At 51.2% G+C, this 461373-nt stretch carries 411 protein-coding genes, 5 tRNA genes, 1 other RNA gene and 1 pseudogene (2 of these 418 only partly in view); 238 read left to right on the top strand and 180 right to left on the bottom strand.

All coding sequences use genetic code 11. The features are described from left to right. Positions 1–1016, top strand: the 3' portion of a protein-coding gene (locus EYB30_RS12570; protein WP_166839246.1) for an efflux RND transporter permease subunit. It extends 2122 nt beyond the left edge of the window; only the last 1016 of its 3138 coding nucleotides appear in the window; its start codon lies beyond the left edge, outside the window; it ends in the stop codon at positions 1014–1016. Here the strand turns inward: EYB30_RS12570 and EYB30_RS12565 are convergent. Continuing rightward, positions 991–1173: a hypothetical protein gene (locus tag EYB30_RS12565; protein ID WP_166839245.1), complete on the bottom strand. Its 183-nt coding sequence runs from the start codon at positions 1171–1173 to the stop codon at positions 991–993. The two genes, EYB30_RS12570 and EYB30_RS12565, sit on opposite strands and share 26 nt — an antisense overlap. A 138-nt stretch (positions 1174–1311) precedes the next feature. Between EYB30_RS12565 and EYB30_RS12560 the strand changes: the two genes are divergently transcribed. Together EYB30_RS12560 and EYB30_RS12555 are read left to right on the top strand one after the other, a co-directional pair. Then, positions 1312–2283, top strand: a complete 972-nt coding sequence (locus tag EYB30_RS12560) for a calcium/sodium antiporter (RefSeq protein ID WP_166839244.1) — start codon at positions 1312–1314, stop codon at positions 2281–2283. A 5-nt stretch (positions 2284–2288) separates the two neighbouring features. Beyond that, positions 2289–4508 carry an exonuclease domain-containing protein gene (locus tag EYB30_RS12555; protein ID WP_166839243.1) on the top strand — a complete coding sequence of 740 codons (2220 nt, stop codon included), beginning with the start codon at positions 2289–2291 and terminating at the stop codon, positions 4506–4508. A gap of 827 nt (positions 4509–5335) precedes the next feature. Here the strand turns inward: EYB30_RS12555 and hepT are convergent. Beyond that, complete coding sequence (gene hepT, locus EYB30_RS12550) at positions 5336–5647, bottom strand: type VII toxin-antitoxin system HepT family RNase toxin (RefSeq protein ID WP_206674633.1); 312 nt, start codon at positions 5645–5647, stop codon at positions 5336–5338. After that, positions 5634–6032: a type VII toxin-antitoxin system MntA family adenylyltransferase antitoxin gene (gene mntA, locus EYB30_RS12545; protein ID WP_166839242.1), complete on the bottom strand. Its 399-nt coding sequence runs from the start codon at positions 6030–6032 to the stop codon at positions 5634–5636. The genes hepT and mntA overlap by 14 nt, the downstream gene beginning before the upstream one ends. A gap of 339 nt (positions 6033–6371) precedes the next feature. On the opposite strand from mntA, the gene EYB30_RS12540 reads away from it, so the two are divergent. The 4 genes from EYB30_RS12540 (at position 6372) to EYB30_RS12525 (ending at position 9456) form a co-directional block, all read left to right on the top strand. Then, positions 6372–7019, top strand: a complete 648-nt coding sequence (locus EYB30_RS12540; protein WP_166839241.1) for a class I SAM-dependent methyltransferase — start codon at positions 6372–6374, stop codon at positions 7017–7019. A 248-nt stretch (positions 7020–7267) separates the two neighbouring features. Continuing rightward, positions 7268–7654, top strand: coding sequence for an MAPEG family protein (locus EYB30_RS12535; protein WP_166839240.1), 387 nt, complete (start codon positions 7268–7270; stop codon positions 7652–7654). Positions 7655–7891: 237 nt separating this feature from the next. Beyond that, entirely contained in the window at positions 7892–8233 is a 342-nt protein-coding gene (locus EYB30_RS12530; RefSeq protein WP_166839239.1) for a DUF6265 family protein, read from the top strand. Continuing rightward, positions 8233–9456, top strand: a complete 1224-nt coding sequence (locus EYB30_RS12525; RefSeq protein WP_166839238.1) for a serine hydrolase domain-containing protein — start codon at positions 8233–8235, stop codon at positions 9454–9456. The genes EYB30_RS12530 and EYB30_RS12525 overlap by 1 nt, the downstream gene beginning before the upstream one ends. A gap of 39 nt (positions 9457–9495) precedes the next feature. On the opposite strand, the gene EYB30_RS12520 is transcribed toward EYB30_RS12525, so the two are convergent. After that, positions 9496–10419 carry a DMT family transporter gene (locus EYB30_RS12520; protein ID WP_166839237.1) on the bottom strand — a complete coding sequence of 308 codons (924 nt, stop codon included), beginning with the start codon at positions 10417–10419 and terminating at the stop codon, positions 9496–9498. A gap of 95 nt (positions 10420–10514) precedes the next feature. Next, entirely contained in the window at positions 10515–11123 is a 609-nt protein-coding gene (locus EYB30_RS12515) for a TetR/AcrR family transcriptional regulator (RefSeq protein WP_166839236.1), read from the bottom strand. Between the two features lie 312 nt (positions 11124–11435). On the opposite strand from EYB30_RS12515, the gene EYB30_RS12510 reads away from it, so the two are divergent. The 3 genes from EYB30_RS12510 to EYB30_RS12500 are packed head-to-tail and all read left to right on the top strand — an operon-like array spanning position 11436 to position 17284. Then, positions 11436–12704, top strand: a complete 1269-nt coding sequence (locus tag EYB30_RS12510; RefSeq protein ID WP_166839235.1) for an efflux RND transporter periplasmic adaptor subunit — start codon at positions 11436–11438, stop codon at positions 12702–12704. Positions 12705–12714: 10 nt separating this feature from the next. Further along, positions 12715–15909 (top strand): efflux RND transporter permease subunit, encoded by a 3195-nt coding sequence (locus tag EYB30_RS12505; protein ID WP_166839234.1) that lies wholly within the window; start codon positions 12715–12717, stop codon positions 15907–15909. Beyond that, a complete protein-coding gene (locus tag EYB30_RS12500) occupies positions 15902–17284 on the top strand; it encodes an efflux transporter outer membrane subunit (RefSeq protein WP_166839233.1) in 1383 nt (460 codons plus the stop codon). The genes EYB30_RS12505 and EYB30_RS12500 overlap by 8 nt, the downstream gene beginning before the upstream one ends. Before the next feature lie 63 nt (positions 17285–17347). Here the strand turns inward: EYB30_RS12500 and EYB30_RS12495 are convergent, their stop codons facing one another. The 7 genes from EYB30_RS12495 to EYB30_RS18815 form a co-directional block, all read right to left on the bottom strand. Next, entirely contained in the window at positions 17348–18646 is a 1299-nt protein-coding gene (locus tag EYB30_RS12495; protein ID WP_206674632.1) for a nucleotide-binding domain-containing protein, read from the bottom strand. Then, the gene (locus tag EYB30_RS12490; RefSeq protein WP_166839232.1) at positions 18634–19188 is read right to left on the bottom strand and encodes a Pycsar system effector family protein; all 555 of its coding nucleotides are present in this window, start codon (positions 19186–19188) and stop codon (positions 18634–18636) included. Before EYB30_RS12490 ends, EYB30_RS12495 begins: the two co-directional genes overlap by 13 nt. 401 nt (positions 19189–19589) lie before the next feature. Next, on the bottom strand, positions 19590–20726 hold the full coding sequence (locus EYB30_RS12485) for a hypothetical protein (RefSeq protein ID WP_166839231.1): 1137 nt from the start codon (positions 20724–20726) through the stop codon (positions 19590–19592). Between the two features lie 32 nt (positions 20727–20758). After that, positions 20759–22633 (bottom strand): hypothetical protein, encoded by a 1875-nt coding sequence (locus EYB30_RS12480; protein WP_166839230.1) that lies wholly within the window; start codon positions 22631–22633, stop codon positions 20759–20761. Between the two features lie 516 nt (positions 22634–23149). Beyond that, positions 23150–23437 (bottom strand): HigA family addiction module antitoxin, encoded by a 288-nt coding sequence (locus tag EYB30_RS12475; protein WP_166839229.1) that lies wholly within the window; start codon positions 23435–23437, stop codon positions 23150–23152. Next, positions 23437–23574, bottom strand: a complete 138-nt coding sequence (locus EYB30_RS12470) for a type II toxin-antitoxin system RelE/ParE family toxin (protein ID WP_410200346.1) — start codon at positions 23572–23574, stop codon at positions 23437–23439. Before EYB30_RS12470 ends, EYB30_RS12475 begins: the two co-directional genes overlap by 1 nt. A gap of 100 nt (positions 23575–23674) precedes the next feature. Continuing rightward, the gene (locus EYB30_RS18815) at positions 23675–23839 is read right to left on the bottom strand and encodes a Txe/YoeB family addiction module toxin (protein WP_410200345.1); all 165 of its coding nucleotides are present in this window, start codon (positions 23837–23839) and stop codon (positions 23675–23677) included. 386 nt (positions 23840–24225) lie between these two features. On the opposite strand from EYB30_RS18815, the gene EYB30_RS12460 reads away from it, so the two are divergent. Further along, on the top strand, positions 24226–24918 hold the full coding sequence (locus EYB30_RS12460; RefSeq protein WP_166839228.1) for an SOS response-associated peptidase family protein: 693 nt from the start codon (positions 24226–24228) through the stop codon (positions 24916–24918). Positions 24919–25037: 119 nt separating this feature from the next. Here the strand turns inward: EYB30_RS12460 and EYB30_RS12455 are convergent, their stop codons facing one another. Beyond that, positions 25038–25883 carry an acyl-CoA thioester hydrolase/BAAT C-terminal domain-containing protein gene (locus tag EYB30_RS12455; protein ID WP_166839227.1) on the bottom strand — a complete coding sequence of 282 codons (846 nt, stop codon included), beginning with the start codon at positions 25881–25883 and terminating at the stop codon, positions 25038–25040. A 41-nt stretch (positions 25884–25924) separates the two neighbouring features. Next, the gene (locus EYB30_RS12450) at positions 25925–26185 is read right to left on the bottom strand and encodes a hypothetical protein (RefSeq protein WP_166839226.1); all 261 of its coding nucleotides are present in this window, start codon (positions 26183–26185) and stop codon (positions 25925–25927) included. Between the two features lie 361 nt (positions 26186–26546). On the opposite strand from EYB30_RS12450, the gene EYB30_RS12445 reads away from it, so the two are divergent. Then, positions 26547–27389, top strand: a complete 843-nt coding sequence (locus EYB30_RS12445) for a MerR family transcriptional regulator (protein WP_166839225.1) — start codon at positions 26547–26549, stop codon at positions 27387–27389. A gap of 59 nt (positions 27390–27448) precedes the next feature. On the opposite strand, the gene EYB30_RS12440 is transcribed toward EYB30_RS12445, so the two are convergent. The 4 genes from EYB30_RS12440 to EYB30_RS12425 all read right to left on the bottom strand — a co-directional run bounded on the left by EYB30_RS12440 (position 27449) and on the right by EYB30_RS12425 (position 29108). After that, complete coding sequence (locus tag EYB30_RS12440; RefSeq protein WP_166839224.1) at positions 27449–27814, bottom strand: hypothetical protein; 366 nt, start codon at positions 27812–27814, stop codon at positions 27449–27451. Positions 27815–27900: 86 nt separating this feature from the next. Then, positions 27901–28176, bottom strand: coding sequence for a Txe/YoeB family addiction module toxin (locus tag EYB30_RS12435; RefSeq protein ID WP_166839223.1), 276 nt, complete (start codon positions 28174–28176; stop codon positions 27901–27903). Beyond that, positions 28157–28426 (bottom strand): type II toxin-antitoxin system Phd/YefM family antitoxin, encoded by a 270-nt coding sequence (locus tag EYB30_RS12430; RefSeq protein WP_166839222.1) that lies wholly within the window; start codon positions 28424–28426, stop codon positions 28157–28159. The genes EYB30_RS12435 and EYB30_RS12430 overlap by 20 nt, the downstream gene beginning before the upstream one ends. 229 nt (positions 28427–28655) lie before the next feature. After that, positions 28656–29108 (bottom strand): SRPBCC family protein, encoded by a 453-nt coding sequence (locus EYB30_RS12425; protein ID WP_166839221.1) that lies wholly within the window; start codon positions 29106–29108, stop codon positions 28656–28658. 201 nt (positions 29109–29309) lie between these two features. Between EYB30_RS12425 and EYB30_RS12420 the strand changes: the two genes are divergently transcribed. Beyond that, positions 29310–29933, top strand: a complete 624-nt coding sequence (locus EYB30_RS12420) for a LysE family translocator (protein WP_166839220.1) — start codon at positions 29310–29312, stop codon at positions 29931–29933. A 7-nt stretch (positions 29934–29940) separates the two neighbouring features. On the opposite strand, the gene EYB30_RS12415 is transcribed toward EYB30_RS12420, so the two are convergent. Then, positions 29941–30555 carry a DUF502 domain-containing protein gene (locus EYB30_RS12415; protein WP_166839219.1) on the bottom strand — a complete coding sequence of 205 codons (615 nt, stop codon included), beginning with the start codon at positions 30553–30555 and terminating at the stop codon, positions 29941–29943. A 189-nt stretch (positions 30556–30744) separates the two neighbouring features. Here EYB30_RS12415 and EYB30_RS12410 point away from each other — a divergent pair, with 189 nt between their 5' ends. Next, positions 30745–32976: a S46 family peptidase gene (locus tag EYB30_RS12410; RefSeq protein ID WP_166839218.1), complete on the top strand. Its 2232-nt coding sequence runs from the start codon at positions 30745–30747 to the stop codon at positions 32974–32976. Positions 32977–33032: 56 nt separating this feature from the next. On the opposite strand, the gene EYB30_RS12405 is transcribed toward EYB30_RS12410, so the two are convergent. The 5 genes from EYB30_RS12405 to rpsU all read right to left on the bottom strand — a co-directional run bounded on the left by EYB30_RS12405 (position 33033) and on the right by rpsU (position 38455). Continuing rightward, positions 33033–34064, bottom strand: coding sequence for a PAS domain-containing protein (locus tag EYB30_RS12405; protein WP_166839217.1), 1032 nt, complete (start codon positions 34062–34064; stop codon positions 33033–33035). Positions 34065–34171: 107 nt separating this feature from the next. After that, positions 34172–34248 (bottom strand) — tRNA-Ile (locus EYB30_RS12400). A 152-nt stretch (positions 34249–34400) separates the two neighbouring features. Next, a complete protein-coding gene (gene rpoD / locus EYB30_RS12395; protein ID WP_166839216.1) occupies positions 34401–36245 on the bottom strand; it encodes an RNA polymerase sigma factor RpoD in 1845 nt (614 codons plus the stop codon). An 84-nt stretch (positions 36246–36329) separates the two neighbouring features. After that, on the bottom strand, positions 36330–38084 hold the full coding sequence (gene dnaG, locus EYB30_RS12390) for a DNA primase (protein ID WP_166839215.1): 1755 nt from the start codon (positions 38082–38084) through the stop codon (positions 36330–36332). A gap of 155 nt (positions 38085–38239) precedes the next feature. Continuing rightward, positions 38240–38455, bottom strand: a complete 216-nt coding sequence (gene rpsU / locus EYB30_RS12385; protein WP_027671378.1) for a 30S ribosomal protein S21 — start codon at positions 38453–38455, stop codon at positions 38240–38242. 180 nt (positions 38456–38635) lie between these two features. On the opposite strand from rpsU, the gene tsaD reads away from it, so the two are divergent. Next, positions 38636–39649 (top strand): tRNA (adenosine(37)-N6)-threonylcarbamoyltransferase complex transferase subunit TsaD, encoded by a 1014-nt coding sequence (gene tsaD / locus EYB30_RS12380; RefSeq protein ID WP_166839214.1) that lies wholly within the window; start codon positions 38636–38638, stop codon positions 39647–39649. Between the two features lie 145 nt (positions 39650–39794). On the opposite strand, the gene plsY is transcribed toward tsaD, so the two are convergent. After that, on the bottom strand, positions 39795–40400 hold the full coding sequence (gene plsY, locus EYB30_RS12375) for a glycerol-3-phosphate 1-O-acyltransferase PlsY (RefSeq protein ID WP_166839213.1): 606 nt from the start codon (positions 40398–40400) through the stop codon (positions 39795–39797). Positions 40401–40538: 138 nt separating this feature from the next. Here plsY and folB point away from each other — a divergent pair, with 138 nt between their 5' ends. Genes folB through EYB30_RS12360 form a run of 3 tightly spaced genes read left to right on the top strand, consistent with a single transcriptional unit; the run spans position 40539 to position 42184 of the window. After that, entirely contained in the window at positions 40539–40892 is a 354-nt protein-coding gene (folB, locus tag EYB30_RS12370; protein WP_166839212.1) for a dihydroneopterin aldolase, read from the top strand. After that, positions 40892–41377, top strand: coding sequence for a 2-amino-4-hydroxy-6-hydroxymethyldihydropteridine diphosphokinase (folK, locus tag EYB30_RS12365; RefSeq protein WP_166839211.1), 486 nt, complete (start codon positions 40892–40894; stop codon positions 41375–41377). The genes folB and folK overlap by 1 nt, the downstream gene beginning before the upstream one ends. 3 nt (positions 41378–41380) lie before the next feature. Beyond that, positions 41381–42184, top strand: coding sequence for an undecaprenyl-diphosphate phosphatase (locus EYB30_RS12360; RefSeq protein WP_166839210.1), 804 nt, complete (start codon positions 41381–41383; stop codon positions 42182–42184). 45 nt (positions 42185–42229) lie between these two features. On the opposite strand, the gene EYB30_RS12355 is transcribed toward EYB30_RS12360, so the two are convergent. Then, positions 42230–43456 carry a multifunctional CCA addition/repair protein gene (locus tag EYB30_RS12355; protein ID WP_174978747.1) on the bottom strand — a complete coding sequence of 409 codons (1227 nt, stop codon included), beginning with the start codon at positions 43454–43456 and terminating at the stop codon, positions 42230–42232. A 97-nt stretch (positions 43457–43553) separates the two neighbouring features. Between EYB30_RS12355 and EYB30_RS12350 the strand changes: the two genes are divergently transcribed. Then, positions 43554–44480, top strand: coding sequence for an ExeA family protein (locus EYB30_RS12350; protein WP_166839208.1), 927 nt, complete (start codon positions 43554–43556; stop codon positions 44478–44480). A gap of 12 nt (positions 44481–44492) precedes the next feature. Next, positions 44493–45284 (top strand): general secretion pathway protein GspB, encoded by a 792-nt coding sequence (locus EYB30_RS12345; RefSeq protein WP_166839207.1) that lies wholly within the window; start codon positions 44493–44495, stop codon positions 45282–45284. Position 45285: 1 nt separating this feature from the next. On the opposite strand, the gene EYB30_RS12340 is transcribed toward EYB30_RS12345, so the two are convergent. Then, positions 45286–46413 carry an HD-GYP domain-containing protein gene (locus tag EYB30_RS12340; RefSeq protein WP_166839206.1) on the bottom strand — a complete coding sequence of 376 codons (1128 nt, stop codon included), beginning with the start codon at positions 46411–46413 and terminating at the stop codon, positions 45286–45288. 167 nt (positions 46414–46580) lie between these two features. After that, positions 46581–50357 carry a bifunctional proline dehydrogenase/L-glutamate gamma-semialdehyde dehydrogenase PutA gene (gene putA, locus EYB30_RS12335; protein ID WP_166839205.1) on the bottom strand — a complete coding sequence of 1259 codons (3777 nt, stop codon included), beginning with the start codon at positions 50355–50357 and terminating at the stop codon, positions 46581–46583. Positions 50358–50489: 132 nt separating this feature from the next. Between putA and EYB30_RS12330 the strand changes: the two genes are divergently transcribed. After that, the gene (locus tag EYB30_RS12330) at positions 50490–50996 is read left to right on the top strand and encodes an Lrp/AsnC ligand binding domain-containing protein (RefSeq protein ID WP_166839204.1); all 507 of its coding nucleotides are present in this window, start codon (positions 50490–50492) and stop codon (positions 50994–50996) included. A gap of 10 nt (positions 50997–51006) precedes the next feature. Here EYB30_RS12330 and EYB30_RS12325 read toward each other — a convergent pair whose 3' ends face one another. Continuing rightward, complete coding sequence (locus EYB30_RS12325; protein ID WP_166839203.1) at positions 51007–51612, bottom strand: TIGR04211 family SH3 domain-containing protein; 606 nt, start codon at positions 51610–51612, stop codon at positions 51007–51009. Positions 51613–51745: 133 nt separating this feature from the next. Between EYB30_RS12325 and EYB30_RS12320 the strand changes: the two genes are divergently transcribed. Next, positions 51746–52639 (top strand): CYTH domain-containing protein, encoded by an 894-nt coding sequence (locus EYB30_RS12320; protein ID WP_166839202.1) that lies wholly within the window; start codon positions 51746–51748, stop codon positions 52637–52639. 13 nt (positions 52640–52652) lie between these two features. Further along, positions 52653–55469, top strand: a complete 2817-nt coding sequence (gene glnE, locus EYB30_RS12315; RefSeq protein ID WP_166839201.1) for a bifunctional [glutamate--ammonia ligase]-adenylyl-L-tyrosine phosphorylase/[glutamate--ammonia-ligase] adenylyltransferase — start codon at positions 52653–52655, stop codon at positions 55467–55469. Here the strand turns inward: glnE and EYB30_RS12310 are convergent. From EYB30_RS12310 to tolC, 3 genes are all read right to left on the bottom strand, one after another. After that, positions 55466–56053, bottom strand: a complete 588-nt coding sequence (locus EYB30_RS12310) for a TcpQ domain-containing protein (protein ID WP_166839200.1) — start codon at positions 56051–56053, stop codon at positions 55466–55468. The genes glnE and EYB30_RS12310 overlap by 4 nt on opposite strands. 2 nt (positions 56054–56055) lie before the next feature. Continuing rightward, positions 56056–56988: an LpxL/LpxP family Kdo(2)-lipid IV(A) lauroyl/palmitoleoyl acyltransferase gene (gene lpxL / locus EYB30_RS12305; protein WP_166839199.1), complete on the bottom strand. Its 933-nt coding sequence runs from the start codon at positions 56986–56988 to the stop codon at positions 56056–56058. A gap of 108 nt (positions 56989–57096) precedes the next feature. Next, positions 57097–58455: an outer membrane channel protein TolC gene (gene tolC / locus EYB30_RS12300; protein WP_166839198.1), complete on the bottom strand. Its 1359-nt coding sequence runs from the start codon at positions 58453–58455 to the stop codon at positions 57097–57099. Between the two features lie 119 nt (positions 58456–58574). On the opposite strand from tolC, the gene nudF reads away from it, so the two are divergent. The 9 genes from nudF to rraB all read left to right on the top strand — a co-directional run bounded on the left by nudF (position 58575) and on the right by rraB (position 67855). Beyond that, positions 58575–59210, top strand: a complete 636-nt coding sequence (nudF, locus tag EYB30_RS12295; protein ID WP_166839197.1) for an ADP-ribose diphosphatase — start codon at positions 58575–58577, stop codon at positions 59208–59210. A 1-nt stretch (position 59211) separates the two neighbouring features. After that, positions 59212–59649: a DUF1249 domain-containing protein gene (locus tag EYB30_RS12290; RefSeq protein ID WP_174978746.1), complete on the top strand. Its 438-nt coding sequence runs from the start codon at positions 59212–59214 to the stop codon at positions 59647–59649. After that, positions 59646–60431 (top strand): metallophosphoesterase, encoded by a 786-nt coding sequence (locus EYB30_RS12285; RefSeq protein WP_166839196.1) that lies wholly within the window; start codon positions 59646–59648, stop codon positions 60429–60431. The genes EYB30_RS12290 and EYB30_RS12285 overlap by 4 nt, the downstream gene beginning before the upstream one ends. After that, on the top strand, positions 60424–60996 hold the full coding sequence (locus EYB30_RS12280; RefSeq protein ID WP_166839195.1) for a YqiA/YcfP family alpha/beta fold hydrolase: 573 nt from the start codon (positions 60424–60426) through the stop codon (positions 60994–60996). The genes EYB30_RS12285 and EYB30_RS12280 overlap by 8 nt, the downstream gene beginning before the upstream one ends. Before the next feature lie 36 nt (positions 60997–61032). Continuing rightward, complete coding sequence (parE, locus tag EYB30_RS12275; protein ID WP_166839194.1) at positions 61033–62928, top strand: DNA topoisomerase IV subunit B; 1896 nt, start codon at positions 61033–61035, stop codon at positions 62926–62928. A gap of 31 nt (positions 62929–62959) precedes the next feature. Continuing rightward, positions 62960–64366 carry a tetratricopeptide repeat protein gene (locus tag EYB30_RS12270; protein WP_241698020.1) on the top strand — a complete coding sequence of 469 codons (1407 nt, stop codon included), beginning with the start codon at positions 62960–62962 and terminating at the stop codon, positions 64364–64366. 3 nt (positions 64367–64369) lie between these two features. Then, on the top strand, positions 64370–66658 hold the full coding sequence (gene parC, locus EYB30_RS12265) for a DNA topoisomerase IV subunit A (protein WP_166839192.1): 2289 nt from the start codon (positions 64370–64372) through the stop codon (positions 66656–66658). 74 nt (positions 66659–66732) lie between these two features. Then, positions 66733–67482, top strand: a complete 750-nt coding sequence (locus EYB30_RS12260) for a 1-acylglycerol-3-phosphate O-acyltransferase (RefSeq protein ID WP_166839191.1) — start codon at positions 66733–66735, stop codon at positions 67480–67482. A 4-nt stretch (positions 67483–67486) separates the two neighbouring features. Next, positions 67487–67855, top strand: a complete 369-nt coding sequence (gene rraB, locus EYB30_RS12255; protein ID WP_166839190.1) for a ribonuclease E inhibitor RraB — start codon at positions 67487–67489, stop codon at positions 67853–67855. A 49-nt stretch (positions 67856–67904) separates the two neighbouring features. Here rraB and EYB30_RS12250 read toward each other — a convergent pair whose 3' ends face one another. The 12 genes from EYB30_RS12250 to pepA form a co-directional block, all read right to left on the bottom strand. Further along, on the bottom strand, positions 67905–68939 hold the full coding sequence (locus tag EYB30_RS12250; protein ID WP_166839189.1) for an efflux RND transporter periplasmic adaptor subunit: 1035 nt from the start codon (positions 68937–68939) through the stop codon (positions 67905–67907). After that, positions 68932–72045, bottom strand: coding sequence for an efflux RND transporter permease subunit (locus EYB30_RS12245; RefSeq protein ID WP_241698019.1), 3114 nt, complete (start codon positions 72043–72045; stop codon positions 68932–68934). Before EYB30_RS12245 ends, EYB30_RS12250 begins: the two co-directional genes overlap by 8 nt. A 152-nt stretch (positions 72046–72197) precedes the next feature. Next, complete coding sequence (locus EYB30_RS12240; protein WP_166839188.1) at positions 72198–72890, bottom strand: gamma-glutamyl-gamma-aminobutyrate hydrolase family protein; 693 nt, start codon at positions 72888–72890, stop codon at positions 72198–72200. Beyond that, positions 72890–73900, bottom strand: coding sequence for an amidoligase family protein (locus tag EYB30_RS12235; protein ID WP_166839187.1), 1011 nt, complete (start codon positions 73898–73900; stop codon positions 72890–72892). Before EYB30_RS12235 ends, EYB30_RS12240 begins: the two co-directional genes overlap by 1 nt. 61 nt (positions 73901–73961) lie before the next feature. Continuing rightward, a complete protein-coding gene (locus EYB30_RS12230; protein WP_166839186.1) occupies positions 73962–75710 on the bottom strand; it encodes a TIGR03545 family protein in 1749 nt (582 codons plus the stop codon). 10 nt (positions 75711–75720) lie between these two features. After that, positions 75721–76212 (bottom strand): TIGR03546 family protein, encoded by a 492-nt coding sequence (locus EYB30_RS12225; protein ID WP_166839185.1) that lies wholly within the window; start codon positions 76210–76212, stop codon positions 75721–75723. A 157-nt stretch (positions 76213–76369) separates the two neighbouring features. Beyond that, entirely contained in the window at positions 76370–77842 is a 1473-nt protein-coding gene (locus EYB30_RS12220; protein WP_206674631.1) for a Na+/H+ antiporter NhaC family protein, read from the bottom strand. Between the two features lie 262 nt (positions 77843–78104). Continuing rightward, positions 78105–78584 (bottom strand): pilin, encoded by a 480-nt coding sequence (locus EYB30_RS12215; RefSeq protein WP_166839184.1) that lies wholly within the window; start codon positions 78582–78584, stop codon positions 78105–78107. Further along, the gene (locus EYB30_RS12210; protein WP_166839183.1) at positions 78581–79345 is read right to left on the bottom strand and encodes a hypothetical protein; all 765 of its coding nucleotides are present in this window, start codon (positions 79343–79345) and stop codon (positions 78581–78583) included. Before EYB30_RS12210 ends, EYB30_RS12215 begins: the two co-directional genes overlap by 4 nt. Before the next feature lie 45 nt (positions 79346–79390). Beyond that, entirely contained in the window at positions 79391–82246 is a 2856-nt protein-coding gene (locus EYB30_RS12205; RefSeq protein WP_166839182.1) for a valine--tRNA ligase, read from the bottom strand. A 15-nt stretch (positions 82247–82261) separates the two neighbouring features. Beyond that, entirely contained in the window at positions 82262–82720 is a 459-nt protein-coding gene (locus EYB30_RS12200) for a DNA polymerase III subunit chi (RefSeq protein ID WP_166839181.1), read from the bottom strand. Further along, positions 82720–84228 carry a leucyl aminopeptidase gene (pepA, locus tag EYB30_RS12195; protein ID WP_166839180.1) on the bottom strand — a complete coding sequence of 503 codons (1509 nt, stop codon included), beginning with the start codon at positions 84226–84228 and terminating at the stop codon, positions 82720–82722. The genes EYB30_RS12200 and pepA overlap by 1 nt, the downstream gene beginning before the upstream one ends. A gap of 184 nt (positions 84229–84412) precedes the next feature. Between pepA and lptF the strand changes: the two genes are divergently transcribed. Further along, a complete protein-coding gene (gene lptF, locus EYB30_RS12190) occupies positions 84413–85522 on the top strand; it encodes an LPS export ABC transporter permease LptF (protein WP_166839179.1) in 1110 nt (369 codons plus the stop codon). A 1-nt stretch (position 85523) separates the two neighbouring features. Beyond that, positions 85524–86591 (top strand): LPS export ABC transporter permease LptG, encoded by a 1068-nt coding sequence (gene lptG, locus EYB30_RS12185; RefSeq protein WP_166839178.1) that lies wholly within the window; start codon positions 85524–85526, stop codon positions 86589–86591. Positions 86592–86620: 29 nt separating this feature from the next. Here the strand turns inward: lptG and EYB30_RS12180 are convergent, their stop codons facing one another. Continuing rightward, the gene (locus EYB30_RS12180) at positions 86621–87118 is read right to left on the bottom strand and encodes an RDD family protein (RefSeq protein WP_166839177.1); all 498 of its coding nucleotides are present in this window, start codon (positions 87116–87118) and stop codon (positions 86621–86623) included. Positions 87119–87278: 160 nt separating this feature from the next. Between EYB30_RS12180 and EYB30_RS12175 the strand changes: the two genes are divergently transcribed. Beyond that, positions 87279–87365, top strand: a tRNA-Leu gene (locus EYB30_RS12175). Positions 87366–87590: 225 nt separating this feature from the next. Here EYB30_RS12175 and EYB30_RS12170 read toward each other — a convergent pair. From EYB30_RS12170 to EYB30_RS12155, 4 genes are all read right to left on the bottom strand, one after another. Next, the gene (locus tag EYB30_RS12170; protein WP_166839176.1) at positions 87591–88112 is read right to left on the bottom strand and encodes a response regulator transcription factor; all 522 of its coding nucleotides are present in this window, start codon (positions 88110–88112) and stop codon (positions 87591–87593) included. Further along, entirely contained in the window at positions 88109–89425 is a 1317-nt protein-coding gene (locus EYB30_RS12165; RefSeq protein ID WP_166839175.1) for a sensor histidine kinase, read from the bottom strand. The genes EYB30_RS12170 and EYB30_RS12165 overlap by 4 nt, the downstream gene beginning before the upstream one ends. A gap of 103 nt (positions 89426–89528) precedes the next feature. Beyond that, a complete protein-coding gene (locus EYB30_RS12160; protein ID WP_166839174.1) occupies positions 89529–89726 on the bottom strand; it encodes a hypothetical protein in 198 nt (65 codons plus the stop codon). After that, positions 89723–90088 (bottom strand): MerC domain-containing protein, encoded by a 366-nt coding sequence (locus EYB30_RS12155; RefSeq protein WP_166839173.1) that lies wholly within the window; start codon positions 90086–90088, stop codon positions 89723–89725. The genes EYB30_RS12160 and EYB30_RS12155 overlap by 4 nt, the downstream gene beginning before the upstream one ends. Before the next feature lie 202 nt (positions 90089–90290). Here EYB30_RS12155 and EYB30_RS12150 point away from each other — a divergent pair, with 202 nt between their 5' ends. From EYB30_RS12150 to EYB30_RS12130, 5 genes are all read left to right on the top strand, one after another. Continuing rightward, positions 90291–92684 carry a TonB-dependent receptor gene (locus tag EYB30_RS12150; RefSeq protein ID WP_166839172.1) on the top strand — a complete coding sequence of 798 codons (2394 nt, stop codon included), beginning with the start codon at positions 90291–90293 and terminating at the stop codon, positions 92682–92684. Positions 92685–92753: 69 nt separating this feature from the next. Beyond that, on the top strand, positions 92754–94133 hold the full coding sequence (locus tag EYB30_RS12145) for a 5-methyltetrahydrofolate--homocysteine methyltransferase (RefSeq protein ID WP_166839171.1): 1380 nt from the start codon (positions 92754–92756) through the stop codon (positions 94131–94133). Between the two features lie 145 nt (positions 94134–94278). Beyond that, on the top strand, positions 94279–95301 hold the full coding sequence (locus EYB30_RS12140) for a Fe(3+) ABC transporter substrate-binding protein (protein WP_166839170.1): 1023 nt from the start codon (positions 94279–94281) through the stop codon (positions 95299–95301). A 38-nt stretch (positions 95302–95339) separates the two neighbouring features. Further along, positions 95340–96980 (top strand): ABC transporter permease, encoded by a 1641-nt coding sequence (locus EYB30_RS12135; protein ID WP_166839169.1) that lies wholly within the window; start codon positions 95340–95342, stop codon positions 96978–96980. Further along, positions 96980–98017, top strand: coding sequence for an ABC transporter ATP-binding protein (locus tag EYB30_RS12130; protein ID WP_166839168.1), 1038 nt, complete (start codon positions 96980–96982; stop codon positions 98015–98017). The genes EYB30_RS12135 and EYB30_RS12130 overlap by 1 nt, the downstream gene beginning before the upstream one ends. Before the next feature lie 7 nt (positions 98018–98024). Here EYB30_RS12130 and EYB30_RS12125 read toward each other — a convergent pair whose 3' ends face one another. The 3 genes from EYB30_RS12125 to EYB30_RS12115 form a co-directional block, all read right to left on the bottom strand. Then, positions 98025–98774, bottom strand: a complete 750-nt coding sequence (locus tag EYB30_RS12125; RefSeq protein ID WP_241698018.1) for a substrate-binding periplasmic protein — start codon at positions 98772–98774, stop codon at positions 98025–98027. A 122-nt stretch (positions 98775–98896) separates the two neighbouring features. Continuing rightward, a complete protein-coding gene (locus EYB30_RS12120; RefSeq protein ID WP_166839167.1) occupies positions 98897–100054 on the bottom strand; it encodes an E22 family MetX-like putative esterase in 1158 nt (385 codons plus the stop codon). Between the two features lie 9 nt (positions 100055–100063). Then, complete coding sequence (locus EYB30_RS12115; RefSeq protein WP_166839166.1) at positions 100064–101365, bottom strand: GntP family permease; 1302 nt, start codon at positions 101363–101365, stop codon at positions 100064–100066. A 157-nt stretch (positions 101366–101522) separates the two neighbouring features. Here EYB30_RS12115 and EYB30_RS12110 point away from each other — a divergent pair, with 157 nt between their 5' ends. The 6 genes from EYB30_RS12110 to EYB30_RS12085 all read left to right on the top strand — a co-directional run bounded on the left by EYB30_RS12110 (position 101523) and on the right by EYB30_RS12085 (position 108669). Beyond that, a complete protein-coding gene (locus tag EYB30_RS12110) occupies positions 101523–103838 on the top strand; it encodes a TonB-dependent receptor (protein WP_166839165.1) in 2316 nt (771 codons plus the stop codon). A gap of 66 nt (positions 103839–103904) precedes the next feature. Next, complete coding sequence (locus tag EYB30_RS12105; RefSeq protein WP_166839164.1) at positions 103905–104546, top strand: response regulator transcription factor; 642 nt, start codon at positions 103905–103907, stop codon at positions 104544–104546. A 211-nt stretch (positions 104547–104757) separates the two neighbouring features. Further along, positions 104758–105111 carry a hypothetical protein gene (locus EYB30_RS12100; RefSeq protein WP_166839163.1) on the top strand — a complete coding sequence of 118 codons (354 nt, stop codon included), beginning with the start codon at positions 104758–104760 and terminating at the stop codon, positions 105109–105111. A 2-nt stretch (positions 105112–105113) separates the two neighbouring features. Continuing rightward, positions 105114–106208 (top strand): TolB family protein, encoded by a 1095-nt coding sequence (locus tag EYB30_RS12095; protein ID WP_166839162.1) that lies wholly within the window; start codon positions 105114–105116, stop codon positions 106206–106208. Then, positions 106198–108030, top strand: a complete 1833-nt coding sequence (locus tag EYB30_RS12090; protein WP_166839161.1) for a hypothetical protein — start codon at positions 106198–106200, stop codon at positions 108028–108030. Before EYB30_RS12095 ends, EYB30_RS12090 begins: the two co-directional genes overlap by 11 nt. A 33-nt stretch (positions 108031–108063) precedes the next feature. After that, positions 108064–108669, top strand: a complete 606-nt coding sequence (locus EYB30_RS12085; protein WP_166839160.1) for a hypothetical protein — start codon at positions 108064–108066, stop codon at positions 108667–108669. A gap of 13 nt (positions 108670–108682) precedes the next feature. On the opposite strand, the gene EYB30_RS12080 is transcribed toward EYB30_RS12085, so the two are convergent. Continuing rightward, positions 108683–112132, bottom strand: a complete 3450-nt coding sequence (locus EYB30_RS12080) for a hybrid sensor histidine kinase/response regulator (protein ID WP_166839159.1) — start codon at positions 112130–112132, stop codon at positions 108683–108685. Between the two features lie 45 nt (positions 112133–112177). Beyond that, positions 112178–112927, bottom strand: a complete 750-nt coding sequence (locus tag EYB30_RS12075; protein WP_166839158.1) for a 3-hydroxybutyrate dehydrogenase — start codon at positions 112925–112927, stop codon at positions 112178–112180. A gap of 388 nt (positions 112928–113315) precedes the next feature. On the opposite strand from EYB30_RS12075, the gene EYB30_RS12070 reads away from it, so the two are divergent. Then, a complete protein-coding gene (locus EYB30_RS12070; RefSeq protein WP_166839157.1) occupies positions 113316–114914 on the top strand; it encodes an AbgT family transporter in 1599 nt (532 codons plus the stop codon). A gap of 44 nt (positions 114915–114958) precedes the next feature. Here the strand turns inward: EYB30_RS12070 and EYB30_RS12065 are convergent, their stop codons facing one another. Continuing rightward, on the bottom strand, positions 114959–115984 hold the full coding sequence (locus EYB30_RS12065; protein ID WP_166839156.1) for a LacI family DNA-binding transcriptional regulator: 1026 nt from the start codon (positions 115982–115984) through the stop codon (positions 114959–114961). A gap of 531 nt (positions 115985–116515) precedes the next feature. Here EYB30_RS12065 and EYB30_RS12060 point away from each other — a divergent pair. Together EYB30_RS12060 and EYB30_RS12055 are read left to right on the top strand one after the other, a co-directional pair. Next, on the top strand, positions 116516–119074 hold the full coding sequence (locus tag EYB30_RS12060; protein WP_206674630.1) for a TonB-dependent receptor: 2559 nt from the start codon (positions 116516–116518) through the stop codon (positions 119072–119074). A gap of 61 nt (positions 119075–119135) precedes the next feature. Next, positions 119136–120674, top strand: coding sequence for a tryptophan halogenase family protein (locus EYB30_RS12055; protein ID WP_166839154.1), 1539 nt, complete (start codon positions 119136–119138; stop codon positions 120672–120674). A gap of 108 nt (positions 120675–120782) precedes the next feature. On the opposite strand, the gene EYB30_RS12050 is transcribed toward EYB30_RS12055, so the two are convergent. Continuing rightward, positions 120783–121844: a sulfite exporter TauE/SafE family protein gene (locus tag EYB30_RS12050; protein WP_166839153.1), complete on the bottom strand. Its 1062-nt coding sequence runs from the start codon at positions 121842–121844 to the stop codon at positions 120783–120785. Between the two features lie 264 nt (positions 121845–122108). Here EYB30_RS12050 and EYB30_RS12045 point away from each other — a divergent pair, with 264 nt between their 5' ends. Further along, positions 122109–122819, top strand: a complete 711-nt coding sequence (locus tag EYB30_RS12045) for a SapC family protein (RefSeq protein WP_166839152.1) — start codon at positions 122109–122111, stop codon at positions 122817–122819. Positions 122820–122864: 45 nt separating this feature from the next. Here the strand turns inward: EYB30_RS12045 and EYB30_RS12040 are convergent, their stop codons facing one another. Continuing rightward, positions 122865–125444: a family 20 glycosylhydrolase gene (locus EYB30_RS12040; RefSeq protein WP_166839151.1), complete on the bottom strand. Its 2580-nt coding sequence runs from the start codon at positions 125442–125444 to the stop codon at positions 122865–122867. A gap of 184 nt (positions 125445–125628) precedes the next feature. On the opposite strand from EYB30_RS12040, the gene nagK reads away from it, so the two are divergent. Genes nagK through EYB30_RS12015 form a run of 5 tightly spaced genes read left to right on the top strand, consistent with a single transcriptional unit; the run spans position 125629 to position 131094 of the window. Continuing rightward, positions 125629–126543 carry an N-acetylglucosamine kinase gene (gene nagK, locus EYB30_RS12035; protein WP_166839150.1) on the top strand — a complete coding sequence of 305 codons (915 nt, stop codon included), beginning with the start codon at positions 125629–125631 and terminating at the stop codon, positions 126541–126543. 10 nt (positions 126544–126553) lie between these two features. Next, on the top strand, positions 126554–127552 hold the full coding sequence (gene nagB-II, locus EYB30_RS12030; RefSeq protein WP_166839149.1) for a glucosamine-6-phosphate deaminase NagB-II: 999 nt from the start codon (positions 126554–126556) through the stop codon (positions 127550–127552). An 18-nt stretch (positions 127553–127570) separates the two neighbouring features. Then, positions 127571–128677, top strand: coding sequence for an N-acetylglucosamine-6-phosphate deacetylase (gene nagA, locus EYB30_RS12025; RefSeq protein ID WP_166839148.1), 1107 nt, complete (start codon positions 127571–127573; stop codon positions 128675–128677). 51 nt (positions 128678–128728) lie between these two features. Next, a complete protein-coding gene (gene nagP / locus EYB30_RS12020; protein WP_166839147.1) occupies positions 128729–130021 on the top strand; it encodes an N-acetylglucosamine MFS transporter NagP in 1293 nt (430 codons plus the stop codon). Then, positions 130021–131094 (top strand): acyltransferase family protein, encoded by a 1074-nt coding sequence (locus tag EYB30_RS12015; protein ID WP_166839146.1) that lies wholly within the window; start codon positions 130021–130023, stop codon positions 131092–131094. Before nagP ends, EYB30_RS12015 begins: the two co-directional genes overlap by 1 nt. A 42-nt stretch (positions 131095–131136) precedes the next feature. Here EYB30_RS12015 and EYB30_RS12010 read toward each other — a convergent pair whose 3' ends face one another. Together EYB30_RS12010 and coaD are read right to left on the bottom strand one after the other, a co-directional pair. Next, a complete protein-coding gene (locus tag EYB30_RS12010; RefSeq protein WP_166839145.1) occupies positions 131137–132534 on the bottom strand; it encodes a capsule assembly Wzi family protein in 1398 nt (465 codons plus the stop codon). Continuing rightward, positions 132531–133013 (bottom strand): pantetheine-phosphate adenylyltransferase, encoded by a 483-nt coding sequence (coaD, locus tag EYB30_RS12005; RefSeq protein WP_166839144.1) that lies wholly within the window; start codon positions 133011–133013, stop codon positions 132531–132533. The genes EYB30_RS12010 and coaD overlap by 4 nt, the downstream gene beginning before the upstream one ends. A gap of 119 nt (positions 133014–133132) precedes the next feature. Here coaD and EYB30_RS12000 point away from each other — a divergent pair, with 119 nt between their 5' ends. From EYB30_RS12000 to tdh, 3 genes are all read left to right on the top strand, one after another. Further along, entirely contained in the window at positions 133133–133780 is a 648-nt protein-coding gene (locus EYB30_RS12000; protein WP_166839143.1) for a TetR/AcrR family transcriptional regulator, read from the top strand. A gap of 142 nt (positions 133781–133922) precedes the next feature. Beyond that, positions 133923–135119, top strand: a complete 1197-nt coding sequence (locus EYB30_RS11995) for a glycine C-acetyltransferase (RefSeq protein ID WP_166839142.1) — start codon at positions 133923–133925, stop codon at positions 135117–135119. 14 nt (positions 135120–135133) lie between these two features. After that, entirely contained in the window at positions 135134–136159 is a 1026-nt protein-coding gene (tdh, locus tag EYB30_RS11990) for an L-threonine 3-dehydrogenase (protein WP_166839141.1), read from the top strand. 62 nt (positions 136160–136221) lie between these two features. Here the strand turns inward: tdh and EYB30_RS18760 are convergent, their stop codons facing one another. Next, entirely contained in the window at positions 136222–138792 is a 2571-nt protein-coding gene (locus EYB30_RS18760) for a S8 family serine peptidase (protein WP_166839140.1), read from the bottom strand. Positions 138793–139185: 393 nt separating this feature from the next. Here EYB30_RS18760 and EYB30_RS11980 point away from each other — a divergent pair, with 393 nt between their 5' ends. The 7 genes from EYB30_RS11980 to EYB30_RS11950 all read left to right on the top strand — a co-directional run bounded on the left by EYB30_RS11980 (position 139186) and on the right by EYB30_RS11950 (position 147684). After that, positions 139186–140841, top strand: a complete 1656-nt coding sequence (locus EYB30_RS11980) for a GGDEF domain-containing protein (RefSeq protein ID WP_166839139.1) — start codon at positions 139186–139188, stop codon at positions 140839–140841. A gap of 120 nt (positions 140842–140961) precedes the next feature. Beyond that, positions 140962–141990, top strand: coding sequence for a substrate-binding domain-containing protein (locus EYB30_RS11975; RefSeq protein ID WP_166839138.1), 1029 nt, complete (start codon positions 140962–140964; stop codon positions 141988–141990). Between the two features lie 135 nt (positions 141991–142125). Further along, on the top strand, positions 142126–143505 hold the full coding sequence (gene pstC, locus EYB30_RS11970) for a phosphate ABC transporter permease subunit PstC (RefSeq protein WP_166839137.1): 1380 nt from the start codon (positions 142126–142128) through the stop codon (positions 143503–143505). A 3-nt stretch (positions 143506–143508) separates the two neighbouring features. Next, on the top strand, positions 143509–144879 hold the full coding sequence (pstA, locus tag EYB30_RS11965; RefSeq protein WP_166839136.1) for a phosphate ABC transporter permease PstA: 1371 nt from the start codon (positions 143509–143511) through the stop codon (positions 144877–144879). 55 nt (positions 144880–144934) lie between these two features. Continuing rightward, positions 144935–145705: a phosphate ABC transporter ATP-binding protein PstB gene (gene pstB / locus EYB30_RS11960; protein ID WP_241698017.1), complete on the top strand. Its 771-nt coding sequence runs from the start codon at positions 144935–144937 to the stop codon at positions 145703–145705. A gap of 66 nt (positions 145706–145771) precedes the next feature. Continuing rightward, positions 145772–146497: a phosphate signaling complex protein PhoU gene (phoU, locus tag EYB30_RS11955; protein WP_166839134.1), complete on the top strand. Its 726-nt coding sequence runs from the start codon at positions 145772–145774 to the stop codon at positions 146495–146497. A gap of 281 nt (positions 146498–146778) precedes the next feature. Beyond that, entirely contained in the window at positions 146779–147684 is a 906-nt protein-coding gene (locus EYB30_RS11950) for a porin (protein WP_166839133.1), read from the top strand. Between the two features lie 67 nt (positions 147685–147751). Here the strand turns inward: EYB30_RS11950 and EYB30_RS11945 are convergent, their stop codons facing one another. Together EYB30_RS11945 and EYB30_RS11940 are read right to left on the bottom strand one after the other, a co-directional pair. Then, positions 147752–150409, bottom strand: a complete 2658-nt coding sequence (locus EYB30_RS11945; RefSeq protein WP_166839132.1) for a TonB-dependent receptor domain-containing protein — start codon at positions 150407–150409, stop codon at positions 147752–147754. 121 nt (positions 150410–150530) lie between these two features. After that, a complete protein-coding gene (locus EYB30_RS11940; RefSeq protein WP_166839131.1) occupies positions 150531–153212 on the bottom strand; it encodes a hypothetical protein in 2682 nt (893 codons plus the stop codon). 366 nt (positions 153213–153578) lie between these two features. Between EYB30_RS11940 and phoB the strand changes: the two genes are divergently transcribed. The 4 genes from phoB (at position 153579) to EYB30_RS11920 (ending at position 158733) form a co-directional block, all read left to right on the top strand. Continuing rightward, positions 153579–154265, top strand: a complete 687-nt coding sequence (phoB, locus tag EYB30_RS11935; protein ID WP_166839130.1) for a phosphate regulon transcriptional regulator PhoB — start codon at positions 153579–153581, stop codon at positions 154263–154265. Positions 154266–154283: 18 nt separating this feature from the next. Next, on the top strand, positions 154284–155609 hold the full coding sequence (gene phoR, locus EYB30_RS11930; protein ID WP_166839129.1) for a phosphate regulon sensor histidine kinase PhoR: 1326 nt from the start codon (positions 154284–154286) through the stop codon (positions 155607–155609). Positions 155610–155857: 248 nt separating this feature from the next. Further along, on the top strand, positions 155858–158254 hold the full coding sequence (locus EYB30_RS11925; RefSeq protein ID WP_166839128.1) for a tetratricopeptide repeat protein: 2397 nt from the start codon (positions 155858–155860) through the stop codon (positions 158252–158254). Between the two features lie 56 nt (positions 158255–158310). Next, positions 158311–158733, top strand: coding sequence for a hypothetical protein (locus tag EYB30_RS11920; protein ID WP_166839127.1), 423 nt, complete (start codon positions 158311–158313; stop codon positions 158731–158733). 10 nt (positions 158734–158743) lie between these two features. Here EYB30_RS11920 and EYB30_RS11915 read toward each other — a convergent pair whose 3' ends face one another. From EYB30_RS11915 to EYB30_RS11905, 3 genes are all read right to left on the bottom strand, one after another. Further along, positions 158744–159520 carry a transporter substrate-binding domain-containing protein gene (locus EYB30_RS11915; protein WP_166839126.1) on the bottom strand — a complete coding sequence of 259 codons (777 nt, stop codon included), beginning with the start codon at positions 159518–159520 and terminating at the stop codon, positions 158744–158746. A 146-nt stretch (positions 159521–159666) separates the two neighbouring features. Beyond that, positions 159667–160245, bottom strand: coding sequence for a DNA-3-methyladenine glycosylase I (locus tag EYB30_RS11910; protein WP_166839125.1), 579 nt, complete (start codon positions 160243–160245; stop codon positions 159667–159669). After that, positions 160245–161555 (bottom strand): amidohydrolase, encoded by a 1311-nt coding sequence (locus tag EYB30_RS11905; RefSeq protein ID WP_166839124.1) that lies wholly within the window; start codon positions 161553–161555, stop codon positions 160245–160247. The genes EYB30_RS11910 and EYB30_RS11905 overlap by 1 nt, the downstream gene beginning before the upstream one ends. Positions 161556–161687: 132 nt before the next feature. Here EYB30_RS11905 and EYB30_RS11900 point away from each other — a divergent pair, with 132 nt between their 5' ends. Further along, positions 161688–162449: an MBL fold metallo-hydrolase gene (locus EYB30_RS11900; RefSeq protein ID WP_166839123.1), complete on the top strand. Its 762-nt coding sequence runs from the start codon at positions 161688–161690 to the stop codon at positions 162447–162449. A gap of 54 nt (positions 162450–162503) precedes the next feature. On the opposite strand, the gene EYB30_RS11895 is transcribed toward EYB30_RS11900, so the two are convergent. The 11 genes from EYB30_RS11895 to EYB30_RS11845 form a co-directional block, all read right to left on the bottom strand. Further along, the gene (locus EYB30_RS11895) at positions 162504–163640 is read right to left on the bottom strand and encodes an ABC transporter permease (protein ID WP_166839122.1); all 1137 of its coding nucleotides are present in this window, start codon (positions 163638–163640) and stop codon (positions 162504–162506) included. Then, positions 163637–164371: an ABC transporter ATP-binding protein gene (locus EYB30_RS11890; protein WP_166839121.1), complete on the bottom strand. Its 735-nt coding sequence runs from the start codon at positions 164369–164371 to the stop codon at positions 163637–163639. The genes EYB30_RS11895 and EYB30_RS11890 overlap by 4 nt, the downstream gene beginning before the upstream one ends. A 3-nt stretch (positions 164372–164374) precedes the next feature. Beyond that, positions 164375–165931, bottom strand: a complete 1557-nt coding sequence (locus tag EYB30_RS11885; RefSeq protein ID WP_206674628.1) for an alpha/beta hydrolase — start codon at positions 165929–165931, stop codon at positions 164375–164377. A 169-nt stretch (positions 165932–166100) separates the two neighbouring features. Continuing rightward, positions 166101–166916: a class I SAM-dependent methyltransferase gene (locus EYB30_RS11880; protein ID WP_166839120.1), complete on the bottom strand. Its 816-nt coding sequence runs from the start codon at positions 166914–166916 to the stop codon at positions 166101–166103. Positions 166917–167027: 111 nt separating this feature from the next. Beyond that, complete coding sequence (locus EYB30_RS11875; protein ID WP_166839119.1) at positions 167028–167330, bottom strand: HigA family addiction module antitoxin; 303 nt, start codon at positions 167328–167330, stop codon at positions 167028–167030. A gap of 7 nt (positions 167331–167337) precedes the next feature. Beyond that, positions 167338–167625, bottom strand: coding sequence for a hypothetical protein (locus tag EYB30_RS11870; RefSeq protein ID WP_166839118.1), 288 nt, complete (start codon positions 167623–167625; stop codon positions 167338–167340). A gap of 161 nt (positions 167626–167786) precedes the next feature. After that, complete coding sequence (locus EYB30_RS11865; RefSeq protein ID WP_166839117.1) at positions 167787–168638, bottom strand: universal stress protein; 852 nt, start codon at positions 168636–168638, stop codon at positions 167787–167789. Positions 168639–168648: 10 nt separating this feature from the next. Then, on the bottom strand, positions 168649–170136 hold the full coding sequence (locus EYB30_RS11860) for a SulP family inorganic anion transporter (protein ID WP_166839116.1): 1488 nt from the start codon (positions 170134–170136) through the stop codon (positions 168649–168651). Positions 170137–170209: 73 nt separating this feature from the next. After that, the gene (locus EYB30_RS11855; RefSeq protein WP_206674627.1) at positions 170210–171748 is read right to left on the bottom strand and encodes a Ppx/GppA phosphatase family protein; all 1539 of its coding nucleotides are present in this window, start codon (positions 171746–171748) and stop codon (positions 170210–170212) included. Next, on the bottom strand, positions 171745–173868 hold the full coding sequence (ppk1, locus tag EYB30_RS11850) for a polyphosphate kinase 1 (protein WP_166839115.1): 2124 nt from the start codon (positions 173866–173868) through the stop codon (positions 171745–171747). Before ppk1 ends, EYB30_RS11855 begins: the two co-directional genes overlap by 4 nt. 110 nt (positions 173869–173978) lie before the next feature. Next, the gene (locus tag EYB30_RS11845) at positions 173979–174485 is read right to left on the bottom strand and encodes a glycine cleavage system transcriptional repressor (RefSeq protein ID WP_166839114.1); all 507 of its coding nucleotides are present in this window, start codon (positions 174483–174485) and stop codon (positions 173979–173981) included. Positions 174486–174802: 317 nt separating this feature from the next. Between EYB30_RS11845 and phoU (EYB30_RS11840) the strand changes: the two genes are divergently transcribed. The 3 genes from phoU (EYB30_RS11840) to EYB30_RS11830 all read left to right on the top strand — a co-directional run bounded on the left by phoU (EYB30_RS11840) (position 174803) and on the right by EYB30_RS11830 (position 177629). Continuing rightward, complete coding sequence (phoU, locus tag EYB30_RS11840; protein ID WP_166839113.1) at positions 174803–175513, top strand: phosphate signaling complex protein PhoU; 711 nt, start codon at positions 174803–174805, stop codon at positions 175511–175513. 151 nt (positions 175514–175664) lie between these two features. Next, positions 175665–176342, top strand: a complete 678-nt coding sequence (locus tag EYB30_RS11835; RefSeq protein WP_166839112.1) for a TIGR00153 family protein — start codon at positions 175665–175667, stop codon at positions 176340–176342. A gap of 18 nt (positions 176343–176360) precedes the next feature. Further along, complete coding sequence (locus EYB30_RS11830; RefSeq protein WP_166839111.1) at positions 176361–177629, top strand: inorganic phosphate transporter; 1269 nt, start codon at positions 176361–176363, stop codon at positions 177627–177629. Positions 177630–177691: 62 nt separating this feature from the next. On the opposite strand, the gene EYB30_RS11825 is transcribed toward EYB30_RS11830, so the two are convergent. After that, on the bottom strand, positions 177692–179956 hold the full coding sequence (locus tag EYB30_RS11825) for a S8 family serine peptidase (RefSeq protein WP_166839110.1): 2265 nt from the start codon (positions 179954–179956) through the stop codon (positions 177692–177694). A 382-nt stretch (positions 179957–180338) separates the two neighbouring features. Here EYB30_RS11825 and EYB30_RS11820 point away from each other — a divergent pair, with 382 nt between their 5' ends. From EYB30_RS11820 to EYB30_RS11790, 7 genes are all read left to right on the top strand, one after another. Next, positions 180339–181247: a hydrogen peroxide-inducible genes activator gene (locus EYB30_RS11820; protein WP_166839109.1), complete on the top strand. Its 909-nt coding sequence runs from the start codon at positions 180339–180341 to the stop codon at positions 181245–181247. A 76-nt stretch (positions 181248–181323) separates the two neighbouring features. Further along, on the top strand, positions 181324–182349 hold the full coding sequence (gene queA / locus EYB30_RS11815; RefSeq protein WP_166839108.1) for a tRNA preQ1(34) S-adenosylmethionine ribosyltransferase-isomerase QueA: 1026 nt from the start codon (positions 181324–181326) through the stop codon (positions 182347–182349). 62 nt (positions 182350–182411) lie between these two features. Next, positions 182412–183554, top strand: a complete 1143-nt coding sequence (gene tgt / locus EYB30_RS11810) for a tRNA guanosine(34) transglycosylase Tgt (RefSeq protein ID WP_166839107.1) — start codon at positions 182412–182414, stop codon at positions 183552–183554. Between the two features lie 20 nt (positions 183555–183574). Continuing rightward, the gene (yajC, locus tag EYB30_RS11805) at positions 183575–183916 is read left to right on the top strand and encodes a preprotein translocase subunit YajC (RefSeq protein ID WP_166839106.1); all 342 of its coding nucleotides are present in this window, start codon (positions 183575–183577) and stop codon (positions 183914–183916) included. Between the two features lie 21 nt (positions 183917–183937). Further along, a complete protein-coding gene (gene secD, locus EYB30_RS11800; protein ID WP_166839105.1) occupies positions 183938–185791 on the top strand; it encodes a protein translocase subunit SecD in 1854 nt (617 codons plus the stop codon). 10 nt (positions 185792–185801) lie between these two features. Beyond that, positions 185802–186749 (top strand): protein translocase subunit SecF, encoded by a 948-nt coding sequence (secF, locus tag EYB30_RS11795; RefSeq protein ID WP_166839104.1) that lies wholly within the window; start codon positions 185802–185804, stop codon positions 186747–186749. 74 nt (positions 186750–186823) lie between these two features. Then, positions 186824–187195 (top strand): rhodanese-like domain-containing protein, encoded by a 372-nt coding sequence (locus EYB30_RS11790; RefSeq protein ID WP_166839103.1) that lies wholly within the window; start codon positions 186824–186826, stop codon positions 187193–187195. 234 nt (positions 187196–187429) lie between these two features. On the opposite strand, the gene suhB is transcribed toward EYB30_RS11790, so the two are convergent. Further along, entirely contained in the window at positions 187430–188233 is an 804-nt protein-coding gene (gene suhB, locus EYB30_RS11785; RefSeq protein WP_166839102.1) for an inositol-1-monophosphatase, read from the bottom strand. 260 nt (positions 188234–188493) lie between these two features. On the opposite strand from suhB, the gene EYB30_RS11780 reads away from it, so the two are divergent. After that, on the top strand, positions 188494–189225 hold the full coding sequence (locus EYB30_RS11780; protein ID WP_166839101.1) for a complement resistance protein TraT: 732 nt from the start codon (positions 188494–188496) through the stop codon (positions 189223–189225). After that, positions 189226–190044: a complement resistance protein TraT gene (locus EYB30_RS11775; RefSeq protein WP_166839100.1), complete on the top strand. Its 819-nt coding sequence runs from the start codon at positions 189226–189228 to the stop codon at positions 190042–190044. A gap of 38 nt (positions 190045–190082) precedes the next feature. On the opposite strand, the gene EYB30_RS11770 is transcribed toward EYB30_RS11775, so the two are convergent. Together EYB30_RS11770 and EYB30_RS11765 are read right to left on the bottom strand one after the other, a co-directional pair. Further along, positions 190083–191336: a mechanosensitive ion channel family protein gene (locus tag EYB30_RS11770; protein WP_166839099.1), complete on the bottom strand. Its 1254-nt coding sequence runs from the start codon at positions 191334–191336 to the stop codon at positions 190083–190085. 90 nt (positions 191337–191426) lie between these two features. After that, positions 191427–192167, bottom strand: coding sequence for a ferredoxin--NADP reductase (locus tag EYB30_RS11765; protein ID WP_166839098.1), 741 nt, complete (start codon positions 192165–192167; stop codon positions 191427–191429). Between the two features lie 134 nt (positions 192168–192301). Here EYB30_RS11765 and EYB30_RS11760 point away from each other — a divergent pair, with 134 nt between their 5' ends. The 3 genes from EYB30_RS11760 (at position 192302) to EYB30_RS11750 (ending at position 197028) form a co-directional block, all read left to right on the top strand. Continuing rightward, positions 192302–195562: an nSTAND1 domain-containing NTPase gene (locus EYB30_RS11760; protein WP_166839097.1), complete on the top strand. Its 3261-nt coding sequence runs from the start codon at positions 192302–192304 to the stop codon at positions 195560–195562. Positions 195563–195565: 3 nt separating this feature from the next. Then, complete coding sequence (locus EYB30_RS11755; RefSeq protein ID WP_166839096.1) at positions 195566–195928, top strand: DP-EP family protein; 363 nt, start codon at positions 195566–195568, stop codon at positions 195926–195928. Between the two features lie 131 nt (positions 195929–196059). Next, entirely contained in the window at positions 196060–197028 is a 969-nt protein-coding gene (locus tag EYB30_RS11750; protein ID WP_166839095.1) for a sensor domain-containing diguanylate cyclase, read from the top strand. A 57-nt stretch (positions 197029–197085) separates the two neighbouring features. On the opposite strand, the gene EYB30_RS11745 is transcribed toward EYB30_RS11750, so the two are convergent. After that, entirely contained in the window at positions 197086–197508 is a 423-nt protein-coding gene (locus EYB30_RS11745; RefSeq protein ID WP_166839094.1) for an Hsp20/alpha crystallin family protein, read from the bottom strand. Positions 197509–197661: 153 nt separating this feature from the next. Here EYB30_RS11745 and EYB30_RS11740 point away from each other — a divergent pair, with 153 nt between their 5' ends. Beyond that, on the top strand, positions 197662–198144 hold the full coding sequence (locus EYB30_RS11740) for a SixA phosphatase family protein (RefSeq protein WP_166839093.1): 483 nt from the start codon (positions 197662–197664) through the stop codon (positions 198142–198144). Positions 198145–198221: 77 nt separating this feature from the next. Next, positions 198222–198629: a gamma-glutamylcyclotransferase family protein gene (locus EYB30_RS11735; RefSeq protein WP_166839092.1), complete on the top strand. Its 408-nt coding sequence runs from the start codon at positions 198222–198224 to the stop codon at positions 198627–198629. Positions 198630–198687: 58 nt separating this feature from the next. Here the strand turns inward: EYB30_RS11735 and purH are convergent, their stop codons facing one another. The 7 genes from purH to EYB30_RS11700 form a co-directional block, all read right to left on the bottom strand. Continuing rightward, complete coding sequence (purH, locus tag EYB30_RS11730) at positions 198688–200274, bottom strand: bifunctional phosphoribosylaminoimidazolecarboxamide formyltransferase/IMP cyclohydrolase (protein ID WP_166839091.1); 1587 nt, start codon at positions 200272–200274, stop codon at positions 198688–198690. 376 nt (positions 200275–200650) lie between these two features. Further along, positions 200651–200941 carry a DNA-binding transcriptional regulator Fis gene (gene fis / locus EYB30_RS11725; protein ID WP_092789540.1) on the bottom strand — a complete coding sequence of 97 codons (291 nt, stop codon included), beginning with the start codon at positions 200939–200941 and terminating at the stop codon, positions 200651–200653. A gap of 17 nt (positions 200942–200958) precedes the next feature. Next, positions 200959–201930 carry a tRNA dihydrouridine synthase DusB gene (gene dusB, locus EYB30_RS11720; RefSeq protein ID WP_166839090.1) on the bottom strand — a complete coding sequence of 324 codons (972 nt, stop codon included), beginning with the start codon at positions 201928–201930 and terminating at the stop codon, positions 200959–200961. A gap of 368 nt (positions 201931–202298) precedes the next feature. Continuing rightward, positions 202299–203195, bottom strand: coding sequence for a phosphoribulokinase (locus EYB30_RS11715; protein WP_166839089.1), 897 nt, complete (start codon positions 203193–203195; stop codon positions 202299–202301). 150 nt (positions 203196–203345) lie between these two features. Beyond that, positions 203346–205127 (bottom strand): ExeM/NucH family extracellular endonuclease, encoded by a 1782-nt coding sequence (locus EYB30_RS11710; RefSeq protein WP_166839088.1) that lies wholly within the window; start codon positions 205125–205127, stop codon positions 203346–203348. 1 nt (position 205128) lies between these two features. Next, the gene (gene purD, locus EYB30_RS11705; protein WP_166839087.1) at positions 205129–206415 is read right to left on the bottom strand and encodes a phosphoribosylamine--glycine ligase; all 1287 of its coding nucleotides are present in this window, start codon (positions 206413–206415) and stop codon (positions 205129–205131) included. Between the two features lie 26 nt (positions 206416–206441). Beyond that, positions 206442–207278, bottom strand: a complete 837-nt coding sequence (locus EYB30_RS11700; RefSeq protein WP_166839086.1) for a class I SAM-dependent methyltransferase — start codon at positions 207276–207278, stop codon at positions 206442–206444. Positions 207279–207448: 170 nt separating this feature from the next. Between EYB30_RS11700 and trmJ the strand changes: the two genes are divergently transcribed. The 22 genes from trmJ (at position 207449) to EYB30_RS11590 (ending at position 229128) form a co-directional block, all read left to right on the top strand. Next, positions 207449–208186: a tRNA (cytosine(32)/uridine(32)-2'-O)-methyltransferase TrmJ gene (gene trmJ / locus EYB30_RS11695; RefSeq protein WP_166839085.1), complete on the top strand. Its 738-nt coding sequence runs from the start codon at positions 207449–207451 to the stop codon at positions 208184–208186. A gap of 3 nt (positions 208187–208189) precedes the next feature. After that, entirely contained in the window at positions 208190–208999 is an 810-nt protein-coding gene (cysE, locus tag EYB30_RS11690; RefSeq protein ID WP_166839084.1) for a serine O-acetyltransferase, read from the top strand. 116 nt (positions 209000–209115) lie between these two features. Continuing rightward, positions 209116–209598, top strand: coding sequence for a Fe-S cluster assembly transcriptional regulator IscR (gene iscR / locus EYB30_RS11685; RefSeq protein ID WP_166839083.1), 483 nt, complete (start codon positions 209116–209118; stop codon positions 209596–209598). Between the two features lie 17 nt (positions 209599–209615). Next, positions 209616–210830: an IscS subfamily cysteine desulfurase gene (locus EYB30_RS11680; RefSeq protein WP_166839082.1), complete on the top strand. Its 1215-nt coding sequence runs from the start codon at positions 209616–209618 to the stop codon at positions 210828–210830. A gap of 30 nt (positions 210831–210860) precedes the next feature. After that, positions 210861–211244 carry a Fe-S cluster assembly scaffold IscU gene (gene iscU / locus EYB30_RS11675; RefSeq protein ID WP_166839081.1) on the top strand — a complete coding sequence of 128 codons (384 nt, stop codon included), beginning with the start codon at positions 210861–210863 and terminating at the stop codon, positions 211242–211244. Positions 211245–211248: 4 nt separating this feature from the next. After that, the gene (iscA, locus tag EYB30_RS11670; protein WP_166839080.1) at positions 211249–211572 is read left to right on the top strand and encodes an iron-sulfur cluster assembly protein IscA; all 324 of its coding nucleotides are present in this window, start codon (positions 211249–211251) and stop codon (positions 211570–211572) included. 41 nt (positions 211573–211613) lie between these two features. Next, the gene (gene hscB, locus EYB30_RS11665) at positions 211614–212138 is read left to right on the top strand and encodes a co-chaperone HscB (protein ID WP_166839079.1); all 525 of its coding nucleotides are present in this window, start codon (positions 211614–211616) and stop codon (positions 212136–212138) included. Positions 212139–212146: 8 nt separating this feature from the next. Next, positions 212147–214003: a Fe-S protein assembly chaperone HscA gene (hscA, locus tag EYB30_RS11660; protein ID WP_166839078.1), complete on the top strand. Its 1857-nt coding sequence runs from the start codon at positions 212147–212149 to the stop codon at positions 214001–214003. Between the two features lie 3 nt (positions 214004–214006). Then, on the top strand, positions 214007–214345 hold the full coding sequence (fdx, locus tag EYB30_RS11655; RefSeq protein WP_166839077.1) for an ISC system 2Fe-2S type ferredoxin: 339 nt from the start codon (positions 214007–214009) through the stop codon (positions 214343–214345). Between the two features lie 145 nt (positions 214346–214490). Then, positions 214491–215621 carry a porin gene (locus tag EYB30_RS11650; RefSeq protein WP_166839076.1) on the top strand — a complete coding sequence of 377 codons (1131 nt, stop codon included), beginning with the start codon at positions 214491–214493 and terminating at the stop codon, positions 215619–215621. Between the two features lie 10 nt (positions 215622–215631). Then, the gene (locus EYB30_RS11645; RefSeq protein ID WP_174978745.1) at positions 215632–216045 is read left to right on the top strand and encodes a type 2 periplasmic-binding domain-containing protein; all 414 of its coding nucleotides are present in this window, start codon (positions 215632–215634) and stop codon (positions 216043–216045) included. A 158-nt stretch (positions 216046–216203) separates the two neighbouring features. Beyond that, a complete protein-coding gene (gene ndk, locus EYB30_RS11640) occupies positions 216204–216635 on the top strand; it encodes a nucleoside-diphosphate kinase (protein ID WP_008218806.1) in 432 nt (143 codons plus the stop codon). 106 nt (positions 216636–216741) lie between these two features. Beyond that, positions 216742–217869 carry a dual-specificity RNA methyltransferase RlmN gene (gene rlmN, locus EYB30_RS11635; protein WP_166839075.1) on the top strand — a complete coding sequence of 376 codons (1128 nt, stop codon included), beginning with the start codon at positions 216742–216744 and terminating at the stop codon, positions 217867–217869. An 18-nt stretch (positions 217870–217887) separates the two neighbouring features. Beyond that, complete coding sequence (gene pilW / locus EYB30_RS11630; RefSeq protein WP_241698016.1) at positions 217888–219756, top strand: type IV pilus biogenesis/stability protein PilW; 1869 nt, start codon at positions 217888–217890, stop codon at positions 219754–219756. Beyond that, positions 219753–220598, top strand: a complete 846-nt coding sequence (locus tag EYB30_RS11625) for a RodZ domain-containing protein (protein ID WP_166839073.1) — start codon at positions 219753–219755, stop codon at positions 220596–220598. The genes pilW and EYB30_RS11625 overlap by 4 nt, the downstream gene beginning before the upstream one ends. Positions 220599–220600: 2 nt before the next feature. Next, on the top strand, positions 220601–221701 hold the full coding sequence (gene ispG, locus EYB30_RS11620) for a flavodoxin-dependent (E)-4-hydroxy-3-methylbut-2-enyl-diphosphate synthase (RefSeq protein WP_166839072.1): 1101 nt from the start codon (positions 220601–220603) through the stop codon (positions 221699–221701). Positions 221702–221788: 87 nt separating this feature from the next. Next, a complete protein-coding gene (gene hisS / locus EYB30_RS11615) occupies positions 221789–223063 on the top strand; it encodes a histidine--tRNA ligase (RefSeq protein WP_166839071.1) in 1275 nt (424 codons plus the stop codon). A 30-nt stretch (positions 223064–223093) separates the two neighbouring features. Beyond that, positions 223094–223729: a YfgM family protein gene (locus tag EYB30_RS11610; RefSeq protein ID WP_166839070.1), complete on the top strand. Its 636-nt coding sequence runs from the start codon at positions 223094–223096 to the stop codon at positions 223727–223729. Positions 223730–223739: 10 nt separating this feature from the next. Continuing rightward, the gene (gene bamB, locus EYB30_RS11605; RefSeq protein ID WP_166839069.1) at positions 223740–224921 is read left to right on the top strand and encodes an outer membrane protein assembly factor BamB; all 1182 of its coding nucleotides are present in this window, start codon (positions 223740–223742) and stop codon (positions 224919–224921) included. A gap of 73 nt (positions 224922–224994) precedes the next feature. Then, positions 224995–226473 carry a ribosome biogenesis GTPase Der gene (gene der / locus EYB30_RS11600; RefSeq protein ID WP_166839068.1) on the top strand — a complete coding sequence of 493 codons (1479 nt, stop codon included), beginning with the start codon at positions 224995–224997 and terminating at the stop codon, positions 226471–226473. 10 nt (positions 226474–226483) lie between these two features. Continuing rightward, a complete protein-coding gene (locus EYB30_RS11595) occupies positions 226484–228739 on the top strand; it encodes an arginine/lysine/ornithine decarboxylase (protein WP_166839067.1) in 2256 nt (751 codons plus the stop codon). 128 nt (positions 228740–228867) lie between these two features. Continuing rightward, positions 228868–229128 carry a DUF2442 domain-containing protein gene (locus tag EYB30_RS11590; RefSeq protein ID WP_166839066.1) on the top strand — a complete coding sequence of 87 codons (261 nt, stop codon included), beginning with the start codon at positions 228868–228870 and terminating at the stop codon, positions 229126–229128. 40 nt (positions 229129–229168) lie between these two features. Here the strand turns inward: EYB30_RS11590 and EYB30_RS11585 are convergent, their stop codons facing one another. Next, entirely contained in the window at positions 229169–229555 is a 387-nt protein-coding gene (locus EYB30_RS11585) for a hypothetical protein (protein ID WP_166839065.1), read from the bottom strand. Between the two features lie 272 nt (positions 229556–229827). Between EYB30_RS11585 and EYB30_RS11580 the strand changes: the two genes are divergently transcribed. The 5 genes from EYB30_RS11580 to EYB30_RS11560 all read left to right on the top strand — a co-directional run bounded on the left by EYB30_RS11580 (position 229828) and on the right by EYB30_RS11560 (position 234063). Further along, complete coding sequence (locus EYB30_RS11580) at positions 229828–230472, top strand: hypothetical protein (protein WP_166839064.1); 645 nt, start codon at positions 229828–229830, stop codon at positions 230470–230472. A 176-nt stretch (positions 230473–230648) separates the two neighbouring features. Further along, on the top strand, positions 230649–231098 hold the full coding sequence (locus EYB30_RS11575) for an SRPBCC family protein (RefSeq protein WP_166839063.1): 450 nt from the start codon (positions 230649–230651) through the stop codon (positions 231096–231098). A gap of 53 nt (positions 231099–231151) precedes the next feature. After that, positions 231152–232189, top strand: a complete 1038-nt coding sequence (locus EYB30_RS11570; protein ID WP_166839062.1) for a linear amide C-N hydrolase — start codon at positions 231152–231154, stop codon at positions 232187–232189. A gap of 92 nt (positions 232190–232281) precedes the next feature. Next, a complete protein-coding gene (gene lepB / locus EYB30_RS11565) occupies positions 232282–232932 on the top strand; it encodes a signal peptidase I (protein WP_166839061.1) in 651 nt (216 codons plus the stop codon). Between the two features lie 129 nt (positions 232933–233061). Continuing rightward, entirely contained in the window at positions 233062–234063 is a 1002-nt protein-coding gene (locus tag EYB30_RS11560) for a sensor domain-containing diguanylate cyclase (RefSeq protein WP_166839060.1), read from the top strand. 1 nt (position 234064) lies between these two features. On the opposite strand, the gene prmA is transcribed toward EYB30_RS11560, so the two are convergent. The 8 genes from prmA to EYB30_RS11520 all read right to left on the bottom strand — a co-directional run bounded on the left by prmA (position 234065) and on the right by EYB30_RS11520 (position 242924). Then, on the bottom strand, positions 234065–234949 hold the full coding sequence (gene prmA, locus EYB30_RS11555) for a 50S ribosomal protein L11 methyltransferase (RefSeq protein WP_166839059.1): 885 nt from the start codon (positions 234947–234949) through the stop codon (positions 234065–234067). Positions 234950–235033: 84 nt separating this feature from the next. Next, positions 235034–235582, bottom strand: coding sequence for a hypothetical protein (locus tag EYB30_RS11550; protein ID WP_166839058.1), 549 nt, complete (start codon positions 235580–235582; stop codon positions 235034–235036). Between the two features lie 12 nt (positions 235583–235594). After that, positions 235595–236878, bottom strand: a complete 1284-nt coding sequence (locus EYB30_RS11545) for an OmpA family protein (protein ID WP_166839057.1) — start codon at positions 236876–236878, stop codon at positions 235595–235597. Further along, entirely contained in the window at positions 236878–238431 is a 1554-nt protein-coding gene (locus tag EYB30_RS11540) for a hypothetical protein (protein WP_166839056.1), read from the bottom strand. The genes EYB30_RS11545 and EYB30_RS11540 overlap by 1 nt, the downstream gene beginning before the upstream one ends. Positions 238432–238596: 165 nt before the next feature. After that, complete coding sequence (accC, locus tag EYB30_RS11535) at positions 238597–239940, bottom strand: acetyl-CoA carboxylase biotin carboxylase subunit (protein ID WP_166839055.1); 1344 nt, start codon at positions 239938–239940, stop codon at positions 238597–238599. A 16-nt stretch (positions 239941–239956) separates the two neighbouring features. Further along, positions 239957–240412 (bottom strand): acetyl-CoA carboxylase biotin carboxyl carrier protein, encoded by a 456-nt coding sequence (gene accB / locus EYB30_RS11530; RefSeq protein ID WP_166839054.1) that lies wholly within the window; start codon positions 240410–240412, stop codon positions 239957–239959. Between the two features lie 23 nt (positions 240413–240435). Continuing rightward, complete coding sequence (gene aroQ / locus EYB30_RS11525) at positions 240436–240891, bottom strand: type II 3-dehydroquinate dehydratase (protein ID WP_166839053.1); 456 nt, start codon at positions 240889–240891, stop codon at positions 240436–240438. A gap of 233 nt (positions 240892–241124) precedes the next feature. After that, positions 241125–242924: a protein-disulfide reductase DsbD gene (locus tag EYB30_RS11520; protein ID WP_241698015.1), complete on the bottom strand. Its 1800-nt coding sequence runs from the start codon at positions 242922–242924 to the stop codon at positions 241125–241127. A gap of 274 nt (positions 242925–243198) precedes the next feature. Between EYB30_RS11520 and EYB30_RS11515 the strand changes: the two genes are divergently transcribed. The 3 genes from EYB30_RS11515 (at position 243199) to EYB30_RS11505 (ending at position 245915) form a co-directional block, all read left to right on the top strand. Further along, positions 243199–243489, top strand: coding sequence for a co-chaperone GroES (locus EYB30_RS11515; RefSeq protein ID WP_166839052.1), 291 nt, complete (start codon positions 243199–243201; stop codon positions 243487–243489). 49 nt (positions 243490–243538) lie between these two features. After that, positions 243539–245176 carry a chaperonin GroEL gene (groL, locus tag EYB30_RS11510; protein ID WP_166839051.1) on the top strand — a complete coding sequence of 546 codons (1638 nt, stop codon included), beginning with the start codon at positions 243539–243541 and terminating at the stop codon, positions 245174–245176. Between the two features lie 241 nt (positions 245177–245417). After that, complete coding sequence (locus EYB30_RS11505; RefSeq protein ID WP_241698014.1) at positions 245418–245915, top strand: DUF3016 domain-containing protein; 498 nt, start codon at positions 245418–245420, stop codon at positions 245913–245915. 1 nt (position 245916) lies between these two features. On the opposite strand, the gene EYB30_RS11500 is transcribed toward EYB30_RS11505, so the two are convergent. Both EYB30_RS11500 and priC read right to left on the bottom strand, forming a co-directional pair. Continuing rightward, positions 245917–246174, bottom strand: a complete 258-nt coding sequence (locus EYB30_RS11500; RefSeq protein WP_166839049.1) for a hypothetical protein — start codon at positions 246172–246174, stop codon at positions 245917–245919. A gap of 82 nt (positions 246175–246256) precedes the next feature. Further along, a complete protein-coding gene (gene priC, locus EYB30_RS11495) occupies positions 246257–246565 on the bottom strand; it encodes a primosomal replication protein PriC (protein ID WP_166839048.1) in 309 nt (102 codons plus the stop codon). 181 nt (positions 246566–246746) lie between these two features. On the opposite strand from priC, the gene EYB30_RS11490 reads away from it, so the two are divergent. Next, positions 246747–247157, top strand: a complete 411-nt coding sequence (locus tag EYB30_RS11490; protein WP_241698013.1) for a MerC domain-containing protein — start codon at positions 246747–246749, stop codon at positions 247155–247157. A 44-nt stretch (positions 247158–247201) separates the two neighbouring features. Here EYB30_RS11490 and EYB30_RS11485 read toward each other — a convergent pair whose 3' ends face one another. The 3 genes from EYB30_RS11485 to rsgA form a co-directional block, all read right to left on the bottom strand. Beyond that, positions 247202–247903, bottom strand: a complete 702-nt coding sequence (locus EYB30_RS11485; RefSeq protein ID WP_166839047.1) for a glycerophosphodiester phosphodiesterase — start codon at positions 247901–247903, stop codon at positions 247202–247204. Between the two features lie 153 nt (positions 247904–248056). Beyond that, on the bottom strand, positions 248057–248914 hold the full coding sequence (asd, locus tag EYB30_RS11480) for an archaetidylserine decarboxylase (RefSeq protein ID WP_166839046.1): 858 nt from the start codon (positions 248912–248914) through the stop codon (positions 248057–248059). Positions 248915–248947: 33 nt separating this feature from the next. After that, entirely contained in the window at positions 248948–249982 is a 1035-nt protein-coding gene (gene rsgA, locus EYB30_RS11475) for a small ribosomal subunit biogenesis GTPase RsgA (RefSeq protein ID WP_166839045.1), read from the bottom strand. A 112-nt stretch (positions 249983–250094) separates the two neighbouring features. Between rsgA and orn the strand changes: the two genes are divergently transcribed. The 3 genes from orn (at position 250095) to EYB30_RS18810 (ending at position 251084) form a co-directional block, all read left to right on the top strand. Next, positions 250095–250643, top strand: a complete 549-nt coding sequence (gene orn / locus EYB30_RS11470; protein ID WP_166839044.1) for an oligoribonuclease — start codon at positions 250095–250097, stop codon at positions 250641–250643. Between the two features lie 69 nt (positions 250644–250712). Further along, positions 250713–250788, top strand: a tRNA-Gly gene (locus EYB30_RS11465). A gap of 77 nt (positions 250789–250865) precedes the next feature. Continuing rightward, a complete protein-coding gene (locus EYB30_RS18810; RefSeq protein ID WP_166839043.1) occupies positions 250866–251084 on the top strand; it encodes a DUF1289 domain-containing protein in 219 nt (72 codons plus the stop codon). Here EYB30_RS18810 and queG read toward each other — a convergent pair. Beyond that, positions 251053–252186, bottom strand: coding sequence for a tRNA epoxyqueuosine(34) reductase QueG (gene queG, locus EYB30_RS11455; protein ID WP_206674625.1), 1134 nt, complete (start codon positions 252184–252186; stop codon positions 251053–251055). The two genes, EYB30_RS18810 and queG, sit on opposite strands and share 32 nt — an antisense overlap. Before the next feature lie 185 nt (positions 252187–252371). Between queG and tsaE the strand changes: the two genes are divergently transcribed. The 22 genes from tsaE (at position 252372) to EYB30_RS11345 (ending at position 280053) form a co-directional block, all read left to right on the top strand. Beyond that, positions 252372–252833, top strand: coding sequence for a tRNA (adenosine(37)-N6)-threonylcarbamoyltransferase complex ATPase subunit type 1 TsaE (gene tsaE / locus EYB30_RS11450; protein ID WP_166839042.1), 462 nt, complete (start codon positions 252372–252374; stop codon positions 252831–252833). Beyond that, positions 252823–254124, top strand: coding sequence for an N-acetylmuramoyl-L-alanine amidase (locus EYB30_RS11445; protein WP_166839041.1), 1302 nt, complete (start codon positions 252823–252825; stop codon positions 254122–254124). Before tsaE ends, EYB30_RS11445 begins: the two co-directional genes overlap by 11 nt. 1 nt (position 254125) lies before the next feature. Next, complete coding sequence (gene mutL, locus EYB30_RS11440; protein ID WP_166839040.1) at positions 254126–255877, top strand: DNA mismatch repair endonuclease MutL; 1752 nt, start codon at positions 254126–254128, stop codon at positions 255875–255877. Continuing rightward, entirely contained in the window at positions 255877–256803 is a 927-nt protein-coding gene (miaA, locus tag EYB30_RS11435) for a tRNA (adenosine(37)-N6)-dimethylallyltransferase MiaA (RefSeq protein ID WP_166839039.1), read from the top strand. The genes mutL and miaA overlap by 1 nt, the downstream gene beginning before the upstream one ends. A 90-nt stretch (positions 256804–256893) precedes the next feature. Continuing rightward, on the top strand, positions 256894–257151 hold the full coding sequence (gene hfq, locus EYB30_RS11430; RefSeq protein ID WP_166839038.1) for an RNA chaperone Hfq: 258 nt from the start codon (positions 256894–256896) through the stop codon (positions 257149–257151). Positions 257152–257168: 17 nt separating this feature from the next. Continuing rightward, positions 257169–258464, top strand: coding sequence for a ribosome rescue GTPase HflX (gene hflX / locus EYB30_RS11425; RefSeq protein ID WP_166839037.1), 1296 nt, complete (start codon positions 257169–257171; stop codon positions 258462–258464). Positions 258465–258504: 40 nt separating this feature from the next. Then, positions 258505–259656, top strand: coding sequence for an FtsH protease activity modulator HflK (gene hflK / locus EYB30_RS11420; protein WP_166839036.1), 1152 nt, complete (start codon positions 258505–258507; stop codon positions 259654–259656). 3 nt (positions 259657–259659) lie between these two features. Next, positions 259660–260541, top strand: a complete 882-nt coding sequence (hflC, locus tag EYB30_RS11415; protein ID WP_166839035.1) for a protease modulator HflC — start codon at positions 259660–259662, stop codon at positions 260539–260541. 65 nt (positions 260542–260606) lie between these two features. Next, positions 260607–261767: an aminotransferase class V-fold PLP-dependent enzyme gene (locus EYB30_RS11410; protein WP_166839034.1), complete on the top strand. Its 1161-nt coding sequence runs from the start codon at positions 260607–260609 to the stop codon at positions 261765–261767. Between the two features lie 133 nt (positions 261768–261900). Beyond that, complete coding sequence (locus EYB30_RS11405; protein ID WP_166839033.1) at positions 261901–263199, top strand: adenylosuccinate synthase; 1299 nt, start codon at positions 261901–261903, stop codon at positions 263197–263199. Between the two features lie 95 nt (positions 263200–263294). After that, complete coding sequence (locus tag EYB30_RS11400) at positions 263295–264620, top strand: S41 family peptidase (RefSeq protein ID WP_166839032.1); 1326 nt, start codon at positions 263295–263297, stop codon at positions 264618–264620. A gap of 74 nt (positions 264621–264694) precedes the next feature. Further along, positions 264695–265315: a tetratricopeptide repeat protein gene (locus tag EYB30_RS11395; RefSeq protein ID WP_166839031.1), complete on the top strand. Its 621-nt coding sequence runs from the start codon at positions 264695–264697 to the stop codon at positions 265313–265315. A gap of 66 nt (positions 265316–265381) precedes the next feature. After that, entirely contained in the window at positions 265382–267724 is a 2343-nt protein-coding gene (rnr, locus tag EYB30_RS11390; RefSeq protein ID WP_166839030.1) for a ribonuclease R, read from the top strand. 179 nt (positions 267725–267903) lie between these two features. Continuing rightward, entirely contained in the window at positions 267904–268635 is a 732-nt protein-coding gene (gene rlmB / locus EYB30_RS11385; protein WP_166839029.1) for a 23S rRNA (guanosine(2251)-2'-O)-methyltransferase RlmB, read from the top strand. 351 nt (positions 268636–268986) lie between these two features. Further along, positions 268987–269364: a 30S ribosomal protein S6 gene (rpsF, locus tag EYB30_RS11380; RefSeq protein ID WP_166839028.1), complete on the top strand. Its 378-nt coding sequence runs from the start codon at positions 268987–268989 to the stop codon at positions 269362–269364. Between the two features lie 10 nt (positions 269365–269374). After that, entirely contained in the window at positions 269375–269680 is a 306-nt protein-coding gene (priB, locus tag EYB30_RS11375; protein ID WP_166839027.1) for a primosomal replication protein N, read from the top strand. Positions 269681–269691: 11 nt separating this feature from the next. Then, entirely contained in the window at positions 269692–269919 is a 228-nt protein-coding gene (gene rpsR, locus EYB30_RS11370) for a 30S ribosomal protein S18 (RefSeq protein ID WP_008218940.1), read from the top strand. Between the two features lie 19 nt (positions 269920–269938). Beyond that, on the top strand, positions 269939–270391 hold the full coding sequence (gene rplI, locus EYB30_RS11365; protein WP_166839026.1) for a 50S ribosomal protein L9: 453 nt from the start codon (positions 269939–269941) through the stop codon (positions 270389–270391). 156 nt (positions 270392–270547) lie between these two features. Next, entirely contained in the window at positions 270548–271930 is a 1383-nt protein-coding gene (gene dnaB / locus EYB30_RS11360) for a replicative DNA helicase (RefSeq protein ID WP_166839025.1), read from the top strand. After that, a complete protein-coding gene (gene alr / locus EYB30_RS11355; protein ID WP_166839024.1) occupies positions 271930–273009 on the top strand; it encodes an alanine racemase in 1080 nt (359 codons plus the stop codon). Before dnaB ends, alr begins: the two co-directional genes overlap by 1 nt. A gap of 363 nt (positions 273010–273372) precedes the next feature. Next, positions 273373–279702 carry an RHS repeat-associated core domain-containing protein gene (locus EYB30_RS11350; RefSeq protein WP_166839023.1) on the top strand — a complete coding sequence of 2110 codons (6330 nt, stop codon included), beginning with the start codon at positions 273373–273375 and terminating at the stop codon, positions 279700–279702. A 12-nt stretch (positions 279703–279714) separates the two neighbouring features. Beyond that, positions 279715–280053, top strand: a complete 339-nt coding sequence (locus EYB30_RS11345) for a DUF7668 domain-containing protein (protein ID WP_166839022.1) — start codon at positions 279715–279717, stop codon at positions 280051–280053. 186 nt (positions 280054–280239) lie between these two features. Here EYB30_RS11345 and EYB30_RS11340 read toward each other — a convergent pair whose 3' ends face one another. The 3 genes from EYB30_RS11340 to EYB30_RS11330 all read right to left on the bottom strand — a co-directional run bounded on the left by EYB30_RS11340 (position 280240) and on the right by EYB30_RS11330 (position 281539). Further along, positions 280240–280704, bottom strand: coding sequence for a chemotaxis protein CheX (locus EYB30_RS11340; RefSeq protein ID WP_166839021.1), 465 nt, complete (start codon positions 280702–280704; stop codon positions 280240–280242). Between the two features lie 97 nt (positions 280705–280801). Beyond that, positions 280802–281242: a transcriptional repressor gene (locus EYB30_RS11335; protein ID WP_166839020.1), complete on the bottom strand. Its 441-nt coding sequence runs from the start codon at positions 281240–281242 to the stop codon at positions 280802–280804. 84 nt (positions 281243–281326) lie between these two features. Beyond that, a complete protein-coding gene (locus EYB30_RS11330; RefSeq protein WP_166839019.1) occupies positions 281327–281539 on the bottom strand; it encodes a hypothetical protein in 213 nt (70 codons plus the stop codon). A gap of 114 nt (positions 281540–281653) precedes the next feature. Between EYB30_RS11330 and tadA the strand changes: the two genes are divergently transcribed. Further along, a complete protein-coding gene (gene tadA / locus EYB30_RS11325; RefSeq protein WP_166839018.1) occupies positions 281654–282139 on the top strand; it encodes a tRNA adenosine(34) deaminase TadA in 486 nt (161 codons plus the stop codon). 180 nt (positions 282140–282319) lie between these two features. Here tadA and mltF read toward each other — a convergent pair whose 3' ends face one another. After that, complete coding sequence (gene mltF / locus EYB30_RS11320) at positions 282320–283783, bottom strand: membrane-bound lytic murein transglycosylase MltF (RefSeq protein ID WP_166839017.1); 1464 nt, start codon at positions 283781–283783, stop codon at positions 282320–282322. Positions 283784–283945: 162 nt separating this feature from the next. Here mltF and purL point away from each other — a divergent pair, with 162 nt between their 5' ends. Continuing rightward, a complete protein-coding gene (gene purL, locus EYB30_RS11315) occupies positions 283946–287839 on the top strand; it encodes a phosphoribosylformylglycinamidine synthase (protein ID WP_166839016.1) in 3894 nt (1297 codons plus the stop codon). A gap of 124 nt (positions 287840–287963) precedes the next feature. Further along, entirely contained in the window at positions 287964–288764 is an 801-nt protein-coding gene (locus EYB30_RS11310; RefSeq protein WP_166839015.1) for a M15 family metallopeptidase, read from the top strand. A 22-nt stretch (positions 288765–288786) separates the two neighbouring features. On the opposite strand, the gene EYB30_RS11305 is transcribed toward EYB30_RS11310, so the two are convergent. The 7 genes from EYB30_RS11305 to EYB30_RS11275 form a co-directional block, all read right to left on the bottom strand. Further along, a complete protein-coding gene (locus tag EYB30_RS11305; protein ID WP_166839014.1) occupies positions 288787–289881 on the bottom strand; it encodes a GGDEF domain-containing protein in 1095 nt (364 codons plus the stop codon). Positions 289882–289932: 51 nt separating this feature from the next. After that, positions 289933–290850, bottom strand: coding sequence for a histone deacetylase family protein (locus EYB30_RS11300; protein ID WP_166839013.1), 918 nt, complete (start codon positions 290848–290850; stop codon positions 289933–289935). After that, positions 290850–292706, bottom strand: coding sequence for a bifunctional acetyl-CoA hydrolase/transferase family protein/GNAT family N-acetyltransferase (locus EYB30_RS11295; RefSeq protein ID WP_166839012.1), 1857 nt, complete (start codon positions 292704–292706; stop codon positions 290850–290852). Before EYB30_RS11295 ends, EYB30_RS11300 begins: the two co-directional genes overlap by 1 nt. A 93-nt stretch (positions 292707–292799) precedes the next feature. After that, on the bottom strand, positions 292800–293498 hold the full coding sequence (locus EYB30_RS11290) for an OmpW/AlkL family protein (protein WP_166839011.1): 699 nt from the start codon (positions 293496–293498) through the stop codon (positions 292800–292802). Between the two features lie 132 nt (positions 293499–293630). Next, positions 293631–295028: a DUF3300 domain-containing protein gene (locus EYB30_RS11285; protein ID WP_166839010.1), complete on the bottom strand. Its 1398-nt coding sequence runs from the start codon at positions 295026–295028 to the stop codon at positions 293631–293633. Between the two features lie 183 nt (positions 295029–295211). Beyond that, positions 295212–296918, bottom strand: coding sequence for a bifunctional ornithine lipid synthase OlsF (gene olsF / locus EYB30_RS11280; RefSeq protein ID WP_166839009.1), 1707 nt, complete (start codon positions 296916–296918; stop codon positions 295212–295214). A 92-nt stretch (positions 296919–297010) separates the two neighbouring features. Beyond that, positions 297011–297823, bottom strand: coding sequence for a UDP-2,3-diacylglucosamine diphosphatase (locus EYB30_RS11275; protein WP_241698012.1), 813 nt, complete (start codon positions 297821–297823; stop codon positions 297011–297013). Positions 297824–297883: 60 nt separating this feature from the next. Between EYB30_RS11275 and EYB30_RS11270 the strand changes: the two genes are divergently transcribed. Both EYB30_RS11270 and EYB30_RS11265 read left to right on the top strand, forming a co-directional pair. Continuing rightward, on the top strand, positions 297884–298804 hold the full coding sequence (locus EYB30_RS11270; protein WP_166839008.1) for a 2-hydroxyacid dehydrogenase: 921 nt from the start codon (positions 297884–297886) through the stop codon (positions 298802–298804). A gap of 1 nt (position 298805) precedes the next feature. After that, complete coding sequence (locus EYB30_RS11265; RefSeq protein WP_166839007.1) at positions 298806–299399, top strand: GNAT family N-acetyltransferase; 594 nt, start codon at positions 298806–298808, stop codon at positions 299397–299399. 333 nt (positions 299400–299732) lie between these two features. On the opposite strand, the gene smrA is transcribed toward EYB30_RS11265, so the two are convergent. Then, complete coding sequence (smrA, locus tag EYB30_RS11260) at positions 299733–300311, bottom strand: DNA endonuclease SmrA (protein WP_166839006.1); 579 nt, start codon at positions 300309–300311, stop codon at positions 299733–299735. Positions 300312–300381: 70 nt separating this feature from the next. Continuing rightward, positions 300382–300663 carry a hypothetical protein gene (locus EYB30_RS11255; RefSeq protein WP_166839005.1) on the bottom strand — a complete coding sequence of 94 codons (282 nt, stop codon included), beginning with the start codon at positions 300661–300663 and terminating at the stop codon, positions 300382–300384. Positions 300664–300847: 184 nt separating this feature from the next. Between EYB30_RS11255 and EYB30_RS11250 the strand changes: the two genes are divergently transcribed. Next, the gene (locus EYB30_RS11250) at positions 300848–301252 is read left to right on the top strand and encodes a hypothetical protein (RefSeq protein WP_166839004.1); all 405 of its coding nucleotides are present in this window, start codon (positions 300848–300850) and stop codon (positions 301250–301252) included. 1 nt (position 301253) lies between these two features. Here the strand turns inward: EYB30_RS11250 and EYB30_RS11245 are convergent, their stop codons facing one another. Then, a complete protein-coding gene (locus EYB30_RS11245) occupies positions 301254–302585 on the bottom strand; it encodes a M20/M25/M40 family metallo-hydrolase (protein WP_166839003.1) in 1332 nt (443 codons plus the stop codon). A gap of 128 nt (positions 302586–302713) precedes the next feature. On the opposite strand from EYB30_RS11245, the gene EYB30_RS11240 reads away from it, so the two are divergent. Together EYB30_RS11240 and EYB30_RS11235 are read left to right on the top strand one after the other, a co-directional pair. Further along, positions 302714–303085: a response regulator gene (locus EYB30_RS11240; RefSeq protein ID WP_166839002.1), complete on the top strand. Its 372-nt coding sequence runs from the start codon at positions 302714–302716 to the stop codon at positions 303083–303085. 129 nt (positions 303086–303214) lie between these two features. Further along, positions 303215–303511, top strand: a complete 297-nt coding sequence (locus EYB30_RS11235) for an ArsR/SmtB family transcription factor (protein WP_166839001.1) — start codon at positions 303215–303217, stop codon at positions 303509–303511. 53 nt (positions 303512–303564) lie between these two features. On the opposite strand, the gene rpsT is transcribed toward EYB30_RS11235, so the two are convergent. Next, positions 303565–303834, bottom strand: coding sequence for a 30S ribosomal protein S20 (rpsT, locus tag EYB30_RS11230; protein ID WP_027670768.1), 270 nt, complete (start codon positions 303832–303834; stop codon positions 303565–303567). Positions 303835–304009: 175 nt separating this feature from the next. Between rpsT and murJ the strand changes: the two genes are divergently transcribed. From murJ to EYB30_RS11160, 14 genes are all read left to right on the top strand, one after another. Next, entirely contained in the window at positions 304010–305584 is a 1575-nt protein-coding gene (murJ, locus tag EYB30_RS11225) for a murein biosynthesis integral membrane protein MurJ (RefSeq protein ID WP_166839000.1), read from the top strand. 50 nt (positions 305585–305634) lie between these two features. After that, complete coding sequence (gene ribF / locus EYB30_RS11220) at positions 305635–306603, top strand: bifunctional riboflavin kinase/FAD synthetase (protein ID WP_166838999.1); 969 nt, start codon at positions 305635–305637, stop codon at positions 306601–306603. After that, positions 306600–309428: an isoleucine--tRNA ligase gene (gene ileS, locus EYB30_RS11215; RefSeq protein WP_166838998.1), complete on the top strand. Its 2829-nt coding sequence runs from the start codon at positions 306600–306602 to the stop codon at positions 309426–309428. The genes ribF and ileS overlap by 4 nt, the downstream gene beginning before the upstream one ends. Further along, complete coding sequence (lspA, locus tag EYB30_RS11210) at positions 309428–309919, top strand: signal peptidase II (protein WP_166838997.1); 492 nt, start codon at positions 309428–309430, stop codon at positions 309917–309919. Before ileS ends, lspA begins: the two co-directional genes overlap by 1 nt. Then, a complete protein-coding gene (gene fkpB / locus EYB30_RS11205; protein ID WP_166838996.1) occupies positions 309916–310353 on the top strand; it encodes an FKBP-type peptidyl-prolyl cis-trans isomerase in 438 nt (145 codons plus the stop codon). The genes lspA and fkpB overlap by 4 nt, the downstream gene beginning before the upstream one ends. 2 nt (positions 310354–310355) lie before the next feature. Further along, positions 310356–311285, top strand: a complete 930-nt coding sequence (ispH, locus tag EYB30_RS11200) for a 4-hydroxy-3-methylbut-2-enyl diphosphate reductase (protein WP_166838995.1) — start codon at positions 310356–310358, stop codon at positions 311283–311285. A gap of 90 nt (positions 311286–311375) precedes the next feature. Next, entirely contained in the window at positions 311376–312413 is a 1038-nt protein-coding gene (locus EYB30_RS11195; RefSeq protein ID WP_166838994.1) for a sensor histidine kinase, read from the top strand. Next, positions 312410–313126, top strand: a complete 717-nt coding sequence (locus EYB30_RS11190) for a LytR/AlgR family response regulator transcription factor (RefSeq protein WP_166838993.1) — start codon at positions 312410–312412, stop codon at positions 313124–313126. The genes EYB30_RS11195 and EYB30_RS11190 overlap by 4 nt, the downstream gene beginning before the upstream one ends. Positions 313127–313246: 120 nt before the next feature. Further along, a complete protein-coding gene (pilV, locus tag EYB30_RS11185) occupies positions 313247–313795 on the top strand; it encodes a type IV pilus modification protein PilV (RefSeq protein WP_166838992.1) in 549 nt (182 codons plus the stop codon). An 11-nt stretch (positions 313796–313806) separates the two neighbouring features. Continuing rightward, positions 313807–314766, top strand: coding sequence for a PilW family protein (locus EYB30_RS11180; RefSeq protein WP_166838991.1), 960 nt, complete (start codon positions 313807–313809; stop codon positions 314764–314766). Positions 314767–314778: 12 nt separating this feature from the next. Next, positions 314779–315237 (top strand): pilus assembly PilX family protein, encoded by a 459-nt coding sequence (locus EYB30_RS11175; RefSeq protein ID WP_166838990.1) that lies wholly within the window; start codon positions 314779–314781, stop codon positions 315235–315237. Positions 315238–315251: 14 nt separating this feature from the next. After that, positions 315252–318719: a pilus assembly protein gene (locus EYB30_RS11170; protein ID WP_166838989.1), complete on the top strand. Its 3468-nt coding sequence runs from the start codon at positions 315252–315254 to the stop codon at positions 318717–318719. A gap of 15 nt (positions 318720–318734) precedes the next feature. Beyond that, positions 318735–319130 carry a type IV pilin protein gene (locus EYB30_RS11165; RefSeq protein WP_166838988.1) on the top strand — a complete coding sequence of 132 codons (396 nt, stop codon included), beginning with the start codon at positions 318735–318737 and terminating at the stop codon, positions 319128–319130. 1 nt (position 319131) lies between these two features. Further along, positions 319132–319455: a TapY2 family type IVa secretion system protein gene (locus EYB30_RS11160; protein ID WP_166838987.1), complete on the top strand. Its 324-nt coding sequence runs from the start codon at positions 319132–319134 to the stop codon at positions 319453–319455. 65 nt (positions 319456–319520) lie between these two features. On the opposite strand, the gene EYB30_RS11155 is transcribed toward EYB30_RS11160, so the two are convergent. Beyond that, positions 319521–320021: a GspH/FimT family pseudopilin gene (locus EYB30_RS11155; protein WP_166839342.1), complete on the bottom strand. Its 501-nt coding sequence runs from the start codon at positions 320019–320021 to the stop codon at positions 319521–319523. A gap of 191 nt (positions 320022–320212) precedes the next feature. Here EYB30_RS11155 and EYB30_RS11150 point away from each other — a divergent pair, with 191 nt between their 5' ends. Genes EYB30_RS11150 through EYB30_RS11130 form a run of 5 tightly spaced genes read left to right on the top strand, consistent with a single transcriptional unit; the run spans position 320213 to position 323493 of the window. Further along, the gene (locus tag EYB30_RS11150) at positions 320213–320701 is read left to right on the top strand and encodes a type IV pilus modification PilV family protein (protein ID WP_166838986.1); all 489 of its coding nucleotides are present in this window, start codon (positions 320213–320215) and stop codon (positions 320699–320701) included. Positions 320702–320706: 5 nt separating this feature from the next. Next, positions 320707–321657: a PilW family protein gene (locus EYB30_RS11145; protein ID WP_166838985.1), complete on the top strand. Its 951-nt coding sequence runs from the start codon at positions 320707–320709 to the stop codon at positions 321655–321657. Continuing rightward, positions 321654–322034, top strand: a complete 381-nt coding sequence (locus tag EYB30_RS11140) for a hypothetical protein (RefSeq protein ID WP_166838984.1) — start codon at positions 321654–321656, stop codon at positions 322032–322034. The genes EYB30_RS11145 and EYB30_RS11140 overlap by 4 nt, the downstream gene beginning before the upstream one ends. Continuing rightward, positions 322027–323097, top strand: coding sequence for a hypothetical protein (locus EYB30_RS11135; RefSeq protein WP_166838983.1), 1071 nt, complete (start codon positions 322027–322029; stop codon positions 323095–323097). Before EYB30_RS11140 ends, EYB30_RS11135 begins: the two co-directional genes overlap by 8 nt. After that, positions 323098–323493, top strand: a complete 396-nt coding sequence (locus EYB30_RS11130; RefSeq protein ID WP_166838982.1) for a type IV pilin protein — start codon at positions 323098–323100, stop codon at positions 323491–323493. Here EYB30_RS11130 and EYB30_RS11125 read toward each other — a convergent pair. Both EYB30_RS11125 and nadE read right to left on the bottom strand, forming a co-directional pair. Next, positions 323490–323996, bottom strand: coding sequence for a GspH/FimT family pseudopilin (locus tag EYB30_RS11125; protein WP_166838981.1), 507 nt, complete (start codon positions 323994–323996; stop codon positions 323490–323492). The genes EYB30_RS11130 and EYB30_RS11125 overlap by 4 nt on opposite strands. 75 nt (positions 323997–324071) lie before the next feature. Then, positions 324072–324908, bottom strand: a complete 837-nt coding sequence (gene nadE, locus EYB30_RS11120) for an ammonia-dependent NAD(+) synthetase (RefSeq protein WP_166838980.1) — start codon at positions 324906–324908, stop codon at positions 324072–324074. Positions 324909–325056: 148 nt separating this feature from the next. On the opposite strand from nadE, the gene glnB reads away from it, so the two are divergent. From glnB to EYB30_RS11105, 3 genes are read left to right on the top strand one after another with little or no spacing between them, the layout of a single operon-like run. Next, a complete protein-coding gene (gene glnB / locus EYB30_RS11115; RefSeq protein WP_008219040.1) occupies positions 325057–325395 on the top strand; it encodes a nitrogen regulatory protein P-II in 339 nt (112 codons plus the stop codon). Positions 325396–325455: 60 nt separating this feature from the next. Beyond that, a complete protein-coding gene (locus EYB30_RS11110) occupies positions 325456–326589 on the top strand; it encodes a tetratricopeptide repeat protein (RefSeq protein WP_166838979.1) in 1134 nt (377 codons plus the stop codon). A 1-nt stretch (position 326590) separates the two neighbouring features. After that, positions 326591–327493, top strand: coding sequence for a M28 family peptidase (locus EYB30_RS11105; RefSeq protein ID WP_166838978.1), 903 nt, complete (start codon positions 326591–326593; stop codon positions 327491–327493). Here the strand turns inward: EYB30_RS11105 and EYB30_RS11100 are convergent. Genes EYB30_RS11100 through EYB30_RS11090 form a run of 3 tightly spaced genes read right to left on the bottom strand, consistent with a single transcriptional unit; the run spans position 327477 to position 331800 of the window. Continuing rightward, the gene (locus tag EYB30_RS11100; protein ID WP_166838977.1) at positions 327477–328988 is read right to left on the bottom strand and encodes an FAD-binding domain-containing protein; all 1512 of its coding nucleotides are present in this window, start codon (positions 328986–328988) and stop codon (positions 327477–327479) included. The two genes, EYB30_RS11105 and EYB30_RS11100, sit on opposite strands and share 17 nt — an antisense overlap. Continuing rightward, a complete protein-coding gene (locus EYB30_RS11095; protein ID WP_166838976.1) occupies positions 328985–330274 on the bottom strand; it encodes a DASH family cryptochrome in 1290 nt (429 codons plus the stop codon). Before EYB30_RS11095 ends, EYB30_RS11100 begins: the two co-directional genes overlap by 4 nt. After that, positions 330271–331800, bottom strand: a complete 1530-nt coding sequence (locus EYB30_RS11090; protein ID WP_166838975.1) for a cryptochrome/photolyase family protein — start codon at positions 331798–331800, stop codon at positions 330271–330273. The genes EYB30_RS11095 and EYB30_RS11090 overlap by 4 nt, the downstream gene beginning before the upstream one ends. 127 nt (positions 331801–331927) lie before the next feature. Between EYB30_RS11090 and EYB30_RS11085 the strand changes: the two genes are divergently transcribed. Next, on the top strand, positions 331928–332536 hold the full coding sequence (locus tag EYB30_RS11085) for a ZrgA family zinc uptake protein (protein WP_166838974.1): 609 nt from the start codon (positions 331928–331930) through the stop codon (positions 332534–332536). Between the two features lie 36 nt (positions 332537–332572). Here the strand turns inward: EYB30_RS11085 and EYB30_RS11080 are convergent, their stop codons facing one another. Next, a complete protein-coding gene (locus tag EYB30_RS11080) occupies positions 332573–333133 on the bottom strand; it encodes a DUF3299 domain-containing protein (protein ID WP_166838973.1) in 561 nt (186 codons plus the stop codon). Positions 333134–333185: 52 nt separating this feature from the next. Here EYB30_RS11080 and EYB30_RS11075 point away from each other — a divergent pair, with 52 nt between their 5' ends. Further along, a complete protein-coding gene (locus EYB30_RS11075; protein WP_206674624.1) occupies positions 333186–333896 on the top strand; it encodes an ABC transporter ATP-binding protein in 711 nt (236 codons plus the stop codon). Then, positions 333890–335146: an ABC transporter permease gene (locus tag EYB30_RS11070; protein ID WP_166838972.1), complete on the top strand. Its 1257-nt coding sequence runs from the start codon at positions 333890–333892 to the stop codon at positions 335144–335146. The genes EYB30_RS11075 and EYB30_RS11070 overlap by 7 nt, the downstream gene beginning before the upstream one ends. On the opposite strand, the gene EYB30_RS11065 is transcribed toward EYB30_RS11070, so the two are convergent. Further along, positions 335133–336503 (bottom strand): ATP-binding protein, encoded by a 1371-nt coding sequence (locus tag EYB30_RS11065; RefSeq protein ID WP_166838971.1) that lies wholly within the window; start codon positions 336501–336503, stop codon positions 335133–335135. The two genes, EYB30_RS11070 and EYB30_RS11065, sit on opposite strands and share 14 nt — an antisense overlap. Before the next feature lie 165 nt (positions 336504–336668). Between EYB30_RS11065 and EYB30_RS11060 the strand changes: the two genes are divergently transcribed. Further along, complete coding sequence (locus tag EYB30_RS11060) at positions 336669–337169, top strand: DUF1543 domain-containing protein (RefSeq protein ID WP_166838970.1); 501 nt, start codon at positions 336669–336671, stop codon at positions 337167–337169. Here EYB30_RS11060 and EYB30_RS11055 read toward each other — a convergent pair. From EYB30_RS11055 to EYB30_RS11045, 3 genes are all read right to left on the bottom strand, one after another. Then, the gene (locus EYB30_RS11055) at positions 337159–338169 is read right to left on the bottom strand and encodes a metal-dependent hydrolase (RefSeq protein ID WP_166838969.1); all 1011 of its coding nucleotides are present in this window, start codon (positions 338167–338169) and stop codon (positions 337159–337161) included. The genes EYB30_RS11060 and EYB30_RS11055 overlap by 11 nt on opposite strands. A 17-nt stretch (positions 338170–338186) precedes the next feature. Next, on the bottom strand, positions 338187–339017 hold the full coding sequence (locus EYB30_RS11050; RefSeq protein WP_166838968.1) for a PEP-CTERM/exosortase system-associated acyltransferase: 831 nt from the start codon (positions 339015–339017) through the stop codon (positions 338187–338189). A 317-nt stretch (positions 339018–339334) separates the two neighbouring features. After that, positions 339335–339784 carry a MarR family winged helix-turn-helix transcriptional regulator gene (locus EYB30_RS11045; RefSeq protein WP_166838967.1) on the bottom strand — a complete coding sequence of 150 codons (450 nt, stop codon included), beginning with the start codon at positions 339782–339784 and terminating at the stop codon, positions 339335–339337. A 167-nt stretch (positions 339785–339951) separates the two neighbouring features. Between EYB30_RS11045 and EYB30_RS11040 the strand changes: the two genes are divergently transcribed. Then, positions 339952–340368 (top strand): organic hydroperoxide resistance protein, encoded by a 417-nt coding sequence (locus tag EYB30_RS11040; protein ID WP_166838966.1) that lies wholly within the window; start codon positions 339952–339954, stop codon positions 340366–340368. 49 nt (positions 340369–340417) lie between these two features. Here EYB30_RS11040 and ssrA read toward each other — a convergent pair. After that, positions 340418–340779, bottom strand: a transfer-messenger RNA (tmRNA) gene (gene ssrA, locus EYB30_RS11035). A gap of 141 nt (positions 340780–340920) precedes the next feature. Then, entirely contained in the window at positions 340921–341403 is a 483-nt protein-coding gene (gene smpB / locus EYB30_RS11030) for an SsrA-binding protein SmpB (RefSeq protein WP_166838965.1), read from the bottom strand. Positions 341404–341510: 107 nt separating this feature from the next. On the opposite strand from smpB, the gene EYB30_RS11025 reads away from it, so the two are divergent. Further along, a complete protein-coding gene (locus EYB30_RS11025) occupies positions 341511–341954 on the top strand; it encodes an SRPBCC family protein (RefSeq protein WP_166838964.1) in 444 nt (147 codons plus the stop codon). Beyond that, entirely contained in the window at positions 341947–342291 is a 345-nt protein-coding gene (locus tag EYB30_RS11020; protein WP_166838963.1) for an RnfH family protein, read from the top strand. Before EYB30_RS11025 ends, EYB30_RS11020 begins: the two co-directional genes overlap by 8 nt. Positions 342292–342334: 43 nt before the next feature. Here the strand turns inward: EYB30_RS11020 and EYB30_RS11015 are convergent, their stop codons facing one another. From EYB30_RS11015 to nadK, 3 genes are all read right to left on the bottom strand, one after another. After that, positions 342335–342685, bottom strand: coding sequence for an outer membrane protein assembly factor BamE (locus EYB30_RS11015; RefSeq protein WP_166838962.1), 351 nt, complete (start codon positions 342683–342685; stop codon positions 342335–342337). A gap of 67 nt (positions 342686–342752) precedes the next feature. Further along, a complete protein-coding gene (gene recN / locus EYB30_RS11010) occupies positions 342753–344426 on the bottom strand; it encodes a DNA repair protein RecN (RefSeq protein WP_166838961.1) in 1674 nt (557 codons plus the stop codon). A gap of 96 nt (positions 344427–344522) precedes the next feature. Then, entirely contained in the window at positions 344523–345404 is an 882-nt protein-coding gene (gene nadK / locus EYB30_RS11005; RefSeq protein ID WP_166838960.1) for an NAD(+) kinase, read from the bottom strand. Between the two features lie 127 nt (positions 345405–345531). On the opposite strand from nadK, the gene hrcA reads away from it, so the two are divergent. From hrcA to EYB30_RS10945, 12 genes and pseudogenes are all read left to right on the top strand, one after another. Then, entirely contained in the window at positions 345532–346563 is a 1032-nt protein-coding gene (gene hrcA, locus EYB30_RS11000) for a heat-inducible transcriptional repressor HrcA (protein ID WP_166838959.1), read from the top strand. Positions 346564–346593: 30 nt separating this feature from the next. Beyond that, the gene (gene grpE, locus EYB30_RS10995) at positions 346594–347166 is read left to right on the top strand and encodes a nucleotide exchange factor GrpE (RefSeq protein WP_166838958.1); all 573 of its coding nucleotides are present in this window, start codon (positions 346594–346596) and stop codon (positions 347164–347166) included. 180 nt (positions 347167–347346) lie between these two features. Continuing rightward, positions 347347–350112, top strand: a complete 2766-nt coding sequence (locus EYB30_RS10990) for an FAD-binding and (Fe-S)-binding domain-containing protein (protein ID WP_166838957.1) — start codon at positions 347347–347349, stop codon at positions 350110–350112. A gap of 91 nt (positions 350113–350203) precedes the next feature. After that, entirely contained in the window at positions 350204–351019 is an 816-nt protein-coding gene (locus EYB30_RS10985) for an alpha/beta fold hydrolase (RefSeq protein WP_166838956.1), read from the top strand. Positions 351020–351081: 62 nt separating this feature from the next. Continuing rightward, on the top strand, positions 351082–351786 hold the full coding sequence (locus EYB30_RS10980) for a nitrogen regulation protein NR(II) (RefSeq protein ID WP_166838955.1): 705 nt from the start codon (positions 351082–351084) through the stop codon (positions 351784–351786). Positions 351787–351807: 21 nt separating this feature from the next. Beyond that, positions 351808–352002 (top strand): annotated as a pseudogene (locus EYB30_RS18805) (sensor histidine kinase); the annotation flags it as partial. 21 nt (positions 352003–352023) lie between these two features. Continuing rightward, positions 352024–352506 carry a sensor histidine kinase gene (locus tag EYB30_RS10970; RefSeq protein WP_166838954.1) on the top strand — a complete coding sequence of 161 codons (483 nt, stop codon included), beginning with the start codon at positions 352024–352026 and terminating at the stop codon, positions 352504–352506. A gap of 97 nt (positions 352507–352603) precedes the next feature. Next, the gene (locus tag EYB30_RS10965) at positions 352604–355507 is read left to right on the top strand and encodes an ATP-binding protein (RefSeq protein WP_166838953.1); all 2904 of its coding nucleotides are present in this window, start codon (positions 352604–352606) and stop codon (positions 355505–355507) included. A gap of 18 nt (positions 355508–355525) precedes the next feature. Continuing rightward, complete coding sequence (locus EYB30_RS10960) at positions 355526–355909, top strand: response regulator (RefSeq protein ID WP_166838952.1); 384 nt, start codon at positions 355526–355528, stop codon at positions 355907–355909. Between the two features lie 27 nt (positions 355910–355936). Beyond that, positions 355937–358408, top strand: coding sequence for a sensor histidine kinase (locus tag EYB30_RS10955; RefSeq protein WP_166838951.1), 2472 nt, complete (start codon positions 355937–355939; stop codon positions 358406–358408). Then, positions 358408–361182, top strand: a complete 2775-nt coding sequence (locus tag EYB30_RS10950) for a PAS domain-containing protein (protein WP_166838950.1) — start codon at positions 358408–358410, stop codon at positions 361180–361182. The genes EYB30_RS10955 and EYB30_RS10950 overlap by 1 nt, the downstream gene beginning before the upstream one ends. Further along, positions 361179–362801, top strand: a complete 1623-nt coding sequence (locus EYB30_RS10945; protein ID WP_166838949.1) for a diguanylate cyclase — start codon at positions 361179–361181, stop codon at positions 362799–362801. Before EYB30_RS10950 ends, EYB30_RS10945 begins: the two co-directional genes overlap by 4 nt. Positions 362802–362843: 42 nt before the next feature. Here EYB30_RS10945 and luxS read toward each other — a convergent pair whose 3' ends face one another. Beyond that, positions 362844–363353, bottom strand: coding sequence for an S-ribosylhomocysteine lyase (gene luxS / locus EYB30_RS10940; RefSeq protein ID WP_166838948.1), 510 nt, complete (start codon positions 363351–363353; stop codon positions 362844–362846). Positions 363354–363579: 226 nt separating this feature from the next. On the opposite strand from luxS, the gene dnaK reads away from it, so the two are divergent. The 6 genes from dnaK to EYB30_RS10910 all read left to right on the top strand — a co-directional run bounded on the left by dnaK (position 363580) and on the right by EYB30_RS10910 (position 370444). Then, a complete protein-coding gene (gene dnaK, locus EYB30_RS10935) occupies positions 363580–365490 on the top strand; it encodes a molecular chaperone DnaK (RefSeq protein ID WP_166838947.1) in 1911 nt (636 codons plus the stop codon). A 69-nt stretch (positions 365491–365559) separates the two neighbouring features. Further along, complete coding sequence (gene dnaJ / locus EYB30_RS10930) at positions 365560–366702, top strand: molecular chaperone DnaJ (RefSeq protein WP_166838946.1); 1143 nt, start codon at positions 365560–365562, stop codon at positions 366700–366702. A 101-nt stretch (positions 366703–366803) separates the two neighbouring features. Further along, positions 366804–367604, top strand: coding sequence for a M48 family metallopeptidase (locus EYB30_RS10925; protein WP_166838945.1), 801 nt, complete (start codon positions 366804–366806; stop codon positions 367602–367604). Between the two features lie 154 nt (positions 367605–367758). Beyond that, the gene (locus EYB30_RS10920; RefSeq protein WP_166838944.1) at positions 367759–368355 is read left to right on the top strand and encodes a hypothetical protein; all 597 of its coding nucleotides are present in this window, start codon (positions 367759–367761) and stop codon (positions 368353–368355) included. Positions 368356–368519: 164 nt separating this feature from the next. Then, positions 368520–369371: an HprK-related kinase A gene (locus EYB30_RS10915; protein ID WP_166838943.1), complete on the top strand. Its 852-nt coding sequence runs from the start codon at positions 368520–368522 to the stop codon at positions 369369–369371. After that, positions 369365–370444 (top strand): nucleotidyltransferase domain-containing protein, encoded by a 1080-nt coding sequence (locus EYB30_RS10910; protein ID WP_166838942.1) that lies wholly within the window; start codon positions 369365–369367, stop codon positions 370442–370444. The genes EYB30_RS10915 and EYB30_RS10910 overlap by 7 nt, the downstream gene beginning before the upstream one ends. Here the strand turns inward: EYB30_RS10910 and EYB30_RS10905 are convergent. Then, positions 370431–371771 (bottom strand): Na+/H+ antiporter NhaC family protein, encoded by a 1341-nt coding sequence (locus tag EYB30_RS10905; RefSeq protein WP_166838941.1) that lies wholly within the window; start codon positions 371769–371771, stop codon positions 370431–370433. The two genes, EYB30_RS10910 and EYB30_RS10905, sit on opposite strands and share 14 nt — an antisense overlap. A gap of 184 nt (positions 371772–371955) precedes the next feature. Between EYB30_RS10905 and EYB30_RS10900 the strand changes: the two genes are divergently transcribed. From EYB30_RS10900 to EYB30_RS10865, 8 genes are all read left to right on the top strand, one after another. Beyond that, positions 371956–373827 carry an MFS transporter gene (locus tag EYB30_RS10900; RefSeq protein WP_166838940.1) on the top strand — a complete coding sequence of 624 codons (1872 nt, stop codon included), beginning with the start codon at positions 371956–371958 and terminating at the stop codon, positions 373825–373827. Between the two features lie 101 nt (positions 373828–373928). Then, a complete protein-coding gene (locus EYB30_RS10895) occupies positions 373929–375083 on the top strand; it encodes an iron-containing alcohol dehydrogenase (protein WP_166838939.1) in 1155 nt (384 codons plus the stop codon). Between the two features lie 96 nt (positions 375084–375179). Continuing rightward, positions 375180–375989: a 4-hydroxy-tetrahydrodipicolinate reductase gene (dapB, locus tag EYB30_RS10890; protein ID WP_166838938.1), complete on the top strand. Its 810-nt coding sequence runs from the start codon at positions 375180–375182 to the stop codon at positions 375987–375989. Positions 375990–376186: 197 nt separating this feature from the next. Continuing rightward, positions 376187–377317 carry a glutamine-hydrolyzing carbamoyl-phosphate synthase small subunit gene (gene carA / locus EYB30_RS10885; protein WP_166838937.1) on the top strand — a complete coding sequence of 377 codons (1131 nt, stop codon included), beginning with the start codon at positions 376187–376189 and terminating at the stop codon, positions 377315–377317. Between the two features lie 28 nt (positions 377318–377345). Continuing rightward, positions 377346–380567, top strand: a complete 3222-nt coding sequence (carB, locus tag EYB30_RS10880; protein WP_166838936.1) for a carbamoyl-phosphate synthase large subunit — start codon at positions 377346–377348, stop codon at positions 380565–380567. After that, a complete protein-coding gene (gene greA / locus EYB30_RS10875) occupies positions 380564–381040 on the top strand; it encodes a transcription elongation factor GreA (RefSeq protein ID WP_166838935.1) in 477 nt (158 codons plus the stop codon). The genes carB and greA overlap by 4 nt, the downstream gene beginning before the upstream one ends. Positions 381041–381252: 212 nt before the next feature. Then, positions 381253–382836: a methyl-accepting chemotaxis protein gene (locus EYB30_RS10870; protein ID WP_166838934.1), complete on the top strand. Its 1584-nt coding sequence runs from the start codon at positions 381253–381255 to the stop codon at positions 382834–382836. Position 382837: 1 nt separating this feature from the next. Continuing rightward, complete coding sequence (locus EYB30_RS10865; RefSeq protein ID WP_166838933.1) at positions 382838–384580, top strand: putative bifunctional diguanylate cyclase/phosphodiesterase; 1743 nt, start codon at positions 382838–382840, stop codon at positions 384578–384580. A gap of 72 nt (positions 384581–384652) precedes the next feature. On the opposite strand, the gene yhbY is transcribed toward EYB30_RS10865, so the two are convergent. Beyond that, positions 384653–384949, bottom strand: a complete 297-nt coding sequence (yhbY, locus tag EYB30_RS10860; protein ID WP_166838932.1) for a ribosome assembly RNA-binding protein YhbY — start codon at positions 384947–384949, stop codon at positions 384653–384655. Positions 384950–385032: 83 nt separating this feature from the next. Between yhbY and rlmE the strand changes: the two genes are divergently transcribed. The 17 genes from rlmE (at position 385033) to EYB30_RS10775 (ending at position 402442) form a co-directional block, all read left to right on the top strand. Then, positions 385033–385662, top strand: coding sequence for a 23S rRNA (uridine(2552)-2'-O)-methyltransferase RlmE (rlmE, locus tag EYB30_RS10855; RefSeq protein ID WP_166838931.1), 630 nt, complete (start codon positions 385033–385035; stop codon positions 385660–385662). Between the two features lie 58 nt (positions 385663–385720). Beyond that, a complete protein-coding gene (gene ftsH, locus EYB30_RS10850) occupies positions 385721–387640 on the top strand; it encodes an ATP-dependent zinc metalloprotease FtsH (RefSeq protein ID WP_206674622.1) in 1920 nt (639 codons plus the stop codon). Positions 387641–387728: 88 nt separating this feature from the next. After that, positions 387729–388562, top strand: a complete 834-nt coding sequence (folP, locus tag EYB30_RS10845) for a dihydropteroate synthase (protein ID WP_166838929.1) — start codon at positions 387729–387731, stop codon at positions 388560–388562. A 3-nt stretch (positions 388563–388565) separates the two neighbouring features. Continuing rightward, entirely contained in the window at positions 388566–389900 is a 1335-nt protein-coding gene (glmM, locus tag EYB30_RS10840; RefSeq protein ID WP_166838928.1) for a phosphoglucosamine mutase, read from the top strand. 82 nt (positions 389901–389982) lie between these two features. Then, positions 389983–390735, top strand: coding sequence for a triose-phosphate isomerase (tpiA, locus tag EYB30_RS10835; protein ID WP_166838927.1), 753 nt, complete (start codon positions 389983–389985; stop codon positions 390733–390735). 2 nt (positions 390736–390737) lie between these two features. Further along, positions 390738–391067: a preprotein translocase subunit SecG gene (gene secG / locus EYB30_RS10830; protein ID WP_166838926.1), complete on the top strand. Its 330-nt coding sequence runs from the start codon at positions 390738–390740 to the stop codon at positions 391065–391067. Positions 391068–391079: 12 nt separating this feature from the next. Beyond that, positions 391080–391164 (top strand) — tRNA-Leu (locus tag EYB30_RS10825). 74 nt (positions 391165–391238) lie between these two features. Next, positions 391239–391315 (top strand) — tRNA-Met (locus tag EYB30_RS10820). A 265-nt stretch (positions 391316–391580) separates the two neighbouring features. Continuing rightward, positions 391581–392036, top strand: coding sequence for a ribosome maturation factor RimP (rimP, locus tag EYB30_RS10815; RefSeq protein ID WP_166838925.1), 456 nt, complete (start codon positions 391581–391583; stop codon positions 392034–392036). Between the two features lie 29 nt (positions 392037–392065). After that, a complete protein-coding gene (nusA, locus tag EYB30_RS10810; protein ID WP_166838924.1) occupies positions 392066–393565 on the top strand; it encodes a transcription termination factor NusA in 1500 nt (499 codons plus the stop codon). 21 nt (positions 393566–393586) lie between these two features. Next, complete coding sequence (gene infB, locus EYB30_RS10805) at positions 393587–396271, top strand: translation initiation factor IF-2 (RefSeq protein WP_166838923.1); 2685 nt, start codon at positions 393587–393589, stop codon at positions 396269–396271. A 71-nt stretch (positions 396272–396342) separates the two neighbouring features. Continuing rightward, positions 396343–396774 (top strand): 30S ribosome-binding factor RbfA, encoded by a 432-nt coding sequence (gene rbfA / locus EYB30_RS10800; RefSeq protein ID WP_166838922.1) that lies wholly within the window; start codon positions 396343–396345, stop codon positions 396772–396774. After that, positions 396774–397706: a tRNA pseudouridine(55) synthase TruB gene (gene truB / locus EYB30_RS10795; protein WP_166838921.1), complete on the top strand. Its 933-nt coding sequence runs from the start codon at positions 396774–396776 to the stop codon at positions 397704–397706. The genes rbfA and truB overlap by 1 nt, the downstream gene beginning before the upstream one ends. Positions 397707–397815: 109 nt before the next feature. Then, positions 397816–398085 carry a 30S ribosomal protein S15 gene (rpsO, locus tag EYB30_RS10790; RefSeq protein WP_134057319.1) on the top strand — a complete coding sequence of 90 codons (270 nt, stop codon included), beginning with the start codon at positions 397816–397818 and terminating at the stop codon, positions 398083–398085. Positions 398086–398261: 176 nt separating this feature from the next. Further along, positions 398262–400391 carry a polyribonucleotide nucleotidyltransferase gene (pnp, locus tag EYB30_RS10785; protein WP_166838920.1) on the top strand — a complete coding sequence of 710 codons (2130 nt, stop codon included), beginning with the start codon at positions 398262–398264 and terminating at the stop codon, positions 400389–400391. After that, entirely contained in the window at positions 400384–401280 is an 897-nt protein-coding gene (gene nlpI / locus EYB30_RS10780; protein WP_166838919.1) for a lipoprotein NlpI, read from the top strand. Before pnp ends, nlpI begins: the two co-directional genes overlap by 8 nt. Beyond that, positions 401267–402442 carry a hypothetical protein gene (locus EYB30_RS10775; RefSeq protein WP_166838918.1) on the top strand — a complete coding sequence of 392 codons (1176 nt, stop codon included), beginning with the start codon at positions 401267–401269 and terminating at the stop codon, positions 402440–402442. Before nlpI ends, EYB30_RS10775 begins: the two co-directional genes overlap by 14 nt. A gap of 16 nt (positions 402443–402458) precedes the next feature. On the opposite strand, the gene EYB30_RS10770 is transcribed toward EYB30_RS10775, so the two are convergent. The 14 genes from EYB30_RS10770 to leuS form a co-directional block, all read right to left on the bottom strand. Next, positions 402459–402818, bottom strand: coding sequence for a PilZ domain-containing protein (locus EYB30_RS10770; RefSeq protein WP_166838917.1), 360 nt, complete (start codon positions 402816–402818; stop codon positions 402459–402461). Positions 402819–402961: 143 nt separating this feature from the next. After that, entirely contained in the window at positions 402962–403927 is a 966-nt protein-coding gene (gene lipA / locus EYB30_RS10765; RefSeq protein WP_166838916.1) for a lipoyl synthase, read from the bottom strand. Further along, positions 403920–404630, bottom strand: coding sequence for a lipoyl(octanoyl) transferase LipB (gene lipB, locus EYB30_RS10760; RefSeq protein ID WP_166838915.1), 711 nt, complete (start codon positions 404628–404630; stop codon positions 403920–403922). Before lipB ends, lipA begins: the two co-directional genes overlap by 8 nt. A 49-nt stretch (positions 404631–404679) precedes the next feature. Beyond that, positions 404680–404961, bottom strand: a complete 282-nt coding sequence (gene ybeD / locus EYB30_RS10755) for a DUF493 family protein YbeD (protein WP_166838914.1) — start codon at positions 404959–404961, stop codon at positions 404680–404682. A gap of 105 nt (positions 404962–405066) precedes the next feature. Then, the gene (locus EYB30_RS10750) at positions 405067–406224 is read right to left on the bottom strand and encodes a serine hydrolase (protein ID WP_166838913.1); all 1158 of its coding nucleotides are present in this window, start codon (positions 406222–406224) and stop codon (positions 405067–405069) included. A 32-nt stretch (positions 406225–406256) separates the two neighbouring features. Then, entirely contained in the window at positions 406257–407069 is an 813-nt protein-coding gene (locus EYB30_RS10745; RefSeq protein WP_166838912.1) for a septal ring lytic transglycosylase RlpA family protein, read from the bottom strand. After that, positions 407066–408184, bottom strand: coding sequence for a rod shape-determining protein RodA (rodA, locus tag EYB30_RS10740; protein ID WP_166838911.1), 1119 nt, complete (start codon positions 408182–408184; stop codon positions 407066–407068). The genes EYB30_RS10745 and rodA overlap by 4 nt, the downstream gene beginning before the upstream one ends. Next, a complete protein-coding gene (mrdA, locus tag EYB30_RS10735; RefSeq protein ID WP_174978744.1) occupies positions 408177–410045 on the bottom strand; it encodes a penicillin-binding protein 2 in 1869 nt (622 codons plus the stop codon). The genes rodA and mrdA overlap by 8 nt, the downstream gene beginning before the upstream one ends. A 2-nt stretch (positions 410046–410047) precedes the next feature. Next, complete coding sequence (rlmH, locus tag EYB30_RS10730; protein ID WP_166838910.1) at positions 410048–410518, bottom strand: 23S rRNA (pseudouridine(1915)-N(3))-methyltransferase RlmH; 471 nt, start codon at positions 410516–410518, stop codon at positions 410048–410050. Positions 410519–410524: 6 nt separating this feature from the next. After that, positions 410525–410830, bottom strand: coding sequence for a ribosome silencing factor (rsfS, locus tag EYB30_RS10725; protein ID WP_410200343.1), 306 nt, complete (start codon positions 410828–410830; stop codon positions 410525–410527). A gap of 77 nt (positions 410831–410907) precedes the next feature. Further along, on the bottom strand, positions 410908–411543 hold the full coding sequence (gene nadD / locus EYB30_RS10720; protein ID WP_166838908.1) for a nicotinate-nucleotide adenylyltransferase: 636 nt from the start codon (positions 411541–411543) through the stop codon (positions 410908–410910). Then, positions 411536–412582 (bottom strand): DNA polymerase III subunit delta, encoded by a 1047-nt coding sequence (gene holA / locus EYB30_RS10715; protein WP_166838907.1) that lies wholly within the window; start codon positions 412580–412582, stop codon positions 411536–411538. The genes nadD and holA overlap by 8 nt, the downstream gene beginning before the upstream one ends. A 19-nt stretch (positions 412583–412601) precedes the next feature. Continuing rightward, positions 412602–413081, bottom strand: a complete 480-nt coding sequence (locus EYB30_RS10710; RefSeq protein WP_166838906.1) for an LPS-assembly lipoprotein LptE — start codon at positions 413079–413081, stop codon at positions 412602–412604. 1 nt (position 413082) lies between these two features. Beyond that, on the bottom strand, positions 413083–415668 hold the full coding sequence (gene leuS / locus EYB30_RS10705; RefSeq protein ID WP_166838905.1) for a leucine--tRNA ligase: 2586 nt from the start codon (positions 415666–415668) through the stop codon (positions 413083–413085). A 135-nt stretch (positions 415669–415803) separates the two neighbouring features. Between leuS and EYB30_RS10700 the strand changes: the two genes are divergently transcribed. The 5 genes from EYB30_RS10700 (at position 415804) to EYB30_RS10680 (ending at position 420801) form a co-directional block, all read left to right on the top strand. Beyond that, on the top strand, positions 415804–416286 hold the full coding sequence (locus tag EYB30_RS10700; RefSeq protein ID WP_166838904.1) for a zinc ribbon-containing protein: 483 nt from the start codon (positions 415804–415806) through the stop codon (positions 416284–416286). 232 nt (positions 416287–416518) lie between these two features. Next, positions 416519–417373: a universal stress protein gene (locus EYB30_RS10695; RefSeq protein ID WP_166838903.1), complete on the top strand. Its 855-nt coding sequence runs from the start codon at positions 416519–416521 to the stop codon at positions 417371–417373. A gap of 67 nt (positions 417374–417440) precedes the next feature. Continuing rightward, positions 417441–418892: a sodium:proton antiporter NhaD gene (gene nhaD, locus EYB30_RS10690; protein WP_166838902.1), complete on the top strand. Its 1452-nt coding sequence runs from the start codon at positions 417441–417443 to the stop codon at positions 418890–418892. 82 nt (positions 418893–418974) lie between these two features. Continuing rightward, entirely contained in the window at positions 418975–420426 is a 1452-nt protein-coding gene (gene nhaD / locus EYB30_RS10685; RefSeq protein ID WP_410200341.1) for a sodium:proton antiporter NhaD, read from the top strand. A gap of 24 nt (positions 420427–420450) precedes the next feature. Further along, positions 420451–420801, top strand: coding sequence for a putative quinol monooxygenase (locus EYB30_RS10680; protein ID WP_166838901.1), 351 nt, complete (start codon positions 420451–420453; stop codon positions 420799–420801). 517 nt (positions 420802–421318) lie between these two features. On the opposite strand, the gene EYB30_RS18800 is transcribed toward EYB30_RS10680, so the two are convergent. Continuing rightward, positions 421319–421669, bottom strand: coding sequence for a DUF2195 family protein (locus tag EYB30_RS18800; protein ID WP_166838900.1), 351 nt, complete (start codon positions 421667–421669; stop codon positions 421319–421321). Between the two features lie 315 nt (positions 421670–421984). Between EYB30_RS18800 and EYB30_RS10670 the strand changes: the two genes are divergently transcribed. The 5 genes from EYB30_RS10670 to EYB30_RS10650 all read left to right on the top strand — a co-directional run bounded on the left by EYB30_RS10670 (position 421985) and on the right by EYB30_RS10650 (position 424525). Further along, a complete protein-coding gene (locus tag EYB30_RS10670; protein WP_166838899.1) occupies positions 421985–422542 on the top strand; it encodes a GNAT family N-acetyltransferase in 558 nt (185 codons plus the stop codon). Between the two features lie 21 nt (positions 422543–422563). Beyond that, complete coding sequence (locus tag EYB30_RS10665) at positions 422564–422935, top strand: hypothetical protein (RefSeq protein ID WP_166838898.1); 372 nt, start codon at positions 422564–422566, stop codon at positions 422933–422935. Positions 422936–422960: 25 nt separating this feature from the next. Beyond that, complete coding sequence (locus tag EYB30_RS10660) at positions 422961–423260, top strand: hypothetical protein (protein ID WP_166838897.1); 300 nt, start codon at positions 422961–422963, stop codon at positions 423258–423260. Next, positions 423260–423706, top strand: coding sequence for a hypothetical protein (locus EYB30_RS10655; RefSeq protein WP_166838896.1), 447 nt, complete (start codon positions 423260–423262; stop codon positions 423704–423706). The genes EYB30_RS10660 and EYB30_RS10655 overlap by 1 nt, the downstream gene beginning before the upstream one ends. A 123-nt stretch (positions 423707–423829) precedes the next feature. Then, complete coding sequence (locus tag EYB30_RS10650) at positions 423830–424525, top strand: aspartate/glutamate racemase family protein (protein WP_166838895.1); 696 nt, start codon at positions 423830–423832, stop codon at positions 424523–424525. A gap of 125 nt (positions 424526–424650) precedes the next feature. Here EYB30_RS10650 and EYB30_RS10645 read toward each other — a convergent pair whose 3' ends face one another. From EYB30_RS10645 to EYB30_RS10610, 8 genes are all read right to left on the bottom strand, one after another. Further along, the gene (locus tag EYB30_RS10645) at positions 424651–426774 is read right to left on the bottom strand and encodes a hypothetical protein (protein WP_166838894.1); all 2124 of its coding nucleotides are present in this window, start codon (positions 426772–426774) and stop codon (positions 424651–424653) included. 333 nt (positions 426775–427107) lie between these two features. After that, on the bottom strand, positions 427108–427998 hold the full coding sequence (locus EYB30_RS10640; protein WP_166838893.1) for a choice-of-anchor L family PEP-CTERM protein: 891 nt from the start codon (positions 427996–427998) through the stop codon (positions 427108–427110). Between the two features lie 282 nt (positions 427999–428280). Further along, a complete protein-coding gene (locus EYB30_RS10635) occupies positions 428281–428733 on the bottom strand; it encodes a carboxymuconolactone decarboxylase family protein (RefSeq protein ID WP_241698011.1) in 453 nt (150 codons plus the stop codon). Between the two features lie 49 nt (positions 428734–428782). Further along, a complete protein-coding gene (locus EYB30_RS10630) occupies positions 428783–429622 on the bottom strand; it encodes a helix-turn-helix domain-containing protein (RefSeq protein ID WP_166838892.1) in 840 nt (279 codons plus the stop codon). A gap of 10 nt (positions 429623–429632) precedes the next feature. After that, positions 429633–430331 (bottom strand): DUF3379 family protein, encoded by a 699-nt coding sequence (locus EYB30_RS10625; protein ID WP_166838891.1) that lies wholly within the window; start codon positions 430329–430331, stop codon positions 429633–429635. After that, a complete protein-coding gene (locus tag EYB30_RS10620) occupies positions 430324–430971 on the bottom strand; it encodes a sigma-70 family RNA polymerase sigma factor (protein WP_166838890.1) in 648 nt (215 codons plus the stop codon). The genes EYB30_RS10625 and EYB30_RS10620 overlap by 8 nt, the downstream gene beginning before the upstream one ends. Beyond that, complete coding sequence (locus tag EYB30_RS10615) at positions 430971–431573, bottom strand: HvfX family Cu-binding RiPP maturation protein (protein WP_166838889.1); 603 nt, start codon at positions 431571–431573, stop codon at positions 430971–430973. The genes EYB30_RS10620 and EYB30_RS10615 overlap by 1 nt, the downstream gene beginning before the upstream one ends. A 151-nt stretch (positions 431574–431724) precedes the next feature. Beyond that, the gene (locus EYB30_RS10610) at positions 431725–432000 is read right to left on the bottom strand and encodes a hypothetical protein (RefSeq protein WP_166838888.1); all 276 of its coding nucleotides are present in this window, start codon (positions 431998–432000) and stop codon (positions 431725–431727) included. A 145-nt stretch (positions 432001–432145) separates the two neighbouring features. On the opposite strand from EYB30_RS10610, the gene EYB30_RS10605 reads away from it, so the two are divergent. Then, positions 432146–434539, top strand: coding sequence for a Lon protease family protein (locus EYB30_RS10605; RefSeq protein WP_166838887.1), 2394 nt, complete (start codon positions 432146–432148; stop codon positions 434537–434539). A gap of 68 nt (positions 434540–434607) precedes the next feature. Here EYB30_RS10605 and EYB30_RS10600 read toward each other — a convergent pair whose 3' ends face one another. The 16 genes from EYB30_RS10600 to EYB30_RS10525 all read right to left on the bottom strand — a co-directional run bounded on the left by EYB30_RS10600 (position 434608) and on the right by EYB30_RS10525 (position 454156). Further along, entirely contained in the window at positions 434608–435744 is a 1137-nt protein-coding gene (locus tag EYB30_RS10600) for a hypothetical protein (RefSeq protein ID WP_166838886.1), read from the bottom strand. 63 nt (positions 435745–435807) lie between these two features. Then, the gene (locus EYB30_RS10595; protein ID WP_166838885.1) at positions 435808–436110 is read right to left on the bottom strand and encodes a hypothetical protein; all 303 of its coding nucleotides are present in this window, start codon (positions 436108–436110) and stop codon (positions 435808–435810) included. After that, entirely contained in the window at positions 436107–436499 is a 393-nt protein-coding gene (locus EYB30_RS10590; RefSeq protein ID WP_166838884.1) for a hypothetical protein, read from the bottom strand. The genes EYB30_RS10595 and EYB30_RS10590 overlap by 4 nt, the downstream gene beginning before the upstream one ends. Before the next feature lies 1 nt (position 436500). After that, the gene (locus EYB30_RS10585) at positions 436501–437505 is read right to left on the bottom strand and encodes a DNA/RNA non-specific endonuclease (RefSeq protein WP_166838883.1); all 1005 of its coding nucleotides are present in this window, start codon (positions 437503–437505) and stop codon (positions 436501–436503) included. 126 nt (positions 437506–437631) lie between these two features. Beyond that, positions 437632–438210 (bottom strand): GNAT family N-acetyltransferase, encoded by a 579-nt coding sequence (locus EYB30_RS10580; protein WP_166838882.1) that lies wholly within the window; start codon positions 438208–438210, stop codon positions 437632–437634. 134 nt (positions 438211–438344) lie between these two features. After that, on the bottom strand, positions 438345–439994 hold the full coding sequence (locus tag EYB30_RS10575; protein ID WP_166838881.1) for a S8 family serine peptidase: 1650 nt from the start codon (positions 439992–439994) through the stop codon (positions 438345–438347). A gap of 290 nt (positions 439995–440284) precedes the next feature. Continuing rightward, positions 440285–441838, bottom strand: a complete 1554-nt coding sequence (lnt, locus tag EYB30_RS10570) for an apolipoprotein N-acyltransferase (protein WP_241698010.1) — start codon at positions 441836–441838, stop codon at positions 440285–440287. Positions 441839–441842: 4 nt separating this feature from the next. Beyond that, positions 441843–442715 carry an HlyC/CorC family transporter gene (locus EYB30_RS10565; RefSeq protein ID WP_166838880.1) on the bottom strand — a complete coding sequence of 291 codons (873 nt, stop codon included), beginning with the start codon at positions 442713–442715 and terminating at the stop codon, positions 441843–441845. Between the two features lie 33 nt (positions 442716–442748). Beyond that, entirely contained in the window at positions 442749–443210 is a 462-nt protein-coding gene (gene ybeY, locus EYB30_RS10560) for an rRNA maturation RNase YbeY (RefSeq protein WP_166838879.1), read from the bottom strand. After that, a complete protein-coding gene (locus EYB30_RS10555; protein ID WP_166838878.1) occupies positions 443210–444214 on the bottom strand; it encodes a PhoH family protein in 1005 nt (334 codons plus the stop codon). The genes ybeY and EYB30_RS10555 overlap by 1 nt, the downstream gene beginning before the upstream one ends. A gap of 45 nt (positions 444215–444259) precedes the next feature. Then, on the bottom strand, positions 444260–445693 hold the full coding sequence (gene miaB, locus EYB30_RS10550; protein ID WP_166838877.1) for a tRNA (N6-isopentenyl adenosine(37)-C2)-methylthiotransferase MiaB: 1434 nt from the start codon (positions 445691–445693) through the stop codon (positions 444260–444262). Between the two features lie 233 nt (positions 445694–445926). Continuing rightward, on the bottom strand, positions 445927–446775 hold the full coding sequence (locus EYB30_RS10545) for a DMT family transporter (protein WP_166838876.1): 849 nt from the start codon (positions 446773–446775) through the stop codon (positions 445927–445929). A 109-nt stretch (positions 446776–446884) separates the two neighbouring features. After that, complete coding sequence (locus tag EYB30_RS10540; protein ID WP_166838875.1) at positions 446885–451396, bottom strand: EAL domain-containing protein; 4512 nt, start codon at positions 451394–451396, stop codon at positions 446885–446887. 111 nt (positions 451397–451507) lie between these two features. Further along, on the bottom strand, positions 451508–452485 hold the full coding sequence (locus EYB30_RS10535) for a cobalamin biosynthesis protein CobD/CbiB (RefSeq protein ID WP_166838874.1): 978 nt from the start codon (positions 452483–452485) through the stop codon (positions 451508–451510). A gap of 1 nt (position 452486) precedes the next feature. Further along, the gene (gene mtnN, locus EYB30_RS10530) at positions 452487–453197 is read right to left on the bottom strand and encodes a 5'-methylthioadenosine/S-adenosylhomocysteine nucleosidase (RefSeq protein WP_166838873.1); all 711 of its coding nucleotides are present in this window, start codon (positions 453195–453197) and stop codon (positions 452487–452489) included. 71 nt (positions 453198–453268) lie between these two features. Beyond that, positions 453269–454156, bottom strand: coding sequence for a pirin family protein (locus EYB30_RS10525; protein WP_166838872.1), 888 nt, complete (start codon positions 454154–454156; stop codon positions 453269–453271). Between the two features lie 227 nt (positions 454157–454383). Here EYB30_RS10525 and EYB30_RS10520 point away from each other — a divergent pair, with 227 nt between their 5' ends. Then, entirely contained in the window at positions 454384–454920 is a 537-nt protein-coding gene (locus tag EYB30_RS10520; RefSeq protein WP_166838871.1) for an outer membrane beta-barrel protein, read from the top strand. Positions 454921–454935: 15 nt separating this feature from the next. On the opposite strand, the gene EYB30_RS10515 is transcribed toward EYB30_RS10520, so the two are convergent. Together EYB30_RS10515 and EYB30_RS10510 are read right to left on the bottom strand one after the other, a co-directional pair. Next, positions 454936–455397: a methylated-DNA--[protein]-cysteine S-methyltransferase gene (locus tag EYB30_RS10515; protein ID WP_166838870.1), complete on the bottom strand. Its 462-nt coding sequence runs from the start codon at positions 455395–455397 to the stop codon at positions 454936–454938. Between the two features lies 1 nt (position 455398). Then, on the bottom strand, positions 455399–456769 hold the full coding sequence (locus tag EYB30_RS10510; RefSeq protein WP_206674620.1) for a DNA-3-methyladenine glycosylase 2 family protein: 1371 nt from the start codon (positions 456767–456769) through the stop codon (positions 455399–455401). A gap of 186 nt (positions 456770–456955) precedes the next feature. On the opposite strand from EYB30_RS10510, the gene EYB30_RS10505 reads away from it, so the two are divergent. From EYB30_RS10505 to EYB30_RS10495, 3 genes are all read left to right on the top strand, one after another. Then, positions 456956–457303 (top strand): HopJ type III effector protein, encoded by a 348-nt coding sequence (locus EYB30_RS10505; protein WP_166838869.1) that lies wholly within the window; start codon positions 456956–456958, stop codon positions 457301–457303. Between the two features lie 129 nt (positions 457304–457432). Further along, positions 457433–458671 carry a DUF819 family protein gene (locus EYB30_RS10500; RefSeq protein ID WP_166838868.1) on the top strand — a complete coding sequence of 413 codons (1239 nt, stop codon included), beginning with the start codon at positions 457433–457435 and terminating at the stop codon, positions 458669–458671. A gap of 24 nt (positions 458672–458695) precedes the next feature. Further along, the gene (locus tag EYB30_RS10495) at positions 458696–459778 is read left to right on the top strand and encodes an AI-2E family transporter (RefSeq protein ID WP_166838867.1); all 1083 of its coding nucleotides are present in this window, start codon (positions 458696–458698) and stop codon (positions 459776–459778) included. Between the two features lie 17 nt (positions 459779–459795). On the opposite strand, the gene EYB30_RS10490 is transcribed toward EYB30_RS10495, so the two are convergent. Next, entirely contained in the window at positions 459796–460824 is a 1029-nt protein-coding gene (locus EYB30_RS10490) for a hypothetical protein (protein ID WP_166838866.1), read from the bottom strand. Between the two features lie 113 nt (positions 460825–460937). Beyond that, positions 460938–461373, bottom strand: partial view of a metallophosphoesterase family protein gene (locus EYB30_RS10485; protein ID WP_166838865.1) — the end only. The gene runs 467 nt beyond the window's last position; only the last 436 of its 903 coding nucleotides appear in the window; its start codon lies off the right edge, out of view — the gene reads right to left on this strand; it ends in the stop codon at positions 460938–460940.

Genomic DNA, 461373 nt, shown 5'->3' with positions numbered 1-461373 from the left:
TGGATCAGCCACTGGTTGAGATCCGGCCGCGCTGGCAGCGCCTGGCTGAGCTTAACTTTAGTGCCGCGGACTTTGGTTATGCTGTGTCGGCCCTCAGTGACGGCGCCTTTGTTGATGAGTTTTTTATCGCCGACGATAAGGTAGATATTTTTCTGTTTAGCCATGCCGGCAACCGGCAGAGCCTGGCGCAACTGGCGCAAACGCCGGTGCTAACGCCAAGCGGCGCCGTGTTGCCACTTAGCAGCCTGGCCGATCTGGTTGAAGTGGCCGACAGTGATACGCTGCGCCGTGTCGATGGCCGGCGTACTGTCACCCTGTATATTATCCCGCCGCGCTCGGTAGCGCTGGAAACCGCCGTAGCCACCGTGCAGCAGCAACTAGTGCCGCAGCTGCAGCGCGAGGGTGGCATTGGCAATAATGTCACGCTGGATATTAGCGGGGCCTCGGATCAGCTGGATGAAACCCGGGCCGCCCTTAGTGGTAATTTCGCCGTCGCGGTGCTGCTGATTTATCTGTTGCTGGTGGCCATTTTCAGTCACTGGGGCTACCCGCTGTTTATTCTGGCGACAGTGCCACTGGGGCTGGCCGGTGCACTGGTCGGGTTGGCCACGGTAAATGGCGTCAGCAGTGCACTAAGCCTGGTTGGCCTTGGCGGTTTTCATCAGCCGTTTGACATGATTACTATGCTGGGTTTTTTAATTTTGCTGGGTACTGTGGTAAATAACCCAATTCTGATTGTCGATCAAAGCCGGCATAACCTGCATGGCGGCAAAATGGCGGTAACAGAGGCGGTACTGCAGGCCGTTGCAACCCGGCTACGGCCAATATTGATGTCGACAGCCACCACCGTTTTTGGCCTGGCACCCCTGGTGCTGATCCCGGGCGAGGGCACTGAGCTGTATCGTGGCGTGGGTATTATCGTGCTGTGCGGTTTATTGTTTTCTACTTTAATCAGTCTGACATTTTTACCGGCATTGCTGGTGAGCGTGCTTAGTCAGAAAAAAAGGCAAACTTAATGATTTGCGCCACGATCAGCAGCGCCACCAGCGGCAGAATGTAGCGGCTTAATTTGGCGGCATGCTGCGGATCGCGGTTGCCGTATTTCTCGGCCAGGGTTACCACTATAAACAGGGCGGCAAACAACAGGGCTAAAATGGTGATCAAAGTGGTCATGGCGGGCTCCGTATTGGCTCTGGCCAGAGCTTAACCGGTTTTCACTTTAGTTTCAAAAAGCTGTTGGCGGTGCTTCGCGGCAAAATGGCCGCATGTTATGCTGTGCAAAGTAAAAAAATCATCGAAAAGGACACTAAGATGTTGTTGGCTATCGTTGCACTTATTGCGGGTTTAGCGCTGCTGGTATGGAGTGCAGACCGCTTTGTTGACGGCGCTGCGGCCACTGCGCGTTATGCCGGTATGCCGCCGTTGTTAATTGGTATGTTAATTGTCGGTTTTGGCACCTCAGCGCCGGAAATGGTGGTATCGGCTATGGCCGCCAGCGATGGCAATCCGGCGCTGGCGCTGGGTAATGCTTATGGCTCTAATATTACCAATATTGCGCTTATTCTTGGCCTGGTGGCGCTGCTAAGCCCTATCGCAGTGCATTCACAAGTACTGCGCAAAGAATTACCGATTTTAATGCTGGTTACCCTGTTTGCCGGCTGGCAGTTATTTGACCATCAGTTAAGCCGTTTTGACGCCTGGTGTTTGCTGGGGGTGTTTTTTGCCATTATGGCCTGGTCAGTCTGGCAGGGCATGCGTAACCCGCAGGATGCCTTAGCCACTGAAATGGATGAAGATCTGGCTGGCCAGCCGAAAATGACATTAAAACAGGCGATTATCTGGTTATTGGTCGGCCTGGTGCTGTTAATACTGGCCTCACGCATGCTGGTGTATGGCGCGGTATTTATTGCCCAGGGTCTGGGCGTAAGTGATTTAGTCATCGGCTTAACGGTGGTGGCTATTGGCACGTCGTTACCCGAGCTGGCCTCATCGCTGATTGCGATTAAAAAAGGCGAGCATGATATCGCGCTGGGCAATGTCATCGGCTCTAACCTGTTTAATACCTTAGCCGTGGTGGGTATTGCCGCAGCAATAGAGCCGATGGCCGTTGATGCGGTGGTATTAACCCGCGACTGGACGTTAATGGCGGTGCTGACCGCAGCAGTATTTGTCATGGGTTATGGCTATAAAAAGCAGGGCCGGATCAACCGGGTAGAGGGCGCTATTTTGCTGGCCGTGTTTGTTGGCTATACCGGTTATCTGGTTAGTACCGTTATCGCCTAAGGCTCATGGCTTCGCCGCGCAAAGACCTCGACACCGGCTATTACCTGCAGCACTTTAACGAGCTGCTGCAGTTTGTTACGCAGCATTATCAGCCGGTGTTAAACGCCGATAGCCGCGGCTTTATCAGCGATTTTCATCAGCTTAGCCACAGCGCACAGCAACTGCTGGTGCGCATGCTAAACCGCAAAGGCCGCGTTTTTGCTGATACTGAGCTGAATTATGCTGAAATCGGCGCTTGTGCGCCGCTGCTGGATGAATTAGCCCGGGCCGGCTTTATCGCCCCCTTAATGGCAGACGATTTAGCCGATTTCTGGTTGCGCCTCACCAAAGACACGCTATGGCAGCTGTTACAATTGGCCCAAGCTGAACTGCCTAAGCCGTTAAGTGTAAAAAAGAGCCAAACCAAACCGCAGTTACTTGGCACAGCGCTAACGCTGCCGGTTAACTGGCTGGACCTTATCGACCAATTACCGCAGCGTTATGTCGTGTTACAACGCCATGATGCGCTTAACTATATTTATTTCCTTTATTTTGGCCGTATCGAGGCCAATTTATCGCTGTTTACCCTGCGTGACTTAGGTATCCGCCAAAGCGGCCAGTTTAAGCAGCAATTTCGCCCGCGCTTTACGCAAGCTCAGCAGGCGCAACTGGCGTATCAGTTAGCCAAAGCCAAGCCGGCGATTATTGCGCTGGCCAGGCAGCTGAAACAGCAACCAGAACAAGCACAAACAATACTAAGCCAATGGTTAGATGAGGTAGAAAACTGGCCTGTGCCAGATGACGCCGCCCTATTACTAAAGCGCAGTGAGCGTTGTTATCAGCTGGGCAAACTGGCCGAACAGTACTTGTTATCCGATCTGGCTATTGCTTTTTATCGGCACAGTAATGGCTTTCCGGCCAGTGAGCGGCTGATCAGGCTGTACTGGCAGCAGGACGACAGCGCGCTGTGCCGGCAGTATTTACAGCAACTGCTGGACGATCCCAGCTGCGATGAAGAGTGGTTGTTTGCTGACGATTTTTTCCAACGCAAATTTGCCGCTAGCGCCAGCAAAACCAAGCGCTCGCAGCTTACGCAGTTACTGCATGACGCGCCGCTGGTGGGGATAGACGAACTGTATTTGGGCAAAGCCGAGCAGGGCCTGATCGCGCACTATGCCGCCCGCGGTTACACCGCATTTCACACCGAGAATAACCTCTGGCTGGCGTTATTTGGCTTGTGGTTCTGGCATGAATTGTTCGAGCATGATGACAGCGCGCTGCATAACCCCTTTGAGCGCAGGCCGCGCAATTTAGCCGGCGGCGGCTTTTATCAGCAATTTAAAAGCGAGATAGAGCACAAGCTAAACCAGCTGGCTGACCCCGGCGCTGCCGCAACGCTGCTTAGTGGCTTAACCGCGCATTACGGCAAAGCCAACAGCCTGTTTTACTGGCATAGCGATTTGGCCCAGCAGTTACTACCGCTATTGCAACACGCCCCCAAAGTGGAAGGCAAAAGCAGCTTAGCGCCCATACTGCGCGCTATGGCGCAAGACTTTGCCCGCCACAGCAGCGGCTACCCGGATTTACTGCTGATTAAAGAAGAAGCGATTGAATTTATTGAAGTTAAAGCGCCGGGCGATAAAATACAGCGCCATCAGTTAGCCAGGCTGTTAGCGCTGCAAAATGCCGGTTTTACTGCACGCATTGAAAAACTGCAGTGGATAGTCGATCCCAACCGGCTCTACGTGGTGCTGGACGTCGAGACCACCGGCGGCAAAGCGGGTAGCGATCGCGTTATCGAAATTGGTGCGGTTAAGGTGCAAGGCGGCGAAGTGCTGGACACCTTTAGTACGCTGCTCAACCCACAACGGCATATCCCGCCCTTTATCAGCCGTTTAACCGGCATTAGTAATAGCATGGTAAGCGACGCGCCCACTTTTGCTGATATCGCCAACCAGCTTAGTGCATTTTTACAAGGCGCGGTCTTTGTTGCGCATAACGCCAAGTTTGATTACGGCTTTATCCGCGCTGAGTTTGCCCGCTGTGAAATGCCGTTTGATATGCCGCAGTTGTGTACGGTAGTCAATATGCGCCGCTACTACCCGGGGCTGCAATCGTACAGCCTGGGCAAGCTGTGCGCCGAGTTCGGCATTAAACTGACCAACCACCACCGCGCCCTGGCAGACGCCACGGCAACGGTGGAGTTGTTAAAGCTGATAAATGCTAAACGCTGTACGGCACAATAATGCGTCAATGGCTACAAAATAAAAATTGTTGATATTCGCAAACCAACAAGTAAAGTTGCAGTATGTTGTTGCGAAACGAATTAACACAAAACAAGGCGCTACAACGGACGCGCCAAGCCGCGCGTGCTGCGGGCGTTATGAATTAGGAGAACCATGAGAAGGTATCATTTTCTCACTTTTCTATCTCTTTTCCTTATGGCATGGTCGAGCACAACATGGTCTGATAGCATGCGCGGGACCGCGACAACACTAAGCAAGGATCAATTCAGTTATTCTAAATGTATTGATGTGGCTGCGACCTATCGAGAAAAGCTCACCTATGATGAACTGTGCAGATATGGCTCAGCGTGTCCATCGGTCAAGAGCAACAAAAAGTACGAGTCATATTGCATCTACAATAATTTAAGCGAATGCTTTGAGAATAAGGCATGGAAAACAGCAAATCAGCTCCTGGAGATCCCCAGCCGCACGAAAATTGGCTTGGTAACCCAGGGGCTTTCGTTTAAGAATGGCACACGAACAGGCCAAACGTGTGGTTATTACAACTAATTTTATAACAAAGTACTTATGTACGTGCTTCGCGCCGGACGCCCTACGCGTTGCTTCGGGCGCGGCATAGCACGACGTTATGTGCTTGTAGTGTCAGAGTAAGGAGCCTTTGTTTCTAAATGGAAGTTAAACCGCTATTTTGTAACCCGTCATGTGAAAATGATCGGAGCAGGTCGTTTAAGGCGTGCCCTCAATGCGGAGAACGTTGGGACCTCACCGACAGCAGTATGCAAACTTTTTATTGCAATACGGCATGGGTAATGTGTACAAACTGTTCGTTAAGCAATTCTCGTTGTGCTGCTTGTGGAAACCAACTCAGCCGCTATCATGCCAGCGCTACAAAGTAGGGTAAACACATTGCGCGAACTTTGCGGTATGCCAAGTTTATGTTTGCGGATCAGGTGTTGGCCCATATCCAACGCTGCTTCACAAGCACGTTGAATATTCAAAATAGCCGCATCCTGACGGGTAAAATCGGTAGCGAAGGTTAGCGGGTCTTTCTGGTATTCATCCTGTGCCCTTAAAACACAACGCTCTATGGTGGCGGTTTTATTCAGTAATACATCATCCGGCAGATTATTTTCGGCCATAAACCGCACCTTCTTCTCTTATATCTTGTATTAAACCGGCACGGGCTTCGTTAAGCGCTGTCATTTGCGACAGCACAGCAGCTTCGTAAATATCGACACCGCTGTCGATAGCAAATAAGCGCTGGCCTGTCATCAGGATTTGGTATTGCATCACGGTAGAGGCGGCGCGAAAGTCGAGTAAATCGACCTCGCAGTTGGCCAGTTCGGCAATATCACTGCTAATGTCCCACAGCTCAATCACGTCGGCGTAACCTGGCACCAACACAGCTAAATCTAAATCACTGCTTTTACCGGCAGTCCCGTTTATCTGGCTGCCAAAAGCGTACACCGCCATGACATTGGGCAGGCGTTGTTGTAATAACTGCAGTATTGGCGATAAATTCAACCCGGGATCCGCGGTTCAGGCTGTTTAGCTTATAAAAAGCAGTGTAACCCTTGCGTTAGGGCAGGGCAAATACCTGCTATGGGATTGCAGTGATACAAAGGTAGGGCACTACGCCAGTTATTAGCACGCCAGCTGGTTTTTCAGCAGCATAAATTGCTACAAAATAAAAATGCTTGATTTACATTCGGCCAGCACCCTAGACTGACATTCATTTGGCGACTTGCAGGTTATGCGGCTTTGCATCATCTGCGAGCAGACTGAGCTATTACTGGCAATATTGGTTTCGCGCGGGCGATGGGTTGGTTGGCAGTATGCTAAGCATTTAGGGAGCGTAAACAGATGAGTGAGCAAGATGCCCGGTTTTGGGACAATGCGGCCCGAAAATATGCGGCGGCTGCCATTGATGACGAGGCTGGATTCGAGCGGACGCTGGCGCGTACCCGGGCGCTTATTCCGTGTCGCTCACGGGTTTTGGAGCTCGGCTGCGGCACCGGCACGGTAGCCCTGCGTCTGGCCGGCTGTGCAGAAAGCTACCTGGCCACGGATATCTCAGCGGGCATGCTAGCTATCGCACAGGAAAAGCTCGATGCGGCCCGCCAAAACGGCTTTAACGCGGCGTTGGCTTTTCGCCAGGCCAGCGCCGACACCCTGGCGCCTGAGGGCATGCATTACGATGTGGTTGTTGGCTTTAACTACCTGCACTTAGCGGGAAGCCTGCCTGTCGTGCTCAGCAATATCCGTTCAATGTTGGCGCCGGGCGGTCTTTTCATCTCTAAGACCCCTTGTTTGGCAGAAATGAACCCGCTTATTCGCCTTGCCATTCCGGTTATGCGTTTTTTTGGCAAAGCACCAGGCGTTGTTACTGCCTGCTCCTCGGCCTCACTGTTACAGGCTATGGCTGAGGCTGGCTTTGACATTTTGGAAAACGAGCGGCACGCTACGACGAAAAGTGATTTCCGTCCCTTTATTGTCGCCCGCGCCATATGATAGCGCTGTGGCGGTTTTTCAGGGGGCAACACGCGGTTTTTAAACCTTTTCATAGAATTGTTTGTTTCTACAGGCGGTGGTTATTACTATGTAGGTTCATCAACCGGACAGACAGATTTTCAGAAAAAAGCGGTCTATGAGAAGGTTGACTGGGCAAAACAGTTAAAATTGCAGCAGCGTTATTAACTTGTCGCTGACATGTAATCCATCTTGTAGCGTGTTCTAAATCTGTCTCAGAGGACAACAGTTTGCATCCACTCGTACTCCCTATGACCGTCCATGTTGCCCTTATCGCCTTGCTGTATGTGTTATTAACTCTGGTCAGGGCGCCAAAAGTCTGGGGCTTTGGCAAAAGGGCAGATGGTAGCAACCCCTGGGCAGGTGTTGAGCCACGCATCAGCGCGAATTTATCTAACCAGTTTGAATGGCCGCTGCTGTTTTATGTCGCCTGTCTGTTGCTACTGCAAACTAACTCCGTCACGCCTGCTGCAATCTGGCTGGCCTGGGTGTTTGTGCTTGGCAGGTTAGCGCATAGCGCGGTACAAATTTGTACGACGAATGTCAGGCTGCGCGGCCTGGTGTTTACCATTAATTTTCTTGCCAGCCTTGGTTTGTGGCTGCTGTTGTTTTTTTAATCAGCAGCTGCCGGTTAATACTTAACATGCCTGATTACAGGACAGCACTAAACGATCATACGCAACCTTCACCTGGCGTTTTGTGGGAAGCGGCCCTTTAGCTGACTAAGTTAAAGTGTTAATTTTAACCTGGTGCTACAATTGGGCGTTTTACGCCGCTGCAAAGAGCTACCCGGCACAGAGTAAATTAATATCAGCTAAGCTTATGCCAGTTGTGGCAAACCTAAGGTTTAACTGATGGCAATACTTTCAAAGTTGTATAGCTGGTTTTTGCTGGTTGTCGCCGGTGTTTCTGGCGCCTACGCGGCGGAAACCCTGAGCTTGGCAGCCGGGCAAACGTCACCGACAGCCAGCATTGAACAGCTGAGTTGGCTGGCCGGGCATTGGCGCGGTGAGGCGCTCGGTGGTGTGGTAGAAGAGCAGTGGGCGCCGCCATCCGCCGGCAGTATGGTTGGCACTTTTAAGCTCAGCACCAAGGGTAAAGTTAAATTTTACAAAATTGAGATTATCCGTGAAGTGGCAGGCAGTTTAGTGCTGCAACATCGCAGAGTTAAAGCGGGGACAAGGATTGACGTCTAATGCGAAACTTACAAACACTATCAGCCTTTACCTTAGTTTTGCTGCTGACGTTAAGCAGCAAGGTCGCAGCAGCAGTAGAAACAGCAGCCGAATATCGCCATGCAACTGAAGACATTGGCACAGTGCGGCAGATTTACGACGGCAAACTGTACCCGGATATTCAGGTAAACACCTTTCGCAATATTGACCGGCTGTTTCCTACCCGCACGGTGGCGCGTGGCAACGCTGTTAGCGAGTTGCCGCTAAGCAAGCAACCGTTGCAAGACTTTGCTTATAGCGTTGATGACCAAACTTACGATTTGTACGACGTGCTGTCGATGAACCGCGTTAGCGGCCTGCTGATTATTCAAAACGGCGAAATTTTATTTGAACAGTACCTGCTTGGCAATGGCCCGGACACACGCTGGATGTCGATGTCAGTGGTGAAATCTATTACAGCAACCCTAATTGGTGCTGCGATACAGGATGGCTTTATCCGCAGTATTGACGACCCTATAGTTAACTACCTGCCGCGTTTTAAAGGCTCCGCCTACGATGGTGTAACGGTGAAACACCTGCTGCAAATGAGCTCGGGCGTCGCCTGGAATGAAACCTACACTGACCCGGCTTCAGACCGGCGGCGCATGCTGGAGGCGCAACTCAGCCAGCAACCCGGTGCCATCTTAGACTTAATGGCGTCATTACCACGTGCTGCCATGCCTGGCACAGTGTGGAACTACAGTACCGGCGAAACCCAGCTGGCAGGCGCTTTAGTGCGGGCGGCAACCGGCAAACCGGTGGCGCAGTATTTGTCGGAAAAGATCTGGTCAAAGCTTGGCATGCAGGCCGACGCCAACTGGTGGCTGCAATCGCCGGATGGCCTGGAGATTGGCGGCAGTGGCTTGTCGGCGACCTTGCGCGATTATGCCCGTTTGGGTTTGTTCTGGCTTAATGACGGCGTGATTACCACAGACGGTAAACCGCAGCGGGTGCTGCCAAAGGGCTGGATGCAGGCTGCCAGCAGCCGCCAGAAAATTGGTGGTAAAACCGTAGATTACGGCTATATGCTGTGGCCGCTGCACGGCAATAGTTATGCCGCCGAGGGCATTTTTGGCCAGTATCTGTTTGTCGACCCGGACAAGCAGTTGGTGGTCGCGATGTGGAGCGCCCAGTCTAAACCACTGTATCGCGCCGGATTAAATGAATACGCCTTTTTACAAGCGCTGTCTGCACATTTTCAGTAAGTCAGGCTGCGATAAATGTTATAGCGGCAGGCGCAACGTTCAAGGCGTAACCGGCGTTGCCGGTGGCGCCTTACTCAGCAGTGCTTTAATTTTATCAAACGGCGTTAATACCAGCGCATTACCCAGCAGTACCAGGGCAAAGCCGCTAAAGGTGTAGCCGGTCCAGACAAATTCTTCAAATAAGGTGCTAAGCACCACTGCCACCAGCGGGAACAGCACTATGGTGTAGCTGGCCTTTTCTGGCCCCATGCCCTTTAACAGCGCAAAATAGGTGGCAAAGGCAATCACCGAGCCAAACACGGCTAAGTACAACATAGAAATAATAAAGGCCGGTGAGGTGCTAAAGGTAAAGCTCTTGCCGCTAATGACTACCAGCAGGCTCAGGCCAACGGCACCGTATAACATGCCCCAGGCATTAACCTGGGTGATTGGCAGGCCGGCGCGTGAGTTTCGCACACTGGCCATATTACCAAGCGAGGCGCTTAACGCACTGCCCAGCACCAGTACCAGGCCTAACAGACTGGCGTTAGTGAAATCCAGGCCGTCTAAATCGGGGTAGAACAGCACAACGATACCGGCGATGCCCATTAAAGCGCCAAAGTAGATGCGTTTGGCCACCGGCTTGCCGAAAAACAGCCGGGTATTGACAATATTCATCAGCAGCATGGTAGTAAAGGCGATGGCGGTCATGGCCGAGCTTAAATACTGCTGCGCCTGATAAATCAGCAGGTAATTTAACGCAAAGTTAAACAGCGCCAGCAGCGCGATAAAGCCATGATCTTTCGCACTAAAACGCATTGGCAGCCGACGCCACCAGCAAAACAGCCACATTAAAACGGCGGATAAAATAAAGCGATACGCCAGCGATACTTCAATCGCGACCTCGCCCAGCTGAAATTCGATGGCAAACCAGGTAGAACCCCAGATTAATACAGTGGTCAGGTATAACAGGAAGTTTTGCATAACAGCGCCGGAGCAGGGTTGGCAGAGGCGCTGATCTTAAAGGGTTATGGCCGCTAAAAACAGTGGCCGCAGCAGATATTTTTTGTGGTGCAAGCTTAGCGTGGAAACGCCAGTAAGGTCATTTCAGCCACCTGACGCAGCTGCTCGGGAGTGGCACCATTATTGGCCTGAATGGCCATGCCCTGCAACACGGTACCGAGGTAACGCGCCAGAGTTTCTGCATTGACCGATGCCGGTAAATCACCTTCGGCTTTGGCGCGTTCAAAACGCTCCTGCAATTTTTGCTGGCCTTCTAGCCGGCGGTTCATTAAGGCTTCTTTTACCGCCGCCGCCGCTTCCGAGCATGACAGCGCCCCCTGGATCACCACACAGCCTTGCGGCTGATCTTTGTTCGCCATATTGGCTGCTGCGCCATACAACATATGTTCGGCCACTTCATAGGCGGTCGGTTTTTCCAGTGCCGGCATAAAAAATGCGCAGGGACGGCTTTCGTACAGCTCTATCGCTTTAAGAAATAACTGTTCTTTATTGCCAAAGGCGGCGTACAAGCTGGGCTTATTAATACCCATAGCTTCGGTAAGATCCGACAACGACGTTCCGTCATAACCTTTACGCCAAAATACTTCTAACGCTTTTTCCAGCGCCGTATCCATATCAAAGGCACGTGGGCGACCAACGTGGGAAGAGCTACCTACTGCTGACATTGTCCAGCTCCTGTATTCAAAGATGCTCATATAGTAAACAGCAAAATAACCCTTGTCCAGTAAGGGTTACTTACCACTTAGTACATATTCGGCACTACAGCGCCACATTCTTCGCCGTTAACAGCCAGTTAGAACAAAATCATCTTGGCTAGAAATAAATTAATATACCACTCGGTACAAAAATCGATTGACTGTTGCTGTAGGATCTATATATTTACCGACCAGTACAAAACTAGCAAGTTCAATTTGAGCAAAATTTTTTAAGCGAGAAGCGCTTTAAATGTGGAGTGCTTTAAGTATGGAGAGAGTGTCATGAGCAGAAAAAATACCGCAAGAAATTTTCTATTAGCCAGCGTTGCCGCCGTGGTGTTGGCCGCTTGTGGCAACCCGGAGGCGGCGAGTCAGGCTCAGACACCTGCTGCACCGCAAGTGAGTGTGGCGCAGGTGGTGGTTGAACGCATAACCGAGTGGGACGAATTTACCGGCCGCTTACAGGCGCCGCAAACGGTTGAGTTGATGCCGCGGGTATCAGGCTATGTCGAGCAGGTTCTGTTTGCGGAAGGCGCCTTAGTCAACGCTGGTGATGTGCTGCTAACCATAGATGCCAAACCGTTCGCGGCCGACGTGGCGCGGTTAAAGGCTGAGCTGTTAAGCGCGCAAAGCGCAGCAGAGTTGGCGCATGCCGAATATGAGCGGGCGCAGCGTTTGCTGGCGCAGCGGGCCATTTCGGTGGAAGTGCTGGACAATCGCCAGGCGCGCAAAAAGCAAACCGCCGCGACGGTGGCTGCTGTTAAGGCGGCGCTGGCGCGCGCCGAGCTGGATTTAAGTTATACCCGCGTTAGTGCGCCAATCAGCGGCCGGGTGTCTAACGCTTTGGTCACCGCGGGTAATTACGTGACGGCAGGCCAAACTCGGCTTACCAGCCTGGTGTCGACCGACAAAATGTATGCTTACTTTGATGTTGATGAGCAAACCTATCTGAAATATGCCCGTTTAGCGCAGGACGGTAAACGGGTTGATACCCGCGAAGCCCAGGCCAACCCGGTGTATCTGGCACTGGCCGATGACAACGAATTTAGTCATATCGGCCATATCGACTTTGTTGATAACCGCATCGATGCGCAAACCGGCACCATTCGTTTACGCGCCAGCTTTGCCAATAGTGATAATCAGCTGTTGCCTGGCTTGTACGCCAAACTGCGTCTGGCGGGCAGCGCCTCGTACGATGGTGTGTTAATTGACGAAAAAGCCATAGGCACCGACTTAAACAACAAGTTTGTGTTAGTGGTGAATGACACTAATCAGCTGGAATATCGCGCCGTGGAGCTGGGCGAGAAGCTTGATGGCCTGCGCATCATTAATAAAGGCCTGAGCGCGGTTGATCGCATAGTGGTAAACGGCCTGCAGCGGGTTCGCCCGAGCATGCAAATTGACCCCAAACTGGTTGATATGGCCTCCAGCGCACAGTTGGCGGCGCTAAAAGATGCGCAGCAGCTGTTGGACAGGGCGTCAGCATCGTTAGCGGCCAGCGCTGATATCGCAGCAACAGCCAATGCCGGCAAAACGCCGGGACGCGGTTAAGGAGTAACAGATGTTTTCGCAATTCTTTATTAAGCGGCCAATCTTCGCCGCTGTGATATCGCTGCTGTTTTTTATCACCGGTGCTATAGCGGTGTGGCAGTTGCCTATTACCGAATACCCCGAGGTGGTGCCACCGACAGTGGTAGTAACCGCTAACTACCCGGGCGCTAACCCCAAAGTTATCGCCGAAACGGTGGCATCGCCGCTGGAGCAGGAAATTAACGGCGTCGAAAACATGCTGTATATGTCTTCGCAGGCCACCTCTGATGGCCGCATGACCTTAACGGTAACTTTTGCTATCGGTACCGATGTCGACCTGGCGCAAACTCAGGTGCAAAGCCGCGTTGAGCGCGCCAAACCGCGGCTGCCGCAGGAAGTACAGCGTTTAGGTGTGGTGACTGAGAAATCCTCCCCCGATTTAACCATGGTGGTGCACCTAACTTCGCCGGACGAGCGCTATGACATGCTGTATTTGTCTAACTATGCTGCGCTGAATGTGAAAGACGAACTGGCGCGCATTGAAGGGGTAGGCTCAGTGCAGCTGTTTGGTGCCGGCGATTACAGCATGCGCATCTGGCTGGACCCGAACAAAGTGGCGGCGCTGGGCTTGTCACCGGCACAAATTACTGCGGCCATTCGTGAGCAAAACCAGCAGGCGGCGGCCGGCAGTTTAGGCGCACAGCCAAGTGGTGAGGCTGATTTTCAGCTGCTGATTAACGTAAAAGGCCGCCTGGCAGCGGTGGAAGAGTTTGCAGATATTATTATCAAAGTGGGGGCTAACGGCGAAATCAGCCGGTTAAAAGATGTGGCCCGGCTTGAACTGGGGGCTTCTACCTATGCGCTGCGCTCCTTGCTGGATAATAAAGAAGCGGTCGCTATCCCTATTTTTCAGGCGTCCGGCTCTAATGCGATTCAAATCTCCGACGATGTACGCGCCAAAATGGCTGAGCTGGCTAAAGGTTTTCCTGATGGCCTGACGTACGACATTGTGTACGACCCAACGGTATTTGTGCGCGGCTCTATCGAAGCGGTAGTCAAAACCCTGCTCGAAGCGGTATTGCTGGTGGTATTGGTGGTGGTGCTGTTTTTACAAACCTGGCGCGCCTCTATTATTCCGCTGGTGGCAGTGCCGGTATCTTTAGTGGGCACCTTTGCCTTTATGCAGCTGCTGGGCTTTTCATTAAACGCCTTGTCGTTGTTCGGTTTGGTACTGGCCATTGGTATCGTGGTCGATGACGCCATAGTGGTAGTAGAAAACGTTGAGCGTAATATCAGCGAAGGTTTATCGCCCATTGCGGCTACACAAAAAGCGATGAAAGAAGTTACCGGGCCCATTGTTGCCACTACGCTGGTGCTGGCGGCGGTATTTATTCCTACGGCCTTTATGTCGGGCTTAACCGGGCAGTTTTATAAGCAGTTTGCCTTAACCATTACTATTTCTACCTTTATCTCGGCGATTAACTCGTTAACCTTAAGCCCGGCGCTGTCGGCCTTACTGTTAAAAGGCCATGGCGAGAAAAAAGACGCGCTTACCCGTGCTATGGACAAGCTGTTTGGCGGCTGGCTGTTTGGCCCCTTTAACCGCTTTTTTGCCCGCTTATCGCGTGGTTACGGTTATCTGGTACAAAAGGTTATCCGCTTTGGCGCTATAGTCGGTGTTATGTATATCGCGCTGGTCGGTTTAACCGGCCTGCAGTTTGCTACCACCCCAACCGGTTATGTGCCGGGGCAGGATAAACAGTATCTGGTGGCGTTTGCCCAGCTGCCTGATGCGGCGTCGCTGGAGCGTACCGAAGCCGTCATTAAAGAGATGTCACGTATTGCGCTGCAGCAACCCGGTGTGGCTAACTCTGTCGCTTTCCCTGGTTTAAGCATTAACGGTTTTACCAACAGCCCGAACAGCGGCATTGTATTTACGCCTCTGGCCGATTTTAGCCAGCGTACTGATCCGTCAATGTCGGCCGGCGCTATCGCCGCGGCGCTAAACCAAAAGTTCGCCGGTATTGAAGATGCCTTTATCGCGATATTTCCACCGCCACCGGTGCAGGGGCTGGGTACTATCGGTGGTTTCAGGCTGCAAATTCAGGACCGCGCCAACCACGGTTACGACGAGCTGTACAACGTCACCATGCAGGTGATGATGAAAGCCTGGCAAACGCCAGAGCTGGCCGGCATTTTCTCCAGCTATCAGGTGAATGTGCCACAGCTGGATCTGGATATTGACCGCACCAAAGCCAAGCAGCAGGGCGTGGCAATGGACGAGGTGTTCCAGACACTGCAGGCCTATATGGGCTCAGTGTATGTGAACGACTTTAACCAGTTTGGCCGCACTTATCAGGTTAATATGCAGGCCGATGAGCAGTTTCGCCAAACGCCAGAGCAAATTGGCCAGTTAAAGGTGCGCAATAACCAGGGTGAAATGATCCCACTGGGTTCCTTTATCAATGTCAGCAATACGGCAGGGCCGGATCGGGTAATGCACTACAACGGCTTTACCACCGCCGAAATTAACGGTGGCCCGGCACCGGGTTACAGCAGCGGTGAAGCGCAGGCGGCGATTGAGAAAATCCTGGCCGAAACGCTGCCAAACGGCATGACCTACGAGTGGACAGAGCTGACTTACCAGCAAATTCTGGCCGGTAACGCCGGCATGTTTATCTACCCGTTGGTTATTCTGCTGGTGTTTATGGTGCTGGCCGCGCAGTACGAAAGCTTAAGCTTACCGCTGGCGATTATTTTAATCATCCCGATGACATTATTATCGGCGCTCAGCGGCGTGCTGATTTACGGTGGCGACAACAACATCTTCACCCAGATTGGCTTAATCGTGCTGGTGGGCCTGGCAACGAAGAATGCCATCTTAATTGTTGAGTTTGCCAAAGAGCTGCAAGACCATGGCATGAGCGCAATGGAAGCGATACTGGAAGCAGGCCGCTTACGTTTAAGGCCCATCCTGATGACGTCTATCGCCTTTATTATGGGCGTGGTGCCAATGGTGTTTTCTTCCGGTGCCGGTGCTGAAATGCGCCAGGCGATGGGCGTGGCGGTATTTGCCGGCATGATAGGCGTGACCATTTTCGGCCTTATTTTAACGCCGCTGTTTTATTACATGTTAGCTAAACGTGGTGAGAAAAAAGCAACGCAGCCTGCAGTAGAACAAGCTCCGGCAGGTACAACAACTACCGTGGAGGCCTCTCATGCGTAAGCCAATAAAACTGTCGGCTATCGCCATACTGGTGGCATCATTAAGCGCCTGTGCCGTCGGGCCGGATTATCAGGCGCCGGTTAAGGTGGCGGATATCCGTATCGACGCGCCTTACCAGCAGGCAGCACAGCTGCAAAACTGGTGGCAGGCGTTTGACGATGCCGCGCTAAACCAGCTGATTACCCGGGCCTTAGAGCAAAACCGCAGCCTGGCGCAGGCCCGTTTTAATGCCGAACGCGCTTATGCCGTGTTTAGCGACGCTAATAACGATTGGCTGCCCAAAGGTACGCTGGACGCAGGCTATCAGGCCGGTGAAAACGCCACAGTGTCGCCAGCTGATGACGGTGTCATCAGCCGCGGCTATAACAGCGGTGCTAATTTAAGCTGGGATCTGGACCTGTTCGGCAAAATCCGCCGCGCGACAGAGGCGGCACAGGCCAATGCCCAACAAGCCGAGCTGCTGTGGCAAGATGCCCGTTTGCAGCTGATCAGCCAGGTGGCCAGCAGCTATGGTGACTATCGCGGCGCCCAGCTGCGTTTAGTGGTAGCCGAGCAAAACCTGCATAACCTTGAGCAAAGCCGCGCCATAGTGCTGGCGCGGTTAGACGCCGGCATGGCTTCCGAGCTGGAGCTGGCGCAAATCGACGTGCAGCTGCATCAGGTAAAAGCCGCTGTGCCGGTATACCGCAATGCGCTGTTAACCGCAGGCGCTACCTTATCGGCCTTGCTGGCGCAGCAACCGGGCCAGTTAAAACTCGGCGCCGTACCGCACTTGCCAGAGCTAAAGCAACCGGTGGCCTTGGTTGAAGGTGAAAACTACCTGCGTTACCGTGCCGATGTCGCGGTAGCCGAGCGCGCTTTAGCTGCTGCCACGGCGCACATTGGTGTCGCCACCGCCGATTTATACCCGAACCTGTCGGTAAGCGGCTTTTTAGGCTTTATCTCCGGCCCGGGCCTGGCGCTTAATGGCGATACACAAAGCTGGTCGGTAGCACCCACGCTAAGCTGGCAAGCCGCCGATCTAGGCTCGGTAAAAGCGCGCATCCGCCAGGCCGAGGCCAGCAGCCAAATAGCGCTGGCACAGTTTGAACAGCAGGTGTTTAACGCGCTAAACGAGATGAAGTTATCGCTATTTAGCTATAACCTCAGCCGCGAGCAGCAGCTAAACACCGAAGCACAGTGGCAGGCTGCCAATAAAGCACTGCAAATCGCCCGCGATCGCTATAATGCCGGCAGCGGTGAGTTTTTAGACCTGCTCGACGCCGAGCGCGAGCTACTGCGCGCCCGCGATCAGTTGGCACAACTGCAACAGCAAAGCTTTAGCCGTTTGGTAGGCATCTATCGCAGTTTTGGTGGTGGGATACAGTTGATTTAGGGTTGGTTTAGATAAGTAAAAAGCCGGGCATGCCCGGCTTTTTTAAAGAAAAGACCATATTGACTACGTCGGGTCACCTACATAGACCGCAAAACATGATTCCGGGACAACTAAATCCCCCTCACTGTATACAGAAACATACATGTAGTGCAAACCAATATAAGAAGTGTCCTCCCAATTTTTGGCAGTATAATTTATACCATCTGTTGTAAACGCTTCAACGAGATTTTCATGATTACCATATGAATCTCCATTTTTCTCAAATGCTTGTTTCCCATGATTTTCAACTCTGAATTTGACTTGTATGTTCTGGTGATTCCCCGTTAGAGAAAAACTTGCTTTAAATTCAATTCCTTTAGATCTTGGAATGACTCTAGAGCATCTATGATACTCTTCAGTTGATGGCGTGCCAGCTTTTGACTTTAAAGTGCTAGTTAATTTTATTTTGTTGTTTGCATCGCTCGGTTTTGGTAATAGATTGAAGTAGTTTTTTTGCCTCAGTACGAACTGTTTGTAGTTTATTTTTCTGCCGCTTGAATCCAAGTAGTTTGGTGATATGAATTCAGCTATATTCTTTTCACCATTTTCAATGAAAAATCTATTCTCTATTATATCCTCATGAAGGTCTAATAGCTCTTTAATAGAATTTCCGAGCATTACTCTATTTCTTGGCGCAGCTTGTTGCAGTTTTGCGGCAACATCAACATGAAATGATGTTGCCGTTACTTCTGAAGCTCCGCTGTATCCATACATGCCCCATAGGACTTCTTTTTCTGGGCCGTAGTCTATGCCAATTCTAATGCCAACATCTTCATCAAGTCCATGGCTTTTTAATTCTGGTATTACAACCTCTTTCATTAATTGCACTAGATAAGCGCCACAGTTAATTGCATCAATAGATGAATTTCTTGCTGAAACTCCATCACTTCTAAAAAACGCAAGGACTGCATCCCCCATTATTCTATGGACATGACCGTCGAAAGCCAAGATTGTTTCGATGGCACATTTAATTATCGTATTCTTTATGCGAAATACATCGTTAATAGGGTAGACTATGCCTAGTTTTGTTGAGCCCTTTATATCCATGAATAGTGATACTGTGAATCCCTCTTTTAACTTTTCCATTCCTGCTAGGTAGTCGAAGTGTGGGTGGCCACCTATGGCGCTTCTATTTACACCAGCTTTTCCGAATAATACTCTTATTTTTTGTTGTATTCCGAAGTCCCTTACAGGATAACTTTCACTCTTTTGCATCTTAGGCTCAGAAGATAACTGATTATCATGAATATTTGAACTGAATAATGCTGACTCTTCTATTTTTTTAAAATTTATGTCGGTATATATTTCTTTTAATGAAGGCATGGTTCTGCTCCAATATTACTGAAAAACAGGCAGGCTGAAAGCGCGATCATTATTAATAGATTCAACTTCGTTATATTGCTGGCTACTTTTATTAGATTGAATTTTAGTTGAAGGATATTTGCAACTTCATAAACTTGATTTGCTAAATCGTTTTGGAATTTTTCAGGTGAGTAATTGTTAACTTTAATTGTGTAGTGTTCTGGTGTAAGATTTTTTGAAACAGATCCGAAGAAAAATATTGAATCTTCACTGGTTTGTGTGAGCTTCTTTGCAGTGAGTTTTGGGGATATGCTTTTTATTACCCATATGATACTTATTGCTGATAATGCGGAAATTAAGAAAAGTGCAATGGCGATAGCTACTTTTGTATCTGGATGTTGATCGATTATATCTTTCGCTTTTAAGATTACTGCGCCAAATATTGCTATGTTTAGCGATGTTATTAAGCCGCTTTTGAAGTTTACTGTTGCAATGTATGAATCATATCGTTTCAGTGTGTCCCATAGTCCAGATATAATTATTTTATTCTTGTCATCTATCAATTCATGCCCCTTAACTTTTTTACATTTAAGCTGAGTAAAATATATATTGGCACCAATATAGAACAGAGTGTTAAGTTGTGCAAGAACGTCGGAATGACTGATAGAAAGGTAGTGAAACGACTGTCAGGCTGGTTGGTGAAGCGATTTCATGTAAACAGCTAAACTGCTTCACCCGATGATTTATTCGGTCTTTTCGTTTTAGGTGGGGCAAGCAATATATCAGCCCTGATCCGGTATTTTCGGCTCGTTTAATAATGCCAGTAACTGCAACGATTCCTGCAAGCCGGTATAGTTATTGTTGCAATATTCCGTTCCGCCAGAATTAATTCACAGTATTTAATTCAACGAATACTCCACTGCCATTTCGTAAAATAGCAGTCAGTTGACAGATATTTCCCCTTTTAGCTTCTTCTTTTTGCCATTTCTATAATTTTTTCCGCTAAATCTGTAATGACGTGATCAGAATCAGTATTGTCTCTGGATTTTTCATTGATCATTTCTGGGTTGTTATTAACTAACATTTGCCTCGCAAGATCTGCCTGAAGTTTTAATCTATCGTCTTTGCTCATCGACTGTATAAAGCTTGATGCTGCGCTGTAGCTTAAGTCGAAATTTTCGTATTTTCTCTGTGCATCGCGGTGTTTGCTTGACTCTTTCGCAAGATAAGCAAATGGAACAGTAAAAAATAAAATAGCACCGTACTTTATTGCCAAATCTTTCCAATCAAAAGTGTCCAGTACCCCAAAAACTGACAATAATACTATCCCTGCAGAAATACCTAAACATCCTAAGGCAATAGCTCTTAAGAAAGTGGCATGCTCTCCTTCTTCGTTAGCTCGTTTAGCATGCTTTTGCGTAACTTGATCTACAGCGACAGCAACCGACGCCTTTTTTAAATATTCAACATTGGATTCTATTTCATTTATTTTCTCTAAACTATAGGAGCTCGCTTTTTCTAACTCAGCGTCAACTTTTTCATTCAAGGTTGATATTACCGCGTTTAGCTCAGACACTCGCTTGGTTTCCTCATTAATTCTTGTCTTCAAAGCTGAATTTTGCTTAGCCATTACTCCTATTAGCTTTCTTTCTAACAGCTTGATTGAAGGGTTGCTACTGTTGCTAAATGAGGCCAAGGAACGCTCTAAATCACTATAATCTAAACCATTTGTCACTCTATCTATGAATTTTGTGATCTCATCGATTAATTTATCTGTATCCCCGATTATTGCTTTAGTTTTGATATCTCCAAGGTCTAAATTTGATTTTTTTAACAGCTCTTGGTATCTGAATAATGCAGATTTTAATTCATATGTTGTTTCTATCGTAAAAGCTAAGTCAAATTCATCTTTTTGTTCATTGTATGAATTTTCAAGTAAAGTGATGATTGATTCTAGTTTTTTATAAATCGAAATACATTTATTTACCGATAGTTGTTCTGATTGTTCATATTCAGCCTCAAGGCTGCTAATCAGGTCATTAATTTTAGATGTTTCAGCCGGTAGCTTAATAATTTCGCTTAAAATACCTTTATTTTCCATGCTATTCTCTGTTCTTTTTATAATTTTTCAGTTTAGATACTCTTAGCTATCAACTCAGCCTTAAGCAGTCCGCCTTTCGTTAGTAACCGTGCTGAAAAGTTGGGGCGGCGTTTGGCTTTGTAGGCATCGTGAATTTGTTTTAATCCTTCCGCTGTTAATAGCGAAATGTTTACCTCGGTATCCATCTCTGCCGACTCGATAAAGTCCTGCGAGAAACTTGGTGCGATGATCAGCACCTGCGCTACGCGTTTACCCTGATTTTCACAGCGGTTTACGTAGGCTTTAATTTGTCTGGATGTTGCTGAGTATTTGGCAAAGTCGCCTTCTTTGCAGGTTTTTGCTTCACCAATAATGATATCGTCATCGCTGATAGAAATAATAATGTCTGCTTTATCTTTTGCGGTGTTTATCGTCTTACGCAGTTCCTCGTCAACGTCCAGTTCCAGCTGTTCAAGAATGGTTTTTGTCGCTTCTTCAAACTTCACGCCAATATCTGCTTCGTTAATTTCGATACCAACAGCTTTGAGCGCTGACAAATCGCGCTTAGCCAGCGCCGCGTAGTTTTCAATTAGTTTGTCATTGGCATTGGCGAATGCTTCCAGGATGTTTGTTCTTGGGTTGCCTTTTCTGGGTAATTTAAGGTTATCGCGTAGCTCTTTTACTTCATCATTATTTAGCAGGTACAACACATCGTGTGGTGTAATACTCAACGCCCGCAAGCGCTCAACGTTGATTTCTTCCGTCTCTTCAAGCTCATACTCGTACCGGATGCGCTGTACTAATGTTTCCGGAGCACCAGTGGCATCTGTACCTTGAAAGTTCTGCACCAGAGAGTCGAACATTTCTTTATAACCCGTTGCGCTAATGGCATCAAACTCACGGTCGGCGGCACTATTCAGGCTTTGCAAAATGACATCAATGCGTTCATCAAGCGTGAAGCCTATTTTGTCAGCGTCGATATCCAAATCAGCGATAAGTTGTTTTAAGCGCTCTTTGCGTTTGTTTTGGTTGTCAGCTTCATCGAATAAATCGCGTGACAACATATCACGCACAGCGATACCGGAATGCAGAATAGTACTGATTTTTTCGCCCCGGCTAACGCCGCGAATACGCTTACCGTAACTTTTTAAGATATTTGATAATTCAGCGTCAGATAGCACCCGTAAGATCCGTAGTAGATGCTTATCGGCCAGTTCTTTACCTTGGATTTGATTTAATACCGTGACCACTTCATCTGGAATTAGCACTTCTGATGTTTTGCGATTAATGAATATCACACCCATATCACGCAGCTCTTGCAGGCAGTTTTCTACCGTTTGCTTACCTGCTTTGATTGGTTCGGATAAATGTTCTATCGCTACCACTTCATCATGAGAAATTTTCAGATGATGAGCCAGAGTATTCAGAATGCTGCGTTCATCGTCGGTAATGTTTGCCTGGCGATTAATTCTTTCATCGTTGGTATAGGCTACGTTTAGACAATCCCGGAAAATTTTTAGCCGATGCGCATGACCATAGTCTTCCGTAAGGTTGCTATCGAGATCTTGTTGGATCTGCTGTGCCAGGGCGTCTAATGCTTCCCACTCACGGGTATAGAGTTGTTCAATCCACGATATACGGGCAATACCGTTACCATCACGGGTAAGAATGTTTATCAGCAGTGCCATAGACGCATCGCTTAGTGCCAGCTTTTCCCGGATTGAATCCTGATACTGAATTGCAACAGCGTTGAAAAGGTGCGTAATCTCACTGCCAGACGCGTCTTTAATCTGGCGATTAACTTTACTCAGCGCCTTTGAAATCACTTCGTCACTGGAAGCTGCTGATGAGCATAATTTGTCCAGACACGTAATGAACTTAGATTTTTCTATCTGGTTTAATGTGGACAGTACGTGGCTCAACTTCATCAGACATCCCTTTCTCGTTATTTTGGCCAACAAAGAACTACATACAAAAGTAATTGAAGTTCTTAATATTTATCAGGTTGTACCGAATACCCAATCTAGAACATAACCGATGGATGCGCAACTTGAAAAAACCTGACGTTACTGCTGTGTGGCCAGCTAAATGCAGCTGTGCTGTTGAAATGCATTTAACTAACCACTAAACTTTTTGCCAAGTGGATTGGGGGTGCCTGGTCGGCGTCATAGCCTCGGTGAGTAACATCGGGGCTTTTCGCTTTCTGGTGCTGGGTAAATTTTCATGCCGACGCCTTAAAATAACTTCACTCGGATCTTGTCTATTTTGCCAAATAAACATCCTTTAGATGAAAGGTGTCGCGATTGTTATGTTCAGCGATACTGCGCAAGCTCTTGCTGAATTTGCATAAACTCTTGCCGGGTGTCGGGTTGTAACTCGCTTAATGCTCTGGCGATATTTAAGTAATTTTAGCGCGTCTTGTCTGGCAAATGTCATGAAATAGCCTAAGCACTGCATAATCGCTGCAGTTTAGACGTATCTATTTTTTGCCTGGCATGCCACAGATCATAAGCATCTTGCATGCCCATCCAGACGCGCTCGGAGCTGCCGATAACAGCAGCAAGGCGAATTGCCATTTCCGGTGAAATGTCCGACTTACCGCTAATCAACCGTTGCACGGTTGAGGGCGCGACATCTAATGCCGATGCCAGCTTACGGGCGCTGACATCCAGAGCTTCCATAGTTTCTTTAATCAGCTCGCCCGGATGCGGTGGGTTATACATAGTGGCCATTAGTGATAATCCTCGTAATTTACGATGTACACATCGCCGTTATTCAGTTCAAAGGTAATACGCCAGTTGCCTGTTACCGTTATTGACCACTGGCCTTTTCTGCCTCCGGTTAGCGGGTGCAGAAAAAAGCCCGGCAGATCGATATTTTTAGATCGAATTAGTGCAATCCATTTTCCCTGCAGTTAACTGCTAAATGAAGCCAAAAAAGCTTCATATGTAGCTTATTTGGCTTCGATTTTAGTAGTGAAACCTACACTGCGCTATTACCAGATAACCATCTATATAGGTGTAAACCAAGCGGTGCTCGCGGTCTATCCGGCGTGAGTAAAAGCCGGCGAAGTCGCCTACTAACCGTTTTGGTTTGCCTTTGCCTTCCAGCGGTGAACGCATGGCTTCTTTTATCAGCTAATCAATACGGGCACTTAGCTTTTTGTTGTACTGTTTAACATATTGGTAGTCATACCATGCGTTTGCATCAAAGGCAACGCCGGGTTTAGTCAGTTTCTTGCTCATCTAATAAACGGGGTCAGATCAAAATTAAGTTGGTTATAGCAGCTTTAATTCTGATCTGACCCTAATTATCAAATAAATGTTCATTAAGTGTGTGTCGTTCTGCCGGAAAGCCGGCCTCTTATGCGATTACAAATGAAGTTAAATAAGCGACATATGAAGCCTTTTTTGCTTCATTGGCATGCCCTAATTATCCTTAACGGAAGTAGATGTTGTGCTTCAAAATTCGCTAAATAGCCCATACTAGCAATATCTAAACGGCATCATGAAGTCCAGACATGTGCGGCAGACTTAATGTTATCGACGATCCCAGCGTAAGAGAACTGTGTGAGGGGCTGCAGATCCAGCTATTCCCTGAGCGCCAAATTTTTAGCCGGTTTATCCGGGCTACCAATCAGGTAAGTATTGTCAGGCAAAAAGACAGTATTCGCCGAATGGATAACGCGATTTGGTGGCTGCTGTTAGAGCCTGCCGATACAGGCTTTAAACCGTCTAAATACACGTCGTTTAACAGCCGCTACGATAAGCTAAATGTAAAAGGCTCTGCTGGCTACCAGGCTTACCGCCACAGCCGCTGCGTTATACCGGCCAAAGGCTTTGGCGAAACAGAGTATGTGAACAACAAGCCGCTGCATTACCATGATCTGATAGCACAAGACGGTGCGATCTTGCTGGGCGGCCTGTGTCGGGAATGGGTTAACAAAAATACCGGAGAGACAGCTTTGTCGTGCTCTGTGATTACCTTACCGCCACACCCCAAGCTCAAACACATACACAGCAAAGCATCACCGTTAATGTTGCCAAGAGACGTAGCACTGGTTAACCGCTGGCTGGACGAGAGCATAACTGACACGGATGAATTTGCAGCGCTGCTGCAACCTCGTATTCCGTATGACTTACTTGCGCTGCAGATTGATAAACCCAGCACTTATCAACCGGTATCAGATCCGACTTTGATTAAACATGACTGAGGCTCCAAATAAATAGGGTCAGGTACAGATAAAAAAACAACTGCTTCAGGTGAAATCCAATGACATCAAATACAAAAGCCGGGCAGGCCCGGCTTAGTACTGTGCTGCAGGATAAATGGTTAGCCGGCTTTAAGCTTGTCGATAAAGGTTTGATGCAAAGCATCGTTTTTGTCTAAAAACTTATAGTCTAACAAGTGATCCAAGCCTTCATAGTACAAATGCTCACACTGGTTTTTGCGTTTGGCGTTGATTTTCTGGCACACCTCGGTGGCCATTTGCGGTGCTGGCCAGATGGCGTCGTTCTCACCTGACATTAGTATGACTTTGCCCTGGATATCGGTAACGGCGATATCGGCTTTACCACCATCAACCCTGTTGGCTAACGACTGGCTATACAAGTCACGTAAGCCCGTTACCGGCCCGGATGGGTTAAATGGCACATGGGGTAGATCTTGGCCTTGCCCGGTCCAGCTTGAGGCCGGCACCTTGGTCCAGTCTTTTAAAATACCGGCCCACACGACTGAACTGGGGGCTATGGCCACGACTTTGGTAACTTGCTGATCCTTTGATGCTAACAGCAGCGCCAGTTCTGCTCCTTTGGACCAGCCGACGATAATCAGTTGATCTTGCTTAATATTCGGCTGGCTTTGTAGCCAGGTTTTGGCCTTAGCAAAATACTGCAGTGGAATTTTCTCCAACTCTGGCGGCAAGCCATCGGCGTTAAAGTACGCCAGTGCCAGTGTTGGGTAGCCAGCATCAATGACTGGCTGTGCCAGCTGCCCGGGTATGCCGCCCTCAGCGCCGCCTAGCACCAGCACGGCAACCTGTGGCTCTGCGGACGTTGCAGCTGAGTAGTGGCCGACAAAGCCGTGTTGTTCGGCGGTTAACAGCCGGGTTTCGGCATTAACGCCGGCACAGGCTAACAGTGTGGCAATTAAGCTGGTTTTAATTAGCGTTTTTAACATGGGTATTTCTCTCGCTGAATATACTTTGCGGCGCACCCTTATCAGGCGTCGTGGCGGCTGATGATCTTATAGCCTTTGGCTTCATAGTCATTCAGGCATTGTTGGAATTTATTCTGCAGCTTAATTTCGTCAAAAAAGCCCAGTGAATACACATCGCACTTCACTTTCATTTTTTCGCTGTTTTCCAGCACGGCCACCATTTTTAACTCGGCAAAGCCCAGCTTGTAGGCAAGGTCAGTAAATTGGGTATACAGCAGCGCAAGCACAGCGATAACGAAAGCAGCAGAGACGATTTTTTTCATGTTGTTATTCCTTCAAACGATTAATTTCATCTGCATAAGGCAATAGCTATGCCAATTTCCCAACGGCAGAAAATACGCGGGCTCTAGCCTGGTTGTTAAAAATCTAAATTAATGAGTTAGCCAAAAAGTGGTGAAAATATCAATTTATTGAGTAACTTACAAGGAGCCAAAACCAGGCCGTTCTACATGCAAGCTACTGCCGCCACTGTGCAGCGGCTATAGGCAGGTGACATACAGCGTCGGCGTTTTTTATCTTTGCTAAGTGAGCGTAAAAAAATCATCATAGTGCTTGACCCTAACGCAACGTTATAGCTCAGGCTTAGCGCATCGGGTGAGTTAAGCAAGGCGGAGGCGCAGCAGCGTGCAAAAAATTTTCAGTGTCAGTCAGGTAAGTAAACTTGCCGGTATCAGCGTGCGTACTTTGCATCATTATGATCAGATAGGTTTACTGACGCCACTCAGGCAACAGGACAACGGTTATCGCTGCTATGGTGAGCAGCATCTGGTCAAACTGCAGCAAATTTTGCTGTACCGGCAGCTGGATTTTAGCCTGGAGCAGATCCGCGACATGATGCAGGCACCAGACTTTGACGCTGTAAGCGCACTGCAGCAGCAACACGCTTTACTGCTTAGCAAACTCGATGCAACCAGGCAGATGATCAACAACATTGAGGTGGCTATGACAATTGCACAAGGTAAACAAAATTTGCAGATTTTATTCAGCACCCTGCCGCAGGATAAAGCGGCACAGTGGCAGCAGGATTTTGCCAGCCAGTTTACAGAGCCGGGCGAATACGACGCTGTGCTGCAGGCGGTGGGTAACGTAAGCGCGGCGCAATCACAGCATTTAACGGAGGAATTTGATAATTGGCTGGCGCAGTATCTGCCGTTACTGGCCTTACCGGTGCAAGCCGATGCCGTGCAGCAACAGGTACTGCAGCACCTTGCTATGCAAAACCGCTTTTTAAGCCAGATGATGTCGGAAGAGGCTTATGAAGGCATGAGCTGTGACACCTTTTTGTATCTGACAGAGGCGTTAATTGAAGATGAACTTGTGCAGCAAATGTACGCGTATTATGACCCGGCGCTACCGGAGCATTTATACGAGGCCATGATGTATTTTGCCGGGCACAGCTTTAAACCTGCCCCTGAGCAATATCGCTTTATCGGCTTAGACAAGGCTGACAGCTTAGGTGAAGGCTAAAGCTGCAATGGCGGCGCTGGCAGTTAACACGTCAGCGCCGCAATTCGCGTTGTTATGGGCTATCCGGTATTTCCGGCTCGGTTAGCAGCGTCAAACCATTCACTCACCTTGCGACAATTAGCCAGACTAATTATCATAGGTATAAGATTTGAACGTTCTTCAAATATAAAGAATGCACAAGCGGTTTCGACCATATCTTCTTGACCGATGCCAAGATGAAACGTCATAAATTTTGCCATAGCCTCTGCAAGTATTTCATCTTTTAAACTATTGATATAAGGGTATGTTATCCAGCAAACGGGATCATTTGGAAAGCACGACCAAAAAACTAAGTCTGGAAGATATTCTTTATTATCAGGATAACCAATAATTACTAAATGTTCGGCAGCATCGGTGTCAAATTTATCTTTTATTTCTTTAGTCATCAATTCACAAACCTATACCTAATAAATAGGGTCAGGTACAAATAATTGTAGAAAATGCTGCATATGTAGCTTATTTTGCTTCGCTTTTAATAATGAAACCGGCATTGCGCTATTACCAGATAACCGTCTATATAGGTGTAAACCAAGCGGTGCTCGCGGTCTATCCGGCGTGAGTAAAAACCGGCGAAGTCGCCTACTAACCGTTCTGGTTTACCTTTACCCTCAAGCGGTGAGCGTATGGCTTCTTTTATCAGCTCATCAATACGGGCACTGAGCTTTTTGTTGTACTGCTTAAAATATTGGTAGTCATCCCATGCGTGCGCATCAAAGGCAACGCCGGGTTTAGTTAGTTTCTTGCTCATCTAAAAAGGGTTCCTTCACCTCGAAGGCGCCAGCTTTAATGCGTGCTACCGATTCGCGCAAACGGTTTGCATTATTCGGTGTACTGAGTAAGTACAGCGTTTCCTGCATGGCGTTGTAATCTTCCTGAGAAATCATCACAACATTACCAGAGCGCTGGTTAGTCACAATCGTAGGTTCGTGAGTATCCAATACCGTATCGATAACCGCCTTAAAGTTAGCCCGTGCTTCGCTAACAGTAAGAATGTTCATATTTGCTTTAGCTCCTATTTTTCAACAACCGTTCTTTCACTGTCACAGCTAAAACGGAATAGAAGGATAGTACCAATGTTTGTACAATTAGACAATTTAAATGTACCAACTTAAGTACAATGTTTTGCCATATGAGCAAAGGCAGTGTAAGGCAATTAGGTTGGGACGATGTGACTACCGGCCAGACAAGTGGCCGGTTAAGCTGTAGCTGGCTGATACAGCCGGGGGTTCAGGCTTGATCCGGTATTTCCGGCTCGGTCAGCAGCGCCAGCAACTGCAAGGACTCCTGCCAGCCGGCATAGCAAAACTCCAGCGGTATTGCCTCGGGTATGCCGCTTTGTTCAATCGTCAGTTCAGTGCCGCACAATACCGGTTTTAATTTAATGGTTACCAGCATTTGGCCCGGCAGGTTAGGGTCGTCAAACTGGTCGTTGTAGCGAATCAGCTCGTTAGGTTTTAATTCCAGATAAGTGCCACCAAAGCTGTGGCTGCTGCCGGTATTAAAATTGGTAAAACTCATCCTGTAGCCACCACCCACCCACGCATCCATGCTGTGTACCTTGCCGGTAAAACCATGCGGCGGGCACCATTTGGCTAAGGCATCGGCGTCTAAAAAGGCGCGGTACAACCGCTCTGGCGTGGCTTTTATTACCCGGTGTAGGGTTACGGTATTAGCTGGCATAACAAATCTCCTGTGTTAAACGCAATAATTTGCTGTATCACAGCTTAGTCGAAGCAGCGGGGAGGGATTAGACAGCTGGTGAGGAATTTAAAAGCCATGTTTTTCTATGACTGCGGTTATCGCACTAAAAACCCTGCCCAAACCTATTGCTGGCGCTGCTGCAACCGGCCAGAATAGCGCCAGTTTAATACTGAGGTGGTTATGGTTAATCTGGCGTTGCTGGGGGCATTTATTCCGACGTTTTTATTTGTCTCGGTTACGCCGGGTATGTGTATGACCCTGGCGATGACGCTGGGCATGAGCCAGGGCGTGCGCCGCACCTTGTGGATGATGTGGGGCGAAATGCTGGGCGTGGCGCTGGTAGCCATACTGGCGGTGTGCGGTGTGGCGGCGATAATGCTGCAATTTCCGGCGGTGTTTCAGTGGTTTAAAATAGCCGGTGCCTGTTATCTGGCCTATATCGGTGTGCAAATGTGGCGCGCCAAAGGCAAACTGGCACTACCACAAGCGGGTGAGCTGCCGGCCAGGCTGGCACGGCGTACCCTGTTTAGCCAGGGCTTTATTACTGCGGTGTCTAACCCCAAGGGCTGGGCCTTTCATATGGCACTGTTGCCGCCGTTTATCGACAGCCAACTGGCATTCTGGCCACAGCTGCTGGTGCTGGTGGCGATTATTCTGTTGCTGGAATTTGGTTCTATGCTGCTGTACGCCAGTGGCGGCAAAGCACTGGCGCTGTTTTTCGGCAAAGCCAACCGGGTGCAGTATTTAAACCGCATCGGCGCCAGCCTGATGTTCGGCGTGGCGCTGTGGATGTTGCTGGGTTAGTAACCGCTTACTGTTCGTGGCGATGGCCGGGTGCTTTGTTGCTACCAAGGCCACCGCTCAATACTAATTGCAGGGCTTCTGCCGGTTTCATATCGATATTACGCGTGCAGCTGCGCGGCACTATTACGGTATAACCCCCAACGTTGTAAGCCATAGGAATAAACACTGCTATTTGATCGTCCTGCATCAGCGCTGACATCCGATCACCCGCCTGGCCGCCTTGCTTGGTAATAATGCCAATCAGCTCAATATCAGACGGCGGCAGCTTGACCATCACCACAGAACCGTCAGCAAAGTTTTTGCCGGCCATTAAATCGATAATATCCTGCAGCATGCCGTAAATTTGTTTACTGCCGGGCAGTTGCATTAAGATTTTGCCGGGTAGCTGCCACAGCCGGTGAATGCCCGACCAGCGCGAGCTAAAGCCAATCAGGATACACAATAAGACAAAACCCAAAATCGCCATGCCCGGTATATACCAGGATACCGGCAACACCAATTGCAGCAGCGGTGCCAGGCTGCCTTCTACCAGCTGCAAAAACCAACGCAGCAGCTCTATGGTGATAATCAGTGGCAAGACGATAGCCAGGCCGGTGAGTAAACTGCGTACTAAAACTTTCATGAACCTACCTATATCAACTGCAGCGTAATAGTTGCGTCAAGCTTACCTTAACGGGCGTCAACTGTCTGGTGGCTAAGTAGCGACTTAACGGAATTTCAGCACAGTGATCGCATTGAGGTTGCGCAACAAGGCGCAACATGGATAATTTGCCGCGACAACAATGAAAATAACCTGAACCATGGAACCCGCATGAAAACTAAAACCCTGTTAACTGCTGCAGCGCTGGGCTTAAGCCTGAGCGCAGCGGCAGATGAAGGCCAGTGGCAGCCGCATCAGATGGCGCAACTGCAAGCCGAACTCAGCGCCAAAGGTATTGAGATCCCGGGCAAACAGCTGGCGGACTTAAGCCAGTACCCAATGAGTGCCATTGTTAGCCTGGGGTATTGCTCGGCCTCTTTTGTTTCGCCCAATGGCCTGGTGATAACCAATCATCATTGTGCTTACAATGCTGTTCAGAATAATTCGACCAAAGACAATAACCTGATTGAAAAGGGCTTTTTAGCCAAAACACGCGCTGAAGAGTTACCCGCCGGTGCACAGGAGCGGTTATATATTACCGAAGCCGTCACCGACGTGACCGCCCAGGTGTCGGGTTCGTTAGCGCCAGAGCTAACTGGCGCAGCGCGCTATGAAGCCATTGAAGCTAACCGTAAAGCGCTGATCAAAAACTGTGAAGCCGACCCGAACTACCGCTGCTCGGTAGTCAGTTTTCATCATGGCATGCAGTATTTTCAGATCAAGCAGCTGATGTTGCAGGACGTACGGCTGGTGTACGCACCAAGTGAGGCTATTGGTAACTTTGGCGGTGATATTGATAACTTTGAATACCCGCGTCACACCGGTGATTACACCTTTTTACGCGGCTATGTTGGCAAAGATGGCAAGCCTGCGGCCTATTCGGTCGACAACGTACCTTATCAGAGCAAGCATTACCTGAAAGTGAATGCCAGTGGCGTACGTGCCGGCGATGGCATTTTACTGGCCGGTTACCCGGGCCGTACCAGCCGTTACCGCTTAGCCGATGAGATTGCTTTCGCTGCCAACTGGCAATACCCGGCGCAGGTTAAAACCTACCAGCAAATTATTGCGACTATTGACCGTTTGGCTGCCACTGATGCCGAACTGAAAGTTAAATACGCCTCGACAGTAAAAAGCCTGAACAACCGCATGAAAAAACTGCAGGGCTTACTGGATGGCTTTAAAGTGACGGATATTCACGCCATTAAGCAGCAACAGCAGCAAGCGCTACTGAACTGGATTAACAGCGATGCCAGGTATCAGCAGTACCAGCAAAGTATCACTGAGCTGCAACAGGTGATTGCTGCCGAGCAGGCTTATACCCAGCAAACCTACTACTTTGACAATGCCAAACGCAGCGATATGTTACAGGCGGCGATGCGGTTATACCGTTTAGCGGTAGAAAGTGAAAAGCCGGACGCGATGCGCGAGATGGGTTATCAGCAGCGCGATTTAGCCATGATTGAAAGCCGCTTAGCGCGGCTGGAAAAAAGCTTTCACCCGACCATGGATTTAGCCATTTGGTCGGAGCAGCTGGCCGACTATCTGGCGCAGCCAGAGGCAGTGCGTGTAGCCGAATTAGATGCTGCACTGGGGTTAACGCCCAATATGACCAAAGACGAGGTCAGCAGCAAGCTTGCGCCGCTATATCAGCACACCAGGTTAACCACTACAGCAGGCCGTAAAGCCTGGCTGGGTAAAGCAGCGAACGAGTTTGTCACCAGCGACGACCCTTTTATCAAGCTGGCCGTGGCCTTGTTTGACAAAAACAAAGCGCTGGAGCTGGAACAGAAAACCTTAAGCGGTCAGCTATCTACTGTGCGCCCGGCCTATATGCAAGCCATTATTGCCTACAACAACACCCTGGGTAAGCCGGTTTACCCCGATGCCAACAGTACACTGCGCATTACCTACGGTAGCGTAGAGGGTTACCCGGCGAAAGATGGCGTATATAAAACCCCCTTTACCTCGGTTAAAGGCATGATTGCCAAGCGCCAGGCCGAGTACCCGTTTAGCCTGCCGCAAAAACTGGTCGATGCCTATAACGCCGGTAACACCGATGGCTATTTTTACGCCGATTTAGCGGCAAAATATGAGCCGGGCTTTTTATGCCGGCTGGCAGGTTGCCCACAACTCGAGGTAAAAGCCTTTAACTCAGTGCCGGTAAACTTTTTATCCAGTGCCGATACCACCGGCGGTAATTCAGGCTCTGCGGTAATGAACGGTAAGGGCGAACTGGTGGGGCTGAATTTTGATTCTACTTACGAGTCAATCACCAAAGACTGGTACTTTAACCCGGAAATTACCCGCGCTATTCACGTCGATATTCGCTACGTGCTGTGGCTGATGCAACATGTTGATGGTGCGCAGAACCTGCTGGATGAGATGGATATCGTGCGTTAATTAACGCATGCTCAGGCAAAAGGCGGCAAATGCCGCCTTTTAAACGCCTGTATTTGTCAGTCTTCAGTGGTGTTTTTTGCTGTTGTTGAAGAAGCAATATCAATCCCCGCATTGCGGCACACACGCTGCAATAAGCTGAAGGCTTCAGTAATCGCTTCCTCATTGGCTTTACGCTCGGTGATATCCAGATGGGTACCCGCCATCAGTCTTGGTAACCCTTGCCCGGTAAAACTGATCACTTTGCCCTGAGTTAACACCCATACCCAGTGTCCGGCTTTATGTTGCATGCGGCACTCCAGTTCATAAAACGGCAGCTCGCCGTCAAAATGACGCTGCAATAAACGCTCTGAGCGGGCTTTGTCAGCCGGATGTACCAGTTTTAACCAGGTTTCCACGCTAAGCGGCATCAATTCATGTAGCTCATAGCCAATAATTTCAGACCAGCGCGTGTTAAATATGGCGTCACCGGTTTGTACATTCCACTCCCAGGTGGCCAGGCGCGAGCTATCAATAAAGGCGTTTAACCTTTGGCGCTGCTGCTCCAGTGTTGCCTTATCCAGCTCTAGCTGCTTCTTTTGCGCTGTCAGCGCACAGCGGGCAATTTCAGCCTCAGCCAGCGCTGCCAGATCCTGTAACAGGGTTAACTGCAGCTGATTAAGCTCGCGCGGCATATCATCAATGATACACAAGGTGCCCAGTGGTAAACCGTCAACTGAGTGCAGAGGAACGCCGGCATATAAGCGGATAGCGGGGGCACCGGTAACCAGCGGGTTATCTGCAAAGCGCTGATCCTGGCTGGCATCGGGTACATACAACAATTTATCGTTAAAGACGGCATGGCCACAAAAAGACACATCACGCGGCGTTTCTTTTAACGCGATACCCTGGCGCGATTTAAACCACTGTCGCTTTTCATCAACCAAAGTAAAAAGAGAGATTTTACAACCAAATAACGCCTGCGCCAGGCGGGTAAAGCGATCAAAATTGTCACTGTCCGGGCTATCCAGTAAACCGGTCGCGGCCAGCGCTTGTAAACGCTCTGTTTCATTTAGCGGTAATTCAGCAGGCAGCATAGTATTAATGATCACAAAAAACGGCAGGTAGTTCAGTGTAAGCCAAAGCTATACGCAGTGCTAACGGTGTTTGAGTAGAATCTATTAACTATTGTGTAATTGGAGGAAAGCAAAGCTTGGAATGGTGGCCCCAGCTGGACTCGAACCAGCGACCGATCGATTATGAGTCGAGCGCTCTAACCAACTGAGCTATGGGGCCATCATAGGTGAAACGGCAGGCAGTATAAAAACTTTTACCGTCTTTGTCATCCGGCATCTTGAGCTTATACCGCTTAACTGCTGTTTTTTTAAACTTATCAGCGCAAAAATAATAAAGGCGCCATGAAGGCGCCTTTATATTGTTGCTTTGTTCTACTCGTCGAGGAAGCTTTTTAATACTTCTGAACGTGACGGGTGGCGCAGCTTGCGTAAGGCTTTGGCTTCAATTTGACGGATACGCTCACGCGTTACGTCGAATTGTTTGCCCACTTCTTCCAGCGTATGGTCGGTGTTCATATCGATACCAAATCGCATCCGCAGTACTTTCGCTTCGCGCGCGGTTAAGCCGGCCAGTACTTCGTTGGTCGCGTTTTTCAGACTTTCCATAGTGGCCGAGTCCAGCGGTGATTCACCGGTGCTGTCCTCGATAAAGTCGCCCAGATGCGAATCTTCATCATCACCAATCGGCGTCTCCATTGAGATCGGCTCTTTGGCAATTTTCAGCACTTTGCGAATTTTATCTTCCGGCATTTGCATGCGTTCGGATAATTCTTCCGGTGATGGCTCGCGGCCCATTTCCTGCAGCATCTGGCGCGAAATACGGTTTAACTTGTTAATGGTCTCAATCATATGCACCGGAATACGGATGGTGCGGGCCTGATCCGCGATAGAGCGGGTAATGGCCTGCCGGATCCACCAGGTCGCATAGGTTGAGAATTTATAACCACGGCGGTATTCGAATTTATCTACCGCTTTCATCAGGCCGATATTACCTTCCTGAATTAAGTCGAGGAACTGCAGGCCGCGGTTGGTGTATTTTTTCGCGATAGAAATAACCAGACGTAAGTTCGCCTCGACCATCTCTTTTTTCGCCCGGCGGGCTTTGGCCTCACCAATAGACATGCGGCGGTTGATATCTTTAATTTTAAAGATGCTCAGGCCGGTTTCTTCTTCAATTTTTTTCAGTTTTTCAATGCTGCGAACCAGTTCTTCTTTGTGCTCGTCCAGCTTGGCCGAATACGGCTTATTGCCGGCAATTTCAGCATCTAACCAGGCAGTAGAGGTTTCAAAGCCGGTAAAGGCTTTGACGAAGTTCTTCTTCGGCATTTTGGCGTATTCAACGCAATGCTTCATGACGATGCGTTCCTGCACCCGTACCCGGTCCATCATTTCGCGCATGTTTTTAACCAGGCGGTCAAATTGCTTGGGCACCAGGCGGAAGCAGCGGAACACTTCGCTTAATTTTTCAATTTCGGCCTTAGTCGTCGCATGCTCGCGACCGTTTTGCACGATAGAGTTGCGGGTAATGTCGTATTGAGTACGCAGCTCACCAAACTTTTGCCGCGCCATTTCCGGATCCGGGCCGCTGTCGCCGTCGTCAGAATCGCCATCAGAATCATCGTCATCATCTGAGTCGTCATCATCATCCATTTGATCTTCCGGTACGTCAGAACCGATATGGCTGCCAGCGATTGGCGCTTCATCGACATCATTCGGGTCAATAAATGCGGTGACGATGTCACTTAAACGGATTTCTTCCGCTTCGTATTTGTCCCATTGTTCTAACAGATAGGTAATGGCTTCCGGATACTCAGCTACCGAGCTTTGTACGGTGTTAATGCCGTCTTCAATACGTTTAGCGATGTCAATTTCGCCTTCGCGGGTCAGAAGCTCAACGGTACCCATTTCGCGCATGTACATCCGCACCGGGTCGGTAGTACGGCCCAGTTCTTTGTCTACGCTGACTAAGGCTTGCGCTGCCTCTTCCACGGCATCTTCATCTGTGGTGGCATCGGTCATGATCAGATCATCAGCATCCGGGGCGCTTTCAAACACCTGGATACCCATGTCGTTGATCATGCGGATAATGTCTTCTATCTGATCAGAATCGATAATGTCTTGTGGCAGGTGATCATTCACCTCAGCAAAGGTCAGATAACCTTGCTCTTTACCTTTGATGATCAGGAGTTTTAACTGCGACTGAGGATTTTGCTCCATAGAGACTTATCTTCCACCAATTAGATTAATGTAAAATTGCGAACTAGCGATTATAACAAAGCGCGGCTTTTCTAGCCAGCTGCATTAGGTCGCAAGCTTTGGTTTTTTGCTTTTCAGCGCCTGCAGCAACAGTTTGTATTCATGCCATTCGGCTTTACTCAGTTGCTGCAGTTTGTCCTTACGTTCCAGGGCTTCCAGCCGTTGTTGCAAATACTGATCCTCAATCGAGTGAAAGGTATCGACAAATTCCTGTGACAGCTGCTCGGGTTCAATCTGATGATCCCAGGCGGCCAATGTCATTAAAATGCTGTGCTCCGGTAAGCCACGCCACTGCTCAATAAGCTGCGCTGTGGTTAAATCCGGTTGTTGTAACAAGCGCTGTTGTAACGATAACAATAGCCCAATACCGGGAATATTGGCTTCGGCCAGCTCAGGGGCATCGGGCATTACACTGGCTAAATTGGGGTACTGCAGCAATAAACCAATAGCCCGGCGCATTGGTGTTATTTTCATTGCTGCCGGTTTTACCCGGTTGGCGGCGCGTTTAACCGCCGCTTTTGTTTGTTCACGCGGCTTACCCAGCAGGTTGGCCAGTTTATCGCTTAAGCTGTCGCGGTAAAATTCACTTGGAATTTGTTTAATCAGCTCGGCGGCTTTTACCGATAACGCCGACTTGCCAGCGTCGGTGGCCGGGTCAAATTCTTGTACTAAGTGTTCAAAAAAGTACTGATTCAGCGGCATGGCGCTATCTATGCGCTGTAAAAACGCAGCTTTGCCTTCTTTTTGTACTAACGAGTCCGGGTCTTCGCCGTCGGGTAAAAACACAAAATTTAGCTCTACGCCATCTTTTAACTGTGGCAGGGCACTTTGCAATGCACGCCAGGCGGCATCCCGTCCGGCACGGTCACCGTCATAGCAGCACACCACTTTTGGGGTGTAACGAAACAGCGTGTGCATATGATCTGAGGTGGTGGCGGTGCCCAGGCAGGCGACAGCAAAGCGGATGTCATGCTCGGCCAGCGCAACCACGTCCATATAGCCTTCTACCACCAAAATTTGGCTAACATGGCCCGGCTGTTGGCGTACTTCATATAAACCGTATAATTCACGACCTTTATGAAACAGCCGGCTCTCCGGTGAGTTTAAATATTTCGGTGTGCCATCGCCCAGTACCCGGCCACCAAAGGCAATAACCCGGCCGCGCTTATCACGAATAGGAAACATTAAGCGGTCGCGGAAGAAATCATATTCCCGGCCGCTGTCATTGCGGTTAATCAGCCGCAGCTCGAACAGCTGATCACGCAGCTGGCGGTTGTTGACGGGGCTTAGTTGCTTTAACAGCGCATCCCAGCTTTCAGGCGCATAACCTAAAGCAAAATCGGCGACGGTTTGGTCGCTCAGGCCGCGTTTTTGCAGGTAGTCACGTACCCGTGGGCTGTCCGGGTGTTGTTGCAGCTGCTGCTGATAGAAACCGGCGGCTTGCTGCATCAGGTTATAGTCATCCGCTTGTGCGGCTGGCCGTTGTTTTCCCGTACCTTGTTCGCGCGGCACGTCCAAATGGTGCAATTGCGCCAGTTCTTCTATGGCTTCAACAAATTCCAGCTGTTCAAACTCCATCATAAAACTGATGGCATTGCCGTGTGCGCCACAGCCAAAGCAATGGTAAAACTGTTTATCCGGGCTAACGGTAAAAGAGGGCGATTTTTCGCTATGAAATGGGCAACAGGCGGCGTAATTTCTACCGGCTTTTTTTAGCGGTACGCGTTGGTCAATTAGCTCGACGATGTCGGTACGGGCCAGCAAGTCGTCGATAAACTGTCTTGGAATTTGTCCTGCCAACCTTTTTCCTTCGGTGTTATTCAGAAAAAGACAAACCGTGCCTTGCGGGCACGGTATGCAGATATCAACTTTGCAATATCACAACGGGCTTTTCTATGCTGATGGCGTATCAGCAGACAGCGCCGTGGTCGTAAAGCGGGTGCGCTAAGCGACGCTTAGTACAGCTTGATACGACGTGCGTTTTCGCGAGACAGCTTCTTAGCGTGACGCTTAACAGCTGCTGCTTTTTTACGCTTACGGATCCAGGTTGGCTTCTCGTAGAATTCTTTAGCGCGAACGTCTGCTAATACACCAGCTTTTTCGCATGAGCGCTTGAAACGACGTAAAGCTACGTCAAAGGGTTCGTTTTCTTTTACTTTAACAACAGGCATTAAATTCTCACCTCAGGGCCAAATTGGTTATCTCTGAACCAATACGATTAAAAATGGTGCGGCATTTTACGCAAAAACACCGGGCGATGTAAAGCAGTTCTGTGATCTAAATCCGATCCTCTGGCTCTGCGGGGGCTGAGCCGGTACAATGGCCGCCATTTTAGTGGACTTGAGGCACAGATGCGAGTTTTAGGTATAGAAACATCCTGCGATGAAACCGGCATAGCGATCTACGATCAGCAGCAGGGCTTACTCAGTCATGTGCTGTACAGCCAGATCCCATTGCATGCCGATTACGGCGGTGTGGTACCCGAGCTGGCGTCGCGCGATCATATCCGTAAAACCATTCCGTTGATTAAACAAGCCTTAGCCGAGGCCGGGTGCGATGCCGCCAGTATCGATGGCGTTGCCTACACCGCCGGGCCGGGTTTAGCCGGCGCTTTGCTGGTGGGCGCCGCTATTGGCCGCTCGCTGGCGCTGGCCTGGGGCAAGCCAGCGCTGGCCGTGCATCATATGGAAGGGCATTTACTGGCACCGATGCTGGAAGAAACCCCGCCGCAATTTCCGTTTCTGGCGTTGCTGGTGTCCGGCGGCCATACCCAGTTGGTCGGGGTAGAAGGCATTGGTCGGTATGAATTACTGGGTGAGTCTATCGACGACGCCGCTGGCGAGGCTTTTGATAAAACGGCTAAGCTAATGGGGCTGGATTACCCCGGTGGCCCTTTGCTGGCAAAGCTGGCGACACAGGGCGACGCGAAAAAATACAAATTTCCGCGGCCGATGACCGACCGGCCCGGGCTGGACTTTAGCTTTAGCGGTTTAAAAACCTCAGCGGCCAATGTCATTGCTAAAGAAGGCAACAGCAGTCAGGTGCAAGCCGATATTGCAGCCTCGTTTCAACAGGCGGTGGTCGATACGCTGGTGATTAAGTGTGAGCGGGCGCTACAGCAAACGGGTTACAAACGGCTGGTAATTGCCGGTGGCGTTAGCGCCAATACCTCATTGCGCGAGCAATTAGCGCTATTACTGAAGCGCCATGGCGGTGAGGTGTTTTACCCGCGTAAGGAGTTTTGCACCGACAACGGCGCCATGATCGCGCTGGCCGGTTATTACCGCTTAGTGGCGGGTCAGCAGCAGGATTTAACCATCGGCGTTACACCGCGCTGGCCAATGCAGGAGTTGCCAGCGGTTTAAGCCGATAAGTCAGGAGTTTGGACTGAAGGTTGGAATCCCGATTTGGGCGGCACAGAGTGTCTGAGCCCTGCCGTAGGCAGTAGGGCGAGTTGCTGTGGCGAGCCAAAGCGGGAGTTGCAACCGAAAGCACATACTGAGCGGGTGTTCACTCCCGAATACGCCGGGTTTTATCCCAGACTTTGCTTTCTTTGCCCTGATACAAACGCACTATATTCTCGCGGTGGCGCAAAATAATTAATACGCTAAGCATTAACACCGGGACGGTATACAGCGGTTTAATAAACCAGGTAAACAGCGGCGCCAGGCTTACTGTTAAAATGGCGGCCAGTGACGAGTAACCGCTTAACGCGACAATAATCAACCAACTGGCAATTAACAGGCCGGCTAAATCCAGCCCTATCGGCATCATAGCGCCAAAGGCGGTCGCCACGGCTTTGCCGCCTTTAAAGCCAAAAAACAGCGGGAAAATATGGCCAACACAGGCGCAAATAGCAATAAGGCCTAAAAACAGCGGTTCAATTTTAAGAAAGTATGAGCCCCATACCGGAATAGTGCCTTTTAAGATATCAAACACCAACACCAGTATTGCCGGCAGTTTACCGCCTAAACGCAACACATTGGTGGCACCCGGGTTGCCAGAGCCATGTAAGCGGGGGTCGGGTAAGCGAAACAGCTTGCTGACCAGCACTGCCGACGAAATGGAGCCACAAAGATAGGCTGCCAGCATCATAATTCCAATCAGCGGGGTCATTAAGGCGGTTCCTCAGCACCAGTTTTTACGTTAAGATTGCATCCCGGCGTAGCGCCAGCAGAATATAGGGTTTTCACGGTTTTGCCTATCCGACCAGCCTACCTGAAACGAGAAATAACGCAATGCGGATGTAACTGAATGGACATAGTTTTTATAAAACAGCTACAAGTGGACACCGTGATTGGGGTTTACGATTGGGAAAAGTCCATGTCGCAAAGCCTGTTTCTGGATTTAGCCCTGCATACCGATTTACGACAAGCGGCCGCGGCAGACGACATTAAGCTGACGCTGGATTATGCCGTGATAGCGGAAAAAGTCAGCAAACTGATTACCGCTCAGCCGATAGAATTGATTGAAACGGTAGCCGAGCGGGTTGCTGCTATGCTGCTGGCGGAGTTTGCCACCAGCAAGGTGGAAGTAACAGTGCATAAACCCGGCGCGGTGCCAAAGGCGCAAACGGTGGGTGTAAGCATAGTGCGGAGCCGCAGCTAATGGCGCAGATTTACATCAGTATCGGCAGCAACACCCGGCGCGATTATCATATTCGCTGTGCAGTTAAGGCGCTAAAACAGCAATTTGGTGCGCTGCAATTGTCGTCGGTCTATGAAAGTGAGGCCGTCGGCTTTGTCGGGGCGCCATTTTATAATCTGGTGGCGGCGGCAGACACCCAGTTGTCGGTTGCACAGTGCATCAGTGTGTTTAAGCAAATTGAAGACGATTTTGGCCGTGACCGCAGTGCGGCTAAATTCAGTGGCCGCACCCTGGATTTAGATTTACTCACTTATGACGATGTCATTTGCCAGCAACCGGTTGAACTGCCGCGGGCTGAAATTACCGAAAATGCCTTTGTGTTATGGCCGCTGGCTGAGCTTGCGCCAGAGGTTACTCACCCTTTAAGTGGCCAGAGTTATGCCGCACTGTGGCAGCAATATCCGAAACAGCAAAAATTATGGCCGGTGCCATTTAACTGGGAGTAAGCAGTGAGTACAGTGGAAGTGATTATTCTGGCCATTATTCAGGGCCTGACCGAGTTTTTACCTATTTCATCCTCTGCTCATCTTATTTTACCGTCGGCGATGTTCGGCTGGCAGGATCAGGGGCTGGTGTTTGACGTGGCAGTGCATGTCGGCACGCTATTAGCCGTTATGCTGTATTTTCGCCGCGATATTGGCCAGCTAACAGTAGGTTGGATACAGTCGCTTGCCGGTAAGCACAGTACCGACAGTAAGCTGGCCTGGTGGGTTATTCTGGCCACGATCCCGGCGGGTCTGTTTGGCCTGCTAGCCGGCGATTTAATCGAAACCTTTTTACGTTCGCCCTATGTCATTGCCATTACCACTATCGTATTTGGCCTGGCGCTGTGGCTGGCCGATGCCACAGCTAAGCAGGTACAAAGTATGCAGCAGCTAAGCTGGCGGCAAGCGCTGCTCATTGGGGTTGCCCAGGCGCTGGCGCTTATTCCCGGCACGTCGCGCTCCGGTATTACCATGACAGCGGCGTTGATGCTGGGGCTGGACCGGGTAAGCGCGGCGCGGTTTTCGTTTTTGCTGTCTATTCCAATTATTATCCTTAGCGGCGGTTATCAGGGGTCTAAGTTGTTGGCCGAACCGGCCCAGTATGATGTCAGCGCGATTTTACTCGGCACTGGTTTATCCTTTATCAGTGCTTTTATCTGTATTCACCTGTTTTTAAAGGTGATAGAGCGCATGGGCATGTTGCCTTTTGTAATTTACCGGTTGATCTTAGGCATAGTGTTATTGGCCGTGCTTAGCAGCGCGACCTAGATTAGCAGCGCGACCTAGATTAGCAGCGCGGCCTGAGGCTGGCGTTTAAGCCGGTTGCCATTGTTGTTTAGCGGCTTTTATTGCCGCTAAGCGCGCGCGTGCTAAGCCTTGTTTTATCGCTTCACCTGTCAGGCCCTGCGCCACCAGCTCTTTCGCCGTTACCTGCCGCGCCGCAGTTGCCAGTGCCTGCAGGTAATCGGCCTGTGGGTATTCTGCCTGCTCAAAACCGGTGCGGCCGCGCAAATCTGCGGTACAGCACAGCAACACGTCGTCCAGCCGTTGTGGCTTGCGCCAGATATCCATGGCATTAAACAGCTTTAATACCGTGGCGCTTTTCAGCTCCTTCGCTCGGTGTACCAGTTGATGGTATTCGCACACCTGCAGCGCCAACTCGCGGCAATCATTCGGTACCCTTAGCCGGTCGCACAGCTGGTTAATCAGCGCCAGGCCGGTGTGTTCATGGCCATGGTGCGATGGCCACAGTTCGGGGTTGGTCACGCCTTTACCCAAATCATGTACCAGCGCGGCAAAGCGGATATCAATACGTGGCGATAAAGCGGCAGCCTGTTGCAGCACCATTAAGGTATGTACGCCGGTATCAATTTCCGGGTGCCATTGCGGCGGTTGCGGCACACCCCACAGTGCTGCCAGTTCTGGCATCAGCACAGCTAAAGCACCGGTATCATACAGCAGTTGAAAGTAGGCCTGCGGCGTTTGCTCGCTTAGGGCTTTGGCCGTTTCCTGCCACAGCCGCTCCGGTGTCAGGGTGTCAAGCTCGCTTGCCAGCTGCTGCATCAGCTGCTGTGTTTCCGCGGCGACGCTAAAACCTAAATGGGCATAGCGGGCATAAAAGCGCGCTACCCGTAGCACCCGCAGCGGATCTTCGGCAAAGGCAGCAGAGACATGGCGCAGGCGTTTTTGCTTAAGGTCGGCCACGCCACCGAAGGGGTCAACAATACTGCCGTCATCGGCCTGGGCGATAGCATTGATGGTGAGGTCGCGTCTTAGCAGATCTTGTTCCAGCGTAACATCCGGTGCGGCATACACGCTAAAGCCGGTATAGCCTTTGCCGTTTTTACGCTCGGTGCGGGCCAGCGCATGCTCTTCTTTGGTATCGGGGTGTAAAAACACCGGAAAATCTTTACCCACTTGCTGATAGCCCAAGTTAAGCATTTGCTGTGGCGTAGCGCCCACTACTACCCAGTCCCGCTCATGAAAGGGGTAACCTAAAAGACTGTCACGTACTGCACCACCGACCAGATATCGTTGCACCGGCTTTCCTGTTTGCTGATTTTTTGCCATTATACCCGTCGTCTTTGAAAATGCACGGTCGCCACAACTGGCAGCGGCTTACACAGCAGGAAGCAGTATGTACAGCGGATTTTTCGGCTTAAACAGTGCCCCGTTCTCGATTGCCCCGAACCCGGACTTTATGTATTTAAGCCCGCGTCATGCCGAAGCACTGGCGCATTTGCGCTTTGGCTTGGGGGAAGCAGGCGGTTTTGTGCTGCTGACCGGTGAGGTAGGTACCGGTAAAACCACGGTGTCACGCTGTTTGTTGCAAGAGCTGGATGAGCGCGCTGAGGTGGCGTTTATACTAAACCCTACCTTGTCGGAATTAGAGCTGTTAGCGGCAATTTGTGATGAGCTGAAAATCCGCTATAAAAAATCAGACGCCAGCTTAAAGTTGCTGGGCGACAAAATAAAAGCCCGTTTGCTAAAAAACCACGCAGCCGGCAAACATACCTTACTGATCATTGATGAAGCGCAGCATCTGCAGCCGGCTGTACTGGAACAGCTGCGTTTGCTGACCAACCTGGAAACCAATACCCGCAAATTGCTGCAGGTGATCTTAATTGGTCAGCCCGAGCTGCAGCAGCTACTAAAACGCAATGACTTACGCCAGTTAGCACAGCGTATTACCGCGCGCTATCATTTGCTGCCGCTGAGTCTGGACGAGGTAAAACAGTATCTGAAATTTCGGTTACAGGTAGCCGGTTGTAGCCGGCCGGTATTTAGCGATGCGGCAATCAAACGGCTGTACCAGCTAAGTGGCGGTATCCCACGCTTAGTCAATCTGATGGCCGACCGCGCCTTGCTGGGCGCCTATAGCCAGCAACAGGCCATGGTGAATGATAAGCTGGTGAACCGGGCGGCCGCCGAAATTCTACCGCTGTCCGATCAGGTAAAAAAACCGCCGTTGCCGCGCTGGTTCTGGCCTGTACTGGGGCTTTGCGCTATAGTGCTGGGCTTTAGCCTGGCACTGATTATACTGCCTTGGCTACAACCTCATTAGGTAACGCCGGCGATGTCAATTTTAATGGATGCACTAAAACAACAACAGCAGAGTACGCCAACGGTGTCTGACGCTAGCGCGTTCTGGCGTAAACTGGCGCTGTTGCTGGCACTGTTACTGGCCGCCAGCGTCGGCGCCTTAGCGGCCTACTGGTTGACACCTGCGTCAAGTTCAGCTGTGCCGGCTGGCACGGCTCAAGCGGACGCGCCGGCCACCCCGGCTGCACCGGCAACCATCGTCTCGGCGCTAACTCAGGCTGACAGTGCAACCGGCAACGACAAAAACAGTACGACACCCGACAGCAGTGCAGCCGCCAGCGCGGCGCAGCCACTGCAGCAACAGTTAGCCAAGGCGATAACACCGGCGGCTAAACCGCTGGCCGAGCCCTTTATCTCGCCGCCGCCTGTAGCAACAATGACCGCCGGCAGCGCGGCGGCTGAACCGCAGCCACTGGCTGAAGCGCAGGTATCTGCTGAGCTACGGGATAAATTTGCCTCAGCGCTGCAGGCCACCGAAAGTGGCGCCGCCAAGGCACCACAGCGCAGCCAGAGTGCCCCGGCAACCGATATTCGCCAGCTGGACCGCCAGCTACAGCAGCAAATTCCGGCGCTGCGGTTTGATGCGCATGTTTATGCGACGAGGGTCAGCCAGCGCTGGGTTAAGGTAAATGGCAAAACCCTGCAGGAAGGGCAGTGGGTAACTGCCGATATTCGCATTAAAGAGATCATGCCGCAATTTGTGTTATTACAGCTGGGAGACCAGTTGTTTAGCATGGCGGCATTAAGTGAATGGCCGGCGGGTTAAGTCAGATATAGTTTTTGACATCCAGGCCGTATTTTTTCAGCTCGATACAGCTGTCGATCTGCTCTTCCTGCTGGCGCGATAAGTCCAGTACTCTGGGCGGAATATGGTGCTGGTGCACGCTGTGATAAAACACCTTTACCTTCGGCAGTAACGGCTTCTTAGGGTTGTTTTCTAACACCAGCGCCAGCTTACCGCTACTTAGTTTTACCACTGAGCCCGGCGGATAAATACCAATACATTTAATAAACTGCTGCAACAGCTCAGCGTCCAGCTTATGCGGTGTGCGCTGCAATAACATGCGTGATGCGGCCAAGGGCCCCAGCTTACTGCTAAGCGGCGACGTTAGTTTTTCATAACTGTTGATAATGGCCAGCATCCGGCTGCCTTTTTCGATCTGGCCGGCGCTGATTCTCGGTGAGCCGCTGCCATCAAGGTGGGCACAGTGCTGGCTGATCCACAGCGATATTTCACCGGCCAGATTGGCGGTTTTTTGCAGGGTATTTAAACTGGCCGGAATGGCTTGATGATCTTCGGCCTGCAAATAGGCCGGACTGACTGCTTTACCTATATCGTGCAGTAAAGCAGCGGTGATTAACGCCTGCACTTTGTGCGGAGGCAAATTCAGGTAACGGGCAAAAGCGGCCATATATACCGCACAACTGATACTGTGCTGCAGCAGGCTGTCACTTTGCTCGGCAATGCGATTTAAGCACAACAGCACATCCTGATTGCGGCTAATCGACTCGGCCAAGCCAGCGCTGACTTCATACACCAGTGTCAGATCGATGCCGCTGTCATGGCGCACGGCCTCTAACAGTTGGCGCTGCACTTTCTGGGTTTGCAGCAAAGCGCGCTCGGCTTTGGGCCATTCATCATTAAACAGACTGCGGCTGCTGCTATCATCAACCACCGGACTCACCGGCAGTGTGGTATCGCTGGTGTCTGGCTGCAGGGTTTTATCCGGGTCAATCAGAACAACCTGAACCCCTTTTCGTCGCAGTAGCTCGACAGCCTGGGTGGTGCGCACCCAGCCGGCATGCTTAACGATGATCTCGCCGCTTTGTCGTAACACTTGCACGACATAACTTCCCGGTTGCAAATCGGCGATGCTGACTTCCTGATATGCCATCTTGTTTAAAACCCTAGCCCACCGTAAAAATAGCTGCTCAGTATACCTGAAACAACTTAACCGTAAGTTAACAAAAAGATGATTTGCCGTAATGCTGCGATAGCAAGAGTTATAACATAGCATAAAGCCCGTAAAAACGGGCTTTATCAGCATAACATGGCCAATAATTAACCGAGGTTGTCGGCCATTGTCATCAGGGACGCATTACCACCAGCAGCCGTGGTGTTGATGGTGATGGTTTTCTCGGTAACCAGACGATACAACAGCTGCGGCCCGGCCGGTGCCGTGATCAGCGGCAATATGGCGCCTGGCCTGGCAGCCAACAGCTCGGCACACAACGGTTTTACGGCACTGCTAACTTCTACCATAGCACCGGCCAGATCCGGATGTGCCAGCAAGGTGGTCAGGCAGTCCAGTCGCACAACCGCCAATAAATGCTGCGGCATGCCAGCTTGCAGCAGCGCTTTAATACAGGCTTCGGCTTCGGCAAAGTCACTGTCTTCTACGGCGGTGACTACCGCGTTGCCTGCCGCCAGCGCCGTGATAATGGCCACCAGCCAGTGGCTGAAACTGCTGCTGTCATCACGCACCAGTGCCAGTATGCCTCGCGGGTCCAGCACCAGAGTGTTGCTCTCACCGGTAGGGCCGGGCAGGGTAGTTGGCTGTTGCAGTTCGCGCTCTACCCGTTGTAGTTTTTGTTGTGCCAGCGTAAGTACCTGTTCTAAATCCGGCTCCTGCTTATTCACCACGCTGTTGGCCGCCAAGAACGCCAAAAACTGCCGCAATACTGAAGTACGCTGGTGAATACTAAGCTGTGCCCATTGCTGCTGTGCCGTGGCGGCAACCGGCATGGCATAGGCCACCGCACTGCTGGTGGTTTCGCTAAGCAGGCTGTGGCGCTTTTGCTCGCTAAGCGTGGCGCAGCTGACATCCAGGTTGTCTTTCACCAGCCGTGTTAAATACAGCGGGCCACCCGCTTTGGGGCCAGTACCGGATAAACCGCGGCCACCAAAGGGTTGCACGCCCACCACGGCACCAATCATATTGCGGTTGACATAGATATTGCCGGCTTTAATGTCGCGGGCGATACGCTGGGTAAATTGCTCTATCCGGCTGTGTACGCCCATTGTCAGGCCATAGCCGGTAGCGTTGATCTGATTGATAATGCTATCGAGCTCGTCGGCTTTAAAGCGGATAATGTGCACCACAGGGCCAAACACCTCACGCTCCAGTACCGTCAGGTCGCTAATTTCATACAAGCGCGGCGCAAAGAAATAGTGTTTGCCATCCTGTGGAATCGCGCACTCGTAGTGCAGGGTAGCTTTGTCCGCCAGATACTGCACATGGGCGCTTAAACGTTCGTGCGCTTTGGCGTCAATCACCGGGCCTAAATCTGTGCTGAGCCAGCTAGGGTCGCCAACATGCAGCTGTGCCATAGCGCCTTTTAACATGGTAATAATTTTATCTGCCACATCGTCTTGCAGGAACAATACCCGTAGCGCCGAGCAGCGCTGGCCAGCGCTTTGGAAGCCGGACGAAATCACATCATCGACCACCTGCTCAGGCAGGGCGGTAGAGTCGACAATCATACAGTTTTGGCCGCCGGTTTCGGCAATTAACGGTACCGGCTCGCCACCACGTTCTGCCAGTTTACGGGCAATCCAGCAGCCGGTTTCGGTTGAACCGGTAAACATGACACCCTGAATACGACTATCCGGCACGATGTGCTCGCCGACCTGACGGCCCGGGGCGATGACCAACTGCACCACGTGCTCTGGCATGCCACAGTCGCGCATAATCTCAAGCGTACGCACAGCAATTAAACTGGTCTGCTCGGCCGGCTTAGCGACCACGGTGTTACCGGTAACAATAGCGGCAGCCACCTGGCCTAAGAAAATGGCCAGTGGGAAGTTCCACGGGCTGATACATAAAAACACACCGCGCGCCTGTTGCGGTTTGGCGCACAGCGCTTCGGCGCGGGCGGCATAATAGCGGCAAAAGTCTATGGCTTCGCGCACTTCGGCTACGCTGTCGCCGAGGGTTTTACCGGCTTCTTTTACGCACAGCGCTAGCAGTTCATTGCGATGCACTTCTAAGGCATCACCCATGCGGCGCAGCAGCTCGGCGCGCTGTTTTACGTCGGTCTGTGACCAGTTGGCAAACGCCTTTTCCGCATTGGCCAGGATCTGCTGCATCGCTTTTTCATCGGCGTAGTGCAGGTAGCCAATCACTTGATCCAGGTTTGCCGGGTTGGTCACCGGCACTGCATCATGTTGTACCGGCAGCTGCTTAATGCTGTCGAACCATTGCGTCATGGCCGCTTTTACCGCTTCTAACTGGTCTATGTCGGTTAAATCCAGGCCATTGGAATTAAGCCGCTCCTTGCCATACAGGTTGGCCGGCAGCGGAATTTGCCGGTTACGCACGCTGTGCCAGCTGCGTACGGTTTCAACCGGATCGCTAAGCAAGGATTCAACCGGAATGGTCTCGTCAACAATATTATTCACGAAAGAACTGTTGGCACCGTTTTCCAGCAGGCGGCGTACTAAGTAAGCCAGTAAGTCTGAATGCTCGCCCACCGGCGCATAAATGCGGCAGGGGATCTTATCGTTAATGACGATTTCGTCGTACAGCGCATCGCCCATACCGTGCAGGCGCTGGAATTCAAAGCCGGTGTAATCTTTGGTCATCTCCATAATGGTGGCGACCGTGTAAGCGTTGTGCGTGGCAAACTGCGGGTAGATGCTGTCGCGGTAGCTAAGCATTTTCTTGGCACAGGCCTGATAAGATACATCGGTAGACGGCTTGCGGCTAAACACCGGAAAGTCGCTAAAGCCCTCTAACTGGCTCAGTTTAATCTCGGTATCCCAATAGGCCCCTTTTACCAGCCGCACCATCATTTTACGGCCAACTTTCAGTGTTAATTCACGCAGCCATTCAATTACATGGATACCACGTTTTTGGTACGCCTGCACGGCCAGGCCAAAGCCTTCCCAGCCGTCCAGAGCCGGGTCGCTAAACACTTGCTCAATAATATCCAGCGACAAGTCCAGCCGGTCGGCTTCTTCAGCGTCAATAGTAAAGCCAATATTATAAGCTTTAGCGGCCAGTGCCAGCTGTTTTACCCTCGGCACCAGCTCGTTTATTACGCGGTCGCGGTGGCTGAATTCATAGCGCGGATGAATAGCCGACAGCTTGACCGAAATGCCCGGACTGTTAAACGGGCCGCGGCCGTTGGCGGCTTTACCTATGGTATCGATAGCGCGCATATAGCTGTCAAAATAGCGGTCGGCATCAGCCATAGTGCGGGCACCTTCGCCCAGCATATCGTACGAGTAGCGAAACCCCTTGGCTTCCATCTCAGTGGCGCGCTGCAGCGCCGCGCCGATAGTGGTGCCCATCACAAACTGAGCGCCCATAATTTGCATCGCATAACGCACCGCCTGGCGGATCACCGGCTCACCTAAGCGGCCGCAGGTGCGTTTTAACAGACCAAACTGCTGTTTCTTTTGCTCATCGGAGTAATTCACCAGCTTGCCGGTGAGCAGCAAGCCCCAGGCCGAGGCATTAACGAATAATGAACTGCTGTTACCCAGGTGCGAACTCCAGTCGCCTTGCGATAGCTTGTCACGGATCAGGCGGTCGGCCGTGGTTTTATCCGGCACCCGCAGTAAGGCTTCAGCCAGACACATTAATACCAGGCCTTCTTCGGTTGACAGCGAAAACTCATTTAACAGGGCGTCAACGCCGCCTTTACCGACCTGAGCCTGGCGGATAGTCAGCACTAACTGGCGTGCTCTTTCCCAGGCCCGGCTGCGGGCATTAACGCCAATATCGGCCAGTGGCAACAGGTATTGAATTACCTGATCTTCATCAGCACGGTAGAAATCTCGGATAGTTTGACGCAGCGGTTGGGTGGCAACCAGGGAACCGTTATACAACATTGCAGTTAGCTTCCTGACAAGAATTAAGAGTGCGGCATTTTAGTCAAATGTGTGCAGCATAGGGTGGTTATTTTTCTGCTTTAACCCTATATAATTCTGCCAACATTAAACAAAACCAGAAAAATTACTGCTATGAATACACCTGTAAAAAGCAAAGGGCTGGACCGGATTGATATCAGTATTTTGGACACCCTGCAGCGCGACGGCCGCATAGCTAATGTCGACCTGGCGAAAAAAGTGAATTTAAGCGCCAGCCCTTGTATTGACCGGGTAAAGCGGCTGGAAAAGGAAGGCTATATTGACGGTTTTGGCGCCCGCCTGAACGCCGCCAAGCTGGGGTTTGGTACCGCGGCCTTTATTCAGGTAACACTGGACAGAACCACCAGTGAGGTGTTTGATAAATTCCGCGATGCCGTGGTGCAAATTCCACAAGTGGCGGAATGCCATATGGTGGCCGGCGGTTTTGATTATTTACTGAAATTACGCCTGCCGAATATGGATGCTTATCGCAGCATACTGGCACTGATTGTCGATTTACCCGGGGTGGCGCAAACCCATACCTATGTTGTGATAGAGCAGGTAAAAAACGACGCTGGCCTGCCCATTAAGCCAGCAGAAAGCCCACCAGCGGCGGGCTAAGTGTTTGCTGTTACATCCAGCGCTCGCTGTCGCGCCGTTTTGGCATCAGCAGCGGCAATAACAGACCGAAAATAAGCCCGGCCAGTAAAATCAGCGAACCCAGCACCATGGGTTTTTGCCAGATTGAGGTTTGGGTATTTTCCAGCTGCACTTTTAGCTGTTCATAGGCGCGGTTGGCCTGCTCCAGTTGTTCCAACGCGGTTTGCCGCTCGGTGACCGCCTGGTTTAACTGGCTGTTTAACTGATCGCGTTGTTGCTCCAGCGCGATAATCTTTTCATTGTGCTGGGCATAATCGGCCTTTAACTCGGCCAGTTGTGTCACCAGGCCAGGCGTAAAGGTAACGTATTCTTTGGGTAGCCAACCGGTTTTATTGTCATCAGAGCGGATTTGCGCATAACCGGTGTCAACGTCTTCGCCCAGATAAGTCACGCTCTGGCCGGCATTAACAGTGCCGATAATACGGTACTGATTGCTGGGGCCGGAATGCAGGTACACAAATAAGGCGTCACTGACAAAGGCTGGCTTAGAATCTGTCTGCGCATTGCTGACACCGCTAAAGGTTAACCCGTAGGCGGAAAATAATACCAGCAGGGTGCTTTTAATTAATCTGAACATAGGTATCCTGAGCTTATTTTTATAAAACAGCTTTGCAGCCAACACCTTGGATGATAGGGAGTTGCGCCGCAATTGACAAGGTTTAAAACGGGAATGGCTGATGCAGCCAGTACCCCAGCCAACAGAGTAGCAGATGAGTACTGAACTAGAGCTGAAGTTCGCCATGCCGGCGCAACTTTTACCGCAGGTGGTGGCATTACTGCCGCAATTGGGCCAGGTACAGCAGCACGACAGCAGCACGCTGTTAAATGCCTATTTTGACAGCACTGATAACTGGTTTCGCCGCCACGATATGGGGCTAAGAACACGGTTAAAACGGGGCCGTTATGAACAAACCATCAAGCTCGCTGGCGCCCAGCACGGCGCTATGCAAATGCGGCCGGAATATAATCTGCCTTGTAGCGGCGTGATACCGCAGCTGGCAGCGTTTCCGGCTCAGATTTGGCCACCGCAGACCGATGTTGCAGCGTTACAACAACAGCTGACAGAGCTGTTTCGTACTGACTTTACCCGGCAAAGCTGGCAGCTCAGTTGCGCTGATGGCAGCCTGATTGAACTGGTATATGATGAAGGGCACATTCTGGCCGGGGCGCGCAGCCAGCCGATCGCCGAGCTGGAGCTGGAATTATTGCAAGGCGATGGCCGCCAGTTGTTTGCGCTGGCACGCCAGCTACTGCAGCATATAGCGCTACGCACCGGCTGGCAAAGTAAAGCCGCCCGGGGCTATCGGCTGCTGGCGCAGCAGCCACTTAGTTTACCGCCGGATATACCGGCAGGGCTGTCAGCACAGATTAACGCGCTGCAGCAAACCGAGGCTTGCTATCACCAGCAGGCTGAACAGGCGGCCCCCGGTCTTGCGGTGCAGTTGCTCAGTGCCATAGCCGACAACCTGGCCGGGCATCCGGCGCTGCAACAGAGCGCACAGCAGCTCAGCGCAAAGCTGGCAGCCGGGCACGATATCTTTGCCACACCGGCATATCAGCTGTGGTTACTAACATTATCTGAATACTTATATCAGCAGCGCTGAAACGGAGCCAGGCATGAGCAACAACGACACGGTGACCGCACAGGTGCAGCAGCAATTAAGCCAGTTTGATTGTAGCGGCCTTAGCGCGGCACAGTGTAAACAACTGGCCAGGCTGTTAAGCGCCAGTCAATTTATTGGCCGTAGTCTGATGCAACAGGCTAGCTTATTACCGGTGCTGACTGACCGTGAACGGTTAGCCACATACCTGCAGCAAGCTGACAGCCAACTTGCTGATTACGCTGAGCTGGATGAAGCGGCGTTTTTCCGCCAGCTGCGCTGGGTGCGTAATGCTCGGCTTAGCGCCATACTGGCGGCTGATATTCTTAAGTTACATACCATAGAGCAAAGCTTGGCGGCGGTATCTGCTTTGGCTAACCAGCTTATCAACACCGCGTATCAGTGGGCTTATCAGCAGCTGATACCGCAGTGGGGCACACCGCTGGATGAACGCGGCATGCCGATGCCGCTGCTGATCCTGGGGATGGGCAAGCTGGGCGGCGGCGAGCTGAATTTTTCCTCCGATATTGACCTGATTTTTACCTATCCGGCCAATGGTGATACGCAGGGCGGCCGGCGTAGCACTGAGCATCAACAGTTTTTTACCCGGCTGGGGCAAAAGCTGATTGCAGCGCTGCATCAGGTAACAGCCGATGGTTTTGTCTACCGGGTCGATATGCGGCTTAGGCCCTTTGGCGATAGTGGGCCTTTGGTGCTGAGCTTTGCTGCGATGGAAGATTATTATCAGGAGCAGGGCCGGGAGTGGGAGCGCTACGCCATGCTCAAAGCCCGGGTATTGAACCCGGACGGTTATCACAGCCAGGAACTACAGCAGCTGTTAAAGCCATTTATTTACCGGCGTTATATCGATTTTTCCGCCATTGAATCGCTCAGGCGGATGAAGCAGCAAATTGAGCAGGAAAACCGCCGTTTAAACCGGCGCGACAATATTAAGCTGGGCATCGGCGGTATCCGCGAAGTGGAATTTATCGTACAAACCCTGCAGCTGATCCGCGGTGGCCGCATTCCGGCGCTGCAGCAGCAGTCATTATTGCAAGCACTGACGGTACTGGCTGATGAGCAAATTTTAACGCCGCAACAGGCTGGCGAACTGCGGCAGGATTATTTGCAACTGCGGGCAGTAGAGCAGGTGCTGCAAGGCATAGACGATCAGCAAACCCAGACCCTGCCGCAGGATGCTGACAACCGCAAGCGCTTACTGGCGGCGCTGGGGCTGGACAACTGGTCGCAGCTGCAGCAACAGATTGACAGCGCCATGGCGCGGGTACACCAACAATTTAAACAGGTGATTGATAACGGCGAAGAGCTGGAGCAGCAGGACATTACGCTGGGTAAGCTGATTTGGGACAGCGAACAAAGTGCCGATGAGCTGTCAGGCCAACTGGACTGGCTAAGTTTGGCTGACGCGACAGAGCTGATTAACCAGCTGCAACAGTTTAAACAGGATTGCCAGAAACGCAGCGTTGGCCCACGTGGCCGTGATTATCTGGCTAAACTGGTGCCATTATTGCTGCATATGTTGCAGCAGCAACAGGCGCAACCGATAGTGCTGGCACGGGTGCTGGGGGTATTTCGGCAAATTGTCACCCGCACGGCTTACCTGGAGCTGCTGTTTGAAAACCATGCCGCACTGCAGCAGCTGGTGCTGCTGTGCAGCCAAAGTGGCTGGCTGGCTGAGCAACTGGCACGGTTTCCAATGTTACTCGATGAGCTGATCGACCCGGCGCAGCTGTATCAGGTTGCCAGCCAGGCGGATTACCAGGACCGGCTACGGCAGCATATGTTGCGGGTGCCGGAAGACGATCTGGAGCTGTTGATGGAAACCCTGCGCCAGTATAAACAGGCGCAGCAGCTGCGTATTGCGGCGGCCGACATCAGTGGCGTGTTGCCACTGATGAAGGTCAGCGATCATTTAACCTGGCTGGCTGAAGTGATCATTGCGCAGGTGGTTGAACTGGCGTGGCAGCAAATGCTGCAGCGTTATGGTATGCCGGCGAATGCGACGGCCGATGATAAAGGCCTGGCGGTTATTGCCTACGGCAAACTCGGTGGCTGGGAGCTGGGCTACGGCTCTGATCTGGATCTGGTGTTTGTGCATAACTGCGACAGCCAGGCGCCCACCAGCGGTGAGCGGGCAATAGATTCCAAACAGTTTTATTTGAAACTGGTACAGCGGGTATTGCATTTATGCACTACCCGCACCAACAGCGGGGTGTTATACGATATTGATACCCGGCTTCGGCCCTCGGGTAATGCGGGCCTGCTGGCGGTTAATATTGAAACTTACGACCAGTATTTACAGCAGGAAGCCTGGACCTGGGAGCATCAGGCATTGGTGCGGGCGCGGGCTATTTACGGTAGTGCTGCACTGCAACAGCGCTTTGGCCAGATCCGGCAACACATTTTGTGTCTGCCACGGCCCTTGTCACAATTACGCGCAGAAGTACTGCAAATGCGCGATAAACTGCGCCAGCATCATGGCAGTGCTGTTGATGATCCTAAGCACAGTGTTGGTGGCATTGTGGATCTGGAGTTCATCAGTCAGTTTCTGGTGTTGGGCTATGCCGGACAGCACCCCAGCCTGTATCGTTTTACCGATAATATCCGCATTCTGGATGCGGCGGCTGCGACAGCCTTACTGACAGCGCAGCAGGTCAGCGCCTTGCAGCAAGCGTATCAGTTGCTGCGCGGCGCGGGCCACCGTCACACGCTGGCACCGGCTACCTTACCAACCTCGGACAGCCTGTTGCAGGCGCGGCAACAGGTTGAGCAGGTGTGGCAGCAGCTATTTCAGCCGGATGAGAAGGTTTAATCTTTTTTCACTGCCGTATCGGCAGTAATGCAATGTTGCTGTAAGTGCGGGTTCGTTTTGTCGGTGATGACGGCGGCCCGCTCCCGTGGGCAATAATAAGCCATTACCGGTGACTGAAAGTCCGGTGCTATAGCCACAGCCACTTCATGGATGGTGGCGATAAGACTGGTGTCGGTCTGAAAATAATGTTTTACCACATAGTCACGCGGCAAGGTCCAAAACAGCTCAATACCTTCGCTGCGGGCATACTCGGACAGTTTGGTTTTTACCGTATCGCCCTCGCGAAAGCGCCGGTCTGTTACCTGGCCGCGCCAGTTGATATCACCCGGTATCACTATCTGGCTACGCTGCTGCAGTTGCCGTGTCAGCTGATCGCTGGTGTCAGGCAGGGTTAGCTTAAATTTAGACAACTCGCGGGCGCCATCGGCCAGTGAGCCGCGGATTTTACCGTAAAATTCGCTGAACCCCTCTGCCGCCACATTCGCAGAATCCTTGCGGATTAGAAAATCCGGCCGCGTCAGGATCAAATAGGCCAAACCGCCGAGCAACACTAGTAGCACGATATTACGTATCCAAAACCACATAATCAGCTTCCTTTATACAATGACGGCGCCGTGGCATCTGGCCGGGTTTTAAAGCGGCGGTGCAACCACATATATTGCTCGGGGTGGCGCAGCACTGCCTGTTCTACCCACTGGTTTACCCGGGTAACATCGGCTTTGTCGTCACCGCTTGGAAACGGCGTTAACGCCGGTAATACCTCTATATGGTAACCCTTGTTGCCGGGCAAGCGGCTGGTAATCACCGGTAGAACCACACAGTTGGCAGCATTGGCAAATAATAGCGTACCTGTGGTGGTGGCGGCATCGGGCACAGCAAAAAAGGGCACAAATTCAGCACGGTTGCGGCCATAGTCTTGATCTGGCAGATAAAAACAGACTTCCTGCTGATTCAATGCGGCAATCAGGCCTTTGACATCGCGTTTGCCGACCATGTATTTATTGGCCTTATTGCGGCCATGGTATTGCAGATAGTCCATTAACGGGTTGTTATGTGGCCGGTAAAAGCCAACACTGGGATGGGTTAAGCCGAACACCCGGCAAGCCCCTTCGAGGTGCAAAAAGTGCGCCGCCAGCAGCAGCACCCCTTTGCCTTCGCCTATTGCGGCCTGAATATGCTGATAGCCGGTAAAATGTGCCAGCTTTTTTATGCGCCAGGTGGGCCACCACCAACCAATCACGGTATCAAACAGGGCTTTGCCGGTTTCTTCAAAGTTGCGCTTGACCAATAATGCTTGCTCGGCCGCGGGCAGCTGCGGAAAACACAGTTCAATATTGCGCTTGGCCACTTTGCGGCGTGATTTCAACAGCTTGTGCAGCAAACGGCCAAAACCTGTGCCCAGCGCCATCAGCACCGGATAAGGTAGCCAGCTGATTAACCACAGTACGGCAGCGCCAAGCCAGAGTAACCAATATTTTGGCAGCAAAAAGCGCCAGCTAAACTGCGGAGCCTGAACCACGCGATATCCTCAGAAAAAAATAATGCGCTATTGTAGCCAAATTCAGCGGGGGGAACAGCGAAAACTGGTAGGAGGTTCGCCGCCGCAGCGGCGAACCTGATAGTTGCCTTAGCTGGCCAGTGCCTGATTAATGGCCTGTAAGTCTTGCTCAGACAAATTACCGGCTGCTTGCTTCAGTGTTAGGATCGCGATTACATAGTTGTAGCGGGCACCGGATAAATTGCGGCGAGCTTCAAACAGGTTACGGGTGCTTTGCAGCACGTCAACAATGGTACGGGTGCCGACTTCAAAACCCGCTTCGGTAGCGTTTAACGCACTTTCAGCAGAAATGACCGCCTGCTCTAACGCGCGGATAGTGGCGATATTGGCATTAATATCGTTAAAGGAGCTGCGTACCTGGCGTACCGCGGTGCGGTAGCTTAGCTCCAGATCCTGGCTGGCCGCGACATAATTAGCACGTGCCACGCTGGTTTGTGCTGTCGTGGCGCCACCGCTGTATAACGGCACACGCAGGTTTAAACCAATTTGCTTGCTATCCAGCCGCGGTGTATTAGTACTGGTGGTAGCACCGTTGAAAGTGGTGTCAGTGGTAGAATCTGAAGTGCCATAAGAAGCCTCTAACGCCAGCGTTGGATAATGGCCAGCAACCGCATTGTCGATATCATTCTGCGCAATTTCCAACGCCAGTTTATTGGCTTTTAAATTCAGGTTCAGTTGTTCCGCCAATTTTACCCATTCGTCAGCGGTGGCTGGCGACGGTGTTTGGGTGGCAAATTTATCGGTATTTAAACTGGCCAGTTCGCTATGGTATTGGCCGGTAATTTCGCGCAGCGCTTCACGGGCGGTTTCCAGACCGTTCTGGGCGGTAATTTGCCGCGCTACCGCGCTGTCAAACTGGGCCTGGGCTTCATGCACATCGGTAATGGCGGTTAAACCCACGGCAAAGCGCTGCTTGGTTTGCTCCAGCTGGCGCTCTATTGCACGTTTTTCAGCCTCAGCAAAGCCTAAGTCATCTACCGCTTTTAACACATTAAAATATGCCTGTGACACCCGCACTATCAGGGCCTGAATAGCCGCATCCAGATTGGTCTGGCTTTGCATAGCGCGTTTTTCAGCGGTATTCAGATTTTTCCAGTTATTCCAGTTAAATACCGACTGCGACAAGCCGATTTCAGCACTCCAGCCCTGGCTATCACTTTCAATAATGGCTAAGCCTGATTCAAACGGCTGGGCACGCTCTGCAATAGACTTGCTGTAACCGGCGGTTAAATTAACCTGTGGTAATAAGTTGGCTTTAGAGACATCAATACCCTGTTTGGCGGCATCGCGGTTGGCAATCGCTTTTAACAGTTGCGGATCTTTTTGTGTGGCTAATTGATAGATACTCTGCAGATTGTCAGCCATAGCCTGCATACTGAACAAACCGAAACTGGTGGCGAATAAGGTGCTTAATAAGGTTTTTTTCATTTTTACCAATCCTGGCCGTCTAAAAGGAAACTGCACGAATAATACTCTGTTACGGTAAACTAGGTAATCTTTAAACCGTAAAGTTATGCGCAAGAGTGTAACAGAATATGAGTACAGACATGTCTGATTTCAAGTTAAACCAGTATCCGCCATTTAGCACTGCAGATGTAGAAATTCTCGACAAAGCTACGGTTTTTCAGGGTTTTTTTCGCTTAGACCGCTATACCCTGCGTCATCGCCTGTTCGCCGGCGGTTGGAGTGAGCCGATGCAGCGGGAAATGTTTGAACGTGGCCATGCGGTAGTGGTGCTGCCTTATAATGCCCAAACCGATGAGCTGGTGTTAATTGAACAGTTTCGCTTAGGCGCTATGGCCAGCAGCCCCAGCCCTTGGTTGCTGGAAGCCATTGCCGGCATGATAGAGCCGGGCGAAAGCGCAGAGCAGGTGGCGCAGCGCGAGGCCGAAGAAGAAGCCGGGTTAACAATCAACGAACTTTGGCCTATGCTTAGCTACTTGTCCAGCCCAGGCGGTACAACAGAGCGTATTCAGCTGTTTCTTGGCCGCCTAACGCAGCCAGTCAGTACCGGCTTGTTTGGCCTGGCGGCTGAGCATGAGGACATTAAAGTGCATCTGCTAAAGCGTACTGAGGCGATGCAGCTGCTGGCCGAACAAAAAATTGATAATGCTGCCAGCGTCATTGCCCTGCAATGGCTGGCGCTTAACCTTGATAAAGTGAAACAAGCCTGGGGGGCTTAGCGTGTGGTTTAAGCGGCAAAAATATGTGCCCAAGTTACCGGATTTTCTTGCGCTGTGTGAGCGTAATTATGCGCAGCTGAACCGCTATTTAAAGGCGGAGGTAAAATGTGGCCAAAGTGTTGATATTCAGATCAGCGCCCAGCACTGTTACCGCCTTAGCGTCACTGAAGTGGCGCGCTTTACCACCACCTTAGACATTGAACTGCTTGACGCTCAGGCATATTTCCGGCCACGCTTTACCGTGCGTTTATATCACGATGCCCAGGTTGCCGAGGTGCTGGCTTGCCAGCATATCAGCCGCTTTCAGGCGCGTTACGATTATCCTAATCTGGATATGTTGCTACCCGATGAAAAGCGGCAAATTAATTTGCTGCTGCGCGATTGGTTAAAATTGTGCACCGCACAGGGCTATATAAACCAGGAGCTGGCATTCGGGTGAAGCCGTATCAGTTTGCGTTAAAGCCGCAGTATTATCTGGCCCAGCTCACTGATTGCCACTTGCTGGGCAGTGCTGAAGGCGACTATAAAGGTATCCGGCCAGCCCGGCATTTGGCGGCGATAGTACAGCAGCTGGTGCAACAGCCACCGGATGCAGTGCTGTTAACCGGCGATGTTACCCAGGACCACAGCGAGCAGTCTTATCAATTATTGGCGCAACTGATGGCGCCGCTGCGTTGCCCGGTATTTTGTCTGCCCGGTAATCATGACGATATCACGCAGTTGGCTGCATTATGCCAGCAGGCCCCCTTTCGGCCTGAGCGCAGCCTTGGGCTGGCAGGCTGGCAGTTATTGCTGCTAAACAGCAAAGGTGATTCGCCGGCAGGGGTATTTCCACTGGCCGAACAGCACTGGCTGGCCCAGCAGTGCCGGCAAAATCTGTCCGGCGCTATCTGGTTGTTTTGCCATCATCACCCGCTGCCGTTAAACTGCTTTATTGATAAACATGGCCAGCAGCATCAGACACAGCTGTGGCAGGCTATTGCTGCTGAACCACGTATTCGCGGCATAGCGCACGGCCATGCGCATTATGCGTATCAACAGCAGCACCGGCAGATAGACATTGTCGGTTGTCCGGCGACCTCAGTGCAGTTTTTGCCCACGCCTGACTGGCAAACGCAGGACGGCGGGCCGCAGTGGTGTGACTGGTACTTTAGCGCCAGTGGTGATGTCAGCTGGCAGTTTCGCCAGCTTAATTTAACGAATAGTAGTAATAATGAGTAAAAAAGTAGTTTATTTACATGGCTTTGCCAGCTCGTCACATTCTGAGAAAGCACGTTTAACCAGTGCGTTTTTTGCCTGCCATTACCCGCATATTGATTATGCCGCCCTGGACTTACCCTATGAGCCGGTTGCCGCACTGGCGTTGATTAAACAGCACCTGGGCAGTGCGCGCGAGGTGGCGCTGATTGGCAGTTCCCTGGGCGGCTTTCTGGCGACCTGTATTGCCGAACAGCTAAACTGCCGTGCCTGCCTGATTAACCCGGCAGTGGCCCCGCACACCGTGCTGGATAAGCATCTGGGCCGCTATTATCACCCGGTGCTGCAGCAGCACTTTGATGTGACTGCCGCGCAAATGGCCACGCTGGAGCAGTTAATGCCAAAGCAACTTAAGCAGCCAGAGAATTACCTGCTGTTGTTGCAAAGCGGCGATGAAGTGTTAGATTACCGTCTGGCGCTGGATTACTATCAGGGCGCTGACATAAAACTGAGCGAAGGTGGCGATCACAGCTATGTCGGTTATGCGGCACAGCTTGCAACTATTGCCAATTTTTGCCAACTCGCGTAAAAACGCGCTAAATCCAATCAGCCAGTGACCGAGACTATGACTTCACAACAGTACAATGCCGATTCGATTGAAGTGCTGACCGGGCTAGAACCGGTGCAGCGTCGCCCCGGAATGTATACCGACACCAGCCGGCCAAATCATTTGGGCCAGGAAGTTATCGACAACAGCGTCGATGAAGCCTTGGCCGGCCATGCCGACAACGTGCAGGTGATATTGCACGACGACCAGTCGCTGGAAGTCATTGATAATGGCCGCGGTATGCCGGTTGATATTCACCCGGAAGAGGGGGTCAGCGGCGTTGAACTGATTTTCTGCCGGCTGCATGCCGGTGGTAAGTTCTCCAATAAAAACTATCAGTTCTCTGGTGGTTTGCACGGCGTCGGTATTTCCGTGGTTAATGCGTTATCGAGCCGGGTAGATGTGACGGTGCGCCGCGACGGCAATGTGTACGAAATGGCGTTTGAACATGGCAACAAGGTGTCAGAGCTGACAGTAACCGGTACCGTAGGCAAGCGCAATACCGGTACCCGGGTCCGGTTTTGGCCGACGCCGTCTTATTTTGACTCGCCGAAGTTTTCCGTCAGCCGTTTGCTGCATGTATTAAAAGCCAAGGCGGTATTGTGCCCGGGCTTAACGGTCAGTTTTGACGACAAAGTTAACCAGCAACAATATCAGTGGTGTTACCAGAACGGCATTAAAGATTACCTGGCAGAGTCGGTGAAAGACTATGTCTGTCTGCCCGAGCAGCCGTTTACCGGCAGTTTCAGTGCCAGCACCGAAGCGGTGGAGTGGGCCTTGTTGTGGCTGCCCGAAGGCGGCGAACTGGTTACTGAAAGCTATGTTAACCTGATCCCCACCGCCCAGGGCGGTACCCATGTTAATGGTCTGCGCCAGGGCTTGCTGGAGGCGCTGCGCGAGTTTTGCGAGTTTCGCAACCTGCTGCCGCGCGGTATTAAATTGTCAGCTGAGGATATCTGGGACCGCTGCAGCTATATTTTATCGCTGAAAATGCAGGATCCGCAGTTTGCCGGCCAGACCAAAGAGCGTTTATCGTCACGCCAGTCAGCAGCCTTTGTCTCCGGCATTGTCAAAGATGCCTTTAGTTTATGGCTGAATGAGCATACCGATATTGCCGAAAGCCTGGCTGATTTTTGCATTAATAATGCACAGCGGCGGTTAAAGGCCGCAAAAAAAGTTGTGCGCAAAAAAGTGACGTCCGGCCCGGCGTTGCCCGGTAAACTGGCCGACTGTTCAGCACAGGATTTAAACCAGACCGAGCTGTTTCTGGTTGAGGGTGACTCGGCCGGTGGCAGTGCCAAACAAGCGCGCGACCGCGAGTTTCAGGCAGTGATGCCGCTGCGCGGTAAAATTCTCAACACCTGGGAGGTCGAGTCGGGCCAAATCCTGGCTTCGCAGGAAGTTCACGATATTTCTGTCGCCATAGGTATGGACCCGGACAGCGCCGATTTATCCGCGCTGCGCTACGGTAAAATTTGTATTCTGGCCGATGCCGACTCGGACGGTTTGCACATTGCGACCTTGTTGTGTGCACTGTTTATGCGGCATTTCCGCTCGCTGGTCGAAGCCGGCCATGTTTATGTCGCCATGCCGCCGCTGTACCGTATCGACATTGGCAAAGAGGTGTATTACGCCCTGGATGAAGATGAGAAAAACGGCATTTTAGACCGGATAGAGGCAGAGAAAAAGCGTGGCAAAGTGAATGTGCAGCGCTTTAAAGGCTTAGGCGAGATGAACCCGCTACAACTGCGTGAAACCACTATGGATCCCAATACCCGCCGATTGGTGCAGCTAACCATTGATGACGTGGCGCAAACGCTGGAAATTATGGATATGTTACTGGCGAAAAAACGCGCCACCGACCGGCGTGACTGGCTGGAACAAAAGGGTGATAAAGCGGCCATTGCCGTATAACCGGTATTTAAACCAACGGGGTGTCAGAACTGTGATAAAACACTGTACTGCGATTTTACTGCTTGTGCTGCTTGGCGTTAGCCCGTCGTTGTATGCGCAGCAAGCGCCTGGCTGGCTGGAGCAGGTGGCGGCGCAAAAGCGGCAGCAACCCGAAGCTATGCTGGCGTTACTGCAGCAGCATCAGCATGAATTACCACAGTTAAGTCGGCCACAGCAGGCGCAGTGGTATTATTTACAGGCGGTATTATTTGACGCCCTTGGCCGGCACCAGCAACAACAGCAAGCGGCAGAGCAAGGGTTAGCGCTGGTTGCCGCTGACAACGACATTATTAAAGTCAAGCTATTGTATGAGCTGGGTTTTGCCCGTGAAATGCAAACCGATTACCCGGGCGCATTACAGCATTATCTGGACGGTATGACGCTGGCGACGGCGCTGGAAAATGAAAAATATATTTTGCTTGGCCAGATTAACCATGCGGCAATTTTATCGATCCAAAATAACGACCAACAAGCGCTGGCGCTGCTTAAAGATACTTATCAGCGTGCGCAGCAACTGAACGATAATGAAGTGCTGGCCGAAGTGACGGCTGAACTGGGGTTATTGTACTCGGCGCTGGGTTATGATGAAGAAGCCATCGAGCTACTGAACAGTGCGCTGCAACAATATCAGCGGCTGGACTGGCCGAAAAACCAAATCACAGTGTTGTACAACCTGGCTCGCACTTACAGTTATCTGCAGCGCTATGAATTGTCACTGCAAACCTATAACCAAATGCTACAAAAAAGCCAGCAGCTGCAGGACAACGTTAATTTGTACCATGCCTATTTAGGCCTGGCGATTGCCAGCATTAATGCCGATCGCGGGGAAGCCGCTTTATCGTATATCGATAAGGCTGAGCAGTATTTGCCCTTGTTGCAATCCAGCGCGCATCTGGCGACACATTATTATGAAAAAGCGTTGATCTTAAAGAAATTAGATCAGGTTTCGCCGGCGATACAGCAGGTACTGCTGGCCGAGCAAAGTCTGAATAAAGACGGCCTGCGTGAAGATGTCGCCAGCCGCCTGGCGATCTGGCATTTGAAAGCCCAGCTGCTGGCCGCCCAGGGCGAGTACCAGAAAGCCTATCATCAGCTGTACGACTTTGTTGCTGACTATCAGGATATGCGCAACAAAGAAAATGAACTGGCATTTGAACAGATCCGCGCCGCGTTTGAGCACGAGCGTCAACAGCAGCAAACCTTGCTGCTGGAGCAAGACAACGAATTAAAAGCCCTGCGGCTGCAGCAGGCCGAGCGCGGCAGCCAGCTGCAGCTGGTGTGGCTGACTATTTTTGCTGGCAGCACGCTGGTACTGTTGATCTTATTGCTGTGGCAACTGGCGCGGCGCAAAACAAAACACATGGCCCCGGGCGCTGATAAACCCGGGCAGACAGGATAAGCTATGACCGAAACTGTAATATCGCTCGATGGCGTTGAGCAACTGCCGCTGCGCCGCTTTACCGAAGAAGCGTATTTAAATTACTCGATGTACGTCATTATGGACCGGGCGCTGCCGCATATTGGCGATGGGTTAAAACCGGTACAGCGGCGCATTGTTTATGCGATGTCTGAGCTGGGTTTATCGCACCTGGCTAAGTATAAAAAATCGGCCCGTACTGTCGGTGACGTGCTGGGTAAGTTTCACCCGCACGGTGACAGCGCCTGTTACGAAGCCATGGTGCTGATGGCGCAGCCGTTTTCATACCGCTATCCGCTGGTAGATGGCCAGGGCAACTGGGGTGCCCCGGATGACCCTAAATCGTTTGCGGCGATGCGTTACACCGAGGCCAAATTATCGCGTTTCTCCGAAGTGCTGTTATCGGAACTTGGCGCCGGCACCACCGACTGGCTGCCTAACTTTGACGGTACCCTGGAAGAGCCGAAAGTATTGCCGGCACGGCTGCCGCATATTTTGCTAAACGGCATTACCGGTATCGCCGTGGGCATGGCCACTGATATTCCGCCACATAATGCCCGCGAAGTAGCCCATGCCTGCGCGGCTTTGCTGGATAACCCGCACAGCAGCGTGACGGATTTAATGCAGTACGTAAAAGGGCCGGATTACCCGACCGATGCTGAAATTATCAGCCCGGCCAGTGATTTAGCCGCTATTTATCAAACCGGCCGTGGCAGCGTAAAAATGCGCGCTGTGTACAGCCAGGAAGATGGCGATATTATTATCACAGCGCTGCCGCATCAAACCTCCGGTGCCAAGGTGCTGGAACAAATTGCCGCCCAGATGCAGGCCAAAAAACTGCCAATGGTTAGCGACTTACGTGATGAGTCGGATCATGAAAACCCAACCCGTATCGTGATAGTGCCGCGCTCGAACCGCATTGACGTCGAGCAGCTGATGCAGCATTTGTTTGCCACCACGGATCTGGAAAAAAGCTACCGGGTCAATATTAATATTCTTGGCTTAGATCAGCGGCCGCGGGTGAAAAACCTGCTGGAAATTTTAACCGAATGGCTAAGCTTCCGCCGTGACACCGTGCGCCGGCGCCTGCAGTTCCGTTTGGATAAAGTGCTGGATCGCATCCATGTGTTGGAAGGTTTATTAATTGCCTTTTTAAATATCGATGATGTTATCCGTATTATCCGCACCTTTGACGAGCCCAAGCCCGAACTGGTGGCGTTTTTCGGCATTACCGAACGCCAGGCCGAAGCCATTTTAGAGCTGAAATTACGCCATTTGGCCAAGCTTGAAGAAATGAAAATTCGTGGCGAGCAGGACGAGCTGGCCAAGGAGCGCGATAAATTACAGGCTATTTTAGGTTCAGAGAAAAAGCTGACCAAGCTTATTCGCGATGAGCTGCTGGCTGACGCCGAGAAATACGGCGATGAGCGTCGCAGCCCGATAGTGCAGCGCGGCGAAGCTAAAGCCCTTAGCGAAAAAGAACTGCTGCCCAGCGAGCCGGTAACGGTGATTTTGTCGGAAAAAGGCTGGGTACGCTGCGCCAAAGGCCATGATATTGATGGCAACGCACTAAGCTACAAAGCCGGTGATGCCTTTAAAGCACTGGCCAGTGGCCGCTCTAATCAGCAGGCGGTGTTTATCGATTCGTCCGGCCGCAGCTTTGCCACCGAAGCGCATGAGCTACCCTCAGCCCGTGGCCAGGGTGAGCCGTTAAGTGGCCGTTTTGCTGTTGTCGCCGGTGAAAGTTTTGACCATGTGTTGCTGGGCGATGAAAAACAAGCACTGTTGCTGGCCAGTGACGCCGGCTATGGCTTTGTTGCCGAGTACAGCGATTTACTCAGCCGTAATAAAGCCGGTAAAGCGGTGCTCAGCCTGCCGCTGGGGGCGAAAGTGCTGCCGCCGCTGGTGGTTAAACAGCCAGAGACCGATCTGGTGTTATGTATCTCTAACGAAGGCCGGATGCTGGTGTTCCCGGTGGCCGATTTACCTAAACTGAGCAAGGGTAAAGGCAACAAGCTGATGTCTATTCCGTCAGCCCGTGCGGCCAGCCGTGAAGAGTATGTTTGCCAGCTGGCGATAGTGCCGGCCTCTGGCAGCGTCACCCTGGTGGCGGGTAAACGTAAGCTGGGGTTAAAAGCCGATGACTTAGCGCATTATCATGGTGAGCGTGGCCGGCGTGGTAATAAACTGCCGCGTGGCTTGCAGCGCATTGATGAGGTATTAGTCAGCCAAACGGCGGATAGCAGCAGTGATCAAACCAGCAGTAGCGAGTAAAGCCGCTATACTAGGCGCCTTTTTTACGGCGCCTTTTTTATTGCCAGGCCAGGCCGGCAGTGTGGAGATAGCAAGTGATAGCGGTAGTACGGTTAATCTTATTAGTACTGTTTTTTATTCTTAGTACAGTTGCGGGTCTGTTGTTATGTCTGCTGCGGCCTTTTCATGCCAATAATGTGTTTATCTTCTCACACTGGTATGGCTGGGCGGCATGGATCTTTGGTATTAAAGTGGAAGTGCGTAAGCATCAGGGCGCCGACATTGGTCAGCCATGCGTTTATATTGCTAACCATCAGAATAATCTCGATTTATTTACCATCAGTAATGCGGTAGAGCCGCGCACCGTCACCATTGGCAAAAAAAGCCTGAAGTTTATTCCGTTTTTTGGTCAGTTGTACTGGCTAAGCGGCAATATCCTGATTGACCGCAACAACAAGTCTAAAGCGCTCAATACCATGCTGGCAGCCGCCGAGCGCATCCGCCGCGATAACTTGTCGGTATGGATGTTCCCCGAGGGCACCCGCAGCTATGGCCGTGGCCTGCTGCCCTTTAAAATGGGCGCCTTTCATATCGCGATGGAAGCCGGTGTACCTTTAGTACCGGTGTGTATGAGCAGCAGCCACGGCCAGTTTAAGTTAAACCGCTGGAACAATGGCAAAGTGATCGTACAGCTGCTGGCGCCGGTGAGCATACCTGACAAAGAACAGATGAATATTCGTCAGTTTGCCGAAAAACTGCATCAGCAGATGCAGGCGAAAATTGCGGAGCTTGATAGCGAACTGGGCAACGACTACACTGCCAGCATTACAGCAGCTAAAGAGTAATTTTATGGAAAACTGGCAGGAATTTACCGAAGACACTATCGCCGCCTTGTTAGAAGACGGCAGCGATCCGGATGCGCTTTACACCATCGAGCATCACTTTTACGACAAAGACTTTGCCAAGCTGGAAAAACTGGCGGTAGAGCTGTTTAAGCAAGGCTATGAAGTAACCGACGCTGAAGAAGTGGAGTTTGAAGACGGCAGCAATGCCTGGGTATTCGACGCCATCCGCGAGCAATCACTCGACGCCGACAGCATCGTCGCCGACGCCATTAAGCTGGAAGAGCTGGCGAAAAAACACAAGGTAGAATACGACGGCTGGGGCACCTATTTTGAAGGTGATGAAGACGTTGATTTTGATGATGATGAAGAGTAAACACCAGCAGTAAAATAGCCGCCATGTTAGGCGGCTTTTTTGTGCGCAGTTAGCTTTGGGTAACAGCCTGGCCGTCACGCAGCCGCTCGGCGCCGCGGGTTACCACTTTTTCACCGGCGCTTAAGCCTTCATCTATCGTGACCCAGTCGCCACTACCCTCACTGACTTTGACAGCCTTACGATGGGCGATGTTTTGCTCGTCTACCGTGACCACATAGGTGCCATCGCTGCGCAGCAATAAGGCATCGCGGTGCACGGTTACTGCGGCTTTGCTGTCACGGGTTGCCACTTTAACGTTAACCATTTCACCGGCCAGCCAATCGCTGTTATTTTTGTGCAGTTTTAACCGCAGTTCGGCGCGCTGGCTCTGGGCATCGGCTGCCGGGATCAGGGCGGTCACGGCCAGCTGTTGCTGCTTTAAACCATTGCTGACGTCCAGCTTGTCGCCCGGGCGCACGTAGCGCAGATACTGCAGCGGGATAAAAGCTCTTACTTCCAGCTGATAAATATCCTGCAAGCGTAATAAAGGCGTATTGCGGCTAACGTCACCGCCGGCCTGACGCAAGCGCTCTGCGACAACACCGGCGAAGGGGGCTGTTACTTTGGTGCGGCTAAGCTGGTCGTCAAGCTGCGCCAACCGGGCGCGGATAATAGCGGCATCTGCCTGCGCCAGCTGATGGTCAGAGTGGGCTTTATCCAGCTGCAGCAAAGCAATGCTCTGGCTATGTTGCAGCTCAGTTAAGCGTTGATATTCGCGCTGAAAATAATCGGCCTGCAAGGTAGCACGCTGCAGCTGTGCAGCCAGTTCGGCCCGTTGCAGCTTTAGCGGTGTCGGGTCAAGTTCAGCGACGATATCGCCGGCCTGTACCAGGGTACCGGCCTCTGCTACCCAATGCAGCCTGCCATCGACGCCAGAGGTCAGCTCAGTGTTGTTGCTGCTGTAGACTGTGGCCGGTACGTCCAGGGTGGGCACCTCGTACGACAAACGGCTTTCAGTTAACTGCACTGTACTGGCCGGAGCCTGCTGCGCCTGCACCAGCGGACTTAATAAAATAAGCGAGAGAGCAAGTATTGAGTTACGCATGCTGATGTCCTTTGGTTAATGCGGTAGTAAGGTGCTTACGCAGTGAGGCCGGGCGCTGCATCTGTAGCACTGCGGGCAGAAGAATGAGGGTAAATAGTGCGCTGATAGCCATGCCGCCGACGATAACCGTAGCTAAACCACGGTAAATCTCGGCGCCAACACCGGGGATCAGCATTAGCGGCAACATACCAAACAGGCTGGTCAGCGTGCTCATATACACGGGTCTGGCGCGCAATAATACCGCCTGTTGCACAGCGCTCTGCCGGTTTAAGCCTTCGCGTTCGGCAGTACGGGTTTGATCTACCAGCAATATGGCATTGTTAACCACTAAACCCAGCAAGATAATAAAGCCAATCATGGTCAGCAAATCGAGTGACTGGTTGCTAAACACGTTCACTGCAGCCAGCGCCAATACGCCACCGGCAATAGCCAACGGCATCACCAACAGTACCAGCAGGGCGTCACGCAGTGAGCGGAACAGGGCTGTCATTAACAGCAGCAGGATGAGCAGCGCCAGGCCGAAGTTCAGCAGCATTTCATCTATTGCTGAATTCATCTGACTGGCATTGCCACTAAGTAACAGGCTGGCACCTTGCGGTAAGGCCTGTTGCATGGGCGGCATTACATGACGGGTGACAATATCCATGGTTTCATCCAGTGACATACCTTCGGGCGGGCGAATAATTAAACTGACAGTGCGTTTGCCGCCAATACGGCGCAGCTGTGACGGCCCGACGGTTTGCCGGATATGCACCAGCGAGTCGAGCGCCTGTACACCTGATCTTGGCGTGACCAGCGGCATGGCCGCCAATTGCTCCGGGCTTTGCCAGCGTTCGGCGCGTAAAATCACATTCATCCGGTCGTTACCGTCAAAATACTCCGAGACAAACAAACCGCTGGTAAAAGCCCGCACATAGTTGGCGACGTCGGCCCGGTTTAGACCGGCCTGGCTGATGGCGCGGTCAAAAGGCAGCAGTTGCAACTCTGGCTCGGCCATTTCCAGCGATGGCACCGGCTGGGCGCTGCCGCCTTTAAGATGCTGTTGCACAGCTCCGATACCTACCGCGGCCACCTGCTGCAACGCCGGCAAATCGGCGCCTTGCAGGTTCAGTTCGACACTACGGCCATCACCGCCGCCAGAAACATTAATCATCGAGCCGCGAAATAAAAACACCTGGGTATCCGGGATACCGGCAAACACCTCATCCCGCACCACTTGCATCAGGCTTTCAACTTGTGTCGGGTCTGCGGCGTAAATAAAGCCGCCACTGGCATTAGGGCCGTAAGAGTAAAAGTTATAACTTTTGATACCAGGCGCTTTATTGCCGCTGTAGTACGGCTCCAGCCGCTCTACCACCCGGTTAGCCAGCTCTTGTTGCAAAAACTCAATATTGCCACCTGGTGGCAGGCTGAAGCTAAAAAAGAAACCATCTATCGGGGCACGGGGCATAAAGTCAGTGCGGGGCAGCAAAGTGGCACTTACCACAACAGAGGCCAGCAACAAGCCTGCGACCCAACTGATACGTTTGCTGTTACTGCTGGTTAAACGCATCACCAGAGCGGCCAGGCGCTGCCAGTAGGCAGAGAATGGATCCTGTAACCTGGTATTACCCAGCCAGTAGCGGCTGGCCAGTGGCACTATCGTCAGTGCCACCACTAAGCTGCTGCACACGGCAATGGCTAAGGTTAAGGCCAGATCAGAGAATAACTGGCCCTCGATGCCGGCCATAAATAAGATCGGCAAAAATATCGCTACTGTGGTGGCTGTTGATGCCAGCAGCGCGCCGCCTACTTGTGCCGCGCCGCGCAGGGCCGCTTTTTTATCGTCCAACCCTTCGCCGCGTAAGCGCAGAATATTTTCCTGCACTATGATGGCCGCATCCAGCACTAAACCGACAGCAAACGCCAAACCGGCCAGCGAGATAACGTTCAGACTGCGCCCCAGCAGTTGCAGCGACAGCAGCGCTACCGCCAGTGATAGCGGTATGCTTAAGGCAATAATGGCGGTAGCACGCCAGCCACGCATAAACAGCCATAAAATAACCAGTGCCAGCGCTACACCCAGGCCCAGATTGCTTTTAACCAGGGCCAATGCGTTGCGAATATGCACAGAGGCGTCGAAGCTTAAATCCATCATTAAACCGGCTTCCAGCAGTGCGCCCTGGTTTAACTCAGTAATAGCCGCATTAATATCATCCAGCAGCGCAACAGTATTGGCGTCATTATTACGGGCAATGGTAATGTAGTAGGCTTCTGCGCCGTTACGCAGGGTAAAACCAGTGCGGTCGCTAAAGCCGACTTCGGCGCTGGCCACATCGCGCAGATACACCGGCCGCTCACCGCTGTAACCGACAATCATCTCCAGCAGACTTTCTGGTGTGAACTGGCCGGCAAAGCGCACGGTATACTGACGCCGGCCGACATCGGCAAAGCCACCAGAGGCATCAGTGGCACCGCGAACCTGAGCAGCAACATTGTTGATACTTAAGCCCAGAGCTGCAGCACGGTGTGGGTCAAAGCTGATACGTAATTCACGCGGCCGCTGGCTGTTTAAATTTACCTGGCCTACGCCCTGAATACGGCTTAAGCGTGGGTAAACGACATCTTCTATCAGTTGCTGATAACGCGACATATCCGTGACATGGTTGCCCGGTAACGGCCGTATCAACACAGACGCGGCATTTGGCGTATTCTGGCCACCGCCGGCGACGACCGTTGGCTCTATCGCATCCAGGGGTAACGGTGGTGCCTGGTTCAGGTTGTTAATCACATCCAGCATGGCCTGCTGCATATTGGCGCCAACATCAAAGGTGAGCGTAATGGCGCCAAAGCCGCGTTGAATATTGGTCTCCACTTTCACCACGCCACGGGTGTTTTTAATGGCATTTTCAATCGGCTCAATAATAACGGTTTCAACTTCCTGCGGCGCGGCTGAACGCCAGCCGGTAAAGACAGAAATTTGCGGCTGCTCAATATCTGGTGTGATCTGAATGGGCAATTTCAACAGGCTGATAATGCCGAACAACATCAGCAGTATGGCAATAACAATAATGCTGGCCGGATTCTTCAGGGCAGTGCGGGTTAAATTCATAGCGGCGGTATCCATCCACAGTCGTGTGCTGAAATCTAGCGATCTGGGGGCAAAAAGCGATAGGGCTGGGATAAAAGGAGGGGATTTCGCGCTCAGTGGTGAAGGGAGAAACAGGCGCTTACAGGCGGCAACACTCTGTTACAGATGCGATAGCAGCGACTCGTTGTTTAGTCGGGTTCTGTGTTGTGATAACAGCGCCTAACCGCGTTGGCAAAACAGCGAAACAGTTGGCGTTGTGATGCCAGATAGGGCAGGTATTCAGGGTGCCATTGCACACCAATAACAAAGCGCGTTTTATGTTCTATCGCCTGCACAAAGCCATCGGCGTCGCGCGCCGTGATAATAAGATCATCACCCAGTTGTTTTACCGCCTGGTTATGCAGGCTGTTGACCATCGGGCTGGTATCATCCAGGCAAGTGCCCAATCGGCTGTTATCGGCTATCTCTACCTGCTTAACCGGCAACGCGGTGTATTTGTTTGGTGTTTTTTGCCGCTTTGCTCTTATGTCGTCATACAAGGAGCCATGCGCAACAATATTAAGTAACTGAGCGCCGCGGCAAATACCTAAAATAGGCACTTTCGAGTCAAGGTAGCGCTGCAGCATAGCCATTTCTAACTGATCTCTGGCCGGATCATAGCGGCTGTGTTGCAACGCCGGCTGATTGTAATGCTGCGGATGAATATCATCGCCGCCACTGATGATCAGGCCTTGAATCGGCTGTTGCAGTGGCTTAGCACCGGGGTACAAATAGACACCCCGTAAGCCATTGAGCCACAAATTAAAGCGTATTGCCCACCAGCCAAGCGGCAAACGTTTAGCCGGTCCGGTTACCGCCACCAGCGGTTTAGACTGGCTCATCACGCTTTACTGTCTTGCTGCAATTGTTGTAATAATTGCTGGCAACAGCTGAGCCAGCTGTTGTCTAAACCGTATGTCAGTTTGCTGAAGTGCTGGCGAAAGCTTGCCATAAAGCCTGGTAGCCTGTCGCTATTGGCCAGTTGTTCAACCTGAAGCCATAAAGACCAGGCTAATGTCAGATCCCAGTCGGGGTTGTCGATATCACAGTTTGGTAAGCGATAATGAAAAGTTGGCCTGGCTTTAATCAGGCTATTATCCGCTAGCTCGCGCACCGCATCCGGTTCAAGGTAGGCAATCAGTGGCAGCAAATCCAGGCTACGGTTTCGGCTTGGATTAAACTGCAGGTAATCCTGAATAAACTGCTGGCGGTCGGGCTGATAATCCGCTGCGGTAACATGCAAGATATAGGCTTTGCTAAAATGGTCGACATAAGGCGTTAGCTTGCGGGTGATATCGATGTTTTCCTGCTGACAAATCCAATCGTATAAGCACAGATAGGCTTGCAGATAGCGCAGCAAGGTTGTCCCTGACAGCGCCGGTAAGTCCGGGTTAAGGTGCAAACCGAAAGCGAATTGGATAGCGTGCCGGGTACCTTTGGCTCCCTGTTGTCGCAGGCAGGCGATCAGCGTATTGACTTGGGATAATTCACTAACGGCGATGGGCGGCGTCACCACTTCCCAGGGCACAACTTGCTCCGCTGCGGCTTTTAACAGCCGTTGTGCGATATCCGTCGCACTGTTATCAAGCGGCAGCGGGCTGTCGCTGGACACCAGTTGTTGTAATAACTGGGCATCCAGTTCCAGCACAAAGTCACCCACTGCAGAGCCTTTAACCCGGTAGTTAAAGATGGATTGCTTCACCACCTCACCACCATAGCACTGCACAATGCAGCTGAGGATCTGCTCTGGCTGACAACCGGCAAATTCCAGCTCTATACCAACCTGCCTTTCCTTGCCCTGATGATTATGCCATAGCGCGGGTATTAAGCTTGTTGGTGTGGCGGTGCTCACAGATCCTCCGGCTTTAAAGCGTTAACATGCGTAATGGCCAATGACAACATCAGCGGGTAGATTAGCCGTCACCCAGTTTGTTCAACAGCTTGTCTTTCAGCTTGTCTTTGGCCTGATCTTTAACATCAGCCAGCTTGGCGTTCAGCATATTTTCAATGCTGGCACTAACGTCAGCAACTTCACCATCTTGCTGGCTCAGCATGGCTGCCCAGTCCTGCTGGCCGGCCAGACCGGTTTGCAGCTGGCTGTCCAGTTTAGCCTGCAACTGGCTTTGATAAGCCGCCACTTTTTGCTTGGCTTCGCCCAGTAACGCATCGCCTAGCAGCTTATCCAGCGATGAACGGATACTCACTTCGGGCGCACTGATTAAGCCGCTGGCACTGATATTCAGTGGAATTTGTTGTTGTTGGTTTAACAAGCCCGCCAGCTGCTGCAGATACTTATTGCCACTGCTGTTAAAGTTAGCCGCGTTAAGCACCAGGTTAGCGCTTTGGCTGATTTGGTTGTTGGTCAGGTTCAGTTTGCCGCTTGAGCTTAGCAGACCGGCGGCTAAGTCCAGTGCGGTATCCCCCTGGCCCAGACTCAGCGGCTGCAGGTTCAGGCCCTCCAGCTGCCAGTTCAGGTTGGTAACCATCTGCTCCAGAATGGCAAAATCGCCGCTTAAATTAAAAGCCGCCAGTTGCGGTAGCTGTTTAACATCCAGTGTAAAACGGGTGGCGCTGTTAATTAGCTGATGCTGAGCGGTAATATCTTTAAGTGCTATGGTGGCCTCACCGCCGCCGATAAGCCAGTTTACCCGGGCCGTTTTTACCCAAAAATCCGGATACGGCTGGCTGGGCAGCGGCAATATGCGGTTGGGTAATACCGGCTCTGGTGCTGCACTGCTGCTAGCTTGGGGAAGTTGTTCGGGTAAATAGGGTTTGGCCAGTAAGTACAGGCTTTGTAACTGGCTGATACGTTCAGCCCACAGATCGCCGAGTAATATCTGGCTAATGCCGGCCAGGCCACCCTCCGTTAAGTTAGCCAGCTGTTGTACATTGGCGTAATCGGCCTTACTGGCCGCCTTTAGCTCGTTTACCGCCTGTTGCAGCGCCGTTTTGCTTTGGCTTAGCTGTTGCTTAATCTGCTCAACTTTGGCTTTTTCAGCGTTAAGCGCGTCTTTTAACTGTTGTAATTGCTCAGCCTTAGCAGCTAAATCGGCGGCGTTGGTAATTTTGCTGTCGGTTAACGCTTTAATCTGCTGTTGATACTGTGCCAGGCTATCTTTGCTGGGTAACTGGCTTTTTAAGTTTTGCAGTTGCTGCTGCTCGTCCTGCGCCAACTGTTTTAAGGCCTCTGCCTTAGCCGGGGTTTGCAGGTTGGCCCGGGCAATCAGCGTATCGGCATCGGGTAAATCGACCTGTAGCAGCTGTGCTAAATCAACTTTTTCGCCGTCAGTACCAGGTTGACGATATACCTTACCCGGTTCATTGCGCTTGGCGCCATATTGTAAGCCGTCCACCGTCAGTTCATCGATAACATAGTAGCCCAGCAGTGCCGGCCACAGCTCCAGCGACGCCCGCGCATGGCCAAAGCTGATGCTGTTATGCGTCGGGTTGGCGGCATCGGTAATTTGCAGCTGGTTAATACGCAAGGCCAGCGGCGCCAGCTCCAGCCCTACCTTATTGATGTTGACCTCACTGCCAACGGCTTTTTCCAGGCTGTATACCATACCGATGCGGATAGCCGGGCCTGCCAGCAGATATACCAGTGCCAGCAGCGCAGCGAAAAACACGATAAAGACTAACCAACCCGATTTGCGAATAATCATGGCGCGCTCCTTAATTCATTTTTTCATACAGGGCGTACAGCTTGCTGGCTTTAAGCATCTGCATAATTTTCCATTTTTGCACGCTGGTCATAATGCGCGAGCGGTATTGCAGTACCAGCACTTTTGCCAGCCAGGCCACCGGCAGCAGTAGTAAGGCACCGAGCAAAAAGGCGCCCAGGGTCAGGGTATGGTGCAAATGTAACAGTTGCAGCGTTTCGGTATTGGCTAACAGCTGCAATAATTGTTCATTCTGAGCATATTGCCAGGTCAGGCGCTCCAGTGGATCGGCAAACAGCAGCATCAGGCCTTCGGTCAGGCCCCAGACCACAATAAAGGTGGATAAATTGACCGTCAGCAGGCAGACAATCAATACGATCAGTAAACTTAGCAAGCCAAACGGCAAAATACCGATAAACAAACCCAGGGCGATAGCCCAGCCAATCTGCCAGGGCGAGGCTTCGGAGTTCAAAACTTTAAGAATTTTAGCCAGTAAGGTCAGCATAATGCCTCCGGTAAACAGGCAGTTCAGTGTTGTTATATAAGGTAACAGTGTAACGCCGTTTTGTCAGGGATAAAAAAGTGACAAATTGTTGAAAAATAAGCTGATAAAAAAAAGGCGCTGTCATTAGCGCCTTTATTACGGAGTGGGTTTGTGGCTGTTACGCCAGGGCTAAAAAGCCAAAAAATGCCAGTACCGCCGCCATAAAGGCATAGGGGAACTGGGTTAAGGCATGGCTCATCAGGTTGCAGCCAGAGCCTTGTGCGGCCAGTACGGTAGAGTCGCTGTAAAAACAGGCCTGGCTACCAAACGAACTGGCCGATAGCAGCGCACCTATTACCAGCGGAATATTGGCTTCCACCGCAAACGCCAGCGGCATCACAATGGGAATAGACACGGCGAAAATACCCCAGGACGAGCCGGTGGCAAAGGCCAGGATCGCCATGGAGAAAAACACCAGCGCCGGTAGCAACTGGGCACTCATATAAGGCGCCAGATTGTCGATGATAAACTGCGGCAGGCCCAGCTGATCACACACATCTTTAAACACAAAAGCAGCAATAACGGTACAAATAGCCGGCAGCATGGTTTTAAAGCCGTGGATCATCTGGTCCATCATTTCGCTTATCGTCATCAGCCGCTGCAGCAGATATAGCGGCAGGGTGATCACGAAAGTCATCAACAGGCCTTGCCAGACGTCGATATCAAACCAGATGGTAAAGCCGACCAGCATAATCATCGGCAGCAGGAAGTTATGCAGTTTGCCGCCGCTTTTATCGGCTTGTTCAAACTCTTGCTCAAACGACTGCACAGCAAAGTCGTCGGCGGAGTGCGTATCTTGTGCCGTGGTAGCCGAGTTGGGCGCATCTACCGCCGCAATGGTGGCTTGCCGGGCGGCCAGCTCGGCTTTTTTCATCGGGCCAAATACGGGCACTACACCTAAGATCACCAAAATCACCATCAGCATCGCCAGCCAGGCATATAACATATACGGAATGGCCGAAATATAGGTTTGAATACCGCTGGCATCGCCGGCAGGGGCGACATCATTGGCCACCAGTAAGCCGCCAAAAAACACCGCCCAGGTCGAAATAGGAATGAGCACACAGATAGGTGCCGCGGTAGAGTCGACCACATAAGCCAGCATCTCACGCGAGACTTTATATTTATCGGTGATACGCTTCATGGTTTCGCCGACAGTCAGCGCATTTAAATAGTCATCTACAAAGATCACTATGCCCAAAAAGCAGGTCATCAGCAGCGAGGATTTACGGCCTTTCGCCACATTTTGCGCGGCGCGGCCAAAGGCAAAGGCTCCGCCGGTATGCACCAGTAACGCAATTAATGAGCCAAAACCACCACACACCAGAATAAGCCAGCCGATGGTTTCATCCTGCATTACCCGCAATGAGGTATCGGCCATATTGCTAAGTGCGCCGGCAGGAGATAACAGCAACAGGCCGGCAATAGCCCCCATCACCAGGGCTAAAATTGGCCGTTTTAACCAGATAGCAATAGCCAGCACCACCACAGGTGGGATCAGGCTAATAGCGGTAGGGGTAACAGCGGCCGCTTCGGCCGCTGCGGCAACAGGTTCGGCGAGACTCTCGACCAGGGTATCTGCTGACATCATTGATTATTCTCAGTAAAAAAAATCCGGCAGGCCGGATAAGCGTTAAGTGAACCGTTGCAGCAGATAACCCAACCCAACGGCGCGGCTGCTTGCATTTATCCGCTGTGCTGCGCCAAATAACCGCGCGCTAAACACCAGACTTTACTGCATAAATACGCAGTGCAAGCGTATAGTCAGCCAGTTGCCGAAATACCGCGCAATCATAGCAAAAATTTTGCGTTCTACAACTGTGATCTGGTTGAGCTTTGGCGGTTTTAAATGCTTAACGGCAGTTCGATGGCAATAGCTCAGGCGGTACTGTGGTTTTGTTTTCGCCTATCGCTTGCATACCCGTTACGGCGGTGTCGTAGCCACATAACCAGGATATCGGGCTGGCAGGGCTGCCATCGACTACGGCGGGGCGGTAGCTTAATATTTTACCCTGCAGTGGTTGGGCAATTTTATGGCCCAGGGTGATATGAATGGCGCCTTGTTCAATATGAATTGCACTAACGCGGTTGCCTATCAGCTTATCTGCCGGGGGCAACCCCGCCGCGGCATTATCAGCCGGAAAACTGAGCTGCTGTTTATAATACTGGCTAATTTCTTCCCGGGCGGTTGAAGACAACGACAAGGCTTCAACCATATCAGCGCGGTGCAGATAAACCTGATAAGAGGGCAGCGCAACCGATGCCAGTATACCTATCATGGCGACGACGACCATCAGTTCTATTAAGGTAAAGCCCCGGACTAGCTGTTTCATACTACGACTCCCATGTCGAACAAATGCTGATAATTAACAAACAGTAACTGGGCAACGGCTGCGGTGATTAACACAGCATTGGCCAGCTGCAGGGTTTTCATTCTGCTGTTTAGGCTCAGTGTAATTTGCTGCTGGCACTGCACCCATTGTTGTTGTAGCTCGCATGCCAGCAGACAAGGCTGTTGCCGCAGTGGTTGCAGTTGCCGCTGCAGTGGGTTGTCAGTTTGCTGGTGTTGCGTAATAGGGTACCAGGCCAATGCCGTCAGGCGGTTAATATTACGCCGGGCAAGGCGCGGTATTAATTTACTGCTAAGCTCAGTCGACTGGCCAGCAAGTAGCCGTTTAACCGTAATAAAATATAACCAGTTACCCAGCAACAGCGCGCTGCATACTAACATCAGCAACGGCCAGGCCTGGCGCAGACCGCCAGCGGTAAGGTTAAATGCCGGGTCTAATTGGCGGTAAAAATCATCAAAGCTTGGCCAGATAATTACCAGATGCAAGGCAGAGATAAACAGAAAAATACCATACAGCAGACTGAGGTAGAGCAAGGCATTGATACTGTTTTGCGCCCATAGCGTCTGTTGAAAACTTAACTGACCATAAAGCTCAGCGCTTTGTCGGCGTTGAGCCTCCGGCAACTTAAGCAGCGCTGCCCATAATTGCTGGCACAGGCTGTCGTTGGCGTTAGTGCCAGCGTCGGTTTGGTGGTCTGACACCGCCAAAAAGCGGCAGTTGGAGTGAAAATCTGACCAGTTCATCTCTTTCCTTAGAAAAACGCCGGCGTCTTGCCGGCGTATCAGTTGTTATAACGCCGCGATTTCCGCTTGCTGGGCTTGCAGTTTGGCTACGGCTTGCTCCAGCTCGGCTTGCTTGGCGCGCTCTTTTTGCAGTACCGCTTCCGGTGCCTTGGCGACAAAGCCTTCATTGGCCAGTTTACCGGCTACCCGGGCCAGTTCCTGCTGGGTTTTTTCCAGCTGTTTGGCAATACGGCTAAGCTCGGCGTCTTTATCAATTAAACCGGCCATCGGGATAAGTAAATCCATGCTGCCGATTAACTGTGCAGCACAAGTGGGTGCCTGCTCGCCTGCAGCTAACACGGTAATATTTTCCAGCTTGGCCAGGTTCATTAAGAAATTCTGGTTTTCGCTTAACCGGCGTTGCTCTTCGCTATTCAGGTTGCGCAGCAGTATGCTGAGCGGCTTGCTGGGCGCGATATTCATCTCACCGCGCACATTACGAATGGCCGTGATCACCGCCTTTAGCCATTCCAAATCGGCGGTAGCGGTGCTGTCAATCAGGCTGTCATCTACGTCTGGATAGGCTTGCAGCATAATGCTTTCAGCAGCAATGTCTGCCAGCGGTTTTACCGATTGCCAGATGGTTTCAGTAATAAACGGCATTATAGGGTGCATTAAACGCAGCAAGCTTTCCAGCACGGTAACCAACGTATGGCGGGTAGCGCGTTGCTGCGCCTCGTTACCTTTAAACAGCACCGGCTTGGTCAGCTCTAAATACCAGTCACAGAATTGGTTCCAGGTAAATTCGTACAAGGCGGTGGCGGCTAAATCAAAGCGGTAGCTGTCAAAGTACTGTCGTACCTGCTTCACCGTTTGCTGGTACTGCGCCAAAATCCACTTGTCAGCCAGTGATAATTGCATGTCGCCGCCATTAAAGCCGCAGTCCTGGCTTTCGGTGTTCATCAGCACATAGCGGCTGGCATTCCACAGCTTATTGCAGAAGTTACGGTAACCTTCTAAGCGTTTCATGTCCCAGTTGATATCACGGCCGGTTGAGGCCAGTGCGGCCAGGGTAAAACGCAGGGCGTCAGTACCGCTGGCGCTGATGCCGTCCGGAAACTGCTTTTCGGTGGCTTTGGCAATTTTCTCTGCCAGCTGTGGCTGCATCAGGTTGCTGGTGCGCTTGGCCAGCAGATCCGGCAGGCTGATACCATCAATCATATCCAGCGGGTCAATGACATTGCCCTTGGATTTTGACATCTTATCGCCGTTTTCATCGCGGATAAGACCCGTTACGTACACGGTTTTAAACGGGACCTGCGGTTTGCCGTCTTTATCTTTAATAAAATGCATGGTCATCATGATCATCCGCGCCACCCAGAAGAAGATGATGTCAAAACCGGTTACCAGTACATCGGTAGGGTGGAAGGTGCGCAGCTCGGCGGTATCTTCTGGCCAACCCAAGGTAGAGAAAGTCCACAGCGCTGAGCTAAACCAGGTATCCAGTACGTCGTCATCCTGTTTTAGCGTGATGCTGTCAGCCAACTGGTGCTTGGCGCGCACTTCGGCTTCGTTGCGGCCAACATACACTTTGCCGTTCTCGTCATACCAGGCCGGAATACGGTGGCCCCACCACAGCTGGCGTGAAATACACCAATCCTGAATGTCACGCATCCAGCTGTAGTACATGTTTTCGTATTGCTTGGGGACAAATTCGATTTGGCCGCTTTCAACGGCCTCTACCGCCGTTTTGGCCAACGGCGCTACCCGTACATACCACTGATCGGTTAACAGCGGTTCTATCACCACGCCGCTACGATCACCATAAGGCAGGGTATTGTTATGCTCTTCAACTTTGTCCAGCAAGCCGGCTGCATCGAAAGCGGCAACAATGGCCTTACGCGCGGCATAACGGTCCAGGCCCTGATACTCGGCCGGAATTGCTGCTGTCATCTCGCTATTCGCTTCGCCATTGCTGTGGAAGCATTCGCCGTCTGCACGGATAGTGGCGTCGGGTGTCATGACGTTAATCATCGGTAGCTGCTGACGTTTACCGACTTCGTAGTCGTTAAAGTCGTGCGCCGGGGTAATTTTGACGCAACCGGTGCCTTTTTCCATATCGGCGTGCTCGTCTGCAACGATAGGAATGCGGCGGTTTACCAGTGGCAGGACGATCTCTTTGCCTATCAGTGCCTGATAGCGCTCGTCTTTGGGGTTAACCGCTACGCCGGTGTCGCCGAGCATGGTTTCTGGCCGGGTGGTCGCCACCACCAGATAATCTTTACCCTCAGCGGTGCGTGCGCCATCCGCCAGCGGATAACGCAGGTGCCACATCTGGCCTTTTTGCTCTTTGTTTTCCACTTCCAGATCAGAGATGGCGGTGTGCAGTTTCGGATCCCAGTTCACCAGGCGCTTACCGCGATAAATCAGGTCGTCGTCAAACAGGCGGACAAACACTTCCTGCACCGCGTTAGACAGGCCTTCGTCCATGGTAAACCGCTCACGTTGCCAGTCTACTGAGTTACCCAGCCGACGCATTTGCGCGCTGATATTACCGCCAGATTCTGCCTTCCACTGCCAGATTTTATCGATAAAAGCATCGCGACCAAGGGCATGACGCCCCGGTTGGCCCTCGGCGGCCAGTTTGCGTTCTACCACCATTTGGGTGGCAATACCGGCGTGGTCGGTACCGGCTTGCCACAGCGTATTTTTGCCCTGCATGCGTTGGTAACGGATCAGCGCATCCATAATGGTTTGTTGAAACGCATGGCCCATATGCAGACTGCCGGTTACATTCGGCGGCGGGATCATAATGCAGTAGTTGCCATGGCTGTCGTCGCCGCTGGGTTTAAAGTAGCCTTTGGCTTCCCATGCGTTATACATGGCCTGTTCTATTTCACTGGGGTTAAACGTCTTTTCCATGATAGTACCTGTAGCTCAGCCGGCATTGACGGTAGTTGGCGTAATGCCCTGCTGACGATAGTGCTTAAAACGCTCCCGCGCCAGCGCCTTGTCGGGCGCGGCAGTGGGAACAAATTCGATAATTTGGCTAAAGCGGTTGGCAAAGGCCGGCACCGTGTCGGTCAGGTTAATTAGTACCTGCCGCTGTTGTTTTGGCGCCTGCCAGCTTATTTCGACCGGTGCGCCGTATTTTGGGCCTTCGCCGCTTAAGTTATGTGGCACAAAACGCTCTGCATCAAACTGCCACAGCAGCTCGTCAAACGCTTCTGCCTGTTGCTGGTTGGCAGTATAAACGAAAACACGCTGCCTGGCGCGGTACAAGTCGGCGCACAGCTGGCAGGCTAAAGCAAAATGAGCTGGCACAGTGCTCAGCTCATTTTGGCTCGCGGTATCGTCTGCCGCTGTGTCGCTTAGCAGGTAAAAGCTAACGTGCATTAGTGATCCTGCTGCTGGCCTACCCGGTTAATTAAAAACTGGGTTAGCAGCGGCACCGGCCGGCCGGTAGAGCCTTTGTCTTTACCACCACTACGCCAGGCGGTTCCGGCAATATCCAGATGCGCCCAGTTATATTTGCGGGTAAAACGTGACAAAAAGCAGGCCGCGGTAATAGTACCGGCAGCACGGCCACCTAAGTTGCTAAAGTCAGCAAAGGGGCTTTCCAGCTGTTCCTGATAATCATCCCACAGTGGCAGGCGCCAGGCGCGGTCACCACTTTGCTCAGACGCATTTAAAATCTCGTGCGCCAGCGGGTTATGGTTGCTCATTAAGCCGGTGGCGTGCTTACCCAGCGCAATAACACAGGCACCGGTTAGGGTGGCTACATCAATAACCAGCTCAGGGTCAAAGCGCTCAACATAGGTTAGCGCATCACACAGTACCAAGCGGCCTTCAGCATCGGTATTTAACACTTCTACCGTTTGCCCTGACATCGTCGTCAGGATATCGCCAGGCCGGTAGGCGTTGGCATCGGGCATATTCTCAGCGGCAGCCAGCACGGCAACCAGGTTAATTGGCAGGTTTAAATTCACCACAGCATGCATGGTGCCAAGCACAGAAGCGGCGCCGCACATGTCATACTTCATTTCGTCCATGCCTTCGCCCGGCTTTAAGCTGATACCACCAGAGTCGAAGGTTAAGCCTTTGCCAACTAATACCACAGGGGCACTGTCATTGCCGGCGCCGTTGTATTTAATCACCGCCATGCGTGGGCCATTAACCGAACCGCGGCCCACGGCCAGGTAAGAGTTCATACCATGCGCGGCCAGCTCTTCCGGCCCCAGCACGTCTACACTGATGTTGGCGGAGCTTTCGGCCAGCAGCAGCGCCTGATCGGCCAGATACTGTGGGGTGCAGATATTCGGCGGCATATTGCCGACGTCTTTACACTGTTTTATACCGGCCGCGATAGCCAGGCCGTGTTCTACCGCTTTTTCACCAATGGTCAGATCGCGCCTTGTTGGCACGTTAAAGACAATTTTGCGCAATGGCCGGCGGGTTTCATCTTTCTTACTTTTTAAGCGGTCAAACACATACAGGCAGTCCTGAGTGGTTTCTACCGCGTGGCGCACTTTCCAGTAGGTGTCGCGGCCTTTAACGTGTAATTCGGATAAAAAGCAAACCGCTTCCATTGAGCCGGTTTCGTTTAGCGTGCTGATGGTTTTGGCAATAATTTGCCGGTACTGGCGTTCGTCCAGTTCACGCTCTTTGCCGCAGCCGACTAATAAGACGCGCTCACTCAGTACATTAGGTACATGGTGTAACAGCAGCATCTGGCCGGGCTTGCCTTCTAAGTCGCCACGGCGCAGCAGGTTGCTGATATAACCTTCGCTGATCTTATCCAGTTGTTCTGCCACGGCGGAAAGACGGCGCGGTTCGTACACGCCTACCACAATGCAAGCACTGCGTTGTTTTTCCGGACTTCCGCTTTTTACGCTGAACTCCATACTAACTCCTGATTCTAAGAGACTGTGCTACTATAGCTGGGCACATTATTGGCTAAATTCTACCGTGAATTTATAAAAAAGCTCGGTTTTCTGCGCCGTTTGGTCGATAATAATTGCTATAAATATCAAGTTTACTGAAAAATCGCCAGGGTTCCAGCAAAAAGGCAGGTTTTTAGGGGGCGTTTTGATTATTTTTCGCTACCTGTTAGCTGAGGTTTTTAAATCACAGCTGGCGGTATTTATCATTCTGATGACCATTATCATTAGCCAGCGCTTTGTCAAAATTCTGGCCGACGCCTCAGAGGGCGAATTGCCCGGTCAACTGGTGATGAGCATAGTGGCGTTAAAGCTGCCACAGTTGGCGGTGATTATTCTGCCGCTCAGTGCCTTTGTTGGCATTTTGGTGGCCTATGGCCGGATTTACGCTGACAGTGAAATGACCGTGCTGCATGCCACCGGCGTCAGCGAATGGTATGTCACCCGGCTTACCTTGCTGTTGTCGTTGCTGATGGCGCTGCTGGCTGGCAGCATAACGCTGTTTTTAAGCCCCTGGGCCACAGAGCAGGAATACCGTACCTTGGAAAAAGCCGATGCCAATGCCGGTTTGCTGTCGGTCGTGCCGGGGCGGTTTCAGCATACCTCAAATGAAAAGGCGGTAATTTTTGTGCATGAGGTTGGCCGCGGCAGCGACAGTGGCCGTCTATCAAGGGTGTTTGTGGCACAAAATAATAACCGTGATGAGCAGGGCGGACACGCCATAGTGTATGCGCAAAGTGGTAATGTAAAAGAAGACAGCAGCGGTGCCCAGGTGCTGCAACTGGAGCAGGGCCGCCGTTATGCCGGTGATGTCGCCTCGCCGGCTTATGAAATTACCGAGTTTGCCCAGTATCAAATTCAGATCCGCGAGCAGGAAGTCGAGCAGCGCCGGCGCAAGTTAGGTAGTGTGCCCAGTTACGAACTGCTGCAAGCCGACAGTGCCGAAGCCATCGCCGAGTGGCATTGGCGTATTGCTATTCCGTTATCTATTCCGTTACTGACACTGATTGCCGTGCCGCTAAGCCGGGTTAATCCACGCCAGGGTAAGTTTGGCCGGCTGTTACCGGCGTTACTGCTATATCTGGGCTATTATTCGCTGCTCATCATCGCCCGCTCGGCGCTGGAAGATGGCAAAATTCCGCCGGCCTGGGGTATGTGGTGGCTGCATGGCCTGGCCTTGCTACTGGGCACTCTATTGATTATGCGTAACCGCAGCAGTGCGCAACGTTTTCAAGCCTGGCTGGCAGGTAGAAGTTAAGATGCTGAAAATTCTCGATATCTATATTGGCCGCACTATCCTCAGTACCTCAATGTTAACCCTGAGTGTGCTGCTGGCGATTTCAGCCTTGTTTAAATTTATCGACCAGATGCGCTCGATAGGACGTGGCTACTACGATATGGTGCATGCCGCACTGTTTACCTTGTACAGCGTACCGGGCGATTTAGTGACTTTTTTTCCAATGGCAGCGCTGATTGGCGGGCTTATTGGGTTGGGCATGCTGGCCAGCAGCAGCGAACTGGTGGTAATGCAGGCGGCGGGCTTGTCACGGTTTAATATTATCAGCTCAGTGATGAAAACCTCAGTGCTGATGATGTTGCTGGTAATGGCTGTGGCCGAGTGGGGCGCGCCGGTAAGCGATCGCGCGGCCCGTGAGCTGCGCACCAAAGCGATTTCTGATGGCAGCCTGTTTGCCGCACAGCAGGGCGTCTGGGCTAAAGATGGCGATCAGTTTGTCAATATCCGCAAAGTGGATGATTTTGGTAATTTGCAGGACCTGGTCATTTATCAGTTTGACGAGCAATTACAGCTGGTTGCACTGGTCAGCGCCGACAGTGCCGTATATCAGCAGGACGCCTGGCAGTTGCAACAGGTAAGCCGGCTGGATTTCACGCCTGAGCGCATTGCCAAACAACAATTGCCAACCCAGCGCTGGCGCTCGTCGTTAACGCCTGACAAGTTGGGTGTGGTTACCATTAAACCGGAAATGCTGTCGCTAAAAGGCCTGAATGAGTATATGGATTACCTGCAGCAAAATGCGCAGGATGCCAGCCGCTACCAGTTAGCCTTTTGGCGCAAAGCGCTGCAACCGCTGACCATTGTCGCTATGTTACTGATGGCCTTATCGTTTATTTTCGGCCCGCTGCGCAGTGTGACAATGGCCGCCAGGGTGTTAATGGGTATTTTAACCGGTTTTGGTTTTTATATGGCCAATGAAGTATTTGGTCCGATGGCGCTGGTGTACCAGTTGCCACCACTGGCCGGTGCCTTGTTGCCCAGCCTGCTGTTTATCGGGTTATCTATCTACTTTATGCGCAAAAAGGTGTAGCTGCATATCGCAGATATAGTAAAACAGCCCTAACGGGCTGCTTTATGCAGGTTCAGCAACTTACTTTGTTCTTTTGTCAGCACTATTACCTGGGTGCCGCTTAGCTGATCCTGTAACGCCAGGCCTTTACCCCAGCGTAGCCACAACCAAAGATTACCCAAACCAAACAGTGCCGTGGCTGCCCGCAGCGCCGCTTGTTTCAGGCTAACCGCCGCACCATCTTGCTGTACCAGTAATAAACGCCAGGCGCGCATGCCCAGGGTTTGGCCACCTTTGTACCAAAAATACAGATAAAACCAGCCAAACCACAGCAGAGAATACAGCTGAAACCAAATGTTATGCCGGGCAATAAAATCGGCATGGTCGGTATAATTTGCCAGCGAAATAACGCCAAAGCGGTTCAGTATACCTACCAGCAACAGCGCCAGCGCCATCGCTGCCATCCACAATGCGGCTAAAATTAACCAGTCATACAGTATTGCCGCCAAACGGCGTACTAAACCCGCACGGGGAGCATTAGCAAACATAGCGTTATCCGGTAGTAAAAACCGCGCAAGTTTAGCACGTGGCTGCGCTTTTTCGAAGCTGCTGTATTTTTGTGCAACTAAAAGCGCTTGGCATAAATTCGCTTGCGCATCGCTAATCGCATCGTATAATGCAGGCGTTTACCTCAAAATATCCCTCAGTGCCTGGGTGGCGAAATCGGTAGACGCAGCGGATTCAAAATCCGCCGGGGGAAACTCCGTGTCGGTTCGAGTCCGACCCTAGGCACCAATTAATCCTTTCAGATCCATCCGTTTAACTCTGTGAATAGGGTTTAGTACTCATGGATTTATGCTGTTGTTAACAGAGCTATAACTGAATTAGGTCGATAGCCCGTTGCTTAACATATTCGTTTAAGGCGAGAGTGCAACGCCGAAGATGGTGGCCAGGGGCGTTGAAATAGGCTAGAACCGGTTCTTGCTGCCACTGCTTTGCCGGCAGCGCCAGCCTTAAGTTTTAAGGCCGGTGTTTACTTAGCTTGCGCTGCAGAGTGCGCCGGTGCATGCCCAGCAGCTCAGCGGTGCGGCTGATATTACCATCCTGCTCGGTGAGTACCCGATTTATATGTTCCCACTCCAGTTGATCCGGCGATAACACTGCTGGAGTGTCTTCTGTAGCACGCTCAGTGGCCAGATGTTCACCCCGCAGCGCCTGCTCCAGTTGCAGCAGATCAGCTGGCTTGGTCAGATAATCATCTGCCCCCAATTTTACCGCCTGTACGGCATTGGCAATGCTGGCATAGCCGCTTAGCAGCACAATACGACACTTTGGCAGTGCCTGGCGCAGCGGCGCGACAAAGTTTAAACCGGACTGGCTGGCAAAGCGCAGATCAAGCAGATAGGTGTCGGCGTTTTCGCTGATAAGCTGTTGTGTGGTAACAGCTTCTGCAATGGTGATAACATCAAAACCGCGCTGGCTAAAGCGGCGCGACAGCGCATTTAACAGCGCAATATCATCATCGACAATTACCAGCTTCATGGGCGTGGCTCGCTGTGTTGGCGCGGCATGCTAATCAGCGTAACGGTGCCGTTACCGGCATTTTGTCGGCGTACCGTACCGCCTAAGCGCTCAATCGACATATTCGCCAGAAACTGGCCTATGCCTAAACCTTGTTCGCTTTGCTGCGGCAATTTACCCAGTTCAGCCAGCCGGCTGTCGGACAGGCCTTCACCAAAGTCACGCACCTGCAGGGTTAAGTCTTCACTTTTTAAGCTCAGCTGCAGCTGCAACTGATTGCTGTTATTCGCCAGGCTGGCGTCAGCCGCGTTATCGAGAATATTGAGTAGCGCTGCCGTAAAGCCCTGACTGTCGGCCAGGCTAAAATCTTCAGCTTGTAAATTGCGCTCAATGCTAAGGCTGATCTCCGGCCGGCTGTTCAACCAGCGCGCTACGGCCTGTTCGGTTTGCTGACACAGCGGTGCTGTGCTGTTTTCTTCACGCAGGCTGCCGGCATCACTGCGCAGTTGCTGTACTATCTGCTGACAGCGCTGCAGCTGCTGCTTTAACTCCTGCGCGGCGGGCGCTGCAGTGTCAAGTTCGTCGGCTAGCAGCTGCATAGTTTGGATCGGGCTGGCTAAGTCATGTGCTGCATTGGCAGCAAAGGTGGCTAATGCCAGCATTTGCTCGTTGCGAATTTGCTGCTGCTGTAACTCACTGATCTTTTTTGATTTTATCCGGTTTAATTTCGCCTGGGCACTGATAAACCAGCTGATCAGCAACGCTGAAATGGTAAAGGCCCACCACATTTGCTGCATATGCTGGCTAAAGCCGCCGCTGCTATGCTGCGCATGCATGTCATGACCCACATGGCTTGCCTGCTGTGCGGTTTGCGTAAGCAAAGTATCGATATCCGGAATGTGTAAATCGCCGACCTGCAGCAACAGGCTGTAACCGAGTATCGCCAGCACCGCAACCAGATAGCCGCTGCGTCCGGGCAGCATCACTGCGGCCACCGCCACCGGCAGCAGCAGCATCGCCACCAGGCCATTGCTAACGCCGCCGCTTAAGGCCAATAAACAGGTCAGCAGCAGAATATCCAGCGTGCAGCACAGCAGGTAAATCACCTTTAGCGGTACTTTACTGGCGGCCAGCCAATAGGGTAGTAAGTTGGTGCAGATATGGGTTAACAGTAACAAGCCAAGTAATGGCCACGAGCTGACCGCATAATGCAGTAACCAGCCGGCGATAAGCGCTAGCGCTTCAAAGCCAATCAGGCCCCAGCGAAACTGGACAAAATGCTTAAGCTGATGTTGCTCAGAAAGTTCAGTGGCAATAATAAGTTGTCTGGCCATCGCGAAGCACTACCTGCTACGAAAAAATACGGCTGCCAGGCAGCCGTTTGCAAAATGTCAGAAGAGACTAAACCATTGCAGCGGTAATGTCATTCTGAGTGCGTTAAGTGTAACGCCAACAGCAGCTTATGTCGCTGTGACAAATTGTCGCAGTCGCTAAGCAAACGCCAGGCAAGTTGGCTACATCGGGTTCAGTGTCAGCAGTACCCGCGGCAGTGTCGACGCCGGTAAGCACTTTGGCATCATCGGCGCACAGCTGACGGCTTGGCGGACTAAAGTCAGTAAAGGCTAACGCAGTCATGCCAGTTGCTCCTGCAGCCGCGTTAGCAACTTACGGTTATATAAATGCGCGCTAACCAGCAGTAAGCCACCGCTAACGGATAGCGCCGTTTCGGCGTCATGCGGAGCAAACAGTGCCGCGGCTAACAGTAAAAACCCGCTTAAACCCAACATAAAAGGGGCTTTACGCTGGTGTACACACCAGCCGCCGGGCAGGCTCCAGGCCAGCAACACACTGATGGGTAACAGCATCAGATAATGAAACCACTCAGAGCTAAACAGCCCGAGCAGCAAGCCGGAACTGCCCAGCGCCAGCAGCAGCGGCATGGCCAGACAATGCACAACACAAAGGCCGGATAAAATGGCCGCTATCAGATCTTTCATACAACCTCGCTTCATACCGCACAGTGAGCAGCTATGCCGTTTATGTTATTCACCGTGTGCTGTCGGTTTCTTATCGTAAGCATTGCAGCTTGTCATGAAAATGTTATAACATCACAATATTCGAAATATGTTATAACGTAACACTTAAATCGTCAAATTGACTGATCAGGTTGTGACAGCAAATGGCTAACATGGAGTGACAATGTTTAAACCGACTCTGTTAACCGCAGCAGTGTTTGCTGCTTTAACGTCAACGGCTTATGCCGACAGTATTACAGGCACAGTAACAGACACCGCCGGTAATCCGGTGGCGAATGCCCGGGTACAGCTGATGGGTGCCAACGGTGAAACCCGCACAGATGACAACGGCCGTTTTGTACTGGCCAAGGTTAACGCCGGTGACGCAGAGCTGCATATCGAAGCGAGCCGCTTTGCCCACCGCAATGTGCATGTAGATGTGCCTGCAGCCGGGCTGGACAACCTCAGCGTGGTGCTATTTGCTACCACCATAGAAACCATTGATGTTAAAGCCAGCCCGTTTCATGCTTCAGCTACCGAATCTTCCCTGCCGGTAAATGTACTGGCTGGTGATGCACTGAAAATGCGTCAGGCGGCCACACTGGGCGATACGCTAAAAAATGAAGTCGGCGTGCACTCAAACTTTTATGGTGGTGTCTCAAGTAGCCCGATTATCCGCGGTTTAGATGGCCCGCGCGTGCTGATCACACAAAATGGCCTGGATGCCGGTGATGCTTCACGGGTTGGCCCGGATCATGGTGTAGCCAGCGAAGCCAGCACTGCCACCCAGATTGAAGTACTGCGTGGCCCGGCGACATTATTTTATGGCAGTGGCGCCATAGGAGGTGTAGTAAACGTGGTTGATGAGCGGGCGCCAACCAGCAGTACGCCGCGGGCCGAGTGGATGCTGCAGCGTGAGTCGGTAAATAATGAAAAACTGGTAGCGGGATCAGCTGTTAACGGAACAGATATGTTTGCGGTTTATGTTGATGGTTTCTGGCGCGACAGCGACAACTACAGTATTCCGGGTTTTGCCGAAAGTGTGCCGGAACAAGGCGCTGAAAAAGGCAAAGTTGAAAACTCAGGCCAAACTGCCAAGGGTGGCACTGTCGGCGCCAGTTGGCTGCTGGATAATGGCTATGTTGGTATGTCTTACGGTCGCTTAGAGCGCGAGTACGGTATACCTGGTCACTCGCATGGCGGGCATGACGATGAAGAGCATGCGCATGAGGAAGAACAGGTATTTGCCGATTTAACGCAAAACCGCTGGCAGTTACTGAGCGAGATTAACGTCGATAATAGCCTGATCCGCGCCGTTAATACCCGTTTAGCCTATACCGACTATCAGCATGCTGAAATTGAAAACGGTGTTGTTGGCACCACCTTTGCCAATGACAGCTATGAAGCGCGTGTTGAGCTGTTACACCGAACCTTTAATCATTGGCGCGGTGGTTTAAGCCTGCACTATAAATACAGTGACTTCGAAGCCATTGGCGAAGAAGCCTTTACTCCGCCATCTGAAAGCAAAACCCTAGCGCTGGCCTGGGTGGAAGAGCGTCATTTTGGTCACTGGCTGGTGCAATTGGGCGCCAGAGTTGAGCGCGTGACTATCGACGCCTCTGATATGCGGCTGCCGGATATTGCTGCGCATGGCCATGACGAAGCAGAGCATGGCAATGACAAAGAAGAGCATGACCATGATCATGCAGAGGGATTGAGCCGGGTATTTGATGTCAGCCAGAAGTTTACGCCGTACAGTTTATCGGCCGGTACCGTGTGGGATTTTGCCGAAGGCTATAACCTGGGCGTGTCACTGTCACGCTCACAGCGGGCTCCATCAGCAGCAGAAATGCTGTCGTTTGGTGCGCACATTGGTACCCAATCTTATGAAGTCGGCGCGCTGTTTACCCTGGATGGCGACGAGTTTGTATTAAATAGCCAGCCGGTGAAACTGGAAACGGCGAATAACCTGGATATTACGCTGCGTAAATTCAGCGGTAATACCGGCTTTGTGTTAAATGCCTTCTATAACCAGATAGATAACTATTATTACCAGCAAAATACCGGTTTGTTTGCTGAGTCTGGTCATAGCCACGACCACGGTGATGAACACGACCACGCTGGCGAGTTGCCAGTGTATCTGTTTACTGCGGCCGACGTCAGGCTACATGGTTTTGAAGCCCAGTATTTCTGGCAAATCAATGCGCCGTTTAAATTAACCCTGCAGGGCGATTATATCCGTGCCCGGTTAAAACAGGGCGGCGAATTACCGCGCACGCCGCCACTGCGCATCAGTGCCGAGCTGGCCTACGAGCAGGATGCTTACAGTGCGGATCTGCGCGCCAGCCGTTACTTTAAGCAGGATAGAACGGCCGCATTAGAAACTGCGACTGACGGTTACACCCTGCTTGATGCCAGCCTAAGTTACCGCTTTAACCTGGGCGGACAGCTGTTAACCGCCTATTTGAAAGGGCAAAACCTGACCGACGAAGAAGCGCGGGTACATACCTCATTCTTAAAGGATTTAACGCCGTTACCGGGCCGCTCTGTGGCACTGGGGTTACGCGGCAGTTTTTAAGTTTTTTGCCGTAGGTATCTATCTGGTTCCTGGCCTGCGGCAAATTTTTTATTTTGCAAGGAGATGTTCATGTTACAGCCAAAGTTACAAAAAAAACTCAGTCTGGTGGCGCTGTTGGTTGCCACCTCGCTGCTCAGCGCCTGTGGTGATAGCACGACGAATATCGTCGAAAAAGAGCCAATCGCCGGCGATGATGAGCATGATCATGGCGACGACCATGACCACGGTGATATCAGCAGCGTCGGCCGGCTGGTGATTTCCGCCAAAGACTCTAACCTGCTGTCGGTGTACGAACTGGAAGATGGCAGCTTACTGGACACCTTTGCTGTAGCCGATACACCTTCTGCGCTGGCAGCGTCTGCCGGTAAACGCTATGCGCTGGTTGTGCAGCGCACTACAGATCGGGTCGAGTTTGTTGATGGTGGTTTATTCCAGGAAGATCATGTAGACCACCTGCATGACTACCAGCAAGCACCGGCATTAAGCAGCTTTGTGTTATCAGACAGCCGGCCAACTCACATTAGCAGTACCGACAGCCAGACCGCTGTATTTTTTGACGGCGATGGCAATAGCAGCACGCCAGCGGCAGTGGCGGTGATTACCGATGCGGATATCACTACCGACAGCAACGGCTACCCGGTGCTGCATTACACCACGCATATGCATGGTGCTGCCCAGGCCCGTGGCGAATATGTACTGTCAACTATCCGCGATGCCAATAGCGCGACTACCTTACCGGATCAAGTCGGCTTGTATCATGCACATGATGATCATTTCGATGAAGAAAGGGTATTTACCGAGACTTGCCCGGGCTTGCATGGCAGCGCGCAGAACGCGCATGTGATTGCTTTTGGCTGTACTGACGGAGTGTTGGTAATAACTCAGGAAGGTGAAACCTTTACCGCCAGCAAAATTGCCAACACCGACGATTTTAGCGGCACCATGCGCATTGGTACTCTGGTCGGTGCTGAGCATGCCGAACATCTGGTGGGGTTTGCCGGTAGCAGCATGTTTGCTATTCATGCAGAAGATGGCGACATGGATTTAGTAGACTGGCAGGGCGGCGAAGGCGCCGACATTATTGGCTACGGTTTTGCCGATAAAGGCGAAAAATTTGTGCTGCTGGATAACCAGGGCTACTTAACCATTCTGAACTACCACGGTCATGCACACGACGGCGCTGTAGAAGCGGAAGAGCCGGCGTTTGAGTTTGCCGCCAAAGTGCAGCTAACCAGCGCTGATGTCAGCACCATGCCAGAAGGCTCCCGCTTTGAACTGGCGATCTCAGCCAGTGATGACAAAGTTTATGTCACTAACCCCATCGACAGCACACTGCTAACAGTCGATATTGCTGATGCTGAAGTGGTCTCAAGCAAACAGCTGAACTTTATGCCGCATAAGCTGGTGTGGTTAGGCATTGCAGAAGCTGCTGAAGCACACGATCACTAAAACCGTACCTGAGTTGTAAAGAAAAGCCGTTAAGCATATTTAACGGCTTTTTTATTAGTTTAAGCGCAATCTCGTTGAGAATAATTCGTATTTATGCTTAGATAGCCTATCTTTTGTGTTTCCCCTTTCCTTCAGGAGTTTGGTGATGAAATCAGTTAAGGCATTAAGTTTAGTTGGCGCTGCGGTGGTAACAGCACTGTGTAATATGGCGGCCGCCCAGGCCAGCGAAGTGAATATTTACTCTGCGCGGCAGGAAGAGCTGATTAAGCCGCTGCTGGATAAATTCAGCGCGCAAACCGGCATTAAAGTTAACCTGATCACCGGCAAGCCGGATGAGCTGATTAGCCGCATGGCCAGCGAAGGGCGCAACAGCCCGGCCGATGTGCTGATAAGTACTGATGTTGGCCGTTTATACCGTGCCAAGCAGCAAGGTGTACTGCAGGCCGTTGAATCAAACGTATTAACTGACACTATTCCGGCAGAAATGCGTGACCCGGCCGGTCAATGGTATGGCTTAACCATGCGGGCACGGCCAATTTTATATGTGCCGGGCAAGGTTGACCCTAAGCAGTTATCTACCTATGAAGATTTAGCCAGCCCGAAGTGGAAAGGTAAAATTTGTATCCGCTCATCAGACAATATTTACAATCAGTCGATGACCGCCAGTATTATTGCGCATGATGGCGCCGAAAAAGCCGAAAGCTGGGCCAAAGGCCTGGTCGCTAACTTTGCCATGCCACCCAAAGGCGGTGATCGCGACCAGATTAAAGCCGCCGCTGCTGGTGTTTGTGATATTGCCATTGCCAATACCTACTACTTAGGCGGTATGCTGGCCGACCCGGCGCAAAAAGCCATCGCCGAAAAAGTGCAGGTGTTCTGGCCGAATCAGGATGGGCGCGGTGCGCATATTAATATCTCCGGCGCTGGTGTGGCCAAATATGCCCCTAACAAAGCCCAGGCTATTCAGTTGCTGGAATATATGACCACCACAGAAGCGCAACAGTGGTATGCCGAAACTAACCACGAATATCCGGTGCGTGCCGGCGTGCAGGTGAGTACTATTTTACAAGGCTTTGGTGAATTTAAAGCTGACCAGTTACAATTGGACAAATTGGGCGAATTAAACGCTGAGGCGATCCGGGTAATGGACCGTGCAGGCTGGAAGTAATATTTGAAATCAGTATGTTGTAACAAGGTATGCGCCAGATGCTAACAGGCTGGCGCGATATCTGGCGCTGGGCAGTATTATTGCCGGCGCTGTTACTGGCGTTACCGGTAGTGGTAATTTTTGCCAGTGTATTTAATCCACAAACCGAGATCTGGCTGCATTTGCGTCAGACGGTGCTGGCTGACTATGTGCTTAACTCGCTGTTGTTAGCCGGAGGCACAGGCTTGGGGGCTCTGCTGCTGGGTACCGGCAGCGCCTGGCTGGTTAGCCAGTATCAATTTGTTGGTCGCCGCGTGCTGCAATGGCTGTTGTTGCTTCCGCTGGCGATGCCGGCCTATATTATTGCTTACACCTATACTGGCATGCTCGACTTCGCCGGCCCGCTACAGACTAGCCTGCGTGAGCTAACCGGTTGGCGCTATGGCGACTATTGGTTTCCCGAGATCCGATCGTTAGGCGGCGCTATTCTGATGTTGTCGCTGGTGCTGTATCCCTATGTGTATATGTTGGCGCGTACGGCGTTTTATGAGCAATCGGCGTCATTATTTGAGGCCAGTCGTACGCTTGGCTTAACCCCCAGGCAACATTTTTGGCGGGTGGCGCTGCCGCTGGCGCGACCCGCCATTTTAACCGGTACTGCGCTGGCAATGATGGAAGCCTTTGCCGACTATGGCACTGTGCAGTACTTTGGTGTCACCACCTTTACTACCGGCATTTTCCGTACCTGGTTTGGTATGGGTAATCAGGCGGCTGCGGCACAGCTGGCGGCGATGCTAACCGGTTTTGTGTTGGTATTGCTGCTGCTGGAGCGCTGGTCACGGCGCAAGATCCGTTATTATCATCAGGGCCAGCGCAGCCAGGCAGCTAACCTGCGCCGGGTTAGTCTGCTACGGCAATTTGGCATACTGCTACTGTGTTGTCTGCCGGTGTTGTTTGGCTTTATCGTCCCGGCGCTACAACTGTGTAGCTGGGCACTAAGCAATTATCAGGTCACACTGAACCAGCAGTTTGCTTCCCTGGTATGGAACAGTTTTACGCTGGCAGCAATGGCCGCTGTGTTGGCCGTATTGCTGGCTTTGTTGTTTGCCTACGGTAAACGGCTGCGCCGGGATGCGCTGGTGCAGGCGCCGGTAAGGCTGGCAGCACTGGGATATGCCGTGCCCGGTACCGTTATTGCCATTGGGGTTATGCTGCCACTGGCTTATCTGGATGGCCGCATTGACGCACTGGCCGAGCAATGGTTTGGTGTGCGTACCGGGCTGATTTTCTCTGGTACCCTATTCGCGTTGTTACTGGCCTACAGTGTGCGTTTTCTGGCGGTGTCGCTGCACAGTGTAGAAACCGGGCTGGAGCGGATTAAACCCAGCATGGACAATGCGGCCCGCTCGCTGGGCTTTACGCCATTGCAGGTGCTGAAAAAAGTGCATGTACCGTTGCTACGCTCCAGTGTATTAACGGCGTTATTGCTGGTGTTTGTTGATGTACTAAAAGAGCTGCCGGCTACGCTGATTTTACGGCCGTTTAATTTTAATACGCTGGCGGTGCGTACCTATGAGCTGGCGTCTGACGAGCGTCTGGCTGATGCCGCCTTGCCGGCGCTGGCGATAGTGCTGGTGAGTTTATTACCGGTGATATTATTGGCCCGCTCGGTCAAAGCGGCTAACGAAGGAGCGCATTAATGCTGGATTTACAACAGGTTGCCGTAGCCTACGGCGGACATACTGTAGTGAAAGATGTCAGCTTGTCATTAGCGCAGGGCCAGATTGGTTGTTTAGTCGGCCCATCCGGCTGTGGCAAAACCACCTTGCTTCGGGCCATTGCCGGTTTTGAGCCGGTGGCCAGTGGCAGTATCCGCCTGCAGCGCCAACTGGTTAGCAGTGACAGCGTGCAACTGGCACCAGAGCGGCGCCAGGTAGGTATGGTGTTTCAGGATTTTGCTTTGTTCCCGCACCTTAATGTGGCCGACAACATTAGTTTTGGTTTAGCACAGCAGTCTAAAGCGGATAAAACCGCTACAGTAAAACGGTTGCTGCAATTGGTGGGGCTGCCGGATTTAGGCCAGCGCTATATCCATCAGCTGTCCGGTGGCCAGCAGCAGCGGGTAGCATTAGCGCGGGCACTGGCACCGCAACCCAAGGTGTTGCTGCTGGACGAACCCTTTTCCAGCCTGGATACCGAACTACGCGAAGGCTTGGCGCGCGAAATCCGTCAAATTTTGCTGCAGCTGCGCATTACTGCGGTCATGGTCACGCATGACCAAAACGAAGCCTTTGCCATGGCCGATATGATAGGGGTGATGGAGTTTGGCCGCCTACAGCAGTGGGCGACGCCGTACGAGTTGTACCATAAACCGGTTAATCGTTTTGTTGCCGATTTTATCGGCCGTGGAGTGCTAATACCCGGTACCGTGTTGGACGGCCAACAAGTGCAAACTAACCTGGGCACCTTTACCCAGCGTTATGCCAGCGTGGTGCAGGCTGGCGATCAGGTTGATGTGCTGATCCGCCCCGATGATATTGTGCACGATGATGCCAGCGGTATTACGGCGCAAGTAGTCGAAAAAGCCTTTCGGGGCTCGCATATTCTGTATCAGCTAAAGCTGCACAGTGGCGAGCTGGTACAGTGCCTGGCGCTGAGCCATCACAACCATGCGATAGGCGAGCAAATTGGTATCCGGCTGGATTTAGACCACCTGGTGTTGTTCCCGCGTAGTTAGCTGTTAGTTAAGGCTCACTGTGATGTGGGAGCAGCGCCTGCAGGATCTGCTGATACTGGCCGGAGTGACGCAGCTCGGTCAGACCGCTGTTAAACTGCTGTATCAGCGCCTCTGAGCGCGGGTCTTGTTTTGACAATAATAAGTACATCGGCCGCAGCTCCAGTGCAGGTGTCAACCAATCCAGCGTGTCAGCATACTGTGGTAGCTTGTGCTGTAACAGATATAGGCCATTAAGTTTATCCCCCGGGACTAAATCTACCCGGCCGCGGGCCAGCATCTCAAACGCCTGGGCGTCAAAGGCGACCCTAACCATATTGGGCTGGCTGTCGAGCAACGCCTGCGGTTGCAAATAGCCTTGTACCAGTGCCAGACGCAGCTGTTGCTGAGCTATATCCGCATAATCCTGGTAGCGGATAGTATCGCTTTTACGCTTAAAAAATACGATCTGGTTAGCATAAAGGGGCTGTGAATAAAAAAAATGCTGTGCCCGCTCATCATCGTACCAGGCGGCCACTAAACCAATATAGTTAGCCTGACGGCTTTCATGGAAAGCGCGGGCAAAGGGCATAAATTCAATGTCAACGTCGATACCGCGCAGTAAAAATGCCTGTCTTACTATTTCACTAACAGCACCTTGTTGCGGTAAGTCCTCGGCGTAATGCGGGTAGTAATTACTGCTGGCCAGTAATAAGGTATCACTCAGGGCCTGCAGCGGTTTTAAACAACACACAGCAATAAAAATGGCGCGTAGTATCACAATAAACTAACTCTGAATTTAATTTTGTACCGCTAAGTGTGGCACAAGGTTATTGAAATGCTAATGGAGAGGTGAAAAAGGGTGCCCAATACCTGCAGCACCCGCCAGGAAAAACCGCGGCGTTAGTTTAGGAAGGCCGAAATTTGCTGTGCTACTGCGGCAATACCGACAACGCCATCGAGGTGGCCGAAGTTGCCGGGGATTTCAGCATAATCTGGCGTATTGCCCGTTGCTGTCATGGCATCAGCACTGTTTTTACTCAGCGCTGGCGGCAGCAATAAGTCGCCACTGGCTGGTAAAAACAGCGTTTTAGCTTTGACCCGTCTAAGTGCCGGTTGCCAGTTATCGCCCATGCCAGCGCGCCACAGCTGTGAAGCGCGCACTAAGTACAGAATATGGTTAGCATCTTGCTTTTTAGCCCGCTGCTGCGCTTGTGTCATTAATTGCTGCCAGGCTTGTGGTAAGGCGCTGATGCTTTGATGTAGCGCTGTATCGCTGCTAATGGCCGGATAGCGCGGGTTAAAGCCGTCCGGGTGCAGCGCATCCTGCGTAATATAGGCCAGTGCCGTGCTTAAGCCCTGCCACGGCTGGCCTTTGTCGTAGTAGTCGCCGCCCTGCCAGGTTGGATCCTGCAATATCGGGTAGGCCCAGCGCTGTAGTTTTATCGCGCTATAGGTATCCATATACGCAGAGCCAATTACCGGAATTAACCGCTCGACCTTGTCCGGGTAGCGCACCGCCCATTCGATGGCCTGAAACGAACCCATTGACGGGCCTATTACTGCATGTAACTTGCTTATGCCTAGGCTGTCGAGCAAGGCTTTTTGCACCTCAACAAAATCACCAATGGTAACCACCGGAAAGCTTAAACCATAAGGCTTGCCGGTGGCGGGGTTGATGGTTGCCGGGCCGGTGGTAATAACCTTGTTATCAAATACATTAGCGTTAACCAGGGTATCGCTGCTAACAACATAAAATTTATTGGTATCAATGGCTTTACCCGGGCCAATAATGGCATCCCAGTAACCGGGGGAGGCATCATCGGCGTGGTATTTACCGGCGGCATGACTGCTGCCGGAGAAATAATGGGTGATTAGGATCACATTGGACTTGTCGGCATTTAGCTTGCCATAGGCTTCCCAGCCGATATTCACCGGCGTAATCACCTGGCCGTTTTCAGTCGTAAACGTATCCAGTGTAAAGCGCTGTTTTTCCACTAACAATGGTTCTGCCGCTGCGGCAACAGTAAACAACCATACTAAGCCTGCGATAAAACGCATAACCGCTCCTTAAAACCACTGAAACAGAAAAATAGCCAATGCAGTACCTGCTACCGGCACCAGCACACTGACCACGGCCACCGGCCAATAGGCATTTTGGTGGCTTTCGCCACAGATAGCACGGATAGTGGTGACCACATAGCCATTATGCGGCAAGGAATCCAGCGCGCCGGACGAAATAGCCACCACGCGGTGCAATTGCTCGGCGTCAACGCCGCGCTCTAAATAGTGCGGTGCCAGCTCAGGCAGGGCTATCGCCTGGCCACCGGAAGCTGAGCCGGTTAGGCCCGCGATAGCACTTACTGCAACGGCAGCACCGAGTAGCTCAGGCCCGGGTAAATGCGTCATGGTGTCGACCACGCTGGCAAAGGCTGGCGTCAGTTTGGCGACCGAGCCAAAGCCAACCACAGCAGCGGTGTTGCCTATAGCCAACAGCGCGCCCAGCACACCTTCGTTGGTGGCCGCGGCCGGGTTATGTAAAAAGCGAAAGTTAAGTAAATAAAGGCTGAGCACACCGCCGGTCAGGGCGACAATCAGCGCCGCCTGTTGCAGGCTGTCGTGAAATAAAAACGACAGCAGTAGTACCACCGCCAGCGGAATAATGCCCATCAGCGGATGCGGTAAGGCGCGGTCTGTGATGACCGGATCGCTGCTACGCTGTACAAAGTGCTCGCCAGTGGCGACAGCCCGTTTAATCATCCACATCAGCGCGGCATAGCCGACAATCGCCATAAAAATCGCGACAATAATACTGACCTGCCAGCCGGCATAAGGCGTTGTGCCCAGGTACGGAATGGGGATCCAGTTTTGGATTTCCGGTGAGCCGGCTGAGGTCATGGTAAAGGTAACTGAACCCAGTGCCAGTGCCGCCGGGATAAAGCGTCTGGGCAGGTTAGCGCCTTTAAATAAACTTACCGCCATCGGATAAGCCGAAAACGCTACCACAAACACACTGACACCACCGTAAGTTAATACCGCACAAGCCAACACTACTGCCAGTACTGCTTTGCCATGGCCGAGTTTTTTCACTATTGCCAGTGCCACCGCATCGGCAGCGCCAGTATGCTCCATTAACTTGCCAAACAGCGAGCCGAGCAAAAACATTAAAAACCAGGCGGCAACAAAACCAGAGAAGCCACTCATATAGCCGTGGACAAAATCCAGCTTGTCACTGACTTGCCAGAACGGAATGCCGTTAGTTACCGCCACCAGCAGTGCGCAAAGCGGGGCAGTGATAAACAGGTTAAAACCACGCATGGTCAGCACTATTAACAACCCCAGCCCGGCTAGTAATCCGAGAAGACTCAACATCTTGTTATCCTTGTTCGCATTTTCGTTTAGTCTGATACAGGACAGCAGGCATCACCATAGTACTAAGGTACAGGTTAAAAATTCTGCGTTTGCGCCTACAGTAAGGCTACACAAATAACAACAAGATCATGTGAAATCAAACAGCAGGAGAGCCAAAATGGCCCATAACGATAATAATTATGCCCAGCACAAGTTTAGCCGTCCGTTACTAAAGCCCAGCTTAGTCGCGTTGGCGATCAGCAGTTGTTTCGCTATGCCTGCCATGGCACAGGAAACAGCAAAAGACAGCGAAGCAGAGATAAAACTGGAACGAATTGAGGTGACTGCCCGGCGTACCATTGAAAATCTGCAGGAAGTGCCGGTAGCCGTAACCTCTATTGGTGCGGCAGATATTGCTGAGCGTGGTATTGCTACAGTAACTGAAATCCAACAGTTTTCACCTAACACCACTTTGCAGCAAAGTCGGGGTACTAACTCGACGTTAACGGCGTTTATCCGCGGCGTAGGCCAGGAAGACCCGCTATGGGGCTATGAGCCAGGCGTTGGTATTTATATAGATGATGTTTATGTGGCGCGGCCACAAGGGGCTGTGCTGGACATTCTTAATGTAGAACGCATCGAAGTATTACGCGGCCCGCAAGGTACGCTGTATGGTAAAAACACTATTGGCGGCGCAGTTAAATACGTTACCCGCGAAATGAGTGGTGATACTGAATTTGCGGTGAACGTTACTGCGGGCAGCTATAAACAAGGCGACATTAAAGCGACCGGACAAATTCCGTTGATTGATAACCAGTTGTATCTGGGCTTTGGCTACGCCAATCTGCAGCGTGATGGCTATGGTGACTTTTTAACTTCGGCATTGGCGGGACAAGATGGCGAAAACTACAACAAAGATTTACAGGCATATCGTTTAACACTGGAATACCGGCCGGCAGATAATGTATTTATGCGGCTGAACTATGACAAAACCGACGATAAATCTAACGCCAAAGGTGGCTACCGGCTGTTGCCCAGTCTGCTGACAGATGCGCCGGTGCCAGACAGAGTTTTTGATTCTTACACCAGCTTACCCACCCGCAATAAAGTGGAAACCGAAGGCTTAAGCCTGAGCATTAACTGGGACATTAACGATAACTGGGCGTTTAAGTCTATTACGGCACAGCGTGAAAGCTACTCGCCAACCAACATCGATTTTGACAATACGTCACTGCCGATTTTTGACGTGCCGGCTATTTACGATGACGAGCAGTTTACCCAGGAATTTCAGTTAAATTATCAAACCGACGGCTTTAAGATGGTATCGGGTGCTTACTACTATACCGCGGACTCCTGTGGTGTGTTTGATGCAATCTTGGGGGTATTGGGGCAATCGCTTGGTGCACCTGGCTTAACCCGTGAGGTTGGCGGTTGTAGCAATGGTGATAGTACCGCTTTATATGCGCAGGGAACTTATGATATTGATGATAAATGGTCAGTAACAGCAGGCTTGCGTTATACCAAAGATGAAAAAGATGCGGTGGTACGTAATGGCTTGATTTTTGACAACGTGTATCCGGAGTCAGGCTGGATCCCGGGTTATGTCCGTCCCGATGGTTTGACGACGCCTGTGGTACTGGATGACAGTGAGAGCTGGTCCAAGGTAACACCAAAAATTGGTGTTGAATATCAGCACAGCAACGATCTGATGGTGTTTGCCAGCTATAGTCAGGGCTTTAAATCAGGTACCTTTAACCCGCGGGCTACTGTGGCCGAACCAGCTGCCGACCCTGAAGATGTGAACTCATTTGAAATTGGTATCAAGAGTGACTGGAATGATCGTTTACGGGTAAATGCGACCCTGTTTATGCTTGATCACAAAGACCGCCAGTATATCGCTGTGATCCCGGATGAAAACGATGCCACTGCACTGAACCAGCGGTTGGGTAACGTAGGGCGTTCTGAAGCAACAGGGTTAGAGCTTGAAGTGACCTGGAAAGCCAGCCGTGAGCTGGAGATTTATGGTAACTTAGGGTTAATTGATGCCAAGTTTGAAGAGGCCATTACTTTTGTGCCAGGCACTGGCGCGGTAGATATTTCTGATCGTTTCTCGGTAACTAATACACCGGAAACTACCGCGAACATTGGTTTTAGCTATAACATGGCGCTGGACAGTGGCGATGTCGTTTTAAACGGTAATTACAATTACCGCAGTAGCTATGCACTGGTAGAGCTGGATAACTTGTTAACGCAGGATAGCTATGGCCTGCTGAATTTAGGTGTTACCTGGCTAAGCAATGATGGCCATTGGAGCATAGCGTTACACGGTAAAAACCTGACCGACGAAGAGTATCTGGTGGGTAACTACGCCTTTATCGCGCCGGATCCGGCCAACCCGGGCCAGTATATTCCGGGCCTGGGCGGCGATAACACGCTAATTGGTTATTACGGCGCACCACGCACCTTTAGCCTGAGTGTGGGTTACCGTTTCTAAACACAAAACACTTGCCGGGGCGCAAGCCCCGGTACATTATGGGCCAAAAGGCTCTGAACCGGATTTATGATAGCGTTAATAGCAGACGACCACCCGTTATTCCGGGTCGCTTTATCTCAGGCCTGTGCCAATATTCTTGGCGCAGACGCTGTATTACTGCAAGCCGAAAATATGCAGCAGCTCTGGCCCTTGCTCAGGGCGCATCCGCACACTAACTTTATTTTTCTTGACCTGAAAATGCCTGGGTCTGATGGCTTTACTGGCTTAACCGCACTGCGCACCGAATACCCCGATGTGCCGGTAATCATGGTATCAGCCGAGGAAGATCCGGTGATTATTAAGCAGGCGTTAGCGCTGGGCGCGGCGGCCTATATTCCTAAATCTGCACCGCTGGAATTGTTATCTGCCGCGATAACCGCAGTGCTAAACGGCGACAGCTGGCTGCCAGCCGGGTTGGAGCAGGATGTGCAAAACGCGAAAACCCTGATTGATGATGACTTTGCCCGCCAGCTGGAGCAACTAACACCGCAGCAATTTCGCGTGTTGAAAATGATTGCCGATGGCTTGTTGAATAAGCAGATAGCTTATGAAATGCAGGTGCAGGAAACCACGATTAAACAACATGTGTCAGCCATTTTACGCAAGCTGAATGTCAATAACCGCACCCTGGCCGGTATTATGTTTGAGAAACTGCGCCTGCCGCAATAGCCTGGCGTTGTCACCTGGCACCGGCCAGCGCGCTATAGCGTCAGGCCGCTTTACAACGAGCCCACACTACAGGCCAGTTTACTAAATTAACTTCAATTAAAACAGTGCCTTCTAATGTTGGCCTGTGCTATGCATTGCCGCCTGATGTTGTCCCCCTGCATATTAAGGTGTGATGCGGGTTTCTGCTTGATATCAAAAGGAGAAGCTAGCAATGGAAACCCCGGTTTTATTCAGGCGTTTATGCGCCACAATCCTTTGTTTAATACTAACGACCAGCCCAGCCGTGATCGCTGCAGCGAAAGCTGTACTGGCCGGGCCATCGCATGCGGTAGCCGGCGATATGGTGATGCTGCAAGGCCAGCACTTTACCGCCGGTGCCAGTTACACCATCAAGACTACGGTAGGCAAAAATAGCAGCCAGGAGCCGGTCACCGCCGATAGCCATGGCAATTTGTCATACCAGCTGGTGACAGCGGCTGCCGGTAAATATCAGTTGCAGGTACGTGATAGCCGTAACCGTTTAGTGGCAACTTCGATAGTACTGGTACAGCCGGCAGGAGGTTGAGCATGGCATGTTATCACTATCGTAACCTGGTACTTGCGGCATTAACCTTGTGCAGCAGCGCTGTCTGTGCTGGCGCACTGCAGCAGGGGTTGGCGTTTGTCTCTATCCGGGATGGCAATGCCCATATTTATATCAGCCAGGGCAACAGCGAACGGGCGTTAACCCAGGGCAATTCTGTTAATACCCAGCCGGCCTGGTCTGCGGATGGTACTACATTAGCGTTTAGCTCGGTGCGTGATGGCCAGTCGGCTATTTACCTGATTGACGCTGATGGCCAGAATTTGCGCCGGTTAAACCAGAGTGCGTTGTGGCAAACAGCGCCGTCCTGGGCTCCGGATGGCAGTGCGATTGCTTATCTGGCACGCGACAATACCACAGCCGGCGTAGCACTGCATATTCAGCCACTGAGTGATGCCACTGAGCAGGTAATAGCAGGCAATGGCCTGGAAAAAGGCCCGGATGCCCCAGTCTGGTCTGCCGATGCGCAGCAACTTGTTTTTGTCGGTGCCAATGCGCAAGGTAAAACGGATGTCTGGCTGGTGCAGCGCGACGGCACTGGGCTGAAAAATATCAGTCAGCAGGTATCAAAGCGGCATAAGGCCCACCCGGCCATCTCACCGGATGGCCGTTATGTGGTGTACGTGGCGGATATGCGTGGTCATCTGGCTTTGTACCGCACCGATTTACACAGCGGAGAGTCGGTGAATTTAACCGCCGATGCGCCCGCCGCCTATGAAACCCCGCGCTGGTCGGCAGACGGCCGTCAGTTAGTGTTTGCCAGCAGCCGTGACGACCCCGGGTTAACGCGGATGGACATCTTTGTCATGCATGCTGATGGCTCTGCGGTAACTAACCTGAGCCGGCATCCGCATGAAGATTACAACCCGCATTGGTCGGCAGATGGTAAAAACATCATTTTTACCAGCTTACGCAGCGGTACTGCACAACTTTACGCTTACGATTTAGCTGCAAAACAGGCAGTGCGGCTTACCGAAAATCAATCACATGATATGGACCAGGTACCCCAGCCCGCAACAGTGCGTACTTTGCAGACTGCGGTGTCGGGATTAACAGGAGGCCTGTTGTATGAACACTAAACTTATCAACCCGGCTGGCAAAGGCGTGCTTTATCCGTTGCTGCTGGCAGCACTGTGCAGCTATAGCAGCGCTGCGCTGGCGGCAAATAAAACCTACACGCTGGATGCTGATTTTGCACTGGGTGTGCTCGATGGCGTTAACTTCGATGCGCCCAATGGCGATCAGCTGCAACTAAATGCGGTAGGCACTACTTTCCCGGTGGCCTGGATAGCCAATGCCGGTGAGGATACGGTCTCTAAGTTTGATACCAATTTAAACAAAGAAATCGCCCGGTATCGCACCTGGTTTGGCCCGGCAGGCCAACCTGGCCATTTTAACCATTTGGGTAACGCTTACAGCGGCGCTGCGCCGTCGCGTACTGCGGTAGATATTAATGGTAACGCCTATGTGCTTAACCGCCATTTTAGCCAGGGTACCAGCAATGGTGGCGTTGTGCTGAAAATATTGGCCGAGGGCTTTATTGATCGCAACAGCAACGGCGTGCTGGACACCTCAGTTGATGTCAATGATGACGGTATTATTGATACCAGTGAAATGCTGCCGCTGGCGGACAGTAATGGCAATGGCATTATCGATGATAATGAAATTCAGGATGAGCGTATTGCCTGGGCAAAGCGGGTGCCTGATGGCATAGCGGCGCCGCTGCGGCAAACCGGTGTATTAGGCCGGGCAATGTGTATTGGCACCGACGGCAACTTGTGGGTCGGGCTGTTTAACGATCGCACTTATTACAAGATTAGCTCAGCAGATGGTTCGACCATTGCAGGACCGGTATCGACAACGCCTACTGCCGGTCAGCCGAATGCCGGTTCCTGGACGCCTTATGGTTGCTTGATCGATGCCAGCGGCACTTTATGGAGTGCGTCACTGGGCAGTGTGCTGGGCAAAATCAGCAATACGCAAAGCAACACCGGGCCCTACACGGTTTCATCCTTTGGTGGCATGTCCAACTATGGTATCGCGCTGGGTAATGGCAAAGTCTACCTGGGCAGTGGTAACCGCCAGTTTGATCCGGCAACCAATACCCATGTCGCTATTCCGAATATGGCGGTAGGTACTGCCGGCATCGTTGTAGATGGTGGTGGCAATATTATTGCCGGCCAAAGCACTGTGCGAAAAGTGGCGCCTGATGGCACCTTATTATGGCAAGCACCGCTGCAGGCTGGGGGGAGTTCTTCAGTTGGTATACAGGTAGATGCCAACAACGATGTGTTGCAAATTGGTTTTACCAGTGCCGGCCGTATTCAAAAATACCGCGGCACCGACGGCGCACCGCTTGGCGTGTTTCCGGTCGGTAATATGCCTTATACCTATAGCGATGCCACTGGCCTGGTGGCGCGTAACGTGACTAACCCCACTGGTACCTGGACTGTCGTGTATGACAGTGGCAGCAGTGGTACCGCCTGGGACAATATTAACTGGAACGATCTGACACCGGCAGATACCGCGGTACAGGTATCCTTCCGTACGGCTGAAACACAAGCCGGACTGGCATTGGTCAGTTATCAGCCCACCACTAAAGGCAATGCGCTGGCCAGCAGTGGCCGTTTTATTCAGGTGCAAAGCCGCTTGAACGGTAACGAGCAGGGCGATAGCCCGATACTGTTTGATCTGACCATTGCGGCGGTAGACGCCGGTTGTGATGTCGATGGTAATGGTGCCACCGATTCTGTGGACGTGTCGCTGGTGCGCGCCGGTATTGGCCAAACCCCGCTGCCGGATGATGTGCGTGATCAAAACGGCGACGGTAAGATCACGGTAAATGATGCCCGTTTATGTGCGTTGAAATGCAGCCTGCCGCGCTGTGCTATAGCGCCTTAAACTGATGTGTAACATAAATAGAAGGATACTATTATGAGTAAGTTTTTGCTTCCGGTGATGTTGGCACTGCTACTTGTGACAGCGCCGGCCAGAGCCGCCCTGATTTATATCTCACCGGTACAGCAACAAGTGGCGGTGGCCGATACCCTGTCGGTGGATATTTTTGTGTCTGGGTTGGCGGGCGAAGTGGTGTCGGGCTGGGATCTGTTATTGTTGTTTGATGACAGTATCTTACAGGCAACCGATGTGTTTTTTGACCTGGCGAATTTTGCCGATGATCCGCTATTCGATGCGTTTTATGACGCGACGATTAGCGGCGGTGAAATCAGCAGCTTTATGGTGTCTTTCCTGGACGATGCTGAGCTGGCGTTGCGGCAAGCCGAACCGGTACGCTTGTTGTCGGTCAGCTTTCTGGCGTTGACCGATGGCGTTAGCCTGCTTAATTTTGGCACTGATCCCGATTTTGAACTTAATGTTGTCGGCCGGGATGGGCAGAGTCTGGACTTATCAGCCCGTGGCGCCTGTATTGGTGTCGGGCAGGGGCAGTGCGCTGCCGACGTTCCGGCACCGTCAACGCTGTGGTTGCTGGTTCTGGCGGCGTTGTTACCGCTAAGCCGCCGTTTCAACAGCCAGCGTTAAGCAGCGTGCCGGGTTAACGCAGCAGGCGCTGAAACAGTTTTTTCAGCGCCACTGCCTTTAACGGCTTCAGCAAAAAATAGTAGCCGGCACTGAGCGCAGCCTCACGGATGTGTTCATTATGATCGGCCGAATGAATAATAACCGGCGTCTGCACAGCAAAGTGAGCTGCCAGTTGTTGTGCTACGTCGATGCCGGTCGCGCCGTTATCCAGATGATAGTCAAATAACAGTAAATCGGGTTTAAGCCCCTGCTGCAGTGCTTGTAAGGCTTCAGCGGGTAAGCCTACGGCGACCACGCTGACCTGCCAACTGCGCAGCAACTCGGCGACCGCAGTGCGCAGTTGTGGCTCGTTATCGAGCAGCAGCACCGTTTTGCCGGCAAAACTGGCGCTAAGCTGCTGCGCGCTGACCGGGGATTGCGGCAGGCTTGGCAAGGTAGTTAACGGCACAGTAACGCTAAAGCAGCTGCCTTTAGCGGGCGCTGACTGCACCGCCAGGCGATGGCCGAGAATAGTGCTGATACGTTTAGCGATAGCCAGCCCTAAGCCTAAGCCTTTCTGGTTTTGCTGTGTACCTTGTTGAAATTCATCAAAAATGCGCTGTTGATCGTGCTGTGCGATACCGCTATCCAGCACACAGATCTGCAGTTGGCTACCGCGGCGCTTTACCCCCAACAGTATGTGGCCACTGTTGGTGTAGCGTACCGCATTGGCCAACAAATTTTGTACCACCCGTTTGAGCAGTTTGCGGTCAGTCAGCACGGCCAGCGCTGAGCGGCGATAGCGTAAATTCAGCCCTTTTTCCCGCGCCAAAATCGCCGCATCGCGGGCAACATCATCCAGCAGGCTGTGCAGGCTGACCGGTTGCGGGTTGGCATTGATCACGCCGGAGTCAAGCTTGGTCAGCTCTAATATGGCCGCCAGCAGCTCTTCTGCTGAGTTAAGCGAGCTGATCAGGTTTTGGCTGAGTTGTTTTAGTTCAGGCTCGGTTTGTTTATCACGCAATAAGCTGGCAAACAGCGCCGAGGCATTAAAGGGCTGCATTAAGTCATGGCTGGCGGCGGCAAAAAAGCGCGTTTTTGCCTGCGCACTGAGTTCCAGTTGGTGCTGGGCTTGTTGCAGCTGAGCGTTTAACTGTTGCAGTGCTGCGGTGCGCTCTGCGACCCGTTGCTCTAATTGTTGCTGGGTGTCGATAAAGGCACTGACATCGCTATAGGTGGTAACAAAGCCGCCGCCGGGCAGTGGGTTACCTTGCATTTCCAGCACCCGGCCATCCTGCTGGCGGCGTTGAAATTTATAGGCACTGCCTTGCTTTAAAAAACTTAAGCGTTTTTGAATTTCAGCATTTATATCATCGCTGTCAATCAGGCCGCGCTGCAGGTTAAAGCGGATCACGTCGGCAACCGGCCTGCCTACTTCCACCAGCCCCGGCGGGTAGTGAAACATGTCGATATAGCGCTGGTTCCAGGCAATCAGCCGCAAGTCAGCATCGACAACACTGATACCCTGGCTGATATTGTCGATGGTTGAGCGCAGCAGCGCCTGATTAAACTGGAAAACCTGGCTGGCTTCGTCAACAAAACGCGCAACAGACTCCAGCGGCAGGGCAGCGTGGCGGCCACTGGCATCCATGATCAGGCGCATAGACGCACCGCCTACTACCGCTGCCAGGCTGCGCTCTGCTGCCTGCAGTAAATTCGCCGGTGCCAGTTGTTGCATCTCGTTGGGCTGTTTTAAATTGCGCTGTAACAAGCGCTGCGCTTCCTTTTCGCCGGCAAAACGTTTTACCAGCAAGTAGCAGTCCTGCACCGATAAATTCAGTGGCCGTGACGGCGGTGTGGTCAGTTGAGTACGCAAAAAGCGGCCGCTTTCCAGCCATTCGCCGACCCGGGTGACACTAAAGCGGCTAACCAGCAGCACCAGTAAACAGTTCAGGCTCAGGCTAACCAGCACACCGATACTGATAACGTCGGCGTTTAAACCAAACAGCTGCTGTGGGGCTAACCACTGCCAGCCAAAAGGGCCCTCGCTGAGCCAGCGGTTACCGATTAAACCGGCGCGGCTTAGCTCCGGCAGCAAGATAATATAGGCCCAGGCCAAAGCGCCACCACATAACCCGGCGATAGCCCCCTGACGGTTTATATTGCGGCTGAGCAAGCCTAAGATCAGCACCGGCGCCAGTTGGGCGACCAGCGCAAAGGCCATCAGGCCCAGCTGCGCCAAACCGGTTTCGGTGCCTATCCAGCGGTAATACACATATCCCAGTGCCATCACGGTTAACATGGCAATACGGCGCAGTGTCGCAACCTTAATGTGTTTGCTGCTGTCGGTTTGGCCGGTGGCACTGCGATACACCAAAGGCGCCAGTAACTCGTTGGTGATCATAATGCCCAGCACGACTGTAGCCACCACCACCATGCTGGTGGCAGCTGAAAAGCCGCCTAAATAGGCAAGCAGGGCGATATCGGTGCGCTGCGCCGCCAGCGGCAGTTGCAGCACGACTAAATCAATGTTGGCGTCACTGCCCAGCAGCATTACGCCCGCCAGTGCCAGCGGCAGGGTAAACATACCCATTAGCAGCAGGTACAACGGAAAAATCCAGCGCGCGCTGCGTAAATGGCCCAAATGCTGGTTTTCTACAAAGGTGACATGAAACTGCCGTGGCAAACACAGGGTAGCGGCAAAGCCCAGCAATACGTGTAACCAGTAAGTGTGCGCTGGCAGTGCCTGCTGTTGTAACTCTGCCACCGCCGGGCTGGTTGCCGCCAGGCTGAAAATCTGGCCGATACCATCGTACATACCCCAAAACACAAAGGCACCAATGGCCAGCAGCGACAGCAGCTTGACCAGCGATTCAAAGGCGATGGCCGTCATCAGGCCGGGGTTGGGTTGGTGCGCCTTAGCACTTTTACTGACAAACAGTAGGGCGAACACCGCCATCCATAAACTGACATAAAGGCCGGTATCGCTATACCAGGATTCCCCGGGCGCGCTGGCCACCAGGGTATTGATACTGGTGGCTACCGCATGCAGTTGCAGCGCGATATAGGGAATAACCGACATCAGCAAAATCAGTGTTGTGATCACCGCCAGGCTGCGCGAGTGGCCAAAGCGGGTGGCGATAAAGTCGGCGATAGAGGTAATGCGGTAACGGCGACAGGCAATGGCTATGCGGGCAATCAGTTTAAAGCCAAACCAGAATAGTAAAAACGAGCCGATATAGGTTGGCGGCATCCACCAGCCATTGACCGCCGCCTGCGCGGTAACACCGTAAAACGCCCAGGACGTGCAGTAAATGGACAAGGCAAAACTAAACACCCAGGGGGCTAACGGGTGCTTGCTGTTAATGCGTTTGCCAAAGTGGCCAACGCTGAACAGGATCAGCAAATACAGCAGCGACAGTGCTGCTATGCTACCAAGGCCAATACTGCTGCCGTTTAGGATCATCTGCTCGGGCGCTATCATAAAATAACCACAGCCTTTGATTGTGCCTGAGTTTTAACCAGCGGGCTAGCGTGCTGTCCAGCCGCCGTCCAGCACCAGAGTTTGTGCGGTAATATGCCGGGCCGCCGGGCTGCATAAAAATGCTGTGGTAGCGGCAATTTCATCAATACCGATAAAGGCTTTTTGCGGCATCGGTGCCAGCATTATTTGCTCAATAACCTGCTGCTCGCTCAGGTTGTGCTCTTTAGCCTGAGCGGCAATTTGCTGCTCTACCAGCGGCGTTTTAACATAGGCCGGGCAGATGGTGTTAATGGTGATGTTTTTGTCAGCGTTTTCCAGCGCCACGACTTTACTAAAGCCGAGCAAGCCGTGCTTGGCGGCAACATAGGCTGATTTAAACGGCGAAGCCACCAACGCATGGATAGAGCCAATATTGATAATACGGCCGAAGTTGCGTGAGCGCATACCCGGCAATACCGCGCGGCTAAGCATGGCCGGGCCGGTGAGCATAACATCGATAAGCTGCTGCCATTTCTGCGGCGGAAAATCTTCCAGCCGTGCCACATGTTGAATGCCGGCATTATTCACTAAAACATCAATCTGGTACTGTGCACTTAACGCATCAACCGCCGCCGCATCGGTTACATCCAGCTGCAGACCTTCAGCTGTGAAGCCCTGCGAAGTTAATTCGGCCACCTTGTTATCAATGGCGTTTTGTTGTAAATCGGCCAGGATAACCTGATGGCCGGCTTGAGCGAACTGTGTGGCGATGGCAAAGCCAATGCCGCCGGTAGCGCCGGTAATAAGAACCTGCATAGGGTTTACTCCGTATAAGCTTAGTTGTTGTCATGCTAGAAGGTGTGCCACAACGCAGCAACGGTACTTTAGTGCTATGTCAGTGCTATGTCGCTGGCGGGCTATGCCGCTGGTTTAATGGCGGACCTGGTGACTAAATGCTGGTTAAAGGTGGCTAAACGGCCAAACATGGCAAAATGACGCGGAATGTTTTGTACTGCCTGTCGCTTGTGATACATTTTGTCGGGTATAACAAAATAACTTTGTCATAAATGCCAGTTTAATTAGTAAAAATAGTAGTGTTTCAGCGCTTTAAGCCTGTTTTTCCTAAAAGCAGGGCATAACGGCTAATTATCACTAAGCACAAGGCTGGTGTGGCAAACAACCAAGATTTTACAGAGGATTTTCCATGTCAGCGCCTGACAATACATCCGTGGTAAACCGCGAAAAACGCAGCGGCTTTACCCGTTTTCTCGATACCGTAGAATTTCTCGGTAATTTACTACCGCACCCGGTTACCTTATTTGCCTGCTTTGCACTGGCAGTGGTGCTGGGCAGCGGTATTGCTGCCTACTTTGATGTCAGTGCGCTGGACCCACGACCTGAAGGTACAGCGGGCCGCGCCGCCGATGGCGTGATCCGGGTGGTCAACCTGGTCAGTGTCGAGGGTTTGCAGCGCATAGTGTCTAATCTGGTGACCAATTTCACCAGCTTTCCACCGCTGGGCGTGGTGTTGGTGGCGTTGTTAGGTGTCAGTATTGCTGAGCACTCGGGGCTGATTTCCGCCGCCATGCGCGGGTTAGTGATGGGCGCCTCTAAACGTATGGTAACGGTGACCATAGTGTTTGCCGGTATTGTGTCAAATACAGCGTCAGAGCTGGGTTATGTGGTACTGATCCCCATGGCTGCGGTGATCTTTCACTCGCTTGGCCGTCATCCGCTGGCTGGCTTAGCGGCGGCCTTCGCCGGTGTCTCCGGCGGTTACAGCGCCAACTTATTGATTGGCACTGTCGACCCTTTGCTGGCAGGTTTCACCCAATCTGCCGCCAATCTGATTGACCCTAACTACAGCGTCAGCCCCGATGCCAACTGGTTTTTTATGATTGTCAGCACCTTTGTTATTGCTGGCCTGGGGGCCTTTGTTACCGAAAAAATTGTTGAGCCTAAGCTGGGCAAATACGATGTTAATGAAGCCAGCATTGATCTGGGTAAGCAGCAACTGGATAATCTGACAACGCATGAAAAACGCGGCCTGCGCTGGGCGGGTGTGGCTTTTGTGGCCATAGCGCTGTTGCTGGCGCTGAGTGTGGTGCCACAGTGGGGGCCGCTGCGCCATCCGCAAACCGGCCTGATAGAAGGCTCACCGTTTTTAAAAGGCATAGTGGTATTTATTTTTATCAGCTTTGCCATACCGGGTTTTGTTTATGGCCGCATCGTCGGTAGCATGAAAACCGACCGCGATGTGATCAATGCCATGTCGAAAAGCATCAGCTCTATGGGGTTATATATCGTGCTGGTGTTTTTTGCCGCGCAGTTTGTCGCCTTTTTTGGCTGGTCAAATTTAGGCTCTATTCTGGCGGTAAAAGGCGCTACGCTGCTGCAGGATATTGGTTTAACCGGGCCTATGTTGTTTGTGTTTTTTATTGCTATGTGTGCGTTGGTCAATTTATCGCTGGGCTCGGCGTCAGCACAGTGGGCTATTTTCGCACCTATTTTTGTCCCTATGCTGATGATAGTGGGTTACTCGCCTGAGGTGATTCAGGCGGCGTACCGCATTGGCGATTCGGTAACGAACCTTATTACGCCAATGATGAGCTACTTTGGTTTAATACTGGCGGTTGCGGCGCGCTATAAAAAAGATTTAGGCATAGGCACCCTGATTGCGACCATGTTGCCTTACACCTTGGTATTTTTTGTCGGCTGGGTAACGCTGTTTTATTTATGGGTGTTTGTGTTTGGCTTGCCGGTCGGCCCTGGCGCTCCTACCTACTACCAGTTTGCAGGCTAAGGTGTAAAGACGAATAAAAAACCGCAGTTATCTGCGGTTTTTTATTAGCTACTGACAGCGGTGGACTCTCGTACCACCAATTCCGGAATAAATACCGGCTGCTTGTCTGACAGGTTTTTGCTGGCGTTGGGCTTGGTATGACGGAATAATAACTCGGCTGCCTGCTGCGCTATGGTGACGTTAGGCTGGTGCGCTGTGGTCAGGGGGGGCCAGGTTTGGCGCGAAAACGGACTGTTTTCAAAACCGGCAATCGCCAGTTGTTGCGGAATGGCAATATGCATCAGGCGCGCGCTGAACAAGGCGCCGGCGGCAATTTCATCGTTACAGGCAAAAATAGCGGTTGGCTTTTTGCTTAGCTCCAGCAACTTTTTCGCGCCCTGCACACCTGACTCAAACGAGTAACTGCCCGGCACAATAAACTTAGGATTAGCCGCAATACCGCGCTTGGCCAACGCGGCCTGATAACCAGCCAGACGCTCTCCGCTGGAGCTGTGCTCTTCATCACCACATAAAAACGCAATGTCGCTGTGGCCCAGTTCCAGTAAATGGTTGGTAATTTTAAAGGCGGCGGTAAAGTCGTCGATCAATACGCAATTGCTTAATTTAGGTGAAGGGGTAGAGCCGGAAATAATCCGTACAAAAGGCACACCTATTTGTTCCAGTGCCGCGGCGATATGCGGCATCTCTGAAAACGGCGGTGTCAGCACCAGACCAGCCAGCCTGGATTGCTGCACCAAATCTAACACTTCCTGCACAATATCCGGTGATTTGGCGTTAGTCGGGTGAATAATCAGCTCGTAGCCGTGTTTACGGCAGGCATCCAGTAAGCCCCGTTGCATATCAATAACATAGTAAGCATTAGGGTTGTCGTAAATATAACCAATACTAAAGGAGCGGCTGCTGGCCAGGTTGCGTGCCGCCGCGTTGGGTTGATACTGCAACGCCGCCATAGCAGCCTGCACCTTGTCTACCGTGTCTTTGCGCACCGAGGGTTCATTGTTCATCACCCTGGACACGGTTTTAATGGATACCCCGGCATGGCGGGCAACATCATTGATGGTCACTTTCATGGCGTCAATCCGCCCCCTAAAATCGCTTGCAACGGCAAGGCATGGCAAGCCGTTACTGAATAATTCAATATAATGATGACAGCGCTAGTCATTTATTAGCGTGTTTTAAACTAATGGATACCTGTTTTTTGCCGTCTCGGCAATGACTAATTGCGCAAATTAAACGCTATTTATACAACTTTGTCATGTCCTGCGCAGGTTTTTGCTTCTATCATTATGAAATATAACACTTTAAAAGTTAATCAAAGGAAGTGAACAACTGGTGCAAAGCAAAGCGCTAGCCGGTCTGTTCATTGGCGGCTTTGGTGTGCTTGTTACAATTTTCGTTTAAAATTTCGTCGAATTCGGTTTGCAAAGCGAAATATTTTTGTGTATGTTCAATTTCAATGACAGCGTTGTCATTAAGTGTCCGGGAAATAAGACAACAAAATGAGAGAACAGGAACGGGAGAGTAATATGCAGCACAATAAAATAAATAAATGTGCCTTAGCAGTTAAGCTGAGTTTGTTAGTGGGAAGCACCGCATTAAGTATGCCTGCTTTCGCTGCCGATGAAATTGCAAAAGAACAGCAGGTAGAAGTGATTCAGGTGCGGGGGATTAAAGCCTCGCAGGTCGCCAGTATGAACACCAAACGTTTCAATGAAGCCACCGTTGACGTGGTAACGGCAGAAGACATTGGTAAGTTTCCGGACAATAATGTGGCAGAAGCGTTGGGCCGTGTGCCGGGGGTGACGGTGTCCCGGCAATTTGGTGAAGGTGACGCGGTATCTATCCGTGGTGCTTCGAACCAACTGACCCTGACCACGTTGAATGGACAGAATGTGGCATCAGCCGGTTGGTATTCTCAGCAGGCTATTGATCGTACTTTTAATTACTCGATGTTGGCACCTGAATTAATTGGCGGCATTGATGTGTATAAATCATCTCAAGCCGATTTACTCGAGGGCGGTATTGGTGGCACTGTTGTGGTTAATACCCGCAAGCCACTGGATTTAGACCCGCTAACGGTGTTTGGTTCTGTAAAGGGCACTAAATCAAGTGCAGCAGATGATACTGATGCTTCGTTATCCGGCTTAGTAAGTTGGAAAAATGCGAATGAATCTTTTGGTATTCTGGCGGCTATTGCCAAATCTGATTACAGTCTTGAGCGACGTGGCGATGAATCTTTGCCGTCATGGGGGGGGCGCATTGCACCAACGCATTTCCGGCAGGAGCGTGAACGTACCTCTTATGATATTGCTGCGCAGTTTGCTCCCAGTGACGCTTTAGTGCTCGGTGTAAACTTTATGAGTTTAGAGCTGGGGGCTGACAGTGTGAATACGGCGGTTTGGATCCCGCAGAATTTAGACAATTGTTCACTGACCAACGGCCAGGGTGTGCCTTTAATTTGCTCTACCGCTGCAGAAGACGGTCAGGATGCCTTCTGGGATGTAAGGCCACGTAATGCAACGATGAAAACGGATCATCTGTCAGCAGACTTGCGCTATGAGGGCGATGGCTTCAAGCTGGATCTGCAACTTGGCCAATCTAAAGCAACAGGCGGCACTAATTTTGAAACCAACTTTGGTTACCTAAGCGGGGTTGGTGGTGCTGTTGGTACTATTGATGCTAGTGGCGAGACGGTGAAATTTTATCTTGAGCCGCATGATTTTCCGTTGCCCAATGCCGGTGAATACGCCGGTTGGGAAGGGTTGCAGGCACCAGGGCAGGTAGTGCAGCAACCGCGTGAAGACAAAGAAAAATACGCCCAATTAGATGTAGAATTTGATACCGACTTTGGCGTAATCCGCTCGGTTAAAACGGGTGCCCGTTATGCTAAACATGACATTATTCAAGATCAGTATCGCCCGGTAATGCCCGGTTTTGACGGTGCTGCGCAGGCGGCTCTGGTTGATGGTAGCCGCTTTGCCTCAGGTACCCTCACCGCGGGCTTGGACCACTTTGTTGTGCCTGCGCCCAATGCAGCAGAAATGATTGCATACACTAACAGCTTTATTGACTCGTGGGTGCAGACGCGCTCTGGTTATGCCACAGTGACTGAGGACAATATTGCGCTGTATGCGATGGCAAATTTTGATGGTGAAGGTTTCAGAGGTAACTTTGGTCTGCGTTATGTTCGCACTGAAGCATCATCTGATGCATTCCGACCTGAGCCTGGCTTTGTTGATCCTGTTAATGCGCTGAACAATGGTTATAGTACTGACATTGTTACTGAAAGTGGCAGCTACAGCCATTTTCTGCCCAGTTTAAATATCGCCTATGATTTGGAAGATGACTTAGTACTGCGCTTTTCTGCAGCGACTGTTATTGCACGACCAAATTATAACGACATGTTTAGCAATGCAGCCCTGGCAGGTGAAAGTGATAATATTCCTGGCAACGAAGCGGTAAATAAAGGTAACCCGGCATTAAAGCCATTTAAAGCAAACCAGATTGATTTAGGTTTGGAATGGTATTACAGCCCCAGTAGCTTATTTGCGTCGACCTTGTTTTGGAAGGATATTAGTAGCTTTACCACAGCAGCTAATACCCCTAATCAGTCAATTGGCATTGTAAGCCCGGATACCGGCGAAGATAACTGGCTGTTGCAATCAACTACCAATGGCAGCAATGGTAAGATCCAGGGTATCGAGTTCCAGTGGCAGCATGGTTTTGATAATGGTTTTGGTACCATAGTGAACTATACCTTGTCTGATGCTAAGGCAGATCGCAGTAACTATGACGATAGAAACCCGGAGTTTTCAGACTCCTCTAAACATACCATCAACATGGTGGGTTACTATGAAAATGAGGTGTTTTCAGCCCGCGCGGCTTATACCTGGCGTTCGGAGTATATGATCCGGGAGACCGGGTTCTATGGTAATCGCGAACATCAGCCGTTTGGCAGTCTGGACCTTAGCTTCACCTATGCTATTAATGACAACCTGACGCTGGTTGCCGACGTAACCAATTTGTTGCAGGAAGATAGTGTACAGGTTGGGCGTGACCGTACTGCCCAGCCAACATTCTGGCGTACATCAGATGGCTACCCGGCATACGCTTACGAGGGAGAGTCACGCTACTCTCTGGGTGTGCAGTATCGCTTCTGATAGCGGCTGACGTTATAGTAAAGAGCCCGGTATTAACCGGGCTTTTTTTCAGGGTAAAGCCATGAATAAAAACATACAGCATATTGTGATTGTTGGCGGTGGTACCGCCGGCTGGCTGGCAGCAAATCATATTGGTAAAGCAGTACAGGGGAACCCTAACTACAGTATCACCGTGATTGAATCACCGGACATACCGACCATTGGCGTAGGCGAAGGCACAGTACCTATGATGCGGCAAACGTTACAGTCGTTTGGTATTGACGAAGATGAGTTTATCGTGCGCTGTGATGTCAGCTTTAAGCAATCTATTCAGTTTGTAAACTGGCTGGATAAACACAAGCATGGTGCCAATAACAGCTATCATCATTTGTTCGACTTCCCTTATCCGTTTAAGCAAGACCTGACGCCATACTGGCTGCACAGTGGACAGGGCCGCAGTTTCGCTGATACCGTGTCCGTGCAGGCAGGTTTGTGCCAGGCGATGCTGGCGCCGAAATCTCTGCAGCATCATCCTTATGAAGGCGATGCAACCTACGCTTACCATCTGGATGCGCGTAAATTTGCTCAGTTGCTTAGTGAGCATGCACAAAAGCACTTTGGCATACAGTATCAACAACATCGTATTAGTGAAGTCAGTTTGTCAGCGGATGGGAGTATAGCGGCGCTGCTTACTGCTAACGGTCAGCGACTGACATATGATTTCTACGTTGATTGCTCGGGGTTTTCTTCGTTACTGCTGGGTAAAGCGTTGCAAGTGCCTTTTATCGACAAATCCGCTGAATTAATGATAGACAGGGCGCTGACAGTGCAGGTGCCCACTGATAAGGCCCAGCCTTTGCCATGTTCCACCTATGCCACAGCGCACCAAGCCGGCTGGATTTGGGATATTGCTTTGCCTCATCGCAGAGGTGTGGGGTTAGTGTATGCGTCGAAGTTTATGGATGGCACGACAGCCAGGCGCAAACTACTGCATTACCTTGGCCAACCAGATGATGACACTGTACAGTTACGTGATATTCCAATGCCGGTAGGGTTCCGTCAGCAGAGCTGGAAGCATAACTGTGTGGCCCTCGGTTTGGCTCAGGGCTTTGTTGAACCATTGGAAGCAACGTCTATTTTAATGACCGACTACAGTGCCCGTTTGCTGGCGGCGTCCTTACCTTCTTGTCATACAGAGCTTGCTACTTTAGCTGCTCAGTTTAATCAGCGGTTGGAATACAGCTGGCTTAGAGTAATCGACTTTATTAAATTACATTATGTGTTGTCAGACCGGCAGGACAGCGCTTTCTGGTGTGCTATGCGACAGCCGGATACGGTTTCCCCACAGCTAACGGCCTTGTTGCAACGTTGGTGTTACAAGGTTCCGCAAAGCACCGACTTTTTCTCGAAATTTGATGTGTTCGATGTCGAAAATTACCTTTATGTGCTATACGGCATGCAATATCCAACGCAAAGCCCTTATTTACTGCCGGATTATTTACACTGGGCGCTGCAGCGGGTGGAGCAGATAGATGAGGTTCGTAAGGCGCTTTGTCAGCAATTGCCATCACATCGTCAATTGCTGCTGCAGATTAAACAACGTTTTTACGCCAGGCAATAGCAAAGCAGCGCTGAAACAGCGCCGTCAATTGCTGGTTGATAATTTGGCGTGCGGGGAAGTTAGCGGGTGTGGCGGGCATGATGAGAGTTTGGCAGCGGCGGCTTTATTTCAGCCGCCGGTCTGCGTTGATACTGCGGCGGTGTTGTTTTCGACGTGGCGCTCAACTGCGGCTTTAGCACTACGGTAGCCCACCAGCTTTGCGCCCCAGCGTCTTAGGTGCTCAAAGCCAAGCAAGCAAATAGCCACGGCGACTGTCGATAGCAGCATGCCGCTGAGGCCTAAACTGGCACGCTCTGAGTGCATAGTCCAGACAAACTGCAACACACATAACAACGCCACCACTAACAAGGTTGGCTTGCGGCCTACCAGGGCGACGATAAATACCCCCAGCGGCGCGCCCAAGGCGACAACGGGCGCTGCAGCCAGCCAGTTTTCAAATACGCCGGCTTGCATGCCGGTCGTCAGGCTTTTAACGATGACGCCGAGTACCGAGGTAAAAGCCATAATGATAACGGAAGTAGGAATAGCGATTTTTAAGTCAGTACGGCACAGCAGCACCAGGGCGGTGTATAGCACCATGTCTATACCAACGCCGGTTACCGAAGCCACCGCTGCGCCGGACAGTAAGCCAATCCAACAGCCGACTTTAAAATCCCATTTCTCGTTAAATTCGGTCATACCGGTATGGCCAGCAATTTCACTTAGCCGATACAGATGCAATAAGCCGAAGCTGGCCCATACCACGGCGAAAACTAATTTTATCCACAAGCCAGGGATATAGGGCGCTATAAACCAGATCCCCAGCGGGGTGCCGATTAAACTGCCGAGCATGGCACCTTTAAGCATGGCCCCGGCGATGGGCTGACGGCGGGCCAGAATAAATATGCTGGCGCTGGTCATGCCGATAGCTTGCACGGCAAAGCTGAAATCGCGGCCCAGGGTAGCCGGTAACTCAAACAGCAACACCAGCACCGGAAAACCGACAGTGCCGCCGCCCATTGGCGTGGAGCCAGCGGCATAGCTGCCTATCGCCATGGCCACGGCAATGGGCCAGTGGGCTTTGGCCTCTGGCCAGTAACCCAAACCGATAACCAGATATAACCAGAGCGCGTAAAACCCCGCCAGCCAGAGTAGCCACAGCCACAGATATTGCTTAAGATTTTGCTGCATCGAATACAAATAGCCAGTTAAACATCGCGATGATGTTATACCCTGCCATGCTACTTTTCACCAATGGCAAACGTATGCAAAAAAAGCTGATGTCTTAGAACTGATTAGCCTTGGCTGCATGTTTTAGCCTCTTCTGGCTGTTGATCCCAATGCCAACTTAGCGCATGATAAGGCCGCACTGCTGGTGGCCTCTGGAGTAGCAATTAAAATAACATCTTTGCCATCAGCACTTCTCAAATCCATGAACAGAATAAAGAGCAGTTTATGACTTCAACACCAAAAATTGTGGCGCTAAACAAAGAACAACATAGTGCAACCAAAATTAATAATACTAACGCCTTCTCGCATATCAGTGGCGAACATTTGCTGCCGGTAGTGGTGCATGAGTTTGTGGTCGCAGGCGCAGAATTCCCTATCGTGTTTGTTAAAGCCAACGACACCTTTCAGCCGGTGGCGATGCTGGGCTTGGAAGTAAAACAGAACCTGTTTATGCAGGGCAATGAGTGGCAGGCGCTGTATGTACCGCGTGCGGTGCGCAATTATCCGCTGGTGCTGGTAAAAGACACGTCGTCTGAAGGCGAGCGGTTAATGGTGGCAGTGGACGAAGCGTCAGAGCGTGTTAGCCAGGCCGACGGCCACCCGCTGTTTAATGAAGATGGCAGCGAAAGCGAGTTTTTAACTCACCGTAAGCAGCAAATGGCCGAGTATATCGATATGGGTGTAGTAACCCGTAATTTTGTTGAAAAACTCAACAGCCTGGAGCTGATTAAAGAGCAAACCTTGACGCTGAATATCAAAGGCCAGGAGCGTCGTATTAACGGTATCTTCCTGATCGATGAGAAGAAGCTGAATGAGCTGAGCGATGAAACCTTCCTGGAACTGCGTAAGAGCGGCTATTTAACCGCCATTTATGCACAATTGATGTCACTACAACATACCCAGAAGCTGGTTAAGCGCGTCGCTGAAGCCAGTTAATCTGTTTGTTACGGGCGACGGCGACTAGCCGTTGCCCGTTTTACTTTACTGCACTGCTACTTTAACCACAGCACTAAACCGCTGCTGCTGCCGGCTACGAAACCACACCGGACTATTTTTAGTCACCAGTTTGCCCTGATACGGCTGCCAGCTGTTGCCCTGATCCAGGCTGTATTCCAGCGCTAAACCCGGTAATGCCGTATTCGCCTGTATGCCCTGCTGGCTAGACTGTACGCCCGGCGGTGGCAGATAAAAATCGCTGCCAAGCGCCGCCAGTCGGCTGAGTTCTATGTTTGCCAGCCGTGCGGCGAATTGTTGCCAGTCTGCCAGTCGCTGCTGACTATTATTGCTCTGTTCCCAGTCTGCTTTATGCCAGGCCCGTTCGGCCAATGCCAGTAAACGCGGGTAAATCATTTGCTCCAGTTGCGCTGCAGTGCGTATTGTTTCGCTCCAGACCTGGCCCTGAATACCGAGAATATTCTGCGGTTGTTGTAACGCCGGCAATTCACGGCCAACCAGCTTTTCCAAGTCAGTAATGGCGGCGCCGCTGCGGGTGGTGTCGGCATTGGCGTAGAAATTATCCGGCATAAAACCAAACACTTTATCAATGCTGCTAAAACGGGTTGCCCAGTAGTAACCCCGCTCTTGCGGATGAGCCTCGTGCGGGTGATCAAAATACAAATGGGTACCGGGTGACAGCACTACCTGATAGCCGTTATTCGCCAACCGGTAAGCGCGGTCGGCGACGCCCCATTCCCAGATATTGTCCCAGGCATTGGCGATAACCCGTGTATTAGCAAACTGACTACGGTTAAAGGTATTTTCTTTGTCGTACATTAAGCCATCTTCCCAGCCTGCCAGCGCCAGGCCGCGCTGGGCGGTTAAGCTTGCTACCCGGCTGACAAAGTACGGTTTTAAATCGGCAACGCCGGCAATGCCATTATCGCTTTGCGCAAACAGTTGCTGACAGGCCGGTGAGCCCAGCCAGGAGCCGGCTGCCACTTCGTCTCCGCCCATATGAAAGATCCGCAGGCTGACACCGGCCTGACGATATAGCTGTTGTAGCTCATACAGCACTTTATCAACAAAGGCATAAGTGGATTCGAGACACACATTAGCCGAGTTGTCAGTGTAGTTTTGTACGCTTAAATACGCTGAGCTGTCGTTCGGGTCAGACAGCAGATACTGACTGGCTGCATCAGGCTGGCCGGCCGCCATTAAGCGGTTGTAGCGGGCCTGCATAGCCACCACCGCGGCGCGGGCATGGCCAGGCAGGTCAATCTCCGGGATCACTTCAATATGGCGTTTGGCGGCGTACTGCAAAATTTCCACAAAATCGGCTGTGCTGTAATAGCCATTACCACTGCCATCAGCATGTGGGCCTGTACCCAGTTGGGTTAGCAGGCACTGCTGTTCAATTAAGTCAAAGCAGCGTTTGGCACCAATCTCAGTCAGCTCTGGTAAGCCGGGAATTTGCAGTCGCCAGCCTTCATCTTCGGTTAGATGCAGGTGCAGTTTATTCAGCTTATAGCGCGCCATATTGTCGATTAGGCGCAAGGTAACGTCTTTGCCATGAAAATTACGCGCCATATCATAATGCATACCGCGCCATGCCGCGCGTGGTGCATCGCTGATCCTGGCGGCTGGTAGCACTAACTGGCCCTTTTCAGCCCGGGCCAGCGCCAGCAGGGTTTGAATACCATAAAACACACCGGCATTGTCAGCCGCGACAATACTGATGCTGTCGGCTTTGATCGTTAACTGATAGCCCTCACTGGCACTGACCGTGTCGGGCGCTACCGCCAGGCTTAGCACTGGCGCAGAGGCTTTGCCGCTTATGCTGCGTTCATTTAGCGCAACATCATAGCGTTTAAGTTGCTGCTGCAGGTATTCGGCTTCATTGGTTAAGCGGCCGCTATATTGCAGCTGCCACTGTGGTGTCAGCGTAATCCGGCTTTTGGTAAACGTGGCCTGCTGTGGTTTAGGGATGACACGGTGCTGGCTGTCCGACGCCGGGACATGATGCAGCAGCGCCTGATTACGGGCATAGCGACTGGCGGCATCAACCGTCATGACCTGATCGCCGCCGCCAGGTTGTGCGCTGTCAAAGTTACGCTGTAGCTGTTCTGGCCGGCTAAGTGGCCGCACAAACTGGCTGAAGTCTTCGCTATTGGTATTGGCAAAGATTTCTGGCTGCAATGCGCCGGACGTGATAAAGGCTCTGGGCATAAAGTCACTGTAACTGATCATCCAGGGCGCTGAGTTAAAAGACAGCGTCAGCTGTTGTGCCGGCGGCAGGCCACGAAAGGCCGGCGTAGGGCGGATGCGGTGCAGGTCACCCTGTACATGTTCTATTACCAGCCCGAGCTGCTCGGTTGTGTCGATGCGACGGATCAGGTGAAAGTACAGTTGCCAGTCGCGTTCTCCGGCTGGCAGCGCAATGTTTGAGTGGTTGTGCAGCGTAATGGCTGCAGCAAAACGCATCGGTTCAGCCAGCTGATTAGACTGCACACTAAACTGCACTGTGCTGTGCCGGGCAAACTCTGCCAGTTGTGATTGGCTAAAGCTATCAGCCGAGGCCACGGGTAGGTACCAGCACAGCAGGACTAAGATTAAACCTCGCATCGCGCTTCCTTTTAAGTTTAATTTTTAAACAAGGCACTTGTTATTTGTCAGAATTATTATATGCTGATTTTAAAAAATGACAACGCTGTCAATTTTTGTTGTAGCATGATAAAACAACAAAACGCAACAGCAGCATGGCAAACAGCAACAGTTGTTTGCTCTGAATTTGGGTGAGGTTAGAAAGATGAATACAATGCTGAAGGCCGATACGCCTTTGTATTTGGGGATAGACGGCGGTGGCAGTAAGTGCCGTGCCGTTATTGTATCGTCGGATCAGCACATTCTTGGCGAAGGCTTATCAGGCCCGGCTAATCCGCTGCGTGGCATGAAAGTCGCCACTGACTCTATTATCAGCGCCACGCAGCAGGCACTGACCTGCGCCGGGCTGGCGTTTAACGATATGGCCCGCTTGACAGTGGGTGCTGGCCTGGCCGGGGTCAACGTGCCGCAGTATTTTCAAATGTTCAGTGACTGGCGCCACCCGTTTAAAGCACTGCACCTGACCAGCGATTTACATATCGCCTGCATGGGCGCGCATCAGGGGCAGGATGGCGCCGTGATCATCGTCGGTACCGGCTCCTGTGGCCTGGCTGCGGTCAATGGCGACATTGTTGAAGTGGGCGGCCACGGCTTCCCTTATGGTGATAATGGCAGTGGCGCCTGGTTTGGTATGCAGCTGCTGCATCATGTATTGCTAAGCCTGGACCAGCTGGCTGCGCCGACGCTGATGACGGACTTATTACTGCAGGAGCTCGGCGTTAGCGACAGCATGGGGTTAGTGTCGCACTTTATGCATGCTACGCCGACCACCTACGCCAAGTTTGCGCCTCTGGTGTTTACGGCGGCAGACGCGGGTGATACTACAGCACTGCGGCTGGCAGAGCAGGGGGCCGCCTTTATTGGTGCTATTGCCGCGCGTTTGCTGGCCACTAAGCCACCACGGTTATCTTTTATTGGTGGCCTGGCACACAAGCTAATGCCTTATTTGCCGGCCAGTGTTCAACAACAGGTTACACCGGCATTGCAAACGCCGGAATTAGGCGCCGTCTGGTTTGCCCGTCAAAGCAGTCAGGCACAATCTTACGCAACATCGCTATAGGTAGAATGTAATGAGTAACAGTATTATGGCGCGCGAAGCCGCAGAAGCCCCACAGCGGATTGCTGAACAGCTGGCGGCTAATGCCGCCACTGTGGCCCAGGTGGTCGCACAAATCGGCCTGCGTAAACCCAAATTTGTTTATATGGTCGGGCGGGGCTCATCTGATCACGCCGGGGTTTTTGCCAAATATTTAATTGAAATTGAAATTGGCTTGCCGGTAGCAGCGGCTGCGCCGTCTATTGCCAGTGTGTATAACAAGTCTTTGCAACTGACCGATGCGCTGGTGTTAGTGATTTCACAATCAGGCCGCAGCCCGGATATTCTGGCGCAGGTAGAGATGGCCAAACGCAGCGGCGCCATGGTGGTGGCGCTGGTGAATGATACGACATCGCCGTTGGCCGCCCTCGCGCATTACACCCTGCCACTGCATGTCGGTGCGGAAAAGGCAGTCGCGGCAACGAAGAGTTATCTGGCAACCTTAAGCGCCATCTTGCAGCTGGTGTCTGTCTGGTCAGGTAATACGGCATTGCAACAGGCGGTATTGCAGTTACCGCAAAGTCTGCAGGCGGCTATTGCCTTACCCGCCCAACTGACAACCGACGCGTTGGCACAGGTGGCACATCTGGTGGTGTTAGGCCGTGGCCTTGGTTATGCCATAGCGCGGGAAATTGCGCTGAAGCTAAAAGAAGTCTGTGGTATTCATGCTGAGGCCTTTTCCAGTGCCGAATTCCTGCATGGCCCGGTTACCCTGGTGAAAAACCAGTTTGCCATCGTCGATGTGACGATAGAAGATGAAAGTTTAGCAGCGCACCGGGCGCAAATTGAAGATGTACAAGGGCGTGGAGCGGCTGTGGTGCAACTGCACCATCGTGGTATCACTGCTGACGCCAGAGTGCTGCCGTTACTGCTATTGCAGCGTTTTTATCTGGATGTTGAAGTGGTAGCGCGCAGCCGGGGAATCAACCCGGATGCCCCGCCAGGCCTGAATAAAGTGACAAAAACCCTCTAATTTAATGGTAATTCACAGATGCAGCAGTTAAGTGTCAGCCGTTTGTTTGACGGCAGCAAGTGGTTCGATAATGTCAGTGTCAGTATAGCTGACGGCCATATTCAGGCCATCACACCAGCACAGGGCGCGGTTATACCGGGCCGTCTGGTGCCGGGCTTTATTGATATTCAGGTCAATGGCGGTGGTGGTGCCCTGTTTAACAGCTCGCCTGATCGTCAGGCGCTGCGCACCATGTTTCAGGCGCACAGTCGCTTTGGTACCTGTGGCATGTTGCCAACGGTTATCACTGACCGTATCGAGGTCATGCAGCAAGCCGCTGATGCCATAGCTGATGCTATCGCTGAGCAAGAGCCGGGTATCCTCGGCGTGCATTTTGAAGGCCCGCATTTATCTATACCTAAAAAAGGCGTACATCCGGCGCCGCATATCCGCCAACTTACGGCGGCGGAGCTGGCAGTATATGGCCGCAATGATTTAGGGATAAAACTGCTTACGGTAGCACCGGAAAACGTTAGTCCTGCACAAATACGTCAACTGATAGCGTTAAATGTGATTGTCTGCCTGGGGCATTCCAACGCTGATGCCATGACAGTGCAGGCGGCGCTTGACGCCGGTGCTACCGGTTTTACTCATTTGTACAACGCCATGTCACCGCTAACGTCGCGTGAGCCGGGTATGGTTGGCGTGGCGCTGGCCGATCCGCACAGCTGGTGTGGTGTTATTTTTGACGGTTATCACATGCATCCGCTGGCCGCCAAAGTGGCGCTGGCGGCTAAACCCAAAGGTAAACTGCTGCTGGTAACTGATGCGATGTCGCCGGTGGGTACCGCTGCTACGGAATTTGATTTGTTCGACGGTAAAGTCATACGCCATGGTAACAAACTTACCGATGCTGAGGGCCGGCTGGCCGGTTCGGTATTAGATATGGCCGGCGCTGTGCGTTATGCCATTGAAACCCTGGATGTTGCGCCGGATGAAGCCTTAAGGATGGCGTCGTTGTATCCGGCGCAATTTCTTCATTGCAGCCAGTCAGGCCGGTTAGCGCCGGGTTATCGGGCCGATATGGTGTTGCTGGATGACAACTGGCAGGTACAGAAAAACTGGGTTGGCGGACAACAGCAATAACACAGTCAAAATAACAATCACGATAAAAAACAACGGGGAAGGAATATGGAGATGGCAGCACAACAGGCAAAACGACAAAGCAGCGTGATGCCGATGGTTATCGTCGCAATGCTATTTTTTGTATTGGGCTTTGCAACCTGGCTTAATGGCTCGCTGATGCCTTATTTGCAACAGATGCTACAGCTGACGCCGTTACAAGCGTCATTGATTATCTTCTCTTTTTATATCGCCGTAACCTTTACCGCCTTGCCGTCGGCCTGGTTGATCCGCAAAGTGGGCTACAAAAACGGTATGGCGTTGGGTATGGCCACCATGATGCTGGCCGGTTTGCTGTATATACCGGCGGCGCAGACACAAACCTTTGCTTTATTTTTACTGGCGCAGCTGGTGATTGGCACCGGCCAGACATTGCTGCAAACCGCGGTTAACCCTTATGTGGTGAAAATTGGCCCGGAAGAAACAGCGGCAGTACGTATCAGCATTATGGGCATTTTAAATAAAACCGCCGGTGTGGTCGCGCCGATAGTGTTTACAGCGTTAATGGCCGGCAGCTTTGCCGCTAAATCAGATGTAGCACTGACCGCTGAGCAAATTGATACCATGGCAGCAGGCTTGGTGCTGCCTTATTTGGGGCTGGCCGCCTTCTTAGGCCTGCTGGCGTTAGCCGTAAAATATTCGCCATTGCCAGAGCTGGCAAAAGAAGCAGACAGCGCCAGCAACAGCGGACAGCTAAAAGCGGCACTGGCGCGGCCCAGCCTGGCACTGGGTGTGGTGGCGTTATTTGTTTATGTCGCCGTTGAAGTGATCGCCGGCGACACTATCGGTTTATTTGCCTTGTCGCTGGGGGTAGAGCGTTATACGGTGATGACATCCTACACTATGGCGTGCATGGTGTTGGGTTATGTTCTGGGTATAGTGCTGATCCCGCGTGTGCTGTCACAGCAAAAAGCGCTGGCGGTTTCAGCCGTATTAGGTTTGCTATTAACAGCGGCTATAGTGTTTGGTGACACCGGCTCTTATGCCATTGCCAATACGCTGTTAGTGCCTTTTGGCGGTACAGCGTTGCCGGATACTTTGCTGTATATTGCGGTGCTGGGCCTGGCAAATGCTATTGTCTGGCCGGCGGTGTGGCCGCTGGCATTGTCTGGCCTTGGCAGCCTGACCAGCGTAGGGTCGGCACTGCTTATTATGGGTATAGCCGGTGGCGCATTCGGCCCGCTGTTATGGGGCCTGGCCAGCGGCAGCGGTTTAGGCCAGCAGGGGGCGTACATAGTGATGCTGCCCTGTTACCTGTTTATTCTGTTTTATGCCGTCAAAGGCCACAAGCTGACGCGCTGGAAATAATGGCTGCGCAACGTTTTTACGCCCTGGATGCGCTGCGCGGGTTAGCAATCGCCCTGATGATCCTGGTAAACACGCCAGGGTCCTGGCAGCATGTGTACAGCCCGCTATTGCACGCGCCCTGGAATGGTTTTACTTTTGCCGATCTGGTGTTTCCGGCGTTTTTGTTTGTTGTTGGCGCAGCGATGTTTTATGCGCTGCGTCACAGCCAGCCGGATGCAGCCACCTTTAGCCGTATTGCCAAACGCAGTGCATTGTTAGTACTGATTGGCATAGCGCTGAATGCCTTTCCATTTCAGCATGACCTTGCCGATTGGCGCCTGCCGGGCGTACTGCAGCGCATTGGCTTGTGTTATGGCATTGCCGCTACGCTGGTGTTGCTGATTAAACGCCAGCATCTGCCTGTGCTGGCAGTGGCGTTGCTGCTAATGTACTGGTTGTTGTTGCAGTTGGGCTCGGCGCAACCTTACAGTTTGCAGCATAATCTGGTGCGCCAACTCGATTTAGCGCTGTTAGGCGCAAATCATTTATATCAGGGCTTTGGTATCGCTTTTGACCCTGAAGGTGTGCTGAGCACTTTACCTGCCGTTGTCTCAGTGCTGTTGGGCTATTATGCTGCGCAGCAGCTCAGCGGGCGCAGCGCCGGGGCCGGAGCGGTCTGGCTGCTAAACGCCGGTGCGATATTGTTGCTGTTAGCCTGGCTGTCCAGCCAGTTCTGGCCGGTAAACAAAGCGTTATGGAGTGGCAGTTATGTGCTGTTATCCACCGGTTTGCTGATGTGGTTGCTGGCCTTTATGTTGTGGCTGGCTGATATAAAAGGCCGGCGTGTGCTACTTAAGCCGTTGGTCACTTATGGTAGCAACCCGCTGTTTATCTATGTGTTGTCCTGGCTGTGGGCGGTAACGCTGGGGCTTATCCCGGCCGGCGATAGCAACCTGTATCAGACACTGTTTACGCTGCTAAGTCAGTTGTTGCCGCTAAAGTTAGCGTCCTTAGTGTTTGCGCTGGCGCATGTGGTGATGTTCTGGTGGTTGTCGCGGGTGCTATACCGGCGCAATATTATTATCCGCCTGTAGCCCAGGCGGATAACAGGGCGGGAAGAAAAGCACAATAGCGGGCTAAAAACGGTATTCCCAGGTTGCCGCCAGGCTGCCGCGTTTTATTCGCAGCTCGGGTTGCGGCGACTTATCAAACACCCGGCCTTCAATACTCAGTAAGCCGTTAAACAGTGGCTGACGGTACTCCAGCCGAAGCTGCCAGTTTTGCAGCCTACTATTTGCAGTAACAAAGTCACCGCGCAGCACACTGACGGCCCAGCTGTAGCCATCAAAGGTTTGATAACGATAGCCGGCCGATAATACCTGGGCATCCGCGCCATAGCCGCTGCCAATCACCCGGCCATAGCGGCGGTAACCTTGCGGGTAAATATCACCTTCATACGCACAGTCACCGGCTTGCGGCTGCGACTCGCAGCGGATGTAGGTATCGGACCATTCCAGATTAAGCGTATGAATGGCGCTGTCATGACCAAAGAAAGTACGAATGCCGAACAACTGCAACGGTGTGCTTAGGTTTTTGCCACCGTTATCGTCGGCCAGCTCAGTGTACAGGCTAAACGGCCGGTTAAATAAATGGCCGTGATAGGTCAGATCCAGTGCGGCCAGATTATCGGCGTTGCTGCCCGCATTTAACAGCAGCATATCGGCAAAAGCATCGAGGCTGTTGTCCAGGCTGTCGCCGCCCCACTGGCTAATGCGCGACAAGCCCAGCTCCAGTTGTGGCAGTGGCCTGGCACTGAAACGGGCACCAAAGTGCTTAATTTGCCGGGGTTGGCTTTGATGCTCGCCCTGACCGGCAAAGGTTGTAAAGCTCCACGGACCTAACCAGCTAAACAGCGCGCTGTCACTGGCTTGCCAGCTGTGGCGGCTTAAGCGCAGTGACGGTATTGGCCGGGCATTATTGCTCAGCAACAAGGCTGTTTGCTGGCCCGGGCCCCACCATAGCGGTTGTTGATCAACGGCCAGTACCCAGTTACCGGCAATCACCGCCAGATAACTGCCGTCCAGCGTCAGCGCTTGTTCGGTGCTGCCGTCATCCCGCTTGCGGTAATTGACCTGGGTTTTGCCGGCCCAGCTATCGCCCAGATATTCTTTAAATACCGTGGCGCTGGCAGTTTCAAAATAGCTTTCGCCAAAGCTTTGATACAGCGATGGATCGGAGCTGGCTTTAAGTTTAATGCCGGCAGTATAGCTTTGCTGATTAGCATTTAGCACCGAACGCACATGGGCCAACGCAAAGCGCAGCTCTTCAGTAGGTTGTTGTTGCGCTTTAGCTAAATCGGCGACGATGTTCTTCCACATTAGCGGATAGGTATTCACCGGGCCGCTGATCACACCGGCATGAGCCAGTGTTTGCAGCGACTGGCGCAAATAGTTATCTGTGGTATCAACCCAGGGCGCCGCAGCGATGGGCAGCGTGCTCAGTGCCAGACTGAGCAAGGACAGTTTTAACTTCATAGCTTTAATTTGGCTTTTAGTGCAAGTTCAACATGGGGTGGCACGAAACTGGATACATCGCCACCATGACGGCAAACTTCTTTGACCAGGGTGGAGGAGATAAAGGTGTTTTTTTCTGACGGTGTCATAAAAATGCTGTCCAGCGTTGGGTTAAGCTGGCGGTTCATGCTGGCCAGTTGAAACTCATATTCAAAATCGGCTACCGCCCGCACACCACGGATCAGCACTTCTGCTGCCTGATCTGCCGCAAACTTAGCCAGTAAGCCTGAAAAACCAATAACGCTAACATTAGCAATGCCGGCAAAAGCTTGTTGCGCTAGTGCGACCCGTTCATCCAGGCTAAACAGCGGCTGCTTGCTGGGGTTAGCCGCTACGCCAACGATAACCTGATCAAACATCCGTGCGGCGCGTTGCACTAAATCGGCATGGCCATTGGTTAAAGGATCAAAGGTGCCGGGGTATATTGCTTTTATTTTCATTATGTTATTAGCATTCCAAGGTGAGGGTAGCGCTGTGCAAAAGCTGCGACTAGAGTTTTTAGTCAATTTGGCGTTACTATAGCAAATTAATTTAGCCAACCATAAGCCCTGTTTCGCAGATGGAAAAGAAGTTAAGAACCAAAGATAAAATTCTGCAAGCCAGCATAGAGCTGTTTAATCAGGTTGGTGAGCGTCAGGTCACCACTAATCATATTGCCGCCCATTTAGGCATTAGTCCGGGTAATTTGTATTACCACTTTCGCAATAAAGAAGACATTGTCCGGCAAATTTTTAAAGAGTATGCCAAGCTGCTGGAAACCCGTATCAAACCGCCGTCTGATCAGGCTGAAGCGCTGGACGCGCTGGCCTGTTATCTGGACGCGGTGTTTGAGCTGATGTGGCGCTTTCATTTTTTCTACGCCAACTTACCGGATATTTTATCGCGCGACCCGGCCCTGCAGCAGGACTATCTGCAAGTGCAGCAAGGCGTGCTACTGCGGGTAACGGCCGTGCTTAAAGCCTTAAAGCAGTCTGCTGTGATTCAAATTGATGATGAAGATATCACCGACTTAGCCCACAGCATTAAGCTGTTGGTGACCTTTTGGATCAGCTATCTGAAAACCCAGGCGCCGCAACAGGCAATTGATCAGGCCAGCGTGTATCAGGGGGTGCTTAAAGTATTGTTATTATTTAAGCCTTATGCCACTGAGCAGGCCAAACCGCGTATCGCCCGCTTACAACAGCATTATGAAGCCTTAGCCGGCTAATACTGACGGTGTTGTAGGCTAAACTTTACAGCAGCAGGTCTGAACAGCGCTTAAGTTAACGTAAAAGCGCTGCAGCGCTTTGCTATAAGCATTACAATGGCGCCGTTTTTTCTGTTCTCTTACCCCCGCAACAGGAGGCTTTATGCGCAACAGCGCTTTTCTGCAACATCTACAACAACAAATAGACGATGTTAAAGCAGAAGGTTTATACAAAGCAGAACGTATTATTACCTCGCAGCAGCAAGCCGATGTCAGTGTTGGCGGCCAGCAGGTTTTAAATTTCTGTGCCAATAATTATCTTGGCCTGGCCAACCACCCCGATCTTATCGCTGCCGCGCAACAAGGTCTTGCCAGCCACGGTTTTGGTGTGGCATCAGTGCGTTTTATTTGTGGTACCCAGGATATTCACAAAACGCTGGAGCAAAACATCAGTGCGTTTTTAGGCACTGAAGATACCATTTTGTATTCATCCTGTTTTGATGCCAACGGTGGCTTGTTCGAAACCATTCTGGGCAGCGAAGATGCGGTTATCTCTGATGCGTTAAACCATGCCTCTATTATTGACGGCGTGCGTTTGTGTAAAGCCAAGCGTTACCGCTATGCCAATAACGATATGGCAGAACTTGAAGCACAGCTTAAACAAGCCGATGCCGATGGTGCGCGCTTTAAGCTGATTGCCACCGACGGTGTGTTTTCGATGGATGGCGTAATCGCAGATTTAAAAGCCATTTGCGATCTGGCTGACAAATACAATGCCATGGTGATGGTAGATGACAGCCATGCGGTCGGTTTTGTCGGTAAAAATGGCCGCGGCACCCACGAATATTGTGACGTGATGGACAGAGTCGATATTATCACCGGCACCTTAGGTAAAGCGCTCGGCGGTGCCTCCGGCGGCTATACCTCCGGTAAAAAAGAAGTGATTGAATGGCTGCGCCAGCGCTCACGGCCGTATTTATTCTCCAATTCACTGGCGCCGTCTATTGTTACCGCGTCCATTAAAGTGCTGCAGATGCTGGCGCAAGGTGAAGCGCTGCGCGCTAAGCTATGGGACAACGCCAACTACTTCCGGGAAAAAATGTCTGCCGCCGGTTTTACCCTGGCTGGTAAAGACCATGCCATTATTCCGGTCATGTTAGGTGATGCCAAAGTCGCCGCCGAAATGGCCAAGCGCATGCTGGCTGAAGGCATTTACGTGGTCGGCTTCTCGTTTCCGGTGGTGCCCAAAGGTCAGGCGCGTATTCGCACCCAAATTTCGGCAGCACACAGCAAAGCACAACTGGATAAAGCCATCGACGCCTTTATCCGTATTGGTAAAGATATGGGCGTGATTGCCTGAGGGCGGGGCGTGATATGAAAGCATTAGCAAAGTTAAAAGCAGAACCAGGCATTTGGCAAACCGAGGTAGAAAAACCGCAGGTAGGGCCGAATGATGTATTAATCCGCATCAAAAAAACCGCCATTTGTGGCACGGACGTGCATATATACAAATGGGATGAGTGGGCGCAAAACACTATTCCGCACGGCATGGTGGTGGGCCACGAATATGTTGGTGTTATTGAAGGTATGGGCTCGGAAGTACGCGGCTTTAGTATTGGCGACCGGGTATCGGGTGAGGGCCATATAACCTGTGGTCATTGCCGCAACTGCCGTGCCGGCCGGGTGCATTTGTGCCGCAATACCACCGGCGTCGGTGTAAACCGCGCCGGCTCTTTTGCCGAATATCTGGTGATACCGGCCTATAACGCCTTTAAACTGGCCGATAACATTCCGGATAATATCGCCGCCATTTTTGACCCGTTCGGTAATGCCGTACACACCGCTTTGTCGTTCGATTTAGTTGGTGAAGACGTACTGATCACCGGTGCAGGCCCCATAGGTATTATGGCCGCTGCGGTTGCGCGCCATGTTGGTGCCCGCCATGTGGTGATTACCGACGTCAATCCCTACCGGTTAGATTTAGCCCTGAAAATGGGCGCGACCCGGGCGGTGGATGTCAGCAAGCAGAACTTAAAAGACGTAATGAAAGAGCTTGGCATGACCGAAGGCTTTGACGTGGGTCTGGAAATGTCCGGTGTACCGGCCGCGTTTCGTAGCATGCTCGATACCATGAACCATGGCGGCAAAATTGCCATGCTGGGCATTCCACCATCCGATATGGCGGTAGATTGGAACAAGGTGATTTTTAAAGGTTTGGTAATTAAAGGCATTTATGGCCGAGAGATGTTTGAAACCTGGTACAAAATGGCCAGCTTAATTCAATCCGGGTTGGACTTAACGCCCATGGTAACGCATGAGTTACCGATGGAGCGCTTCCAGGAAGGTTTTGACATTATGTGCTCCGGTCAGTCCGGCAAAGTAGTGCTGAACTGGTCATAATCATCATGGCAATAAAAAAGGCGAACTTCGGTTCGCCTTTTTTGTTGTTGCCGCTATCAAGATTAACGGGCGATATTAATTACCGGTGAAGTCCAGGTTTCCCAATGCGCCGGGTTGTTTTCGTCACCCAGAGCTTTCAGGACTTTTAACTGCAGCACATAATCGCCGTTTGGCACCACCTTAGTTTTGCCTTTGCCGCCGTTACTGTGGATGCGTGTACCATCCCAGCTAAAGGTAAAGAACCCGGTCGCTGAACTGTTACGTGGCAAGTAGTCAAACACATTGGTTTTATGGAATACCGGATGCACCGGCTGCATTGAACCGGCATGCAGGATATTCATTTCCATATAACGGGCGTGGTGGTCGAAATGGATCAGGAACCAAGGCACGTCGTCACCCTGCATACTGTAACTGCAGTCCATAGTGCAATTGTTGTAGAAACCATCTTCAAGCTGTGCCAACCAGGGGAAACCACTGGCTGTTGGTGCTAATACCTGGATCGCCTGATAGTCGCCGACAAAACCAGCGAAGGGCACGCGATAAACCTGTCCGGCGTCTTCTGGCGTAAACACGATATAGCCGCCGTACTGACCATTAACCGGTAGCGTTGCTGGTGTTATAGTGGCATCTACGCTGGCGCTACCACCGGCGGCAACGGTCAGTGTATCGCTGCTAAAGCTGACACTGGCATCACCCAGGAAGAAACTAGGCGTAATAATGCCTCCGGTTGATAACGCATTCACTGCCGATAACTGGTAAGTTACGGCTTCAGTGCCGTTGTTATGCACAGTCAGGGTTTGCATGAAGGGACCGGCTTCACCTTCGCCGGTAGCAATTTTGCCCGGCGTAATGTAAGTGCTGGCAGTGATGCTGTCGTCGACATCTACCATACCGGCACCTTGACGGTGCACGTTATCCAGGAAGCCCAGCCCCGGACTACCAAACCAGTTCTTCGGATCGGCGCTGTTTTGCAATACTGAACGCACCGCCATTGCCGGGGTATTTGGTTTTGCTTGTAGCAACAGTGCTGCCGCACCTGCAACATGCGGTGACGACATCGAAGTACCGCCTAATGTCGCAAAGCCACCGCTTTCCAGTGGGTAAGTGGAGTAAATAACTCCGCCTGGCGCGCCTATATCGGGTTTTAACGCCAGATCAGGTGATAAACCATAAGAGCTGAAACTGGAAATTAAACCGCCGGTAGGCAGTGCAACCTGCATGCTGCGATCAGTCCAGCTTAACACCGGCGCGGCTTGCGCCTGAATAAACAAGCCATCAGCCTGGGAAATACTGACGACAGGCACCGAGCCATCGCCAATCTGCGCCCCCAGGGTACCGCTAAAATTGCCTGGTGCATTGTTATGGATAACCACAGCAGTAGCACCGGCATTAATAGCATTGGTGGCTTTTTCACCAAAGGAGCACACACCGCGTACTGCCAGGGCTATTTTACCAGCGGGGCTCACCAGTAATGGGTCGGTGTTACAGGCTTGGCCGACAAAGACCACATCACCTGAACCCGCAGTAGGCACCTGGCCGCTGAACGTCATAGTGTTGTAAGCAATGTCCTGACCGTTTACTTCCAGTACTGCGGAGGTGCTGGCGACATTGTCAAAAGACGCCACACCGATAACATGTTCACCTAAGCCTGGAGCACCGGCAGAATATAAGCCGCTGGCGCCACTGTTACCGATGGAGGCTACCACCACCATACCTTTTTCTACCAGTCGGTCTGCGGCTTGCGCGGTAGGGTATTGCGGCCATTGAAAGGCTGAGCCAATGCTCATGTTCAAAATGTGCATGCCATCGGCATAGGCTTGCTCCATCGCCGCGATCATAATGTCGGCGGTGGTGCTGCCATTACAGCCAAATACCCGGTAGGCGCCAAAGGTCACATCAGGCGCTACGCCTTTTACTGTGCCATTAGCACCGACAATACCGGCAACATGTGTCCCATGGCCGCCACAATCATCCGGATTATTGTCCGGCGTGGCAATCGGGTTATAGCTGGGGCTGGTTGAGTCAGCATTAAAAGCATCACCAACAAAATCGTAACCGTAGGCTACCCGCGGCGTAGGAAAAGCAGTACTGCCATTGCTGCCATTACCACCAAAGTCCGGGTGATCGATATCGATACCGGTATCCATTACCGCCACTTTAATGCCGGTGCCGGTATAGCCCAGCGAATTTTGTGCAATATCGGCGCCGGTCATGCCAATTGCTGTGGCCATATCTGCCGCAGAGCCGGCAGAGCGCACATCAGGTGCCGGTGCCTGAATCAATTCTACCGGGTAAATAGCTTTTACGCCGGGAACCTGCATTAGTTTAGCCCGTTGTGCCGGGCTGATTTCAACCGAGAAACCGTTAAATAAGGTGTCAAAGCTGCGCCGCTCTGTAAAGCTGACATCAGCATCGCGGGCTGCTTTGCGGAATTGGGCTTGCGCTTGTTTGACGTTGTTTTTGCTATTGCCATCAGCAACCGGTTTGGTCGCCAGTTCAACAAACCACAGGTTGCCGCCTTCAGCGTTGTTGGCCGGGACTTGTTGTGCTAAAGCTGACTGGATACTCAAAGCTAGCAGGCAGACCGAGGCGACATGGACGCTAATTGCAGATTTATTTTTCTTCGAAAACATAAATGAAGACTCCTTTTCTTATTTTACATCGCCTTAACAGTACTGCCGATGCCTGTCTGGCGACCGTTTTACTAAATGCAAATTACATTTAGAATTTGGCATACTGCATAAATTAAGCCGTGTTGATATAAGACGATGAGACGGCTTAGATCAAATGAGATGGTTAAGTTTTATACAGGCAAGACCAGTTGAAGTTGTAAATAAAACTGACACGCCTATCTGATAACCAGAGATTTTATTATTGTTAATAAATTTATTTGGGGTGGTTCTTAGCATCTCATTTACCTTGCGAACTGCTGACATCACGCCAGATGTCCCGGTTTGGCTGTCAGTTATGCCAGACTCTCCTATACTACAGCGGTAACCTTGTCATCTATGCTCAGGGACATTGCATTGTTGAACACCTGTGTAAGTTCTGTATCACGCCTCAGAGCAGCCAGCTTGCTGCTGATGCTGTGCGGCATCTTGTTTACAGTACCGACTAACGCCAGCGAGACCGACATTACGCTGCAGCTACGCTGGCATCATCAGTTTCAGTTTGCCGGCTATTATATGGCGCTGGAACAGGGCTATTACCAGCAGGCCGGGCTTAAGGTGCACATTATCCCCGGCGCACCTGAGATAAATGTGTTACAGCAGCTGTTGCAAAGAGAAGTGCAGTTTGCCGTGTCGGCATCCGGCGCTTTACTGGCCTATTTAGAAGGCAAGCCTGTGGTAGCACTGGCGGCCATTATGCAAAAATCGCCCAGTGTCTGGCTGGTACGCGGCGATTCCGATATCTATACCTTGCAGGATCTGGCGTCGCGCCGGTTAGAAATGACCTTGTCGCAGGAAAACACCGAACTGTTGGCCGTGTTTGCCAAAGAAGGTTTTGCCATTAACAAGCTGCAACTGAGCAGCTCATCAATGAAACTGGATAATCTGTTAAGCGGTAAAACCGACGCCTTTAACGCTTACTTATCAAATGAGCCTTACCTGCTGCAGCAAATGGGCATGCCATACCGTGTTATTCAACCGACGGAATACGGCGTTAATTTTTATCAGGATATATTGGTTGGCCATGCCGACTGGCTGGCGCAGCACCCAAAGCAAGCTGAAGCGTTTTTGCAGGCCAGTCTGCAGGGCTGGCGTTTTGCGCTGGACAATATCGATTACAGCGTGGCGCATATTAAGCAAATGTATGCGCCAGATAAATCCAGTGCGCATTTACACTATGAAGCAGAAGTATTGCGTACCCTGGTGTTGCCTGATCTGGTTGAAATTGGCCATATGAATCCGGGGCGCTGGCAGCAAATTGCCAGGATGTACCATGCACTGGGCATGGTAGAGCAACTAAAACCTCTGGATAAGTTTCTCTACAGTGGGCCGGCAGAAGTCGTAGTCGACTATAAACTGCTACTGCAATCGGTAATGCTGATGCTGTTAGTGATTGCCTTACTGAGCTTTTTTACGCTGCGTTTTCGGGCGCTGGCCCAAGCCCTTAGCGCAGAAATTGCCCGGCATGCGCAAACTGAACAATTGCTGGTAGAGCGTAATCAGGAGCTGCTGCAACTGGCCAGTACTGACATGCTAACCGGCCTGGTAAACCGGCGGGTGATTATACAGCAGGCGCAGGCGGAAATTCGCCGCGCCAAACGTTATCAGAAAGACTTGGCGGTGCTGATGCTGGACATTGATCATTTTAAACAGATTAATGACCAACACGGCCATGCTGCCGGTGACAAGGTGCTGATTGCCTTCGCTGAGCTGTGTAAACAAAGCATCCGCGATACGGATTTAGCCGGCCGTTATGGTGGAGAAGAGTTTTTTATTCTGCTGCCGGAGGTTGATATTAAAACGGCGATTATGTCTGCAGAGCGGTTAAGGCTGGCCGTGGCAGAACATGAGTTTGTGCTAACGAGCGGCGACGTGCTGCATATCACCTGCAGTATTGGTATTGCTATGTATATGCCGCTACAGGACGATCTGGATAAACTGCTGTTACGCGCCGATCAGGCGTTATACCAGGCTAAACATCAGGGCCGTAATCGCTGTGCAGTCATGCAATAACGGTGCGGCTCAGTGCAGTTTTTTTGCTGTGCAGGTTAATTAATTCTTGCTTGTCATAATAGTGCAATAAAAATGCAGCAAACTAGCGGCGTACATAAATCGGATGACCGAGGAATTGATATGAAGCTGAATAAAATCTCCAACCTGTTGCTGGCTGCCGGTATGACCTTAATTGCAAGCGCTGCACAGGCACAAAGCCGTGATACGATCCAAATTGCCGGGTCATCAACGGTGTTACCTTTCTCGTCTGTGGTAGCAGAAGAGTTTGGCAACAACTTTGCCCAGTTCCGCACCCCTGTTGTTGGTTCTGGTGGTTCTTCAGGTGGTTTGCGTCAGTTTTGTCAGGGTGTAGGTGCTAATACCATTGATGTGGCCAACTCTTCCCGTAAAATCCGCCCGAATGAAGTGGAAGCCTGTAAAGCCAATGGCGTAAAAGAGATCATTGAAGTCAAAATTGGTTATGACGGTATTGTGTTTGCTTCGCGCGTTGATGCCGCCGTATTTAAACTGGAGCCGCAGCACGTATTTTTAGCCCAGGCAGCGCAGGTGCCGCAAAACGGTAAAATGGTTGCTAACCCCTATACTCGCTGGAACCAGATAGATAAAGCCCTGCCAGATCAGGAAATTTTACTGGCTATCCCAGGTTCTAACCACGGTACCCGCGAAGTGTATGAAGAAAAAGTGGTGGTACCAGGTTGTAAAACCCTGGCTGAAGTGAAAGCGCTGGCCAAAGATGACGCCGGTAAATTCTGTACTGCAATGCGTACCGACGGCCGGGTAGTTGAAATTGCCGGTGATTACACGGAAACTCTGGCACGGTTACAGGCACAAAAAGATGCTGTTGGTGTGTTTGGTTTAAGCTTCTATGAAGCCAACCGCGACCGCATCAAAGTGGCTACGGTATCTGGTGTCGAGCCTAATCTGGATACTATTATCTCGGGTGAATATCCGGTATCACGGCCGCTGTACATCTATGTAAAAGGCGCTCATATCGGTGTTATCCCAGGCTTACAGGAATATGCGCTGTTTCATGTCAGTGAAGGCATGTCAGGTTTTGGCAGCGTGCTGGAAAGTGCGGGGTTAATTCCGCTGGCTGATGATGAGCGTGCTGAGATAACGCAGGCTATCCGGCAGAAAGCATCGCTATAATTGGTGTACTGTAATGAAGGGAACCTGTAACGGGTTCTCTTTTTTTGTTTTCCTGCTGTCATAAAACTGAAATATAAGCCGCTTACACTGCGCAGCTGAGTAAGCTTGGGCGTATAAGCTGTTTACGGAGCAACCATGAGTAACCTTTCGTTAATTGTAGTGCTGCTGGTGTTGCTGGCACTGGGCTATCAGCTGGGGATGGCCCGCAGCCGCAAAGTGGCTACAGTTAACGCCGATTTGCGTATGCACTCGCGGCCACATCACTACGGCATGATGGTGGGGTTGTGGGCGGTGTTACCGGCGTTTTTTATCTTGTTATTATGGCTATGGCTGTCGCCGGCCGTGATTAATGCCATGGTGCTGGCGCAGCTGCCGGCAGAGGTTGCCAGCCAAAGCGCAGACCAGCTGCGGGTGGTGTCGCAGCGTATTAGTAATCTGGCAAATAACTTTGGTGTGGTTGCGGACGCCGCGCAGTGGGAACTCAATGCGGCCGAGCATTTGCGCCAGCTAAAGGCGAACAGCGCCATAGTGCTGACGGCGCTAATGGCGGTGATCGCTGCCGTAGGTATGCTGTTTAGCCTGTTAAAGATCACACCACGTTTAAAAGCGCGGCATCAGGTGGAGCGGGTGGTAAAGGCGCTGTTGGTGCTTTGCTCCACTGTTGCCATTTTAACCACCATCGGCATCGTGCTGTCGATGGTAGGCGAAACACTAAAATTCTTCAGTTATATTCCGCCAACAGAGTTTTTCTTTGGCACAACCTGGAACCCGCGTTTTTCGACTGTCGGCGTCGGTGAGCAGGGCAATTTTGGTTTAGTACCGTTGCTGTCAGGTACGGTGCTGATCGCCGGCATTGCGATGCTGGTGGCGATACCGCTGGGGCTGATGGTCGCGATTTATCTGGCCGAATACGCACCGCTAAAGCTGCGCAATACCGCCAAGCCTGTTATCGAAGTATTGGCCGGTATCCCAACGATAGTATATGGCTTCTTTGCGCTGGTGACCGTTGGACCCTTTTTGCGTGATTTAGGCGCCGCTATCGGGCTGGATATTAATGCCACATCTGCACTGACCGCCGGTGTGGTGATGGGTATTATGATTATCCCGTTTATCTCATCCTTGTCTGACGACATTATCACTCAGGTGCCAAAATCCATGCGCGATGGCTCTTTGGGGCTGGGCGCAACCAAATCGGAAACCATCCTCAAAGTGGTGCTGCCGGCCGCCTTACCGGGTATCGTCGGTGCGGTGTTACTGGCAGCCAGCCGCGCCATTGGCGAAACCATGATCGTGGTGCTGGCAGCGGGTAATAGCCCGGCATTAACGGCGAACCCGTTTGAAGCCGTGTCGACGGTAACGGTGACCATCGTTAACCAGCTAACCGGCGACAATGACTTTTCCAGCCCACAATCGCTGGTGGCCTTTGCGCTGGGCTTAACCCTGTTCGTTATTACCCTGCTGCTGAATGTGATGGCGCTGGTGATAGTGCGTAAATACCGTGAGCAATACGAGTAAGTTATGACCATTATTGCAGAAAACCCAATAAAAACAGTGGTTCACCCCAGCCTGGTACAGCAAAAGGTTGTCGCCTCGCTAAGCCGGCGGCACCGCAAAGAAAAGCTATTTCGCCGCACCGGCTTGCTAGCCGTGCTGATTAGCCTGGCGCTGGTGGCGGTGTTATTTATTAATATTTTCTCTAAAGGTATGCCGGCATTCTGGCAGTCAGCCATTACGCTGGATATCTACTTCGATCCGAAAATCATTAAGATCCCGGAGAAACCGCAGCAACAGGCCGATGAAAGCGAGAACGATTTTCGCCAGCGTTATCTGGCCTGGCAAACCGAGGTTGGTTTCGTCAACTTTAATCGCCTGATCACCGACAGCCTGCAAAAAATCTTACCGGACGCCACTAAGCACCGGCGTGATTTAGCCCGTGTTGTCACCTCTGGCGAGCGTTTTGCGCTGCGGGATATGGTGGTAGCGGATCCGGCTATTATTGGCCAAACCCGCACCTTGCACTTACTGACCGATGCCAATATCGATGTCTGGTTAAAAGGCAATATCGACCGCAGCCTGCCAGATGAGCAGCAGCAGCTAAGCCCCAAAATGCGGCAGTGGGTAGACCAGCTCGCCGCTGACGGCGTTATTCAGAACCGGTTTAGCCTGGCGCTGTTTATGAACCCGGACTCGCGCAGCTCGCTGGCGTCGGCCGGTTTAGCCGGGGCTTTTATGGGCTCGTTCTACATGATGTTGGTCGTTATTTTACTGGCCGTGCCAATGGGCGTCGCCGCAGCGATATACTTAGAAGAATTTGCACCACGTAACAAAATTACCGACCTGGTTGAGGTGAATATTAATAACCTGGCGGCGGTACCCTCTATTGTATTTGGATTGCTTGGCGCTTCAGTGCTGATTGGTTGGTTTAATCTGCCGATGTCAGCGCCAATTGTCGGTGGTTTAGTGTTGTCACTGATGACATTACCTACGGTGATTATTGCGACCCGCTCTACACTGAAAGCGATTCCACCGTCTATCCGGCAGGCCGCGCTGGGGCTGGGGGCGTCGAAAATGCAGGCGATTTTCCACCATGTGTTACCGCTGGCGATACCGGGCATTTTAACCGGCGCTATTTTGGGTGTGGCACAGGCACTGGGCGAGACGGCACCGCTGTTGCTTATCGGTATGAAGTCGTTTGTTGCCTCTATTCCGGCATCGCCTTTTGAACAAGCCAGTGCCTTGCCGGTACAAATTTATTTGTGGCAGGGTAATGAGCTGCGTAATTTCTTTGAAGCCCGTACCTCAGCCGCCATTATCGTACTGCTTATGATGATGATCAGCTTAAATGGTCTGGCCATCTGGCTGCGGAAAAAGTATGAGAAGCGCTGGTAGCCGCCACGTTTTGCCAGCTCAGACCGATTTTAATTTTAATGTAACGGATAAACAAATGAGTAATTCAGCTCCGGTAAAAATCAGTGCGAAAGACGTTAAGGTGTTTTACGGCGACAACCAGGCGCTGCATGGCATCAGCATGGATGTGTATCAGAATGAGGTGATCTCTTTTATCGGCCCGTCCGGTTGCGGTAAGTCGACCTTTTTACGCTGCATGAACCGGATGAACGACACCATAGAGCACTGTCGCGTAACGGGCAGTATTTTGCTTGATGGCCGTGATATTCATGAGCCGGCGCTGGATGTAGTGCAACTGCGGGCGCAGGTGGGCATGGTGTTTCAAAAGCCGAATCCGTTCCCTAAGTCGATATATGAAAATATCGCCTATGGCCCGAAATTACACGGCCTGGCCGAGCGTAAAGCTGACCTGGACGACATTGTTGAGTCCAGCCTGCGCCGCGCCGGTTTATGGAATGAAGTCAAAGACCGTCTGGATCAGCCCGGCACCGGTTTATCCGGGGGGCAACAGCAGCGTTTATGTATTGCCCGTAGCATAGCGGTAAGCCCGGAAGTGATCTTAATGGACGAGCCCTGCTCGGCACTGGACCCTATTGCTACCTCAATTATTGAAGAGCTGATTGACGAGTTAAAGCAAAACTTCACCATTGTTATTGTGACACACAATATGCAGCAGGCGGCAAGGGTGTCTGACAGAACCGCGTTTTTCCACCTGGGTAATTTAATTGAAATTGGTAACACCAATGATTTGTTTACTAACCCGCAGCAAAAACGCACCGAAGACTACATTACCGGCCGTTATGGTTAAGTCGCCGTTGCTAGGGTATAGCGTGCCCGCTGGGCGTGGTAGATAATTTTTCAGGAGACTGGCGTTATGCCAAACACGAAGATCGGCGGCCATTATTCTCAGGCCTATGACGAAGAACTGCAGCAAGCGGTTGAACGGTTACTGCAAATGGCAGCACTGGCACAAAAGCAGCTGCGTGATGCAATGACAGCCTTTAGCACTGCCGATCTGGCGCTGGCAAAGCAGGTAAAGCAGTCTGATCGCAAGGTTAACAGCTTTGAAGTGGATATCGACGAGCACTGTCTGGACATACTGGCGCGGCGTCAGCCCGCCGCTACCGATTTACGTCTGGTGTTGGCGATCCTGAAAAGTGTTAACGACGTTGAGCGCATTGGCGATATGGCCAAGCGTATTGCCAAGGCACTGCTCAGAGCACTGCCGGACAGCCGGCCTTCGGCTATGCAGTTAGACACACTGAATCAAATGGGGCAAGAGGTGATCCAGATGTTTGAGCGGGCTATTGCGGCGTTTGAACAAATGGATGCCAAAGCCGCGCTGGCGGTGCTGCGTGATGAAAAGGCCATCGACAGCACTTACGATACCATTTTACAAAGTAGTCTGGCGTCAATGATGCAAGACACTCAGCAAATTGCCATCAGCCTGCAGGTGTCGCAGGTGGCTAAATCGTTAGAGCGGGTGGGCGATCATTGCCGCAATATTTGTGAGCAGGCGATTTTTATCAGTAAAGGCAGCCATGTTGCTCACTTAAGTGATGCAGAGCTGCAGCAAATTGTCGATAAAAGCCGCGACTAACGCCGGCGACGGTATCAACAGGCGATGGTATAAAAAGGAGCTGCGGCTCCTTTTTTTCTGCCCATCCGCCAGAAAAGCTGGCTATCTCAGTCGTTTGATTAATACTTTTGCCAGAGGGCGGCCAGTTAACTTGCGCTAAGTCATAAAAGCATCATTGTAAAGTCACAAAACTGCCACCTTGTCATTTTAGTGTCATAAAATGGTCATATCATGGCCGGCGTCTGAACAGCGACGCCTTTTGTGGCCGTAGCGATAATTGATAGTAACTTTAGGTGCAAAACATGAAAAAAACGTCAGTCGTAGTAGCAATGGCAATGGTAGCCGCCAGTGCCGTGCAAGCCGAGCCGGTAACCGTTTATGGTCAGCTGAATGTATCAGCACAATCAAGCGATGAGGGCGATGGCCGCTTCTCTGAGCTAAAAAGTAACAGTTCACGCTTTGGCCTCAAAGGTGACTACGAGCTGGAAGATGGCCTGAAGCTGGTGTATCAGGTGGAGTGGGGTGTTGATCTGGCCGATGTTGGTGATGGCGATAACATTACCTCGCGTAACCAATATATTGGTCTGGCCGGTAACTTTGGTGAAATCCGTTTAGGCCGCCATGATACTGCATTAAAAGATGCGCAGGGTAAAATTGATTTATTCAGCGATTACGAAGCCGACGTGAAAAACCTGTGGAAAGGTGAGGTACGTGCCAGCGACTCCATCACCTACTATACGCCGACGTATAATGGTTTTGGCTTGCATCTGACCTATATCATGGAAGACGCCGCTGATGCCGAAGATGCCTACTCGGCGTCGGTGTATTACGGTGACGAAAACCTGAAGAACAGTAATTTCTATGCCGCTATCGCCATTGACTCTGAAGTAGCGGGTTTTGACACCCTGCGCCTGCAGGCGCAAGGTAAAGTAGCCGGCTTTAAGTTAGGTGCGATGTACCATACCCAGGAAGACATTGTCAGCGGCCTGGAGAAAGACGGTTGGCTGGCCAGTGCGGCTTATCCGCTGGGTAAAACAGAGCTGAAAGCCCAGTATCAGACATTGGAAGATGATAATGCGCTAAGCTTAGGCGTAGATTACAAAGCCGGTAAAAACACTACCCTGTATGGCTGGTACAGCAGCTTTAACTTAGATACGCCAACGCCAGACCGTGATTACCTGGCGGTGGGTATTAAGCATAAGTTTTAATTAGCTTACTGATAAGTAATAAAAAACGCCGGTCATTGACCGGCGTTTTGCTTTGCTCATCCGCTTTTTAGTATTTGTACGAGAAGCTTAAGCTATAGCTTTGGCCTTCAACCCGCTTTTGCAGAATTTCGCCCTGCTGCAAAATTTCTACGTCTTCATCCAGCAGGTTTTTCAGCCCCAGTTTCAGCGTCATGCTTTCGGTGGGGGTATAGCTGTAGGTAAAGTCCAGCGAGTTAAACGGCTGCTCGAAGGCGTCGTCTTTGTCGTTAACACCGGCAAAGGCAATGCGCTTACCAAACACGTTGTAGGTTAGGGTGGCATTGTGCTGGTTGTTGTCGGCGTCAAAGCCCAACTGCAGGTTGGCGACATATTTAGAATGGCCGCTTAAACTGCGTTCTAAGTTGGTTAGATCTGCGCCCGGGAACGGTTGAATGCTGATCTCAGACTCACTAACTGTCAGGTTACCGGCGACAAAGAAGTTATCGGCAAGCTTACCGAAATCACCGCCAAACATGTCCAGCTGCTGCAAAAACTCGGCTTCAGCACCATACACCTTGCCGCTTTGCGCATTGCGGAACGACATCAGCAGGTTGCCGTCAGAGCCTGACAGTTCAATGGCCTCTATCGGGTTGTCTAAGTCCTTATAGAATACGCCAACGCTGTAGTTGCTGGTGTCGTAATACCACTCTAAGCGGATATCAGCACTGTTGATGTCGGTGCTTTTTAAGCCTGCAAAACCGGTGACTTTAAAGTCGGTTAGCGGGTCGACGTACAATACCGGGGTAACTTCGCGTAAATCCGGCCGCACCACGGTTTTGCTGTAACCAAAGCGCGCCTGTAAGTCGTCATTGATAAACCAGGTCAAGGATAACGCCGGGTAGAAGCCATCTTCTAACAGCACTGAATCGGTGAGGTTGCCGCTGATATCACCATCAGCCCCGATGGGTAGCGAGATTTGTTTAAAGTCTTCGTAACGTACACCGACATTTACGCGGAATTTGTAGTCGTAGTTCAGCTCTAATGCGGCGTAACCGGCATCTATCATCTGTGCAGCCAGATAATCATCGGCCTGGGTGGTGACGTTTGAGATTTTAAAGCCATTAGCCGGGTTTAAGATATTCTCATCAGAGAATATTTCCGAGAAGCTGCCGGATAGCTGCTGCAGGCTGTAGCCGACGGTATCAAAATTGAAGCGGTCAGTCTGGGCATTACGGGCACGTTCAAAGTAGCTGTAGCCGCCACTTAAGGTCATTTCGGCTTTACCCAGTGTCAGCGGCAATTTAGCGTTCCAGCTAAAGTTTTCGGTGTTGTCCTTCATATCACCAAAGCTGTAGTTCACCGCGTTCTGATTGCGACGTAAAAACGAGAACACGCTGCCATCTGGCTGGGTTTCGTTGAGTCGGCGGTATTCTACTTCGCCCGGCGCATAGCGGCGTGCTTTAGCATCGGTATATTGCCAGTCCAGGGCCAGATCCATTAAGTACGGGAAATTGTGCCGGCCGCGCAGTTGATTGCTTAACATGCTGCGCTCTTCGTACAAAATGCTGGTATCTGTATTGGAACGGTTGGCCTCGTTAATGGTTTCGATGCTGTCACCGTTTTTAATCTTTATCTCATCTTTAGTGTCGCGCAGATAAATGGTTGAGGTTTCCAGCCGGTGATCAACACCCAGCTCTAAACCAAAATTCAGCATACCTGACAGCTTGACCTGATGTTCAGTGCCTTTGATATCGTCATAACGGTTTAATGGCAGCAGGTTGTCACCTGACACCGAGTAATAGCGCTCTTGCTCTTCGATATTCTGCGTAGCCCTGTCATAGCTCAGGCCGGTCATTACGCCAAATACCACATTTTGCGCCAGGTCAAAACGGCCACCAAAAGACACGCTGCCATCAAAATCCGGCTTTACACTGCTACGGCTGATATCAATATCACGGTTAAAGGCAGTGCCCAGTTCGCGCACTATCGTCTCAGCCTGGGCCAGGTTAGGGCCGTTAATGCCGCCTAAGGCTTCGGCAATATTAATCGGGGTCAGGGTGCCATATTGCGCCTGTGCAGCTGCCAGCTCGGGAGAAATACCACGCAGGCCGTCATCTTTGCCGCGCCAGTCATCACCGCCGCCGGTATAACTAAAACCATCGTCGCTGTTCAGGCTGTTATAACCGGTACCGATGGACGCATTAAATGTCGTTTGCAGTGGAATGGCCGCGGTGCGGATATTAACATTACCGCCACCGAAGGCTGCTGGTAGCTCCGGCGAATAGGCCTTTTGCACCACTAAACTTTCAATAATGCCGGCGGGAAACATATCCAGCGGAATAACGTTACGGGTTGGATCCGGGCTTGGCACCATGGCGCCGTTAAGCAGGGTGCTGGAGTAGCGTTCGCCCAAACCACGCACATAAATAAATTTGTCTTTTACCAGCGTTAAGCCGGTAACGCGGCGCAGTGCAGTCGCAGCGTTGCTGTCGCCCGCGCGGGAAATTTGTTCCATACCAAGTAGCTCAGCAACGTAAGGTTGCTCGCGACGCTCTGCTGCGGCAGAGGCGGCTGAACTCATCAGACGGCCGGAAACAGAAATACGCTCAACATCGGCTGCATCTTCTGCTGGCACCGGGGCTTCCTGCGCTGCGCTGGCCCATGATACCAGCGCGGTAGCCGTGCTTAGCGCCAGCAGCACACTGCGGCCAACACGACTGAAATTAAACTTTTGCATGCTGCTCATCTGAACTTTGTCCTATCAGCGTTTACGGTTACATCTGTATTGCACTGAACGGCAGGGGGCAGGTTCAATGCAGTGGAATAAAAAAACACTGCCAGGCAAAACCCGGCAGTGTTTATTGCGGTTAGTCGTCTAAACCGACAGCCCAGCCTGCAGTCCAGTCGTTAGCGGCATCTACTGCACCGATAAAGTCTACTGCTTCAAAGAAGCTATCTACTGCATTCATGTCTTTCGGTGTTGTGGCATCGATGGTAAAGATACCGTCTAACACTGCCGCCTGATTAGCCGCCAGACTGTTACCGTCTTGCGCCAGGAACCATTGTTCAGTGGTGGTGCCATTGCCCAGGTCACCTACGGTTGACTCGTCACAAGCGATAACGGAGTGAGTCATTTCCAGTGAGCCGTCGATAGCAAAAGCTTTAGTCTCGCTAGAGTCCAGTTCCAGACATTCGCCCATGCCAGCCGGGCCAGTGATAACAAAGTTATGCAACTTAGCGTTAGTACCCGCACGCAGCAGTACGCCTTCTGAATCATCATCACCGTCGAAGTTGTTGCCGATAATAGTCATATTGGCAACGATAGGATTAGATACCGGTGTAGCAGTCAGGTTATTTGACTGGTTGTCAGCTTCAATACCCCGGTTAGCTTTAGCGTCATCAGCAGCGTGTTTTACCAACACAAACTGCAGCTTACCGCGATAGCCGTCAGCCCAATCTACTGAGTCGTCGCCGTTCGAGGTAAGCACCACGTTTTTACAGTTAACGGCACCACCGAAAAACTCAACGCCATCATCCACGTTCTGGTGCACCTGGATATTGCTGCACTGGGTGCCTGAGCCCACACCGGCAAAGGTAATACCGTTTAACTCGTTATCCGGGATAACTTCAAAGCCGGCGTGTTTTACTACCACGTAATTTAAGCGGCCACTGTTATCTTCCCAATCATCACCGCCGTATGGGCCGGCTTCGCCTTCTGCCTGAATTTCACAGCTGGCTAAGTCAGCCTGGTCACACTTGGTGCTTGGCGCTTTACCCAGTAATACCAAGCCGCCCCACTGGCCGGCTGCGGTAGGTGAGCCAATCACATCCTGCACTGACGTCATTACTATAGGGTTGGTGGCGGTACCGTTGGCATCAATTTTTGAACCGCGGGTTACCACCAGGAAATCCGCGCCGGATTTACCGTAAATAGTGACGCCTGGCTGCACTGTTAACGTAGCAGCAGTAGTGTTATCAACACCAATGCGCACCCGGCCACTTAATACGTAGTCAGCACCGGCGGCCAGCGTAACATTGCTGGTAATATCACCGGTTAACTGGCAGTTCAGGCGGCCGGTTAAGCTGTTTACTTCAGTGGTGCCGGCTGGGCAGCTGGCTAAATCATCTTCAGCGTGCAGGCCAACAGTCCAGCCGATAGTCCAGTCGGTTTCACCATCAAAGGCACCGATGTAGTCAACGTTATCAAACCAGGAGTCAACATTATTGGCCACGTTATAGCCATTGCCTAAAGCTGGTGAGTTTGGTGCAGGAACATAGCCACCTAATAATGCATCGCCAACGATATTGCCGGGCTGACCATTAAACCAGGCTGCAGCATCTAAGGTTTCAACGTCATTGTCGTCTACAGAGTTTTTAAATGGTTCTGCACAATCGATAATGGAGTTGCGGAAGATAATTTCACCGTTACCGGCATTGGTAACTGACTCATCACTGTTAATCTCAAAACATTCACCCATGCCAGCCGGGCCGGTAATTACCACGTTATACAGCTCACCGGCGGTACCGGCACGCAGCAGTACACCCTCTGAATCATCTTCGCCATCAAAGTTATTACCAATAATGGTCATATTGGCAATACGCGGTTTAGATACCGGCTCTGCGGTAAAATTACCAGACTGATTGTCGGCTTCGATAGCGCGGTTGGCTTTAGTGTCGTTCGGGTTGTGGCGCACTAATACGTGCTGCATGCGGCCAGACCAGCCGTCGGCCCAGTCTAATGAATCATCACGGTTGCCGGTTAACACCACATATTTGGCATCGACAGTACCGCCGAAAAACTCTACGCCGTCATCCAGGTTGTTATGTACCTGAATATACTCAACTTCTGTGCCGCGACCGACACCGGCAAAGGTAATGCCGTTTAGCTCGTTATCCGGAATAACTTCAAAACCGGCGTAACGTACCTGCACATATTTCAGGGCACCACTGTCATCATCTTCATCGGCACCGCCATAGGGGCCGGCTTCACCTTCAGCCTGAATTTCACAGCTGTCCAGCGCGGCCTGATCGCATTTATTGCTTGGTGCATTGCCCAATAGCACTAAACCACCCCATTCTGCAGTGGATTCATCATCAGACAAGCCCAACATGTCGTTAACTGAGGTCATAATGATAGGTGCAGCAGCTGTACCAACAGCCTGTATTTTTGAGCCGCGGGCGACCACTAAATAATCTGCACCGCTTTTACCAAAAAGAGTCGTGCCCGGTTCTATGGTCAGGGTGGCGCTGTCGGCATTGTCGTTACCTACGGTAACCTTGCCGCTTAATGACCAGGCGATATCGGCTGTTAAACGGGTGTCACTGGTAATAGTGCCAGTGATTTCGCAGACGGTTTTGTTTACGCCAGCCAGGCTTTGGCCTTCAGTAGCAAAGGCCGGGCAGTCGCTGGTTGCCGGTGGCGGGTTGCCACCACCGTTATTACCGCCGTCATCTGTTCCGCCAGCATTAACCACCAGATCGCCACCACAGCCTGCCAGCATTAATGCTGATGCTATAGCGCTGAGTTTAATCAATTTGCGTAAAGCCATTACCATCTCTCCGTTGAGTTGTTTTAGGTGTTGCCAATCAAGTTGCAGGCACCCTACACAAGGAGAATGACGCTTTTATTACACTAATGCGGCGCTCATATGACAGTCTGTCAAGGCATGGCGGCTCGGGCGCTATAGCCGGTTATGTCAAAAAAAATTCATCTTAGTGTCACGCAGTTAGGTGTGGCTTAAGGTTTTAATTTTGTGATCTTTGTTATTAATATGTGCTGGATTTGCCGGGTGCTCACCAGCCGAAAGATTAACCTCGAGTTTTCATAAAAATGTCATAAACTGCAGCAATACTATGCAGCATAAACAGTTATAACCGTCCGGCAGCTGCCGGTTAACAGAATAGGGTGACCCCTTATGGCAAGAAAGATCCTGGTGGTGGAAGATGAAGCCCCAATCCGCGACATGTTGTGTTTTGTGCTGGAGCAAAATGGTTATCAGGCCGCAACGGCAGAAGATTATGACTCGGCAGTAAATGCGTTAATGGAACCCTACCCGGATTTAGTATTGCTGGATTGGATGTTGCCCGGCGGTAGCGGTATTCAGATCGCGAAGAAAATGAAACAACACGAGCTGACGCGCAATATCCCGATTATCATGATCACCGCCCGCGGTGAAGAAGAAGACAAAGTGCGTGGCCTGGAAGTGGGCGCCGACGATTATGTTACCAAGCCGTTTTCACCAAAAGAGCTGATGGCACGTATTAAAGCGGTGATCCGCCGGGTAGCACCGACCAGCCTGGACGAGGTGATCGAAGTGCAGGGCCTGAAACTGGACCCGGTGTCGCACCGGGTGATGGCATCCGATCAGGCATTGGATATGGGGCCAACCGAATTTCGCCTGCTGCATTTTTTTATGACGCACCCCGAGCGCGTTTACAGCCGTGAACAGTTGCTGGATCATGTCTGGGGTACCAATGTCTATGTTGAAGATCGTACCGTTGATGTGCATATCCGCCGCTTACGCAAGGCGATTTCTGTTGCCGGTCATGATAGATTAGTACAAACCGTGCGGGGCTCTGGCTACCGTTTCTCTGCTAAATAAAGGGTTAACCCTACCGCTATGCGCCAACTGCTATCGAAAAGGAAGGTCTATACCAAGCTGTTCCTTTTTTATTGTTTTATTGCTCTGGTTGGCGTCATCTCCAACAGCCTGCTGCTGGCGCTGCTTATTTTTACCGTGGCGCTGTTGCTGTGGCATTACCACCATTTATTTTTAATGGATAAATGGCTGTGGCGCGACCGTAAGCTGTCGCCGCCGATCAGCGAAGGTATATGGGGCCACCTGTTTGAAGGCATTTATTACCTGCAACGGCGTGACCGGCGTAAAAGGCGTGAGCTGCGTAACGTGGTGCGCCGTTTTCGTGACGGTGCCGAAGCCCTGCCCGAAGCGGTGGTGGTGCTGCGTGATGACTGGAGCATTATCTGGAGCAACAAGCTGGCGCAAATTCTGGTTGGCCTGCACTGGCCGGCCGATGAAGGCCAGCGGCTGGATAACTTGATCCGCCATCCGCAGTTTCTGCAGTATTTGCAGGCGATGCAATTTGCCCAGCCACTGGAGCTGGCCTCGCCGGTCAATGATCAGCTAACGCTCGAGTTTAACATTATGCCTTATGGCGTAGCGCAATATCTGTTGATAGTGCGCGACATTACCCAGCTGAAACAATTAGAGCAGATCCGTAAAGACTTTGTCGCCAATGTGTCGCACGAACTGCGCACGCCGCTGACGGTGCTGCAAGGCTACCTGGAGGTGATGGATGATGAACACTTGCCGGACAAAGCGATGTGGAAAAAAGCCCACAACGTGATGTTGGACCAAACCAAACGCATGGATGCTTTAGTGCAGCAGCTGTTGACCTTATCGCGAATTGAAGCATCGGCACGGGTACATTTTGACGATGAGGTCGATGTGCCGACGATGCTGCTGCAACTGGAGCAGGAAGCGCAAACGGTCAACCGCGACAAGCAACATCATATCGTGTTTGATATTGATCCGACGTTAAAAGTCACCGGCGTGACGGAGGAGTTACGCAGTGCTTTTTCTAATCTGGTGATTAATGCCATTAAATATACTCAGCAAGGCGGTGACATTCAGGTCAGCTGGCAGCGTCAGCACTTAAAAGCCGTGTTTTCGGTAAACGACAATGGCCCCGGCATTGCGCCACAGCATGTTAAGCGCTTAACAGAGCGCTTTTACCGGGTAGATGAAGCCCGCGCCCGTAATACCGGCGGTACTGGCTTAGGCCTGGCCATCGTCAAGCATGTACTGTCGCGGCATAACAGCCGCTTAATGATCTTTAGCGAGCCGGGCAAAGGCAGCAGTTTTTCCTTTACGCTGCCGCCGGAGCTGGTGCTGGGTCATACAAAAAAACGCTCACGCCCTCTCTGAGCTGCCGTTGCTTAACGGCCATACCAGACAGCTATCATGGCCTTATTTGCTGCTAATGTTAATAAACTAAGGTAAAAGACAGTAAGTTAGCGCTACTGGTTTGAATTGTTGTAATTATTAGTTAGCGAATAGGTTGTGTTTTTCTATCGTGTTGCTTTTACTGGCGTTTCGGCTTGGGTTGGCCATACTTGTTTGGGTTTTACCCACACGCATACTGCGTAAAGACAGCAAAAGTAACTCAGGCCATTGTGGACAATCAGGGTACGCTTGTTACACCATCAGCCGTAGATAACACAGCGCCGTCACTACAGACGCTGCACCATGGTTTTTGCCTGGGGGAAGTCACGGTGCTACCAGCCCAGGGGTTTATTGTGCTACGTGGCGAGCATCGCCATGTGTCGGCAAAAGCACTGGAAATTTTGTTGCAGCTGGCACTGCAGTCACAAACCACTGTCAGCCCGCAACAACTGCTCAGCGCTGTCTGGGGCGATGCCGGGGCGGCTAAAGTCAACCTGACTCACGCCATCAGTGAGCTGCGCCATGTACTGGGCGATCACAAGGCCTGCCCTGTGTATATCCAGACGCTGCCACGGCGAGGCTATCGTTTGCTGCTTACGCCACAAGCGCTAGACAGCAATACTTTGGTGCCAATGATAGAACGACGCGGTCGCCTTAGCCAGGATAAACCGCGCTCCTGGCTACTGTCATTGTTTCGCGGCAGCCGCCTGTTTAGTGTCAGTGTGGCATTTTTAGTCAGCGTCTGGTTGTTTATTCAGGTCATGGCCATTACCTTTCCGTTGCTAAACATTTCTACCACCGGTATGAAGTTAACGTTGTTATTATTGCTGATCGTGTTTCCGTTAGTGTTACTGGTCACCTGGATTGGCGATCTGCGTCAGCGAAAGAAACGTCTGGCTTTATCAGACAACCCCGATAAACAGCGCTACTGGCGGCGGCAATTCATTATTGAACTGGGCTTTTTGTTATTGTCGTTTACTGCTGTTGCCGTGTTAGCGCATTCGGTAAAGCGCGCGATAGACGCTGATGAAGCCGCCCAGAGTGCTGAAACGTTGGCCCCAAGCGAGCCGATTGCCAACGCTGTTGCGGTATTGCCTTTTACACTCAGTGCCGGCAGTAGTATTGAAGACTATTTACTCGACGGTATTCGTCAGGAGTTACTGTACTCGCTGACCCAGCTGAATCAGTTTCCGGTATTGGCCGACCGTGCCATGCAAGCGATAGCAGCCGACGCCAGTTATTCGCAACTGGCTGCCGAGCTGCGGGTAGAGTTTTTGCTGGAGGGCCAGCTTAGTACCGAAGGGCAGCAGTTGTTGCTTGAGGTTTCAGTTATTCAAGCGGCCAGCGGTGTGCGGTTGTGGTCTGGCAGGTTAAGCCAAAGCCGTCAGGCACTGCCGGTTTTGCAACAAGCGCTGCACCGCCAGGTGCACAATGCGCTGGCCTTAATTATCCCCGCCAGCGAGCTTTCCCAGCCGTCTGCAGAGTATCGCATTACCGACAATTTTGCCGCCTTTGATGCTTATATGCAGGCCAAGCAGCGTTTAAAAAAGTTTGATGATATCGCCAGCCTGGATAGTGCAGAGCAACTGCTGTTAAGTGCGTTACAGGCGGATCCGGATTTTGCCATGGCATCAGCCAGTTTATGTAAGGTACATCTTGATAAGTATGTGCTTAGCCGCAGCGTAGCCGAATTCGAGCTGGCAAGTCAGGCCTGTCAGCATGCGGCTGGCTTACAGGTGAACCAGGCAGAGGTCTTCGCCATTCTGGGCGAGCTCTACCGGATCAGTGGACAGTACAGCGACGCCCTGACGCGCTATGAACAGGCGCTGCAGTTAAACCCGCGCTGGGTCGATGCGTTAACCGGCAAAGCTATGGTATTTAGTGCCCAGGGCAACAAAGACGGCGCTGAGCAGCAGTTTAAGCTGGCGATTGAGCTGGAGCCCGGGTACTGGCAAAACTATATGCTGTATGGCCGGTTTTTGTATGAAGCCGGTCGCTTTGCCGTGGCGGCACGGCATTTTGCCCGGGCTGCGCAGTTAAAGCCGGGCAGCACAGATGTGCTAAATAGCCTGGCGGCGGCCTGGTTCTTCAGCGGCCAGTTTGCGCAGGCTATAGATGCCTGGCAGCAGGTAGTGGCGCTGTCTCCGCTGGCACTATCCTATTCTAACTTAGGCACGGCGTACTATTTTAATGCAGATTACACTCAGGCTGAGCAAATGTATCGGCAGGCGCTGGCTAATAGTGGTGATGATTACACGATTTGGACCAATCTGGCTGACGTGCTGGATGTGCAGGCTGAGCGGCAGCCGGAAGCTTTAGCGCTGTATCAAAAAGCGTTGGTTCTGGCTGAGCGTAACTTGCTGGTGGACTCACAAGCACCGGCATTGCTATCACAAATCAGCCGCTTACAGTCAGAATTGCAACTTTGTGATGCGGCACTGCAAACTGAGCAGAACATTAGCAGTGCCAACCAGACAGACTTTTACCTGTTTTATGACTTAGCGATTGCCAGTTTTAATTGCCAGCGCAACGACAGTGGCAGCCGTTATATCAGTCAGGCAATCCGTTATGGTTATCCGGCGCAGCTGGTGGCGGCTGACCCCAAAGTTCCTGATACCGGGCAATAGCCGGGTGCTGTTATGGAAATGCAGTATGTTTATTACTTTAAAAAAGGCATTTCACGATGAAAATAACATTACTTCTGCTAGGCGCCTGTTTCGCAGGCAGCGCACTGGCAAATGACAAAGATCAAACTCTGGTATTTACTGAGGTCAGTAGCGGTAGCCAATTTTGTATCAGTGCCATTAATGTGTCGGGTGACGACAACTGTAAGATGGACGATGGAAAACGCGGCGACTGCGAGGACATTAGCAATTGCGTGTGCAGCAAACCGGATAAGCATATTGAATGGAAGGGCGAGAACATAAAAAACTTTACGGTGTACTTCTACAGCGACACGTCGCCGTTTCCTGATAACTGCAAGCTGGAGTCAAATAATCAGGGCAAGTTAAGGTGCCGCATTAAAGGCGACGCCAGTGGCGATTACGACTATGGTGTTAAAGTGGCTGGCTGTGAGGACTTTGACCCGAGAATTATTATTAAATAACACTGATGTATCAGCGCTGTGGCTGTGATGTTGTGGTCTGAGTGAGGCGGTAATTCGCCTCCAGCTGCTGCCTGGCGGCGATAAGGTTAAACCAAAACTGCTCGATTAGCTGCGGGTGCTGGTTATAGAAGTGCCGGTTAAACACGATATGCCAGTTTTTAACTAAAACGTTATCCTGGCTAGCGCTTACTTTGTCGGTAAGGGCAAGCCGTTGCAGATGGTAGGTGCCAATTATCCGCTCGACGCTGTAGCCGTCCAGTTTACCGTCGGCAACCATTTTCAGGCCTTCATCCAGCGTGAATTTATAGCGGCTAAGCCAGCCTTTATGCTGTAACCAGTCTTCGACGATATAGCCAAGCGGTGCACTAATGCCGAATTGGGGTTGATAGTCGGCTAGTGCAAAGGGTTTTGTGGTTGCATGAAATACCGGATACTCTGCCTGCCACAGATAACGCTGTGATTGCTCAGTGCCGTTTTGCGCATCGGGAAAGCGATAGATTAAGCCCCGTTCTGCCGACCAAATCATTGCCAGGGTGGCATTGAGCTGATTTTGTTGTACCATTTTCTGGCATCTCAGCCAGGGGGCTTGCTGATACTGCAGCCTAATGTTCAAAGGCGCTGCGGCGGTTGCTAACATGTCAACTAAAAGACCGACTGGCTGGCCATCATTGCTGCTTGCACTGATAAAAGGCGCCATGCCGCTACCTTCATAGCAAATCGAAAATACTACACTGGCTTGGCTTAACCAAGGGCATAACGCGAATAACAGTACAGCACAGCCTTTCATCACATCAGATCCGTTGTACCAAGGGGTCATGTAGCGCCGGTTAGCGGTTACAAAAAGTTACAGTTGTGCTAAGTATCGCTGCTGGATAGCAATAGCGCAAAAAAACAGCGAAAGTAACAGCTGCTTACCTAATGCTTGTTGCTGAGCTATAAGGCGGCAACAGCTGGATGGCGGAAGCAATTGACGTGATGATCGTTTACCATGCCACAGGCCTGCATATGGGCATAAATAATGGTAGAGCCGACAAACTTAAAGCCACGCCGTTTTAAGTCTTTGCTCATGGCGTCCGACTCCGGGCTGGTGGCGCGGTAATCCTCAGGCCTTGCAATGCGGTTTTGTTGCGGTTTTCCGCCGACAAACTGCCATTGGTAATTGCTAAAGCTGCCAAACTCATTTTGCACGTCTAAAAAACGCGCGGCGTTATTAATGGCTGCGGCAATTTTTAACCGGTTGCGGATAATGCCGGGGTTTTGCAGCAGCTCTGCGGCTTTGGCATCATCAAAAGCCGCAACCTTTACCGGGTCAAAATTGGCAAAAGCGGCGCGGTAGCTGTCACGTTTTTTCAGTACCGTATACCAGCTTAAGCCGGCCTGCGCGGCTTCTAAGGTTAAAAACTCAAATAGTTTATTGTCGTCATACACCGGCACGCCCCATTCGGTGTCATGGTAGGCGACATAGTCAGGTTTGCTTAAGTCGACCCAGTGGCAGCGGCACGGTGTATTCATTATTGTTTCTCTGTCGTTGGCGGATTGGCTAAGTAATCCAGTGCTAAACCGGTAAGTGCCCGCACACCGTTAACTAAGGCATCTTCGTTCACATCAAACATCGGCGAATGGTTGGGTGGTACTTCACTTAGTGGCTTGCCCTCTGGCGAGATACCTAAAAAGAAGAATACGCCTGGAATTTTTTGCTGGTAAAACGAGAAGTCTTCCGCGCCGGTTATCGGCTTAATGGCGGCAACGCCTTTGTCGCCGGCCGCCCACTTCAGACTTGGCATCGCCCAGTCGGTCAGTGCCGGGTCGTTCCAGGTTACGGCAGCAAAATTATGTACATGAAAATGCGCTTCAGCGCCGCTGGCTTTGGCTATATGCTCGCTGGTATGCGCCATACGGGCAATTAAGTCTTCACGCATCTCGCTGTCAAAAGTGCGGATGGTGCCTTCAAGTTTCACGTCATCCGGAATAATATTCCAGCGAATACCACCATGCACCTGACCAAAGGACACCACGGCCGGTGCTTTGGTGACATCTATCTGCCGCGCTGGTATCAGGTTTATGGCGTTAATCAGCTGGCCGGTCACGTTTATCGGGTCGATGCCACGCCATGGGCTGGAACCATGCACCTGTTTGCCTTTTACGGTGATTTGAAAGCTGTCAGCCGCGGCCATAATGCCTTCAGTTTTTACCTGTAACTGGCCGGGTTCACCGGGCCAGACATGCAAACCAAAAATCGCTGACGGGCTGGGGTTGGCAAATAAGCCTTCGGCCAGCATCATTTTAGCGCCGCCTTCTTCGCCGGCCGGTGGGCCTTCTTCAGCAGGCTGAAATACAAACATAATAGTACCGGCAATATCGGCGCGTTGTTTGGCCAGCACTTCGGCTGCCCCCATCAGCATCGCCACATGGGCATCATGGCCGCAGGCGTGCATTACGCCGGTTTGCTGGCCGTTAAACTCGCTCACTACCTTTGACGCAAACGGCAAGCCGGTTTGCTCGGTCACTGGCAGGGCGTCCATATCAGCGCGCAGTGCCACTACCGGGCCGGGTTTGCCGCCTGTTAAAATACCGACCACCCCGGTATGGGCGATGCCGGTGCGCACTTCCAGCCCGAGTTTTTCCAGATGTGCGGCTACTTTGGCGGCGGTGCGCACTTCGCGGTTGGACAATTCCGGATGCTGGTGAATATCACGGCGCCAGCTAATCACTTTTGGCATCACCTGTTCAATCTGCCTGCTTAACTCTGGTCTTTGTTCAGCGCTGCTTAAAGGGCTGTATAACATGGGTAAAAGTGCCAAACTTAATAGTGACCGGCGCATAGCGACTCCAGATGATGTGCGTTGAGTAATACCATAAGCGCCGTTGACGAAAATGGCAATTGTTACTGGATAATTGGCTAAAGCTTAGGTAATGTCGGACCAGTTGTTAAAGCGGGAGCTAAACATCTTCTAATGCAGTTACATATTCTTAAGGGCTATATTCAGAACATCTATCTGGTGCAGGACGATAGCGGTTTATTACTGCTCGATGGCTGCAGCCGGGCCGATATTGCCACGGTATGTGATTTCATTCAGCAGCAATTGGGCTTGCCATTAACGGCGCTAAAGCTAGTTATCGTTACTCATATGCACCCTGATCATGCCGGCGGTGCCCATAAACTGCGGCGTTTAACCGGGGCGCAAATTGCTTGCCACCCTAAGGCGCGGCGCTGGTATGCCGGTTTACTCGGTCGTACTGCACATGTAATTGATGTTAGCCTGACCTGGTGGGTCGCCAGCCGGTTGAGTAAGCCAAAGCGACATATCTGGTATAACCCGATTTTAAAGCCTGACGTGTTGCTGCTGGATGCGCAGCCACTGCCCGGCTTCCCGGACTGGCAGGTACTATACACGCCGGGCCATACCGATCATGATATTTCGCTGCTGCATACGCCGACTAAACAGCTGTATATTGCCGATTTAATCGTGTCAGTTAAAAAGCGTCTGGTGCCGCCGTATCCGGTGTGTCATCCTAATCAATACAAGCAATCACTGAAAAAGGTCAGCGAGCTTGCACCCAGCCAGCTGTATTTTGCCCATCTGCCGCCATGTAGCTGTGCAGAGATTGATTTTGCTGACATTCTTGAGCAGGCGCCTACCTTACCAAAAAATCACTGGCATTCGATGAAAAACCGCATTATTCATGCGCTGGGCTGGCAATCCAACTCACATTGATAATGTTACTGACTTTAGCGCCAGTGATAAGTTTTACCACTGGCGGCCATTAGCTTATAAACCAAATACCACTTTTTCACTTTTTAACAGCCGGCTGCTGGCGTAACTGCAAGCGGCAAAGATGGCCAGGGTTAGCAGGCTGGACACCAACAATTGCGGCATGGCGATGGCGCTGCCTTTCAAAAAGCCGATCATCGCTTGTTGCTGGGCGGCGATGGGTAGCCACTGCAGATACTCCGGCGCTATGTTGTAAGTGGTGACCATACTCAATGCCACTGGCACTAACAGCACCATAGTGACGTAGGTTTGTGCTTCTTTAAACGACTTGGCCACGAAGGATACCATCACCTGTAAACTGGCGGACAGTAGCGCCAACGGTAAGCCAACCAGCAGCGTAAACAGCATAAAGTCAGTATTCAGGCTGATGTTAAAGCCCAGTTGCTGCCAGGGCACCATGCCATAGGCAAACTTAGACACCAACAGAATGACAACCAGACCGAGCATGGAGAAGCAGGCGATGGCAGCAATTTTGGCCAGCACCAATTGCAGGCTGCTCAGTGGCTGGCTTAGCAGTAAGGTCAGTGAATTGCGCTCACGCTCGCCGGCACTGGTGTCTATCGCCAGGTTCATCGCCGCATAGAACAGCGTTAAAATAATGCTCAGGCTGGCAATTCCCAGAAAAGTACCGCCGCGAGAGTCCGGCGTGGCCTGATCCTGCATTTGTACATCTATCGGCTGCATCAATTGCGGATCTATACCGCGCGCCATCAGGCGTAAAGTGGCAATTTCACTGTTGTAGCGGCCAAGTTCACGCTCTAAACGCTGGATAGCCGTTCGCAGCTGATCGTCGGCGCGGTCGGCATCAATAATGACAGTGGCGGGGCGGCCTTGCTGCAGTTGCTGCTGAAAATCAGTGCTGACCGCCAGGCGAATTGCTTTGGCGTCAGCACCTTCGCCCTGGCGGATATCGTTATTAGCCAGATATTGCACCAGCGCTGGTGCGGCGTCGGCATTGTCGATACTGATAAGTAGCTCATCGCTGGCGCTAAGCTGCTTTAACAGTACGGAAAACAGCAGACACATCAATACCGGCGTGCCCAGCGCATAATACAGCCCCGCCATCACCGAGCGCTTATCGCGGCTGGCGTCCAGCAGTTCTTTACGAAATAAAGTACGAAATAAGTTCATCATGCCGCAATTCCTTCATCAGTGCCAATCAGGCTAATAAATGCATCTTCCAGGTTGGTTTTGCCGGTACGCAGGCAGAGTTCGGCCGGTGAGCCCTGCGCCACTACCCGGCCTGCCGCTATCACCACCACCTGATCACAGAGTGCCGCCACTTCCTGCATCACATGGCTGGAAAACAGCACACAATGGCCTTGCTGCTTTAACATCAGCAGTAAGTCGCGCAGTACCCGGGTACTCATCACATCTAAACCGCGGGTGGGTTCATCCAGTACTATATTGGTAGGTTTATGCACTATGGCCTGGGCTAACGCTGTTTTCATGCGTTGGCCCTGTGAAAAACCCTGGCAGCGCCGGTCGGCAATATCCTGCATTTTTAGCAAACTCAGTACTTCGTCTGTGGCATCTTTGGCGTCTTTGCCAGCCATGCCGTTTAACTGGGCAAAAAATTGCACATATTCGCGTGGCGTTAACCGCTCATATAAGCCACAGGGATCGGGAAACAGCCCCAACTGTTGCTTTGCTTGTCTGCTTTGGCTCACCACATTCAAGCCGTCGATTTCGGCGCTGCCGCTGTCGGCTTTCAGTAAGCCGAACAGCGTGCGTAAACAGGTGGTTTTACCGGCGCCATTGGGGCCTAACAAACCGGTGATAGTGCCGTTGTGTGCTGCAAAGCTCAGGCCATTTAGCGCTTGTACCTGGCCTATTTTTTTATGTAAATCGGTTACTTTAATCATGATTTATTCCTGAGCGCTGATAGTAGTGTAGGTTGGGCTTGCTGCCAGAGCGGTTGCAGTTGGCATCGCGGTGCCATTGGCATTGGTTAAAAAAGCTTTACGCAGCTCTTGCTGCAGGCAGCGTTCATCCAGTTCAGCGGCAGACTGCTGGTTAATAAACTGGCTAATCAGTTTGGGGGCGCAGCTTTGTGAGGCGACAATATGCGTTGCATGCGGTGCAACAAGATGGCGGGCATTGCGCATCTTTACCATCGCCAGTTCAGCCCAGCCTGGCGGTGTGACCGGATCTAAACCGCCGGATAATAACAACACCGGCGTATCGGTTTGTAGCGGTGCGGTATAGTCGGCAGCAACCGGTGTGACTTGCCAGACATCGCAGCTGGTTTTTGCGCCCTGCAGCCAGCTTTGGCCTAAATAGCTTTTAGCAAACTCAGCCTGGCTCTTAGCGGTCCAAAATGGCCGGTCCTCGCCACAGACCACGGCAAAGTTAACCCCGACAGATAAATCTGCTGCAAAATCCTGCGCCAGCATTAAGCCGATTAGGGCGCTGTAATCGCCTTTACTGGCCTGGTCTATCACCAACGGCAGCATGGCGCGGGTGCTGTTACGGTATAAGGCAAAGCGCAGTGCTTGCTGCAGCTTAGCCCGGGTCAGTTTTAGCTCAATCAGCTCAAAGGTGCGTGGGTGGCGCACTGTGGTGCTGATGCTGCGCTCTGTCAGCGTCTGTTGTAACTGCTGTAGTTGCGAGCGGGCATTGGGAAATTGTTGGCGGCACTCTGGCGAGGCATCACAATATGTATAGATCGCTTCCAGGGATGCATCAGAGGCCGCGCCCATAGCGCCGAAGCTTTGGTTAAACGGCACGACGCCGTCCAGGGTGGCAGTAAGCACCGCAGAGGGATACTGGCGCATATATTCCTGCGCCATACGGGTGCCGTACGAGCCGCCATATAAATGCAAATGTTGATAACCCAGTGCCAGGCGCACCGCTTCAAAGTCAGCCGCCGCGGCCACTGTGGTGTAGTGGCTTAGGTCTACCTGCAATTTGTCACGGCACAGCTCGGTTTCGCTGCGTGTCATGCTGACGATATCAAGGTTGTTTTCATCCAGCGCAAACTGGCTGGTTAAGTCCAGGCCATCGCATTGCAGTAAACCGGATTTACCGGTGCCGCGTTGATCGACCAGCAGAATATCGCGGCTTTCCCGGGCATAGCGCAGGGCATAAGCGAAGGTTGCTGCCGCATCAAACGCCGACTGGCCCGGGCCACCGGCAAAGGCTAACACCGCTTCTTGTTTGTGCTGCGGGTTAATCGCCGGCAATACGGCAAAATGAATGTCGATGCTGGCGCCCTGAGAGGGGGCAGCGGCATCCAGCGGCCGACGGATACTGCCGCACAGCATACGATCGCTCAAATTTTTGGCATAACAAGGCGTAAGCGTAGGTGCGGCCTGTTGTGATGCTTTTGCCTGCTGCGCAGCAACGGCTGCCGGCATCAGTAACGCTGTTGCCGCAATCAGCGGCCAGGCGGCGCATAAGTGTTTTAAGGTTGTTGTGTTCAAACGTGTGCTCCTCAACATATTGATAATCAACAGAACAAGCTTGTTAAGCTGTTTGATGATTAAGTCGGGGAGCCACGGAGCAGTGTTACATTATTTAATTTTTTTATTTGTGTAACACTTTCACCATAGATACAGACTCAGGGTGGCACGCAGCGGTAATATCAGTTGCCTAACTGCGCGGCTTTCTGAATTTCAGCACCATCTGGTTTACTTCGCCGATAGCCAGATGTTTAGCCTTTTCTGCTGCATTGCCGGCTAAAGTTGGTGGCATTGACCACACGCCTTCAGGGTGTTGTGCGGTATCTTTGGGGTTAAGTAGCATATCGTTGCGCGCCTCAAAGCTAAAGCCGGCTTCTGTGGCCAGGTCTAACCATAACTGCTCGGGTACATAACCTGACTCTTTCCAGTTTGTATCCAGCAAGTGATCAGGTAAGCGCGGTGCCACAACGCCCAGCACGCCACCGGGTTTAAGCGCCCGATAAAAGTTGGCCAAAGCGTGTTTTAACGAGGTTTCGCCGTCAAAGATGTAAAACTGATTGCGGATGGACAGCACTACATCAGCGCTGGCTGGTGGCGCTATATCGATACCGGCTAGTGGGGCAAACTCAGTAACGGTGACGTTTTTATACACCGGGTGTGATGCCAGTTTGGCGTTATAGTCTGCGCGGCCTTTTTGCATATAGTCGGCGGGCAATAAGCTGAACTTGTCAGAAAAATGTGCGGCATACAATTTACCCTGCTCAGCCAGTAACGGCGCCAGCACCTCGGTATACCAGCCAGACCCCGGCCATATTTCCACCACAGTACTTTGCGGTGTCACCTGAAAAAATGTCAGCGTTTGCTCCGGTTTGCGTGCAGTATCGCGCAGTTTATTGGCGTCGGTGCGGGCTTCATGCTGCAGTGCCTGGCTGATATCAGCACTGGTGCTAAAGCTGGCATAGCTTGCCAGCAGTAACAAACTTACACCTAAGAGTTTAGAGAGCATCAGCAGATCCTTTTGTGATTGTTATTTATTCTTGAAGTGGTTAGGAGGTAACCCTATTCAATTGTTTTTAAAAGCGAATTAGCCACTGTAGTCTGCCGCTATTTGCATTGCTTAGCCATATTGGTACAGCGGCTCTGCCACCACATTCAGTGTGGCGGCTTTATGCAGATCATATTTTTGCTGCCGGCTTAGCCAAAACTGTGCACTGATACCGGTGCCAAGCTCAAGCTTTTTTGCCAACAATACCGATACCGCGCTGTGGCCATTCACAAACAGCGATAACTGTTTGCGGCTGATATGTAGCTTGGTCGCGGCTTCGGCGATGCTAAGGTTATGAGGCTGTAAACAGCGCTGCAACAATACCTGACCTGGATGCTGCACTGCCAGTTTGGTGCTACGTACTATTTCTGTCATATCAACCTCACTCAAATTCATTTAAATCAACACTATACACATTGCCTCTGCTGAACAGGCAGGTTACAGATCCTATAGGTTCAATATTATTCACCGTTACAGTAACCGCCCAATAGCCGGGTGTGTTTTGGCTAATTTCAAAACCACCAAGTAGTTCCAAGTCTTTCACGCAAGCGGCATCATCCAGATCATCTAATATTGCAACAACCTGATAAACATAGGTATTCGGTAACAGAGTGACATCACCGCTTTGCCATAATTGTTGTAGTACCTTGGATTTGAAGCTTTGTATCAAGTGCTGTCCTTAGTCTTAAGGTGTTACCTTTGACGTAACGATTGCAGTGTAGTTCAGAAAATCTCCAATCTCAACTTTACTAAGGCAGTTTGGTTCGCTGGAATAGCTAAAGTGCTGTACAACAAAGGCGTGGCCCGGCAGGATGCCGGGCCGGGGGGGCGTTAGCGCAGGATCAGTAAGCTACATTTGGCTTTGCTGATCATGGCAGTAGTGGTGCTGCCAACAATAAACTGGCGGATGCGAGAATGGCCGTAAGCGCCCATGACCAAAAGATCAATATTGTGATCTTGTTGATATTGGTGCAATACAGTTTCCGGCTCGCCGCCGACAATAGCAACGGTGGTATCAAAGCCGGCATTACGTAAAATGCCGGCGGCAGCGTCCATATGGGCTTTTGTGGCTGCGGTGCTTGCACCGGCCATCACCAAATGCACCGGTAAGCCTTTGCCCAATGGGCTGGCGGCCAGCATTTCCAGGCCTTTTAGTGCAGTGGCACTGCCATCAAAGGCCAACATAATGCTTTTGGGCTCAGTATAGTTTTGCTGGGTCAGCAGTATCGGTTTATGCAGCGTGCGGATAACGCGCTCGATATGCAGGCCAATATGGCCGTGCGCATCGGCACTGCTAAAACCACGCTTGCCCAGCACCAGCAGCCGGGTATCGTTTTCCAGTTCAGCAAGGGTATCGACCAGCTCACCGTGGCGTAACCGCTCGTCTACGGCAGTGATACCTGCTTCTTCGGCGCGGGCTTTGGCGGCATCCAACATAATGCGGCCACGTTGCAACGCCAGCTTGCCATGTTGCGCGTCCAGCTCGGCCAGTTGGGCGAGCAGCACTTCCTGGCTGCCAAGGCCAATGCTGCCACTAAAGTCGGTCTGCACCGTTTTACTGTTATCCAGCACATGAACAACCGACATCGCAACAGTGAGCTTTTTCGCTGCCCAAACTGCATAGTCACATACCGCCTGGGCATAGGGTGAGGCGTCAATACACGCCAGTACTTTTTTGCTCATGGTGGTTCTCCTAGTGGCCGATCAGTTTTTCAACGGCGTCTGGCTGGTTATGGACGGCAAATTTATCGACCAAAGTCGCGCTGGCTTCATTTAAGCCAAGCAGTTCTACTTCGGTGCCTTCACGGCGGAATTTCAGCATTACTTTATCCAGTGAACTGATGGCAGTAATATCCCAAAAATGTGCTTTGCTGACATCAATTGTCACTTTCTCTACCGCGTCTTTAAAGTCAAAGGCAGCGATAAACTGCTCGCTGGAGCTGAAAAACACCTGGCCGACGACGTTGTAAGTGCGCTGGTGGCCATCGGCAGACAAGGTAGAACCAATATACAAAATCTGGCCGACTTTATTAGCAAAAAACAGTGCACTTAACAGCACGCCAACTAATACGCCATAGGCCAGGTTATGGGTAAATACCACTACGATAACAGTGGCTATCATCACCACAGATGAGCTTTTCGGATTTTTGCCCAGATCTTTTACCGATGACCAGCTAAAGGTGCCAATCGACACCATGATCATCACGGCTACCAGCGCGGCCATTGGGATCATGCCAACCCATTCATCTAGAAACACTACCATCAGCAGCAGTAAGCTGCCGGCCAATAGCGCGGATAAGCGCGTACGGCCACCGGATTTAACGTTAATGACCGACTGACCAATCATGGCGCAGCCGGCCATACCACCGATTAAACCCGAGCCAATGTTAGCAATGCCCTGACCGACACATTCGCGGTTTTTATCGCTGCTGGTATCGGTAAAATCATCCACAATAGTCGCGGTCATCAGCGACTCTAAAATGCCCACTACGGCCAGTGCTAACGCATAGGGGAAGATAATTTGCAGTGTTTCCAGATTTAGCGGTACGTCCGGCCATAAAAATACCGGCAGGCTGTCGGGCAGCTCGCCCATGTCGGCTACGGTGCGGATATCCAGACCAAAGTACACGGCAATGGCAGTTAGTACGACAATACACACCAGCGGCGAAGGGATTTTTTTAGTGACATAAGGAAACAGGTAAATGATCGCCAGCCCCAGCGCTGTCATACCGTACACAGTAACGGTGCCATAGGTACCGCTGAGTTCAGGCAGCTGCGCCATAAAAATCAGTATTGCTAACGCATTCACAAAACCGGTAACCACAGAGCGCGACACAAAGCGCATTAAATCGCCCAGTTTAAACAGACCAAAAATGATCTGGATAACGCCGGTGAGTAAGGTAGCTGCCAACAGATATTCCAGACCGTGCTGCTTGACCAGAGTGATCATCAGCAGCGCCATCGCGCCGGTCGCGGCGGAAATCATGCCCGGGCGGGCACCGGCAAAGGCGATAATCACGCAGATAGCAAAAGAGGCGTACAGGCCGACTTTAGGGTCAACGCCGGCAATAATCGAAAAAGCGATGGCTTCAGGGATCAGGGCTAACGCCACGACCATAGCGGATAAGATGTCACCACGCAGGTTAGACAGCCAGTGTTGTTTTAGATAACTCAGGAACATAGATTAAAATATCGACAACGAAAACGGTCGCGCAGTATAGCGATTCAGCACAACCTTTGCCAGTTGGGCGTTGTTAGCCAGGCGCCACTTCAGTTAAACCCGGGCAGTCCAGCACAAAGGCAATCTTTTTCAGTGCTTTTTGTTCCAGCTGTAAATCGGCGGCCAGCAGGCTTTGTTGTGCCAGCCAGTCTGGTGGCAGGCAAAGTTGTAGTTGCTGGTTGCTGCCCCGCGCCTGAAGCTCAGGTAATAAGTCGTCCCGGCGTTTTTGGTTTAACAGCACGGCTAAGCGTAACAACACCAATAAATGAATGACTTGTGGCAACTGGTACAGGTTAAATGCCGGTATGTCGTCGGCGCGGATTTTACGCCGGTGAAACCTGACCAGGGTAGCAATAAGCTGCTGTTGTTCCTGGTTAAAACCAGGCAGGTTAGCGTTTTGTAGGATATAGGCCGAGTGCTTTTGTACGCCGGACGAGTTGATGTGCAAACCCACTTCGTACAAGGTGGCAGCCCAGCCCAGCAGTACCGCGTCTTCGTCCGTTAATTGCCATTGGCTGCGCACCTGGCTAAACAGAGTTAATGCCGTCTGACTTACCCTTTGTGCTTGCGCCATATCGACATCATAACGTCGCTGCAGGCTGGCCACGCTGTGCTCACGAATATCCAGATGCTGCAGCCGGTCGCTCATCTCGTAAAGCACGCCTTCGCGCAGCGCCGCATCGATATAAATCATCTGTTCAATCTGCAGTAGGTTAAAGGCGGCGATTAAAATGGCCAGGCCCGAGCAAATTAGCAATTTTCTATCGTCGGTTAAGCCGGGTAAGTCCAACTGATAGCTGTTCTCCTGCGCCACTAAATGCGTTTTGAGCGCCAGCAAATGCGCAAGCTCAATGGCATTGCCACTAAAGCCCAGGCCGACAATAATATCGCGAAGGGTTTTTACCGTGCCAGAGGTGCCGACGGCTTGTTGCCAGCCCGCCGTTTTAAAGCTGCTGACGATTGGCTCCAGCTCTTGCTCGGCTTGCAAAATAGCGCGGTTAAAGCGTTTTTCACTAATGCGGCCTTGCGGGAAATGCTGCAGCGCATAGCTGACACAGCCCATATTGCGGCTGCTTAGCCTAAGCGGCTGTATGCCTTCGCCTATGGCAAACTCGGTGCTGCCGCCACCGATGTCCATCACCAGACGCCGACCGGCAAAATGCTCAAAATGCGCGACACCCTGATAAATAAAACGCGCCTCTTCCTGGCCGGAGATCACCTCTATCGGAAACGGAAATACCGCTTTGGCGCGGCGTAAAAAGGTAGCCGCATTGCGGGCGCGACGCAGGGTGTAGGTGGCAATAACCCGTACCGACTGCGGCGCAAACGGCTTTAGCGTATCGGCAAACTGTGCCAGTACGCTAAGGCCACGCTCTATCGCTTCTTCGCTTAATACCAACTGATCGTTTAACCCCTCAGCCAGCTGCACTTTTTGTTTTTCACGATGCAGCAACTGGATATCGCCGGCAATAACCCGGGCAATTACCATGTGAAACGAGTTGGAACCCAGGTCCACCGCAGCCATATAGGCCTGATTTTCCGGGCGTTCAGTCGCTGGCGTGCTGTCGTTCATTCAGATCCGCTATCATGAGGCTGGCCTTGCTGGCGGGCAAAGTAGTCGTAGATCTGCTGTTGTGAGCGGATGCTGCGTTTATTGCCGCGTTTGACATAGGCGTTGCTTTGTTTAGCATCAATAATACGTGCCTTTACATTGTCCCGCCACTGAATATCTAACGTATCCAACACTTGCTGTTTCAGGCGGATATCATAAATGGGCACACCCACTTCGACCCGCTGGTCGATATTGCGCGTCATCCAGTCGGCGGATGACAGATAGACATCGGTTTCACCGCCATTATGAAACACATACACCCTGGCATGCTCTAAAAAGCGGTCCAGCACCGAAATAATCTTAATATTCTGACTTTTACCACTGAGGCCGGGCATTAACGAGCACATACCGCGCACGATAATACGTATTTTTACCCCGGCCTGGCTGGCACGGTACAGCAGATCAACAATTTGCTGATCGACCAGGTTGTTTACCTTAAGGAAGATCTCCGCTTTACGGCCGCTGATGGCAAAGTCAATTTCGCGCTGAATAAGCGCGATTAAACGCGGCCGGCTCCAGGTGGGAGAGACAATCAGATGGTTAAACTGATATGGCCGGTAACTGTATTCAATAAATTCAAACACCTGGCCAATTTCGGCGGTAATTTCCTGGTGGCAGGTAAACAGGCTCATATCGGTGTAAATACGCGCGGTTTTTTCGTTAAAGTTACCGGTTCCAATATGACCGTATTGTACCAGCTTACCTTTTTCCATCCGGCTGATCAGACACAGCTTAGAGTGGATTTTCAGTGTGGTTAAGCCAAACACCACCTGAATGCCGGACTCGGTCATTTTACGCGCCCAGTTGATGTTGTTTTCTTCATCAAAACGCGCTTTAAGCTCGACCACGACGGTCACTTTTTTGCCGTTACGCACGGCATCCAGCAGTGAGTGGATCACCCTTGAGTGCTTGGCTACCCGGTACATGGTCATTTTGATATGCGTTACTTTGGGGTCAAACGACGCCTGGCGCACCCATTCAGTAAAGTAGCCAAAGTTATGGTAAGGGTAGTAAAGCAATATATCGCCAGCGCGAATAGCATCGAAACTGGTCGCGTATTGCTCAAACTCCGGGCTGTTCAGTGGTGGCAGTGTCGGGAATTCTAAGCTTTGATGGCCGATATTCGGAAAACCGATAAAGTCTTTAAAATTGCGGTAGCGGCTGCCGGGGATCAGCGAGTCGACCGAACTGGTTCCCAGCTGTTTGCTTAATACTTTTAACATTTGCTCGGGCATGGCGGCATCATACACCAGCCGCACCGGTTCCGATTTTAACCGTTGGCGAATACCCTTTGACATCTTATCAATCAGGCTCTGGTCCAGCGTATCGCTGATATTGTATTCTGCATCGCGGGTGAGTTTCAGCGAATAGGCCTGAATGCTATCAAACTGAAAGAAACCACTGAATAAATCGGCAATGCAATGCACTATCACATCGTCCAGCAGCAAAATTTGCCGCCGGTAGTGGCCGTTTTTCTTGCGGGTATTTAAATGCAGCGGCAGTTCAATAAAACGTGATAGCTCGTTGGTAGGCACCTGCACTATGGCATATTCCGGTTTACCACTGCCGGTCATTTCTACCATCAGATAAGTGGTGTTATCTTCCAGCGCTTTGGGCAGGCTGACTTCATCGCCGGATAAAATCATCGGCGAGATATGCTTGATCACTTCGTTGCGAAAGTAACTGCGTACCCAGCCCGATTGCAGCTCGGTGAGCTTAAAGTTATCAATTAATTCAATATTGTGCTTGCGCAGCTCCAGCTGAATGTCGAGGTAAATGGCGTTAAAGCGGGCGCCGAGTTGCAATACCTGTTGCTGAATTTCATGCAGTAAGTCTTCCGCGTCTTCCTGCTCGCTGCTCTGGTATTTTTTCAGCAGAATGCGCCGTTTCACGTCGGCCACCCGCACGCGAAAGAACTCATCCATATTGTTAGAATAAATACCTAAAAAACGTAACCGCTCTATCGGTGGGTTGCGTTCGTCTGCCGCTTCCTGTAGCACGCGGCCATTAAATGCCAGCCAGCTTAACTCCCGCGGATAAGTGGGAAAATCAGTGCCAATAGTGGCATCGGTGTGTTCCATGGTCCAGCTCCCTGACTACAACTAAGGGGTATTCTATGGCATTTTTATGACAGCAAGATGAACATTGCCGCCGCGCTAGTAAGGGCAGAACGCGGCGGCCTGAGGTTGGTTTAACTACCTGACTCGACATCTACGACAATATCGGTGGCGATGGCTTCCAGCGCTTTTACCACTTCATCACGGCTGACGCTGGCGGGCAGCTCTACCGTAGCCACGGCATTAAACAACGGCACACCCCAGTTGGGCGCACTTTGTTTACTGCTTTCAAAATGAATAATATTGGTGCCTTTGTGTTTAATCACCGACGATAATTCGCGCACTATACCCGGCCGGTCATTACCGGTAATGACAAATTTTAGCTGCTGCTGTTCATTTAACGCACTGGGCATGCCGTGTTGGATTTGGATATCCAGATCGCTGATTTGCTGCAATGCGGCGGTCAACCCGGCGACATCCTGCTCGGCCACCTCTACCTGTAAGATACCGGCAAAGTAGCCGGCCAGATGACTTAAGTTGCTGGCCATCCAGTTGCCGTTATGGCTGCTCACCACCGTTGCCAGTTTCTCGACTAAACCTGCTTTATCTTTACCAATTAATGTCAGTACTAACTGCTTCATTCGTTATATTCCTGTCATACCCTGAGAAAAAATCACGGCTGTTTACCCGGCCAGCGAAGTTAAAACCTGTGTTTGCACGTGCTGAGTGTAGCTGCCGGCTCGATGTTTTTAAATGTATTGCTAACACTATTTATAAAATTATCGGCTTTTGCTGCCGGTTTCGGCTACTGAGAAGCTGCCGCCAGCAGGATTACAAAAATTTAGCCGCTATCAATAGCTTGCATGCTGGCACAGCCATCGCCTTTCTGCCTATACTAAATGCAATAGCTACCGCCTGGCTTACAGGCCGGTTCAAGACAGCCAAAACGGAGAGCGCAGTGGATAAGCTCAATTTAAGCAAACATATTTCAAGCTCCTTTAATGACGAAATCGACGAAGTGCGTAACCATGTGATGGCGATGGGCGGCTTAATTGAGCAGCAACTGAATAACGCCCTGATGGCGATAGCCAGTGCCGACGCAGAGCTGGCACAAAAAGTGATTGATACCGATTTAAAAGTAAATGACTGGGAGCTGCAGATTGATAAAGAATGCACCAGCATTATTGTCAAGCGCCAACCAGCGGCCAGCGATTTGCGGCTGATAATGGCCATTATGAAAACCATTGCTGATTTAGAGCGCATTGGCGATGAAACCCGGCGCATTGCACGGGTGGCACTGGAGTCATTTAACAGCGAACAGCAAGACTTACTGGTGAACCTGGACAATTTAGGCCGCCATGTTGGCCAGATGTTACACGATGTATTGGATGCCTTTGCCCGCATGGATGTTGAAACGGCGTTGCTGGTGCATAAAGAAGACAAAAAAGTTGATCGTGAGTATGAAGCGATCACCCGTCAGTTAATGACTTATATGATTGAAGACCCGCGCTCTATTCCAAAAATTATGAATGTGATCTGGTCGGCGCGCTCACTGGAACGCATCGGCGACCGCTGTAAAAATCTGGCCGAGTACATTATCTTTTTCGTTAAAGGTAAGGTGGTGCGCCACAGCAGTGCAGAGCAACTGGAGCAAGAAGCACGCAGCTGATTTTACGCCGCTTTTACTTTACATCGATAACGCCCTGACTAGACTTTGGCCAGGGCGTTTTCATTTGGCGTTCATTTTTCGTTTTTATTGCGCTTTGAATGCCGTTACAATGCGCGCCGACTATCGTCAAACCAACTTACGGGACAAGGCTATGCCAGCGAGTACTTTTTTATCTGTGTTTGCCAAATCACCTATCAAGCCGATAGAGGAACATATCCGCAAGGTGCATCAGGCAAGCGAACTGCTACTGCCTTTTTTTGATGCCGTGTATCAGCAGGATTGGCAGGCAGCGGCAGACGTACGTAAAAATATCGTCGCGTTGGAAAAGGAAGCCGACAAACTCAAGCGTGAAATTCGCATTAACCTGCCGCGTGGCTTGTTTTTGCCGGTTGATCGTACCGACATTCTGGAATTGGTGTCACAGCAGGACAAAATTGCTAACAAAACCAAAGATATAACTGGCCGGGTATTAGGCCGTGAATTACTTATCCCCGCCAGCCTGCAGCAGGATTTTAAAACCTATGTGCAGCGTTGTATCGACGCCACTGCACTGGCCAGTGAAGTGATTAACGAGCTGGATGAATTATTAGAGACCGGTTTTCGCGGCCGCGAAGTCGACCTGGTGATCAAAATGGTCGAGCAGTTGGATGCGATTGAAGGTGATACTGACGATATGCAAATCAAACTGCGCAAAGCACTGCGTCTGGCAGAAAAAGAGCTGAACCCGATAGATGTGATGTTTTTATACCGCACGCTGGAATGGATTGGCGATCTGGCCGATGTGGCACTGAAAGTCGGCTCACGTCTCGAAATTATGTTAGCCCGTTAATACGAAAAGGTTTCCCTGATGGATATTATTCAATCATACGGCTTAATTCTGGTCATTATTGCTGCCGTGTTCGGCTTTTTTATGGCTTACGGTGTTGGTGCTAATGACGTGGCGAATGCCATGGGCACCTCAGTAGGATCCAAAGCCCTGACCATTAAACAAGCTATCTTTATTGCTGCCATTTTTGAGTTTGCCGGCGCCTATTTAGCCGGCGGTTCAGTCACTTCTACCATCCGCGGCGGTATTACTGACGCCAGCTTCTTTGTTGATGCGCCCGAATTAATGGCCTACGGCATGATAGCGGCACTGTTAGCTGCTGCCACCTGGCTTATCGTGGCGTCCTATTTTGGCTGGCCGGTGTCTACTACGCATTCTATTGTTGGCGCTATTATTGGTTTTGCTGCGGTCGGTGTCGGTATGGACGCCGTGCACTGGGACAAGGTTGGCGGTATTGTCGGTAGCTGGATCGTCACCCCTATGCTGGCCGGTGTGCTGGCCTATATGTTCTTTATGAGTGCGCAGCGGCTGATTTTCGATACGGACAATCCACTGGCGAACGCGAAAAAGTATGTGCCCTTTTACATGGCCTTTGCTGCTTTTGTGATGACACTGGTAACGGTACAAAAAGGCTTAAAACACGTAGGCTTGCACATTAGTACCGCCGAGGGCTATTACATCTCTCTTGCTATTGCTGCCGTGATAGGTGTGATTGGCAAGGTGGTGATCAGCAAATTGAAATTTGACCCTGCCGCCGATAAAAAAATGCAGTTTAACAACGTAGAACGTATTTTTGGCGTGTTAATGATAACCACTGCCTGCTGTATGGCCTTCGCCCATGGTTCAAACGATGTTGCAAATGCTATCGGGCCTTTGGCTGCAGTGGTTAGCGTCGTCAGTTCAGGTGGCGAGATTGCCAGCAAAGCGCAATTAGCCTGGTGGATTTTGCCGTTAGGCGCTGTTGGCATTGTGGTTGGTTTAGCCACTTTAGGTGCCAGGGTGATTAAAACCGTTGGTACGGCCATTACCCATTTAACCCCCAGCCGCGGTTTCGCTGCCGAGCTGTCAGCGGCCTCTACCGTAGTTATCGCCTCAGGCGCCGGTTTACCTATCTCTACCACGCAAACTCTGGTTGGTGCGGTACTCGGCGTTGGTTTAGCCCGTGGTATTGCTGCACTTAACTTAGGCGTGGTGCGTAATATCTTTATCTCCTGGGTGATTACGCTGCCAGTTGGTGCGGGCCTGGCGATAGTCTTCTTCTATATTTTACGCGCTATTTTCAGTGCTTAATTAGTTTACTGCAGTAAAAAAGCCCTCAATATTGAGGGCTTTTTTTATTATCTAACAAAAAGTTATGGCTGGTATTCGCTGGTTAGCGTTAAGCCGCGTACCGCACGATAGCCATAAATTGACATATGCCAGGTACCCGCCTGCGGGTTGCTGATAACACAGGTCTCGTCGTTGCCATTTTTATTCGGCCGGCAATCGTAGCTACCACTGGTTGGCTGGCTGCCAAATTTAACGTACAGATCGGCATCACCGCGGCCGCCACTGGTGCTGACGGTTAGCTGTGACATGCCCTCTGGCACTTCCAGTGTGTAATGTTGCCAGCTGCGACGTGCTACGCTGATATCGGTAATGGTTTCACCGCCGCCGTCTGGTAAATCTGCTGCGACAAAGCTGCCGGTCAGGTTCACCTCTGCAAAGTCGCTATAACCGACCAGTTTGACAAAGTAAGTGCCGCTTTGCACCGGGTCAATCGGGCAGCTTTCGTTATTACCAAACAGATAAGGCCGGCAATCCCAGTCTGATGCGCTAGGCTCTGCGCCAAATTTGACATACATATCGGCATCACCGCTGCCACCGTTCATCACGAACGACAGGTTGCTGGCACCGGCAGGAACATCCAGCGTGAATAACAATTCATCACCGGCACTGCCGCTGATAGCCGATACGGTTTCACCGTTAACCAGGGCTGTGCCTGTTGGTGGCGGAGGTGGCGGCGTGCCATCGTCATCGCCTTCACAGCCATATTGTGCCAGATAATCAACCGCGGCTTTTGCCTGCACTAAACCAAAACCGTATGAGTTATCGCGACCGGCTGTGCCTAAGTCTTCGGCGCTGTCAGCTAAGGCGTTACGAATTTGCGCGTTAGTACACTGCGGGTAGTGGCTCCAAACCAGTGCGGCCACAGCGGCAACATGTGGTGAGGCCATCGAGGTACCGCTCATCAGGCCGTAGTTAGCAGCACCGGAAAACAAGCTGGCTGCACTGCCAAGCTGGCTCATCAGTACAGCGCCATCTTCCTGCGACACGCTGACCGCGGCAATCGTAGTGGTAGGGGCATCGCCTAAGGTGCCGCTAAAGTTGCCGGGTTCATTGTTATAAATAATGGCGCCCAAGCCACCGCCGGCCTGACAAGATTCAACTTTTTGTGCAAAAGCCACTTCGCCGCGGGCGATCACGCAGATTTTATCTGTGACATCAGTACAAGTCTCTACACCCAAACCACAGCTGGCCAGTTCAGCGGTAAAATCGGCGGTGCCTGAGTTTTCCATTGGGTTGGCATTGTACGCCACGCCATCCAGACTCAGGCTGGCTTCCAGCGCAGTGCCGGTGGGGTAGGTGGAGCGAACATCAACACCGGGGCCGGCCAGTTCGACCTGGCTATTACGCTGGGAAAAATCGGCCAGTGTTTTGGTGTTGTCGACCGCAGCGACCGAGACCACTGAGTCATAAGAAGCCGGATAAGACATCGCTGTATTGCCATCATTACCGGCTGCGGCTATTAATAATACGCCAGCGTCAAAAGCGGCTTGCATGGCATTGCTTTCGGTAACACTGGAGCCGGCACCGCCCAGACTCATGTTAACAACAGTAGCGCCGTTTTGTGTACAGGTATCAACCGCCTGCGCCAGGCTGGAAGAATAGCCCCAGCCATCATCATTAAACACTTTGACGATATGCAGTTTTACATTGCCATTGGGTAACACACCGACGATGCCGACGTCGTTATTGATGGCGGCAATGGTACCGGCGACATGGGTACCGTGCGGGCCACCGGCGTCAAACCAGTTGCCGGTACCGCTGTCGTTAGTGCCGCTGATATTGGTATCGTTAAAGTCTTCATGCGGTAAACCCAGGCCGGAGTCAATCACACACACGGTCTGGTTAGACGCAAATTCGTCGCTGACCTGATCGGCCTGCACCATAGTAAAGCCGTAAGGAATTTGCTGCATCATTGGGTAGCGCGGCAGGTCGCGCTCGACATACTCTACAGTAGGATCCGCTTTTAACCGGGCCAGCATAACCGGGTTTAACTCTGCTGCTAACGCATTACGTTTTGCCAGCATGCGGTGTACCCGTACACCCTGGCGGCTTAAACGTGCACTATTGTTGCTCAGTGCCGCCAGCGCTTGTTGTTTGGTGGCTTTGCTGTTTTGCAGCACGCTGTCTTTGCTTAAGCTGCCGTCTTTATATTTAACGATATAGCGCTGACTGCTGGCCTGCTCTGCTGCCTGACGCAGCGTATCTGCCGGCGCTGCTATAGCAGTGGCAATACCGCTGGCCAATAGACTGATGCTGGCCAGTAGCGCGATGTTATTTGATCTGGACATGTTCACCCTCCAGGTGATTGTTATAGTTTTATGTGGCTAGACCCGGTACAGCGCGGACGGCTAAACTCGCAAACGGGGGAAGTAACGTTGCAGAAAATGCCTGCCCTACAGGCTGGTGACGCTGTGCTTAGCGGCCACCGCACTGTGGTTGTGCATACATTTTCCTTATCACGCTATAACAAATGTAAAAAATATTCAATTTCATTTCACGCTTTGCTTGCTAATTAGATTTAAGTTATTGAATTTATATTTACTCTTTTTTATCAGTTTCAGGCAGTGATTGAAGGCTGTCAGGGTTTTGCCGCTTGCTTAACGCCAGCTTCAGGCGTACAGTTTAAACAGTTAAATTAACCCTAATTAATGCTTTTAATCGGAATTTGTAATGAAGCGCTTACCCAGTGTAAAACAGCTACAGTATTTGCTGGCGCTGCACGAGCATCAGCATTTTGGCCGGGCGGCTGAGGCCTGCTTTATCGGTCAGTCTACCCTCAGTGCGGCGATTGCCAATCTGGAAGAAACCATGCACGCCCAGTTACTGGAGCGCGATCATAAAACTTTTATTTTTACGCCGCTGGGTGAAGATGTGGTGCGCCAGGCCCGTTATATTATTGAACAGTGTGAGGAGCTGACCGAGTTCGCTAAATGCCAGGGTAAACCCATGGCCGGGCCGTTCCGGCTTGGTTGTATTCCAACCATAGCTCCCTTTGTGCTCAGTGAAGTGATGGCGTTGTGTCGTGAGCGTTATCCGGATCTGCAATTACTGCTACGCGAAGACACTTCAGACAATTCTTTACATGCCCTGGCCGAGGGCCGCTTAGATATGGTGCTGCTGGCGCTACCCTACGAAACCGGTACTTTTCATACGGAGGTACTGGCCCAGGACGGCTTTAAACTGGTGTTGCATAAAGACTGGCTAGACCGGGGCTTTAATCAGGATATCAGCCAGTGGCCGGATGAAAGTATCTTTTTGCTGGAGCGCGAGCACTGCTTAACCAACCATGCGGTGAAAGCTTGCGAGCTGGAAGACAGCCGCAAAGTAAACCCGTTTTTTGCCACCAGTCTGCATACTTTAACGCAGATGGTAAACAATAAACTGGGGGTCACCTTTATGCCGCAAATGGCGATCAATAGCGGCTTGCTCGACGGTACCGGCCTGATAGCCCAGGCACCCGGCAATGCGGCGGCTTACCGCGATATCGGTGTCGCCTGGCGGCCGACGTCCACCAAGGCGCGCAGTTACCGGCTTATGGCGGATTTGATCGCTGAAGTGCTGGCAAATAAATGTCGTTAATGCCGCTGTTCTGCTAAACTGCCGGCTGTTTTTTTACAGCCGTGCCCCTCTGGTCGGTAAAGCCAAGGAACCCAAGATGTTAGTTAAAGATTTTTCATTCGAGCTGCCCGAGCAGCTGATTGCCCGTTTCCCGAAAGCCGAGCGCTCTTCCAGCCGCTTGCTGGCCATGGATAAACGCAGTGGCGAGCTATCACACCATACCTTTAAAGATTTGGCCGATTTTTTACAGCCCGGTGACTTATTGGTATTTAACAATACCAAGGTGATTCCGGCGCGTTTATTCGGCCAGAAGGCTTCCGGCGGTAAGGTCGAAGTATTGGTAGAGCGGATGTTAGACGATAAGCGCTTTTTAGCCCATGTCCGTGCCAGTAAAGCGCCCAAGCCTGGTACTGAATTGTTGTTGGAAAATTCGGCCCGGGTAATGATGAACCAGCGCCATGACGAGCTGTTTGAGTTAGCAGTACTGGGTGACGAGCCGGTGCTTAGCATGCTGGAGCGTTTAGGCCATATGCCGCTGCCGCCTTATATCGACCGGCCGGATAATGAAGAAGACAAAGCACGTTACCAAACGGTGTATAACGAAAAGCCCGGTGCCGTTGCTGCGCCCACGGCCGGCTTACACTTTGATCAGCCGTTACTGGACAAGTTAACCGGCAAAGGTGTGGAGTTTGCCTTTGTGACCTTGCATGTGGGCGCTGGCACCTTTCAGCCGGTACGGGTTGATAACGTGTTAGAGCATAAAATGCACGCCGAATACATAGAAGTACCGCAGCAGGTGGTCGATGCTATTGCCGCTTGCAAGGCACGGGGCAACAAGGTGGTAGCGGTAGGCACCACGTCAGTTCGCTCGCTGGAGTCGGCGGCGCAGCAGGGCGGCGGCCAACTGGTGGCCTATAACGGTGATACGCAGATTTTTATCTACCCGGGCTATGAATTTAAGGTGGTGGATGCGTTGATCACGAACTTTCACCTGCCGGAATCAACACTGATTATGCTGGTATCGGCGTTTAGCCGCCGCGATTATGTGATGAACGCCTATCAAACGGCGATTGCTGAGCAATATCGCTTCTATTCATACGGCGATGCAATGTTTATCCGCTAACGTTTACTGCTATAATCGCGGCGCTAAAAGCCAGACTGTTTCTCTGGCGTATGAGGATAGTAATGAAATTTGAACTAGATACCACAGATGGCAAGGCCCGCCGTGGCCGGCTGATATTTGACCGTGGCGTAGTCGAAACGCCAGCCTTTATGCCGGTAGGCACCTACGGCACAGTAAAAGGCATGACGCCGGAAGAGCTTGAGGCCACCGGCGCACAAATTTGCTTAGGCAATACCTTCCACTTAATGCTGCGCCCTGGCACTGAAATCATTAAAAAGCACGGTGATCTGCACGATTTTATGCACTGGCATAAGCCAATTTTAACCGACTCTGGCGGCTTTCAGGTGTTTAGCTTAGGCGAGCTGCGCAAAATTACCGAAGAAGGCGTGAAGTTCCGCTCACCGTTAAACGGCGAACGCATTATGTTAACGCCAGAGCGCTCGATGGAAGTGCAGCGTGATTTAGGCTCAGATATCGTGATGATTTTCGATGAATGTACGCCGTATCCGGCCACGGAAATACAGGCAAAAAAGTCGATGGAGATGTCGCTGCGCTGGGCCAAACGCAGCAAAGATGCGCACGGCGATAACCCGGCGGCGCTGTTTGGCATTATCCAGGGTGGTATGTACCCGCATTTACGTGATGTGTCGCTAAACGGCTTAGAAGACATTGGTTTTGACGGCTATGCCATTGGTGGTTTATCGGTGGGTGAGCCAAAAGAAGACATGATCCGCATTTTAAACCACACCACCGATAAAATGCCCAGCCATAAGCCACGGTATTTAATGGGCGTGGGTAAGCCGGAAGATATCGTTGAAGCAGTGCGCCGCGGTATCGATATGTTCGATTGCGTGATGCCAACCCGCAACGCCCGTAACGGCCACTTGTTTGTCAGCACCGGTGTGGTAAAAATCCGTAACGCCAAATACAAAGACGATATAGGCCCGTTGGACGCAGAATGCGATTGCTACACTTGCAAAAACTATTCGCGGGCTTATTTACACCATTTAGACCGCTGTAACGAAATTCAGGGTGCCAGGTTAAACACCGTGCATAATTTGCATCACTACCAGAAACTGATGCAAGGATTGCGCGCTGCGATAGCCGCTGGTAACTTGGAGCAGTTTGTCGCACAGTTTTATGCTAAGCGTGGTATGACGGTGCCGCCATTACAGGCTGAAGAGACCAATAACGAACAACATTAATCACAATTAAGGGGACACTTATGAGTTTATTTATCAGCAATGCCTATGCTCAGGCCGCGCCAGCAGGACAACCACAGGGTGGTGGTTGGGACCTCATTATTATGCTGGTGGCCTTTGGTCTGATTTTTTACTTCCTGATCTACCGGCCACAAGCAAAACGCGTTAAAGAGCACCGCAACCTGATGGCAGCACTGGGCAAGGGCGATGAAGTTCTGACTCAGGGCGGTCTAGTCGGCCGTATCAGCAAAATTGCTGAAGACAAAGACTTTGTCGTTATTGCGCTGAATGACAGCACCGAAGTAACAGTGCAGAAAGCAGCCATTAGTGCTGTGTTGCCTAAAGGCACGCTGAAGTCTCTGTAACAGTGGAAAAAGGATAAACAGGTGTTAAATCAGAATCCCGTTTGGCGCTATTTTCTGGTGCTCGGCATGTTATTGCTGGCGCTGGTGTATGCTTTGCCAAACCTCTACCCGGAAGATCCGGCACTGAATATCAGTGCCAGCCGTGGTGGCACAGTGGAAGAAACCACCCGTGCCCAGCTGGAGCAAAGCTTTATTGATGCCAACATAGCGGCAAAATCGGTGGTGTTGGAAAACGGCCAGGTATTGGCCCGCTTTAACAGCACCGAAGATCAGCTGCAGGCGCGTGAAATTGCTAACCAGCAGCTGGGGGCAAACTTTATTACCGCGCTGAACCTGGCGCCGGCCACGCCTGATTGGTTAAGCGCTATTGGCGCCTCGCCGATGAAGCTGGGCCTGGATTTACGCGGCGGTGTGCATTTTTTAATGGCCGTGGATATGAAGGCGGCGCTGGACAAAAATGTCAACGACATGGTGCAAACCTTCCGCACCGACTTACGTGAAGACAAGATCCGCTACCGCAGTGTGCAACCAGACTTAGCCAACAGCCGGGTCATCGTTAGTTTGCGTACTGCCGAGGATGTTGCTGCTGCTGAGACGGCGTTAAAACAGCGTGATCGTGAGCTGGTGATAAGCCAGGGTAATGATGAGCTGACACTGCTGGTGGGCATCAGCGAAATCCGCTTAAAAGAAATTCGCGAATACGCGCTGGAGCAAAACATCACTATTATCCGTAACCGGGTAAATGAAATTGGTGTCGCCGAGCCTTTGGTACAGCGTCAGGGTGCGGATCGCATCGTGGTACAACTGCCGGGTGTGCAGGATACCGCACAGGCGAAAGAAATTTTAGGTGCCACGGCTTCGCTGGAGTTTCGTTTAGTAGATGAAGAGGGTGACTTAGCCGCCGCATTGGAAGGCCGGGTACCACCTAATGCTGAACTTTACTACACCCGTGATGGCCGTCCACTGCTGCTGGAAAAACGCATTATGCTAACCGGTGAGCATATTACCGGTGCGAACTCGGCGTTTGATGAATACAGCCGGCCGCAGGTCAGCATTAAATTGGATGCCAAGGGCGGCAATATGTTATCCGCGGCGACGCGTGACAGCATAGGCCGGCGCATGGCGTCGGTGTTTATCGAGTATAAGCCCGGCACCGAGCTGGGCCCGGACGGCAACCCGGTACTGATTAAACAGCAGGAAGTGATTAACGATGCCACCATTCAGGCGCGTTTAGGCCGTGATTTCCGCATTACCGGTATCGACTCTCCGGGTGAAGCACAAAACCTGGCAACCTTACTGCGCGCCGGTGCGTTAATTGCCCCGATCCAAATTATTGAAGAACGCACCATAGGCCCAAGCCTGGGTAAAGAAAATATCGATTTGGGGGTTACCGCTATTCAGTGGGGTATGGTAGCCGTACTGATCTTTATGGTGATCTACTACAAAGCCTTTGGTTTGGTTGCCAACTGTGCGCTGGTGGTTAACCTGGTGCTGATTGTTGGTGTAATGTCGATGATCCCGGGCGCCACGCTAACCTTACCCGGTATGGCCGGTATTGTCCTCACCGTGGGTATGGCGGTAGATGCTAACGTACTGATTTTCGAGCGTATTCGTGAGGAGTTATTGGATGGCCGCTCAGTACAGCAGGCGATCCATCATGGCTACGACCGTGCCTTTGCCACGATTGCCGACTCAAACATTACCACCTTGCTGGTGGCGTTAATTCTGTTTGGTATTGGCACCGGCCCGGTGAAAGGCTTTGCGGTGACGCTGGCGATTGGTATTTTAACCTCGATTTTCACTGCGGTAGTGGGTACCCGTTTATTAGTCAACCTGATCTGGGGTGGTCGTCGCCTGGAAAAATTACCGATATAAGGAATTCAGCATGCAGATATTTAGTTTTTCCAAGCCGCTGAATTTTATGCGGTTAAAGTGGCCAGCCATTATATTGTCCAGCTTGTTAATTGTTGGCTCACTGGTTTCCTTTGCCACTAAGGGCATTAACTGGGGCCTGGACTTTACCGGCGGTACTGTCATTGAGGTGGGCTTTGCCCAGCCGGCCGATTTACCGGCGGTGCGGCAAACACTGACGGCAGCCGGCTACGGTGATGCGGTAGTGCAGCTGTTTGGTACCAGCCGGGATGTGTTAATTCGCATTCCACTGCGTACCGATATTGATCAGTCTACCTTGGGTGACAGCGTGATTAAGGCATTAAATGCCGCTCAGGCCGAGCCGGTAACAATGCGCCGTATCGAGTTTGTTGGCCCAAGTGTTGGTCAGGAGCTAAAAGAAGACGGCGGCCTGGCAATGCTGGTGGCGCTGATTGGTATTTTGCTTTATGTCACTATGCGCTTTGAATGGCGGCTGTCGGTTGGGGCGGTAATGGCGTTGTTCCATGACGTCACGCTAACCATGGGCTTATTCTCGGTGCTGGGGCTGGAGTTTGATCTTACCGTGCTGGCGGCCATTCTGGCGCTTATCGGTTACTCGATCAACGATACCATAGTGGTATTTGACCGTATTCGTGAGAGCTTTCGTAAGCTGCGTGATACCTCGGTGGATGACACTATTAATGATGCCATCACCTCAACGCTAAACCGTACCGTAATCACCTCACTGACCACAGTGCTGGTGTTAGTGGTGCTGTTTTATATGGGCGGCGCCTTAATCCATGGTTTTGCTACTGCGCTGTTGTTTGGTATTGCTATTGGTACTTACTCTTCAGTCTATGTCGCCAGTGCGATAGCAGAAATCCTCGGCATCAGCCGTGAAGATATGCTGCCACCACCGCCGGTAGAAAAAGAAGGCGAAAATACCGACGCTTTACTGTAATTACGCAGTTAAAGATGCTAAAAATGCCAGTCACTGACTGGCATTTTTTTGCCCTGTTTTTAAGGATAACCATAATGAGCAAACACCATGCGCCCGGCTTTTTAGCCCTGGTTGAGCAGGCGAAAGCGCAGATCAATGAAATCAGCATTAATGAATTACTCGAGCATAATCAGCCTTATGTGCTGCTGGATATCCGCGAGGATCATGAATGGGCTGCCGGCCATTTACCTGAGGCCATGCATTTAGGCAAAGGCATTATCGAGCGGGATATCGAACAGACAGTGGCGGATAAAAAGCAAAAAATTGTGTTGTACTGCGGTGGTGGTTACCGCTCGGCGTTATCAGCGCAAACGCTGCAACAGATGGGCTATCAGAATGTGTTTAGTTTGGCCGGTGGTTACCGGGAGTGGTGTGAGCGCAAGTTACCGGTAGAAGTACCCAAATAATAAAACAGGCTATTTAATTGCTAGTGTGTCGGCAGAGTTAAACTCGGCTTCAGGTTACAACACCCGTTGTGCTCGCCACAGCAACTACGAAGGACTATCCTTGTCCTTCGCCTGTGAAGGCCAGCTAAAGCTGTTCAAAAACGTTCCAGACGTTTTTGTCGCGATGCTCAGACACTCTGTGGCTGCGCGCATCGGGGTTCTAACCTGCGCTAGCGCGTAGCCACAGGCTCCGGTTTAGCGTGATAAGGCTTCAGTCAGGTGCGGGCGAATGCCTTTTAACATCGCCGCCAGTACTTTCGGGCTGGCCGCTACAATGTTACCGCTGCGCATCTGGTTGCTGCCACCAACAAAGTCAGACACTAAACCCCCGGCTTCGCGCACAATCAGCTCACCGGCAGCAATATCCCACGGCTTTAAGCCAATTTCAAAGAAACCGTCAAAGCGGCCGGCGGCAACATAGGCTAAGTCCAGGGCAGCAGAGCCGGTACGGCGGATATCAGCAGCGTCGGCCAGTAAGCCGGTAACCATAGCTGCATGGGCTGGCAAATGGGTTTTGTTTTTAAACGGAAAGCCGGTGGCTAAAATAGTGCCCTGCATATCCGCCAGGTTAGTGACACGAATACGGGTACCGTTTAACTGAGCACCACGGCCGCGTGAGGCGGTAAATAGCTCACCGCGCAGTGGATCAAAGATCACTGCCTGGTCTAATTTACCCTGATGTTTTAATGCGATAGACACCGCAAAGTGCGGAATGCCTTTAATAAAGTTGGCGGTGCCGTCCAGCGGGTCAATAATCCACTGAAATTCACTGTCACTGTTGCCGTAATCACCATGCTCTTCGCCGACGATACCGTGGGTCGGGAACGATTTTTTCAACACCTGAACAATGGCTTGTTCAGCTTCTTTATCGACATTAGTCACAAAGTCGTTAGTGCCTTTTTGCAGTTTCTGGACCATATCCAGTTGGCCACAGGCGCGCGCGATCACGTTACCGGCGCTGCGGGCAGCGCGAACCGCGATGTTTAACATCGGATGCATAGCAATTACCTTATTTTGAAAAGAGCTGTGTAAATTTCGGTCAAAAGAGCGGCGCGTATTGTAACGGCTACAGCCAAAAAGTAAAGGTAAAACCGGCGATAGCAGCAAATTTGCCGCATGTTCATTTTCTGTTACAACAATGGCGCTAAAGCAGGTTATTTTTAGTATAAACTGAGGTTAAATATTCAGATACAATTCAGCATTCGCTATCTAATTTGCAGACATCGTTGTCTCAATTAAGCATCAATAAAGGACCTGCCATGAAAACGCTACTTGTTTGCGCTGTGATGATATCAAGTTTAACTTTAGCGGGCTGCGGCGCGCTGCATACGGCGGTGGCCAAGCGCAATCTGGATGTGCAAACCAAGATGAGCAGCTCTATTTTTCTCGACCCGGTCGAGCCGGAGCAGCGTACTGTGTTTGTTGATATCCGTAACACCTCAGACAAACCGGAATTTGATTTAAAAACCCAGGTGATCCAAAGCCTGCAGGCACGTGGCTACCAGGTTATCGATAGCCCGAAACAGGCACATTACTGGTTACAGGCGAATGTGTTACAGGTTGGGCGTAGTAATGCCCGTGATACCAGCGGTGCGCTGGCCGCCGGGCCTGGCGTGGCCGGTGGAGCCGTAACCGGTTATGCGCTGCACCGTGCCACTGGCGGCAGTTCAGGTGGGGCCGCTATAGGTGCTGCGGTCGGTGGTGCTATTGTTGGTACTGTGGTGGATGCCATGGTAGAAGATGTGTACTACAGCGTGATTACCGACATTCAGATTATGGAGCGTTTTGACGGCAGCGTTAGCGAAAGTTCACAGCATCAACTGATCCAGGGCGACAGTGGCAGCACCACGTCCAGCTATCAGCGCAATACGGATATGCGTAAATACCAAACGCGGATTGTCAGCTTTGCGAATCAGGCCAACCTGAAATGGCCAGAAGCTGAACCTGAGCTAACGCAGGGCATGGTGCGGGCACTGGCGGGCTTATTCTAAATGCGTATTGCGGTCATGATGATGGCGCTGATCTGGCTATCCGGTTGTACGGCAGTGCATACTTCTGTCGCCAAACGCAGCCTGGATGTGCAAACCCGCATGAGCCAGACAGTATACCTTGACCCGGTAGAGCCAGAGCAGCGCACCATTTATCTGGATATCCGTAACACCACCGCAGAGTATCAACTGCCGCTTAGCGATGATGTGCGGCAGTTTATGTTGCAGCGTGGCTATACGCTGGTCAATTCACCACTAAGTGCCCAATACTGGTTGCAGGTGAATGTACGCACAGTGCTAAAAGAGCGGCCGGACAAAGTACTGGCGGCCGAATACGGTATGACAGAGCAGGAAGTACACCAGTTACTACACCCGGGCATGGCACCGCCGCCCGAAGATGAAACAGCGGAGCAACGCAGTGCCCGTTATAACCGCAACGCGGCAGTATTTGCTGATGTGTCGGTGGGCACTCACCTGGATGGCAAAGACATTGCCCGGGCCTTAGTGGTACTGGCGGCTTTTGCCGGCGCCGAATATATTGGTAACCAATTGGTGCAGGATAAGTACTACACCATGCTGACCGATATTCAGATTGCCGAGCGTATAGCACCAGACAGCGAACAAAAAGTGCAGGAATACAGTGAGCATGTGCTCAGGCAAGGCGACAGTGGTGCCTTTGAGCAGTTATGGCAGCGTGATACGGATATGCGTAAATACCAGGTACGGGTAGTGAGCTTTGCCAATAAAGCTAACCTGAGCTGGCAGGATGCCGAGCAACCGCTGCACCAGGGGTTATTGCGCTCACTGGCCGGTATCTTTTAACCGGCCGGTGTTATGCTCTGTTAACTTAGCGGTTTTACCTATTCGCTGGCGGGCTTTACCAGATTGCTCAGCGCCCGCACATCCATGCCACTGGGGTGCTGATACACTCTAAGGCCAAATTCCGGCAGGATCGCCAGCAGATGGTCAAAAATATCCGACTGAATGCTCTCGTATTTCAACCAGGCAGTAGTATTGGTAAAGCAGTATAACTCCAGCGGCAGGCCATCCGCGGTTACAGGTAGCTGCCTCGCCATCAGCGTCATTTGCTGGTGAATGCCAGGGTGGCTTTGTAAATAGCGTTCAATATACACACGGAAGGTGCCAATATTGGTAATACGCCGGGTGTTTACCGGCTCTTTGCCTTCCTCTGCCAACTGGGTGTTCCAGTCATCAATTTCCTGCTGCTTACTGGCCAGATAGTCTTTTAATAACTTAAACCGACCGAGGCGCTTTTTTTGCTCGGCATCTAAAAAGTGTACGCTTTGCTGGTCGAGCAAAATGCAGCGCTTAATACGCCGGCCGCCAGACTCCTGCATACCGCGCCAGTTTTTAAACGGGTCAGTCATAAAGCGGCGGGTAGGGATAGTGGTAATGGTTTTATCCCAGTTTTGTATTTTTACCGTATGCAGCGCTATGTCGATAACGTCGCCATCGGCGTTAAGCTGTGGCATTTCAACCCAGTCGCCCACGCGGAGCACGTCGTTGGATGAGATTTGCACGCTGGCCACCAGGGATAAAATGGTGTCCTGAAATATCAGCATCAGTACCGCGGCCATCGCGCCCAAACCTGACAGTAAAATCAGCGGTGAGCGGTCAAATAGGGCAGCAATAATCAGGATCAGCGTTACTGCATAAATAACGATTTTTACTACCTGGATATAGCCTTTTATCGGCCGTATTTTCGCATCGGGCCGCTCTTCATAAATGGAATTGACTAAATCCAGCAGGTTGCTCAGCGCCAATGCGACAGTGAGCACCATAAAGGCATTACACACATTAACGATAATGGTAGCCGCGGCTTCGGGCACGCCACCGACATAACCGATACCGGTGGAAATGATCAGCGCTGGCACCACATTTGACAACCGCGAAACAAAATTAAATTTTTGCACCACATGCTGCTCATTGATTGGTGTGGCGCGTAGCAGCTTAAAAATACCGCCAATTAAAATGCGTTTTACGACAAAGTTACCCAGCCAGCTAAGCGCCAGCAGCAGTGCCAGTTCAGTCGGTAATTCCAGCTGCGGGTAGTGTTGCAATGTTTCCTGCAGCGGTTGGATAATTTCGTCCACGCTTTTCCTCCATAATCAGTGGCGTACAGCGTGGCATAGCTTACCCTGATCCAAGCTGAATGTCGTCAAAAAAGCCGATACAACAGCCGTTTACCAATACTGCTCTACGGTGATATTGCCCGGCTGCCGGCGCAGGTTCTTTTTCAGGCCTAAGCTTTCCAGTGTGGTTTTGGTGTCTCTGATCATATCCGGGTTGCCGCATAACATAACCTGAGACTTAGCGTTCAGGCTTTGCTGGCAGGCGCTTTGCAGCTCGCCGCTTTGTATCAGCTGCGGCAGGCGTTTATCCAGCGCGCCGGCGTGGGCTTCGCGGGTCACTATCGGTTGATAGTGTAGCTGACCGGGGTACTGATGCTGATAATGTGCAATCAGTTCGCGGTAGGCCAGATCGGCCACAGTGCGTACGCTATGCACCAGTATAATGCGGGCAAAACGCTGCCATAGCGGATGCGTGCCCAGCATCGATAAATAAGGGCCAATACCGGTACCACTGGCAATCAGCCACAGGTTATCGCCATCGGGCACTTCATCCAACACAAAAAAGCCCGAGGCTGGTTGGCTGATCTCTACACTGTCGCCCATTTTCAGTTGCTGCAACATTGGCGACAGTTTGCCTTCGGCCACTGTGCTGACTAAAAACTCCTGCTCAGCGCTACCCGGGCTGTTTACCAGCGAGTAAGCGCGCTGCAGCCGGCCGTCCGCGGTATTTAGCGCCAGCCGGACAAACTGGCCAGCAGTAAAGCTAAAGGCATCCGTTTTTACTTTTAAGCTGAATAAGTTGGCGTGCCAGTGATGGTTGTCAGTTACGGTACCGCTAAGCCATTGTGCCATAATCAGTTTCCTCCGGGTTACTGCTTTAAGCCTAGCAAAGCCAGGCCGTTTCACCAGCGCAGGCTGACGGCGGGGCTAAACTAAAGCGTTGCAGCATGTTATCTTGGGCAATAAACCCGAAATAACAAGTTATTATGAGCAATACGTTTTTCCTTGCCGACTGGCAGGTTAACCCAAGCGACAATACGTTACGCAAAGGCAAACAAGTACAGCAGTTAGAGCCCAAGGCAATGGATGTGCTGCTGTTACTGTGCCGTCATGCCGGCGAGGTATTAAGCAGCGACGACATTATTAGCCAGTGCTGGCCCGGTATGGCCACCGGCGATAACCCGCTGCATAAAAGCCTAACCCAACTGCGTAAAGCGCTGGGCGACAGTGCCAGCATGCCGGTTTATATTGAAACCATCCGCAAGCGCGGTTACCGCGTTATTGCCGAGGTACGCTTTCCGCTGGGGCAGGAACAAAGCGTACAACAGCAAAGCTGGCAGCAGGGCTCGCCGTTTCCCGGCCTTAAAGCTTACGACGCTAACTATGCCAAAGTGTTTTTTGGCCGCGGGGCACAAATAGATACGCTGCTAAGCCGCATTGCACAGCAAATTAAATTTGGCCGTGATTTTTGCCTGTTACTGGGGCCCAGTGGCAGTGGTAAATCGTCGCTGATTAATGCCGGTGTGATGCCCAACTTAATGCATCCAGGCGGTTTTAACGGGGTAGAGGTGGTGTCTTTTACCTGCCTCGACTTAGCCGATGTGGCCAAAGGCCAGTTACTACCTGGCCTGGCCAGCAGCTTGCTGGATTGGGAGCTGAATGACGAACCGGTATTTGCCGGTGACAGTGCCGCCAGCCTGGCCGATAAACTGCAGCAACCAGAGCCGCTATTGCGGCAGTGTAAAAAGTTATTGGGCAGCAAAGGGCAGCACACCCGGCGCTTTGCCCTTTTTGTCGACCGCTTAGAAGTACTGTTATCCTCGCCCCTGTTCAGTGAAGCCGAGCGTACAGGCTTTGTTGCCTTGCTGGAACAGCTGGCCTGCAGCGGCGCTGTGCTGGTGCTAAGTGCTTGTCGCAACGAGTTTTACCCCGATCTGGTCGATTATCCAAGCTTAATGGCCGGCAAAGCCAAGGGCGCGCATTTTGACTTAGCAGCACCGGGCCGCGCCGACTTACTGCAAATGATCCGTTTACCCGCGCTGGCGGCCGGATTGAGCTTTGATATTGACCCCGACAGTGCCATGCCACTGGATGAGATCCTGGTGCAAGAAGCCGCCAGCAACCCCGATGCCTTACCGATGCTGCAATACACCTTGCAGCAGTTGTATTTGCAGCGCAGTAGTGACGACAAACTGCTGTTAAGCGTGTATCAGGCGCTGGGTGGTATTGAAGGGGCCATTGGCAAAAACGCCGAGCAGGCGATTAAAGGCTTAAGCAAAGCCGAGCAGGACTGCCTGCCAAAGGTGTTGTCCCTGCTGGTCACCTTGCGTGAAGATGAGCAAAGCATTACCAGCCGCAGCGCGCGTTTAGCGCAATTACAAACCGACGCTGAGCGTGCTCTGGTCAATACCATGGTAGAGCAGCGCTTGTTTGTGTCGCACCTGCAACAGGGCGAGCCGTGTTTTAGTATTGCGCATGAAGCGCTGCTTAGGCGCTGGCCGCGCGCCACCGCCTGGATCAGCGAGCATTTTGACAGCTTAAGTGTAAAAAGCCGGCTTAGGCATTTAAGCCAGCGCTGGCGGGCCGAGCAGCAAAACAGCGCTTATTTGCTGGCCGAAGGCAAGCCGCTGCAAGAAGCACTGCTGCTAAAGCAAAACCGCTTATTTCAGCTTGATAACGAGGAAACCGAGTTTATTCAGGCATCCTATGCCAAAGCCCGGCTAAAACGCTGGACCCGTCGTGGTACTGTGGCCATCTTGTGCTTGCTCACCGTTACCGCGGTCAGCATGGGGGTGCGCAGTTTTCAGGCCGAGCAGCAAGCGTTGCAAAAGCGGCTGGCGGCGGAGAACCTGCTCGGTTTTATGGTGGGCGACTTTGCCGACAAACTGCGCAGCATCGGCCGTATGGACTTACTCGACGGTATCAGCAGCAAAGCATTGGAATACTTTACCGATTACTCCGCAGATGATGCCAGCTTAAGCATTGCAGCGCGTTTGCAACACGGCCAAACGCTGGAAGCCATGGGCGAGGTGGCCTATTCACGTGGCAAAACCGACGAAGCAGTCGCGGCGTTGCAAGCCGCCCGTGTACAGCTAGAGGCCGTACTGGCCGAGCAGCCACAGAATTTAGAGCTACTAAAAACCTTAGGCGCCAATGCCTTTTGGCTCGGGCAAATACAGTACGACGCCAGTAACTGGCAGGGCACCCAGCCCGAGTTTGAGCGCTATTACCAGTACAGTCAGCGAATGTATGAGTTAGCGCCCGAAAACCTGGACGCCATTATGGAGCTGTCCTACGCCACCAACTCCTTAGGCTCATTGGCGATGCAACGCCAGCAGTTTGATACGGCTAAAAGGAATTTTACTGAATCATTAAGGTTGAAACTATTAGCACAAGCGCAACAGCCTAGCGTTAGCTATCTAATAGCCGATATTGCTGACACCCGTTCTTGGCTTGCCAGTGCGGTATTATCGCAGGGCGATGTTGAACGGGCTATAGAAGAGCACAGCAAAATTCAAACTGAATTCGAAGATCTCGTCCGACATTCAACGCCTGATGCCTATCTATTAGAAAAAGTGTTCAGTAGTTACGATATTCTTGCATCCATATACAGTGTTCAGGGACAGTATCAGAAGGCAACTGACAAAGCTTTATTAGGGCACTTGCTAATAGAGCAAGCTTTGATTGAAGATAATAATAATGAAATCTGGCGCAGTGATTTGTTCAAACTTAAATTAAACCTGATGCAATTGAGTTTCTTTGTACCCGCGCTTCAAAGCAAATTTTCCCCAGATGCATTGCGAGACTGGCTCAACGAAAACAGGGCTGCATTCTCTGATGAAAAACGTTTCGCTCAACTAGAAGTGAGTTGGATGCTGAATGCGGCTGAGTTTTACCAGAACACCGGGCTTTGGCGGCAAAGTGACAATCTACTGAGTAAACTGCGTGCTTTCGATTTAGAAAGTGAACCAGACAGCCGTCGATATGTTTCGCAATTGCTGTTAGATGCCAAACAGCAGCACTACAGCGATGGTAATGCTAATAGTATGGAGCTTTGCCAGCAAGCCCTAGCTATTTTAGCGCTCAGGCAGATCAATCATCGTCATCCTGACTTTGTAAAGGCTCGAGCAGAAGCATTGTTATGCTTGGGTGAGTTGGACAAAAGCCATGAATTGTTACAACTTATGAGGCAACAGAATATGACAACAATAACATTTAGCAAACTAACGTACCAAGTAAAGGAGTAATTTATGCCAGCTACAGGCCCAGTTTTGCAGGTTCAAGTGAGCCTTAATAACGAAAGCGTCCCGCAATTTAGTTACTGGATAGACGGTAAGCTTAGTGACGGTAGCGTCATAGTGGAACAAAGTGAAGCGATAACTTATCAGCTTGTTAATTCGGAGGGCTTTAGCTTTGTAGGTGCTGGCTTTATTACTCCTTTTGATGGTGTGATAGATGCTGTAACAGTATCTGAAGATGGCCAAGAACTTGTGTTAGAAGATCAGGATTCGGTTGCAGGGGTTACCAAGTTTCAGCTCATTTTACGTAGCAATAGAAATGCGCTATTACTGTTAAGCCCTGATCCTCAAGTTGTGAATCGCAAACCAACTTAAATTAGAAGCCCCGCAAGGGGCTTTTTAGTCTTTATAAATCAATAAATTAAATCAGAAGGTTGTCGAAAGGTTTGCGCGTGTATAAGTAGCTAAAGTTGGCTGCAGTTAAGTTAGCCAAGTGAGATAGCACCATGACCACTGCACAGCGCAACAGCCAGATACCCGCCCATGCGTTAAACGATGACAGCCCGTGGCAGGATGAAACGGCGAATACTACTGGCCTGGATTTAGGCGGTTTTATTCAGTATCTGGCCGAGGCTGTTTTAATTGTCAGCCCGGATGGCGTGATTGAATGCGCTAATGCCAAAGCGGCGCTGCTGTTAAATTGTGTGGGGGCGCCGCTTATTGGCCGCAAGTGGCCGCAGTTTTTAGTTAGCCGCTGCCAGCAGCAGTATGAAGGTCTGGTGAATATGGTGGCGAAACGGATTTTATCGCTGCAGGCCGGCCCAACTGAAATGGCGGTGCGCTGTGCTGATGGTGAAATCAAAGATATTGAGCTTTCCGTGTCGTTTTTGCCTGAGCCCGAGGCGCACCTGGTGCTGGTGATGCGCGATCTAACCCGCTACAAAGCCGAATGTGAGCAGCTGCGACTGCAGGCGTCTACCGATGCGCTAACCGGGTTGGCGAACCGGCGTGGTTTTGATGAGCAGTTGCAGCAGCAATGGCAGCAGTGCACTGATGCCCGCCGCCCGCTCAGCGTGATCATTATTGATATCGATTTTTTTAAACAATTTAACGACCGTTACGGCCATATTCAGGGTGATGCTTGTCTGCGCAAAGTCGCTGGCGCCATAGTGCAGGCGATGCCGGTAGAGGCCAAACTCGCCGCCCGCTACGGTGGTGAAGAGTTTGCGCTGATTCTGCCTAACCACAATGAAATAAGCGCACTAAAAGTGGCGCGAGAAGTACAGCAGGCGATGCGCCAGCTAAGTTTTGTCGATGCCGGCTTACCCTCTACGCTGACTGTGTCGGTAAGCCAGGGCGTGGCGACCGAGATTAACGGCCAGTACCGCACCGCTCTGGCACTGTTATGCGCCGCCGATACGGCGTTATATCGCGCTAAAGCCGATGGCCGAGATTGTATTAATGCCAGTAGTTAGCCGTAGAACCCGTGCCGCCGGTATCACAACGGGCGGCAAGGGAGGGCAGCAAATCAGTTAGCTGATACTGATTTTACGGCTGGGGGCTTCAGTAGTGGCTTTTTTCGGCGCTTTAATACTTAACAGGCCATCTTTAAAGCTGGCGCTGATATCGGCTTCATGCACAGCATCACCCACGGTAAAGCTGCGCATAATTTTGCCATAGCGACGTTCCTGACGAATTAATTTGCCGTCTTTTTCTTCTTTATCTTCCTGTTTTACTTCCGCTTCCAGCGTCAGTACGCCGCGCTCCAGGCTAATATGAATATCGTCTTTTTTCACACCCGGCAGTTCGGCCGTGATTTGGTAGTGATCCTTGTTGTCTTTAATATCGACTTTGGGCGCAAAAAACTCCATGTCGTTGCTTTTCCACGCCGTTGGCGCAAAGAAGTTATCGAACAGGCTGTCAAAGTCAAAACGGTTACGCGGTAACAGGCTCATGATGGTCTCCTTTGGTTAATTGCACTACAGCGAAATAAGCCTAGTGCAGCTGTAGCCGGGCCAATTGAGCTGGATCAAACATTAGTGAGGTGCTTAGCAAGCGCTGTTACCTTGTCATAAAATTGCCTTACAACACTGCTATAACTGCGCGCTATGAATAAATACCTGTATTTTTTGCGTCATGCCACCGCTGAGGTGATCCGGCCTAACCAGCTGGATATCGACCGCTGCCTGATAGAAAAAGGCCGGCTGCAGGCACGCCGCGTTGCTGACTTTATGCAGCGACATAATCTTAATCTGCAGCAAGTACTCACCAGCCCTTATCCGCGGGCGGTACAAACGGCAGCGATAGTATGTAAAACCGCCGGTTTCGCCGCTGCCACTGAGCAGCCCTGGCTGGCGCTGGAAACGCCGGTCGAACAGGCTGTAGCGCAGCTGCAGTTGTTGTGGCCGACACTGGCTGAGCACACCTTGCTGGTTGGTCATGAGCCGGATTTCTCACTGCTGATCAGCCGCTTACTCGGCACTGAGATGCCTGTGATTAATATTCGCAAAGCGTCGCTCAGCTGTATCAGCGTTAGTGAAGATCTGGCACAGGCTGAACTACAGTGGTCAGTACCCGCACGTTTTATGTAGTTCTGGTGTGTTGGTAAAGCGGCTTGCCATTGCTTATTGACACTGGCACAGTGAGCAAAAAGCTAAAGCACATCGCTATGTCCGACTATCTTTTTGTGTACGGTACCTTACGCCAAAATGCCAATCATCCAATGCACCAGCAGCTTGTAACGCACGCGAAGTTTGTCGCTATGGCAAGGTATCAGGCGCGGCTATATCAGTTAAGTTATTACCCCGGTGCTGTGCCATCAAGCAATACTGCCGATCAGGTGGTGGGAGAGCTCTATCAGCTGCTGCAGCCAGAGCTTTTACTACCACAGCTGGACCAGTACGAAGAGTGTGGCGATGGCTTTGCCAAGCCACAAGAGTACCGCCGCGAACTGCAGCAAGTGACTCTTGATAGCGGCGACAGCGTTAGTGCCTGGGTGTATCTGTATAACCGCGACACCTCGGCGTTGACACAGATCCCCTGCGGGGATTTTCTGACTACAATCAATCAGCAATAAAAAAGGCCGTAGTGCGGCCTTTTTAGTATCTAAAGCAAGTGCTTAGTGGTGCTTGCTGTTAATGGCGGAAGTGACGTACGCCGGTAAATACCATTGCCATACCGTGCTCGTCGGCGGCGGCGATGACTTCCGCATCGCGCATTGAGCCACCTGGCTGGATAACGGCGGTAATGCCAGCTGCTGCTGCTGCGTCGATACCGTCGCGAAACGGGAAGAAGGCGTCTGAGGCCATTACTGAGCCTTTTACTTCCAGTTTCTCATCGGCAGCTTTAATGCCAGCGATTTTCGCGCTGTACACCCGGCTCATCTGGCCGGCGCCAACGCCGATGGTCATGCTGTCTTTCACGTAGACAATGGCGTTTGATTTAACAAACTTCGCGACCTTCCAGCAGAACAATAAGTCTTTTAGCTCTTGCTCGGTTGGCTGGCGCTTGGTCACTACTTTTAAATCAGCAGCGGTAACTTTGGCCTGATCGCGGTCTTGCAGCAGCATGCCACCGTTAACCTGTTTAATATCCAGCGCAGCTGCAGCTGGGCTGAATTCGCCACATACCAGTAAGCGTACATTCGGCTTAGTGCCAACTACCGCAACGGCAGCATCGCTCGCTGACGGCGCAATAATCACTTCAACAAACTGGCGGCTGACAATTTCTTTGGCGGTGGTTTCATCCAGCTCGCGGTTAAAGGCGATAATGCCGCCGAACGCTGAAGTCGGGTCGGTTTGATAGGCGCGGTGATACGCGGCCAGAATCGAATCGCCAATAGCTACACCACAAGGGTTAGCGTGTTTAACGATAACACAGGCCGGCTCATCGAATTCTTTTACGCATTCCAGTGCGGCGTCGGTGTCGGCGATATTGTTATAAGACAGCGCCTTACCTTGCAGCTGAGTAGCAGTAGATACGCTGGCCTCGGTCGCGCCATCCTGCACATAGAACGCTGCGCTTTGGTGGCTGTTTTCGCCGTAGCGTAAGTCTTGTTTTTTCACGAACTGGCTGTTAAAGGTGCGCGGAAACTTAGTTGCCGGTTCTGCCGGTGTGTCATACGCGCTCAGCATAGTGCCGAAGTAGTTGGCGATCATGCCATCATACTGGGCGGTGTGTTCAAAGGCGCTAATCGCCAGGCTAAAGCGGGTAGCGTGCGTGGTAGCGCCGCCGTTAGCCTGCATTTCGGCCAGTACCTTATCGTAGTCTTTAGCGTTAACGATAATAGTCACATCTTTATGGTTTTTCGCTGCGGCGCGCACCATGGTCGGGCCGCCGATATCGATATTTTCTACCGCATCTTCCAACGTGCAGCCAGGTTTAGCCACGGTGCTGGCAAACGGGTACAGGTTTACCACGACCAGGTCGATAGGGCCGATGTTGTTGTCGGCCATTACGGCTTCATCAACACCGCGGCGGGCTAAAATGCCACCGTGAATTTTCGGATGCAGGGTTTTTACCCGGCCGTCCATAATTTCCGGGTGACCGGTATAGTCAGAGACTTCAGTTACCTTAATGCCTTGCTCGGCCAGCAGTTTTGCCGTACCACCGGTAGAGAGGATATCTACCTTGGCGGCTTCAAGCGCGCGGGCAAACTCTACGATACCGGTTTTGTCGGACACACTTAGCAGTGCGCGGCGGATGGGTCTTAATGTCGTCATGCTTAGACTCTCATTTAGCTTGCGGAATTAGGTTTAAAGCTGTAACGCCAGTGTAGCGCATGAGCAGATGTCAGCTTGCTCTAAGCGAACCGTTGAAGCCCTGGACGGCTGACAAATTCGTCTGGAACGAATTTGAACAGCTTCGCTGGCCCTGAAGGGGCGAACTTCACGGATGAAGTTCGTACACGAGCCTCCAGGGATGGATTCACGGCGTGTTCGCGTGAGCAAGGTGGCAGCTGCCACTCAATTCGTTGAATATATTGTCGCAACCTGAGTACCGAAGTTAATGCGGAATTTAATGCGTAAAATTCCTCAGGTGCAGCCAATAAAAAAGCACCCGAAGGTGCTTAGCAGCGGGGCGAACCCCGCGGTGGCATTAGCTCATGCCGTACTGTTTCAGCTTCTTGCGCAGCGTACCGCGGTTGATGCCCATCAGGTTAGCAGCGCGGGTTTGGTTACCGCGGGTATACTTCATCACTTCTTCCAGTAACGGACGCTCTAATTCAGATAATACCAGTTCATACAAGTCGTTAACGTCCTGACCGTTTAACTGCTGCAGGTAGTTAGCGACGGCCTTTTGTGCGGCAGTACTTAAAGCCTGTGGCTTTTCCTGCGTTTGGACATGGGCGTTAGTAATAAATGGCGAAGTAACGTTCGAATTAAACATTGCTTTTCTCTTTTACGTTAGGTTGCTGCTAGTTGATGAAAATAGTCATTTAAGGCGTCGAGTTGCTGTTTAGCACACTCAATGCCATTGAATTCACTACGAAACACACCGAGCGCATCGTGCTCGGCTAAATACCAGCCCACATGTTTGCGGGCAATGCGGTAACCGGCGGACTCACCATAAAGCTGGTGTAAACCCTGCACATGTTCCAGCATGATCTGGCGTACCTCGGCAATTGCCGGTGGCGCCAGTTTGTCGCCAGTGGCCAGATAATGCACCACTTCCCGGAAAATCCACGGCCGGCCCTGCGCCGCACGGCCAATCATAATGGCGTCGGCACCGGTGTACTCCAGCACATGGCGCGCTTTTTCCGGTCCGGTAATATCGCCATTGGCAATGACCGGTATCGACACACTTTGTTTAATGGCGCGGATGGTGTCATATTCCGCTTCACCTTTGTACATGCAGGCGCGTGTCCTGCCATGTACTGCCAGCGCCTGTATGCCGTTATCTTGCGCAATACGGGCGATCTGAATACCGTTTCTGTTATCAGGATCCCAGCCGGTGCGAATTTTTAAGGTAACCGGTACCTTTACCGCATCGACGACAGCGCGAACAATTTGCTCCACTAAGTCCGGATACTGCAATAACGCAGAGCCGGCCAGTTTCTTGTTCACTTTTTTCGCCGGGCAACCCATATTGATATCGATAATGTCGGCACCGATAGCAACGTTATACTGGGCAGCTTCAGCCATTTGCTGTGGATCCGAGCCAGCAATTTGTACTGAACGGATGCCGGATTCCTGCCGGTGACCCATACGATTTTGTGATTTTTCGCTCTGCCACACCAGTGGGTTGCTCGACAGCATTTCCGACACAGCTAAAGCTGCACCAAAACGCCGGCAAAGCTCACGAAAAGTGTGATCAGTAACTCCTGCCATCGGAGCACAAATTACCTTGTTCGCTAACTGATATGGACCTATGCGCACCACGTAATCCAAGGCTCTACCCTCAAGGGGCGCTAAGTTTACGGATTTTTGCCGGCAAAGCAAAGGCTATTATTTAAACAAAAGTGTAAATTTACTGGCCTTTGCCGTCTTGACATTCGCTAAACGGCTGAAAATTGGTATTTTGTAAAGTAGAAACAACGGTAGGATGGGCGTTGGCGAAATAGATAATTGTACTGCTGTTGGTTTTATCACCAGTCACTTTGCGGCAGAAACTTGTGGAAACGCTGAAACGGTTTGCCCACACCAACACGCCGTAAATACGTCCATGTAGGCTCGATTCGGCCTTCCTGGCCTGCAACGGTTGGCTTAGGGCAAACCGTTTCGCTTGGCAAAGTCCTTTTGTGCTTTCAGGTACCCAGCCAGTCAACCTGACCGCGGGCCTGGCGCCGCTTTATCATCAGCTCTTCAATCAACGGCGTTAAAATCAGCTCCATCGCCAGGCCCATTTTGCCACCGGGCACCACCAGTGTATTAACCCGCGACATAAAAGAGCCGTTAATCATTTGCAAGTAGTAGGGGAAATCGACATGCTTAATACCGCGAAAGCGGATCACGACAAAGCTTTCATCCAGCGACGGGATATCTTTGGCGCTGAATGGGTTAGAGGTGTCTACCGTCGGTACGCGCTGAAAGTTAATATGGGTGCGCGAAAACTGCGGCGTAATATGGTTAATGTAATCGTCCATACTACGCACTATGCTGGCCTGCACCGCTTCACGACTATGGCCGCGCTCTGAGGTGTCGCGGATAATTTTTTGGATCCACTCTAAGTTGACTATCGGCACCATGCCGATCAGCAAATCGACATGCTGGGCGACATTATGCTCGTCGGTGACGGCACCGCCGTGCAGGCCTTCGTAAAACAGTAAGTCAGTGTTGGCACGTAGGTCCTGCCATGGCGTAAAGGTGCCGGGCAACTGGTTATAGGGCACCGCTTCATCAAAGGTGTGTAAGTAATGGCGGATTTTGCCGCCGCCGGTTTCGCCATAGCTGGCAAAAAAGGTTTCCAGCGCGCCAAAGTCATTCGCTTCGGGGCCAAAGTAGCTGATATGGCGGCCTTCTTCTTTGGCTTTACGAATGGCCACTTCCATCTCTGGCCGGCTAAAACGGTGAAAGCAGTCACCTTCAACAAAGGCGGCGTCTATGCCCAGGGTGCGGAAAATATGCTGAAAGGCAATAGTAGTGGTGCTGGTACCCGCGCCGGAGGAGCCGGTAATGGCAATGATCGGGTTTTTATGTGACATAAGCTCGGCTCGCTAACTTAACTGAACCTCACCTTAAAGCAACAGGGAAAGCCGGCGCAACTGTTTCTTGCGCTTAATTGAAAAAACCCATGAGGGGCGCTGCGGTTAACAACAACAGACAGCAGTAACTGCCTGTTGTTAATAGAAAAGTCAGAACTGAAAGGTGGCGATTAACGGATCGTGATCTGATGAACGGTATGGCGTCGGCGCATAAAACAACTGCTGCTGCGCCGGACTTTTAAACTCGACATTGTAATCCAGCAGCGCTGGCTCGTCGGCATTAATGGCCCAGTGTTGCATATTGCTCAGGTGCTTAGCCAGCGCTGGGCTTGCCAGCGCATGATCCAATGAGCCGGTGCGGCCGCGATAGACATAGGAATATTGCGCATCGCTGGCGGCGCTCAGATACTGCCAGTCATGCTGCTGTAACGTCCGCAGTGGATCTTCCATCCGGTAGGCATTTAAATCACCCAAAATCAGCTGTTTATCGGTATTTACACCGGTAGGCTGGCTGTGCAGCCAGTCGCTTAATGCTTTAGCAGAGGCGGTGCGCAGCACATTCCAACAGGCCTGACCGTCTTGCTTATCGGCATTAACGCTGTTTTCATCTTTCGGGCAACTGCCCTTAGATTTAAAGTGATTAATGCTGACCGTGACCAGCGCACTGCTGGCCAGATGCCGGAAGCTTTGCGCCAGCGGCGGCCGGCTACCCCAGTCAAAGGGCTTGTGCAGCAGCAACGCCGCTTTACCTTCTACACTGACGCTGGATGGCCGGTATAGCAGCGCTACCTTAACTGCATCGCTACCCGGTTGCTCGCGGGTGATAATAAAACGGTAAGGTTTCGCCGCCACTTTATTCAGCGCCGTGGCCAGGCTCGCCAAAGCGCCCTGTTGGCCGTAGCCGTTGTTTTCGACTTCCAGCAGGCCAATAACATCAGCGTCTAACGCGGCCAGTGCCGCTACCGTTTTAGCTTGCTGCCGGGCCAACTCTGCCACGGTGCTGGCACCGCGCCGGGTAGGAAAGGCCGGGTTTTGGCCTTCGCCATTAAAGTAATTCAGCACATTAAAGCTGGCGACGCGCAGGGCGTTAACCGGCTTAGCGGCAGGTTTAGCCGGCCGTGGGTTGGTGTGGTTAAACACCGGCGTGGCTGTTGGCACTAAGCGATAGCCGCGCGCGTCTTGTAGCAACACGCCGGTCAGCCCACTGACGCTGTCGCCAATGCGCAGCGTGTTGCCGGCGCTTATTTTCAGCTTACCCAGCTGTAATGGCTGCGGGTTTTGCTGATACAGGCCGTCGTCCAGTACCAGCATGTGCCGTTGTTGCTGCTGGTGATAATACTCAACCGCCGCTTTACCCGGCGCCATGGTGTCTGTTGGCACCTGCAAGCGGCTATCCGCCAGCGTTATTTCGCCGTAGCGGCCAAGCTGGTAAGTATCATTCACCACTAAAGGTTGCACGATCTGCAGCAGTGCGCCCTCCAGTTGCTCCCAGTGTTGTTCTGGCGCTAATGGCAGGCTGAGCTTAACCGGCTGGATAGCAGCTGTGTTGTCACACAGCTTGATCTGGCTTAGCTGCGTCAGGCTGGTTAATTGGTTAATCTCAGCGACAGTGCCGCTAACTTGCAGCACCTGACCTGGCTGGTAGATAGCCGCTGCTTCACGATCGGCAATAAACACGCTGTGGGCCGCGTTTGCGCTATGCTGGCCATCAGCAGCGATTGCCTGCAGCGTGATGCCTGCGGCGTCGCTACCAGGATATACCACGGCAGTGACAATGCCCTGCGTGGTCAGCTGTTGGTTGACTAGCGGGCTGGCGTCGCCGCTGCCCTGAATTGCACTAATCTCTGTGTAGCCAGGGTCGCAGGCAGCAACAGCAGCATTGCTGCCGGTGACGCTGAGCAGCAATGCCAGCGATAGAACGCTGTACGTCATCTTACTTTTGCTCGCGGGCAATGGCGCGGTAGCCTATATCAGTGCGGCAGAACATGCCGTCCCAGCTGATTTTACCGACTAACTGATAGGCTGCCTGCTGTGCCGCTGTCACATTAGCACCCAGCGCGGTGGCGCATAACACCCGGCCGCCATTGGTTAGCACCTGGCCGTCTTTTAGCTCGGTACCGGCATGGAATACTTTGGCTGTGTTGCTGTCAGCCCCGTCAAGGCCGCTAATGACTTTGCCTTTGGCATAACTGTCCGGGTAGCCACCAGCCGCCAGCACGACGCCGACAGCGGCATCAGCAGTAAAATCGATCTGTTTACCCGCCAGCTTGCCTTGGGTGGCGCTCAGGCACAGCTCAACCAAATCTGATTGCAGCCGCAGCATAATCGGTTGGGTTTCCGGGTCGCCAAAGCGGCAGTTAAATTCCAGTACTTTGGCACTGCCATCTGGCGCTATCATCAAGCCAGCATATAAAAAGCCGGTAAATACCGTGCCCTCTGCGGCCATGCCGTTTACGGTGGGGTAAATTACGTGCTGCATTACCCAGTCGTGCACTGCCGGGGTCACCACTGGCGCTGGTGAGTAGGCACCCATACCGCCGGTGTTCGGGCCTTTATCGCCGTTGTCGCGCGCTTTATGGTCTTGTGATGACGCAAACGGCAATGCTGTGGTGCCGTCAACCATCACGATAAAAGACGCTTCTTCACCGGTTAAAAACTCTTCTACCACGACCCGGCTGCCAGCATCACCAAATTTGTTGCCTGACAACATATCGTCAATGGCGGCATCTGCTTCAGCCTGCGTTTGCGCAATAATCACGCCTTTGCCTGCGGCTAAGCCGTCGGCTTTAATCACCACAGGTGTGCCAAGCGTACGTGCAAAGGCTTTTGCAGGGGCTGTATCCGTGAACGTCTGGTAAGCGGCGGTAGGAATGTTGTGGCGGGCTAAAAAGTCCTTGGCAAAGGCTTTAGAGCTTTCCAGCTGGGCAGCAGCTTGTGTCGGGCCAAAAATGGCCAGCCCCTCAGCACGGAACGCATCTACCACACCTTTCGCCAGTGGCGCTTCCGGGCCTACAATGGTCAGAGCGATATCTTCTGCTTTGGCAAACGCCAGCAGGGCGGCTACATCATCAGCCGCTATGGCGACATTAGTCAGATTGCTTTCGCGCGCGGTGCCGGCGTTACCCGGTGCAACAAAAACCTGAGTCGCCAGAGGTGACTGTGCCGCTTTCCAGGCCAGTGCATGCTCGCGGCCACCGCCGCCTATTACCAGTACTTTCATTTAGCTTTCCGTTAGTTATATCAAAGTTATTTAGTCAAAGGTTTGCGAAATTTCAGCGTCATGCGGTCGCTCTCACCAATCGCCAGATACTTGTCTTTATCCTGTTCTTTTAACCGCAGTACCGGTGGCAGGGTCCAGACACCGCCGGGATGGTCGGCAGTATCTTTCGGGTTAGCATTGATTTCGCTGGCGGCTTCGAACACAAAGCCCGCTTGCTCGGCCAGACTTACCGTTAGTGCCTGCGGGAAATAACCGCTTTTTTGCCAGTCGCCGCTCATTTTATCGGCGGGTAAACGGTGCTCTACCACGCCCAGCACACCACCGGGTTTTAAGGCTTTATAAAAATCTTTAAAAATGGCCAGCATGCCAGCATCACCGCCATTACCGTACCAGTTATGCAGGTTGCGAAAGGTCAGTACCACGTCCGCGCTGCCAGCTGGGGCAATGGCACTGCTGTTACCCGGGGCAAATTCAGTGAGTTGCACGCGGTTATATACCGGATTAGCAGCCAGTTTTTCGACAAAGCCAGCGCGGCTGCGTTTGTAGTAATCTGAGCTGCTATCCGCAGGGAAATGCGCAGCATAATAAGTGCCGTGTGCCGCCAGAAGCGGGGCCAGAATTTCAGTGTACCAGCCACCGCCGGGGGAAATTTCGACCACAGTGCTGCTTGGGGTAACCTCAAAAAATTGCAGTGTTGCAACCGGATTACGGTATTTGTCGCGCGTGGCATTTGCCGGACTGCGGCTGGGGTGGTCGACCGCCAGTTGCAGCGCTTCAGCAGCAGCCTGATTGGTTGAACTGGCGCAGGCCAGTGGACTTAACAGCAGAGCAGACAGCACGGTTGCGAGTGTTATTGTTTTCATCTTCGTGGTTCCCTGTGATAAAAGTGGCGCTAGTGTAGCAAAACAATGGTTAAAAAGCAGGTTGCCGTGGCGCTTTAATCTGCTTTATTCAGATGGCCAGACTGCTATTTTCTCATCAACAATTGCATTCGGCTGTGATAGAATGCCGGCCCTTTTACGCGGGAAGCCTTATGTTAGACCAGATCCGTATTATCCTTGTTGGCACCACGCATACCGGCAATATTGGCTCGGTAGCCCGGGCGATGAAAACCATGGGCTTGTCTCAATTATATCTGGTGGCGCCAAAAGAGCTGCCAGACGGCCAGGCCTATGCGCTGTCGGCCGGTGCCAGTGATATTTTGGCCAATGCCAAAGTGTTTGACACCTTACAACAGGCCATCACGGACTGTCCGCTGGTGGTCGGTAGCAGCGCGCGTTCACGCACATTAAGCTGGCCAATGCTGGAACCACGCGAATGCGCTGTTAAAGCGGTGCAAGAAGCGGTAACGCATCCGGTAGCGCTGGTGTTTGGCCGTGAAAGCAGTGGTTTAACCAATGACGAGCTGCAACTGTGCAATTACCATGTGTGTATCCCGGCCAACCCTGAGTACAGCTCGCTGAATCTGGCGATGGCCGTACAAATTATCACCTATGAGGTGCGCATGGCCTATCTGCAGGCGCAAACGGCAACAGAACAAGCCGATGACGTGGCGTATCCGAGCAACGAGCAGATGCTGAATTTCTATCAGCACCTGGAACAAACACTGAATGACACCGGCTTTATTATTAAGCAGCATCCGGGCGTGGTGATGACCAAGCTAAAACGCTTGTTTACCCGGGCGCGGCCGGAAGAGGCTGAATATAACATCTTGCGTGGCATCTTAACCTCAGTACAGCGCTTTGGCCAAAAGGCAGGCGACAAGGAGTAGGGCATGTTTGCGGGTATTAAAGAAGATATTAAAAGTGTTTTCGATCGCGATCCGGCGGCGCGTAGCAGCTTTGAAGTATTAACCAATTACCCCGGCCTGCATGCGATTTGGTGGCACAGGCTTAGCCACAAGTTATGGTGTGCTAACTGGAAATGGCTGGCACGGTTTTTAAGCACTATCGCCCGCTGGCTTACCGGCGTGGAAATTCACCCCGGTGCTAAAATTGGCCGCCGTTTCTTTATTGACCATGGCATGGGCGTGGTGATTGGCGAAACCGCCGAAATTGGCGACGATGTCACCTTGTATCATGGCGTGACCTTAGGCGGCACCAGCTGGAACCCCGGCAAACGCCATCCAACCCTGGCTAGCGGTGTAGTGATAGGTGCTGGCGCTAAGGTGCTGGGGCCGTTAATGGTAGGCGAAAATGCCCGTATCGGCTCCAATGCTGTAGTCGTAAAAGATGTGCCAGCAGGCGCTACGGTGATTGGTATACCCGGGCGCATTGTGGCCAAAGCTGATGCCCCGGTCAGTGCTGAACGCAAACAACTGGCGCAAAAGTTTGGCTTTGATGCCTATGCTGTGGCAGCCGATAATCCCGACCCGGTGGCCAATGCTATTGGCCGCATGCTGGACCATATTCAATTGCTGGACACTAAAGTGGGCGAGCTGTGTCACAGCGTCAATCAGCTCGGTGGCAATGTCTGTGAAGAAGTACCGACGGTCGATATTGAAGAAGAAGACTTTAAGCTGGCCGAGCAACGGGCCGCGCAGCAGCGTAAACGCGATGTTGACGCCTTTGATCCGAATATCTGATAACACAATGCAGTTGAACCTTAGGTGTTAATACCTGACTAAACTAGTAGGTTATTAATACTTGACTAAAACAGTCAGGAAAGTAAAATAGCGCCAGTGTTTTCAGGGAGCAAACCATGAGATTAACATCGAAAGGCCGCTATGCGGTAACGGCTATGCTGGATGTCGCGTTACACACAGCGAGCGGGCCTGTGCCTTTGGCGGATATTTCTGCACGGCAGGGGATTTCGTTGTCTTATCTTGAACAATTGTTTGCCCGTTTACGTAAACAAGGTTTAGTCAGCAGTGTGCGCGGCCCCGGCGGTGGTTATCAGTTGGGGCGCGAGGCGACAGCTATTTCGGTTTCTGATGTGATCAGTGCCGTAGATGAGTCGGTTGATGCTACCCGCTGTCAGGGTAAGTCAGACTGTCACGGTGGCAGCCGTTGCTTAACGCACACCCTATGGAGCGATTTAAGCCACCGCATTGAAGATTTCCTAACCAGCATTACGCTGGGCGAGCTGGTTACCCAGCATGATGTAAAGAACGTGGCAAAGCGGCAAAACAGCCGCATGGTAAAGAACCCGGCAACTGATATCGACGTTAGCTGCCAGCTGTAGGCAACACGGAGCAAATAATGAAGCTACCTATATATCTGGATTACGCTGCAACTACCCCGGTCGACCCGCGGGTAGCAGAAAAAATGATGCAGTATTTAACGATGGACGGCGAGTTTGGTAACCCGGCGTCGCGTTCGCATCGTTTTGGCTGGCAGGCTGAAGAAGCGGTAGAAATTGCCCGCAGCCAGATTGCCGAGCTGGTGAATGCCGACCCGCGTGAAATCGTGTTTACCTCTGGTGCCACCGAATCCAATAACCTGGCCATTAAAGGCGCCGCCGATTTTTACCATAAAAAAGGCAAACACCTGATCACGGTAAAAACTGAGCACAAGGCCACGCTGGATACAATGCGTCAGTTAGAGCGCGAAGGCTACGAGGTAACCTATTTAGAGCCGCAAACCGACGGTTTGGTGACGATTGCGATGCTTGAAGCGGCTATCCGGCCGGACACCTCTGTTATCAGCGTGATGTTCGTTAATAACGAGATTGGCGTGGTGCAGGATATCGCGGCGATTGGTGAACTGTGCCGCAGCAAAGGCATTATTTTCCATGTTGACGCCGCTCAGGCTGCAGGCAAGGTTGATATTGACCTGCAAGCGCTTAAAGTGGATTTAATGTCATTCTCTGCGCATAAAGCCTATGGTCCTAAAGGTATCGGTGCCTTATTTGTGCGGCGTAAACCACGCATCCGCTTAGAAGCACAAATGCACGGTGGCGGCCATGAGCGCGGCATGCGCTCAGGCACTTTGCCGACGCACCAAATTGTTGGTATGGGTGAAGCCTTCCGGTTGGCTAAGCTGGAGATGCACGACGAGATTAAGCGTATAACGGCCTTGCGTGACCGCCTGCTGGAAGGGGTTAAAGACATTGAACAGGTGTTTTTAAACGGTAACCGTGAGCACAGGGTGCCGCATATCACTAACATCAGCTTTAATTATGTTGAAGGTGAGTCACTGATTATGGCGCTAAAAGACATTGCGGTGTCCTCTGGCTCGGCGTGTACTTCTGCCAGCTTAGAGCCATCTTATGTACTGCGCGCGCTGGGCATGAGCGACGAGTTGGCGCACAGCTCTATCCGCTTTAGTATTGGCCGCTTTACCACCGAACAGCAGATTGACCACACGATAAAAATTGTACATCAGGCGATTGAGAAACTGCGCGCTATGTCACCGTTGTGGGATATGTACAAAGACGGTATCGATTTAAACACTGTGGCCTGGGTAGCGCACTAAGCGCACCGGCTGCACACAGAGGTAACTATCATGGCTTACAGCAATAAAGTAATCGACCACTACGAAAACCCACGTAATGTGGGCTCGTTTGACAAAGACGACGCCAGCGTAGCCACCGGCATGGTGGGAGCACCGGCTTGTGGTGACGTAATGAAGCTGCAGATTAAAGTCAGTGCCGATGGCATTATCGAAGATGCCAAGTTTAAAACCTATGGCTGCGGCAGTGCTATTGCTTCCAGCTCACTGGTCACTGAGTGGGTAAAAGGCAAAAGCCTGGATGAAGCCCAGCAAATTAAGAACACTGACATCGCGCAGGAGCTGGCGCTACCTCCGGTAAAAATCCACTGCTCTATTCTGGCGGAAGACGCCATTAAAGCGGCTATTGCGGATTATAAGCAAAAGCACGGGGGCTGATAGCATGGCGATTTCGATGACCACCGCCGCCGCTGAGCGGGTACGCAACTTTTTGCATAACCGTGGCAAAGGCATTGGCCTGCGGGTAGGCGTAAAAACGACAGGTTGTTCGGGCCTGGCGTATGTACTGGAGTTTGTCGATACGCTAAATGAAGACGACCAGGTGTTTGAGCACGATGATTTAAAATTAATTGTTGATGGCAAAAGCCTGGTTTATATCGATGGCACCGAACTGGATTTTGTTAAAGAAGGCCTGAACGAAGGTTTTCAGTTTAACAACCCCAACGTCAATGGCGAATGCGGTTGTGGCGAAAGCTTTACGGTTTAAGCTTGTCAGTTAACGACTTAATGTAAACGTTTAAGGGCCGGATGAATTACTTTCAGCTGTTTAATCTGCCGGCGAAGTTCGACCTCGACTTAACTGAGCTCGGCTCGCGCTATCTTAAGCTGCAAAAGCAGTTTCATCCGGACCAGCATAGCAGCGGCTCTGAGCGTGATAAATTGTTAGCGGTGCAACACACCGCCAACATTAACGATGCCTATCATAGTTTAAAGCAACCCCTGTTGCGGGCTGAGCATTTATTGGCACTACGGGGGTTAAAAATCAGCCATGAGCAGCGCAGTTTTACCGATCCGCTGTTTTTAATGCAGCAGATGGAGCTGCGCGAGCAACTGGCTGAGATTGACCAAAGTGATGATCCGGACAGCGTGATCGACAGCATTGACGAGCAGTTACAACAACAAAAAAAAGTGCTGCAGCACCAGTTGGCCGATGCGCTGGACGCCGAAACCGCCGAGCAAGACCAGTTGGCGGCCGATCTTATTCGTAAACTAAAATTTTTCTATAAACTGCAGCAAGAGCTGGAGCTGATAGAACAGCAACTACAAGACTAAACAACACTATGGCGTTATTACAGATCGCAGAGCCGGGACAAAGCGCTGCGCCGCATCAGCACAAGCTGGCGGCCGGTATTGACCTGGGTACGACAAACTCTTTGGTTGCCACTGTGCGTAGCGGTGAAGCCAAAACCCTGGTGAACCAACAGGGCCGTGATATGCTGCCCTCCGTCGTGCGCTATACCCAGGACGGTGTAGTGGTGGGGGATGCTGCCATGGCGGCAGCCATAGACGATGCGCAAAATACCATAGTGTCGGTTAAACGGCTGATGGGTAAAGGCTACAGCGAAACCGCGGCGTTAACGCATCAGGTGCCATACCGCTTAGTTGACCAGCAGGGGTTAGTCGCTATTGATACCGTGCAGGGCGTAAAAAATCCGGTTGAAGTGTCGGCTGAAATTCTGGCCACTCTGGCCAACACCGCCAGCGAAACCTTAGGCGGTGAGCTAAACGGCGTGGTGATTACGGTGCCGGCTTATTTTGATGATGCCCAGCGCCAGGCCACTAAAGATGCAGCCAGATTAGCCGGTTTAAATGTGTTACGGCTGTTAAACGAGCCGACAGCCGCGGCGTTGGCCTATGGTCTGGACTCGGGCCAGGAAGGTGTGATTGCCGTCTACGATTTAGGCGGCGGTACCTTTGATATTTCTATTTTACGATTGCGCCGTGGCGTATTCGAAGTATTGGCCACCGGCGGCGACTCAGCGCTGGGCGGCGATGATTTTGACCATGCTATTGTTGATTATCTAAAGCAGCAAAGCGGCGAAGCAACATTATCGCATCAGCAAACACGGCAGTATTTAATCACTGCGCGGCAAATTAAAGAGCAACTGACCGACAGCGACAGTGTCAGCTTCAGTTTGCCGCTGGCAACGGGAGTGTTTAACGGCAACCTGAACCGGACCGGCTTTGAACAACTTATTGCGCCCTTAGTTAAAAAAACCATCCGTGCCTGTCGTCAGGTGCTGCGTGACGCCGGTTTAAACCGCGATGACATCGTTAAAGTGGTGATGGTTGGCGGTTCTACCCGGGTACCGCTGGTGCGTCATCAGGTAGCAGAATTTTTTGCTTCAGAGCCGTTAACCTCGATTGATCCCGACAAGGTCGTCGCTATTGGCGCCGCTATTCAGGCCAATGTGCTGGTAGGCAATAAAGCCGATGGCGATACCCTGTTACTGGATGTGATTCCGCTATCGCTTGGCCTTGAAACCATGGGCGGCCTGAGTGAAAAGATCATTCCGCGTAACACCGTGATCCCGGTGGCGCGCGCGCAGGAGTTTACCACCTTTAAAGATGGCCAGACCGCGATGGCATTGCATGTGGTGCAGGGCGAGCGCGAACTGGTTGACGATTGCCGTTCACTGGCACGGTTCGAGCTGCGTGGCATACCACCAATGCCAGCCGGTGGTGCGCATATCCGCGTTACCTTTCAGGTTGATGCCGACGGCCTGTTAAGCGTGACGGCCCAGGAAAAATCCAGCGGCGTACAAGCCAATATTCAGGTGAAACCGTCTTATGGCTTAAGCGATGAGCAGGTTGCCACTATGCTAAAAGGCTCTATGCAATATGCACGGCAGGATATGCAGCTGCGCTTGCTGCGCGAGCAGCAGGTAGAAGCTGAGCGGGTGCTGGAAGCAGTAACGCAGGCGCTGCGTGCCGACGCTGCTTTGCTAAGTGCCAGCGAGCTGTCCGCCATTGAGCAGGCACTGACCGAACTGAGCCAGGTAAAGCAGGGCGAGGATACCGCCGCCATTAAAGCGGCGATTGAACATACTAACCATTTAACTGATGACTTTGCCGCCCGGCGCATGGATCAATCTATCCGCACGGCGTTAACTGGCCACAACGTGGACGAGGTATAACAGATGCCACAAATTGTATTTTTACCCCATGCTGAACTGTGCCCGCAAGGTGCAGCGCTGGAAGCGAAAACCGGTGAAACGGTTTTAGACGTGGCGCTGCGCAATGGCATCGCTATCGAGCATGCCTGTGAGAAGTCCTGCGCCTGCACCACCTGCCACGTTATAGTGCGCGAAGGCTTTTATTCGTTGAATGAAAGTGACGAGCTCGAAGACGATATGCTGGACAAAGCCTGGGGTTTAGAGCCGGAATCTCGGCTGGGCTGTCAGGCCCGTATTGCCGATGAAGATCTGGTGGTCGAAATTCCAAAATACACCGTAAACATGGTCAGTGAAGGCCATTGATCTGGCTGAGGCGATAAAAAAACGGCCGTTAAGGCCGTTTTTTTATGCAATTAGCTGATCTAACGTAATAAAAACCTCATGTCGTCTGGAGAATCAATCAGATTCAGCTAGGATCTGTATGATATTGATAACCTATGGAGCAACTATGATTAAAAAATCTTTGTTGGCATTGACGTTAGCCGGGCTGTTTACCGCCCCGGTTTACGCGGATGTCACTATTAATGGTTTTGCCTCGATTAAAGCTGGTATGACATTGGGCAGCGATGAACAACTCTATGGTTATAGCGACGAGCTGGATTTTAAAAATGAGAGTTTGTTTGCTGTTCAGGTGATGTCAGACCTGGGCGAAAAGCTGTCAGTTACCGCTCAGTTAATGGGACGCGGTCGGGAAGACTTTGATGCTGAATTTGAGTGGGCATTTGTCAGCTATCAGTTAACGGACGATATGCAAATTAACGCCGGCCGTTTAAGAACCCCCTTTTACAGATACTCCGACTTTAAAGATGTAGGTTATGCCTATGATTGGGCCAGGGTACCGGAGGCGGTATATAACCTGGACTTTGATAACATTGAAGGGGTATCACTGTACCGCACTGCTACGCTGGGCGATTTTGACTCCACGCTGCAACTTATTGCCGGCGCTTTTGATGGTGATGCCGTGGTGACCGGTTTAACGGTACAGGCAAAAATTGACAGTATTCTCGGTGCTACCTGGGAATTAAGCCGGGATTGGTTTAGTGTGAGGTTGGCCTATCTGGCAGGTAAAACCACGTTATCTAACCCTGATGTGGACGGTCTGACGGCTATTCTTAACGCCAGTGGTTTGGCCGGGGTTGCCAGTGCAATAGATGTCGATGAAGAAAGCAGCTCTTTTATGGGCGTAGCTTTTACGGTTGATAAAAATGACTGGGTTGCCGTGGCTGAAGTTACCCGTACCGAAGTCGACGATTCGCTTATTGCCAAACAGAATGGTTACTATATCTCGTTAGGCCACCGTTTTGGCAGCATGACGCCCTATATTTCTTACGAGAAGCGCGACAATGACGCCAAACGCGACATCATTGCCATGCTGCCGCAAGGTGTGCCGGCCGCATTGGCGCAGGGGGTAACTGAAGCCGTTGAGCGCTTTGAGGTGAAACGCGATGCCTGGAACTTAGGGTTGCGTTACGACTTTCATCCTTCAGCTGCATTTAAGGCTCAGTTTACCCGTTTAAACAATGACATCACAAATGATGACGCCAGTTTGTTGACTGTTGGCGTGGACTTGGTGTTCTGAGGAGGTCCAAATGCAGATAATCAAAATCGTCTTGCTGGCAGCAATGTGCTGTGTTGGCGCTGCGCAAGCAGAAATAGCGGTAGTGGTAAACCCGGCCAACAACAATGCTGTTACAGCAGATGAACTAAGCCGGTTATTTTTAGGCCGCACGTCAAACTTTGCCGATGGCAGTAAAGCCACGCCGTTAAATCTGGCTGAGGGCCAGGCTGCGCGTGATGAGTTTGACAGCAAGGTGCTAAACCGCTCTGCGGCGCAGTTGAAAGCCTACTGGTCAAAGCTGGTATTTACCGGTAAAGGTACGCCGCCGAAAGAACTGGCCGATGATGCCGCGGTAAAAGCAGCGGTAGCCGCTGATAGTACCGCCATTGGCTACATTAGCAGCGGTAATGTCGACGACAGTGTTAAGGTGGTGGCCACCTTCTAACCGCCGATAGCGTAATAGCCTGCTTGTCATAAAAAGCCGCAACACTGAGTTGCGGCTTTTTTGTCAGCAAAAATAGGTTTTTTTTTACAACTAGCGTATAATTTGCCGCCTTAAATTTTAATCATTAATTTAACTTACCTTTTAATCAGGAGCCTGTTATGGCGTTAGAACGCACTTTTTCAATTATCAAGCCGGATGCTGTTGCCAAGAACGTGATCGGCGCTATCTACAACCGTTTCGAATCTGCCGGTTTACGTATCGTTGCCGCCAAAATGCTACACTTAAGCCGCGAGCAGGCGGAAGGTTTCTACGCAGAACACAAAGAGCGTCCTTTCTTTGGCGCCCTGGTGTCTTTCATGACGTCTGGCCCGGTAATGGTGCAAGTGTTAGAAGGCGAAGATGCGGTGCGTAAAAACCGTGAAATCATGGGTGCGACTAACCCGAAAGATGCGTTAGCCGGAACTTTACGTGCTGATTACGCTGCCAGCATCGACGAGAACGCGGTTCACGGTTCTGACGCTGCCGCGTCTGCTGCACGTGAAATTGCGTACTTCTTCACTGAAGCTGAGCTGTGTGCCCGTACCCGTTAAGCGTTCATCGCCTACGGTAACGGACTAAGGGGGCAGCAGCCCCCTTAGTGCATGTTGGTACAGTGTTTTATGGCTATTGTTTATTGTGGTAAGGAGTGCTCTGCAAATGACTGAGCAGCAAGACAAAATTAATTTACTTGATCTCACCCGGGCGCAAATGCAGGCGTTTTTTGTCGAGCTTGGCGAAAAACCGTTTCGTGCCGATCAGGTAATGAAATGGATTTACCACTTCTGTGTCGATGATTTCGATAAGATGAGCAATATCAATAAAGTATTGCGGGAAAAGTTAAAAGCACGCTGCGTCATTGAAGCGCCGGTGGTGGTTACCCGGCAAGACAGCAGTGACGGTACCATTAAGTTTGTCATGGGCTTACGTGGTGGCCAGGAAGTGGAAACGGTATGGATCCCGGAAAAAGACCGCCGCACGCTGTGTGTGTCGTCGCAAGTGGGCTGTGCGCTGGATTGCTCGTTCTGCTCTACCGCTCAGCAGGGTTTTAACCGTAACCTCAGCGTGGCAGAAATTATTGGTCAGGTCTGGCGGGTGGCGCAAATTATCGGTAGCTATGGCGACACCGGCGATAAACCGGTGACGAATGTGGTGATGATGGGGATGGGTGAGCCATTGCTAAACCTGAACAACGTCGTGCCGGCGATGGAGCTGATGCTGGAAGATTTCGGCTTTGGTTTATCTAAACGCCGCGTCACCTTAAGTACCTCTGGCGTCGTGCCGGCGCTGGATTTACTGCGCGATAAAATCGATGTCGCACTGGCCATTTCGCTGCATGCGCCGAACAACGAGCTGCGTAACGAGCTGGTACCGGTAAACCGTAAATACCCGATGGAAGAATTTTTAGCTGCCTCAAGACGTTATGTAGCGAACTCTAAGGCCAATGATAAGGTCACAGTAGAGTACGTGATGCTGGACGGGGTGAACGACAGTATGGAACAGGCACATGAACTGGCGCAGGCGTTAAAAGACACGCCGTCAAAAATTAACCTGATCCCGTTTAACCCTTACCCGGGGTCACCGTACAAGCGTTCCAGCAACTCGCGCATTGACAGATTTAACAAAGTCTTACAAGAATATGGCTTTACTGTTATTGTACGCAAGACACGCGGAGATGACATCGACGCTGCCTGTGGTCAGCTGGTGGGTGATGTGATTGACAGAACAAAACGGTTAATCAAAAAGCAGCAAAAAGGTCAGCCCATCGCCGTAAAATTGTTGCAATAAATCAAGGATGTAGGTGTGGTGAAGCAAAAAGTCCTGTTTGGTATTTCACTCTGTAGTTTACTGGTACTGACCGGCTGTGTGTCTGAACAGACCTATGTTGGTAGTGATAAACCGGTGTCAGACCGTACTTTTGACAATATAGAAGCCGCCCGCACCCGTATCTCGCTAGGGTTAAACTATCTGCGCCGCGGTGATACCTCGCAAGCCAAGTACAACCTTGAGCGGGCCCGCAGTTTTGCGCCTAATTCAGCCGAAGTGCACAGCGCTCTGGCGTACTATTACCAAAGCGTCGGTGAAAACAAGCAGGCTGAAGAGTATTTCCGCCTGGCCATTCAAAAAGACGCTAACTACGCCGATGCTTATAACAATTATGGCGCTTTCTTGTGCCAGCTTGAGCGTTACGACGAGGCAGAGCAGTTGCTGCTAAAAGCGATTAGCCGCCCCGGTTATATCCGCGTTGCCGAAAGCTATGAAAACCTGGCGCTGTGCCAGCTACAGCAGAATAACTTTAACAAAGCCAAAGGGTATCTGGACAGTTCCACTAGCCATAACACCACCCGTATTACCTCGCTAACGATGTCGGCCGGCTTATCCTATGCTATGGGCGATAACCGTGGTGCCAAGGCATTGTTAGACCGTATTCAGCGCCTGGGCCGGGTGTCGGCACGTACTGTGCTGTTAAGTTATCTGATTGCTGAGAAAAACGGCGACCAGGAGACGCTGCGTAACGCCGAACAATTACTGCTGACCTTATACACCGATACGCCGGAAACCCGCTTGTTGCTGCAAAAAAGGTTGCAGGACAGCGAGTTTGAGCAGCTGCGTGAGCGTTATAAAGACAGCCTGATGGCTAATATAGTATTGCCGGATGAAGACGCCGAAAAACCTGAGTTACCGGCAAGCCCGCTGCCTAACCCTAAGCTAAAAGTCGTTAAACGCAAAACAGCGTCTGACAATACTGCGCCAGAGCAAAGCATGGCTAATACAGCGCCGGATAGCAGTGTGGCAGAATTGCACAACGCGACCAGTGCCATTGCCGGCAGTTTAGCGGCTCAGACCACGGCGGTAATCAGCCCGGCTACTGCGGTAGCGGCCTTACCCACCGAGACTGAACTGCAGCAGGCAGCGGCGCAAATGGCAGCAACGACTGAGCCAGAGCCGATTGCTGATCAGCCTGTAAAAGCCGTTGCTGCTGACGATGCTGCAACGCTAGTCGCAACGCAGGCACCAGCCACTCAATCCGAGGTTACGCAGAGCGACACTGCAGCGACAGAAGCAGAGACTGTACCGACAGAGGCTGAACTGACAGAGACTGCATTGGCAGAGATGGCGCAGAGCGAAACGACGCCAACAGAAATGGCTGCGGTAGAAGCACTGACCGTAGAAGTCACCCAAAGCAATACCGCACACGCAGACGCTGCGCAAACAGAAACCGCAGAAACAGAAGCCACTGCGACAGAAATAGCATCGCAGGAACAGGTACAAACTGCGCCGGCAGCCGACACCGCCTTTCATATAGTGCAGGCAGCTGAGTCGTTATACGCGATATCGGTAAAGCATAATATCCGCCTGCAGCGGCTGATGCAGTGGAACCAGCTTAGCCCGGACTCCGTGATTAAAACCGGCCAGAAAATCTGGTTGGGGCCGGTTAGTGAGGAAGAACTAAATCGCGGCGAAGTGCAACAGCCCGCGCTGGCACAGCGTGAACAAGCCGCTGCGGTGCAGCCATATCACGTGGTGGCAGCCGGTGAAACCATGTTCGGTATTTCTTATCGCTATAATGTGCGCCTGAGTAGCTTTATGGCATGGAACAACCTGACCGAGCAAAGCACCCTGCAGGTAGGGCAGCAAGTGTATGTGGTCGACCCGGCCAGCGTGGCGCAATGACAACCGACAGTGCAGCTCAGCCCAGTGCCGGTGCCCTGCTGCGCCAGGCGCGTGAACAGCGAAAATTAACGGTGCAGCAGGTCGCGCTGCAGCTGAACCTGCGGCCGGAACTGATCACTAAGCTGGAGCAGGACCAGTTTGACGGCACGCTGGAAACCTTTGCCCGTGGCTATGTACGGGCTTATGGCCGGTTATTGAAATTACCAGAAACTCAGCTGATGGCCGCGTTCAGCCGTGATACCGGTTGCCAGCAAAGCACGGCCAAGCCGATGCGGACCTTTTCTAACCGCACGGCAAAGCAAGCGACAGAAAACCGTTTTATGTGGCTGACCTATGCCATTATGGCGTTACTGCTGCTGTTGTTATTTGTCTGGTGGTGGCAAACGGCCAGACTGAGTACGGCGGATAACAGCACGGATTCAGCCGTGGCCAGCGAAGACGTTGTCGTTGTCAATGCTGTGCCCTCTGCTGAGCCAGAGCTAACCGATACAGCAGAGCGGGCCGCTACGCCGGAGCAATTGCATCAGTTGCTGGAGCAATTAACGCCCCCTGACGCTGAGCCCGTTGAGCAGGCCGGCGTAATGGCGCCGGACGACGTGGCACAGCTGGAAATGCGCTTTAGCGCCAATTGCTGGGTCGATGTGGTAGACGCCGACGGCAACCGGGTAGCTTATGGCACTAAGCAAGCCGGTTACATTATGCAGCTCACTGGCAAAGCGCCTTTTGTGGTAACCCTGGGCAACCCCAGTGTAGTAACAATAAACTTTAATCAGCAGGCCGTTGATATGTCAGCGCTACCGGCTGGTCGTGTGGCAAAATTCACTATTCCTGAGTCAGAATAAGCATGTTTGCAGAAAATCCAATTAAACGTCGCCAAAGTACACAGATCCGCGTTGGTAATGTACTGATTGGCGGTGACGCACCGATAGCCGTGCAGTCGATGACCAATACCCGCACCACGGATGTAGCGGCAACGGTGGCACAAATTCAGGCCATTGCCAAAGCTGGCGCCGATTTAGTGCGGGTGTCTGTGCCGACGATGGAAGCGGCAGAAGCCTTTAAACTGATTAAACAGCAATCGCCAGTGCCCCTGGTTGCTGATATTCATTTTGATTATCGCATCGCGTTAAAAGTGGCCGAGTATGGCGTCGATTGCCTGCGGATAAACCCGGGCAATATCGGCCGTGAAGACCGTATTCGCGCTGTGGTAGACTGTGCGCGCGATCACAATATTCCTATTCGCATAGGTGTCAATGGTGGCTCGCTGGAAGCCGACATTCAGGAAAAATACCATGAGCCCACGCCAGAAGCCCTGGTGGAGTCGGCGATGCGGCATGTCGACATTTTGGATAGGCTGAACTTTGACCAGTTTAAAGTTAGCGTTAAAGCCTCAGATGTGTTTTTAGCCGTTGGGGCTTACCGTTTGCTGGCAACGCAAATTAAACAACCTTTGCATTTAGGCATTACCGAAGCCGGTGGCGCCCGTGCCGGTGCGGTTAAGTCGGCAATTGGCCTGGGCATGTTGCTGGCCGAGGGCATTGGTGACACCTTGCGGATATCGCTGGCCGCCGATCCGGTAGAAGAAGTCAAGGTGGCCTTTGATATTTTAAAATCGCTGCGCATTCGCTCGCGCGGCATTAATTTTATTGCCTGTCCCAGCTGTTCGCGGCAAGAGTTTGATGTGATTAAAACCATGAACCAGTTAGAGCAACAACTGGAAGATGTCACCGAGCCTCTTACCGTATCGGTGATTGGCTGTGTGGTAAACGGGCCGGGTGAGGCGCTGGTGTCTGATTTAGGCGTGGCCGGTGCCAGTAAAAAAAGCGGTTTTTATATCAACGGCCAGCGGCAGAAATTGCGGTTAGACAACGAACAGGTCGCCGAGCAGCTGGAACAACAGGTGCGCGCTTATCTGGCCCAAAAAATCGCGGTAAAACAACTCTAGCCCCGGTAGGTTAACAGGCTTGGTGTTTGCGCCTGTTACGCCTATAATCGCCGGTGTTTTTTAACTTAAACCGATGGAAGTTTAATTTTGTCGAAGCAAATTCAGGCCATTCGCGGCATGAACGATTGTCTGCCGCAGGATACGCCGGCCTGGCAATATGTTGAACAGATGCTGCGTCAGACTGTTGCCAGTTACGGCTACAGTGAGATCCGCTTCCCGATTGTTGAGATGACCGAGCTGTTTAAGCGCTCGATTGGCGAAGTTACGGACATTGTCGAAAAGGAAATGTATACCTTTGCCGATCGCAACGGCGACAGTTTAACGCTGCGCCCGGAAGGCACCGCCTGCTGTGTCCGCGCCGGCAACGAGCATGGTTTATTGTACAATCAGGAACAACGGTTGTGGTACACCGGGCCAATGTTCCGCCACGAGCGGCCGCAAAAAGGCCGTTACCGGCAGTTTCACCAGTTTGGTTTGGAGGCATTTGGTATTGCCTCGGCCGATATTGATGCCGAAGTGATCATGCTAAGCGCCCGCTTGTGGCAACAACTGGGGTTAACGCCCTATGTGAAGCTGGAGCTGAATTCGTTAGGTTCAAGCGACGCCCGTGCGGCCTACCGCGAGGCGTTGGTGGCCTACTTGGAGCAGCACAAGGCACAGCTGGATGAAGACAGCCTGCGCCGCATGTACAGTAACCCGCTCAGAGTGTTGGACAGTAAAAACCCGGCGTTGGCACAACTGCTAAGTGCGGCACCACAGCTGGCCGATTATCTCGACGAAGATTCAGCAGCGCACTTTGGCCGCTTAAAGCAGTTACTGACATTAGCTGGCATTGAGTATACCGTTAACCCGCGTTTAGTGCGCGGACTGGATTACTATAACAAAACCGTGTTTGAGTGGGTGACCACTGAGCTGGGTGCCCAGGGTACAGTTTGTGCCGGTGGCCGTTATGATGGTTTGGTTGAGCAGCTGGGCGGCAAAGCTACACCGGCAGTGGGTTTTGCGCTGGGGCTGGAACGGCTGGTACTGTTATTACAAACGCTGAATTTATTACCAACGTTAGCGCCGGCGGCTGAGATCTACCTGATGGCTTTAGGTGAGCAAGCGGAACTTGCTGCCCTTTCTGTTGCCGAAAGGCTGCGGGCGGACATGCCGGGCGCGCGCATTATGCAGCACTGCGGTGGCGGCAATTTAAAGAAACAAATGAAACGGGCAGATAAATCCGGCGCGGCTATTGGCCTGATTATCGGTGACGATGAATTGGCACGTGGCGAAATTACCGTGAAATGGTTACGTGAAGATAAACCGCAACAAACTGTCTTATTATCAGAACTGGCGAAAACGCTGGCTTTTGCAGCTTAACGGGCCTTAAACGTACAACGGAGTAATGTAGTGGAAATTTACAGCAGTGAAGAACAACAGGTAGAAGCCATCAAACGTTTTTGGCATGAATACGGCAAAGCCATTTTAGGTGGTGTGGTGTTGGGTTTGGCGGCGTTGTACGGTTTTCGTTTTTATCAGGCAGAACAACGTGGTGCCGCTGAAGCCGCATCCGTCAAATTTAGCCAGTTAGTTGAACAACGTGATGCCGCAGCGCCCAGTGACGATTGGCTGGCGCAGGCGCAGGGTTTTATTGCAGCATCTAACGGCGATAATTACACAGTACTGGCGGCCTTGTTGGCGGCAAAAGATGCGATAGCCTTACAGCAGTACGATAAGGCAGCGGAGCAACTGAACTGGGTATTGAGCCACAGCAAACAGCCTGAGCTATTAGCGGTAACGCAATTACGGCTGGCGCGGGTACAGCGTGAGCAGGGTAATCTGGATGCCGCCCTGAGCACATTGGCAAAGCCGATGCCAGAGAGTTTCGCTGCTATTCAGGCCGAATTAAAAGGCGATATTTTGCTGCAGTCAGATAAACCGGCAGACGCTAAAGCCGCCTATCAGCAGGCGTTGGACAGTGCAGGGCAAAATAAGCAATTGCTGCAAATTAAGCTGGATGAACTGGCCCACGTCACTGCAGTGTAAAGAGGTAAGCGTGAAATTACAGGTTAAACAGGCATTACTGCTGGCAGCCTTAGTGCTGGCAGGCTGTTCCAGTAAAGAAAAACTGGTGTTGCCGCCGGTCACCAACAGCATAGACCCGGACACAGTGTGGAGTAGCAGTGTTGGTTCAGGGGTGCAACATTATGAATCCAGCCTGACCCCTATTATTGTTAACGACACTGTGTATGCCGCCAGCCGCGAAGGTTTAGTGGCTGCGTTTGAATTGGCATCGGGCAAGCGCAAGTGGCAATTTGATTTACGCAAGCCAGATGGTGGCTCGGTTTGGCAAAGTATCAGCGAAGTGTGGTCGGGCGACAATGCCCGTATTTCCGGTGGCTTAAGTTACGGTTATGACAAGCTATACTTCGGCACTGAGAACGGCGATATGGTCGCCCTGTCAACTGACGGCAAACTGGTGTGGCGGGTTGAAGTTAAAGGTGAAGTACTGGCGGCACCGGCAGCCGGTGAAGGGTTAGTCGTTGTGGCAACCGGTGCCGGTACTTTGGTGGCCTTGCATCCGGATACCGGTGAGCAACGCTGGAAGTTCGAGAGCGAGCAGCCGGCATTAACGCTGCGCGGTGTCAGTGCACCGATCATTGAAGGCGGCGGCGTGATCTACGGCTCTGGTAGTGGTCATGTCGGCGTATTAATTGCCGAGCGTGGTTATCAGGCGTGGGAAGAGCAGGTTGCGGTACCTATGGGTAGCACTGATTTATCCCGTCTGGCTGATATTGATGCCAAGCCGATAGTGCAGGGCGGTGTGTTGTACAGTATTGGTTATAATGGTGCCTTAGTGGCGCAAGAGCTGCGCAGTGGCCGGCAGATCTGGAAGCGCGAATATGCCAGCTTCCGTGATATGGCGTTGCAGGGTGATACCTTGTACCTGGTCGATTCTGAAGGCCGTATTTATGCACTGGATGTGCGTAGCGGTACCGAGAAATGGTCACAGTTTGGGCTTAACAAGCACTATTTGACTGGCCCTACGGTATATAAAAATTATCTGGTGGTGGGCGATAACAAAGGCAATTTGCATTGGTTAGATCGCAACAGCGGCGACTTTGTTGCCCGTCAGAGTATGGATAGCTCAGGTTTTTACACTGAAGCGGTTAGCGACGGCAGTTATCTGCTGGTGCAAAGCCGCAATGGTGAACTAGTCTTATTACAAACGCCTTAAACCGTTAACGGCGGTTGAAGTTTTTTAAACAGGCCTGAATTGGGCCTGTTTTGTTATTTTTGAGGTGCACCTAATGTTGCCTGTCGTTGCCCTGGTAGGGCGAGCCAATGTCGGTAAGTCGACACTTTTTAACCGCTTAACCCGCAGCCGTGATGCGCTGGTAGCAGATTTCCCCGGGTTAACCCGCGACCGTAAATACGGCACGGTGAAATACGAAGGGCTGGAGTTTATTGTGGTCGATACCGGCGGTATCGATGGCAACGAACAGGGCATTGAAGTGGAAATGGCCGAACAGTCACTCAAAGCCATAGACGAGGCCGACGTGGTGCTGTTTATGGTGGACGCCCGGGTTGGCGCGACCGTGGGTGATGAAGCCATAGCGGCGCATATCCGCAAAGTTGAGAAAAAAGTGTTTGTAGTAGCCAACAAGACCGACGGTCTGGACGCAGATACCGCCGTTGCCGATTTTTACAGCCTGGGCTTGGGCGATGTGTACGCTATTGCTGCGGCCCACGGCCGCGGCGTGTCGGCGCTGCTAAACCGCGCTTTAGTCCCTTTGCTTAGCGAAGAACAGCAACAGGCTTTACAGGCTGAGCCGGCAGACGATGATACACCGGATCTGGAAACCCTGACCGACGCTGAGGCTGAAGCTGAAGCCGCGCGGCTGCGCAATGAACATATTAAGCTGGCGATTGTTGGCCGGCCTAACGTCGGTAAATCGACGCTGACCAACCGTATTCTCGGCGAAGAGCGGGTAGTGGTGTTTGATATGCCCGGCACCACCCGTGACGCTATTTATATTCCGATGCAGCGTAATGAGCGCGATTACACCCTCATCGATACCGCCGGTGTGCGCCGGCGCGGCAAAATTGATGATATGGTGGAAAAGTTCTCGGTAGTAAAAACTCTGCAGGCGATTGAAGATGCCAACGTGGTGATCCTGGTGCTGGATGCGCGTTTAGGCATTTCTGACCAGGACTTAAGCATCTTAGGCTTTGTACTCAATGCCGGCCGCTCACTGGTTATCGCCGTCAATAAATGGGATGGCTTAAACGACAGCATTAAAGATGAAGTAAAACGCGAGCTGGACCGTCGCCTGGGCTTTATCGACTTTGCCCGGCTGCATTTTATCTCTGCCTTGCATGGCTCCGGTGTCGGCAATTTATTTGAGTCGGTCGAAGAAGCTTTTGATTCTGCCACCAAACGCCACAGTACAGCGTTGTTAACCCGTATTATGAAAATGGCACAAGAAGATCACCAGCCGCCACTGGTGCATGGTCGCCGGGTAAAACTTAAGTATGCCCATGCCGGCGGTTATAACCCGCCGCTAATTGTGATCCACGGTAATCAGGTGGACGATCTGCCCGATTCGTATAAGCGCTATTTGATGAATTATTACCGCAAAGCGCTGCAAATGATGGGCACGCCTATCCGGGTTGAGTTCCGTGAAGGCGACAACCCCTTTGCACCAACGAAAAAGAACACTGAAACGCCGCTGCAGAAATATAAGCGCGAGCGGCTGATGAAAGCCCGTAAAAAGCTGGATCAATAAGGATACAGGCATGAACTTTCGCTTCCCGGTTATTGTTATCGATGAAGATTTTCGCTCAGAGAATATCTCCGGCTCCGGCATTCGCGATCTGGCGCAGGCGATTAGCAGCCATGGTTTTGAGGTGGTCGGTTATACCAGCTATGTCGATTTAAGCGCCTTTGCCCAGCAGGCCAGCCGGGCATCGTGCTTTATTTTATCGATTGATGATGAAGAGTTCGGTAGTGGCAGCGCCGAAGAAGTGGCTCAGGCACTGGGTGAGCTACGCACCTTTATTAAAGAAGTGCGTAAACGTAATGCCGATATTCCGATTTTTTTATACGGCGAAACCCGCACCACCCGCCATGTGCCAAATGACGTGCTGCGCGAGCTGCACGGCTTTATTCATATGTTTGAAGATACACCGGAATTTGTCGCCAAACATATTATCCGCGAAGCGAAAAAGTACCTGGATGCGTTAGCGCCACCGTTTTTTAACGCCTTGATGGATTACGCCTCTGACGGCTCTTACTCCTGGCACTGTCCGGGCCACTCTGGTGGCGTGGCATTTTTAAAAAGCCCGGTTGGTCAGATGTTTCACCAGTTTTTCGGCGAAAACATGCTGCGTGCCGATGTCTGTAACGCGGTAGACGAGTTAGGCCAGCTGCTGGACCACACAGGCCCGGTGGCGCAAAGCGAGCAAAATGCGGCACGCATTTTCAGCTGCGACCATTTATTTTTTGTGACCAACGGTACCTCTACGTCGAACAAGATGGTGTGGCACTCGGTAGTGGCACCGGGCGATATTGTGGTGGTTGACCGTAACTGCCATAAATCGATTTTACACTCGATTATTATGACCGGCGCGATACCGGTGTTCTTAATGCCGACCCGTAACCATTACGGCATTATCGGCCCGATCCCGAAAAGTGAGTTTTCACCCGAGGCAATTGCAAAGAAAATAGCGGCCAACCCCTTTGCCCGTAATGCCAAGAACAAAAAGCCGCGTATTTTAACCATTACGCAAAGTACCTACGACGGTATCTTGTATAACGTGGAAGAGATTAAGCAGGAATTGGGCTCAAGTATCGATACGCTGCATTTTGACGAAGCCTGGTTACCACACGCCAGCTTCCATGATTTCTACCAGAATATGCATGCCATCGGCAAAGACCGGCCACGCTCAGAAGACACGCTGGTGTTTGCCACCCAGTCTACCCACAAGTTGCTGGCCGGCTTATCGCAGGCATCGCAAATTTTGGTACAAAATGCCGAAAAACGTAGCCTGGATACACACCGCTTTAACGAATCTTACCTGATGCACAGCTCGACCAGCCCGCAATACGCCATTATTGCCAGCTGTGACGTGGCTGCGGCCATGATGGAGCCACCCGGCGGTACCGCGCTGGTAGAAGAAAGCTTGCTGGAGGCCATCGATTTTCGCCGGGCGATGCGCAAAGTGGATGCCGAATTTGGTGACGATGACTGGTGGTTCCGTGTCTGGGGCCCGGACGAGTTACCGGAAGAAGGCTTAGGCAGTCGCGATAACTGGACACTGCATGCCAAAGACAGCTGGCACGGTTTTGGCGCGATAGAGTCGGGTTTTAATATTCTCGACCCGATTAAAGCCACTATTATTACACCGGGTTTAAACCTGCACGGTCAGTTTGATGAGCAGGGTATACCGGCGGCTATTGTCAGCAAGTACCTGGCTGAACACGGTATTATTATCGAAAAAACCGGCCTGTACTCGTTCTTTATTATGTTTACCATCGGTATCACCAAAGGCCGCTGGAACTCCATGGTGACCGAGCTGCAGCAATTTAAAGACGACTACGACCAAAACCTGCCAATGTGGCGCGTGATGCCGGAATTCGCCAAAAAGCAGCCGCGCTATGAAAAAGTCGGCCTGCGCGATTTATGCCAGCAAATTCACAATATGTACCGCAAGTACGACGTGGCCAAAGTGACCACTGAGATGTACCTGTCGCATATTGAAACGGCTATGACACCGGCCGATGCCTGGGCCAAAATGGCACACCGCGAGATAGAGCGGGTTTCTATTGATGAAATCGAAGGCCGGGTTACTGCCATGCTGGTCACGCCGTATCCGCCGGGCATACCGTTGATGGTACCGGGCGAGCGCTTTAACAAAACCATTATTAACTACCTGCAGTTTACCCGCGCGTTCAACAGCGCCTTCCCGGGCTTTGAAACCGACGTGCACGGCCTGGTACGCGAACTGGTAGACGGTGAAGTGAAGTACTTTATTGATGTGGTAAAAGAGTAAGTATTTAGTTGTAAGTGTTGAGCGCTGAATGCTTAATAAAACCGGGTTGATGTGCAGCACCACCCGGTTTTTTATTTCGCTCAGTAAAAAGCACATTAGCCCACAACTTATTCCACAAAAGGTGAAAAATGTCCGCACTAACGGTAGTTAATGCACAGCATATAACGGGACATATTCTGGACATCAGCTTTAGCGATGGTCACAACGCTGTTGTCGACTTTGCACCCTTTATCTTCTGCGTTGGTCATCCGGATTACGAGCCGTATAAAAAGTTGGACAACTTTCTGGCCTACAAGCTGGCAGATGGAAACCTGAACTGGGATGATTATACGATGATTTTTCCGGTTGAAGATCTGTACCACAATCGTCTTATCAAGCGCCCGGCATAAAGGGCGCTACGCTATTCTGAGCGTTGATTATAACCAAACACTACTCCGGCAGTCGTTGTTTCAGCGCGTCCAGCAAAGCCTGCGCGCTTTGCTCAGTTGCCTTGCAAGATGCTTTGTCCAGATAAGCTGAGACCTGCGCATTTAAGCTGTTGTAAATATGGCTAGGTACTGTAGACGCTTGCTCTGCCAGCAGCTCTTGTTGCTCTGTCATGCCAATGACAAAACTCAGATCATCCTCGCTGGCCAGTGCTTTGGCGCCATCAGACAGATCAAACGCCAAGTTCATCAGCCGCTGCTTTTCCAGATCCGTAAACCCGATAGTATACTCGGCGCAGGTTAGCAGGGTGACAAAGGCCTTACCATGTTCAGTAAAGCCAGTAGCGGAAGGTTGGGCTGTAACTAATAACAAAGCGAGCCATGGCGTCATGTGTTTGCAGATACCTTTAAACGAATCAATTCGTACAGAAATATACAGCTAAACACGGCCAAAGCCACCAGATATTCCATAGGAAAAAACTCAGGTAAATCCAAATATTATTAAATTGACCAGATTACGCATTGATTACAGCATGCTAAGAGATGCGGCCCCATCCACCACATAACTTTGGGCTAAGTCTTCGCCTGAGTTTAACTGCTAGACTAACAATACTCAGTCTATTTGCTTGCCGTTAACCAAGCGACAGCGAAGGCCATATACAGATGATTTCCGACAGCAAAAAAGCCAGTTGGCTTAAATGGAGTGTGGGGGCGGTTATTGCACTGATTGGCGCCGCTGGCGGCGCGGTAGCCTTGTTAGAGTATCTGGACGCTAAACGTGCAGCGGCCGAAACACGCTATCAACAAGCGATTGCCACGTGGGATGCTTTTACACCTGCCGTTATTGGCCAAAATAAGCAGACCGAGATGCTTCTTGGGTGGTATATCGACCTCGATGTGGGACTGGTGGCAATGTCACTTACCGGTAGCGATTGGGATCTAAAATCTGACCTGGAGCTGATATATCGTGAGGAGGCAGGCAAGCAGCGGGCTGTCGGCACAAAGTGGGAGGGTTTACGAGCAAATACTAATGTGCAATGGGCACACTTGGGAGTGACAGAATTCAGTTTAGTTGGATATCGGGATGTTCGTGATGCAACATTTCAAACCGGAGGCTGGTTATATCGCTCGCACCCGACGGCGGCCCCTGGCCCGGGCTATATTTTTGCCATCAAAACGTCGGATAACAACGTAGCAAAAGTGCAGATAGTGCGCTATGAACCGCATAACAGTTACAGCCGGCGCATGTTTGTGCGATACGAGGTCTACCCGATAGTGGCGGATCCCCCTCGCCCGCGCCGGCCATAACGTCAACGGCAGCTTCGCCACTATAGGTAGAACTACCACCGATAGTTCAGCTAAAAACACCTAATCTGCAATGCAGTTAATGCTAAAGTTAAGCTTCAACAGCTTTGACGGAGTTACCTTATGCCTGAATTTAGCGGCCAGATTGGCCAAATAGCGCTGATCAAAGAGGACAAAGCATGCGTAATGTAAAACAACTTAACTTTAGTATTGTGATTAACGCGCCGGTACAAACGGTATGGCAGCGCATGTTATCTGATGTTGGTTACCGGCAATGGACGTCAGCCTTTTGTGAGGGGTCTTACTTTAAAGGTAGTTGGCAGCAGGGTGAGACGATGCGGTTTTTATCGCCGTCCGGTGATGGCATGGTGGCCACTATTGCCGAGCATATCCCACTGGAATGTCTGTCGATTAAACACCTGGGCTTTATCGTTGCCGGTGTCGATGATTTTACTAGCGACAAGGTGACCAGCTGGGCGCCAGCGTTTGAAAACTACCGTTTTCGCCAAGTCGATGGCGGTACCGAGCTGAGTATTGAGCAGGAAATAGCGCCAGAATATGAGCAGTATATGCAGGATAGCTGGCCTAAGGCGCTGCAAAAACTTAAAGCCTTATGCGAGCAAAATTAAAGCAATACGTTAGGCTGGTTTGATTACGTTAATAACTGTGTAGGTAACCGCTAATGAAAACTGTGATACTGCTGCTAAGTGCTTTATTCACTCTGGCGGCTACGCCAGTTGCAGACGCCTGCACCCGGGCGGTGTATAAAGGCCAGGACAACCTTATTCTTACCGCGCGCTCGATGGACTGGCGTGATGATATACCGGTAAACCTGTGGCTGTTTCCGCGTGGTATGCAGCGCCAGGGCGAGGTGGGTGCTAACTCTGTGCGCTGGACATCGAAATACGGCAGCGTGGTTGCCAGCGCTTTTGATATCGCCAGTGCCGATGGCATGAATGAAAAAGGCCTGGTGGCGAATTTACTCTGGCTGGTGGAATCGCGCTATCCCGCGTATGACGGCAAACAAGCCGGGCTCAGTGTTGCCGCCTGGGTGCAGTATATGCTGGACAACTTTGCCAGCGTGGCCGAGGCTGTAGCGGCAATGCAGGCAGAACCCTTTGTCGTGGTGTCATCGACAATTCCGGGCACCGACCGCTTTACTACGGTGCATTTGTCCTTGTCTGACGCCAGTGGGGATAACGCGGTGTTTGAATATATTGACGGTAAATTAGTGATCCACCATGACCCGTCATATACCGTAATGACCAACTCGCCGGTATTTGAAAAACAGTTGGCGATAAACGAATACTGGCAAGCGCTGGGGGGCACGACCATGTTGCCCGGCACTAACCGCGCGGCCGACCGCTTTGTGCGAGCTTCGTTTTACCTGGATGCAATACCCCAAACCAGTGATCCTGTACTGGCTGCCGCCAGTGTGTTTAGCGTAATTCGCAATACCTCAGTGCCTTTTGGTATTTCATCACCCACCGAGCCGAATATCTCTTCCACCCGCTGGCGCTCGGTGGCTGATCATAAGTCACTGCGTTACTACTTTGAAACCGCCCTTACGCCCAATACTTTTTGGGTAGAGCTGAGCCAGGCTGATTTTCGTCCCGGCCAGCCAGTGCGCAAGCTGGCATTGGATAACAACCAGACTTATGCAGGCAATACTGTTAAGCAGTTTAAAAAAGCGGCGCCGTTTCAGTTTGCCGGCTTATAGCCGCAGTGGTGTGTCGCGGCTAAATTTGCGTCAGATAAGAACTCTGGGCAACCCCTATGGTCATAACCGGCAGTTACTTAACGGAGTAAGTTATGGCTAAAGTATTACAATTGTGGCGCAGTAACCGCGGTTTTATCGTGTTCGTCTGTTTAATGTTCGTGTTCAGAAGTGCAGTAGCCGACTGGAACGACGTGCCGACGGGTTCCATGCAGCCTACCATCGAAATTGGCGACCGTATTCTGGTAAATAAAATGGCTTACGACTTGCGCCTGCCGTTTACCACAATGTCACTGATTAAGCATGCCGATCCTAAGCGCGGCGATATTGTCACTTTTATGTCGCAGGTGGCAGATAACCGGCTGGTAAAACGCGTTATAGGGGTACCGGGCGATATCGTCGAGATGCAACATAATGTGCTGACAATTAATGGTGAGCGCTTAACTTATCAGGCCGACACCGCTGGAGCGGGAGAAGCGCAACTGCTGACCGAGCAATTAGATGCGATAGCGCATAAAGTTAAGTTAGCGCCTTATTCCAGTGGCCGAGACAGCTTTAGTGCGGTTAAAGTTCCGCCAGGCCATTATCTGGTATTGGGCGACAACCGTGATAACAGCGCTGACTCAAGGGTGATTGGTTTTGTGCCGCGCAGCGAAATTACCGGCCGCGCCAGTACAGTGTTATTTTCGCTGGATTACGATAACTATTATTTACCTCGCAGTGCGCGCTTTTTCGCTGCACTGTGATGTTAAGTTGGCTGTGGTGTAGGCATGTGCTGGTTTGTGTGTTATCAGCACCAGAATGCGGCGGAGATTTGCCTGCTGGGTAAAGTGATGTTAGTTTTAAAACACAACCCAAATGGTAACTAGGCACTTATGGACGACATCCTGAAAGAGCTCAGTCAGTCAATAGACGGTGACGGTCTTGAACAACAGGTTAGGGCATTAATTCAGTTATTACAGCAGTCTACCGGTCTGGAGTCGGCGTATTTTACCCGCATAGATTTAAACAAAGGTGTACAGCACATAGTGTATTCACTAAACACCGGCCAGCTGCAGCTGAATGAGGGCCTGACGGTGGACTGGAACGATACACTATGCAAAAGAGCATTAGAGCAACAACAGTTTGTTACCAGCGACGTTAGCGCATGTTGGGGCGATTCCGCCGCCGCAGCAGAGTTAGGTATCAGCACTTACATTAGCGCGCCGGTGCAGCTGTCAGACGGACTGCTATACGGCACTGTCTGTGCGGCCAGCACAGAAAAAACTGTGGTATCGGCCGGTAGTGCGACCTTACTGCAACTGATTAGCCGCCTTATCGCCATGCAGGTTGAACGCGAACAATTACTGCAGCAACTGGCCCAGGAAAACCGCCAGTTTCGCAATGTGGCTTTAACCGATCCGTTGACGGGGCTGGGTAACCGGCGGGCACTGGAGAGCGAGTTACAACGTATGCTGGCCAATGGTCAGCGCAACGGCAGTGCTGTGTTTGTTGCTTATATCGACCTTGATGATTTTAAACGCATTAATGATCAATACGGTCATGATGCCGGCGACCGGTTTTTACTGGCCATCAGCGCCAGCTTACAGCAAGAGCGGCGTGAGGGTGATTTTATCAGTCGTATTGGTGGTGATGAGTTTGTTATTTTTGGCTTAATAACAGGCAATGATATCAGCCATGCAGCCAGGGCGTTGCGCGAGCAGATCTTTGATAGCACCAGAGGCAATTTTGATATTGCCGATACCATGCTGCATTACCAGGGCGCCAGCGTGGGGCTAGTGGTGGCGGCGCCGGGCGAGCAAATGAGTGAAATACTAAAACGTGCCGACGCTGAAATGTACCAACAGAAAAAAAAACGTTCCGCCCGACGACAATAATTTATTGTGTTTTGCGGCCGCTTAAACGCACCCATTCATCCTGCACAGCGATCGGGTCAAAACTGAATTCGTCGCTGTAGGCCTCTATCACACTTTGTGCCTGACTTTGTAAAATGCCCGACAGCGCCAGCACGCCACCCGGTTTAACGTAAGCACTGATAATCGCTTTCAACTCGGCCAGCGGGCCGGCCAGAATGTTGGCAACGACCACATCGGCCTGAAAATCTTTCGGCTGATCTTTGGGCAGATACAGCTCTATCTGACCTTCGACACTATTTCGTTTGGCATTGGCGGTGCTGGCTTCTATTGCTTGCGGGTCGATATCGACACCAATCACTCGTTTGGCCCCCAGTTTTAACGCCGCTATGCCCAAAATGCCGGAGCCGCAGCCAAAATCGACCACGGTTTGATCGGGTTGTATAGTGGCATCCAGCCATTGCATACAAAGTGCCGTCGTTGGGTGGGTGCCGGTACCAAAGGCTAGGCCCGGGTCCAGCATTACGTTTACTGCTGCAGGGTCAGGTATCTCACGCCAGCTCGGGCACACCCACAAACGCTTTCCAAACTTAATCGGGTGGAAGTTATCCATCCACTCGCGTTCCCAGTCTTTATCTTCCAGTTGCTCCAGTTTGTAATCTGGCTGTCCTTTAAAAAACGATACCTGATGCAGCTGCTTTAGTACCTTGTCCATTGGATGCTCAGCATCAAACAGACCAACGACGACGGTGTTGGCCCAGTACAGCACTTCACCCGGCATCGGCTCGTAAATGGGGGTGTCATGTGCGTCCAGAAAGCTCACCGCTTGCGCACCCCAGCCCATTAGCATATCGCTGACTTGTTCGGCTTTTTCTTCAGTGGTGCTAACACGCAGTTGGATCCAGGGCATAATCAGTCTCAGTACAGGTATACAGAAAAATTCGTCGCAGTTTACCTGAAATTCAGTATTCGTGCAGCCGTGGCGTAAACGGCGCTAAAAACCAAAGTGGCTAAAAATTTGCTCAGCCGTTTGCGTTAACCTGGTTTTACGCAGCGTTTTTTGCTCAGCAGAATCAGTTCTTATCGGGTGGCCACTGAGTAAGATAAAGGCTGTTTCATTATTGTTGTTGGCAAAGATAAACAGCTGCAGCTTATCTTTGCGCAAAATAGCGGTTACCGCCTGTTGGCTTGTTGGTAGTTGTTCAAAACGGCCACTGCCATATTGGTTGATTTGCGCCAACATGCCATCTCGCTCGGCATTGACTGCAGCGGCGTTGGCCATACTGCGAATACTGATCGTTAAAAGTGGCGTTTGCGCATTATTAGTAAATTTACAACGGGTTGCCTCTTTGCTGTTGCTCGCCTGCGCCTGATAGTCCGTCTTAAGCAGTTGCTGCCATTGTTCAGTGTTAAACCAGTTGCAGGGGGATTCATTCAGCGCTTTTGCCCAGTTAGCCCAGTTAAAACCTGATACCGGTTCTTCGGCTTGCAGTGGTGCAGTGCACAGCAACGCAGTGCTGATTAAGATGGCGCGCAGTCGCATGGCGCTCTCCTGTTAGCGTTTTAACCGGCTACCCGGTTTTATCAGTAAATCGACCCGGCGATTCAATGCCCGGCCTTCTTCGTCATCATTGCTGGCCACCGGCCGGCTTTCGCCATAGCCTTTTATACTGACCTGCTGCGCTGACAGCGTTAACCCTGGCGCCAGATACTGCCAAACGGACATAGCGCGTTGCTCGGACAGTAACTTGTTATCGCTATCCGAGCCAGTGCTGTCGGTATGGCCCTCTACCGTCACGCGGATATCGGGGCCATAAGCGGCAACTTTGGCCAATAGTTCATCCAGCGCCGTTTTGGCTTCGGGTTTTAGCTGGTATTTACCGACATCAAATAGCAAGGCGCTATCCAGCGATAAGCGGATCTCGGCACCAACAGCGGCTATCGCATCAATATCGGCGCCACTGTGCATGCCACCACAGCTTTTACCGGCGTTACGCAACCGCACATAATTGTAGTGCTCGCCTGCTGCCACCAAACCGTTAATATCAACATCAGAGCGTGCGCCTTCAATTACGCCTACCTCCAGCCAACTGCTGCCATCCTGCGAGATCGCCAGTTCGGTTTTCTCGACAAAGGGGCCGACTTCAAAAATGTATAAATCCGGCCCGGCGACATCAACCAGTACATTGTCGGTAAACTGTACTAGCAACTCGCCATCACAGCCAATCGAGATAAAATCCGGGGATTGCGTAGCGCGGTAATCCGGTTCGCCCAACGCTTTAGCGGGGTTATTGAACGGCACTTTTGATGGCTTTTCGCCCGGCGTAAAAGCCACGACCCGGTCGGCAAACGACAGCTCGGCCAGCGGTAAACAGATTTCCCGTTTGCCAGCGCCATACACCAGGCCGGGGCAGTCATCGGACTGGCGACCACCCACCAGGCTGGGCTGCTGTGCGGCTTCACGTTGCTGCAGTATTTTGCGGATATGGCCGGCGTTAACTTTGCCTTTAGCGGTTTGCGCCACCATTTGTGCTATTTCTTCAGCGCTAAATTGCCCGGTGGCACCGGTTTGTTCCAGCTCGTCGGCAAAGTTACGGCCATGCTTAGTCAGGCTGCCACCAGCATCAATAATCAGCTGCTCTAATTCCGCAGTAGTTAACGGTGTTATGTCACCCTCTGCTGCAAGTGACAAAGCCTGCTTGGCGCCGGGTGTTACATCAATCAGGCGCTGGGTTGACGCTTTTAGCGGGTGTGGCTTTGGCGGGGGGGTATTGTCTGCTTGCCCGGCTATGACAGCGCAAGGTAGCAACAGCAATAACGCGGTATACTTAAGCGGCATTAGTCGCTCCTTTTATAGCTGATGGCCATAGTATTATAAAAAAATAAACCGCTGGTCTGGCGCCACATTGGGTTGTCGTTAAAGTTGGTTTCGCACTGGCCGATGCGGTCTAAAATGCTGCTGAGTTTATTGTTCAATTCAGGTAATTTATTGTCATACGCTTGTTTGGTTTTACTAAATGTTTGATTAATTGCGTACTTTTGTGCTGCCCAGGTATTTTCTATCAGGCTGTGAGGTTTTGGGGCCTTGTCGCCCAGCGTAATAACATTATTGACGTAGTCTTTGGTGCTGCGGTAATACACGCGTAGCTTCTCATACAGCAACAGCTGGTTTTCCAGATCTTGTAGCGGCTGCGCATAGCATTGCTGGCAGCGCTCGAAGTTTTCCCACTGCGCATCGCCATCGCGGATCAGACCATCGCCATCAATCTGTGGCGGTTTACAGCTAAGCGCAAGGGCAGGGAAGTTGTCGGCATCGGGCTCGTTTTGCCTGTCCTGTTCCAGCAAATACTGCAGCCGCTCCAGTTCAGCGCGGTTATTATCAACTTGCTGTGCCAAATCAGCAATACGTTGCTCGGCTTGTGCCAAGCGGTCGCTATACTCTGCCGCTGGCTCAGATGAAGCATCGACAGCCGTGTCCGGTTTACTGTCAGCGTCAGTATTGTCTTTCGGAACAGCTGCTACATCATCTTTTGGCGCACTGCCAGCGTTGTCGGTAACACGCGCTTTATCTTTATCATCCGGAGTGGCGCTGGCGGCTTTGTTTTTATCCATCGGCTCGGTTGCCGCGGGTTTGGCATCTGCTGGTATCTCGTATGGGTCGGGTGCCGGCTGCGCCGTTGCGGCGGGTTTAGGTTTTTCTTTATCCTTATCTTGCGCACTGAGCGGTGGGCTGGCCACAACGAGCATTGCCGATACCAACGCGGCGGCGAGCACCGCATTAGCGGCAGGTTTTTTGAGGTGCCTAAAGAGTAAAAAAGCGATACTTGCCAGTAAGGCGACCACGGCTAGCTGCCACCACTGCACGCTGCTATCAGCATGCGGGCGCTGTTGCTGTGTGGTGTCGGCGGATGGTCGGTTATAAAAACTGACCAGAGGTTTAGCGACAGGCTCGCCTTGCCAGATCAGTAAAGTGGCTTTGCTGCTGGTATCGGCGTGCGGCCTGATACGGATCCCGACATCGCCGTAAGCGCGACCGCTATAGTTAAAATCACCACCTTGCAAACTGGCCTGATGCTCGGCTTTCATCCAACTTAAGCGGTGCAACGAAATCGTAGCGGCTAATGTTGGATCGGCACTAATCAGTTGTATTGACAGGGGGGCGGCCGGGTTTAAGCCACGCACATAAAAGCGCTGCTCTTTGTCTTCTTTAATGCTGAATTCATGCTTTTGCCACAGCCCGGGCTTGTCTGGCACGGCAGCCAGTTTCAGTTGCACGGCGTGGGTTTTATCACCTGGCGCCGCCATGGGCTGCGCATTGACGGCTAACGTGAAGGTATACAGTGCAGCAGCCAGCAGATAACGGTTGTAGCAGCGGCGAAACATTAGCGTCATATATCCTCCGTGACAATAACTAGCCAAAGCTGCTTAAACCTAGTGCAAATTAACCTTTTTGTCACAGAAAATTTAGCGGGAAGTTGAAAAGCTGATGATATCTAACGCAAAAGAAAACCGCCGATAACGGCGGTTTTCACAGAGCAGGAACAGGTGCTGAGCGGGTTATTTAATGCCCAGCTTATGTTCCAGATAGTGGATATTGGTGCCACCCTGGCAGAAACCTGCGTCGCGCATAATATCTTTATGCAGCGGGATATTGGTTTTTATGCCTTCTACCAGTAATTCGTCCAGTGCGTTACGCATGCGGGCGATGGCAATATCTCGCGTTTCACCGTAAGTAATCAGCTTACCGACCATTGAATCGTAGTTTGGCGGTACGCTGTAATCGGCATAGATATGTGAATCCCAGCGGATACCGTTACCACCTGGCGGGTGGAAGCGGGTGATCTTGCCCGGCGATGGCATGAAGGTTTTTGGATCTTCAGCGTTAATACGGCACTCTACCGCGTGGCCACGAATAACGATATCTTCCTGCTTAATGGTCAGTGGCATGCCCGAGGCGATGCGCAGCTGCTCTTTAATCAGGTCAACGCCGCTGATCATCTCGGTTACCGGATGCTCTACCTGAATACGGGTGTTCATCTCGATAAAGAAGAACTCGCCGTTTTCAAACAGGAACTCGAAGGTGCCGGCGCCGCGGTAGTTCATTACCTTACAGGCATCCACGCAGCGGCCACCGATAAAGGCGCGCAGCTCTGGTGTAATGCCCGGTGCCGGTGCTTCTTCGACCACTTTCTGGTGGCGGCGCTGCATCGAGCAGTCACGTTCACCTAAGTGAATCGCATTACCCTGGCCATCGGCTAATACCTGAATTTCGATATGACGAGGGTTCTCAAGGAATTTCTCCATGTATACCATGTCATTACCAAAAGCGGCTTTTGCTTCGGCTTTGGTCATTTCGATAGAGCTAACCAGTTCTTCTTCGCTGCGCACCACGCGCATACCACGGCCACCGCCGCCGCCAGCGGCTTTAACGATAATCGGGTAGCCGATACGTTTGGCAATGGCTTTATTGGTGTCGGCATCATCGCCAACCGCGCCGTCAGAGCCCGGTACACAAGGTACACCGGCCTTTTTCATCGCTTCAATCGCCGATACCTTGTCACCCATTAAGCGGATAGATTCCGGGTGTGGGCCAATAAATACCAGGCCGCTTTCTTCTACCTGCTGGGCAAAGTCAGCGCGCTCGGCTAAGAAACCGTACCCCGGGTGGATCGCCTGGGCATTGGTCACTTCAGCCGCGGCAATCAGCGCCGGGATATTTAAGTAGCTTTGTGGTGACGGCGCCGGGCCAATACAAATGGTTTCGTCGGCCAGCAGCACATGTTTTAAATTACGGTCTACCGTAGAGTGTACGGCCACCGTTTTAATGCCCAGCTCTTTGCAGGCGCGTAATATGCGCAGTGCAATTTCGCCGCGGTTGGCAATCAGTACTTTTTCTAGCATCAGTCTGCCTTTTGCGTTATTCGATCACGAACAGAGGTTGATCAAACTCAACCGCATCGCCGTTCTCTACCAGAATTTCTTTTACCACACCGGCCTTGTCAGACTGGATCTGGTTCATCATTTTCATTGCTTCAACGATACACAGGGTATCGCCTGCTTTTACGCTCTGGCCTACTTCAACAAAGGCTTTTGCCGTAGGTGAGGCTGCACGGTAGAACGAACCCACCATAGGTGACTTCACTACATGGCCGCTAATGGCTTTTGGTGCTTCGGCGGCAGGGGCTGCAGCCGCCGGTGCTGCGGCCGGAGCCTGTTGTTGCGGTGCCGGCGCATAGTGCTGCATAGGCGCGTAGTGCTGGGCCGGGCCATTACGGCTGATGCGCACTGACTCTTCACCTTCAGTGATCTCAAGCTCAGAAATGCCTGACTCTTCTAACAGCTCGATCAATTTTTTAATCTTTCTAATATCCATGTCTTTTTAGCCTGATTTAGTTATTACTGTTTGGTTGTTTGTAACGCTGCTACCGCCGCATCAAGAGCGTAGTGATAACCCTTGGCCCCCAGACCACAGATCACCCCTTTGGCGATATCAGATAAATACGAGTGGCGGCGAAAACTTTCGCGCGCATGTACATTAGATAAATGCACTTCAATAAAAGGTATGGCCACCGCCAGCAGGGCATCACGAATGGCCACACTGGTATGGGTAAAAGCACCGGGATTAATCAGAATATAATCCTGCTGGCCCAGGCTTTGCTGAATGGCTGTTACCAATTCGTGCTCGGCGTTCGATTGTAAGTGCGTCAGTTCGACACTTTTCGCCGCTGCCTGTTCCGTCAGGTCATTAATAATAGTATCAAGCGTAGCGGCACCATACACTGCTGGTTCACGCACGCCCAACATATTCAGGTTAGGGCCATTTAGAACTAAAATCCGATAAGTTGCCGCCATTTGTGCGTTATTCCCGCTAATTGTTGTGATCCGGCACTATCTTGCCAAAGCTAAGCGGTAATTGCATCTGTTTGACGAAAATCTGTCACACTCAGTGCCATTGGCTTAACGTTAGCGCCTTATTATAGTGAAATCGTGACAAATGGCAGCAAAATACTGGTCTTATCAGCCAGAAGGCCGGTGGCAGTAGGCGGCGCTGTCAAAAAGCGCCGCCCTGAAAGGGATGGATAGGGTTATTGTTGCAGTTGGGCCAGGTGGGCGGCAAACTCAGTGGCGTTCATAAAACCGGTTACCCGGGCACTGCTTAGCTCTTCGCCCTGTGGGCTGAAAAACAATAGCGTGGGCAGGCCCAGCACCTGGTAGTTCTCCAGTAAAGCCTGATCTTTACGCGTCATCTTAGTGACATCGACTTTAATCAGCTGCATCTTTTGCATTTGTGCCTGCACCTCTGGTTTAGGAAAGGTTAAATGCTCAAACTCTTTACAGGCAATACACCAGTCGGCATACAGATCCACCAGGGTATAGCGCTGACCGCTGTCAGCAATTTTTTGCTTCAATTCCTCCAGCGTGCCCACCAGTTCAAAGCCCTGCTGCTGGCCTGCCGTCGCCACAGCGCCGCTTGCTACCGGCGCAGGCCACCAGTAGCGTACGTTAAGTAAAATAGCGCCAATTAACAGTACCTGGCCGACAATTAACACACTAGCTTTCGCCGTGGCGCTTTGCAGGCTAAACAGGGTGCGGTACAAATAGATAACAAAGCACAGCAGCAACAGCGAACCCGCTGCCAGTACATAGCCAAATGGCAGCATACGCTCAAGTAAAATCAGCGGTACTGCTAACAGTAAAAAGCCAAAAGTGGTTTTTACTGCATTCATCCAGTTACCGGCTTTGGGTAGCAGTTTCCCACCGGAGCTACCCAGCAGCAGCAACGGCAGGCCCATGCCTAAGCTTAAAATGTAAAGTGTAATGGCGCCCAGCAATAAATCACCACTTTGTGCGACATACAGTAGCGCTGCTGATAATGGCGCTGTGGTGCAGGGCGAAGCAATCAGGCCCGACAGCGCACCCATGGTAAAGGCGCCTTTATGTGAGCCGCCTTGCTGCTTATTACTGACGTTACTGATTTTTTCCTGCCAGCTAGACGGCAGGCTTAAGTTAAACACACCAAACATTGCCAGCGCCAGCAGCACAAAAATAATGCTGGCAACGATCAACACCGCCGGGTGCTGCATATAGCCCTGAAATTTAACGCCCAAACTGGCAACCACTAAACCCAGCAACGAATAAGTAATGGCCATGCCCTGCACATAAGAAAACGACAGCGTAAAAGCACGTTTATTGGATAACTGCTTACCCTGACCAACAATAATGCTGGTTAAAATCGGGTACATCGGGAATACGCAGGGCGTAAAGGCCAGGCCTAAACCGAGTAAAAAGAAACCGGCCAGGGTAGCTAAACTTGCGCCATCACTGAGTTTTTCTGCCAGCGTATTCTGGCTGGAAACCGGTGTGCTTGCCGGGGTGGTGCTGCTGTCTGCACTGTTTGTGCTGCCGCCCGATGCAGCACTTAGCGCCACTAATGGCAGCTCTTTGGTTACCGGTGGGTAGCAAAGCCCGGCTTCGGCGCAGCCCATATACTGAAGTTTAAATACCGCGTCTTCGCTGACATCAGTCAGTGGAATGCGCAGTGTCAGCTGATGAAAGTAGACGTCGGTCACGCCGAAAAACTCATCTTCTATCGTCATACTGGCCGGATAGCTGGGATGAGAAAAACTGACCGCTACGCCGCCTAACTTAATTTTATCTTTATATAAATAGTAGCCATCGGCGATGGTCCAGCTGACAACGAGCTCGTCTTTTTGCTGAACAAAATCAAACACAAAGGCTTGTTCGACCGGTAAAAATTGATCATCAGGTTTCAGTAAACTGTCCAGCACTGCGTTTTGTTGCGCTTGCAGCGTTGGCGCCAGCACACTTAAACAGAGTAACAATGGCATCAAAAACACTTTAAACATCAGCTTATACTTCCTCATAAACGCCACCGTGGGGGGCTGACGTTACATTAGCATGGCAGCGGTATACGGCGATAGCCGCGCTCTGGCTTGCTGAATGCGACCAGCAGCACAGTGGCACAGACCAGCGCCAGTGCAGCTTTATTTCAGTAAGCACGAAATTAACTGCTTTGGCTTAAGCGCAAATTAAGAAATTTTAACTTTGCCCCTTGGATTTTTTTCATCGTTACCCCATATACCGAGCACACAATTTAACACCCATGTTAAAACACTAAAACGCTTTAGGAGATAGAGCATGAATATTCGTCCTTTACATGATCGTGTCATCATCAAACGCTTAGAAGCTGAGAGTAAATCAGCAGGTGGCATCGTCTTAACGGGCGCTTCAGCGGAAAAATCTACCCGTGGTGAAGTTGTCGCAGTAGGCCAGGGCCGCGTGTTAGACAACGGCGATGTTAAACCGTTAGACGTAAAAGTTGGTGACAAAGTGATCTTCGGTGCTTATGTAGAGCGCACTGAAAAAATTGATGGTCAGGAATATGTTATCACCAAAGAAGACAATATCTTAGGTGTGATTCTGGACTAAGTCTGCACGAACTGTTTAACGTATTAACTGAATTGTAAGGATTAGAAAAATGGCTGCAAAAGACGTACGTTTTGGCGATGAAGCCCGTAATAAGATGTTAAAAGGCGTAAACGTGCTGGCAAATGCTGTGCGCGTAACCTTAGGCCCGAAAGGCCGTAACGTGATTCTGGATAAATCTTTCGGCGCGCCGCTGATCACCAAAGACGGTGTGTCAGTTGCCAAAGAAATTGAGCTGGAAGACAAGTTTGAAAACATGGGCGCGCAAATGGTGAAAGAGGTTGCCTCTAAAGCCAATGACGAAGCCGGTGACGGTACCACTACTGCCACAGTACTGGCGCAAAACATCATCAATGAAGGTGTGAAAGCGGTTGCTGCCGGCATGAACCCAATGGACTTAAAACGCGGTATCGACAAAGCGGTTGTTGCTGCGGTTGAGCAATTAAAAGCGCTGTCTCAGCCATGTGCTGATAGCAAAGCCATTGCGCAGGTTGGTACTATCTCTGCAAACTCTGATGACGAAATCGGCCAGATCATTGCCAGCGCAATGGATAAAGTGGGCAAAGAAGGCGTAATCACGGTTGAAGAAGGCCAGGGTTTAGCTAACGAGCTGGACGTGGTTGAAGGTATGCAGTTTGACCGTGGATACTTATCACCGTACTTCATCAACAACCAGGAAGCTGGCCAGGTAGAACTGGACAACCCATATATCCTGACCGTTGACAAGAAAATCTCTAATATCCGTGAGCTGTTACCGGTATTAGAAGGTGTTGCTAAGTCAGGCAAGCCGCTGTTAATTATTGCTGAAGACGTTGAAGGTGAAGCCTTAGCGACGCTGGTCGTGAACAATATGCGCGGTATCGTGAAAATCTCTGCGGTGAAAGCACCAGGCTTTGGCGACCGTCGCAAAGCGATGCTGCAGGATATCGCTACCCTGACTGGCGGTACCGTGATTTCTGAAGAAATCGGTATGGAACTGGAAAAAGCGGGCCTGGAAGAGTTAGGTACTGCTAAGCGCGTCGTGATCACTAAAGACAACACCACCATTATTGATGGTGCCGGTGAGCAAGCAGCTATTGATGGCCGCGTGAAGCAAATCCGTCAGCAAATTGAAGAAGCCACCTCTGACTACGATAAAGAAAAACTGCAAGAGCGTCTGGCCAAGCTGGCTGGCGGTGTTGCGGTAATCAAAGTGGGTGCGGCGACTGAAATTGAAATGAAAGAGAAAAAACACCGCGTTGAAGATGCGCTGCACGCTACCCGTGCTGCGGTTGAAGAAGGCGTAGTGCCTGGCGGTGGTGTAGCCCTGGTACGTGTTGCTGCCAAGCTGGCAGACCTGCGTGGTGCTAACGAAGATCAGAACCACGGTATTAAGATTGCGCTGCGCGCGATGGAATCACCACTGCGTCAAATCGTGGATAACGCTGGTGAAGAGCCTTCAGTAGTAGTGAATCAGGTGAAATCTGGCACTGGCAACTACGGTTACAATGCGGCCAGCGGCGAATACGGCGATATGCTGGAAATGGGTATTCTGGACCCAACTAAAGTTACCCGCTCAGCACTGCAGTTTGCTGCATCAGTAGGCTCACTGATGATCACCACTGAAGCGATGGTAACTGAACTGCCGAAGAACGATGCACCGGCAATGCCTGATATGGGCGGCATGGGTGGCATGGGCGGCATGATGTAATCGCCACGTAAGTGCTTACTTACCCTAAAAGCCCTGGCAATTGCCGGGGCTTTTTTCTAACGAGAACAATTGGCTACATTTTTATACAAAACAGTTCAGTCAGGGCTCAGGTATCAGGGTTATAGTTAGGCCAGTGACTAAACTTATTGCTGGCTATCGCTTCTAAGATAGGTAGCAAAATGGGTTGTGATAAAGCAGGAGACTGGCGATGCGTAAGATAATGCTTTTGTGCGGTATAACTATGTTAACTGCAACCGCAGTGCAGGCTGGGGAAGTGAAAGTTGACTGGCAGCAGCCGGAGAAATTTACCGATATTCGTCCGGCGAATGACAGCCGCAAAGTTTACCGTGAAAGAGTGCTACAAAAATTTGACGGCTTTTTTCAGCAGTTGGCAACCAGCTTACCCGAAGGGTATCAGTGGCAAGTTACGGTCACCGATATCGATTTAGCTGGCGAGGTGGATTATTTTGCTGGCGGCGCCGGCAACGCTTTGCGTGTGGTTAAGGATCTGTACTCGCCGGCGATAAAGTTTAACTATGTGTTACGTGACAAACATGGTGAAGAAGTCGCCAGTGGTGAAGAAAAGCTGCGAGATATGGGCTTTATGCAGTCGTTGCGGTCAAACCATTCGAACGAAGAGTTTCACTACGAGAAGCAAATGTTGGACAGCTGGTTTAACAAAGAACTGTTACCCCAGTTAGAGCAATACAGCGCCAAGCTGCCCAAAGTGAGCCAATGAATTAAAGCAAACTGGCGATTTGACGGTAAATATCCAGTGCTTCCTGCCGACTTAATTGGCCGGCGGTAGCCGCGCGACCGATACTGCTACTAACCCGGACAAAGTCACGTGCCGGATCGGCTTCTTTGGTATTGGGCTCTGCTGCTGTGTTTGTATTTTGTAGCAGCTCGGTTGTTACGTTGTTCGTCGGGCGCAGCAGTTGGCTTGCTGCTGATAGCGCCAGATTGCTATTCGTTGTTGCGCTTGTAATTGCAGCCATAGTCACCTCCACCAACTCTTTTAGACTAGTGTAGTGCCGGTACTGCATTAGATTATTTTCTTACCAGAAAGCTCTGGTTATCTTATTTTGTTATAACAGCGCGAAACTCTGCCAGGGTGGTATGTAGTTGTTTTAGCTGCGCTACAACACGCTGCAGGGTGGCAGTATTAAACTGCTGACTCTGGCGCATCGCAGCCACTTGCTCAGCTGTCTCTGCTAAGTACGGCATAAAGCGGTTGCTGTTGGCCTGAAATAGCGCGTTATCTGCAAAAATGCGTTGATGCTTGCCATGACCTTGTTGTTGCAGGTTATCAAGCAGGGCGTCAGCGTCTAATGCTTTGCGGTACAGCTCTTTTAAATTGTCATCAAGTTGATTAAGTAAAGTATCCATTGCACGACTACTCAGAAAAAAGTGCTGCTATTATGCCATAAGCCGCGGTAAACGTCAGCGCGCCCGGGCAAGCCTCAGCCGCGTAAGGCGCTTTGCTCTTGTCAGTGTTGGCCGTTATTTTTTGTCCCGAGCATTCCCTTGTGAAATGTTTTGTTATATTATCTCGTTCCTTGTGGTTTTTGTGCTCAGAGACAATAACGTGTTAGCTATCGTCAGAAACGTGTTTGATAAAGTCGGTATTACAGTGACGTCGCTTTGCGCCATTCACTGCATTATGCTGCCAATTATTTTGCCTGTGCTGCCGTTAATGGGCTTAAGTGTTGCACATAACCATGCCTTTGAGCGCGTTATGCTTTTAGTGACCATAGTACTGGGTTTTATTGCGTTGTTTATCGGCTTTCACCGTTATCACCGCAAACTCTATCCGTTTTATTCCTTGTTTTTAGGTGTGTTTATTTATTGGCAACGCGATGTTTGGGGCCACGAATATGAACATGCAGTACTCATTGTTGGCGCTTCGTTAGTGGTACTGGCGCATGTGATGAATATGCGGTTGTGTAACAGCTGCAACAGCTGCGAAGATGAGCACTAACTCTGTTTGATCCAGAAAATCCCGCTACGGCGGGATTTTTGCATTTAAGGCTGTGCGTTTAACAGCTGCCGGGCTTTCGCCGGGTAGTTGCTGAAAATACCCTCTACGCCATACTGCTGCATCCGTTTTATATCATCGGCCTGATCTACCGTATAGACGTACACCTTTAAACCGCGCGCTTTGGCGTCATCGACAAAAGCCTGGTTGATAAAGCTGACATCGCAGTGAACCGAATAAGCCTGTAACTGGTGGGCGAAGGCGGCGTAGTCAATAGGCAAGCTGGCGGTTAAAGCGCCCAGTTTTAGCGCTGAGCTCTGTCGGTTCAGTTCTGCCAGCAGATGGTGATTAAACGAGGAGATCAGCAGGCGGTTTACGTCAAACTGCAACTCGCGCTCAGCCCGTTTTAGTAACGATAGTAGCGGTGCGACGGTATTATCGCCTTTAAGCTCGATATTCAGCCACAGCGGTGTTAGTGCCAGTAGTTGCAATACCTGCCATAGCGTAGGAATGCGCTGGCCAGAGCCTGCGTCGAGCTGTTGCAGTTGCGCCAGGCTATGCTGGTAAATGCTACCGCTACCATTGGTGGTGCGCGCCAGGTGATGGTCATGAATAACTATTAATTCGCTGTCAACGGCGAATACGTCTATTTCAATAGCGTCGGCGCCTTGCAAGATGGCCTGTTCCATTGCCAGCAAGGTATTTTCCGGATAATCACCACTGGCACCACGATGGGCGATAATTTGCATAACAGACCTCCATATCTCCGTCCGCTGTCTGCCACTCCGTACATTTCTTCTCTGACACGCCGTGAACCCCTCCCTGGGGGCTCGATTCGGCCATCCTGGCCTGCAACGGTCACCGAAGAAAGTACCTACGCGTCAGCCAGTACCGTTGTAAAATTACTTTAACTCAGCAAAAGGGGCGCCCATACGGGTTACCGTGCCAGGTTGCTGCTCAGCCAGGAACTGCAGTTTATTGGCCGGGAAGGCCAGCACCACGGTAGAACCCAGCTTAAAGCGGCCCATTTCGGCACCTTTTTCCAGTTTAATGGCATTTTTGCCATGTGCCGGGTAAGTCCAGCGGAATACATTTTTACCGGCTGGCGGTGTTACCGTGCCGGCCCAGACTGTTTCAATGCTGGCGACGATAGTGGCACCCACCAGTACCAATGCCATAGGCCCCAGTTCAGTATCAAAGATAGTCACTACGCGCTCGTTACGGGCAAATAGATCTGGTACGTTTTCCGCCGTAAGCGGGTTGACTGAGAACAAATCGCCCGGTACATAAATCATCTGGCGCAGGGTGCCGGTGACTGGCATATGAATGCGGTGATAATCTTTGGGTGCCAGATAAATAGTGGCAAAGTCGCCGCCGATAAAGGGCTCGGCGGTTGCGATGTCACCACCTAATAACGCCTGCAGCGAGTAACTGTGGTTTTTCGCCTGTACCAGCTGGCCTTGTACAATCGGGCCTAACTGGCTGATGCAGCCGTCTACCGGGTGGGCAACAATATGCGCTTCAGTCGCTAAAGGCCGGATACCGTCTTTTAGCGGCCGGGTAAAAAACTCATTGAAACTGGTATAATCTTCGGCGCGTTCAAACTGCGCTTCGCTCATATTGATGCCATAGGCTTTAATAAAGCGGTTAATCAGAAAATGCGTAAACCAGCCCAGTTTGGCGGCGGCCAGCTTACCAACCAGACGAGAGATTAAATGCTTCGGCATCAGGTACTGCAGGGTAATTTTTAAATTATCCATTCTGTTCTCAGTAAAAGTTAATCGTAGTAAAGGTTAAAAATGATTCGGTTTATCCTGCGCCATACTGGCGAGGATTTTCAGATAACTGTCATAGCGTGCCTGGCTTACGTCGCCGGTTTCTACTGCATGCATAATAGCGCAGCCCGGATCGCTGACATGCTTGCAGTCACGGAATTTACAGCGGCCAAGCCAGGGCGTAAATTCAGTAAAACCGCGCGTGACTTCTTCGGCGCTTAAATGCCACAGCGCAAACTCGCGAATACCGGGCGAGTCAATTAAATCACCGCCTTCAGGCAGATGATACAAACGCGAAACAGTAGTAGTATGCTGGCCCAGGCCAGAGTTAGCAGACACTTCCTGCGTTTGCGCTTCAAGCCCCGGCATCAAACTGTTCATTAATGACGATTTACCCACACCCGACTGACCAACAAAGATGCTGGTGCCGCTGTGCAGATAATTCAGCAACTCAGGCATGCCCATACCCGTTTTAGCGCTGACCAGTAAAAAGTCATAGCCAAGTTTACGGTACAAATCCAGTTGTTGCTCAACCGCGTTTAGCTCGCTTTCATTGAGTAAATCGACTTTATTAATCACCAACAGCGGTTTAATGCCGGTCATTTCCGCCGCCACCAGGTAGCGGTCGATAATATTCAGCGACAGTGCCGGCAAAATAGCCGAGACAATAATCATTAAATCGATATTGGCCGCCACCGGCTTTAAACCGTCGTAAAAATCCGGCCGCAGCAGCACCGAGTGGCGCGGCTCTACCGCATCTATAACGCCGTCGATACCGCCGGTCGGCTGCAGCGCACGGCGCCAGACCACTTTATCACCGGTGACCAGCGAAGCCACCGAGCGGCGCATATTGCAGCGAGTCACCAGGCCCTGGCTGTCTTCAATATCAGCATGCTGGCCAAAGCGGCTTAGCACCAGGCCCGTTTCCGGCGCGGCAAAGCTGCTGTCATCCACGCTGTCGACACCTTTGTTTTTCGCTACGCGCAGCCGCTTGCCGGCATTATCGGCAATACGTTGTTGCTGGCGTTGGGTCAGGTGTTTTTTCTTTGGCACGGCTATTGTTATCGCTCTGATGTAAAGGATGCTATTACTGCTAAGCTTAGGGCGTGTATGATACCTGTATTCTGTAAATGAACAAAGCAGCGACGAACCTAAGGGCTTTTTAATGAGTGTAAATGACAATAATTTAATCTGGCTGGATTTGGAAATGACCGGGCTGGAGCCAAAAACCGATGTAATACTGGAGATGGCCACTATCGTCACCGACGATAAGTTAAACATTCTTGCCGAAGGGCCGGTATTTGCCATTAAGCAGCCCGACGACGTGCTGGATAATATGAGCGCCTGGTGCGTTGAGCAACACGGCAAAAGCGGCTTAACCGCGCGCTGCCGCGCCAGTACTACCAGTCTGGCCGATGCCGAGCAGCAAACTATCGCCTTTTTAAGTCAGTATGTATCGAAAGGCAAATCGCCAATGTGTGGCAATAGCATTGGTCAGGACCGGCGATTTTTAGCCGAATACGCCCCCACGCTGGAAGCCTTTTTCCATTACCGTAATTTAGACGTCAGCACGGTAAAAGAACTGGCCCGGCGCTGGCATCCGGAAGTGCTGAAAAAAGTACAAAAAGCCGGCAGTCATTTGGCATTGGATGATATTCGGGAGTCGATTGCTGAATTAGTAACCTATCGCACGCATTTTTTCAGATTACCGTAAAAAAACACTTGCAACGGCCGACTGATTTTGTAAAATGCGCGCCATCACGACGTAACAACGTCAGATAACGCGAGTATAGCTCAGCTGGTAGAGCGCGACCTTGCCAAGGTCGAGGTCACGAGTTCGAACCTCGTTACTCGCTCCAAATTCGACAGAAACCGCACTTGGGAAACCAGTGCGGTTTTTTGTTGTCTGCGATATAGTCTCCTCAGTGAACACGACATGGCATTAACGATGGCAGACTCACCCTGTGTACGAAACTGTTGCCTGGATCAGCAGGATATTTGCCTTGGCTGCGGCCGCAGTGTCGAGGAAATTATTGAATGGCATAGCGCCAATTTACTCAGGCGGACGCAGATTTTGCAGTTAGCGCAGGCCAGGATAGCGCAGCGTAGCAGCGGCGTAAGCCCTAAGCGTCACGTGGTAAACCCTTCTGAATAATTCGCACCAGTCGTTCGGTGCTGCGCGGTAGCAGTGATTCGACCTGCCAGCGTTTGCGCTTTTGTTGTGCTAACGCCCACTGAATATGCTCCGCTACCAGCTCGCTGGCGCTGCCAAGTTTTGCTTCAAGCGCTTGTGTAATCTCAGGCTGATACGGCGCGTTGCCAAGGGCGACAGCAATATTACGTTGCCAGCGCTCAAAGCCAATGCGGCGAATGGCGCTGCCTTCGGTGTAGCTTAAAAACTCATGCTGCTGCCAAGCAAATAAACTGAGTAAGCTTTGGCTTTGCCACTGCTGACGGCGCTGAAAATCACTTTCGATACTGAGCGGGGCATCACGGTTTTCCGGGCACACCAGTTGGCAGTCGTCACAGCCATAAATACGGTTGCCAAGTAAAGGGCGCAGTTCTTCCGGTATCGCGCCTTTAAGTTCAATGGTCAGGTACGAAATACAGCGGCGGGCATCGACCACATAAGGCTCAACAATAGCACCGGTCGGACAGCTGGTTATACAGGCCACGCAGCTGCCGCAATCGCCGCTGTGCGGCGTGTCGACGGGCAGTGGCAGATTGACCAGCAGTTCGCCTAAAAAAAACCAGGAACCGGCTTCGTGATTCAGCAATAAGCTGTGTTTACCCACCCAGCCCAGGCCGGCTTGCTGCGCCAAAGGCCGCTCCAGTATCGGTGCCGAATCGGTAAAGGGCCGGTAGCCCAGCTCGCTGACGTGCTGATTAATGCGCTCACCTAGCTGCTTTAGCCGATTACGGATCAGTTTGTGATAGTCACGCCCCAGCGCATAGCGGCTGATATAAGCCTGGGTCGGGTCGGCCAGGTTAGTGGCAAAGCCAGCGCCTTTGGGCAGATAATTCATCCGTACACTAAGGACCCGTAAGGTGCCGGGCACTAACTCGGCCGGACGGGCGCGCAACATGCCATGACTGGCCATATAATCCATCTCGCCGTGATAACCGGCATCCAGCCATTTCTGTAGCTGACGCTCAGCCTCAGGCAGGCTGACGCCGGTAATGCCCAGTTGGTCAAAGCCCAGCTGTTTGGCCCATTGCTTTATTTGTTGCGCCAGTGCCTGATAGTCAATACTCATGTTAGCCGTCTGTGTTGAGGGACGGGCTAATTTAGCATATAGCGCACAATTACGCCTAGCGGCCAGGGAACCCGGCGGCGAAAAGTGGGTCTGACAGCGCAAGCTGGTTTTACTGGCTCAGGGCGTGGCTAATTTGTTAACATAGCTGCGTTTTTAGCGTAACGAGAGTAGTCACCTTGGCCAAGATGCAATTTACATTAGCTGATGAACAGGCAACACTGACCCTGGCGGGTAAAATTGGCCGTCTGGTTGGCGGCGGCCAGACGATGTTTTTGCACGGTGAGCTGGGCGCCGGTAAAACTACCTTTAGCCGTGGCGTGCTAATGGCGCTGGGGCATCAGGGCAAGGTAAAAAGCCCGACCTACACTCTGGTTGAGCCCTATCAGCTGGGCACGCTGAGCGTTTACCATTTTGACCTTTACCGGCTGCGTGATGCCGAAGAGCTGGAGTTTATGGGCATTCGCGATTACTTCCGTGCCGATAGCCTGTGTTTGATTGAATGGCCAGAGCAGGGCATGGGTTATTTACCTGTTGCCGATCTCGACATACACTTAAACTTTGAACAGCAGCACCGGCTGGCCAGTATCAGCGCTAACACTGTGGCCGGTGCCTCTATACTAAAAGCTCTGACAGACGATGAAAAATAATTACTACAAGATCAAAGGCTGTTTCCTGTTGCTGCTGGGCGCGTTGAGTTTCGTTGCCCAGGCCAGTAACGAAGTTCAAAGTGTCAGGGTCTGGCCATCGCCGGATAACACCCGGGTGGTGTTCGATTTAACGGCCGCACCTGAACACAAATATTTTACGCTGGATAAACCTGACCGTCTGGTGATTGATCTGAATGGTATAAAACCAGGCAGTAGCTTGCCTGCGGTGAGTGGTGATACCGGTTTAATTAAAACCATCCGCAGCAGCAGTGATAAAAATAGCATGCGCATCGTGCTGGATTTAGCCCATGCCAGTAAAGCGACGGTGTTCGCCTTACCGCCAACGCCGCCTTACGGCCATCGCTTAGTGGTGGATTTGCCCGAGCCTCAGCCGATAAATATGCCGCCACCGGCGATACGGGCTGCACGCGACATCATTATTGCAATTGATGCTGGCCATGGCGGCGAGGACCCGGGCTCAATTGGCCCCAGCGGTTTTTATGAGAAAAATATTACCCTGCCGATAGCACGTCAGCTTGCGCGGTTAATTGATAGCCAGCCGGGCATGAAAGCCATGATGGTCCGCACCAAAGATTATTATTTGCACGTTAACCGGCGCACCGAAATTGCCCGCGGCCAGCAGGCAGACTTATTAGTGTCTATTCATGCTGATGCCTTTACCTCGCCGCAGCCACGGGGGGCGTCCGTTTGGGTGCTGTCACTGCGTCGTGCTACTACTGAAGTCGGCCGTATGCTTGAGCAAACCGAGCGCCACTCAGAACTGCTTGGAGGTGTCGCTGAAATTATCAAAGATTCGGCGAATGAGCGTTATCTGGCGCAGACAGTGCTGGATTTGTCGATGAATCATTCAATGGTCACTGCGTATCAGGTAGCCAACGAAGTCCTTGGCGAGCTGGGCAAGGTTGCGCACCTGCACAAAAAGGAACCGCAGGCGGCCAGTTTAGGGGTGCTAAAAGCGCCGGATATTCCGTCTATTTTAGTTGAGGTGGGTTTTATCTCTAACCCGCAGGAAGAAAAACTGCTTAAATCGCCGTCGCATCAATCCCAGCTGGCACGGTCGCTATTTGCCGCCCTAAAGCGACATTTTGAAAAATCGCCGCCGGCTGATTCGTTATTTGCCCAGCAACGCGCCCGTGAGCACCGCGTGAGTGCCGGTGAGTCGTTATCTTTGCTGGCACAGCGCTACAATGTCTCGATCGATGATTTGCGCAGTGCCAATCAGTTATCGTCCGACAGCATCCGCGTTGGCCAAACGCTGCGGATCCCCTGATATGCCTATTCAGATCTTACCGCCGCAACTGGCCAATCAGATTGCGGCCGGTGAAGTGGTGGAGCGACCGGCCTCTGTCGTCAAAGAGCTGGTGGAAAACAGCCTGGATGCCGGTGCCAGCCATATCGACATTGATATTGAAAAAGGCGGCAGCAAACTTATCCGGGTGCGTGATAATGGCAGCGGCATTGCCGAGCAAGAGCTGGTGCTGGCACTTAGCCGGCATGCAACCAGTAAAATCGCTGATTTAACGGATCTGGAAGCGATCTGTAGTCTGGGCTTTCGCGGCGAAGCGCTGGCCAGTATCAGCTCGGTATCCCGGCTAACATTAACATCGCGCACAGCAGCACAGGATGCAGCCTGGCAAGCCAATGCTGAAGGCCGTGACATGCAGGTGACGGTAAAACCGGCGGCGCATCCGGTAGGTACCAGTATTGAGGTGCTGGACTTGTTTTTTAACACCCCGGCGCGCCGCAAATTTTTGCGTACCGATAAAACCGAATTTGGCCACATTGATGAGCTGGTAAAACGCCTGGCGCTGAGCCGGTACGATGTTAGCTGGCAGCTTAACCATAATGGCCAGAGTGTGCGGCGGTTAAAGGCGGCGGACACAGAGCAACAGCGTCAGAAACGGGTAGCGGCCTTATGTGGCCGGGCTTTTGCCGACCAGGCGGCGTTTATTGAAAATCAGTACGGCGATGTCAAAATCTGGGGCTGGCTGTTACAGCCGCAGGCTTGTACCGCACAAAATAACTGCCAGTACAGTTATGTCAATGGCCGGATGATGCGCGATAAGCTGCTGAACCATGCTATCCGCCAGGCTTATGGCGATAGCCTATCTGCCGAGCAGCAGCCAGCGTTTGTATTGTACTTGCAGCTGGACCCGCGTCAGGTTGATGTGAATGTGCATCCGGCCAAACATGAAGTGCGTTTTCATCAGGCCCGATTGATACACGATTTTGTGGTATCGGCGTTATCCGATGCCTTAATGCAGCTGAATGACCTGCCGCTTAGTCCGGTATCGCCAGCACAAACGCTAACAACGACATTCAGTGGCGTGCAGCAGCCAGCTAGTCCCGGCTATGGCGCGGCGGCCGGCAGAGGGTATCAGAGCCGACAGCATTCGGCGGCGGCCGTAACACGGGAATTGGCCTATTGGCAGCACAGCGCTGCTGCACCAAAGGCGCTTAGCCCAGCGGAGCCAGCGGTAATACCCGCTGCGGATGACGCAGTAAAGACCGCCCAGCCTGCTGTTGACGATAACGCCGCGGGCAGCTTGATTGCCGCGAATCGTTATCTGCTGCAACAGCAGGCTGACAATATCGTGCTGATAGATCTGGTGCCGACACTGGCGGCTTACTTTATTGCCTGCCCACAGCGCGCGCAACCTTTGCTGTTACCACAAAGAATACATGTTACCGCGGCACAGCTGCGGCAATTGACCACACAGGCCGAGGTGTTTAATCACGCCGGTTTTGACTTGTTATTAACCGATCAGACGGTGATAGTGCGCTCAGTACCGGCCTGGCTTAAGCAAACTGCCATCAGCCACTGGTTGCCATTATGGCTGCAGCAATGCCCAACGGGTGACAACCTGATACAGAGTTTATTGTCTATGCTACTTAAAGCTAATGGGGTCAGCGCGGCAGCGTTGTTAAACTGCGCCACTGAGATACTGCGTATGCCGCAGTTCTGGGTCTGCGCTCCGCTGCAACTGGACGCAACCCTGAGCTTACTGCCGGAGTCAGCGTAATGACAGCGCCGTCAGCGGTTATTTTCTTAATGGGGCCAACAGCGTCGGGTAAAACCGCACTGGCAACCGAACTATATCAGCACTTGCCGTCAGAGCTTATCAGTGTGGACAGCGCCCTAGTTTATCGTGGTATGGATATTGGTACGGCAAAACCGACGCCAGCAGAACTGGCACTGACACCGCATCATCTGATTGATATCCGCGACCCGGCAGAACACTATTCTGCGGCAGACTTTCGCACAGATGCGCTCAGATTAATTGCTGAAATTCAACATCGTGGTAACATTCCAATCCTGGTTGGTGGTACTATGCTGTACTTTAAAGCCCTGTTGGACGGTATTTCGCCGTTGCCAGAAGCCGATGCTGCTGTTCGCGCTCAGTTAGAGGCTGAAGCGGCTGTTAAGGGTTGGGCAGCACTGCATGCTGAACTGTCTGACATTGACCCTGTATCTGCGGCGCGTATTCACCCGAATGATCCGCAGCGGATTAACCGGGCATTGGAAGTGTATCGTATTACAGGCCGCAGTTTAACAGCGCTAACGGCAGATAAAGGGGAACCTTTTGCGTTTCCAGTACACCAATTTGCCATAGCGCCGCAAGATCGCGCTGTGCTGCACCAGCGTATAGCACTGCGGTTCGAACAAATGCTGGCAGCAGGGTTTGAACAAGAAGTGCGCAGCTTAAAGCAGCGGGCAGATCTTCACCCGGATTTGCCATCTATGCGCTGTGTTGGTTACCGGCAGATGTGGCAGTACCTTGCGGGTGAGTGCAGTTACAGCGACATGACAGAGCGCGGTATAGCGGCAACCCGGCAACTGGCAAAACGCCAGCTCACCTGGTTACGTGGCTGGCAGCAATTAAGCTGGCTGGAAAGTGACGCGCCGCTGTCAGAAAACTTGCAAGCAATTTTATCTTCGCTAAGCTAAACAAGATGGATAAAAAAGACGTTTTAACAACTTGAAATAAAAAAAATAATACCAATATAAGTCGGACTAATAAAAAAAGGAAAGCGGCACATGGCAAAGGGCCAATCTTTACAAGACCCATTTTTAAACACCTTGAGACGGGAACGTATTCCGGTATCAATTTATTTGGTGAATGGTATTAAACTTCAGGGTCAAATCGAATCTTTCGATCAATTCGTAATTCTGCTGAAGAATACTGTGAGTCAGATGGTATATAAACATGCCATTTCGACCGTGGTGCCGGCGCGGGCTGTTAACACCATGATTAGCCACAGCAATGGCCAGAGTGACGAAGACGACACGGAGTAATAACAGAGGTTATTCGCTTGTCTGATATTAGCGTGGTGCCGGAACAAGCGATCCTTGTCCATGTCAATTTTTCGCAACAGCATACCAGCGAAGATTTAAGCGAGCTTAAATTGCTGGTAGCCTCGGCTGGCGTGAATGGCATGCAGGTGGTGACAACCAGCCGCAGTGCGCCGGATTCGAAGTTTTTTGTCGGTTCCGGCAAAGCGCAGGATATTGCCGATCTGGTTGCACAAACCCAGGCCAGCGTGGTGATATTTAATCACGCCTTAAGCCCGGCGCAAACCCGGAATCTGGAACGTTTGTGCTTAGCAAGGGTTATTGACCGCACCACCCTTATTCTGGATATTTTTGCGCAGCGCGCCCGTACGTTCGAAGGTAAGTTGCAGGTTGAGCTGGCACAGTTGAAACACTTAGCCTCCAGGCTGGTGCGCGGCTGGGATAGCCTGGATCGGCAAAAAGGCGGTATTGGCTTACGTGGCCCGGGTGAAACCCAGTTGGAAACCGACCGGCGCTTATTACGTGAACGGGTAAAAGCACTGCAGGCGCGGTTGACGAAGCTGGAAAAGCAACGAGAACAAGGCCGGCGTGCACGTCAGCGGGCAGAGGTGCCGGTGGTGTCGGTGGTCGGTTATACCAACGCCGGTAAATCGACGTTATTTAACCGTCTGACCAAAGCCGATGTTTATGCGGCTGATCAGCTCTTTGCCACGCTGGATCCTACGCTGCGAAAAATTCATCTCAAAGGTGTTGGTGAGATTATTCTGGCTGACACTGTCGGTTTTATCCGCCATTTACCGCATGACTTAGTCGCCGCATTTAAATCCACGTTGCAGGAAACCCGCGATGCCGATTTACAACTGCACGTGGTTGATGTGGCTGACCCACGCAAAGACGACAATATGCAGCAGGTGGCGCTGGTGCTGGCCGAAATTGGGGCCGACCAACTGCCGCAGCTGGTGGTGTTTAATAAAATTGACCTGCTGGAGCAAAATCCGCGTATTGAATATAACGAATATGCCCAGCCTGTCGCGGTTTATGTTTCTGCCGCCAGTGGTGCTGGTCTGGATTTGCTGGCGCAGGCAATAACCCAGTTGCTGTCTGAGCGGTATATTGATGTAGCGCTGTCATTGCCGCCACAACAGGCCGTTTGGCGGGCACGGTTTCATCAGCAGCATTGTATTGCCGAAGAACATTTTGACGCCGAGGGTAATTGCCAGCTGCAGCTGCGGTTGAGTGAAGCCGTGTGGCAACGCTGCGTAAAACAATCGAAGGGGCTGCTGGAAAACTATATCGTCAGCGCCCAGCTTATTTGATACATTAACCCTTATTTTGCAACTTAGAACGGAGTAGAGCATGGCTTGGAATGAGCCCGGCAACAACGGCAAAAATAACGACCCCTGGAAACAGGGCGGACGTGATCAGGGGCCTCCTGATTTAGACGAAGTGTTCCGCAACTTTGGTAAAAAGTTCGGTGGCATCTTCGGCGGCGGTAAGTCCTCCGGTGGCAGCAGCAACGGCGGCGCTTCAGCGGCGTTAGTGCTGGTGTTAATCGTGGCAGCTTTGGTGTGGGCGTTCAGTGGCTTTTACACCATTAAAGAGTCTGAGCGGGGTGTGGTGTTACGCTTTGGTCAGTACAACAGCGAAGTGGGCCCGGGTATTCACTGGAAGCCGACCTTTATTGACACTGTGCTGCCGGTAGATGTGACCAGTGTACGCACCTTGCGCAGTGATGGCTTTATGCTGACGCAGGATCAGAACCTGGTGCGGGTGACCTTTGAGATCCAATACCGGGTATTTAACGCCCGTCTGTATAAGTTTTCAGTGGTTGATGCCGACAGCAGCCTGCATCAGGCAACCGATGCGGCACTGCGTTATGTTATCGGCCATTCTATTATGGATGACGTGTTAACCCGTGGCCGTGAAGTGGTGCGGCAAAATACCCGGCAAGAGCTGGAAGGTATTATTGAACCCTACAAAATGGGTATCGCGCTGGTTGATGTTAACTTCCGCGACGCCCGGCCACCGGAAGAAGTGCGTGATGCGTTTGATGATGCCATTAAAGCACAGGAAGATCAGGAGCGCTTTATTCAGGAAGCTCAGGCTTATGCCCGGGAAATTGAACCGCGTGCCCGTGGTCAGGTTAATCGCGTAATGCAGGAAGCCGAAGCCTATAAGCAACAAATTGTATTAAAAGCGCAAGGTGAAGTCGCCCGCTTTGAAAAACTGTTACCAGAGTACCTGGCGGCACCGAAAGTAACACGCGACCGTATGTATCTGGAAACAATGGAGCAGGTGTACAGCAATACGTCAAAAGTGATGGTAGATGTGAAAAACGGCAACAACATTATGTATTTACCGCTGGATAAAATGCTGAATCAAGGTTCTGGTGCCACTGCGCCAAGCAGCGCTGTGCCTTTTACACCAAGTCGCAGCAACACTGACAGCAACAGCTCAAACCGTACTGACAGTTCGCGCAGTACCTCAACGCGCAGCGGCAGGGGGTAACTTATGAAGAATTTCACTATCGCTATTATTGTTGTCGTCGCGTTTATCTTCCTGTCAGCTTTGTTTGTGGTGCCTGAAGGACAACGCGGTATCGTGATCCAGTTTGGTAAAATTCAGCGTGATGCCCAGCAGAACGTTGTGGTTTATCAGCCGGGGCTGCATTTTAAATTACCGTTTATTGAAACTGTGCGTAAGTTAGATGCCCGGGTGCAAACCCTTGATGATGCGCAGGACCGCTTTGTTACGGCAGAGAAAAAAGACTTGTTGGTAGACAGTTATGTGAAATGGCGCATCAATGATTTTGGCGCTTATTTCCTGGCTACCGGCGGTAATACCGCCCAGGCTGAAGTGCTGTTAAAACAGTATATCAATAACGGTTTACGTACTGAGTTTGGTGCCCGAACTATCCAGGAAATCGTCTCTGGTGAGCGTACCCAGCTGATGCAAAGTGCACTGCAGCAAGCCGGTGAAGCGTCAAAAGAGTTGGGTATAGAGGTAGTTGATGTGCGGGTGAAGCAGATTAACTTACCGCAGGAAGTCAGTAGCTCTATCTTCGCCCGGATGGAAGCCGAACGGCATGCCGTTGCCCGTGAGCATCGCTCTAAAGGGATGGAAGAAGCCGAAATTATCCGCGCCGATGTTGATGCCCGGGTCACGGTAATGTTGGCCGATGCTGAACGTAACTCACGCAGCGTGCGTGGTGAAGGTGATGCGATGGCTGCTAATATCTATGCCGAGGTATACAACAAGAATGCTGAGTTTTACTCATTCATTCGTAGCCTGGAAGCATACAAAAACAGCTTTAAGAACAAAGATGACGTCTTAGTTATCCAACCGGATAATGACTTCTTTAAATATATGAAGTCAGATAAGGTGCAAAATTAAACATTGCACGTGATAAAAAGGCCCGTCAGGGCCTTTTTTGTCTGCAGTGAACAGATGGGGGAGCTATGTACCAACAGTTTTATCAAAGGTTTCTGACAGCCAATAAGGGTAAACAACACTTTGCCTGCCACTCTCATCATTATTGGCCGGATGTCAGCCGGGACGCGATGCTGGAGTATTGGGACGATAGCGCGCGGTTGGTGGATGATAAATGGCGTTATATCTTTGCTGAAAAGGTGCCGCAAACCCAGCAATTAATTGCTGACATTTTGCATTTGCCGCAGCCTGAGCAAATTGTCTTTGCGCCGAATACGCATGAGCTGGTGATGCGGCTGTTAAGCTGCTTTGACTTGCGCCAGCCGCTGAAAATTTTAACCACCGACAGTGAGTTTCACAGCTTTAGCCGCCAGGTTAAGCGGCTGGCAGAATACGACAATGTGCAGCTGGATATTATTCCAACCGAGCCCTTTGCCAGCTTTGAACAGCGTTTTAGCCAGGCGGCATCGCAGCAGCAGTATCAGTTGATTTTTTGCAGCCAGGTGTTTTTTAACTCCGGCTTTGCCATCAGCGATCTGACTGCTTTTGTCAGCCGTCTTAGCGCGGTGTCGGAAGCGATGATCGTTATCGATGGTTATCATGGCTTTATGGCGTTGCCAACAGATTTATCGGCAATAGCTGAGCGGGTGTTCTATCTGGCCGGCAGTTATAAATACGCCGGTGGCGGTGAAGGCTGCTGCTTTATGGCGGTACCGCTGGGTAGCCTGGAGCGGCCGTTATATACCGGCTGGTTTGCTGAATTTGGCACTCTGGCGGCCGAAAAATCTGCGACGGTGCTGTACAGCGAAGATGGTTATCGTTTTGCCGGTGCGACCATGGATTTTTCTGCCTTATACCGGCTCAACGCTGTGCTCAGGCTGTTTAAGCAGCAAGGTATTAGTGTTGGCCGCATACATCAGTATGTACAGCAGTTACAGCAGGTGTTTTTACACAAGCTTGACGCACTGCAGCATCCGCGGCTGAATAGCGCAAGCTTACTGGCACAGGATCTGAACCAGCATGGCCATTTTCTGACATTCCGCTGCGGTACGCCGGCTGAGGTGGCTGAGCTGGCAGCGCAGCTTAAACGCGCCGGCATTGAAACCGACTATCGCGGCGACCGGCTGCGCTTTGGTTTTGCGTTATATCACAACAGTGCAGACTATGATTTATCTTGCCTGGCAGGTTGATTAGCTAAGTTATTGATCCTACTTGATAGATTAAGCCGCTTTGAAAAAAGCGGCTTTTTTTCATCCAGACGGCTGAAACTTGGTTGGCGATTTGGTAGAATCCACGCCTAATTTTTTCCATGATGTAGGAACCATGGCCAAAAACGTCGTAGTGCTCGGCACCCAATGGGGTGACGAAGGTAAAGGTAAAATCGTCGATTTATTAACAGATAAAGCCAGTTATGTGGTGCGTTATCAGGGCGGCCATAATGCCGGCCATACGCTGGTAATCGACGGTGAAAAAACCGTGTTGCATTTAATTCCATCAGGTATTTTGCGCGCCAACGTAAAATGCGTGATTGGTAATGGTGTAGTGCTATCACCAGAAGCGTTCTTAAAGGAAATGACCATGCTGGAACAGCGTGGCGTACCGGTAAAAGAGCGTTTGCTGCTGTCAGAAGCTTGCCCGCTGATCCTGCCGTTTCATGTTGAGCTGGATAAGGCACGTGAGCTGGCGCGTGGTGATAAACCTATCGGTACGACGGGCCGTGGCATTGGCCCGGCTTACGAAGACAAAGTAGCACGCCGTGGCTTACGTGTTGGTGACTTGTTTAATCCTGAGTTATTCGCTGAAAAGCTGAAAACGGTGATGGAGTTACACAACTTCACCCTGACACAATACTACAAGGTGCCGGCGGTCGATTTCCAAACGACACTGGACAATGCGCTGGCAATCGCCGAGATCTTAAAACCGTTAGTGGTAGATGTCACCGATTTGCTTGACCGTGCCCGTAAAGCTGGCCAGGAAATCATGTTTGAAGGCGCCCAGGGCACGCTGCTGGACATCGATCACGGTACCTATCCGTACGTAACCTCGTCTAACACCACTGCCGGTGGTGTAGCGACCGGTGCCGGTTTTGGCCCACGTTACCTCGACTATGTGTTAGGTATTGTTAAAGCCTATACCACCCGGGTTGGCTCAGGCCCATTTCCAACTGAACTTGATTGCGCAGTCGGCGAGCATTTAGGCGTTAAAGGCCATGAATTTGGTGCCACCACCGGCCGTAAACGCCGTTGTGGTTGGTTTGACGCTGTAGCGGTTAAGCGTGCAGTGCAACTAAACAGCATCTCAGGATTCTGTTTGACCAAGCTGGATGTTTTAGATGGCCTGGACAGTGTGAAAATTTGTACTGGTTATAAAGATGCGGCCGGCAATATTACTGATGTACCACCACTGGCGGCGGAAGGCTACGAGCTGGTAACACCGGTATACGAAGAAATGCCGGGCTGGCAGGATAGCACCTTTGGTGTGCAATCGCTGGAGCAGTTGCCACAGGCAGCGCGGGATTATATCGCCCGTTTAGAGCAGTTAACCGGTGTGCCCATTGATATCGTTTCAACCGGGCCAGATCGGGTACAAACCATAGTGCTGCGCCATCCGTTTGCAGGTTAGCATCCGGCTGTTTATCTGTTGCGTATAAAAAATGCTGCCTAAGGGCAGCATTTTTGTTTTATGCTGCTTAAATAGTAGATTAAGGAGCCGGTGCTATGCGTTTGTTATTAACTTGTACTTTGTTGCTGGGATTGACCGCTTGTGGCGGTGGTGGCAACAGTAGTAGTAGTGATGACGATACCGCAACGACGGATTTGTGCCAGCGTACTGATGTAAATTCACAGGTGTTCTGTGCATTGCAGCGAGACTATTTGTGGTACCGCGATTTGCCAGCCAGTATCAACCCGGATAGTTACAATTCACCTTCAGCCTTGTTACAGGCAGTCGCTGCGCCACAAGATCGGTACAGTTTTATTCTGACCCGACAGGAATACGAAGATCGTTTTATCAATGCCACTTTCTTTGGCTATGGCTTCTCCAGTAGTCGGGTTGATAATAACAGCGCCTTGCAAATAGCTTATGTGTATAACGAGGGTTCCGCTGCGCTAAATGGCTTGCGCCGTGGCGACAAAATAATTGAAATTGAGGGGGTTAGCGTTGCTGAGTGGCTAAGCCGGCTTGATGCTGGTACTGCCACTAATGATGATGTTTACGGCCCGAATGAAGCCGGTGTTATGCGCAACTTTGTCTGGCAAAAGCCAGATGGCAGCGAGCTGTCGGCTGACTTTGTTAAAAGTGAAGTAACGACTAACACAGTGCTGCACCGTTCAGTCAGCAATGTCGACGGCAAGCTGGTTGGTTACCTGGTGTTTAATACCTTTATTGAACTGTCGGAATCTGAGCTGGAAACAGCCTTTGCTGACTTTGCCGCACAAGGTGTTGATGAGTTGGTACTCGATTTACGCTATAACGGTGGCGGCCTTATCCGGGTGGCAAATCAGTTAGCAACGCAAATTGCTGAAGACGTTGTTCAAGGCGAAGTATTTGTTAAGTATCAGTACAACGATAAAAACACTGCAAAAAACACCACTACCTTGTTTGCCTTGGGCGCCGGGCGTAGCGCGCTAAACCTGCCGCGGGTATTTGTGCTGACGACTGAAGCCAGCTGTTCATCCAGCGAACTGGTGATTAATTCATTAGCACCTTTTGTTGACGTAGTGCAAATTGGCGCTACCACCTGTGGTAAGCCTGTGGGGCAGCAGCCGGATATTATTGGTAACTTTGTGTTGTTTGCGATTAATTTTCAGACTGTTAATGCATTAGACCAGGGCGATTATTTTAATGGCTTGCAGCCAAACTGCCCGGTAACAGCCGCTATTGCGGGTGACTGGGGCGTCGCGACGGACCCGCTGTATGCTGAAGCGCTGCATTATATCAACAACAACAGCTGTAGCGATGTGGCAGTCAGTGCGGCGTCTATTGAACGAAAAGTGACCAGGCCACAACTGGCAGCCCCCTGGATGTTAAACAATGAACAATAAAAGGCTTGAAATTTGCTTTAAAAAACGCAGTTCAGGCCGATAAAGGCTGTGATGACAATTTTCAGGCGCAGGTTATGAAGAAAATGCTGAGTTTAACACTGGCACTGTTACTGTCGGTGGCACCCGTTGCGTTGGCGCAGGAGCTCGAAGCGATACAGCTGTACAGTCAGGATGAGTTACTGGCGTTAATTCAAACTAACAGCCACCTTAAACGGGTGCGCGCTGATGACTGTCAGTTAGTACGCGATATCGAAGCCCGGGCCGATATTATGCAGCTGCCGGCGTATCAATTTTTATATGGCGATATGCTGGCTTACGCGGTCTGTGTGCCGCGTAATGTTGAACGTGGCTGGGATTTAATGCTGCAGTCTGCCGCGCAAGGGCTACCTGAAGGCTTAGAGCAGGTAGGCCGTTATTACCACATTGGCCGCTTTGTGCAGCCGGATCTGGATAAAGCCATTGTTTATTTGCGTGAAGCCTCGGCACTGGGTAATTTAAACGCTCAGCTGCGCCTGGCGCAGATACTGGTAGATGGTTATGGTAGCCCGGTAGACTTTGAACAAAGCTATCGCTGGCTACACCATGCGGTAACAGCTGATGCCGCCAAACACAAACAAATACAACAGCTATTGGCTCAGCTGGCGCAGAAGATGCCGGCTAAAGTGGTGGCGAATGCGAAAAGGCCGGTAAAATGAAGTTCATACGCATTTGCCGGTATAACTGTTACACTTAACACAATTTAGGAAACAAAAGATAACTTAATGACGGTAAATGATCCGCATCTTGCGCGTGAGCAGGAAAAATACGACAACCCCATCCCCAGCCGTGAATTTATTCTCGAGCATATCGAAAAACGCCAAAGCCCCGCTTATTTTGATGAATTAGTACAAGAGCTGGGCTTAGTCGATGACGACGCCATCTTTGCGCTGAAAAAACGCTTGCGCGCCATGGAGCGTGACGGCCAGCTTATTTACACCAAAAACCGCCGCTATGGCCTGGTCGATAATATGGATCTGGTTAAAGGCACGGTACTAGGCCACCGTGAAGGCTTTGGCTTTTTAAAGCTGGAGCATGGCGGGCCAGACTGGTTTATTCCCAATTTTGAAATGCAGCGTTTGTTGCATGGCGATATCGTGCTGGCGACAGCGCAAAGTGTAAACAGTAAAGATAAAACTGAAGCCCGGGTGGTACGTGTATTAGAGCCGCGCAGCGACCCTATTGTCGGGCGCTACTATAAAGATTTTGCCTTAGGCGTAGTGGTACCGGATGACCCGCGTATAACCCAGGATATTGTTATTCCGGATGGTGAGCAGGGCGCAGCCCGTCACGGTCAGGTGGTGCTGGTAGAGGTAACGCAGCGGCCATCAAAACGGGTCAATGCGGTAGGTAAAGTCACCGAAGTGCTGGGCGAACATATGGCGCCGGGCATGGAAATTGAAATCGCCATTCGCAACCATCAGATTCCGCATGTATTTTCGGATGCGGTATTAAAGCAGGTGGCGCAATACGGCGAGGAAGTGCCGGAAGCGGCTAAACAAGGCCGGGTAGATTTAACGCAATTGGGTTTAATTACCATTGATGGCGAAGACGCCCGCGACTTTGACGATGCGGTATATGCTGAAGCCAAAGATAATGGCGGTTGGCGCTTGTGGGTGGCTATTGCTGATGTTAGTAGCTATGTCTTGCCATACACGGTGCTGGACAACACGGCAATCGAGCGCGGCAACTCGGTGTATTTTCCCGATCATGTGGTGCCGATGTTGCCAGAGGCATTATCTAACGGCCTGTGCTCATTAAACCCGCACGTTGACCGGCTGTGTTTAGTCGCCGATATGCATATCAGTGCCAGTGGTAAGCTCGATAGCTATCAGTTTTATGAAGCGGTAATGCATTCCAGTGCGCGCTTAACCTATAACAAGGTGCATAAGATACTGCAGGGCGACCCCGAGCTGCGTCAGCAATACGCGGCCAACCTAACCAATATTGAAACCCTGAACAGCCTGTATAAAAAGCTGGCGAAGGTGCGCGGTCAACGCGGTGCAATAGAATTTGAAACGGTAGAAACGCGGTTTATTTTTAACAGCCACCGTAAAATTGAACAGATAGTGCCGGTACACCGGGTAGAGTCACATAAGATCATCGAAGAGTGCATGATCATGGCCAATGTGGCGGCAGCCCGTTTTATTGAAAAGCACGAAGCCCATACGCTGTTTCGTGTGCATGAACGGCCAGACGCTGATCGTTTTGATAATTTCCGCCGCTTTTTAGCTGAGCTGGGTATCGAGGCTGATTTACCCTCAGAGCCAACACCGCTGGAACTGACCGACCTGTTGAATCGCATCGGTGAGCGGCCGGATCGTGAGCTGATTGAAACCACTATGTTGCGCTCGATGAAGCAAGCGGTATATCAGGGTGATAACCAGGGCCACTTTGGCTTGGCATTGGAGGCGTATGCTCACTTTACCTCGCCGATTCGCCGCTATCCGGACTTAGTACTGCACCGCGGTATTAAAGCCATACTGGCCAAGCAAGGCCAGAAAGTCACCGGTGCCCGTGAATATACTGAAGCGGAAATTACGCCGTTGGGCGAGCAATGCTCGATGACTGAACGCCGCGCTGATGATGCCACCCGCGAAGTGGCGGACTGGCTAAAATGCGAGTATATGCAGGATCACCTGGGCTCTGAGTTTGATGGTGTAGTGTCCACGGTAACCAGCTTTGGCTTATTTGTGCGTTTAACCGAGCTGTATATCGAAGGCCTGGTGCATGTTACCTCATTGCAAAACGACTATTACCACTTTGATGCCGAGCGTCATGTATTAACCGGCGAGCACAGTAAAGTGAGCTACCGCATGGGTGATTTACTCAAAGTGAAGGTGGCGGCAGTTAACTTAGAAGCGCGTAAAATTGATTTAGTGCTGGTGGGTGAGCCAAAACGCTTTGTTAATAAAGCCGATATTAAAGCGTCTAAGCAAGCGGCTGCAGAGAAAGGCGCCAAGCGCGGTTCGGCCAAGGGTGGCAAAGCGCCTGCCAAAGCAGAAGCTAAACCGAAAGGCGCGCGTAATATTACCGCGCGCAAAAAGTCACGGCGTAAGGCAAAATAGTTGTAATAAGCCACTCGCGAAACGGAATACTCACGCTGACACGCCGTGAATATGTCCCTATAGGCTCGATTAAGGCATCCATGCCTTCAACGGTCAGCTTACAGTATTCCGATTCGCTAATAATCTAAACTAATGTAAACTGCCGGCCAATTTTCTGACTGGTAAAACAAGGGCTAACAATGAACGCAGATCTGGTTTTTGGTATTCACGCGGTAGAAGCGTTTTTACAGCGTGCGCCGCAAGATGTGCTTGAGCTGTTCGTGATGAAAGATCGCGATGACAAACGTATGCAGCCGATCATTCAGTTAGCCCGCCAAAATGGCGTATCGGTACAGTTTTGTAACCGTAAAACCCTCGATGATATGGTAGGTGGCCAGCATCAGGGCGTCGTCGCGAAAGCCCGCTTACAAAGCTCAGGCAATGAGGCTGATTTAGCCGCTATTGTGGCAGCAAACGATAAGCCCTTTATTTTGATCCTCGACGGCGTCACCGACCCACATAACCTGGGGGCTATTTTACGCAGCGCCGATGCGGCCGGTGTGCATGCCGTTGTCGCGCCAAAAGACCGCTCGGTAAAACTAACCTCAGTGGTACGCAAAGTAGCCTGTGGTGCAGCTGAAAGCGTGCCTTTTATTACCATTACCAACCTAGCCCGCACCATGCGTGAACTGCAGGATGCCGGTGTCTGGATAGTCGGCACCGCCGGTGAAACGGACACCTTAGTGTACGATGCCGATTTAAAAGGCCCGCTGGCGCTGGTATTGGGCGCTGAGGGCGAAGGCCTGCGCCGCTTAACCCGCGAAACCTGCGACAGCCTGGTAAAAATTCCGATGTTTGGTGCTGTCTCCAGCCTTAATGTATCGGTCGCTGCCGGCATTTGCTTGTTCGAAGCGGTGCGCCAGCGCCAGTAAACTTCACACCCGATTGCTTTTGGCCTTGCTGTTTTCTGGCCGGTAAAAGTGAGTGCTGTGCTCGCCACAACGGCACTTCGGGCAATCCTGCCCTCAGTGAGGCGGCTCAGCAAAGCTTGCCAAATTCGTTCCTGACGAATTTGTCCGCCGCCTTCGCTAACGCGAAATGGGTTTGTGGCTGCGCCAGCACTCACTTTTACCTGCTTAATCTGCTAATCATGTAGCTTTCTGCTTGTTATTTATCCGCTAACTCCGTAAAATACGCGACCTTCGGCCATACACTAACGTTCCTTGCCTCCATGAGAACCCCGGCCGAGTTCCCCCGAGGCTTACTAACCGTAAGGAGCTACAATGCGTCATTACGAAATCGTTTTTATGGTTCACCCTGATCAGAGTGAACAGGTACCTGGCATGATCGAGCGTTACACTGGCGCGATCAAAGAAGCGGGTGGTGCTATTCACCGTCTGGAAGACTGGGGCCGCCGTCAACTGGCTTACCCAATCCAGAAGTTGCACAAAGCACACTATGTTCTGATGAACGTAGAAGCACCACAAACTGTGATTGATGAGCTGGAAACTAACTTCCGCTACAACGACGCCGTTTTACGTAACCTGATTATGCGCACTGACAGTGCCGTAGTTGAGCCATCACCAATGGCTAAAGTACGTGAAGAACGTCGTGAACGTGCTCCTCGCGAAAATGAAGAGCAAGTAGCAAACGAAGAGTAAGTTGTTGTTAATGGACAATTGCACCGTACTGGTTGGCAGTATCTGCCGTCAGCCAGAGCACAGCGAAAGTCCGGCGGGCATACCGCATACGGTTCTGGTGTTAGAACACCGAAGTTTACAGACAGAAGCTGGTTTAAATCGCCAGGCTTATGTCAGGATCCAGGTAGTACTGACCGGGGCCGCACTAACACAACATACCCGACAGTTAACGTTGGGCAACATGGTAAAGGTGACCGGTTTTTTAAACCGCCACCAAAGCCGCAGCGGACAAGCTAAGCTGGTGCTGCATGCGCAACACATTGAACAAATAAGTTAGGAGACAGGCAAATGTCACGTTTTTTCCGTCGCCGTAAATTCTGCCGTTTTTCTGCAGAAGGCACTGTAGAGATTGATTACAAAGATACCGCTGTTCTGAAAAACTACGTTACAGAAAGCGGCAAGATCGTACCTAGCCGTATTACTGGTACCAGCGCTAAGTATCAGCGCCAACTGGCTCGCGCTATCAAACGCGCTCGCTACCTGGCTCTGCTGCCGTACAGCGACTCACACAGTTAATACAGAAGGGGTATAAGCAATGCAAATTATTCTGTTAGACAAAGTCGCTAACCTGGGTGGTTTAGGTGACAATGTAGCTGTTAAGTCTGGCTATGCCCGTAACTTCTTATTCCCACAGGGTAAAGCAGTTCCGGCTACTAAGGCTAACATCGAGAAATTCGAAGCCCGTCGCGCTGAATTAGAAGCTAAATTAGCCTCTGACTTAGCTGCTGCAAACGACCGTGCTGCTAAACTTGCTGCGCTGGGTGAAGTGACTATCGCTTCTAAAGCCGGTGACGAAGGCAAACTGTTCGGTTCAGTGGGTACCCGTGATATCGCGGACGCTATCACTGAAGCTGGCGTTAAAGTATCTAAAGCAGAAGTTAAACTGCCAAATGGTACTTTACGTGAAACTGGCGAGTTCGATATCGACGTTCAGTTACACGCTGAAGTTACTGCAACGGTAAAAGTTGTTGTAATCGCAGAAGCTTAATTGCTTGAAAGGCGCACTGCGTTGGCAGTGCGCTTTTTCTTTTCTACCGCCCCCGCTGTTATCTACATTTTCCGATAAAAATTTCTCTGACTTTGCTTTGTGATCTGCCTTTAGCAGGTTAGCATTATGCTGTTTTCGCTAACTGATACAGGTGTTATGAGTAGTACTAAAGACAAGCAGGTAGCCGCGGTTAAAATGCCGCCGCATTCGATAGAAGCTGAGCAGTCTGTGCTTGGTGGCTTAATGCTGGATAACGAAGCCTGGGACAGGGTCGCCGAAAAAGTGGTGGAACAGGACTTTTACCTGCGTGCGCACCGTTTCATTTTCGCTGCCATGTCACGTTTGGCCGAGGCAACCCAGCCGATAGATATTATTACCGTATCGGAAGACTTAGAAGCTAACCTGCAACTTGATGATGTCGGCGGCTTTGCCTATTTGGGCGAAATTGCCAAGAACACCCCCAGTGCCGCTAACATTCTGGCCTATGCCGAAATCGTGCGTGAGCGCGCTGTGGTGCGCGATATGATCTCTGTGGCGCATGACATTGCCGATGCCGGTTACGATACCCAGGGCCGTACCTCGGCAGAGCTGTTGGATTTTGCTGAAACCAAAGTATTTAAAATTGCTGAGCAGCGCACCAATGCCAATGAAGGCCCGGAGCCAATTAACAGTATCCTGGCGAAAACCATTGAAAAAATAGACGAGTTGTTTCGCTCGCCACATGATGGGGTTACCGGGGTATCTACCGGCTATGTCGATTTAGATAAAATGACCAACGGTATGCAGCCATCCGATTTGATTATTGTGGCGGCGCGGCCATCGATGGGTAAAACCACCTTTGCGATGAACCTGTGTGAGCATGCCGCCATCACCAGTGACAAGCCAGTGCTGATTTTCAGCTTAGAGATGCCGTCCGAACAAATTATGATGCGTATGCTGGCCTCTTTGGGCCGCATTGACCAAACCAAGGTACGTACCGGTCAGCTGGAAGATGAAGACTGGGCACGCTTATCGTCGGCCATTGAGCTGTTGAACACCAAAGGCAAAATGTATATCGATGATGGTTCAGGCTTAACACCGACCGAAGTACGCTCACGGGCACGCCGGGTGGCGCGTGAACATGGCGGCTTAAGCATGATCATGGTCGACTACTTACAGCTGATGACAGTGCCGGGTTTAAGTGAAAACCGCACCTTAGAAATTGCTGAGATTTCCCGCTCGTTAAAAGCCTTAGCCAAAGAGCTGAAAGTGCCGGTAGTGGCGCTGTCGCAGCTTAACCGTTCACTGGAGCAACGTGCCGATAAACGACCGGTAAACTCGGATTTGCGAGAGTCCGGCTCTATCGAGCAGGACGCCGACTTAATTATGTTTATCTACCGCGACGAAGTGTATAACGACGATAGCCCGGATAAAGGCACGGCCGAGGTCATCATCGGTAAGCAGCGGAACGGCCCGATTGGCCGGGTGCGGTTAACTTTTCATGGCCGCTATTCGCGCTTTGATAACTACGCCGGCAGCGCCAGGTTTGAGGAAGATTAATGCTAAGCCGTCGGCCGCAGGCCACTATTGATTTAGCGGCGCTTGAGCATAACTTTGCCCGGGTGAAGCAACTTGCGCCGCAAAGCAAAGTATTGGCCGTACTTAAAGCTAACGCCTACGGTCATGGCATGCTTAGCGTAGCACAAGTGCTAAAAGCAGCAGATGCCTTAGGCGTGGCACGCATTGATGAAGCTTTAGCATTGCGGGCAGGCGGTATAACCAAGCCTATAGTGTTGCTGGAAGGCTTCTTTCACGCCGATGAATTACAACAGGTGGTGGCGTCTAACCTGCAGCTGGTGATCCACCATCGCGAGCAGGCTGAAGCGTTGTTGGCGGCAGTTTTGGATGCACCGGTACGGGTGTGGTTAAAAATTGATACCGGTATGCACCGGTTGGGAATTTACCCACACGAATTTGAAGAGTTGTATCAGCGTTTAAGTCAAAGCCCTAATGTACAGGGCCCGCTTAGGCTAATCAGTCACTTTGCCAGCTCAGATGAACTGGATAAGCCTGCAACGGCGCGACAGTTGGCGCTGTTCGATCAAATTACTCAAAATAGTGCCGGTGAGCATTCATTGGCCAATTCCGCGGCGGTATTAAACTGGCCGCAAAGCCATGGCGATTGGGTACGCCCCGGTTTAATGCTGTATGGTGTATCACCGATGGCAGATAGCGTGGGCAGCGATCATGGCCTTAAACCAGTAATGACACTTAGCAGTAGTGTTATCGCGGTGCGGCAGGTGAGCGCCGGAGATGCCGTCGGTTATGGCGGCAGCTGGATAGCAGCGCATAACAGCCGCTTAGCGGTGGTGGCAATGGGCTATGGCGATGGCTACCCACGCGGGGCCGGTAATAATGCCGATGTACTGATTCACGGTAAGCGCCTGCCTATCGTCGGCCGGGTATCAATGGATATGATAACGGTAGATGTTGGCAATGAGCCGGTAGCGGTTGGTGATAAGGTTATTCTGTGGGGTAACGATTTACCGGTAGAGCACCTGGCACGACGGGTTGATACGATCCCTTATGAACTGCTATGTAATATCACCAGCCGTGTGCAGTTTAGTTATGTGAATTAACAGTATGCTTTTTTAAAGCTCTATTATGTAAAAAATGTTGTTTAAAATTATTTTCAATGTAGATTGTCCGGCTTTCTATCGTTAATGTGGTGAGCCATTGTGTTGAGAGTTTTTGTTGTTGTTTTAGCTATGTGTTGTAGCAGTATTGCCATTGCCAGTACCTCGTTTACGCCAAGCCCTATCATACTTCCTCCTCCTGTTTCGCAAGTTCCTGCCCCCACGAAGCCTGTTGTGACTCGAACCCGCTTGACAGCAACGATAACATGGTCTGAGACGTCGTTAGTCGACCGATATTATATTCAATCTTTGAAAGATGGTGCTATACATCGATATTTTATTGCCGGTTCGCCACAACAATACACTGTGATATTGGGCTCGAGCTATCAGTTTAGAGTCAAAGCCTGTAAAGGCAGTTATAATGAGATAGGCCCGGTAAAACCACCCATCTCGCTGTTAAGCCAGGATGATGACAATGTGGTGATTTTGAGCAGTAAATCGGAGCGGGAACATGAAACATGCTCTACATGGTCCGCACTCAGTGACACTTTAGTGGTGCCGGAGAGTGTTGCAGATATTGATTTTGTCGCCGATGTGCCAGCAGCACGCACTGTGTCTATTCCTGCCGAATCAGCTTCTTCTACTTCTGTCATTGCTATTGACAGCAGTTTTTCTGTGTCTGATCAAGGTGCTCTGGCTCATAACATCCCTCTCGAATTACTACGAGGTGTTGGCGGCCTTACACCAGAGCTATCGCTAAATTACTCTTCTTTGGCCAATAATGGCGATGCTGGCTTGGGCTGGGCTTTATCTGCTGTTTCGTCGTTAAGCCGCTGTCAGAAAGTTCTCGAAGAAGAAGGTTTATATCAGGAGATCACCTTTACTAACTCAGACGCCCTCTGTTTAGACGGTGAAAAGCTGCGTTTGGTGTCCGGCAGTAATTTACTCAGCGGCGCCGAGTATCGGTTGGACAAACAACCTGATGTAAAGGTCGTGCAAAGCAGCAGTGGCGCTGGCAGCTATTTTACGTTGTACCGCCCAAACGGCGATAGGATAATCTATGGTGATAGTGATAACAGTGTGCAAATCGATACAATTTCAGGCATGCCATACAGTTGGTTGCAATCAGCACGCTACAATTTATTTGATCAGCAGATTAAGTATCAGTATCAACGCCAGCGTGATTATTTGCCGCTATTACAGTACATTCAGTATGCCGGGAACAAAGTTGAGGTGGTATATGAAAGTAGGCCAGATGCATCCACACACTATTATTTAGGTAATAAGCTGATTCACAACTCACGTATTGCCGATATTATCATTCGTAACCACAACAACAAGGCCGTCCGTAGCTATCATCTGCGCTATAAACAAAGTGGCTTCAGTGACCGCAGTTTGCTACAAACCGTGCAAATGTGTAATGGCTCGGCCAATGGCACTTGTAGCCTGGATACACAGTTAACCTATTCGGACTATACGTATTCTGGACTGCAGAGTCAGGAAACAGTTATCAGTCTATCTTCTTACAGTGCCGTGCAGGGTAAAAACAATTGCACTAAACGCGATATGTATGGCACTTGCCCAGCTTATAAGCTGCAAGTTATTGATTCTGACGATAATGGTAAACCTGAGCTGTTCGTTTCCAGTGTTTATCGCGAAGTAGGAAAAATTTTTGCGTTTGAATTTTCGGGGCAGTCGTTTACTTATCAAAACAATAAATCGCTGCTTACTGTTGACTTAAAACCTTTTAAGTACTCCAGGCAATATGAGCCTATCGTATATCACTTTCCCTGGAGGTTGATAGATACTAATGGTGATGGAAAGAAAGTAATCCAGTATGGATACGCTGCGCACTACGATTGGGATGGGGATGGTATTGACGAGCCATCTCCCGGTATTTCCGCTGCAATAGCGGAATTTGTGGCTGAAAATACTTATTCAGGTGAATGGGCGACAGACTATTATGTTCGACCTTACGGTTTACAAAAGCGTTTAACTGATTTCGTATTTGATTACAACGGCGATGGTTTATTAGACCGAGCTGTACCAATGCATTATTTTCGTGAAATGTATGATCCGGCGACAGGCCACACACCAAGTGAGTTTGTCAATGATGACTATGTTATAGAGCTTAACAAGTCTAATGGACAAAATTATGCAGGTGTTTTAGTGTCCTATGCTGGCAGTAAATACTTAGATCATTACGAGTTATCTGGTGATTTAAATGGCGATGGTGTAACTGATTATCAAAAGATTGGTGGAGCCAAGTATTTAAAAACCGGGCGTAACTTCGCTAATGCTGGTATTTCGTTTGATACAGTACCTAGCGATTGCGGTGAGACGGTAAATCATGGTTTTAACAATTGCCTTGAGGGTTTTGCTGATATCAACGGCGATGGCAAAGATGATATTGTTTATGTTCATCAGAAAAGTATTTATTGGAAACCGTCGTTATCCCATTCATCTTCCTCGCAAGAACTGTTAGGCAGCGTTACCTGGCCTGTAAGACAAACAGACCCTTACATTTGGGCTGACCTAGATGGCGATGACCAGCCAGAACTGATCTATTTTGATGTGGCTGCGCAAAAAGTACATATTCGCTTTGACCGAAATGCCAATAACGATGCGCTGGACAAACTGATCTCAATCGATAACGGTTTAGGCAAACAGTTTAACGTTGAATATAGCCGGTTAAATGATCCACAGGTGTACCAAAAAGACACCGGTGCTGCGGCAGTTAGCTGGGGCCGTGGCTCCAAAGTGCGCGATATTGTCTCTACTATGCCGGTAGTGGCTAAAGTAACCGAGGTTACCGGTTTATCCCAAAGCGGCCAGCCGCTAAACAAGGTGATTAAATACAGCTACAAAGGCATGAAAACTCAGGCCGGTGGTCGCGGTGCGCTGGGTTTTGCAGAGGTAACCACTGAAGATATTACTGCCAAAACCAAAACGGTTAAGTACTTTCGGCAAGATCCGCCTTTTAATGGTTTGTTGAGCAAATCTGAGATATTTGTCGGCGGCCAGTTGGCGGAGCGCACTGCCGTTTCAACCTGGTGGAACCTGGCCAGTAACAGTAAGCAAAGCCGTTTTGTTGCACCACGTAAACAGCAGACGGATAAGTACTATCTGAATGCGGACTATGGTGATATTTCTTCCACTATTGCAGCCTCGACTACCGTAGCAGAAACAACTTTTGAAATGACCGCTGCGAATTATCCAAGAGTAAAAAGCACAGTAACTACACTGTCTGACAAGCTGGATAATAGCAGTAGTAGCCAAACCGTCACTTATGAGTACACCGATGAAGACCTGGCTAACTGGCGTATTCAGCGGCCAACCCGCACTGTTACCAGTCGCAGCCGTTCCGGCCAGAGTAGCGTGAGTCAAACAACAGACACGGTTTACAATATCAATGGCAGTGTACAGCAGGTTATTCAGCAACCGGACAGTAGTGCTGCCAGCTTGTATCTGCAAAGTTTTATGCGTTACGACAGTAAAGGTAATCTGACTGAGCAAACCCAGTGTAGCCTGCATTTTGCCCAGAGCTGTGGTGATGCATCGGTACCCGCTACTGAGGATAATGCTGAGAAAGTATTTCGGCGTAAAACATTCAGCTATGACTCTACTGGCCGTTACCTGACCAGGATCAGTAATCCGTATTACACTGAACAGTCATTCCATAGCTTTAATAAGTTGGGGCAGCCACAGGAAGTGCGCTTTAACCAATACAACAGCCGTGCCGGACAGCGTGAGTACTATCGTTATGACAGCTTTGGCGAGCGTTATTTTAGCTACACCAATCAGGGCAGCTCTGCTAAGTTCACCAAACAGCTCTGCAGCAATCGCAGTGATTGCCCTGCTAACGCTGTGCTGGCAGTGGTTATGTCATCACCAGACCAGCCAAATACTATTACTTTTCTGGATAACGTCGGCAACAAAGTACGCGAGGCTATTCAGTTACTGGATGGCCGCTGGAGCCTGACAGATACGCTGTATGATAGGCTGTCGCGGGCGGTTAAGGTATCTAAGCCTTATATTAATGGACAAACAACTTACTATGACACCTTAAGTTATGACGGCTTAGGCCGCAAAGACACCGTGCAATCGGCGGATGCCTTAACTACGCGTTTTAGTTATTACGCCGGCAAAGTCACGCAGGACATAACGGGTAGCTATGGCGATGCAGCCAGCGGTACCAGCCTGGACCGTAGGCGGGAAGAGCAGCACAATGGCCGTGGTGAGATAAGCTATTCTACCGACAGCCTGGGGAATAATACGTACTTTACTTATACTGCGCTGGGCCTGCCTGAAGCGGTAACGGGAGTAGACGGCGCAGTAACGTCGCTAAGCTATGACCGTTATGGCCGCCGCACCGGTATGAATGACCCGGACAAGGGCAATATTAGATATGGTTTTAATGCATTGGGCGAAGATGTTAAGCGCACCAGCCCGGATGGCGTAGTAAAAACGCATTACCGTAATGCGATTGGCCAAATAGTACGCAGCACTACAGTGCAGGGGGCAAACACACTGACCTACCTGTTTAACTATGGCAATACGCCATTTTTACAGCAACAAAGCCATAATGGTAGTGTCACTGGCTATAGCTATGATAGCTATCACCGGCCCTCTACCGAAAGCTATCAGTTGGATAACAAGAGTTGGAGCCGGGCGTTTTATTATGACGAATACGGCCGCCTGTTCCGCGATATGGATATTGCTGGCAATGGTTACGGTCAGCAGTATCAGTATGCCTATGGCCACCTGGACAGGATTTTCGAGGTGAAAACAGGCCAGGCATATTACCGGATGCACGAGGCTGATGCGTATCAGAACCTTACACAAGCTGAAGCCGCTAACCATATCCGGGTAGAGCGTGATTATGATGCCAAATCCGGCCGTTTAACCGGACTTTTTGCTGGCTATGGCGCTATTCAACATCAGTACTACCGTTACGATCAACTGGGTAACCTGCGTTATCGCAGTGACGTAAATGCATTTGGCGGTCTTGAGATATATGAGAGTATGCGTTATGACCAGCTAAACCGGCTGGAAAAAGTGTTTGCTCATAACGGTATGGCGTACCTGCAACTTACCTATGATGACAATGGTAATATCCTGACGAAAACTGATGTAGAGAGTGGTGCTACCTTCCAGTATGGCACTAAAGCCAGTTCTTGTAGTGTAACACCCGGGGTACATGCGGTTAGCCAAATTGGCACCCGGCGCTTTTGTTACGATGCGCGTGGCAACCAAACGCACCGCTATGTAGGCAGCAGCTTAACGCGGCGGGTGGATTACACCGCGTTTGATAAACCACACACTATCTGGTCAAACCAGGGTGAAAGCCGCTTTAGCTATGATGCGACAGAAAAGCTGGTAAAACGCACGGATAAAAAAGCCGGCGGCGATATGGTGACCTATTACGTAGGCGGCCATGAAGCGATTTACCAGCCGGATGGCACGAGTGAGATAAAGCGTTATATCCGCGATATTGCCATTCACACGATAAAAAGCACAGGTGCCACTACGCTGCACTATGTGTTTAACGACCACTTAGGCTCGGGCAGTGTAATCACCGATGCCAATGGCACTATCGTAGAAACCGCCAGCTTTGATGCTTTTGGTAAGCGCAGGGATGCAAAATTGTGGGGTGGCTACGCTAACCCGTTTAGCCATTTGCCTAACCTGCAAGCGTTGCTGAATATTACACAGAAGGGCTATACCGGCCATATACAGGTAGACCATGCCAGTATTATTCATATGGGTGGGCGGATATACGACCCGGATTTAGGCCGGTTTATGCAGGCTGACCCGATAGTGCAAGACCCACGCGATGCGCAAAGCTTAAACCGTTATAGTTACGTGTATAACAACCCGTTAAGTTATACCGACCCTACGGGGTATTCTACAGAATGTGGTGCCAAGCCAGGAGAGCTCTGCCCTTCAGCGCTAGAGCAACAAAAAGAGACAAATGCCAAAGCTGCGGCCCAGACGCAGGGCAGTTCGAAGACGGAAGAGGTAAGCAAAGGCAACCAGAGTGCTGATTTGCAGAACTCGGCTAAGGTTGCCAGTGGTAGCAGCACACAACCAAGCTTCCTGTCTGGCTTAGCAACAAATATTGTTGAAGGGATGGGCATGATGCTGAATAATCCCTTTGTTGATGTTGCCAATGCGCAAATGGATGTGCAGCGGGCCGAGCTGGAGGGTAATCCTGATAGTGTTGATGCTGCGAAAGTGGCATTGCTATCAACCACCTTGCCAGCTGTAGTGATGGCGTTAACACCGTCGCCGACGACGGGTGGTAAGCCGAAAGCGGATGTTAAAAACGATCCAAACAGAGCATCGGGAACTCATAGGCAGCTAAATAATGCTGGGGCAACCGATTCTCATCATGTGATTCAGGATGCTGCCGCTAAGAGTCTTCCCGGCTACAACCGAATGGATGCGCCAGCAGTACAACTCAAGGGGCCATCTACAGCAAAAGGTTCGGAACATTACATCGCGACACAAGTGCAGCGACAGCGTGGAGGTGGAACTTACGCTGCTGAACGGCGCATTGGATACAAAGCTCTTCGTAGAGCGGGGCTACCTCAAAGTGAAGCGCGTAGCCACATTCTGAGGGCTGATGAATACTTTGAAGGGATTGGGGTAACACCGAGTACATCAATGCGATCCGTAGGTAACCGAAAGTAAAGGAGCTGGAAATTGAACGACATAATAAAACTGTTAATTAAGAACTTGGTCGAGCTTCTTGTGAATTCGAAGTTTGCTGAAATTGTAACTCGGAACGAGAATGGGCGACTTTCGGAAGCTGAGATCAAAGGAGCGATAAATGATTACCCCGGATCTATAACTTTACCTCCGGATTCGGCTTACGACACGGTATGTGTTTATGATGTCTACGATGAATCCACTGAAGCAAGGAAAGTTGAGTTTGACTTGTGGTATGACGAAGAGATTAGTGACCTAACTTTGTCTGCTGATATCCATAAGAGTGAGAGCGGTGAATTTGTAATCACTATCGATGATATTCATGTTTTGTAGTTGATTGAGGTATAAGCCCTCTTCTAATAATTCAGCAATGTTACAAGAGGATGTAGGTTACTCGTGCCCTTCAGGTTATGCTCGGGCAGCGATATGGTAATTTATTACGTTGGCAGCTTGCTGCGAATCATCTCAACCTAAAAAAACGCCAGCATGTGCTGGCGTTGTGCGGTTCAGGCTAACAGTTTACTTATCAAAGCTGACTTCAATATGTACCTTGCCAAAGTCAGAATCGAACGGCATTAAAATTTTCGCGCCTTCCGATTTATGCGAGATGGTATGGTTTTTACCGGATACCACCACTGGTGTGGCCATCGTAAAGTCGTAGCCTTTCTCGCCTAAAATCCGCTTAGCGCCGCCGGTTACCATATTGGTAATTTCACCCACCATGTCGGTGACATCGGAGGTAATACCTTTAGGGCGCTCGCCCAGCATGCGAAACATAATTTCTACTGCTAAAGACTCTTCAAAGGTAATAGAAAACGAGCCTTTGGTTTGCGGACTGACCATACCAATAAGGCCTGACACATCGCCACGGGCGACTTCATCCTTTTTGATCCGGGGCTGGCCAGGCGTAATAGTCGTATTGGCCATGGTGCTTAGTACATTTACTAACGAAGATAAAAACGGGTTTATAAATTCAACATTCATGTCAACGCCTGTCAGAATACGAAAAGAGAGCCAAGACTTGTTTAAGATTAGAAACCTTTTACTAAATGCACAAGCCAGGGCTTTGTTTTTGGTGTATTTATTGTGCGGTACTACACACTTTGCACAAACCGTGTGCTTCTATTGTTTGCTGTTTAATCGCGAAGCCCTGCGCTACTGCCTGGCGGTTAAACTCTTCTTGCAGCAAATCAGAGTGCAATTCCGTTACGTTACCGCATTGGTCACAGATCAGCAGTTGCGCCGGATGGTGCTGGCCAAAGTGATGGCAGAGTAAAAAGGCATTACTGGACTCAATTTTGTGGATAAAGCCTTGCTCAGTTAAAAACTCTAATGCCCGATAGATAGTGGCCGGTTTAGCACCGGGTTCGGTTTGCTTTAACTGTTCCAGCAGTTCATAGGCACCAATGCCGCCGTTAAGCTCGGCGAGCAAGCGAAAAACTTTTTCCCGGATCGCGGTGAAGCGGGCACCATTTTGTTCGCATATGGTGCGGGCGCGGTTAACCAGAATCTCCGTCGACATTATCAGCTCCTGTCTGCAGTTATCGCCAGTGTAACATATCAGCTGCTAACTGCCACACTGTCAACGCGGCTGAAACTGCTCAGGTTACAGGCGGTTAATCTGATCTTTGAGCTGATAGGATTTGTCAGTAACAATGCTTTCCAGCGTAGCAATACGCTGTTTTAGTTTTTCATGTTCAGCTTTAATATCGTTAAGTTCTTTACTGCCGGCTTTGCCTTTATTTTTGTTGTATGAGTCGAAGGCAGAGAATAGCAACGCGCAAACAACAATAACGGTGATCATTTCAAACACGCCCATCTTAACGGCTCCGTGATAACTGGTTGAGGTGGCAAACACTAAAAAGTTTAGCCAATTTCAGCAGAATATAATGGTAAACTTTGCCACCAATCTAGCAATTAATTGTAAGCCATTATGACTGATGAGGACTGGATGCGCCATGCCATAGCGCTGGCGGCCAAAGCGGAGCAGCAAGGGGAAGTGCCGGTGGGCGCCGTAGTGGTAAAAAACGGTGAATTAGTGGCCGAGGGCTGGAACCAGATGATTAGCCTGAACGACCCTTCGGCTCATGCCGAGATGCAGGCGATACGGGCTGCTGCGGTAAAGCTGGGCAATTACCGGCTGCCGGACTGTACCTTGTATGTCACTCTGGAGCCCTGCAGCATGTGTGCTGGTGCTATGGTACATAGCCGGATAACGCGGCTGGTGTTTGGCACTGTAGATGCGAAAACCGGGGCGGCAGGTTCAGTGCTTAACCTGATGCAGCACCGGCAATTTAATCATCAGGCTGACGTGGTATCCGGTGTCTTGGCTCAGGAGTGCGCGGCGCAGTTATCCGGCTTTTTTCAGCGCCGGCGGGCTGAGCAAAAAGCCGTTAAGCGCAGTCAGACGGCAGATTAAAAAAGCCGGTATAATGACGGCGGCGTTGGTGTAATTTTGTTATCGCAATATTGCGTTTAATGCGGCGGCGGCTGGAGGCCACGTCGACTAAACGGCGACGTTTGGCTCTGACCTGAGGTCTTTTTCGTTTTAACATAGCGCACCTTTAGTGATGTAATGTTACTTACTATGGGTGCTTAGTTACTGGCTTTCAATAGGCTGCTTTGGCGGTGTATCGCTGGCTGGTGGCAATATTTCTGTACTGGTGTCGCTGTTTAGCTGCTCTGTCAGGCGCCGTTTTTGTTGCTCCAGCCGTTGTTCCGCTTGTTGGCGCTCATCTACCCACAATAACGTATCATAGTAACGGCGGATATTTTCAACATAGCTGACGGCTTCATCTCCGCGGGCGTAACCATATTTTGTTGTTTTATAAAAGCTTTTTTGGCGCAGTAGCGGCAAGCGCTGTTTCACATCCAGCCATTTATCCGGATCAGCCCCCTGACGTTGCGTCAGAATGCGGGCATCTTCGACATGGCCCCAGCCGACATTGTAAGACGCCAGGGCAAACCATAACCTGTCCGGCATGCCGATACGCTCAGGTATGCGACTGACCAGCCGGTGTAAATAGCGGCTGCCGCCGCGGATGCTCTGCTCCGGATCCAGCCGGCTGCTGACCCCCATCTGCTGTGCCGTTGGTAAGGTTAACATCATCAGGCCGCGTACGCCGGTAGGGCTTTTGGCTTTTGGATCCCAATGCGACTCCTGATAGCTCAGTGCTGCTAATAGGCGCCAGTCCAGTTCACCGGCATATTGCATAAACCAGTCTTTGTAGCTGGGCAGATTTTGCTCGATAGCATCGATATAGGCCAGGGTGTCGACGTAGTCAAACAGCTGGACATGGCCAAAATAACGGTCTTCCAGTGCAATTAGCTCGCCGCTCTGGTACATGCTGCCAAAAAATTCAATCAGCACAGCATACAGGGAATCATCCTGATTATCGGCCAGCAACCAGCTGACTGGCAGGTTGTCACGCACGGTAAAGGCGATGCTGAGATTGGGATAAAAGCGACGGTTTAGCGCCAACTGGTTCGAGTCAGTCAGGGTATAGGCAATATTACCATCCACGACCTGCTGCAAAATTTCATCAGCATCCAGCGTTGGGTGCTGCTGCCACTGCAAATCAGGATTATCCAGGCTTAGCTGGCGCAGGGTTTCAGCATGGCTGCTGTCTTTCACTACGATAACCTGATCGCTCAGCTCGTCCAGCGTCCGTGGCCACACATTACCTTGTTTAAATACCAATACTTCATTAATCCAGCGATAAGCCGGTGAGGCACGGTACTTACTTTTGCGCAATTCGGTTTGGGTTAAGCCGCCGGCGATATAGTCTACCTGGCCGGTTTCCAACTTTTGCAGTAGCTCGTCCAGATGATAGCTCGGATAAAGTTCCAGTTTCACTTCTAATTTATCAGCCAGTGCCTGGCTTAACTCCAGTTCGAAACCGGTGGGACCGTCTATGCCGACATAATAGCTTGTGGGGCCGTGCAAAATGCCAACCTTTAAGCTATCACGCTGATATATCTGGTAAAGCTGGCTTTGTGATGGTGCGGGGCTACAGCCGGACAACCACAGTAACAACAGCAACCAGGCACCACTTTTGTACATCGGAGTTAACCTGTATCGTCACATTCTGCGCTGTTATAGCAAACTTCTGCCCCGACGTCAGTGTTTACTCATACCACTTGGGCAGAAATTTCTTTATAATAGCGCGCCGATCAGGGGGCTACCCCCAGGTTCCATTTTGACAAACCCACGGGAAAAAAAACTATGTTGATCCTGCGTGGTGCGCCAGCACTGTCCGATTTCAGAATTCAGAAGTTACTCGACCAATGCGCCCAAAGTGGCTTAACTGTCAGCAATATCTACGCTGAGTTTATGCACTTTGCTGATGTGAGCAGCGCATTGACTGACGCACAGCAGCACACGCTGGATAAGTTGCTCACTTACGGTCCGGCCATTGCCAGCCACGAACCACGCGGCCAGTTAATTCTGGTAACGCCACGGCCGGGCACTATTTCGCCCTGGTCGTCAAAAGCCACCGACATCGCCCGCAATTGTGGTTTAAACCAGGTTAAGCGTTTAGAGCGCGGCATAGCTTACTATGTTGAGGCTACAGCGGCATTAAGTGCCCAGCAGTTACAGCAAGTAGCTGCTTTACTGCATGACCGCATGATGGAAGCGGTGTTTACTGAGCTGGAACAGGCCAACGCCTTGTTCAGTAAAGCCGAACCGGCGCCGCTGAGCTCGGTGGATATCATCAGTGGCGGCCGTGCTGCGCTGGTGAAAGCGAATATCGACATGGGGTTAGCACTGGCCGATGACGAAGTGGATTATCTGTTTGATAACTTCACCGCGCTGGGGCGTAACCCGAATGATATTGAGCTGTATATGTTTGCCCAGGCGAACTCTGAGCACTGCCGGCATAAAATTTTTAATGCTGACTGGACTATCGATGGTGTAAAACAGCCCAAATCGCTGTTTAAGATGATTAAAAACACCTTCGAGCAAACGCCGGATTATGTATTGTCGGCTTACAAAGACAATGCGGCGGTAATGGAAGGCTCAACGGCGGGCCGGTTTTTTGCCCAGCCGGGTAACTTAACCTATCAATATCATCACGAGCCTATTCATGTGCTGATGAAGGTAGAAACCCATAACCACCCAACGGCCATTTCGCCTTATCCGGGCGCGGCTACTGGTTCGGGTGGTGAAATTCGTGATGAAGGCGCCACCGGTGTTGGTTCTAAACCTAAAGCCGGTTTAGTCGGCTTCTCGGTATCTAACTTACGGATCCCGGGTTTTGAGCAACCCTGGGAAACCGATTTTGGTAAGCCGGAACGTATTGTATCAGCGCTGGACATTATGCTGGAAGGGCCGCTGGGGGGCGCTGCCTTCAACAACGAATTTGGCCGGCCTGCCATCAATGGTTATTTCCGTACTTACGAAGAAAAAGTACCCAGCCATAACGGCGACGAAGTCCGCGGTTACCATAAACCTATTATGATTGCCGGCGGTTTGGGCAATATCCGCGCTGAGCATGTGCAAAAAGGTGACTTGCCGGTTGGTGCTAAATTAGTGGTACTGGGTGGCCCGGCGATGAATATCGGCCTGGGTGGCGGTGCTGCGTCGTCTATGGCTTCGGGCCAATCGGCAGAAGATTTAGACTTTGCCTCAGTACAGCGCGAGAACCCGGAAATTGAACGCCGTTGTCAGGAAGTGATCGACCGCTGCTGGCAGCTGGGTAGCGACAACCCTATCGTATTTATTCATGACGTCGGCGCCGGTGGTTTATCCAATGCCTTCCCGGAGTTGGTAAATGATGGCGGTGTTGGCGGTAACTTTGAGCTGCGCAATGTACCAAACGACGAGCCGGGCATGTCACCGCTGCAAATCTGGTGTAACGAGTCGCAGGAGCGTTATGTGATGGCAATACCGGCCGACAAAATGCCGGTGTTTGAGCAAATCTGCCAGCGCGAACGCGCGCCTTTTGCTGTGGTGGGTGAAGCCACCAGCGAGCAGCATTTAACCCTGAGTGACAGCCACTTTGGCAGCACGCCAATTGATTTGCCGCTGAATGTATTATTGGGTAAAGCGCCCAAAATGCATCGCGACGTGCAAAGTGTACAAACTGCAGGCAAAGCACTGGATTTAACCGGTGTTAGCGTAAAAGATGCGGCAGAGCGCTTGCTGCGGTTACCGGCGATTGCGGAAAAAACCTTCCTGGTAACCATTGGCGATCGCAGCGTTACCGGTTTGGTCGCCCGCGATCAAATGGTTGGCCCCTGGCAGGTGCCGGTAGCGAACTGCGGTGTGACTGCTGCCAGCTACGACACTTACCATGGTGAAGCGATGGCGATGGGGGAGCGCACCCCAGTGGCACTGTTAGACTTTGCCGCTTCAGCCCGGTTAGCCGTAGCCGAAGCCATTACCAATATTGCTGCCACTGACATTGGCGAGCTTAAGCGGGTTAAGTTATCGGCGAACTGGATGGCGGCCGCTGGCCATCCGGGTGAAGATGCTGGTTTATATGCTGCGGTGAAAGCCATTGGCGAAGAGCTGTGCCCGGCGCTGGAAGTCACTATTCCGGTTGGCAAAGACTCCATGTCAATGAAAACCAAATGGCAGCAAAATGGTGAAGATAAAGCCGTTACGGCGCCCTTATCTTTGGTGATCACGGCGTTTGCCCGGGTAGAAGATATTCGCAAAACGGTCACGCCACAGCTGCGTACCGACAAAGGCGATACCAGCCTGCTGCTAATCGACTTAGGTCAGGGCCAAAACCGGTTGGGCGCCTCATGTTTAGCCCAGGTGTACAAGCAATTGGGCCAGACACCAGTCGATTTAGACAGCCCGGAGCTGTTAATTAACTTCTTTAAAGCAGTGCAACAGTTAACCCGCGAGCAAAAACTGCTGGCTTACCATGACCGCTCCGACGGTGGTGTGTTTGTTACCCTGGCGGAAATGGCCTTTGCCGGTAAAGCCGGTGTGCGTGCTGATATCAGTAACCTGGGCAATGATGATATGGCGGTGCTGTTCTCGGAAGAACCGGGCGCGGTTATTCAGGTCACTAACAGCGAGCTTGAATACGTTCAGCAAGTGCTGGCGCAACATCAGCTGGGCCACTGCAGCCATGTTATTGGAACAGTGACAACGGCAGACGAGCTGGTATTCAGCCGTGGTGCTAACGTAGTGCTGAGTGACAGCCGTACCCGTTTACGCTGTATCTGGGCCGAAACCACTTACCAGATGCAGGCGCTGCGCGATAACCCTGAAGGGGCTAAGCAGGAGTTTGCGGCTAAGGCCGATGCTGCTGACCCGGGCTTAAATGTAAACTTAAGCTTCGATATCAATGAAGATGTCGCTGCGCCTTTCATCCTAAAAGGTGCAGCACCCAAAGTGGCTATTCTGCGTGAGCAGGGGGTTAACTCGCACGTGGAAATGGCCGCTGCGTTTAACCGCGCCGGTTTTACTGCTGTTGACGTGCATATGAGCGACATTTTAGCCGGCCGGGCTAAGCTAAGTGACTTTAACGGCTTAGTCGCCTGTGGTGGTTTCTCGTATGGTGACGTTTTAGGTGCCGGTGAAGGCTGGGCCAAGTCGGTCCTGTTTAACGACATTGCAAGGCAGCAGTTTGCTGAGTTTTTTGCGCGCCAAAGCACCTTCTCACTGGGGGTGTGTAACGGCTGTCAAATGATGTCGAACCTGAAAAGCCTGATCCCGGGCGCAGAGTTATGGCCACACTTTGTCCGCAACAAGTCAGAGCGTTTTGAAGCACGCTTTAGTCTGGTTGAAATTCAGCAAAGCCCTTCGCTGTTTTTTAACGGCATGGCAGGTTCACGGATGCCGATTGCTGTGTCGCACGGTGAAGGCCATGCTGAGTTTGCCTCAACAGAGGCGTTTGCTAAAGCCAACCATAGTGGCACGGTAGCGATGCGTTTTGTTGACCATTACGGTAATGCCACTGAGCAATACCCGCAGAACCCGAATGGTTCGCCAGCCGGTATTACTTCACTGACCACCACTGATGGCCGGGTGACTATTATGATGCCGCACCCGGAGCGGGTATTCCGTGCTGTAGCGAACTCCTGGCAGCCAGACGGCTGGCAGGAAGACAGCCCCTGGATGCGGATGTTCCGCAATGCCCGTGTCTGGTTAGGCTAAGTGGTATAGCGTTTAACACAACACCCTGCAATTGCAGGGTGTTGTTTTTTAAGCGGTAATATATCCGGCAAAGTGGGCACCGACCGACTAGACTTAGCATGTTTCCTTAGCTGGCAGCAACATTATGGAACCTATTGCTGTAGTCACGTTACAACATGCGCTGAAACTTTTACCCTCCGACGATAGCAGCAGCCATGCTGCCAGTATCCGGCAGTATTTGCAGCAACACCGGCATGAGCTGGCCGAAGCCGCCGACTGGCAACACTGGCCTGCGTCGCGTCAGGCGGTATTGTGTCTGCAGTTATGTTGCCGCCAGGCCGGTTTAAACCCGGGTAAGCTGGATGGCTGGTGGGGGCCGCAAAGTGCTTTCGCGACCGAGCAATTGGCGGCAGTACAGCAGCAGGGCAAACCGCCGTCAACCTGGCGAGACAGCTTTAGCACGCCGGCTAACCCTAATCTTTGGCCGTTGGATCGTGACCCTGAATTGAGAGCTTTTTATGGTGAGCCGGGCACACAGTTAGTTAAAGTTACCCTGCCATATCCGCTCAGGCTTTCCTGGGATGTCAGTACGACGGTATTAAGTACGCAATGTCATCAGAAAGTGGCCACCAGTTTGCAAAAGGTGCTGGAGCAGGTGTTGCTGTATTACGGTTTTGATGCTGTACAGCAGCTGCGGCTGGATTTATACGGCGGCGGTTTTAACCTGCGCGCCAAGCGTGGTGGCAGCAGTTTATCAACCCATAGCTGGGGTATCGCCTTCGACTTTGATCCGACGCATAATCAGCTCAAGTGGGACAGCAGCAAAGCCAGCTTTGCCCGGCCGGAATATGATTACTGGTGGCAGTGCTGGGAAGATGAAGGTTGGGTTAGCCTGGGGCGTAGCCGCAATTTTGATTGGATGCACGTGCAGGCCGCCCGGTTATAGTGTACGCAGTGTTGTCCAGGGGTTAAGTCAGTTGCTGTTGCCTGGCCTGATTACGGCCACGCTGTTTGGCGTCATACAGCAATGTATCAGCCTGCTGCATCAGCTCTCCGGTTGTCAGTGTTTTACCTGCATGACCAAGGGTGACCACGCCGATAGAGGCAGTTACCACACCAAAAGGCGACGCCTGATGTGGCAGCGCTAATGCTGCCAATTGCTGTGGTAATTGCAGCAGGGCAGTGGTGCAGTGAGCCGGATGCTGCTCAACCAGAATAAATTCTTCACCACCAAAACGCACCACCATTAACTCTGGATCCTTTGACAGCAGCTGGGCTATTTGCACCAACACCAAATCACCGTCCAGGTGGCCATAGTGATCGTTATAACGTTTAAAATAGTCGATATCGAGCAGGCCCAGGGACAACTGTTGGCCTGGTAGTAACTGAGCTAATTTTTGCTGCAGGCGTTGTTCAAAACTGCGCCGGTTTAGCAGGCCGGTCAGCTGATCTGTCTCGGCTTTTTGTTGCTCCAACCGTACGGCTTTGTATTGGCTGCGCAGCAGCATGTCGTACTGGCGCTGCCAGCTTAAACACAGTGAGATGGCAATAAACAAGTAAAACAGGCTCCAGCCGGTATCGGTGGCAGTGCAGTATTTAATAAAAGCCACACTGCTTAACAGCAGAGCCCACAGCAACAACTTTTGTTGCAAATGAAAAATAGGAATCGCCGCGATAGCAAAAGCAACTATCAGCGGGCCGCCTTCACCGAGCCGGCCAAAATAGTTAGCAGCGGCATAAAAAGTGACAGCCAGTAACAAGATAGCCAGGGCGCTGACGGCCAGCCAACCCTGTAACCAAGGTTCACCAATGAGATAGCGTGATAAACCAAGGTACAAAGCAACACTGAATGCTGCCAGATAACGGGCACTGTTACTGAGGCTAAACCAGTCATCACCCAGCAGGATATCGGTTAAGCTAAACACCAGCATCAGGATGATGCACACCAGCGCCAGGCGCACAGTACCCTGGCGGGCACTGTTAACCAGATGACAGCGAAACGCCGCTTCACTTGCGGGGTCAAGATAAGATAATGCCGGAAACAGCCGGTTTATCAATTGCATAAGGCTCAATCACTATGGAGAATGTCTTAAGCATAGCAGGTTAACGTGCTGTTACATCAAACCTTTTAAAAACGCGACGACACTGCGGCCCAGTGCGCTTAGCGCATAACCGCCTTCCAGCGTAGCGACAATACGGCCGCTGCAATGCTGATCGGCCAGTTGTTTAAGCCGCTGAGCTATCCAATGGTAATCATCTTCGGTTAGCAGAAACTGCGCCATATCATCTTCGCGGTGGCCATCAAAGCCGGCAGACACCAGAATCAACTGCGGCTTAAAGGCGTTAAGACGGGGTAGCCAGTGTTGCTCGATCTGCCCGCGCCACAGCGCCGGTTTACACAGTGCAGGCAGCGGCAGGTTTTCGATATTGTCAGCCTGTGCTACGTCACCGGTATTGGGGTAAAGCGGAAATTGAAATGATGAGCAAAACAGCACCCGCTCATCACCGGCAAAAATATCTTCGGTGCCATTGCCATGGTGTACATCAAAATCGACGATAGCGACCCGCTCCAGACCATGCTGCTCTAAGGCATGCAGGGCGGCGATGGCGATATTGTTAAAGATACAAAAACCCATGGCCTGATCGCGTGTGGCATGATGCCCTGGCGGGCGCACACTGCAAAAGGCTTGTTGATTGCTTTGTTGCAGCACTAAATCTACCGCATTAATGCCAGCGCCGGCGGCGTGCAAGGCGGCGTCCAGGCTATGCTGCATCATCTGGGTATCCGGGTCGAGCCAGATATGGCCATCAGTTGGTGCTTTGGCATAAATTTCATCGACATATAAATTGCTGTGCGCGCGATATACCTGGGCTTTACTGGCTGGCGTGGCATCGCGCTGCTGCACAATAAACTCCATGCCAGAGCGGATCAGCTGATCATTAATGGCACTTAAACGTGCCGGCTGCTCGGGATGGTCGTCACCGGCCAGGTGGCGGTAACAATTGGCGTGACTGAATAAGGTAATGGCCATTAGCTGCCCTCTGCTTTGCTGACCGTGCGGGGCAGGCGCAGCTGTAAATACACTTCAGTTGGATCATCGCCTGGCAGGCGGCCAAAACCGGCTTTTTGAAACACGCTTAGCATGGCTTTATTTTCGGCGCGGACAAAGGCCACCATATTTGTTAAACCACGTAATTCGGCGATGCTAATCATTTCCTGTAACAAGCGTTTCGCCATGCCTTTGCCCTGATATTTTTCCCGGGTAACAAAAGCGACTTCACAGCCTGTGCCATCGTGAAGAAGGTAGTAACGGCCTACCGCCTGAATTTGCACCGCTGAGCCTTTTTGCTTGACGATACACAGCGCCAGATCTTTTGACTGATCAACCCCGACCAGAGTACAGGATTTTTCCCGGCTCATTTGAGTGGGCACCGCACTGTAGCGCAGTTGCAGTGTTTCTTTGGTGTGGGAGTAAAAAAACTCCTGCAGCCGGCGCTCGTCGGACGGGTTTAGTGGCCTTAGATCAAACTCTTCGCCGTCGATATTCAGCTCTTTAAAGCCGACACTGCCCAGTTCCGGCACTTCGGTTGGCGTATGCAGCTGATAATGCGGCACCCAGAAATGCTGACGAATTTGCTCTAACAGCTGCTGGCGAAATTTCGGGTGCGCTACCCGGATAAGCTCCAGTGCACGCTCTCGGATACTTTTCCCACGCAACGACGCCACACCAAACTCGGTAACTACATAGTGCACATGGCCGCGTGAGGTTACGACGCCGGCGCCTTGTGTTAAATGCGCCACTATGCGTGACACAGTGCCGTTTTTTGCCGTGCTGGGCAGCGCAATAATCGGCTTGCCGCCATTGCTCATCGAGGCGCCGCGGCTAAAATCGACCTGGCCGCCAATGCCGCTGTAAAACAAATGGCCGATAGAGTCTGAGACGATCTGGCCGGTCAGGTCTACCTCTATCGCGCTGTTTATCGACACCATATTGTCGTTACGGGCAATATTGGCCGGTGAGTTAACGTACTCACTGGGATAAAAACCCATATGGGGGTTGCAGTGTACAAAGTCGTACAAGGCTTTACTGCCAACACAAAAGCTGGCCACCGTTTTACCCGGATGGAAGGTTTTTTTGCGATTGGTGACCACGCCTTTTTTAATCAACTCCATCATCGAGTCGGTGATCATTTCGCTGTGAATACCCAGATCTTTATGATTACCCAGATAGCGCAGCACCGCATCGCACATTTTACCGACACCAATTTGAATGGTGGCACCATCTTCGACCAGTAAAGACACATACTGGCCAACACGTTCGGTGACGGTATCCAGCTTTACCGCCGGCATTTGTGCCAGCGGCTGCTCAGCATAAAAATAAGCATTGATCTGATCTTTATGAATAAATGCCTGGCCATAGGTGATCGGCATCGACGGGTTAACCTGAGCAATCACCTTTTTAGCCGCTTTGGCGGCAGCAGAAACAATATCGACCGATACGCCCAGTGAGTGATAGCCGTGTTCATCGGCCGGGCTCACCATAATCAGCGCCGCGTCCAGCGGCAGTATGCCATCACTGAACAAAGACGGAATATCTGACATAAAGCAGGGCGTGTAGTCGGCCCGGCCTTCAGCGACTGCGCGACGTACCTGATCACCGCCAATAAACAAGGCGTTTACTTTAAACAGTTGCTGATGCTGTGGCTCGGCCCATTTGTTATCTGACAATGAGTACACCTGCACAATTTCAATATCGTGCAGCTGCCTGGCATTGGTAATAAGATCGTCTATCAGCCGCGTGGGGGTGGCAGCATGCGAGCCGATAAAAATTCGGTCACCGGATTTTAACAGTTGCTGCCAGTTCAGTGTGTCGGTACTTTTGCTCATAACCTGCCAGGCTCATGTTGTACTGTATGCAGTGTAAAACAAAAAGGCGACTCTAATGCAGTCGCCTTTAGTCTTAATTGATAAATTGCGGTTTTACAAAGTCCAGCGCAGGCCAATCATCGCAACATAAGGGTCGATATTCACGTCGACCGTTTGAATGGTGTTGCCGTTAACCTGCACGCGGCCGGTGGTGTCGATGTCCATTTTGCTTAGCATCAGGTGCAGGCCCAGGGTATCGGTCAGTTTCACATTGACACCGGCCTGCAATGCCAGACCAAAAGAGCTTTTCAGTTTTAAACCGACCACGTCGTTGGCGCCGGTAACGCTTAACGCATCCAGTGCGCCTTCAAGCTGCGCATCAACCTGCTCGTCAAAGAACACGGTGTAGTTCAGGCCAACACCGACGAAAGGGTCGAAGGTCTGGTTTTCTGGCATAAAGTGATACTGCGCCAACAATGTAGGCGGCAAATGTTTGGTTTTACCCACTTTTAAGCCATCAATGGCTGAGCCTTTTACTTTGATATCATGGCTGAATGGGGTGGCGGCAATCAGCTGTACCGACCAGTTAGGCGTATATTTATAATCAAAGGTTAAACCCAGCTGCGTATTAGTATTTACGCCCACCGAGGTTGAGCCAGCGGGTAAACCGGCCACCTGTTCAACTACATTCAGGTTAGAGCTGCTGTCATCCGGCGCTACGGTGATGGCGCCAATGTTAATAGCAAATTCAGCAGCAGCCGGGGCAGAGGCCAGTAAGGCCGCGATGGTGAGGGCGGATAAAGTTGTTTTCATGTTAATCTCCACAGATAAGGTCTGTGGTGATTGTCGGTGATTGAGAAAAGCTAATATTGGCCTGGATCAATAAAAAAACGGGGTACTTATTATAGTGACCCCGTTTTTTGTTTTATATCAACAAAGTGGTAGTTAGTCGATTTGTCGGCCACGGCCTTCCTGTCGTTGCACGACGACTTCACGCGTTGATTGCCGTACTTCACGTTGTATCGGACGCGGCGGCTGGCGTTGTTCGCGGTTGCTGTGCTGGCGCTGCTCCCGCACGACAGGTTGTGGGCGCGGCTGAACCTGGCGTTGCTGGGTTTGCGCCTGGTGCCGCTCTGGCCGCTGGGGTTGCTGGCGCATTAGCTCGCGCTGGCGCAGTTGTTCGGTATTGATTACCTGTGCCGGCCGGCGCTGTTCTGCCAGTTGCTGCTGCAGCTTGTGCTGCGGTTCAACACGCTCAGCTCTGCTGCCATTCAGCCGCTGCTCAGTATTGGCTTGACGTTGTTGGCGCAGCTGCTGATTATGCTGGCGTGGGCTGTTATCATCACGTTGCCAGTCGCGCTGCGACAACCGGATCTGCTCAGCGGTTTTACGCTGATATTGTGGTTTAGTTTCACGTACCGTTACCTTGCTATCAACCCGGGTGTGGCGTATCGGTTTACCCTGCGTTTCGCGTGTTGGCTGCTGATAACCGTAGCCGAGGTTGTAATCACGGTTTAACCGCTGATGCCGGTAATGTACGCCACGGCGGTGTTCAGTGTTGTGATGCCAGCGACGGGCATCAGTATAGTGCTTATGCCGTTTTGGATAATAGCGTGGTGGTTTGTGGTAATAATGATGGTGCACCACTACATGGCGCTGACGCCAGTCGAAAATACCAAAGTAAAACCAGGGCCGTACATTAACACTTACTCCCCAGTAAAACGGGCTGTTGCGGTAATATACGCCGGCAGTATGCCAATATACCGGTGGGTGTGCCGGCCACCACCAGTCGCCGTATACTACGCGGGTGTCGTACACCGGCACATAGACGATCTCTTTGCGTGCCGGCTCAATCACAATGATGTCGCGCTCACGCTCAACCACCACTTGTTTATTATTCTGCAGTGAGCCATGGGCATAGGCTTTTTGTCGCAGGGTTTGAATACTGGCCAGCACGTCAGTTTCGTTGGCCAAAAAGGCTTCACCCAGTTGCTGTGTCCAATCCAGATCGGTACTTAGCCGCGCCAGCAGCTGCGGGAAGGCAACCAGTGCTTTGACACTGGGATCCCAACCTTTATGTTCTACCGCCTGTACCGCCTCTTCACCGCTAAGACGCGGATTATCTTCCAGCCAGCGTGAGGCTTGTACCACTTCCAGCGGATAAGTTGCGGCAATTAATACATGGGTTAACACCGTGTCGGGGTACAATGCCACCGGCGCCAGCATTTGCTCCAGTTCGGCTTGTGACCAGTTATCGTCTTCAGCTTGTGCCCTAGCCGTTTGGCTTATCAGCAGCACGCAGACTGCCAGCGCGCGGCCTAGTTGCAGTATCAGCTTTTTCATCGTGCTATCCTCGGTTTCACCAGCAGGCAATCACTGCGCTGATGGCTTTTTATACACTGTATAGCTTATAGGGCGCTGCGGATGAATTGAAACTGAACTTTACCGAACCTTTACATTAGGCAAACCGGCAACTAAAGCTGCCGGTTGCTTCCCTATTGGCGGGGGATATTGGATTAAGTAGCCCTACGCCAGATAGCGGGCTTTTTTAGCAGCTTTAACCTGGTGAATATCGACCAGCACCAGGCCATCAACGCAGTTGGCGAAGTCGGGGTCGGTACCAAAAGCCAGAAACCTGACGCCGCCAGGCTCGCATAACTCGCTGTATTGTTTATACAGCGTAGGTACGCTCAGGCCCATATTGGCCAGCAAATGTTTTAACTGGGTAAAATCGGCCAGGTAGTCGGTGCCGCTAAAATGCTGCTGCAGCTCCGTTAACAGAGTTTGGGGTAGCGGATAAGGCTGTTTTGAAACGGCGCTGACGGACGCATCACTAAAATACAGGCTGTAAAAATACACCATCAGATCGCGTGCGGCTTGTGGGTAGCTGGCGGATAAACTGACGCCGCCAAACAAGTAACGGATGTGCGGATTGCGTTTTAAATAAGCACCAATGCCATACCACAAGTAGTCTAAACTGCGTTTGCCCCAGTAGCGTGGCTGCACAAAACTGCGGCCCAGTTCCAACCCGGCGTCGAGGTAAGTGTCCATACACTGCTCAAACTGAAACAGTGAAGCGGTATACAAGCCGCTTTTACCGTGCTCAGCCAGCACTTTACGGCTATTGGCAAAACGGTAGGCGCCAACGATCTCCAGGTCGTCTTTGTCCCACAGGATCAGTTGCTCATAGTGGTTATCAAAGCGGTCGATATCACGACGCAGGCCACTACCTTCGCCCACGGCGCGAAAGGCAAACTCGCGCAGCCGGCCAATTTCTCGCAGCACCGGTGAGCTTTGCTGGTGCTGGTACAGGTAGATTTGTTTGCCATCGCCGGTTTGCCCCAGCAACTCGCAGCTTTCGACGGCTTTTTTCAGCACGATGCGATCTTCCGGGTGGGCGATAGCGCTTTGGGTGATAAACAGTGGCGGCTTATCTTTCGCCAGCCGGTACAAATGCTTTTTAAACAGCTTAACCTTGGCGGGGGTTTCCAGTGCCAGGTTGGCAAAGGCATCAAAAGGGATTTGTTCGCCAATGCGTATTTCCAGCTTTTTACGCTGTTGCTTAAACATTTCCTGCACCAGCAACATGGTGGCTAACGGCTTGTACAGCATGGAGGCACCATAAAACAGCGCTGAGTTACGGCCATCAATAAACACCGGCAGTATCGGCGCCTTGGCATTGCCGGCAAAGCGCAGAAAGCCGCTGTGCCATTTACCATCGCGAATGCCGTCTGGCCGTAAGCGCGATACCTCACCGGAGGGGAACAGGATCAAAGCGCCTTCATCGACTAAATGCTGCTGAATATTATCCAGCGCGCGTCGTTCGGTGCCGCCGTTCATATTATTTACCGGTAGCAGCAGGTTATGCAGCGGTTTTAGGGCCATCAGCAGCTGATTGGCAACCACTTTAACATCGGGGCGGATATCGCTGACCAGTTTCAGTAAGGCTAAACCGTCGAGTGAGCCAATAGGATGATTGGCAATAATGACAATGCGCCCGGTAGCCGGGATGCGCTCAATTTCGTTATCGCGCACCGAGTAGCGAAAGTTAAAATGATCCAGCACCTGTTCAACAAACTCCAGCCCCTGTAAATGAGGGTAACGGCTGGCAAAGTTAATGAAATCCTGCTCGTGCAGTAAGCGGCGCAGTGCACCTTTTACCGGCTTATACAGCCAGGGCCTGTTGGTTAAGCCGGGAAGGTTTTGCGCAAGAACCTGGTCGACACTGATCATATTGAGCTCCGATAGCACTGTGATAGGCTGGCCTCAGGCTAATGCGCTTATATGACATTCAGGTGGCGTTTTTATGGCAGTTTGCTGAACTTTCAGGCGGCTTCTTTACCGCTGGCAACCAGCGGCAGGGCGGCAATTTTTTCGGCCTGTTCAGTGCAGTGATACAGTACCAGACTGCCATCATGTTGTTCTACCAGCGCGGTGCAGCTGTCTATCCAGTCGCCGTCATTGCAGTAAATAATACCTTGCTCAAGCCGGATCTCAGGGTGATGAATATGGCCACACACTACACCGTCAAAGCCACCGCGTTTGGCCTTGGCAACTACCGCATCGCGATAGCGGGCAATGGCTTTTTGCGCCCCCGGCACTTTGCTTTTAATGTAAGCCGCCAGGCTGAAATAATTACCACCGGTTAAACGGCGCAGGCGGTTGTACCAACGGTTTAAAAACAGTAATAAGTCGTACAGGGTATCGCCAAGCCAGGCATGCAGGCGGCCAAAGTTAACGTCCTTATCAAACTCATCACCATGTAGCAGCAACAGTTTTTTGCCCTGGGCGGTGGTGTGGCTGGCGCGCAGCGCAATGCGGATATTGCCGAAGCTTTTGCCGGCGTACAGCCGCAGCGCGTCGTCATGGTTGCCGGGAATATAAACAATTTCTGTACCTTGCTCGGCTTTATCCAGTAAGCAACGCACTATGGTGTTTTGGCCGGCTTTCCAGTGTACCTGCTTGCGCATGGCCCACAAGTCAACAATGTCGCCCAGCAGATAAATGGTATCGGCCTGGCTGTGCTGTAAAAAAGCCAGCAAATAGTCTGCCTGACAGTCTTTACAGCCTAAATGCACGTCGGATAAAAAAAGGGTGCGGCAGTTCAGCATCGTCGGTACCATATTAGCGTTAGGCATAGCCAGCTTGGCTGAGCGCTGTGTCAGTGTTGTGACGATTTATTGAAGCTTTGGTGACCTATGAGCCTTGCCCTGATCATTCCTGATCGAAAACTGGATGACTTACAACAGCGTCTTAGTCAGGCTTTACCTGACACCCGTGTTGAGATTTGGCCCGATATTACCGATCCTGCAGCAGTTGAGTTTGCGGTGGTGTGGAAACAGCCGCCCGGCAGTGTCGCTGCTTTACCCAATTTGAAAGCCATTCAGTGTTTCGGCGCGGGGGTAGATGCCATACTGGCGGATCCGACGCTGCCAGCGTTGCCGATAGCCCGCATTGTCGACCCGGCATTAACCCAGACGATGGTGCGTTATCTTGACGGCGTGCTGAGCTATTACCGGCTGCGGCTTGATCTGTTTAAGCAGCAGCAACAGCAGGCTGTCTGGCAACCGAAAAGCCCCCGCCGGATTGCGCATATTTGCGTGCTGGGCCTGGGGGAATTGGGGGCGGCAGCGGCAAACTATTTCGCTGCTTTGGGTTATCAGGTAAGCGGCTGGGCCAGAACGGCCAAACAACTGGCGGGGGTGCAGTGCTACAGTGGCGATGCGGGTTTAGCGCCAGCGGTGGCGCAGGCTGACGTGGTTATTTGCTTATTACCGTTAACGCCAGCGACAGATTCGCTGCTGGATGGCCCGTTTTTTAGCCGTTTAAAAGCCGGTGCTATTTTTATTAACGTTGCCCGCGGTGCTATTGTCGATGATGAGGCGTTACTCGCGGCATTGAACAACGGCCAGCTGCAGGGAGCGTGTTTGGATGTGTTTCGCCAGGAGCCATTGCCGGCGCAGCATCCGTTTTGGCAACAGCCGAATATACTCATTACGCCGCATGTATCAGCCGTGACCAATGTCAGCACTGTCGTGGCGCAAATTGCAGACAATTACCGCCGTAGCCAGACGGGTGAGGCTATGGCGAATCTGGTTAATCTAAACAAGGGCTATTAACATGACGACAAAGCAGGCTGAAACTGCAGTAACAACCTGGTTTTTAACTTTTAACGGTAAGGCGAAATCTGACATCAGCTGGCCCGAGGGTGTGCAACTGGTTGAGGCGGAAATTGCCTGCCCTGAGCTAAGCCAGTTTATGTTTCGAGCTGTCGGCGCGCGCTGGCGCTGGTTTAGTCGTTTAAGCTGGGACTATCAGCAGTGGCTGGCGTATCTAACCACACAGCAGGTACGTACCTGGCTGTTGTGGGTAAAGGGCACACCGGCTGGCTATATTGAACTGTTAAAACACCCGGATCAGAGTGTCGAAATTAAATTTTTTGGTTTATTACCCCAGTTTATTGGCCAGGGCCTGGGCCAGCGGTTGGCCGAGGCCGCAGTAATGTTGGCGGCGCAGTGGCAAGCCAGTAAAATATGGCTGCATACCTGCAGCGCTGATCACCCGTCAGCGCTGAAAAATTATCAACAAGCCGGTTTTGTTGTCACTGATATTCAGCACAGTGTTGAAACTTTACCTTCGCTGAATGACAGCCGCTTGCTGGCGCAGGATTTTGTCTATTCAGCGCTGGCGTATCATATTGAAAGTGCTGGTTAAATACACAGTTATTGTAACTTTGTTACAACTTAACTACACTCAGTGTCGGTTTAGGGAAACCTGAACCAAGTTGCTAAATACAATAATAAAATGCGTTACTGAGGTTAGTTATGAGTAAAGCGTCCAGTCGTGGTTTTGGCTTTACCGCAATCGCCGTTGTCGTATGTCTAATGGCGTTATCGGCATTCTTGACCAAAGCCGAAGCTGTCTGCCTGTTGTGTGGATAGCAGGAACCGAATACAGTCAAATGGATTGACTAACCCTTCAAGGGGTCAGCGTTGTTGAAATCTGATAACAGTTTCAACAACGCTGACCCCTTGAAATTTTCCGTTATTAGCGCTTGCTATGTAACTCGCGATTTTCCCGCTTTTGCTCTGCATTTTTCTGCAGCAACACATAGGTAGCAGAGTAACCGCCATGTTGTTTTTGCGCGGTATTACAAGCCAGTACTACCGGCATTTGTGGTAGCCACTTAAACACATAGCTGCGTAATATCGCCGGGTGTGGTTTGCTGTTGCGGCCCATGCCGTGGTGAATGAGTAAGGTGCGAATACCGCGTTTGTGGCAGTCTTCAATAAAAAAGAATAGCTCGCGCCGGGCGTCTGTCAGGCTTTTGCCGAGCAAATTTAAGGTGGCATCAAGCTGATATTTACCTAAACGCAGGTTGCGGTATACACCTTCCTGTACACCGTCTTTTTTGTAGCTAAAAGGCTCGTCCGGTTTTACCAGATCAACGTATTCCATGCTGAGGTAGTTGGCGTCATACTCCATTTCCTGTTCAGCGGCTTTACGTCTGGCTTGTTGGGCTAACGTAGGGCTGAACTCGCCGTGCGCTGGCATCACCTCGTCCTGTGACAGCGGTTTAACGCCAGACATCTCTTGCAGAAACAAGTCTAATTCATCGTTTTGCATACTGGGTACTCTTGTCATCCGGGCTGGCAATTATAGCCTGAGCGGCGAGGTGACAAAAGTAGTGGCAGGGTTATTCAGCTTGTACCGCAGTTGTTGCAGGGGTTATTGCATTATCGCTGTTAGCGGTTTTTCTGGCTTTGGCAAAGCGCATCAGGTAATAAGCATTAATTAATAATACTAATAAGTTTGAAATGACGCCCTGCGGAATGGCGATATGACTGTAGTAGACAAATAGCAAGCTACAGCCTATCAGGGTGGCCAGCCGTAACCAGAACACATCTTTAATGAAAAATGCACCAATACAGATTGTTAGACCAACCCAGCTGATAATGTCGAACACTATATTTTCCATGGTGCTTTCCTTAGTGCAGCTATGGTTGAAATTTGCGCGCATTATGCTGCTCGGAGCAGTGTTACTCAACTGAGTAATTTTGCTGTTTTCGCATTAGTTAAACTGATGGTATAGAGGCCGTTGGCAGGCGAAAGATAAAAGCTGTTCTACACTTAATAACAGCTGAACAGGGAAGGAGTAGCTTATGTTGCCTGCAAAATTATATGAAGTATTACCTTATACTTATGTCGCCGCTGGCAGCGCTATGATGTTAGCGTTTGATCAGTGGCTGGCGTTGCTGTCTGGTTTACTGATCGCCGGTGCCGGCGCGGTGATTTGGGTGCTGCGCTCTGATCATCGCCGTTCAGATATTAAAAACGCCAGACAAAAGTATGGCGGTGTCTTACCGTTCTGGTTATACGAAATGCTGCCTTTTACTTATGCGATGTCAGGGCTTTGCCTGTTTATGTTAAGCAGCAATATTTATCTGTACCCTTTTGCCATGCTGTTGCTGTTGATCGGCGTACAGCTATGGCTGTTACGCAGCAGTTATCGTAAACATCAGCGGCCTGCTGTGGCGAAGGTCAGGCCGCTGCGTTTACGTAATTAGTTTAACGGCGTAAATCTACCCGGCTGTTGGCTACGGCAGCGGTGGTAATAAGCCAGGCGGCCAGATTTTGCTGCATCGCTTCGGGATCAATTTTGTCCAGCGTATCATTAGGCGTGTGATGATAGTCAAAGTAGTCGGTACCATCTTGCTGCAGGCTAACTACCGGCACGCCCTGGGCTTTCAGAATGGACACATCAGGCCCACCAGAAGCGGTGTTGTCACCCATAGCGATGCCCAGATGAGCCAGTTTTTGCTGTAAGGTGTTACCAAAGGACAGCGCTTTGTCTCCAAAGCCGGTATCCAGACGCCAGATGCGGCCAGCGCCAAAATCCGATTCTGAGGCAAAGACATGGTTTTTTAAATTGGCGGCATGTTTAGCCGCATAGGCGCGGGCACCGACCAGGCCACCTTCTTCGTTACCAAATAGCACAACCCTTACAGTGCGTTCAGGCCGGCCCTGCTGTTTTAGCAAGGCGGCTGTTGCCATCACGATGCCGACACCGGCACCATCATCCAGCGCACCTGTGCCTTCGTCCCAGGAATCGAGGTGGGCACTGATTAGCACAATTTCATCCGGATACTTGCTGCCGGTAATTTCGGCAATAACGTTATGGCTAACTACTTCACCCGGCAATTTGTTTTGCATTTGCAGATGTAATGTCAGCTCTGGCTGACGCGCCAGCATTTTTTCCAGCTGCATAGCGTCGGGCACTGAAATAGCCGCCGCCGGAATGCGCTCAACGTCGTCGCTGTAGCGCATAATGCCGGTATGGGCGAAGCGGTTAATGCTGGTGCCGACTGAGCGGATAATAATCGCTTTAGCACCCAGTTTTGCCGCTTCAACTGCGCCTTGGGCGCGGGCACCGACGACCGAACCATAAAAACTGCCCAGCTTGTCTTTGCCCATACTTTTGTTAATAAACACAATTTTATCTTTCACTTGCGCCGGTTCAGCCTGCTTTAACTGCTCCAGGCTATCAAACGGCGCAACCTGGGCGCTAATGCCGTCAAAAGGCGTGGCAATGGAGCCACCCAGCGCTGTGACCACCAGGTTTTGCTGAAAAGGCGCGCTCACGGTCAAGCTGGCCTGACCGCGTTGCCAGTATTGCATTGAAAAGGGTTCAGTCCAGACTTTGTCATAGCCCAGTTGTTGAAATTTTTGCTCTGCCCAGGCTACGGCTCTGGCGTCAGCTTCGCTGCCAGCCAGGCGCTGGCCGACTTCCACCGTTAATGATTCTGTTAACTGATATGCCAGGTTGTTGTCCAGTTTCAGCTCGTTCGCCGCTAAATTCAGGCTGAGCGTCGCAGCCATTGTGGTTAACCATATTTTCATCTTTTCATTCTGTCCCGCTATTGTTAAAGTACCGAAGACTGTACCACCATTTAATGCAGTACCACAGGGTGGCTCGGTAAAATTGACACTTTGTCCGATGGAATGACTTTGGCAGCGAAGGATGCAATATGCCACCAGCACCGATTAGTGCACTGATTGTTGATGATGTCGCGGCGGTACGCCGCTATATCAGTCAGATTTTACAGCAGATGGGGATAACCTCAGTGCTCGAGGCGGCTGATGGCAACAGTGCTACGCAGTTGTTTCGCCAGCATCAGCCGCAGCTGGTGTTTCTTGATATTCAACTCCCCGATGTCAGTGGCCAGCTATTACTTAAACAGTTTAAACAGCAACAGCAGCATACCGTTATTTTTATGGTGTCGGCATTTTCCACTGTGGAAAATCTGAAACTGGCGATAGAAAATGGCGCTAAAGCTTTTGTCATGAAACCCTTCACCGCCCAGCGCATTAACAGCCTGGTTAAACCTTTACTGCATTAGCACCTGCTGCTATCGGCCACAGCAGCGCAAAGGATGTTCGTGATTATTTGTTAAATAAGAATGATTATATTGTCGCTTTCTGCTGAAATCGGTAATATTAAGCCAACCCGACAGCCAGAGTTAAATGTAATGAATTTATCGGATATGTTGAAAAACTCCGCCAAGGCGGTCAAGCTATTAAAGGCAGTGTCTAATGAGCGCAGGTTATTAATTCTTTGCCATTTGTTGGATGGTGAACTCTCGGTAGGTGAGCTAAACCAGAAACTGGAATTAAGTCAGTCTGCCTTATCACAACATTTGGCTTTGTTACGCCGGCATAAGTTGGTTAAAACCCGCAAGGCGGCGCAAACCGTGTTTTACAGTTTAAACAGCAAAGAAGCCGAAGCGCTGATAGCCTTATTGCATAAGTTGTATTGTGCAGACTGAACACTAAGCAACAAAAAAGCCGGCTGATGCCGGCTTTTTTGTTGAACTGTGTCTTAAGCTGCGCTTAATGCCTTAACATGGGCATTTAAACGTGCTTTATGACGTGCTGCTTTGTTCTTGTGGATCAGACCTTTAGAGGCCATACGATCAAGAACAGGCACCATTTTCTTGAATGCTTCAGTTGAAGCAGTTACGTCAGCAGTTAATACCGCTGCGTAGGTTTTCTTAATGAAAGTACGCATCATAGAACGTTGTGAAGCATTTTGCTGACGACGTTTTTCTGATTGAATTGCGCGCTTCTTAGCAGACTTAATGTTAGCCAAGGTAACACTCCTAAAAAACTAAACCGGACCCATCAAAGGCCGCATAATATGCCTATTTAATGGCCCGTTGTCAAATGCTTTAACGGCAAAGTCACAGATTTTAATCTGGCTGGCTACTGGTAATCTGTGCTGCTAACGGGGCAAAATAGTCGTTGAGTAAAAGAAGGAAGTTTAAGTGTCGGCAAAGTTATTAAAATCAGGCCTGATTGTCAGCTTTATGACACTCATCTCCCGTGTACTGGGTTTGGTACGCGATGTGGTGGTTGCTAATTTTGTTGGTGCCGGTGCAGCGGCCGACGTGTTCTTTTTTGCCAACCGTATTCCAAACTTTTTACGCCGTTTATTCGCCGAAGGCGCATTTTCGCAGGCTTTTGTGCCGGTGTTGGCAGAAGTAAAAGCCAAGCACGGGGATGATGCCGTGCGCGAATTGTTGGCCAAAGTTACTGGCAGCCTTGGCGTCGTGGTGACCTTAGTTACCCTGTTTGGCGTCATTGCCTCGCCGTTAGTCGCGCTGTTATTTGGCATGGGCTGGTTTGTTGAATGGCTAAATGATGGCCCCGAGGCGCATAAGTTTGAGTTGGCCAGCCTGATGCTGAAAATCACTTTTCCGTATCTTTGGTTTATTAGTTTAGTTGCGTTGTCTGGTGCCGTACTCAATACCTACAACCGTTTTGCCGTAGCCGCTTTTACGCCAGTGTTTTTAAATATCGCTATTATTGCCTGTGCGGTGTGGTTGGCGCCTACTTTGCACGAACCTGCGCTGGCGTTAGCCTGGGGCGTGTTTATTGGCGGGGTAGTGCAGTTGCTGTTTCAGTTACCCTTTTTAGCTAAAGCCGGCCTGCTGGTGTGGCCCCAATGGGGCTGGCGCGATGACAACGTGACAAAAATCCGCAAACTGATGTTGCCGGCACTGTTTGGTGTGTCGGTAAGTCAGATTAATTTGCTGCTCGACACCGTTATCGCCTCGTTTTTACTTACCGGCGCTGTTAGCTGGCTTTATTATTCGGACCGGTTGATTGAATTTCCGCTGGGGTTATTTGGCATTGCGATTGCGACTGTGATCCTGCCGAATTTATCGCGGCACCATGCCTGTGAAAATACTGAGCGCTTTAGCCAGACACTGGATTGGTCACTGCGCTTTGTTGCCCTGTTTGGTCTCCCGGCAATGGCTGGCCTGATAGTGCTATCACAGCCTATTATTGCGCTGCTGTTTATGCGCGGCGAGTTTAGCCAAAACGATGTATTAATGGTGTCGTACAGTTTGATTGCTTACAGCACAGGGTTACTCAGCTATATGCTAATTAAAGTGCTGGCGCCGGGCTTTTATGCCCGGCAGGACATTAAAACCCCGGTGCGTATCGGTATTATAGCCATGGTTGCCAATATGGGCTTTAATCTGATGCTGGCGCCATTTTTAAGTTATGTCGGTCTAGCGCTGGCTACTGCACTGTCGGCCAGTTTAAATGCCTTTTTACTGTATCGTGGTTTAAAACTGGCTGGCGTCTACCAACTGAGCAAAACCAGCATCGTCTTTTTAGGTAAGCTTGTTATTGCCAGCCTGCTAATGGCTTTGCTGTTGTATTGGCAAACGCCGCTGCTGGCCGACTGGGTGCAGCTTAGTGTTATGGCGCAAATAGCGCAGTTAAGCCTGTTATGTGGCCTGGCTGTGCTGGGGTATTTTGGCCTGTTGTGGTTAATGGGGGTGCGTCTGGCACATTTTAGCGCCAATTCTGTTGCTGAAAGCAATTGATTAAGCGGTTATAATGCGCGGTTTGTAGTCAAAGGTCAGATACGACAGGCATGGAGTTAATTCGCGGCTTACATAATATTCAGCCCCGCCATCGTGGTTGTGTGCTGACCATTGGTAATTTTGATGGGGTGCATCTGGGGCATCAGGCCGTTTTGGCCAAAGTGGTAGCTATTGCCAGACAAATGCAGCTGCCTTCCTGCGTGATGCTGTTTGAACCGCAGCCACTGGAAGTGTTTGCCGGTGATGCGGCACCAGCACGGTTAACCCGGTTTCGTGAGAAATATGCGGCGCTGGCAGGTGTTGGCATAGACCGGCTGCTGTGTGTGCATTTTACGCCGGCGTTCGCTGCCCAGGCGCCTGAGCAGTTTATTCAGCAGTTGCTGTTAAAGCAGCTGGGGGTGGAGCAGCTGATTGTCGGTGATGATTTCCGCTTTGGCAAAAACCGTAGCGGCAGCTTTGAGCTGTTAGCACTGGCGGCCGAGCAGTATCAGTTTGGTTTGTACAGTACATCAAGTTTATTGCTGGGCCAGCAACGGGTAAGCAGCACCCTGATCCGACAAGCACTGGCAGAAGACCAGTTAAGTCTGGCTGCAGAGATGCTGGGCCGGCCTTTTGCGTTAACCGGCCGGGTGCGGCATGGCCGTAAGTTAGGCCGTGATCTGGGCTTTCCGACGGCGAATGTGTTTTTATACCGGCGCAAGCTACCGGTTGCCGGGGTATATGCGATAACGGCAAACACGGTGTTTGGCCGTTATCAGGGTGTGGCAAATATTGGTAACCGGCCGACAGTGCAAGGCCAGCGCCAACAGTTAGAAGCACACTTATTTGATTTTAAAGGCGATTTATATGGCAGCCAGATAGAGGTGCTACTGCAACATAAATTGCGTAGCGAGCAGCGTTTTGCCTCTCTGGAACAGTTGCAACAACAAATAGCGGCGGATGTGATGGCCGCCAAAGCATTTTTTCAGCATGGCGCCGCGGCCCATGCTACCACTGATAAGACGGAACATAACGGATGAGCGACTACAAGCATACCCTGAATTTGCCGGAAACGGCTTTTGCGATGCGCGCCAATCTGGCGCAGCGCGAGCCGCAAATGCTGGCAAAATGGACCGAGGCCGATTTATACGGCAAAATTCGTGCTGCAAAAAAGGGTAAAAAAACCTTTATTTTGCACGACGGCCCACCGTACGCGAACGGCAATATTCATATCGGGCATGCAGTAAATAAAATTTTAAAAGACATTATCGTTAAAGCCAAAACGCTGGACGACTATGACGCACCTTATGTACCTGGCTGGGATTGCCATGGCCTGCCGATTGAACTGGTCGTCGAGAAAAAATACGGTAAACCAGGCACCAAGCTAACGCCGGCAGAGTTCCGACAAAAATGCCGTGACTATGCGCAAACCCAAATTGATGCTCAGCGCACCGACTTTATCCGCCTGGGCGTGCTGGGCGATTGGTATAATCCGTACCGAACTATGGATTACGGCTTTGAAGCCAATATCATCCGCTCGCTGGGCAAAATTATCGACAATGGTCATTTGCAGCAGGGTTTTAAGCCGGTGCACTGGTGTACCGACTGCGGCTCAGCGCTGGCCGAGGCCGAAGTGGAATATCAGGACAAGGTATCACCGGCCATTGATGTACGTTTTAGTTTGGTAGACGACAGTGCGGTAGACCGCTTTGATCACCCTGAAGGCAAACGCGGTAGCGGCAAGGTGTCGGTGGTGATCTGGACGACCACGCCCTGGACTATCCCGGCTAACCGTGCCGTGGCGTTAAATGCCAAGCTGGATTACAGCTTGGTACAGGTTGAACAGGGCCCACTGGGCGCTGAGCGCTTAATTATTGCCACTGATCTGGTTCAGGAGGTGATGGCGCGCGCTGGTATTGAACATTACCACGCCCTGGGGTTTGCCAAGGGTGCAGCGCTGGAGCTGGTGCAGGTGCAACATCCTCTGTACGACTTTAGCGTGCCACTGATTATGGGCGAACACGTTACCACCGACTCGGGTACCGGCTGTGTGCATACCGCGCCGGGCCATGGTCAGGAAGACTTTGTGGTGGGTAAGCAATACAACCTGGAAGTGGCCAATCCGGTGGGCGCTAATGGTGTTTACCTGCCAGACACACCGCTGTTTGCCGGCCAGCATGTGTTTAAAGCCAACGACAACGTCGTCGAAGCATTAAAAGCAGCGGATGCCTTATTGGTGCATAAAGCCTACAAACATAGTTACCCGCACTGCTGGCGTCACAAAACGCCGATTATTTTCCGTGCCACACCGCAGTGGTTTATCAGCATGGAGCAACAAGGGCTGCGTGCTGCGTCACTGGAGCAGATTGCACAAACGCGCTGGATCCCGGACTGGGGCCAGCAGCGAATTGAAAAAATGGTTGCCGGCCGGCCGGACTGGTGTATTTCTCGCCAGCGCACCTGGGGCGTACCGATAGCGTTATTTGTCGATAAAGATACCGGTGCTTTGCATCCGGATAGCAAAGCGTTAATGGAGCAGGTTGCCCAACTGGTTGAGCAGCACGGTATTCAGGCCTGGTTTGATTTAGATGCCGCCAGTTTGCTTGGCGATGACGCTAAGCAATACGTTAAGGTCAGCGATACGCTGGATGTGTGGTTCGACTCAGGCGTGACCCATGCCTGCGTGGTGGGTGTGCGGCCGGAATTTGCCGGTGCTGAGCAGGCTGATTTGTATCTTGAAGGTTCAGATCAGCACCGCGGCTGGTTTATGTCGTCGTTAATGACCGGTGTTAGCATTAAGCATAAGGCGCCCTATAAGCAGGTGCTGACGCATGGTTTTACCGTCGACGGTGATGGCCGTAAGATGTCAAAATCGTTGGGTAATGTGGTATCGCCGCAGGATGTGATGAATAAACTGGGCGCCGATATTTTACGTTTATGGGTGGCGACGACCGATTACACCTCAGAGATGACGGTATCGGATGAAATTTTAAACCGCGCTGCCGACAAATACCGCCGCATCCGTAATACCGCGCGCTTCCTGCTGGCCAATTTAAATGGCTTTAACCCGGCCACTGACGCTGTGCCTTTCGCGCAAATGGTTGAGCTGGACTTGTGGGTCGTCAACCGCGCGGCGAAATTACAACAGGACATTATCGACGCCTACGATAATTATCAGTTCCATCAGGTCAGCCAAAAGCTAATGAACTTCTGTACCGTGGAGCTGGGCAGCTTCTATCTGGACGTGATTAAAGATCGCCAGTACACCGCACATAGCAATAGCGTGGCCCGTCGTTCATGTCAGACGGCGCTGTACCATATTGCGCAGGCGATGGTGCGCTGGATGGCACCCATCATGAGCTTTACCGCGCAGGAAATCTGGCAGGAGCTGCCAGGTGAGCGCGATGAATTCGTGTTTACTGACGTTTGGTATCGTGGTTTTAGTGGTTTAACCGCCGGTAAGTTTGATGATGCGTTCTGGCAGCAATTACTGCAGGTGCGGGACGAGGTCAACAAGGTACTGGAAGCAGCAAGACGCGACGAGAAAATCGGCGCTTCCTTGCAGGCTGAAGTGACCCTGTATGCGTCAGAAGCGCTGGCAGCCGATTTAGCCAAGCTTAGCGATGAGCTGCGTTTTGTGCTGATCACCTCTACCGCACAGGTAAGCACGCAAGCAGCACCAGCCGATGCAGTGCAAACCGAATTAGCCGGTTTAAGCGTGCAGGTAGCGGCCTCAACCGCTGCCAAATGTGGCCGTTGCTGGCACCACCGGCATGATGTTGGCGCTGACAGTACCCATCCGGATCTGTGTCTGCGCTGCGTGAGTAATGTCGAGGGTGACGGCGAACAGCGGGCCTTTGCATAATGGCGGCGCTGTTTAAAGATACGGGATGGCGGTTATGGTGGTTGATGCTGCTGGTGTTGGTTGCTGACCAGGTCAGTAAGCAAGTAGTGATTGCTAATATGCAGTTGTTTGATTCCATTGATCTGCTGCCGTTTTTCAATTTGACCTATGTGCGCAACTATGGCGCCGCCTTTTCGTTTTTAAGCGATGCCGGCGGCTGGCAACGCTGGTTTTTTACCCTTATTGCTGTGGTGATAAGTGGTGTGCTGGCGGTGTGGCTGGCGCGCAATAACAAAGCACAGCTGAAACTGAACCTGGCGCTTAGCCTGGTGCTGGCCGGCGCTATTGGTAACCTGATTGACCGCAGCGTTTATGGTTACGTGATCGACTTTCTGCATGTGTATTATCAGAACTGGCACTATCCGGCGTTTAATATTGCCGACTCGGCCATCTGTATCGGTGCGGCGCTATTAATCTGGGACAGCTTTAGCAGTAATGAGGTGAAGAAATGACAGAGCAGGTAATAACGGGCAGCAGCACGGTAATTTTTCACTTCGATATTAAGTTATCTGACGGCAGCGCTGCTGAAAGCACCCGGGTGCATAATAAACCCGCTAAGCTGCAAATGGGCGATGGCAGTATTTCTGCGGCATTTGAAGCTGAGTTAACCGGCTTAAAAGCGGGTGATAAAAAGACCTTTACGCTAAAACCGGAAGATGCCTATGGCATGCCGAACCCGGACAATATTTACTATGTTGACCGCAGCAAGTTTTCTGCCGATGCGCCAGCTAAGCCGGGCATGATTATTGGCTTTACCATGCCGGATGGCTCTGAGATGCCGGGCCTGGTGCGTGACGTGGCTGGCGAGTCGGTAACCATAGATTTTAACCATCCGCTGGCAGGGCAGACGCTGACCTTCAGTGTGGAAATTGTACAGGTAAGCTGAACATGGATATTTTACTCGCCAATCCGCGTGGGTTTTGTGCCGGGGTCGACAGGGCAATCAGCATTGTAGAGCGCGCACTGGAGCTATACGAGCCGCCGATTTATGTGCGGCATGAAGTGGTACACAATAAGTTTGTCGTTGACGGTTTGCGCCGGCGCGGCGCCGTGTTTGTTGATGAACTAAACGAAGTGCCCGATGGCAATATCGTTATTTTCAGTGCCCACGGCGTGTCGCAGGCGGTGCGTGAAAATGCCAAACAGCGTGGCCTGAAAGTATTTGATGCCACCTGTCCGCTGGTCACAAAAGTACATATGGAAGTGACCCGTGCCAGCCGTAAAGGTATAGAGTGCATTTTAATAGGCCATGCCGGTCACCCTGAAGTTGAAGGCACTATGGGGCAGTACGATAACCCGCAGGGCGGTATTTATCTGGTCGAGTCAGCCGACGATGTTGCAACCTTAGTGGTGAAGAACCCGGCGCAGCTGTGCTTTAGCAGCCAAACCACCTTATCGGTAGATGATACTGCAGATGTGATCGATGCCCTGCGGGCGCGTTTCCCCGACATTGAAGGCCCACGCAAAGACGATATTTGCTACGCCACGCAAAACCGCCAGGACGCGGTGCGCGATTTAGCCAGCAAAGCTGATCTGCTGCTGGTGGTGGGCGCAAAAAACAGCAGTAATTCAAACCGTTTGCGCGAGTTGGCCGACAAAATGGGCTGCACCGCCTATTTAATTGATACTGCCAATGATATTCAGCAAAGCTGGCTTGATGGTGTTAAGGCGGTTGGGGTTACGGCCGGGGCTTCTGCGCCTGAAGTGTTGGTACAGCAGGTGGTAAAACAGCTGCAGCAGTGGGGCGGTAAAACCGTCAGTGAAAACCCGGGCCGTGAAGAAAATGTCGTGTTTGCTATACCGGCAGAGCTGCGCTAACCGCTTGAGCTAACGACGTTATTTTTGCCATAGTCGGGCGGGTGCAGAATAAGGTATAGTTTAACGACTTTATAACGCACTGATACCACTATGGCACAAGCTTCTGATACAACCGTCCTGTTACCGGCATTTTGCCGTGGCCCGGTGATACTGCGGGCGCTGGTGTTAGCGCAGGCCGTGGCAATAGTGCTGGCGTTTGCGCCTGGCGCCGGCAACGATCCCTGGCTCAGGCTGGGTTTTGTCTCACTGTTTGTGCAGTGGATTATGCTGATGACCAGCGCTGCCTTATGTATTCTACGCCCGGCACTTAACCGGTTACCGGCATTACGGCTGGGGTTAGCGGTGATGGCCATATTGTTGGTAATTACCGCCAGTGTCAGCCTGGCCGCTCACGCATTGCTGGCGCAGAGTTTATGGTTCAGCCCGTTACCGGCACATCAGTTTTTACTGCACAACCTGCTACTGGCCGGCATTATTGGCCTGATGGCCATTCAGTTTTTTATGCTGCATATCGAGCGGCAACAGCGCATGCTGGCGCAGTCCAGAGCCGAGTTACTGGCGCTGCAAACCCGCATTCAGCCCCATTTTTTATTTAATAGCTTAAACACTGTGGCAGAGCTGACACAGCAAGATGCCAATGCAGCTGAGCAGGCGATACTGGATTTGGCGGCGGTGTTCAGGGCGGCCATGCATGCAGGCGATAGTATTGAACTGGCGCAGGAACTTCAGCTATCGCGGCAATATTTGTCGCTGGAGCAGTGGCGTTTAGGCAAACGTTTGCGCATCGACTGGCAGTTGCCGGATCAACTGCCAACGCTGATTATGCCGGCGCTTACCATTCAGCCGTTACTGGAAAATGCCATTCGCCACGGTATTGAAACCTGTGAGCAAGGCGGCACTGTGGGCATCCGTCTGCTGCAAAGTAAAGCGACGGTGACACTGTTAATCACCAATCCTTACTGTGGCAGCCGTGACAAAGCGGCGCATAATGGTGTGGCACTGCAAAACATTGGCCAACGGTTACAGCTGTTTTTTGGCCAGGCAGCCAGCATCAGTTGTCATGCCGCGGCCGACAGTTACCGGGTTAAACTGGTGCTACCTAAAGTTAACGCAGAGGCAGTCCGATGAAGGTGTTAATCGTCGACGATGAACCGCTGGCCCGCGCCAGGTTAAAACGCCTGCTAAGCCAGTTTACGCAGTATCGCTGTGTCGGTGAAGCTGAAAACCTGTCTGACGCCCTGGCGTGCTGTGCCAAAACCGAACCCGATGTGCTGCTGCTGGACATTGAGATGGCCGGTGGCAGCGGGCTGACGTTGGCCAGTCAACTGATGCAGCAAGCATTACCGCCAGCGATTATTTTTGTTACCGCCCATCCGCAACACGCGCTGGATGCCTATCAGGTTAGCCCGGCTGATTATATCCTTAAGCCCGTGTCGGCAGAGCGCTTAGGCCAGGCGTTGGCGCGGGTTGGTATGGCAACCAAAGCGCATCTGGAGCGACGCCACAGCGCAGCGCCGTTAATCAATTACCAGTTAGGTACAGTAAGCCGGCAGATACCGCTGAGCGAGGTGCGTTATTTTGTCGCCGACAGTAAGTATGTGCGAATGGTATTTTTGCATGGTGAAGCACTGTTAGAAGATAGCTTAGCGCAGCTGGAGCAAAAATATCCGCAGTGGTTGCTGCGGATCCACCGGGGTATTTTAATTAATAAACACCATTTTTCTGCTTTGCGAACCCTGCCGGACGGCCGCCATGTTATTGAGTTAGATGGCATCAGCACGCCGCTGGAAATAAGCCGCCGCGCTTACCCCAAACTAAAAGCCGCCTTACAGCTGGGCTGACCGTTTATCGGCGAAACTTGCCGCTTATCAATCCAGCTATTGCTTTTGCCTGCCACTGTTTTATGTTAGCGCTATGGAAAAAGTTTGAATGCGCTAGTTAGAAGTGCAGGAACAAAAATAATGATGAGACGACACCAGTCAGGTTTTTCTTTTGTTGAGGTACTGGTCGCTTTTTTTATTCTGGCGACTGGTCTTATCGGCACCGTGGCGATGCAGGCGGTGGCCAAGCGTAACAGTTTTGATGCAACCCAGCGCGCTCAGGCCCTGGCGATGGCCAATGATGTTATTGACCGCATTCGGGCCAACAGTACTGTGGCCATCAATTACAACGGCAATGATTATGGTGCCGGTAATATCGCGATGCCGAATCCGCGTTGCCAGACACAAGCGGCAAATTGTACCGCGGCGCAAATTGCATTAAACGACCGCTTTGAGTGGGATCAGCGCTTATTAGGCGCTGATGTTACACAGCAAGCCGGCAATGCAGGGGGCATCTCAGATGCGACCGGTTGCGTTAATTTCAACGCGAATGGTGACCTTACCGTGACAATATCCTGGCTGGGACGTGACGCTATCCGTGACGCGGCAGTGACAACCGGAGAAGATGGTTGTGGTGTAGAGAGTGACGAGCGGCGTCAGGTCGTGGTTACGACATTTATTTGGCGATAAGGATTACAGCGATGCGAAACTTTAAACAAGTCGGTATGACATTGATGGAATTAATGATATCGATGGCGATTGGCGTATTTTTGCTCGGTGGCGTCACGGTAGCTTATCTGGCAATGCGAACCACTACAGCCGAAACGATAGCGTTGTCTGAAATGCAGCAAAATGGCCGCATGGCGCTATCATTGCTGACAACGGATATTCAGCAAGCCGGGTTTCGCGGTATGTTGCGCACGTTTAATACTAATGTTATCGCACCGGCGCCTTTTGCCGCTGACTGCAATGCTGGGCTTAACGGCGGTAGCTTCCCGCAAAATGGCTTAGGTGAGTTTCCGGTGATCTGGGGGCGTACCTTGGCCGTTGCCGGCGGTGCCATAGGTTGTGTAAATAATGCTGTAGCTAACAGTGATATTTTGCAAATCAAAAGAGCAACAGGCCCTGCTTTACCTGATCCGCTACCTGTCGGCGCGCTTGATGCCAGCCAGTTTTACCTGGAGGCCAGTGCCAGTGAGGGCAACATTTTTGCCGGTAATGCCGGGCCACTGGGTATAGCGCAGGCTGAAATCTGGCCTTACCGTCATCATGTGTATTTTGTTACCACCGAAAACGTTGATGGCATTGCTGTGCCGGTACTGGCACGAATGGAACTGATTAATAACAATGGGCCGCAAATGCAAAGGGCCATGCTACTGGATGGTATTGAACGCATTCGTTTTGCTTTTGGCGCCGATATGAACAGCGATAATCAAATTGATGGTTATCTCGACGCCAATAATATGCCGGCAGCGCTATGGCAAGCCGATACCAAAGTGATGGCGGTGAGGGTTAATGTGTTAGTGCGGGCAAGCCGGCCCGATAATGATTATCAGAATACCAATAGTTATGATCTGGGTGATGGCGTGCTGTTTACACCCAATGACAATTTTCGTCGGATGCTGTTTTCAAGCACAGTACATATCACGAATCGCAGATAAGAGGTAAATCCAATGTTTAACCATCGTAGACAGAAAGGTATGGTGTTGGTAGTGGCGCTGATCATGCTGATTGCGGTAACGGGTGTCGCCGTTGCTTTGCTGGTTAGCTCGGGCGTCGATAACAAAATGATGTCATCTGCTCAGGAGGCTGAGCTGGCCATGAATGAAGCCCGTGGTGCCCATGATGAGGCTTATAGCCGTGAGATTAACCAGGTTGGTGGTGGGCAAAACCAATTTGCTTTGCGTATTCCTCTGGGGCAAAGTTTACCGGCGCGAGAAACCCAACCAAATACTGCCGGCAATATAGTGGTGTATTCGGCCCTGCCGGAGCCGACAACGTGCCCGCCCGCCTTTTCTGCCAGTAGCAGCAGTAGTTGCAATTATCATCGTGTTACCACTGCAACCAATTATGGTGAGGTAGGGCAAACTATCCGAATTACGTCTGTTGTCTCGCAGCAGCTGGTGAATTAATTGAGGACACAAAAATGAAATGGCATATCCGTTCGCTGGTCAGCATACTTTTTGGTTTTGTGACAATCAGCCCTGCTTTGGCAGAAGATATTGAGATCTATGTCGGTAACGAAAGCTATCGGCAGGGCAAAAATGCCAAGGCGCTGATTATTTTTGATAACTCAGGCTCTATGCGTGCCGTTGAAGAGGTGAAAGTATCTTATAACCCGGATACAACGTATACGACCAAGGGCTACGAAGAATTTAGTACTGAAGCGATTTATTTTAGCCGCGGCAGCGATGTGGATAATTCAGTTGGTTTGGTGCCGACCTCACACAGTGATTCCCGCCGTTTTAATAAAGCTATATTAGGCTGCGAAACCGCCTGGGAACGTTTGCGCACAGTTGGACATTACACCGGCTACTTGCGCGAGTATCAGGTAAAGGGCAATACCGGTTCCTGGGAACCATTACCCGCAGAGATGGGGTTAAATACCAATAATCCGGTGGATTGTCTGGATGATATAATTCGGAAAAACCCCAAAAACGGCACCTATAGCAGTAAGAATATCCAGATTTCTAATGGTTATCCGATTAACGGTTCAGGCAACGCGAAAAATGACTTGGTCGGCACAGCCTATACCACAGATTGGGAGTTAGCCAATAGCCAAAGCTCGGCATTAGAAGGCGGTGACTCTATTACACTCTATACCGCTAATTACATCAATTATTACTATGCGACAGAATCCGATGTTGGCACTGAAAGTAAAAGCCGCTTAGAAGTGGCCAAGGAAGCAATAAATGAGCTTCTACTATCAACTCCTAGTGTTGATTTTGGTCTTGAACTATTTAATATGAATTTCCCAGACGAAGGCGATAGAGATGGCGGCCGTATTGTAAATGGTATCCGTACCATGACTGACAGCGCCCGGTTGGAGCTATTAAACACCTTGCAGGAAATTGACGCGGAAACCAATACACCGCTGTGCGAAAGCCTGATGGAGGCGAAGCGTTATCTGGCCGGTGAGGCGGTAGTTTATGGTGATGATGATAAAGATTATAAAAGTAGCTATAAAGGTGATACTCCACCCCAAGATATGACGGCCCAGGCTAACGGCGTATATCTGTCACCTTTTGATAAGTGTACCGAAGAAGTTTTTATCATTATGATAACGGACGGTGAACCTACGCTGGATAAAAATGCGGATAATGCGATTAAAGCGCTTTCAAGCGCAGCGCCATATAAGTTTGATAGCGGCACGACGAATTATTTGCCAGTGTTGTCTGAGTGGATGCATACACATGATATTAACCCGAATATTCCTGGTGATCAGATTGCCCGGTTTTACACTATTGGCTTTGGTGACGACGCAGTTGATAACGCTGGTGAGTTATTAAAAATAGCGGCTAATAAAGGGGGGGGAGATTATGTAGCAGCGCGCAAAGCTGCTGATTTAGTGGATGCATTACGTCGGACATTTTCGAGTATCTTGCAAGAGAACTCCAGCTTTACTGCTCCGTCAGTTGCCAGTAATAATTTTGACCGTACCCGTAGCCTGGACAGTGTGTACTACGCGATGTTTTTACCGCAGCCCGGCACCCGCTGGTATGGCAACCTGAAAAAGCTACGTTTAGACGGTGATACGTTAGTCGATAAGAACGACGCGCCTGCCCTTGGTGATAAGGGTTCTTTTAAAGCCACCGCCTTCACATTCTGGAATGACACTTCCACACCGGACGGTAATAAAGTAAAAGAGGGCGGTGCTGCTGCGCAGTTAGCTAAGCAGGGCAGCCGACAGTTTTTAGTTAACAAAGGCAATGCTTTAGTCGAATTAGCTGCTAACAATTTTACTGATATCCCTGATGGCGTGCTGGGTGTTGAACCGGAGGAACTGAAAGCCAATATCGATTGGGCGCGTGGTTTTGATGTCGATGGTGATAACGGCCCTACTACTAATTTGCGACCTGATCTGATGGGCGACCCGCTGCATTCTAAGCCATTGGTGTTAAGCTACGGTAAAGACGACATTCGTATTTTATTGGGTACTAACCATGGCTTTATGCATATGTTTCAGGACAGTGGTGAGACCATTGCTGAGAACTGGGCTTTTATGCCGCAGGAACTGATAAAAAATATTCCGCAGCTGAGGGCCAATATTAAAGGTAATCCTAAGGTGTATGGGGTCGATGGTTCTCCGGTTGCCTATTTCCGTGATTTAGATGGTGATGGCATTATTGGCAGCGATGATAAGGTTTGGCTGTTTTTCGGCTTACGCCGAGGTGGCAGTTCTTACTATGCACTGGATATCACTAACCCTGATGCACCTAAATTTATGTGGCATATCGACAGTAATACAACAGGCTTTGGCGAAATGGGCCAGAGCTGGTCTAAGCCTGTGATTACTTTCTTAAAAGAACGGGGCGACAAACCGGTGCTGGTATTTGGTGCTGGTTATAGTACCAACAAAGACGGTCTTACTCTTGCTTCGCCGGACGCTGTCGGCCGTGGTATTTTTATTGTCGATGCGGAGCAAGGCTCACTGATAAAATCCTTTGGCCCCGAACACGGTATTGAACACAGTGTACCTGGTGCTGTGTCCTTTTTAGACAGTGACTATGATGCCTTTGCTGACCGGTTATATTTCTCAGATGCAGGCGGCAATGTCTGGCGGGCAGACCTGGTCGGTGCTGATATGAGCAAATGGACGCTGTTTAAATTCGCCAGCTTGTCTGCTGCGACGTCTGCGGATGATAGACGTTTCTTCTATGAGCCGGTAGTGGCGCGTGCGTTGATGCATCAAGTTGCTGAAGTAACAACTGAGGTTAACGGTATACAAAGTACGGTAACCACAAAAGCAGAAGTGCCTTTTGACGCTGTGGTTATCGGTAGCGGTAGCCGACCACATCCACTGTATGAGGGGGTGCAGGATAAGCTGTTTATGCTGCGGGATAAAAATACTGTTAGCCAGCTATTTACTGTAAATACTACACCTGAGCCAATAACGGTAAGTGATTTGTATGAAGTGGTAGATACCACCCCCAGGACGACCCCAGAAGCTAAACTTGAACTGCAAAAAGACATGTCTGCCACCGAGGGCTGGTACTATCAGTTGTCTAACGGTGAGAAATCTTTGTCACCGGCAGTAGTCGTGTCTGGCGTAGCGTTTTTCACCAGTTATATACCTTCAGTTGAAGTAAACGAAAACACCTGTGAACTTGATGGTGGCGCAGGCAGTATTTACGCCTTTAACCTTAATTATGGCACTAGAGTTTTTAACACCATTAGTATAACAACAACTAAAAGTATTCCGGATGTGCCGGAGGTAATAGTGCCGCCTGCTGAGCCGGATCCGGATTGTCAGGGGGATGAATGTGCCACGCCACCGGGTAAACTTACCTTGTTGATGCCGGACGCAACAGAAGTACCATGTACAGGAGAAGATTGCGGCCCTGCAGCAACGCTGAAGACGCTGCGGCATTATCTGGTGATTGATGAGAATTAACATGAAGAGCACATTATGATTAAACAACGCGGTATTACTTTAATTGAGCTGATGATCGTGGTGGCGATCATCGGCATCCTGGCCGGGATTGCTTACCCCAGCTATACCCAGTATGTGCAGCGCAGTAACCGCAGTGAAGCGATGAATGAATTGGTGCGTATTGCCAATTTACAGGAGCAGTTTTTTGCCGATAACCGCCGTTACGCGCTTGATCTCACTGAACTGGGTTTCCCGGAGGTGACAACACTGACCGACAACGGTTTGTATCAGGTTCAGGTGGCGGCTGCAGCCGCCAGAACTTTTACCTTAACGGCAACCGGGCAGGGCGTGCAGGCGACAGATGCCTGCGTGACTATGAGTATTGACCAGGCTGGCACTAGAACGGCGTCAGCACAAAATTGCTGGAGATAATATGAAACAGCTGTTATGGGTATTAGGCATTAGCCTATTGTTGCCATTAACCGTACAGGCGCAACAGAGTAAAGCAAACGACAAAGCACAGCTTTATAGCTACAAATGCCATTTAACGCTGGCAGATAAACGTGAAGTCATACGTGACTATCGTCGTCAACCGAAGAATCAGAATGGCAACCTGCAGCGTTTATTACAAGGCGAGCAGGTCGCAGTGGAGAAAGGCAAGCGTTTGGCTATTACCAAAGTGCACGAATGTGTGGAACGTGATGCGGATTTTAGCAAGGCAACCGCCCGTGAGTTAGACCGTAATACGCTACGTTAAATTGCGCCAAAACTAAAAATAAAAAATGCCGGCTAGCCGGCATTTTTGCTACCTGCAGTATGTAGTTAAGGGCAAACCATGCCTTGTTTACTTACTCTGGAACGGCCAGATTGCAGTAAAGTTAACTGAGCCCCACGGTTTGCTTGACCTGACGGGCAATATGACATCATGCCGTTAGCACTGGCGGTGCCATTCGCGGCAAAACTAACACCGGCGATAGCAAAATTAATAGTGTCATTTGCCGCTGCTGGCTCTGTTACCCGCAGTACGGTTTCGTTAGCGTCTAACTGGCGGTTATTGTTCGGGTCGTTAAATACACTGATCTGGCCTTGCCAGTTTGCCGTGCAAACGCCGTTTTCCAATGGACAAATGGTGACCGGCGATTTAGTAGAAGCGGCGTGGGAGCGGGCAAAAGCAAACATACGGGATAATTCAGTCAGTCTGGCTTCAGCCCGGGAGTTTTCCAGCAAGTTATTCATCGCCGGAATACCCACACCTGCCAAAATAGCCACTATCGCTACTACTACCATCAGTTCTAATAAGGTAAATCCTGAGCCTCGGCGCATTTACTACTCTCTTACTGGTTTACATCAACACACTCTGCAGTGTAGCAGAGGCTATGCTCAGATTCACACATTAAATTAACCTTTAAAAACAGTAATTTATAAGCTTCTTTATTTTTTATTTGTTTTTAATTTGAACAATTGAAATATTGTTGTAATTTTAAAGTTAAATAAATTAACTTTGGCATACGGATATGCAGTTACAACATGGATTCAGTCTGGTCGAAGCGCTGGTTAGCTTGTTAATTTTAAAACTGGGGTTGCTTGGCGTGCTGGCAGGCCAGACGCTGGCGATAAAACAGGTGCAGGACGCCTTGCAACGCACGCAGGCTGTCGCACTGAGTAACAGTGTCGTTAGCGAATTGTCGGCGAACCGGGCGCTGCTACCGCTACTGAGTGAAGTCACCGTTTTTACTGAAGGTCCCGGCTTGTTCGCTTGTTTACCGCCAGTCAGCTGTTCTGCCGAACAAATCAATGCCATTCAATTAAATCATTTATTGCTGCGTTTGCAGCATCCCTCCGGAGGCTTAAACGACGCTGCAGTCTGTGTTACGCCGCAGGGGGCGACGATACAGCTAACGATGGCCTGGCAGCGCCGGCTGGCGCAGCAGCCCGCACAAATGACCGGCTGCCAAAGTGGCGCTGACAGAGCCGGTCTGGCGATAACAGCCAACCGGGGGTAAGTCTGATGCGTAATACCGCAGGTTTTAGCCTGTCAGAACTTATGATTGCCATGCTGTTGTCGCTGATGATCATCAGCATGGCGCTGACCGCCTTTAGCAGCCTGAGCCGGTCTGCCCGGCAAACCCAGCAACTGGCAGAATTACAGCAAAATGCCCAGCTGATCAGCAGCCTGTTTCAGCGGGAATTGACAAATATCGGCTTTTGGGGCGGCCGGGCAGCACCCACAACAGCGGTGACCTCAGTACTGCCGGCGGCACCCGTGGCAGACTGCGCCGATAGCGTGCTGGACAGCGGCAGTTTTCCGGCCAGTGGTAAAGCTTTTGTGACCCTTTACGCCAGTTTACAGCTGAATTGTGCGCCCAACGCCATTGCCGGCAGTGAAATATTGCAGCTAAAGCGCTTAATTGGCCAACCAACATTACCGGCACAGTTCAGAGATAACCGCTTCTACTTCGAAACAGACTGGCAGCTTAGCCGCTTTGTTGACAGTAACAGTGCAAAACTGAGCACTGAGCGTGATTATTGGCCCTATCAGCACCTGGTGTTTTACCTGCAGCAACAACAGCTGCTGGGGCAGACGCTGCCGGTATTAATGCGTAAAAGGTTAAGCCGTAATGCTGCCGGTGTGGCGCAAATTAGTACCGACTCTATTTTAGACGGGGTAGAGCGGCTGCACTTTGAGTTTGGTATTGACAGCAATTCTGATGGCCAGTTGGACTATATGTTGTCTACTGCGCAGATGTTGCCTGAGCTATGGCAGCAACAAAGCAGCCGCATTATCAGTATTCGCTATCACATACTGCTGCGCGCGCGCCAAGCTGATCCGAATTACATCAACCAGCAACAGTACGAAATGGGTAGCCAGCTGTTTGTGGCGCCAGCCGACAACTACCGGCGTTTATTACTAAGCAGCAGTGTGTTTTTTCACAATCAGGCACTACAGGGGGGAGCATGAACCGCGCTAATGGCATGGTGTTAATCATGGTATTGATTTTTTTACTGGTGATGAGCTTGTTGTTGTCGGCGATGCTATTCGTTAGTCAGTTAAGTCACAAAGCTGCTTACGCTGGTCAGCAGCAATTGCAGACTGAACAGCAGGCACTGACTGAGCATTTAGCAGCACTGACACAGGGCCCAGATCCGCAAGCACCTGACAGCGAGCCGTTAGCACAATGTCCGGCGCAGTTTGCTGCCTGGTCGGCCAATGCCCTTCATTGCCAGCTGTTTAGGGTGCAGACGGCAACCTATTCTGATAGTGGGTTATTTTATGCCGGCTATAACAGCCTGATACTGCATGCTGGCTTAAACACTGAGGCGCAACCGCATGATTAAACGCCTGATGATAGTGTTACTGCTCATTTCTCCGCTGGCGCTGGGCTGTGATTTAAATGCTGCCGGACCGGTTAGCAGTAGCATGCTATCGCCATTGGCAAATGAACCGGTACGCGAGATCCTGATCCATAATAACGTGCAACTTGCGCTGCCCGCTGCGCCGGGCGTATTACGCCTTAGCCAAAGCAGTAATGCCAGTCTGATTGACGAAATGAGCAACTGGCCAACGCCCAGTGGCCAGATAGCCAGTATCAAAGCCCAGCCGGCGGTGCTGGACCATAATTATGATGGTATTGCCGATGCACTCTATGCCGTGGATAGCAGTGGCCTGGTGTGGTATCTGCCATTAAACCACAGTGGTTTTCAGTCTGCGCAATTACTGGCTGATTTTAGCCATTTGGCGGCAGAGTTCCGCCAGCCGGTGCAACTGGTGCAAAGTGTGGCGCCCTCTTTTGGTACAGCGATGCAGCGGCAAACTATGCTATTGCTGATTGCCAGCACAGCCAGCGACGGCGACATTTTGTTAATGGTTAAACATAGCCAGGCATCAGCCGGGCTGATCACGCTGGAGAGTCTGGTCGATCGCAGCGCCATTAGCCAGGCTGAATTACAGACCGGGATTGCAGAACCCTTGTGGCAGCAAATCCAATATAGTGCCGGCTGGTATGTGCGTTTGCATCGTAGGGTGAGCGCGCAGCCAGCGGTTTATGCCGGTGTGGTGTATCTGACATCGGCCGAAAATAATCAGCTTAATGCGGATTGCAGCCTGACAAACAGCGCTCTGCCACAGCTGCATGCGCTGCATTTGCACCACGCGGCTGCAGTGTATACACAGCGGCAATGGCAGATAGTGCAGCCCGATGCCGCGGTACTGCAATTACAGCAAAATACCCAGGGCGAGCTTGAATTACTGCTGCACAATGCGCAACAGCAGCAACTGGTGCTGACGGATATGCTGATGGTTGATGACAGTTGTGCCAGCTGCAGTACGTTAATACCGCCAAATACGTTTCCGCGTAGCATGCGTCTTGCAACGTTTCAGCTTGAACAGGGAGGACATTGAATGCAGCGGACAAAACAAGGTTTTAGTTTGACCGAATTGCTGATCGTGCTGGCTATCATCGGCATTCTGGTCGCGCTGTGTTATCCGTCTTACCAGCAGTATGTACTGAGAAGTTATCGCACCGAAGCCACGACGGCCTTGCTACAACTGGCCAATGCGCAAGAGCATTATCTGGCAGATCATGGCAGCTACGCCGCAGACTTAGCCGAGTTGGGGGCTGCTGCTACAGCACGTTATAGCTTTGAGATAATGCTATCTGAGCAAGCTCAGGCGTATGAGCTTCGGGCGCTGGCGCAGGGCTTACAGCAAGCCGACAGCAGCTGCAGCCTGTTTAGTCTGAATCATCTTGGGCAACGTAACCAGTTAGCGCCCGACACGCTGAACTGCTGGGATTAATAAGGGCAGGCCGAATGCACTTCGGTTAAGCGGCCTCGTCCCGCCTGATTAACGGTAAGACGATAATGCCACTGATGCTGCGGTTTAGGGCAATAATAAAAAGTGCCATTTTCAAAACCATTCAAACTGCCATCGCGCCTGAAGGTGATAGCTTTACGGTTGTAAACTAAGTTATGGCCTGATGGTAGTGCCGGTAATTGGCGGATAAGCTGACTGTCGTTACTGTTGGGATACAGCAACAACAGCTGCAGCGGCGCATCTTGCCAGGCCAGGCTGCACTGACCGTTTTGCATCGGACAAAACTGCACCGGCAAATTACTGCTGCTGGCCGCTACCCGGGCATAGGCCAAATGCTGGCTAAATTGGCGGATATAGGCTGACGCGCGCTGACGGTCAATAAACTGTGCCATGGCAGGCACCGCCACAGTAGCGAAGATGATTAGGATGGCCAGAGTGACCATTAGCTCGGGTAAGCTAAAGCCGTTACGTTGTGGGGATAACATACTAAGCTCCTTGCAGCGAATGTCCTGCAAAAAGCTTAGTATTTATTGCTAAAATGTAAATATATTGGTTATTATTTATTGCTCGGCGTCGTAAATCGTGGGTATTGGCTGACGCTTGTGTTGGGTTTTCTGGTAGATACTAATCAGCTTTTCACTGACGGCGGCAGAGACTGCTTTGCCCTCGAGAAAATCATCAATCTCATCATAGCTTAACCCTAGTGCGGCTTCATCGGCTTTTTGTGGCGACAGGCATTCCAAATCGGCAGTAGGCACTTTGCCGACCAACAGTGCAGGTGCCGCCAAAGTTTCGCCGACTAAACGCACCTGACGTTTATTTAACCCAAACAGTGGTGCCAGATCGCAGGCGCCATCGCCCCATTTAGTGTAAAAGCCAGTGATATTTTCTGCAGAGTGATCGGTGCCTAACACTAAACCGCCAAGTAAGGCCGCAATATGGTATTGCACCACCATACGGGTGCGGGCTTTAACATTGCCTTTAGCAAAGTCGGCCTGCGCTTCGCTGGCTGTAGCCAACCCGACAGCCGTCATAGCGCTCCAGGTGGCCTGATGAATAGCATCAGCACCGCCTTGTACATTAACTGACAGCGCTTTGCTGGGCTGAATAAAATCGACCGCTAGCTGTGCTTCGGCTTCATCTTTTTGTGTGGCGTAAGGCAGGCGCACCGCCACAAACTGATAACCGCTGCCACTGTGGTTTAATTCATCTACGGCTAATTGCGCCAGACGACCGCAGGTGGTGGAGTCGATGCCTCCACTGATCCCAAGCACTAAAGTTTTCATGCCAGATGCGACCAGACGTTGTTTAATAAAATCTACCCGGCGGCGGATCTCAAATGCCGGATCTATTTGCGGTAATACCCGCATTTCGGCAATAATTTGTGCTGCATTCATCGCTTTTAGCCCTTACTGTCAATATCTGCCTATCTTACCTTGCTTTACCGGCTGTGGATCAAGTGATTCTTCAGTATTAACTGCTGAAGCAGCTGGCGGCTTGTATTATACTGCCAACAACACTGCGGCTTAACTTACGGGCATTACAATGAAAAAAATCGAAGCAATTATCAAACCTTTTAAGTTAGACGATGTACGCGAAGCGTTGGCAGATATCAATATCACCGGTATGACAGTAACCGAAGTAAAGGGTTTTGGCCGGCAAAAAGGCCATACCGAGCTTTACCGCGGTGCTGAATATATGGTGGACTTTCTGCCTAAAGTGAAGCTGGAAATTGTTGTACCGGATGAGCAGGTAGAGCGCTGCGTTGAAGCCATTATGAAAACGGCGCAAACCGGCCGTATTGGCGATGGTAAGATTTTTGTCTTTGACGTTGAACGCGTCATCCGCATCCGCACTGGCGAAGAAGATGAGGATGCGATATAACATGTTAACTATTACTTAACCTGGAACGTTATGTGGAATTGCAATAGGAATAGCTTATCATTGTTGTTGGCTGCTTTAATGCTAGCTGGTTGTGCTGGTAAGGTGATACAACCTGTTGCAGCTGTACCTGAAATACCTTATTCGCCGCTGCTGGAAACAGCAAATACACCGGTGCCATCGCTTGCGGATATTTTTGTCCTTACACCGGCTCAGCAAACTGAATTTCTTACCTATTATAACGACCCTTCCCGCCAACATATTGCCGGTCATCGCCGTATTTATCGTTTTTTGTCGGAGCACTTTTCCGGGTTCAACTATCAGGGGAAGAACCACACTGCAACCCAGGCTTTTGCATTAAAAAGTGGTAACTGTATAACACTGGCGGTACTAACCAAGGCATTAGCCGATATAGTTGGGGTGGACGTTAAGTTTCAAACTATCGTCTCTGCGCCACTATACAGCATAGAGAATGACTTTATGCTGTCATCAGATCATGTGCGAACCTTTGTATATGCAGCCGATTTTACGCCAGAGAAAAACACAATATACTTCTCTACACCCGGCATTATTATCGATTATATGCCGGCAGCTGGTGATATAACCGGGCCGAGAATTTCACACAGCACTTTTGTCGCCATGTTCTATCGTAACCTGGCTGCTGATGCCATATTAAGCGGACAGTATGCACAGGCTCTGGCATTATTGCGCACAGCATTAAACTACGCTCCGACTTATGGTGCAGCCATTAATCTTGTTGCGGTTGTTCATCGGCGCCTGCAACAAGAATCGCTGGCTGAGCAGTTTTATCTATATGGACTTGAAGTTGCTGATAGCAAGGCGACATTGATTGGAAACTATGCGGTACTTAAGCAAAGTGTCGGGGAGCCGGAAGTCGCGACGCAGCTGCTGCAATCTTTGCAGGCACTGGACGAACATGATCCTTACCTTTGGTATTCATTGGGGCTCAATGCAGTTAAAACAGAGCAATATCAGCAAGCGATTGTTTTTTTTAAGAAGGCTGCGGCCCAAGCACCGTATTTGCATCAGTTTCAATTTGAATTGGCATTAGCTTATTTTAACAACAATCAGCCAGGGTTAGCCTATAGTTCGCTGACTAAAGCCGCAGAATTGTCAGCAGCAACTGAGCAGCAACGTTACTATGCTAAGTTGGAAGCGCTGGCGTTAAGGCGCTAGGATGCAGCTGCTGCTGTGTTGCTGTGTTTTACTTGTTTGTTTAGCGGTTAATGCTACAGCTTTACATCAAGATATCGAGCAGTTAAGTGATGCACAAATGCAAGGCCGTAAAACCGGTTCAGTCGGGGCACAGTTAGCGCGGCAGTATATAGCCCAGCGTTATCAGCAGTTAGGTTTGCAACACTTCAGTGTCAGTTATATGCAGCCGTTTGACTATGGCCATCAAAAGGCCGCTATTAATGTCGTTGGCTACTTGCCGGGTTGCCAATACCCACAGCATTACATTGTGGTAACGGCGCACTATGACCATCTGGGCAAGGAAGGCCGTAAAATCTTTCACGGTGCTGATGACAATGCGTCCGGGGTCGCTGCAATGCTGGAGCTGGCCAGCAGGTTGGGTAAAAGCTGTCCGGCCTATTCCTATATTTTTCTTGCCACCGATGCCGAAGAGAACGGCCTGTATGGCAGTAAGGCCTTTGTTGCTCAGCCGCCGGTGCCGCTAAGCAGCATAGTACTTAACCTGAACCTGGATATGCTGGGCCGGCCGGACCAGCGTGGTAAATTATACCTTACCGGTGCCAAACGTTATCCGGCGCTAAAAGCTGAACTGGAGCCCGCCTTTAGCCGAATACTGTTTTTGCATCATCGCGGCCCATCACGAATGCTGCGCGATAGGGTACGCTACGATTGGCCCAATGCCAGCGACCATGGGCCTTTTTATCGTGCCGGTATTGCCTATTTGTTTTTCGGCGGGCAGGACCACCGACACTATCACACGCCGGACGATACCTGGCAGCGCATCGATGCTGAGTTCCTTAATATGGCAATGGCAGCCATATGGCAGACTGTGTACTGGCTGGAAACACAGCCACCCGGCGTACTGATGGCTACCAGTCAAAACTAAGCTGGCCGCGCGCTGCTCTGCGCTTGTTGGTTGGCGGGCGTTTACGACTGGCATGACGGCTAAAAACGGTCTGCTGTTGTTGCTGCCACTGTTGCTGATCATGTTGTTTTAACCATAAACTCAGCCTTGCCCTGGCTAGCTGCTGTGCCTGCTGTAAGTTAACAATAGGTGAGGGGTAATCACGCTCTATCACACAACCATATTGCTGCTGCAGTGATTTGGACATCAGCCAGGGCGTATGCAGCCAGCTGTCAGGCACCTGGCGCAGCTGAGGTAACCACTGGCGGATAAACTGGCCATCGGCGTCTTTTTGCTGGCTTTGTTTTACTGGGTTATACATCCGGTTAGGGTTTATGCCGGTGGTGCCGGCCTGCATCTGAATTTGGGCATAATGAATACCCGGTTCGTAATCAACAAAACATTGTGCCAGGTGCAGGGCTAAAGGCCGCCAGTGCAACCATAAATGATAACTGGCGAAGGCCACCAGCATGGCGCGGGCGCGAAAATGCAGCCAGCCGCAGGCGAGTAAGCAGCGCATAGCGGCGTCAATCAGTGGGTAACCGGTATTGCCGTGACGCCAGGCTGCAAAATGGGCGGGGTTAAAGTCGGCTTCGCGCAGCCCGTCAAAGCCGCGATGCATATTAAAAAATTCAATCGCCGGTTCATCTTCCAGCTTTTGCATAAAATGGCAATGCCAGCGCAGCCGGCTGAAGAATGCCTGCAAACCTTGTTGTCGGCGCTGCGTGCTGGCCTGTTTCATTGCCAGATAGCTTTGTTGCTGCAGCTGGCGCAGGCTAAGCTGGCCGTAGCTAATATACGGGCTTAACCGTGAGCAGCTGTGTACTGCCTTGGCGGCCAGGGAGATATGCTGACGGTAGTTGTCACAGCGCCCGCTGATAAAGCTGTTAAAGGTGTGCCTGGCGGCCCCGGCGCTTTGTATTGTTGTGCATAATGCCAGATCGCTGCGCCGTTCTGGTGTCAGCTCGGATAGGTCCCAACTCGCAGCGGTAAGAAATGGCAGGCGGTTAACGGCCGGTGCCGTTGCCGTTTTTAGCCAGTTGTCGGCCAGCTTGAACCAGTTGTCGCGGTTAGTTAAACCACGAAATACGGCAAACTGACGGTATTGCTGCCAGGGAATGTGCAGATCTTGCAGTAAGCGCTTGACCGCCAGATCGCGCTGATAGGTCCACAAATTACCGGTTTCTTCATGGCTATACACGGCGCTAATGTTAAATTGGCGACAAAGCTGGCGCAGTACAGCTGTTGCCGGGCCCTTTACCACTAGCAGTGGTTGCCCCAAAGCGCTTAGTTGTTGGTTTAGGCTATGCAGTGCGGGAGCAACAAATTGCCAGTGGCGCAGCGACACATCGCTTTGTTGCCAGTAGTCCGGCTCAATAATGTACAGCGGCAATACTGCGCCGCTTTTGGCGGCCTGATACAGCGGTTGATGATCATCAATGCGTAAATCGCGTTTAAACCAGACCAGGGCGGTCATCTTGCTGAGCTCTGTAGTATGGCGCGGACAAAGCTGCCGTCAGCATCATACATTTGCGCCTGTTTTTCTATATTGAAACGGCGCGCGCTGCTGTTACCACAGCCGGCAATGTAAGCCCAGTTACCCCAGTTGCTGGCGCAGTCGTAATCGAGTAAGCGCTGTTCAAAATAGGCTGCGCCGAGGCGCCAGTCGACCCCCAAGTCATAAATCAAATAACTGGCGACATTTTGCCGGCCGCGGTTACTCATTAAACCGGTTTTATTTAGCAGCTGCATATTGGCATCAATAAAGTCGATACCGGTTTGGCCGGTGCACCAGCGCTTAAAGTTGTTACGCTGCATGGCGCTCAGTCGTGGCGGGCTAAAATCCGGCTGGCCTTGCATGGCCTGTTTGATGCCTTGGCGGCTAAACCAGCGGTCGCGGTATTTGCGAAATTGCCAGCGGAAAAACTCACGCCACAGGAGTTCAAATTTAAGCCAGTAGGTTGAGTCGTTTGCGGCGATATCCTGTTCAAACTGCACGATATGTTGCCACAGCTGGCGCACCGACAACGTGCCAAGCGCCAGTGGCGCCGAGCAAAAACTGGCGTAGTGCTGCCCCAACAGCTGATTACGCGTTTCTTTGTAGGTTAAAATATGCCGGCCTTGCCAGATAAACTTCGCTACCCGCGTCAGTGCGTCTTGTTCTGATGCGACACGTTGCAGCAATGCAGGCTGATATTGCATAACTAACTGTTCAAAAGCACTGTTGTAAGGCTCGCATAGGCTCGCATTTAACCAACCCTCGGCTGGCAATAAAGTATTGTTCGGTGGGCTTACCCGCAATAACGGCTCTAATTGTTTGCGAAAGGGTGTAAAACTATCTGGTAGGCGCGAAAGTCTGGGCCTAAGCGGTTCGCCCAGCAGAGAATTGCAGTCAAGTTGTGTTACCGATAAAACCGCGGATAGCTCAGACAACGCCTTGCGCTCATCAGGCGCGACCGGCTCGGCGCAGTATAGCGTAGTGGCATTAAGGTTACGCGCCAGTTCGCTGATAAGCTGCACTCTGTCACCCACTAAGGTTATCAGGCCGATATTGTATGCTGCCAGTTGTTGCTTAAGATTAGTTATCACCGCCAGTTGCTGCTGCAACCGGCTTAAGTTGGCTCGCGCTATACCATATTGAGTGCCAAAAAAAGCCTGGTAATCCAGCACCACCAGTGCGGCTTTAGTCTCTGCTGGCAGCTGGAGCAGCGGGTTATCATGCAATCGCAGGGTGTCGTTCAGTAAAATCAGGCTTAAGCTCATAGCTGCTCCAGTTTAATCAGGGTGTCGGCAGCTTTGGCTAAAATGGCGGCTTTGTCGTTGTCGCTGCGCTTGTGCCAGTTAGCATAAGCCAGTGCCAAGCGCGGGTTTTGCGCCAGCAGTGTTTGGTTGCGCTGTAAAAAGTGCCAGTACAGTGCATTAAACGGGCAGGCGTCGGCTTCGGTGGTTTTTTTGACCTGGTAAGCGCAGTGTTGACAGTAATTGCTCATGCGGTTGATATAAGCGCCACTGGCGGCATAAGGTTTAGAGGCCAGAACACCGCCGTCGGCAAACAGTGCCATGCCCAGCGTATTGGGTAGCTCTACCCATTCGTAGGCATCGGCATACACGGCCAGATACCAGTCGGTTACCTCGTCAACGGCCAAGCCAGCCAGCAAGGCAAAGTTACCGGTTATCATCAGGCGCTGAATATGGTGCGAGTAGGCATGTTCAATAGTGCTTTGCACGGCCTGCTGCATACAGCGCATTTGTGTTTTACCATGCCAGTAGTAGGCTGGTAAGCTGCGCTTTGCCTGCAACGCATTACGCTGTTTGTATTCTGGCATTAACAGCCAGTACAGGCCGCGTACATACTCGCGCCAGCCTATTAACTGGCGGATAAAGCCTTCAGCGGCATTAAGCGGCACTGTGCCCTGCAAGTAAGCCTGCTGCACTTTGTTGCACATCCAGCGCACATCTAACAGGCCGCAGTTTAAATATACCGAGCAGATACTGTGTTGTAGAAACGGCTGGTTCAGCCGCATCGCGTCCTGATAGTCACCAAATTGTGGCAGTTGCTGTTGTACAAAATGTAAAAACGCCTGACGGGCGTCTTTGCCGGTTACGGCGTACGCAAAAGTGTCGCCAGCTCCGATATTGCCGGCAAAGTGTTGCTCAACCAGGCTGATAACTTCTGTAGTTATTGCATCCGGTTTAAAGCGTAATGGGGCAGTGGGTTCAAGCGCCTTGGGCCAGGCTTTGCGATTGTCGCTATCATAGTTCCATTTGCCCCCTTCTGGTGTATCTCCCTGCATCAATAAACCGGTGTAGCGGCGCATGTCACGGTAAAAATATTCCATCCGCAACTGCTTTTTACCGCTGGCCCAGCGGGTAAAACGCTGCAAGGTACAAATAAAGCGCTCATCAGTTAGCACCTCGACCGGCAGACCAAACTGTGTTTGCCAGCTAAGTATTTCCTGTTGCAGCCGGTACTCGCCACATTCAGTGATCAGAATGTGCTTAAGCGCCGGGTAGCGGCTTAACGCATATTGCACCGCATCGGTCATACTGTATAACGACTCCACGCTGGCATAGCGGATATAGCATACTGTGTAACCCTGCTGCTTAAGCACCGCAGCAAAATGGCGCATGGCGCTGAACAGCAGTATTATCTTATGCTTATGATGCTTAACGTAGCTGGCTTCGCTACCAACTTCGGCCAGCAAGATAACATCGTCCGGTTGCAGGTTTTGTAAACTGGGTAACGCTGGACTGAGCTGATCAGCCAGCAGCACAATAAGTCGGGCCATAAAAAAACGCAAAAAGGGCAAGTACTGGCTTTACGTCACAGAGGCTATGCAAGATCAGAGCGTAGCGCACGCAAAACACTTTGTGTTATGTTGTCACATAAGTTTGCTATTCAAAGGAATAACACTAATGAAGCTGTCATTAACAGGCTCGGTATTGCTGGCTCTTGGTCTGCTGGTACAGCCGGCACTGGCACAAGATAGTGCAGAGGCGCAAGTTAAGCCGGTGCATCGTCATGATCATGCAAGCGGTGCTCATGAACATGAGCATGAGCAGCATGACGAAGCAGAGGCTTTTGGTGCCCATGTACATGGGCATGCTATGTTAACTCTGGTGCTGGAGGGCAACGAAATGCAGCTGGCGTTTCAGTCTGCGGCGCAAAGTGTTGTTGGTTTTGAACACCAACCGCGCAGCGCCGAGCAGCAGCAGGAAGTGGCCGCAGCCATTACCGTTTTTAATAAAGGCGACTGGTTTAGCGTTAATGCCGATGCCAATTGTGAACTGGCAATGGCAGAGGCCAGTACCGATCTGAACCAGCCGCAGGCCAGTAAAGGCCATGCTGATTTTTATGCTAATTATCAGTTGTTGTGTCAGCGCCCGGCGCGGTTAACAGAGCTACAGCTGAATATTTTTCCGCTGTTACCGGCATTGCAGCAGGTGGATGTGCAGTGGATTATTAATGGTCAGCAGGGTGCAGCTAAGGCGTCGCTTAGCCACAGCACAGTACGTTTTCGGTAGTGTTAACACAAACGGCAGCCCAGGCTGCCGTTTTGCTTAATAAGTATATTCTTCTATGTTGTCGACTTTCAGGCTGTAGGCGGCCTGGCCTAAGTCATGTGTCATCACGTCAGTGGTTAAGGTGCCGCTGATCCAAAATGGTGAGTAAATCATGTCAGCTTTTAAGTTTTTTGCGCCACTGACAAAAATCATCTGATTTGGCGGCGGTGGCGGCACGTGAATACAGGCACCAAAATAGGGTACTAAAAAGAAACTGGTTACATTTTGCTCAGCGTCAAATTCTAATGGCACCACAAAGCCTGGCACCCGTACCTTGGTATTGTTGTATTTTTCTACCACTTTGGCTGAGCTCAAAATTTGTTGCCATTGCTGCGCCGCCGGATCGTCGCCCTGATAATTGTCGTCAAATGGTGAAGGCTGGCTATAGTCATGTTGTACTTCAGGCATTTGCTGCAGTAGCTTTAGATCTTCCTCCGGCATTAAGTCAGTCCATTCAATCGTTTTTACTTCGCTGGCGCTTAGTGCGGCAGAAAAACACAGTGCTGACACTGTTGCGACCAGTGTCGAAGATAACGCAACAGATAACGTCCGTAGCATTGGAGCTCGCTCCTCTAAGTTGGCATAATGACAAAAACGCCATCATCATAACATGACACTGAGAGTACCTGTGACCGACAAGCCGAAAATTCCAGCCATTGAACTCAAACAACTGCGGTTTTTTTATCAGCCCGGCAGTTGGCAGTTGTACATACCAGAACTGGTGTTAAGCCGCGGCGCGCACTTATTTGTTCGTGGAGCCTCTGGTAGCGGCAAAACCACCTTACTGAATTTACTCAGTGGCATTACCCGGCCAGTCAGTGGTGAGCTGTATATTAATGGCCAGGCGTTGCATCAGCTAAGTAGCAGTGCGCGTGATAGTTTACGCGCCAGGCAAATTGGTGTGGTGTTTCAGCAGCTGAACCTGATCCCCTATTTGTCGGTGCTGGACAATGCCCTGCTAAGTAGCCATTTTGCCGGTCAATCCCGTTCTGCTTCTGTTGAGCGGGCAAGGCAGTTGCTGTGCCGGCTGGGCCTGGCAGAACATTTACATTGGCAAACAGCCGCGACGCTTAGCGTGGGGCAGCAGCAACGGGTAGCCATTGCCCGGGCGTTGCTACCCAAACCGGCACTGCTAATCGCCGATGAGCCCACGTCGGCGCTGGACAGCGATAACCGCGATGCCTTTATGCGCGTACTGCTGGCAGAAGCGGATGCAACCGGCTGTACGGTGATTTTTGTCAGTCATGACCAAAGCCTGAAACAGTATTTTCAGCTGCAGCTGGACATGCAGCAGTTAGCCCAAGGAGTACAGCCATGCTGATGAAACTGGCCCGTTTAAGCTTATGGAACCGCCGTGGCACTGTGCTAATGACCTGGTTGTCACTTACCATCAGCATTGCCTTGCTGTTGGGCATTGATCATTTGCGCACGGAGGCAAAAAACAGCTTTACCAGCACGGTATCCGGCACCGATTTAATCGTTGGGGCCCGCTCTGGCCAATTGAATTTATTATTGTACTCGGTGTTTCGCATTGGTAACGCCACTGCCAATATCAGCTGGCCAAGCTACCAGCGCATTATTAAACATCCGCAAATTGCCTGGAGTATTCCGATAGCGCTGGGAGACTCACACCGTGGCTACCGGGTAATGGGCACCAACACCGACTATTTTAGTCATTATCGCTACGCCAACAGCCAGAGGCTGACGTTGGCGCAGGGGCAGCCGTTTAACGGCGTATTTGAAGCCGTGCTGGGGGCTGAGGTGGCGCTTAAGCTGGGCTATCAGCTAAACGAGCAAATAACCTTGTCGCATGGCGTTGGCGCCGTGAGTTTTAGCCAGCATAAAGATAAACCTTTTACGGTAGTTGGTATTCTGGCCCGTACCGGCACGCCGGTTGACCAAACCGTGCATGTCAGCCTGGAAGCGATTGAAGCCATTCATCTGGATTGGCAACAGGGCGCGCCGATACCCGGCCGTCAATTAAGTGCTGAGCAGGCGTTAGCGCAGGATTTAACGCCAAAATCGATCACCGCCTTTATGCTGGGGCTAAACTCTAGAATGGCGACGTTTACCGTACAGCGGCAAATCAATGCCTATAAAAACGAGCCGCTAACGGCGATTTTGCCCGGTGTCGCCTTAGCAGAACTGTGGCAGATGCTGGGCATGGTAGAAAATCTGTTATTGCTGATCAGCTTGCTGGTGCTGCTGGCCGCGCTGGTGGGCATGATCACTACCATACTGGCATCGATGAAAGAGCGTCAGCGCGAGATGGCCATTTTACGCGCCGCCGGCGCCCACCCGTGGTATTTGTTTGTGCTGATCCAGTTGGAGGTGTTGTTGATCACCTTGCTGTCCATGTTATCGGCGGCGGCGGTGCTGTGGTTGGCATTGTTTGCGCTGCAGGACACGCTGGCCGCTGAGTTTGGCCTGTTTATTGGTTTAAATATTATTAAGCTGACCAGCGTCTATTGGGCGGCTGCAGTGCTGTTGCTGGCTGCCTTGCTGGCAACACTGCCGGCGCTGCTGGCGTATCGCAGAGCGCTATCTGATGGCCTGGCTATCCGCTTGTAGTATTAAGTGTTATCGGGCACTGCAGGCTGACCACACAACCCGGCGTGCCATTTTGCAGTGTGAGCTCCCCCTGCAGCAGGTGTGTGACCAGGTTAAACACCAACGTCAGGCCAAGGCCCTTGGCACCCTGACTGCGGCGGGAGGTAAAAAAAGGTTCAAAGGCTCGGGTCAGCTCATCCTGGCTCATGCCGCGGCCATTATCGGCTACCTCAAGTTGCCAACTGTAAGCGGTCTGGCTAGCGCGGATCTGTATCTGGCGGTTGCTCTGGCCATTAAAAGCGTGCTGGCAGGCATTTTCAATTAAGCGGCTGAGCACTGTCGCCAGTGGGCTGGCGAAGCTTTGCACCGACAAGCCTGCGGGTATAGCAAGCTGCACTGTGACCTGATGTTGTTTTAGTAAAGACTCAACGCTGCTAACCACTTTAGCAATAAACTGTTCCAGCTCTAGCCATTCAGGCTGTTGGTCGTTGCCCTGTGCTGCGGTTTGTTTAAAGCTGTTTACCAAATCAACTGCACGTTGCAGGTTGGTATTGACCATCGCAATGCTGTTTTTTATCGCTGCGCCATGTTGGCTAAAATGTTCCCGGGTTAACTGCCCAGCCTGAAACAGCTGTTCCAGCTGTAGCAAGGTGGCTTCGGCATGGCTGGTCGCGGTTACCGCCACACCCAGCGGGGTATTTATCTCATGAGCCATACCCGCGACGAGCCGGCCAAGGCTGGCCATTTTTTCCACCTCAATCAGCCGGTGCTGCGTTTGTTGCAACTGCTCCAGCGACTGGGTTAACTCTTGGGTGCGCTGGCTGATGATTTGCTCCAGCCCACTGTTCAGTTGCTCCAGCTCTGATTGATAACGCATGCGCTCTGACGCACTGAGCGCCCGGCCATAAATATCGGCCAGAAAACCGGCAAACACGATTTCATCGGTGTGCCACTGCTTGGGCTGCCGATGCTCAATACAGATAATGCCGACCATCAGGCCGTGATGCCGGATTGGTGTGTCGAGCATTGAGCAGATCCTAAGCGGTGACAGGTAAACCTGAGAAAATTCGTTCGTGTGCGGGTGGGTATGGGCGTCAGCAGCAACAATATTACGCTGTTGATCCAACGCCTGAAAATAGTCGGGAAAATCGCTGCGTTTAAGGCTGATATCCGGCTCGGACAGCACTGTGCCATCAAGCAGATACAGGCAATGTATTAACTGGTGATCATCAGATAAATGCCAAACACTGGCTCTGTCGACGGCTAAACCCTCGGTAATGCCTTGCAGAATAAGGGTGTTAGCTGATGATAAGTCGCCTTTATCAATATCAGGATTACGACTTATCCGGTTCAGAATGTGCTGTAACTTCGTTCGCATTACTACGCAGTTAACCCCGGTTCAACTGATCTGCACGGCTAACCGCCGCCCGCATGACAAAAATAATGTATAGCATCTTTACGGCAAGTGCGCTAATTTGCACGAAATTTTTACATTGTACTGTTGCCGGCAGCAGTGCCGGCAGTAGCTTTTATGGAGAACACTATGCAGTTATTTCTGGTTTATCTTGGTGGCACGGCACCAGGTGCAAGTATTGAATTGCACGATGTACGCTTTGTCGCAGCGCAGCAGATAGAGGATTGCCATGCGTTGTTGTGTCAGCAATGGTTCGGCACAGTTAAAGGTCTGCATATCGATAGCTATATGCAGGTGCAGCATATTGATGGTTATGCCGTAACGTTACAGGATACGCCGCAGCAAAGTAGCAACAAGTTGTTTTTTGTGAATTTTGGCGGTTATCTGCCAGACAAAATCGCCGAGCAGCATGATTTTATGCTCTGTGTCGCCAGTTCTGCGCAGGACGCCAAAGCCAAAGCAAAGCAGTTACTGCTACCTGATGCTGATAGCCGGCATAAAGACGATTTACTGCAACTGGATGACTGTTTTGCCGTCGAGCAGTTGCAGGGGCTGTATATTCATCTGACACCGTCGGGCCAGAGCCAGCCGATGCGACCAGACTGGTCAGGTTATCAGGTTATTGGCTGATATCACTCAGATAAGGTGACATCAGTGGTTGCCCTTGCAGCCGCTGCCAAAGCCAGGGTAAGGCGATAGCCATATCGCGGCGCATCGGCAGTTGCTGTATTGATTGGTTGTCGCTGGGGTCAATGACAAACTGAAACGCATAGCTGCCTTCCTGGCCCATACGTAAATCGGTCAGTAGTAATTGCTCGCCCTGTTGCTGTAGCGAGTAATACCCGCGGCTAAACCAGGCCAGCTGTTGTACCGGTTTTAAGTTGGCATAACGCTGCTTTAGGTTGTTATCCCGGACAATGTGGTAAAAGCTAATCTGTTGTGACTCATCCAGCAGGGAGTAAAAGCCTTCAGCATAGCCGTTGTCAGTCATTACAACGATACGCCACAGCACAGTGTTAAGCGGTGCCGGTGTCACCAGCAGCTGCTGATAATGCAGTTGTTGCTGCTGCAGGCTGCGTTGTGCAACCAGGCTAACCTGCCACTGTGCTATGACAGACCAGAGCAGGTATGCCGTGGACAACGCCAACGCCGTGTAATTAGCCGATAAGCCGTGCCGTTTGCCAAATAAATACCAGCCAAGCGCCAGTATTAGCGGCAGGGTGTACGCAGGGTCAATAATAAAGATACTGCCAACGGCAAAAGGCGTGTTGCTAAAGGGCAACGCAAACTGGGTGCCGTATATTGTCATGGCATCAATAAAGGTGTGGCTGACAAGCACCAGCCAGGTTGCCAGCAGCCAACGCCGGTAATACTGGCGCTGTTGGCAACATAGCGCAGCAAACCAGGCCAGCAGTGGTGAGGCCAGCGTTTGGTAAAACAAGGCGTGGCTTTCGGTGCGGTGCAGCACCATATTGCTGATGGCATCGCCATAGTCTATTACAACGTCTAAATCGGGTAGGGTGCCAAGTACAGCGCCGGCCAGGGCGACTTTAGCCCGGCTGCCCGGCGTGTTAGCCAACACCGCAACCGTGACTGAGGCGCCCAGTGTCAGCTGAGTCAGTGAATCCATAACGCGACTAGATAATCTTAATTTACACCCGCGATACCACAGTGGCGGGTAATATCGGTAGCAAACAGTTGCTCTGACAAAATATCCGTCAGCACTTTATATTCTTCGCCCAGCGTATTCAGTGTAGTGCGGGCATCAACATAAAAAGGCGCGCGTTTACCGTTAAAATCTACCACATCGCCAATCTGTACAAAATGAATACCAATCCGACGCAACACCCGCGCTAACGCTGGCTCGGCCATCACAAACACATGATACTTTTTATAGTGCAGGCACATTAGCATGGCCACCAGATACAACGAGATGGCAACCGCTTCACAGCAGCGGCTTTCCAGGGTATGCAGTAATGTATTAATGCTGCTGATATTTGAAGGTGCTGTGGCCAGTTTGCGTAGGCGGATCTCCGCCGGCACCGCCAGGCGTGATATTTCACAGATCTGCTGGCGGTCAAATTGCTGCGGCGTTAATGACGGATGCTGCAGGGCTGACGCGCAGTAGTGCTCTACCGGCAATAGCTCGCTGGCATGGCCCGACGTGATCAAACGTACTGTACCGGCCAGCTCTTGCGTGCTAAGCCGTGAAATCGCGCAATGAATTGCGCGCTGGTCAAATTGATCATGTTCCAGGCCGTTATCGCGGCCCGGTTCAAATTGCAACTCTTCGCAATATACCTGATGCCGAAGCCGAAACGTTTGCTGCTTTTGCGCGCTTGAATGAGCCAGGCTGGCCTGAAAAAAACGTGCAAAATGCTGCAACGGGCTGGACACAGGCTGTGCGATAAAAGGAGGTGTGACAGTTTGTACTGCATTATGCAAGGCATTATCCGCCACTGCAGCCAGAGAACTCATAAAGATGCCCCAAAAAAGTTAGTGTCTGCGCCCGACATGCTATTGTTTTTCGAACTTAATTTGCGCTTAATCGCGGCATCCGTGCGATTTAGTATGCTGACAATTCCGTTGCAGAGCCTCACAGCCGGATTTACTATGCAGATCATTATGCATAAGGTCAAATGTCAGTTTGGTTAATTTATGCTCAATAGCGGCAAATTTTAACTAAGGTTATGATTTAAAATAGGTAAAAAAATTTACATTTTAACTAATGTTATTAAATGTAATTCAGTTCAGGTTAAGCAGCGGTAACACCTGATTAAGCCATATCGGCGGAACTACCCTAAACTGCACTTCTCAAGTAATTGAATATCCTGCTGAACCTGCCGTGCTAAGGTGCGCAGCTGTATCATCCGTTCATCTGTTAGTGAAATCTGGCAGCGCAATGCCGTCATAACGCCAGACACCTGCTGCTCCAGCTGCTTACCGTGTGGGGTTAGCTGTACTTTTTTTACCCGCTCATCTTGTGCTGACGGCAGCCGTTTAAGCCAGCCTTTTTGCTCCAGCTTTTTAACCAGCGGGGTGAGAGTGCCCGAGTCGAACAAGGTTTTACTGCTCAGCTCTCCCAGGCTGATATCGTCTTGCTGCCACAGTGCCAGCAACACCACATATTGCGGATAGGTTAGATCAAACGGCTGCAGCAAGGGACGGTACAACCGCATCACAGCGTTAGATGCACTATACAGGGCAAAACAAACTTGTTCTTCCAGTGGCAGGGTTTTACTCATAATGGCGGCTTTAGGGCTTTTTGCGCAGTGTAGCAAATTTTTAGCGGCCGGATATAGCACCACCGGTTATAAGGCAGGTATTTAAATTATATGCAAGTATCTTGCATGCAAGATTAGTTGTGGATACTATGTCCGGGTCGTAAACACTAATTGAAAAGGGCAACAACATGGATATTCTTTACAAAGCAGTAGTAACATCAACCGGCGGCCGTGATGGTGCTGCCAAATCTAACGATGGCTTATTAGACGTTAAGCTGTCAGCACCGAAAGAGCTGGGCGGTGGCGGCGGTGCCACTAACCCCGAGCAGTTGTTCGCTGCCGGTTATTCGGCCTGCTTTATCGGCGCATTAAAGTTTGTCGCCGGCGCCGCCAAAGTCAGCCTGCCAGGTGACTTAAGCCTGCGCGCTGAGGTAGGTATTGGCAAGATTGAAGGCGGTTTTGGTCTGGACGTTGACTTATTTGTTAACCTGCCGGGCATGGATAAAGCCACTGCCGACGAGCTAGTCGCCAAGGCACATCAGGTATGTCCGTATTCAAACGCCACCCGCGGTAATATCGACGTACGCTTACACGTTAGCGTATAAACCAACCGCGTCAAAACAAAAGGCCAGCTTTCGCTGGCCTTGTGCTATTTGGTGGAGCTGGCGGGAGTTGAACCCGCGTCCGAAAAACCTACATCGTCGGTACTACATGCTTAGCACATTCATTTAGTTAACCCTATGAGCGCCGAATGGCAGGCTATCGTCGGGCGAGCCTGATTGGTTTTAACGTGTTGTCTCCAGGCGAAGACGCGACGCGATCCTGTTAGGGGTGATCTTCCAGAGTCTCAGCTTACAGGCATGCGTGAGGGGAAGAGCTATCTACTGCCTATTAAGCAGCGATTGCGTATGTTTCGTCGTTTGCGACTATTGGTTTGCGGTTTTTTATACGAGGCCTACCGCACCTCGGCATGCACCTAAGAGTTCGTGAATCCCGTCGAATCCAGAATCAGCCCCGAATTCTGTGGAAGTAACACTCACTTTCAGTGTTTGGCTATTGTACGCAGCCTGTTTGCTTTACACAAGCAGGCTTTGTGCTTTAGCCGTTTTCCTGTCGCTTAACTTAGATGGGGTTAAGCGACAAAAGTTTCAAGGGGGTTAGCGTTTATTATGTTTCATCATGCGCTCTTTCTCGCGTGACCAGTCGCGGTCTTTAATATCATCACGCTTATCAAAGCTTTTCTTACCCTTGGCTAAATGAAACTCCAGTTTTACCCAGCAGGCCTTCCAGTACATCGCTGTAGCCACTAGGGTGTAGCCATCGCGTTCTTTTAAGCCGATCAGTTTATTCAGCTCACGCTTGTGTAGCAGTAATTTGCGGCTGCGCTCCGGGTCACACACTACATGGCTGGACGCGCTTTTCAGCGGCTGGATCTGTGCGCCGAGTAAAAAGGCTTCGCCGTTATGTAAAATAACATAAGAGTCGGACAGGTTAACCTTGCCTTCGCGGATGCTTTTCAGCTCCCAGCCCTGCAGAGCCAGGCCGGCTTCGTAGCGGTCTTCTAAAAAGTACTCATGCCGCGCTTTTCTGTTTTGCGCTATGGTACCGTTTTTGTTCTTACTTGCTTGTTTTTTACTCATAATTCGTTGTTTGTCGCAGCTCTGTTTTTGGGTGTCAGCGATGGCTCAAGCCTTGTTGCAGCGCGTTATTCTGTTACAATCGGCGGCGAGTTTAAAGGGGAGAGAGTATGCCACAAATTGAACGCAGTGCGCTGGTTTTTTACAGTGCGCAGCAGATGTTTGACCTAGTCAACGCTGTGCCTGACTATCCACAATTTCTGCCTGGCTGCAGCTCTGCCCGTATTGTCAGCCAGTCTGAGCAAGAGATGGTGGCATCACTTACCGTTTCCAAGGCCGGCATTAGCCATAGTTTTACCACCCGCAATACACTTTACGCCAATCAGCGCATTGCCATGCAATTAGTGGATGGGCCTTTTAAACAGTTACAGGGTGGTTGGGAATTTGCGCCGCTAAGTGAGAATGCCTGTAAGGTGATCTTGAAACTGGAGTTTGAATTTTCCAGCAAACTTGTACAATTTGCCTTTGGTAAAATTTTTGCTGAATTGGCTGCCTCTATGGTGCAGGCTTTTACCCAACGCGCAAAACAGGTGTACGGAGAGCAACATGGCTGAACACATAACCGTTGAAGTGGCTTATGCTCTACCCGAGCGGCAAAGCCTGTTAACCTTATCGGTTAGCCGTCAGGCTACGGTGCAGCAGGTAATAGAGCAGTCCGGTATTTTGCAGCAGTTTAATGATATTGATCTGCAGGTACAAAAGGTCGGTATCTGGAGCCGGCCGGTTAAGTTGGATGACAGCGTAAAAGCCGGTGACAGAATAGAAATATACCGGCCGCTGATTGCCGATCCGAAAGATTTACGTCGCCGCCGCGCTGAAAAGGCGAAAGAAGAAGGCAGGGCAGATAAGGTAACCGGCGGCAGAGTGCACGACAGCAAAACCGCAGAATAAAAAAACCAGCCGTCGGGCTGGTTTTTTTACAGTGTGCAGACAGTTAAATATCCAGTGGTGTATTAAACTCGGCCGATTTATCAAAATCGCCTTTGATGTCCTGCAACTTGTTATCTTTAAATTCTACTACCAGCTGCTTTTCAAAGCTGTTGCCATTGCCGCCTTTTAGCGCATAAAAATAATGCCAGGTGTCGTTATCAAAGGCATTCGTGGCCACCGGGGTGCCCAGTACAAACTTTACCTGCTCTTTGGTCATGGCAATACGCAACTTATCTATGTCTTTTTGCTCAAGAAAGTTACCTTGCGGAATATCAATACGGTATACCCAGCTGCTGCAGGCGCTGATACTTGCCAGGCCAAGAGCTAATACTACTATTTTAATTACTGCTTTCATCTGTTGCTTCTGCTTTACCTGAATGGGCTCATCATACCCTATGACAAGCCTGCTGAAAAACCTTCTTTCAGACCAGCGGCGCACATAATAGTTCACGCGCGTTGGCCAGCGCACTGGCACTAATGTTTTCACCGGCCAGTAAACGGGCGATTTCACTGATACGCTGTTCATCATCCAGTTGGCGCATCCGGGTTTCGGTGGCCTGGCCATCGGTATATTTTTCCACAAACAGTTGCTGGTGGCCCTGGCTGGCCACTTGTGGCAAGTGGGTTACGCAAATAATCTGGGTTGCCTCGCCCAGCTGGCGTAGCAGGCGGCCTACGCCGGCGGCGACCGGGCCGCTGATACCGACGTCGACTTCATCGAAAATCAGGGTTGGTGTGGTAATTTTATCGGCCAGTATCACCTGTATTGCCAGGCTGATACGCGATAATTCGCCGCCGGAGGCCACTTTGTGCAGTGCTTGCAAGGGTTGGCCCGGGTTGGTGGATACCTGAAACTCAATGGCATCAATACCATTGGCACTGGCCTGAGCGGCGCTTAACTGGCTTAGCACTATGTCAAAGCGGGCATTGGCCATGCTGAGTTCGTGCATACTGCGGCTGATTTTATCACTTAATAACTTAGCCGCCTGTTGGCGCTGCTGGCTCAGTAAGTTAGCCTGCGCCATATAGTGCTGCTCGGCCTGCTGAATATCGTCAGCCAGTTGCAACAAGCGTTTATCGTCGCCGGTTAGCGCAGACAGCTGTGCGGCCAGTTGTTGATGCAACGCTGGCAGTTCTTCATAAGCGACCTGGTGTTTACGGCTTAAATTCAGCCATTGCCCCAGGCGTTCATCAATTTGCGCCAGGCGCTCCGGGTCCAGTTCAACTTTGTCTGCATAGCGGCGCAGTTCGCGGCTGGCTTCTTCGGTTTGTACCAGTGCATCCTGCAACATCTGGCTGATGTTATGCAGTGCGGGATCCAGAGTGCACAGTTGATCCAGCTGCGCGGCAGCAGCAGATAACGCCTGATAAATATTTTGCTGTTCATCATCATATAACAGTTGCAGGCACTGCTGGCTTTGGCTTAACAGGGTGTTGCCATGGCTTAAGCGGCTGTGTTCGGCTTCAAGCTGCGGATATTCGTTGTCCAGCGGGGCAAAGTTATCCAGCTCGGCGACCTGATATTCCAGTAACTGGCGCTGGGCATCACGTTGCTGCTGTGATTGCTCCAGTTCGCTGTATTCACGTTGCAGTTGCTGCCAGTTGCGCCAGGCTGTGCGTGTGCTGCCGAGCAAAGCGTTGTTGGCCGCGAAGGCATCGACTAACTGGCGCTGATAGTCCTGCTTTAACAGTTGCTGGTGTGCATGCTGGCCGTGAATGCTAAGTAAATGCTGGCCCAGGGCTTTAAGTTGCTGTGCCGGTACCTGAACACCATTAATATAGCCGCGCGAGCGGCCTTCGCTACTGACCACGCGGCGCACGATACATTCGTTACCCATCGCCAGATCCTGCTCTGCCAGCCATTGCTGAGCCGCAGTTAATTTGCTGATATCAAAGCTGGCCACAATATCGGCTTTGTCGGCGCCTGGGCGTACAACCCCGGCATCGGCCCGTTCACCTAGGCACAGTGACAAGGCATCTATGGCAATGGATTTACCGGCACCGGTTTCGCCGGTAATGGTAGACATACCGCCCGCCCAGTCGATTTCCAACGCACGGACGATAGCAAAGTTACTGATATGCAAATGACACAGCATAGAATGCTCCAAGCCTGAGAGAGGTTACTGTGAAAAATAACAGTGTTTATTTATACAGTAACTTTATACAGGAATTGGGCATTTAGCAAGCAGGGACTAATAAAGTTTGCTGCCCCAGCCCAGCTTATTGCGCAGCACATGAAAATAGCTGTAGCCGGGCGGATGCACCAGTCTAAGCGGGGTGGGGTGTTTACGGATATAAATGTCGTCGCCTGGCATAACCGCCAGTATTACGTGGCTGTCGCAACTGATCTGTAAGTGGGCATCATTAGTGCTGGCCACTTTCAGGCGGATTTCACTGTTGCCCGATACTACCAGCGGCCGGCTGCTTAACGTATGCGGAAACATTGGTACCAGCGTTACGGCGTCCAGATCCGGCGTTAAAATAGGGCCGCCGCCTGATAAAGAGTAAGCGGTAGAGCCGGTGGGGGTGCTAATGATTAAGCCGTCAGAGCGCTGGCTGTAGACAAATTCGTCATTGATATAGGCTTCAAACTCGATCATATGCGCCACTTTGTCGGCGTGCAGTACCGCCTCGTTTACCGCGCTGTTGCTGCTTTTAATGCTGCCATGGCGCTGCACGCTGATTTCCAGCAGGTTGCGCTTTTCGGTAACAAAATTTCCGGCCAGCACTTCGCTTAGCGGCTGCTGAAAACTCTCTGGCGCCAAATCTGTTAAAAAGCCTAAATTGCCGCGGTTTACGCCCAGCACGGCCACGTCAAAGCGTGCCAGCACCCGGGCGGCGCCAAGCATGTTGCCATCACCGCCAACCACAATGGCAAGGTCACATTTTTTGCCCAGCTCAACCAAGTCCAGCACTTCGACATCGGCCAGCGTCAGCGACTGCGCTACACGCTCTTCAATATAAACTTTCAGCCCTTGCTGTTGTAAAAAATGATACAAAGCAAGCAGGGTATTGTTGGCACCCTGATGGTGTGGTTTACCAATCAGGCCGACAGTGTGAAAAGCATGTGGCATAGCAGTTTCCTTACAAGGCATAACCGCAGTATAACGGCAGCACGCGCCGGACACTAGCGGCGAATTGTGCTTGAATTGACCGGCAATGCCCCCATATCCAAGCACAATGACAAACTGAGTAAGTCGAATGACGTTAACCCTGAGCAGACCTGAGCTGATATTAAAGTTGATTGTTGAGCAATATCTGCTGGACGGGCAACCGGTATCGTCGAAGTTGCTGGCAGACAATGCCCAGCTGGCGGTGAGTTCGGCAACGGTGCGCAATACCATGATGGCGCTGGAGCAACAGGGGCTGATCCGCTCACCGCACACCTCGGCTGGTCGCATTCCTACCACGGCCGGTATCCGGTTGTTTATCGACAAGATGCTGCAATTGCAGCCGCTAAGCAGTTTTTGGCAGAATGAACTGCAGCGCAAGCTGACGCCGCAGTTGCCGGTGTCACTGTTGTGTCAGCAGGCCGGGCAGTTGCTCACTAACCTGACGGGCTTTGTGGCTATTATCAGCGCACCTAAAGCCGATGGCCGTATTGTACGGCAAATTGATTTGGTGCGCCTGGCCAGTGACCGCTTGTTGCTGGTGGTGATTGATGAAGACGGTGATATTTTGCACCGGGTACTGCACTGCGAAAGTGCGATTGACGGTAATACCTTAAGTAAAGTGCTGTGTCTGCTAAATGCCGCCTTAGGTGGCGGAGGCCAGTGGCAGGACGGTATAGAACGTTTGGGCGCTGTGGTGCGCGGTGAAACCGGTTTATGTCAGCAACTGCTGCAAAAAGTGCTGGGACAGCTGAGCTTAGATGAACTGCAGCAGCACCAACCGCTGATTTACGGCCAGCACCAACTGCTGCTAACACCGGAATATCAGCAAAACCCGGCGCTGCAGCAAGTAATGCAAATGCTGGAGCAACCCGAGGGCCTGCTGCGTTTGTTACAGACCGTAACCCAGGATGAACAACCGAAATTATTGTTGGGTAAAGAGTCGGGCTTTATTGAACTGGCCAACGTCAGTCTGATAGTGCAGCGTTATCAGCAACAGCCGAAGCGCTTTATTGCTCTGCTCGGGCCACGGCGGATGAACTATGCCCGTTTAATTCCATTGGTGGAGGCCTGCGCCCGGCAGTTAAATTTAAACTTGAATCGGCGCCAGCCATCCCCATAATACACCTACTTAATTTGGGAGTAGTAACGCATGACAGAGCAACAACAGCCAACTGATAACAGCACTGAGCAAACTCAGGCCGCGAATGAACATGCCGACACGGTGGAGTTGTCGGGTGAGCAGGCAATTATCGCCAAACTGGAAGCCGAGCTGGCTGAAAGTAAAGCCCAACTGGCTGAGCAGCAGGATTTGATGCTGCGCATTAAAGCTGAATCTGAAAATGTGCGCCGTCGCGCCAGTATGGACGTAGAAAAGGCACACAAATTTGCGCTGGAAAAATTTGCCGGTGATTTGCTGCCTGTAGTCGATAACCTGGAGCGGGCACTGGGCTTTATTAACCGTGAAGACGAAGCGCTAAAGGGTGTCGTTGAAGGTGTAGAGCTGACACTGAAAAGCTTTCTGGATACGGTAGCAAAATTTGGTGTTAACCAGATTGATCCGCAAGGCCAGCCATTTAACCCCGAATTGCACCAGGCCATGAGCATTCAGCCTTCTGCTGATGTAGCGCCCAATACCGTCACCTTTGTAATGCAAAAAGGCTACGAGCTAAACGGTCGCTTATTACGTCCGGCGATGGTCGGCGTATCCAAAGCACCAGAGTAACAGTCTCAACTTCACTGATAGAGCCGGCGATATGCCGGCTTTTTTATTGGGGTTGAGGCTGTATTATTATGAATAATTTATACATTTTTTAGTTGGAAGCAATAAAACTTTATGCAAAGTGCGGCGCTATCCTTTATTATCGGTTAATCAGCTCATTACGCTTTGCTGCCAGAGGTTTGCATGCACCCGCAGTTTATTCAGGCCGTTAAACAGCTTATTCCGCCACAGCGTTATTTTGATGATCCGCTGCAAACCTTAGCTTTTGGCACTGATGCCAGCTTTTATCGTTTGTTGCCCAAGCTGGTACTGCGTATTGAAAGCGAAGCTGAAGTGGTGGCGCTGCTAAAGCTGGCCAATCAGTATAAAGTACCGCTAACCTTTCGTGCTGCCGGTACCAGTTTGTCCGGCCAGGCGGTAACCGATTCGGTGCTGCTGGTGCTGGGTGAAAACTGGCAGCAGCGCGACGTGCGTGGCTTAGGAGAGCAAATCCGGTTGCAGCCAGGCGTGATAGGTGCTGCGGCTAACAGTGTGCTGGCAAAGTTTCAGCGTAAAATCGGCCCTGATCCGGCGTCAATTAACAGCTGCAAAATCGGTGGCATCGTCGCCAATAACGCCAGCGGCATGTGCTGTGGCACCGCGCACAACAGCTTTAATACGCTGGCAGCGATGCGGCTGGTATTGTTTGACGGCACTGTGCTGGATACCGAAGACCCGAAAAGCGTGACGGCATTTCGACAAAGCCACGCACAATTGCTGGCAGAGCTCGAATTGCTGGGCGCACAAACCCGGGCCAACAGCGAACTTAGCGCTAAAATCCGCCATAAATACCGTTTAAAAAATACCACTGGCTTTTCCTTAAATGCCTTAACCGAATTTACTGATCCGATTGATATTCTTACGCATTTAATGGTGGGGTCGGAAGGTTGCCTCGGTTTTATCAGCGCCGTTACCTACAATACAGTGCCGGAATATCCGCATCGCGCCAGCAGCGTGCTGGTTTTTCCCAGTGTGGAAAGCTGCTGCCGTGCCGTAACGCTATTAAAACAGCAGCCGGTGTCGGCGGTTGAGCTGCTCGACCGGCGTAGCCTGCGCTCGGTTGAGCATAAAGCTGGTATGCCGGCCTGGGTAAAAAGCTTATCTGATAATGCCTGTGCGCTATTGATAGAAAGCAGCGCAATAACGGCCAGCCTGTTACAGCAACAGCTGACACAAATTTCAAATAGCCTGAGCGCCTTTGAGCTGGAGCAGCAGGTTGAATTTAGTAGCGACCCTGCGGTGTATAACCAGCTGTGGGCCATTCGCAAAGGTACCTTTCCGGCGGTAGGGGCGGTGCGTCAAACCGGCACGACAGTGATCATTGAAGATGTGACGTTCCCGCTGGCAAAACTGGCTGAAGGGGTGTCACGGCTGCAGCAACTATTTGATAAATATCACTATGATGAGGCGATTATTTTCGGCCATGCGCTGGAGGGCAACCTGCATTTTGTCTTTACCCAACGCTTTGACGACCCGGCACAGATAGCGCGCTATGACGCTTTTATGCAGGACGTAGCACAGCTGGTGGCAGTAGAGTTTGGTGGCTCGTTAAAAGCGGAGCATGGCACCGGGCGCAATATGGCACCCTTTGTCGAGCTGGAATGGGGCACTGAAGCCTATGCGTTAATGTGGCAAATTAAAAAGCTGCTTGACCCGCAGCATATTCTTAACCCTGAGGTGGTGCTAAGCCATAACCCGCAGCTGCACCTGCAAAACTTAAAACCCTTACCGGCAACTCACCCGCTGGTAGATAAATGTATTGAGTGCGGCTTTTGTGAGCCGGTATGCCCGTCGCGTAAGCTCACGCTAACACCGCGCCAACGCATAGTGGCGCAGCGTGAAATCTCGCATTTAACTGCTTCAGGTGATGATGCAAAGCGCTTAAAGCAACTCAGTGCAGCTTATCAGTATGCCGGTACCGACACCTGTGCCGCCTGTGGTATGTGCAGCACCGCCTGCCCGGTCGGCATTAACACCGGTGACTTAACCCGCCAGCTGCGCGCGGTGACTAACCGGCCATGGCAGGGAGTGGCTGCCTTTATCGCGCGGCATTTTTGTGTTGCTGCCGCTATCAGCCGTTTAGGTCTGGGTGTTGGCAACCTATTTGGTAGCGTGCTGCCGAGCTGGCATAGGGCTATGCCAACAGCGAATGTGGTTAAACTAACCACTCAGGATAATAAAGGTCTGACGCCTGTTATCTATCTGGCGTCTTGCTCTGGTCGGGTTATGGGGCCTGCGACCAACAGCAAAGATAAACGCAGTCTGGCAGAGGTAAGTGCCCACTTACTGGCCAAAGCTGGTTATCAGTTAATTATGCCAGAAGGCATTGCGCAGCAATGCTGTGGTATGCCGTTTCAATCTAAAGGCCAGTTTGCCGCCGCTGATTATAAACAGCGCGAGCTGGAACAGTGGCTGCTTAAGGTCAGTAATAACGGCGAGATAGCAATTTTTAGTGATACCAGCCCCTGCAGTTTAACGCTGCGTGGCAAGCTGGATCCGCGCTTGCGCATCTATGACAGCGTCGATTTTTTGCATGATAAGGTGCTGCCAAAATTAACCTTCACACCCGTTGCTGAGCCGGTGGCATTGCATATTACCTGCAGTGCCAGCCAGTTGGGTCAGGCCGATAAATTACAGCGACTAATAAGCGCTTGCACTAACGCGGTTGTGGTGCCAGAGGGCATTAGCTGCTGTGGCTTTGCCGGTGATAAAGGCTTTATGTTGCCCGAGCTTAACGCCTCGGCATTATCATCGTTAAAACCGCAGGTAAGTGCTTGCTCACAAGGCGTGTCGACCAGCCGCAGCTGTGAAATTGGCTTATCGCGCCACAGTGGTATTGAATATCAGCATCTGGTGTATTTGCTGGATAAACAAAGTGACCCGATTGGTGGCAAACAGGTACTGAAGTAGATATATTCAGATAGCCTGCATCTTAGTTGCAACCTTATGCTCCTTTGCTGTTACTTAAGGTTGCCCATATCTGCCCCTTCTGGAGTGCATTATGAATGTCTTGCAAAGAAACAATGTAAAAATCACTGGTTCAAAGAGCGAGCCCATCATTATGTATGCCCATGGCTTTGGCTGTAGCCAGGCCATGTGGGCCGCAGTTACCCCAGCCTTTGAGCATTGCAGCAGGCAAGTGTTGTTTGATTTTGTTGGAAGTGGTCAGTCAGATATCAGCCAGTACAGTTTTTCGCGTTACGCCGACCTTAATGGCTATGCTGACGATATACTTGAAATTTGCGATGCGCTGGAACTCTCTGGCGATATTATTTTTGTTGGGCATTCAGTCAGTTGCAGCATTGGCATTCTTGCCGCTAACCGCAGGCCAGGGTTGTTTAAGTCAATGATTTTACTTGGCCCATCGCCGTGCTTTTTAAATATGCCTCCTGATTACGCCGGCGGATTTGAGCAAGAAGATTTAGCCGGTTTGATTGAACTGATGGACCAAAACTATCTTGGTTGGGCCAACTATCTGGCACCGGTTGTTGCTGGCGCTGGCACAGATCCTGTTATTGCTGGCCAGCTTTCCGACAGCTTTTGTTCTACCGATCCCGTTATAACCAGGCACTTTGCACAAGCTACTTTTTTTGCTGATAACAGAGCTGACTTTGCAAAGCTTTCAGTGCCAGCATTGATATTACAGCACAAAGAGGATGCCCTGGCATCAGTTGCCGTGGGGCAGTTTGTGCACCAGCAAATCAAAAACAGTCAATTTGTTATCCTTGACGTGGCAGGGCATGCTGCGCATATGAGCCATCCGGCGTTAGTGATTGACGCTATGCAACACTTTTTGCAGCAGGAATTACACTGTTGAACCACCTGGCTGAACTGGATGCGTTACCTTGCGCGGTAATAGTGACAGGTCCCGGCGGGGCCATGTTGTTTATTAATCAATGGGCGCAAACGGCGTTTGGTTTAACAGCAGCGGCGCTGCCTGACCGGCTGGATCAGCTTCTGCCCCGTGCCGGGCAGATTTTTTTGCAAACGCACATTTTGCCCATGCTACGTAACGAAGGTGTGGTTAAAGAAATTTATCTGCAAGTAAAAGGAGCAGCTGCATTACAAATTCCAATGTTGCTAAATGCCCAGCAAGGTATGTTTGGTGATAAGGCTTGCTACCGTTGGGTGTTGTTGCCGGCAAAGCACAGAGCCGAATTTGAACAGCAGTTATTGAAAAACCGGCAGCAAATGCAGGAGTTTGCCAGAGCTGCCGAGTCTGATCGGAAAATTCTGCAAACGGTACTGGATGGCGTAAAAGATGTCGGCATTTTGGCGCTGTCTGCGGGGGGCAGTATTGAATTTGCCAATATTGGCGCTGAGTTAATTTTTGGTGCAGAAGCGCAGGCGCTCACTAAAAGCCGGATAACGGACTGGTTAAGTTTACCCGATGACATACTTCACACCTTATCATTAACTGCAGAGTCTAATGGCAATCAGCTTAGTGCCGTGCAGTACGATATTGAAACAGAGCTACAACAAAATGATGGTCGTCATATTGCAGTGCAACTGCAGTTAAGGCGCTTGGCACCACAGCAAACACTAAAATCGCTCAGTTATATTGTTATCGTCACGGATATTTAGCAGCGTAAGCAATATCAGGCGCTGCAGGATAACTTTATTGCCAATATCAGCCATGAGCTCAGAACGCCGCTGACATCGATTCTTGGCGCGCTTAAGCTGTTAAAAATTGATAAAAACACCATCTTTACGGCGCAGAGCCAAAAACTGCTCGACCTTACTGTAAAAAATGCCGACAGGTTACAGCAGCTGATTATCGATATTTTAGATTTCTCAAAACTGACTGCCGGTAAAGTGTCTGTGCAGTTACAGACCAAATCTTTAGTTGGCTTGTTACAACAGGCAATCGATGAGCAGTTGTATTACCTGCCGGAAAAACAGATACAAATAGTGTTGGAGCTGCCCGTGCCTGATGTGCTGGTGAAGACAGACGCCGGCCGTTTTTTGCAAATTATGTCTAATTTACTGTCAAACGCGAAAAAGTTTTCCCCTGCCAACAGCGAAATAAAAATAGAGACTGAAATCCTGGCTGGCTTTGCCAAAGTCAGTATTGCCGATCAAGGGCCAGGTATAGCTGACAGTTTTATTCCATTACTGTTCAGCCAATTTCGCCAGCAGGATGACAGTATAAGCCGCGAATATGGGGGCACAGGGCTGGGTTTGTCTATTTGTAAACAGCTGACAGAGTTAATGGGTGGTGATATTGGCTATCAAAAGAGTGAAGACGGCGGTGCGACATTTTGGTTTACCACTGTGTTGGCAGTGTTCAAAAATGAGGGCTGACGTAACTTTTCCTGTAAAAATGATTATCTCGCAGCACACTTGCAATTCAATATCGGCTGGTCAATGCTGAGACAACGTCACCAGGTTGATTAATGTAATGATTAATAAAATAAAGCAGCGCTATTTCTCGAACACTAACCTTTATCTGTTGGTTACAGGCGCCGTGCTGTTGGTTATGCTGCTGTCGGCCTGGTATATCATGCAGCAACGCCAGCAGAGCTTTGACACGCGGCTAAGCCACTTACATCAGTTGCAATTAAACCAGTTAGCACAAGTAAATTATGATGCCAGGCAGCAGGTGATGATAGCGGCGCAGCTTGTGGCATCTGATCAGCACGTAAAACAATTACTGCTGGCGGCGGCTGAGCGCTATCGTGCAAACGAACCGGCAACGAGGCTTGATACGCTACGACAACAGGCTTTACCGCTAATAAACCATTACTGGCAAACTTTACTGCCTTATGCTGCCAGTCAGTTGCATTTGCATTTGGCACCTGATGCCTACACCTTTTTACGCGCGCATCGGCCAGAGCGCCACAGCGACCGGCTGGCAGATTTACGCCCTATAGTAATGCACAGCCTTAACAGCGGTAAAAATGCTGTCGGTCTTGAACTTGGCAAGCATGGTTTGGGGCTGCGCGCTGTTGTGCCGCTAACCGACCCGCAGGGCTTAGTGCAGGGCGCTGTTGAGCTGGGCGTAGATTTACAAAAAGTATTTCAACAGGTTCAAACCGGTTTGGCAGCCGGCGACAGTGAAAACGATTCAGCTGAGATGTCGATGGCATTGCTGGTGGCATCTGATATCACGTCTGTGCTGAATAAAGACATGCAGCAAAACTGGTATCAAAGTGAAGGCTGGAGCACAGCTGAATCATCTGAGCTGTTGCGCTACTGGCTTGACACCAATGCCTTGCCTTACCAGCTAACCCAAAAGCAGCAGTTGCTGCTTAATTACGATGGCAGAGAATATTTAGTCTCGCTGCTGCCAATGCAGGTTTGGGGTGAAGACCAGGCCGAGGCCCGCTTACTTAGCGTAAGCTGGCAGGATGTTACAGCGCAAATTAATACCCAGCAAAAAGCGAACAAACTTATTTGGCTAATTTGGTTTGCCGCAACCTTATTGTTGCTGGCGCTGGGGGTGTTATTAGTCTCGTACCTGCGCCGCCAGGCACTGTATGAGATAGCAGATCAGCAAGCCTTACTGCGACAATCAGAGCAAAAACTGTCGGCGCTGTATCAGTTGTCGCCGCTGCCTATTTTATTAAACCGTTTTAGTGATGGGGCTTATATTGAAGCAAACCCCGCCATGGAGCAGCTGGTGGGGTATACACCAGAGGAGTTAAAACAGCTTAGTTATTGGGATTTAACCCCGGAATGTTATGCCGATGCAGAGCAACAGCAGCTAAAAGCACTTACAGAGACCGGCCGCTACGGTCCTTATGTTAAGCAATACCGTCATAAAAATGGTGACTTGATAGACATAGAACTGAATGGTGTGCTGTTTAGTGATGCCGGGGACGAAAAGTTTATCTGGACCATTATTAAGGATATCCGCGAAGTTAAACGGATAGAAAAACTCAAAGATGACTTTGTCTCTACTGTGAGCCATGAGCTCAGAACACCATTAACTTCAATCAGTGGCTCACTCGGTTTGGTACTTGGTGGTGCCGGTGGTGCGCTTAGCCCAAAAGCGGAGAAATTGCTTAGTATTGCCCACAAAAACAGCCAGCGTTTAAATCTGCTGATTAACGATCTGTTGGATATTGAAAAACTAATGGCAGGTAAAATGCGCTTTGATGAAGTCGCGGTAGCTTTACCACGCCTTTTGCAAGAGGCGCTGGAGCAGCATCAGCCCTTCGCAGAGCAGCATAACGTTAGGTTAACTTTACAAACGGTGCCTGATGTTCAGTTATGGATAGACACTGCCCGTATTCAGCAGGTGTTGGCAAACTTTTTATCTAACGCAGTAAAATTTTCCCCCTCTGGCGCTGAAGTGATACTAAGCGCCGAGCTGCAAGGACAAAAAGTGAGAATATCGGTACGGGATGAGGGGCCTGGTATTGCCGTAGCCGACCAGTCGCAGCTGTTCAAACGATTTTCCCAGCTTGATCACGCTGATAACAAAGCTAAAGGTGGTACTGGCCTTGGTCTTGCTATAAGTCGCGAAATTGCGCTGCATTCAGGTGGTGAAGTTGGTGTCAATTCAGCTATCGGCCAGGGGGCCACATTCTGGCTGGAACTGCCGTTGTATCAGCCTGAAATACAAGTAGTAAAAGGTGATGCCGTGCTGGTGTTAGAGGATGATGCTGACACAGCACACCTATTGTGTGAGTTTTTGCGTGCCGAACATTATGCGCCAGACTGGGCCGGAGATACTACAACGGCCTGGCAAAAGCTGCGCTGTGGCCACTATGTCGCTATGACATTGGATTTGAAGCTACAAGACGATAGTGGCGCCGATTTCTTTCTGCGTTTACGTGACGCCCCCTTAACCGCCAATTTACCCGTGCTGGTGATTTCGGCTTTTGTCGAGCATGGCAAATTACAGTTAGCAGCGCTGGCCCACGCACTCGACTGGCTGGAAAAGCCGGTTACCCCAGAATTGCTCAGTGTTAAGCTGGGGCAGCTATTAAGCCAGTTGCCAACATCAAATCGCTATCAACGCATTTTACATATTGAAGATGATCAGGATATTGTCACTATTATGCGCATGCAGCTGGAAAATCTGTGCGATTATCAGGCGGTAGCATCACTGGCACAGACAAAAAAAATACTACAACAGCAAAGGTTCGATTTAATTTTACTGGATTTGGGGCTACCCGATGGCAATGGTATCGATGTGTTGCCTGATATAGCAGCTACTCAGGGCGATATTCCGGTAGTGATTTTTTCCGCGCAAGATCTCAGTCCGGAAAATAAAGCCAAAGTGCGGGCGGTATACAGTAAAAGCCGTATTAATACTGAAGTACTGGCAAAGTATTTAAAAAATATTCTTAATTAAGCATAGAAGAGGCTGCATATGGCGCTTGAACGGGTAATGCATGTAGAAGATGATGAGTCGATCCGCGCGGTGGCAGAAATTGCGCTTACCGATGTCGCCGGTTTTACCTTGCTAAGTTGTGAAAGTGGCCAGAGCGCACTGGCGCAGGCTGAGGCATTTGCGCCGCAGCTTATTTTGCTTGATGTAATGATGCCGCAAATGGATGGTTTGCAAACCTTGGCAGCGCTTCGGCAAATTCCGGCATTAGCAAAAACACCGGTTGTATTTATGACGGCAAAAATCCAACAAGCTGAAAAGCAGCGTTACTTAGATGCTGGTGCGGTAGGCATCATTGAAAAACCGTTTGAGCCGATGGAGCTTGGCGACACTTTAAGCCAACTGTATCAACAGCATAGTGTTTAACGAACCGCCGGTTAAAGGTTTAGTATTATGACAATTGCGGCTAAGCAGGGCGTTATAAGCAAAGCGGGTATCGGCTATATGATGCTTGTCTTGCTATTTTTAATCGCCGCAGTTGGCTTAAATTACACCCGGTTACCGCTGTTTTTCAGTGTCGAGTTTATTTTTGGCTCAGCTGTAGCGGTGCTGGCGTTGTTAGTGTTAGGTCGGGTGGCAGCCATTATTGCCGGTGGTGCGGCTGCAGCTGTAACGCTTGCTATTTGGGGGCATCCCTACGCCTTGCTGGTTTTTACAGCGGAAATTATCTGGTTAAGCTGGCGCTGGCGGCCTGACAAAGGTTTTAATCTGGTCCAGCAAGACTTGCTATTCTGGTTAGTTGCCGGTTTACCTGCTGTCAGTTTGTTGTATACCTATGGCTTGGACATCAACTGGCAGACCTCAGTGCTTATTGCGCTTAAACAGATGACAAATGGCGTTTTTAATGTTTTGTTGGCTAGTTTGCTGATACTGGTGTTGCAGTCGCAACAGCCGATCCGCCGGCATCTGGCCTTGCCGCTTACCAGTTTACGCCAGTGGTTATTTCATATTCTGATTGCTTTAACCTTATTTGCCGGTTTTGTACCCTTACTGCTGGATGCGCGCAAGTTGCAAGCCGAGTACATGTACAGTGTTGAACAGAGATTGCAGTTGTTAGCTGTCACTGTGCAAAAGCAATTGCAGACATTGGGGCAGCCGGTCAATGAGGCAGATATAGCTAAGCTGCTGCAGGCTGTACTACCAGATGACAGCTACGGCGTGCAGTTGTTGTATTCAAGCGGCAGTGTTGTTAGTCGGGCAGGCTTCATAAAAAGCGTTGATATATCAACTGCCCACATAGCTGAAGCGGGATTTTCGCACTGGCAACCCGTCGCTATATCGCCGCTACTGCAGCGTTGGCGGCAAAGCCGCTATGTTTTAGTGCATCCTACAGCTGACTTACCGGGCATTAACGCTGTAGTGTTGGAGCACAGTGCCAAAGAAGTGATGACCAAACTGGAACAGGACAGTGCGAGGCAGCTGTTACTAATGGTGAGCTTTTTATTACTGGCCACTCTGATAGCCAACTGGCTTAGCAAAGCGATAAGTGGCCCCTTACACCGCTTGGCACTTGTCAGCGAAAAGTTGCAGGTGAATATTGCCTCTGGTGCAGAAACTGACATACCGGCGAGTATCGTTGCCGAATATAACACCCTGGGACTAAATTTGCGGGCTATGAGCCGTGAGCTGACATCAGCGTTTAATATCAGCAAGGCGAATCAATCGGACCTGGTACGACAAGTTGATGAAAGAACTCAGCAATTACAGCAGACTAATAGCCAACTGGAGGCCATTTTAGCTGCGGCTTCCGATTTTTCTATTATTGCCACCAATAGTGACGGGCAGATCAGTTATTTTAGTCGTGGTGCCGAAAAGCTACTGGGCTACACCGCAGAGGAGTTGGTTGGTAAGCAAACACCGGCTATTTTGCATGTAGCTGAAGAGGTTGAACAACGATCGCAGCAATTAACAGAGCTGTTGCAGCAGCCAGTTACTGGTTTTCGGGCTTTTGTTGTAATGGCTGAACAACAAGGCAGCGAAACCCGGCAATGGCACTATGTACGTAAAGATGGCGACAGAGTGCCGGTATCGCTTACTGTTACGCCTATTGTTGAAGCAACTGGTGATATTAGTGGCTATTTGGGCGTGGCAAAAGATATATCTGAGCGTAATCGCCACGAAAAACTGAAGAATGAATTTATCTCGACAGTAAGCCACGAACTGCGTACACCGCTTACGTCCTTATATGCCGCTTTGCGTATCATAAACTCTGGCAAGCTCGGAGAGCTGCCGGTAAAGGTGGCTAACTTACTACAACTGGCGGAAAGTAACAGTAAGCGTTTGGGTAGGCTAATTAATGATTTACTGGATATCGAAAAACTTACCGCAGGCAAGTTTCAGCTTACACTTGAGCTGCAACCAATACAGCCATTGCTGATGCAGGCAATTAACGACATTGCCGGTTATGCAGCACAGTATAAAGTAACGATAGTTAGCGATTTTGCAGCAGTGCCGTTATTGGCAAAGTTGGATGCTGCCCGTTTTGTGCAGGTGGCCACTAACTTATTGTCAAATGCCATTAAGTTTTCACCTACAGGCGCATCGGTAACTGTGCGGGCCTATGCTGACACTGCAACGATACAAGTAGATGTCATTGATCAGGGTGACGGCATAGCTGACGATTTTAAACAGCGCATTTTTGAAAAGTTTGCTCAGAGTGATGCTGCTAATACCCGCCGCCAGGGGGGCACCGGCCTTGGCTTGGCAATCAGTAAAGAATTGACGGAAAAAATGGCGGGGCAAATCGGTTTTACATCAATAGCCGGTAAAGGTGCGACGTTTTGGTTGCGTTTTCAGCGTTATGATGGGCAAACTGGCACTGAGTTGCCCGCTGAGGCAAATCATTCAACGTCGTTGGGGGCATAATGCAGTCACCGGTAAAGCCAGAAAATGAAACCTTACGCCTGCAGGCACTTTCAGATGCGGCCTTGCTTGATACTGAGGCTGACCCCCGTTTTGACAGATTAACCCACTTGGTAAAGCAGTGCCTGCATACCGATATCGTGCTGATATCGCTGGTTGATATTGAGCGGCAGTGGTTTAAGTCGCGTCAGGGTTTAGATGCATGCGAAACCGGCCGTGATATTTCATTTTGCGGCCACGCTATTTTAGCCAGCGATATATTTGAAGTACCGGATGCTTCGCTGGACTCGCGTTTCGTTGACAACCCCCTGGTTACTGGGGCACCCTTTATCCGTTTTTATGCCGGTGCGCCGCTGCACTTTAACGGCCAGCGTATAGGCACTTTATGCATCATAGAGCCCCACCCCCGCCAGTTAACTGCTACTGAGCGGCAAATTTTACGCAGCTTTGCTGATGCAGTGGAGCAGGAGATTAGTGACCGGTTGCAGGAGCAAGCTCACAGCCAGCTAGCCGCCAGTGAGCTGATGTATCGCTCGGTATTGGAAGGTACCCGTATTGGTACCTGGCAGTGGAATGTGCAAACGGGCGAGACGATATTTAATGAACGTTGGGCCGAGATAGTTGGTTATACCTTAAACGAGCTTGGGCCAATAGATATTAATACCTGGCTTAAGCTGGCGCATCCGGATGATCTGGTAGAGTCCGGCCGTTTACTGGAGCAGCATTTTGCTGGCCAATCGCCGTTTTATGACTGTAAATGTAGGATGCAACATAAAGACGGTCATTGGGTGTGGGTACATGACCGGGGCCGGGTAATCAACTGGACCGAAGATGGCAAGCCGTTAATGATGTATGGCACCCATGCTGATATTACCGAACAAAAGCAGGCTGAGCAGGACTTAAAAGCCAGTCGTGATCAGTTTCAAGCGCTGGTAGCTAACATCCCCGGTATTACATACCGCTGTAAAGCTGACAAAGACTGGACCATGTTGTTTATGAGCGGCAGTATTGACCCCTTATCCGGTTATCCGGCCAGCGATTTTATTAACAACAGTATACGCAGCTATGCCAGTGTTATTCACCCGGAGGATCAAAGCCGCCTTGAACTTGATGTAAACAGTGCTATAGCCGAAAAGCGCAACTGGTTATTGCAATACCGGGTGTTGCACAAAGACGGCACTACGCGTTGGGTTGAGGAGCGTGGCCAGGCGGAATATAACGAGGATGGTGAGGTTATTTGTCTGGATGGTTTTATTCTGGACATTACTGAAGAAAAAAGCCTGAAACAGCAACTTTTAAAACTAACCTCACAGCTGCCCGGCGTGGTTTACCAGTATCAGCAATGGCCAGATGGCCGGGCTGCATTCCCTTATGCCAGTGACAATATTAAAAAAATTTATGGCGTTTCTGCCGAAGACGTTAAACACGATGCAACTTTTTTATTCAGTAAAATGCATCCGGATGATCTGCAAGGCTTAGCGCAAAGCATTGAGCAGTCAGCCAATAACTTATCGGTATGGCAACACCAATACCGGTTTTTCTCAAATGATAGTCATCCTGTTTGGCTGTCTGGTAGCGCCACACCTGAGCGGATGCCGGATGGCAGTACTTTGTGGCACGGTTATATTGAAGATATTACTGCCAAGAAAAAGCATTATTTAGAGCTGGAGCGATTAAATAAAGAATACAGACTTAGCCAGCAACGGCTGGATATCGCCAGTGAAACTGCGCAAATGGGCTTTTGGCAGGCTTCGTTAAAAACCGGTGAGCTCTGGTGGTCGCCGGTAATTTACCAGATCTTTGGCCTGGAGGAATCTGTGGTTCCCAGCGTGGCCTTATTTAAAAGTACACTGCACCCGGATGATCGGCAGTTGGTTGCAAATAGTGAACAAAAAGCGCTGGAAACAGGCTTGCACGACGTAGTGCACCGTATTATCAGGCCGGATGGCAGCATACGTTGGGTGCATGAGCTGGCAAAAATGCTGCCTGAAGAGCAAAACCCGCAGCAGATTATGGTTGGTTCAGTGCAGGACGTTACCGAACGCATTGAACTACAACAACTAAAAGACCAATTTATCTCGACGGTGAGCCATGAATTACGCACTCCGCTCACTGCCATTAAAGGTGCGCTAAGTCTACTTAACTCTAACAAGCTGGGCCAGGCACCAGATGCTATGCATCGTTTACTGAATATAGCCTCAAGTAACAGTGAGCGCTTAGCGCAGTTAATTAATGATTTACTGGATATGGAAAAGTTAATAGCAGGCAAAATGCCATTTGATATCCAGCCGCTGCCGGTAGTAGCAGAGCTTCAGCAAGCGGTGGATAATTTACAGCCGTTCGCAATGCAACATCATGTTGATTTGGTTATTGAAGTTAGTAATACACCAATAGTGCTGGCTGATGCACTGCGCTTGCAGCAAGTGCTGACAAATTTACTGTCAAATGCGATTAAGTTTTCACCTGCCGGCAGCGAAGTAAAGTTGGTTACGCAGCAGCAGGAAGATAAGGTTCAGATTATAGTGTCGGATAAAGGTGCCGGTATAGCGCAGGAGTTTCAGCACCGTGTGTTTGAGCGGTTTGCTCAGGCCGATGGTTCTAATCAGCGGCAAAAGGGCGGTACCGGTCTGGGGCTGGCAATTTGTAAGGAGTTAGTGCAGCAAATGCAGGGCAGTATTAACTTTAGCTCTCAGCCGGGTGTCGGAACCAGCTTCGTAGTCAGCTTGCCCATCGCCGGAATAGCGTTGTCTGCAGATAATAAAGGAGTAAACGTTTGAGTAACGCGAAATCCAGAGCCGATTTGTCTGCCGCTTTTGCTACCTTGCGCCGCCGGTTTGAAGCTAGCCTACCTGAGCGTTCTGCTAAGATGCTGGCACTAATGGAGCAACCCTCACACAGCAACCTGTCGGACGTGGTCGCTGAGGCACATAAGCTGGCTGGCGCCTGTGGCACCTTTGGCCAATCTGTACTTGGCAGTCATGCCAGACAGATTGAACAATTAGCCATAGAGGTTGACAGCAAAGACGATGATGAACGTCTGCAGGCATTGCCCAGTTTGCGTCAGGTTGTATTGGAATTTGATATAGCGGTTCAGACAGCCCTGCAACAGGTGAGCGTAGAAGAAGCCGAAAACGCAGAGAAACTGCATCAGCCTGACACGGTATGGTTGTTATTAACATCTGCTACGTTGGCGGAGGAGTTAACGCGGCAATTACAGGCATTTGGCCACAAGGTTGAATGTTTTAACGATTTTAACAGCTGCCTCACGCGGCTGCAAAGCACAGCGCCTGCAGTACTATTTTCGGTTATTCATGCAAAAAACGGTGACTCGTTATTTAAGCAAACTCTGCTATTAAAGCAGCTAAAGCAGCTACGTAGCCGTTTATTGGTGCTTTCAGACAGAGATGAGTTTACGCTGCGGATAAACGCTGTGCAGCATCGTGCCGATGCTTTTTTTGTCTCACCGCTGGATATACCAAACATGATTGCCACTATCAGTGAGCTGTTAGAGCATGGTAACAAGCAAAGCGGCAGGGTTGTTATTGTTGATGATGACCAGCTGTTAGCACAGCACTATGCCTTAGTGCTAAATAGTGCCGGCATAGAAACTCATATTATTGCCAATACGAGGCAGATCATTGCTGAGCTTTTGGTATTTCAACCGGATTTATTACTGATGGATATGTATATGCCGGAATACTCCGGCGCCGAATTGGCGGGCGTTATCCGGCAATATCCGTCGCTGAAGCGTTTGCCAATCGTGTTTTTATCTTCTGAAATAAACAAAACACTGCAACTTAGTGCTATGGCCTATGGCGCCGATGACTTTCTAACCAAGCCAATTGATGATGCCCAGCTGGTGCAGGCTATTAAAACCCGCCTTCAACGCAGCTTGCAATTAAAAAGCCTGATTGAAAAAGACAGCCTGACGGCCTTAATAAAACACAGTGCCATTAAACAGGTTGCTGAACTGGAATTTGAACGCAGCCAACGTTACGGCAAGCCATGCAGTGTGGTTATGCTGGACATTGACCACTTTAAAGCCGTTAACGACAACTATGGCCATGCCACGGGTGACCTGGTCATTACTGCCTTGGCGACCCTGTTACGTAAACGTATCCGTAAAACCGACAAAGCTGGCCGCTATGGTGGTGAAGAGTTTATGCTAGTGTTGCCAAATTGCCCAAGACCTGAGGCCGTTGTGTTAACGCAGCAAATATTAGACGCATTCAGGCTGTTAAACTTTGGCGATGGAGCCGGACACTTTAAATGCACCTTTTCAGCGGGTGTAGCGAGTAGCGAGGATGCGCAGTATAGCGCTGCTGAGCAAATGATTGAGGCAGCGGATAAGGCGATGTACAGAGCTAAGCGTACAGGTAGAAATCAGGTGTTGTAATGACAGCCCGCGATAAAAGCGGGCTGATGTGCTTAACCCTGCTTAAAGCTTGTTCAGGATCTCTGTGGGCAAGGCCAGTTCATCATTTTTATTCACACCCACGCCACGCTCAAGAATGTTTTTCGCAATTTGCTTGGCTTCGTCCAGCGAGTGCATCTGTGCCGTGCCGCACTGATAAATGTTCAGCTCAGGAATATCGCTTTGGCTGGCCACGTGCAATACATCATCCATCGCCGCCTGCCAGGCCTTGGCCACGCGCTGCTCGTCCGGTGTGCCAATTAAGCTCATATAAAAGCCGGTGCGACAGCCCATTGGTGAAATATCGATAATCTCAACATCATCACCATTCAAATGGTCGCGCATAAAGCCAGCAAATAAATGCTCCAGCGTATGGATACCTTTTTCCGATAAAATTTCTTCATTTGGCACACAAAAACGTAAATCGAATACGGTAATAGCATCGCCTTTTGGCGTATTCATTTTTTTTGCCACCCGCACGGCTGGGGCTTTCATAATGGTATGGTCGACGGTAAAGCTGTCCAGTAATGGCATAACATAAGCCTTTTTTAAGAGTAGGAACAATGTCGGCTATTATAGTCGGGTCAGGCGGGATAAGTTAACCGCTTTTGCCGCTAAAAGCGTTAAACCCCGGCTAAAGCCTTGCTTTTATAAGTTAAAGCAAATTTTTTACGTCAATAACCTTGAATGGATCAGGGCTAATCCCCATTAACGCTTCAACACAATTTTTAATTGTTCAAATATTAAGTGGAGAGCAGTTATGGGCAGAATCATCGGTATTGACTTAGGTACAACCAACTCTTGTGTGGCGGTATTAGACGGCGACAAACCTCGTGTATTAGAAAACGCGGAAGGCACCCGTACTACGCCATCTATCATTGCTTATGCTGAAGACGGTGAAGTACTGGTAGGCCAGCCGGCAAAACGTCAGGCAGTTACCAACCCGAAAAACACCTTATTCGCCATTAAGCGTTTAATCGGTCGTCGTTTTGAAGACGAAGAAGTACAGCGCGACATCAAAATTATGCCTTACGCCATTGTTAAGGCAGATAATGGTGACGCCTGGGTTGAAGTTAAAGGCAAAAAATTAGCCGCACCGCAAATTTCAGCCGAAGTGCTGAAAAAGATGAAGAAAACCGCCGAAGACTACTTAGGCGAAGCGGTTACAGCTGCGGTTATTACCGTACCGGCCTACTTTAACGATGCACAGCGTCAGGCCACTAAAGATGCCGGCCGCATTGCCGGTTTAGACGTAAAACGTATTATCAACGAGCCAACCGCTGCGGCACTGGCTTATGGTATGGATAAAAAGAAAGGCGACACCAAGGTTGCAGTATATGACTTAGGTGGCGGTACTTTTGATATCTCTATCATTGAAATTGACGATGTAGACGGCGAACAAACCTTCGAAGTATTGGCTACTAATGGTGATACGCACTTAGGTGGTGAAGACTTTGATAACCGTTTAATCAACTACTTAGTAGAAGAGTTCAAAAAAGAGCAGGGTATTGACCTGCGTAACGACCCGCTGGCCATGCAGCGCTTAAAAGAATCTGCTGAGAAAGCCAAGATTGAGCTGTCTTCAGCGTCACAAACGGAAGTGAACCTGCCGTACATCACCGCAGATGCGTCAGGCCCGAAACACTTAAATATTAAGGTAACCCGCGCCAAGCTGGAATCCTTGGTAGAAGACTTAGTGCAGCGTACTATTGAGCCGCTGAAGCAAGCATTGAAAGATGCGGACTTAAGCGTCGGCGAAATTGACGACATTATCCTGGTGGGCGGTCAAACGCGGATGCCGAAAGTACAGGAAGCGGTAGCGGCGTTCTTCGGTAAAGAAGCGCGTAAAGACGTGAACCCGGACGAAGCGGTAGCAGTAGGTGCGGCCATTCAGGGCGCGGTACTGTCAGGTGATGTAAAAGATGTATTGCTGTTAGACGTAACACCACTGTCACTGGGTATTGAAACCATGGGCAGCGTGATGACAGCGCTAATTGAGAAAAACACCACGATTCCAACCAAGAAGTCACAGGTGTTCTCAACGGCAGAAGACAACCAGTCTGCAGTAACCATTCACGTACTGCAGGGCGAGCGTAAGCGTGCCTCTGATAACAAGTCATTGGGCCAGTTTAACTTAGAAGGTATCCGTGCCGGCCGCCGTGGCGAGCCGCAAATTGAAGTGGTATTCGACTTAGACGCCGACGGTATTTTGCATGTGTCTGCTAAAGATAAAGACACTGGCAAAGAGCAGAAGATCACTATCAAGGCCAACTCAGGCTTAAGCGATGAAGAAATTCAAGCCATGGTACGAGATGCTGAAGCGCATGCCGAGGAAGATAAAAAGTTTGAAGAGCTGGTACAAACCCGTAACCAGGCTGATGCGATGGTGCATGCTACCCGCAAACAGCTGGACGAAGTGGGCGATGCCTTAGCGGCCAATGACAAAGAAGCCATTGAAACGGCAATCAAAGATCTTGAAGCGGTGTTAAAAGGCAGCGACAAGGCGGCGATTGACGAGAAATCACAGGCACTTATTCAGGCATCACAGAAGCTGATGGAAGCGGCACAGGCTAAAGCTCAGCAAGGCGGTGGCGAGGCTGGCCAGCAAGCAGACAGCAACGACGATGTAGTGGATGCTGAGTTTGAAGAAGTGAAAGACGACAAGAAGTAATCTGGCTGAAGTATAAGGGCTGGCCAGGTGCCAGCCCTTTGGCATTAAGACTTTTACTGAGCGGGAACTATGTCCAAGCGTGACTATTATGAAGTATTAGGTGTCGCCAAAGGCGCCGACGATAAAGACATCAAAAAGGCTTATAAACGCCTCGCCATGAAGTTTCACCCTGACCGTACTCAGGGCGATAAAGCCATGGAAGAGAAGTTTAAAGAAGTCCAGGAAGCCTATGAGGTGTTGTCGGATGAGCAAAAGCGTGCTGCCTACGACCGTTTTGGCCATGCCGGGGTAGACCCAAACCGTGGCGCCGGTGGTTTTGGCGGCGGTGCCGGTGGTGCTGATTTCGGTGATATTTTTGGCGACGTGTTCGGCGATATTTTCGGTGGCGGCGGCCGTCGTGGTCAATCACGGGCGCAGCGCGGCTCTGACTTACGCTACAACCTGGAGCTAAGCCTGGAAGAAGCAGTACGCGGCAAATCAGTCGACATTAAAGTGCCGACTATGGTCGGTTGCGACAGCTGTGATGGCTCGGGTGCGAAAAAAGGCACCTCAGCCAAGAGCTGCCCAACCTGTCATGGCGCCGGCCAGGTTACCATGCGTCAGGGCTTTTTTGCCGTACAGCAAACCTGTCCGACCTGTAATGGCCGCGGTAAAATTATTCCGGAGCCCTGCACTAAGTGTCATGGCGAAGGCCGCATAGAGAAAACCAAAACCCTGTCGGTGAAAATTCCGGCTGGCGTTGATACCGGCGATCGCATTCGTTTAACCGGTGAAGGTGAGGCCGGTATGCACGGCGCACCGGCAGGCGACCTTTACGTACAGGTGCATGTTAAAGAACACCCGATCTTCGTGCGTGATGGCAACAACCTGTATTGTGATGTACCACTGAGTTTTACCACGGCAGCCTTAGGCGGCGAGATTGATGTGCCGACATTGGATGGCCGGGTAAAACTGAAAATACCGGCAGAAACCCAGACGGACAAAATGTTCCGCCTGCGTGGTAAGGGCGTGAAGTCAGTGCGTGGTGGTGGTGTCGGCGACTTAGTGTGCAAAGTGGTCATTGAAACACCGGTTAACTTAAGCGACAAGCAAAAAGAGCTGCTACGCCAACTGGACGACAGCATGGCGGGTGATGGTGAAGCTAAACACCGGCCAAAATCAAAGGGCTTCTTTGATGGTGTGAAGAAGTTTTTTGATGATTTAACCAGTTAAAATTTAATGAAAAACCACCTTCGGGTGGTTTTTTATTGCTTAGCAGATACAATAAAACAAGTTTAGTTTTTGCCGCTTAGGCAGCAGATAAGGATATAGCAATGATAAAGAAGTTACTGGTTACCAGCACCTGTGCCCTGTTAATTGCCGCCTGTGCTCAGTCGCCGACAGGCCGGCGCCAGATTATGCTGTTTAATGACGCTGAGCTTGGCAAAATGGGCGCGCAAACCTTTGAATCAATGAAAGCGGAAACGCCAATTGCCAAAGATGCAAAAACCAATAGCTACGTCAAATGTGTGGCCAATAGCTTGCTGGCGGTTACACCAGACAGCACCCGGGCGCAAAGCTGGGAAATTGTGGTGTTTGATGCCGATCAGGTCAACGCTTTTGCGCTGCCGGGCGGTAAAATAGGGGTTTACACCGGCTTATTAAAAGTGGCGCAGAATCAGGATCAACTGGCCGCTGTGGTAGGGCATGAAATTGCCCACGTTATTGCTGGCCATAGCAATGAGCGGCTGTCGACCAATCAGGGCATCCAAACCATACTGGCGCTGGGCGACGCCGGCATGAAAGCATATGGCGTTAAATACCAGCAAGAGTTGATGACCGCTTTTGGCCTGGGGGCACAGTTGGGCGTAGCGTTACCCTTTAGCCGGGCGCACGAGAGCGAGTCGGATATCATCGGCCTGGAGCTAATGGCCAAAGCCGGTTTTGAACCACGTCAGGCGGTAAACCTGTGGCAAAATATGGCGGCTGCCGGCGGTGGTGGTACGCCGGAGTTTATGTCGACCCATCCGTTGCCAGAGACGCGGATTAAAGATTTACGCGAAAAAATGCCAGAGGCAATGAAAACCTATAATGAGCGTAAAGCCAGAGGCCCCTTGCCACGTTGTACAGGCTAAGCTTGATAGGTGTCAGTTTGCTTTACAAAGTGAAAGTGTGGTTTTGCGGTGCTTGGTTTTAATCTGAATTAAAACATAGTATTAACGTGTTGGATTTGATCTTGCATAATTGTAGCAGTACACTTTTATGCAATTTGCTTAATGGAATAGGGTTATGGCATCAGTTAATGACAAGGAAACTTCTACTGAGCATTCCGGACGCAGAAAATTTTTGCTGCGCGCCGGGCTTGGCTCTTTGCCGGTATTGCTGACACTAAAGAGTAAAGCAGCCTGGGGTACCAGCACCTTAAACTGCTCACTCAGTGAAACCGCATCGCAAATGCAGTCGGTACAGCCGGACAAGTTTGTGCAGTGCGAGACCACCTTTAAATCGCACGGCAGTGCCAAATTGTATTTTGAAGCCCACAAAGCCGGGGCTGGCGATGGTAAAGGCGCCTATTTTTGGCATTATGGCGGCGCCTGGGATAAACAGTGGGGCCTGATTGATATCAACCAATATACTAAATTTAATATGGTATTTGGTTCAGGCTATCAAGGCACGTTGAAGCAAGCAGTTAACATGAAAGGCGGTTTCCCGTTGATCCGGAATATTGCCTGTTTGTTTCTTCATTCTTTGTTTTATCAGCGCGAAGGTATTGCGACAAATATTCCTTCAGCTGACCAAATTGTCGCAGCCTATAAAGCAGTGAAGACACAGGAAGAGCAGAAAAAGCTATCTGATTTATTAGTTTATTATATTGACGGGTATTAATAACCAGATGGATGTGACGCTGAGTTACTCTGCATGGTTAAGCTGCTGTGAGCAACCTGATGAACTGGAGACGATATTTAGCGACAGTTCGCGAGTTGCTTTTTGTTTTACAACTCATGAGACCCGGCAGCTCGCTGCTGATGAGCAGGATGATGGGATAGCGCTTGACTGATTTTGTGTTACATACCGCGCCCTTTTCGGTTCTGGTAACTAACCGCTGCAGTAAACTACGTTCCGCACTGGCAGAGTTGTATCCCCCTTCCATTTTAACTGCGCCCGATGACAGCATTATTTACGATTTTTGCCTGGATGTGCGGCGGCGCTGGGCTGGCTGGGGCCGGCCTTTTCATGTGTCGTCTGCGCAGCAGCATTTTCGGATGACAGAGCGTCAGCAGTTGGTGCCGGTGTTTGAATGGGGCTTAAACTGGTGTGTGGCGTCTTATCAGCACCAGTATCTGGCTATTCATGCTGCCGTGTTAGAGCGCGGTGGCAAAGCGTTAATTATGCCGGCGCCGCCCGGTTCGGGTAAAAGTACCCTGTGTGCTGCCTTGATGCAGGAAGGTTGGCGGCTGTTATCGGATGAAATGTGCCTGGTGGATTTATTAAGCGGTGAAATAGTGCCGTATGTGCGACCGCTTAGTCTTAAAAATCAGTCGCTTAAGCTGCTTAAACAATGGTACCCACAGGCTGACATACGACAGATAACAACTGGCACCACTAAGGGCACGGTAGGCTATATGCTGCCTGGCGTATCAAGCTGGCAGGCTTACCGGCAAACCGCGACAGCGGCCTGGGTGGTGTTCCCGCAATATAATGCCAGCCAACAGCAATTAGCGTTAACCTGCCTGCGTAAAGCGGATGCTTTTATGCATTTGGCGCATAATTCGTTTAACTATACGGTGCTCTCTGCGCGGGGCTTTAACAGCCTGAGCACCTTAGTGCAGCAAACCGACAGTTTCCGTTTAGAATATGCTGATATTGAGCAGGCGCTGCACGAGATAAACCAGTTATGTTGAGCACACTGATGCTGGATTTTTTTGCCGATCCGGAGCGCTTTATACAGCACGCCAGCGCAGCGCAGTGGACGCAATTTTTGCAGCAGGCGCGTCAACATGGCCTTAGTGCCCGGTTTTATTACCTGCTGCAACGTAAAGGGCTGTTGGCGCAGGTGCCACAGCAGGTGCAGCAGCATGGCTTATCGGCAGCCCGCTATGCCGAGAAACAACAGCAGGCATTGTTCAGTGAATTGCAGCAGTTGGAGCCGCTATTTGCTGCGGCAGAGTATCCTTGTGTATTGCTAAAAGGCGCGGCCTATCGCTGTCGGGCCTTGCCGGTGAGTTACGGCCGCTTGTTTGCTGATATCGATATGCTGGTACCGGCAGCACAACTACGACTGACACGGGACAAGTTATTTTTCTATGGCTTTCAGGAAGTTGGGCTTAGCGATTACGACAGGGCCTATTATCTGAACTGGTCACATCAGAATCCACCGTTACAACATTATCAGCGCGGCACTGTTATCGACCTGCACCATCATATTTACCCAACGGCATCAGCGCGTAAAATTGATATCAGCCCGATATTTAGCCATGCTGAGGCAATGCCGGGCTCGGCGTTTAAGCTGCCTAAAAGCGCGCATTTGTTTATTCATGCCGCTGTGCATATGTTTTATCAGGAAGAAACGCACAAACTGCAAAAAGACCTTATCGACTTAAATGATCTGCTGCTGCAGGTGCAACAAGAGCAGCAGCTGGATTTTATGCTGCAACAGGCGACACTGATGACAGTGCAGTCAGCCGTGGCTAACGCTTGCCAGATATTGGCAGAGGTATTTGCTAACCCGGCGGCTCAGCATTGTCGTGGCAGTATGCGGCTGAGTAAGGCGCAGCCGCTGGTATGTTATCTGCTATTGAGTATGCTGCGCGGGGACGGGATCCGTGCCTGGCTGGCGCAGCAGTTATGGTTTGTTCGTGGCCACAAATTAAAAATGCGCTGGCAGGTTTTGCTGTACCACACGCTGGCAAAACCCGCTGCTGCAATACAGCAATGGTTAAGGCGGACCCTGCACAGCGATATTAAGCGCCGCTGATCTGCGCTTGTCGGGCGGATGCTGGCCGCGCCAGAATAATGAGCAATGCCACAACCAATAAGATCAGACAGTAATAGCTTTGGCTGACCACCTGCCAGGGCGAAATACCAAAACTGGCGCCGAGCAGCAGTGCCTGGGCGCCATAAGGCACCAAGCCCTGGCTGATACAGGCAAAAATATCCAGTAAACTGGCGCTGCGCCGTGGGCTGATATGATGCTGCTGCGCCAGCGTTTTACTTAGCTCACCGGTCAGCACTATGGCTACCGTATTATTGGCAATGCAAAGATTACTGATAAATGCCAGCGCGGCGATGGCCAGTTGCTGGGCTTTATTGCCAGCCAACCTCAGGCCGTTGGCTAATTGCTGAATGTTACCGGCAATCCAGGCCAGACCACCTTGCTGTTTGATAAACTCACTCAGTGCGCTTACCAGCATCGCCAGCAAGAAAATTTCCTGTACATTGGCAAAACCGCTGGCGATATCTTTGCCCAGATTAGCGATGGCGTAATCGGCGAATATTGCCCCCTGTAGTGCCGCCAGTACTATACCTAATAACAGCACGACAAATACATTCAGCCCCATCACCGCCAGCAGCAAAATAGCAGCATAAGGCAGCACACCGCTCCAGTTTACACTATCAATGGCCACCGGCGCGCCATCGTTGGCCAGCACAACATACAGCAGCAGTGTCAGTGCCGCCGCAGGCAGGGCAATTTTGATATTTTCACGGAATTTATCCGCCATCTGCGTGCCCTGGGTGCGGGTAGAGGCGATAGTCGTGTCGGAAATAATCGATAAGTTGTCACCAAACATCGCACCGCTTAGCAGTACACCGGCGACCAGAGCGGGCTCTAAGCCTGCTTGCTGTGCCAAACCAACCGCTATTGGCGCTAATGCGCCTATGGTACCCATAGAGGTACCCATGGCAGTAGACACCAGGGCAGCAATAATAAACAAACCGGGTAATAACCAGGGCGCGGGCACCAGGCTTAAGCCAGCATTGACCGCAGCGTCGACACCGCCGGTGGCGCTGGCTACACTGGCAAAAGCACCGGCTAACAAGTAAATAATGCACATGGTAATAATATTGCTGTTGCCGGCGCCTTTGATCATCACATCAATGGATTGCTGCAATGGCGCTTTATGCAGCCAGATAGCCAGTATTAGCGCCGGGATAATGGCAACATGACCGGGCAACTGATAAAAAGCATAAGCCACATCCTGTTGTTGCAAATACAGGCCGGTGCCTAAAAACAGTGCCACAAAAAACAATAACGGCAGTAACGAGCGTTTGGCACCGGGTGCCATATCAGTCTGTTGAGTCATAGCTTATCCTGTCAGGCCAACGCCGATGTTAATTTCAGGCATAGTTGGCAAATGGACGCGCACTATATAGATGGCTGGACGTCCTGTCAATTTGTGCTGGCGCGTTTTCGTACTGGTATAAGCTACCTGAGTTTATTATGCTGGCAACAATTTTTTCTGTTGTGCTGTGTCACATGGAGTGTTGATGTCACCATTTAAATTACTGCTATCGCGTCGTTTTTTGCCGTTCTTCTTAACCCAGGCCTGCGGTGCCTTTAACGACAATGTGTTTAAAAATGCACTGATGTTGCTGTTGGCGTTTACGGCGGCCAATGCGTTGCCGTGGGACACGGATCTGACAATGAACCTGGCAGCCGGCTTATTTATTCTGCCATTTTTATTGTTCTCCGCCACTGCCGGTGCTCTGGCTGACGCGATGTGTAAAACCAAACTGATCCGTGCGCTTAAGCTGCTGGAAATTGGCTTAATGTTGCTGGCTGGTCTGGCATTTTATTTTCAGCAGTATTTGTTGCTGCTGGGGCTGTTGTTTTTAATGGGCAGCCAGTCGGCATTTTTTGGCCCGGCAAAGTATGCCATTTTGCCGCAGCTGTTGAATGACAAAGAATTACTGGCCGGTAATGCCTGGGTGGAGATGGGCACCTTTGTCGCTATCTTGCTGGGTACCATTGTCGGCGGCTTGTTGGTTGGGGTGGCCGATGCGCCGTTATGGATTGGTCTTGTCGTCGTGTTGTTTGCACTGTTAGGTTACCTGATCAGCAGGCAAATTCCGGCGGTGGGCGAGGTGAATGGCGCCGGGCGTTTTCGCTTTGCCCCCTGGCAGCAAACAAAAAACACCATCAGTATCAGTTATGCCAACAGAACGCTGTATTTGTCGATTATGGCAATTAGCTGGTTCTGGTTTTTGGGCGCCAGTTACTTAACCCAGTTCCCCAATTTTACTAAAACCGTGCTCGGTGGTGACAACACAGTAGTGACCGCATTATTGGTTGCGTTCTCGGTAGGCGTCGGTATCGGTTCTATGCTGTGCGAGCGTTTATCGGGCGACAGGGTAGAGCTTGGTATAGTGCCGATAGGTTCCATAGGTTTAACGCTGTTTGGTATTAGCCTGTATTTCAGCAGTCCGGCGCAGGTACCGGCTGAGCTGTTAAACCTGTCGCAGTTTCTGGCCAGTGCATTTGGCTGGTGGGTGTTAATTGACCTGACATTGATTGGCATCTTTGGCGGCCTGTTTATCGTACCGTTATATGCGTTGTTGCAGCAACGGGCAGAGCCGACAGAGCGGGCGAGGGTCATCGCGGCCAATAATATTTTCAATGCCTTGTTTATGGTGGTCAGTGCCATGGCCGGTATCGTGTTTTTAACCCTGCTGGATTTAGCAATACCGGAGTATTTTCTTATTCTGGCTATTATGAATGCGGTAGTGGCGCTGTATGTTTACAGCCAGTTGCCGGAATTTGTACTGCGCTTTGTCATCTATATACTCAGCCATACCATGTATCGGGTTAGCAGTCGTGGTCTGGATAATATCCCCTCAGAAGGTGCTGCGGTGCTGGTGGCTAACCATGTCAGCTATGTCGATGCACTGTTAATCGGTGGGGCAGTACGCCGACCGGTGCGTTTCGTGATGGAAAAAGCTATTTATGATTTACCGGTCGCGAATTGGCTGTTTAAAGCGGCGCGCACTATTCCCATTTGTGCCCGGCAGAAAAATGAGCAGGTGTACGAAGCGGCTTTTGCCAGCATTAAGCGTGAGCTTGAGCAAGGCAATCTGGTGTGTATCTTTCCGGAAGGGCGTTTAACTAAAACCGGCGATATTGACGGTTTTCGCCCCGGTATAGAGCGTATTCTGCAAGAAACGCCGGTACCGGTGGTGCCGATGGCACTACAAGGTTTATGGGGTTCCTTCTTTAGTCATCATGGCAATGGCGCTTTTAAGTTTAAAGGCCGTTTTTGGTCTAGAATTAGCCTGCACGCCAGCGAGGCATTACCGCCAGAGCAAGCGAGTGCGGCTGTATTGGAGCAGCAGGTTCGCCAGCTCAGGGGCGATTCGGCCTAAACAGCGCGCGCTTTAACGCAATATGTCGGTCTGGCCTTGATCCCACCTCAGGCCAGCCGCATAACACTGAGCCTAAAGCAGACCATAGCGTTGGAGACAGCATGTTTAATTTTTCGTTTCAAAACCCCACCCGTATCGTCTTTGGTAAAGATCAACTGAAGCAAATCAGTAAGCTGATCCCGCCAGGTAGCAAGGTGTTATTAACTTATGGCGGCGGCTCTATTAAGCAAAACGGGGTATATCAGCAGGTAGTGCAAGCGCTGGACGGTTTTGACTGGCAGGAATTTAGCGGCATAGAGCCTAACCCCAGCTTTGAAACCTTAATGCGGGCGGCTGATTTAGTGCGGCGCGAAAAAATAGACTTTTTACTGCCCGTGGGGGGCGGTAGTGTGATTGACGGCACTAAGTTTATCGCCGCGGCCGCTGTATTTGCCGGCGATGCCTGGGATATTTTAGCTAAAGGCGCCAAAGTAACCTCTGCTATCCCACTGGGCTGCGTGCTAACGTTACCGGCTACCGGTACCGAGAGCAACGGCAATTCAGTGGTAACCCGCTATGAAACCCAGCAGAAACTGTCATTTTCAAGCAGCTTAGTGTATCCGCAATTTGCTATTCTGGACCCGACAGTGACCTTTAGCCTGCCGCCGAAGCAGGTTGCCAATGGCGTAGTGGATGCCTTCGTACATGTGATGGAGCAGTATATGACCTATCCGGTTAATGCACCGCTGCAGGACCGTTTTGCCGAGGGCATTTTACACACGCTGATTGAACAAGGGCCAAAAGCATTAAGCCAGCCAGATGACTATGATGTGCGGGCTAACGTAATGTGGGCGGCGACCATGGCGCTAAACGGCCTGATTGGTCAGGGTGTGCCACAGGATTGGGCGACCCATATGATTGGCCATGAAATTACTGCCTTGTATGGCCTGGATCATGCTCAGACTTTAGCCATAGTGCTGCCGTCGCTGTTGCAGCAGCAACGCACGCAGAAACGCGACAAACTGCTGCAATATGGCCGCCGGATCTGGCAGTTGCAGCATCAGGACGAAGAGCGCTTAATGGATGATGCCATTGCGCATACCCGGGCTTTTTTCGAGCAAATGGGCGTACCAACCCGCTTAGCCGATTACGGTATTAACGCCGATGCAGTGGATAAACTGGTGGCGGCGCTTACTGCCAACGGCATGCTAAAGCTGGGTGAGCATGGCGATATTACGCCAGAGGTATCGCGACAGATTTTGCAGCGCGCGGTTTAGTTATAAAAATGGCCATTAAGATGGCTATTTTGCTTCCCCCTACCGGCGGCTTTTGCTCTAATAGCCGCCATTGTTATTGTTATACAGAGCCAGATTATGTCTTCTATCGGTGTTTTGGGTGCTAACGGCCGCATGGGCCGGGCGTTAATTACGGTTGCCAATGAGCAACAGTTAAACCTGACGGCAGCCACAGTGCGGCCAGGCTCCGATCTGCTCGGCGTCGATGCCGGTGAGCTGGCCGGTGTTGGCAAGTTGGGTGTGTCACTTAGCGCCACCGGTGCTGACAGTATCAAGCAGGCCGATATTTGGGTTGACTTTACCATGCCGGAGGCCATGCTGGCGCATCTGCAATTGGCAGTGGCGGCGGGCAAAGCCATGGTGATAGGTGTAACCGGTTTAACCGACGCGCAATATCAGCAAGTGCAGCAGGCCGCGAAGCATATTGCAATTGTTTGGGCACCCAATATGAGTGTTGGCGTAAACCTGCTGCTGCATTTGGTGCAAACCGCCGCCAAGGTAATGGGCCAGACGGCAGATATTGAAATTATTGAAGCGCACCACCGCTTTAAAAAAGATGCGCCATCGGGCACGGCACTGGCTATTGGTGCCAGCATTGCCAAGGCGCTGGACCGCGACCTGGCTAAGGTGGCAGTGTATGGCCGCGAAGGCATGACCGGTGAGCGACAGCAGCAAACTATTGGCTTTGCTACGGTGCGTGGCGGCGACATTATTGGTGACCATACCGCCTTATTTGCAGATTTGGGCGAAAGGCTGGAAATAAGCCACAAAGCCTCTAGCCGAAACACCTTTGCTCAAGGTGCACTGCGCGCTGCTTTGTGGTTGCAAAATAAACAGCCCGGACTTTATTCTATGCAACAAGTGTTAGGTTTAACCGAGTTAAGCTAACTTTTTGCGCTATTAAGCTTAAAAATAGCGTAAAGTTGTCATTTGTAATAAAAATCAAAAAAAGCATAGCTAATCCAGCGCTGATCGCCTAAAATAGTCAGGTTTGCCTAGCGCAAATCCGGGTATCACATTTTGGGTCAAAACGGGTTGTAAAACAGTGTCAGTTTTCGCCCGTTTTTTGCTGTTTGGAGGTTATCTTGACTAAGTCCGCCCTGCTCGTACTGGAAGACGGCACCGTATTTCGCGGTACAGCCATTGGCGCTGAAGGAGTTTCTGTAGGTGAGGTGGTGTTTAACACCTCTATGACCGGGTATCAGGAAATATTAACTGATCCCTCATACGCAGAACAAATCGTTACTCTTACTTATCCACATATTGGTAATACCGGTACTAACCTTGAAGATGAGGAATCCGGACAAGTCTGGGCCCGAGGCCTGATTATCCGCGACCTGCCACTGTTAGCCAGTAATTTCCGTAACCAACTCTCACTTAGTCAGTATTTAACACAACATAATATTCTTGGCATCGCCGATATCGATACCCGCAAACTAACCCGTATTCTACGCGAAAAAGGTGCCCAGAATGGTTGCTTGATGGCGGGGGATAATCTGGACGAAGCCAAGGCGCTGGAACTGGCTAAAGGCTTCCCTGGCTTATCGGGGATGGATCTTGCCAAAGAAGTTACCGTTAAAGCGCCTTATCAGTGGACAGAGGGCAGCTGGCAGTTAGGCGAAGGTCATCGCGCAGCACCAGAGGCGCGGTTCCACGTAGTCGCCTATGATTTTGGCGTAAAGCGCAATATTTTACGTATGCTGGCCGACCGCGGTTGTCAGCTGACAGTGGTACCGGCGCAAACGCCGGCCAGTGAGGTATTGGCGCTAAACCCGGATGGCATCTTTTTATCTAACGGCCCTGGCGATCCGGCACCTTGTACTTACGCCATTGACGCCATTAAAACCTTTTTAGATACCGACATTCCAATTTTTGGTATTTGCTTAGGCCATCAGTTACTGGCGCTGGCCAGTGGCGCGCAAACCGTGAAGATGGTAGTCGGCCACCATGGTGGTAACCACCCGGTACAAAATCTGGACACTAAGCGGGTATTAATCACCGCGCAAAACCACGGTTTTGCCGTCGATGAAGCCAGCTTACCGGCCAATTTACGCGCTACGCATAAATCATTGTTTGACGGCACCCTGCAAGGGATACACCGTACTGATAAACCGGCATTCAGTTTTCAGGGCCATCCGGAAGCGAGCCCGGGCCCGCACGAAGCCTCTGAGCTGTTCGACCACTTTATCGCGCTGATGCAACAAGCCAAAGCCTAAGCGAAGAGAATTACGGAGACTTACTGCAATGCCAAAACGTACCGATTTAAACAGCATTCTAATTTTAGGCGCCGGCCCTATCGTCATTGGTCAGGCGTGTGAGTTTGACTATTCAGGTGCCCAGGCCTGTAAAGCGTTAAAGGAAGAAGGCTACCGCGTTATTCTGGTGAACTCGAACCCGGCCACCATTATGACCGATCCGGAAATGGCGGATGCCACTTACATAGAGCCAATACACTGGCAGGTAGTAGAAAAAATCATTGAAAAAGAGCGCCCTTGCGCGGTGCTACCCACTATGGGTGGCCAGACTGCGCTGAACTGTGCGCTGGACTTAGAGCGTCACGGTGTACTGGCCAAATACAATGTCGAAATGATTGGCGCTACCGCCGATGCGATCGATAAAGCCGAAGACCGTAGCCGCTTTGATAAAGCCATGCGTTCGATCGGGCTGGCATGCCCACGGGCTGGTTTGGCCCACTCGATGGAAGAAGCTTACCAGGTGCTGGACGACATTGGTTTTCCGTGCATTATCCGACCATCTTTTACCATGGGTGGCTCAGGCGGCGGTATTGCCTATAACCGCGAAGAGTTTGAAGAAATTTGTACCCGCGGCCTCGATTTATCGCCCACCAAAGAGCTGCTGATTGACGAGTCGTTAATCGGTTGGAAAGAGTACGAAATGGAGGTGGTGCGCGATAAAAACGATAACTGTATTATCGTCTGTGCCATTGAAAACTTCGACCCTATGGGCGTACACACCGGCGACTCTATTACCGTGGCACCGGCGCAAACGCTGACTGATAAAGAGTACCAGATCATGCGTAATGCCTCTTTGGCAGTGCTGCGTGAAATCGGCGTTGAAACCGGCGGTTCGAACGTACAGTTTGGTATTAACCCGGTGGATGGCCGTATGGTTATTATCGAGATGAACCCAAGGGTGTCACGTTCATCGGCACTGGCGTCGAAAGCCACCGGCTTCCCGATCGCCAAGGTAGCGGCCAAGCTGGCGATTGGTTATACACTGGACGAGCTGGCCAATGATATTACCGGTGGCAAAACCCCGGCCTCGTTTGAGCCGAGCATTGACTACGTGGTCACTAAGGTGCCCCGTTTTAACTTTGAAAAATTTGCCGGCGCCAATGACCGCTTAACCACCCAGATGAAATCGGTGGGTGAAGTGATGTCTATCGGACGCAACCAGCAAGAATCGCTGCAAAAAGCCTTGCGCAGCCTCGAAATTGGCGTTTGTGGCCTGGATCCGATCATTGATATCAGTTTGCCGGAAGCCAAAGATAAAATTATCCGTGAATTAAAAGAGCCTGGCTCGCACCGTATTTGGTATATCGCCGATGCGCTGCGTTTGGGCATGAGCATGGATGAGATATTCAGCCTGACCAATATCGACCGCTGGTTCCTGATCCAAATTGAAGATTTAGTCAAAGAAGAGCTGGCGCTTGGCAAAGATGGTTTTGCTGCGCTGGACCAGGCGCGGCTTAAACGCTTAAAACGCAAAGGCTTTGCTGATAAGCGCATTGCTGATGTACTGGGCGTTAGTGAAAACGAAGTACGCAAAAAGCGCTACAGCTTTAATATTCACCCGGTGTATAAGCGGGTGGATACCTGTGCCGCCGAGTTTGCCTCTAACACGGCCTATATGTACTCAAGCTATGACGAAGAGTGCGAAGCCATGCCGACTAACCGCGATAAAATTATGATTATCGGCGGCGGGCCAAACCGTATCGGTCAGGGCATTGAGTTTGACTATTGCTGCGTACATGCGGCGCTGGCGCTGCGTGAAGACGGTTTCGAAACCATTATGGTGAACTGTAACCCGGAAACAGTTTCTACCGATTACGACACCTCAGACCGGTTATATTTTGAGCCCATCACCCTGGAAGATGTGCTGGAAATTGTGCGTAAGGAGCAGCCAAAAGGCGTTATCGTGCAATACGGTGGGCAAACACCGCTGAAATTAGCCCGCGCTCTGGAAGCGAACGGTGTGCCAATTATCGGCACTTCACCGGACGCGATTGACCGCGCTGAAGACCGTGAGCGCTTCCAGCAGGCGGTAGAGCGTTTAGGCTTGAAGCAGCCGAAGAATGCTACCGTAACCAGCTTGGAAGAAGCCATTACCAAATCAGCTGATATCGGCTTCCCGATGGTAGTGCGCCCATCTTACGTGCTGGGCGGCCGGGCAATGGAAATTGTTTATGATGAGCAAGACCTGCGCCGTTATATGAACGAAGCGGTTAGCGTATCGAATGACTCGCCGGTGCTACTGGATAACTTCCTTGATGACGCTATTGAAGTGGATATCGATGCCATCTGTGATGGCAAAGAAGTGGTTATCGGCGGCATTATGGAACATATTGAACAAGCCGGTGTGCACTCAGGTGACTCGGCTTGCTCATTGCCGCCGCACAGCCTGGGTAAAGACATTCAGGACGTGATGCGCGAGCAGGTGCGCAAGCTGGCACTGGAACTGGGGGTAGTTGGTTTAATGAACACCCAGTTTGCGGTGAAGGATGGCGAAGTTTACTTAATTGAAGTCAACCCGCGTGCCGCCCGTACTGTGCCTTTTGTGTCTAAGGCAACCGGTATTGCTGTGGCTAAAGTGGGTGCCCGCTGTATGGCCGGCAAGTCACTGGCTGAGCAAGGCGTAACGAAAGAGATTATTCCACCATTTTTCTCGGTAAAAGAAGTGGTTATTCCCTTTAACAAATTCCCGGGTGTCGATCCTATTTTAGGCCCTGAAATGCGCTCGACCGGTGAGGTAATGGGCGTGGGTGACACCTTTGAGCAGGCGTTTGCTAAAGGCCAGTTAGGGGCCAGTACCGTTATTCCAACCGGTGGCCGTGCCTTGCTTTCAGTTCGCGACAGCGATAAAGTGCGCGTTATTGAACTGGCTAAGCGCATGGTTGAAAAAGGCTTTGAGCTGGATGCCACCGGCGGTACCGCCCAGGCCCTGCAAGCCGCCGGTATTGATTGCCGCCGGGTGAATAAGGTGTCAGAAGGCCGGCCACATATTCTGGACCGGATTAAAAACGGCGAGTACAGCTATATTGTTAACACCACTGACGGCCGTCAAGCGATAGAAGACTCCAAAATTATTCGCCGTGGTGCATTGCAGTACAAAGCTAACTACACTACAACGTTAAACGCCGCCTTTGCTACGGTGATGTCAAATGCTGCCAGTGCTTTTGACAGCGTAGCCTCGGTGCAGGAACTACATAAGAGAGTAAACGGATGAGTGCAATTCCGATGACAGTACAGGGCGCAGAACGTCTGCGCGCTGAGCTGCACGAATTAAAATCAGTTAAGCGTCCTGCCATTATTCAGGCGATAGCGACGGCGCGAGAGCACGGCGATTTAAAAGAAAACGCCGAGTATCATGCGGCCCGCGAACAGCAGGGATTTTGTGAAGGCCGTATTCAGGATATCGAAGCCAAGCTGTCGAATGCGCAGATCATTGATGTGACTAAGCTGCCTAATACCGGTAAGGTGATTTTTGGTTGCACGGTGACGATTCTGAATCTGGACACCGAAGAAGAAGTCACTTACCGCATAGTGGGTGACGATGAAGCGGATATCAAAAATAACCTGATTTCGGTGAATTCGCCGATTGCCCGTGGCTTAATTGGCAAAGCGGCAGACGACGTGGTTAATATTACTACACCTAAAGGCGTGGTAGAGTTTGAAATTACTGCGGTGCAGTATTTATAACAGCAGACCACTTAGCGTGACACCCTAGCGAGAAATCCCGGCCTGCGTGCCGGGATTTGTGTTTTAGCGACTGCCATTTTATGGCGTCACCGGCTAGTTTGTTAACTGTTTGAGTTTTGACCAGGATCAATTAGTGGGCATATTTTGGCCTGCTGTTTCTGATCCGGAACTTGTATTATTTCGCCATAATAATAACAAAGGTGTGGCGAAATATGCGACGTAATGCTCAGCTTAGCGGGATAGAAAAACAGTTTGACAAAACCACTCATTTAATCACGACCACGGATGCCCGGGGTGTCATTACCTACGCTAACGACGAATTTATCCAGGTTTCCGGTTATCAGCGCGACGAACTCATCGGCAAAAATCACAATATTATCCGTCATCCGGCGATGCCATCTGCCGCTTTTAAAGACTTATGGCAAACGCTAAAGCAAGGGCGTTCATGGCGTGGGGCGGTGATCAATCGCTGTAAAAACGGCGATCACTATTGGGTTGATGCCTATGTCACGCCAATAATGCAAGATGGCCAGCTTATTGAGTATCAATCTATCCGCACTTATTTGCAGCCGGCACAGCGGCAGCGGGCTGCAAAGCTCTACGAACAATGGCAGCGCAATACGTTACCCAAAACAGTTAAGCTAGCCGGCAATGGTGTGCAATTATTGTGGTCTGCTGCGATAGCGCTGGGACTGGCTGTTTTAGGCGTTTGGTGGCTGTTTATTTCTGCACATTTGGCCGCTGTTGCTGTATTAGCGCTACTAGTCGTATTTTGCACCGGACAATGGGCACAGCAAAAGAAATTAGCCAACTTACATAGTATTGCCTGTCGCACCTCAAGTAATCCCTTACTCAGCTATATCTACACCGGTCGTTCTGACAACTATGCCCTTATTGCTTTTGCACTATCAACACAGCGTCAGGAAATCCGCGCCTTGATGGCCAGGTTAGCTGATACAACGGCCTTATTAATGGCGACACGGGATACCAGCAGTGAGCAAATAAAGGTATCTGTCAGGCAAAGTGAAAACCAGTGTAAGTCATTAGTGGCGTTTGTCACCGAACTTAATGCACTGGCCGTTAGCCAGCAACAAGTGTCCGGTGTCATAGCGCAAAGCGTTGACCTTACGCAGAACACCAGTAAAGCAGCGGAACAGGGCGCTGAGCAGTTAAGTACTATGCTTGCTGTATGCACTGAGCTGGAGCAACAGATGAGCCATCTGAACGACCAATTCGCTGCTGTGAGTGTTCAGGGTGAGAATATTAGCAGTGTGGTTAATGTGATCAGTGAAGTTGCCGGGCAAACTAATTTGTTGGCGCTAAATGCCGCGATTGAAGCGGCGAGGGCTGGTGACGCTGGCCGTGGCTTTGCGGTTGTTGCCGATGAAGTACGCGCACTTGCCAGCAGAACTGCCTGTTCTACCGAAGAAATTCAGCGCATTATTGACGAACTACAACGAGGCATTAAGCAGTCTTCGCATGCATTGGCATCCGGCACTGCAGTGCTGCAGACGACGATAGACGCAGCGGGAAATGTCGCTGCAGTAATTAAACAGGTGCTTGATATAGTGGGCATGATAAGAGCACAGATGCAAGAGGTTGTGGCATGTTGTTCTTATCAGTTGGCCAGCTGCGATAACTTAACATCTGCTGTGGGCACCGTAGAGCAACTGTCTACCTCTGCGGCCAATGCGGCGAATATTGCACAACTACACAGTGAAACCCTGGCACAGAAGCTGGATGAAATAAGTATTCTGGCATGTCATTTTTTAGCCGAGCAGCAAAAGGCGTCCTAGCATGAAAATGAATGAGCTGCACTGTGGTTGCTGTGCGGCGGCGTTAACGGTACACCCGCTGACAGATTGTCTGGCAAACCGGATGTGTGAGTCGCTGTTTCAGCATAACGCCGAGGGCATTATGTTAACCGATGCCGCAGCCATCATTTTACGGGTCAATCAGGCCTTTAGTTGTATCACTGGTTTTACCGCAGCGGAGGTGCTGGGCAAAACCCCGGCGATATTACGCTCATCGCATCACGACGCCAGCTTTTATCAACAGATGTGGGCCGCTATTAGCACTACGGGTAGTTGGCAGGGCCGGATTTGGAACCGGCGCAAAGATAATTCGGTTTATCAGCAGTGGTTAAAAATTACGGCAATCTATAACGAACAGAAGCAGATCACGCATTACTTATCAGTATTTCAGGACTTGAGCATTGTCAGGTTGCACGATCAGCAGCGTCGCAAGCTGCTAACGCTGGATAACCTGACCGGTTTAGGTAACCGCGAGCTACTGGTCAGCCGCTTTCCACAAATATTGGCACAATGCCGCGCACTAAACTTAATGTTGCATGTTGTCTGGATTGACGGTGGCCAACTAACACAGGTAAATCAACAACATGGCCTGAAATATGGTGACTTGTTAATCAAAGCGCAGGCGCAGACATTAAAAGCGGCAGTTAGCCCAGAGCAAACCCTGGTGCGGCTGTATGCCGATGACTATGTGGTACTGGCGGTGTCTGCCTGCACAGACGCTGCTGTTGAGACACAATTGCAAGGTTTTATTGACGGCCTTAGCCAGTCTTATTTGCTGGATGATATTCAGGTAAGCACGACACCGGCGATAGGCGTAGCCCGCTATCCGCTGGATGGTGATAGCGAAGAGCTGTTACTGCAGGCAGCAGAAACCGCCTTGTTCCATGCCAAAAAGCAGGGCGGCGGCAGAGTGTGTTTTTACAATGCCAGACAAGCTGCGGCATCTGTCCGCCGGCACCAGATCAAGCATTTACTCAGTGCTGAGCTTAGCGCTGTGCCAAGTGAGCTTAGCTTATATTTTCAAGCCAAAGTTGTCATGCAAAGCCGAAAAATCTGTGGTGCTGAAGTGCTGCTGCGCTGGTGCTCTGCCCAGCTGGGATGGGTAAGTCCGGCAGAATTTATCGCTATCGCTGAAGAAAGCCGGTTAATTATTCATCTGGACCGCTGGGTGATTAATGAATTGTGCCGAGTGGTACAACTGTTGCCGGAGCAACGGCGGCCATTAATTTCATTTAATGTCTCGGCCCGTCAACTCAGTGAAGCTGATTTCGCTGACTGGTTACTTAATTGCCTGCAACGGCATAATTTGCCTGCGGCCGCGCTGGAGATGGAAGTAACCGAAAGCGCCTTTATCGATAATCCGGCGCAAGCCATGCAGCTACTGTCCCGTTTAAGACAGCAGGGGTTGCGTATTGCGTTAGATGACTTTGGAACCGGCTACTCTAGTTTGGTGTATTTAAAAAATATGCCGCTGGATACGGTAAAAATCGATCGTTCTGTTATTTTTGATGTCACGTCAAACTACAAATCGCAGTGCATTTTGAAACGCTTGCACGCTATGCTGCAAGATTTGCAATTAGCGATGGTAGTGGAGGGCGTCGAAACGGAAGTGCAGCATCAGCTACTGCACAATATGGGCTGTGAAGTGGCACAGGGATTTTTTTATGGTAAACCGATGCCGGTAGAGCAATTTTGTCAATTACTGCAAGGCTCAAGGTTATGTTAGGCGGCATACGGGCGGCAGATACAATCAGTTTATGCCGCCGTATTCAGCTGACAGATGACGGCATAGTTGGAGTTAACCGCGCGGCAGCACGATCTTTTTATCATCGCTGGGACGGAACAACACCAGGGTTTTTCCGATAACCTGCACCTTATCGGCTTTGGTTTCACGGATAATGGCGTCCATAATCAGTACTTTCTGTTCGCGATCTTCAGTCGGCACTTTTACTTTAATCAGCTCGTGAAAGCTCAGGGCGTTGTCAATTTCAGCGACAACACCTTCTGTTAAGCCGTTGCCGCCTAGCAGCACGACAGGCTTTAGCTCATGTGCCTTGGCTTTTAAAAATTGTTTCTGTTTGTTGGTTAAACTCATAAAATGCTCATTTTTGCAGGTAACGCTTGAATTTGCGTTATTGTAGCGCCATCTAACGCATAACACTATTTAAGAGTGACAGCATGACCAAGAAAAAGCGCTCTGCCAGTTCGACCCGCTGGTTGAAAGAGCATTTCGATGATCAATTTGTGCAAAAAGCACAAAAATTAGGGCTGCGCTCGCGCGCAGCGTTTAAACTGGAAGAGATTAACCAGCAGGACAAACTGATTAAACCGGGGATGACCGTGGTCGATTTGGGATCGGCACCGGGCAGTTGGTCGCAGTTTTGTGTCGGCCTGGTGGGCGACAAGGGTAGCGTAATCGCTTGCGATATTCTGCCGATGGATCCGATAAACGGTGTAAGTTTCTTGCAGGGTGACTTTCGTGAAGACGCGGTGTTAGACGCATTACTGAGCCGGATCAACGGTAAGAACGTAGATGTATTACTGTCCGATATGGCGCCGAATATGAGTGGTAATGACACCACTGATCAGGCACGTTCTATCTATCTGGTAGAGCTGGCATTGGATATGTGTAACAAAGTATTGAAGCAAAATGGCAGTTTTGTGGTCAAAGTATTTCAGGGTGATGGCTTCGAGCAGTTTTTAAAAGACGTGCGCTCGGCGTTCACTACTGTAAAAATTCGCAAGCCTGATTCGTCCCGCGCACGTTCGCGTGAGACATATATCGTGGCGACCGGCTTTAAAGTCTAGTAAAGTAGCCGGGTAATTATCTATTTATCGGTAAAAAGAGGTTATAACCTTGAGTGACATGGCAAAGAATCTGATTGTCTGGTTAGTGATCGCCGTCGTACTAATGTCGGTGTTCAATAGCTTTGGCCCCGGCGACAGCGTTGACCGGCAAACCAGTTACACTCAGTTTATCAAAGAGGTAAATCAGGGGCAGATCCGCGAAGTGAAAGTGGAACGCTCTGGCGTGATCACCGGTGTTAAACGCAGTGGTGAACGCTTTGAAACCGTGATCCCGACAGGTTATGACGAAAAACTGCTGGATGACTTAATTAAAAACGAAGTGAGCTCTTACGGCAGTAAGCCGGAAGAGAGCAGCTGGCTGGCAACCATTTTTATTTCCTGGTTCCCGATGCTGTTGCTTATCGGCGTCTGGATTTTCTTTATGCGCCAGATGCAGGGCGGCGGTGGCAAAGGGGCCATGTCGTTTGGTAAAAGCAAAGCGCGGTTAATGGGCGAAGATCAGATTAAAACGACTTTTGCAGATGTTGCCGGTTGTGATGAAGCCAAAGAAGAAGTATCTGAACTGGTTGACTATCTGCGTGACCCGTCGCGTTTTCAAAAGCTGGGCGGTAAAATTCCCAAAGGCATTTTAATGGTGGGCCCGCCGGGTACCGGTAAAACCTTGCTTGCCAAAGCCATTGCCGGCGAAGCTAAGGTGCCATTTTTCACCATTTCGGGTTCTGATTTCGTCGAAATGTTTGTTGGTGTCGGTGCCTCACGGGTGCGTGACATGTTTGAACAAGCTAAGAAAGCCGCGCCTTGTATTATCTTTATTGACGAAATTGATGCGGTGGGACGTCAGCGTGGTGCCGGTTTAGGCGGTGGCCATGATGAGCGCGAGCAAACCTTAAACCAGATGCTGGTTGAAATGGATGGCTTCGATGGCAACGAAGGTATTATCGTCATCGCTGCAACCAACCGCCCTGATGTATTGGATCCGGCGTTATTGCGCCCTGGCCGCTTTGACCGTCAGGTGGTGGTAGGTTTACCGGATGTAAAAGGCCGCGAGCAAATTTTAAAAGTGCATATGCGTAAAGTACCACTGGCCGAAGGCGTTGAGCCATCTGTAATTGCCCGTGGTACGCCAGGTTTTTCAGGTGCCGATTTAGCCAACCTGGTAAACGAAGCGGCGCTGTTTGCTGCCCGCGGCAACCGTCGCGTGGTGTCAATGGATGAGTTTGAAAAAGCCAAAGACAAAATCATGATGGGCGCAGAACGTCGCTCTATGGTAATGACGGAAAAAGAAAAAGAGATGACGGCCTACCACGAAGCGGGACACGCTATTGTTGGCCGTTTGGTACCCGAGCACGATCCGGTTTACAAAGTTAGTATTATTCCGCGTGGCCGCGCCTTGGGTGTAACCATGTACTTGCCGGAGCGCGACCGGGTATCGCACAGCAAGCGCCATTTGGAGAGCATGATTAGCTCGCTGTTTGGTGGCCGTATAGCTGAGGAAGTGATTTACGGCTTTGAGCAGGTAACCACCGGCGCCTCGAACGACATTGAACGTGCGACTGACTTAGCCCGGAAAATGGTCACTCAGTGGGGATTCTCAGAAAAGCTGGGGCCGTTGCTGTATGCCGATGAAGAAGGCGAAGTGTTTTTAGGTCGCTCGGTCAGTAAAAACAAGCATATGTCAGAAGATACGGTTAAAGCCATCGATGCTGAAATTCGTGACTTTATTGACCGTAACTACGACAGAGCGAAAAAGTTGATTGAAGAAAATATGGACATACTGCACGCGATGAAAGACGCGCTGATGAAGTATGAAACCATAGATGCAAAACAGATTGACGATTTAATGGCACGCCGCGAGGTACGTCAGCCAGAGAATTGGGAACCCCGTGATAAACCGGGTTCAGACGATAAACCCGATGCCAAGGCCAGCAAAGACGACACTGTGGCAGCGGGCAAACCGTCGGAAGGTAATTTGCACTAACAGTCATAAAAGATCTGTTAATCCAAGCCCCGGTTTATGCCGGGGTTTTATTTTGGTTGTCACATACCTTAAAGCAAGCAGGTGAGTTATGTTGTTGTCTTTACCCCGCCAGCGCCAGCTGGATTTACGCCAACCGGTGGTCATGGGCATATTAAATGTCACACCGGATTCGTTCTCTGATGGCGGCAAGTATCATCAACTGGATGCGGCCTTGTATCAGGCCGAGCAAATGCTCAACGACGGCGCTGTGATCCTGGATGTAGGCGGGGAATCTACCCGACCGGGCGCTGCAGATGTATCTGAAGCGGACGAGCTGCAACGGGTGGTGCCGGTTGTCGCAGCGCTGCGGCAACGTTTTGATTGTGTAATCTCCGTTGATACCAGTAAAGCCGCGGTAATGTCAGCGGCCGTTCAGGCCGGTGCCGATATGCTCAATGATGTCAGGGCATTGCAGGAGCCTGGCGCATTACAAGTCGCGGTGAGCGCGCAGCTGCCAGTGTGCCTGATGCACATGCAGGGCGCACCAAGGGTAATGCAGCATGCACCGCAATACCGTGATGTTGTGGCTGAGGTAAAGCAGTTTCTGTTACAAAGGGCTGCACAGTGTGAGCAAGCCGGCGTACGCAAAGAGCATATTATTCTCGACCCGGGTTTTGGTTTTGGCAAAAGTCTGGCGCATAACTATGAACTGCTTAAGCAGTTAGACAGTTTCTGCGCTGATGGCTATCCGGTACTGGCGGGGATGTCGCGCAAGTCAATGATTGGTCAGTTACTGAACGAACCTGTAGAACAGCGTTTGGCAGGCAGCCTGGCCTGCGCTACTATTGCAGCACTAAAAGGCGCCCGTATTATCCGGGTGCATGATGTTAAAGAAACCGTGCAGGCTGTCAGGGTCGTGACAGCGATGCAGTTTGGAGCATAAAGGATGAGCAGAAAATATTTTGGTACTGATGGTGTGCGTGGACGGGTGGGCGACTTCCCGATCACACCGGAATTTGCCATGAAGTTAGGTTGGGCAGCAGGCCGGGTGTTATCACAGCGTGGTACTCGTAAGGTATTGATAGGTAAGGATACTCGTATCTCCGGTTATCTGCTGGAAACGGCACTGGAAGCCGGCTTAATTGCAGCAGGCATTGATGTGCGTTTGTTGGGGCCTATGCCGACACCGGCAGTGGCGTACCTAACCCGTACCTTTCGTGCTGAGGCAGGCATTGTCATTAGCGCTTCGCATAATCCGTATTATGACAATGGCATTAAATTTTTCTCGGCCGATGGCACTAAGTTACCGGATGAGGTTGAGCTGGCAATAGAATACGAACTTGAGCAACCTATGGTATGTGAAAGCTCGGAAAAGCTGGGTAAAGCGCAGCGTATCGACGATGCGGCCGGCCGCTATATCGAGTTTTGTAAAAGCCATCTGCCCAATCATTTATCACTCAGTGGCATGAAGATTGTGATCGACTGTGCTCACGGTGCCACCTATCACATCGCGCCAGCGGTATTTAAAGAACTGGGCGCTGAAGTAATCGTAATAGGTGCCAGCCCGGATGGCTTAAACATCAATGATAAATGTGGTGCTACCCATACTGAATTGCTGCAGCAAACGGTGGTTGAACGCCAGGCTGACTTAGGCATTGCTTACGATGGTGATGGTGACCGGGTAATGATGGCCGACCATAGTGGCCGCATTATCGATGGCGATGAAATTGTCTACATCATTGCCCGCGCCGCCAAAGCGCAAAACAAACTGCAAGGTGGCGTTGTCGGTACCCTGATGAGCAACCTGGGGCTGGAGCTGGCATTAAAACAGCTGGACATTCCGTTTGAGCGTAGCAAGGTAGGCGATCGATATGTGATGGAGTTACTGCGGGAGAAAAACTGGCGTATCGGTGGTGAAAACTCTGGCCATGTGCTGAATTTAGACCACACCTGCACCGGTGACGGCATTATTGCCTCACTGCAGGTACTGACGGCGATGATCGAAGCCAAAATGACGCTGGCCGAATTTAGCCAGGGTATGCATAAGCTGCCACAGGTGTTGGTAAATGTGAAGTTTGAAAAAGGCACGGCGCCGTTGGAAAAACAGCATGTAAAGCAGGTTATTGCCGAAGTAGAAGCAGAATTGAACGGCAGTGGCCGGGTACTGATCCGCAAAAGTGGCACCGAGCCTTTGATCCGCGTAATGGTAGAGGGAGAGCAGGAAGCGTTAGTACGCCAGTATGCTGAGCGCATCGCCGCTGCGGTAAAAATCGCCAGTTGATTGTCCAAATACGCCACTTATACTTGTTTGCACCGGCGTGGTTAGTTAATATCGCGCCGGACTTACAACAGGATATAACCAAATGCAACGTAAAGCCCTGATCGCCGCGAACTGGAAAATGAACGGTTCTGCCGCTCTGGTCACGGACATGACAACGGCACTGACGCCGTTGCCGCTCGATAATGTTGACGTGTTGGTATGTCCGCCGGCGACACTGCTAAACAGGTTTTCTGCTGAGCGTAATTTTGCCCTGGGGGCCCAGACGCTAAGCCAGGAAAGTCGGGGTGCCTTTACCGGTGAGTTAAGTGCAGAACTACTGCTGGAAGCGGGGGCGACTTATGTCATCGTCGGACATTCTGAGCGGCGCACCCTGAATTTTGAAACCGATGCACTGGTTGCGGCAAAACTGGCTACTGCGGTCACGGCCGGTTTGATACCAATCCTGTGTATTGGTGAGTCATTGGCTGAGCGGCAGCAAGAAAAAACACAGCAGGTTCTTGCGCGGCAACTTGATGCGGTGTATGCTTCGCAGCCCGAATTACTGGCGAAATCGGTAGTTGCTTACGAGCCAATATGGGCCATAGGTACAGGTGAGTCAGCCACTCCGGAGCAGGCGCAACAAACGCATGCGTTTATCCGGCAACATCTGGCTCAATACGACGCGCAGGCGGCAGTAGGGGTGAAATTGTTGTATGGCGGCAGTGTTAATGCAGACAATTGCGCTGCGTTATTTCAGCAAGCCGACATCGATGGTGCGCTGGTAGGTGGCGCCAGCCTGAAACCAGCAGAATTTGCGCAAATTTGCCTTGCAGTTACAAAAGGTGCAAAGGATTAAGCATGTACGAAATTTTGATTGTTGTGTATTTGTTAGTGGCCATGGCATTGATTGGCCTGGTATTAATTCAGCACGGTAAAGGTGCTGATATGGGCGCAGCCTTTGGCGCAGGCGCCTCTGCCACCGTATTTGGCTCTTCAGGTACGGGCAATTTTTTAACTAAAACCACCACTATTCTGGCAACCATCTTTTTTGTGTTGAGTATCGTGCTGGGTAACTACAGCGCAGGGCAGAGCAAACAGGTTGATGAATGGCAGGACTTATCTGTGCCTGTAACAGAACAGGTTGAGCAGAAGAAAGACGAGACCAGCGACATCCCTGTCGGAAACTAATCCACAAATTTAGCCGAGATGGTGAAATTGGTAGACACGCTATCTTGAGGGGGTAGTGTCTTCGGACGTGCGGGTTCAAGTCCCGCTCTCGGCACCAAATTTATCAACAGTTTGCCAAGGCAAGGCTTGCGATAACACAGTCAGCGCTATATAATAAGCGCCAATTACGGACGCGGGATGGAGCAGCCTGGTAGCTCGTCGGGCTCATAACCCGAAGGTCGTCGGTTCAAATCCGGCTCCCGCAACCAACTTTGCAGTACAAAATAGTTTAATTTTGTTTTAGTACTGAAGGTTGTCGGTTCGCTCTCAAACTCTGGGGCTCCCGCAACCAAATTTAGTTTCAATTAACATTGGCGATATGTTAGTTGATTGGATGCCCATTCGCCCCGCTAGTTCGGGGCGTTTTCGTATCTGCAGACTCAGTTTTACGCAGTAATGGGCTACAGGCCCTTTTTTTATTGGCTGTTGTTGTCAGCGCAAAGGCGTGCAATAGCAGTTTTTCCGGAGGTCTCGTTGACTAAGCAAGAACAGAAACTGACAGAGCTATTGCTGCCAACGGTTGAAGCCAGTGGCTTTGAACTGCTGGGGCTGGAGCTGGTGCAAGCCGGCCGGCATTCTACCTTGCGGCTATACATCGACCATGCCGATGGCGTCAATGTTGACGATTGCGCCGTGGTAAGCCGCGAAGTCAGTGCCATTTTAGATGTGGAAGATCCTATCGCAAACGAATACCTGTTAGAGGTATCGTCTCCCGGTTTGGATCGGCCGCTGTTTACCCCGGCGCACTTTGCCGCGGTAGTTGGACAGAAAATAGAAGTAAAACTGGCCATTCCTCAGGATGGCCGGCGTAAGTTCAAAGGCGTACTAACAGCTATTGAAGACGATATGTTGATAGTGGAAGTAGATGGCAAACCCTATCGTTTGCTGATGGATAATGTAGATAAAGCAAACGTGGTACCGGTGTTTTAAGGTATCGGGGCTAAGCGAGGCAACAGACAATGGCAAAAGAAATATTATTAGTTGTTGATGCAGTTTCAAACGAGAAATCAGTACCACGGGAAAAGATTTTCCAGGCACTGGAGTTTGCACTGGCAGCAGCCACCAAAAAGAAAAATGAAGGCGATATCGAGGTGCGCGTCAGCATCGATCGTAAAACCGGCGCTTATGAAACCTTCCGCCGTTGGCAGGTAATTCCGGATGACCAGGTGCAAGAACACCCATACCGGGAAATGACATTGTCGGCAGCGCAGTACGACGATCCAACGGTTCAGGTTGGCGATTACTACGAAGAGCAAATAGACTCGATCGAATTTGACCGTATTACGACTCAGATGGCCAAGCAGGTTATCGTACAAAAAGTACGTGAAGCCGAGCGTTCACAGGTCGTAGAAGCTTATATCGACCAGGTGGGTGAGTTAGTTACTGGCGTGGTGAAGAAAGTAAACCGTGACAGCATTATTGTTGACTTAGGCAACAATGCTGAAGCCATGCTGGGTAAAGATGAAATGTTACCGCGCGAAACCTACCGCCCGGGTGACCGTATTCGTGCCCTTTTGTTTGAAGTAAAACCTGAAGCGCGCGGTGCCCAGCTGTTTTTAAGCCGGTCACGGCCGGAAATGCTGCTGGAACTGTTCCGCATTGAAGTGCCGGAAATCGGCGAAGAAATGATTGAACTGCGTGGTGCGGCCCGTGATCCGGGTGCGCGCGCTAAAATCGCAGTGAAAAGCAATGACCGCCGTATTGATCCGGTAGGTGCCTGTGTTGGTATGCGTGGTTCACGGGTACAGGCTGTATCTAACGAATTAGCTGGCGAGCGCGTAGACATCGTATTGTACGACGACAACGACGCCCAGTTTGTTATCAACGCCATGGCACCGGCAGAAGTGGCCTCCATCATCGTTGATGAAGATGCGCACTCAATGGATATCGCCGTTGAAGATTCTAACCTGGCGATGGCGATTGGCCGTAATGGCCAAAACGTACGCTTAGCCAGCCAGCTGACCGGCTGGGAGCTGAACGTGATGTCGGTATCGGCGATGCAACAAAAGCATCAGGAAGAAACCGCTAAGGTACGCCAGGTATTTGTTGACGCGCTGGAAATTGACGAAGACTTCGCTGATGTGCTGGTAGAGGAAGGTTTCTCTACATTGGAAGAAATCGCCTATGTGCCGATGAGTGAACTGCTCAGCATCGATGGCCTGGATGAGGCCACTGTAGAAGAGTTGCGCAGCCGTGCCAAGGCGGTGTTAACCACACGCGCCCTGGCCAGTGAAGAGTCACTGGAAGATGCGCAACCGACCGAAGCGCTGTTAGCGCTGCAAGGTTTAGATACCCATACGGCCTATGTTTTGGCCAGTAAAGGGGTAACCACGTTAGACGACCTGGCCGAGCTGGGTGTCGATGATTTACTGGAAATTGCCACCATGTCGGAACAACAAGCCGCCGACCTGATCATGGCTGCCCGTAACATCGTTTGGTTTAGCGAAGAAAATAAGTAGTCAACGGAGGTAACAACACAAATGGCAGAAGTCACTATAGAAAAGCTAGCCAGTGATGTCGGTACTACTGTTGAACGGTTAGTGCAGCAATTCGCTGATGCCGGTATCAGTAAAACAGCCGGTCAGGTAGTAAGCGAAGATGAGAAAAAAGCCTTGCTGGAGCACTTAAGTGCTCAGCACGGTGGTAAGGCCGCTGAGCCATCGCGTTTAACGTTAAAGCGCAAAGAAAAAACCACCCTGAGTGTGTCTGGCGGTGCCGGCCGTAACCGTGAAATTCAGGTAGAAGTGCGTAAGCAAAAGACTTACGTGAAAAAGCCGCTGGTGGATGAAGCGACATTAAAAGCACAGGAAGAAGCCCGTCTGGCCGAAGAAAAAGCCCGCGCAGAAGCCGATGCTGCCCGCGCTGAAGCAGAGCGCAAAGCTAAAGAAATGGCGGCTGCTAAAGCCAAAGAAGAAGCCGAGCGTAAAGCTGCTGAAGCCAAACGTCGCGAAGAAGCCAAGCAGGCGCAGCTGTTAAAAGACGATCCGGAAGAAGCGGCGCGTCGAGCAGCAAAAGAAGAAGCCCGCAAAGAAGCCGAGCGTATTCGTCAGCAGCAGGAAGCCGAAGCCCTGCGTAAGCTGGAAGAAGAAGCCGCTAAGCAAGCTGAAGCTGCCCGTAAACTGGCAGAAGAAAACAGTGAGCGCTGGGCGCAGGAAGAAAAAGCCAAGCCAGCCGACACCGACGATTATCACCTGACCAGCAATGAATTTGCCAAGCAGGCTGAAGATGAAGTGGACGCTAAAGAAGAGCGTGCAGGCCGTCGTGGTGCCGGTAAAAAAGCGCCGGTTGTTAAAGGCAAAAAGAAAGACGATGCCAATGACAAAGAAGCCTTTAACCGTGCTAACCGCCATGCCAAGAAAAAGAAAACCCCTACCAGCATGCAGCACGGCTTTAATAAGCCAGCGCAGCCGGTTGAGCGTGAAGTGAAAATTGGCGAAACCATTACGGTTGCTGAACTGGCAGCTAAAATGGCGGTAAAAGCGTCTGAAGTGATTAAAGTGATGATGAAGATGGGTGCTATGGCGACCATCAACCAGGTCATCGATCAGGAAACGGCGGCCATCGTTTGTGAAGAAATGGGCCATAAGTTTACCCTGACCAAAGAAAACGAACTGGAAGAAGCGGTGATGTCAGACCGTGACGGCCAGGGCGAGCTCGAACCGCGCGCACCGGTGGTAACCGTAATGGGCCACGTTGACCATGGTAAAACCTCATTACTGGATTACATCCGTAAAGCGAAAGTCGCAGCCGGCGAAGCCGGTGGTATTACCCAGCATATTGGTGCTTACCACGTGGATACTGACCGCGGTATGGTGACCTTCCTCGATACACCAGGTCACGCTGCGTTTACCTCAATGCGGGCCCGGGGTGCTAAGGCAACCGATATCGTTATTCTGGTAGTGGCGGCTGACGACGGCGTGATGCCACAAACCAAAGAAGCGATCCAGCATGCCAAAGCAGCGGGTGTGCCGTTAGTGGTTGCGGTAAACAAAATGGATAAGCCAGAAGCTGATCCGGAGCGGGTACGTAACGAGCTGTCGCAGTACGATGTTATTTCTGAAGAGTGGGGCGGTGATACCCAGTTTGTGCCGGTGTCAGCCAAATCGGGTATGGGTATTGATGACTTACTTGAAGCCATCCTGAACCAGGCCGAACTGCTGGAATTAAAAGCGGTAAAAGAAGGCTTAGCCCGCGGTGTGGTCATTGAATCACGCCTGGACAAAGGTCGCGGCCCGGTTGCGTCTATCCTGGTACAGGAAGGCACGCTGAAGCAGGGCGAAATAGTTCTGTGCGGTTTTGAATACGGCCGTGTACGGGCAATGCGTGACGAGAACGGTAAAGATGTTAAAACGGCAGGTCCGTCTATTCCGGTAGAAATTTTAGGTCTGTCCGGTGTACCTCAAGCGGGTGATGAAGTCACTGTGGTAAAAGATGAGCGCAAAGCGCGTGAAGTGGCACTGTATCGTCAGGGTAAATTCCGTGACGTTAAGCTGGCACGCCAGCAGAAATCGAAGCTGGAGAATATGTTCGCCAATATGACTGAAGGCGACGTGTCTGAGCTGAACATCGTATTAAAAGCTGACGTACAAGGTTCAGTTGAAGCTATCACTGAATCACTGATGAAACTGTCGACTGACGAAGTGAAAGTGAAGATTGTTGGCTCAGGGGTTGGTGGTATTACTGAAACTGACGTTACCCTGGCAGCGGCATCGTCAGCCATTATCATCGGCTTTAACGTACGTGCGGATGGCTCTGCACGTAAACTGGTTGAAGACGAAGGCCTCGACTTACGTTACTACGGTATCATTTATGAACTGTTAGACGAAGTACGCGCGGCGATGACCGGTATGTTAGCGCCTGAGTTTAAGCAACAGATCATTGGTCTGGCGCAGGTGCGTGATGTCTTCCGCTCACCGAAATTCGGTGCTGTGGCTGGCTGTATGGTAACCGAAGGTGTGATTAAGCGTAACGCGCCTATCCGGGTACTGCGTGATAACGTGGTGATCTTCGAAGGTGAACTGGAGTCACTGCGTCGCTTTAAAGACGATGTCAGCGAAGTGCGTAATGGTTTCGAATGTGGTATCGGCGTGAAAAACTACAACGATGTGCGCGAAGGCGATCAGATCGAAGTATTTGAAGTGATTCAGGTTGAACGTACCCTGTAACCGATAAAGTAACAATACAACAGGGGCCACAGGCCCCTGTTTTGTCTTAAGCAGACAATGGAAATACAGTTATGAAAGAGTTCTCGCGGGTCGACAGACTGTCGCAGCAAATGAAAAAAGAGATGGCGGTTATCCTGCAACGCGAAATTAAAGATCCGCGTTTGCACAGCATGATCACAGTATCGGATGTAGAAGTGTCACGCGATTTATCGCATGCCAAGGTGTTTGTTACCTTTTTAGGCCTGGCCGATGACAAAGTTGAGGACAACTTAAAGATCCTTAATGATGCCTCAGGTTTTGTCCGCAGTTTAATTGGTAAACGCATTCAGGCGCGTATTGTGCCGCATATCCGTTTTGTGTTTGACGAATCACTTAACGAAGGCATCCGCATGGCGACGCTGGTGAGCACCGCAAGAGCAGAGGACGATCGTCGTCGGCTGCAGTCGGGCCAGGCACTGGATGATACTGACAACAACACTGATAGCGAAGAGCCAGCAAACTAATGGCGCGGAAAAACGCCCGGCCGGTTAACGGTATTCTGCTGCTGGACAAGCCACTGGAAGTGAGCAGTAACGGCATTTTACAGCGGGTGCGCTGGTTGTATCAGGCGCAAAAAGCCGGTCACACCGGCGCGCTGGATCCGATGGCATCGGGCTTACTGCCGATTTGTTTTGGTGAGGCGACTAAATTCAGTCAGTTTTTGCTCGATACCGATAAAACCTACCTGGTTAGCGCCCGGTTTGGTGTGCGCACCAGTACCAGTGATGCTGAAGGTGAGGTAATAAGCGAAAAGCCGGTCAGCCATAGTCAGGCGGAACTTGAGCAGGCCATGCAGGGCTTTCGTGGCGATATTTTGCAGGTGCCGACGATGTTTTCGGCGCTTAAATATCAGGGACAGCCATTATACCGTTATGCGCGTCAGGGCATAGAAGTACCCCGCGAAGCCAGGCCAATCAGTATTTTCCGTTTTGAGTTGCTTAAGCACAGTGACAAGACGGCAGATTTTCTGGTGCATTGCTCTAAGGGTACTTATATCCGCACCCTGATTGATGATTTAGGCGAGGCATTAGGCTGTGGCGCTCATGTCGCTGCGTTACACCGCACTCAGGTAGGGCCTTTTACGGCAGAGCAAATGATTAGCCCGGCACAGCTGGACGCGCTGGCAGAGCAATGCCATCAAAGCGGCGATTTTAGCGCTATGGACAACTTGTTGTTGCCACTGGATGCCGGTATTACTGCTATGCCGGCCGTGCAGTTAACGGCAGCTGAGCAGCACCGGTTGCAACATGGCCAGAGTTGTCAGCTGCAGCAGCCGGATATCAGCGCCATTAAGCTGCTTGGCCCGGATCAGGTATTCTTTGGTATCGGCCAGGTTGAGCAAGGTGTGCTTAGCTCGCGGCGTTTGTTAAATACTGCGGCAGTACAACGCAGTTAAAGCTGTTGTGAAACCAGCGCAAAATGGTATAATCTCGCGGTTTTTTGGGCTTGCTGGATGAGTGATCGGCAATTCCCTGACTTTAGTTCACTCACATTTGGAGTTAAATATGTCTTTAAGCGCTGCTGATAAAGCAAAAATCGTTGCTGACTTCGCTGTTAAGCAAGGCGATACCGGTTCACCAGAAGTACAGGTAGCCCTGTTAACTGCGTCTATCAACCACCTGCAGGGCCACTTTGCCCAGCACAAGCATGACTTCCACTCACGTCGTGGTCTGCTGCGTATGGTTAGCCAGCGTCGTAAGTTACTGGATTACTTAAAAGGTAAAGACCAGAGCCGTTACGCGACACTGATCGAGCGTTTAGGCTTACGCCGTTAATCGGTTTTTGTAAAAAAGGGGCTTTTAGCCCCTTTTTTTATGCCACATGATTATTTTTCGCTTAAGTTGGTATTTGACTGAACTATCTTTTAACTCTGGTTACAGAGTATACTAGCGCTGTATTAAATAAAGAAAATGACATCGCAATCAGGCGATCAAGTAAAGGAAACAAACACGTGACTCCCATCGTAAAATCATTCCCGTTCGGCCAACACACTTTTACCTTAGAAACCGGCGTTATCGCCCGTCAGGCAGATGCCGCAGTGCTGGCCAGCCTGGGTGATACTTCAGTTTTAGTAACGGTAGTGGGCAAGAAAGAAGCCAAACCAGGCCAGGATTTCTTCCCGTTAACGGTAAATTATCAAGAAAAAATGTACGCTGCCGGCCGTATCCCTGGCGGTTTCTTCAAGCGTGAAGGGCGCCCGTCGGAAGGCGAAACCTTAACTTCACGTTTAATCGACCGGCCAATTCGTCCACTGTTCCCGGAAGGCTTCAACAATGAAGTCCAGGTTATTGCCACTGTCGTGTCAGTACAGCCGGAAATTCAGCCGGACATCGTCGCGTTAATTGGTACTTCTGCTGCTCTGGCGTTATCAGGTATTCCATTTGCTGGCCCTATCGGTGCCGCCCGTGTGGGTTATATCAATAACCAGTATGTACTGAACCCATCAGAAGAAGAGCTTAAAAGCTCTAAGCTGGACTTAGTGGTTGCCGGTACGGCCGGTGCAGTGTTAATGGTTGAATCTGAAGCCGGTATTCTGTCAGAAGACGTGATGCTGGGCGCGGTAATGTACGGCCATGAGCAAATGCAGACAGCCATCAATGCCATTAATGAATTTGCAGCTGAAGGCGGCAAGCCGAAATGGAACTGGCAGGCTCCAGCGAAAAACGAGCCACTAATTGCCAAAATTGACGAACTGGCCCGCGCGCAGCTAAGCGAAGCCTATCAGATCACTGAAAAAGCTAAGCGCTATGAGCGCATCGCTGAAATCAAAGCCGCGCTGGTTGAAACACTGACTGCAGCGTTACCTGAAGGCGAAGAGCTGAATAAAAACGAAGTCGGCGAGATTTTCCACGACCTGGAATCAAAAGTGGTACGTGGCCGTATCACCAAGGGTGAGCCGCGTATCGATGGCCGCGACCCGGAAATGATCCGTGGTTTAAGCGTAATGACCGGCGTGCTGCCACGTACTCACGGCTCAGCGCTGTTTACCCGCGGAGAAACCCAGGCGCTGGTAACGGCGACCTTAGGTACCGCGCGTGATGCACAAAACATCGACGACTTGTTAAGTGCGAAAACTGACACTTTCATGCTGCACTACAATTTCCCGCCGTACTGTGTCGGTGAAACTGGCATGGTAGGCTCACCTAAGCGCCGCGAAATCGGTCATGGCCGTTTAGCCAAGCGCGGCGTATTAGCGGTAATGCCAGATTTCAATGACTTCCCGTACACCGTGCGTATCGTGTCAGAAATCACTGAATCTAACGGTTCAAGCTCTATGGCATCCGTCTGTGGCTCGTCACTGGCACTGATGGACGCCGGTGTACCGATTAAAGCCTCTGTGGCTGGTATTGCTATGGGCCTGGTAAAAGAAGGTGATGACTTCGTCGTACTGTCAGACATCTTAGGTGATGAAGATCACTTAGGCGATATGGACTTTAAAGTAGCCGGTACCACCGAAGGTATTACTGCACTGCAAATGGACATTAAGATTGACGGTATCACCAAAGAGATTATGCAAATTGCACTGAAGCAAGCTAAAGCGGCGCGTTTGCACATTCTGAACGTGATGGACCAGGCGATCAGCGGTCACCGCGAAGAAATGTCTGAGTACGCACCGCGTATTTACACCATGAAGATTAACCCGGAGAAAATCCGTGAAGTAATCGGTAAAGGTGGTGCGGTAATTCGTCAGATCACTGAAGAATCGGGCACTACGATTGAGCTGGAAGACGATGGCAGCATTAAAATTGCTGCGACTACCGCCAAAGCCGCACAAATCGCTATCGATAAAATCAACGCCATCACGGCTGAGATTGAAGTCGGTGCCGTGTACGAAGGTGAAGTGGTACGTATCGTCGACTTTGGTGCCTTTGTTAATGTATTACCGGGCAAAGATGGTCTGGTACATATTTCACAAATCTCTGACGAGCGCGTGAATAATGTGTCTGAGCACTTAACGGTAGGGCAGAAAGTATCGGTTAAGGTACTGGAAGTCGACAAGCAGGGCCGCGTACGCTTAAGTATCAAAGAAGCTAACGCTAAACCTGTTGCAGAGTCTGCTGATGCACAAACTAATGCCTGATAGGCTGATACGCCGCGCAGCACCTTTGGTGCTGCTGGCAACCTTGCTCGGTGGCTGTGCGACACAGTCACCCGGCGCTGCCGGCTGGCTTATTCCTGAGCCGCTGGCGGTGTCTTACCGTACTGAACTGGCGATTGCCCGTTTAAGTGAAATTTTGCATCGTGCCGAGTTATCAGAAGAGCAATCTGCTCAGCTGTACTATGACCGTGGCGTGATGTACGACAGTGTGGGGTTACGCTCATTGGCCCGGCTGGATTTTATGCGCGCCCTGCGTTTAAAGCCCGATATGCCTGACGCCTATAACTTTGTTGGCATCCACCACACAGTAAACGGCGAGTTTGACGCCGCCTATGAAGCTTTTGACTCGGCGCTGGAGTTAGCCCCAGAGCACGAGTTTGCCTATTTAAACCGGGGCATAGCCTTGTATTACGCCGGTAAAAGTGAGCTGGCGCTGACCGATTTTGAGCGCTTTCTGGCATTAAAGCCAACTGATGCCTATCGTGTGATCTGGTTATATCTGGCACAAAGTGAAGTTTCCCCATCTCGCGCTGCCAGCCAATTAACGCTAAACCTGCAACAGCTGGATGACACTGAATGGTCAACCAACATAGTGCGTTTTCTGGCCGGTGAGATAAGCGAAGCCGCGCTGCTGGATACGGTTACGCAAGACTTAACCAGCGCTCAGGTGCTGGCTGAGCGCTTGTGCGAAGTGTATTTTTATCTGGCCAAATGGCACGACAGCCAAAACCGGCCGGAGCAGGCGCTTAGTTACTATAAACAAGTGCTGGCCACTAATGTGTTTGAGTTTGTCGAGCACCGTTATGCCCGGTTGGAAATGGCACGCTTACGCGGTGAAAACCAGAGTGATGCGGGTTATGACGAGCCTTAGGCTAAGCATGCTGCTGAGTAAAAAAAGCCGGTTTACCGGCTTTTTTGCATTTGCGTTGCTCACTGCCTGTCAGCCGCTACGAGATAGCCAATCAGAACTGATGGCGCAAGCTGAAACCGAGCCGGCGGCGGCGATGCGTCTGGCTGGCCAGCGGCTGGCCAGCGGCGAATATGATGCTGCGCTGCACTGGTTTCGCCATGCTGCCGGGCTGGGAGATACCACAGCACTGCGCCACGCACTGCAATTGCAGCAACGTCAGCAAGGCCGCCTGGCAACCGCGCAGTGGTTGCAGCAACAGCTTGCTCAGGGTGTTATTGCCCCGCAAGCCGTGTCTGCGTCTGAGCGTCAGGCACTGGGATTATGGCAGGCCGGTGCGGCAGGCATTGCTGGCTTTCGTCATCGGCAGGGCTGTCAGCTAACCATACAGCCTGTTGTAACGCAGCTTGCCGGCAAGGATAACTGGCAACAGTTGCTGCAGCAGTGGCAGCAAGACAGTCAGCTAAGCCAGTTGGCTGTGTGCTTTTTACCGTTACAACAAGTCCCCAGCACGGAACTGGCCTGCACTGAGCAAAGCAGTCGCCTGATCAGTTGTCATTATCAGCCGCTGGCACCTTTGGTTGCCGATGGGCGCTTCAGCCAGTTGCTGCTATTGGCCGGGCGCGGTAAGGCCAGCTACAACAATGGCATCTTGCAGTTGCCGGACAATGCCAGCCTGGCGTTGTTACGCCACGAGTTTATGCATGTGCTGGGATTTATCGACGAGTACCGGCTTCCACTTGCCAGCGCCCAGCAGTTATGTCAACCACAGCGGTTACACCCGAATATTTTACTGGCAGAGCAAACAGAAGCCTATTTACAGCATTGGCAGTTAGCGGCGGCAGACATCAGTTTAACGCCGGTTGAAAGTTGTGCTGCGGCAGGGCAACAGGCTTACCGCGTGTTGGCAGAGCCTAATGTCATGCGCTCATTTGAGCTGGGTTTGCCTGAGCTTTATTTACAGCTGGCAAAACATATACTCAGTCAGCCCGAGCAGCTAATGCCGGTACAGTACTACTTTGCCTATCTGGCCAGGCAGCAACAGAACTGGGCACAGTGGCAGCATTTTATGCAACAGGCGTCTGACTGGGGTTATGCTGATGCACAGCAGGCGCTGGCGCCTTAATACGGGCGGGGCAGCCTTAGTCGTGTTCACTCAGCTCTGACAATTCGCGGCTTAGCAGCTCGGCATCACCAAGGTTCAGTTCCAGCAGGCGACGCAGGTGGGATACGCTTTCTATATCAATTTTTTCGCAGTGCAGCCCAACAGTGGTGGCGGAATGATGCGCTACACTGACGTCCATTGTCAGCTCTAGCGGAAAATCGTTTAACGAGATGCGTAATTGCATTACTTTAGGTAAGGAGCGCGGCCAATCAAGCGGCTTTTTAATCAGTGCGCCTTTAAGCGATAAATCCAGCACTTCGGTTACGCAGCTATGGCTGCCAATATCAATATGAGCTTTACCTTTAAAGCTTACCCGGCTAAAACGTCTGTTATCCATCGCGCCCCCCAATAATGCTGTAACAAGCATAGCGGTTTTTAGCTGAAAAAACAGCCTGGATAAACGCAGAATGGCCGTTGCTTCTGTTAATAAAAAATGCGCCTTGCGGCGCATTTTTCGTTAGTGTGCAGCTCAGCTGATGGTTAGCTTATGTCTTCACCGGCTGCCTGGCGATCGGCATGGTAGGAAGAGCGGACAAAAGGCCCGCTGGCGACGTGTTTAAAACCCAGCTCGTAGGCAATACGTTTTATCTCGTCAAACTCGGCCGGTGGCATATAGCGTTTTACCGGTAAGTGGTGTTTGCTCGGCTGCAGGTACTGGCCGACGGTTAGCATATCGACATCATGCTCACGCAGGTCTTTTAATACTTCAATCAGCTCTTCGGAGGTTTCGCCCAGGCCTACCATTAAGCCTGATTTGGTGGCGACATTCGGGTGGGCGGCTTTATAGCGTTTTAGCAGCTGCAGTGACCATTTGTAGTCGGCACCGGGCCGTGCCAGTTTGTATAGCCGTGGCGCAGTTTCCAGGTTGTGGTTAAACACATCCGGTGGCGTTTGGGTCAGGATATCCAGCGCGGTATCCATTCGGCCGCGAAAATCCGGTACCAGCACTTCAATTTTAATGTCCGGGCTGTGTTTGCGGATTTCGCTGATGCAGTCAGCAAAGTGCTGGGCGCCGCCGTCACGTAAGTCGTCACGGTCAACAGAGGTGATCACGACATACTTAAGCTTCATATCGCGAATAGTTAATGCCAGTTTTTCCGGCTCTTCGGCGCTGGGCGGTAAAGGCCGGCCGTGGGCGACGTCACAAAATGGGCAGCGACGGGTACAAATGGCGCCCAAAATCATAAAAGTGGCCGTGCCGTGGTTAAAACACTCTGTCAGGTTAGGGCAGGCGGCTTCTTCGCATACCGAATGCAGGCCATGTTTGCGCAGGGCGCCCTTTATCTGGTCAATGCGCTCTGAGCTTTTCGGCAGTTTTATTTTCAACCACTCGGGCTTGCGCAGCATTTGATCGGGTTCAGTCGGCAGTACTTTAACCGGAATTAAAGCCATTTTCTCGGCGTCACGCAGTTTTACGCCGGGTTCCATACGTGCAGTTTTAGTCATTTTGCCAATCTAACCCTGTTTTATGTTGCAATGCGTCGACATTCAGCGCCTGCTGAAAACATTGCACTATTCGTTGTTTGGCCTGAGCAATACTTTGCGGGCCGCCTACATCTTTGCATTGGATCATTTGCATACCGGCATAACCGCAGGGGTTAATGCGTGCAAACGGGCTTAAATCCATATTTACATTCAGCGCCAGACCATGAAAGGTACAGCCTTTGCGTACTCGAAGCCCCAGTGACGCAATTTTGGCGTCATCAACATAGACGCCGGGGGCATCGGCTTTGGCATAGGCGGCAATACCGTCTTGCTGTAACAAATCGACCAGTACCTGTTCTATTAAGGTCACTAAGGTGCGAACGCCCATATTACGGCGCTTTAAGTCCAGCAGCACATACACCACCAACTGGCCGGGGCCGTGATAGGTTACCTGGCCGCCACGGTCGACTTTCACCACCGGAATATCACCGGGGAACAGCAAGTGCTCTTCTTTGCCTGCCTGGCCCTGGGTAAACACACTGTGATGCTCGAGCAACCACAGCTCGTCATAGCTGTGTGGGCCGCGCTGGTCGGTAAATTGCTGCATGGCGTGCCATACAGTGGTGTAGTCCTGCACGCCCAGCTCTCTGATCACCAGTTGGTCGGTTATCGCTAAGGCTGCTGAGGTCACTTGTTGTCCGGCTTGCTGAGAAACGCTGTGCATTATACCGCCCTTTGTACACAATACGAATGGCTGAGTTGGAGGTACTACCTCAGAGTACGTAGCGTACCAGTTCAATTTTGCCAAGCTCGGTGTACAGCAACTCGATATGTTGTTTGCTGGTTACCGTTACGCTGACCGAAACTGAGTGATAATTGCCTTTGCTGCTCGGACGCACTGCCGGGCTGTAATCACCGGCGTCGGTATGCTGGCGCACTACCGCCATCACCTGATCGACCAGTGCATCATCCGCCAGGCCCAGTACTTTAAAGCTGAACTGACAGGGAAATTCCAGGTATTCGTCGAACTTGGTGTTTTTTACTTCATGCGCCATCTTGCTCTCACTATTACACTGCAGGCCGGAGCCTGATTAAACTGGGCTAATTGTAACAAAAAGTCCCGGACAATGCCGGGACTGAAACAGTAAAAATGCAGCGGCTTAGTTAAACTGCATCTTGATGTAATCAATCATCCGACTGAAGAAGCCACCTTGCGCAACCTCTTCCAATGCCACCAGCGGATAGGTGGCAATATCTTCACCATTTAACTTCAGGTATACCGTACCCACTGGCTGGCCTTTAGATATGGGGGCAATCAACTGCTGATCCAAGGTGAAATCGGCCTGCAGGTTTTTACGCTGACCGCGCGGTATGGTGATTTGCGCTGCTTCTAAGATACCCAGCTGAATATTTTCTTTATCGCCTTGCCAGATGCGTTGCTCTGCAAATTGTTCACCGGCCTGATAAGGCGTGATGGTTTCAAAAAAACGAAAGCCGTAGGTGAGCAGCTTTTTATTCTCGGTTTGCCGGGCCCGCTCGCTGTTGGTGCCCATGACAACAGAGATTAACCGCATGCCGTCGCGGGTGGCTGAGGTGATCAGGCTAAAGCCCGCTTCATCGGTATGACCGGTTTTAATGCCGTCAACGTCCAGGCTGCGATCCCACAATAGCGAGTTGCGGTTGTACTGCTTAATGTTGTTGTAGCTAAATTCTTTTTCGGCATAAAGTGCATATTCTTCCGGTACATCACGGATCAGCGCGGCAGATAAAATGGCCATATCGCGCGGTGTTGAGTAATTCTCTGCACTGGGCAGGCCATGGCTGTTACCAAAACGGCTGCTGTGCATGCCCAGGCGCTGGGCATGGGCGTTCATCAGATCAACAAAGGCGCTTTCACTGCCGGCAATATGCTCTGCCATGGCGACACAGGCATCATTACCTGATTGAATAATAATGCCTTTATTTAAATCGGCGACCGATACTTTAGTGCCGACTTCGATAAACATCAGTGACGAGCCGGGGAAATTCTTCGCCCAGGCCTTTTCACTGATGGTAACCATATCGTCGTTGCTAATATTACCGTTCTTCAGCTCAGTACCAATCACATAACTGGTCATCATCTTGGTCAGGCTGGCTGGCGCCAGCGACATATCGGCATTGTGCTCGGCCAGTACCTTGCCGGTGTCAAAATCCATCAGGATATGGCCTTTAGCGGCCACTTCAGGCGGTTGTGGGATCACGGTCTGGGCAGTAGCAGATAAGCTGAGGCTGGCTACGGAAACGGCGGCGATGGCGAAAATATGGCAATAACTGTTCATGAGACCTGTTCTTTTTAATCGTTATAGTGATGTCAGCTGCACTGACGGCTATCAAAAAAGTATGCATCCGGGAAAGGCCCGGCTTTTAACTGCGCCAGCCATTGCTGCGCTTGTTGTCTACTGGCAGTAGGACCAACCAATAAGCGAAAAATTCCACTGCCGGGCTGTATTTCACTGGGCAGGGCCTGTTCGCGCTGCAACTGTTGCTGTAACCGGCTTAAGCGGTTGCTATCGGTACTGGCCAGTACCTGAATAAAGCAGCTGCTGGCAGCCGGCTCGTTTAGCTGGGCATACATGGCCGGTGATTGTAACAGCTCCAGCTGAACTTTGGCTGTACCCTGGCGCAGCATGCCTATTTTGTGCGCGGCCGAGTAGGATAAATCGATAATGCGGTCACGGTGAAACGGGCCGCGATCATTCACACGCACTATCGCCGACTTATTGTTGTCCAGGTTGGTTACCTTAACATAGGACGGCAGCGGCAGGGTTTTATGTGCGGCTGTCATGGCAAACATATTGTAGGTTTCACCGTTGGAAGTCAGGTGGCCGTGAAACTTATTGCCATACCAGGACGCTATACCAATTTCATGGTGGCTGGTGCTGTCAACCAGCGGTGTATAGTGCTGGCCAAACAGGCTGTAAGGTTTATTGCCACCACGGCTAAGCGGCTCAGCCTGTGGCTGCGGATCGGTCATTTCCAGCATGGTTGGCAGGCGCTGCGGTATGCTGTCTTTTGCTTGCTGGTACCGGCCGGCATTGGGCTCGGGCTGGCTGTAACGGCCTGAGCAGCTGCAAGCGGTTAACACCAGGGCGAAAGTACTAAGTAGTAAGACGTTTTTTATCATGGCGCTGCCAACATCCGTTTATGGGTACCGACTGACATAATGACACCAAAAGCGGCCAGCAATGTCACCATCGAGGTGCCGCCATAACTGACCAGCGGCAACGGCACCCCAACTACAGGTAATAAGCCCGACACCATGCCAATATTAACAAAGACATAGACAAAAAAGGTTAGCGTAAAGCTGGCGGCCACCAGTTTGGCGTAGTTATCTTGCGCCTGACTGGCAATCAGCATGCAACGGCCGATGATAAACAGATACAAGCCAAGTAAAATTAACACGCCGGTTAAGCCAAGTTCTTCGCTGATCACCGAGAAAATAAAATCGGTATGGCGTTCGGGCAAAAATTCCAGCTGTGACTGGGTACCCTGCAAATAGCCTTTACCCTCAATACCGCCCGAGCCGATGGCAATTTTTGACTGAATAATATGGTAACCAGAACCGAGCGGATCGCTCTCCGGGTTTAAAAAGGTCAGCACGCGCTGGCGCTGATAATCGCGCATTAAAAACAGCCATAAAATCGGCAAAAACGCCGAAATGGCGCCGCCGACAAAGGCGATAATGCGCCAGCTCATACCCGACATAAATAGCACAAATACGCCGGCAGTGGCGATAAGAATAGAGGTGCCTAAATCGGGCTGTTTGGCAATTAGTAAGGTGGGAATGGCGCACATGGCAAAGCCCAGTAGCAAATGGCCCAGGCGTGGCGGCAAGCTGTGTGACGAAATAAACCAGGCTACCGCCATCGGAACCGCCAGTTTCATCACCTCAGAGGGTTGAAACTTCATAAAACCTAAATCAAGCCAGCGCTGGGCGCCTTTACCCACATGACCTACCAGCAGCACAGCTACCAGCAAACCCAGACCGGCAATAAACAGTGGTAATGACCAGCGCTTTAGCGTTTGCGGCTTTACCTGCGCCACAGCGATCATCACGGCAAAGGCGACACCGAGGCGCACCAGCTGGGCTTTCATCATAAAAACACTTTGCCCTGAGGCGCTGTACAAAATAAACAAGCCAAAGCCGACCAGTGCCAGTAAACCCAGCAATAACGGGCCGTCGATATGAAACAATGCCAGCCGGCTGTGCCGGGCGTTACCGCTAAACTGCTCATTCATTCTGGTTTACTCCGGCGGTAAAATAGTAATCCAGCATTTGCCGGGCAATCGGCGCGGCGTTACTGCCACCGCCACCGGCATTTTCCAGCGCTACGGCAATTACGATGCTGGGCTTGTCGAATGGGGCATAACCAATATACATCGCGTTGTCGCGTAGCCGCTCATCTATGCTGTCGGCATCATATTCACCATCTTGTGCTATGGCCGCTAACTGGGCGGTACCGGTTTTGCCAGCCGCGCTATAGCTGGCCCCCTCAAACGCCTTGTAGGCGGTGCCGCCGATATCTTTTACTGTACGGTGCATGGTGTCCATCACCACTTGCCAGTTGTCGGGGTTTACCACCTGAATAACCGGCGTTAACGCTGGAGCATGGGGCGTTTGCTGTTGCTCGGAACTAAAAGCGGTCACCAGATGTGGCGTTGGCAACTGGCCCTGATTGAGTAAGACGGCGGTAGCCACCACCAACTGTAGCGGCGTGGTGGTCCAGTAGCTTTGGCCAATGCTCAGCGGCACCGTATCGCCGGGATACCAGGGTTGGTTATGCCGGGCCCGTTTCCAGCCGCGCGATGGCATAATGCCGCTGCTCTCTTCCAGAATGTCGATACCGGTTTTTTCACCAAAGCCCATTTTGCTCATGTAATCAGAAATACGGTCTATGCCAAGCTTAATGCCCATTTCATAGAAAAAGGTATCACAGCTTTTGATCATGGCGGTGTACACGTCTACCCAGCCGTGGCCCCAGCGCAGGTGATCGCGAAAGCGGTGGTCACTGTTGGGCAACATAAAATAGCCCGGATCCCAGATTTTAGTCTGCGGTGTAATCGTATTGGTTTCCAGCCCCAGCAGCGCCAGATGCGGTTTAATGGTTGAGGCCGGGGGGTAGGTGCCCTGGGTAACCCGGTTAATCAGGGGTCTGTCGCGTGAATTGAGCAATGCATTGTAATTGGTTGAGCTAATGCCATGCACAAACAGGTTAGGGTCATAACTGGGGTTGCTGTAAAACGCCAGCACTGCGCCATCTCGCGGGTCCATCGCCACTATGGCGCCGCGTTGTTGTTTTAGCACTTGCTGTGCGGTCAGTTGCAGGCCGACATCCAGCCCCAAATGAATATTTTGTCCGGACACCGCCGGTACCGAGCGCAGCACGCGGATCAGGCGGCCACGGTTGTTCACCTCAACTTCCTGATACCCCATAGTGCCATGCAGCTGACGTTGATAAAAACGTTCCAGGCCAATTTTGCCAATATCGCGGCTGGCGGCATAATTCGCCGCTTCACCGTCCTCTTCCAGCTGTTGCAGTTCGCGGCTGTTAATTTTGCCAATATAGCCAATAGCATGGGTAAATAAATCGCCAAACGGATAATGCCGGCTTAAACGCGCCTCAACGGTGACGCCGGCAAAGCGGTGCTGATTGGCGGCAATAATCGCCACTTCGGTGTCGGTTAGCTGCTCTTTTAGCGCTATGCTATTAAAACGGCGCTGGGCACGCACCTGCTTTAAAAAGGCGTCGATTTGCTCCGGACTCAGGCTAATTAGGGTAGCTAATGCCGCCAGGGTAGCGTCCATATCGCCAACTTGCTCGGGTACCAACTCCAGTGAGAACACCGGGCGGTTTTCGGCCAGTAAAATACCGCTGCGGTCGTAAATAAGGCCGCGGTTGGGGGCCATAGGCACGACTTTAATGCGGTTACCTTCAGAGCGGGTCTGGTAATCCTGGTACTTAACGACCTGCAGCTGGTACTGGTTAAAGATGATCAGGCTAAACAGGGCGACCACTATTAACATTGCCACTATCGCTCTGCGGTTAAACAGGCGAGACTCGGCGGCAAAATCCTGAATGGCAACGCGCTTTTTTAACATCTTTACTCGCGATGATAAGGGTGGTTAGTACAAATACTCCAGGCCCGGTACAGGCTTTCTGCCAATACTACCCGCACCAGCGGATGCGGCAGCGTTAGCGCAGACAACGACCATTTCGCCTCACTGGCGGCAATGCAGGCCGGGGCCAGCCCTTCAGGCCCTCCCACCAGCAGACACACATCGCGGCCATCGCGCTGCCAGTCGGTCAGTTTAGTGGCAAGCTGTGGGCTACTCCAGTTGTCGCCGGTGACTTCCAGGGTAACAATTTTGCTGCCGCGAGGTACTGCGGCCAGCATCTTTTCGCCTTCCTGCTCCAGAATGCGCTTAATATCGGCGTTTTTGCCGCGTTTGCCGGCCGCTATTTCAATCAGCTCTAACGGCATATCACGCGGAAAGCGGCGGGCATACTCGTCATAGCCATGTTGTACCCAGGCTGGCATTTTACTGCCAACGGCGATCAGCACTAACTTCATCCTGTTTTACGCACTCCAGAGTTTTTCTAACTGGTAAAAACTGCGTGTCTCTTCCAACATCACATGCACTACCACGCTATCTAAATCCAGCAGCACCCATTCGCCCGAGCTCTGGCCTTCAATGCCTAAGGTATTGATACCGGCTTTTTTGACTTCGGCGGCAACATAGTCGGCGATAGATTTCGTGTGGCGGTTAGATGTGCCGGAGCAGATGACCATAAAATCCGTGACGCTGGACTTACCGCGTACATCTAAGGTCACGATGTCGCGGCCTTTCATATCGTCAATTTTGTCCTGAATAAAACTTACCAGCTCGGTTGTTTGCACCCTGATTCCTCTGCGCGTTAAAAAAGCGGCATTTTAGCATAGTTTGCCCCAGGCGATAGCGCTTACGCCTGATAGAGTTGCTGTGTTTGAATATAGTTCAATACTGCCGGATCTAAAGTATTCTGCACGGCGTTGGCACTGGCCAGTTGGCTGCGAATTTGGCTGGCACTGACATCGTGTAACGGGTTAGGTAACAGTAGAATACGGCCCTGTGCGTAGTGCTGCATGGCGGCCAGGCTATTAACGCCGTATTGCGTCAGCAAGGCAGGGGCATCACCGTCTGTCGTGCGATAACCCGGACGTTGACATACCAGCAGATGACAGAGCTGCAAAATGCCTTGCCAGTCTTTCCAGCTGCAAAAACTGCACAACGAATCTGTACCGATAATAAAGTAGAACTGGCTGTCGGGTTCGCGCTGGCGCAGTAAACGTAAACTGTCTACGGTGTAGGACGGGCTGGTTTTATCCAGCTCCAGCCTTTCCAGCTGCAACCCTGGGTGGCCGCTAATGGCCAGCTGCACCATAGTAGCGCGCTCTGCTGCGCTTACGCCTGGCGTGGCGCGATGTGCCGGCAGATGACAAGGCATTAACCGCACCTGGTCCAGCGCACAGTAGCGCAGCACAAAGTCAGCACAGGCAATATGGCCGTTGTGTATCGGGTCAAAGGTGCCGCCCAGTAAGCCGATATATTTAGTCATGGCCTGCCTGCTGCAGTGAGAAGGTTTTCGCCACCGGCTTTAGCATTAAGGTGACCAGATGGGCCAGCGCCACCTCAGTGTTGCTTAGCTGGCCACTTTTGTATAGCCGGTCAAACGCCGCCAGCTCTTGTAGCAAATAATCAAGCCAGCTTAAGCTTAAACGCTGTAGCGCTGTGTGATACAGCCCCTGGCGTTTGGGCCAGATCGCCAGCTGTTTAAACACCTCAGCCAGCGGCTGCCCTTGCTGCTGCGCCTGCTGTAGCTGGCGCAACTGCAGTACTTCTTTTTGCAGTTGCCAGGCAATGATCACCGCTTCGGTATCCTGTTGGCATAAACGCTGCAGTCGGTGCAGTGCGGTATCAAGCTGGCCTTGCAAGATGGCGTCAACCAACTGAAACACGGTAAAACTGGAATGATCGGCAAGAAACTGGCTTAACGCATCCGCATCCAGCGGCTGCGGCAGTTTACTCAGGGCCAGTTTTTCCAGCTCCTGTCGCGCAGCCAGCAGGTTACCGGCGCAATGCTGCTGCAATAGTGTCAGTGCTTCACTGCTTAGCTGCAGCTGTAACTGACGGGCCCGCTCGCGTAACCACTGCAGGCTTTGGCGCTCATCTAACGGGTAAATAGCGACCTGCACTGCTTGTGGTGCCAGTTGTTTGAACCAGGCCAGTTTACTGACGTCACTAAAGCTACGCTCGCCATGGATCAGCAAAATGATGTCGCTGTGCAGCTGTTGTGGCAGGCTTTTTAACTGCTCATTGGCTGGTGCAGACAGTTTTTGTTGCACCAGCTCCAGTTCAATCAGGCGGCGTTCGGCAAATAGTGACATTGCCTGCAGCTCATTACTCAGTTCCTGCCAATCAAACTGGGCGTCGGCGGTTAAGCTGATCCGTTCGCTATAGCCGTGTTGTCTGGCCGCCGCGCGCAGGGTATCGATGGCCTCGAGTTTTTGCAGCGGCTCTTCGCCAAACAGCAGATAGCACGGCGCCAGCGTACTTTGTACCTGCTGCGCTAACTGATTGGCATAGAGTTTTTGCATTATGGCAGCCAGAATGTCGCTATTGTAGCCGCGACAACTGGCGTAGTATGCGGTTAGCCGCTTGCTGGCGCAGCTCGCCCAGCATCAGCTCCAGTTCTTTGGCTTTAGCCAGTGCCTGGTTAGGGTCGTCCTGATAATCGCGAAACAGTTCAAACTGATACTGCTGGGCATCACGCTGCGGCATGGTCAGCGCGTAGCGAACTTTGTAAATCAGCTCGTACTCGGCTACCTGACCGTTAGGAAACAGAGACAGGGTGCGCCGCTCCAGCGAGTCATCCAGCAATTGCAACATAGGGGCGCCGGGCTGGTAACTGCCAAGCAGCTCAACTTTATTGTATTTCAGCCGTTCGCTGACCAGCGCCGCCAGCTCAGAGTGACGCTCACTTTGCACATACATCGCCGGAAAGTGGCTCAGGGGTAAATCACCACGCAGATGAAAACCACAACTGCTTAGCAGTAAACTAAACAGTATGACCAGTAGCAGGCTGAGGCGGGCCATATCAGCCCACCACCAGATTCAGCAACTTGCCCGGTACGTAAATGACTTTACGCACGCTAACGCCATCAAGATGGCGGCTGACATTGTCGTCGGCTTTGGCGGCATTAAGCACCGTGTCTTCTGTAGCATCGGCGGCAACAGTGACCTTGCCCCGTACCTTGCCATTTACCTGCACTACCACCAGCTTTTCATCTTCGACCATGGCCGCGGTATCGGCCTGTGGCCACGGCGTCTGTTCAATGCTGTTACGCTGGCCCAACTGTGCCCAAAGGTATTGTGCGACGTGCGGCGTAATAGGGTTTAGCATTTGCAGCAGCGCCAATACGGCTTCCTGCATTACTGCGCGGTCAAGCTCAGTAGCCAGGCTGGCTTTTTGCAGTTTATTACTCAGCTCCATAATGGCTGCAATGGCTGTGTTAAAGGTATAACGTCGACCAATGTCGTCAGACACTTTAGCAATGGTTTTATGCAGTTCGCGGCGCAGAGTTTTTTGCTCGTTGTTTAATGCAGCAATATCCAGAGAGCCAACAGTGCCTGCAGCGGCGAAATCGCTGACCAGGGTGTAAATGCGTTTAATAAAACGGTGCGCGCCTTCAACCGCTGAATCTGACCATTCCAGCGTTTGCTCTGGTGGCGCGGTAAACATCATAAACAGGCGCACGGTGTCGGCACCGTATTGATCGATGACCTTTTGCGGGTCGATGCCGTTGTTTTTCGATTTTGACATCTTGCTCATGCCTGATGCCACGACCGGCTGGCCATCGCTGTTCAGGATGGCTTTAACAATACGGCCTTTATCATCGCGCTCTACGCTGACGTCGGCTGGTGAGAACCAGGCTTTACCGCCGTTATCAGTATCGCGGTAGAAGGTTTCAGCCAATACCATGCCCTGACACAGTAAGCGTTTAAAGGGTTCATCGGATTGCACTAAGCCAACATCGCGCAGCAGCTTGTGGAAGAAGCGGCTGTACAGCAGGTGCAAAATGGCGTGTTCAATACCGCCTATATACTGATCGACCGGCAGCCAGTAATTGGCTTTGGCCGGGTCCAGCATGGCTTTGTCGTAATCCGGGCTGCAGTAGCGGGCATAGTACCAGCTTGACTCCATAAAGGTGTCGAAGGTGTCGGTTTCGTGGAAAGCTTCCGCGCCGTTGTAGGTGGTTTTCGCCCACTGTGGGTCGGCCTTGATCGGCGAAATCACGCCATCCATCACTACATCTTCCGGTAAACGCACCGGCAGCTGATCTTCCGGCACCGGCACCTGGCTGCCATCGGCCAGGTTTAACATTGGAATCGGCGTGCCCCAGTAGCGCTGGCGCGATACGCCCCAATCACGCAGGCGGTAGTTTACTTTTACTTCACCCCGGCCCATGCCGGCCAGTTTGTCGGCAATCGCTTTAAAGGCCGCGTCAAAGTCCAGGCCGTCAAATTCGCCTGAGTTAACCAAAACGCCTTTGTCGGTGTAAGCAGCGTGTTCCAGTGTTACCGCACTGCCATCAGCGGCGCTTATAACCTGCTTAATTGGCAGTTGGTATTTAGTGGCAAATTCGTAATCGCGCTGGTCATGGCCAGGTACCGCCATCACGGCACCTGAACCGTAGTCCATCAGCACAAAGTTAGCGACCCATACCGGTACCTGTTCGCCGGTTAACGGGTGCACGGCAAAGATGCCGGTAGCACAGCCTTTTTTCTCCATAGTGGCAAGCTCGGCCTCGGCCATTTTGCCACCTTTGCAGTCTTCAATAAAAGCTGCCAGCTCAGCATTTTGGGCTGCCGCTTGCAGTGCCAGCGGGTGCTGCGCGGCGACGGCAACATAGGTGACGCCATACAGCGTATCCGGCCGGGTGGTATAGACGCTTAAGCTTTGCCCGGAACCTGCTATATCAAAACGGATCTCGACGCCTTCTGAGCGGCCAATCCAGTTTTTCTGCATGGTTTTTACCTGCTCTGGCCAGCCGTCTAACTGGTCTAAATCAGCCAGCAGCTCTTCGGCATAAGCGGTAATTTTGATAAACCACTGCGCTAATTCGCGCTGCTCTACCAACGCGCCTGAGCGCCAGCCTCGGCCGTCAATCACCTGCTCGTTGGCTAGTACACATTGATCAACCGGATCCCAGTTCACCGTTGCCATTTTTTTGTACACCAGGCCTTTTTCGTACAGCTTGGTGAAAAACCACTGCTCCCAGCGGTAGTATTCTGGCTTGCAAGTGGCGACTTCGCGGCTCCAGTCATAGCCAAAGCCTAAGCGCTTTAACTGGTTTTTCATGTAGTCGATATTTTCGTAGGTCCACTTGGCCGGCGCGGTTTTATGGTTAATGGCGGCATTTTCGGCCGGTAAACCAAAAGCGTCCCAACCCATAGGTTGCATCACATTTTTACCCTGCATGCGCTGAAACCGGCTGACGACGTCGCCTATGGTGTAGTTACGCACATGGCCCATATGCAAGCGCCCGCTGGGGTAGGGGAACATCGACAGGCAGTAGAATTTTTCTTTGCTGGCGTCTTCAGTCACTTTAAAAGCGTTTGTCTGTTCCCATTGCTGCTGCAGTGCGGTTTCAATCTGCTGCGGGTTGTATTGTTCTTGCATTCAGGTCTTCCGAAAAAGGGGGTTAGTACAGCTGCCAGCATGGTGGCAAAAAAGTGGCTATAGCATACCGCAGAGCCGTTTTGACAACAACAAGCAGCGCATTGTCTATACTGGATTTATCGACGAGGAGGCAGCATGGCAGATTTCCGGAAAAAGTATCAACAATGGCTGGCTGAATTTAGCCAGGGCCTAAAGCAAACCGAGCAGCAGCAAATGACGCAGTTGGTTGATGTGGTAGAGCAGCTAAAAGCCTACCTGAAAGCCGGTAAAGATTTAAGCGCCTACGAAACCACCTTATTTATTGAAACGCTGAAACGCCAGTGGCAAGACCTGGCAGCGGCAGAGCAGGCTGAGCAGGAAAATACTGTGCCATCACTATGGCCGGAGGCCTTGTGGCAGGAACTGAGCTGTATTACCGATAAAAGCCAGTTGGAATGGCAGGAACTGAGCCAGGATTTTAAACATCAGGGCGTTTATTATCAGGGCGAGATGGTTGGTATGGGGCGTTACCGCTGCAGCCAGTGCCTGACATCTACAGATTATACTCATCCTTCTGAGCTACTGGCCTGCGCCCATTGCGGCGGGGTACAGTTTTTCCGCGAAGGGTTGCCGGTGTAAAACGCACGCCATAAACACTGTTAAGCCTGCTTTTTTTTTGTTAGCATACCGGCCCGTCAAGTACGGCTGTCGCGATTTGGCAGCTGCTGGTCTCACCCTTTTACCCGGGTGATATACCACTAATGTTGAATATTGTTTTTGCTGCGTTGCGTTATGCTGTGCTGATTTGCAGCGGGCAACAGGTTATTTTGCTTAAGTTGCTGCAGCGGCGATAACACCACTGAGAGTTGTTATGAGCACACATGTTCTGGCCTGTATTGATGCCTCGCCCTATGCTCAGGCAGTATCTGACTATGCTATTTGGGCGGCCAAAAAACTTACCGCGCCAGTGACCATGCTGCATGTGCTGGACAAAGCCCAGCATACGCAAACGCCGGATTTAAGCGGCAGCCTTGGCTTAGGCTCGCAAGAGCTGTTGCTGCAACAACTGGCCGAGCTGGACGAAAAACACAGCAAGCTGGCATTGCAGCAAGGCCGTAACATTTTAGCCGCCGCCGCTGCGCGTGCCGGGCAAGCCGGGATCAGCGCCGTTGCACAGCGTTTACGTCATGGCCCCTTGCTGGACGCCCTGACTGAGCTGGAACCTGACAGCCGCTTGCTGGTGTTGGGTAAACGAGGCGGTGACAGCGCCCAGGCGCATGGCCAGATGGGGCTGCATGTAGAGCGGGTGATCCGCAGTGTGCAAAAACCTATTTTGTTAACCCAGCAAGCTTATATTGAACCTAAACGCATTATGCTGGCGTTTGATGGCAGTGCTACGGCAATAAAAAGCGCCCAAATGCTGGCGGCCAGCCCGTTGCTGCGTGGTTTACCGCTGCATCTGGTGATGGCGGGGCAAGATAGTGATGCGGCACAGCAACAAATCGTCGCGGCGGCACAGCTGTTGCGGGACAACGGTTTTGAGACTAAAACGGCTATTGTCGCCGGCGAACCGGAGCAGGTGCTACACCAATATCAGCAGGAACATGTTGTCGATCTGATGGTAATGGGCGCTTATGGCCACTCCCGTATCCGGCAATTTATTGTGGGCAGCACGACCACTGCCATGATCTGCAAAGCGACCTGTTCGCTGCTGATCTTACGTTAACCCGAAACCCGGCTGCTGGCCGGGTTTTTTGTACCCGTAACCTTAACCAGGAAGTGTTGTTACTATTATGCAAAAGCAAACAATGTTGTTGTGCTCAGCTTTGTTGCTGAGTGTCTTTGCTCCGGCAAGCTATGCAGCAGTAGGCGCGGTTGATTTAACGGCCAGTGTTACCGGCTTTGTTGCTATCGGTATTTTTGTGCTGGCTTATGCGTTGGTAATGATGGAAGAAAAAATCCATCTGCGTAAGTCTAAGCCGGTGCTGGTGGCTGCCGGTATTATCTGGGCGATGATTGGCTGGCAGTATGTGCAATCTGGTATGCCGGCTGAGTCGGAAGCGGCATTTCGCCATACCTTGCTGGAGTTTTCCGAGCTGATGCTGTTTTTGCTGGTCGCGATGACCTACATTAATGCGCTGGAAGAGCGCCGCTTGTTTGACGTACTACGCAGCTGGATGGTGCGCAAAGGCTTTAGCTATAAACAATTGTTTTGGATCACCGGCATATTGGCATTTTTTATCTCGCCGGTGGCCGATAACTTAACCACAGCACTACTGATGTGTGCTGTGGTGATGAAAGTGGCCGAGGGCGATAAAAAGTTTATTAACCTGTGCTGCATTAATATCGTTGTGGCCGCCAATGCCGGCGGCGCTTTTAGCCCTTTTGGCGATATTACCACCCTGATGGTATGGCAGGCAGGCTTGCTTAACTTTGCTGAGTTTTTAGTGTTGTTTGTGCCGTCACTGGTGAACTACCTGATCCCGGCGCTGATCATGGGCTTTTTTGTTGAAAACCGTAAGCCGGCAGCACTGGAAGATGACATAGAGTTAAAACGCGGTGCACTGCGCATTTTAACGCTGTTTTTGCTCACCGTTGCCACCGCCGTGGCCTTTCATACGGTACTGCATTTACCGCCAGTGCTGGGCATGATGACCGGCCTGGGGTATTTGCAGTTTTTCGGTTACTTCCTGCGGGTGACACTGCCGGGCTCACTGGCGCGTAAGCGTGCCATGGCCGAACGTGAAGGCGATATCGAACGGATCCGGGCGCTGGGGCAGGTTGTCCCCTTTGACGTCTTTAGCCGGGTGTCGCGTGCCGAATGGGACACCTTATTGTTTTTCTACGGCGTGGTGATGTGTGTTGGTGGTCTGGGCTTTATCGGTTATCTGGCGCAAATGTCTGATCTGCTGTATACGCAATGGGATGCCACCTGGGCCAATGTGGCGCTGGGCATCATTTCTGCGGTAATCGACAATATTCCGGTGATGTTTGCCGTGTTGACCATGCAACCGGAGATGTCGCATGGCCACTGGTTGTTAATTACCTTAACCGCCGGTGTCGGCGGCAGTTTGTTATCAATCGGCTCGGCCGCTGGTGTCGCGTTAATGGGCCAGGCGCGGGGATATTACACCTTTGCCGGCCATTTAAAATGGGCGCCGGCCATCTTGCTGGGCTATGTCGCCAGCATACTGGTGCATTTATGGCTGAATAAAGAAAGTTTTTCAGTTTTTGGTGTCAGCTGAGTAAATATTCTAGCTAACTTGCTTTATACTGTGCACCCGGTGTCCGCCGGGTGTCACCTTCTTCTGAACTGAGGACAAAATTGTGAAGCAGTCTGTGCTGGTGCTTTTGCTGTGCCTGTTGTTTACCCCCGCCGCTTTTGCCGCTACCGGCAGTTTAAATTTAACCTTGTCGCCGGTCGGTATTATCTCACTGGTGTTATTCGCGCTGGCGTATCTGCTGGTGATGATGGAAGAAAAAATCCATCTGCGAAAATCCAAGCCGGTACTGGTGGCCGCCGGTATTATCTGGGCGTTGATTGCCTGGCGTTATATTCAGGACGGTATCACTGGTGTAACGGCCGACGCGTTTCGCCATACGCTGCTTGAATTTGCTGAGCTGATGCTGTTTTTGCTGGTCGCCATGACCTACATCAGTGCGTTGGAAGAGCGGCGCTTATTTGATGCGCTGCGCGCCTGGATGATCCGCCGTGGCTTTAGCTACCGCACCTTGTTTTGGATCAGCGGCGTGCTGGCCTTTATCATTTCCTCTTTTGCCAACAATATGACCACCGCCATGCTGATGTGTGCCGTGGTGATGAAAGTCGCCGAGGGCGACAAGCGGTTTATCAACCTGACCTGCGTCAACATTGTCGTGGCGGCCAACGCCGGCGGTGCCTTTATTCCGTTTGGCGACATTACCACGTTAATGGTGTGGCAGGCCGGCATTATTACCTTTAATGAGTTCTTTACCCTGTTTATCCCGGCGGTGGTTAATTACATAGTGCCGGCGATTATTATGAGCCTGTTTGTTGAGCGGCGTTACCCGGCGGCGCTACAGGAAGAGGTAGAGTTAAAGCGCGGTGCTTTGCGTATTTTAACGCTGTTTTTAACCACCATTGCTATTGCTGTCTTGTACCACTCCTGGCTGGATCTGCCGCCGGTGCTGGGCATGATGACTGGCCTGGGTTTATTGCAGTTTTTTGGCTTCTTCCTGCGCAAAACCCTGCCTGGCTCGTTAGCGCGCAAACGTGCGATGGCCGAGCGCGAAGGCGATATCGAGCGTATCCGGGCGCTGGGCCAAATAGTGCCCTTTGATGTATTTAACCGTATTGCCCGCGCCGAGTGGGACACCTTACTGTTTTTCTACGGCGTGGTGATGTGTGTTGGCGGTTTAGGCTATATCGGTTATCTGGAGCTGTTGTCCGCCAGCCTGTATGGCAACGGTAATCCGACGCTGGCTAACGTTATTCTGGGCTTAATGTCATCGGTGGTCGATAACATACCGGTCATGTTTGCCGTACTCACCATGCAGCCGGACATGTCGCACGGCCAGTGGTTGCTTATTACGTTAACCGCGGGTGTCGGTGGCAGTTTGTTGTCGATAGGTTCGGCGGCTGGCGTTGCGTTAATGGGCCAGGCCCGTGGTTACTACACCTTTGTTGGCCATTTAAAATGGGCACCGGTGATATTGCTGGGCTACGGTGCCAGCGTGGTCACACATTTGTATTTAAACGCCGAGCTGTTTCAAATCTTCGGCAGAGCGGCCGGGCATTAAGCCAGCAGCAGTTAAGGAGGCATGATGTCTAAAAAAGTCTATTGTATCGCCCAGTTTTTACCCAAACCGGGCAAGGCTGATGAGCTATTCAAGGTGCTGCAAAGCCTGGAACCCAACAGCAACCGCGAAGACGGCTGCCTTCAGTATATCGTTACCCGGCAAATTAGCAGCCCCTTTGCTGAGGGCAAAAGCTTTCCGATTGCCTTTAACGAAATCTGGGCAGATTTGCCAAGCTTTGAAGCACACTGCCAGCGCAGCGAGATAAAGCAGTTCTTTGAAACCTACTGCCTGGCCGAAAACGGTTTAGCCGCCGACTGGAATGTGTGTATTTACACCGACGAGCCGGCTAATTTCGATGCACCTAAGCTAGGTTAACAACCTGACAAAAAACCTGCGCCAGCAGGTTTTTTTCTGTCCGTAATTCAACGGTAGTGCTCGGCATAGCATGCCGCTAACGTTCACTTCGGTTAACCTGCCAATAGGTAAAGCTATTGTGTAATACCACTACGGCCAGGATAGTAAGCTTGCCCGGCCAGCTAAGAGTGATGTTGAATAAAGCCAAGGCCATAACAGTGGCACCGGACAATAACGTAGCATGCATTACAGTGTAAAAAACATAAACCTGGCGTTTCTGACTACCGGCTGGTAACGCAGATAGCCGTTTCATTGTCCAAACGGCGCCGAATAGCGCCGCAACAGACCAAAACAAATAGCCAAACATTAAATCTCGCCCTTGTTCAGAAGCCCTCGAGGCATAAGTCTACGTTTTGCATTTTTTTGCATTCGTTGACGTCATAGCCAATAAAACAAACACAAATATCGTAACACAGGCAGTTGCTATAGCAGTAATGTTCGCGACGTTACATCCGAAATTACCTGCCAAATGATGAAACTAATTACTACCACAACTAATTTGTAGTCTAAGCGCTTTCGGCATTGGTGCCTTGTTGTCAGTTGCCAACACAAATGAATAGGCGGTACTGCTTTTTAGCGTAATAGCTTCAGAGCGCAGATGTTGCTCCTTGCTATACAGGTGGTAACTGGCAATGGCCGATTTGCAACCGCAATAGCCCAGAGATTGTAGTATAGAAATATCGGTATCCAGCAGGGTAAGATTATTGCGCTGGACTATATCTGACTTATTAATCTGCACACATTGCTGTAGGCCATTTTCGATAGCGATAGCAGAGCTATCAACAGCGGCTGCGGAGAGTAGTATTAATATTAAGTTGCTAATAAACATATAGTTTCATTTTAAAAGCGAGCTCACCTCTGACTACCATATCGTAACACAGGCAGTTGCTATAGCAGCACTGTTTGCGACGTTACTTGCGACATGACCTGCAGCAGTTTTTATCAAAGTCATTCAACAAAATGTTTACAAAGGGCAAAAGGCTGTGTTGAAGTATTCGCTTAGAAGAGGGAGAGCTACGATGCAGCAAAAACAACCAGTTAAGGATTTTCGTTTTACGTCATTTATTTATGGCTTTGTATTTGGTGTCGCTGTGATGGCTGTTGCCTGGTTTGTGGTGTGATGTTGGGCGATAGAGGGATTGATATGGTATTTCCATCACTGGAAACTGAGCGATTATTGCTCACAGCGCTTCAACCTGACGATGAACAAAGTATATTTACGTTGTTTTCCAACCCGGAGGTAGTTAAATACTACGACTTAGAAGCGTTTTATGAACCACAGCAGGCAACAAATCTGATTAGCCTGTTTAAAGCGCGATACGAGGATAAGCTGGGGATCAGATGGGCTATTCGTTTAAAGACAACAGGCCAGCTAATTGGCACCTGTGGCTTTAACTCCTGGAGCGGCAAAATGCGAAACGCTGTTATCGGTTATGACCTGCACCCTGAATTCTGGCGACGAGGTTATGCCTTCGAAGCCGTTTATGCCATGGTAAAAGCGGGTTTTTCCGGCGCGCTGGCATGTGGCCAGTTGCATCGTATTCAGGCCGATACCGTGCCCGGCAACAGCGCTTCTGAAGCATTATTGCTGCGGCTTGGCTTTAAACAGGAAGGGCTTAGACGCGAGTGTGGCTATTGGAAAAATACCTTTCATGATCTGACATGCTTTGGCTTGCTTCGTCCTGACTTCAATGAAATATAGTACTGCCGCAGTTCAGAAACTATGACGCTGAACAGTGAACAATATGGATATGCCCTTGCTGAACGCGTGCTGGAGTATCTGCTCCAGTATGGCGCGATAAGGCATGAACATTATGGGTATTGCGGTGTGGGCTTTGTGATCGTGGAGCACACTATTCTTTACACGCACTTTGACGAGTGGCTTACTTACACCGCTGGCAGACAATATGTTCCCGGCGGTGATTATATTGGCATAATAAAGCGTTTCGATAATCCGCAGCATTTTATTGCCTGGCTGTCTGAGCAAAGTGATTTGTCATTGCACGGGGCTGAAACGGATGACCCCTGGTATGCCGGTAATCAAAGGATCACTAAAAAAAGACTGTTGAGTGTGGTAGCGCGCTTAACGCCTTAACAAACGAATGTAGAAAGCAAAACTCATGAGCAAAACAGGTAAAAATAATAACTTGTGTTACCGCTACGGCAATGCCAGTTGTCAGGTAAGGCCGGCAGATGGTGTTAGTGGATTTCTGCATAGCAGTGCTGACGGATATTTTTTCCGGGTATATGACAAAAGCGGTGACTTTACCGATTACCAGCTGTTGCATGATGATCTGGAAGTAACAATAGCCCGCGGAGCCTTGGCAAGCTTTTATGCTAACGAAACTATAGCGGTATTGGATCATAGCCCGGCAGTGTTAGGTTTAACGGCGGTAGCTACACCGGATAAGGAGGCCTAATGGATACTTTGCCTAAACTGAAGAAACTGCCAACGGCCTGGCTGTATAGTGTGGTGTACCGTACGCTGTTAGGCGCCATGTTGGCATATTATTTGGCAGAAATGGTAGGAAAGCCCTTGTTGCAACAACTGCTTTTTTTTACTGTGCTTGCTGTGCTGACTGTCGTGGTGGAACAATGGCCTAGAGGCCTTTTTAAACCTTATGCGGCCAGGGTGCAGCAGGGGGTTATCAGCGTATTGGGCCAGCAGTTTGAACTGGCTAAAATAGAGGGTATACAATACGAATTTACGCATCAGTACTACCATACGCTACAGATTAAAATGCAAGGTTATTTACCTGCCGAACTGCAGCTAACACAGCCTGATTATCTGGAAAACAACCGGCTGTTAAATTTTTTACGCCAGCATTATCCCACCTTAAAAGTGGTTGATGAACTGAATCGCTGAAAAACGACTGGGTTTGGTTATTCAGATGCTAAGAAAGCCAGCTATTAAATACCAGTCATATTTGTTTAAATCGCGCCGGCTGGCTAAAGTGCTGTATCCGTTACTGAGTGGCTGAGGAGCATAATGAAAACCATAGGCTTAATAGGCGGCATGAGCTGGGAGTCGACCATTCCTTACTATCGGCTGCTAAACGAAGGCGTAAAACAACAGCTTGGCGGGCTGCATTCGGCGAAATGTATTTTAGTCAGTGTTGATTTTTATGATATTGAGCGCATGCAGCAAGCCGGTGACTGGGACGCAGCGGCGGCTGTGCTGGCCGATGCGGCGCGCTCGCTGCACGCCGCCGGGGCTGACTTTATTGTGCTCTGTACCAATACCATGCATAAAGTGGCGGCGCACATTGAGGCGGCAGTGCCCATACCCTTGTTGCATATTGCCGATGCCACCGCGGCGGCGTTGCAGCAAGCCGGCTGTCGTCGCGCTGGGCTTTTGGGTACAAAATTTACCATGCAGCAGCCCTTTTACCGGCAGCGGTTGAGTGAGCAACATGGTATTGAGATAGTACTGCCAAACGAGGCCGAGCAAGATAGCCTGCATCAGATTATTTATCAGGAACTGTGTCAGGGCGTGATAAACCCCGAGTCAAAGCTGATAGTACGCAAGATGATGGCCGGTTTAGCCTGGCAGGGTGTGGATGGTATTATTCTGGGCTGCACTGAAATTGGTTTACTGGTGGCTAAAGCTGATGCGGCAGTGCCGCTGTTTGACACTACGCTAATTCATGCCAAAGCGGCGGTTGCGTTGGCGCTGACCGGCTAAGCACGGATATTAGCCCGCTTTTACTCAGCTTGTACTCAGCTTGTACTCAGCTTGTACTCAGCTTGCTGTTTACCTTGATGAAAACGCCAGCTGCTTGTCGCGGCTGGCGCTGCATTGCAAGCCGTTTAGTTTTTGCTTGCTTTAGACGTCCGGCTCATTGGAGTTGCATAAGCTGCGGCAGCGGGTACGTCGTTGTTACCCACCTGGGTATAAGTATCCAGCGGCGTTAGCTCAACGGTACCGTCTGCTAAGACCAGGATTTCAAATACCATCCAGGTATCGTTGCTACCATTGGTGTCTTCGTCTACAGACGGGGCAAACACATAGCTATTGCCGTTAAGTAATACTTCAACCCGGGCTGGCGACTGGTAAATAGTGCCAGAGCCTGAGAAATGATGCACCGAATAGATATAACGGCCAGGCAGTGGAAAGCTAGGCACCGTCAGAATTTCCGGGCCAAAGCTAGTAGTGTCATCTACATCAAGGTACATCGTAACGTCGTCAACCGTGGCAGTGCGGTTGCTGTAATAGATATGGAAGCGATCCGTCAGGCTGTCTGCGCTTAGCGGCCCTTTGAAATGGGTGTCTAAGTCACGCGGGTTTTCGTTCCAGGTCAGGCTGACGATCATCGCGCCCTGATCTGTGGTAATACAGTTGTTCAGGTTGTAATCGCTACTGCCGACATCGATGCGGGTAGTATTACTTTGACCATCCGCATCACGAATTGACAGCAGCACCTGACTGTTCGGGCGCACAGCTATGCTAAATTCGCCAGCAGCGTTGGTGTAGGCAACTGAACGGCCGATATAGTCAACGCCGTCAGCAATTAAGCGGGCGCCAGGGATAGCCACTTGCGTATCATCATCCAGAGCACAACCAATAATGGCAACAGAGTCAAATAAGAAGTCGGCGTTCCAGGTAGAAAAATGACTTACTTCACCGGCATAGTATTGGCGTCCTTGCTCATCTGTCATTAAAGTCGCTTCACCTTCGACATTCCAAATTCCGCTTTGCTCATTAAAATGGATCAACGGAATGGTCGCAGGTGGATTGGTGCCACGTGTTGCTAACGGAATACGAATTAATGCTGTGATATTCTCTGCCAGTTGCAGTGAGTTTCCTTCAGCATCGCTGAACGTCGCATTCAGGGCGCCGAACGATTCAAAAGACATTTCTGTATTGGTTTCAGGATCAATGGCGAGGTAATAACCCGGCATAATAGCAGGGTCAGATGAGGCATCAATATTGGTTATCGCTGCGCTAACCTGGCCGGTATAGCGGTTGCCTTGTGAATCAACAAAAGCATTAGCCGGTAGCGAAATCCGCAGTGCTGTAGCGGCATCATTCAGTTCAACCGCATCTGTTGCAGCGAAAGTTTCAGTAAATCCCACTTTTAGCATGCCAATGTTAATAGCGGTGTCAGGGTTTATTTCACTGGTTCTGACCACCTCTGAGCGGGTGGCATAGCCTGAAGCTTTAGCTCGTAAGCTAATACGTTCATAGTAACCAGCACCATTTACCGTGAAAGCACCATTTTCAGCTGACTGAACAACCTGTAACAGACTAGCTTCACCATCTGCTGCAACCACATAGACTTCAATATCGGCGTTTGCTATGGGTGCGCCAGTGCTATACGCATTTACCTGGCCGTTGATCTGGCCGAACGTAGTACACTCTAGTACCAGATTAGACAGGTCAGCAGTGACAACTACTGAGGTTGGTGTAATGGCGCAATGATGACCAACCGTTGCTGGCACACTAAAGCTCAGTTCAGTACCTGAAGGAAACTGGGTAGGAAAGACGAAGGCGCCGTCGGCCGGTATTACCAGATTGCCCGCCTGACCATCATAACTGTAAGCCAATGTAAATTCCCGGCCCAGGCCTGTTGCTGTGCCGCCGATGTTATAGGTTAAGTTGTTACAGGCGATGGCGACATTGCTTACATCAGAACTGACAAAGGTGATACTGGTTGGGCTGGTAAAGGCACATTCCTGACCTTCTGGCTGAGTTTTTATTGCAAGGTTAACGCCGGTCCCAGCGCTAAAGCCATTACCTAAGCTAATGTTGCCATTGCTGTTTAACTCAACTTCATTGGTGTTGACACTAACAACTAATTTGCCGTTTAAACCTGTTACGGTTCCGGATAAACCGTAAGTTGCTTCCGATGCGCTGTCGCTGGCAGAGCCGCCGCAGCCAGCCAGCATTGCTAACATAGTGACCGTTAGCAGTGACTTAAGTGGGTTGGTCATATTAATCTCCATGTTATGTTTAACCAAGCATGCATTAGTCCCTATGCTGCTTTGTCGATTTTGATCATTGAATCACGAGCGAAAATCGGAATTTTGCACCGCGTAAATTGGGGACAAATGCGGCGGCGTATGCTAACAGAAAGCTAACTATTTGAGCTACAAATAAATCAGGTTTTAATGATTTTGAGGGTGTTTCTGGAAGCAACAGAAGGAGCGCTCGACGATATTGCGGGTGGTTAGCTATGGTCATTAACTGCAGTTGTCGTAGCGACGAAAAAACAAAGCGGTGGTTTAACAACACCACCGCCTGAGGTTGCGCCGCTGCGGGGCTGCTTAACGTGGTTTTCTGCGGCGCAGGGCTGCGAACAGGCCCAGGCCCATTAATGCCAGGGTGCCAGGTGCAGAAACCGGGTTAGATGGATTATTTACACCCCCGGTATCGGCGCTGATTGCGCGCAGGTTAGATAACCAGACGCCACTGTCATAAATGCTGTCAGAGGTATCGGCGATGGCAATTTTAATGGTGTGCATGCTTAACGACGTATCCAGCAAGCCAACCAGGTTTAGCAGATTGCTAAAACCATCGTATTCCAGATCATAATCACCCTGAGTGTTGTCATTAAAGTTGCCGGCGTTTACCCCGGTGACGAAGGAGATCAGGCTGTTGTCCGGGAAGAACGCATAGTTAACGCCATCGACAAAGACACCGAATACGTCTGTTACCGCCTGATCCGGGAACTCCTCAGAGCCAAAAATAAAGTCCAGGCTGATAGCGTTTAAGCCGTCGGCGACAGAAAATTGAAACTCGATAAAGTTAACGTCATTCGTGTTGGTGCTGGGGGCGCCATTGCTGGCCAGCAGTGCCGACAGATCGCTGTCACTGCCGGTGCCGGTACCGCTGCCAAAACTGGCCGAGGTATTCGTATTGGGCAGATTAGCCCGGCCAGTACTGAGAAATGCGCCGCTGCCAATGCTAACAGTGTGCGCACCGTTGCTAAAGCTGGCGCCTTGATATAACGCTGACTGGCCGGTAGTGTCATCACCTAACAGCCCCTGAAACACCTGGCTGCCATCGATAACATTTATGCCGCTACCCAGCAGTGCATTGGTCATATCACGGGCAGCATCATCGCCGGGGTTTAGCACATCCAGACCGATAATTGCCGCTTGTGCAGGCAGGGCAGCACAAAAACCCAGCGCAACCACTAAATTCCTAAATGTCATTATTTATCTCCGTTTTTATTGCTGATAGTTATATAGCTACTTAAAGCCCGCAGCTTCAGCAATTTTTATGCCTTATTTTTTACATTTTTAATCAATTGATATTAAATAAGTATTTTGTTTATTGTGGTCATTGCGTATTTATATTGTAAATAATGTTGACGATATTGTAGCGTTTGTAGCGGCGTAGTGCTGGCTGTACTAACAACCGTTTTAAAAGGGTGAGGTTTGTCAAAAGCCGCTATCGCGCCACGGCATACCGCGGCTCGATAGCTGTCAATGCGGTTAATTTGCCGTCAGAGATGGTTGAAACTGGAAGCCCAGCGCTATGCGGTTCCAGGCATTCATGGTGACGATTATCGCGCTTAAGTTAACTATTTCTTGCTGGCTAAACTGGGTGATCAGTTCACTGTAGACAGCGTCAGACCGCTGTTGGCTTGGCAATAAGGTTAGCGCTTCAGCCCAGCGCAGTGCTGCGCGTTCGCGGTCAGAAAAAAAGCTTGTTTCCTGCCAGGCGGCCAGCACATCCAACCGTTGCTGTTGTTCGCCGTCGCGGCGGGCTTCTGCCGCATGCATATGCAGACAAAAAGCACAGCCATTAAGCTGGGAAATACGCAGGTGTAACAAATGCACCAACGGCGCTTCTATTACCTGCCCGGCGGCGTCGCCCAGGTTTGTCAGCGCGGTGACTAAAGTGGGTTGCAGTTTATACACATCGTTGCGATCTATGCGTGACATTATGTTGTGCTCCTTCGGATGATGAAGCCGCTAGAGTGACAGCTAAGGGCTAAACAGAATTGTATTTTTGCGACATGGTAGCTTGGTGTTGTTTACGCTGCCGGTACTGGCCCGGTGTCTGGCCGGTAATGCGCTGAAACTGACGGATAAAATGGGGCTGATCATAAAAGCCGCTACAGAGCGCAATATCGGTAAGTGACTGTTGCGGGTTTAGGTTAATCAATTGTCTGGCGTGGCGTATCCGTTGCAGCAGTTTTAACTGGCCCGGCGTGACGCCCACCTGTTGCTGGAACTTGCGCTCAAACTGACGCCGGCTCAGGTTAACTGCAAGGCTTAGCTGGTTAACCGAAGGCGTCGCCTGGTGCAGTAGCACCGGTAGTATCTGCTGAATAGGGCTGTTTTGAGCATGACGCTGCTGCATCTGCTGCAATAACCACTGCTCAATCTGCCCCAGGCGTTCGGCGGTCTGCGTTGTTGCTGCAAGGCGTTGCTGCAGCAGTGGCAGGGTACGGATGTCAAAATCAGCCGCATTTACCGCCTCGCTCTGTAGCTGTGGGGCATCGTGATCTAACAACTGAAAAGCGCCTCCGGGGTAAAAACGCACACCAACAATGTCCAGCCAGCCGCTTAACTGCAAGCGGCTTAACGTCTGGCGGCCGTTAAAATAGCAAAGTGGCCGCTTGCCGGGCTGAAAATAAAACAGCAGGCTGCTGCCACCATCCGGATACAAGGTTTGGCGGTAACCGGCCGCGGGTAGCACAGGCTGGCGCATTACCCAGTAACATTGTATCCAGGTGGCCAGCAGCGGGTGCGGCATAAAGGCCTGCAACCCCAGGTGCTGCAGATTACCTACCGGCGCGACGTCAGGGGAGGCGATAAGAAGCGGCATCAGGCTTGGCTCAGGCGGAAAAAATCAGCTTATCGGCTAACTTTGCCGGCAGTTGTTGTAAGTCAGCGGCGTTGTCGCTAACCACAATCACATTGGCCTTGGCCATCGCCAGTGTTAAGCCCTGATACTGCTTATCGGAAAATTGAGCGCTAAAGGCCAGTTCAGCGTCTTTGGGGACAACAAACACCGTGGCATAGCCAGTGGCTGTTTTAACGGCCAGATGCAGCGAACGTACGCCCTGAAAGGTGCAGTAACGGGCATAAATAATCTCGTCCTGCCAGTTTTGCAGGCTGGCGCTAAAGTCGGCCAGTTTCAGGTTTACCTCTGCCAGCGGTTGGGTGGCGGCCTGCGTTAGCAGGAAGTCATGCTCGTGATACACATGCGCCAGGGCGTGGCTGCCTAAATCTGTTGCATACTGGGACTGATATAACTGCACCCCCAGTACCGACACCAGCACTATACTGGCCGCCAGTGCTAGTGGTGTAAACCAGTTACGCCGCTGCTTTTGCTGCTGCGGAATTTGCAACAGGCGCTCGGCCAGCATCGGCGGCACCGGCACTTGCAAGGCGTCTTCCAGCTCGCGCTGTTGCTGTTGTAATTCACTGGCAAACAGGCGTAGTTCAATATCTTGCGCCAATGCCTGTTGCAGCGTCGGATCGTCGCTAAAGGGATCGGCCAGCAAGATACGGCGTAATTCTGTGTTATCCATGGCAGGGTTCCCCTATTAATTCCAGCTGGTTGCGCAGCAGTTTACGGGCGCGGAACAGCCGGGTATTGACGGTATTCACATTCAGTTGCAGCAGGCTGGCAATTTCATCGCTGTTAAAACCGACCAGCGCCTGCAATATCAAAGGCTCGCGGTATTCCAGCGGCAGGGCGGCAATATGGCTGCGCAATTTAGCATTGTCGTAATCTTGCTCTGCACTACGCTGACCGGTATCAGGCAGGCTGTCTTGCTCGGCGGCATCATCATAGTCAAATTGCTTACGCTCAAAACGGCGGGCATTCTCGCGTCGTAGTATGGTAATAAGCCAGGCTTTGGCGGCACTGGCATCCAGCAGGCTGTCCAGGCTTTTCCAGGCCCGCAAAAAGGTTTCCTGTACCAAATCCTGCGCAATATCGGCGTCTTTACACAGCCAGTAGCCATAACGGTACAGATCAGCATGGTAGTGTTTTACCAGCTGTTCATAGCGGCGTTGTTTACTGTCTTGCAACTGAAAGACTGCGGCGCTGCTGTATTGTGGCTCGCTCATAGGGGCTGGCTTAGTGGCTATTGAGGTGTCTGTGGCATTGTTGTGCGTTAGCCTAGCCTGATTTGCCGGTGTTGGCAAAAAATGAATGCTGGCCATTAGCGTACTCCGGCGATCAAACGGCGGTGCAGGAAATGATCCAAACTGGTGTAGCGACCGCCGCCACTAAAAAACAGGCTGAGTAACATGACAAAATAGGTCGCGGCAAATTCAATGCCGTTGTTCAGTATCACGATGTTGCCATTAGCCGTTAGCCAGTCATAATTGCCGTGTTGTTGTAGCAGGCTTTTCGCTGTACTGAGCTGCTCCGCTGCGTCTAACACGCGCTGATTAGCCAACCAGCTGCTGCTATCGGCAATCGCCAACCAGCCGTTAGGCCAGTGTACTGCGAAGATTGCCACCAGCATGGTAATCATTAACGGTATGCTAACCAACCGGGTAAACAGGCCCAACAACAGTAATGCTGCCCCCAGCGTTTCTGCCGCTATCGCCAGCGCGGCTAAAGCAGCAGGCAGTGGCAAGCCCAGGCCCCAGTCGGTATTACCAAACCAAGCCGTGGTGGCATCAAAATGCTGATATTTATTCCAGCCGGCCTGCAATAACACCGGTGCCAGATAAAGCCGCAACAGCAAAGGTGCCAGGCCTGACAGCTGCTGGCTTGCCTGTACGGCGCGCTGATAAAAGGAAAAAACCAACTGCATGGTGAACGCTCATCGTTGCTTTGATTGCACTATAAGAACGGTAAGCGGCTGGGAATATTTCACTGCAACTGCAATAGCAGCACATTAAGACCAGGTTTTGCATCGGGTTGCTGCCGCGTTCGGGACAAAACGCGGCGCGGGGGAAGGCGGTTTAATGGACCCGGTACAGCCGGCAGAAAAAGTCGATGACGGCGTCGGCATCCAGTTGCGAAAAGCGTACTTTGCGTTTGGCCATAATGGCTTCACCGAGGGTTTTTAACGTATGCTCCAGCCCTAAGCCGGCCGGGCGCTCCAGTTCGTGATCGGCAAACAAGAAGTTCAGGGCGGCACTGGTGTAAGATTTACCCGGCGTTAACGCCAGTAATTCAAGCTCTTGCAGGCGTACGCCCAGATTGCGGATCTTCTGTAAGCGGTAAGTCTCGTTCATGATTGGCCCCGTGTACTGTTTGCCTTGTTGCACACTGTATCGACAGTCGGGGGGATTTCTTTAATCAAACAGCGAAATTGCCGCACAGGGTTGCTGCTTTTTGCTAGTATAGCCGCAATAACTGCAGGTTTTGCATAGGTAATACATGACCCAACACCCACATCCACTGGCATTAACAGTACAGCAGCTTGGGCCGAATCTGGATAACAAGCTGATTAAGCAGGCGCTGGACGTGCAGCAACTGATCCCGGCCTTTATTGGCCAGGACAGGGCGAAATCGGCACTGGCGTTTGCCATTGGCATGGATATGCCCGGTTACAACCTGTACGTGATGGGAGAGCCTGCATTAGGCCGCTTTACGCTGGTGCAGGATATTCTGCAACAGGCGGCCAGCGAAAAAGCCACGCCGGAAGAGTGGTGCTACTTAAATAACTTTGATGATGAGCGGGTGCCGAACACGCTGCGCTTACTGCCGGGCGAAGGCAAGGTACTGGTTAAAAAAATTGAGGCGTTAATAGACGAGCTGCTGGATACCTTTCCGGCCGCTTTTGATAACCCGGGTTACCAACGCAAAAAGAAAGCCATTGCCCGCGCCTTTGACGATAAATACGAGCTGGCAATAGAGCTGGTAGAGAAAAAGGCACTGGAAAAAAACGTCGTGCTGTATGAAGAAAACGGCGCGGTGAGCTTTTCGCCAATAATTGATGGTAAACCGCTGGATGATCAGGAGTTTAGTAAGCTAACCGAAGAGCAGCGGCAATTTTTTTATGGTTTGGTGGGTGAGCTGGAAACCATTTTAAATGAGCAATTGCTGGAGCTGCCACAGTGGAAACGCGAGCTGTCGGAAAGCCTGCGCGCGCTTCGAAAAGACACCATAGAGCAGGCAATTAAGCCACTGTTAAAACAGCTGGAGCATGATTATGCCGCTGAGCTTGGTGTACTGCGTTATATCCGTGAAATGCGCAGCCATCTGGTAAAAGCCGTACTGGAACTGATGCCGGATGAGTCTGACAGCGAAAAACAGGAAGAAAGCGATAACCGCGAAATTTTTATCGAAGAATTTGTGCCCAATGTGCTGGTGCATTATGAGAGCATGTCGGGTGCGCCGATTATTTTTGAACCCAGCCCCAGCTACGGCAATTTGTTTGGCCGGGTAGAGTACAACTCGAACAGTGGTTCGTTATACACCAATTACCGGATGATCCGTCCCGGCGCCTTACACCGCGCTAACGGTGGTTACCTTATTCTTGATGCCGACCGGCTGCTAACCCAGCCGCAGCTGTGGGATGCCCTTAAACTGGCGCTGAAATCCGGCGAGCTGCTGATTGATACGTTATCAGAGCATGCGGTAACTAACTCCACCATTATTACACCCAAAGCGATCCCGCTGAATGTGAAAGTGGTGCTGCTTGGCTCACGTGACCTGTATTACCTGATCCAGGATGTCGATGACGAGTTTAACGAACTGTTCCGGGTGCTGGCTGATTTTGAGCACTATCTGCCCTATAACGCTGAGACAGTAAGTTATATGGCGATGCAAATCCGCGAGCAAATGCGGCTGTTGAATATCGATGAGCTGACCGCCAGCGGCCTGAAGCAACTGCTTAACTTTAGTTTTCGCCAGGCCGAGCATCAGCGTAAATTATCGGCCCGCTTTGCTGATGTACTGGAATTGGTGCGCGAAGCCTGCTATTACGCCGGTCAGCAGCATAGCAGCAGTTTATCTGCCGAACATATTCAGCAGGCGCTAAAAGGCAAACAGCACCGTACCGGGCGCATTAGCGAAGGCTTTTTGGAAGATATTCAGGAAGGCCAGATTTTAATTGATACCGACGGCCTGGCCGTGGGTAAAATTAATGGTCTGACGGTGCTGGAAATTGGTGACACTGCCTTTGGTACGCCGGCGCGCATTAGCGCCACGGTGTTTGCCGGCTCCAGTGGGGTGGTGGACATAGAGCGCGAAGTGGAGCTGGGCAAAGCCATTCACTCCAAAGGGGTGTTGCTGCTGACCGGTTATCTGGGGGCCAAGTATGCCCGCGAGTTTCCGCTGACGTTGTCGGCCAACATTGCGATGGAACAAAGCTACGGCCATATCGATGGTGACAGCGCGTCACTGGCTGAAGTCTGCGCCTTGCTATCGGCCATTACCGATATGCCGATTAAGCAAAGCCTGGCAGTAACTGGCTCGATAAACCAACATGGTCAGGTACAGGCCATCGGCGGTGTAAACGAAAAAATTGAAGGTTACTTCCGCTTATGCCAGAGCCGCGGCTTAACTGGCGAGCAGGGCGTAATTATTCCGGCCAGCAATCAGTTAAACCTGGTGTTGAATGACGAGGTTATCAGCGCGGTAAAGCAGCATAAATTCCATATTTATGTGGTTAAAACCGTTGATGAAGCCTTAACCTTGCTTACCGGTGTTGAGGCTGGCGAAAAGAACAGCCGCGGCCAGTATCCGAAGAAGTCTGTTAACGGGCGCGCTCTGGTGCGGCTGGCGGAAATTGCCGAGATAGTCAACGGCGCTATGGATGAAGATTAGCGGGGATACAGCACAGGCCTGGGCGTCATAGCTGCCAGGCCCGCTGCGTAACACAGATTGGTTGTTGCTCAGATAATGGTCTGCACACCGGGCAAAACGTCATCCGTTGTGATATGAAAATCATAACCGTCATTGCGCTCGGTACAAAATGCAATGCGGCTGAGCGCCATCCGGCTGACACAAATGTAAACCTTAAAACGGCGGTTTGGAAACGTGTTCTGTAACAGCGTCTTCAGTTTAGTCGCAAATGCCAGCGCGATCGTAGGTAGTAGATCTTCCTTGGCAGGAGCTTTGCCGGTTAAGCCACCAAATTTACGGTAAATTTCGTCAAAGTGCTCTGATGATTGCAGCAAATCCCATAACGAGAATCTGTTGTACAGTGCTTCCTGTTCTGAATCTGTATAAGCGGGCAAATACTGCTCTTTAGCCAGGTATACACCGCCATCGCATTCAACAAATGCTGGTTTAAAGCGATCAATATCTGGCTGAAAATCGGCAACGGATAGCGTCGTTGCTTCCAACTGCGCTAGCTGTTCCTCAGTCATCGCTTGTTGCAAAGCGTACTCTTTTGCAAACAGCTCACTGGCTATGCTGATCTCATGTTCAACGCGTTTATGTGCAGCCTCGCCCATAATAGCGGCGACATCTGCCAGAAAGCACTCGTGGCTTTGGTCACCTGCCTGTAAGGTGATTAAACCACCTTGCTGAATATAATCCCGCATAGCAGGCTGAGTTACGGCCTTTTTAAGCTCGTTGATAACCCTAGCGTGTATACGGTTGTGGATCTGCTCTGTTTCAGTATCGGTTTCGTCGAAATAGTCATTACTGTAGTCGTCAAGCTCATCACAATACATTGATAACGATTCCAGAACCTGTTGTGTCATTGGCATCATGCTTTCCAGCGAAGTATCACTATGATGAGGTGAGTCACACGGGCTCCAGCGTAATTGCTGCTTAATATCATCAACCGCTAGCATGGAGTGCACAGCATAAGCGCGGGCTACTTTTTCTAAACCTGCTTCACTGGCCAGAGTAGGAAGGCAATAGCTCCAACTGCCTGCGCAATAATACAGCCCTATGTTATAGATACGACAATGCGCATTGTCTTTAAGCAGTGTACCCAACGCCTCTGGCACTTCTTGCGCCAGAGCGTTGTTAAGCTGGTCCAGCAATATGGTTAAGCTTGGTTCGGTATTCGTTTGCATAATTGGTATATCACTTCAATGTTGTTTGCTGTACACAGTTACTGATTTGGTGCGGTTACTAGGTTAGGCCGCTGCTTCACTGCTAATGTGTGTTGATCGTTTTGATGAGCTCTCTGTGTTGCAAATGTCGGCGCTTAGTGAATCCAGTAATTTACCGTAAGCTGCAAGCGCCGCTTGCTGGTTGCAGTAGTACCGGTTACTCAACCGATACCAGTTGTTGCAGCGGTAGCCGGGGATGTACAGGCTAAAGCCGGGTTTACTATGCTGTAGTTTAACCAGCGCCAGCAGGTTTTTACCCTGCTGTTGCCATAGCTTAAGTTCAGCTTTTGCTTGTGTCAGGTTTATGGTCATTACCGTTGCGATCAATTAAATACCGGGCGCAGTTGCTCACGCATAGCGCGGTAATTAGCCGGGCCCATATTCCAGCGCTTGGGGTTATCAAACTCGAAGTCGATATGAATTTTTCCGGCTGAGTTCATTTGGATAAGCAGCTGCACAAATTTATGGCCGCAGGCTTCGAATATGGCATTTTGGAATTCGCGGATTTTCTGATTTAGCGCCATTGGTTCGCCCTTTATTCCAGCTGCGGCAGGAATAATGTCATCATCAACATATATGAAGCCAGAATTAGCCATATGCCCTTCTGTGATATCAAATACAAATGCAAGAGCATTCCAGGCTGGCTCTTCCAAAACATCCTGACAGCGTAAAACTAAATTTCTTAAATCATCGAAGTATTTTGGATCAATATTCATTTTAACCTCTGTAATCCTGCATATCTTTACGGGCAACACGCTCAAAAGTTTCACCACGCTGATTGTTGAATTCATGACGGCGCCTGAAAACTCGTTTGCCTGTATTTTTGTCGTAGACATTATACTCTGCAATAACGTTATCTGGTCTTTCGGCACCGGGCGGATCTAATTCGACCGTTAACCGGACCTCATAACCCTCTTTGGTCCAGTCTTCCCACTCATTTTCCATCGATTTATACGCGCCGCGGTTTAAGTTAGCATCTTGCGGAAACAGGTTCTTTAAGCCCTGGTCGCTCATAAAACGGTGGCCGATAATATGACCGCCATCATCAGAGCTTAAGCGGGCATCACCACCTACGGTGCGTTGATGCTGCTTTTCCTGTGATGTGCGGGCTTCACTATACGTGCTGGTTAACGTGGCAGTTACCGAGAGCGGACGGCCTTGCTCATCTATTACCCACACAGCTTCGTTGTCACCAAAACGCTCGGTTACATTTTGCGTTGCCGGCGCGGAACTAGCTGACGTATCTGTACTGCTATGCGCTGCCGTTGTGGCATTAGCGCTATCTGTGGGTGTAACACCGCCACCGGGTTTAAGCGCTTTTTTGCGGGCGGGTGCAAGGGCCGAGCTGCTAGTTTCTGGTGCTAAGCCGCCGTCGCCTATGCCATTGTCTTCTGGTGGTGCACCCCAGCCTTCGGTTAGTTGCCAAATACGCATTTCATCCGCGGCGAAGATGTCAAGCAGTGCATCACGCAACTGAAAATCAGTAAATGTCGATAAATCAAAAGCCCAGGGCTTGGCATGTTGATATATGTCTGCCCAGATTTGGCGTAAATTCCAGTGCGGTACTAAATCGTGCAGAAAATAACAACCAAAAACTCTGTCGTGAACCCATGTTACGTAATCTTCACCTAAATCAACTCTGGCTAATAAACTGGTGCTGCACAAATAGGTTTTGCCCCACTTATCTTCCAGTAATACGCCATCGTACTGACGGTCTGGCATCCTGCGACCTTATTTTGAATTAAAAGTTAATGTGTGGGTAATTGGGTGTGAATTTTCGTGACTATGGTGAACGTTGTCAACCCGGAATTCGTATCGGTGATAGTCATCAAGCGGATAAGAGAGCGATTAAAGTTCAGCAAACGCCGGGTGGTACAGCACCTGGCCGGTTTTTTCCCTGACAGCCCCGTCGGTTAGTTCCAGCAACATAAAGGCCTCGTCTGCCACCGGCCACGGGCAACGGATGCCATAGCCACTGGCCGGTACAAAACCAAACCTGGGGTAGTAAGCCGGATGCCCAAGCACCACTACTGCCTGAATGCCCCTTTTTTTGCACTGCTCCAGCCCGGCGCGGACTAATGCCGAACCAATGCCCTGGTGCTGCAGCACATTGCTGACGGCCATCGGCGCCAATACCATGAGGCGGGTATCCGGATAATGCTCCAGCGTCGCCGGTGAAAACAGTATATGTCCGACTACCTTGCCATGTTGCTCGGCAACCAGGGCGACGCAGTCATCCTGCGCCTGACGCAGTTTAGTGATCAGCTTTACTTCGGCTTCGTTGTTAAAGGCGTGGCGTGTCAGGTTGGCGATGGCGTCAATATCGGCGGCGGTTTCCGCTCTGACCGTGGTGTCATACCCCAGCGCGTGCCAGGTAGTGTTACGACGGCGCTGCAAGGTGCGGCTGATGTTGTGCAGTAAGGTCATCTTAAAGGCCGGCAAAGCATTAGCGTGCTTTTAGTCTACCCTACTGAGCCGGGTTCTCAAGCTGTTTTGTTAACAAATTTAGTCGTTAAAAACAAAACAGCCGGCACTGGGCCGGCTGTTGTCAACTTAACAAATTAACCGCATTTTCTCGGGCCGCCTTTACAGCTGCCGCCGGTATCACCACCAGTGTCGCCACCGGTGTCACCACCGCCAGAGCCTGTACAGCCGTTAACGCTCAGATAGTCGTATGCCGCTTTAGCTTTAACAATACCATAGCCAAAGTACACGTCTTTACCGGCAGCACCAGCATCCTGTGCTGTGGCTTTTAACGCGTTACGAATTTCAGTACCGCTACAGCTTGGGAAGTTTGACCATACCAGTGCCGCTACACCGGCTACGGCAGGTGTGGCCATTGAGGTACCGCTCATATAGCCGTAGTCGCTGCTTTCGATGGTGACGGTCATCGTGCTGGCCGCTAACAGCGCTGAACGGTCTTCCTGTGCAGCACCTACTGCCGGGATAGATGTAGTATTAGCTGTGCCTTCACCTAAAGTGCCATACAGCATACCGGCTTCGTTATTGATAATAACAGCGCCAACACCGCCTGAGTTTTCGCAGTTTTTCACCTTGTCATGGAATGAAATAGTACCACGATCAATGACGCACACTTTACCAGCAGCGCCACTGTCTGTTGCAGTAGCTAAACCCATAAAATAGGTGTTGGCTGTTGCTGAGCCGGCATTTTCCATTGCAGACGAGGCAAAAGCGGTGCTACCTGCGTACAGTGATGATGAGGTAGCGCCGTCAGCCGGGTAGGTAGACAGGGTATCAACGCCGCCAGCGGTCACTTCAACACAGATCTTTTCGTCTGTGGTGGCACGCTTACCTGAACCTGAAGTGCAGCTTGGGAACTGCGAGAAATCGGCAATGGCATTGTTGGCGTCATTGGCACCGATCATCATTACTGATGGGTAGCCAGCAGGGTATGAACGTACGTTGTTGCCATCGTTACCGGCTGCAGCTAATACTAAGCCACCGTTGTTGGTAAAGGTAGCAAAGGCATTGGATTCTGTGCTGTTAGCACCGCCGCCACCCAGGCTCATGGTAATAATGTTAGCGCCGGCCGCGGTACATTTTTGTGCCGCATAGGCCAGATCAGAAGAGTAACCCCAGCCTTCAGCATTAAATACTTTGATAATGTGCATGGCTACGCCAGGTGCCATACCTACTACGCCAACGCCGTTATCGGCAGCGCCGACAGTACCGGCGACGTGGGTACCGTGTGGGCCGCCAGCAACATCCCAGCTACCTGTGCCTGAGTCGTTATCACCGGTGATATTGCCCCAGTCGAAATCTACGTTTGAGCGGTCCAAACCTGAGTCGATAACACAAACTTTCATGCCAGCGCCCAAGTTTAAGGCTACCTGATCTGCCTGAGATTGGTACACCGCATAAGGTGTTAACTGCTCAGTCATAGGGTTGCCCAGGTCATCGTTATAGATAGCCAGTGGCTTACGCACAACGTCTTCTTCTACCAGTTTAATATGTGGGTTGTTTAACAAACCTTTGATTTCGCTTAATGACTTGCCGCTAAACTGTGCCGCAATAAAGCCATCGGCATCCACTTTTACGTCACCGCCCAGCTGTTTCGCCAGTGCTTTAACCACGCCTTTTTTGCTGTTATCAACCTGAATAATGACGCGATCTGACGCTGCGGCTGCAGCGGTAAAACCCATTGCCAGCAGGGTGGCAGTCGCAATTGTGGACAATTTATTATATTTCATTAACTTACTTCCTCTGGATGTTGCTTTAATCAGTCATGGTTGCTGATTTTACTTGTTATTGGTCGCACTCTGTTGGTGCTTTATCGCATTGCTGTTTTATTCAGCATGCTGACTGTTTTGCCACAGAAAAAAAACTATTGCAATCTGTTCGAAAAAGTTCCCGAAAACGGCTGATTTATGTGATTTTCGTGAAATTGGTTAACTAAATATCTGTTACAAATTGTAATTAAGCTGGTTTTTCTAAGGCGTGTAGAAATAAATAAGGTTAGATGTTTAGCAGTCTGCTGGCTTTATGCTGTTGCTGCACGACGACGTTGCAGCACGGCGCCTGCCAGTAAGATAATGGCGCATAATAGGGCTAATGGCCCACTGCCAAAGCGGCTGTAGGGCGTGCTGCCAACGGTTAGTGTTAGCTCATCTTGTAGTACCGCTGCGCTAAACTGCGGCAGACGCTTACTGATGCTGCCATCGGCAGCAAGGGTTGCGGTAACACCATTGTTTGTCGCGCGCAGCAGCGGCCGGCCAAACTCCAGTGCCCGCATCTGGGCAATTTGTAAATGCTGGTGTGGGCCTATGCTGTCGCCAAACCAGGCATCGTTGCTGACGGTTAGCAGCAGCTGAGTGTCGGCGGTCATATTGGCAGCTATCTGAGATGGAAACGCAATTTCAAAGCAAATAGCCGGTAGCAAGTGAAAGCCATTCGCCACCAGATTAGGCTGCACATAACTGCCGCGGCTGAACGAGCTCATGGGTAAATCGAAAATCGGTGCCAGCTGGCGCAACACGCTTTCAAAGGGTACAAACTCGCCAATCGGCAGCAGGTGATGTTTGCTGTAGCGGTTGCCGTGGCCATAAAAATAATCGCCATCGGTCGAGTCTGGGTAGCGTTTACCCAACACAATCAGATTGTTCCAGGCTTGCTGGGTGTGAAAGTTGTAGTCCAGAATGCCGCTGATCACCGCCGTATCGGCATAAAGGGCGGCGCGGTTGAGGTTGTCCAGATAATTTTCAGCCAGTGGCTCCAGCCTTGGAATGGCCGCCTCGGGCCAGATGACTAAATCGGTTTGAAAATGCGGCCGGGTTAAGTCCATATATTTCAGCATGGTGGGTTGTTCTTGCTCGGGAACCCAGCGCAGTTCTTGTTTTACATTGCCTTGCACCAGCAATACCGAAAGCTGCTGCTCACTGTAGTGCCAGCCATTAAAGTTGCTTAACATCGGGCTGATAACAAACAGTGCAGCGGCAATAATAATATAGCCATAGCGACTGATGTGGGCGCTGTGGCTAAACAGCTGTGCAATGGAGGCTGCGGCAAACACCAGGAGAAAGCTGATACCGGTTTCGCCCAGCAAGGGCGCAAAATCGGTCAGGCCATGGCTGGTTTGACTGTAGCCAAGCGACAACCACGGGAAGCCGGTTAGTAACCAGCTGCGCAGCCATTCGGATAGGGTCCAGCAGGCGGCAAACAACAACGGCATAACTGGTATGTAGCGTAGTTTATAACTTAGCCAGCTGGCAAAGGCCGGAAACAGCGCCAGGTAGGCTACCAGCAGCGCCATCAGGGCTAAACTGCCTGCCAATGGCAGGCCACCAAACTCGGCGATGCTGACGTGAACCCAGCTGATGCCAGCGCCAAACCAGCCGATACCAAAACTAAACCCCGTCAGTGCTGCACTGCGCGCCGACGTTGCGCGGTTGAGGCAAAATACCAGCAAGGCCACCGTACATAAGGGCAACCACCACAGGGTAAAAGGTGCAAACGCCAGGGTGGTACTGCCGCCAGCTGCCATTAACACCAGCTGCGGCAATAACGCCTGTAGTTTGTGGGAAACGACTGCGCGCAACGGCTTAACTTTCCTCTGCCACAGCGTTCTCTTTGGCGCGGATCACCTGCAGTTGCACTAAGCGGCGGCTGTTAGCCTTACTGACCTTAAAGGTTAAGCCCTGCAGCTCAATGCTTTCACCTTTGGCCGGCATATGGCCAAAAGCATGCAGTACTATGCCGCCAATGGTGTCGGCGTCTTCTTCGTCAAAGGCGGTATTAAATGATTCGTTAAACTCGTCCAGTGGCGTCAGAGCACTAACCTGAAATACCCGTGACGCCATTTTTTTGATGTCATGCTCTTCTTCGTCGTCGTGCTCATCTTCAATTTCGCCGACGATTTGCTCCAAAATATCTTCAATGGTTACCAGGCCAGACACACCACCGTATTCATCGACGACAATCGCCATATGGTAACGTTTTTGGCGGAATTCTTTGAGCAGCGCATCAACCCTTTTGCTTTCCGGAATGATCACCGCCGGGCGCAGTAAGTCGCGTAGATGCCAGTCGGTCATGGTCGGGTCCAGCGCATATTGCAGTAAGTCTTTTACCAGCAAAATGCCTTCGATATGATCTTTATCTTCGTTGACCACCGGGTAGCGGCTGTGATTATTTTCCAGCAGGATCGGCAGCATGTCGGTCACACTGTCGTCGATATCGATAGTGGCCATTTGCGAGCGCGGGATCATAATATCGCGGGCACGCATGCTGGAAACGTCCAGTACACCGTGCAGCATACTTTTGGTGTCGATATCAATCAGGTCGCGCATTTGTGCTTCACTGATGATGTCCTGTAAATCTGAAATATCCTGTGGTTCTGCGCTGAATATACTGGCTATTCGCTCCAGCCAGGATTTACCGGCAGAACCGCGACTAGAGTGGGGATTGTCGTCACTCATGGGTGAACTGTTACTCCAAAAGACAAAGAAATCCTATTCGTCATCCAACAAATAGGGGTTACTAAAGCCAAGTTGCTGCAATATGGTGACTTCTTCGGCTTCCATTTGCGCGGCATCGTCGTCATTTATATGGTCAAAGCCGAGTAAATGCAAGCTGCCATGCACCACCATATGTGCCCAATGTGCGTTTAAGGTCTTATTTTGCTCGGCGGCTTCCTGTGCCACCACCGGTGCGCAGATCACTAAATCGCCCAGTAATGGCAGCTCAATACCCGGTGGGCACTGAAACGGAAAGCTCAGCACATTGGTTGGCTTCTCTTTGCCGCGGTAGTTGTGGTTAAGTTGCTGGCTTTCGTCGTTATCCACTATCCGCACCGTCACTTCGGCATCCGCTTGAAACGGCAAAATAGCCGCGTCCAGCCACTGTTGGATCTCGGTTTCAGTGGGTAAATTAGCGGCGCTTGAAGCCAGCTGTAAATCCAGAGTTATGGCCATTATTCGCCCTTAGCGGCCGCAGTGGCGGCCAGTTTGGCCGCTTCATGCGCTTCATAGGCCATAACAATACGCTGTACTATCGGATGGCGCACCACGTCTTTGGCGGTAAAATGGTTAAAGCTAATCTCGTTCACGTCACCGAGGACGTCGATAGCGTGTTTTAAGCCGGAATACTGGCCACGCGGTAAGTCAACCTGGGTAATATCACCGGTGATCACTGCCTTAGAGCTAAAGCCAATCCGGGTTAAGAACATTTTCATTTGCTCTACCGTGGTGTTCTGGCTTTCATCGAGAATAATAAAGGCATCATTTAAGGTGCGTCCGCGCATGTAGGCCAGCGGCGCTATTTCGATAATGCCGCGCTCCAGATACTTTTCGACCTTTTCAAAGCCGAGCATCTCAAATAAGGCGTCGTACAATGGCCGCAGGTAAGGGTCAACTTTTTGTGCCAAATCGCCGGGTAAAAAGCCGAGCTTTTCGCCCGCTTCCACCGCTGGCCGGGTTAAAATAATACGCCGCACCAAATTGCGCTCTAACGCATCGACCGCGCAGGCCACGGCTAAATAGGTTTTACCGGTACCGGCCGGGCCTATGCCAAAGCAGACATCATGGCTTAACACATTGCCAACATAGCTGGCCTGGTTCGGGTTACGTGGTTTAATTAAGCCTTTTTTGGTTTTCAGGCTAAAATCGCGTGCCTCACCATCGGCTTGCTGATACTGAATATCGTAGTTTTCACTGATCACTAAATGTACCTGCTCCGGCGTTAACTCACTGTCCGGCGCAGCGGTGGCGCTATACAGCTGCTGCAGTACATCCATCGCTGCGGCAACGTTATCGGCCGGGCCGGTAATTTTCAGCTGATTGTCGCGATGGCTAATGTCCACCAGCAAGCGGCGCTCGACATGCTTTAAGTTATCATCAAAAGGGCCACATAACAGGGTTAAGCGTCTGTTGTCAGCACCGTCCAGTGTGAATTCTGCAGTATGTAAAGGTGTGCTCAAAAGCCGGCCTCAGTGCAAAAGGGGGCCACAAGGCCCCCGGGAAAGTTAAGGTGTAAAGCTGGCCACGCCCAGGGCATCGGCAGCGGGTTCCGCTTTTTGTCGCGCCAGAATTTGTTGTGGTGCGGTGTCACGGCGCAGCCCCATATCACGCTCGGTACGTATCAGCTCGCCGCGTAAGGAATTACTGAATACATCGGTAATTTTCACGTCGACAAACTGACCAATCATATCCGGCGTGCCCTGAAAGTTCACTACCCGGTTATTCTCAGTGCGGCCGGTCAGCTCCATAATGTCTTTTTTCGACGGGCCTTCAACCAGAATACGCTGTTCAGTGCCGAGCATGCTGCGGGCAATCTTCAGCGCTTGCTGGTTAATGCGGTCTTGCAGGATATACAAACGCTGTTTTTTCGCCTCTTCGCTAACGTCATCCGGCAAGTCGGCGGCTGGCGTACCGGGGCGGGCGCTGTAAATAAAACTGAAGCTCATATCAAAGTTGATGGCGGCGATTAAGTCCATTGTCGCCTGAAAATCTGTATCGTCTTCACCGGGGAAGCCGATAATAAAGTCAGATGACATGCTTAAATTCGGCCGGATTTTCTTCAGCTTGCGAATTTGCGCTTTATATTCCAGTGCGGTATGGCCACGCTTCATCAGGTTTAAAATACGGTCGGAGCCACTTTGTACCGGCAGGTGCAGGTGATCAACCAGCTCAGGCACGTCACGGTAAACCTCGATAATGTCGTCAGTAAATTCAACCGGATGCGAAGTGGTGTAGCGAATGCGGTCGATGCCGTCGATAGCCGCTACCAAACGCAATAATTCTGAGAAATGACAGATGCTGCCGTCAAATTTTTCACCGCGATAGGCGTTTACGTTTTGCCCCAGCAGGTTGACTTCGCGCACGCCTTGCTCGGCGAGCTGGGCAATTTCAAACAGTACATCATCTAAAGGCCGGCTGACTTCTTCACCGCGGGTGTAGGGCACCACGCAGAAAGTACAGTATTTTGAGCAGCCTTCCATAATTGACACAAAGGCGCTGGGGCCCTCAGCGCGAGGCTCGGGCAGGCGGTCGAATTTTTCAATTTCCGGGAAGGATACGTCCACTACCGGTGATTTATTGCCCTGCACAGCATTAATCATCTCGGGCAGGCGGTGCAGCGTTTGCGGGCCAAACACAATATCAACGTAAGGCGCGCGTTCGCGAATAGCCGCGCCTTCCTGTGAGGCGACACAGCCGCCAACACCGATAACTAAATTCGGATTTTTTTCCTTAAGTGGACGCCAGCGCCCCAGCTGATGGAATACCTTCTCCTGGGCTTTTTCACGAATAGAGCAGGTGTTGAGCAAAATAACGTCTGCTTCTTCTGCTTCTTCGGTCAGGGTAAAGCCATGAGTGGCGTCCAGCAGGTCGGCCATTTTCGATGAATCGTATTCGTTCATCTGGCAGCCCCAGGTTTTAATGTGCAGCTTTTTGCCCATTGCGTGTTGTTACCTGTATTGTCACTTGGAAAAAAGGGAGCGTATTTTAGCCTGTTCGAGCCTGCGTTGCCAGCACTGGCTTAAAATGACTATTCCTGAGAGAGGCCGAGATCGGTTTACTCACGTCAACACGCCGTAAACCCATCCGTGGGGGCTCGATTCGGCCATCCTGGCCTGCAACGGTTGCCTTAGAGTAAACCGATTCCGACCTTTTGGCTTCAGCTGTAGATCCGTCACAACAGCCTTTGCCGGGTAGTGATATAGCCGGCGTAGAAAATCACCAGCACGCCGCCAAACCAGGCCATGGTTACCGGTTCTTGCCAGAACAAATAGCCAAATAAACCAGCAAAAATCACGCTGCTGTAGGTCCACATGCCAATGTCGCTGGCCGGTGCGATAGCGTAGGCGCGGGTCATCGCCAGCTGCCCAATGGCCGCCAGAACCCCCATAGCGATAAAGGCCAGCCAAACGTCGTGAGTTAGCGGCTGCCAGTAAAATGGCAGTGGTATCGCTGACAGCACGGCGGTCAGCAGTGAAAAATAAAATACAATACGCACTGCCGGTTCGGTATCCGACATATAACGGATAGTGGTTTTAGTGACTGCCACCAGCACGGCCGACAGCAAGCCAATCAGCATAATGGCATTGGCTGTGCCCGTGCCGCCGGGCAGCGCCAGCATTACGCCGATAAAGCCCAATAAAATGCCAAATAAGGTCACCCGGCTGGGGCGCTCTTTTAACCAAAAGCGGGCAATAAGTGGCACGATAAACGGCGATAGCAGCAATACCAGCATACCTTGCGCCAGCGGCAGACGGGCCAGTACATAAAAGAAGCAGTACATAGAGATGATGCCGGTTAACGCGCGGCTAAGGTGCAAATACCAGCGCTTGGTTTTTAGCAGGCTAAAACCGTGGCGGTATAAAAACGGCAGCATCAACAGCAGAGCAAAGAAGTTGCGGAAAAATACCACCTGGGCTTCAGATGCAGTGCTGCTGGTAAACTTTACCACGGCACCGATACCGGCGAAGCAGGCTTCGGCCAGCAGTAACAGCAAGGCCCCTTTAACTAAAGGCGATAACATAGTGGTCCGCAGCAATACACAGGGCAGTGCAGTATAGCAGAGTGCAGTTGCAGGCTGAGCCCGCTGGTGCAGAAATTATCGCGCCAGTGCCGCCACCTGACGCAGCGGTTTAAATATTTTGAAACTCCTGCTGTAAAAACTGCAACATGGTGGCACCGGGCATAGGTTTAGCAAACAGATAGCCCTGGATCAGATAGCAATGACGTCGGCTGAAAAACGCCAGTTGTTGCTCGGTTTCTACCCCTTCGGCCACACAATACATCCCCAGGCTGTTGGCCATGCTCAGCATGGCCTCGATAATGGTTTCATCACTGCTGTCAATGCCAATATCCTGCACAAAGCTGCGGTCAATTTTAATACCGTCTATTGGCAACTCTTTTAAGTATTTTAATGACGAATAGCCAGTGCCAAAGTCATCCAGTGCCAGCTGCACGCCCAGATCGCTTAGCGCCAGCATGGTCTCAATGGCACTTTGATGGTCGCGCATCAGGGCGCTTTCGGTGACTTCAAAACGCAGGTAGCTGGCAGACAGCTGATGCTTTTGCAATAACTCCCGCACATAGTCGGCCAGCGCCGGTTGTTCCAGATGCTGGGTTGACAGGTTTACTGACAAGTACAATAAGTGGCCGTCGTCATGCCACTGGCGTAAATCGGTTAACGCCCGCTCCAGCAGTGCCTGTGTCATATTAATAATTAACCTAAGCTCCTCCGCCAATGGAATAAACTCGGCCGGTGACACTATGCCTTCGCTGCTTTGCCAACGTAACAGAACTTCTGCACCGACGACCTGGCGGGTTTGGCTGTTGATTATCGGCTGGTAAAAATTAATAAACTCATCATTGTGTAATGCCTTACGCAGCCGGGTTTCCCGTGCCAGCCGCATATGGGCTTTTTCGTTCATCTCTGCAGTGAAAAACTGGAAGTTATTGCGCCCGGCTTCTTTGGCGTGATACATGGCAACATCGGCATGTTTAAGCAGTTCGCCGGCGTTTAGGGCGTCGTCCGGATAAACGGCAATACCAATACTGGGTGACACGCCAACGGTGTGCGTGGCCAGTGACATAGGTTCGCTAACAACCGACAGCATTTTACGCGCGACATGGCTGATATTATCTTCCGCTTTGTAGCCTTCCAGCAGGACAACAAATTCGTCACCGCCAAGGCGGGCCACCGTATCGCTTTCGCGTAAGGTCAGGGTTAGCCGTCTGGCGACTTCTTTTAGCAGTAAGTCACCGATATCGTGGCCCAGTGAGTCGTTAATCTGTTTAAATTTATCCAGATCAATAAAACACAGGGCTAAGGAGCGTTTATCGCGCTTAGCCTGATCGATACCGTGGTAAATGCGGTCCATCAACAGGGCGCGGTTTGGCAGGCCGGTAAGGGCGTCATAATTAGCCAGATAACGCAGCTCATCTTCAGCATGTTTTTGCGCTGTTATGTCGGTAAACACCAACACGAAAAAGGTTTGTTGCTGTTGTTCGCCAATAGCGCTGATATTGATCAGCGTTGGCCGCTCCCGGCCATCAGGCGTGATCACCTGCTCTTCGCCCTGCCAATGCTCGCCACTTTGCATTGCTTTTAATAGCTTGGTGTAGAACCGGCGCCGCACCAGGCTGATCCCCAGATGATGGGTGCGTGGTTTATCTAAGTATTGCTCCATATTGCCAAAGGCGGCAGCAAATGACTGGTTAGCCGCTAATACCCGCTGCCGGTTATCCAGAATAACCACCCAATCCCGTGTTTGCTGAAAGGCTTCACCAAACAGCCGGGCCTTTTCCTGGTTAGCACGGGTTTCGGTAATATTGCTGAACGTGCCGATAACTTTGAGGACTTTATTGTCGCTATTGACGTCTGTGGCTTTGCCCTGATCGCGAAACCACAGCCAGTGTCCATCCTGATGCTGCATGCGGTAGGTGCAGTCAAAACCGCTGGCCGGCTCCTGTAAAAAGCGTTGCCACTGGCTGGCATAATTGATCTTGTCGTCTGCATGAATTAACGTCATATGCTGCTGCATCGTCAGTGGGTTCATTTGCTCGCGATACCCCAGCATAGTGTGAATACGGGCAGCAAAAAGCTGATTGTTACTGGCACGCCATTCCCAGGCGCCACTGTTTACAGATTGCAACGCCTGCTTTAAACGCTGCTCGCTTTGCTGCACTTTCTGATGGGCCAGCCTGACTTCAGCGTGTTGACGGCGGCGAAATCGGTACAATTTGTAAATTGCAAATAAGGCTAATAGCAGATAGGCCGCTATTGCCCAGTCAGATTGCCACGGCGCCGGTTGAATTGTTAACCACAGTGTGGCAGCTGGGCTTTCTGCTCCTGAATCCGGTGACAGCGCAACGACATGAAACTGATACTTGCCGGGGTTTAATTGCGGAAATATCACCTCATTCTTACTTTGCACCGGGTACTGAATATCGCCGGCACCGCTTAGCCAGTAGCGGTAGCGCATTTTGTGGTTACGGCTGAAGCTCATGGCGCTAAATTGCAGCGTGATCCCCAAATCCTGATGTGACAGGCTAAAATGGCGGCCATTGAGGTTGCTATAACGCGGTTTAAGGTCGCCACTTAGCACACTGATACCGGTAATAATCACTTCTGGTGTGACCGGTGCCTGTTGTAATAATGCCGGTTGTACCAGTGTCAGGCCGCGCATTGCGCCATAAACCAGCCGGCCATCGTCCAGGCGGGTAACAGCACCACTGTTATATTCATGGGTAGCCACGCCGTCGTCGCGGGTAAAAAGTTCAACCTGTAGTTGTGTGGTGTTAAGCCGCGCCAGTCCCTTGTGTGATGAAAACCAGATATCGCCATAGGCGTCTTGCTGCAAACTGTACACGGCATCAGACTGCAGGCTGTCAGCCACGTTAAACCGGTGCTGCAACTGCAGACTATCGGCATCAAAACCCAGCAAACCTATGCCTGATATGCCCAGCCATAAGCGGTTAAAGCGATCAACGATGGCAGTATCGGCAATACGGTTTGATTGTGGCAGGTAGTTAGGGTGGCGGTACAACAACTGGCGGTTGCCGGTGTCAGGTTGCCACAACCAGACTTCATCCGGCACACCAACCAGCAGGCCAGTGTGCCGGCCTTGCAGGGCGGCAAAAATAATGGCGCCATTGTCTATTGCTGCCGGGATAAATTTTGCCGTCAGATCCTCTATTACGCCATCCTGGGTGTTATAGCGCAGCAGTTTGCTTTGCCGGAAAAAATACAGGTAATGCTTGTCAGCATAATAGCCGCCGCTGCGCTCATTCAGTAATTTGGCATCTTCTGGCTGCTGTAATGGCGGTGGTAATAATTGTGCAGTCTGGCCATCAAACAGTTTTAACCCGGTACCGGTATGCAGCCAGTAGCGGTTGTTACCGGCAGGCATAATTTGCAGCACAGTACCGTTGTGATAGACGGCTTTAGGGTCGTTTGAGACAAAATAGCTACGCACTGTATTATCGCTTAGCTGAATTTTATTCAGGCCGTTGGCGGTGCCTGCCCATAAAGTGCCGTTATCCTGCAGCAGGCTGAACACTTTATCGTTACTCAGGCCATTACTAGCGGTGCTGCTATAACCGAGCTGGCTGAATGCTCTGCTACGCGGGTGCCAGTAGTAGGCGCCGTCGTCGCGTGATGCCAGCCAGTAACCGCCGTCTTTATCGGCAACGATATCCAGCATACTGTTATCCGCCAGGCCAAGGCCGGCATCACTAAAGGCAAGCAGTGCTGTGGTGTCGCCGGTAGCGGGGGTAAAGCGATATAAGCCAAGCTCTGTCGGTATCAATGCTTCGTTGTTCTGCCACAGCAATTGCCAGATATTAAAGCCGGGAATCTCGGTGTTAACCTGGTACGGCGTTTGCTGCTGCAAGAAGTCCAGTAGCTGCTGTACTGAGACGCTGTATAAGCCTTCTACTGTGCCAATCCATAGCTTATCATGTTGTATATCAAGCACTTTTACATGTTGCTGATCAGCATTGCTCTGGTTGGGATCAACATGATGCAGATACTGGTGGCTGTTGCTGTTCAAATCATAAATAATCACACCATTAAAGGCCGCCAGCAAAACATAGTGTTGGTAAACATAAAGGTTACGCAACCAGCCGTCGGGCTGGCCAATATCAGCCAAATCCAGCAGTTTACTGCTGCTGCCGCTGTGGCGTGACACCTGAAACAGTGCACTACTGCTGGTAAGCAGCAGAGTGTCAGCATCCAGTTCGGCTAAGCCAACGATATTGGCATAGCGCAGCGTTTCATGCTGCTGCGTCAATTGGCTAAGCAGGGTCATCAGGCCGGATTCACGGTCATAATGATACAGCTCACCGGTCTCGGTGGCGGCGTAAATATGGTTGTCGCGGGTTTGCAACAGCTTGCTGAAGGCCACTTCACGCAGGCCATAGTCGGCGCTGCTCAGTTGTACTACCTGATTGCTGTCATAGCGGTTTAAGCCACCGGCGGTGGCCAGCCACAAAAAGCCGTCCTGATCCAATAGCAGGTCATTAATACTGCCTTGCGATAAGCCGTGATCGGGTGTCAGAGGTCGCAGCAGTGTGGTAGCTGGTACACTTACCGCGCTTAGCAGTAATATCAGCGCTGCATAACGCAAAAGCTGCGGCAGAAAATTCACAGAAACTCCCGTTTGGTAGCGCTATAGGTTTTATTGGTGCTACACCTGTGTGGTGTGAAAACATATACCGAGACACTACTGCTTGTCCAGCCCGGCGGTGCAGGCATTTAACTAAACGTAGTTTGTCAGTAACCAGGCCAGCTGCAGCAGGCTACAGCTAAATAACAAGAGGTAAAGATAGCTTTGCATAAAGCCTAACACTTTGATAACGCCTGTAATGTCTGCCGCGCCAGGTTCCTGCTGCTGTACTAATCTGCTGCGTGGTTGTTTGCTGTGATTATAGTATAGCGGCCCGCCCAGGCTGCGTTTAATACTAACACTGACACAAGCCAGTAAATAAAAAGACAAGCGGCTAAAATGCTGGCGCCGCTGCTTCGCCTGACGATAACAGGATTGGACACCGTGTTGCAGCGCCAGTGTGGCGCTGCATAACAGTAGCGGTAATGCTGTCAGTACTTTCACCAGATAGGCACAGGGCAGACCAAAATGGCGATAGGCCGTTAGTTTGCAATTCCATTGCTGTTGCAGTTCCAGCAGCAGGCGATAGCACAGCGCAGCCAAACCGCCCGCGACTAAAAACCAGCACAACACGCCAATTAATGCCGTGGCAGCGCGCAGTGCCAGGCTCTCGATCACCGCTTTACTCAGCCCCATATCGCTTAAATTGCTGGTACGGCGCAGCAGTAATGGCCTGGCCTGTTGCCTTGCCAGGCTAAGCTGACCGGCGCTAAGGCTGCGCTGTACGCTCAGAGCTTGTTGCCGGGTGTTTTGCCAGTTCAGGCTCAGATATAGCAGCAAGGCGTCCAACAGATAAGGCAGCTCAGAAAACTGATATACACTGTACAGCAGGGCAATAAAGGGCACAGTGGCAACCAGCAGTGCCAGACTGCCAGAAATATACAGCTGTTGCCGGCTACGGCTGGGATCCGGATTAACTTTAGCTGCCAGCTGCAGCGCCAGATAACGGAATAACGTCAGCGGGTGGTAGCTGTCTGGCAGTGGCAACAGACGCTGTAACGCCACCACTGCCAGTATCAGCAGTGGATAAACAGACAGTCCCGCTGGCCAGATATCCGCGGCGGGTAGCATGTCAGAGGGTCAGGCTATGTAACCGTTGCAGCAGCTCCAGCACCATGGCTGAGCTGTGCTTCGACGCGACGTCGAGGTAAGCCTCAAACGACTGCGGCGACTCTTTACCGGCGATATCGCTCAGGCTACGGATCACCACAAAAGGCGTGTTCAGCATATGGCAAACCTGGGCGATGGCAGCGCCTTCCATTTCAACCGCCAACATGGTCGGGAACTGCTGGCGGATCACGGCAATGCGGGCCGGGTCACAGATAAAGCTGTCGCCGGTGGCAATTAAGCCTTTTTTGGTTTGGCAAAACCCCAGCGCCTGAATACTTTGTTCCGCTGCCTGTACCAGCGCCGGGTGGGCGCTAAAAGCGGCCGGCATTTGCGGCACCTGACCGATTTCATAGCCAAAGGCGGTAACATCGACATCATGATGGCGGACTTCGGTACTGATCACCACATCACCCACTTCCAATTCTGGGTCAAAACCACCGGCCGAACCGGTATTGATGATGGCATCAGGTTTAAATTGCTGAATAAGTAACGCTGTCGCCAGGGCGGATGCCACCTTGCCGATTCCTGATTGCACCAGCACCACCTGCATGTTGGCCAGCTTACCGCTGTAAAAGGTGTAGCCACCCAGCTCGGTGCTGCTGACATCACTGATTTGCTGGCGCAGCAGCGCCACTTCCGGCTCCATAGCGCCGATAATACCGATTAATTGCATACTGCCGTCTCTACTGATGTAAAGCCGACAGTATAAAGCGGGATGCGTGTAAAATCCCGCTTTTCCTGGTGCTAGTGGGCCAGTTTAATACTTTCAGCTGCGCCTTCGCCGGTGAGTGTCCCTTGCTGATAATCACTGATCGCTTGCTCTATCTCGGCCATGCTGTTCATCACAAAGGGCCCATATTGCACTATCGGCTCTCCAATTGGTGCAGCCGCCAGCAGTAACAACCGTACCGGCGCCTTTGTTACCAGCGTGACACTGTCACCGCGGCCAAGCACTCCGGCATGGTGCTGGGGCACGGTGCGCTGTGCTGTGCCGTCTTGTATGTTAACGCTGCCAGCATAAGGGTAAACAAAAGCCGTATGGTTGGCCGCTAACTGCAGTGTCAATTGCTGATTAGCGTCAAGCTGCAGATCATAATACTGCGGATCGGTGCTTAGCCCCTGAATGGGACCGCCTTGCTGAAAGGCGCCGCTTTGCAAGGTACCGGCGATGATTTTCACCTGACCTTGTGGCAGGCTAAGCTGCGGGATCTGCTCGGGGGCAATATCAACATAGGCGGCCGGTTTCATTTTTTCCGCTGCCGGTAAGTTTAGCCACAGCTGAAAACCCTGCATCAAGCCAGCTTCCTGTTGCGGCATTTCAGAGTGAATAATACCGCGCCCGGCAGTCATCCACTGCACGCCACCGCTTTTCAGATGGCCCTGGTTGCCCAAATGGTCTTCGTGCAGCATATGGCCTTCGAGCATATAGGTTACCGTTTCAAAGCCGCGATGCGGATGCGGTGGAAAACCTTTGATATAATCGCCGGCCTGATCTGAGCCAAAAAAGTCCAGCATTAAAAACGGATCCAGTCGGGTATGTTGGTTTTGCCCCAGGCTGCGTTTAATTTTTACGCCAGCACCATCTGATGCGGCAATTGATGGGATCAGGCGTTGTAGTGTTCGCTGTGTCATCGTTACCTCCACGTGTATGCGGCCATTAAACTTTATAATAAACGAAAAGAAAATGGCATAAATTGCCTTGTTTTAACCTAAAAAATAGAATTATTGCTTACTGGCTGTTGTCTTGCCAGCGGCGTTGCATAGTTCAGCCAGTGTTAAGACGCCAGGGGTAAGCTGGCAGCCTATTCGTAGTACGCAGTGCCGTGAACTGTACTCATGGCAAGACAGGAGTAACAACAATGAAAAAAAACTTTACACTCGCCGCTATTATTGCCGTAGCCTTTGCGGCCAGCGCTCAGGCCAATGTTAAGTGGGACTATGTTGGTGCCGGCTACACCGATGCCGGTGGTGATGGCCCCTATGTTGAAGGCTCTTACCGGCTGGATGGCAGCTGGGTGATTGATGGCACTTTTTCCCGCTTATCTAACGGCCCCTTTGACGTCAATTTTGTCCAGGCCGGCGTAAACTATTTAACCGGTTTTAAACTGGACTTCTCACCGACGACACAAAGCTACATTCTGGCCGGTATCGAGCATGCGTCAGGCGATGCGGATGATACCGGTGGGTATGCAGGTGTTGGTTTGCGTCACCCGCTAACGCCGCAGGTCGAGTTATACTCAGAAGCAACCTATCACTCTATTGCTGATGATCATGGCAGTTTAGCTGGTGGTATTGCGTTTTATCTCAGCCCGGACTGGGCTATTCGCAGCAATATCGCACTAAACAGCGGTGATACCAAAAATGAATTCCGCTTTGGTGTCAGCTACCAGTTCTAAGGTTGGTATTCTGTGTCAGAACAGCGCCGGTTGGCGCTGTTCGTGTTTTAGCAGCCAGGCTTTTTTATCCAGACCACCGGCATAACCGGTTAAGGTGCCGTTAGCGCCGATCACTCTGTGGCAGGGCACAACAATCGCAATAGGGTTACGGCCATTGGCCGCGCCTACGGCCCGCACGGCTTGCTCGTTACCAATACGGCGGGCAATATCGGCATAACTGCAGGTCACGCCGAAAGGCACAGTACAAAGTGCCTGCCACACTTGCTGCTGAAACGCCGTGCCGCTGGCGGCCAAAGGCAAACTAAATTGCTGCAGACTGCCGGCAAAATAGGCCTGCAGCTGCTGCGCGGCTAATTCAGTCAGTGGCGAGGGAGTAGTGTCGCCGCTGCGGTCGGTAAATAACACTTCAGTGATGCCGTCGCTTGTGGCGCTAATTCTGATCAGACCAAGCGGACTGTCGATAAACTGACTAAACATTTTATGCTCCCAAACTAAACCATAACTGCAAGGTGGCATAGCTGCGCCAGGGCGCCAGCGCTGTGCTATCGCCGTTGGCGCCGGCCTTAGCCAACGCTTTTTGTACGCCCAAATCACCACCCAGCCAGATATCGCTGTCAGACAACCCGCGTAATCTGGCATAGCTCACCGTCCAGGGGCCTATGCCTTTAATACTGAGCCAGTGTTCCGGCGCGGCGTCCGGTTGGCTTATGACGGCCTGCGCCAGCGCTTTTAGCGTATCACGGCGGGCCTGCGGTACTTTTATCATCTGTAAATCGTTGTTGAGCAGCGCCTGTGGTGTTGGGAACAAGCGTTTGTCATGGTACAGCGGCTCGCCCAGCGCCTGTACCAGGCGGTTTAGCTGGGTTCTGGCACCGGCGACACTAACCTGCTGACCGAGAATGGCCCTGACGCCGGCTTCCCAGCTGTTCCAGACGCCGGGAATACGCAGGCCGCTGATAATGCTGCCGTTAAACAATGGCTGACTGCACAGCTGCTGTTCAATCTGCAGCATATTGGCATCTAAATCTAATAAACGACGTAGCTGGCGCAGCAAGGTGAATAACCCTTGTTTGCCAGGCCAGTGCAATTGCAGCGTTAAGTTGTTAGCTGTACCCGGCGCCACTTCAAACCAACCCGCTTGCTGCATAAAGCTAAACGTGCGGCCGTAGCGCTGGTCTGTCACCCAGTCGATGCCGTCCAGTGTGCGCTGTTGCCAGAACGCCAGCATCTGTGGCCAGGCCAGCGGCGGCCGGTAACTCAGCGAAAGTTGCAGCGGATCGCCGGCACAATGGTGTTGGCGGCGGATCTGCAACGGGCTAAGGTTTAGCTGTTGTTTAAAGGCATCGTTAAAGCGCCGTACACTGTTAAAACCGGCCTGAAACGCTACGCTACTGACCGGCAGCGCCGTTTCATGCAGCAGTTTTTTGGCAAATAAGACCTGTTGCATCAGCGCATATTGCTTGGGTGCCATGCCCAGTTGTTGCTGAAACAGCTTGCGCAAGTAGCGCTCACTGATGCCAAGCCGCTCTGCCAGCAGCTGTTGGCTTTGCTGCTGCAGTCCGCCTTCGTCAATCAGCCGTAAGGCCCGCTGCAAGGTGGTGTCTGTGCCTTGCCAGGCGGCTGAGCCGGGCGCACTGTCTGGCCGGCATCGCAGGCAGGGCCGGTAGCCAGCCGCACTGGCCGCAGCGGCACAGAAGTAGTAGCGTACCTGCTGCTCTGCAGGCGCCCGTGCCGGGCAAACCGGGCGGCAAAAAATACCTGTGCTGCTGACTGCAGTAAAAAACAGGCCGTCATAGCGGGCATCACGGGCCAGCCTGGCCTGGCGGCATATCGCTGGGGTTAGCATCATCAGTACTACCGTTAAGCTGTCATCAGTTGAGTATACCAATACCACTTTGCCAAACTGGCCGGATCCGGTACTGAATAGTAAATTAATGTTACTACGGCCTTTGTCTTATTGCGCCTTTATCGTTCAGCGCTTAGTATCAACCTTAAAATGCACGGCCAGTGAGGCCGTTATTTAGCAGGAGTTGCTATGTTAGAACATTTTTTTATTCAGCTAAGTACCGAGCCTGAGACGATAAGTTTTGAGCAAAGCATAGCGTTGATTGATACGTTGTACTGCTTTACCCCCAGCGCCTTTAAAAATGGCGATCTGTACAATGCCGCGGGCGAAAACAATGGCTCGTGCAAAATACTGGCGTTTGGTTTATTGCACCAGTTGTCTGCACCGCAAACGCTGTTTTTATTTGGTGATTACTACCGTGCCGTATTAAACACGCCTAAAGGCACAGATCATCAGAATATCCGCAATTTTATCCGCACCGGCTGGGACGGCGTCAGTTTTGACCAGTCAGCCCTGAGCGCAAAAACACGTCCGTAACCCTGTTGCTGCTGCGCTGTCAGCGCAGGCAAGGTGCTGCTTATCCCGCCTGGCTTTGCACTGTACCCGCCCTGTGGTATTTTGGCGCCTGTTTGTTGTGATAATAATAATCAAATTTCAGGGTTCCCTATGCAAGAAAGCAGTGTATTGATCACCAATGATGCGGTGGTGCTTGGCTTAATGGCGTTGATCCTTGGCGCGGTATTTTATACCAGCCACAGTGATAATCCGTTTTTCAAAAAGTTTTATACCTATGTGCCGGCCTTGCTGCTGTGCTACTTCATTCCGTCGTTATTTAATACCTTTGGCATTATCGATGGCGAAGGCTCGTCGCTGTATAAGATGGCATCGCGTTATTTGCTGCCAGCCAGTTTAGTGTTATTAACCTTAAGCGTGGATTTTAAAGCCATCATGGGCCTGGGCCCTAAAGCGTTGATTATGTTTTTAACCGGCACCGCGGGCATTGTTATTGGCGGCCCGATAGCGTTAATCAGCATGGGGTATTTCTTTCCCGAGCAGTTAGGCGGTGATGTCTGGCGCGGTATGACCACCATCGCCGGCAGCTGGATTGGCGGCGGCGCTAATCAGGCGGCCATGAAAGAGGTATTTGCAGTTGACGGCAGTATTTTCTCGGTAATGATTACTGTCGATGTACTGGTGGCGAACGTCTGGATGGCGGTGCTGCTGTTTATTGCCAGCCGGGCAGAGTTTTTCGACCGTAAAAACGGCGCTGATACCAGTGGTATTGTTAATCTGAGACAAAAGATAGAAAAATACGAAGCCGAAAACGCCCGTATTCCAAAATTAAACGACATTATGCTGATTGTCGCTGTGGCCTTTGGTGTTACGGGGTTCTCGCATTTGGTGGCGGATATTGTCGCGCCCTGGATTGAACAGGTTGCACCACAACTTGCCATGTACAGCTTAACCAGTACCTTTTTTTGGTTGGTGGTAACAGCCACTACGCTGGGATTGTTTTTGTCCACCACCAGAGTGCGCAAACTTGAAGCGGTGGGCGCCTCTAAAGTGGGCTCAGCGTTTTTATATATTCTGGTGGCGACTATCGGTATGCACATGGATGTCACGGCTATTCTGGATTATCCGCTGATGTTTTTAGTGGGTATTGTCTGGATGCTGATACACGCCGGTTTATTATTGCTGGTGGCCAAACTGATAAAAGCGCCGATGTTTTATATGGCGGTAGGCAGCCAGGCTAATGTCGGTGGTGCAGCCTCAGCACCTGTGGTGGCGGCGGCCTTTCATCCGTCGCTAGCGCCGGTTGGCGTGCTGTTGGCGGTGTTGGGTTATGGTTTGGGTACTTATGGCGCCTATATTTGCGGCTTAATTTTGCAGCAGGTCGCACCTTAAGCTGGCAGGCAAGGAGGGGATAATATGAAAGGATTTAAAACAGAATCGCGCCACTATGTGTTAATTGTGGCGCTGCTGCTGGCGCTGTATGCCAGTTACTTGCTGGTAGCGCCTTACATTGGCGCTATAGTGCTGGCGTTTGTGCTGTCGTTGCTGTGTTTTCCGGTGCATCAGTATATCGAACTCAAGCTGCCCGGCCGACCGAATCTGGTGGCCAGTATCTCCTGTTTGCTGCTGGTAGTGGTGATTTTAGTGCCGGCATCGCTGGTGTTTATGGCGATAGTGCAGCAGGGTATTGCTTTCACTAAGCAAAGCTATAGCTGGCTCAATGATGGTGGTGCCACGCAACTGCTGCAACATCCGCTGTTGCAAAGCGCTCTGGATAACGTCAATCGGGTATTACCCACCGAGCAAATCAGTGGTGAGAGCATTGTGCAGCAACTGACTGAGTTTGCCTCTGGTTTTGGTAAAGAGTTGCTAAATTTAAGCACTAAGCTGGTCGGTGACGTCACGGGTTTACTATTCAGCTTTATCCTAATGTTGTTTATTCTGTTTTTCTTGCTGCGCGATCATGACAAAGTGGTCAACACCCTGCATTGGGTGCTGCCGTTGTCACGTTCGCAGGAAGAAGCGCTGCTGGATGAGGCCAAAAAGGTCGCGCGTTCAGCGGTGATGGGTTCGTTTTTAACGGCTATTGCCCAGGGTATCGTCGGTGGTATTGCGATGGCGATTGTCGGTTTACCCGGCCTGTTCTGGGGCACCATGATGGCGTTCGCTTCTTTTATCCCGGTAGTCGGCACGGCATTAATCTGGGTGCCAGCGTCTTTATATTTACTGCTGATTGGCGACTGGCCCTGGGCGCTGTTTATGGCACTGTGGGGCGCGATAGTCGTTGGTTCAATTGATAACTTTTTGCGGCCGCTGTTAATGCAGGGCAGTGCAGGTATGAATACGCTGCTGATTTTCTTATCATTAATTGGTGGTATTCAGCTGTTTGGCTTAATCGGCGTTATTTACGGCCCGATTATTTTTGCCCTGACGCTGGTGCTGTTAAAGCTGTACACCATAGAGTTTCAGGATTTTCTGGAAAAGCAGGATAAAAGCTAGCTTTTATCCTGCGATTGCTACACCACCAAATCAATCTGCTGCACCAATACCGGTTTAGCTTCGTCAGTAAAGGCCAGACCGCTGCGCTGAATTTTACCTGTTTTATGCTGTTGTTTATCCAGCAGAGGCATTGGCGTGGCGGCGGAGCTGATCGAAAACGCGCCCAGTTTGGCTTCATCCATACTAAGCAGCTGCTGTTTTGGCCGCCATAAATACAGGTATTGCCAGATGTCGTCGCTTGGGTCGATAAAGCCATTGCCGTTATCGTCAAACTCAGCCAGTTCGGCAAAGCCCTGGCCGCTTTGCGGACCAAACAGCTCTGTACCGTTATTTACCTGTTTATCATTGTTACGATCGTAGGCCAGATAAAACTGCTGCGCGGCCAGTTGTGGCAGTTGCACACTGCTGCCGTTGCTAAGTAAATCAAACTCAGTATGGCTGTCAGTCAGTTGCGCCGGCGTGTTATCCAGGCTGACAATTAACGGATCTTGCAGTGGCTGTTCGGTGTAGCTGTAGCGCGCCCAGCTTACCTGCATGCTAAATTCAAAGGCAAAGCTGACGCTGCTACCATCCTGCATTTGCAATTGGCCGCTAAAACTGGCCTGTACCGCCTGATAGCCCAGTTCCCATTCCGTCGTTGCCAGCCGCTCGCCGCTAGTTTGCTGCTGATTACCACTAACAAACAGGCTTTCGCTGCTAAAACTGGCGCTAAAGGCTGCACTTTCAACGTTTCGGTTAATGCGGCTATTGCTGTGATCGGGTGGCGTGCCCTTGGCAGGTAGTTGCCAGTCGTTGTGATGCTGGCCCAGTTTGGCCAGCAGGTGCTTTACCATGCCAAAGGTTTGATAGGCATTAAACAGGGCGCCATCGTCGGCGGTAAAGTCATCTTCGGTCAGGGCGGCGCTCTGCGCGGGCTCTGCTAAAACCGGCTCTGGTACTGCTGGCGCAGAGCGGACGTCGTTGCTTAGTAACTGCTGTTTGCGACCATAAGCAAGCTGTTTTTGTTCGGCAACCGCAAACTGTTGCGAAGCAGATGTAATGTTCATCTTCGGCTCCACAAAGGTATTTCAGTTAAACGGTTATCGGAACGTGCTGGTTAAAACTTAAGCATTTTTTTCAGCCTGAGCATTAACAGTTTGATCAGGCTGAAGTTTAAGTTTTATTTATTATTACCGCTGAGGCTGAACTGGTAAGCATGACGCGCCAGTGGGGCTGCGTTAGCGGTTTGGTAGGTGTCTACCTTTATCTGCCCATTGTCGTACAGGCTGAAAACACGAAACATCGCCGTATGCTGGCTGTCATCCGGTATTTTAGTGCGCTCCAGCGCAGGTATATGCAGGTAATGTACCTTGCCCAGCTGTTTGGAATGGTCGCTGCGGTTCATGTCCATATGCAAGTCGCCGGAAATGACTGCAGAAAGGTTAGGCTGGGCAATAACCTCGGCAAAACCGGGGTGATGAATGCCTTTGTCGGCGTTTTCCGCATAAGCACCGGCCTGGGCACCATGCACAATCAGTAGCACAGGTTTTGGTGCCAGTCGTTTTAGCTGGCTTAGCATCCAGGCGATGCCGCTATCGTTAAAATCGCGGCCATGA

Source organism: Rheinheimera pleomorphica, assembly GCF_011634895.1.
GTDB classification, from domain to species: Bacteria; Pseudomonadota; Gammaproteobacteria; order Enterobacterales; family Alteromonadaceae; genus Alishewanella; species Alishewanella pleomorphica.
Note: the sequence above shows the minus strand (reverse complement) of the source record. Positions and strands in the feature narration are given on the sequence as shown.

What these genes read in the sequence shown, in the direction of transcription:
- EYB30_RS11290 (WP_166839011.1), bottom strand. Translation starts at nt 293,498, where the DNA reads ATGAAAACAACTTTATCCGCCCTCACCATCGCGGCCTTACTGGCCTCT.
- lspA (WP_166838997.1), top strand. Translation starts at nt 309,428, where the DNA reads ATGGCGGCGCTGTTTAAAGATACGGGATGGCGGTTATGGTGGTTGATG.
- EYB30_RS12160 (WP_166839174.1), bottom strand. Translation starts at nt 89,726, where the DNA reads ATGACTGCGTTAGCCTTTACTGACTTTAGTCCGCCAAGCCGTCAGCTG.
- EYB30_RS10535 (WP_166838874.1), bottom strand. Translation starts at nt 452,485, where the DNA reads ATGCTACCCGCCGCGGATATCTGGCCAGCGGGACTGTCTGTTTATCCA.
- lptG (WP_166839178.1), top strand. Translation starts at nt 85,524, where the DNA reads ATGCTGAAAATTCTCGATATCTATATTGGCCGCACTATCCTCAGTACC.
- nagA (WP_166839148.1), top strand. Translation starts at nt 127,571, where the DNA reads ATGCAGCAGTTAAGTGTCAGCCGTTTGTTTGACGGCAGCAAGTGGTTC.
- EYB30_RS12435 (WP_166839223.1), bottom strand. Translation starts at nt 28,176, where the DNA reads ATGAGCAAGAAACTAACTAAACCCGGCGTTGCCTTTGATGCGCACGCA.
- EYB30_RS11305 (WP_166839014.1), bottom strand. Translation starts at nt 289,881, where the DNA reads ATGCAATTGATAAACCGGCTGTTTCCGGCATTATCTTATCTTGACCCC.
- EYB30_RS11170 (WP_166838989.1), top strand. Translation starts at nt 315,252, where the DNA reads ATGAAATGGCATATCCGTTCGCTGGTCAGCATACTTTTTGGTTTTGTG.
- EYB30_RS12000 (WP_166839143.1), top strand. Translation starts at nt 133,133, where the DNA reads ATGGAAAAGAAGTTAAGAACCAAAGATAAAATTCTGCAAGCCAGCATA.
- groL (WP_166839051.1), top strand. Translation starts at nt 243,539, where the DNA reads ATGGCTGCAAAAGACGTACGTTTTGGCGATGAAGCCCGTAATAAGATG.
- EYB30_RS12345 (WP_166839207.1), top strand. Translation starts at nt 44,493, where the DNA reads ATGTCAATTTTAATGGATGCACTAAAACAACAACAGCAGAGTACGCCA.
- EYB30_RS12555 (WP_166839243.1), top strand. Translation starts at nt 2,289, where the DNA reads ATGGCTTCGCCGCGCAAAGACCTCGACACCGGCTATTACCTGCAGCAC.
- EYB30_RS11745 (WP_166839094.1), bottom strand. Translation starts at nt 197,508, where the DNA reads ATGAGCCTGTTACCGCGTAACCGTTTTGACTTTGACAGCCTGTTCGAT.
- mltF (WP_166839017.1), bottom strand. Translation starts at nt 283,783, where the DNA reads ATGTACAAAAGTGGTGCCTGGTTGCTGTTGTTACTGTGGTTGTCCGGC.
- EYB30_RS11175 (WP_166838990.1), top strand. Translation starts at nt 314,779, where the DNA reads ATGTTTAACCATCGTAGACAGAAAGGTATGGTGTTGGTAGTGGCGCTG.
- EYB30_RS11865 (WP_166839117.1), bottom strand. Translation starts at nt 168,638, where the DNA reads ATGAGCAAAAAAGTACTGGCGTGTATTGACGCCTCACCCTATGCCCAG.
- EYB30_RS11400 (WP_166839032.1), top strand. Translation starts at nt 263,295, where the DNA reads ATGCGTTTGTTATTAACTTGTACTTTGTTGCTGGGATTGACCGCTTGT.
- parE (WP_166839194.1), top strand. Translation starts at nt 61,033, where the DNA reads ATGACTTCACAACAGTACAATGCCGATTCGATTGAAGTGCTGACCGGG.
- mutL (WP_166839040.1), top strand. Translation starts at nt 254,126, where the DNA reads ATGCCTATTCAGATCTTACCGCCGCAACTGGCCAATCAGATTGCGGCC.
- rraB (WP_166839190.1), top strand. Translation starts at nt 67,487, where the DNA reads ATGGAAAACTGGCAGGAATTTACCGAAGACACTATCGCCGCCTTGTTA.
- EYB30_RS11150 (WP_166838986.1), top strand. Translation starts at nt 320,213, where the DNA reads ATGCAGTTACAACATGGATTCAGTCTGGTCGAAGCGCTGGTTAGCTTG.
- EYB30_RS11275 (WP_241698012.1), bottom strand. Translation starts at nt 297,823, where the DNA reads ATGCCTAACGCTAATATGGTACCGACGATGCTGAACTGCCGCACCCTT.
- accC (WP_166839055.1), bottom strand. Translation starts at nt 239,940, where the DNA reads ATGCTAGAAAAAGTACTGATTGCCAACCGCGGCGAAATTGCACTGCGC.
- EYB30_RS11270 (WP_166839008.1), top strand. Translation starts at nt 297,884, where the DNA reads ATGAGCCTTGCCCTGATCATTCCTGATCGAAAACTGGATGACTTACAA.
- EYB30_RS10870 (WP_166838934.1), top strand. Translation starts at nt 381,253, where the DNA reads ATGCGACGTAATGCTCAGCTTAGCGGGATAGAAAAACAGTTTGACAAA.
- EYB30_RS12120 (WP_166839167.1), bottom strand. Translation starts at nt 100,054, where the DNA reads ATGCGTTTTATCGCAGGCTTAGTATGGTTGTTTACTGTTGCCGCAGCG.
- yhbY (WP_166838932.1), bottom strand. Translation starts at nt 384,949, where the DNA reads ATGAGTTTAACCAACAAACAGAAACAATTTTTAAAAGCCAAGGCACAT.
- rnr (WP_166839030.1), top strand. Translation starts at nt 265,382, where the DNA reads ATGACGGTAAATGATCCGCATCTTGCGCGTGAGCAGGAAAAATACGAC.
- EYB30_RS11410 (WP_166839034.1), top strand. Translation starts at nt 260,607, where the DNA reads ATGTACCAACAGTTTTATCAAAGGTTTCTGACAGCCAATAAGGGTAAA.
- EYB30_RS11880 (WP_166839120.1), bottom strand. Translation starts at nt 166,916, where the DNA reads ATGCTCTCTAAACTCTTAGGTGTAAGTTTGTTACTGCTGGCAAGCTAT.
- EYB30_RS11710 (WP_166839088.1), bottom strand. Translation starts at nt 205,127, where the DNA reads ATGACGTACAGCGTTCTATCGCTGGCATTGCTGCTCAGCGTCACCGGC.
- EYB30_RS12530 (WP_166839239.1), top strand. Translation starts at nt 7,892, where the DNA reads ATGGCAATACTTTCAAAGTTGTATAGCTGGTTTTTGCTGGTTGTCGCC.
- folK (WP_166839211.1), top strand. Translation starts at nt 40,892, where the DNA reads ATGGCGCAGATTTACATCAGTATCGGCAGCAACACCCGGCGCGATTAT.
- glnE (WP_166839201.1), top strand. Translation starts at nt 52,653, where the DNA reads ATGAGCAACAACGACACGGTGACCGCACAGGTGCAGCAGCAATTAAGC.
- EYB30_RS11740 (WP_166839093.1), top strand. Translation starts at nt 197,662, where the DNA reads ATGAATAAATACCTGTATTTTTTGCGTCATGCCACCGCTGAGGTGATC.
- EYB30_RS11505 (WP_241698014.1), top strand. Translation starts at nt 245,418, where the DNA reads ATGTTAACTGCAACCGCAGTGCAGGCTGGGGAAGTGAAAGTTGACTGG.
- EYB30_RS18810 (WP_166839043.1), top strand. Translation starts at nt 250,866, where the DNA reads ATGGCATTAACGATGGCAGACTCACCCTGTGTACGAAACTGTTGCCTG.
- nusA (WP_166838924.1), top strand. Translation starts at nt 392,066, where the DNA reads ATGGCAAAAGAAATATTATTAGTTGTTGATGCAGTTTCAAACGAGAAA.
- EYB30_RS10610 (WP_166838888.1), bottom strand. Translation starts at nt 432,000, where the DNA reads ATGAACGAGACTTACCGCTTACAGAAGATCCGCAATCTGGGCGTACGC.
- EYB30_RS10920 (WP_166838944.1), top strand. Translation starts at nt 367,759, where the DNA reads ATGGCATCAGTTAATGACAAGGAAACTTCTACTGAGCATTCCGGACGC.
- hrcA (WP_166838959.1), top strand. Translation starts at nt 345,532, where the DNA reads ATGACGTTAACCCTGAGCAGACCTGAGCTGATATTAAAGTTGATTGTT.
- EYB30_RS12070 (WP_166839157.1), top strand. Translation starts at nt 113,316, where the DNA reads ATGTCAGCGCCTGACAATACATCCGTGGTAAACCGCGAAAAACGCAGC.
- EYB30_RS11760 (WP_166839097.1), top strand. Translation starts at nt 192,302, where the DNA reads ATGAGCAATACGTTTTTCCTTGCCGACTGGCAGGTTAACCCAAGCGAC.
- EYB30_RS12080 (WP_166839159.1), bottom strand. Translation starts at nt 112,132, where the DNA reads ATGATAGCGCCCGAGCAGATGATCCTAAACGGCAGCAGTATTGGCCTT.
- hscB (WP_166839079.1), top strand. Translation starts at nt 211,614, where the DNA reads ATGAATTACTTTCAGCTGTTTAATCTGCCGGCGAAGTTCGACCTCGAC.
- nudF (WP_166839197.1), top strand. Translation starts at nt 58,575, where the DNA reads ATGTCTGATTTCAAGTTAAACCAGTATCCGCCATTTAGCACTGCAGAT.
- fdx (WP_166839077.1), top strand. Translation starts at nt 214,007, where the DNA reads ATGCCACAAATTGTATTTTTACCCCATGCTGAACTGTGCCCGCAAGGT.
- phoR (WP_166839129.1), top strand. Translation starts at nt 154,284, where the DNA reads ATGCGCCAACTGCTATCGAAAAGGAAGGTCTATACCAAGCTGTTCCTT.
- EYB30_RS12325 (WP_166839203.1), bottom strand. Translation starts at nt 51,612, where the DNA reads ATGTTCAGATTAATTAAAAGCACCCTGCTGGTATTATTTTCCGCCTAC.
- EYB30_RS10625 (WP_166838891.1), bottom strand. Translation starts at nt 430,331, where the DNA reads ATGGATAACACAGAATTACGCCGTATCTTGCTGGCCGATCCCTTTAGC.
- EYB30_RS11250 (WP_166839004.1), top strand. Translation starts at nt 300,848, where the DNA reads ATGTTGCCTGCAAAATTATATGAAGTATTACCTTATACTTATGTCGCC.
- EYB30_RS11255 (WP_166839005.1), bottom strand. Translation starts at nt 300,663, where the DNA reads ATGGAAAATATAGTGTTCGACATTATCAGCTGGGTTGGTCTAACAATC.
- EYB30_RS10665 (WP_166838898.1), top strand. Translation starts at nt 422,564, where the DNA reads ATGACGCTGAACAGTGAACAATATGGATATGCCCTTGCTGAACGCGTG.
- EYB30_RS11025 (WP_166838964.1), top strand. Translation starts at nt 341,511, where the DNA reads ATGCCACAAATTGAACGCAGTGCGCTGGTTTTTTACAGTGCGCAGCAG.
- EYB30_RS10615 (WP_166838889.1), bottom strand. Translation starts at nt 431,573, where the DNA reads ATGCAGTTGGTTTTTTCCTTTTATCAGCGCGCCGTACAGGCAAGCCAG.
- EYB30_RS12500 (WP_166839233.1), top strand. Translation starts at nt 15,902, where the DNA reads ATGCGTAAGCCAATAAAACTGTCGGCTATCGCCATACTGGTGGCATCA.
- EYB30_RS11180 (WP_166838991.1), top strand. Translation starts at nt 313,807, where the DNA reads ATGCGAAACTTTAAACAAGTCGGTATGACATTGATGGAATTAATGATA.
- EYB30_RS12060 (WP_206674630.1), top strand. Translation starts at nt 116,516, where the DNA reads ATGCCTGCTTTCGCTGCCGATGAAATTGCAAAAGAACAGCAGGTAGAA.
- EYB30_RS10925 (WP_166838945.1), top strand. Translation starts at nt 366,804, where the DNA reads ATGATAAAGAAGTTACTGGTTACCAGCACCTGTGCCCTGTTAATTGCC.
- folB (WP_166839212.1), top strand. Translation starts at nt 40,539, where the DNA reads ATGGACATAGTTTTTATAAAACAGCTACAAGTGGACACCGTGATTGGG.
- EYB30_RS10990 (WP_166838957.1), top strand. Translation starts at nt 347,347, where the DNA reads ATGCACCCGCAGTTTATTCAGGCCGTTAAACAGCTTATTCCGCCACAG.
- EYB30_RS12105 (WP_166839164.1), top strand. Translation starts at nt 103,905, where the DNA reads ATGATAGCGTTAATAGCAGACGACCACCCGTTATTCCGGGTCGCTTTA.
- EYB30_RS10650 (WP_166838895.1), top strand. Translation starts at nt 423,830, where the DNA reads ATGAAAACCATAGGCTTAATAGGCGGCATGAGCTGGGAGTCGACCATT.
- EYB30_RS11130 (WP_166838982.1), top strand. Translation starts at nt 323,098, where the DNA reads ATGCAGCGGACAAAACAAGGTTTTAGTTTGACCGAATTGCTGATCGTG.
- EYB30_RS10590 (WP_166838884.1), bottom strand. Translation starts at nt 436,499, where the DNA reads ATGAATATTGATCCAAAATACTTCGATGATTTAAGAAATTTAGTTTTA.
- EYB30_RS11195 (WP_166838994.1), top strand. Translation starts at nt 311,376, where the DNA reads ATGGCACAAGCTTCTGATACAACCGTCCTGTTACCGGCATTTTGCCGT.
- EYB30_RS10900 (WP_166838940.1), top strand. Translation starts at nt 371,956, where the DNA reads ATGTCACCATTTAAATTACTGCTATCGCGTCGTTTTTTGCCGTTCTTC.
- EYB30_RS12045 (WP_166839152.1), top strand. Translation starts at nt 122,109, where the DNA reads ATGACTTCAACACCAAAAATTGTGGCGCTAAACAAAGAACAACATAGT.
- EYB30_RS10985 (WP_166838956.1), top strand. Translation starts at nt 350,204, where the DNA reads ATGAATGTCTTGCAAAGAAACAATGTAAAAATCACTGGTTCAAAGAGC.
- lipB (WP_166838915.1), bottom strand. Translation starts at nt 404,630, where the DNA reads ATGCACAGCGTTTCTCAGCAAGCCGGACAACAAGTGACCTCAGCAGCC.
- nagP (WP_166839147.1), top strand. Translation starts at nt 128,729, where the DNA reads ATGGCAGCACAACAGGCAAAACGACAAAGCAGCGTGATGCCGATGGTT.
- EYB30_RS10575 (WP_166838881.1), bottom strand. Translation starts at nt 439,994, where the DNA reads ATGAAATATAATAAATTGTCCACAATTGCGACTGCCACCCTGCTGGCA.
- pstB (WP_241698017.1), top strand. Translation starts at nt 144,935, where the DNA reads ATGAGTAATTCAGCTCCGGTAAAAATCAGTGCGAAAGACGTTAAGGTG.
- EYB30_RS10680 (WP_166838901.1), top strand. Translation starts at nt 420,451, where the DNA reads ATGTCTAAAAAAGTCTATTGTATCGCCCAGTTTTTACCCAAACCGGGC.
- EYB30_RS12140 (WP_166839170.1), top strand. Translation starts at nt 94,279, where the DNA reads ATGAAATCAGTTAAGGCATTAAGTTTAGTTGGCGCTGCGGTGGTAACA.
- ndk (WP_008218806.1), top strand. Translation starts at nt 216,204, where the DNA reads ATGGCGTTAGAACGCACTTTTTCAATTATCAAGCCGGATGCTGTTGCC.
- lepB (WP_166839061.1), top strand. Translation starts at nt 232,282, where the DNA reads ATGGCTAAAGTATTACAATTGTGGCGCAGTAACCGCGGTTTTATCGTG.
- rlmB (WP_166839029.1), top strand. Translation starts at nt 267,904, where the DNA reads ATGAACGCAGATCTGGTTTTTGGTATTCACGCGGTAGAAGCGTTTTTA.
- accB (WP_166839054.1), bottom strand. Translation starts at nt 240,412, where the DNA reads ATGGATATTAGAAAGATTAAAAAATTGATCGAGCTGTTAGAAGAGTCA.
- EYB30_RS11540 (WP_166839056.1), bottom strand. Translation starts at nt 238,431, where the DNA reads ATGACGCTAATGTTTCGCCGCTGCTACAACCGTTATCTGCTGGCTGCT.
- recN (WP_166838961.1), bottom strand. Translation starts at nt 344,426, where the DNA reads ATGCTGTGTCATTTGCATATCAGTAACTTTGCTATCGTCCGTGCGTTG.
- rpsO (WP_134057319.1), top strand. Translation starts at nt 397,816, where the DNA reads ATGTCTTTAAGCGCTGCTGATAAAGCAAAAATCGTTGCTGACTTCGCT.
- EYB30_RS11645 (WP_174978745.1), top strand. Translation starts at nt 215,632, where the DNA reads ATGCAGATAATCAAAATCGTCTTGCTGGCAGCAATGTGCTGTGTTGGC.
- EYB30_RS11295 (WP_166839012.1), bottom strand. Translation starts at nt 292,706, where the DNA reads ATGAGCAAAAGTACCGACACACTGAACTGGCAGCAACTGTTAAAATCC.
- EYB30_RS12230 (WP_166839186.1), bottom strand. Translation starts at nt 75,710, where the DNA reads ATGATTATTCGCAAATCGGGTTGGTTAGTCTTTATCGTGTTTTTCGCT.
- EYB30_RS11235 (WP_166839001.1), top strand. Translation starts at nt 303,215, where the DNA reads ATGAATTTATCGGATATGTTGAAAAACTCCGCCAAGGCGGTCAAGCTA.
- EYB30_RS11680 (WP_166839082.1), top strand. Translation starts at nt 209,616, where the DNA reads ATGAAGCTACCTATATATCTGGATTACGCTGCAACTACCCCGGTCGAC.
- EYB30_RS11780 (WP_166839101.1), top strand. Translation starts at nt 188,494, where the DNA reads ATGAAAACGCTACTTGTTTGCGCTGTGATGATATCAAGTTTAACTTTA.
- purD (WP_166839087.1), bottom strand. Translation starts at nt 206,415, where the DNA reads ATGAAAGTACTGGTAATAGGCGGCGGTGGCCGCGAGCATGCACTGGCC.
- EYB30_RS11090 (WP_166838975.1), bottom strand. Translation starts at nt 331,800, where the DNA reads ATGGCCCGACTTATTGTGCTGCTGGCTGATCAGCTCAGTCCAGCGTTA.
- EYB30_RS11040 (WP_166838966.1), top strand. Translation starts at nt 339,952, where the DNA reads ATGGATATTCTTTACAAAGCAGTAGTAACATCAACCGGCGGCCGTGAT.
- EYB30_RS11570 (WP_166839062.1), top strand. Translation starts at nt 231,152, where the DNA reads ATGAAAACTGTGATACTGCTGCTAAGTGCTTTATTCACTCTGGCGGCT.
- EYB30_RS11890 (WP_166839121.1), bottom strand. Translation starts at nt 164,371, where the DNA reads ATGATTAAAGTAACCGATTTACATAAAAAAATAGGCCAGGTACAAGCG.
- folP (WP_166838929.1), top strand. Translation starts at nt 387,729, where the DNA reads ATGTTGTTGTCTTTACCCCGCCAGCGCCAGCTGGATTTACGCCAACCG.
- EYB30_RS10490 (WP_166838866.1), bottom strand. Translation starts at nt 460,824, where the DNA reads ATGAACATTACATCTGCTTCGCAACAGTTTGCGGTTGCCGAACAAAAA.
- leuS (WP_166838905.1), bottom strand. Translation starts at nt 415,668, where the DNA reads ATGCAAGAACAATACAACCCGCAGCAGATTGAAACCGCACTGCAGCAG.
- phoU (WP_166839134.1), top strand. Translation starts at nt 145,772, where the DNA reads ATGCCAAACACGAAGATCGGCGGCCATTATTCTCAGGCCTATGACGAA.
- ppk1 (WP_166839115.1), bottom strand. Translation starts at nt 173,868, where the DNA reads ATGGAACACACCGATGCCACTATTGGCACTGATTTTCCCACTTATCCG.
- EYB30_RS12455 (WP_166839227.1), bottom strand. Translation starts at nt 25,883, where the DNA reads ATGTTAAAAACGCTAATTAAAACCAGCTTAATTGCCACACTGTTAGCC.
- asd (WP_166839046.1), bottom strand. Translation starts at nt 248,914, where the DNA reads ATGGATAATTTAAAAATTACCCTGCAGTACCTGATGCCGAAGCATTTA.
- hflC (WP_166839035.1), top strand. Translation starts at nt 259,660, where the DNA reads ATGAAGAATTTCACTATCGCTATTATTGTTGTCGTCGCGTTTATCTTC.
- EYB30_RS11245 (WP_166839003.1), bottom strand. Translation starts at nt 302,585, where the DNA reads ATGAAAATATGGTTAACCACAATGGCTGCGACGCTCAGCCTGAATTTA.
- EYB30_RS10770 (WP_166838917.1), bottom strand. Translation starts at nt 402,818, where the DNA reads ATGGATAACAGACGTTTTAGCCGGGTAAGCTTTAAAGGTAAAGCTCAT.
- EYB30_RS11060 (WP_166838970.1), top strand. Translation starts at nt 336,669, where the DNA reads ATGCAGTTATTTCTGGTTTATCTTGGTGGCACGGCACCAGGTGCAAGT.
- EYB30_RS12515 (WP_166839236.1), bottom strand. Translation starts at nt 11,123, where the DNA reads ATGTCAGCAGTAGGTAGCTCTTCCCACGTTGGTCGCCCACGTGCCTTT.
- EYB30_RS11545 (WP_166839057.1), bottom strand. Translation starts at nt 236,878, where the DNA reads ATGCCGCTTAAGTATACCGCGTTATTGCTGTTGCTACCTTGCGCTGTC.
- aroQ (WP_166839053.1), bottom strand. Translation starts at nt 240,891, where the DNA reads ATGGCGGCAACTTATCGGATTTTAGTTCTAAATGGCCCTAACCTGAAT.
- ispG (WP_166839072.1), top strand. Translation starts at nt 220,601, where the DNA reads ATGTTTGCAGAAAATCCAATTAAACGTCGCCAAAGTACACAGATCCGC.
- EYB30_RS10905 (WP_166838941.1), bottom strand. Translation starts at nt 371,771, where the DNA reads ATGACTCAACAGACTGATATGGCACCCGGTGCCAAACGCTCGTTACTG.
- EYB30_RS12425 (WP_166839221.1), bottom strand. Translation starts at nt 29,108, where the DNA reads ATGCCAGCTAATACCGTAACCCTACACCGGGTAATAAAAGCCACGCCA.
- EYB30_RS11625 (WP_166839073.1), top strand. Translation starts at nt 219,753, where the DNA reads ATGACAACCGACAGTGCAGCTCAGCCCAGTGCCGGTGCCCTGCTGCGC.
- EYB30_RS11765 (WP_166839098.1), bottom strand. Translation starts at nt 192,167, where the DNA reads ATGGCACAATGGCTTAGCGGTACCGTAACTGACAACCATCACTGGCAC.
- EYB30_RS12310 (WP_166839200.1), bottom strand. Translation starts at nt 56,053, where the DNA reads ATGTGGTTTTGGATACGTAATATCGTGCTACTAGTGTTGCTCGGCGGT.
- alr (WP_166839024.1), top strand. Translation starts at nt 271,930, where the DNA reads ATGCTAAGCCGTCGGCCGCAGGCCACTATTGATTTAGCGGCGCTTGAG.
- purL (WP_166839016.1), top strand. Translation starts at nt 283,946, where the DNA reads ATGTTGATCCTGCGTGGTGCGCCAGCACTGTCCGATTTCAGAATTCAG.
- EYB30_RS10895 (WP_166838939.1), top strand. Translation starts at nt 373,929, where the DNA reads ATGTTTAATTTTTCGTTTCAAAACCCCACCCGTATCGTCTTTGGTAAA.
- dnaB (WP_166839025.1), top strand. Translation starts at nt 270,548, where the DNA reads ATGAGTAGTACTAAAGACAAGCAGGTAGCCGCGGTTAAAATGCCGCCG.
- EYB30_RS12415 (WP_166839219.1), bottom strand. Translation starts at nt 30,555, where the DNA reads ATGAAAGTTTTAGTACGCAGTTTACTCACCGGCCTGGCTATCGTCTTG.
- truB (WP_166838921.1), top strand. Translation starts at nt 396,774, where the DNA reads ATGGCGCGGAAAAACGCCCGGCCGGTTAACGGTATTCTGCTGCTGGAC.
- EYB30_RS12130 (WP_166839168.1), top strand. Translation starts at nt 96,980, where the DNA reads ATGCTGGATTTACAACAGGTTGCCGTAGCCTACGGCGGACATACTGTA.
- EYB30_RS11485 (WP_166839047.1), bottom strand. Translation starts at nt 247,903, where the DNA reads ATGCAAATTATCGCCCATCGTGGTGCCAGTGGTGATTATCCGGAAAAT.
- purH (WP_166839091.1), bottom strand. Translation starts at nt 200,274, where the DNA reads ATGACGACATTAAGACCCATCCGCCGCGCACTGCTAAGTGTGTCCGAC.
- pstA (WP_166839136.1), top strand. Translation starts at nt 143,509, where the DNA reads ATGACCATTATTGCAGAAAACCCAATAAAAACAGTGGTTCACCCCAGC.
- secF (WP_166839104.1), top strand. Translation starts at nt 185,802, where the DNA reads ATGCAGATATTTAGTTTTTCCAAGCCGCTGAATTTTATGCGGTTAAAG.
- EYB30_RS12430 (WP_166839222.1), bottom strand. Translation starts at nt 28,426, where the DNA reads ATGAACATTCTTACTGTTAGCGAAGCACGGGCTAACTTTAAGGCGGTT.
- EYB30_RS10670 (WP_166838899.1), top strand. Translation starts at nt 421,985, where the DNA reads ATGGTATTTCCATCACTGGAAACTGAGCGATTATTGCTCACAGCGCTT.
- EYB30_RS11895 (WP_166839122.1), bottom strand. Translation starts at nt 163,640, where the DNA reads ATGATGAACTTATTTCGTACTTTATTTCGTAAAGAACTGCTGGACGCC.
- EYB30_RS11775 (WP_166839100.1), top strand. Translation starts at nt 189,226, where the DNA reads ATGCGTATTGCGGTCATGATGATGGCGCTGATCTGGCTATCCGGTTGT.
- EYB30_RS11910 (WP_166839125.1), bottom strand. Translation starts at nt 160,245, where the DNA reads ATGAATACACCGTGCCGCTGCCACTGGGTCGACTTAAGCAAACCTGAC.
- tsaE (WP_166839042.1), top strand. Translation starts at nt 252,372, where the DNA reads ATGCAATTTACATTAGCTGATGAACAGGCAACACTGACCCTGGCGGGT.
- tdh (WP_166839141.1), top strand. Translation starts at nt 135,134, where the DNA reads ATGAAAGCATTAGCAAAGTTAAAAGCAGAACCAGGCATTTGGCAAACC.
- smpB (WP_166838965.1), bottom strand. Translation starts at nt 341,403, where the DNA reads ATGAGTAAAAAACAAGCAAGTAAGAACAAAAACGGTACCATAGCGCAA.
- EYB30_RS11140 (WP_166838984.1), top strand. Translation starts at nt 321,654, where the DNA reads ATGAACCGCGCTAATGGCATGGTGTTAATCATGGTATTGATTTTTTTA.
- smrA (WP_166839006.1), bottom strand. Translation starts at nt 300,311, where the DNA reads ATGCAAAACGATGAATTAGACTTGTTTCTGCAAGAGATGTCTGGCGTT.
- EYB30_RS12245 (WP_241698019.1), bottom strand. Translation starts at nt 72,045, where the DNA reads ATGGATACCGCCGCTATGAATTTAACCCGCACTGCCCTGAAGAATCCG.
- EYB30_RS11240 (WP_166839002.1), top strand. Translation starts at nt 302,714, where the DNA reads ATGCCACCAGCACCGATTAGTGCACTGATTGTTGATGATGTCGCGGCG.
- EYB30_RS11050 (WP_166838968.1), bottom strand. Translation starts at nt 339,017, where the DNA reads ATGAGTTCTCTGGCTGCAGTGGCGGATAATGCCTTGCATAATGCAGTA.
- EYB30_RS12180 (WP_166839177.1), bottom strand. Translation starts at nt 87,118, where the DNA reads ATGTTTGCTAATGCTCCCCGTGCGGGTTTAGTACGCCGTTTGGCGGCA.
- ribF (WP_166838999.1), top strand. Translation starts at nt 305,635, where the DNA reads ATGGAGTTAATTCGCGGCTTACATAATATTCAGCCCCGCCATCGTGGT.
- fkpB (WP_166838996.1), top strand. Translation starts at nt 309,916, where the DNA reads ATGACAGAGCAGGTAATAACGGGCAGCAGCACGGTAATTTTTCACTTC.
- EYB30_RS12320 (WP_166839202.1), top strand. Translation starts at nt 51,746, where the DNA reads ATGAGTACTGAACTAGAGCTGAAGTTCGCCATGCCGGCGCAACTTTTA.
- phoB (WP_166839130.1), top strand. Translation starts at nt 153,579, where the DNA reads ATGGCAAGAAAGATCCTGGTGGTGGAAGATGAAGCCCCAATCCGCGAC.
- EYB30_RS11820 (WP_166839109.1), top strand. Translation starts at nt 180,339, where the DNA reads ATGAAGCGCTTACCCAGTGTAAAACAGCTACAGTATTTGCTGGCGCTG.
- EYB30_RS12115 (WP_166839166.1), bottom strand. Translation starts at nt 101,365, where the DNA reads ATGTTGAGTCTTCTCGGATTACTAGCCGGGCTGGGGTTGTTAATAGTG.
- nagK (WP_166839150.1), top strand. Translation starts at nt 125,629, where the DNA reads ATGAATACAATGCTGAAGGCCGATACGCCTTTGTATTTGGGGATAGAC.
- EYB30_RS10525 (WP_166838872.1), bottom strand. Translation starts at nt 454,156, where the DNA reads ATGACACAGCGAACACTACAACGCCTGATCCCATCAATTGCCGCATCA.
- EYB30_RS11700 (WP_166839086.1), bottom strand. Translation starts at nt 207,278, where the DNA reads ATGAAAACAATAACACTCGCAACCGTGCTGTCTGCTCTGCTGTTAAGT.
- EYB30_RS11080 (WP_166838973.1), bottom strand. Translation starts at nt 333,133, where the DNA reads ATGCTACGGACGTTATCTGTTGCGTTATCTTCGACACTGGTCGCAACA.
- queG (WP_206674625.1), bottom strand. Translation starts at nt 252,186, where the DNA reads ATGAGTATTGACTATCAGGCACTGGCGCAACAAATAAAGCAATGGGCC.
- EYB30_RS11310 (WP_166839015.1), top strand. Translation starts at nt 287,964, where the DNA reads ATGGAACCTATTGCTGTAGTCACGTTACAACATGCGCTGAAACTTTTA.
- EYB30_RS10750 (WP_166838913.1), bottom strand. Translation starts at nt 406,224, where the DNA reads ATGAACAGTTATTGCCATATTTTCGCCATCGCCGCCGTTTCCGTAGCC.
- EYB30_RS12330 (WP_166839204.1), top strand. Translation starts at nt 50,490, where the DNA reads ATGAATACACCTGTAAAAAGCAAAGGGCTGGACCGGATTGATATCAGT.
- hscA (WP_166839078.1), top strand. Translation starts at nt 212,147, where the DNA reads ATGGCGTTATTACAGATCGCAGAGCCGGGACAAAGCGCTGCGCCGCAT.
- hfq (WP_166839038.1), top strand. Translation starts at nt 256,894, where the DNA reads ATGGCAAAGGGCCAATCTTTACAAGACCCATTTTTAAACACCTTGAGA.
- mtnN (WP_166838873.1), bottom strand. Translation starts at nt 453,197, where the DNA reads ATGCAATTAATCGGTATTATCGGCGCTATGGAGCCGGAAGTGGCGCTG.
- yajC (WP_166839106.1), top strand. Translation starts at nt 183,575, where the DNA reads ATGAGTTTATTTATCAGCAATGCCTATGCTCAGGCCGCGCCAGCAGGA.
- EYB30_RS10505 (WP_166838869.1), top strand. Translation starts at nt 456,956, where the DNA reads ATGTTAGAACATTTTTTTATTCAGCTAAGTACCGAGCCTGAGACGATA.
- priC (WP_166839048.1), bottom strand. Translation starts at nt 246,565, where the DNA reads ATGGATACTTTACTTAATCAACTTGATGACAATTTAAAAGAGCTGTAC.
- rbfA (WP_166838922.1), top strand. Translation starts at nt 396,343, where the DNA reads ATGAAAGAGTTCTCGCGGGTCGACAGACTGTCGCAGCAAATGAAAAAA.
- ispH (WP_166838995.1), top strand. Translation starts at nt 310,356, where the DNA reads ATGGATATTTTACTCGCCAATCCGCGTGGGTTTTGTGCCGGGGTCGAC.
- EYB30_RS10565 (WP_166838880.1), bottom strand. Translation starts at nt 442,715, where the DNA reads ATGAGTGACGACAATCCCCACTCTAGTCGCGGTTCTGCCGGTAAATCC.
- EYB30_RS11920 (WP_166839127.1), top strand. Translation starts at nt 158,311, where the DNA reads ATGAAAATAACATTACTTCTGCTAGGCGCCTGTTTCGCAGGCAGCGCA.
- EYB30_RS10630 (WP_166838892.1), bottom strand. Translation starts at nt 429,622, where the DNA reads ATGCCGCTTCTTATCGCCTCCCCTGACGTCGCGCCGGTAGGTAATCTG.
- EYB30_RS12350 (WP_166839208.1), top strand. Translation starts at nt 43,554, where the DNA reads ATGTACAGCGGATTTTTCGGCTTAAACAGTGCCCCGTTCTCGATTGCC.
- EYB30_RS11105 (WP_166838978.1), top strand. Translation starts at nt 326,591, where the DNA reads ATGCAGCTGCTGCTGTGTTGCTGTGTTTTACTTGTTTGTTTAGCGGTT.
- EYB30_RS10660 (WP_166838897.1), top strand. Translation starts at nt 422,961, where the DNA reads ATGAGCAAAACAGGTAAAAATAATAACTTGTGTTACCGCTACGGCAAT.
- ybeD (WP_166838914.1), bottom strand. Translation starts at nt 404,961, where the DNA reads ATGGCGCATGAAGTAAAAAACACCAAGTTCGACGAATACCTGGAATTT.
- nadK (WP_166838960.1), bottom strand. Translation starts at nt 345,404, where the DNA reads ATGCCACATGCTTTTCACACTGTCGGCCTGATTGGTAAACCACACCAT.
- nlpI (WP_166838919.1), top strand. Translation starts at nt 400,384, where the DNA reads ATGCCTGATAGGCTGATACGCCGCGCAGCACCTTTGGTGCTGCTGGCA.
- EYB30_RS11340 (WP_166839021.1), bottom strand. Translation starts at nt 280,704, where the DNA reads ATGAATGTTGAATTTATAAACCCGTTTTTATCTTCGTTAGTAAATGTA.
- EYB30_RS11055 (WP_166838969.1), bottom strand. Translation starts at nt 338,169, where the DNA reads ATGGATTCACTGACTCAGCTGACACTGGGCGCCTCAGTCACGGTTGCG.
- dapB (WP_166838938.1), top strand. Translation starts at nt 375,180, where the DNA reads ATGTCTTCTATCGGTGTTTTGGGTGCTAACGGCCGCATGGGCCGGGCG.
- EYB30_RS11790 (WP_166839103.1), top strand. Translation starts at nt 186,824, where the DNA reads ATGAGCAAACACCATGCGCCCGGCTTTTTAGCCCTGGTTGAGCAGGCG.
- EYB30_RS11405 (WP_166839033.1), top strand. Translation starts at nt 261,901, where the DNA reads ATGGCCAAAAACGTCGTAGTGCTCGGCACCCAATGGGGTGACGAAGGT.
- tsaD (WP_166839214.1), top strand. Translation starts at nt 38,636, where the DNA reads ATGCGAGTTTTAGGTATAGAAACATCCTGCGATGAAACCGGCATAGCG.
- olsF (WP_166839009.1), bottom strand. Translation starts at nt 296,918, where the DNA reads ATGATCAGTGTCGACCAGGTTCTTGCGCAAAACCTTCCCGGCTTAACC.
- EYB30_RS12170 (WP_166839176.1), bottom strand. Translation starts at nt 88,112, where the DNA reads ATGAAGCTGGTAATTGTCGATGATGATATTGCGCTGTTAAATGCGCTG.
- iscR (WP_166839083.1), top strand. Translation starts at nt 209,116, where the DNA reads ATGAGATTAACATCGAAAGGCCGCTATGCGGTAACGGCTATGCTGGAT.
- EYB30_RS12055 (WP_166839154.1), top strand. Translation starts at nt 119,136, where the DNA reads ATGAATAAAAACATACAGCATATTGTGATTGTTGGCGGTGGTACCGCC.
- EYB30_RS11020 (WP_166838963.1), top strand. Translation starts at nt 341,947, where the DNA reads ATGGCTGAACACATAACCGTTGAAGTGGCTTATGCTCTACCCGAGCGG.
- rodA (WP_166838911.1), bottom strand. Translation starts at nt 408,184, where the DNA reads ATGAATGAGCAGTTTAGCGGTAACGCCCGGCACAGCCGGCTGGCATTG.
- EYB30_RS11905 (WP_166839124.1), bottom strand. Translation starts at nt 161,555, where the DNA reads ATGCGCCGGTCACTATTAAGTTTGGCACTTTTACCCATGTTATACAGC.
- EYB30_RS10910 (WP_166838942.1), top strand. Translation starts at nt 369,365, where the DNA reads ATGTTGAGCACACTGATGCTGGATTTTTTTGCCGATCCGGAGCGCTTT.
- EYB30_RS10980 (WP_166838955.1), top strand. Translation starts at nt 351,082, where the DNA reads ATGTTGTTTATTAATCAATGGGCGCAAACGGCGTTTGGTTTAACAGCA.
- EYB30_RS11550 (WP_166839058.1), bottom strand. Translation starts at nt 235,582, where the DNA reads ATGCGACTGCGCGCCATCTTAATCAGCACTGCGTTGCTGTGCACTGCA.
- EYB30_RS10585 (WP_166838883.1), bottom strand. Translation starts at nt 437,505, where the DNA reads ATGCCAGACCGTCAGTACGATGGCGTATTACTGGAAGATAAGTGGGGC.
- pilV (WP_166838992.1), top strand. Translation starts at nt 313,247, where the DNA reads ATGATGAGACGACACCAGTCAGGTTTTTCTTTTGTTGAGGTACTGGTC.
- rlmH (WP_166838910.1), bottom strand. Translation starts at nt 410,518, where the DNA reads ATGAAGTTAGTGCTGATCGCCGTTGGCAGTAAAATGCCAGCCTGGGTA.
- EYB30_RS11945 (WP_166839132.1), bottom strand. Translation starts at nt 150,409, where the DNA reads ATGAGCAGCATGCAAAAGTTTAATTTCAGTCGTGTTGGCCGCAGTGTG.
- EYB30_RS10745 (WP_166838912.1), bottom strand. Translation starts at nt 407,069, where the DNA reads ATGATAAAAAACGTCTTACTACTTAGTACTTTCGCCCTGGTGTTAACC.
- ftsH (WP_206674622.1), top strand. Translation starts at nt 385,721, where the DNA reads ATGGCAAAGAATCTGATTGTCTGGTTAGTGATCGCCGTCGTACTAATG.
- EYB30_RS10955 (WP_166838951.1), top strand. Translation starts at nt 355,937, where the DNA reads ATGACAATTGCGGCTAAGCAGGGCGTTATAAGCAAAGCGGGTATCGGC.
- EYB30_RS11950 (WP_166839133.1), top strand. Translation starts at nt 146,779, where the DNA reads ATGAAAAAAACGTCAGTCGTAGTAGCAATGGCAATGGTAGCCGCCAGT.
- EYB30_RS12495 (WP_206674632.1), bottom strand. Translation starts at nt 18,646, where the DNA reads ATGCCTTCATTAAAAGAAATATATACCGACATAAATTTTAAAAAAATA.
- orn (WP_166839044.1), top strand. Translation starts at nt 250,095, where the DNA reads ATGAGTGTAAATGACAATAATTTAATCTGGCTGGATTTGGAAATGACC.
- rpsU (WP_027671378.1), bottom strand. Translation starts at nt 38,455, where the DNA reads ATGCCTGTTGTTAAAGTAAAAGAAAACGAACCCTTTGACGTAGCTTTA.
- EYB30_RS12440 (WP_166839224.1), bottom strand. Translation starts at nt 27,814, where the DNA reads ATGACTAAAGAAATAAAAGATAAATTTGACACCGATGCTGCCGAACAT.
- EYB30_RS11825 (WP_166839110.1), bottom strand. Translation starts at nt 179,956, where the DNA reads ATGTCCAGATCAAATAACATCGCGCTACTGGCCAGCATCAGTCTATTG.
- EYB30_RS11875 (WP_166839119.1), bottom strand. Translation starts at nt 167,330, where the DNA reads ATGACAGAAATAGTACGTAGCACCAAACTGGCAGTGCAGCATCCAGGT.
- EYB30_RS12065 (WP_166839156.1), bottom strand. Translation starts at nt 115,984, where the DNA reads ATGAAAGTGACCATCAATGATGTTGCCCGCCATGCCGGGGTATCCATT.
- EYB30_RS11015 (WP_166838962.1), bottom strand. Translation starts at nt 342,685, where the DNA reads ATGAAAGCAGTAATTAAAATAGTAGTATTAGCTCTTGGCCTGGCAAGT.
- EYB30_RS12165 (WP_166839175.1), bottom strand. Translation starts at nt 89,425, where the DNA reads ATGGCCAGACAACTTATTATTGCCACTGAACTTTCTGAGCAACATCAG.
- nadD (WP_166838908.1), bottom strand. Translation starts at nt 411,543, where the DNA reads ATGACTAAATATATCGGCTTACTGGGCGGCACCTTTGACCCGATACAC.
- EYB30_RS12150 (WP_166839172.1), top strand. Translation starts at nt 90,291, where the DNA reads ATGTTTAAACCGACTCTGTTAACCGCAGCAGTGTTTGCTGCTTTAACG.
- EYB30_RS12155 (WP_166839173.1), bottom strand. Translation starts at nt 90,088, where the DNA reads ATGAAAGATCTGATAGCGGCCATTTTATCCGGCCTTTGTGTTGTGCAT.
- EYB30_RS11395 (WP_166839031.1), top strand. Translation starts at nt 264,695, where the DNA reads ATGAAGAAAATGCTGAGTTTAACACTGGCACTGTTACTGTCGGTGGCA.
- EYB30_RS12480 (WP_166839230.1), bottom strand. Translation starts at nt 22,633, where the DNA reads ATGAAGTTGAGCCACGTACTGTCCACATTAAACCAGATAGAAAAATCT.
- EYB30_RS11855 (WP_206674627.1), bottom strand. Translation starts at nt 171,748, where the DNA reads ATGAACGACAGCACGCCAGCGACTGAACGCCCGGAAAATCAGGCCTAT.
- EYB30_RS11445 (WP_166839041.1), top strand. Translation starts at nt 252,823, where the DNA reads ATGAAAAATAATTACTACAAGATCAAAGGCTGTTTCCTGTTGCTGCTG.
- plsY (WP_166839213.1), bottom strand. Translation starts at nt 40,400, where the DNA reads ATGACCCCGCTGATTGGAATTATGATGCTGGCAGCCTATCTTTGTGGC.
- EYB30_RS11065 (WP_166838971.1), bottom strand. Translation starts at nt 336,503, where the DNA reads ATGCGAACGAAGTTACAGCACATTCTGAACCGGATAAGTCGTAATCCT.
- miaA (WP_166839039.1), top strand. Translation starts at nt 255,877, where the DNA reads ATGACAGCGCCGTCAGCGGTTATTTTCTTAATGGGGCCAACAGCGTCG.
- EYB30_RS11835 (WP_166839112.1), top strand. Translation starts at nt 175,665, where the DNA reads ATGCCAGCGAGTACTTTTTTATCTGTGTTTGCCAAATCACCTATCAAG.
- EYB30_RS10950 (WP_166838950.1), top strand. Translation starts at nt 358,408, where the DNA reads ATGCAGTCACCGGTAAAGCCAGAAAATGAAACCTTACGCCTGCAGGCA.
- EYB30_RS12565 (WP_166839245.1), bottom strand. Translation starts at nt 1,173, where the DNA reads ATGACCACTTTGATCACCATTTTAGCCCTGTTGTTTGCCGCCCTGTTT.
- EYB30_RS11190 (WP_166838993.1), top strand. Translation starts at nt 312,410, where the DNA reads ATGAAGGTGTTAATCGTCGACGATGAACCGCTGGCCCGCGCCAGGTTA.
- rpsR (WP_008218940.1), top strand. Translation starts at nt 269,692, where the DNA reads ATGTCACGTTTTTTCCGTCGCCGTAAATTCTGCCGTTTTTCTGCAGAA.
- coaD (WP_166839144.1), bottom strand. Translation starts at nt 133,013, where the DNA reads ATGAAAATAAAAGCAATATACCCCGGCACCTTTGATCCTTTAACCAAT.
- EYB30_RS10710 (WP_166838906.1), bottom strand. Translation starts at nt 413,081, where the DNA reads ATGGCCCGCCTCAGCCTGCTACTGGTCATACTGTTTAGTTTACTGCTA.
- EYB30_RS12095 (WP_166839162.1), top strand. Translation starts at nt 105,114, where the DNA reads ATGGCATGTTATCACTATCGTAACCTGGTACTTGCGGCATTAACCTTG.
- EYB30_RS11165 (WP_166838988.1), top strand. Translation starts at nt 318,735, where the DNA reads ATGATTAAACAACGCGGTATTACTTTAATTGAGCTGATGATCGTGGTG.
- EYB30_RS10655 (WP_166838896.1), top strand. Translation starts at nt 423,260, where the DNA reads ATGGATACTTTGCCTAAACTGAAGAAACTGCCAACGGCCTGGCTGTAT.
- rlmE (WP_166838931.1), top strand. Translation starts at nt 385,033, where the DNA reads ATGACCAAGAAAAAGCGCTCTGCCAGTTCGACCCGCTGGTTGAAAGAG.
- EYB30_RS11095 (WP_166838976.1), bottom strand. Translation starts at nt 330,274, where the DNA reads ATGAGCTTAAGCCTGATTTTACTGAACGACACCCTGCGATTGCATGAT.
- EYB30_RS11595 (WP_166839067.1), top strand. Translation starts at nt 226,484, where the DNA reads ATGAACTTTCGCTTCCCGGTTATTGTTATCGATGAAGATTTTCGCTCA.
- EYB30_RS11045 (WP_166838967.1), bottom strand. Translation starts at nt 339,784, where the DNA reads ATGAGTAAAACCCTGCCACTGGAAGAACAAGTTTGTTTTGCCCTGTAT.
- EYB30_RS11580 (WP_166839064.1), top strand. Translation starts at nt 229,828, where the DNA reads ATGATTTCCGACAGCAAAAAAGCCAGTTGGCTTAAATGGAGTGTGGGG.
- prmA (WP_166839059.1), bottom strand. Translation starts at nt 234,949, where the DNA reads ATGCCCTGGATCCAACTGCGTGTTAGCACCACTGAAGAAAAAGCCGAA.
- EYB30_RS12050 (WP_166839153.1), bottom strand. Translation starts at nt 121,844, where the DNA reads ATGCAGCAAAATCTTAAGCAATATCTGTGGCTGTGGCTACTCTGGCTG.
- EYB30_RS11755 (WP_166839096.1), top strand. Translation starts at nt 195,566, where the DNA reads ATGCCAGCTACAGGCCCAGTTTTGCAGGTTCAAGTGAGCCTTAATAAC.
- EYB30_RS11560 (WP_166839060.1), top strand. Translation starts at nt 233,062, where the DNA reads ATGGACGACATCCTGAAAGAGCTCAGTCAGTCAATAGACGGTGACGGT.
- grpE (WP_166838958.1), top strand. Translation starts at nt 346,594, where the DNA reads ATGACAGAGCAACAACAGCCAACTGATAACAGCACTGAGCAAACTCAG.
- EYB30_RS12250 (WP_166839189.1), bottom strand. Translation starts at nt 68,939, where the DNA reads ATGCGTAACTCAATACTTGCTCTCTCGCTTATTTTATTAAGTCCGCTG.
- luxS (WP_166838948.1), bottom strand. Translation starts at nt 363,353, where the DNA reads ATGCCATTACTGGACAGCTTTACCGTCGACCATACCATTATGAAAGCC.
- glnB (WP_008219040.1), top strand. Translation starts at nt 325,057, where the DNA reads ATGAAAAAAATCGAAGCAATTATCAAACCTTTTAAGTTAGACGATGTA.
- EYB30_RS11300 (WP_166839013.1), bottom strand. Translation starts at nt 290,850, where the DNA reads ATGGCCATTACCTTATTCAGTCACGCCAATTGTTACCGCCACCTGGCC.
- EYB30_RS12340 (WP_166839206.1), bottom strand. Translation starts at nt 46,413, where the DNA reads ATGGCATATCAGGAAGTCAGCATCGCCGATTTGCAACCGGGAAGTTAT.
- EYB30_RS12145 (WP_166839171.1), top strand. Translation starts at nt 92,754, where the DNA reads ATGTTACAGCCAAAGTTACAAAAAAAACTCAGTCTGGTGGCGCTGTTG.
- EYB30_RS11125 (WP_166838981.1), bottom strand. Translation starts at nt 323,996, where the DNA reads ATGTTATCCCCACAACGTAACGGCTTTAGCTTACCCGAGCTAATGGTC.
- EYB30_RS11285 (WP_166839010.1), bottom strand. Translation starts at nt 295,028, where the DNA reads ATGAAAAAGCTGATACTGCAACTAGGCCGCGCGCTGGCAGTCTGCGTG.
- EYB30_RS11135 (WP_166838983.1), top strand. Translation starts at nt 322,027, where the DNA reads ATGATTAAACGCCTGATGATAGTGTTACTGCTCATTTCTCCGCTGGCG.
- EYB30_RS12225 (WP_166839185.1), bottom strand. Translation starts at nt 76,212, where the DNA reads ATGCTGACCTTACTGGCTAAAATTCTTAAAGTTTTGAACTCCGAAGCC.
- tolC (WP_166839198.1), bottom strand. Translation starts at nt 58,455, where the DNA reads ATGAAAAAAACCTTATTAAGCACCTTATTCGCCACCAGTTTCGGTTTG.
- EYB30_RS10865 (WP_166838933.1), top strand. Translation starts at nt 382,838, where the DNA reads ATGAAAATGAATGAGCTGCACTGTGGTTGCTGTGCGGCGGCGTTAACG.
- EYB30_RS10520 (WP_166838871.1), top strand. Translation starts at nt 454,384, where the DNA reads ATGAAAAAAAACTTTACACTCGCCGCTATTATTGCCGTAGCCTTTGCG.
- EYB30_RS12420 (WP_166839220.1), top strand. Translation starts at nt 29,310, where the DNA reads ATGGTTAATCTGGCGTTGCTGGGGGCATTTATTCCGACGTTTTTATTT.
- EYB30_RS10960 (WP_166838952.1), top strand. Translation starts at nt 355,526, where the DNA reads ATGGCGCTTGAACGGGTAATGCATGTAGAAGATGATGAGTCGATCCGC.
- EYB30_RS10510 (WP_206674620.1), bottom strand. Translation starts at nt 456,769, where the DNA reads ATGATGCTAACCCCAGCGATATGCCGCCAGGCCAGGCTGGCCCGTGAT.
- EYB30_RS11335 (WP_166839020.1), bottom strand. Translation starts at nt 281,242, where the DNA reads ATGTCGACGGAGATTCTGGTTAACCGCGCCCGCACCATATGCGAACAA.
- EYB30_RS11100 (WP_166838977.1), bottom strand. Translation starts at nt 328,988, where the DNA reads ATGACCGCCCTGGTCTGGTTTAAACGCGATTTACGCATTGATGATCAT.
- EYB30_RS11075 (WP_206674624.1), top strand. Translation starts at nt 333,186, where the DNA reads ATGACACTGAGAGTACCTGTGACCGACAAGCCGAAAATTCCAGCCATT.
- EYB30_RS10965 (WP_166838953.1), top strand. Translation starts at nt 352,604, where the DNA reads ATGATTAATAAAATAAAGCAGCGCTATTTCTCGAACACTAACCTTTAT.
- suhB (WP_166839102.1), bottom strand. Translation starts at nt 188,233, where the DNA reads ATGCATCCGATGTTAAACATCGCGGTTCGCGCTGCCCGCAGCGCCGGT.
- der (WP_166839068.1), top strand. Translation starts at nt 224,995, where the DNA reads ATGTTGCCTGTCGTTGCCCTGGTAGGGCGAGCCAATGTCGGTAAGTCG.
- EYB30_RS12540 (WP_166839241.1), top strand. Translation starts at nt 6,372, where the DNA reads ATGAGTGAGCAAGATGCCCGGTTTTGGGACAATGCGGCCCGAAAATAT.
- holA (WP_166838907.1), bottom strand. Translation starts at nt 412,582, where the DNA reads ATGCAAAAACTCTATGCCAATCAGTTAGCGCAGCAGGTACAAAGTACG.
- trmJ (WP_166839085.1), top strand. Translation starts at nt 207,449, where the DNA reads ATGTTAGACCAGATCCGTATTATCCTTGTTGGCACCACGCATACCGGC.
- EYB30_RS10645 (WP_166838894.1), bottom strand. Translation starts at nt 426,774, where the DNA reads ATGACCAACCCACTTAAGTCACTGCTAACGGTCACTATGTTAGCAATG.
- carB (WP_166838936.1), top strand. Translation starts at nt 377,346, where the DNA reads ATGCCAAAACGTACCGATTTAAACAGCATTCTAATTTTAGGCGCCGGC.
- EYB30_RS12100 (WP_166839163.1), top strand. Translation starts at nt 104,758, where the DNA reads ATGGAAACCCCGGTTTTATTCAGGCGTTTATGCGCCACAATCCTTTGT.
- EYB30_RS12135 (WP_166839169.1), top strand. Translation starts at nt 95,340, where the DNA reads ATGCTAACAGGCTGGCGCGATATCTGGCGCTGGGCAGTATTATTGCCG.
- EYB30_RS11830 (WP_166839111.1), top strand. Translation starts at nt 176,361, where the DNA reads ATGGATATTATTCAATCATACGGCTTAATTCTGGTCATTATTGCTGCC.
- EYB30_RS11735 (WP_166839092.1), top strand. Translation starts at nt 198,222, where the DNA reads ATGTCCGACTATCTTTTTGTGTACGGTACCTTACGCCAAAATGCCAAT.
- mrdA (WP_174978744.1), bottom strand. Translation starts at nt 410,045, where the DNA reads ATGTTAAAAAAGCGCGTTGCCATTCAGGATTTTGCCGCCGAGTCTCGC.
- EYB30_RS12560 (WP_166839244.1), top strand. Translation starts at nt 1,312, where the DNA reads ATGTTGTTGGCTATCGTTGCACTTATTGCGGGTTTAGCGCTGCTGGTA.
- EYB30_RS12220 (WP_206674631.1), bottom strand. Translation starts at nt 77,842, where the DNA reads ATGATGTCAGCAGATACCCTGGTCGAGAGTCTCGCCGAACCTGTTGCC.
- cysE (WP_166839084.1), top strand. Translation starts at nt 208,190, where the DNA reads ATGTTTGCGGGTATTAAAGAAGATATTAAAAGTGTTTTCGATCGCGAT.
- EYB30_RS12240 (WP_166839188.1), bottom strand. Translation starts at nt 72,890, where the DNA reads ATGAGCCAGTCTAAACCGCTGGTGGCGGTAACCGGACCGGCTAAACGT.
- greA (WP_166838935.1), top strand. Translation starts at nt 380,564, where the DNA reads ATGAGTGCAATTCCGATGACAGTACAGGGCGCAGAACGTCTGCGCGCT.
- EYB30_RS11860 (WP_166839116.1), bottom strand. Translation starts at nt 170,136, where the DNA reads ATGTTCCTGAGTTATCTAAAACAACACTGGCTGTCTAACCTGCGTGGT.
- EYB30_RS11915 (WP_166839126.1), bottom strand. Translation starts at nt 159,520, where the DNA reads ATGAAAGGCTGTGCTGTACTGTTATTCGCGTTATGCCCTTGGTTAAGC.
- hflK (WP_166839036.1), top strand. Translation starts at nt 258,505, where the DNA reads ATGGCTTGGAATGAGCCCGGCAACAACGGCAAAAATAACGACCCCTGG.
- EYB30_RS12410 (WP_166839218.1), top strand. Translation starts at nt 30,745, where the DNA reads ATGAAAACTAAAACCCTGTTAACTGCTGCAGCGCTGGGCTTAAGCCTG.
- EYB30_RS10695 (WP_166838903.1), top strand. Translation starts at nt 416,519, where the DNA reads ATGAGCACACATGTTCTGGCCTGTATTGATGCCTCGCCCTATGCTCAG.
- EYB30_RS12475 (WP_166839229.1), bottom strand. Translation starts at nt 23,437, where the DNA reads ATGGCCACTATGTATAACCCACCGCATCCGGGCGAGCTGATTAAAGAA.
- EYB30_RS10605 (WP_166838887.1), top strand. Translation starts at nt 432,146, where the DNA reads ATGACCCAACACCCACATCCACTGGCATTAACAGTACAGCAGCTTGGG.
- EYB30_RS12510 (WP_166839235.1), top strand. Translation starts at nt 11,436, where the DNA reads ATGAGCAGAAAAAATACCGCAAGAAATTTTCTATTAGCCAGCGTTGCC.
- EYB30_RS12505 (WP_166839234.1), top strand. Translation starts at nt 12,715, where the DNA reads ATGTTTTCGCAATTCTTTATTAAGCGGCCAATCTTCGCCGCTGTGATA.
- EYB30_RS12010 (WP_166839145.1), bottom strand. Translation starts at nt 132,534, where the DNA reads ATGAAGTTAAAACTGTCCTTGCTCAGTCTGGCACTGAGCACGCTGCCC.
- parC (WP_166839192.1), top strand. Translation starts at nt 64,370, where the DNA reads ATGACCGAAACTGTAATATCGCTCGATGGCGTTGAGCAACTGCCGCTG.
- EYB30_RS10580 (WP_166838882.1), bottom strand. Translation starts at nt 438,210, where the DNA reads ATGACCTTACTGCACAACATCAGCCGCACCTTGCAGCGCCGTCGTAAC.
- EYB30_RS11515 (WP_166839052.1), top strand. Translation starts at nt 243,199, where the DNA reads ATGAATATTCGTCCTTTACATGATCGTGTCATCATCAAACGCTTAGAA.
- EYB30_RS10515 (WP_166838870.1), bottom strand. Translation starts at nt 455,397, where the DNA reads ATGTTTAGTCAGTTTATCGACAGTCCGCTTGGTCTGATCAGAATTAGC.
- priB (WP_166839027.1), top strand. Translation starts at nt 269,375, where the DNA reads ATGGACAATTGCACCGTACTGGTTGGCAGTATCTGCCGTCAGCCAGAG.
- EYB30_RS10620 (WP_166838890.1), bottom strand. Translation starts at nt 430,971, where the DNA reads ATGGCCAGCATTCATTTTTTGCCAACACCGGCAAATCAGGCTAGGCTA.
- EYB30_RS12015 (WP_166839146.1), top strand. Translation starts at nt 130,021, where the DNA reads ATGGCTGCGCAACGTTTTTACGCCCTGGATGCGCTGCGCGGGTTAGCA.
- EYB30_RS10635 (WP_241698011.1), bottom strand. Translation starts at nt 428,733, where the DNA reads ATGTCACGCATAGATCGCAACGATGTGTATAAACTGCAACCCACTTTA.
- EYB30_RS11520 (WP_241698015.1), bottom strand. Translation starts at nt 242,924, where the DNA reads ATGAGGAAGTATAAGCTGATGTTTAAAGTGTTTTTGATGCCATTGTTA.
- queA (WP_166839108.1), top strand. Translation starts at nt 181,324, where the DNA reads ATGTTAGTTAAAGATTTTTCATTCGAGCTGCCCGAGCAGCTGATTGCC.
- EYB30_RS11160 (WP_166838987.1), top strand. Translation starts at nt 319,132, where the DNA reads ATGAAACAGCTGTTATGGGTATTAGGCATTAGCCTATTGTTGCCATTA.
- ileS (WP_166838998.1), top strand. Translation starts at nt 306,600, where the DNA reads ATGAGCGACTACAAGCATACCCTGAATTTGCCGGAAACGGCTTTTGCG.
- EYB30_RS11265 (WP_166839007.1), top strand. Translation starts at nt 298,806, where the DNA reads ATGACGACAAAGCAGGCTGAAACTGCAGTAACAACCTGGTTTTTAACT.
- tpiA (WP_166838927.1), top strand. Translation starts at nt 389,983, where the DNA reads ATGCAACGTAAAGCCCTGATCGCCGCGAACTGGAAAATGAACGGTTCT.
- EYB30_RS12210 (WP_166839183.1), bottom strand. Translation starts at nt 79,345, where the DNA reads ATGAACTGGTCAGATTTTCACTCCAACTGCCGCTTTTTGGCGGTGTCA.
- rlmN (WP_166839075.1), top strand. Translation starts at nt 216,742, where the DNA reads ATGACTGAGCAGCAAGACAAAATTAATTTACTTGATCTCACCCGGGCG.
- rpsF (WP_166839028.1), top strand. Translation starts at nt 268,987, where the DNA reads ATGCGTCATTACGAAATCGTTTTTATGGTTCACCCTGATCAGAGTGAA.
- EYB30_RS10700 (WP_166838904.1), top strand. Translation starts at nt 415,804, where the DNA reads ATGGCAGATTTCCGGAAAAAGTATCAACAATGGCTGGCTGAATTTAGC.
- nagB-II (WP_166839149.1), top strand. Translation starts at nt 126,554, where the DNA reads ATGAGTAACAGTATTATGGCGCGCGAAGCCGCAGAAGCCCCACAGCGG.
- EYB30_RS11845 (WP_166839114.1), bottom strand. Translation starts at nt 174,485, where the DNA reads ATGAAGCAGTTAGTACTGACATTAATTGGTAAAGATAAAGCAGGTTTA.
- rplI (WP_166839026.1), top strand. Translation starts at nt 269,939, where the DNA reads ATGCAAATTATTCTGTTAGACAAAGTCGCTAACCTGGGTGGTTTAGGT.
- EYB30_RS12460 (WP_166839228.1), top strand. Translation starts at nt 24,226, where the DNA reads ATGTGCGGCAGACTTAATGTTATCGACGATCCCAGCGTAAGAGAACTG.
- infB (WP_166838923.1), top strand. Translation starts at nt 393,587, where the DNA reads ATGGCAGAAGTCACTATAGAAAAGCTAGCCAGTGATGTCGGTACTACT.
- EYB30_RS12110 (WP_166839165.1), top strand. Translation starts at nt 101,523, where the DNA reads ATGGCCCATAACGATAATAATTATGCCCAGCACAAGTTTAGCCGTCCG.
- dnaJ (WP_166838946.1), top strand. Translation starts at nt 365,560, where the DNA reads ATGTCCAAGCGTGACTATTATGAAGTATTAGGTGTCGCCAAAGGCGCC.
- glmM (WP_166838928.1), top strand. Translation starts at nt 388,566, where the DNA reads ATGAGCAGAAAATATTTTGGTACTGATGGTGTGCGTGGACGGGTGGGC.
- EYB30_RS12075 (WP_166839158.1), bottom strand. Translation starts at nt 112,927, where the DNA reads ATGCAGGTTCTTATTACCGGCGCTACCGGCGGCATTGGCTTTGCCATC.
- hepT (WP_206674633.1), bottom strand. Translation starts at nt 5,647, where the DNA reads ATGGCCGAAAATAATCTGCCGGATGATGTATTACTGAATAAAACCGCC.
- EYB30_RS11975 (WP_166839138.1), top strand. Translation starts at nt 140,962, where the DNA reads ATGAAGCTGAATAAAATCTCCAACCTGTTGCTGGCTGCCGGTATGACC.
- putA (WP_166839205.1), bottom strand. Translation starts at nt 50,357, where the DNA reads ATGTTGTATAACGGTTCCCTGGTTGCCACCCAACCGCTGCGTCAAACT.
- EYB30_RS10500 (WP_166838868.1), top strand. Translation starts at nt 457,433, where the DNA reads ATGCAAGAAAGCAGTGTATTGATCACCAATGATGCGGTGGTGCTTGGC.
- EYB30_RS11575 (WP_166839063.1), top strand. Translation starts at nt 230,649, where the DNA reads ATGCGTAATGTAAAACAACTTAACTTTAGTATTGTGATTAACGCGCCG.
- nadE (WP_166838980.1), bottom strand. Translation starts at nt 324,908, where the DNA reads ATGAATGCAGCACAAATTATTGCCGAAATGCGGGTATTACCGCAAATA.
- EYB30_RS11500 (WP_166839049.1), bottom strand. Translation starts at nt 246,174, where the DNA reads ATGGCTGCAATTACAAGCGCAACAACGAATAGCAATCTGGCGCTATCA.
- EYB30_RS12085 (WP_166839160.1), top strand. Translation starts at nt 108,064, where the DNA reads ATGAGTAAGTTTTTGCTTCCGGTGATGTTGGCACTGCTACTTGTGACA.
- EYB30_RS12205 (WP_166839182.1), bottom strand. Translation starts at nt 82,246, where the DNA reads ATGGAAAAGACGTTTAACCCCAGTGAAATAGAACAGGCCATGTATAAC.
- EYB30_RS11995 (WP_166839142.1), top strand. Translation starts at nt 133,923, where the DNA reads ATGCGCAACAGCGCTTTTCTGCAACATCTACAACAACAAATAGACGAT.
- lipA (WP_166838916.1), bottom strand. Translation starts at nt 403,927, where the DNA reads ATGACTAAAACTGCACGTATGGAACCCGGCGTAAAACTGCGTGACGCC.
- EYB30_RS12525 (WP_166839238.1), top strand. Translation starts at nt 8,233, where the DNA reads ATGCGAAACTTACAAACACTATCAGCCTTTACCTTAGTTTTGCTGCTG.
- EYB30_RS18800 (WP_166838900.1), bottom strand. Translation starts at nt 421,669, where the DNA reads ATGTTTATTAGCAACTTAATATTAATACTACTCTCCGCAGCCGCTGTT.
- EYB30_RS11900 (WP_166839123.1), top strand. Translation starts at nt 161,688, where the DNA reads ATGCAGTTACATATTCTTAAGGGCTATATTCAGAACATCTATCTGGTG.
- pepA (WP_166839180.1), bottom strand. Translation starts at nt 84,228, where the DNA reads ATGGAGTTCAGCGTAAAAAGCGGAAGTCCGGAAAAACAACGCAGTGCT.
- EYB30_RS11330 (WP_166839019.1), bottom strand. Translation starts at nt 281,539, where the DNA reads ATGGGCGTGTTTGAAATGATCACCGTTATTGTTGTTTGCGCGTTGCTA.
- EYB30_RS11145 (WP_166838985.1), top strand. Translation starts at nt 320,707, where the DNA reads ATGCGTAATACCGCAGGTTTTAGCCTGTCAGAACTTATGATTGCCATG.
- EYB30_RS18760 (WP_166839140.1), bottom strand. Translation starts at nt 138,792, where the DNA reads ATGTTTTCGAAGAAAAATAAATCTGCAATTAGCGTCCATGTCGCCTCG.
- rpoD (WP_166839216.1), bottom strand. Translation starts at nt 36,245, where the DNA reads ATGGAGCAAAATCCTCAGTCGCAGTTAAAACTCCTGATCATCAAAGGT.
- nhaD (WP_166838902.1), top strand. Translation starts at nt 417,441, where the DNA reads ATGCAAAAGCAAACAATGTTGTTGTGCTCAGCTTTGTTGCTGAGTGTC.
- EYB30_RS12040 (WP_166839151.1), bottom strand. Translation starts at nt 125,444, where the DNA reads ATGCGAGGTTTAATCTTAGTCCTGCTGTGCTGGTACCTACCCGTGGCC.
- EYB30_RS12450 (WP_166839226.1), bottom strand. Translation starts at nt 26,185, where the DNA reads ATGAAAAAAATCGTCTCTGCTGCTTTCGTTATCGCTGTGCTTGCGCTG.
- EYB30_RS12200 (WP_166839181.1), bottom strand. Translation starts at nt 82,720, where the DNA reads ATGCACGTTAGCTTTTACCTGCTAAGCGACACAGCGGCAGACGATACC.
- EYB30_RS11585 (WP_166839065.1), bottom strand. Translation starts at nt 229,555, where the DNA reads ATGACGCCATGGCTCGCTTTGTTATTAGTTACAGCCCAACCTTCCGCT.
- tadA (WP_166839018.1), top strand. Translation starts at nt 281,654, where the DNA reads ATGACTGATGAGGACTGGATGCGCCATGCCATAGCGCTGGCGGCCAAA.
- EYB30_RS11750 (WP_166839095.1), top strand. Translation starts at nt 196,060, where the DNA reads ATGACCACTGCACAGCGCAACAGCCAGATACCCGCCCATGCGTTAAAC.
- EYB30_RS12090 (WP_166839161.1), top strand. Translation starts at nt 106,198, where the DNA reads ATGAACACTAAACTTATCAACCCGGCTGGCAAAGGCGTGCTTTATCCG.
- EYB30_RS12520 (WP_166839237.1), bottom strand. Translation starts at nt 10,419, where the DNA reads ATGCAAAACTTCCTGTTATACCTGACCACTGTATTAATCTGGGGTTCT.
- EYB30_RS12215 (WP_166839184.1), bottom strand. Translation starts at nt 78,584, where the DNA reads ATGAAACAGCTAGTCCGGGGCTTTACCTTAATAGAACTGATGGTCGTC.
- secG (WP_166838926.1), top strand. Translation starts at nt 390,738, where the DNA reads ATGTACGAAATTTTGATTGTTGTGTATTTGTTAGTGGCCATGGCATTG.
- EYB30_RS10775 (WP_166838918.1), top strand. Translation starts at nt 401,267, where the DNA reads ATGACGAGCCTTAGGCTAAGCATGCTGCTGAGTAAAAAAAGCCGGTTT.
- EYB30_RS10600 (WP_166838886.1), bottom strand. Translation starts at nt 435,744, where the DNA reads ATGCAAACGAATACCGAACCAAGCTTAACCATATTGCTGGACCAGCTT.
- EYB30_RS11715 (WP_166839089.1), bottom strand. Translation starts at nt 203,195, where the DNA reads ATGTCACATAAAAACCCGATCATTGCCATTACCGGCTCCTCCGGCGCG.
- iscA (WP_166839080.1), top strand. Translation starts at nt 211,249, where the DNA reads ATGGCGATTTCGATGACCACCGCCGCCGCTGAGCGGGTACGCAACTTT.
- EYB30_RS12485 (WP_166839231.1), bottom strand. Translation starts at nt 20,726, where the DNA reads ATGGAAAATAAAGGTATTTTAAGCGAAATTATTAAGCTACCGGCTGAA.
- EYB30_RS10545 (WP_166838876.1), bottom strand. Translation starts at nt 446,775, where the DNA reads ATGTTATCGCCTTTAGTTAAAGGGGCCTTGCTGTTACTGCTGGCCGAA.
- fis (WP_092789540.1), bottom strand. Translation starts at nt 200,941, where the DNA reads ATGTTTAATTCGAACGTTACTTCGCCATTTATTACTAACGCCCATGTC.
- EYB30_RS10640 (WP_166838893.1), bottom strand. Translation starts at nt 427,998, where the DNA reads ATGACATTTAGGAATTTAGTGGTTGCGCTGGGTTTTTGTGCTGCCCTG.
- EYB30_RS11590 (WP_166839066.1), top strand. Translation starts at nt 228,868, where the DNA reads ATGTCCGCACTAACGGTAGTTAATGCACAGCATATAACGGGACATATT.
- ybeY (WP_166838879.1), bottom strand. Translation starts at nt 443,210, where the DNA reads ATGGCCATAACTCTGGATTTACAGCTGGCTTCAAGCGCCGCTAATTTA.
- EYB30_RS12280 (WP_166839195.1), top strand. Translation starts at nt 60,424, where the DNA reads ATGAGTAAAAAAGTAGTTTATTTACATGGCTTTGCCAGCTCGTCACAT.
- EYB30_RS10495 (WP_166838867.1), top strand. Translation starts at nt 458,696, where the DNA reads ATGAAAGGATTTAAAACAGAATCGCGCCACTATGTGTTAATTGTGGCG.
- miaB (WP_166838877.1), bottom strand. Translation starts at nt 445,693, where the DNA reads ATGGGCAAAAAGCTGCACATTAAAACCTGGGGCTGCCAGATGAACGAA.
- iscU (WP_166839081.1), top strand. Translation starts at nt 210,861, where the DNA reads ATGGCTTACAGCAATAAAGTAATCGACCACTACGAAAACCCACGTAAT.
- pstC (WP_166839137.1), top strand. Translation starts at nt 142,126, where the DNA reads ATGAGTAACCTTTCGTTAATTGTAGTGCTGCTGGTGTTGCTGGCACTG.
- EYB30_RS11650 (WP_166839076.1), top strand. Translation starts at nt 214,491, where the DNA reads ATGATTAAAAAATCTTTGTTGGCATTGACGTTAGCCGGGCTGTTTACC.
- EYB30_RS11070 (WP_166838972.1), top strand. Translation starts at nt 333,890, where the DNA reads ATGCTGATGAAACTGGCCCGTTTAAGCTTATGGAACCGCCGTGGCACT.
- EYB30_RS11155 (WP_166839342.1), bottom strand. Translation starts at nt 320,021, where the DNA reads ATGCGCCGAGGCTCAGGATTTACCTTATTAGAACTGATGGTAGTAGTA.
- EYB30_RS11940 (WP_166839131.1), bottom strand. Translation starts at nt 153,212, where the DNA reads ATGGCTTTACGCAAATTGATTAAACTCAGCGCTATAGCATCAGCATTA.
- EYB30_RS11085 (WP_166838974.1), top strand. Translation starts at nt 331,928, where the DNA reads ATGAAGCTGTCATTAACAGGCTCGGTATTGCTGGCTCTTGGTCTGCTG.
- tgt (WP_166839107.1), top strand. Translation starts at nt 182,412, where the DNA reads ATGAAATTTGAACTAGATACCACAGATGGCAAGGCCCGCCGTGGCCGG.
- dnaK (WP_166838947.1), top strand. Translation starts at nt 363,580, where the DNA reads ATGGGCAGAATCATCGGTATTGACTTAGGTACAACCAACTCTTGTGTG.